Here is a 461,373-nt window from a genome sequence, read left to right on the forward strand (position 1 = left end):
TGCGTCGCGCCGAGCAGCCGGCTGCGCGCGTCGGCGACCTCACGGGCCATCAGGTAGGCGTCCTCCAGCCGGCCCAGCCTGCCGAGGTTGAAGGCCAGGTTGTGGCGGCAGCGCAGGGTGTCCGGGTGGTCCGGTCCCGTGGTGCGCTCCCGGGAGGCGAGCACGGAGGCGTAGACCTGGTGCGCCTCGAAGTGCCGGCCGAGCTGGCCGAGGACGTACGCGGTCTCCTGGCGCGCCGCCAGCGTCTCAGGGTGGTCCGTGCCCAGGACGCGTTCGCGTCCGTCGGCGACCCGGCCGAACTCCCGCAGCGCCTCGTCGGCGTGTCCCGTGCGGCTGAAGGTGAACCCGACCTCGTACCGGCTGGCGAGGGTGTCGGGGTGGTCGGGTCCCAGCGCGTGCTCGCGCGTCGCGGCGACCGACCGGTGCACCTCGCCGGCTTCCTCCCAGTGGCCCAGGCGGGCGAGGTTGAGCCCGGCGCTGTGCCGGCTGGCCAGGGTGGAGAGCAGTTCGGGCGACGGGGTGGGCCGGGTGGCGCCCCCGGCCGGGAACGCGCCGGAGAGGCCGCCGAGATCCGTCCCCGTCGTCCAGATCCCGGTGAGGTCCTCCGCGTGGTCGACGGGCGCCGTTCCCGGCGGTGGCGGGGCTGCCGCCTTGTGACCGGCGGTCATGTTCCGGGTCCAGGGGGGCAGTCGGGCCCCCTCCGCGGCCGGGCGGGCTGCCGGTACGGGGGCGGGCGGAGCGAGCGGTACGCGCCCGGTGGCCGGCACCCGGGTCTGCCCGCCGGTCCGGCCGACGGCGATGCGCCGCCGCAGGGCGTCCGCGTCGGCGGGCCGCGCGTCGGGGGTCTTGGCGAGCAGGTCCAGGACGACCCGGTCGAAGAACCCGGGCAGCTCCGCCCGGTGGTTGCGCGGGGGTTCGGGCACGGTGTCACGGTGTCCGACGAGAACGGCCCAGGCGTCGCCCAGGTCGAACGGGGGCACGCCGGTGGCGATCTCGTACAGCACGCAGCCCAGGGAGTAGAGGTCGCTGCGGTGATCGACGTCACCGCCGCTGATCTGCTCGGGCGACATGTAGTGCGGGGTGCCCATGGCGATCCCGGTGCCGGTGAGGCGCGAGGTGAAGCCGATGTCGTGGCCGAGCCGGGCGATACCGAAGTCACAGATCTTCACGGTGCCGTCGTCGAGCCGCATGATGTTGGCGGGCTTGAGGTCGCGGTGCACGATGCCCTGCTGGTGGGTGTAGCCGAGGGCGTCGGCGACCTGTTCGGCGATGTCCACGACGTCGGGCACGGGCAGCGGGTGCTGCCGGTTGTCCTCCAGGAGCTGGCTGAGGTTGCGTCCTTCCAGCAGCTCCATGACGAGGTAGAGGACGCCCTCCGACTCCCCGAAGTCGTGCACGACGGTCACGCCCCGGTGCTGGAGCGAGGCCGCCACCCGCGCCTCGCGGCGGAAGCGTTCACGCAGGACGCGGGTGAAGGAGCGGTCCTGCTGGGGCCCCATCGGTTTGAGGCATTTCACGGCGACCTGCCGGCCCAGGGATTCGTCACGGGCACGCCACACCTCGCCCATGCCGCCGCGCCCGATCAGATCGAGCAGCCGGTACCGGCTCTGGATCAGCCTGGTCTCCGCCATCTCCCGCAGTCGCCCCCGTCGTGTCGCCTACTACCGCTGCGCCCTCCCCGGCCCGTCCAGTATGGCCGCCTGTCTGCGGAGTTTGTACGGGGAGGGGCGGCTGCCGCGGCCGAGTCGCGCCATCGCCTTCGCGACGTGGCCGGGCGGCAGGCGCCGTCTCAGGGGCGCGGGGACGCGGCGCAGGGCCGTCCCGGCGGCGCGCAGACGGCGGTCGACGGCGGCGCGGGGCGGCGCGGGCCTGCCGTAGAGCTCGTGGGCGTACGGAGGCAGGGAGTCGTAGGCGAGTGCCGCCACCCGCCGCCACAGCAGGGCGCGCGCCGGGACCAGTGCGGCGGGGACGGGCGGGTCGCGCAGGAAGTCGTCGACCTCCCGGGCGTCCGGCCCGGCGGCGAGTTGGGGCCGTATGCCGGTGAAGTAGGCCTCCATCTCCGCCGTGGTGGCCGGTACGGCGGACGGGTCGAGGCCGACCATGCGTGCGGCCTCGCGCTGCTCGTCGATGTAGCGGTCGGCCTGGGCGTCGGTGAGCGGGAGGCCTGAGCGGCGCTCGACCTGGAGGTAGGAGTCGGCCTCGGCGCAGTGCACCCAGAGCAGCAGGTCCGGTTCACCGATGCCGTAGGTCTCGCCGGTGAGCGGATCGGTGGCCGTCAGGAGGCGGTGTATCGTGCGGACGCGCGCGCCGTACTTCTCGGCGTCCCGGGTGGTGGCGTAGGTGAGGGTGCCGACGAAGTCGGCGGTGCGCATCAGCCGCCCCCAGGCGTCCTCGCGGAAGTCGGAGTTCTCCATCACCCCGCGCACGGCGCGGGGATGGAGGGCCTGGAGGTAGAGGGCGCGCACACCGGCGATCCACATCATGGGGTCCGCGTGCATCTGCCAGGTGACGGACCGTGGTCCGAACAGTCCCACGTCTGTTTCGCTCATCGGCTCGTACCTTCCGCTCGGCGGTGGAACGGGCAGGCCGGACGGCCCGGTCGGACCGGGGTGTGGTCGTGCTCGCCGGACGCCGCCTCCTAGGTCGTGTTTCGAAAGTAGCGCCGTCCGCCCGGAGGGCGGGGCCCGCGGCGTCCGGTGCGTGCGATCGCAAGGCGGAGGATCGCCCTCGTACTGGACGTACTCGGGCGACTCCGACAACGCGGCGAGCGCGCGTGCCGGGCGTCGCAGGCCAGGCGGGACTTTCGAAACACGCCCTAGTATGGCGCCCCGGCGCCGGCGGATGCGGACGGCGACGGTGCGCGGGACGGGGAGGGGTGGACAGGCGTGCCCAGATGGGGGCTGATCGTCGAGCAGAACCTGTGGTACGGCAAGGGGCAGATGTGGTCGGTCGAAGTGCTGGACCACGTGGACGGGACCCGGCAGGAGGCGCTCGACGTGCTCCGGGCGCGGGCCGAGCGGTTCCAGCCGTTCCATCCCGCCAACCCGGAGCGGCGGTTCCTCTACCAGGAGGCGGAGGGGTTCCTCCTGGTCGTCAAGGGCGTCTGGCGGACGTTCCACTGCCGTTTCAAGGTCGCCGAGCAGGTGTACGACAGCGACCCGCCCGAGACCCCGGCCGACGACGACCAGGCCGACGCCTCGGCCGAGGTCGCGCCCGAACCCCTGCCCGGGCCCTCCCGGCCGGTCCGGAAGAGGCGGCGACTCGGAGTGGACCGCGCACCGCGCGGACGTGCCCCGGAACCGGATCCCGGCCCGCCTCCCGCCTGGGACACGGAGGTGCCCGAGGTGCCGTCCTGGCTGGGGCGCGACGACCTGCCCTGAGCCCCGCTCAGCGCCGGACGGCCCGCAGCACCACGAACTTCGGGTCACCCGCCACGGTGGCGCAGTTACCGAAGATCCTCCGGAGCCGGATGTGGTGGCCCAGGTGCCGGTTGCCGACGACCCAGAGTTCACCGCCGGGGCGCAGGGCGGCGCAGGCCCCCTGGAACATGGTCCGGGCGGTCGCGTCGGTGACCGCCTGGTGCGAGTGGAAGGGCGGGTTGCACAGGACGAGGTCCACGCTCGCCGGCGGTACGTCCGCGAGGGCGTCGCCGACGACGAAGCGGGCCTCCGCGCCGGGGGGCGCACTGGCCCGGAAGGTCTCCTCGGCGGAGGCGACCGCCTGGTACGACTCGTCGAGGAAGGTGAGGGATGCCTCCGGGTTGCCGAGCGCGGCCGCCGTGCCCACCACGCCGTTGCCGCAGCCGAGGTCGACGACACGGTCGGGACCGGTCCGCTCGGGCAGGTGCTCCAGGAAGAAGCGGGTGCCGATGTCCAGGCGGTCGGCGCAGAAGATCCCGGCGTGGTTGGTGACGGTCCGCCCCGACATCGCACCGATCCCGTCGGGCAGCTCGTAGCGGTACGGCCAGGGGCTGGGGGCCGTGGGCAGCGCCGGATCGGGGGTGCAGTGGATGAGCCGGGCCTTCTTCACCGCGAGGGAGGTGCGGGTGGGTCCGACGATCCGCTCGAAGAGCCGGAGGGTGGAGGTGTGGATCTCCTTCACCATGCCGGTGCCGGTCACGACGCTTCCGGCGTGCAGTGCGGGGGCGAGCCGGTGCAGCTGGTCCTCCAGGAGCGCCAGGCTCTTGGGCACCCGTACGAGCAGGGTGTCGATGCGCTCCGGCGGGGTGTCCCGCGTCGACAGGATCCGCACCGCGTCCGGATCGGCGCCGTTGCGGGCGAGGTTGGCGCGGGTGGCCCGCCGCGCGAGGTAGGAATCGGTGATCTGTACGGGGTGGTGCCCGGCGAGGGCCGTGGCCAGGGCGCCCCAGCGGTCGCCCAGCACCACGACGGTTCCGGTCAGGGGGACCGGCTCCTCGTCCACGGTGCCCGCCGTCCGCCGCAGCAGGTACTCGTCCGCCGCGTCCCAGGCGCGGAGCCGGTCGCGGTGGTCCTCGGGAAAGCGGGCGAGCTCGAACACGCCTTGTGACGTCGTCAAACGGTTCATATCGCGTTCAGGCTAGCCGAGGCGCGGGGAGCCTTCGACGGCTCCCCGCCCCGGTTCGGTCAAGGTGGCCGCCTCCCCGTCAAGGAAGCCGCCTCCCCGTCATGGAAGCCGCTTCTCCACGGCCGCCCGGCCCTCCTCGGCCAGCGTGCGCTCGGCCCATCGGAGGTTCTCCGGGGTCAGGTCCCGCCCCGAGGCGAGGACCAGGTCCTCCGGGGTCGGCTGGTCGTGGCCGCCGGTGTGCAGCAGCCGGTCGGGGGTCACGTCCCGCGCGTCCGGCGCGGATGCGGATGTGGATTCGGGCTCTTCGCTCATACCGCCTCCTCGTCCTTGCGGCAATTCTCGCTCCCCGCGGAGGTCGCCGCATCCGAGGGCGGGAGGCGCGCGGAGAGGTATCACCTGACTTGCACATGATAAATACGCAACGTTCACACGGTGGCACCCCGCGTGTGCGAGGCTCCCGGCTGACCAGCCAACGACCGGCCACCCGGCACCGCTCCCCCACGCACCCCGGTGGCGGCGGAGCGGGCCCCGCTTGGGAGAGGACACCCCACATGTCCGTCCGTCGCCGCATCTACGCGCGTCCACTACTCGCGACCGCCACCTCGATCGCCGTGCTCACCGGCGTCGCGGCCTCCGCCGCGCCGGCCACCGCGGCCCCCGCAGCCGTCCTCGACGACACCTACTACCAGGACGCCCTCGGCAAGACCGGCGCGGCCCTGAAGAGCTCACTGCACACCATCGTCAGCGATCAGAGCACGCTCACGTACGCCCAGGTCTGGGACGCCCTCAAGGCCACCGACGAGGACCCGGCCAACTCCTCCAACGTGATCCTCCTGTACACCGGCCGCTCGCAGTCGAAGAACGAGAACGGCGGCAGCACCGGGGAATGGAACCGGGAGCACGTCTGGGCCAAGTCGCACGGGAACTTCGGCACCGCGACCGGTCCCGGTACCGACATCCACCACCTGCGCCCCACGGACGTCCAGGTCAACTCGATCCGCGGCAACAAGGACTTCGACGAAGGCGGCAGCGCCGTCTCCGGCGCGCCGGGCAACTACACGGACGGCGACTCCTTCGAGCCCCGCGACGCCGTCAAGGGCGACGTGGCCCGGATGATCCTCTACATGGCCGTGCGGTACGAGGGCGACGACGCCTTCGCCGACCTGGAGCCCAACGACAAGGTGAGCAACGGCTCGGCGCCGAACATCGGCCGGCTCTCCGTCCTGAAGCGGTGGAGCCAGGAGGACCCGCCGGACAGCTTCGAGAAGAAGCGCAACGACGTCATATTCGAGCGGTTCCAGCACAACCGGAACCCGTTTATCGACCACCCGGAGTGGGTCGAGGCCATCTGGTAGGCGTCCCGCCGGCACGGGCCGGGTCCGCCGGGGCGCACTCCCCGGCGGACCCGGCCCGCCCGTGCGCCCGGCACCGACGAGCCGGACCGAATAATTCGCCCGGATAAGGATCAAACGGTATGAATTGACTCGTTGAGCTCCCCGCTCCTCACCCCGGGGCGGGCTCAGTACCGCGGACCCCGAGCCCTCCGGGAGGGAACGATGGATACGGACGCCCTGACCTCCGGCACCTTGCAGAAACTTCGGGCGACCAGGCCCTATCCCGCGCTGTCCCTGACGATGCCGACCCACCGCCGGGCGCCGGACAACACCCAGGACGCCGTACGGCTGCGCAATCTGCTGGCGGAGGCGGGCAGCCGGCTGGACGCCGACCCCCGGGTGAGCCGCGAGGCACGGGACGCCGTGAAGGCTCAGCTGGACCGCGCGGCCGCCGACATCGACCCGCGCCGTGCCCTGGAGTCCCTGGTCGTCCTGGCCGACGCGGACGAGTACCAGATCTGGCAGGTGCCACGCACCGCCCCCGAGCGCGTCGTCCTCAGCGACTCCTACCTCACCCGCAACCTGGTCGCGGCGAAGGCGGGGGCCCGGCTGTTCTGGGTGCTGAGCTTCTCCGCCGATCACGCGGCGCTCTGGTCGGGGACGAACGAGGGCCTGCGGCCGGTGAAGGACCACGGCTTCCCGCTGAGTCCTCCGCACCAGAACTTCGACCCGGAGCGCCAGGCCCGGAGCGGCGACGCGCCGAGCATCTACACCGACGAGGACACCCGCAACTTCTTCCGCACGGTGGACGACACCCTGCGCGGGGTGCTGGCCGCGGAGCCCCGGCCGCTGTTCCTGGTCGGTCTGCCGCAGGCGCTCTCCCTGCTCGAAGACGTCGGCGACCACGCGCGGTCGGCCACCTGCACGGTCCCGAAGGGGACGACGGCGGAGACGACGGCGCCCGAACTGGCCAGGGAGCTGGAGCCGGCGCTGGCGGAATGGCGCGAGCAGGGTGTCGCGGCCGTCCGGGGCAGGCTGGACACCGCCCGTGGTGCCAAGACCTTCGCGGGCGGGCTCGACGAGGTGTGGGCGGCCGCCGGAGAGGGCCGCGTCGCCCTCGTCGCGGTGGAGGAGCACTTCCAGCGGACGGTCAGGGTGGCCGAAGGCCATCTGGAGGCGGTCGATCCGGCGGACGTGACGCCGGGCGACGAGGGGGTCCGCGAGGACATCGTGGACGAACTCGTCGAGACGGTGCTGGACAACGGCGGCGAGGTGGCGTTCGTCGCCGACGACTCCCTCGCCGACCACGGGCGCGTCGCCGCGGTGCTGCGCTTCTGACCGAGTGCCGCCCCCGTCCCGGACACGGGACACGCCTCGGCCGGACCGCTGATCGGCGGTCCGGCTGAGGCGTGTCCGGGACCGGTCAGCCCTCCCAGGTCCAGTCGGCCACCTCAGGCAGGTCGGTGCCGTGCGTCCGGATCCAGTCGTGGTGCCGGCCGCGTACGTCCGCCATGGCCTGGCGTACGGCGACGGCGCGCACCCCCAGCCCCGGCACCCGGTCGATCACGTCCATGACCAGCCGGTAGCGGTCCAGGTCGTTGCGGAGCACCATGTCGAACGGTGTTGTGGTCGTGCCCTCCTCCTTGTAGCCCCGTACATGCAGATGCGCGTGCCCGGCCCGGCGGTACGCGAGCCGGTGCACCAGCCACGGATAGCCGTGGTAGGCGAAGATCACCGGCTTGTCCCGGGTGAACAGGGCGTCGTACTCCGCGTCCGGCATCCCGTGCGGATGCTCCTCGCGGGGCAGCAGCCGGGCCATGTCGACCACGTTGACCACCCGCACGGCGAGTTCCGGCAGGTGGCGCCGGAGCAGACCGGCCGCGGCCATCGTCTCCAGGGTGGGTACGTCTCCGGCGCAGGCGAGCACGACGTCCGGCTCGCGGCCGCCGTCCTCGGTGCCGGCCCATTCCCACACGCCGGCACCGCGGGCGCAGTGGGCGCGCGCCTGGTCGAGGGTGAGCCAGTCGAAGCTGGGCTGCTTGCCGGCGACGACGACGTTGACGTAGTCGCGGCTGGCCAGGACGTGTTCGGCGGTGGAGAGCAGGGTGTTGGTGTCCGGCGGCAGGTAGACCCGGACGACCTCGGGCGACTTGTTGAGGATGTGGTCCACGAAGCCGGGGTCCTGGTGCGAGAAGCCGTTGTGGTCCTGGCGCCAGACGTGCGAGGTGAGCAGGTAGTTGAGGGAGGCGATGGGGCGGCGCCAGGCCAGCCGCCGCGAGGTGCGCAGCCACTTGATGTGCTGGTTGACCATCGAGTCGACGATGTGGGCGAAGGCCTCGTACGAGGAGAACAGGCCGTGCCGCCCGGTGAGCAGATAGCCCTCCAGCCAGCCCTGGCACAGGTGCTCGGAGAGCACCTCCATCACCCTGCCGTCCCGGGAGAGGTGTTCGTCGGTGGGCAGGGTGGCGGCCTGCCAGGCCTTGCCGGTGGCGCCGTAGAGCGCGCCGAGGCGGTTGGACGCGGTCTCGTCGGGGCCGACGACGCGGAAGTCCCGTCGCCCGGCGGTCGCGGCCATGACGTCTTCCAGCAGGCCGCCCAGGACCCGGGTGGGCTCGTGCATGACCGTGCCGGGACCGTCGACGCGTACGGCGTGCTCCTCCAGCGGCGGGACGGGCAGCGTGCGCAGGAGCAGCCCGCCGTTGGCGTACGGGGTGGCGCCGAGGCGGAAGGTGCCCTCGGGCACCCAGCGCAGCACGGCCTCGGTGGGCCGGCCGTCGGAATCGAAGAGTTCCCCGGGACGGTAGGAGCGCATCCACTCCTCCAGCTCGCGCAGGTGGCCCGGGTTGTCCCGGACGCCGGGGAGCGGCACCTGGTGGGCGCGCCAGGTGCCTTCGACGGGGACGCCGTCCACCTCCTTGGGACCGGTCCAGCCCTTGGGGGTGCGCAGCACGATCATCGGCCAGCGCGGGCGTACGGTCGCGCCCTCGGTGCGGGCGGCGCGCTGGTGGCCGGCGATCCGGTCGAGGGCGAGGTCCATGGCGGCGGCGAGCGCGCGGTGCACGGCCTCGGGCTCGTCGCCCTCGACGTGGATCGGTTCGTGTCCGTATCCCCGCAGCAGGGCGTCGAGTTCGTCCTCGGGCAGCCGGGCCAGGACGGTGGGGTTGGCGATCTTGTAGCCGTTGAGGTGCAGGATCGGCAGGACCGCGCCGTCGTGGACGGGGTCGAGGAACTTGTTGGAGTGCCAGGACGCCGCGAGCGGCCCGGTCTCGGCCTCGCCGTCGCCGATCACGCAGGCCACGAGCAGTTCGGGGTGGTCGAAGGCGGCGCCGTAGGCGTGTGTGAGCGCATAGCCCAGCTCCCCGCCCTCGTGGATGGAGCCCGGGGTCTCCGGGGCGACGTGGCTGGGCACCCCGCCGGGGAAGGAGAACTGCTTGAACAGCGCGCCCATGCCGGCCGCGTCCCGGCCGATGTCGGGGTACGTCTCGGTGTAGCTGCCCTCCAGCCACGCGTTGGCGAGCACGGCCGGTCCGCCGTGGCCGGGGCCCCAGACGCACAGGGCGCGCAGGCCGCGTTCCTTGATCACCCGGTTGAGGTGGGTGTGGACCAGGTTCAGTCCGGGTGAGGTGCCCCAGTGGCCGAGCAGACGGGGTTTGATGTGCTCGGGCGCGAGGGTCTCGGTCAGGAGCGGGTTGGCCATCAGGTAGATCTGGCCGACGGCCAGGTAGTTGGCGGCCCGCCAGTGCGCGTCGAGGGCGTCGAGGTCCGGTCCGGAGAGCGCGGAGGTGGTGGTCATCTGCGTCTCCTAGCGGGGGTCGGAGCCGGGGCCGTACCAGACGGTGGTGGCGTTGCAGAACTCGCGGATGCCGTGCCCGGCCAGCTCGCGCCCGTAGCCGGAGCGCTTGATCCCGCCGAAGGGCAGTGCGGGGTGGGAGGCGGTCATGCCGTTGAAGAAGACACCGCCGGCCTCCAGGTCGCGCACGCAGCGGTCCATCTCGCCCTGGTCGCGGGTCCATACGTTGGAACTCAGCCCGAAGGAGGTGTCGTTGGCGAGGTCCAGGGCCTCGTCGAGGTCCGCGGCCCGGTAGAGGGTGGCGACCGGGCCGAACGTCTCCTCCCGGTGGACGCGCATGCCGGGGGTGACGCCGGTCAGGACGGTCGGTTCGTAGAACCAGCCGTGTTCGAGCCCGCCGCCCAGGGTCGGGGGCCGGCGGCCCCCGCAGAGGACGGTGGCGCCCTGCCCGACCGCGTCGTCGACCAGTTCCTCCAGGTCGGCCCGGCCCCGCTCGCTGGAGAGCGGTCCCACGTCGGTGGCCTCCTGGAGGGGGTCGCCGACGGTCAGGGCGCCCATCGCGGCGGTGAAGCGCTCGGCGAACGCGTCGTACACGTCGGTGTGGACGATGAAACGCTTCGCCGCGATGCAGGACTGCCCATTGTTCTGTACGCGGGCGGTGACCGCGGTGGCGGCGGCCTTCGCGACGTCGGCGCTCGGCAGGACGAGGAAGGGGTCGCTGCCGCCGAGTTCGAGCACGGTCTTCTTGATCTCGTCGCCCGCCACGGAGGCGACCGAGCGGCCGGCCGGTTCGCTGCCGGTGAGCGTCGCGGCGGCGATCCGGGGGTCGCGCAGGATCGCCTCGACGGCGCCGGAGCCGATCAGGAGTGTCTGGAAGCAGCCGTCGGAAAATCCGGCCCGGCCGAAGAGGTCACCGAGGTACAGGGCGGTCTGCGGGACGTTGGAGGCGTGCTTGAGAAGGGCGGTGTTACCGGCCATGAGAGCGGGTGCGGCGAAGCGCACGACCTGCCAGAGCGGGAAGTTCCACGGCATCACGGCCAGGACGGTGCCCAGCGGGCGGTAGCGCACCAGGGCCCTGGACGCCCCGGAGTCCTCGACGTCGGCCTGGTCGGGGTGTTCGTCGGCGAGGAGGCGCTCGGCGTGGGCGGCGTACCAGCGCATCGCCTTGGCGCACTTGGCGGCCTCCGCGCGGGCGGCCGCGAGCGGCTTGCCCATCTCGGTGGTCATGGTGCGGGCGATCTCCGGCCGGTCCTCGTCGAGAAGGTCGGCCGCCCGGTTCAGCAGACGGGCCCGGTCGGCGAAGCCGGTGGTGCGGTAGGTGCGGAACGCGCGGGCGGCGGCGGAGATCCGCTGCTCGATCTCCTTCTCGCCGTGCGCGTCGAACGTCCTGAGCGTCTCGCCGTTCGCGGGGTTGACCGTCGCGATGGGCATGGCTGTGGCCTCCTTGCATCGGTTCTTCGACCGTGCCGCGCCGCGCCCTGCCGCGCAACGCAACGCGGCCCCGTGGTGCGCGTACCCGGCCGGTGCGGATCATGCGTGCGCGGGGCACGCGGTCCGCACCGGCCGGGCCCGGCTCACACGAGTGCGGCCTCCGGCCGGCTCCGGGAGGTGAGGCCGGCGGGCAGCGGCGCCCACGGCGGCAGCCCGGTGGGACGTGGGGTCGGCGCGTAACGCGTGAACCACACGACTTTGCCGTCCGGGGTCCGGCAGGTGCCCCAGCTGTCGCTGAGGGCCATGACGCGGCTCAGGCCGCCTCCCCCGCCGTGCGGCAGCCGGGGCATCCGGGCGTCGCCGTCGGCCACGGAGACCGTGAGCTGCCGGCCGCTCCAGCGGAGTTCGACGACGCACCGGGCGCCCTCGCCGACGTGCCGCCGGACGTTCGTCAGGAGTTCCTCCGTGGCCCGGCACACGGGCCGGACCTGCAGATCGAGGTTCCAGTGACGAAGGTGCGCGGCGACGATGCGCCGCAGTTGGGAAACGCGCTCTGCCGACACCTGCAGTTCGGCCAGATAGTGCCGGTCGAGTGGAACGGTCATCGTCGAGGCTCCTCATCGCGAGGCCCACGTACTTCACCCCGTCGAACCAACGACCCCCGAGCACGAAGCGTGAGCAGTGATCACTTCTGGGTCACTCCTCAGGGTGACCCGAGGGGGCCGTTCGCGCAACCGCGGGGCGCCGGGTCACAGGTACGGGAGCAGGGTGTCGGGGGTGATCGGGAGGGAGCGCGGCCGGGCGCCGGTGGCGTGCCGTACGGCGTTGCCGAGGGCGGCCGCCGTGCCGACGATGCCGATCTCCCCGATGCCCTTGCTGCCCATGGGGTTGAGGTGGTGGTCGTCCTCGTCGATCCAGTGGGCCTGAAGGTCCGTCACGTCCGCGCAGACCGGGACGTGGTAGGAGGCGAGGTCGTGCTCCGCGTAGTCACCGAAGAGGGGGTCCATGGTGCTGCCCTCGGTGAGTGCCATGCCCAGGCCCATGGTCATGCCGCCGATGAACTGGGAGCGCGCGGTACGGGCGTTGAGGATGCGTCCGGCGGCGAAGACGCCGAGCATCCGGCGGACCCGGACCTCGCCGGTGTGGGTGTCGACGGCCACCTCGGCGAAGTGGGCGCCGAAGGCGTGCCGGGCGAAGGGCGAGGCGGCGGTCTCCTTCTCGTTGCCGGCGGTGGCGGTGACGCCCTCGGGGGGTACGGTGCCGCCCTCGGCCAGCCGGTGCGCCAGGGCGGTGGCGGCGTGGTGCACCGCGCTCCCCCAGGAGGCCGTGCCCGAGGACCCTCCGGCGACCGAGCCGGGCGGCAGGTCGCTGTCACCGATCTCGACGCGCACGTTCTCCTGCGGGGTGCCCAGGGCGGCGGCGGCGATCTGGCCGATCACGGTGCGCGCGCCGGTGCCGATGTCGGTGGCGTTCACCCGGACGGTGTACGAGCCGTCCGGTGCGGCATGCGCGGAGGCGGCCGAGGGCGACACCAGGACGGGGTAGGTCGCCGACGCCATGCCGGTGCCCAGGAGCCACCGCCCCTCCTGCCGGGCGGCGGGCTGCGGGTCCCTGTCGTACCAGCGGAAGAGCCGGGCGCCCTCGTGCAGGCAGCCGGCGAGCCCGCGGCTGCTGAAGGGGCGCCCGCTGTCGGGCTCGACGGCCGGTTCGTTGCGCAGCCGCAGCTCGACGGGGTCGATGCCCAGGGCGCACGCCAGCTCGTCCATGGCCGACTCCAGGGCGTACATCCCGGGGGCCTCCCCCGGCGCGCGCATCCAGGACGGGGTGGGCACGTCGAGGGCGACCACGCGGTGCGCGGTGCCGCTGTGCGGCGAGGCGTACATGACGCGGGCGGGGACGGCGGCCTGTTCGACGAACTCCTTGATCCGGGAGGTCTGGGTGGCGACCTCGTGGGACACCGCTCGGAGCACGCCGTCGCGGTCGGCTCCGAGCCGGACGCGCTGGATGGTGGGGGCGCGGTGCCCGACGAGCGCGGGCATGTGCCGCCGGGACAGGGCGATGTGGACGGGCCGCCCGGTGAGGCGGGCGGCCATGGCGGCCAGGACGGCCTGGGGGCGTGTGGTGCCCTTGGAGCCGAAGCCGCCGCCGACGTGTTCGGAGACGACGGTGACCCGGTCGCGGTCGAGTCCGAAGGCCTGGGCGAGGGAGTCGCGCACCGTGGTGGAGCCCTGGCTGGAGTCGTGGACGGTCAGGTGCCCGTCGGCCCACCAGGCGGTCGAGGCGTGCGGTTCCATGGGGTGGTTGTGCAGCCCGCCGAGGGTGTAGGTGGCGTCGATGGTGACGGGCGCGGCGGCGAGGGCGGCCTCGGCGTCGCCGCGCTCGCGGACGGCCGGGTAGCCGCCGTTGGCCGTCTCCGGGGTGTACATCCCCGGGTGGTCCCAGGTCAGGACGGTGTCGTGGCCGGCGCTCTCGTACTCGACGCGGACGGCGGCGGCCCCGGCGCGGGCGGCTTCCAGACTGTCGGCGACGACCAGGGCCACCGGCCATCCCCGGTGCGGGACGCGGGTGTTCTGGAGGACCGCGAGCACCGGGTCGTCGGGCTCGCGCAGCCGCGGCGCGTTCTCGTGGGTCAGCACGGTGTGGACGCCCGGCACCGCGAGCGCGTCGGCGGTGCGGACGGCGGTGACGCGCCCCCGTGCGACGGTGGCGGGGACGACACGGCCGTACAGGCGGCCGGCCGGGTGGTACTCGACGGCGTAACGGGCGGTGCCGGTGACCTTCTCCCGGCCCTCGCGGCGGGCGACGGGCGCGCCCAGCGGCTGGGTGGCGTGGCTCATGGCGGAAGTCCTCGGTTCGTGGGGGTGCGCGGGGCGCGGGGGTCAGCCGGACCGGTCCGCCCGGTCGGTCAGCTCGGTGAGTACGCCGACGGCGAGGTTGCGGGCGAGGGCGACCTTGAAGCCGTTGTCGCGCAGCGGCTCGGCGGCGGCCAGTTCGGCATCCGCCGCGCGGGCGAAGGTCTCCTCGGTCGCGGGCGCTCCCCGGAGCACGTCCTCGGCTGCACGGGCCCGCCACGGCCGGTGCGCGAGCCCGCCGAAGGCGAGCGAGGCGTGGGCGACGCGGCCGTCACGTACCGTCAGGACCCCGGCGACGGAGGCCAGCGCGAAGGCGTACGAGGCGCGGTCGCGGGCCTTGCGGTAGAGGGAGACGGCTCCTTCGGGCGCCGGTGGCAGGACGACGTCCACGACCATCTCGCCGGGTCTGACGACGGTGTCCTGGTCGGGGTTGTCGCCGGGCAGGCGGTGGAACTCGGTGGCGGGCACGGCGCGTTCGCCCTCCGGTCCGCGCAGGTGCACGGTGGCGTCCAGCGCGGCGAGGGCGACGGCCATGTCGGAGGGGTTGGTGGCGACGCAGTCCGGCGAGTGGCCGAGGACGGCCAGATCACGGTGGACCCCTTCCCTGGCGGGGCACCCGGAGCCGGGCTGCCGCTTGTTGCAGGGCTTAGAGGTGTCCTGGAAGTAGAGGCACCGGGTGCGCTGGAGCAGGTTCCCGCCGGTGGTGGCGGTGTTGCGCAGTTGCCCGGAGGCTCCGGCCAGCAGGGCCTGCGACAGCGCGGGGTAGCACTCGCGTACGGCGGGGTGGGCGGCGAGGTCGCTGTTGCGTACGGTCGCGCCGATCCGCAGCCCCCCGTCGTCGGTGGGCACCACCCGGTCCAGCGGAAGGCGGCTGACGTCGATGAGCAGTCCGGGCGACTCCACCCCGAGCTTCATCAGGTCGACCAGGTTGGTGCCGCCGCCCAGGAAGCGGGCCTCCGGGCGCTCGGCGCTGACCCGGACGGCTTCGGCGACGGAGCCGGGGCGCAGGTAGGCGAAGGGTCTCACGGGGTCACGTCCTCGATCGCTTCGACGATGCGGGGGTAGGCGCCGCACCGGCAGAGGTTGCCGCTCATCCGCTCGCGGATCTCCTCCGCGTCCAGCGGTACGGGGCCGCCGTCCGCCGCCGTGTCCGGCGGGGTGACGTGGGAGGGGAAGCCGTCCTCGGCCTCGCCGAGCATGCCGAGGGCCGAGCAGATCTGCCCCGGTGTGCAGTAGCCGCACTGGAAGGCGTCGCGCTCCAGGAACGCCTCCTGGAGCGGGTGCGGCCGGTCGCCGTCGGCGAGGCCTTCGATCGTGGTGACGCGCCTGCCGTCCTGGGCAACGGCCAGCAGCAGGCAGCTGTTGGCGCGGCGGCCGTCGACGAGGACCGTGCAGGCGCCGCACTGGCCGTGGTCGCACCCCTTCTTGGCACCGATGAGCCCGAGGTGTTCCCGCAGGGCGTCGAGCAGGGTGGTCCGGTGGTCGAGGGTCAGTTTCCGGTCGCTGCCGTTGATGTGCAGGGTCAGGGTGGAGTGGTCGTCGACGGGCGGTGGCTGTCCGGCGTCCGTGTCGTCGGTCCAGGCGATGGTGTCCATGGGTGCGCGGGTACCTTCCGGGTTCTGTCCGTACGGGGGCTCAGGCGGCGTCGTGGCTCTCCAGCCGCAGCCGGACCTCCTGTTCCTGGTCCCCCGAGGCCGTGCCGACGACCCTCACCGTGAAGGTGTCGGCGAGGCGCCGGCGCAGCCGGTCGACGGCCCAGTAGCCGCCCTGCGCCTCGACGGTCACCGGGCCGGAGAGGCGGGCCGGCACCGCGCCCTCGTGGATCTCGGAGACGTCGACGGTCGCCGTCCACACGGTCGGGCGGACCGTGGACTCTTCCTCGGGGGTGTCGTCCGCCGGGCGGTCGGAGAGGAAGGAGCGGCGCAGTACGTCGAACACGGCCCGCGCGTCCTCCTTCGGGCATCCGGTCACCTCCACCACGACGTCGCCGCTCTCCTGGTGTTCCTGCGCGTGCGGGTCCGGCTTGTTCACCGTGGTTCCTTTCACTGGGCGAGCGTGGCGCGTCGTCGTTCGAGGGCCTCGCGCTGCGGGCCGACGGTGTGGGCGGGGTCCTCGGCGGAGGCGATCCCGGCGGCGAAGACCCCGAACCGGGTGCAGGCGGAGCCGGCGAGCAGGGCCAGGCCCGCGGCGGCCGCGGCCGGCCGGCTCCGGTGGCCGAACAGCACGGCCCCGGCGGTCCCGGCCGCGGTGAGGGTACGGGCGGCCCGCATCAGCGTCCCGGCCCGGCCCTCGCGGTAGGTGACCGCGACGGAGCCGAGGCGGCGTTCGGCCGCCCGGAAGGCGGTGTCCTCGGCGACGGCCGCGAACACCGCCGCGTACCGGGCCGGGGCGTTCTCGCGCGGGGGCCCGGTGAGCAGCGCCATGCCCGAGGCCGCGGCGGTGGCCGACGCGGCGAAGAGGTAGGGCAGTTCACGGTGCGCCCCGTGCCAGGCGGGTACGGCGGTGTCGGCGGCCAGCACCGCGGTGTAGGTCGCCAGCGCGGGTCCGAGCAGGGCGGCGGCCGCGGTGGCGGCGGCGCCGGTCCTGGGCAGCCGCCCGGTGACGGAGGTGAGGGCGGCCGCTCCGGCGGCGGGGCCGTAGGCGGAGAGCAGCCAGGAGCCCATGCTCATCGGGGAGGTGGGCTTGAAGACACGCAGCATGTGGGGGAAGCGTGAGGGGCGGCCGAGGTCGTGGACGAGGGCGGCGGCGGAGAGGCCGACGGCGGCCAGCGAGGAGACCTTCAGCGCTCGCGCCGTGGTGGTGCGCCCGGTCAGCTGGGCGCCGGCGGCCAGGACGGATCCGGCGCCCGCGAGCCCGCCGAGGAAGAAGTATCCGGCGATGTCCTGGGCCGACCAGGCGGGTGCCTTGATGACCGGCCGGCCGTAGTAGGAGTCGGTCCGGGCGGCGGGCGGGCCGGGAGTCATCGGCGTCCCTTCGGTCGGGTGAGCGCGGGGAGCGCGAAGGACAGGGCGGCGCCGCCGGCGAGCGACAGCGCGGCCATGCCCGCGTGGCGCCACATGGTGCCCAGGTCGCGGGTGGTGACGACGGGGTCCGGGGGCAGCCCGTAGACCTCGGGTTCGTCCAGGAGCAGGAAGAACGCGCCGTCCCCGCCGACCCCGTTGTCCGGTTCGTGTCCGTAGAGCCGGGCCTCGGCGACCCCGGCCTCGTGGAGCTGGTCCACGCGCAGGGCGGCGCGCTCGCGCAGTTCGTCGAGCGGGCCGAACTGGATGGATTCGGTGGGGCAGGCCTTGGCGCAGGCGGGTTCCTGTCCGGCGCCGAGCCGGTCGTAGCAGAGCGTGCACTTGAAGGCCCGGCCGTCCGTGGGGCGTTGCTCGATGACCCCGTACGGGCAGGCGGGGACGCAGACGCCGCAGCCGTTGCAGATGTCCTCCTGCACGACGACGGTGCCGAACTCGGTGCGGAAGAGCGATCCGGTGGGGCAGACGTCCAGGCAGGCGGCGTGCGTGCAGTGCTTGCACACGTCGGAGGACATCAGCCACCGCATGCCGGAGTCCTCCGCCGCGCCGTCCCCGCCACGGGTGTCCGGTTCGACGAGCGGCAGCCGGGTACGGCCGGCCGGCACCGGCTGTTCGATGAAGGCGACGTGCCGCCAGGTGGAGGCGCCGAGCCCGCCGGTGTTGTCGTACGACATGCCGGTGAGGGCCATCCCGTCCTCGGGGACGGCGTTCCACTCCTTGCAGGCGACCTCGCAGGCCTTGCAGCCGATGCAGACGGAGGTGTCGGTGAAGAAGCCGACGCGCGGCGGGGCGTCCTGGTGTCCCGCGTCCCGTGCCGGGTCGGGCTCGGTGCCGCTCAACAGGTTGTCCCTCACGTCGCCTCCTGCGTTCCGGTCGTCTCCGTGATGCCCGCCCGGCCGCGGTACTCCGCGACGAGTTCGGGGAGCGCGGGTCCCCGGGGCCTGCGGCCGGGGCGGATGTCGGCGGTGAGCGCCTTGTCCTCCTGGATCAGGGCGTTGGGGTCGAGCGCGATGGCGACCAGTTCGTTCGCCGCGTCGCCGGTGGAGACGCCGTTGGGCCCCCAGTGGAAGGGCAGGCCGATCTGGTGCACGGTCCGGCCGTGGACGGTGAGCGGGGTGATCCGGCCGGTGACCATCACCCGGGCCTCGACGGCGTTGCGGGCGGTGACGATCGTGGCCCAGCCGCCGTGCTCCAGGCCGCGTTCGGCGGCGAGCTGCGGGGACACCTCGCAGAAGAACTCCGGCTGGAGTTCGGACAGGTAGGGGGACCACCGGCTCATGCCGCCCGCGGTGAAGTGCTCGGTGAGCCGGTGGGTGGTGACGATGTACGGGTAGACGCCGGCACCGGGCTCGTCGCCGCTCGGGTGGTAGCGGTTGCCCTCGCGCGGGTGCAGCCGCCGTACCGGCGACCGGGGGCGCGAGGGGTGGAGGGCGTTGCCGAACGGGGAGTCCTGCGGCTCGTAGTGGGTGGGCAGCGGCCCGTCCTCCAGGCCCGCGGGGGCGTAGAGCCAGCCCTTGCCGTCCGCCTGCATGATGAACGGGTCGTCGCCGCGCAGCGCGTCGGGCCCGGTGGCGCCGGGCTCCGGTACGTGGTCGGGGGCGCGGTCGGGCACGAAGTCCGGGACGTCGTACCCGGTCCAGCGCCGTTCGGCCTCGTCCCACCAGACGTACGCCTTGCGCTCGCTCCACGGGGTGCCGTCGGGGGCGGCGGAGGCCCGGTTGTAGAGGATGCGCCGGTTGGCGGGCCAGGCCCACGCCCACTCGGAGGCGACCCAGTCCTGTTCGGTGTGGGGCTTACGGCGGGCGGCCTGGTTGACGCCGTCCGCGTACACCCCGCAGTAGATCCAGCAGCCGCACCGGGTGGAGCCGTCGTCCTTCAGCTCGGTGTACGCGGAGAGGGGCGCGCCGTCCGGGCCGTGGCCGTTGATCTCGGCCAGGACGGAGGTGGCGACGGGTTCCTCCAGCGGGCCTTCGACGGGGTAGTCCCAGGTGAGGTCCCGTACGGCGTCGTCCATCGGGTCGGTGGACGAGGCGAGGCGTTCCTTGACGCGGCGCCCCAGGTGGTACATGAACCACAGGTCGCTGCGCGCGTCGCCCTGGGGTTCGACCGCGGCGTGGTGCCACTGGAGCCAGCGGTTGGTGTTGGTGAAGGAGCCGGACTTCTCGGTGTGCGAGGCCGCGGGGAAGAAGAAGACCTCGGTGCCGATGTCCTGGGTGCGCATCTCGCCGGTCTCGGTCTCCGGGCCGTCCCGCCACCAGGTCGCGGACTCGATGAGCGAGAAGTCACGGACCACCAGCCATTCCAGCCGCGCCATGCCGAGCCGCTGGAGCCGTGCGTTCGCGGAGCCGACGGCCGGGTTCTCGCCCATCAGGAAGTAGCCCTTGCACGAGCCGTCGAGCTGGGCCATGACCGTCTCGTAGGTGCCGTGGGAACCGGTGAGGCGGGGCAGGTGGTCGAAGCAGAAGTCGTTCTCGGCCGTGGCCGCGTCCCCGTAGTAGGCCTTGAGCAGGCTGACGAAGTACGCGCGCATGTCGCCCCAGAAGCCCTTGGCCGTGCGGCTCGCGCGGATGAACGCGTCCAGGTCCTCGTGGGCGTGCGCGTGCGGCATCGGGAGGTAGCCGGGCAGCAGGTTGAACAGGGTGGGGATGTCGCTGGAGCCCTGGATGGAGGCGTGGCCGCGCAGGGCCTGGATGCCGCCGCCGGGCCGCCCGATGTTGCCCAGCAGGAGCTGGAGGACGCTCGCTGCGCGGATGCACTGGGAGCCGGTGGAGTGCTGGGTCCAGCCCACCGCGTAGGCGAAGGCGCTGGTACGGTCGGGGCCGGAGTTCGATGTCAGTGCGTCGCAGACCTCCAGGAACGCCTCGCGTCCGATCCCGCAGATCTTTTCGACCATCTCGGGGGTGTAGCGGGCGTAGTGGCGCTTGAGGATCTGGTAGACGCACCGGGGGTCCCGCAGCGTCTCGTCGCGCGGGGGCCGTGCCCCGGTCTGCGCGCCGCCGGACCCGTGGGTCTCCGACTCGGCCGCGTCGTGGACGCGTTCGTGGTCCTCGGCGCTCCCGGTGCGGCGCGCGTACAGCTCGTCGACGTCTCCCGAGGGGGCCTGGACCTCGGTGTCGCGGTACTGCCAGGTCTCGGTGTCGTAGTGGCGGCGCTCCTCGTCGAATCCGGAGAAGATCCCGTCGAGGTCCTCGGTGTCCTGGAAGGCGTCGCCGACCAGCGTGGCGGCGTTGGTGTAGGCGAGGACGTACTCGCGGAAGTCCTTCTCCTCGGTGAGAACGTGGTTGATGATGCCGCCGAGGAAGGCGATGTCGCTGCCGGCCCGGATCGGCACGTACTGGTCGGACAGTGCACTCGTGCGGGTGAAGCGCGGATCCACATGGATGATGCGGGCGCCCCGGGCCTTCGCCTCCATCACCCACTGGAAGCCGACCGGGTGGGCCTCGGCGAAGTTCGAGCCCTGGATGACGATGCAGTCCGCGTGCTGGAGGTCCTGCATGAAGGTGGTCGCGCCGCCCCGGCCGAACGACGTTCCCAGGCCCGCGACGGTGGAGCTGTGGCAGACCCGTGCCTGGTTCTCCACCTGGACGATGCCGAGCCCGGTGAAGAGCTTCTTGATGAGGTAGTTCTCCTCGTTGTCGAGGGTGGCTCCGCCGAGGCTGGCGATGCCCATGGTGCGTGCGGTCCGTACCCCTTCGTGCGCCCACTCCCAGGTCCGGCGCCGTGTCTCCACGACTCGGTCGGCGACCATGTCCATGGCCGTCTCCAGGTCGAGGGGCTCCCAGTCGGTGCCGTACGGGCGCCGGTACAGCACCTGGTGGCGGCGGGCGGAGCCGGTGGTCAGCTGGAGGGTCGCCGATCCCTTGGGGCACAGCCGTCCGCGGCTGACGGGAGAGTCCGGGTCGCCCTCGATCTGGACGACCCGGTCGTCCTTGACGTACACCTGCTGACCGCAGCCGACCGCGCAGTAGGGGCAGACGGACTTGACGACGCGGTCCGCCGTGGCGGTGCGCGGACGCAGTTCCTCGGTGGCGGGTGACATCGCGGCCCGGCCTCTGCCGAGGGGGTCGTCGCCGGTCAGCTGGCGGTAGGCGGGCCAGCGGCCGAGCAGATCGTGCACTCCCATCGCGTTCCTCCAGCGTCCGGGGATTCACTCAAGGCTCACCCCGCGGCCGCGGGACGGCGACACGAGCGCCGTGCCCGGTGGTCTGCCGGGTTCCCGGTGTGCCGCCTGCCCGCCCGACGCGGACAGAACGTGGACGGTGGGGGGCCGGGCCCTGTCGGTCTAGAGCTCGCGCAGCGCGGGCAGGAGCGTCTTCCGCGCCCAGTCGATGAAGGGCCGCTGGTGGGAGCCGCCGATCTGGACGAGCGCGACCTCGGTGAAGCCGGCGTCGCGGTAGGGGCGCACGGCCTCCACGAACGCGTCGACGTCGGAGCCGCAGGGGATCGCGTCGGCGATGTCGTCCGTGCGCACGAACCGGGTCGCCTGGTCGAAGGCGGCCGGGCCGGGCAGTTCGGAGTTGACCTTCCAGCCGCCCAGCGTCCAGCGGAACTGGTCGTGGGCGCGGGCGATCGCCGCGTCCCGGTCGGGGTCGTAGCAGACGGGCACCTGTCCCACGCGGGGTTTGCCGGTGCCGCCGTGCCGGTCGAACGCGCTGAGCAGCTCGCTCTTGGGCTCGGTCGCGATGACCAGGTCGGCCAGCCGGCCCGCGAGTGCGCCGGAGCGTTCCCCGGAGACCGCGATGCCGATGGGCACGCGCTGCTCGGGCAGGTCCCAGAGCGTGGCGTTCTCCACGTCGAAGTAGGTGCCGTGGTGGTTGACACAGTCCCCGTCGAACAGCGCGCGGATGATGCCGACGGCCTCTTCGAGCATGTCCAGCCGGACGTGGGCGGCGGGCCATCCGGCGCCCACGACGTGCTCGTTGAGGCTCTCGCCGGATCCGAGCCCGAGCCGGAAGCGGCCCTCGGCGAGCAGTTGGAGCGTCGCCGCCTTCTGGGCCACCACCGCCGGGTGGTAGCGGGTGGTCGGGCAGGTCACGTACGTCATCAGGGGGATCCTGGATGTGGCCTGCGCCGCGGCTCCCAGGACCGACCAGGCGTAAGGGGCGTGTCCCTGGGAAGCCAGCCAGGGGAAGTAGTGGTCGGAGGTGACGGAGAAGTCGAAGCCGGCGTCCTCCGCGGCGACCACGTCCCCGACGAGCTCACGGGGGCCTGCCTGCTCAGTCATCATCGTGTAGCCGATTTGAACCATATGAAACGTATTTACTGTTAGATCGCCATAAAACATGAATTCATGTCAATGGCTGCCTGCGTCGGCATCCCTGGGGTATGCGGCATGCATGGACGTAACGAATGGAGCAAGGGACACGCTCGCCGCGACGCTCGCCGACGGGCGGGGCGCGGTGGGTGTGGTCGTCGGCGTCATCGGGATCGCCGTGGTGTTCCTGCTGATCGGTGCCTTCTGGTGGGGCATGCGGCGGCGGGACAGGGAATCGCGGCCACCGCGCCCGGACGAGCAGCCGAGGAGGCCGGACCACCGCACGGAGATCCGGGAGAACGACATGCACGGACCGGACCACTTTCCCGAGGACGGCCGGGCGATGACCCCGTACGAGCTGAGCGACCACGGCAACGAGGTGATCCCGCCGGAGGACGAGCCCCGGCGCGACTGATCCGCCGCCGCCGTCCGGAGGGAGGCGGGGCGGTGCCCGGCCCGGTGCCGTGGCCGCGGGCCGGGCACTTCTTCCCGGACGTCACCAGCGCCCCGCCGCCGGGCACCGCGTCCGCGTGTTGCGGGAGCGGCCGGGGCGCACCACGCTGGTTCTGGCCCCGCGGCACCGAAGAAGTCAGGCCGCAGAACCGATAGGCAGTGGGACCATGACCCCAACCGAACCGGCACCGCTGACCGGCGCCTCCGCCCCCTGCTGGGTGCACCTGGTCACCCGGGAGCTGGCTGCCGCGCAGCGCTTCTACGGCGCGGTGCTCGGCTGGACGTTCCGCCGGGGGGCGATGGGCGAGGACTTCGTCATGGCACGCTCCGACGGTGTTCCGGTGGCGGGGATCGGCGCGGTCGCCTCGGACTTCCACGTGGCCGTCGCCTGGACGCCCTACTTCTCGGTGCGGAACGCGGACGTGGCGTCCGACCGTATCCGTGAGCGCAGCGGCACCGTGGCGGTGGGTCCGCTGGCGCTGGGGCAGGGACGTGCCGTGCTGGCCGCCGACCGGGACGGGGCGTCGTTCGGCGTCTGGGAGTGGACGGGCCGGGCGGCCACACTGGCCCCCACGGGCAACCGGGCGCACGCCTGGCTCCGGCTGCGGACCCGGGACGCCTTCGAGGCGGCGATCTTCTACGGCGAGGTGCTGGACTGGGAGAGCGGCGGCTGCGAGGTCTCGTACGTGAAGGAGGAGGTGCTCGTGCGCTGCGACGGCCGTCCACTGGCCCGGATCAGTTCGGGGGCCGTCGAGGCCGCGCCGGACCCGATGGTGCGCCCGCACTGGCAGGTGCAGTTCCCGGTGGAGGACGTGACGGCGACGGTGCGCGAGGCGGAGGGGCACGGGGGCAGGCTGCTGGAGCGGCGCGCCGTGCCGTACGGCACCGAGGCGACGCTGAGCGACCCGGACGGCGGGCACTTCACCGTGACCGATGTGCGGAGTCCGGTCGGCTCGGACGAGGACTGAGCGGGGTCCGGGTGGCCCGGGTGCCGGTCAGGGGGTCTCAGGCGCTCTCGACGGGGAGGGTGAGTTCCGGCCGGTCCCACATGACGGCGGGCGGCCTGGCCGCGACCGTACCGGTGCGCTCGGCGCCCATACGGAGGTAGAAGCCCTCGGACGGGGGGTGCGAGACCACCCGCACCCGGTCCAGGCCCGCCCTGCGCGCCTCGTCCCGCAGGTGGGCGGTGAGCAGGCGCCCGATGCCGAGACCCTGCGCGTCGTCGGCGACGAACATCAGGTCCACCTCGGGCGGGTCGAGGACCAGCGCGTAGAAGCCGAGCACCCGGCCGCCGGTGTCCTCGGCGGCGAAGACGCGGTGCGCCTCGATGTAGTCCGGGCCGACCCGGTAGCCGGCGACCATCGGCGCGTAGGGGCCCTCGTAGGCGCGGGACGCGGTGACCAGGCGGGTGAGCCGCCTGGCGTCACGGGCGGCGGCCCGCCTGATCCGGATCCCGCGCGGGCGGGCGGAGGGCACGGGCCGGTACGTCTTGCTCGATCCCATACGCCGAGTATCGCGCACCCGGGCACACCCCAGGTCAGGGGGCTGCCGGGGGCGTAGCGTCTCAGCCCCGCGCGGCGCGCCACTCCCGCACGACGGCCTCGACGTCCAGCGGCCCGATGGTCAGCGGCGGGCCCTCCGGGGGTCTGCGCAGCGCCTCGCGGATCCGTTCGTTCATCTCGGTCAGGACGCGCCGCGCCTCGGCCTCGGACCTGGCCCCCAGGGCCTCGTCGCGGGCGTCCTCGGCCTCCTTGCGCAGGGCCAGGGAGGGCGGGAGGACGGACACGCCCTCGCGCTCCAGCTTGGCCCTGATCCACCAGTTCTCGTCGTAGGGCCGTTCGAGGCCGGGAAGCGGCTTGCCGAAGCCGGGCAGCCGGGAGAAGTCCCCGCGCTGTTCCGCCTCGCGGATCTGCTTGTCCACCCATGACTCGAAGCTGACACCGGCGGGTTTGCGTTCGGTCACGGTGAGCCCCTCTTGGAACCGGTCCCGCGGGCAGCGGGGATTCCGCCGTCCTCGTCCACCCCACGATACGGACCGGCCGCCGGGCTTGAACACGGTTGAGCGGGTACACGACAGCATGCGCAGCGCCCGGCCGGGACCGTCGGCCGGGTCAGGGACGAAAGGGGTTGAGGAGTGTGGCACAGCACGACGTGCCGGCCGCCGGCCGACAGGAGCGTCCGTCATGACGACCACCGTGGTGATCATCGTCGCCGTCGTCCTGGTGGGGGCGGCACTCTGCTTCCTGCTGGTCCGCGGCCGGCCGGGCGGCGGAGGCAACCTGCGGCGCCGGTTCGGGCCGGAGTACGAGCACACGGTCGCCGAGCACGGCGGGGACACCGAGGCCGCCGAGCGGGAGCTCGCCGAGCGGGTGAAGCTGCACGGCTCGCTGCACGAGCGGCCCCTCTCCCCCGAGGCCCGCGAGGGCTACGCCGCCCGCTGGGCGGTGGTGCGGGAGACCTTCGTCGACTCGCCCAGGGAGGCCGTCCTGGAGGCCGACGCGCTGCTGGCGCGGCTGGCCCGTGACCGGGGATTCCCGGACGGGGACCGCTTCGAGGAGCAGACCGCCGCCCTCTCGGTGCACCACGCCGGGGAGATCGGCGGCTACCGCAAGGTGCACACGGCGGCGCACGACCGGAGCGACACGGAGGAGATGCGCACGGCGCTGACCGAGGCGCGGGCGCTGTTCGACGTGCTGCTCGGGGACACACCGGCCGAGCCCGCACGGCCGGGCCGGCACCGGACGGGGAAGACGCACGGGACCGAGGGAAGGACCACCGCATGACCTACGACACCGAACGCACCGGCCCGCCCGCCACCGAGGCCCCCGGGCCCGCACCGGAGCACGGGGCGGCGCGGGCGACGGACACGGACGGCTTCGACCGGGACGTCCCGCCCGCCCCGCGCACCGCTCCGGTCGCTCCGGCGGACAGGCACGCCACCGGTGCCGTTCCCGGCGACCGGCACCCGGCCCCGGCCGCCCCGGCCGCCCCGGCCCGGGAACAGGCCGCCTCCCGTACCGGCGGTGGCCAGCCCGGCCACGAACCCCTGATACCGGAGCGGGAACGGGACGCGTCGGCACTGCGGATGCGCCAAGCGGTCAGCGACTTCGTCGAGGACCCGCGCCACGCGGTCGAGGAGGCCGACCGTGCCTTCGACAGCATCGTGGCCGACCTGACCGAGGCGCTCGACGCGCGCAGGCAGGCCCTGCGCGCGAGCTGGCAGGGCCCGGAATCCGAGGCCCGTACCGAGGAGTTGCGGGTGGCCCTCCAGCACTACCGGGACGCCGGGGAGCGGCTCCTGCGGATCTGAGCGGCCCCGGGACGTACGCGGCCCGGCGCGTGGTCCCGCGCGGACCCCGCCCCGGGCCGTTCCCGGCTGTCAGGCCGTGACCGCCAGGTCGGCGCGCAGTCGTTCCACGACGGTCTGCGGGACTCTCAGTCCGTTGCGCAGATAGCCGTCGAGGCCGCCCCACCGTTCGTTCATGGCGTCCAGCGCGGCGTCGAGGTAGCGGGGGCGGACCTCGATGATCGCCGTCGCGATGTCCGGATCGCCGCCCGCCTCCAGATAGCGGCGCACCTGCGCGCCGAAGGCCCGCCGCGCCATCCGGTTCACGGCCAGGAACTCCGCCCGTACGACCTCGCGGGAGGCTCCCGCCATCATCAGCAGCAGGGCCGTGGCCCATCCGGTGCGGTCCTTGCCGGTCGCGCAGTGGAAGAGCAGCGGCCGGGCCCGGGGGTCGGCCGCCGTCTCCAGGAACGCCCGGTAGGCGGCCGCCGCCCCGGGGGCGAGGACCATCGTGCGGTAGGTCTGTGCGAACAGCCCCTCCGCCTTGCCGCCGCCGAGCGCGGCGGCGGCCGCCTCCAGATCGCACAGCAGCGTCTTGAGACGGCCCTGGAGCACACCGGGGTGGTCGCCGAACACATCGGCGACGAAGAGCCGGGCGCCCCGGGGCAGCCGGTCGGGCGCCCACGCGCGTTCCTCGGCGGTGCGCAGGTCGACGACGGTCCGGAGGCCGAGCGCGGACACCGCGATGTCGTGCTCCGCGTCGAAGTCGCTCAGCTGGCCCGACCGCAGGAGGATCCCCTGGCGCAGGCGGCGGCCGCGTCCCAGGGCGATACCGCCCAGGTCGCGCAGGTTGACGACGGTGGAGGCCGGGACGGCCCGGGCGGTCTGCACGATGAACTGCCTCTTTCCCGACGGCCTGCACAGGTCAGGGACAACGTCGCATGGGACGAGGAAATCGACAAAAGGAAGCTCGGGCTGCCACGCGTACGTCAGTCGGCGAGGATCCTGGTCTTCTGCGCCGAGAACTCGGCGTCGGTCAGCGCGCCCTGCTCCCTGAGCGACGCGAGCCGTTCGAGCAGCGTGATGACGTCGTCCTCGCCGTCCACCGGGACGCGCTCGTGCGCCACCAGGCGGCCGCCGGCCGAGCGGACCGCCTCGGTCAGGGGCACCGACCAGAGGTCCTCCCAGACGATCAGCGCGGCGGAGCTGCCGGCCGGCAGCTCGTCCAGGGCACGGACCTTCCTGAGGTCGGGTCCCGGGGACTCCTCCGCGCCCGGTGGCTCGAACGCCACGAGCCCGTCGGGGTCGATCTCTCTCAGCTCCACGAGTTCGAGCGTCCCGTCCTGGTCCGTCCGGGCGAACGCGAGGTCGAGGATCCGCACCGCCCGCGCGGAGAGCGCTTCGGTGAGGACGGGCGCGATCGTGTCGGCGAACCGGCTGCCCGGAAAGGTGACGACGAGGTATTCCACGGGTCCCAGGGGCACGGCGCGTCCTTTCAGCTGCGGTGCTGGATCGCCAGCAGCATATCTTCGGGTATGGGATGACGCATGGTGAAACTTCCTGCCGAAGGGTGAGAATCTCCCCCGTGATCCCCGTCCCGTTCACCTGACCGTCCGGCCGGAGGGGCCCGCCACAGGGGAGCCGCGGAGTCACCGCCGCAGCAGCCGTCCGGAGCGACCACTGCCGTAACTCACCGCACATAGAGGCGAGTTGACGCCCTTTCGGCCGGAGGGGCGGCGGTCCGGTCCAGGGCGTGCGGGCGGAGGTCTTCCCCTGTCCGGTCACGCGTGGTACCGTCCGAACAGCGGTGCATGTGTGTACGCCCCTTCATCGGGCGCCGATGCCGCTTCCTCTTTCTCCCGCTGTCGCCGCCGTTCTCGTGACGTGCGGCGGTCCAGCTCTTCCTCCCTCCGGCTCCGGGGCATGTCGCCCGTCGTACGAGGTGTGAACGCACCACCTCGCCTTCGCCGGGCCTCCCGTTCGCCATGTCCGCGAAAGGAACCACTCCATGACCAGCACACTCGAACGCCCCGTCGCCCAGCAGGGGCGCCCCGTCCGTGCCGTCGGTGTCCTCGACACCGGCGCCGGCGGACACGGCGTCCTGCGTACCGCCGGAGGCCATCCGTCCTCCGGCGACGTCCAGGTGTCCTCGGCCCTCGTCCGGCAGCACGGGCTGCGCCGGGGCGACCTCGTCGAGGGCGGCTGCGACCGTCCGCGCGCCCTGGCCCGCGTCGACACGGTCAACGGCCTCACCGCGCACGACCTGCGGGGCAGGCCCCATTTCCGCGACCTCACCCCGGTGCACCCCCGTGAGCGGCTGCGCCTGGAGACACCGGGCGGCCCGGCGGCCACCCGGGTCGTCGACCTGGTGTCCCCCGTCGGCAAGGGGCAGCGCGGGCTGATCGTCGCACCGCCGAGGACCGGCAAGACGGTCCTCCTGCAACAGCTCGCCGCGGCCGTCGCGGCCAACCACCCGGAGTGCCGTCTGATGGTGGTCCTCCTGGACGAACGCCCCGAGGAGGTCACGGACATGCGCCGTTCCGTGCGGGGCGAGGTCTACTCCTCCACGTTCGACCGGCCCGCCAAGGAGCACATCGCGCTCGCCGGCCTGGCGGTCGAACGGGCGAAACGGCTCGTGGAGGGCGGCCAGGACGTGGTGATCCTCCTCGACTCGCTCACCCGGCTGTGCCGGGCCCACAACAACAGCGCCGCGTCCGGCGGACGCACCCTGAGCGGCGGGGTGGACGCGTCGGCCCTCCTCGGCCCCAAGCAGCTCTTCGGCGCCGCCCGCACGGCCGAGGAGGGCGGGTCGCTGACGATCCTGGCGACCGCGCTGGTGGAGACCGGATCCCGTGCCGACGACTACTTCTTCGAAGAGCTCAAGGGCACCGGCAACATGGAGCTCCGCCTCGACCGCGCGCTGGCGGAGCGGCGGGTCTTCCCGGCCGTGGACATCGCCGCTTCCGGCACCCGGCGCGAGGAACTCCTGTTGTCGGCGGGCGAGTTGACGGGCGTACGGGCGCTGCGCCGCGCCCTGCGCCACCGGGAGGGCCGGGCCGCGCCCGAGGCGCTGCTGGAGTCGCTCCGCCGGACGCCGGACAACGCCGCCTTCCTGCGGCAGCTCCGGCACGCCGTGCCCGGTGCTTGACGTCGGCGCCGCCCGGTGTGTCCCGTACGCCCGGCTCAGCCGTCGGTGCCCAGGGCCTGGGAGACCAGGGTTCGGGCCTCGTCCTGGACTTCGGCCAGGTGTCCGGCGCCCTGGAAGCTCTCCGCGTAGACCTTGTACACGTCCTCCGTGCCGGAGGGGCGGGCCGCGAACCAGGCGCTGTCGGTGCAGACCTTGAGGCCGCCGATGGGCGCGCCGTTGCCGGGGGCCTCGGTGAGCACCGCGGTGACCGGCTCTCCGGCCAGCGTGCCGGCGGTGACCTGGTCCGGGGAGAGCCGGGCCAGCACGGCCTTCTCCTCGCGGGTCGCGGGGGCGTCGACGCGGGCGTAGGCGGGGTCGCCGAAGCGGGCGGTGAGTTCGCGGTAGTGCTGGGACGGCGTGGAGCCGGTGACGGCGGTGATCTCGGCGGCCAGCAGCGCGAGGAGGATGCCGTCCTTGTCGGTGGTCCACACCCGGCCGTCGCGGCGCAGGAACGACGCCCCGGCGGACTCCTCTCCCCCGAAGCCGAGGGTGCCGCCGAACAGTCCGTCGACGAACCACTTGAACCCGACGGGAACCTCCACCAGGCGGCGTCCGAGGTCGGCCGCGACCCGGTCGATCATGGAGGAGGAGACGAGGGTCTTCCCGATTCCGGTGCCGGCGGGCCAGTCGGGGCGGTGCGAGTAGAGGTAGCGGATCGCGACGGCCAGGTAGTGGTTGGGGTTCATCAGCCCGCCGTCGGGGGTGACGATGCCGTGCCGGTCGGCGTCGGCGTCGTTGCCGGTGGCCAGGGTGTACGCGTCGCGCCGCTCGATGAGCGAGGCCATGGCGTGCGGTGAGGAGCAGTCCATCCTGATCCTGCCGTCCCAGTCCAGCGTCATGAACCGCCAGGTCGGGTCGGCGAGCGGGTTGACCACCGTGAGGTCGAGGCGGTGGCGTTCGGCGATCCGGCCCCAGTAGGCGACCGAGGCTCCGCCGAGCGGGTCGGCGCCGATGCGGATCCCCGCGTCCCGTACGGCGTCCAGGTCCAGGACGGACGGCAGGTCGTCGACGTACGCGGTCAGGAAGTCGTACCGCCGTGTGGTGCCGGCCGCCAGCGCCCGTGCGTAGGGGATGCGCCGGACCTCCTTGAGCCCGCCCTCGATCAGGGCGTTGGCGCGGTCCTGGATCCAGGAGGTGGCGTCCGAACCGGCCGGGCCGCCGTGCGGCGGGTTGTACTTGAAGCCGCCGTCGGCGGGCGGGTTGTGCGACGGCGTGACGACGATGCCGTCGGCGAGGCCGCTGTCGCGGTCCCGGTTGTGGGTGAGGATCGCGTGCGAGACGGCCGGGGTGGGGGTGTAGCCGTCGTCGGTGTCGATGAGGACGGTGGCGCCGTTGGCGGCGAGCACCTCCAGGGCGGTGACCCGGGCGGGCTCGGACAGCGCGTGGGTGTCGGCGCCGAGGAACAGCGGCCCGTCGGTGCCCTGCCGGATCCGGTAGTCGCAGATGGCCTGGGTGGTGGCGGCGATGTGGTCCTCGTTGAAGGCCGCCGCCAGGGCCGAGCCGCGGTGTCCTGAGGTGCCGAAGGCGACCCGTTGGTCCGCCTCGGCGGGATCGGGGTGGAGGCTGTAGTAGGCCGTCACCAGCCGTGCCACGTCCACCAGGTCTCCGGGCTGCGCCGGCTGACCGGCCCGTTCGTGAACCATCGCTTCTCCTTGGGTCTTCGTCGGCCGGCCCGGCCGCCGGGCCGCCACGGGGCGGACGATCATCACGAGTTGTACCCGATCCCGCCCGTCCGATCGCGCGCGAGGGCCGTCGGCCGGGCCCCCGCAGTACATCCCGGGCGCGGTACGGGCGTGGGCCGTTTCCCGCTGCGCGGCCGGTTCACGACGGCCCCACGCGGCGGGCGGCGCGGGCGGCGGGGCGCGTGTCACCAGTGGTCCGGCGCGAAAAGGCGAAAGGCGTGCCGTGTCAACTCCCGGGCGGATGAACGGCACTTCCGTGGCGCCGGACGGGCCGTTCCGGAATTCGGCGCGGAGTTACCGGACACGGAGCGGGCGAAACACGTAGGGCCTTTCATGATGCGGCACCGGCCCGCACGGACGGTGTCACCCGGAGCTGACACGCCGCACCCTTTCCGAAACGGCCGCCACCTGCGGCGGACGACGTAATTCAGACGGTCTGTTGAGCGAGTCATACGTGTATTCATCCGCACGGTCTGCCACAGTGCACCTCGTTTTCACCCGTTGATCTACGCCTCCGTATTCCTTGCCGCCGTCCTTTATCCGATACCTCTTCGGGGGCATGTGAGAAGAGAGCCGTGCGTGCTGCGAAAGAGTTCCACCGAAGAAAGCCGCCTGACGGTCCTTCACCTGGTCCAGCCGGTGGAGGGCGGGGTCGCACGGGTCGTCACCGATCTCGTCGCCGCCCAGGTCCGGGCGGGGCTGCGGCCGGTGGTGGCGTGCCCGCCCGGCGGGGGGCTGGCCGAGGGCGCGGCCGAGGCGGGTGCCCGGGTGTGGGCCTGGCCCGCCGAGCGTGTCCCCGGACCGCGGCTCGCCCGGGAGGTCGCCGCGGCGGGACGGCTGGTCCGGGTGTGCGCGCCCGATGTGATCCACGCCCACAGCGCCAAGGCGGGACTCGCCGGGCGGCTGGCGGTCCGGGGCCGGATCCCGACGGTGTTCCAGCCGCACGCCTGGTCGTTCGAGGCCCTGGAGGGGCGCGCCGCGGGGCTGGCGGAGGCGTGGGAGCGGTTCGGCGCGCGGTGGAGCGACCGCATCCTCTGCGTCAGCGAGTCGGAGCGGCACGCGGGGCAGCGGGCGGGCATCGCGGCCCGGTGGTCGGTGATCCACAACGGGGTCGATCTCGGCCGCTTCCGTCCGGCCCCCGGGGACGCCATGCGGTCGGCGCGGGCCTCCCTGCCGCTGCTCGCGGACGTCCCGCCCGGGGCCCCGCTCGCCGTGTGCGTCGGACGGCTGAGCCGGCAGAAGGGGCAGGACGTCCTGCTGAGCGCCTGGCGGCGGGTGCGTGTCCCGGGGGCGCGGCTGGTCCTGGTCGGCGAGGGCCCGCGCGGCGGCGAACTGCGGCGCGGGGCGCCCGACGGGGTGCTGTTCGCCGGGGCGGCCCGGGACGTGCGGCCGTGGATCCACGCCGCGGACGTCCTGGTGCTGCCGTCCCGTTGGGAGGGGATGGCGCTGGCTCCCCTCGAAGCCATGGCCTGCGGACGGCCCGTACTCCTGTCCGACGTCAACGGCGCCCGGGAGAGCCTGCCCCCGGGCCACCTCCCCCACTGCCTCGTACCGCCCGAGGACCCGGCCGCGCTCGCGTCGGCGCTCACCGCCCTGCTGGGCGACGCCGGGCTGCGGGCCGAACTGGGCTCGGCGGCGGGGGCGCACGCCCGGTCGGTCTTCGATCTGACCAGGACCTCCGGCGCGGTCCTGCGCCTGTACCAGGAGCTTGTCGGCCAGTCCCGCCCCACGACGAGGAAGCGCACCGAGCGATGACGACGGAGAGTGCACCGATGACCCGGGCCGCCCAGGCGGCCCCCGTGCGCGGTACGGCTTCCGTACGCCCGCCACGGGACGGCGGCGGGGCCGAGGAGCTGCCACGGGCGCGGCAGGGCGGCGCGGGGCGGGTGTTCCCGGTGGGGCTCCTGGCCGCGGACGCCGTGGCGGTGGGCGCCGGTGCGGTCCTGGTGGCGCACGCCTCCCCGCCGTGGCCGGTGTGGGTGGTGGCCCTCCTGCTCCCGCAGGTGGCCGCCCAGGTGGTGCTGCACGCCTGCCGGGGGCTGTACCGGGGCGGGCTGTCCCCGTCGGCTCCCGCGGAGCTTCCCGCGCTGCTCGCCACCGCGCTCGTGCAGTGGTGCGTCACCGTCCAGGTGCTGGCCGCGTGCGCCCCCGCCTGGGGCCTGGGCTGGACGGCGCCGCTCTGCGCGGTCGGCGTCCAGGTGCCGCTCGCGTGCGGCGGGCGTGCGGTGGTGTACCGGGTGCGGCGGCGGGCGGCGGCCCGTGCGCCTCTGTCCGCCCTGGTGATCGGTGACGGGCGGGCCGCCGACCGGGTCACCGCGGTGCTCCAGGAGCGCGCGGAGTACGGGATGCGGCCGGTGGGCCGGGTGGGCCGGACGGCCGCGCCCGAGGACGGCGGCCTCGCGTCCCCGGCCGACGGGGCACCGCTGCCCGTGCTCGCCACGGCGCAGGACGTCGGCCGGGCGGTCATCCAGAACGCCGTGCGGCACGCGGTGTTCACCGCAGCGCCGGAGTCGGTGCCCGACGGCACCGCCCTGTTCGAGCTGTTCGTGCGGCACGGCTGCCGGGTGTGGCTGATCACCGACCGGGGCGGGCCCGCCGTCCGGGACGCCCCGGCGCGGGACCACGCGTGGGGGTTCGCCGCCGAGACGCTGCGCGACGCCCCGCACCATCCGGTCGCCTACCGGGCGAAGCGGGCCATGGACGCCGCTCTGGCGTCCGTCGCCCTGGTGGCCGCCGCTCCGTTGCTGGTGGGCTGCGCCCTGGCCGTACGCGTCTGCGACGGTCCCGGTGTCCTCTTCCGGCAGGAGCGCGTCGGCCGCTACGGGCGGCCGTTCGTGCTGCTGAAGTTCCGCACGCTGCGGCCGGCCGACGCTCACGAGGCCGCCACCCGGTGGAACGTGGCCTCCGACCACCGGATGAGCCGGGCCGGCCGGTTCCTGCGCCGGACCTCGCTGGACGAGCTGCCGCAGTTGTGGAACGTCCTGCGCGGGGACATGAGCCTGGTCGGCCCCCGCCCCGAACGCCCCTACTTCGTCCAGCAGTTCAGCCGGATCCATCCCGGCTACCGGGCGCGCCACCGGATGCCCGTCGGCATCACGGGGCTGGCCCAGGTGCACGGGCTGCGCGGGGACACCTCGATCGAGGACCGGGTCCGCTTCGACAACCGGTACATCGAGACGTGGTCGCTCTGGCAGGACGTGTGCGTGCTGGCGCGGACGGCGGGCTCGGTGTTCCGGCTGGGGGGCAGCTGAACCGTGACCCTCACCGCCTTCGAGACGACCCCGACCGCCCTCCCCCGCACGGCGCCGGCCGCGTCCGCCGCCGGGCAACCCGACCGGGACGCCCCGCGCGGCCGGTGGCCGCTGCTGCCGCTGGTCGCGGCGGTGCTGCTGCCGGCCGTACCGGCCGACGCCGTGGCGGCCTGGACCGGGTACGCCCTGCCCCTGGCCGACCTGGCCTCGGGCGTGGCGGTGCTGGTCTGCGTGGGGGTGCTGCTGTTCGGGCGGCGGCGCCCGCTGACCCCGGCCGCCGCGCTCGTCCTCGCCCTGCCCGTGGTGGGACTGGCGGTGGCCACGGTCACGGCCACGGACCCGGTCGCGGCGCTGCCGGGGTTCGCGCGGTATCTGCAGATCTTCGTCCTGGTGCCGGCCGCGGTGCTGCTGCTGGTCCGCGACGCGGCGGACTTCCGCGTCGTCACCGGCGCGCTCGTGCTGTCGGCGCTCGTCCAGGGGGTGACGGGGGTGCACCAGTACGCCACCGGCACCGGCGCCTCGTACATGGGCGAGGACATCCGGGCGGTCGGCACCTTCGGGCCCGAGGACGTGATGGGCATGGCGACCGTCGTCGGCTACGGGCTGCTCGCGGCCGGGGCGTACGCGTTCCGCCCCGCCGCCGGGCGGCCCGGATGGTGGGTGCCGTGCGCCCTGGGGGTGACGGCCGCGCTGGTGGTGCCCCTCACGCTCTCCTTCAGCCGGGGGGCGTGGATCGCGACGGCGGCGGGCGGCGCCGTGATGATCGCGGCCACCGGGGCGCGGCAGGCCCTGCGCACCTTCGCCGTACTCGCCGCGTGCGCGGTCGTGCTGGTCGGCGGCTTCGGCGTCGGGTCCCAGATGCTCTCGCAGCGGCTCACCAGCATCACCCAGGTGACGAGCGCGCCCGACCGCTCGGTCACCGACCGCTACAGCATGTGGGCGGCGGCGGCCGGGATGTGGCGGGAGCGGCCGGTGACCGGCGTCGGGCTCAAGGCCTTCCCCGCGCACCGGGACGGGCATGCCTCGATCGGGCTCTCGGCCGGCAGCGACACGGCGGGGGCCGGGCAGGAGTTCGTCAGACAACCGCTGCTGTCCCCCCACAACATGTATCTGCTGGTCCTCGGTGAGCAGGGGCTCGTCGGCTTCGTCGCGCTGGTGGGCGGCTGGGCCGCGCTCCTGGTGGGCGGCGTGTACCGGCTGGCGCGGGCACGGTCCCGCCGGGCGGCGGCCGTGGACTGCGGTCTCGCCGCCGTCGGGCTGACGGTCTGGCAGTGCGTGGACTTCCTGTACGCGGACATCGGCGGGCCCTCCACGGTGCTCACCGGTGTCGTGCTGGGCCTGGCCGCGTGGTGGGCGCTGGCCACGCCGGAGAAGGCGGCCGCCGCGTGAGCGAGACCGTCGTGGAGACCGCCGCAGCGGCGCCCGGACCGCCCACACCCGAGGTCCGGGGCAGGCCCTTCCTGGCGAGGGCGGCGGCCGGGGCCGCCGGGCTGACCGTGGTCGCCGCCCTGCTGGGGCTGGTCCGTGACCAGGCCGTGGCGCGGCTCTTCGGCGCGGGCCACGCCAGTGACGCGTTCCTGGTGGCCTGGACCGTCCCGGAGATGGCGGCCACCCTGCTGATCGAGGACGGCATGGCGCTGCTGCTGGTGCCGGCCTTCAGCCTCGCGCTGACGCGGCGTGCCTCGGCCGCGTCCCCGGGGGATCCGGTGCGGGCGCTCGTCGCGGACACCTTCCCCCGGCTGGCCGCCGCCCTGGCCTGTGCGGGGGCGCTGCTGATCGCGGGCGCGCCCTGGGTGGTGGGGGTGCTGGCGCCTGGTCTGGAGGATCCCGGGCTCGCGGTGGACTGCACGCGTCTGACGGCGGTCACCGTCCTCACCTTCGGTGTCACCGGGTACTTCAGCGCGGCGCTGCGGGCACACGGACGGTTCCTGGGACCGGCCGGGGTCTACATCGCGTACAACGCCGGCATCATCGGCATGACGCTCGCGCTGCACGCCGTGTGGGGGGTGCGGGCCGCCGCGGCGGGGGTCGCCGTGGGCAGCGTGCTGATGATCCTCACCCTGCTGCCCGGGTTCGTGACGCTGGTGCTGCGGCGGCGGGTGCGCGGGACGCCGGCCCCGGCGGGACGGGACACGGCGGCCCCCCTGCTCGGGGCCGCCGTCCTCGCGCCGGTCGTGCTCTTCGTGGTGAGCCGTCAGTCCCAGGTCTTCGTCGAGCGGTTCCTCGCCTCGTCCCTGTCGGACGGCGCGATCTCCCATCTGAACTTCGCGCAGAAGGTCGCGCAGCTGCCGATGGTGCTGTCGATGATGATCTGCACGGTGACCTTCCCCGTCGTGGCGCGGGCCATGGCCTCCGGGGACCGCGAGGGCGCCCGGCGCCGGGTCGAGCGGGACCTCGCGCTGGCGGGGACGGTCGTCCTGCTGGGCACCGCCATGGTCCTCGGGTACGCGCCGCAGATCGTCGAAGTCCTCTTCCAGCGGGGTGCCTTCGACGCGGCGGACACCACGGCGACGGCCGGGGTGATGCGCGTGTACGCGCTCGGTCTGCTGGGCCACACCCTGGTGGGCGCGCTGTGCCGGCCGTACTTCTCCTCGGGGCGGCCGACCTGGTACCCGCCGGCCGCGATGGGGGCGGGGCTGCTGGTCACGGCGGGGGCAGGGGCCGCCCTCACCGGCCGCTTCGGGGTGGACGGCATCGCGGCGGCCAACGCCCTGGGCATCAGCACCGCCGCGGTGCTGATGCTCGTGGGGCTGGGTTCGCGCGCGGTCGCCGTAAGGGTCCGCGCCGTCGCTCTCTCGCTGGCCCGCCCGGCCCTCGCGGCGGCCGCCGCCGGGGCCGCCGGCCGGCTGGCCGCCCCGGTGGTTCCGGGTCCGGCGCTGTTCGGGCTGGCGGCCGGCTGCCTGCTCGTCCCCGTGGTCTTCTTCCTCACCGCACGCGCGCTCGGGGCTCCCGACGCCGTCCATCCGCCAGCCCTCATCCGACAGAGGTTCGCCCATGGCCGCTGACACCACGCCACGCCGCGCCCGGACACGCCCCCTCCACGCCCCGCCGTCGATGCCGTGGATCCTCACCTACCACTCGGTGGCCGACCCGGCGGACGATCCGTACGGCATCACCGTCTCCGCCGACCGCCTGGACGAGCAGCTGACCTGGCTGCGCCGCCGTGGCCTCACCGGGGTGAGCGTCTCCTCGCTGCTGCGCGCCGACGCGGCCGAGCGGCGCGCCCTGGTCGGGCTGACCTTCGACGACGGGTACGCCGACTTCCTCCACGAGGCGCTTCCGGTGCTGCTCAGGCACGGCTGCACGGCGACCGTGTTCGTGCTGCCCGGCCGGCCGGGCGGGTCCAACGACTGGGACCCGCTGGGCCCGCGCCGGCCGCTGCTCACCGAGGACGGCGTCCGGGCCGTCGCCGCGGCCGGCATGGAGATCGGCTCGCACGGGCTGCGCCACCTCGACCTGACGGCACTGTCCGACGACGCGCTGCGCCGCGAGACGCACGGCAGCCGGGAGGCCCTGGAGCGTGTCACCGGGACCCTCCCGGCCGGGTTCTGCTACCCGTACGGGAAGGCCGACGCGCGGGTCCTCGCCGCGGTGCGGGACGCCGGGTACGCCTTCGGCTGCGCTCTCACGCCGGGCCCGTCGCGCGGACCGCTGGCCCTGCCCCGTACCCACGTCAGCCACGCCGACCGCGGTGCCCGCCTGCGCGCGAAGGCGGTGCGCCACCGGCTGCGCCATCCGGCCGCGCCCGTGCGAGGAGGGCGTCCATGAAGGTCCTGCACGTCATCACCGGTCTGGGTGTCGGGGGCGCCGAGCGGCAGTTGCGGCTGCTGCTGCGCCACCTGCCGGCCCGCTGCGACGTCGTCACCCTGACCAACCCGGGCGCGGTCGCCGAGGGGCTGCGCGCCGACGGGGTGCGGGTGCGGCACCTCGGGATGCGGGGCAACCGGGACCTGGCCGCCGTCCCCCGGCTCGCCCGGCTCGTCCGGCACGGCGGGTACGACCTCGTGCACACGCACCTGTACCGGGCCTGTGTCCACGGGCGGATCGCGGCCCGGCTCGCCGGAACCCCCTCGGTGGCGACGGAGCATTCGCTGGGCCGCGAGGAGATCGAGGGGCGCCCGCTCACCCGGGGGACCCGCGCGCTGTACCTGCGGACCGAGCGGCTGGGGGCGGCGACGGTCGCCGTCTCCTCCACCGTCGCCGCGAGACTGCGCGCCTGGGGAGTGCCGTCCGCGCGGATCCATACGGTGCCCAACGGCATCGACGCGCGGGCGTTCCGCTTCGACGGCGGACGGCGGCGGGCGGCACGGGCGCTGCTCGGCCTTCCCGAGGACGCCTTCGTGGTGGGCGGTGTGGGGCGGCTGGTGCCCGGCAAACGCTTCGACGCCACGGTGCGGGCCGTCGCCGCGCTGCCCGGGGCCTGGCTCCTGCTGGCGGGTGACGGGCCGGAGGCCGGTGCGCTGCGGGCGCTGGCCGGCCGGCTGGGTGTCGTGGACCGGGTCCGCTTCGCCGGGGAGTGCGGCGAGGGCGCGGCGCCGGACGTCCCGGGGGTGCTCGCGGCCATGGACGTCTTCGTCTCGGCGTCCCGGGAGGAGTCCTTCGGCCTCGCGGTCGTCGAGGCGCTGGCCGCGGGGCTGCCCGTCGTGCACGGTGCCTGCCCGGCCGTCGAGGACCTTCCCTCCGGGCAGGTCCCGCCGGGCGCGGTCCGCCTGCGCTCCCCCACCGACCCCGCCGCGGAACTGACGGCGGTGCTGCGGCGCCACCTGGCGCACGGTCCGCGCCGGCTGCCGGTGCCCCGCGCGCTGGACCGCTACGACATCCGGCTCAGCGGCCGACGGCTGATGGACGTGTACGCCCACGCCCTCGGCGGCCCGGCCCCCGCCCCCTCCGCCGCAGTCCTCCATGACCCGTACGTCCCCTCGGAGCCGTACGCCCCCTCATGTCCACCGGCCCCCTCGATCCGGAGAGCACACCGATGACCGAGTCACCCGACCAGCAGCCCTCACCCCGGCGGCCGCGCCGGTTCCGCCCCGCCTTCGTCCGGCCCGCCTGGTGGCCGCTGCCCGCCTGTGTCCTGCTGGGGACGGCCTGCGGGCTCGGCTACGGGCTGCTCACCCCGCCCCAGTACGCCGCGACCGGGTACGCCGTGGTGACCGCCGGGAAGGACATCGACCCGGCGGCGGCCCTGGGGTACGCCCAGTCGTACGGCCGGCTGGCGACCAGCGACACGACGCTCGCCTACGCCCACGGCGCCGCCGGGGAGCCCGTACGTCAACTCCGGTCCCACGTGCGGTCCGAGACCTCACCCGACTCCCCCATGATCGCGGTGACCGGCACCTCGTCCGACCCGGAACGGGCCGCCGACATCGCCAACGCGGTCACCGAGGCGCTGGTCGCGGGTGCCGGGCACGTCGCCGGGGACACCGGGGTGAAGGTGATCGCCTACGCGCACGCCGTCGCACCGGCCGACCCGGTCTCCCCGTCCGCGCCGCTCGGCACGGCGGTGGGCGCGAGCGCCGGCGGACTGCTCGGCGGGCTGGTGCTGCTGGTGCGCCCGCGCCCCGGGCGCCGGGCCGCCGTCACCGCGCAGGTGCCGGGACCCGCCCAGGCCGGCGGGGCGGCGCACACCGGCGAACGGGAGCTCGTGTCATGACCGGGGATGGCCGCGGCGTCCGGGTCACGCTCTGCCGGGACCCCCTGGAGTTCGCCGCGCTCGCCGGGCGGTGGGACGCGCTGCACCGGAGGTGTCCGACCGCCACGCCGTTCCAGAGCCACGCCTGGCTCCACTCCTGGTGGCTGTCGTACGGCACGCCGGGGCGGCTCAGGGTCGTCCTGGCGCACCGGGGGGACCGGCTCGTCGGCGCCGCTCCGCTGATGCTCACGCACCGGCCGATGCCGCTGCTGGTCCCGCTGGGCGGCGCGATCTCCGACTTCTCCGACATCCTCGTCGACGCCGAACGGGCCACAGAGGCCCTCACCGCCCTGGAGCGCGGACTGCACCGGGCCGCCGCGCACACCGTGGTGGAGCTGCGCGAGGTACGCCCCGGCGCCGCGGCCGAGTCGCTGTTCGAGGCGTGGACGGGCGCGCGCGGCCGGCTGACCGACTCGACGTGCCTGGAGCTGCCCGCCGAGCCGGTGGGGACGCTCATCGGCCGGATGCCCGGCTCGCGCGCCCAGCGCACCCGGGCCAAGCTGCGCCGGATCGACGCCCTGGGCGTCGAGTGCCGGGCCGTACCGGGGCACCGGGTGGCGGAGGCGCTCGGCACCCTGCTGCGGCTGCACGAACTCCAGTGGCGGGGGCGCGGGGTCAACCCCGAGCACCTGCGGCCCCGCTTCCACGCCCATCTGGTGCGCTCCGTCCGCCGGATGGTGCCCGACGGGCAGGCCCGCGTCCGTGAGTTCCTGCTCGACGGGGAGGTGGTGGCCGCCGATCTGGCCCTCGGCTCGGCGGGGCTCACCGGCGGCTATCTGTACGGGGTCCATCCGCGGCTCAGGGAGCGCAAGGTGGACGTGTCGGCGATGCTGCTGCGGGAACTGGCGCGGCAGGCGGCCGAGTCGGGCGGCGGGGTGCTGAGCCTGCTGCGCGGCGAGGAGGGGTACAAGGGCCACTGGGGTCCGGAGCCGGTGGTCAACCAGCGGCTGCTGCTGGCCCGTTCGTCCCTGGAGCCGCTGCTGAGGCTGCGCGCGTCGCAGGTGGCGGTGCGGGACCGGGCGGCGCGGACGGTGAAGGCGCGCTTCCCCGCCGCGCGGGACTGGCGCGACCGGCTGGGCGCGCTTCCGTCGGCCGGACTGTCGGTCATGGGCCGGAGATGACCTGGATGACGACTTTTGCTCCGATCCGTTACCGTCTGTCGACTTCCGCGTTGTCAGAGCATGCCGGCCCCTGTTCCGCGGCCGGTTTTCGATCCTTCCAAGGAGAACTGATGTCGCGCATCACCAAGGCTGCCGCTGTCATGGCCGGTACCGGCGCCCTGATCGCCGGCGGCGCCGGCTTCGCTTCCGCCGACGCCGGGGCCGAGGCCCTGGCCGCCCACTCCCCCGGTGTCCTGTCGGGCAACGCCGTCCAGGTGCCGGTGCACGTCCCGGTCAACGTCTGCGGCAACACCGTCAACGTCATCGCCCTGCTCAACCCGGTCTTCGGCAACACCTGCGCGAACGTGGACAGCCACGAGACCGAGGACGAGTACGGCTACGGCTACTGAGCCGCGTCTTCGGCGTGCCGGGCCCTCCCTCCCCGCTCCGGCGGGGAAGGGGGGCCCGGTCCCGTTCCGGGGCCCAGGCGGCCGGGTGGGGTTCAGACGTACCGGTAGAGGCGGGTGTGGTCCATGAGCTGGGAGGGCTTGACGTCCCAGGGGGGCATGGGGTCGTCGAGGGCGAAGACCCTGCCCCGCTGCGGGTCGTCCGCGGCGAGTGAGCGGTCCGGCAGGTAGCGGGCGCGGGGGTGGGCCTTCTGCCAGCGGGTCCACAGGAGGTCGATGTAGGCGTGGTGGAGCCAGAAGACCGGGTCGTCGGGTGAGGCGGCACCGGCCATCGACCCGCCGATCCAGCGGTGCACCCGGTTGTGGTTGGCCACGTCCCGGGTCCCCCGGATGCCCCAGCCCTCGATCCTGTTGCGGAAGCCGGTGGTGCTGACGCTGTTCCAGGGCGCGGTGTCGTAGACGGGGTCGCTCAGGGCCCGGTCCACGTCGGCCTTGGTGGGCAGGGTGACCGGTGCGGAGGGGCGGCCGAGGTCTCGCCGCAGGAAACGGTCCTCGGTGATCCCGGCCCGGATGGTCCAGTCGCCCCGCGCGTACGCGAACGGCCCGGTCATCACCTGGCGGTCCCGGGCGCGGCCGTTGCCGCCGAGGAAGTCCTCCGCCCAGAGGGAGGCGGCCGGGGTGTTGTCCCGGGTCCAGTCCCAGTACGGCACGGTGACCCCGGCGTCGACCGCCTGGAGGGCCTTCTCGAACTCCAGGAGGTAGCGGCGGTGCCACGGGAAGAAGGACGGGGTCATATGGGCGGCCCTGGGGCGGCGGTCGGCGTCGGTGACGTAGTACTGCCGGTGCAGCGAGACGAACTCGTCGTACCGGCCCGAGCGCTTGAGTTGCAGGATGGCGTCGACCAGGCGCTTCTTCTCCGCGCGTGTGAGGTCGCTCTGGTTCTTGCGGCTGTACACCCGTGCTCGTCCTCCGGTTCAGATGGTGTGCGGGGTGGTGGCGGCCAGGTGGGCGGTGCCGAGTTCGTCGACCGCGGCGCGGGCCGTCTCCAGCAGGGTGGGGAACGACTCGTAGTGGTTGACCTCGCTGAGGTAGCTTCCGTCGGCACGGCGCATCACGTGCAGGGAACGGCCGTCGACCGTCACGTCGGCGACCGTCGCGGTGGACACGGCCGCGGCCGCGCCCGGGGGGCCGCCGGCCGGTACCACGGCCGGGGCGGTGCCCCGGATGTGACGGCCCCGGTAGGTCTCGGAGAACCGCTCGGGGGCCTGGGACCTGCGCTCTCCCCGGGCCGGGGTGCCGGGGTCCCTGAGCAGCACGGGGGCCAGCGCGCCGGCCGTGCCGGCGACGAGGGTCGTGGTGAAGGCGGTCCGCAGGACGGCGCGGCGGGCCGGCCGGTGCGGAGCGGGGGCCGGCGTGGTGCCCATGGGTCCGGCCGGGCCGGGCGGGGCTGTGGTGGGGTCCATGAGGGGTGTTCCTGTCTGTCGTCCGCTCTCGTGTGCGGTTCTCGCTCTCACTGTGGGCAACGAGAGCGCGGGCGAACGGTTCTCGTCCCGCGCGGGTCACGCGACCGTGGGATTCTCCGCGGGCGGCGGCCGTGTCGGCCGTCCGGACGTACGGCCGGGGGCCAGCATGGCGGTCCGACCTACGGGAGGGTGTCCATGAACGCGCCGACGCGGATGTCCACCGGCCAGGCGCGGGAGGCCGGTCGCGCCCCGCTGGCCGACCTGGCCGATCCGGCCTTCTGGCGGCTGCCCCGGCCCGAGCGGCTGGCGGCCTTCGCGGCCCTGCGGGAGCACGGCGAACCGGTGCGGTTCACCCCGCGTTCCGGCCCGCACCCGGCGTTCCACGCCCTGGTCAGGCACGCGGACGTCAAGACGGCGAGCCGTCGGCCGCGCGTCTTCGCCAGCGCGCCGGGGGCCACCACGCCCGAACCGGCGCGCTGGGCCAAGGCGGTGTTCGGCAACTCCATGGTGAACCTGGACGGGCCCGAGCACGCCGGTCTGCGGAGCACGATCTCGCGGGCCTTCACCCCGCGTCTGCTGGCGGCCGCCGAGGAGAACATCGCCGCCACCGCCCGGCGGCTGGTGGACGAGGTGGTGGCGGAGCGGCCGGAGGATTTCATGCGTTCGGCCGCCGCCCGTCTGCCGTTCGAGGTGATCTGCGACCTGATGGGCATTCCGGTCCGGCACCGGGTGGCGATCGGTGCCCGGATCGACGACGCCTCCCGGTACGTCGGTGTGCGGCGCCGGGGCCGGGCCCGGCTGCGGGTGCCGGGGCGCGGGCTGCGGTCGCTGGCCCGGATGCAGCTGGTGATGGCGGGGCTGGCCCGGGAGCGCCGGGCCCGCCCCCAGGAGGACCTGGTCTCCGCGCTGGTGCGCGCGGACGTCGACGGGCGGTCGCTGTCCACCCGTGAGCTGGGCGCGTTCTTCTCGCTGCTGCTCGTGGCCGGTGTGGAGACCACCCGTAACGCGCTCGCGCACGGGCTGTGCCTGCTGACGGCGCATCCGGAGCAGCGGGCCCTGCTGGAGGCGGACTTCGAGCGGTACGCGGACGGGGCGGTGGACGAGATCGTGCGCCATTCGACGCCGATCATCCAGTTCCGCCGGACCGTGGTGGCGGAATGCGAGCTGGGCGGGCGGCTCTTCGTGCCCGGGGAGAAGGTGATGCTCCTCTACGCGTCGGCGAACCGGGACGCGTCGGTCTTCGACGATCCGGACGTGTTCGACATCACCCGGTCCCCGAATCCGCACCTCGGGTACGGCGGTGGCGGTCCGCACCACTGCCTGGGCGCGCATCTGGCGCGTCTGGAGATGAAGGCGCTCTTCCGCGAGCTGCTGGGCCGCCCGGTTCCCGTACGGGCGGCCGGCGCGCCGGAGCTGGTCGACTCGAACTTCGACAACCGGGTCCGCTCGCTTCCCCTCTCCTACGGCCGCTCTCACCCGAACGAGCCGGTCTGATCCGTCGCATGGAGCGAAAGGCCCGTGCGGCGGACGTCGCACCGCACATCGGCGGACGTTTCTCCCTAAGGTCGGCACAGCCGGGGGGACCCCACGACACAAGGAGGAGCCCGTGCCCGTACGAAGCCGTCTCGTCACCGCCGGCCTCGGGACGGCTGTCCTCGGCCTTCTCGCCGGCGGCGCGCTGGTCGCCGTCCGGAGCGGTCCGGACGCCATGGCGGGCAAGGGGGCGAACGCGGCGGACCCGGCGTTCTGGGGCCCGACCGCCGTGGGCGCCTATCTGGACTACGGGCCGGACGGTGTACGGCGGATGGGTGAGCTGTCGCGCTGGCTCGGCGGGACGGAACTGCGGGTCGGGCACAGCTACCTGCCCGGAGACGTGTGGGAGAACATCGAGGGCCGCCCCGGGTTCCTCGCCGCGTGGGCGGCCTGGCGGAAGGCGTCCCCGGACCGGATGTTCGTCCTCAACACGCCGATGCTGGAGCGGAACGAGGACCACGTCCCGGACGAGGAGGTGCGCGGGCTGCTCCGGGCCGGGGCCGACGGGCGGTTCGACGGGCACTTCCGTGAACTGGCGCGGCGGCTGGTCCTGCTGGGTGTCCCGGACACGGTGCTCGTCCTCGGCTGGGAGATGAACGGCACCACCTACACGCACCGTTGCGGACCGGATCCGGAGGCCTGGAAGGCGTACTGGAAGCGCATCGTCACCGCGATGCGCTCGGTTCCCGGCCAGCGGTTCCGTTTCGACTTCGCCCCGAGCCGGGGGCTGGACGCCGTCCCGTGGACGGAGTGCTACCCCGGTGACGACGTGGTGGACATCATCGGCATGGACTCCTACGACCAGCCGCCGGCCCGTTCCTTCGAGGAGCAGGTGAACGAGCCGTACGGCTTGCGGCGGCACGTGGACTTCGCGGCGGAGCACGGCAAGCCGGTCTCGTACCCGGAGTGGGGTCTGTTCCGCAACGGGGACAACCCGGCGTACATGCGCGGCATGCTGGAGTGGATGGAGCGGCACAAGCCGGTGTACCAGACGATCACGGACTACTGCCCGCACGGGGTGTGGCAGTGCGCGGAGAACCCCGAGTCCTCGCGGGTCTACCGGGAGATGCTCTCCGCCGGGCCGGACGGGGTGGAGCCGGCCGCGTCCGACTCTCCGCCGGTGGCGACCGAGGCGCCGGAGCCCACGCCCGAGCCGGAGGGGACCGCCGAGCCGGAGGGCCCCGCGCCGGAGCCGGAGTGGGAGCCCGTGACGGAGCCGGAGGCGGACCCGGTGACCGTGACGGAACCGGAACCGGAACCGGAACCGGAGCCGGGGACCGGTGGGGATCCGTGGTGCGTCACGGTGCCGTTGAGCGCCTGGCTGGGGCCGTGGATGCCGGACCGCGAGGTCTGCGCGGAGGAGTGAGCGGGCGGGCGGCGGGCCGGAGGGTCGTCCCCGTCGGGCCCGCCGCCCGGAGGGCCGTCAGGCGTGCAGTGCGCGGTGGGCGCGGATGATGTCGGCGTACCGGTGGCCGCTGGTCTTGACGGTGCGCTCCTGGGTCGCGTAGTCGACGTGGACGAGGCCGAAGCGCTTGTCGTAGCCGTAGGCCCACTCGAAGTTGTCCAGCAGGGACCAGGCGTAGTACCCGGCGAGCGGGGCGCCCTTGCGGACGGCGCGGGCGCAGGCGGCGAGGTGCTGTTCGAGGTAGCGGGTCCGTTCGGGGTCGTGCACGGCGCCGTCGGGGCCCACGGTGTCCGGGAAGGACGAGCCGTTCTCGGTGACGTACAGCCTGCGTACGCCGTAGTCGTCGGTGAGGCGCATCAGCAGGGCCTCCAGGCCGCCGGCGTCGATCTGCCAGTCCATGCCGGTGCGTTCCACGCCGGGCAGGGCCACCTCACGGGCGTACGGGACGGGTCCCTCGGGGTCATCGGCGACCGTGACCGGGAAGTAGTAGTTCAGGCCGTGCCAGTCCAGCGGGGTCGCGATGGTGTCCAGGTCGCCGTCGCGTTCGGGGAGTTCGACCCCGTACAGCTCACGCATGTCGGCGGGGAAGCCCCGGCCGTACACCGGGTCGAGCCACCAGCGGTTGGTGTGGCCGTCCGCGCGGGTGGCCGCCGCGAGGTCCTGGGGGCGGGAGGAGGCCGCGTCCACGGTCGAGTGGTTGGTGACCAGGCCGATGTCGGCCCCGGGGACGGCGGCGCGGACGGCCTGCGCGGCGAGGCCGTGGCCGAGCAGCAGGTGGTAGGAGGCGCGGACGGCGGCGGTCAGGTCGGTGAGCCCGGGTGCCATCCGGCCTTCGAGGTGGCCGATCCAGCCGGAGCACAGGGGTTCGTTGAGGGTGGCCCAGCGGGTGACCCGGTCGCCGAGGCGCGTGGCGACCACGGAGGCGTAGGCGGCGAGGTGTTCGGCGGTGTCGCGGACGGTCCAGCCGCCCCGGTCCTGGAGTGCCTGGGGCAGGTCCCAGTGGTACAGGGTGATGTTCGGGGTGAGACCGGCTTCCAGGAGGCCGTCCACCAGCCGGTCGTAGAAGTCGAGGCCCGGGGCGTTGACGGGGCCGTCGCCGGCGGGCAGGACGCGGGGCCAGGCGGTGGACATGCGGTAGGCGCCGGTGCCCAGCCGTCTCATCAGGGCGATGTCCTCCGGCCACCGGTGGTAGTGGTCGCAGGCCTCGTCGCCGTGGTCGCCGTTCTCGGTCTTGCCGGGGGTGTGCGAGAAGGTGTCCCAGATCGACGGGGAGCGGCCGTCCTCGGCGGCGGCCCCCTCGATCTGGTACGCGGCCGTCGCGGTGCCCCAGACGAAGTCCCGGGGGAACGCGGCGAGGTCTATCGATGCGGACACAAGGTACCTCACAGGTCTGTTCGGCAGGTGGGGGATGGCGGGGAACGCCCCGGCGCCGGGGGCTACTTGACGGCCCCGGCGGTGAGTCCGGTGACGAGGTAGCGCTGGAGCAGCAGGAACCCCGCGACGACGGGCAGGCTCACCACCAGGGACGCGGCCATGATCTGGTTCCAGTACACGTCGTTCTGGGTGGAGTAGCCCTGGAGGCCGACGGCGAGGGTGCGGGTCGCGTCGTTGGTCATGACGGACGCGAAGAGGACCTCACCCCAGGCGGTCATGAACGCGTAGACGGCGACGGCGACGATGCCGGGGATCGCGGCGGGCACGATGACCCGGAACAGCGCGCCGAGGGGGCCGCAGCCGTCCACCTTGGCCGCCTCGTCCAGGTCCCTGGGCACCGAGTCGAAGTACCCGATGAGCATCCAGATGGAGAACGGGAGGGAGAAGGTGAGGTAGGTGAGGATGAGGCCGAAGCGGGAGCCGAAGAGCGCGATGCCGGTGGCGTTGCCGATGTTGACGTAGATGAGGAACAGCGGCAGCAGGAAGAGAATGCCGGGGAACATCTGCGTGGACAGCACGGTGACGGTGAAGACGCGTTTGCCGCGGAAGGTGTAGCGGCTGACGGCGTAGGCGGCGAAGACGGCGATCACCACGGAGCAGACGGTCGCCGACCCGGCGACGATCAGCGAGTTGGTGAAGTAGTCGGCGAGCGGGACGGTCTCCCAGATGTCGAAGTAGGGCCGGATCGTCAGGCCGGTGGGGATCCACCGGAACTTCCCCGTCACGTCTTCGAGCGGTTTGAGGGAGCTGGTGACCATGACGAAGACCGGCAGCAGGACGAAGACGGTCAGCAGGGTCAGGAAGATCCGCCGGCTCCACAGGAACGACCGCGGGGGCGCCATCGGCGAGCGGGACGGCCGGTGGGCGGTGTCAGCCATCGCTGGCCTTCTTTCCTCGGGAGGTGAACAGGAGGTAGAGGCCCGTCACCACGAGCAGGAACAGCAGCAGCAGGACGGACATCGCGGAGCCCGTGCCGAAGTTCCAGGTCTGGAAGGACGACTGGTAGATGTGGATGGAGATGAGGTCCGCGGCCGCGGGTGCCGACTTGCCGAACAGGACGAACGGCGTGTTGAAGTCGTTGAAGGTCCACAGGAACAGCACGAGGACGAGGACCTGGTTGACGGGGCGCAGGGACGGCAGGGTGATGCGGCGGATCTGCTGCCACACTCCGGCGCCGTCGAGCGCGGCCGCCTCGTAGATGTCCCGGGGGATGTTCTGCAGGCCGGCCATCATGATGAGGAAGGCGAACGGCCAGCCCTTCCACACCGACACGACGAGCAGGGTGAAGAAGCTGTTGTCGCCCAGCAGCCAGAAGGGCGGGCTGTCGGTGAGGCCCAGCTGGTCGTGGATGACGTGGTTGATGAGGCCGTTGTCCCGCTGGAACATGAACGCCCAGGTGATGACGGCGGCGTAGACGGGCAGGGCGTACGGCACCAGGAAGAGGGTGCGCAGGAAGCCCCGGCCGCGGAAGGTCTCCTGCATGAAGACGGCGGCGGCGGTGCCGAGCAGCCAGCACAGGCCCACCGACACCACGGTGAACAGGCAGGTGATGAGGAAGGAGTGCAGCAGCGCCTGGCCCACCGGTGCGTCGAAGTCGACCGAGAGGGTGTAGTTGTCGAGGCCGGCCCACGGGGAGGTGGTCCAGTCACGGACGTAGAACTGGGTGAGCTCGCGGAAGCTGACGACGATGCCGATGACCATCGGCACGAGGTGGACCAGCAGTTCGAGGAGGAGAGCGGGGAGCAGCAGCAGGTACGGCAGGCCGATGCGGCGCAGCCGCCCGGAGCGGCGTCTGCGGGGCGCCGCTCCGGGGTCGTTCCTCTGTGCTGTCCGCTCGCCCGTCGCGGGGGCGGCGGTGGTGGTCATGGTGGTGTCCGCGCTCACTTCTTGGGCATCTGCTGCTGGGCCTTTTCGAGCTTGGCCTTGACGGAGTCGGTGGTCACCGGGCGGCCGGCGGCGGCGTCCGCGAAGAGCTCCTTGACGGCGGTGCCGACGACCGTCTCGAACTGCGACTCCTCGGGGACCTGCGGGAGGGCGGCGGCGCTGGTGGCGAGGGCCTCGCGCAGCGGCGACAGCGCGAAGGTGCCGAATGCCCCGTCCTCCTGGGCGGCCTTGACCGGCGGGATGGAGCCGTAGGCCTTGTTGAGGACGATCTGCTCCTTGTCGCTGGTCATGAACTTGACGAAGTCCTTGGCGCCGTCGAGGTTCTTGGTGTTGCCGAAGACGGCCATGTTGATGCCGGCGACCATGGAGTTGACGCCGGTGCCCTGGCCGGGCTTGCCCGACTGGACGGGCGCGGGCACGACGCCCCACTCGGACTCGTCCATGCCCTGGGACGTGAAGGTGGCGGAGGCGGTCTGCCACAGCACCATCGCGGTCTTGTTCTTCGCGAAGTCGCTGAGCGACTGGTTCTGCGCGTACTCGGCGTTGCCGGGCGCGATGATCTTGTCCTTGGCCATCAGGTCGACGTACTGCTTGACGGCCGCGACCGCTCCGTCGGACGTGAAGTCCGGCTTGCCGTCCGCGGTGAAGAAGTCGGCGCCGTGCTGCTTGCCGAGCACGAAGACCTGGTGGATGTTGTTGGAGAGGTTCGAGCCCTCGGCGCCGAGGGCCCACTTGCCGTCCTTGGACAGCTTCTTGCCGGTCTCGACGAGCTCGTCCCAGGTGGTGGGCGGCTGCTTGACGCCGGCGTCGGCGAACATCTTCTTGTTGTAGTAGAGCGCGTAGGCCATGGAGTACAGCGGGACCGCGGCCGGGTCCTGGCCCTCGGCGCCGGTCGAGCCGAGCGCGGAGTCCACGAAGCGGTCCTTGCCGCCGATCGCGTCGAAGTTCTTCTCGTCCCACGGCAGCAGCGCGCCGCTGGCCTGGAGGGACGCGCTCCAGGTGTTGCCGATGTTCAGGACGTCGGGGCCCTGGCCGGACGTCGTCGCGGTGAGGATGCGGTTCAGCAGATCGCCCCAGGGAACGACCTCCAGCTTGACCTTGATGCCGGTCTGCTTCTCGAACTTGTCGAGCTCCGGCTGGAGGACCTTCTTGTCCGCCTCCAGGCTGGCGCCCTGGTTGGAGGCCCAGTAGGTGAGGGTCTTCGGCTGTTCGTTCGATCCGCCGGCACCGGACGTTCCGCCGCCGCAGGCAGCCGCGGTGAGGACGAGCGAGAGGGTGACGGCGCCGACGGCCGCGGCTCTGATTCTGCGCATGACTCCAGGGGCCTTTCGAGGAGGGCGGATGTGCGCCGAGGGGACGGGCGGGCGGGCCCGGACAGCGCCCCCGTGAGCGGGGTCCGCAGATCCACACGGCTTAATTTAGGATGTGAGTTAAACCTCAAGCGAAGTGTCCGTCAAGAGGTTCCGCCACGGTCGGGGGCGGCCGGGAGCCGCGCGGAGAGGGGGTGGGACGACGGTGCGAGGGGTCCGTACGGCGCGTGACCTGCGAGGGGAGCCACCCGCCACCGCATTGCAACGGTTGGGTATCGGCGGCCCGTTGGGCCGCCCCCCGCCCCTTCGGCGGCGCCGGGTCCGGCGCGGAGGGCGGCACCGGGAGGGGCGCGCGACGCGGTGAGGCGGCGCACGCCCCTGGCGCTCCGGGGGCCCGCTGGGGCGCCCCCGGCGGGTCAGCCGTAGATGCCGAACTCGTGGAGCGAGTAGCCCCATTCCGTACCGCGGGCCGTCAGCTGGAGGCGCACGTACCGGGCCGTCTCCGCGATGCCGAGGGTGTCGATGTCCCCGTCACCCGAGGTGGTGGTGTGCACGGTGCGCCAGTCGGTGCCGTTGTCGGAGACCCGCACCTCGTACGCCTTGGCGTAGGCGGGGTCCCAGACCAGCTGGAGGGTGCGGAACGCGGTGGGCGCGCCCAGGTCCACCTGGATCCACTGCGGGTCGCTCCAGTCGCTGGCCCAGCGGGTGTCGGTCCGGCCGTCGGTCGCCAGGTCCGGGGTGCAGGGGCAGTCACCGTAGGACTCCTGGAAGGAGGAGGCCGTGGTGGTCTTGTGCAGCGCGACGTTGGTGCCGTCGACCGGGGGCGCGACGACCTTGACCGACTTGGTCTCGATGCCCGCGTTGCCGTGGCCGTCCTCGGCCTGGAGGTACACCTTCCACACCCCGAGCTTCTCGGGGGCGGTGACCGCGAAGGTGCCGTCGCCGGTCGAACGCCACCGGGCCTCGACAAGGCGGTTGTCGCCGGTGGCGTAGTTGCCGCTGAGGAAGACCTTGTACGTCACCGGGTCGCCGTCCGGGTCCCGTACGTCGGCGCGGACGGTGAACTCCCCGCCGGCGGGGGCGGAGGAGGCCGGGGTGACGGTCATGCCCGAGATGACGGGCGGTGTGTTGTCCCCGCTGGTCGATCCGGCGTACGCCTTCTTCACCGCGTAGTACGACAGGCGCTTCAGGCCGTCCGGCAGCAGGTTGAACCAGACGCCTCCGAAGTCGTGCTCCACGCCGTAGTGGAAGAGCGTCGCGCCGAGCGCCACGCCCCGGTGACCGGTGACGCACTGCCACGCCTTGGTGTAGCCCTCGGCCTTCCGCACGTCGGTGGGCTCGTCGGGGACGCCGTTGGCGTCGTCCGGCACCTCCCACTCACCGGCCGGTCCGCCCTCGGTGATGATGTAGGGCTTGGTGTAGCCGCCCTCCTCCCAGGCCGTACGCACGTTGCAGATGTCGCCGTAGGAGTTCATCGAGTACAGGTCGAGGTCCGGGGCGTTGCGCTTGTAGTAGGGCCAGGCGCCCGTCCAGGCGTCGGTGGAGGTGACCGGGTGGTCCGGGTCGATGGTGTGGATCTTCTTGGCGACGTCGTTGACGAAGCCGGTGTAGGCGTCGCGCTGCCTCTCCAGCTCGTCGCCGCTGTAGCAGTTCTGGAGGCCGAGGACCGATTCGTTGCCGACGTTCCACATGAGGACGCCGGGGTGGCTCTTGTAGGTGTCGACCCACTTGGCGAACTCGGTGAGCGAGTCGTTCTTGTACGCCGTGTCGGTCAGGTAGTTGACGCATCCGCCGCTGCCGGGGCCGCCACCGGGCTGGAGCCAGAAGCCGCTGACGACCTTGATGCCGTTGGCCGCGGCCTCGTCGAGCAGGGGCTTGCTGGATCCGTCGGTGCCCCAGGTGCGGATGGTGTTCACGCCCATGGACCTCAGGTCGGGCAGGTAGCGGCCCGCGTCGGCGACGGACGGGCCCCAGGTGAGTCCCTTGACCTGGTAGGGCTCGCCGCCCACGGTGAGCTGCCAGTCGCCCTGCGAGCCGGTCACGGCCACCGCGCCGCCGGCGGCCGGCGGTGTGCTCCCGTCGCCGCCGCCGTAGACCTGGAACTCCCAGAGCGAGTATCCGTAGCCGCCGGCTCGCGCGGTGCCGAGCATGCGGACGTAGCGGCCGGAGCCGGACACGGCGAGGTCGTCGGTGCCGCCGTCGCTGCCGGTGACGGTCTTCAGGGTGCGCCAGTCGGTGCCGTTGTCGGAGGCCTGGATCTCGTACGCCTGGGCGTGCGCGGCCTCCCAGGTGAGGACGACCCTGCTGAGGTCGCGCACGCCGCCGAGATCGACCTGGATCCACTGCGGGTCGCTCCATTGGCTGGCCCAGCGGGTCCCGGTGAGGTCGCCGTCGAAGGCCGCGGAGGCGGGGTAGGCGTCGCCCTCCTGGGAGGACGCGGTGGCCGGCCTGCCCTGGGACAGCAGGCTCTCGGCGGCCCCGGCCGGCGGGGAGGCGGCGAGGGTGAGCGACGACGCGAGCAGCGCGCCGAGGACGGTCAGCGGGACGGCCGCGCGCCGGCGTACCCGGGCGCGGGGTGCGGGAGGTCGCGGGGTGGGATGGGCAAGGGGGTCCGGGGTGGGACGTGTGAGGGGTTTCGACACAGTCTGCTCCTGGCAGGTCGTGGTGCGGGCGGTGGGGCGCGGCTGCCCGTGCCGCCGGCGGGCGGGGAGGACGGCCCGTCCGCTCGGCGGGACGGGCCGCGCGCTCTCGGGTACCGCGGACGCGGTCGCTCCGGGCCGGGGCGCGGGGAGGTGCCCCGGCCCGGAGGTGTCCTGTCGCGGCCCCCGCCGGACGTGCCGGCGGGGGCCTGCCGGTCAGGGGAAGGAGACCAGGTTGGACGGCACGGTCGAGGTGCCGGCCGGTACCGTGGACGCTCCGGTGCTGTTGATGACGTGCTCGTAATGGCCCTGGCCGCCCAGGGAGACCACGAGCAGGCTGTGGAACTTCACACCGGGCTTCACCGGTGCCTGGAAGCCGTGTTCCTGACGGATCGACGGGTCGGCGGTGAAGTTGCAGTAGCTGCCCAGCCCCCATGCCTCATGGGTGTTCACCGAGTCGTCGACGCGGTAGGCGGCGTACCCCTTGGTGGAGCCGTTCTGGATGGCGGCCTGGTTCGGGGCGTCGTACGCCTTCTCGTTCTGGTAGAAGATCGTCCTGCCGCGCTCGCCGTACCACTCCACGTCGAACTTGTTGAAGTGCTCGACGAACAGACCGGTGGCCAGCACGTCGTCACCGTTGACGCGGACGCCGTAGTCGGCGCGGTTGGTCTCCCAGCCCACGCCCGCGCCGTGGTCGGCGCGCCACACCCAGGTGTGGTCGATGATGACGTCGTCGCTGTTGACGACGATGCTGGTGGTCGCCTTGCCGGGGCCCGCGCCGCCGACGCGGACGTAGACGTCCTGGACGGTGGTGGGGTTGGCCGCGTGGTCCGCGGACGCGCCCTGGCCGCCGACCTCCAGCAGGGTCGGGGAGTTGACCGGACCGGCGTCGATGAGGAAGCCGGCGAGCTTCACACCGTCGACGTCGGCGACCTTCATGGCGGTCACACCGTTGTCCGGGATGATCGTGGCGAGGCCGAGGCCCAGGACGACGGTGTCCGCGCGGGTCACGTTGATCGTGCGGTCGACGTGGTAGACGCCGGGCGTGAACAGCAGGTGCAGGCCCTGCGCCAGGGCGGCGTTGATGGTCTCGGCGGTGGCGCCCGGCTTGACCACGTAGAACTGGCTCAGCGGGAGGGACTGGCCCTGCGGGGTGCCGTTGGCCCAGGTGGTGCCCCGCGCGTTGGTGCGCTTCGCGGGGACGAAGACCTTGTAGTCGTTGCCGTCCAGGTAGAGGAAGGGCTTCTCACGGGAGACGGGGGTGGTGTCCAGCGTGGTGTACGGGGGGTTGGGGAACGAGGTCGCGGGTGCGCCCTCGACACCGGAGAAGGTCATGTTCCAGACGCCGTTGCCCCAGCCGCCGATGGAGCTGTCGCGGGTGTACCACTGCTGCTGCGAGTACGGCCCCACCTGGCCGTCGATCTTGCTGTCGGCGATGTAGCCGCCGCTGGCCCAGCCGTAGCCGTCCGGGGCGAGGTTGAGACCGCCCTTGACGTGCATCCGGCGGAACGAGGCCGCCTGGGACACGGCCCAGCGGTTGGTCCCGTTGACCGGGTTGAGCGCGAGGTTCTCGGCGGCGCGCCAGAAGTTCTGGGTGGCGTTGCCGTTGAACCAGCCGGCGTCGACGGTCACGTCACCGTTGATGGTGGTGTCGTCGGGCCTGAGGCCGAGACCGGCGATCTGGGTGTAGAAGCCGATCTGGGCGTTGAGGTTGTTGTACGTCCCCGGCTTGAAGAAGAAGGCGTGCCGGCCGGTGCCGAACTGCGCCGACTCCTGCTCCCGGAACACCTGGTCCAGCTTGGCCTGGATGCCGGGCGTGGACGGGTCGAAGACGTGCACGTTGGGGCCGAGGTCCCCGCCACCCGGGATCACCGGGCCGGTGCCGCCGCCGTCGGTGGTGCCGAAGACCTTGAACTCCCAGAGCGAGTAGCCGTACGCGGTGGCGCGGGCGGTGCCGAGCATCCGGACGTAGCGCGCGTTCCCGGAGATGCCGAGCGTCTCGTTGCCGCCCCTTCCGGTGGTCGTGGAGTAGGCGGTCGACCAGTCGTGGCCGTTGGACGACAGCTCGATGCGGTAGGCCGTCGCGTACGCCGTCTCCCAGCTGAGCTCCACCCGGTCGAGGGCGGCCGGGGCGCCGAGGTCCACCTGGAGCCACTGCGGGTCGGAGGCGGCGCTCGACCAGCGGGTGCCGGGGTCGCCGTCGACGGCGCCGGACGCCGGGGTGCCGTAGTTCTCCTCGCTGGACGCCGTCGCCTGCTTGCCCTGGGACAGCAGGGTCGGCGCGGCCTCGGCGCGCGCCGTGGGGGTCAGCGCGAGAAGAGCGGCGGCCAGTGCGGTCACCACCACCCCGACAAGGCCCCTGCGGACGGGTCTGGACGGTGGTGCGGTGGTCAGTGGTATGCCGACTGCGGACATGGGGGGCTCCTTGGAGAAGAGGCCGTAAGGGATGCGAGCTGGAGAGCGCTCTCCGGCACCCTGCCCGCGCACCGTCCATGCGGTCAAGAAGTCTGACACCACTTTTCTTTTGTCTTTCATTAAGGGGGAGTTGACGCCCCGGGTGGGCGGGAACCCCTCCCTGGCAGGTCGGCGGGCTCGTCGGCATCGCGTACGGCGCCCCTGTCACGGCGAGGACCTGGACCGGGTTCGGCTCGGACGGCCCGGCGGGTGCCCCGTGGCCCACGACCGGTGGCCACGCCCCCGCGAGTGCGGCCCGCAGGCTCAATACCCAGACGTATCAGGACGTTTGTGGCGGATCGCTGCGCCCTGACGGCGTGCCCGGCGCGAACTCCCCCGCCACGGAGAAGGATCCGGGTGGTACGGGACCGGCCCCGCGGACACGGGAGCGGTGTTCGGACACACCGGGTGCACACAAACACCCCGGCTCCAGGCACACTCTGTGTGTCGCATCATCGTTTGAAGGAAGATTTGCGCATGATCACGCTCAAGAAGGAAGACGGACCGGCGGACCTCGACGGAGTCACCCACCTGTCCATCGGCGCCTCCTGGGACCCCACCGCCGGCAGCAGTGGTGGAGTGATAGGGGCACTGCGCCGCAAGAAGGGGACCGACCTCGACCTCATCGCCATCGCGATGCAGGGCGACGACCCGGTGCGCCTGGCGGGCCTGGACTCGCTCGACCCGATGGGCAACGGCTCCGTCGTACACAGCGGTGACAACCAGACCGGCCGCGGTGAGGGGGACGACGAGACCGTGACGGTCGATTTCGCGAACGTTCCGTCGAACATCACGTCGATCGTGTTCGTCGCCGCCGCCTACAAGAAGGGCAGCTCCTTCCAGCAGGCGCGGAACATCAGCTTCAAGGTGTACGACGCCACCGGAGGCAGCACGCAGCAGGTCGCCGACATCTGGCCCAGCCTGCTCACGACCGACAACGGATGCGCCGTGGCGAAGGCGTACCGCCTCGGCAACGCCTGGAAGCTGGAGGTCATCAACGTCACGGGGAAGATCAAGCAGGGCAGCGAACAGGCCCTGATGCGTTTCGCCGTGAGCAAGTAGCGGTCGGCCACCAGGGCCGCCCGCGCCGCGGCACCCTCGGGCCCGGCATCCGGAAACGGACCGCCGGGCCCGAGCCATGTGCGGGCTCACCGGGCGGCGGAGCCCTCACGCCGGCTCGGTCCGACGGCGGGCCGCCGGTCAGGTCACGCGGGCTCAGTCCGACGGCAGGCCGCCGGTCAGGTCACCGGGCTCGGTCCACTGGCGGGCCGCCGGTCAGGTCAGGCGGGGGCCTCGAACGTACCGGGGCTGTCGGAGGTGGCGCTCCATTCCGGCGCCCGCTGCCGGTCGGCGTCCGCCAGCCCACGTGTGACGCCCTCGGCGTCCTTGTCCGTGGTGTACACGGGCGAGCCGGGCTGCTGGCGCCAGGATTCGTCGAGGCCGCCGGTGTCGACCGGGTCGAAGCCGAGTGCGTTCACGAGGTCCATGACGACCGTCTTGGCCCTCGGGTCGTCGCCCGCCACCGGCAGGGCGATCCGGCCGGCAGCGCCGGCCGGACGGCCGTTCCCTCCGAGGTGCTGGGCGTAGATGTTGTTGAAGGCCTTGATCACCGGATGGTGAAGCTGCCGTTCGACCCACCGGCTCTCGGCCAGACCGGCTTCGATCTCCTCGATGCGGCCGTCCCGCTGGCGCGGGTAGTAGTTGCCGGTGTCCACGACGATCAGGTCCTCCGGCGCCTCGTGGAACAGATCGGGCGGCAGGTCGGGGATCCGGTTCTCCGGGATCGTCACGACGACGAGGTCCGCGCCGCGCGGCGCCTCGCTCACGGTCACCGCCCGCGCACCCGTCTCCGAGGCGAGGGCGGCGAGCGTCTCGGGCCTGCGCGAGTTGGCCACCGCGACCTCGTGTCCGAGGGCGGTGAGCCTGCGGGTGAGCGTGCCGCCGATGTTCCCGGCGCCGATGATGCCGATCTTCATGAGCGTCTCCTCCTGGTCGCGCGTCCCGGCGGCCTCGCGGCCCACCACAGCCAGCGTGTTCCGCCGGTGCCGGTGGTGCAAGCAGGGGACTTGCACGGCGTACGCGGAAATCGCCGTCACTCGGGGACGGACGCATACGGGGACGGCACGACCCGGCGGTTCCGCGCACCCCCGCCGGGGCCGGCTCCTCGTCCCGTACCCCGCCGTGCGGGGCGAGGAGCCGTGTCACTCAGCCCACCGTGCAGAGGGCGCCGTTGAGCGTGAAGCGGTCGGGCTTGGTGAAGGTGCCGGAGTGGGTGCCCTGGAAGCCGAAGGACTGGCTCGCTCCGGGGGCGATCTCGGCGTTGAAGGCCGCACCGGTCGCGGTCACCGCCCCCGAGGACGGGGTGACGGTCGCGTTCCACGCCTGGGTGACCGTCTGGCCCTGCGGCAGCGTGAAGCCGAGCCGCCAGCCGGAGACGGGCACGGTCCCGGTGTTCGTGACCTTCACGTCGGCGGTGAAGCCGTCGGTCCAGGCGTTGGCGGTGTAGCTCACCGCGCAGGGCCCGTCGGCCGGGGTCCCCGGCTCACCGGGGCCCTCGCTCCCGCCCCCGGTCAGGACGGACGACGAGAAGGAGCGGACGGCCAGGCCTGCGCCGTTCTGCCACGGCTCGAACCCCGCCTGGACGCTGGTGAGGTACCAGGAGTTCTGTGCCATTCTCCGGGCCACGGTCGCGTCGACGAAGTCCATCACGTCGAAGGACCAACTGCTGATGGCGGACGGGGAGACGAACGAGATCACGTCGTTGCCGCCGTTGTTGCCGGTCCAGACCTCCCAGCCACGGCCGGCGACGGTCGCGGTGCCGGTCTGCGAGCCGACCGGCTGGATGGGGCCGACCCGGTTGAACCAGATCATGATCTCGGTGCGGTTGACGCCGTCCTTCTTGGGTTCGGGGTCGAGCCAGATGTCGTACGCCGCGTCGTAGACCGCGCCGTCGACGTAGGTGTAGGTGATGGAGGTCGGCGCGCCGCTGATCGAGTCGAGCCGCTTCGGCAGCTCGGTCCCGGGCGAACAGTTCGTGTAGTGACAGCCGTTGTAGACGGACGGATACGACTTGGGCGCCCCGTTGGTGGGCACCGAGCCGTCGGCCCGGGTGAGGGTGAATCCGTCGTCGGTCACGTCGATGCACTGCGCGTCGGTGGTGCCCCAGCGGTTGTTCTGGACCACGTAGCGGTCCTGGATGACGGTCGTGCCGTACTGGCCGCAGATGGAATCGGCCGCCTGGGCGGGCGCCGCGAGGGCGCCGAGCGCCGCGCACGTGGCCAGCGCCACGAGTGACGCCGTGACGGCCGTGCCCGCCGACCTCAAAGAGGCGATGAGGCTCTTCATGATGTCCCTTCGATAGGACCCAATGATGGGAGCGCTCCCATTTCCCGCTCCGGCGTGGAACCTATGGGGCCGTTGTGACTCTCCGCAAGAGGGCGGTCCGTAATACTTCCGCGGGCGGACCCGTCCTGCCGGGGCGTTCCGGGCGCTGGGGCACGGCTGGTGGCCCCGGGTCGCGCGCCGCACACTGGTGGCATGTCAACGGCCAGGCGCAGTGCGGGGATCCTGCTCTACCGTGTCGTCCGGACCGGGACCGGGCAGCGGGACGTCGACGTGCTGATCGGGCACATGGGCGGCCCCTTCTGGACGGGCCGGGACGCGGCGGCCTGGTCGCTGCCGAAGGGCGAGTACGGGGACGGCGAGGAGCCGGACGCGGCCGCCCGCCGGGAATTCGAGGAGGAGTTGGGGCTTCCGGTGCCGGACGGCGCCTGGCTGCCGCTGGGCGAGGCCCGGCAACGGAGCGGGAAGACCGTGGCCGCCTGGGCCGTGGAGGGCGAGCTGGATCCCGCGCGGGCCACTCCGGGCACGTTCACCATGGAGTGGCCCCGGAGGTCCGGTGTGCTGCGGGAGTTCCCCGAGATGGACCGGTTCGCCTGGTGCACACCGGACGAGGCGGCGCGACGGCTCGTGGTCGGCCAGCGCGTCTTCGTCGAGCGGCTGCGTGCCTACGTACGGGAGGGGCGCGCGCCCGCGGACTCGTAGGTTCCGCCACCGGCGCCGCCCGCCGGTCCCCGGGTGGCGTCGTGGCCGGTGGTCTCGCCGGCCGGAGCGTCCCGGTGCCCCGTCCGGCCCGGCGGGGCCGTGACCGGCCGTCCGTCCCGCAGTTCCAGGAGGTCGCCGCCGAAGCGGCTCCGGAAGCCGCGGTCGTGGGAGACGACGACCACGGCGCCCCGGTAGCGGTCGAGCGCCGCTTCCAGTTCTTCGACCAGGCTCAGCGCGATGTGGTTGGTCGGCTCGTCCAGGATCAGCAGGTCGGCGGGCCGGGTGACCAGCCGGGCCAGGGCGAGCCTGCGCTGCTGGCCGATCGAGAGGGCGGCGACGGGGACACCCAGGTCGGCCGGGCGGAACAGGCCGAGGTCCAGCAGTTCGTCGGCGTACATGTCGGCGGGGCCCGGCCGGCCGGCGGCGTACGTGGCGAGCAGCGAGCGCCGTGTGGGCCGGACCGGCAGCTCCTGCGGGAGGTAGCCGGTCCTGCCGCGGCGCCGGACGGTGCCGGAGTCCGGTGCGAGATCGCCGGCGAGGACCCGCAGCAGGGTGGTCTTGCCCGCCCCGTTGGGCCCGGTGACCAGGAGCCGCTGCCCGGGTCCGACGCACAGGGCGGGCAGTCGCAGCCGGTCACCGACGGCCACGGAGTCCAGCTCCACCGGCGGTCGCGGGGTGTGGTCCGGGCCCGGCCCGTCCTCGTAGGCCGTGGCGAGGTCGGCGGTGAAGCGCAGGGGCCGGGGCGGTGCGGGCACCGGCGTACGGCGCAGCGCCTCCAGGCGGGTCCTGGCCGCCCTGACCTGGCCGGACAGCTTGGCCTCGTGGGACCGGCGGTGCTTGCCGAAGCCTTGGCGGGGGTCCTTGCCGCTGCCGAGGAGCCGCCGTCCCGCCGCGTCGGCGAGCTCCTCGGTACGGGCCAGGTCGGTCAGCCATTCCTGGTGCTCCTGGGCCTGGCGGCGGCGTGCGGCGGCCTTCGCGGCGCGGTAGCCGTGCCAGCCGTCGCCGTACCGTGTCACGGCGCGCAGGTCGCGGTCGACCTCCAGGATCAGGGTGGTGGTCCGCTCCAGGAACGCCCGGTCGTGGGTGACGGCGACGAGGGTGCCGCGGTGGGCCCGGAGATGGTCCTCGAGCCAGCTGACGGCGTCGGCGTCCAGGTGGTTGGTGGGCTCGTCCAGCAGCAGGAGTTCGGGCGCCGCGGCCAGTACGCAGGCGAGGGCCAGCCGTGACAGCTCGCCGCCGGAGAGTGTGCCGAGCACCCGGTCGCGGCTGACGTGGCCGAGTCCGAGGCCGTGCGTCGCCGCGTCGGTCCTGGCGTCCGCCTGGTAGCCGCCGCGTTCCTCATAGGCCGTCAGGAGGTCGCCGTAGGCGGCCAGTTCGGCATCGGTGGGATCGATTCCGGACATCCGCGCCTCCGCCGCGCGGATCTGCCCCTCCATCTCGCGGAGTTCGCTCAGCGCCGCGTCGACGGCGTCCTGGACGGTACCGCGTGGGTCGAGGTCGAGGGTCTGGGCGAGGTAGCCGGTGCCGCCGGGGAAGCGGACGGTGAGATCACCGCCGTCCGGCGTCTCCGCACCGGCCATCAGGCGCAGCAGGGTGGACTTGCCGGAGCCGTTCTCACCGATGACCCCGGCCTTCTCGCCGGGGCGGACGGTGAGGGACACCTGGTCGAGGACGGTCCGGTCGCCGTAGGTCTTGGAGACGCCGGTCATGGACAGCTGGGGGCGGTCGTGCTGGGAGGTCATGGGTGGCTTTCCCTGAGGTGGCGGTCCCCCGGCGGCGGACGGCGGGTGCCGGAACGGCACACGGACGCGCATGGCGGAGGACGCGAAGCGAAGGGGCTTCGGACGGCGGGAAGGACCACCGCGCGCGGGTGCGACCCGTGGGTCACACGGTGACGCGGAGCGTCACGCGGCGGAGTCCTGGCCGGGGATCAGAGAAAGAAGTAGTGCCTGCCCATGCGGCCGAGTGTAGTGACCGGCCGCCGGAGGCGCACGGGGTTTCCGGCGGGGTGGGCGGCGCGCCAGGGGCCAGTCTCCCCGGTGGCGGCATCACCCGTCCGGAGCAACGCCACGCGCCGGGGCCCGCCATGGAACAGGGCGGGCTCCACCGGCCGCGCGCCACCGGCGCGCCAGCGCGAGGGGCGGACCGGTGCGCACGATGGCAGCGGGACGGACACGGTGTCCGGATCAGGACACCGCACACCGTCCCCGTACCGGGCGCGGCCACCCGTCCACGCCTGTCCGCGCGGTCGGCCCGAGGCGGCCGCGGACCGAGAGGAAGCCCCATGCCTGTGTGCACGACGCGGGACGGTACCGAGATCTTCTACAAGGACTGGGGCCGGGGCCGCCCCGTGGTCTTCATCCACGGCTGGCCGCTCAACGGCGACGCCTGGCAGGACCAGCTCAAGGCCGTCGCCGACGCCGGTTTCCGCGGCATCGCCCATGACCGCCGGGGGCACGGGCGGTCCACACCGGTGTACGACGGCTACGACTTCGACACGTTCGCCGACGACCTGGACGACCTCCTGACCCATCTCGACCTGCGTGACGTCACCCTGGTCGCCCACTCGATGGGCGGTGGCGAGCTGGCCCGCTACATCGGCCGCCACGGCACCGGCCGGATCAGGTCAGCCGTCCTGCTCTCCTCGGTCACGCCGATGATGGGCCAGGGACCCGACAACCCGGACGGCGTGCCCCGGCCGGTCTTCGAGGACATCAAGAGCGGCATCCTGGCCGAGCGCTCGCAGTTCTGGCAGGACACCGCCGTCGCGTTCTTCTCCGCGAACCGCGACGGGAACAAGGTCACCCAGGGCAACAAGGACGCCTTCTGGTACATGGCCATGGCCCAGACCGTCGAGGGTGCCGTCCTCTGCGTGGACGCCTTCGCCTGGACCGACTTCCACGAGGACCTCCGGAAGTTCGACGTACCGACGCTGATCGTGCACGGGGACGACGACCAGATCGTCCCGCTCGACACCACCGGCCGGAAGGCGGTCGAGATCATCCCGGACGCCACGCTCACGGTCTACGAGGGCGCCTCCCACGGCATCGCGGCCGTCCCCGGGGACAAGGAGAGGTTCAACCAGGACCTGCTCGACTTCCTCGCGGACTGAGGCCGGGGCCGGGCGGCGGCCGTGGCGGCGGCGACAACAGCCGGGGCGTCGGCGGCAGAGCGACCGGTCCGGCCGCTCGCGGGGCGCCGGTCCGTTAGGCCGGCCCTCCGGCGTCAGACGGGCCCGTCGGGGGGAGGGGTGACACCGTCCGCCGCGTCGTCCGGCGCCGTCGAGAGCACTCCGCCGCCCTCCGGTCGCCTGCGCAGCACGAGTACGGCGATGTCGTCGCGCCGTACCCCGCCGGAGAACTCGTCCAGGTCCGTCCGGAGCTCCCTCAGCAGGTCGCGTGGCTCGTCCCGCGCCCAGCGGCCGAGCCGTTCGTCGAGCGGGTAGAAGGCGCCCGTCGCGTCGCGCGCCTCGGTGACCCCGTCGGTGAACACCACCAGGGTGGCGTCGAGCGGGAAGCCGAACGTCTCCGTGTCACGCGTCTCGGGGGTCAGGTCCGCCATGCCGAGCGGTACGGAGGTCAGCCGCAGGGCCACCTTCGACGTGGCCCCCTCGTGGAGCAGGCGGGGCGGCAGATGGCCGCAGTTCACGGCCACCACCCGGTCACTGCCGTCGAAGCCGAGCAGCAGGGCGGTGACGAAGCGTTCGGTCTCGCCCGTCTCGGCGGAGAACGCGTTGTGCCGGACGACGGCGTCCTCCAGCGCGGCGGCCACCGCCGTGAGGTCCGGTTCCCGGACGGCCGCCTCCCGGAAGGCGCCGAGGGCGGCGAACCCCGCGCCGATCGCGGGCAGTCCCTTGCCCTGCACATCGCCGATGATCACCCGGGTTCCGTGGCGCGACTGCACGACCTCGTAGATGTCACCGCCGACGAACCGGTCCTCCTCGATCGGCTCGTAGAACCCTTGGGCCCGCAGCTGCCGGGTGACGACCGGGAGGGGGCGGAGGATCTGCCGCTGGAGGGCCACGGCGGCGGAGCGCAACCGGGCCACCTGGGTGGCGTGCCGGATCCGCGCGGCGCAGGCGAAGACGCCCAGGGCACAGGCGAGGACGGTGAAGCCGATGAGGAAGAACACGTCCCAGAAGGCACCGGTCTGCGCGATGCGCGAGCCGACGACCACCAGGGTGACCCATACGGCCACACCGATCGTCTGACGCACCGTGCAGAAGACCGAGGCCAGTGCGGGCAGCACGACCAGCAGAGGGATCAGCGGCAGGTCGGTGCCGGTGAGGGCGTCGAGAAGGACCACCACGGCGGTCAGCAGTACGAGCCAGAGGGCGAGCGCCCAGCTGCCGATGCGGGCGGCGCCCGCCGCCTCCTCACCCGGATCACTCCCCGGCAGCACCCGCCTGCGCACCGCCGTGCGCCGGAGTCCCATGAGCACGGCATGCCTCCCGCACTATGTCGCTGTTGTCCCAGTCGTTCCAACCTACCCGCCCTCGGGGCCCGGGTCCTGGCGTCGCCGGACGGCTCCGGCCCGCACACCCCCGGTCGGCGGCGCGTGCGGCGGGAGGCGTGCCGGCGCGGGCCCGCCCGCCGGGCGCCGGCCCTTCCGCCGGAGGCCCCGGGCCGGGCCACGGCCTCCGTACGGCTTCTCCTGACGGGCCTCTGCTCCGATCCGGCCCCAACGACGGCGTCCCTGTGGCACTCTGGACGTGGCCGCCCCACCGGGCTCCCCCGTACCGGTGGGGCGGTCTTCTGTCTGCCCGCGGCGGGATCCTTCCCGGCAGCCGTGACCGTGGGCGCGGCGGGCGTCGGTCACCGGCCGGTTCCGCCCGGCGGTCGCCCCAACCTCACTTCCCCCTGAGCGAGTTGTTCGCACCCGTCCTGTCGGCGGACGCGGTGGAGAGCCCGCGCGCCGGGAGGCTCACCGAGGGCCGGGCTGACGGACGCCCCGGTCCGCGCCCGGTCGCTCACCGTTCGTCAGGAGCCGCGCCGCGCCCCGCGTAGTACGTGGCGATCATGTCCTGGCCACCGTGCCCGTCCGCCTCGGCCCGCGCGAACCGTTCGGCGGAGGCGGCGACCAGGTCCAGCGCAACGCCGGACTCCTCGGCGGCCTTCAGGATCAGCCGTGCGTCCTTCAGCGCCATGGAGAGGGCGAAGCTCGGATCGAGGTTCCCGGCCAGCAGCGCGTCCGACTTCTCCTGGAGGTACGGCGTGTCCAGCGGGCCGCCCTTCACCGCGTCCAGGAACTGGCGCGGGTCGAGACCGAGCCCCTCGGCCAGGTTGAGGCTCTCCGCGACGCTGTTGACCAGGTTGATCAACCAGGTGTTGACGACCAGCTTGAGCCGGGAGGCCGCCCCCGGGTCCTCACCGACCCACACGGTGCGCTGTCCGATCGCCTCCAGGACGGGCCGCATCGTCGCGCGGGCGGACGAGGGCCCGGCGACGAACACCGCGAGCGTGCCCTGCTCGGCGGGCTTGCGGGTGCCGGAGACCGGGGCGTCCAGGTAGACCAGGCCCAGTCCGGCGGCCCGGTGGGCCAGACCGGTGGTGGCCTCGATCCCGACGGTGGAGCTCTGCATCCAGATCTGTCCGGGCCGCACTCCCCCGGCGGCGGCGGTGAGCGTCTCGGTCACCGCCGGTCCGTCGTTCAGCATGGTGATGATCACATCGGCTCCGCGTACGGCCTCCTCGGCGGTGTCCGTCACGGTGGCGCCCTCGGCGGCCAGGGGCTCGGCCCTGGCGCGGGTCCGGTTCCAGGCCCGGACGGGCAGCCCGGCCCCGAGCAGGTTGCGGGCCATGCCGGATCCCATGATCCCGGTACCGAGGACCGCGACGGTGGGCCTGCCGGTGTCGTCGGCAAAGGAGGCGGTGGTCATGGCTCGATCCCTTCGTCGGTGCGCCCGGCGGCGGGACCGAGCGGGCGGTGGCGGCCCGTGCCCGGGGGCCGGGCACGGCTGGTCTCAAGCCTGCGGCACGGATCCCCGGACCGCCGCGCCGGCCGTCGTACCGCCCCGTACCGGCCGGTCGGCCGCACCGGCCGTCGCCCCCTCCCGGTCCGCGGAATCCACCGCCCCGGTGAGGACGGCGCGGTGGACGGCCCTGGCCAGGCGGGCTCCCCAGAGCGAGCGCGGACCGGCGAAGGGTTCACCGGCGTCCGTCCCCGGATCCGGCGCGGCGACGCACACCGCGTCCGTGGGGGTGCCCGAGCAGTCGAGCCCGGCGTCCAGGAGCGCCTGGACCTTGGCCTCCGTGGCGGTCGCCACCGCGTTGACCAGCGCGGCGTCGGAGAGGGCCACCGGCAGGGTGACGACGATGTTGACGGTGCCGGGCGGCAGCGGTCCGCCGGTGCCCTCGGCGGGCGCGGCGGCCCAGCCCCGTACCCCAAGACCACTGGTGACGGTGGCGGTCACCCCGCCGTCGTGCGCGGTGGTGTATGCGGTGACGTCGGCGGCCGTCATCAGCCCGGCCCCCGGTCCGCCGAGCCCTTCGGCCGTGGCGATCTCCGCGAGGTGCCGGTCCGGGTCCAGCCGGGGATATCCGCCGGGGACCTGCGCGTTCAGGATCCAGGCCCGGGGCCCGATGCCGCCGCCCAGTACGGCGCTGCTGCACACCCGCCAGCCGGGTCCCAGCCGCCAGACCAGGTGGTGGAGGCCCTGGCCGTTCTCCCGCCGGGCCAGCAGTTCCCCGCGCTGTCCGGGCAGGTGGGCGCGTACGGAAGCGATGGCGCACCCCCTTCCGCGGCCGGCCGGCGGTCGGCGGCGGCGCGTCGATCATACGGGGGCGTCCGTCCCCGGCCCCGTCCGCCCCGGCTCCGTCCACCGGACCCGGCCGCCCTCGCGTGGGGGCCCGCCGCCCGGCCGCTGTTCCGGGAGGTTCGCTCACCCGATTGGCGTAACACGGCAGGACAGCCGGGACCTGCGTCGCACACGGCCTCCCGCGCACCGGGAGTGGTTCGGGCAGCCCGGTGGCGCGGCCGGGAAGTTGCACCGTCCAACCGGGTGAGGCGCGATGGAATCCGGACGCGTCTTCCCTGTCGGATCCACCCGCAGGACGCGCCCGAGCGAGGAGGGAATCGGCCATGGGAGCCGCTGACGGTTTCACGGATTCCGGAGAACTCGACGGTCTGACCGTCTTCGACAGTGACGGCGAGAAGGTCGGCACGGTCGGGCGGGTGTACGTCGACGACGACACCGGCAAGCCCGACTGGATCACGGTCAAGACCGGCATGTTCGGCATGAAGGAGAGCTTCGTGCCGCTTGCCGGTGCTCGTCGTGTGGGCTCCGACCTGCACGTCGCGCATCCGAAGGACAGGGTCAAGGAAGCGCCCCGCGTGGACGCCGACGCCCATCTGTCCGTGGCGGAGGAGGAGGAGCTCTACCGGCACTACGGCCTGACCAGGAAGTCGGGCGGCAACGCCGGTGCCGGTGGGGACGCGCGCACGACGTCCGGGACCGGGACCGGGACCGGGGCCATGGGCGCCGCCGGTACGGGCGCCGCGGCCGGAGCCGCCGGTGCCGCCGGAACCGCCCGCACCGGGCAGACCGGCACGGGCCGGCAACGCGACACGGAGGCGACCTCCGCGTCCCGGCCGCTCGCCGGGGCCGGGGCCGAGCGGTCCGCGGCCGGTGTCGGTGACGAGATGACCCGCTCCGAGGAGCAACTCACCGTAGGGACGGAGGAGTACGAGAGCGGACGGGCCCGGCTGCACAAGTACGTCGTGACCGAAGAGGTCACCCGGACGGTTCCGGTGTCCCACGAAGAGGTACGCGTGGTGCGCGAGCCCATGAAGCCGGGCGAGAAGACGACGGCCGGTTCGACGAACCTCGGCGAGCAGGACGTGGAGGTCACCCTCCACGCCGAGCGCGCCACCGTCCGGAAGGAGGCCGTCCCGGTGGAACGGGTCCGCCTCGAAACCAACAAGGTCACCGAGCAGAAGGATGTCTCCGCCGAACTCCGCAAGGAGAAGATCGACTACACGGACGGCAAGGAAGCGGGCAGCGACAAGGACATGGGCGGCGAGTTCGGCCAGGGACGGCGTCGCTGACCCCCTCACACAGCGGCGTCAGGCCGCGCGAGCACATGCGAGGGGCGGACCCGTGGGTCACGGGCCCGCCCCTTCTTGCGATCCGGGCGCGGATAGGCGGCTCGGCCACGGGCGGTCACGGGTACGCCGTTCGGCCACGGGCGGTCGCCTGTACGCCGTTCGGCCATGGCGGTCACTCCACGCGGCATCCGGCCACGGGGGCTCCCACGCGCGGCGGCCGTGGCGGCGGACGGCGGACGGTACGGCCAGGTCCTACCGGCCGGTCCCGGGCGGCGCGGCGGCGCCGGCCCGCGCGTCCCCTGCCCCGGACCCGGGCTTGGCCCCGGCCCCAGGGCCTGGCCGGGATCCGGGCAAGGACCCGTCCGGAGACCCGGGCAGGAAGCGGACCGAGGGCCGCCCGTCAGGCCCGTCGTCGGTGACCACCGCCCGCACCCGGTAGACCTCCGCGATGAGTTCCCGGGTGAGCACCTCGGACGGTGTCCCGGCGGCGACCACCTTCCCGTGGGCCATGACAGTGATCCGGTCGCAGAACATCGCGGCCAGGTTGAGGTCGTGCAGCGCGATCACCGCGGTCACGGGCAGGGCCGCGACCAAGGCCAGCAGTTCCAATTGGTGCTGGATGTCGAGGTGGTTCGTCGGTTCGTCCAGGAGGAGTTCACGCGGCCGCTGGGCCAGGGCGCGCGCGATCTGCACCCGCTGGCGCTCCCCGCCGGACAGGGTGTGCCAGGACTGCCCGGCGCGGTCGGCCAGTCCGGTGCGCTCCAGCGCCTCGCGTACGGCCTCCTCGTCCTCGGGGCCGGCCGCCGACCAGGCGCGGCGGTGCGGGATGCGGCCGAGGCGTACGACGTCCAGCACGCTGAGTTCGACCTGGGTGACGGCGTGCTGGTCGACCACGGCCACCCGCCGGGCGACGGTGCGGCGGCCGGTCCCGGCGAGCGTGCGGCCGTCCAGGGTGACGGTACCGGCGTGCGGGGCGAGCACCCCGGCCATGATCCGCAACAGGGTGGACTTGCCGGAGCCGTTGGGGCCGATCAGCCCCACGGTGGCGCCGGGCGGCGGGGCCAGGTCCACGCCGTCCAGGACGATCCGGCCGCCCGCCTCCCGCTTCACCCGTGCGGCGCGCAGGCCTTCGCGGTCGGTGGCTGTCATGGGTTCCTCCGGGTGCGGTACAGGACCAGGACGAAGGCCGGGACACCGATGAGGGCGGTGACCACGCCGACCGGCACCTCCTGCGGGTCGAGCACGGTCCGGGCCAGCGTGTCCACCCAGACCAGGAAGACGGCTCCGGCGAGCGCGGTGACGGGCAGCAGCCGGCGGTGGCCGGAACCGGCCAGGGCGCGGGCGGCGTGCGGCAGGACGAGGCCCACGAAGCCGATGGCACCGGCGGAGCTGACGAGCGCGGCGGTCAGCAGCGCCGTGGTGCACAGCAGCACGAGGCGGGTACGGCCGACGTGCACGCCGAGCGAGGCCGCAGCCTCCTGGCCGAACACGAAGGCGTCGAGCGTACGGGCGTGCCCCAGGCAGACCAGCAGGGCCACCGCGAGCACGGCGGCGCAGACCCACACATCGCTCCAGCCGACACCGCTGAGGGAGCCGAGCAGCCAGAACAGGACGCCCCGGGTCTGTTCGGCGTCGGCCGCGGTCATCACGACGAAGGAGGTGAGGGCGGAGAAGAGCTGCATGGCCGCGACCCCGGAGAGCACCACCCGGTCGGTGGTGCCGCCGAGCGTATGGCTGAGCAGCAGGACGAGGGCGAACGAGCACAGTGCCCCGAGGAAGGCTCCGGCCGGGACCGACACCGCTCCCCCGCCGACGCCGAGGACGACGACCGCGACCGCCCCCGTGGACGCCCCGGACGAGACGCCCAGCACGAAGGGGTCGGCGAGCGGGTTGCGCAGCAGGGACTGCATCACCGTCCCGCAGACCGCGAGCCCCGCCCCGCAGACCGCGGCGAGCAGGGTGCGGGGCATCCGCAGGTTCCAGATGATGCCGTCGCGGATCGGGGTCAGCCGGGACTCGCCGAGGCCCAGGTGGGCGGCGACCGTGGACCAGACGTCGGGGACGGAGATCCGCGCGGGTCCGATCGTGACGGCGACCGCCACGGACAGCACCAGCAGGGCCGCCCCGCCGGTCCACAGCAGCCCGTCCCGCAGCACCCGTACGCCGGTGGCGCGGGGCGGGGGCGTCTTCCGCGGGCGGGACGGGGCGGGTGCGGGGGCGGGGGCGGTCACCCCGCGAGCCCGAACGAGCGGAGCCCGGCGGCGACGCGTTCCACGCCTTCGACGGTCCGGATCGACGGGTTCATGGCCTGGCCGCTGAGCAGGACGTACCGCTTGTGCCGGACGGCGTCCATGTTCTTGGTGGCCGGGTTGGACTCCAGGAACGCGATCTTCTTCTCGGCGCCCTCGGCGGTCTGCGACTTGCGGGTCAGGTCACCGATGACCAGGACGTCCGGGTTGCGGTCGGCGACGGTCTCCCAGTTGATCTGGGGCCACTCCTCGTGGGAGTCGTCGAAGACGTTCTCGGCGCCGAGTTCACCGGTGATGATGCCCGGGGCGCCGCAGCAGCCCGCGAGGTAGGGGGCCTCGGCGTTGGCGAACCAGTACAGCAGCGTGGTGCCGGAGGCGTCGATGTCCGCGGTGGCCTTGTCGATCCGGCCCCGGAGGTCGGCGACCAGCTTCTCGCCTCGTTCCGGGACGCCGAACACCTGGGCCAGGTCGGTCACTTCGTCGTAGACGCTGTCCATGGTCAGCGGCTCGGTCCGGGAGCCGTCGCCGCTGCCGCTGTTGTCCTTGGCGGTGCAGTCGGCGGGTGCCACGTAGGTCGGGACGCCCAGTTCCTCGAACTGCTCGCGGGGGGCGACACCGCCCTTGCCGAGGGTGGATTCGAAGGAGGCGCTGACGAAGTCGGGTTCCTGGTCGAGGACCTTTTCGGAGGAGGGGCGGTTCTCCGCGATGCGGGGCACCCCGGCGTTGGCCTTCTCCAGGCCCTTCATCACGGGGTCGGTCCAGGTGGCGCTGCCGGCGAGCCGGTCGGCGAGGCCCAGGGAGAGCAGGATCTCGGTCGATCCCTGGTCGAGGGAGACCGCCCGGCTCGGGGCCGCGTCGACGGTCACCGTGCGTCCGCAGTTCTTCAGCGTGACGGGATAACCGCGCGCGGCGCCGTCCGCCCGGTCGTTGTCCGGGGTGCCCCCGCTCCCGCCGCCGCACGCGGTCAGCAGGACGGCTCCGGCGGTCAGCAGGGTGGTCAGGCGTACGGTGCCGGCTATGGAATGCACAGGGTCCCTCGACGTCTCGGGGCTCTTCCGCGAAGCCCGCTGCGGTGTGCCGCTTCCGGCGGAAGCGGGTGCCAGCAGGTCTTCGGACTCGGGTTCACCCGGGCGGGACGCCTTCCCGGGGTGCCCGGAGGCGTCCCAGTGGCCGTGGCCCCGCCCGTCCCCCTCACCGCTGCGCGTCAGCTCCGGATTCGCACCGGATTCCCTGACTCCCCATGGAGTGTGACTGGCCTCCGCAAGCTATCACGCAGCAGGTGAGAGGCCTTCCGGCCGGTGCGGGGCCGTGCCGGAGAGGCCCTGCGGGCCGCCCGCCGCGTCCGGGCGGCGGGTGCCGGGGCGCGGGCGGCGGGGGCCCGCGGCGACGGGCCGTCAGGGCCTCGGCTCCGCACACGCGCGAGACGTGTGGTGAACCGATTCGCCTCGGTGCGGGCGGGGCCTGCGCCGGCGCGCGAGCACGGCCGTCGTACCCCAGTAGGCCAGCAGGACGGTCCGCAGCCCGATGACCTCCAGGGTCTCGCGCACCCCTCCCCCGCCGGCTCCGCCCGCCCCGCTCATACGGCGCCCTCCCGGGCGGATCCGGCGTCCGCCGTGTGCCAGGGCGCGTCCGGGTCGTCGTAGGCGTCGGCGTAGTGAGGGCCCGCGATCGGCCAGTCGGCGAGCACTTCGCGCGGCAGGGCGAACGCCTCGGCCAGTTCCGGGGCGTGGGCGGCGACGGCCGCGATCAGGTCCTCGGTGGCCTCGGGCAGCGCCGCGACCTGTCCGGCGTCCAGCAGCCCCTCGGCCAGCAGGTCACCGCTGTTGCGGGCCACCCACTCGATCGCGAACAGCCGCTCCAGCTCCCCCAGACGGTCCCGGGCCGGCCCCGGGGGCAGTGCGGCGCGGGCCTGGGCGTAGGCCTCGGCGGCCTGCCGGTACGCGTGTGCCTCGACCCCCCGCAGGGCGGGACCCGAGGCCGCGTTCCAGCGGGCGAGCCGGTCGCCGTCACAGACCCGCAGGGCCCGTTCCCCGGCCCTGGCGAACCAGATGTGCTCGACATGGGCGAGGAGCCCGTGCAGGAACCGGGGGTCGGTCAGGTCTGTGCCTGCCGGGTCGCGGGGTACGGCGGGCGGGGCGGGCCGGGCGGTGACGAGCAGGTCGCCCGCCGCCTTGGCGTACAGCGCGATGTTGTCGCCCTCGGCGGTGATGGCGCCTTCGATCCCGGTGACCAGTTCGGTCATACCGTTGTTCTCCAACAGCGCCTGCGCGCCGCAGCGTTCGCGGCTCTGGACGATGACGCCACGGGCCTGCCAGGTGATCCACGCCTTGGCGATCGCGACCAGCCGTTCCGCCTCCTCGCGCTCGTCCTCGGTGCAGACCTCCCAGCGGTCCAGCGCGCGGCGGTGCAGCAGGCTCATGGCGAAGACGGTCGCCATGGCCGAGGCGAGGGGACCGTGGTGGGTCCGGTGGGCGTTGACCGGCACCTGCCGTGTGCCGCGGGCGCCGGTGATCGTCCGGTGGCCGCCGTAGCGGACGGCGACGGCGAGCGCGACGCGTGCCGAGCCCGCCGCGCAGGCGCTCATCGAGATCCGGCCGGGGACGACCCGGCCGATGGAGGTCAGGAAGCGCCGCCTGCGTTCGGCGCGCAGGCTGCCGGGGTCCTTCTGGCCGCTGTCCCCGTCATGGGTGCCCAGCAGCGCCTCCCGCCGCACGAACAGTCCGTCGAACGCGGTGAGGCAGTGATCCACGGGGCTGCCCATCCTGGCCGGCAGCGGGCGGACCCGTACGCCCGGCAGGGGCTGTTCGTCGTCGGTCAGCGGCACCAGGAAGAGGCGGATGCCGTGGTCCGTGCCGTCGTCCAGCAGACGGGCGGCGACCAGCCCGGACTTCGGGCCCCCGGCCGGGCCGGTGTTGGGCATGAACTTCTGTGCCCCCGCGTGCGGGGTGCGCAGGACGAAGCCGTCGCGTGCGCGGTCGTAGGTCGCGGTGGTCTCCATGGACACGGCGTCGTTGCCGTGCGCCACCTCCGTACAGAGGAAGGTGCCGACGCGCCGCATCGACAGGTAGTCGGACAGGTCCCTCCGGCCCACGGGGTCGTGGTCCAGGAGGCTGCCGAGGAAGAGGTTGTAGTGGATGCCCGCCACGGTGGCGAGCGCCGGGTCCACCGGCGCCATCCATTCGTGCAGGGCGGCGAGCGCGCGGGGGTCTGCGGCGAGGCGGGCCCCGCTGTCGAGGGAGCGGTTGAGGACGCGGAGCCGCTCGTAGGAGAGGGCCAGGCGTTCCTCGGAGGTCCCGCCGGCCGGGCGGCGGAACGGTTCTGTGCTGATCAGCCGCTGCCAGAATCCGTGTTCGCGGCGGTATCCGCTGCCGAGGAGGACCCCGGTCAGCAGTTCGACGGTGGACGGTGGAGCGGTCGGGGTAAGGGTCACGGTCATGCAGTGATGAACGATCGGGGTGGGGCGAGGACACCGTCAGCGTCCCGGCGCGGGCACACCGTCCAGCGCCGCCGCGAGCTCGCGCGGGTCGGGGGGCAGGGCGCCGGCCCGGCCCACGGTCACCGCGGCCGACGCCACCGCGTGACGCAGTACGTCCCCCAGGGTGTCCGGGGCCAGGGCGCGCAGCCGCGCGCGGCCCGCCCCGCCGAGCAGTCCGCGGGCGGCGAGCGCGTGCAGCGTCCCGGACATGAACGCGTCTCCGGCCCCCACGGTGTCGGCGACCCGCACGGGCGGCGCGGCGACGTGGGCCGTGGCGCCGGGGAGGACGGCCAGCGCCCCGTCGGCGCCCCGGGTGACCAGGACGAGTGCCGGTCCGGACCGGAGCCAGCGCCCGGCAACCCGCTCCGGAGGTTCACCGGGGTAGAGCCAGGCCAGGTCCTCGTCGCTGGCCTTGACCACGTCGCTGAGCGCGACGCACCGTTCGACCCCGCGGACCGCCTCGGTGTGATCGCCCATCAGTTCCGGCCGGACGTTGGGGTCGTAGCTGACGGTCGCGGTCCCCGCGAGCGACTCGACGGCGGCCCGTACGGTACCGGCCCCGGGCTCCATGACGGCGGCGACCGACCCGGTGTGGACGTGCCGGGGCGGCGGCTGGTGGGCGGCGGAGGCCGCGAGGGTCCAGGTGATGTCGAAGGTGTAGGTGGCCCGCCCCGCCGCGTCCAGGCTCACCGAGGCCGCGGGGGTGGGCGCGGTGCCGCCGTCGGTACGCACCCGGACCCCGGCCGAGACCAGGTGGTCCCTGATCAGCCGCCCGTGGGCGTCGGGCCCGAGCTGGGTGAGCAGGGTGGTGTCGTGGCCCAGACGGGCCAGGCCGTACGCGACGTTGGCGGGGCTGCCGCCGGGGTGGACCCGGTCCGCCGTGTCCGGCCGCCGGACGACGTCGGCGACGCATTCGCCGATGATCAGCAGGGCGGGGCTGTGGGCCATGAGGGCGGGTCTCCTGGGGAAAGCACGGACGGCAGGGCGTCCGGTACGACCGTGGCCGCCGGACACTCCGCCGCCGATTGTGCCCTGTGCGCGGGGGCCACCGCGCCCTTCCCGCGCGAGGAGGCCGCCGCACGGGTCAGGGGGCCTCGCCCTCGCGCCCCTCCTCGCCGTACCTGCGCTCGAACTTCGCGACCTGTCCCTCGGAGTCGACCACCCGCGCCTTGCCGGTGTAGAAGGGGTGGCTCTCCGCGGAGATCTCCACGTCGATGACCGGGTAGGTGTTGCCGTCGTCCCAGTCGATGGTCTGCTCGCTGGACGCGGTGGACCGGGTCAGAAAGGCGTAGCCGGCGGAACGGTCGCGGAAGACCACCGGACGGTACGCCGGGTGCTTGTCCTGCTGCATGCCTGCTCCTGCTGCTGGAGGTACGGGGATCGCTCCGGCCAGCCTCGCGAACGGCGGCGGACCGCGCGATCCGGCGCATCCGTACGGAGCAGCGGCGGCGCGGGCCGGTCAGCGGCCGCCCGCACCGGTCGGTGTGCCGGGCCGAGGAGGGGTCGGTGTCCCGGGCCGGGGAGCGGGTGCGGGGGTGGAGCGGCGGGTCCACAGCAGCGCGCCCACCAGCAGCGCCGCGGCGGCCAGCAGCCACGGCAGGGGGCCCGCGGGCAGTGCCCCCACGACCAGTCCGCCGCCCGCTCCGACGAGTTGCAGGGCCAAGGACTGCACGGACAGCGCGGTCGCCCGGCCCGAGGCGTCGACGCGGCGGTGCAGCAGGTCGTTCTCGCTGGGGCCGGCCGCGCCGAGCCCGAGGTAGACCAGGGCGTATCCGGCGACGGTCAGGACCAGGGCGGGCGCGCTGCCGGACGAGACCGTGACGGCGAGGAGCAGCAGGCCGCCCACACTGCTCATGAGGCTCAGCTGGACGGCCCGTTCGCTGCCGCCCGCGAGCCGGGCGACGGCCGGTGCCAGGCGGTTGCCGAGGGCCGAGCAGACGAACCCCGCGGCGGCCAGTCCGGCGAAGAGCACCGCGCCCGACTCGGCGGCTCCGGTGATGCCGGCCGCGCGGCCGGGTGTGAGCAGTTCGAGGGCCGACAGCGCGGTCCCGGCGGCGCCCGCGGTCATCAGGAGGCGGCGGATCAGCGCGTCGCGGCCGCCGAGGCGCAGCCCGCCGCTGATGGCGGACGGCACGCCCCGGAGTACGCCGAGCGGGGTCGTCCGGGGGCGGGGAGGTTCGCGCAGGGCGGTCAGCACGTAGAGGACGAAGGCGATGTACACGGCGGCGCCCAGCAGCGCGGGGACGGAGAGCGGCAGGACCAGGCCGGAGGTGGTCTCGCGCAGCCGGGCGCCGAGGTCGGGGCCGAGGCCGAGCAGCCAGGGCAGCGCGCCTCCGAGCACCATGCCGGCCGCGAGCGCGGCGGCGGAGGCGGAGCCGCCGTACGCCAGACCGGTCCGGATGTCCGCGTCCGGGCCGGAGCGGGCGTGCACGGCGTCCACGTACCAGGCCTCGGCGGGCCCGCTGGACAGGGCGCGGCCCGCGCCCATCAGCGCCATCCCGAGGGTGAGCACCCAGCCGGCCGTGCCGAGGGCGATGAGGGCGAGGGCGGCCAGATCGAGGATTCCGGCGGCGGCGAGGACGGTGCGGCGGCCGAGGACGTCGGAGAGTCCTCCGGTGGGGAGCTCCATGGCGGCGGCGGTGAGCGCGTGGGCCGCGAACACCCCCGCGACGGCGGTGAGGGGGAGGCCGCGTTCGGTGAACAGCAGCACCATCGGGGCGGAGGCCAGCCCGGCGGGCAGCCAGAAGAGGAAGGTCACCACGACGAACCGGCGGCGCGCGGTGCGCTCGTCGGGGGCGGGGTGCTTGCCGAGTGCGGGCGCGGGGCCGGGGGCGGGGTGCTCGTCGGGCGCGGTGCCGGGGTCGGGCGCCGGGCCGGTGGCCGGCTGCTCGTCGGGCGCGGGGTGCCCGGCGAGTGCGGGCGCGGGGTCGGGGGTGGGCTGCTCGTCGGGCGCGGGGCCGGTGGCCGGAGAGGGCTCGGCGCCTCCCGTGGGGGCGGTGTCGGTCACCGGTCGTCTCCGGAACGGGGTTCGCGGACCGTGGCGGAGCCCGCGGTAGGCCCGGCCTCGGGGAGGGGCGCTCCGCCCTCGGCACGCGCTCCGTCCGCCACGCCGTCCGCCGCCGCGCCGTCGCCGGATGCCGTGGCGGGGTCCTGGACCGGCCGGCCGCCGGCCCGTCCCTCGGCCGGTTCCGCCGACGCCAGCGGCAGCGCGGCCACGACCGTCACCACCTGCTCGGCACGCGGGTCGTCGGCGTCCCGTGCGGTCAGCTCCGCCAGCTTGGCGTTCACCGTGTCCAGGAGTTCGCTCAGGGACTCCGGGGTCAGCCGGGGCATCAGGTCGCTGATGCCCGAGGGCTCGTGCCACTCCCGGCCCAGCCGGCCGGTCGCGATGTCCGCCTCGTGCCGCTCCACCGTCTCCCGCAGATGCTCCAACTGGCGCTGCCTGCTGGTCTCCAGGAGTCCCCGGCTGCCCGGTGCGGCCAGCACCGCGGCGTTGCTCCACGAGGTGACGGAGTGCACCGCCTTCCAGCGGCGCTCCCGTCCGTCGCGGTGTTCCGCCTCCGCCACGAAGGCGTGCTTGGCCAGCACCCTGAGGTGGTAGCTCGTCGATGCCGACGACTCCCCCGTACGGTCGGCCAGTTCGCTCGCGGTGGCCGGACCGCGCAGCCGCAGCAGTCCGAGCAGCCGCAGGCGCAGCGGGTGGGTGAGTGCCTTCAGCGCCGCCGGGTCGCGCTCGGGGTCCAGTACGCGGCGGGAGTCGTCGTCCATGGCGGCAGGCTAGAACAGACCACCCACTTTCCAAAAGTATTTTTGCAAAATTCTTTTGGGAGAGTCCTCAGGCCTCGCGCGCCGCTTCCACCGCGTCCGCCACCATCAGCAGGAAGCGCGCGCGGGCCTGCGGGCCGCACAGCGGCTCCGGGTTCCACGGCACGACGCGCGCCCCGGCACGGGCGGCCGACCACTCCGGGTGCGCGATCCCGTCGAGCGGCACCGCGTTCGCCCGGATGTCCGTCAGGACGATCTCGGGCCGGAGCGCGGCCGCCCCGTCCCAGCCGCCGGTGGACCAGTTGACCCCGGGACCCTCTTCCGGGGCGACGAGGCCGACCCCCAACTCGGCCAGCACCCGCAGCTCCGGCCACATCTGGGGGCGCGCGATGTGCACCTGGTCCGGGCCCGCCGGCGAGAGCGCCACCACCCTGGGCTTCCCGGCCCCCGCGCCCGCGACCTCGCGGAGCCGTGCCGTGGCGGCCGCCAGCCCCTTCTCCGCCCCCGGGTCGAGGGCGCCGCCCAGCGAGAGCGCCAGCTCCTCGAACCGCGCGGCGACGCGGTCCAGGGTGCGCGCCTGTCCCACGTCGATGACGACGACCGGGACCTGCTCCTCCAGGTGCTTGGCGGTGTCCGGGTCCAGCCCGTAGACCTGGCCGTGGCCGTAACTGACGGCGACCACCAGGTCCGGGTCGCCCCGCAGCAGCGTGTCCACGTCCAGCGCGCCGCCCGCACCGCGGTAGTCCACGGTGTCCAGCGGCAGCGTCCCGGTCTTGGCCAGGTCGGGCGTGGCGCCGTCGTGCCCGGAGCCGAATATCCCCTCCGGGCGTATCCCGTAGTCCCACAAGGTCGCTCCGGCCTGGATGTACGCCAGCACCCGGGCCGGCCTGCGCTCCACCGTCGTCAGCCGGCCCCGGTCGTCCGTGAACCTCCACACGCCCTGTTCCGTCACTGTCACTCGTCCCTCCACGTGAGCCGTCCCGGCCCTCGCCCGGGATCGGCACTCAGTACTTGCCCACCTCCCGCCTCCCACACCCCTGCGTGGATCGCCCCAGATACGTGAGCGGTCCCGGATCGGCCACCGCGATCTCGTGGAAGCCGAGCCGGTCGTAGAAGGACCGGGCGGGGGTGTTGGCCGTCAGCATCGACAGATGGACGGCTCCGACCCCCTGCTCCCGCAGCGCCCCCAGGAAGGCGTCCATCAACTCCCGGCCGAACCCCCTGCGTTGCCACGGTGGAAGCAGGTCGATGTGCAAGTGGGCGGGATATCGGTCCAGTTCGGGCAGGATCATGCGCTCGGGGCGGTAGAGGAGCGCGGTCATCTCCTCGGTGAGGGTGCCGGGCACACCCGCCGGTTCGGGGAACCGCCCGGAGACCCGGGGAATCCAGACCTCGCGGAATCCGGTCACGAACCGCTGGGTGTCCGCCGTCCCCAGGACGTAGCCGACCGCCCGCCCCGTCCCGTCGTCCAGGACGAACGTCAGCTCGGGTTCGAGGTGGGCGTACGGCGCGGCGAACAGCGTGGGCATCAGGCCGGGGTCGGGGTACAGATGGCTGGAATCACCGCCGTTGTCGGCCGTGCGGACGCAGATGCCGGCCAGCGCCTCGTGGTCGTCGGGGCGGTAGGAGCGCACGTGCGCGGTGGAGGTCATCGCACCATCCTGCCCGCCTGGGAGCGCTCCCCCAACGGAGTTTCCGTCCGGCCGCCCCCGCGTTCCCCGGGGGAACGCCGAAGCCGCCCGTCCCGTCCCGGCCTGAGACCGCGGGACGGACGGCTTCGCGGGACGGGCGGCGGGGCGGGACGGACAGCGGGGCCGGTTCAGTCGTTGACCGCCGTCAGCAGCACCACGGCGTCCTCCAGCGCGAGCAGCCCGTGCCGCTCCTGCGGAATCGGGTGCAGCACACCGGCGCCCAGCTCCACGTCCCCGGACCCGGCGGTGAGCCGGACGGCCCCCCGCAGGACGAGCAGCGAGGCGGCCGGGGGCGCGTTGTGCTCGTCGAGCGAGGAGCCCGAGGTGAGCGCGATCACCGTCTGCCGCAGCGGCTCCTGGCGCAGCAGCAGGTGCGCGCTGCGGCCGTGCGGGTGGGAGCGCGCCAGGGTCAGGTGCTCGTCGGCGAGGGCGTTGAGATCATCCATACGTCCACTGTGCCGCAGCCTTCCGCCCGCCGCACCGAGGCGCGGCGGCCGTGAGCCGCCGCGCCTCACCCGCTCCCCGCGGACGGGTCAGCTCGTGGTGCAGGAGACGGTCGGCCAGGTCCAGTTGCCGTTGGCCTGGATCGTGGCCCCCCAGTTGTTCCCACTGCCGTTGGGCTTCGCCGTCAGCACCTGAGCACTCGGATAACTCGCACTGATGTTCCACGTCGCCATGACCTTCGCCGGAGACGGCACATTCATCGTCACCGTCCAGCTGCCACCCCCACTCACCGCCACGTTCAGGTTGTAACGGTCCCCCCACTTCTCCCCCGCCGACAACGTCGCGGTACAACCACCGCCACCACCACCGTTGCCGCCACCGCCGCCCGTACCTCCGCCGTCGGGTGCGACGGCGCGGCCCGTCTGCGGGGAGATCATGCCCGAGCACAGGCCCTTGCCGGAGAGCGTCTGGGCGATGCGCGGGATCGCGGCCAGGGTGTTGGCCGGCCACTCGTGCATGAGGATGACCTGGCCGTTGGTGAGGCGGGCGACGGCCTGCACGATCGCGTCGGTGCTCGCGCCGTTCCAGTCCTGGGAGTCGACGTCCCAGATGACCTCGGTGAGACCGTGCGCGGCCTCGACGGACCGCAGCGTGGCGTTGGTCTCGCCGTACGGGGGGCGGAAGAGTTTCGGCGTGCCACCGCCACCGGCCGCGACGGCCTGCTGGGTCCGGGAGATCTCGGAGTCCATCTGCGCCTGGCTCAGCTGGGTCATGTGCGGGTGGGTGTAGCTGTGGTTGCCGACCCACATCCCGGCGTCGGCCTGGGCACGGACCTGGGACGGGTTGGAGGCGGCGTACGAGCCCTGGTTGAACATGGTGGCCCGCAGCCCGTTCCGCTTGAGGGCGTCGAGCAGGGCCGGGGTCTGGCCCACGGAGGGGCCGTCGTCGAAGGTGAGGCCGACGTATCCGTTGCACGCCGCGGCCTGGGCCGGGGCGGCGGCGAAGGCGCCGCCCGCGAGGGTCGTGGCGGCGACGGCGAGACTCGTCAGCAGGGCGCGCAGAAGGGGGCGGGGGCGGGAACCGGTGCTCATGTGGGTGGGTCCTCCTCGGTTCGCTCCGTGCCGGCCGGATCCGGGCCGGCCGGCACGGGACGGTGTCGCGGTCGCGGTCTCGGGACGGGTCAGCTCGTGGTGCAGGAGACGGTCGGCCAGGTCCAGTTGCCGTTGGCCTGGATCGTGGCCCCCCAGTTGTTCCCACTGCCGTTGGGCTTCGCCGTCAGCACCTGAGCACTCGGATAACTCGCACTGATGTTCCACGTCGCCATGACCTTCGCCGGAGACGGCACATTCATCGTCACCGTCCAGCCACTGCCACCCCCACTCACCGCCACGTTCAGGTTGTAACGGTCCCCCCACTTCTCCCCCGCCGACAACGTCGCGGTACAACCACCACCGCCACCACCGTTGCCGCCGCCGTTGCCGCCACCGCCCGAACCGCCTCCGCCCACCGTGATGTTGGAGCTTCCGCTGCTCTGGTAGCCCTCGGTGGCCAGGATCATGTAGTTCATCGTGCCCAGGTTCATACCGTTGCGGGCCCAGGCGTCGAAGTGGTTGCCGGTGGTGATGGTGCCGCCCGTCCGCTTCGACTGCCGGACGCTCCAGAACTGCTTGAAGGTCTTGATGCCCTCGATGGACGGGGCGTTGGTGCGCGTCGTCTCGTAGATGTCGTATGTGCCGCCGTCACTGCTGACGGTGCCCTTGAACGTACCCGTGGGCCGGTAGGTGCCCCAGTTGTCCACGATGTAGTACTCGACGAGCGGGTTGGTCGACCAGCCGTAGAGCGTCAGGTAGGCGTTGCCGGACGGGTTGAAGGTGCCCGAGTAGGTGACGCTCTTGCGTCCGCCGGTGCTCCAGCCCTTGCCGGCGACGAAGTTGCCGGTGTCCTTCCACGAGGTGCTGTAACTGCCGCCGGAGGCCAGGTTCATGGAGACCTGCCCTCCGCCGTCGGTCCAGAACGAGTAGTAGTAGCCGTTGTTGTTGCCGGTCTGGTTCGTCGTGACGACCGTGTCGGCGCTGGCGGTTCCCGGCAGCAGCACCGCGGCCGCGGCGGCCAGCACCAGGGCGCACACACCGCCGACGAGCGAGGTGAGGCGGCCGCCGCGTCTGCGGCGCTTCGTGTGGACGAGTGGGTTCATGCGCGTACTTCCTCCTCGGAGGAGTGACGGTGGGCGATGGCACATGAGTGGCGCCCCCGGGAGCGGGGCCGTCGCGCGGTCGTGAGAGACGGCCGGACGGGGACACCCCGGGCTGCCGGCGGGTGAGCACTGCCGACGGCGAACAGTGTTGACCCGACCCCGTCAAGTGTCAATGGTTTCGGTGACCGTCGCGAAATATTCGCGCACCGCAGAGTCGACTGTTCGGAGATCACCGCTGACAGGACCTCATGCGCTGCGCACGGACACCTACTTGACGACGGACGGGTGCGATCGGCCGCCTGGAATCCCCGTGGGAAAACTCCGAAAGTTTCGCTTGATCGTCGAATCATGCGAAGGGGAGCGATCCGGCGGTCTGCCGAGCGCCCGTGACGTGTGGACCGGGCCCGGACACGCGGACGACCCGGCCGAAGGGGCCGGGTCGTCCGCGTGCCGGGGCCGGGGCCGGCCGGTGAGGGCCGGCCCCGGTGGTCGGGTCAGCCGCGCAGCCAGACGGCCGTGTCGGCCGGCAGCAGGCCGGTGGGGTCCAGCGGTGCGCTGGTGAGCAGGATCTCCGTGTGGTCCGGGAGGGCGACGGCGCCCCCGGACAGGTTGACGACGCAGATCAGGCCGCCGGTCCTGGCGAAGGCCAGGACCCCGGGGGCCGAGGGCAGCCAGTTCAGCCGCCCCGAGGACGCCTCGTCAGGAGTGGTGGCGAAGCCCGGTTCGTCGCGGCGCAGCCGCAGCGCCTCGCGGTACAGGCCGAGCATGGAGGCGGGATCGCCGCTCTGGACGTCCGCCGCGTACGAGGGCCAGGACGCGGGCTGCGGCAGCCAGGGCTCGGAGGTGGACCCGAAACCGGCGTACGGCTCCCCGGCGGCCCAGGGCAGCGGCACCCGGCAGCCGTCGCGCCCCGGGTCCACGCCGCCTGAGCGCCGGTGCATCGGGTCCTGGATGCGGTCCCTGGGGATGTCGGCCTCGGGCAGGCCCAGTTCCTCACCCTGGTAGAGGTAGACGGCACCCGGCAGGGCCAGGGAGAGCAGGGCGGCGGCGCGGGCACGGCGGGTGCCGAGTTCCAGGTCGGTCGGGGTGCCGAACACCTTCGCCGCGAAGTCGAAGCCGGTGTCCTCGCGTCCGTACCGGGTGGCGGTGCGCGTCACGTCGTGGTTGCACAGCACCCAGGTGGCCGGGGCACCGACCGGCGCGTGTTCGGCGAGGGTGTCGTCGATCGCGGAGCGCAGCGGTGCGGCGTCCCACGGGCAGGACAGAAAGGTGAAGTTGAAGGCGGTGTGCAGCTCGTCGGGGCGCAGGTAGCGGGCGAAGCGCTCGGAGTCCGGGAGCCACACCTCTCCGACGAAGATGCCGTCGTAGGCGTCGGCGACGGCCCGCCAGGAGCGGTAGATGTCGTGGAGTTCGTCGCGGTCGACGTACGGGTGCGGGTCGGCGCCCTCGGTGAAGTCGGGCAGGCCGGGGTCCTTGGCGAGCAGGGCCGCCGAGTCGATCCGTACGCCCGCCACGCCCCGCTCGAACCAGAACCGCAGGACGTCCTCGTGCTCCTGGCGGACCGCCGGGTGGGCCCAGTTGAGGTCGGGCTGTTCGGGGGCGAACAGGTGGAGGTACCACTGGCCGTCGTCGAGCCGGGTCCAGGGGGTGCCGCCGAATTCGGAGACCCAGTCGTTGGGCGGGATCTCGCCGTGCTCGCCCCGTCCGTCCCGGAAGTGGAAGAGGTCGCGTTCCGGGCTGCCGGGGGCGGCGGCGAGGGCCGCGCGGAACCAGGCGTGCCGGTCGGAGACGTGGTTGGGGACGATGTCGATGATGGTGCGGATGCCGAGTCCGCGGGCCTCGGCGATCAGCTTCTCGGCCTCGGCGAGGGTGCCGAACGCGGGGTCGATGGCACGGTAGTCGGCGACGTCGTAGCCGCCGTCGGCCAGCGGTGAGAGGTACCAGGGGGTGAACCAGAGGGCGTCCACGCCCAGTTCGACGAGGTAGGGCAGCCGGGCGCGGACTCCCGCGAGGTCGCCGGTGCCGTCCCCGTCGCCGTCGGCGAAGCTGCGTACGTAGATCTGGTAGATGACGGCGTCGCGCCACCAGGATGCGGTGGTCTCGGTCGGACGGTTGGCTGCCACGTGTGCGTTCCTTTCGGGCAGGTGGTACTCCGCCGCCGGCCCCGGCGCGGGGCGTGGTGGGGCGGACGGCGGAGTGCTGGGGAGGTGACGGCCGCGCGGGACGGGCGGGGCTCAGCCCTTGAGGCCGCCCGCGGTGAGGCCGCTCATGATGTTGCGCTGGAAGATCAGGAAGATCAGCAGGGTCGGTACGGAGGCGATGGTGAGCGCGGCGATGAGGACGTTCTCGGGCACTCCGCTGGCCAGCGAGTAGATGCCGACGTTGAGCGTCTGCTTGTCGGGGTCGGGCAGGGTGAGCATCGGCCAGAGGAAGTCCTTCCAGACGCCGACCACCGCGAAGATGGAGACCACGCCGAGGATCGGCCGGGAGATCGGCAGCACCACCGAGCGCAGGGTGCGCAGCGGGGAGGCGCCGTCGATGGCCGCGGCGTCGAGCAGTTCACGCGGGATCGAGTCGAAGAACCGCTTCAGCAGGAAGATGTTGAAGGCGTTGGTGACGGACGGGAGCCAGATCGCCCAGGGTGAGTTGAGCAGGTTGCGCTGGAAGACCGGCACGTCGAGCACGGTGAGGTACTGCGGGACGACGAGGACGGTCGCCGGGATCATCAGGGTGGCGAGCATCATGCCGAGGATGACCTTGCCGAAGACGGGCCGCAGCTTGGAGAGGGAGTAGGCGGCGGCCACGTCGAGGACCAGTTGGAAGGCGAGCGCCCCGAACGCGTAGTACAGGGTGTTGAAGAGCAGCCGGGACAGGTCCATCACGGTCCACGCCTGGGAGTAGTTCTCCGTGTGGATCGAGGTGGGGAAGGCCGTGGGCGGGCTCTGCACCACTTCCTGGGTGGTCTTGAGACCGCCGGTGACCATCCAGTACAGGGGCCCCAGGAAGACGACGGTGAAGCCCGCGACCACCAGGGCGAAGACGATCCAGTAGACCGCCTTCCCCCGGGGGCGGCCCAGTTGGGCCGGGGAGATCAGGGTGCGCTGGCGCCCCAGGTCGGGCTCGCGGCCGCTCCGGCGCCGGCCGGGGCGCGGCTTCGCCGTCGCGCGCCGGGAGACAAGCGTGTTCGATGCCATCGTCGTGCTCCCGTCCTAGTCTTCGCTGCTGCGGCTGAGGCGTACGTACACCGCGGAGAAGCCCGCGAGTACGACGAGCAGGACGAGTCCGAGGGCCGCCGCGCTGCCGTAGTTGTTGAAGTTGAAGGCGTACTGGTAGATGAGGTAGACGACCGTCGTCGTGGAGCCCTCGGGGCCCGCGCCGTTGGTCAGCAGGAAGGGTTCGGTGAAGACCTGCATCGTCGCGATGATCTGCATGAGCAACAGGAGCGACAGGATGAGCCGGGTCTGCGGGATGGTGACGTGCCAGATCTTGCGCAGCAGTCCGGCGCCGTCCAGCTCGGCCGCCTCGTACAGCTCGCCGGGAATCCCCTGGAGGGCGGCGAGGTAGATCAGGGTCGCCCCGCCCATGTTCATCCAGGTGGACGCGACGACGACGGAGAGCATCGAGATGTCGGGGTCCTGGAGCCATTGCTGGGCGGGCAGATGGAGCACTTCCAGGAGGCGGTTGAAGAGGCCGTAACCGGGGTCGTAGAAGTACTTGAACAGGAGTACCGAGGCGACCGGCGGCAGCATGACGGGCAGGTAGACCAGCAGGCGCAGATATCCCTGGGCGTGCCGGAACTCGTTGAGCACGACGGCGACGACGAAGGGGACCGCGAAGCCCAGCAGCAGGGCCAGGGCGGTGAAGAGCAGGGTGTTGCGCCAGGCCTGCCAGAAGGCCGGGTCGTTGAAGACGTAACTCAGATTGGACCAGCCGGCCCAGGTGGTACGTCCGTCCTCGGTCTTCTGGAAGGCCAGGACGAACTCCCGGACCATCGGATACCAGGAGAAGAACGAGAAGCAGAGAACCGCGCCGATCAGGAAGCCGTGCGCGGAGATGTTGCGGCGCAGGGCCCGCGTGAACTCCTCGCGGGGGGAGCCGGGCGCGGCCGGGCGGTGGTGTCCACGGGGAGGCGGGCTCGCCTTGCTCGGTGTGGACAGGGTGGGGGCCGACATGGTGTCTCCTCGGTGCCGGTGCGGTCACTCGCGGGTCGTACGGTCGAGAGCGCGGGGCCGGGGCCTGACGACCCGGCCCCGCGCGCCCGTCACCCGTTCGAGAGAACCTGGTTGACCTGCTGCTCCGCGGTGCCGAGCAGCTTGTCGATGTCGGCGTCCTTGTTGGTCAGGACGGCGGACATCGCGACGTCGAGGATCTTGTAGATCTCCTGTGCCTTCGGCGGCTCGGCCTTCCCCTGGACCGGGTTGTCCATGAACGCCTTGAAGTTCTCGACCGGCATCGTCGCGTTGGCGACGCGTGCGGCGTCGTCCTTCGTCTTGCTCTCCCCGGTGAAGAAGTTCGGCTGCGGCAGCCCGACGGGCAGCTTGTCGGCCTTGGTGCGGGCCCAGTCGAACTGGCCCGTGCCGGGGCTGAGGTTCTTGAAGTTCAGCCAGGCGACGGCGGCCTTGATCTTGTCGGGCGAGCTGCCCTTCTTGATCATGTAGTTGTTGCCGCCGAACAGGGTGCCCTGTGCGCCGGGGATCGGTCCCAGACCGAAGTTCTCGTACTTCGCGCCGAGTTGCTGCACCATGTAGGCGATGTCGTCCGGCGCGGCGAGGAACATGCCGAGCTTGTCGGTGGATATCTGCTTCTGCAGGTCGCCCCACTTGAGCAGCTGGGTCTTGCCCATGCTGTCGTCCTGCCAGCGCATGTCGTGCAGTTGCTGGAGGACCTGCTTGCCCTTCTCGTCGTTGAAGGCGGCCTTGGTACCGCTCGCGTCGACCATGTCGCCGCCGAGGCCGTACTGGGTGGCGGCGAAGTGCCAGCCGCCGTTGTTGCCGGCGCTGTACTCGCCGAAGCCGGCGATCCCGTTGCCGAGCTTCGCGATCTTCTGGGCGGCCGTGCGGACCTCCTCCCAGGTGGCGGGCGGGGTGTTCGGGTCCAGCCCGGCCTGGGTGAACAGCTTCCGGTTGATCATCAGGCCCATGGTGTAGTTGCTGGTCGGCAGGGCGTAGAGCTTGCCGTCCTTGCGGGCCACGTCGATCACCTGGGGCTGGATGTCCTTCAGCGCCGGCACCGACTTCTCGGTGACGTAGGCGGAGATGTCCTCCGCCCCGTCGTTGTCCAGCACCTGCTGGAGGTCGGTGAAGTAGGCGTAGAAGACGTCGGGCTGCGACTTGCCCTTGAGCATGGCCGTGAAGCGGGGAGGCTCCAGGCACTGGCCCGGTGTGGACTTCCCGTTGATCGTGACGTTCGGGTACTTCGCGTTGAACGTCTTGATGTCCTCGTTCCACTCGCGCAGCTCCGCGGCCTTCGCGGCCGGCGGCATGCAGTCGATCGACAGCGTCACCTTGGCCTTCGGGTCCAGTGGCGCTGCCGGATCGGACGATCCGCTGCCGGAGTCGCCGCCGTCGTCACCGCCGGCGCTGCTGCTCGTGCCGCAGGAGGCAAGGGCAGTCAGGGCGAGGGCGGTGACGAGCGTGGCGGCACAGGCTCTGCGGGTGCGAGTACGGCGGAACCCAGCACTTCTCATCGGTGGTCCCCTTCGGGCATGAGCATGGAAGGCCCTCGGCGGACTCACTCTCTGCCGGGGCGCGGCTTACTCAACCACCGCCGACATGTGAGTGCAATATCTCGCGCAGTTTTCGTAAATGTTTGACATCGCTCCGTATCCGGCGTGTGATGTCCGTCCGCTCCCCGGTCGGCGTCACCCCGTGGGCGGCCGCGTGCGCCGACCCCTCAGCGGCGCGCCTGCGCGGTGGAGCCGCGCACCACCAGTTCGGGCTCGAAGAGCAGCTCCCCGGGGGGTACGGCACCGCTCTGGATGAGCGCGGAGAGCAGTTCGACGGCCGCGCGCCCCATGGCCTCGATGGGCTGGCGCACCGTGGTCAGGGGCGGTTCGGTGCAGTTCATGAAGGCGGAGTCGTCGAAACCGACGACCGAGACGTCCGCGGGGACCGTGAGTCCGCGCCTCCGCGCGGCCCGTACGGCACCGAGCGCCAGGGGGTCGCTGGCGCAGACGATCCCGGTGACACCCCGCTCCAGCAGGCGTGAGGCCGCCGCCTGTCCGCCCTCCAGGGAGAACAGGGAGCGCTCGACGTGCTCCGGGGGGAGCGCTCCCGCCACGGCGCGCGCGGCGGCGAGCTTGCGCCGCGAGGGCACGTGGTCCGAGGGGCCGAGGACCAGTCCGACGCGCTCGTGCCCCAGGGATTCCAGGTGGCGCCAGGCCTGTTCGACGGCGACGGCGTCGTCGCACGAGACACAGGGGAAGTCCAGGCCCTCGATGGAGGCGTTGATCAGCACCACCGGGATGCGGCGGTCCGCGAGCCTGCGGTAGTGCTCGTGCGGTTCGTCGGCCTGGGCGAAGAGGCCGCCGGCGAAGACGACCCCGGAGACCTGCTGCTGGAGGAGCAGTTCGACGTAGTCGGCCTCGGAGACGCCGCCCTTGGTCTGGGTGCAGAGGACGGGGGTGAGGCCCTGCTGGGCGAGGGAGCCGCCGATCACCTCGGCGAACGCCGGGAAGATCGGGTTCTGGAGCTCGGGGAGGACCAGGCCGACGAGACGGGCGCGCTCGCCCCGCAGCTGGGTGGGCCGCTCGTACCCGAGCACGTCGAGCGCCGTCAGCACCGACTGGCGGGTGGTCCGCGAGACCCCCGGTCTGCCGTTCAGCACCCGGCTGACCGTGGCCTCGCTGACCCCTACCTTCTGCGCCACCTGGGCAAGTCGTCGCGTCATGGCGGCAACGCTAGCCTAATGTCCGCAAGTCACGGACTTCGCACTGCAAGGAATGTACGCGCAGAGGGTGCCCCACCGACCGCGTGGGGCACCCTCCGGTGCGCGCCGTACCGCCCTTCCTACGGATTGATGTTGATCTTGAAGGTGGAGGTGGTGTTCCTGACGTCCTGGGCGTTGTCCTTGAGCTTCAGACCGTTGAAGGTGACCTCACCGACCGCGGGTCCCTGCCCCGCCTCGGGCATCTCGTTGGCCCAGAGCCCGAAGCCGGACTTCGCGTCGAACGCGTCGCCGCTCTTGCGCGCACCGGTGATCGAGATGTCGGTGAGCACGGTGTCCTTGATCGGGAACTGCGGCTGCCCGCCCACGTAGTTGGTCTGGAACATGACCCCGCTGTAGGTCGGGTCCACGATGTCCACGTGTGCGATCCGGATGCCCTGGAAGACCTTGGAGGCCGAGAAGAGCCAGATCCCCGGGAAGGTCTGCGAGCCCCAGAAGTGCCCGCCGGAGCGCACCACCGAGACGTTCTCGATCTCCGTCGGACCGGTCCCGAAGCCGTTCATCGGGTAGCCGAAGTCCAGCGAACTGACCGTGATGCCGGAGTACACCAGGGTGTCGGCGATGTGGATGTTACGGAAGGTGTTGTCGTAGCCGCCGTACACGGCAAGCCCCGCCGCGCGCCAGGTGAGGATCGAGGTCAGGTTCTCGTAGACGTTGTTCTTCATGTCCGCGCCGCCGGAGTCGATCGCCGAGAACAGCGCGAAACTGTCGTCCCCGGTGGCCCGTGCCTCGTTGTTGGTGACGTGGTTGTCGGTGGACCCGTTGGTCATGTTGACGCCGTCCGCGAACATGTTGCGGATCCGGGAGTTCTTGATGGTGACGTTGTCGGTGTTGGCGCCCCAGTAGAGGCACACCATGTGCTCGTTCCAGATGGTGTCGATGACGATGTCCGACACGTTGGAGAAGTCGAACACCTTGCCGGGCCCGTCGATACGGGAGGTGTAGTTGCCGAAGTACGCGAAGTTCGCGAAGGACGACCCCTTGGCGCCGGCCTCCGCGCGGAAGCCGATGTCGGTGTTCTCCTGCGTGGACGGGGCGTGGAACCGGGTGTACCAGGGTCCCGCGCCGACGACCCGCACGGCCTTGCCGTACACCTGGAACTTGCTCGCCGTCTGGTAGTCACCGGCGGGCAGATAGACGCCCTTGAGCGTGCCGGTGGTGTCCATCCGGACCTTGTCCAGGGCGTTCTGGACGTCCTGGTGGGTGAAGCCGGCCGGCACGGTGTAGGTCGCCGGGTCCGGGTTGGGCACCTGGCCGGCCTGCTCCAGGCTGACGAAGTCGATGGCGTAGGTGCTGGTGTTGGCCGCGTCCTTCTGGAGCCGGATCCTGCTGCCCGCCGGGACGGTGCGGCCCAGCATGAGGTTGGCCTCGTCGTAGATGTGGCGGGGTGCCCCGGCGCCCGGGGAGTTGCCGGGTGCCGTCTCGTTGCCGTACAGCCAGGCGTACTTGGAGGTGAGGTCGATGGCCTTCAGGAAGGTCCCGTCCACATAGACGTTCAGCGTCGAGTCGATGCCGCCGCCGCCCGGTGCGTCCGGGAGGGAGAAGCGGGTGACCAGGGTGTTCGTGGACGCCCTGGTGGTGAACTCGACGTACTGGCCGGTGCTTTCGAGGGTGACCGCCTTGCGGCCGGACGCCTCGCCCGCGATGTCGCCGACGGTCCTGTTCGGGCCGACGACCTTGGCACCGCCGCCGGTGGTCCCGTCCTCGGCCTCGTACATGTCGTACGGCATGTTCGCGCCGCGTCCCACGAACAGGGCCTGGGTGCTGGTGTTGTTCTCGCGCTTGACCGGCAGTTCGTTGGCGTCGGCGTCGAGCCGCACCGTGACCGTGTACGAGCCGTTGGCCGCGGCCCAGGTGCCGAGCTGGACGGGCGCGGCGGTGGCGCCGGGGGCGAGGGTGCCGTTGTAGGCGCCGGTGAGGGTCTTCACCGTGGCGCCCTTGGCGTCGGTCAGGGTCAGGGTGATGCCGTGGCTGCCGCCCGCGGAGGCCACCGTGCCCTGGTTCCTGACCGCGACGGCGAAGGTCACGGTGTCGCCGGCCGCCGGGGCGGACGGTGAGGTGGTGACCGCGCTCGCCACCAGGTCGGAGCTGGCGACCGGCTTCACCACCAGCGGGGTGGGGCTGGTGAAGCGGTTGTCGGTCTCGTTCTCCTCGATGACGTCGTTGCCCGGGTCCACGACGGCGCCGAGCGTGTAGCTGCCCGCGTCGCGCGCCCCGATACCGGCGCTGACCTGGGTGGAGGCACCGGGGGCGAGGGCGCCCACCGAGGCGGTGGCCACCTTGGAGCCGCCCAGCTCGAAGTCGAGCCGGCTCGCCGGGGCGGCGACCGCGCCGGTGTTGCGTACGGTCGCCGTCAGGGTGATGGCGTCCGACTCGACCGGTGCGGCGGGCGCGGCGCCGACGGCGGTGACCTGGAGGTTCGGGTTGGGGGCCGGGACGCCCATCACCTGGAACTCGGCGACCTGCCCGGCGCCCGACCCGGTGTTGGCGGTGAACTTGAGCTGGACGTCGGCGACGCGGGCGGTGACCGGGATCGTCACCGTGTTGCCGCTCGCCGGGTCGAACCGGTACTCCTTGGCGGCGACCAGGCTGGTGAAGGACGTGGCGTCCTGCTCGCGCCCGAGCACCTGGACGGTCTGGGTGCGCGCGCCCCAGCTGCTGTCCGGGTTCAGCTTGACGACGACGCTCTCGGTGTCGGCGTTGGCGCCCAGCTTCACGGTGAGGGTGTTGGGATAGCTGCCGCCCGCGCCCTCCCAGTAGGTGGTGAGGGAGTTGTCGTTGGCGTTGGCCGCGACGAAGGTGTGGACCACCGACGAGGCGGTGATCGGCTTGGCGACGGCGAGGTTGGAGGCGGTGGCCGTCGAGCCGTTGCGGGTCACGGTGTTGCTGGGCCCGGACATGTTGCCCGCCGCGTCCCTGGCCCGCACGACGTAGCTGACGGTCCTGCCCGCGGGCTGGGTGTCGGTGTACGTGGTGACGTCACCGGCCACGCTCTTACGGAGCACGTTGTCGGCGTAGACGTCGTATCCGGTGACGCCCTTGTCGTCCGAGGACGCCTGCCACGTCAGCTTGATCTGCCCGGGGGCCGGTTCGGTGAACGCCAGGCCGGACGGCGCGGTGGGGGCCTGGGTGTCGCCGGTGGCCCCCTTGCGCGTGACGCTCTCGCTGTCGGCGGACTCGTTGCCCGCGGCGTCCCGCGCCCGGACGTGGTAGGTGACGGTCTCGTCTGCGGGCCGGGTGTCGGTGTACGTGGTGACGTCGCCCGCCACCCGGGCCAGCAGCGTGGTGCCGGCGTAGACGTCGTACCCGGTGACCCCGGTGTCGTCCGAGGACGCCTTCCAGGTCAGCCTGATCTGCCCGGGGCCCGGTTCGGTGAACGCCAGGCCGGTCGGCGCGGTGGGCGCCTGGGTGTCCCCGGTCTCGGGGCCGTAGATCTCCAGCTCGGAGACCTGCGCGGCCGGCTGGCCCGAGTTGGCGGTGACGAGCACCCGTACGTAGCGGGTCGTGGTGGCGTCGAAGGAGATCGTCGCCGACTGCCCGCCCGCGGCGTCGAAGACGTACGCCTGGGAGGCGGTCAGGTCACCGAAGTCCGAGCCGTTGGCGCTGCCCTGGATCTTCAGGGTCTGGGTCCGCCGTGGCCAGCCGTCCGGCAGCCGCAGCACCACCCGGTCGACCCGGACCGAGGAGCCGAGGTCCGCCTGGATCCACTGCGGGAGCGCGTTGTTGCGGCTCTCCCAGTAGCTGGCCCGGTTCTGGTCGTTGGCCTGAGCGGGCACATAGGTCTCGGTGTGGCTGCTCGCCGTGAGGGTCTTGCCGGCGGCGAGGTTCACCGACGACTCCCCCGCCCGGCGTACCTCCAGTTCGGAGAGCTGCGCGTTCCGCCCCGCCGAGTTGGCCGTGACGTCCACCCGCACGAAGCGGGTCTTCGTGGCGGGGAACGGGATCGTCACGGTGTTCGACGCGCCGGGACTGAAGGAGTACGTCGCCGAGGTCTTCAGCGTCGTGAAGCTGGTGCCGTCCGCGCTGCCCTGGACGGAGAGGGTCTGCTCCCTGCCCTTCCATCCGGCGGGAAGCCTCAGCGTCACCCCGTCCACCCGGGCCGGGGCCCCGAGGTCGGTCTGCACCCACTGGGGGAGGGAGTCTCCGGCTCCCTCCCAGTACGTCGACCGGTCGCCGTCCGTCACGTTCCCCGCGCCGTACGCGCGCCCGGCACTGCTCGCCGTCGCGGTCCGGCCCGTGGCGGCACCCGGCCCGTCGGCCGCCACGGCGGTGAGCGACGGCCATCCGATCATCAGAAGACTGGTGGCGACGGCGGCCGACACGGCCCGCCGTCTGAGGCGTTGGGCTCTCATGGATCCCCGATCGTCGGCCCCGGCGCGGGAGCGCCGGGGGTGCGGCTCTGTCCACGCAGCTCCACGGCAGCGTTTTCTGCGGACGTGAGAGCTGTCTTTTGCGCGGTGCGGTCAGAGAATTGCAGAGAAGAGCGAGGGAGTCCACAGATACGACAGAAGGCCGGAGAACATGGGGCACCGAAGTGGTGCGCCCATGACCGTGGTTGAGGCCAGGATGGACACAGAAGGCGGCATGCAAGTGGAACGAAAATTACGCAAGCGGCTTGCGCAGGAGGGAAAGCTTCCGGAAAGCACCTGCTCCGGGGCACGGCTCCGGGCGGGGCCCATGGCGCGCGGACCCCGCCCGGAGGGGGTGGAGCGGAACGGGGATCAGAGTCCGCCGGTGTACAGCAGGCGGTCGGGCGAGCCCTGTCCCAGGCCCGTCAGCACGTCCGGCGTGGCGCCGTCCACGAGCCAGTCCTCGATCTCCTTCGGCCGCGCGGCCGGGTGGGCCTCCTTGTAGAGGGCCACGGCCCCGGCGACGTGCGGGCTGGCCATGGAGGTGCCGTTGAGCGCGGTGGAGCCGCCGCCGAGCTTGGCGGAGACGATCCCGGCGCCGGGCGCGTACAGGGACACGCACGTGCCCCAGTTGCTGAACGACGTCTGCCGGTCCTGGGCGTCGGTGGCCCCCACGGCGAGCGTGCCCCCGGCCCCTGCCGGGGAGACGTCGCACGCGTCCTGGCTCTCGTTGCCCGCCGCGACGACCGGCAGGACACCCTTCTCCTCCAGGGCGTCGAAGGCGTCGTCCACGGCCGGGGAGGCGGGTCCGCCGAGGGAGGCGTTGACCACGGCCGGCTGCCGCGCGTGGTCCGCGATCCAGTCGAGTCCGGCGATGATGCCGGCCCAGCTGCCCGAGCCCTCGCAGTCGAGCACCCGCACCGGGACGATGGAGGCGGAGGGGGCGACGCCGTACGTCGCGCCGGCCACCGTCCCCGCCACATGGGTGCCGTGCCCGTTGCAGTCCTCGCCGTCGCGGCCGTCGCGGATCGCGTCGTAGCCGGCGCCCACCCGGCCGCCGAACTCGCTGTGGGCCGACTCGACGCCGGTGTCCAGGATGTACGCCGTCACCCCCTGCCCCGTACCGGCCGCCTCGTACGCCCCGTCCAGCGGCAGGGTCCGCTGGTCGATCCGGTCCAGGCCCCAACTCGCCGACGCGACACGGGCGGTGGGCGCCGGCTGGACGGCGGGCGGGGAGACGGACGCCTCGCTGTTCTCCTCGACGGCCTGGACCTCGGTGGCGCCGCGCACCTTCTTCAGCTGGGCCGGGGTGAGTTCGGCCGCGAAGCCGTGCAGCACCGTACGGTACGTGAACAGCGGGGTGACCCCGAGCCGCTGGGCCGCGGCCTCGGGCGTGTGGTCCCGGGAGACGGTGACGATGTACTCACCGGGGACCGCCCGGGACGACCGCTGCACCGGCACCAGGGCCTCACCGGTATCGGCCACGGCCGGGGCGGCACCGAGGAGGGGGGCGATCAGCAGTAGGGCGGCTGGTGTCCAGCGGGCGCGCGGGCGCATTCGTTCTCCCTTGGGTGGAGGAGCCGTCCACGGGCCGGGACCGGCCCGTGGGGTGCGAACACCTGACGTTTCGTCCACATCCGGGGCCCCGCTTGAGCCGTCGTCATCCGGACAGCGCAACGATCGCCGTGCGGCGCGTCCGTTCGGCCGCGTCCGGGAGACGGGGCCCGGGTCCGGGGCGGACCGGGCCGGGGCCCGGTCGGGCTCCCCCGCGGGCCGCCGGGCGCTCAGCCCGGCGGCCCGTCCGGGTCAGGCGCCCGGAGGGAAGGGGCTCGTCCCGGCCGCCACACGGAGCACCGCGACCTCCCTCGGGCCCAGGACCAGTCCGCCGTCGTCGGCCGGGGCGGGCCCGGTCAGGGCCTCGCCGGTGACCGCGTCGAAGGCGACCGGCTCGTCCGTGCGGTTGACGAGGAACCAGTAGGCGTGGGTGCCGTCGGTCCGCACCACGGGCTCCACCCGCCCCCGCGCGGCGGCGGGCAGTTCGCCGCGCACACCGGCGCCGGACAGCAGGCCGTCCAGCACCTCGGCCAGCCCGTGGGCGCCCAGCCGGGTGGAGACGTAGGCGGCCGAGCCGCCGTCGGGCAGGGCGCGCCGGGTGAGGGCCGGGCGTCCTGCCTGGTCGCCGGTCTCGTAGCGCGCGAGCACGGTGACCTCGGGGTCGGTCACGTCGATCCGGTCGGTCCACAGCGTGCCGCGCAGGCCGTTGTCGAGCCGTACGTCCGTGCCGTCCAGCAGGGGGCCGAACTCCTCGACGCGGATGCCCAGCAGCCCGCGCAGCGCTCCCGGGTACCCGCCGAGGTGGACGTGGTCGTTCTCGTCCACGATGCCGGAGTAGTACGTGGTGGCGAGGTGGCCGCCGCCCCGCACATAGGCGTCCAGCCGGTCGGCGAGGGGCCGGGGGACGACGTGCAGGACGGGGGCGGCGACGAAGTCGTACCCGGTGAGGTCGGCCGAGGCCGTGACGACGTCCACCCGGACGCCCAGGGCGAGGAAGGCGGAGTACCAGTCGAGGATCTCCTGCCGGTAGCGCAGCAGGGAGGAGGGCTGGGAGTCGCGCTCGACGGCCCACCAGGACTCCCAGTCGTACACCAGGGCCGCGCGCGCCGGTTCGCGTACGGAGCCGGTGACGGGCGTGAGGTCGCTCAGGGTGCGGCCGAGGGCGGCCACCGCGCGGAACACCTCGCTGTCCGGACCGGCGTGGGGCACCATCGCGGAGTGGTACTTCTCGGCGCCTGCGGCGGACTGGCGCCACTGGAAGAAGCAGACGGCGTCGGCCCCGTGGGCGACGTGGACGAGGGAGTCGCGGGCCATCTCGCCGGGGCGCTTCGCGACGTTGACGGGCTGCCAGTTGACCGCGCTGGTCGAGTGCTCCATCAGGAACCACGGCCTGCCGCCCGCGATGGAGTGCGTGAGGGCGGCGGAGAGGGACAGCTCGTCCAGGCGCTGCGGGCCGGGGTGCGCGTAGTGGTCGTTGGAGACGAAGTCGATCTCGTCGGCCCACTCGGGGTAGTTCATGCCCTTGGTCTCCCCCATCACCATGAAGTTGGTGGTGGCGGGGACGTCGGGGGTGATGCGGCGCAGGACCTCGCGTTCGGCGCGGAGGTAGTCCTTCAGCGCGTCGGACGAGAACCGCTTGAAGTCGAGCTGCTGGGTCGGGTTGGCGTGGCTGGCGGCCAGACGCGGGGGCTGGATCTGCTCCCACGCGCCGTAGTGCTGCGACCAGAAGGAGGTCGCCCAGGCCCGGTTGAGCTCGTCCAGGGTGCCGTAGCGGGCGCGCAGCCAGTCGCGGAAGGCCTGGGCGGCGTCGTCGGAGTAGTCGTAGATGTTGTGGCAGCCGAGCTCGTTGGAGATGTGCCAGGCGACCAGGGCGGGGTGGTCCGCGTAGCGGGTGGCCATGGCCTCCACGAGCCGCAGGGCGTGCTTGCGGAAGACCGGCGAGGTGGGCCGCCAGTGCTGGCGCGCGCCCTGCGAGAGGGTCTCGCCGGTGCGGGTGACCGGCAGGATCTCCGGGTGCAGAGTGGTGAGCCAGGGCGGCGGGGAGGCCGTGGCGGTGGCGAGGTCCACCGCGATCCCGTTGTCGTGCAGCAGGTCGAGCACCTCGTCCAGCCAGTCGAAGTCCCAGCGGTCCTCGGCCGGCTGGAGGCGGGCCCAGGAGAAGATGGCGACCGAGACGATGGTGACCCCGGCCTCACGCATCAGCCGGACGTCTTCCTTCCACACCTCGCGCGGCCACTGCTCCGGGTTGTAGTCGGCCCCGTAGGCGAAGCGCGCGGGGCGGTCGTCGGAGGTCGGGCGCAGCCAGTGGCGCTCGGAGGCGGGGGTCATGATGATCCTTTCGGATACGGGGAGTTGCGGGTACGGCACAGGGCGGCCGCCCGTCGGACGGGCGGCCGCCCTGTGCCGGTTCAGTGGCGCGTCGTCACTTGTTGACGTCGAAGCCCTGTTCCGTGCCGTAGTCGACGGCGGCCTTCTGCCAGGCCTTCAGGCCGTCGGCGAGCTTGGTGTCGGAGACGTAGGCCTTGCCGACGGAGTCGTTGAAGACGGAGTTGGCGTACACCTGGTAAGGCAGGTACGACCAGTCCTCGGGCACCTGGCTGGCCGAGCGGGCGAAGATCTCGTTCGCCTTCTGGCCGCCGAAGTACGGGAAGGTCTGCTCCAGGAACGTCGGGGAGGACAGGTCGGCCGTGGTGGCCGGGAAGGCGCCTCCCTCAAGGCGGGCCTGGACGCCCTCCGAGTGGTTGGCGTACTCGTTGAACGCGTACGCCAGGTCCTTGTTCTTGCTCGCCTTCATCACCGCGAGGGAGCTGCCGCCGTTCTCGGAGCTGACCTCCTGGCCCTTCTTCCACTGCGGGAGGGCGGCCGCGCGCCAGTCACCGGAGGCCCCTTCCACGCCGGAGACGAAGTTGGCGGGCATCCAGGCGCCGGTGGCGAGGGTGGCGATGGTGCCGTCCGCCAGGCCCTTGTACCACTCGTCGCTCCAGGAGCTGATGGGGGCCAGCAGCTTCTCGTCGATGAGCTTCTGCCAGACCTTGGTGAAGGCGACGACACCCTTGTCGTTGGTGAGGTCGACCGTCACGTTGGTGTCGCGGGTCTTGAACGGGGTCCCGCCGGCCTGCCAGATCATGCTGGTCGTGAAGCCCGCGTCACCGGTGTCGTTGGCGATGTAGGCCTTGGGGTCGGCGGCGTGCAGGGCACGGGCCGCCTCCAGGTACTCGTCCCAGGTGGTGGGCGTGGCGATCTGGTGCTTGTCGAGCACCTTCTTGTTGTAGAAGAGCGCCATCGGACCGGAGTCCATGGGCAGCGCGTAGACGGCGTCGTCGACGGTGACCGCGTTCCACGGGCCCGGCGAGTAGGCGTCCTTGAACTTGTCCGCACCGTAACGGCTCAGGTCCTCCAGGGACTTGCCGAGGGCGAACTGGCCCAGCGCGTAGTACTCGACCTGGGCGACGTCCGGCACGCCGGCCCCGGCCTGCACGGCGTTCTGCAGGGCGGTGTACTGGTCGTTGCCGGTACCGGCGTTGACCAGCTTCACCTTGACCTTGGGGTACTCCTTCTGGAAGTCGCTGACGACCTGCTTCAGCGTCGGCTCCCAGGCCCACACCGTGATCGAGCCGCCCTCACGCAGGGCCGCCCGGAGATCACCGCCCGATACGGCCTTGTCCGAACCGGAATCGTCGGAGGACCCGCACGCGGTGAGGCTCAACGCGGCCGCGCACAGCAGGCCGACGCCACGCATCGCGCGTCTGGTCATGGTTCTCATATCGTCTTCACTCCGTTGTGGTGAGGGTGGTTCACGAGCCGTCGAGCGTCCGCACGCGGGGTGCGGAGGGTGGAGAGGGTGGGGCGCCGCGCCGGATCGGGGGCCGGGGTAAGCCGGTCCCGGAGCGCGGAGTTCGGAGGGCCGGAGCGGCCGGGGAGACGGTCAACCCTTGACACTTCCCGCGGCGAGGCCTGACTGCCAGTAGCGCTGGAGGAGCAGGAAGGCGGCGACCAGGGGCACGATGGTCAGCAGGGCGCCCGTGATGACCAGGTTGAAGACCGGTTGGCCGCCCGCGGTGGACGCCTGCTGGTTCCAGGCGTTCAGGCCGAGGGTCAGCGGGTACCAGTCCGGGTCCTTGATCATGATCAGGGGCAGGAAGTAGTTGTTCCAGGTCTGCACCATGGTGAAGAGCAGCACGGTGACGATGCCCGGGGTCAGCAGCGGGAGCGCGACCTGGAAGAAGGTACGCAGCTCTCCGGAGCCGTCGACCCGGGCCGCTTCGAGGAGTTCGGTGGGAACGGCCTCGGCGGCGAACACCCACATGAGGTAGAGGCCGAACGGCGAGATGAGGGACGGGATGATGACGGCCCACGGCGTGTTGGTGAGGCCCATCTTGCTGAACATCAGGAAGGTGGGGACCGCCAGCGCGGTCGCGGGGACGGCCACCGCGCCGATGACGGTGGCGAAGACGGCCCGCTTGCCGGTGAAGTCGAACTTGGCGAGGCCGTAGCCGCCGAGGACCGCGAGGAAGGTGGCTCCGCCGGCGCCGACGACCACGTACAGCAGGGTGTTGAGGAACCAGCGGACGAAGATGCCGTCGTCGTAGGTCAGCGTCTGGGAGATGTTGTCCCAGAGGGCGAAGTCCCCGCTGAACCAGAGGCCGAAGGAGTCGAGGAGGTTCTTCTGCGTCTTGGTGGCGTTGATGACGAGCCAGGCCAGCGGCAGCAGCGCGTACAGGGCGGTCAGGCCCATGAGCACCGTGAGCACGACGCTGCGGCGCGGCCGGTCGGCCGTACGGCGCCGGCGCGGGGCCCGGCGTGACGCCGGGGCGCGGTGGTTGGTACGCCGGGACCTCGGCGGGGCGGTGAACGGGGGTGCGCTCATCGTTCACGCCTCCTTTCGCATGCCGCGCAGCTGGACCGCGTAGGCGATGATCATCGTGACGACGCCCATGACGAGGGAGACCGTGGCCGCGTAGTTCTGCTGCCGACCGGAGAAGGACAGCGTGAAGGTGTAGAGGTTGGGGGTGAAGTAGGTCGTGATGGCGTTGGGCGCCAGGCTCTGCAGGATGCTGGGCTCGTTGAACAGCTGGAAGCTGCCGATCACCGAGAAGATCGTCGCGATGACCAGGGCGCCGCGGATGGCGGGGATCTTCACGGCGGCGATGATCCGCCACTGTCCGGCGCCGTCGATCTCGGCGGCCTCGTAGAGGGACTTGGGGACGACCCGCAGGGCCGAGTAGAAGATCAGCATGTTGTAGCCGATGAACTCCCAGGTGACGATGTTGCCGATGCTGGCCAGCACCAGGGAGGGCGAGAGCGGGTCGGGCAGGCTCACACCGAGGGCGTCGTTGATGTTCCCCACGAGTCCGAACCGGGTGCCGTAGATGAAGCCCCACATCAGCGTGGCGACGACGGCGGGGACCGCGTACGGCAGGAAGACGGAGATCCGGAAGAAGCTCTTGCCGTAGAGCCGGCCGCTGTCGAGGGCGAGGGCCACGAGCAGGGCGAGCCCGAGCATGACGGGCACCTGGACCGCGAGGAACACCGCGACCCGGCCGAGGGCCGACCAGAACTGGTCGTCCTCGAAGGCCCGCTGGAAGTTGTCCAGGCCGACGAACGACGTACCGCCGACCAACTGGTCGCGGAAGAAGCTCAGATACAGCGAGTAGCATATCGGTGCGAGGAAGACCAGCGCGAACACGGCCATGAACGGGCCGACGAAGAGCCACCCCACCCGTCCGCGCCGGGTGCGGGAACGTCCCGCTGGTGGGCGGCGTCCGGTCGAGAGCGGCGTAGCGGCCGTCATGGGTACTCCTACTGGTCCGGCGTTGAGCATGGCCCCGGCCGGAGGGAGACACCGGACATCGTGGAGGCGCTGTGCTTGAGAACCGATGTTTACGTAAACAGCAATCGGTGAGGTGATGTTTACACGCCCGCTCCACGCACCGTCAAGGCGACGATTCCTCCCTCACACCGACGAGTTACGCCTCCCGCTCCCTCACCTGGGGCCCTGCGGAAGGACGCCCTCCGCGAAGGCGCCCGGGGCGGTCCGCACCCCGCGTCCGATAGTGGTAGAAATGCCGGAGGTCCGAGCCCTCGGCCGGCACGCGATCCGATCCGTACCCCCGAGCGGGGACGGACGGGAACCGCTCGGAACACCCGGACAGCACCGTGGCGGACGACGGCCCGGTGACCGCGACAACGCCCTGACCGCACGGCGAAAGGCTCGCTTCACCACGACGGAGGCAGACGAAGTGCACGGACAGGAACACGCCATGGAACGACCGTCCCGCAGGGAGGCATCCATGGCGGACGTCGCGCGTCTGGCCGGAGTCTCCTCGCAGACGGTCTCCCGCGTGTCCAACGGCCATCCCATGGTCTCCGAGGAGACCCGCCGCCGCGTCCTGTCCGCCATGAAGGAGCTGAACTACCGGCCCAACAGTGCCGCGCGCGCCCTCAAGAGCGGGAAGTTCCGCACCTTGGGCGTCGTCCTGTTCACCCTGGCCACCACGGGCAACGTCCGTACGCTGGAAGCCATTTCGGTCTCCGCGGCGGACGCGGGGTACGGCATCACCCTGCTGCCCGTCTCGACACCGACCAGCACCGGGGTCCGGGGAGCCGTCACCGTGCTCGGTGAGCAGGTCGTGGACGGTATGATCGTGATCATGGAAGTCCGGCTCCTGGACGCCGCCATCTCCCTGCCGCCGCACACCCATGTCGTGGTGGCCGATTCCGACGCCGGCGACCGCTACAGCGTCGTGGACACCGACCAGTCCGGGGGCGCCAGGGCGGCCGTGCGGCATCTGCTCGACCTCGGTCACCGCAGCGTGGCGCACGTCGCCGGTCCGGCGGAGTCGTTCGCCGCGCAGCGCCGCGCCGAGGCGTGGCGGCAGACCCTGGTGGAAGCGGGGCGGCCCGTCCCGCCGGTGCTCTCCGGCGACTGGTCGGCGGCCTCGGGGTACGAAGCGGGTCTCGCCCTGGCGGCCGATCCCGACTGCACCGCGGTCTTCGCGGCCAACGACCAGATGGCGCTGGGCGTGCTGCGGGCGCTGCACGAGCGGGGCCGGCGTGTGCCCGAGGACGTCAGTGTCGTCGGGTTCGACGACATAGCCGACTCCGCCTCGTTCTTTCCCCCGCTGACCACCGTTCACCAGGACTTCGGCGAGATCGGGCGGCTGTGCGTGGACGGTGTCCTGCGGCAGATCCGCAACGAGACGGCCGAGCGCGGCACCACCCTGGTCCCGACCCGGCTGGTCGTCCGGGCGAGTACGGGTCCGCCGCCACCCGCCTGAGCCCGCGGTGGCGGCCCTCGTGACAGCCCGCTGTGGCGGCCGCCCTTCAGGACGTGTCAGGGCGTCCTCCCTCCCTGACACGCCACCTGGCGACGCGCTGTGACGGCCTGTCAGGCCCCTCCGGATCATGACGCCTCGTCAGGCCTTCTCGACCTCCAGGAGTTCCGGCTTGTCGGCCAGCGAGGCGAGACGTCCGAGGGGATCGGCGATCAGCTTGCGGGCCAACAGGTCGAGCACGCCACCGACCGCGCCGATCTCCGCGGCCACCGTGCCGTCCTCCTTGGTGACCCGCTGACGGATCTCGAAGACCTTGCCCGTACCCCGGACGAAGGCGCAGCTCACCCGCACCCGCTCGCCGCCGCGCAGCTCCCGCCGGTACTTCACCGTCACCTCCAGCTGCACGGGCCCGATTCCGGCGGCGAGCATCTTCTCCTGGGGCACCCCGGCCGCCCGCAGCAGCTCCCACCGGGCGTGTTCGGCGTACTGGAGGTAGACGGCCTGGTTGAGATGGCCCTGGGTGTCGAGTTCGTATCCGCGCACCGTGACATCGGTGAAGTAGGTCATGCACCCCCGAACACCGGCGAGCGCTCCGTCATTCCGGGCCCGAGCGCCGGGACCCCGGCCCGGCCGCCCCGTCCGCACCTCTTTACGGAACTGTCATGCACCGGTAACTTCCTGGCTGCAAGAGATTGCAGCAAGGTTCTGACAGGCGTTGCCGACGGCTCGCGCCGCCGCGCGACGCCTGCCGGAACGCACCGCTCGCCCGAACCCAGAGGCGCGTCCGGGTTCTCCGGCGGGATCCACGCGGCCGCTCGCCGCGGCCGCGTCACCGGCTCCGCGGTCCACCCGCCCGCGGCCCTCCCCCTGGAGTGACACGCATGAGACGCATCCGCCCACGCCTGCCAAGACGCCTCGCGGTGGCCCTGGCGGCGGCGGTGACCCTGGGGCTGCTCACCTCGGCCCCCGAGGCGCCCCGTACGGAGACGGCCGTGCCCACGGCCGCCTCGGAGTCCACCGCCACCGTCTTCTACTGGACGAAGACCAAGAACTGGCCGGCGTACAACCTGCATTACGCCCCGGACGGCGGTTCCTGGACCACCGTGCCCGGCACCGCGATGGAGGCCGCCTGCACCGACTGGGTGAAACGGACGGTCAGCCTGGGCGGCGCGTCCGGCCTGGCGGCGACGTTCAACGACGGATCCGGTGTCTGGGACAACAACGCCGGGCAGAACTACGCGCTGGGCACCGGCACCATCACCGTCAAGGACGGTGTGGTGGCCCACAGCGACCCCTGCGCGGACACCGGTACGGACCCCTCCCCCGGCGAGGGACACACCGCCGAGGTCTACTACTCCACCGCGACGGTCGGCTGGACGACCACCAATCTGCACTACCGGCCCGCGGACGGCGTGTGGACCACGGTGCCCGGGGTCGGCATGGAACCGGCCTGCACCGGATGGGCGCGCGCCTCGGTGGACCTCGGCGCGGCGGCCTCGATGCAGGCGGCGTTCAACAACGGCAACGGGGTGTGGGACAACAACAACGGCGGCGACTACACACTCCCCGCCGGACGCACCACGGTGAAGGACCGGAAGGTCGCCGCCGGCGCCCCGGACCCCTGCGCGGCCGAGGAACCCGACACCGCGGCGCCGACCGCCCCGACGAAGGTCACCGCCACCGCCGACGGGGTGTCCGCCGTGGTGACCTGGGAACCCTCCACCGACGACCGTGGAGTGACGAAGTATCAGGTGACGCGGACCGGCGGCACCAAGGGCACCGTGGTCACCGACGTCGGCTCCACGGTGTTCTCGGACACCGGGCTGGAGCCGAAGACCACCTACAGCTGGACGGTCCGGGCCGTGGACGCGGCCGGGAACGTCTCGGCGGCCTCGGCGGCGGCCACCGCGACCACCGGTGAGCGGCCGACGGCCCCCGCCACCGGGAAGCCGCTGGGCACCGATCCCCGTAAGGACCCGATCTACTTCGTGCTGACCGCCCGTTTCGCCGACGGCGACAGCTCCAACAACCGGGGCGGCAACCAGCACGAGACGTCGGGCAACGCCGCGAACGACGACCCCATGTTCCGGGGCGACTTCAAGGGCCTGATCCAGAAGCTCGACTACATCAAGGGCCTGGGCATGTCGGCCGTCTGGATCACCCCGGTGGTGCTGAACCGGTCGGACTACGACTACCACGGCTACCACGGCTACGACTTCTACGAGGTGGACCACCGCCTGGAGTCCGCCGGGGCCTCGTACCAGGACCTGATCGACGCGGCCCACGCCAAGGGCATGAAGATCTACCAGGACGTCGTCTACAACCACTCCTCGCGCTGGGGCGCCAAGGGCCTGTTCACGCCCACGGTGTACGGGGTCCGCGACGCGCAGTGGAGCTGGTACTACGACGAGCGGAACGAGGGCTTCGCGTACGACGGCCTGACCGTCGAGCCCAAGTCCGGCAAGTCCTACTACAACGGCGACCTCTGGTCCACCGCCGAGCCCTCCGGCAACACCTGTGTCGGCTGGGGCACCCCGACCGGGTCCACCTCCCCGGAGGGGTACCGGATCTACAACTGCCAGTGGCCCTCCCCCACGTCGGGCATGTTCCCCAAAGCGCTCTACCACAACTGCTGGATCGGCAACTGGGAGGGTGAGGACTCCCGTTCCTGCTGGCTGCACGACGACCTCGCCGACTTCGACACCGAGAACGCCCAGGTCCAGAACTACCTGATCGGCGCCTACGACAAGTACATCGACATGGGCGTCGACGGCTTCCGGGTCGACACCGCCGTACACATCCCGCGCACCACCTGGAACCGCCGCTTCCTGCCCGCGATCCAGGAGCGCGTCACCCAGCGGTTCGGCGCGGAGGCCGCGGAGAACTTCTTCGTCTTCGGTGAGGTCGCCGCCTTCGTCAACGACAAGTGGAACCGGGGCTCGGTCAACCACTCCGCGCAGTTCTACACCTGGAAGGAGCGTGGGGAGTACAGCGCGGACGACGAGAAGGCCGCCCTGGAGATGTACGACGACGAGCAGCAGCGGGGCACCGGCTCCCAGCCGACCTCCACCAACGCCTTCCTGGACGGCAACAGGTACCACACCCCGGACCACAGCCGCTTCTCCGGGATGAACGTCATCGACATGCGGATGCACATGAACTTCGGTGACGCGGACAACGCCTACCACAACGGCAAGGACTCCGACGACAGTTACAACGACGCCACCTACAACGTCGTGTACGTCGACAGCCATGACTACGGGCCCAACAAGAGCAGCGAGCGGTACGCGGGCGGCACCGACGCCTGGGCCGAGAACATGTCGCTGATGTGGACGTTCCGGGGCATCCCCACGCTCTACTACGGCTCCGAGATCGAGTTCCAGGCCGGCAAGCGGATCGACTGCGGGCCCTCCTGCCCGCTGGCCTCGACCGGGCGCGCGTACTTCGGGGACCACCTCGCCGGGGACGTGAAGGCCTCCGACTTCGGGACGGTCGACTCCGCGTCCGGCGCGGTCGCCGCCACCCTGACGAAGCCGCTGGTCAAGCATGTGCAGCGGCTCAACCAGATCCGCCGCGCGGTGCCGGCCCTCCAGATGGGCCAGTACTCCACCGAGGGCATCAGCGGCTCGATGGCGTACAAGCGCCGCTACACCGACGCGGCGAGCGGCACCGACAGCTTCGCGCTGGTGACGGTCAGCGGCGGGGCCACCTACACGGGCATCCCGGACGGCAGGTACACGGACGCCGTCACCGGGGACACCCAGGTGGTGACCGGGGGCAAGCTCACCGTCGCGGCGCCGGGCAAGGGCAATCTGCGGGTGTACGTCCTGGACCTGGGCGGTAAGAACGCCGCGCCGGGGAAGATCGGGACAGCGGGTCCCTACCTGAAGTAGGCCTGGGGCGGGGCGGGGCCGGGACACGCCGTGCGGCGTGTCCCGGCCCCGCCCTTCGCCATGCCGTGTCCTGCCGGGTCCTGCCGTGAAGTGCCGTGCCGTCCCGTGGTCAGGCCAGCACGAGCAGATCCATCCAACTGGTGGCCGGCTCGCGCGGGTCGGCCGCCACGGCGCGGCGCAGCCGCTCCAGGCCCCGCGCGTAGGCCTCGTCCGGCAGGGCCCGCAGTTTGGAGTCGGCGTCGCGCCGCAGCCGGCCGGCGTACGCGGCGAGGGTGGGGGCCGACTCCTGGGGCAGGGAGCGCAGCAGCACGGTGCGGCCGAAGCCGGCGTCGGCGAAGACCTCGGTCACCCGCCCGAGTCCGGGGTAGTCGTCGATGCCCCGGGCGGTCTCGGGGAAGAAGCGGACCCGCAGGTCACGCTCGCAGCGTCCGGGGAAGGTGTTACGGATGAGGACGGGGGCGCCGGGTCTGAGGGCGCGGCGCAGTTCACGGGCGGCCGCCGCCGGATCGGTCAGGTGGTGCAGGACCGAGCCGAGCCAGGCGGCGTCCGCGCTCGCGTCGGGGACCGGCAGGGCCTCGGCGCGCCCGTCGAGGGCCTCGATCCCGTCCCCGGCCGGGATGAGGGCGCGCATCGCGGCGGCCGGTTCCACGGCGAGCACCCGTACGCCGAACCAGTCCCGGAAGGCCGTGGCGAATCCTCCGGTCCCCGCGCCGACGTCCAGGACGGTCATGCCGGGGCGCAGCCCCGCGGTCCCGGCGATCGTCTCCCGCCAGGCCGTGAGCCCCTCCCGGGGGATCTCACGGGCGGCCCGGTAGTCGGCGGCGGCCTGGGCGTCGTACGCGGTCGGTGCCATGGGGTGCCTCCTGGGGCCTTCGGCGCTCGGCGGACGGGCCCCGCACGGTGTCGCACGCGGCGGGGCGGCGGCGCGCGGGTCCCGCCCGGGGCGCCGTCAGCGTACCCGCGCCGAGCCCCCCGCCCCGGGGTGCGGGGCGGGAGCGGCGGTGGCGCCCCTTCAGCCGCGCGCGCTCGGCGGCGGGAAGCGCAACTCGGTGCGGCTGATGGCCTGTTCGCCGGGGCGCAGCACAGTGCCGGGGAAGTCGGGACGGTTGGGGGCGTCGGGCAGGTGCTGGGTCTCCAGACACACCGACCCGTGGCGTTCGTGGCGTCGGCCGGTGGCGTCGGTGAACCGGCCGTCCAACTGGTTGGCCGTGTACACCTGGATGCCCGGCCGGGTCGTCCACACCTCCAGGACGCGGCCCCCGTCCGGCGCGGTGAGCCGGGCGGCGCGCCGCGGTGCGCCGTCCGGCGCCTCCCGCAGCACCCAGCAGTGGTCGAAGCCGCCCGCCGCGCGCAGCTGCGGGTCGTCCAGGCCGAGGCGTTCCCCGAGGACCCGGGGTTCGGTGAGGTCGAAGGGGGTGCCCTTGACGTCGGCGGCGGGTCCGAGCGGGATGCCGCCGCCGTCCACGGGCAGATAGGCGTCGGCGTCGACCTCCAGGCGGTGGCCGAGGACGTCGCCCTGACCCGCCAGGTCGAAGTAGGCGTGGTTGGTGAGGTTGAGGACGGTGGGGCGGTCGGTGACGGAGACGTAGTCGATGGCGAGGGTGCCGGCGGTGTCCAGGGTGTAGGTGACGGTGGTGTCCAGCGCTCCGGGGAAGCCCATGTCGCCGTCGGGGCTGTGCAGGGTGAGCCGGACGGACGCCGTGTCGTCGGTACGGCCCCCGGCCGCCTCCCAGACCTTGGTGTGGAACCCGCCGGGCCCGCCGTGCAGGGCGTGGCCCCGGTCGTTGGCGGGGACGCGGTGGCCGGTGCCGTCCAGGGTGAAGCGGCCGTGCGCGATGCGGTTGGCGTAACGCCCGACGACCGCCCCGAAGTAGGGGTGTTCGGCGGTGTAGTCGTCGATGCCGGCGAGCGACCGTACGACGGGGACGGCGGCTCCGGAGGCGTCGGGGACGGTGAGGCGGTGCAGGGTGGCGCCGTAGGTCAGTACCTCGGCTCGCACGCCCGTTCCGCTGTCGAGGGTCCACCGGTGGGTCTCGGTGCCGTGGGCGGGGCCGAAGGGGGCGCGGTGCACGGTGGGGCGCGGCATCAGTGGTCCTCGGGGTGGCCGGAGTCGGACCCGGGTGTGGTGGATTCGCGGACGACCAGGCGGTATCCGGGGCGTGGCCGGCGTGGTTCGGCGACAGCCTCGCCGGAGAGCCGTGCGACGAGGCTGTCCACGGCGAGGCGGGCGATGGCCGCCTTGTCCGGGGCGATGGTGGTGAGCGTGGTGGTGGTGTAGCGGCTCTCCTCGATGTCGTCGAAGCCGACGACGGCGATGTCCTCGGGGATGCGCAGTCCGCGTTCGGTGAGGGTCCGCATCGCGCCGATGGCGATGAGGTCGTTGTACGCGAACACGGCGTCGGGCCGGACGCCCCGGTCCAGCAGGGCGGCCATGGCGGTGGCGCCGTCCTCGCGGCCGTAGCCGTCGGTGACGACCACCAGGGACTCGTCGGGTGCGATCCCGGCGGCGGCGAGCTCCTCGCGCCAGCCCCGCAACCGCAGGTGCGCGGGCTGGCGTTCGCGGCCGGTGCGCGAGCCGAGGAAGGCGATGTGCCGGTGGCCGAGGCCGAGCAGATGGCGTACGGCCTCGCGGGCGGCGGCCACGTTGTCGATGGCGATGTGGTCGTAGGGGGCTTCGTACTCGCGCTCGCCGAGCAGGACCAGCGGTGCCGTCTCGGTGCGGGCCATGAGGTCCTCGGTCTCCAGGTGGATCGGGCTGAGGATGAGCCCGTCGATCACATGGGACCGGAAGCCCTGGCTGACCAGGAGCTCCTTCTCGCGCAGGCCGGCGGTGTGGTCGACCAGGACGGTGTAGTCGTGGCGGGCGGCCGCGTCCACGACCTCACCGGCGAGTTCGGCGAAGTACGGGTTGCCGAACTCGGGCACCGCGAGGGCGATGATGCCGGTGCGGCCCTTGCGCAGGTGGCGTGCGGTGAGGTTCGGCCGGTAACCGAGGTCGTCGATGGCCTGCTGGACCCTGGCACGCATGGCCGGGGTGACGTGCTGGTAGTTGTTGACCACGTTCGACACGGTCTTGATGGACACGCCCGCCCGTTGCGCAACGTCCTTGAGGCTGACGCCCACGGCACTCCTTGGTTCGGCTTGACTCGGTGGTTCGGCTCGGCACGGCGCTCCCTCGTCAGGTCGTTCTCCGACTGCGCGCCAGGTAGCGCTGGGCCACCACGACAACGATAAGGAAGCCTCCGCTGACGACCGACTGGTACGAGGAGTTGAGCGAGCCGATCTGGTTGATCAGGTTCTGGATGACGGCCAGCAGCAGGACGCCCCAGAGGGTGCCGCTGACCGAGCCCGCGCCGCCGATCAGGAGCGTGCCGCCGATGACGACGGCGGAGATCGCGTCCAGCTCCATGCCGACGCCGACGATGGTGACGCCGGAGGACAGCCGGGCCGCGTTGAGGGCGCCGGCGAGGCCGGCCAGCAGACCGCTGAGGGTGTAGACGAGGATCTTGGTCCGGGCGACGGGCAGGCCCATCAGGGTGGCCGCGTCGCCGCTGCCACCGACGGCGAAGAGCGTCTGCCCGAACGAGGTGCGTTGCAGGACGAGTCCGCCCGCCCCGAACAGCACCAGGGCGACAAGGAGCGGGTAGCCGAAGCCCCAGACGCTTCCCTGGCCCAGCTCGCCGAAGGCGGAGTCCTTGGGGACCAGGTAGGTGGTGGCGCCCTCGTCGGTGAGGGCGAGGAGCAGGCCGCGGGCGCCCAGCAGGGTGGCGAGGGTGATGATGAAGGGCGCCATGGTGCCCCGGGCGATCAGCAGCCCGTTCAGCAGGCCGATCGCGCCGCAGACCGCGAGGGGGACGAGCAGCGCCGGCAGGAAGCCGTACTGCGAGGCCCAGGCGGCGAGTACCCCGCCGAGGGCGAAGACCGAGCCCACCGAGAGGTCGATGCCGCCGGTGATGATGACCAGGGTCATGCCGAGGGCGACGACGGCGAGGAAGGAGGCCTGGATGGTGATGCCGCGGGCGTTGTCCAGGGAGGCGAACGTCGGATAGATGAAGGAGGCGGCGATCACCACGGTCAGCAGGACCGCCAGCACGCCCTGGCGCTGGAGGAGTTCGGCGGCGCGCTGCCCGGCGGTGGGGCGGGGGGCGTCCGCGGGGCGGGGCGGGGGTCCGTCCGGCCGCGCGGCCGGGGTGCGCGGGGCCGGGGTCCGGACGGCGGGGGCGGGTGTGGTTTCGTTCATCGGGACCGACGCTCCCGGGCGACGTAGACGGCGGCGACGATGATGGCCGCCTGGGCGATCTGTGCGGTGGAGTCGGGCAGGTCGTGCTTGACGAGGGTGGCGCGCAGCAACTGCATCAGCAGGGCGCCGGCCACGGTGCCCAGGACGCGGACGGAACCGCCGCTGAGCGGGGTGCCGCCGACAACAACGGCGGTGATGGCGGACAGCTCCATCAGGGTGCCCAGCGAGGACGGGTCGCTCGCGGTGAGCCGCGCGGTGGCGAGGATGCCGGCGAGTGCGGCGAAGACGCCGCAGAGCACGTACACGCCGATGAGGACGCGCTTGACGGGCAGTCCGGCCAGCGCGGCGGCCGAGCGGTTGCCGCCGACGGCGACGATCTGCCGTCCGAACGTGGTGCGCCGCACCAGGAAGGCGACGGCGAGCGCGAGCAGTCCGGCGATCCAGACGACCAGCGGGACGCCGAGGAAGGAGCCGGTGCCGAGCGAGAGCAGGTCGGGGTTGACGATCTGCTTGAGCTGGCCGTCGGCCACGACCAGGGCCAGTCCGCGCCCGCCGACGAAGAGGGCGAGCGTGGCCACGATGGGTTGCAGCCCGATGAGGGAGACCAGGGCGCCGTTGACCGCTCCGACGACCGCGCCCGCCAGGAGCGCGACGACCAGGGCGGGCACCAGGCCGTATCCGAGGTAGAGCGGGAGGAAGGCGGCGGCGAGCGCCATGGTCGAGCCGACGGACAGGTCCACGCCCTCGGTGCCGATGACCAGGGCCATGCCGAGGGCCACGATGACGATGGGGGCGACCTGGACGAGCTGGGTGCGGAAGTTGTCGGCGGTCATGAAGTGGTCGGTGAACAGGGCGTTGAAGAGCAGCAGCGCCGCGACGGCCACGTAGACGCCGTACTCCTGGTACCAGGCGGGGTCGCGCAGCCGGGCGAGCGGGGAGGCGGGGCGGTCGGGCCCGGCCGGGTCCGCGGGCTGTGCGGGGCCCCGGGACGGGGTGACGGCGGCCTGGGTCATCGGGGGTCCTCCTGAGCGGCCGGGGCGTCGTCCCGCCGCGCGGGTACGGGGTCGTCTCCCGGCCCGGACGCGGGGGCGGCCTCGGGGACGGGAGCGTGGTCGGCGCCGGGGGCCGGGGCGGTGTCCGGAGCGGGAGCGGCGTCCGGGGTGTGGCCGGGGGCCGGGGCGGTGTCCGGAGCCGGGGTGTGGCCGGGGGCCGGGGCGTGGTCGGCGAGCACTTCGAGCAGCCGGCTCTCGTCCACCTCGTCGCCCACCAGTTCGCCCGCGACGGCCCCGCCGCGCAGGACCACGATGCGGTCGGCGCCCTCGATCAGCTCCTCGATGTCGGAGGAGATGAGCAGCACCGCCAGTCCCTCCCCGGCCAGGTCGTCGATGAGCCGCTGGACCTCGGCCTTGGCCCCGACGTCGATGCCCCGGGTGGGCTCGTCCAGCAGCAGCACCTTGGGTTCGAGACAGAGCCAGCGGGCGAGGAGCACCTTCTGCTGGTTGCCGCCGGAGAGTTCGCCGACCTTCTGCTCGGGGCTGGAGGCCTTGATCCGCAGGCGCTTCATGAAGATGTCGACGATCCGGTCCTGCCGGGCCCGTGAGACGACCCCGGCCCGGGACAGCCGTGGCATCGCGGCCAGCACGATGTTCTCGCGTACGGAGAGTCCGGGCACGATGCCCTCGGCCTTGCGGTCCTCGGGCAGCAGGCTGATGCCGGCCCGGATCGCGGCGGCCGGGGTGAGGCGCTTCAACGGGTGTCCGTCGACGGTGAGTTCACCCGCGTCCAGCGGCAGCGCGCCGGACAGGGCCTTCGCGGTCTCGCTGCGCCCGGACCCGAGGAGGCCGCCGAGGCCGAGCACCTCGCCCGCGTACAGCGACAGGGACACGTCGTGCAGCCGGTGGCGGCTGGAGAGCGCCCCGGCGGTGAGCACCGGGGTACGGGCCGCCTCGTGGCCCTCGGCGGCGAAGCTGGTGGCGCCGGAGCGGCGGACCTCGGCCAGGTCGCGGCCGAGCATCATCGACACGAGCCGCATCCGGTCGAGGTCCGCGAGGTCGCCGGTGTGGATGTGCCGGCCGTCGCGGAGCACGGTCACGCGTTCGCAGACGCGGTAGAGCTCGTCCATGCGGTGGCTGACGTAGAGCACGGCGATGCCCTGGCCGCGCAGGTTCTCGATGACCCGGAAGAGGGTCTCCACCTCGCGTGGTTCCAGCGAGGAGGTGGGTTCGTCCATGATGACGACCTGGGCGTTGACCGAGACGGCCCGCGCCAGGGCGACCATCTGCTGGGTGCCGATCCCGAGGGTGTGCAGGGGGCGCCGGGGGTCCACGCGTACGCCGAAGCCGTCGAGGAGTTCGCCCGCCTCCCGGTGCATCCGGGTGAAGTCGATGAGGCCGAGGCGGTTCTTGGGTTCGCGGCCCAGGAAGATGTTGCGTGCGGCGCTCATCAGGGGGACGAGGTTGACCTCCTGGTAGATGGTGGAGATCCCGGCCTGCTGGGCCTCGAACGGCCGGGCGAACCGCACCGGCCGGCCCGCCATCCGCAGCTCTCCCCCGTCCGGCCGGTACACGCCGGTCAGTACCTTGATGAGGGTGGACTTGCCCGCGCCGTTCTCGCCGACCAGCGCATGGGTCTCACCCGGGCGCAGGGAGAAGGAGACGCCGTCGAGGGCGACGACCCCGGGGAAGCGCTTGCTCACCGCGCGGGCTTCGAGCACGGCGGAGGGCTCGGGCCCGGCGGCCGCCTCCGGGGCCTGGGGTACTGCTTCGGGTGGTGCCATGAGGGGTCTCGGCCTTCCGCTGTTCCACTGTTCGAAGGGGCGGGCGGCCCGGGGGCCGCCGCGGTCCGGTGCGGGCCGCGGCGGCCGGGGCCGTCGGTGGGTCGGGGAGGGTCAGAACGCCCCGCCGAGCGATTCCTTGGCGTTGGTCTCGTCGTACGCGCGGTCGGTGATGATGACGTTCTCGGGGATCTCCTCACCGGCGTAGAACTTCTGCGCGGTGGCGAAGGCCAGCGGGCCGAAGCGCGGGTTGGACTCGATCACCGCGTTGTACTCGCCGTTGACCAGGGCCTGCACGGCGTTGCGGGTGCCGTCGACCGAGACGACCTTGACGTCCTTGCCCGGCTTCTTGCCGGCGGCCTTGATCGCCGTGACGGCACCGAGGCCCATCTCGTCGTTCTCCGCGTAGACGGCGTCGATGCCGGGCTTGGACTGGATGAGCTGCTCCATGACCTGCTGGCCCTTGTCGCGGGCGAACTCGCCGGTCTGCTGGGCGACGATCTCGATGCCGGGGGCCTCCGCCTTGATCTGGTCGACGAATCCCTTGGTGCGGTCGGTGGTGACGTTGTTGCCGGAGGCGCCGAGGAGGATGGCGACCTTGGCCTTGCCGCCCGTCGCCTTGATCATCGCGTCGGCGGCGCGCTTGCCCTGCTCGACGAAGTCGGAGCCGAGGAAGGCCACATAGTCCTGGCAGGCGGCGGAGTTGACCTTGCGGTCGATGGTGAGGACCGGGACCTTCTTGGCGGCGGCGGCCTTCAGGGCCGGCTCCAGGCCGTCGGAGTTGAGCGGCGCGACGATCAGGAACTGGGCGCCCTGGGACAGCATGTCCTGGATGTCGCTGATCTGCTTGGACAGCTGCGACTGGGCGTTGGTGGTGAGCAGCTTCTTGACACCGACCTTCTTCGCCTCGTCCTTGATGGACTGGGTCTCGGCGATGCGGAAGGGGTTGGCCTCCTTCTCCGACTGGGAGAAGCCGACCACCGCGTCCTTGAGGTCCAGTTTCGGCGCGCCGTAGGTCGTCAGCGAGCAACCGGAACCGGAGCTGGACTCGGGGGACTCGGCCGCCTGGGCCCCCTGGCCGCTGTCACCGCCCGCGGTGTCCGTGGTCTCCGACTTGGAGCAGCCGGAGGCGGCCAGCGTGGCGGTGACGGCGAGCAGGCAGGCCGCGGCGAGGGTACGGGATCGACGCTGGGTCATCATGCGCGGGACGCTCCTTGGCGGGATGACCGCACGCTGTCCGCGTGCGGTCGGGCATGGCTGGACGGTGCATCGGCCGCTCGGCGGCAGATGGCGCTGCATTCCTCACGAACCCGTCGCGAGCTGCGCGAACGGTGGTCGTGCGGGCCTGTGCGGCCTCTCGGCGACTCGGTTTACAACGTTATATAGGCGGGTTGGCGCGGGCGGCAAGAGAGTTGTCGCCGCGTTTCCAAAATGTGTCGCGCCACAACCGCCCCGCGCGGTGGGGGTGTTCCGTGCCGGCCGGCCCACCCCCCTGTCCGGCGGGCCGTCAGGCGTCGCCCATGACCAGGCCCTCGATCGTGTGTTTCTGGACGATGGGGGCCAGTTCCTCCACGACCGGGCAGTGCAGGTGCGCCCGGACCCGGCCGGGCAGCGCGGCCCAGTAGGCCTGGGTCACCGCCATGTCGTGGTGCCCGTCGTTGCCGGCGCCCGGGGCGTCCACGCCCAGCACCAGCACCGGCCGGGGGTCGGGCGACCGGTTGGCGGTCCCCCGGTGGACCGTCAGCGCCGAGCGGGCCGAGATGTCCCCGCGCCTCGGGTACTTGCGCTCCGCGAGCGCGGTGTAGCGCGGGTAGTCCTCGCGGGGCGGGAACATCGCGTGACCGAAGCGGGCGTCGTCGTCCCACTGGGTGCCGGGGGCGATCTCGAAGGGCCCCATGTCCTCGCGGGTGTCGACCGCGGTGAGGTTGAAGGCGAGGGAGGTCAGCCGGCGCTCGCGGCGCGTCGCGTCCGGCATGGGGAAGTCGCGGTGCCAGGGCTGGTTCACGGCCCCGGCCAGCGGTATGTCGAACCCCAGCTCGACGATGCGGTAGTCGGGCCCCAGGACCGCCTCGCACACCGCGTCCACCCAGGGGTGGCCGACGAGGTCCACGAAGCCGCGCAGCTGCTCGGGGTGGATCTCCACGTAGTAGCGGTGCGGCCCCCGGCCGACCGCGCCGCCCTCACGCCCGCGCGCCTCGGCGAAGGCCTTCTCGATGTCCTCCCGCATCCGGTCGGCCCACTCGGGGGCGAACGCGCCGCGGCAGGCGGTGATCCCGGCCGTGTGCAGCTCACGCACGGCCGTGTCGAGGGCCGCGGCGGGGACGGGGGTGGTCACGGGTTCGTACATGGGGGGTCCTTCCATGGGCGGACACGGGGCGAAGAGAGGGCGGCCGAGGGCGTGTTCACCTCGTCGGCAAGCTTGCGCGGCCCATATTGCAACGTTGCAATCACCGTGGCAAGAGGGAGTGCGCCCCTTCTCCCGCCGGGGCTGTTACGGTGCACTGCGGACACAGGCGCGGCCCGTCGCCCCCAGGGGCGCGCGGCCCGGCCCGCCGCACCCCCGCGAGGCCGGAGAGGGACAGGAGCACACCCGTCGTGGCTGCGAGACTCAAGGACGTCGCCGCGCTGGCCGGTGTCTCCGTGCGGACCGTCTCCAACGTCGTGAGCAACACCGCCACGGTCGCCCCGGCGACCCGGGCCCGGGTCGTGGCCGCGGTGGAGGAGCTGGGCTACCGCCCCAATCTCGCCGCCCGCAACCTGCGGCAGGGACGCACCGGGCTCGTCGGCGTGGTCGTGCCCGAGATCCACTCCCCGTACTTCGGCGCACTGGCCGGTCACCTCATCGACGCCGCCCAGGAGCGCGGCTGGACGGTGCTGCTGGAGCGGACCGGGGGGCGGGCGGAGCTGGAGCGGCGTCTGCTGGACGGCTCGGAGGGGCGGCGGGTGGACGGGATGATCGTCAGCCCGTGGTCGACCTCTCCGGCCGAACTGGCCTCGCTCGCGGGCGGCTTGCCACTGGTGGTCCTCGGTGAGCTGGAGCCGCACGGGTCGATCGACCATGTCGCCCTGGACAACGTGGCGGCCGCCCGGTCCGCCGCCCGTCATCTGGCCGCGCCGGGCCGCCGGCGGATCGCCGCGGTCGGCCTCCAGTCCGCGCTGGGGCACGGGACCGCCGAGCTGCGCGCCGAGGGCTTCCGGCAGGGGCTCGCCGAGACCGGGCTTGCCCCGGTGGCGGAGGTGGAGGTGGCCGATCTGCACCGGGCGGAGGGGGCGAGGGCGATGCGTGAGCTGCTGGCGCTCCCCGGGCGCCCCGACGCGGTGTTCTGCTTCAGCGACGAACTCGCCCTGGGAGCCCTGCGGGTGGCCGCGGAGCAGGGGGTGCGGGTGCCGCGGGACATGGCGCTGATGGGATTCGACGACATCGAGGACGGGCGGTTCAGCGCCCCCTCCCTCACGACCGTCGCCCCGGACCGGGAGCAGATCGCCGAGCGGGCGGTGCAGTGCCTGGCCGAGCGGGTCCTCGGCCGGCTCGGCACGCTGCCCGGCCGCCGGATCGTCGTACCGCACCGCCTGCTGGCGCGGGAGAGCACCGGCGCCGAGGTCACCCCGGTGTGACGGGGGCCGCGGTGCCGGTGCGGGTGTGCGGGCCCCCGGCGGCGCGGCTCCCGCTCGCGCCGTCGGGGTGTCCGCACGGGGTGCGCCCTACGGCTTCTCGCCGTCGTGCAGCGCGCCCACCTCCTTGTCGGTCAGCGCCCTGTCGTAGACGCGTACCTGGTCGACCGCGCCGTTCCAGAAGTCGGTGTTCCCGCCCGACCACTTGGCGCGGCCCACCGCGAGGGCGCCGGTGCTGACGTCGGCCGGTCCGGCCGCCTCGGTCGCCGCCAGCGCGCCGTCGACGTACAGCTTGATCTCGTCACCGCTGCGGACGCCGACGAGGTGGTACCAGCGGCCGAGTTCGGGCTTGGTCACCAGCCGGGCCCGGTGGGCGCCGGGGGTGGAGAAGGCGAAGGCGCCCTGCCCGTACTGGAGGTAGAAGGGGTTCTCCTGACGCCGGCCGTCCTGGCTGACGACGGTGGCGTAGTTGCCGGGGAGCGCGTCGAGCGAGGCCCAGGCGGAGACGGTGTAGTCGCCGGTGGTGTCGAGGACCGGTCCGTCGGTCTGGGCGTACTGGCCCTCACCGTCGAACCTGAGCGCCGAGCCCCGGACCCCGGGGGTCCAGGACGTGCCCGGGGAGAGGGTGAGGTGCTTGCGGTTGGGGCCGCTGTCGGCGGCCTTGGTGCCCTTGTTCTCGTCCAGGGACCAGGCGCCGCCGCCCTTGACCGTGTCCCGCTGGCCCGCCGCGGCACCGGCCGCGATGACCTCCCGGTTGATCTTCCGCACCTTGGCCTGGTCGACCTTGATCTCACGGCGGTCGTACGTCCAGAGGCCGTTGAGCTCGTTCTCCAGGTCGGTCACCTGGGTGTAGATGGAACCGGACAGCTCCGCGCCGGCCGCCTCCAGGTAGTGCGTGCGGGTGTTCTCGACATACTTGGCGGTCAGGGCGTCCTTGTCCGCCACTCCGCTGTAGATCGCGGTGGGCGCGCCCGGCCACATGTGTCCGGGCATCCGCAGGGTGAAGCCGCCGTGCTCCCCGTCCATCGCGGCGCGGTTCGCGTCCGGGAAGGCCGGGTCGGTGTTGTTGTAGTCGTGGTGGTCGATGATGTCGCCCTTGCCGGAGTCACCCTTGGAGTTGCAGCAGTTGACTCCGCTGTGGGCGCTGACGACCCGGGAGGGGTCGGCCGCCTGGACCCTCTCGGTGATCTTTCCGGTCTCGGTGCGGTCCCACTCGCCCCAGCCCTCGTTGAAGACGATCCAGGCGCCGATCGAGGGGTGGTCGTGGAGCTGCTCCATCATCTCGGCGCCCTGGTCGAGGAAGGCCTTCTGGCCCTTCTCGCCGGTGATGTTCCCGGAGACGAAGTCCTGCCAGACCAGCAGTCCGAGCTTGTCGGCGTGGTAGTACCAGCGGTCGGGCTCCACCTTGATGTGCTTGCGTACGGAGTTGAAGCCGAGGTCCTTCTGCGCCTTCAGGTCGAAGACGAGGGCCGCGTCGCTGGGTGCCGTGTTCAGGCCGTCGGGGTAGAACCCCTGGTCGAGCATGGCGAGGGAGAAGAACGGCTTCCCGTTGAGCACCAGCTTCTGGTAGCCGCCGACCTTGGCGACACCGAAGGAGCGCATCCCGAAGTAGCTGTCGACGGTGTCCTTGGAGCGGCCGTCCTTGAGGGTGACCTCCAGGTCGTACAGGTACGGGTCGTCCGGCGTCCACAGGTGCTGCTTGGCCACCGGAAGGCTCAGCTCACGGTTGGCCGCGCCGGTCGTCCTGCCGACGACCTTGCCCTTCTTGTCGCGGGCGACGGCGGTGACCTGGGCCGACTTCGAGGCTCCCGCGGAGTTCACGGTCAGGGCGAGCCGGCCCGTGCCGATGTCGGGGGTGGTCGTCAGGGAGTCCACGGCCGCGGGGGCGACGGGCTCCATCCAGACGGTCTGCCAGATGCCGGAGGAGGCGGTGTAGAAGATGCCGCTGGGGTTCGCGGACTGCTTGCCCGTGGGCTGGTCGGCTCCGGTGGTGTCGGTGACGGCGACCACGATCTCCTGGGTGCCGCTGCCCCGGAGCGCGTCGGTGATGTCGGCGCTGAAGGCGGTGTATCCGCCGGTGTGCTCGGCGACCTGCCGGCCGTTGACCCAGACCGTCGCGTGGTGGTCCACGGCACCGAAGTTGAGCTTCAGCCGGTCGCCGTCGCGCTTGCCGGCCTTCCAGCTCTTGGGGACGGTGACGAGCTTGCGGTAGAACATGTGGTCTTCGTGGCGCTCGATCCCGGAGAGCTGGGACTCGACCGGGTAGGGCACGGTGATGCGCTCACCGAGCTTCTTGCCGAAGACCGGCTTCTCGCCCGCCTTCGCCCCGGCGAACTCCCACGGCCCGTTGAGGTTCTGCCACCGGTCGCGCACCTGCTGCGGGCGGGGGTACTCCGGCAGCGGCTTCTTGGCGTTGACCTTCTCACCCCACGGGGTGAGCAGGCGCTGGGTGGAGCGGTTCTCGGCCCGGCGGGTGATCGCCGGGACGCTCTCGCCGCCCGCCTTCAGGCCGCCCTCGCCGTCGTACGCGAAGCGGACCCGCTGGTCCTTCTGGACGGCCGCGCCCAGGGTGACGACCAGGGTCCTGGAGTGGCCGGGGGCCTGGCTCACCGACTTCACGGGCATCGGGGTGGTGTCCGCCTCGACGGTGAGGTGGTCCTTGACGCCCCGGATGTCGCGGACGGGGCCGTCGAAGGTGGCGCGCAGCGTGCGTCCGTCCTCGGCGAGGCGCAGGCCCACGGGGTAGACCTCGAAGTCGGCGGGCGGGGTGAACGCCGACTCGGGGACGATCTGCTTGGCGAGCTTCGCGCTCGACCAGCGCAGGAACATGTTGGCGCCGCCGGTGTCCTGGAACATCTCCAGGCGGAAGTCGTGGCGTTCGCCGGCCTTCAGGGTGAGCGGTGCGCTGGTCTGCTCGTTGTCCCAGTCCGGTTCCCAGTGGTCGATGACCGGCTTGCCGTCGATGAAGAGCCGGAAGCCGTTGTCGCCGATGGCGTGGAAGGTGTAGTCGCCGGTCTCGGGGGCCTCGATCTGCCCGGTCCAGCGGGCGGTGGTGTGTTCGGTCCTGCCGGTGGTCGACTCGAACTCACCCGTGAGACCGGGGAAGTTGATGTCGGGGTCGAGCGATACACCGCCGAGTACGGCGAAGTCCCGGGCACCGGGCGCCGACATGGCGTAGTACTCGCCCTTCAGGCCGTGCACCTCGGTGGCGGGGTTCTTCGCCCCGAAGGCCGCCGCGGTGGTGCTCGCGGAGTCCGGGGCGGGGGCGGCGGCGGCCGGGACCAGGGTGGCCCCGACGGGCAGCAGCAGCGCTGCCGTGCAGACCAGTGTTCTCAGCAGAGTGCGGTGGCGGGCTGGTTGTCGCATCAAGGCGTCGTCCTCGTCGAAGAAGCCGAAGTGCCCCCGAACGGCGGAGCACTGCACATAGTCGAACATTGAGCCACAGCCTCGAACACGCTGACAACGGTCGTGCAGCGAGAATTTTCAACGATAGAAAGATATCGCCCACCCCGCCCCGGCTCCCGGCACCCCGGACCCCGGTGCGCGGACAGCAGGTGCGCACCGGGGTCCGGGACCGGGTTCAGGGGACGGCTACCGCGGCAGATCCGCAGGTCCGGTGGCCCAACTCGGGTTGGGACGGTCGGCCAGCCGGTAGGTCACCGAACCACCGCGGGTGACCAGCCGGGCATCGGTCCAGGACCGGTCGCTCGGGCGCCCGTCCACCCGGACGGAGTCGATGTACGAATGTGTCGCGTCGGCCGCCGGGGCCCGGAGGGTGATGTCCTTCCCGTGCGGACGGTCCAGCACGGCGGACGGGAAGAGCGGCGCCCCGAGCAGCATCGTGGCACTGCCGGGCGTCTGCGGGAAGAGGCCGAGGGCGGCGAAGACGTACCAGGCGGACATCGTGCCGAGGTCGTCGTTGCCGGGCAGACCGCGCGGCCCGGTGCCGTACACCGTGTCCACGATCTCCCGTACGGTCTCCTGGGTCTTCCACGGCTGCCCCAGCGCGTTGTACAGCCACGGGGCGTGGATACCGGGTTCGTTGGTGGGGTCGTAGCGCAGCGCGTCGCCGCCCTTCACCGACCAGGAACCGTCCGGCTTGTGGAAGAAGGCGTCCAGTCGCTCCGCCGCGGCGTCCCGGCCCCCCATCGCCTCGGCCAGCCCCCGCACGTCCTGGGGGACCATCCAGGTGTACGTGGCGCTGGTGCCCTGCGCGAAGCCGTTCTCGCTGCCGGGGCTGAACGGCGTCACCCAGGAGCCGTCGAGGTTCCGGGCCTGGACGTACCCCGTCGTCCCGGAGCCGTCACCGGCCCCGGGGTTGAAGACGTTGCGCCACCAGCGGCCGCGCTCCTCGAAGGAGGCGGCCTCCTCGTCCCGCCCGAGCAGGCGGGCCCAGCGGCCCAGCGCCGCGTCGGCCACCGCGTCCTCCAGCGTCTCGGCGGCCCCGCCCCAGCAGTGACAGACGTCCTGCGCGGCGTAGTGGGAGTCCAGGTACTGCGCCAGGTTGGGCCGTTGACCGGTGCACTGTCCCGGGCACCCGGCGTCCGACAGCCCGTCGGGGTGCGGCACGGTGGCCTGCCGGGCCAGGGACTCGAAGGCGCCCTCGTAGTCGAAGTCGAAGTTGCGGACGCCCATCGCGTAGAAGGTGGCGAGGGTCGCCGCCGAGGGGTCGCCGGTCATCACATGGGTGGCGCCGTTGACGTGCACCCAGCGGTCCCACACGCCGCCGTTCTGCCGGGCGAAGTTGTAAAGGGACTGCGCGAAGTCCCCGGCGATCTCCGGCTTGAGCAGCGCGAGGAGCTGGATCTGCGCCCGGTACTGGTCCCAGCCCGAGAAGTTGCTGTACTGGGCCTTCTGACCGCGCGTCACCCGGTGCGCCGCCCCGTCCATGCCGGGGTAGCGGCCGTCGCGGTCGCTGATCAGGTTGGGCTGCATCAGCGCGTGGTACAGCGCGGTGTAGAAGGTGGTGCGCCGCGCCTCACCGCCGCCGCCGACGCGTACGGAGTTCAGCTCGCGGTCCCAGGCGCGCGATCCGGCGCGGGCGACGTCGTCCACGCTCGCCCCGGGGGCTATCTCCTGACGGAGGTTGGCCTCGGCCCCGGCCTGGCTGACGTAGGAGATACCGATCCGCATCCGCACGTCGTCGTCCGATGAGGTGTCGAAGCCGACCCAGCCGCCCGAGCCCCGCCCGGCCCGGTCGGCCCCGGTGGCGTAGCCCTCTCCCCCGCTCGCCCGGGTGGACCCCGGCGCGAGGGTGTCGTCCTTCCAGGTGCCGGTGGAGGCGAAGGCGCGGTCGAAGGAGGCGCTGAAGTAGAGCCGGTAGTAGCTCTTGCGGTTGTTGGTACCGCCGTTGGCGCGCCGTCCGCAGAACGCGCCGGTGAGCACCGAACCGGTCACCTTGCGGTGAGCGGTGTCGATGTGGATCTCGGCGTCCTCGCTGCCGTTGAGGGAGTTGGAGACCCGGAAGAGCAGGTTGGCGGGCTTGTCCGCCGGGAAGCGGAAGTCGGCCACGCCCGCCCGTTCGCTCACCGCGAGGTCGGCGGAGGCACCGGAGGCGAGTCCGAGCGTGTAGCGGCCGGGGACGGCGCGCTCGTCGTCGTGGGAGAAGTCCGCCGCGTAGACGGCGTCCTTCGTGTCGGCGGACGGGGACGAGGTGATGTCCCCGACGAACGGCATGACCGGCACGTCACCGGCGGCACCGGGGTTGCAGCCGGCCCCGTTGACATGGGTGAGGCTCAGGCCGCGCAGCCGGGTCGCCCCGTACTCGTAGCCGTTGGCGGCCCCGGTGCCGGTCTGGTCGCCGGTGGTACTGGTCGGTGACCAGGCCATCATGCCGTACGGGAGCACGGCGCCGGGGAAGGTGTTGCCCCCGTTCGCGCTGCCGATCAGCGGGTCCACGTACGCGGTCGGCCGGGTGACGAGCGTGTCGGCCTGGGCGGCGGGCGGGGTGACGGCGCCGGCGAGCGTGCCGGCGAGGACGACGGCGGCGGCCCGCGTGACGGCCGTCCGGAGGGCGGGATGTCTGGGTGGCATGGCGCGGATACTCCTCCATGGGGGGATGGACAACGTTGTCGGAACCCGGAGGGATCCGGTGTCCGCCAGCGTCGGCCGGTGCGCGGCCGAGCGTAGATCGCCAGGGCGTGCGGGGGAATGCCGCGTACGGAGGGGACCGGTGAACGCGTGGTGAACGCACTGGTCGGCGGCACCGGCTGACGTGGTGTCAAGGACCGCGGAGGACGGTGGGCGATCCGGTGACCGGCGAGCGGGGCCGCCGGTCCCGGGACGCTACGGCGTGGTGACGGCCGGCCGGGGCGCGGTGGGCGCCCCGTCGCCGATGGCGAAGCTGGGGTGCGGCGGCTGGTTGTACGCGGCGTTCTGCCAGGCCAGCGCCGTGCGGTACACGGTGTCGTGGAGCAGCGTGGTGATCTTCGTCCCGGTCTCGTACGGCGTGGAGTAGATCCGCAGCGCGGTGTTGTTGGTGGTCGGCCAGACCACCTCCTCCCGCCAGTCGCCGAGGATGTCGCCGGAGAGCGCCGGGGTGGCCTTGGTGCCGTTGTTGGAGTGGACCGAGGCCGCGGTCAGCAGGCGGGTGTCGCCGGAGGGGCCGTACTTGTCGATGTGGGTGCCGTCGAGGAGTTCACGGGTGGTGTCGCCGTCCCACCAGGCCAGGAAGTTGGTGCTGGAGGGCTTGCGGCCGCTGACCACGGTGCCCTTCGGGTCGCGTACGCCGGAGACGGCGGACGACCAGGACTCGGCGCCGGGGCTGCCGGCCCAGATGTCACCGGACACCCCGCGTCCGTTGTCCCCCGCGGCCGGGGTGGACCACAGGATCTGGCCGGTCTTCGCGTCGGCCATCCAGGAGGACGGCTTCGCGCCGTCCTCGTCCACCTTGAACTCCTCCAGGCCGGGCCGCGAGGGGTCGAGGTCGCCGACGTGCATGGCGTCGCCGTGCCCGTTCCTGGTGGTCCACAGCGCACTGCCGTTGTCGTCCACGGCCATGGCGCCGTACACGATCTCGTCCTTGCCGTCGCCGTCGACGTCGGCCACCGAGAGCTGGTGGTTGCCCTGGCCGTCGTATCCCTTGCCGGTGTTGGTCGAGCTGTTGGTGTCGAAGGTCCAGCGCCGGGTGAAGGCGCCGTTGCGCCAGTCCCAGGCGGCGACGACGCTGCGGGTGTAGTAGCCGCGCGCCATGATCAGGGAGGGCCGGGAGCCGTCCAGGTAGGCGGTGCCGGCCAGGAAGCGGTCGACCCGGTTGCCGTACGAGTCGCCCCAGGAGGAGACGGTGCCGCGCGCCGGGACGTAGTCGACGGTGCCCATCGCCGCACCGGTGAGGCCGTTGAACATCGTGAGGTATTCGGGTCCGGACAGGATGTAGCCGGAGGAGTTGCGGTGGTCGGCCGAGGCGGTGCCGATGACCTTGCCGGTGCCGTCGACGCTGCCGTCGGCGGTCTTCATGGCCACCTCGGCCTTCCCGTCGCCGTCGTAGTCGTACACCTGGAACTGCGTGTAGTGCGCCCCGGAGCGGATGTTGCGCCCGAGGTCGACGCGCCACAGCCGGGTGCCGTCGAGCTTGACGCCGTCGAGGACCGTGTTGCCGGTGTAGCCGGACTGCGCGTTGTCCTTGGCGTTGGTGGGCTGCCACTTCAGTACGAAGTCGAGGGCCCCGTCGCCGTCGAGGTCGCCGACGGACGCGTCGTTCGCCTCGTAGGTGTAGGCGACGCCGTCGGGCGTGGTGCCGCCCGCGGGCGGGCTGATGGGCACGTCCTTGTAGCCCGCGCGGAACTGGACCGCGTGCGCGGAGTCGGCCTGCTCGACGCCGTTCACCACCGCGCGCACGGTGTAGTCGGCGGTCGCGGGGGCGTCCGCGTGGAAGTAGTTGGCCGAGGCGGTGACCGGCGAGGGGTTGACCTTGGTGCCGGCCCGGTAGACGTTGAACGCGACGGTGTCGGGGTCGGTGCCCAGCCAGCGCCAGCTGACGAGGTTCCCGCTGTTGGTGTGGACGCTCACGACACCGCGGTCCAGCTTCTCGGCCTGCCGGGCGGTGGCGGCCTGGGACGTCGGTCCGAGGGCGACGAGGCCGGTGGCGGCGAGCACTCCGGCGGTCAGCGAGCCGACCAGCGCGTGGCGACGGCCGCGGCGGCGCCCGCGGTGGACGGGGGGTTCGGGGCGGGGAAACGAGGGCTCCACGAGAGACACCTTCTGCCGGGGACGGGTTACGCCCCGTCAGTTGCTCCCGGACGCCGAAAGGTTGCCGCCGGACTCCGGTGTTCCGCCGAGCGCCTTGTCAGGGGCCGCTTTCCCGCCGGCCGCCGTTCCACGGGCCGCTTTCCCGCCGGCCGCCGTACGGCGCCCCGCTCCGGCCGCGCGCGCCGCGGAGTGCAGGGAGCGCAGGGCGAGCAGCAGGAAGCCGATGTCGTCCAGGTAGACGGGGTCCGGCAGGAGGTCCACCGGGGAGACGGTGTAGATCACCGCCGCCCAGACCAGCGCCTTGTCCCGGAGCGGGACACCCGCGGCCAGGAGCAGCTTCCTGGCCTTGAGGACCCGGACGAGGAGGACGGCGGCGGTGCCCGCCATGAGCAGGGCGACGAGCGCGCCGAGAAGGAGCCAGACCGTGGTGTTGTCCATGGTTCATCGTCCTCCCGTCCGGGGTCCGCGGACCCCGGGTCTCATCCGTTGCTCCTGGCCTGCCGGCGGGAGCGGCGCTTGAGGGTCCTGCGCTCCGTCTCGCCGAGGCCGCCCCAGACGCCGGTGTCCTGGTTGTTCTCCAGGGCCCAGTCCAGGCACTGCTGCCGGACGGGGCAGCTCCGGCAGATGGCCTTGGCCTCCTCGGTCTGCACCAGGGCGGGGCCGGTGGTGCCGATGGGGAAGAAGAGGTCGGGGTCCTCGTCGCGGCAGGCCGCGTGTGTGCGCCAGTTGTCCATGGTCTCACTCCCTGTGTGCGGGGTCGTGCCGGACGTCGTACACCGTGCGGGTGACCGCCCTCGGACGGTCGAAACCCACCGCGGCCCCTGGTTCCGGGCCCGCCCGGAAGGCACTGGGCGCTCCGGGACGGCCGGTTGACACCCATCGGCGCAGGTCGTCGGCGCGGGGTGCCGGCCGGGGCCTCGGCGCGGGGCGTGACGCGGCCGCGCGCCTCGTCCACGTGCGGACGGACGCGGGCCCGTACCACCGCATCACGCGCGGGCCCCGTGGCCCGGCGCGCGCCGGATCAGAGCGCGGGCGTGTCGTACGGGAGGGGTGTGCCGGGGGGCGGGGCGGCCGCGCACGCGCCGTCCAGGCGGATGCGGTAGTCCATGACGACCGCGGGGTCGTCCACGATGTCGGCACGGCCGCCGGGAATCTCCAGGACGGCCCGGTCACCGATCTCCGGCGTGGGGACGCGGAGCACGTACAGCGGTGGCAGGCCGGTCATGGCGTGCGGCGGGGCGTCGAGGGGGACGGTCTGCACGGTGAGGTGCGGCCGGTGCGCGGCCTCGGCGAGCCGTTCCCGCTGCTCGGCCATCACCCGGTCCCCGCCGACCCGGGTGTGCAGCGCGGCGGCCGGCAGCAGGGCCCACAGGGCGGCGCCGCGCTCCTCCAGGCGGCGCTGCCGCTCCCCCAGCAGTTCGACGCGCCTCTCCCTCCGGGCGGGGGTGTCGGCGGGGTACAGGGTGCGGTAGAGGGCCGCCGTGTAGGCCGGGGTGCGCAGCAGTTCCGGTACCAGGGCGGGGTGCCAGGTCCTCACGAGGCCGGCGGACGACTCGATGCCGATGACCTCCTGCTGCCAGGGCTCCATGGCGTCCCGCCATTCGTGCCACCAGCCGGGCAGGTTCGCCGAGCCCAGTCCCGCCATGATCGGGTCGGCCTCGGCGGCGGAAACCCCGTAGCGGTCCAGGAGGACGCGCACCTGGCGGGCGTCCAGTCCGGTCTCGGCGCGTTCGATACGCCGTACGGTCGCCGGGTGCGCGTCCAGGGCCAGGGCGGCGGCCCGCATGCTGACGCCCGCGCGCTCACGCAGGATGCGCAGGCGTGCGGCCAGGACGCGGTGCTCGACCGTGGGGCCGGATCGGGGCCTCATGCGCGTACCTTTCCGGTCGGCTCGTCGCCTTCGGGTTCGGAATCGGAAGCGTTCGTTCATTCTGTCGCTTGCAAAGTATGTCCTTTGCGCGGAGAGTACATACATGTCGGAAATATCCACGTGTACTCAGCTTGCCCCGGAGGACGCCGGCAACCGGAGTGCACTGACCTGGTGGGTCTCCCGCACCCCTGAAGGCGTCCCCGAGGCGAGGCACCGAGCGCAGGAGGCGATGAGGCGCTGGGGAGAATCCGGTGACCGCGCCGAGACGGCCGCTCTGGTCGTGACCGAACTGGTCGCGAACGCCGTGCAGCACACGACGGGACGGCGGATCAGGTGCCGTCTCGTGCGGACCGCCGACGGTCTGCGCGTCTGTGTGTGGAATCGCGGACGGGCCCGTGTGCCCGCCCCGGCGCGCCCCGCGCATCCGGGTGCCGTCCCCGCGGGCCCGCGCGCCCCGCTCCCCCGCAGGCCGGACCCGCACGCCCACCGGCCACGGGCCGGGACGGCCGAGGGGCCGGGACCGGTGGCCGTGGACGGCACACACAGTCCGGAGGACCCGGACGGCTTCGATCTGGCGTCCCTGTCCGAGGGCGGCCGCGGTCTGATGCTGGTGGACACGCTGGCGACCCGCTGGGGTACGCGCACCAGCCTGTCCGGACGGCTGGTCTGGGCCGACGTCTGAGCGCCGGCCCGGCCCGTCAGACGGCTGCCGTACGGCACTCCGGGTGGCCCCAGCCATGAGGGTTCTTGGCGATCATGTCCTTGGCCGCGTAGGGCTGTCCGCAGTGGCACCGGCCCGCGAACTTCGCCCGGATCGTCGCCCCGGCGCGTGAGGCCCTGCCTTCGCCGGTGCCCGCCGCCGTCCCCTTCTTCGCCGTACGGGCCTTCACCACGCCGCTCTTGTGCGCCCGCGCGGGTGCCGGCACCGGCTCGGGCGAGCCGTACGCCGTCCCGGCCGCCCGCTGCGAGACGGCCGCCTCGCTCGCGGCCTGGTCCGCGAGCGCGTTGAGCGGGTCGCCGTCCACCTGGTGCGCCGGTACGTAGCGGAAGGTGACGCCTCGGCCTTCGAGCAGGCCGTCGATCTCCACCACCAGCTCCCGGTTGGCCACCGGCTTGCCCGCCGACGTCTTCCAGCCGTTGCGCTTCCAGCCCGGCAGCCACTTGGTGACGGCGTTCATCGCGTACTGCGAGTCCATCCGCACCTCGATCGGCAGCGCCGGATCGGTGGACGTCAACAGCTCCCGCAGAGCGGTGAGTTCGGCGATGTTGTTGGTGGCGCCGCCGAGCGGCCCCGCCTCCCACCGCTGCGGGCGCCCCTGCGCGTCGGCCACGACCCACGCCCAGGCCGCGGGTCCCGGATTTCCCTTGGATGCGCCGTCACAGGCGGCGATGATGCGGTCTTCCATGCCTTGATCATGCCAGCACGGCTGTTCAGGTCACGCCCGAGCCGGTGGCCGCACCGCCTCCCGGACCACGGCGCCGTGACGGGGTGGCCGGGGCCGCTTACGTCCCGGAGGGCCGGTCGGCCGACGTCGCGGGGCCCCGGCCGGGGCCCCGCGACGGGTGTCGGGGAACGCTCAGAGGGTGCCGGACGCGGAGACCGCGATCGGCGCCTTCGTCTGGCCGGACTGCGAGCCGTAGGACTCGATCTTGCGGACGAGCGCCATGCTGTCCTCGTCGGCGACCTCGCCGAACACCACGTGCTTGCCGTCCAGCCACGGGGTGGCGACGGTGGTGACGAAGAACTGCGAACCGTTGGTGTTCGGGCCCGCGTTGGCCATCGACAGCAGGCCCGGCTTGGTGTGCTTCAGCGTGAAGTTCTCGTCGGCGAACTTCTCCCCGTAGATGCTCTTGCCGCCGGTGCCGTTACCGCGCGTGAAGTCGCCGCCCTGGAGCATGAAGTCCGGGATGACGCGGTGGAACGGGGATCCGGCGTAGCCGAAGCCCTTCTCGCCCGTGGCCAGCGCGCGGAAGTTCTCCACGGTCTTGGGGGTCACGTCGTCGAACAGGTTGAACACGATCCGCCCGGCGGGCTTGTCGTCGATGGTGATGTCGAAATACGCCTTGATGGTCATGGGTCCATCCTGACATCACCGATCACCTCTCCGTGCACGGACCCCGCCCGACACGGTCGCGCCCCACCGTGCCGGAACACAGTGCCGGAACACAGTGCGGGACGCGGGGCGCCACGGAGCACTTCCGTGACACCCGGACCGTCCGGGACCCGGTCGGCGGCGGTCGCGCGGCGGTGTCCTCACCCACGGGACGCCGGGGCCCGGACGGCGGCGCCGCTCGCCCCGCTTGGGCCCTCCACCGCCCGTACGGTCCGCACACGGGCGGCGAGCGCGGCGGCGCTCCCTCCGATCCGGGTGCCCTCGCCCCGGGCGAGCAGGTGGCGCGTCCGGGCCCACAGCACCTCGCGCGGGGGCGCGACGCGGACCCGCCCGCCGGCGCCGGTGACCAGGGCGTTCACGGGGGCCAGCGGATCGCTCGCCGCCGCCCTGGCCAGCAGGACTCCGGCGGCGAGCGGAAGCAGGGCCACGGCGAGCGCGGTGCCGGCGGTGGTCAGGTTCTGGACGCGCGGGTGCCGCCGCGCTTCGGAGGTCATGGGCCTCATTCGACCAGCGGCGGGCCACGGAGGCATCGGACGGCGTACTCAGCCGGACCGCCGCCCGGTACTCATCCGGCCCGGGGGCGCGGTGCTCAGTCCTCCGAGCCGTCGGGCGGGCCCCAGTGGGAGAACCGGGGCAGCCACTTCACCCGGTAGTCGGGGTGCCCCGCGTGCTCGGCGGCCATCTGGCGTACGACGAAGCCCAGCCCCACGGCCCGCCCCGAGGGGAAGTCCTGGTGCGGGCGGTCCGTGTCCAGGGACGCGATCTCCTCGTACTCGTCCAGCAGGACCCGGTTGGTCTCGACGCGCCGCAAGGTGCGTGCCGGGTCCTGGAAGGCGATGTGGCGGTCGTAACCGCGCGACCGTACGACGAAGGCGATGCCTCCCGTCCGGTCGTGCACCTCGCCGGGCACCTCGGCGGGACACCGCCAGCCGTCCCCGCCGGCGTCCCGCGCGACGCGCTCCTCCTCGGCGAGGCGTGCGCGCACGAAGGCCAGCAGATCCGCGTTGTCCGCCATCTGGTTCGGTACCTTTCTCCGTCGCGGGCAGGCACGACGATATACCGAGCTCCGGCACCGGGGCAGCCGCCCGACCGGCGGGAACGCCACGGGACCGCGCCGGCCGGAGGCGTCGGTCCGGCCCGGTCCGCGCGCCCCCGGCGACCCGCCCCCGCACGGCGGGCCGGCCCCGTCGGTGCCGCGGGCCCGCCCGGGATGCCGGCGAGCCCCCGTCAGTCCGGCGGGTCCGTGCGGCAGGCCAGCAGGAGCGCGATGTCGTCGGGGCGGTTCTCGTCCTGCCCCGCCCGTGCGATGACCCGGTCCGCCACCTGCGCGAGCGGGACGCCGCCCACCTCGGCCAGGGCCGCCCGCAGGCGTTCGATCCCCTCGTCGATGTCCTCTCCGGCCTTCTCCACCAGCCCGTCGGTGAACAGCGCGAGTACGTCACCGGGGGCCAGCAGGCCGTCGGTGACCGGGTACGAGGCCTCCGGGTCGACGCCGAGCACCACCCCGCCCGTCAGGTCCAGCACCTCGGCCCGGCCGTCGGCGTGGCGCAGTACGGGCTGGGGGTGCCCGGCCCGTACCGCCTGGATGCGCCCGCTGCCGGGGTCCAGGAGCACGTAGCAGCAACTGGCGAACTGCCCCGGGTCCAGGTCGATGAGCAGCCGGTTCGTGGCCTCCATGGTCTCCTGCGGGTCATGTCCGGTGAGCGCGAACGACCGTACGGCGCTGCGCAGTTGACCCATGGTGGCGGCCGCCGCGACCCCGTGCCCCTGGACGTCCCCGATGATCAGGGCCAGCCCGCTCCCGGTCTCGATGACGTCGTACCAGTCGCCGCCGACGTCCATGCCCTGCGTGCCCGGCAGATAGCGCCCCGCGGTCTCGACCCCGTCGCAGACGGGGAGTTGGTGCGGCAGCAGGGCGTCCTGGAGGCCGCGGGCGAGAGCGGCCTCGGAGTCGTAGCGCTGGGCCCGCTGGAGGGCCTGGGCGATGAGGCCGGCCAGCGCGGTGAGCACGGTCCGCTCCTCCGGGCTGAAGCCGCGTGGCTGGTCGAAGCCGAGAATGCACGAGCCGACGGAGCGCCCGGAGGCGATCAGCGGCAGGAAGGCGCGGGCCCCGACGTCGGTGTCCCGGGGGATGCCGGGATAGGCCTCCTCCAGTTGCGCCATGGACTCGAAGAACAGCGGCCGCCCGGTGGTGAGCGTCTCCACGCCGGGGATACGGGCGTCGAGGCCGATCCCGTCGAAGCCCGCCAGGAAGCCCCTGGGGAAGCCGGTCTCCCAGGCCAGGTAGAGGCGCCGCTCGTTCAGGAGGTAGATGGCGAGCTGCCGGCCGCCGAACGCGGGCAGCAGCTCATCGGTGACCACGGCGGAGACCTGGCGGGCGGTCATCGCCTCGGTCAGGGCGATGGCGAGGGCCACCGGCCGGTACAGGACGGCCGCGCGGTCCGCCGGGGACCCCAGCCCGGCGCTCGCGCTCGCGCCGGAGTCGGCGGTGTCCTCGTGCCGCCCCGTGGTGCTCGCGGTCACGGTGATGCCGTCCCGGCCGGGGTACAGCGCCACCGAGAGCAGCGTGGCAGGGGTGTGGCGGGCGAGGAAGTACACGGGGTCGGCGGAGAACAGGGCGGCCCGCAGGTGGTCCTCGTAGGCGGGGTTCGCGAGCCAGGGCAGGGCCTCGGCCAGGGTGCGGCCGACCAGGTCGGCGCGGGTGACGCCGAACAGTTCCTCGGCCGGCCGGTTGACGTGGGTGACGCGGCCCGTGCGGTCCAGCGAGAAGATGGCGCGCGGCAGCCGGTCCGCCGCCTCCGGGACGACCGGCTCGGTCCCGGTGTCGAGCAGCACCCCGGTCAGCCGGGGCGCGGGGCCGTGGCCCGAGAGTTCCAGCAGGAGGGCCCGCCCGTCCGGGCCCCGCAGCCGCGTCCTTCGCACCCGGGGCCCCTCGTGCCGGACGACCATGCCGGCCAGGGTCCACAGTCCGGCCACGTCCTCCGGGGGCAGCCGGGACGTCAGCGCGTCCATGGTGCTCGGCGGCCGGTCCACGGGCTCGGTGCCGAAGATCACGCGGGCCCCGTCGTCGGCGGTGACGGCGCCGGTGGCGAGGTCCCAGGTGAAGTGGCCGACGCGGACGGGCCGGGTGGCCTCGGCGGGCAGCCGGACGGTGAGGGGCTCGCCGTCCCACACGATCTCCGTCCCGTCCCGTTCCAGCTCGGTGAAGGCGTCGCCGAGCCGTTCGGCGACGTCCTCCAGGCGGCGGCGGTCGTTGGCGCCGACGGGTTCGCCCCGGGTGGCGTGGCGCAGGACGACGAGGACCCCCACGACGGTCGGGCCGCTCCGGACGGGCACGTACAGCGAGCCGAAGGGGAACGGCAGGCCGGCCATCAGCTGGGGAAAGCGGCGCATGGCCTCCTCGGCGTCCCCGAGGTAGACCGGCATGCCCGAGCTGTAGGACTCGGCCACCGGGAACGGCCGGTTGACGTGCATGCGCCACCAGGGCCGCATCAGCCGGCCGGGCAGCCCGGCCAGGACGGCCATCAGCAGGAGCCCCGGGGTCCCGGAACGCAGGTAGACGCCGCCGGCGTAGCCTCCGGCGGCGTCGACGGCGTTCACCACGGCGCGTGCCATCGCCAGGGACAGCCCGTCGGGCACGCCGCCGCCCTGGGGTCTCGGGGTCACACGACAAGGATGCGCAGCCGCGCCGCGGCGCGCACGTCCACGGCCCCGTGCGGGGCCGTGGACGTGGTGTGTCAGGCGCGGGCGGGCACGCCGGGCTCGGTGCCCGTACGGGAGCACACGGACGCGGCGACCTCGGAGGCGAAGGCCAGCAGGGCCCGGACGTCGGGCGGGTCGGACGGCCCGGCGAAGGAGCCCCCCGCGCCCAGGCCGCTCAGCAGGCCCGCGACGAAGGCGTCACCCGCTCCGATGGTGTTGACGACCTCGACGGGGGTGGCCGCCACGGACACCGGGGGCGCGGCCGGGGTGTAGGCCGTGCTGCCCCGGGCCCCACGGGTCAGCACCACCAGCCGTCCGCCGTCGGCGAGTGTCCGGCAGGTGTCCTCCGGGTCCGCCTCCGGCCACAGCAGTGCCAGGTCCTCGTCGCTGGCCTTGACGACGTGCGCGAGGCGGCACAGCTCGCGCAGGGCCGCCGGACCGCGCTCGGCGTCCAGGGTGCGGTCCCGGCGGACGTTGGGGTCCACCACGAGGAGGGAGTGCTCGGCGGCGGCCAGCGCGGTCGCCCGTACGGCCTCGGCGGCGGGTTCCACCACGGCGGCGAGCCCGCCCACGTACACGGCGCCGAAGCCGGCCGCCCGCGCCGAGAGGTCCGGGAGCCGGAAGGTCGCCGTGTCCTGGAGGTGGAAGTGGTAGCCCGTGCCGTCGGCGCCGGGGTCGGCGACGGCCAGCGCGGTGGGCAGGTCGCTGCGGACGCAGAGGCCGAGGTCCACCCCGGCGGCCCGCAGCCGGTCCTCGACGGTACGGGCGAAGCCGTCGCCGCCGAGGCCGCCGGCGAAGGCGACCGGGGTGCCGAGCCGGGCCAGCGCGACGGCGACGTTGGCCGGGGCGCCGCCGAACTGCGCGGCCCGCACACCGCCGTCCCCGGCCACCGGGACGAGGTCCATGAGCGCCTCGCCGACCACCAGGACCGTTCCGGGGCCGCCGGTCACGGCTCGACCACGATCTTGCGCCCGATGCCCGCCTTGAAGCGGTCGATGGCCTGCGGGTACTGCTCCAGCGGCAGCCGGTCGCTGATGAACACCGACGGGTCGAGCACCCCGCTCGCGAAGAGCGCGGCGGCGCGTTCGTAGCTGTGCAGGACCGCCATCGAACCGGTGATGGTGATCTCCTGGTTGTAGATGCGGTACGGCTCGATGACGGCGGTCGTCGCGTAGTCGGCGACCCCGAACTGGAGGAAGGTGCCGCCCTTCGCGACGCGCCCCAGGCCGTCCTGGATGGCGCCCGCGTTGCCGGTCGCGTCGATGACGACGTCCCAGCCGCCGGGCTGCTCCAGCTCCTCGGCCCCGGCGGCGGACCGGGAGCAGCCGAGGAGGCCGGCGGTGCCGAGCCGGTCGGGGTTGACGTCCAGTACGTCGACGGAGGCCGCGCCGGTGCGCTTGGCGAGCTCCAGCATCATGAGGCCCATGGTGCCCGAGCCGTAGATCAGCACCTCGGCGCCGAGGGTGCCGCTCAGCACGTCGTAGCCGCGCACCGCGCAGGACAGCGGCTCGACGAGGGCCGCGTCCTTGACGTCGATGTGGTCGGGCAGTTTGACGCAGTTGGCCACGGGCGCCACGGCGAACTCCGCCGCACCGCCGGGGACGGTGACGCCGATGGCGGCCCAGCGTTCGCAGAGGTTGCCGCGTCCGACGCGGCAGTAGCGGCACTCGTGGCAGTGCAGGGAGGGGTCGACGGCGACCCGGTCGCCGACGGCCAGTTCCGTGACGTCCCGGCCGGTGCCGACGATCTCGCCGGCGAACTCGTGCCCCGGGACGATGGGCAGGGTGGGTGCGAACTCCCCCTGGAGGATGTGCAGATCGGTTCCGCACAGGCCGCACGAGGCGACGGAGACCACGACGTCGCGGGGGCCCGGGGTGGGGTCCGGGACGGTGGTGACGGAGACCTTGCCGGGGGCTTCGACGATCGCTGCCCGCATTATTTCACTGCTCCCAGAGAGAGGCCCTGGACGAGTTTGTCCTGGGCGGCGTAGCCGGCGGCGAGCACCGGCAGGGACACGACGACGGAGGCGGCACACAGCTGGGCCAGGAAGAGGCCCTGGCTGGTGACGAATCCGGTGAGGAAGACGGGCGCGGTCTGGGCGACGACGCCGGTGAGCACCCGTGCGAAGAGCAGTTCGTTCCAGCTGAAGATGAAGCAGATCAGCGCGGTGGCGGCGATGCCGGGGGCGGCCATCGGGGCGACCACGCGGGCCAGGACGGTCGGCAGCCGGGCGCCGTCCACCTGGGCGGCCTCGATGACGGAGACGGGCACGTCGGCGAGGAAGGACTGGAGCATCCACACCGCGATCGGCAGGTTCATCGAGGTGTAGAGCAGGACCAGGAGCCAGATGTTGTCGAGCATCCCGGCGTTCTTGGCGAACAGGTAGACGGGCAGCAGTCCGGCGACGACGGGCAGCATCTTCGTGGAGAGGAAGAAGAACATCACGTCGGTCCACTTGCGTACCCGCCGGATGGACAGCGCGTACGCCGCCGGAAGCGCCAGCAGGAGCACCAGGAGCGTGGAGAAGAAGGACGCGCCCAGGGAGTTGAGCAGGGGCGGCCAGGGGGTCACTCCCGTGTCGGCGCCGAAGAAGGCGCGGTAGCCGTCGAGGGTGAGCGGGGCGAAGAGGGAGGGCGGGTTGGTCGCCGCGTCCGACTCGGCGTGCAGCGAGGTCAGGAGCATCCAGAGCGCGGGCAGGCAGAACGCGAGTCCTGCCGCCCAGGCGAGCAGGCCGAGCGCCGTCGAGCGCCGCTTGGCCCTGCGTGCCGTACGGGGCACGGCCGGGGAGGACGCGGGGGCGGTGGTGGTGGTCATGCGCGGTTCGCCTCCTCACTGAAGAGGGACGAGACGACCCGGAGCGCGAAGGTGGCGATGATGATCGTGCCGATCACGACGACGACTCCCGCGGCGGACGCCAGTCCGTATTCGTGGGCTTGGTAGAAGGTCTGGTAGATCGTGTACGGGAGGTTGGCGGTGCCGAGCCCGCCCGCGGTGAGGGTGAACACGGCGTCGAAGTTCTGCACGATGTACACCGCCCCGAGCAGGATGCCCAGTTCGAGGTATCTGCGCAGGTGAGGCAGGGTCAGGTAGCGGAAGGTCTGCCAGCCGCTCGCCCCGTCGAGGCGCGCGGCCTCGATCACCTCGGCGGGCCGGCTCTGGAGTCCGGCGAGCAGGATCAGCATCATGAACGGGGTCCACTGCCAGACCAGCGCGGCGATGACGGCGAGCAGCGGCATCTCGGCGATCCAGTCGGGCTGGCTCGGGGAGGTGTCGCCGAAGAGGTCGCCCACCCAGCTCAGGGCGCCGTTGAAGAGTCCGTACTCCGGGTTGTAGAGGGCGTGCTTCCACAGCAGCGCGGCGGAGACGGGGACGAGCAGGAACGGTGTGATGAGGAGGGTGCGGACCACTCCCCGGCCGAAGAACGTGCGGTCCAGGAGCAGGGCGAGGGCCAGCCCCAGGACGACCGTGGCGAGGACGACGCCCGCGGTGAGCAGGACCGTGGTGACGACCGAGTCCCGCAGCGCCGCGTCGGTGAAGACGGAGGCGTAGTTGCCGAACCCGTTGAAGCTGCGCTTGTCGGGGTTGAGGGAGTTCCAGTCGAAGAGCGAGATGACGAGAGTCGCCACGAACGGCAGCTGGGTGACGACGATCAGGAAGACCAGCGCGGGCAGGAGCGGTGCCCGGGTGGCCCAGGCCCGTCGTCCGCCCTTCTTCCCGGGGGCGGGTGGGGTGGTGCGGGGCGGGGAGGCGGGTGTGGTGCCGACTGCTGTGGTCATCGGTACTCCTTGGCGACCTGCTCGGCCAGCTTCTGGGAGGTGGAGAGGGCCTGGTCGACGGACTGGCGGCCGGCGATCGCGGCGCTGATCTCGTGCGCGACCTTGGTGCCGAGATCGGTGAACTCGGGTATGCCGACGAACTGGATGCCGGCGGTGGGGCGGGGCTGGGTGCCGGGGTTCAGCGGGTCGGCGCCGGAGATGGCCTGTTCGGTGACGTCGGCGAAGGCTCCGGCCTCCTCGCGGTAGGCGGGGTCCGCGTACGTGGAGGCCCGTTTGCCGGCGGGTACGTTCGCCCAGCCGCTGGTCTCGCCGACGAGTTGCTCGTACTCCTTGCCCGACGCCCAGGAGACGAACTTCCAGGCGTCGTCGGCCTTCCGGGACGCCTTCTGGATGCCCCAGGCCCAGGTGTAGAGCCAGCCGGAGCTCTTGGTCTTCTCGACCGGGGCGGGCACGTAGCCGATCTTGCCCTTCACCGGGGAGCCGGACGCCTCCAGCGATCCGGCGCCGGCGGTGGCGTCGTACCACATGGCGGTCTTGCCCTGTGTCATGTTGTTGAGGCACTCGGCGTATCCGGACTGGGAGGCGCCGCGCTCCCCGTGCTTGCGCACGAGGTCCACGTAGAAGTGGGTGGCCTCCTTGAACTCCGGTGACGTCAGGCGCGGTTGCCAGTCCTCGGTGAACCAGGTGCCGCCCATGGTGTTGACGACGGTGGTGAGCGGGGCGATGACCTCCCCCCAGCCGGGCAGGCCGCGCAGGCAGATGCCCTTCATACCGCGCTCGGCGCCGTCGGTCCGGGCCGCGAGGTCGGCCACCTGCTGCCAGGTGGGGTGCTCGGGCATCGTGAGGCCCTGGGCCTCGAAGACGTCCTTGCGGTACATGAGGAAGGACGACTCCCCGTAGAAGGGTTCGGCGTAGAGCGTGCCCTCGGCGGTGAGCGAGTCCCGCAGCGGCTTGAGGATGTCCTGCTGGTCGAAGGCGGTGTCCTGCTCGGCGTAGTCGTCGAGGGCGTGCAGCCAGTCGTTCTTCGCGAAGAAGGGCACCTCGAAGTTGCTGATGGTGCCGACGTCGTACTGGCCCGCCTGGTTGGAGAAGTCCTGGCTGATCTTGTCGCGGACGTCGTTCTCCGGGAGCACGGTGAAGTTGACCTTGATACCGGTCTCCTTGGTGAAGTGATCCGCGGTGAGCTTCTGCAACTGCAGCATCTGCGGGTTGTTCACCATCAGTACGTTCAACGCGTCACCTCCCCCGAAGGAGGTGCCGCCGGCTCCGGCGCACCCGGCGGCGAGAAACGCCATCGTCGCTGTGCCCGCGACCGCACGCACGCGGATCCCACGGCGCCGTTGCTGGTGGGGCATAGATTCTCCTGATCGGTCGTAGCGGCTCGTACTTCGGTGCCATGGCCCGTCGCGGGCACGGCGGGGCTGCCCTCCGGCCTCCTCCTCTCGGAAGGGCGGGGGCGGCGACCGGGGCGGTTGTTCAGACGCGGATGACGTTCGGGCCGAGGAGGGAGTAGCGCTGGGCCTCGGCCGAGGGCAGTTGGCTGTCGGTGACGACGGCCTCGAAGTCGCCGACCGCCGCGAAGCGGCAGAAGCTCACCGCCCCGAACTTCGTGTGGACACCGGCGAAGACGCGTCGGCGGGCGCTGCGCACGGCCTGTGCCTTGACCTCGGCCACCGCGGGGTCCGGGGTCGTCAGCCCGTACCGGCGGGAGATGCCGTTCGCGCCGACGAACGCCAGATCGATGACGAAGTCGGCGAGCATGCGGGTCGCCCAGTGGTCGACGGTCGCCATCGTGCTCCCCCGGACGCGTCCGCCGAGGAGCAGTACGGCGGTCTTCTCGGCGTCCGCGAGGATCGTCGCGACGGCGAGGGACGCGGTGACCACGGTCAGCGGCCGGTCGCGCGGCAGGGCCTCGGCGATGAGCTGCGGGGTGTAGCCCTCGTCGACGAAGACCGTCTCGGCGTCCTGGAGCAGGTCCGCGGCGGCGGCCGCGATCCGTGACTTCTGCGGGACGTGGCGTGTGGTGCGCATCGCGAGGGTGGTCTCGAAGCCCGCGCTCTCCACGGGGTAGGCGCCGCCGTGGGTGCGCCGGACGAGGCCGTGCTCCTCCAGGGTGTGCAGATCGCGTCTGATGGTCTCCTTGGCCACCCGGAACTCCTCGGCCAGCCGGTTGACGTCGACCGAACCGTCCCGTCGGGCCGTCTCGACGATTCCCCGTCGGCGTTCCTCGGTGCCCACGACACCATCCCTGCGCTAGATGTGCTGATTCCGCCGGGCCCGGTGTCCGTTCGGGCCCTCGCATAGTTTGTACAAGCAGCAACGGGTGTTCGGCCAGCGTCTTCGCGCCATGGACTGTGCCCGTTCATGCCCGTTCCGGTGGAACGCCCCGCGCTGGTCACAGGGCATGGGGCCGGTGACGGGGCAGGGGTGTGCCGCCCGTTCGGGTCCGTACCGCGCCCGTTTCACGCCCGGATCGTGGTCCGGGGCGGCCGCCCGGTGCGGGCGGGGCGGACGGGGTGGACGGGGTGGACGGTGCGGGCGGGGCGGACGAGGTGGACGGGCCGGACGACGGCGGAGCCGAGGACGGCTCAGGTGGTGGAGGCGCGGTCGCCGGGTGGCGGGCGGTGCGGGCCCGCCGTGGCCCCGGAGGGCTTCGAGGCGTTCCGGGGCCGGTCCGGTCGCGTCAGATCCGGTCCGGTCGTGTCACATCTCGTCGTCGGTCAGCGGCTGCTCGGTCCAGATGACCTTGCCGCCGTCGTCCGTGTAGCGGGTGCCCCAGCGTTCGGCCAGCTGGGCGACGAGGAAGAGCCCCCGGCCGCCCTCGTCGGTGGAGGCGGCCTGGCGCAGGTGCGGCGAGGTGCTGGTGTGGTCGGACACCTCGCAGATCAGGGCGCGGTCGCGGACGAGGCGCACCCGGATGGGGCCGGCGGCGTGCCGGATGGAGTTGGTGACCAGTTCGCTGAGGATCAGCTCGGTCGTGAACGCCTGCTCGATCAGGTTCCAGTCGGTGAGGGTGGCGGAGACCTCGGCCCGCACCCGGGAGACCGCGGCGGGGTCGGTGGGCACGTCCCATTCGGCGACGTTGTCGGCGGTGAGCCGGCGGGTGCGGCCGACCAGTAGCGCCACGTCGTCCTGGGCCCGTCCGGGCACGAGGGCGCCGATGACCGCCTCGCAGGTCTCCTCCGGCGTGCGCTCGGGGTGCCCGTCGAGGGTGGTGAGCAGGAGGTCCAGCCCTTCGTCGATGTCCCGCCTCCGGTCCTCGACGAGCCCGTCGGTGTAGAGGACCAGCCTGCTGTTCTCGGGCAGGTGCACGTCGAGGGTCTCGAAGGGCATGCCGCCGAGCCCCAGGGGCGGCCCGCCCGGCACGTCGGCGAAGGCGGCCTGCCCGTCCGGACCGATGATCACCGGCTGGAGGTGGCCCGCCCTGGCCATGGTGCAGCGGCCGGTCGCCGGGTCGTAGATCGCGTAGAGGCAGGTGGCGCCGGTGACCGAGTTCCCCGGGTCCTCGGCGGACTCGTCCTGGTCGATGCGGGCCACCAGTTCGTCCAGGTGCCACAGGAGTTCGTCGGGCGGCAGGTCCAGGCTGGAGAAGTTGTGGACGGCCGTACGCAGGCGCCCCATGGTGGCCGCCGCGTGGAGGCCGTGCCCGACGACGTCGCCGACGACGAGCGCGACCCGGGCGCCCGGCAGCGGGATGATGTCGAACCAGTCGCCGCCGACGCCGCCGAGACCGCCCTGCCCCGCCTGGGCGGGCAGATAGCGGTAGGCGGCGTCGATGGCGCTCTGCTCGGGCAGGCCGCGCGGCAGCAGGCTGCGCTGGAGGGTGACCGCGACGGCGTGCTCACGGGAGTAGCGCCGGGCGTTGTCCACGCTGACGGCGGCCCGCGCGACGAGCTCCTCGGCGACGGACAGGTCCTCGTCCTCGAAGCGGTGGGGGTTCTCCGCGCGCCAGAACATGGCGACGCCGAGGACGAGGCCGCGGGCCCGCATGGGTACGGCGATCATCGAGTGGAATCCGTACTCCAGCAGCCGCGCGGACCGGTCCGGGCTCGCCTCCTGCCAGCCGTGGCGTGCCGCCAGGTCGGAGTCGAGGACCGCCTCGCCCCGGATCAGCGCGGCCCCCAGGGGCGTCTCGGGCATGAAGCGCGTCACCGTACCCACGGGGAAGAGGTCCGGGTCCTGCCGCGCGCCGCTGAAGGCGCTGCGCCGCATGTCGATGATGGCGTGGGCCCTGGTCGGCTCCTCGCCCCGCAGGACGTTCTCGGAGACGTCCACGGTGGCGTAGTCGGCGAACCTGGCCGTCGCGAAACCCGCCAGCTCCTCGCACGTCCGTACGACGTCGAGGGCGGTGCCGATCTCCGTCCCGGCGTCGTAGAGCAGCTTGAGCCGCTGCCGGGCCAGCTCGGCCCTGCCCGAGAGCGCCTGGAGCTCGGTGGTGTCGCGCAGGGTGGTGACGCTGCCCGGCGGCCCTCCGTCGCGGTCCGTGGAGCGCTGGCTGAAGGCCAGCAGCCGGTCCCCGACGGAGTGCAGCTCATCGGTCGCCACGCGCCCGGAGGAGAGCAGCCGGGCGGTGCCGTCGTCGAGGCCGAGCTCGGCGACGGGGCGGCCCTCCACGTCCGGCGGGAGGCCCAGGAGGCGCCGCGCCTCGTCGTTGGCCAGGAGCAGCCGGCCGTCTCCGCCGACGATGAGCACGCCCTCCCGCACGGAGTGCAGGACGGCGTCGTGGTGTTCGTACATCCGGGTCATCTCGGCGGGGCCGAGTCCGTGGGTCTGGCGGCGCAGCCTCCTGGTGATCAGCGCCGTCCCGCCGGTGGTGAGGAGGAGGATGCCCGCGGCGGCGCCGAACAGGACGACGTACTGCTCCTCGACGACCCCGCTGACGCGGGCGATGGTGATGCCCGCGGAGACCATCCCGATGACCTTGCCGTCCGCCCCGAAGACGGGCACCACGGCCTGGACGAGCGGGCCGATGGTGCCGTTGATCTGCTCGGTGACGACCTTGCCCTCGCGGACGGGGCCCAGCTCGCCGACGAACTTCTTCCCGATGCGGCCGGGCAGCGGATGGGTGTAGCGGATTCCCTCGGGGTTGAGGACGACGACGAAGTCGACGCCGGACCCCTTCCGGGCCGCCTCCGCCTTCGGCTGGAGCACCGAGGTGGGGTCGGGGCTCTTGAGGGCGGCCTCCATGCCGGGGGCCGCGGCGAAGGTCTCCGCCACGGCGACCGAACGGTTGCGTGCCTCCCGCTCGCTGTCCGCCCGGGACTGGAGTACCAGCGCGCCCACGGCGGCGGCGACGAGCAGCATCACGATCGCCACCTGCAGGAGGAAGACCTGACCGGCGACCGTCCTCATCCGGAGAAGCGGGCGCGGGCGGCCGAAGCGTGCGGCCATGCCCCCTTTTGTACACCGAAGTCATACGCCGGGCGAGCGGTACGCGGCGGCCGGCACCGCCCGGGATGTGATACGGACCGGACACCGGGTGTCACGGAGTGTCATGGGGCCGGGAGGTGTGCGGGGGCGCCGGGCGGGGGCGCCCGGCGCGTACGGGACGACCACCGGGCGGGAGTGCCCGGCGGGCGGCGCCCCGGGCGGGCCGTCCGCCCGGCTCGGCCCCGCACGAGCGGACCGCGCCGCCGGGACCGACCCCCGCCGCGACCGCCCCTCTGACCCGGAATGCCCCCTTCGCACCCCCGGTGAAGGAGAGATGCCGCACGGGAGGGCACCGATTTCCTACTCGGGGGTAGGCCGACCGGGTGCGCTTGTTATACCTTCCGTCTAACAGGCGGTGCGGGAGGCCGGGCCGCGTTGCCGCCCTTGCCCCCTCCCCCGCAGCTCTCCCTCCGGCGGTCGCCATGTGCCGCCGCTCGAACGGCAGTTGACGAGCCGTCAGTTCTGCCGAGCAGCACGAAGGAACCGCACGCGCGAACCGAGGAGCCGCACCATGGCAAGCAGCACCGTCCGACCCGGACCCGGGGCACAGGACCCGCACGAGCACGACATCGCCCGCCGTCTGCTGGATTCGGCCGCGACGCTGTCGTACGACCCGGCGACCGAGGTCGACTGGGAGACCCCGCTGGACAAGGACTTCCACGGCGCGAGCCCGGAGTGGAGCACCCTGTACGGCACGGCCTACTGGCACGAGATGACCGACGCCCAGCGCAAGGAACTGACCCGGCACGAGGCCGCGTCGGTGGCCAGCACCGGGATCTGGTTCGAGATGATCCTCCAGCAGATGATCCTGCGGGACGTCTACGCGAAGGACCCGACGGGCGCGGACGTCCAGTGGGCGCTCACCGAGATCGCCGACGAGTGCCGGCACTCCATCATGTTCGCCCGGGGCGCCCAGAAGCTCGGCGCACCCGCCTACCGCCCGCGCCGGCTCGCGCTGGAGCTGGGCAGGGCGTTCAAGACGGTCGCGTTCGGCGAGGCGGCGTACGCGGCGATCCTGGTCGCCGAGGAGGTCCTGGACGTCATGCAGCGGGACTGGATGCGCGACGAGCGGGTCGTGCCGTTCGTCCGGACCATCAACAACATCCATGTCGTCGAGGAATCACGGCACATGAAGTTCGCCCGCGCCGAGACGCGCAAGCACCTCGCCGGCGCGGGCCGGGTGCGGCGCCACATACACGCCTTCGTCGTCGCGGTGGCGTCCTACGTGATCGTGTCCAGCATGGTCAACAGGGACGTGTACGCCGGAGCGGGGCTCGACGGCAAGCGTGCCCTCGCCGAGGCGAAGGCCAACGAGCACCACAAGTCCATGATGCGGTCGAGCTGTTCGGGGCTGATGGACTTCCTGGCCTCCGCCCGCCTGCTCACCAGGCCGGCGCTGGTGTTCTACAAGCGCGCCCATCTGATCTGAGCGGACGACATGACCTACGCCATCACCCAGACGTGTTGCAGCGACGCCACCTGCGTCGCGGTGTGCCCCGTCAACTGCATCCATCCCACGCCCGGGGAACGGGACTTCGGCAGCACGGAGATGCTGTACATCGACCCGAAGACCTGCATCGACTGCGGTGCCTGCGCGGACGCCTGCCCGGTGGACGCCATCTTCCCGGTGGAGGCGCTGTCCGCCGCGCAGCGCGAGTACGGGCCGGTCAACGCGGCGTACTACGAGGGCCGGGAGGCCGGATCCGTCACGGCCGGGCCGAACTTCCACGCGTGGGGCGAGCCCGTCTTCGAGCGGGTCCTGCCGTCCGACTTCGCACCGGTCCGGGTCGCGGTCGTCGGTACCGGACCGGCCGGGATGTACGCCGTCGAGGACCTGCTGCTGCACACCGGCGCCGAGGTGACCCTGATCGACCGGCTGCCGGTGGCGGGCGGACTCATCCGGTACGGCGTGGCACCGGACCACCCCTCGACGAAGAAGGCCCAGGACGTGTTCGCCCGGTTCCACACGCACCCCCGGGTGCGGATGCACCTCGGCCTGGAGGTGGGCAAGGACGTCACGCACCGGGAGCTGGCGGCCCATCACGACGCCGTCGTCTACGCGGTGGGGGCCGGCGGAGACCGCAGGCTCTCGGTCCCCGGCGAGGATCTGCCCGGCAGCCTCTCGGCCAGGACGTTCGTCGCCTGGTACAACGCCCACCCGGAGGTCGCGCCGGACACCGTGGACCTCTCCTCGGAACGGGTGGTCGTCGTCGGCAACGGCAACGTCGCCCTCGACGCGGCCCGCGTCCTGGTGTCGGACCCGGACGCCCTGACCGGCAGCGACATCGCCGCCCACGCGCTGGACGCCCTGCGGGCCTCCCCGGTGCGCGAGGTGGTGGTGCTGGGGCGGCGCGGGCCGGGTGAGGCGGCGTACACCCGGTCCGAACTGCTCGCCCTGACCCATCTCCCCGGGGTGGACCTCGTCGTCGACGACCACGATCCCCGGACCGGTGCGGCCGTCGACGCGGCGGCGCCCGGGGACAAGGCCGCGGTGCTGCGGGGCGTCCGCCGGGAGGCGGTCGACTGGTCCTCGGCCCCGCCCCCGGGCCGGCGCGTCGTGTTCCGTTTCCACTCGGAGGCCGTGGAGGCGCGGGGCGAGGGACGCGTGCGGAGCGTCCGGGTGACGGGCGGGCCCGGCGATCCGGAGATCCCGACGGGCCTTCTGCTGCGGGCCGTCGGCTACCGGGGTCTGCCGGTGGCCGGGCTGCCCTTCGACGAGACGACCTGCACGGTCCCGCACGAGGGCGGCCGGGTGACGGGTGAGCTGGGCACCTACGTGGTGGGCTGGATCAAACGCGGGCCGTCCGGCGGCATCGGGGCCAACCGGACCTGCGCGGCGGAGACCGTGACCACGCTGCTGGCGGACGCCGTCGCCGGACTGCTGCCCACGCCGGAGCACGGGGCGAAGGCCTTCCACCGGCTGGCACGGCGCCGCAACCGCCACCTGGTCGACGCCCGCGGTCTCGCCCGGATCGACCGGGAGGAACTGTCCCGGGGGCTCCGGGAGGGGCGGCCCCGCGTCAAGCTGGCCACCGTCCCCGAACTGGTGGCCGCCGGGCGGGGCCGGGCGGGAGCGGCCCGCTGAGCCACCGGGGCGGCGGGCGCACACGGCCCCGCCGCCCCGGCGCCGGTGCCCCCGACGCCCCGTGTGCCGTCCGGGTGCCGGGGCCACGGCCCCGGCCGGTCCTCGCCGTGCTCACCCGACCCGGCGCCCCCGTGTCGCGGGCACCGGGTTTCCGACGTGAAGTAGGGGTAACCGGGTACCCAACGGCACGCGAGGGACAGCCGTGCCACCGCGGGCCCGACGAGAGCGAGGAGAGCGTCATGCCGGCAGGATCCAGCCCCAAGCGGGAGCGCCAGTACGAGCACGTCAAGGACAGCGCCGAGAAGCGTGGCACCTCCGAGGGCCGGGCGGAGGAGATCGCCGCCCGCACGGTCAACAAGGAGCGCGCGCGGTCGGGCGAGTCGAGGACGGCGAGCAGGACCTCCACCCGCGACCCCAAGTCCGCCTCCGAGCGGGGCGGTCAGCGGTCCCACAGCGGTGCGCAGGGACCCACCCGGGACCAGCTGTACGCGGAGGCGAGGAAGAAGAACGTCGAGGGCCGGTCGACCATGAACAAGGAGCAGCTGCGCAAGGCCGTCGGCCGCTGACGAGACCGCGGGACACCGCCACCGGCCGGCCGCCGCACCCGTACGCGGGGCGGACCGCCGGGCGGTGCCCGCCTCCCGGGCGCCGGCCTCTCCGGCCTCCCCTCCCCCACGGCGCGTGCCCGCACCGCCGTCCCGAGAGACGAGTGCCATGACACGCGGACCTGAGATTCCGGGAACGGCCGAGTCCTACTGGATGGCGTCGGCCGAGCATCCCTCCTTCCCGCCCCTGGACGCCGACCGGAGCGCCGACGTCGTGGTCGTCGGCGGCGGTATGGCGGGCCTCAGCACCGCCTGGGAACTGACCAGGGCGGGGCGCGGCGTCGTCGTGCTGGAGGCCGACCGGGTCGCCGCCGGGGTGTCCGGCCACACGACGGCCAAGCTCAGCGCCGCGCACGGCCTGGTCTACGACCGGCTCCGGCGTACCCGCGGCCCCGAGGGCGCGGCACTGTACGCGCGGTCCCAGCAGGCGGCGGTGGAACGCGTCGGCGCTGTGGCGGCGGAGCTGGGCATCGCCTGCGACCTGGAGTCCGCTTCGGCGTTCACCTACACCACGGACCCCTGGCGGCGGCCGGAGTTCGAGGCGGAGGCGGAGGCCGCCGAGGCGGCCGGGCTCGACGCCGTGTGCGTGCGCGAGACGGAGCTGCCCTTCTCGGTGGCGGCCGCCGTGCGCGTGGGGCGGCAGGCCCGGTTCCACCCCCGCCGGTACCTGCTGGGGCTGGTGGCCGACCTCCGCGCGCGGGGCGGGGTCGTCCATGAACGGACCCGGGTCACCGGTCTGAGCGAGGGCGTCCCGTGCCGGGTGACGACGGAGTCGGGGCTGACGGTGTCGGCGCGGGACGTCGTCGTCGCCACCCATGTCCCCGTCTTCGACCGCGCGTTGCTCTTCGCCCGGATGTCGCCGCGCCGTGAGCTCGTGGTGGCGGCGCCGATCGCGGCGGAGGCCGCGCCGGAGCACATGTACATCACGGACGAGGGCGGGAAGCGTTCGGTGCGGACCGCGCCGCTCGACGGTGACCGGCGGCTGCTCATCGTCACGGGCGAGGACTTCACCCCGGGTGCGGGCGGGGTCCGCGAGCGGTTCCTGCGGCTGGACGCGTGGACGCACGAGCACTTCGCGGCCGGCCCGACGGCGTACCACTGGGCGGCCCAGGACAACGACGTCAGCGACGGGGTCCCCCTGATCGGCCCGTTCCACCCGGGCGCGCGGCACGTGTACGTGGCGACGGGCTTCGGCGGGTGGGGCATGAGCGGCGGCGCGATGGCGGGGCAGCTCCTCACCTCGCTGCTCACCGGTGACAGGCCCGACTGGGCGGGCCTCTACGACCCCCGCCGGCTGCGGAGCACCGTCCGCGAGGGTACGGCGCTGCTGGCCCAGCAGGCGGAGGTCGCCCGGCACTTCGTCGGTGACCGGCTCACCGGTGCGCGGGTGGACTCCGCCGAGGAGATCGCCCCGGGTACGGGTGCGGTCGTGCGGGAGGGGGCCCGGCGCCTGGCCGTCTACCGCGACGAGGCCGGGCGGACGCACCGCCTCTCGGCACGGTGCACCCACCTGGGGTGCCTGGTCGCGTTCAACCAGGCGGAGACCGCCTGGGAGTGCCCCTGCCACGGTTCGCGGTTCGGTGTGGACGGGCAGGTGCTCCAGGGTCCCGCGGTACGCCCGCTCCCCCCGGCCGAGCGGGACGGCTCCGTCACCTGACGGGACCCGGGCCCCGCCGCGTACGCCCGCCGTACGGTCCCCGGCGTCCCGCGGGGACCGTACGGGCCGCGGGTCAGTACGATGAACCGCCCCGCGGCGACCCGCGGGGCACGGCGGCGCGGAGGGCACAGAAGTGGCGGCAGCGGACACCAGCGGCGGGCAGCCCCGGCGGCGCGCCCAGGGTGAGCTGGAGGCGCAGGTCCTCTCCACCCTCTGCGGGGCCGGGGGGCCCGCGACGGCGGCCTGGGTGCAGGAGCGGCTGGCGGGGGTGGCGTACACCACCGTGATGACGATCCTGACCCGCCTCCAGACCAAGGGGGCGGTGGAGCGGCGGCGGGAGGGGCGCTCGTTCCTGTGGACCCCGCGGTCCGACGGGGCCGGGCTGGCCGCGCTGCGGATGCGCCGGGTCCTGGACGGCGAGAGCGACCGCGAGGCCGTCCTGGCGAGCTTCCTGACGGCCCTGCCACCCGGCGACGAGCGGCTGCTGAGAGACCTGCTGAGCCAGGCGGCCGACGAACCGGAAGCGTAGGGCCATGGGGGTCTTCGTCTTCCTGCCGCTGGTCCTGCCGCTGAGCGCCTGGCCCGTGGCCCGGCTCGCCGCCCACCGTCTGCACCCGCGCACCGCCACCTGGCTGCTGTCCGGGGTCGCGGCGGTGCTCGCGCTGTGCAGCACGCTCTGTCTGGCCCTGCTGGTGGTGGTCGGCACGGCCCAGCTGCCGGGCAATCCGCTGCCGGACGGGTGGTCGGACCCCGCGGTGCGCGAGGCGGTGCCGTACGACGAGGTGGCGGGCACGGCGGCGATCCCCCTGCTGGCCGCCGTGCTCGTCGCCTGCTCGGCGGCGGCCTGGCACCACCACCGGGTACGCCGGGACGCGGCGCGGGCCCTGGCCGGTCTGCGCCGCACCTCGGTGGCGGTGCTGCCGGACGCCGTGCCGTACGCCTACGCGCTGCCCGGCGGGCGGGGGCGGATCGTCGCCTCGACCTCGCTGCTGGACTGCCTGGAGCCGGCGGAACGCCGGGCGCTGTTCGCCCATGAACGCGCCCATCTGGCCGGCTCCCACCACCGGTTCCTGCTCACCGTACGGCTGGCGGCGCGGGCCAGTCCCTTCCTGCGGCCGCTGCGTACGGCGGTGGCGTACACGGCGGAGCGGTGGGCCGACGAGGACGCGGCCGCGGCGACCGGGAACCGGAGGGTGGTGGCCCGCGCCATCGGCAAGGCGGCGCTGCTCTCCCGGGGCGCGCCCGCGGCGACGCTCGCCCACTTCGCGGCGCCGGGGCCGGTGCCGCGCCGGGTCGCGGCCCTGCTGGGGCCCGCCCCGGCGGCGCGGGTGTGGCCGCCCGCCTTCACCGCCGTGGGCCTGGCCGCCTGGGGGGCCGCGGCCGGGACGACGGTCTCGGCGCTCTCCTCGGCGAACTCGGCGGTCACCCTGTTCTTCGTGCTGAAGGCCGCCACGCCCCTGTAACCGCGCCACCGACTGCTCCCACGTGGGCACTTTACGGACCCTTTACCCTTGAGCCGGGACACTTTCCGTCCCGGACCCCTTCGGTCCGCCCTGTCCACGAACCGATGAAGGAGCAGCACCCGCAATGGGTGAACCTGTCAGTACCAGCCGTGTCACGGCCCGTCCGCAGTCGTCCAGCCGCGGAACGGGGGTGGCACGGTGACGGAAGTGCTTCTGCTGGGTGTGGCGCTCGTCCTCACCCTGGCCTGCGCGGTGTTCGTCGCGGCCGAGTTCTCCCTGACCACGGTCGAGCGCGGTGCGCTGGAGCGTGCCGCCGAGGCGGGCGAGCGCGGTGCCGGGAGCGCGTTGCGCGCGGTCAAGCGCCTGACGTTCCAGCTGTCCGGCGCCCAGCTGGGCATCACGGTGACGTCCCTGGTCATCGGCATGCTCGCCGAACCGTCGCTCGCCGTGCTGCTGCGCGGGCCGCTGGAGGCCGCCGGCCTGCCGGAAGGGGCCCTCTCCACGGTGGCGACCCTGCTCGGGGTCACCCTGGCCACGGTGGTGCTGATGGTCGTGGGCGAGCTGGTCCCGAAGAACTGGGCGATCTCCAGCCCGCTGGCCGTGGCCAAGGTGGTGGCCGGGCCGCAGCGCGCCTTCACCGCGCTGTTCGCCCCGCTGATCCGGCACCTGAACAACGCGGCCAACCGGCTCGTACGGCGCCTCGGCCTGGAGCCCCAGGAGGAGCTGGCCTCGGCCCGGAGCCCGGAGGAGCTGGTCGCGCTTGCCCGGCACTCCGCGCTGGAGGGCGCCATGGAGCGGGACTCGGCCGAGCTGTTCGTCCGTACGCTGCACCTGGGCGAGCTGACCTCCGAGAACGTGATGACGCCGCGGGTGGACGTACGGGCCCTGGAGGCCCGTGCCACCGCCCAGGACGCCGCCAATCTCGCCCTCGCCACCGGGCTGTCCCGCTTCCCCGTCTACCGCGACAGCCTCGACGAGGTCATCGGCACGGTCCATGTGCGGGACGTCCTCGCCCTCGGTGAGCACGAGCGGGCCCGGACGCCGGTGACCGCCCTGGCCACCCCGCCGCTGCTGGTGCCCGACTCCCTGCCCGTGGACCGCCTGCTGCGACGGCTGCGGCGCGGCCGCACCATGGCCGTCGTGATCGACGAGTACGGCGGTACGGCGGGCGTCGCCACCATGGAGGACATCGTGGAGGAGGTCGTCGGGGAGGTACGCGACGAGCACGACCCGCACGAGCGGCCCGACCTGGTCCCGCTGGACCCGGCACCGGGTGGCGGCGCCGCGTGGGAGGCGGACGGCGGCGTCCGGCTGGACCAGTTGGAGGAGATCGGGCTGACCGCGCCCGACGGCCCGTACGAGACGCTCGCCGGCATGCTCGCGGCCCGTCTGGAGCGCATCCCGGTCGGCACCGACCGCGTCGAGATCGACGGCTGGCGCTTCGCCGTCCTGCACGTGGCGCACCACCGGGCCGACCGTGTCCGGATCACCGCTCCCGTCCCCGAGACCGCCCAGGAAGCCCGATGACCGCCGTCCAACTGCTGATCGGCGCGCTGACGCTGCTCACCAACGCCTTCTTCGTCGGTGCGGAGTTCGCCCTCATCTCCGTACGCCGCAGCCAGATCGAACCGGCCGCGCTCAAGGGCAACGCCCGTGCCCGCTCCACCCTGTGGGGGCTCGAACACCTCTCCGCGGTGATGGCGACCGCCCAGTTGGGCATCACCGTCTCCTCGCTGGTGCTCGGCGCCGTCGCGGAGCCGGCCATCGCGCATCTGCTGGAGCCTCCGTTCGAGGCCGTGGGGGTGCCGGCGGGGCTGATCCACCCGATCGCGTTCGTGATCGCGCTGACGGCGGCGACGTATCTGCACATGCTCGTCGGCGAGATGGTGCCGAAGAACATCGCGCTCGCCGCGCCGGCGCCGACGGCGCTGCTGCTGGGGCCGCCGCTGGTCGCGCTGACCCGCGCCGTGCGCCCGTTCGTCTTCGGCGTCAACGCCCTGGCCAACTCGGTCCTGCGCCTCATGAAGGTGGAGCCGAAGGGGGAGATCTCCTCCGTCTACACGGACGACGAGCTCGTCCGGCTGGTGAAGGACTCCAGCGAGGCGGGCCTGCTGGACCCCGCCGACGGCGAGCGCCTGCGGGACGCGCTCGAACTGGGGACGCGGCCGGTCGGCGAGGTGATGGTGCCGCTCGCCCGGACGGTCACCGTCGGCCACACCGTCACGCCCGAGCGGCTGGAGCGCGCGGCGGCGGACAGCGGGTTCTCCCGGCTGCCGGTGACCGGGCCCGGCGACGAGATCCTGGGCTATCTGCACATCAAGGACGTGCTGGGGGTGGCGGAGCGCACCGTGCCGTTCCCGCCGGGCGCGTTCCATCCGGTCATCCGGGTGGAGATCGACACCCCGCTGGACGACGCCATGACCGCGATGCGGGCGGCCGGCACCCATCTGGCCGCGGTCGCGGGCGACCGGGGCACGGTGATCGGGTTCGTCACGATGGAGGACGTCCTGAGCGAGCTGGTCGGACCGTCCGCGACGGTCTGACGGCACCGGCCGGAAGGCCCTCGGACACCGGCGCCCCCGGGCGGCACCGTGGTGCCGCCCGGGGGCGCGGAGGGTCCGGAGGTCCGGAGGGCGGGTCAGGACCGCACGGCGGCCCGCCCAAAACGCGTCAGGCCTTCACGGCCGCCGGTTCGGCGGTGGCCGGCTCGGACTTCGCGCCGAGGGTTCCGGCGGCACGGGCGGCCGGGATGGTGGCCGCGATCACGGCGGCCACCAGGGCGACGGCGCCGCCGACGACCAGGCCGGCGCGGAAGCCGTTCTCCGAGGTGAGGCTGAAGCCCCCGAGGGAGATGGTCATCTGGGAGAGGACCACACCGATCACCGCGGCGCCGACCGACGTGCCGAGGGACCGCATCAGGGTGTTGAAGCCGTTGGCGGCCGCGGTCTCGGAGAGCGGCACCGAACTCATGATCAGCGCGGGCATCGCCCCGTAGGCGAGACCGACGCCTCCGTTGATGACCATGCAGACCACCATGAGGCCCCAGGCGGAACCCATCAGGACGAGCGAGAGACCGTACCCGGCGGCGATGACCAGGGTGCCGCAGATGAGGGTGAACTTCGGTCCGCGGGCGTCGGTGAGCTTCCCGCCCAACGGCGACACGATCATCATCATGATGCCGCCGGGGGCCATCCACAGACCCGCGGCCAGCATCGACTGGCCCAGGCCGTATCCGGTCGCGTCGGGGAACTGGAGGAGCTGCGGGATGATCAGCATGCTCGCGTACATGCCGAAGCCGACGAAGAGCGAGGCGGCGTTGGTCAGCAGGACGCGCGGGCGGGCCGTGGTGCGCAGGTCCACCAGCGGGTCGCGGGTGCGCGTCTCCCAGAAGCCCCAGAGCAGCAGCGTCACGACGGCGACGGCGAACAGGCCGAGCGTGGTACCCGAACCCCAGCCCCACTCCGCGCCCTTGGAGACCGCGAGCAGCAGGCTGACCAGACCGATGCCGAGGCCGACCGCGCCCGGGTAGTCGAAGCGCTGCCCCTTGGCGCCCGGCGGGACGTCCGGGATCAGGAACCAGATGAGCGCGGCGATCACGACGGCGAGCGCGGCCGAACCCCAGAAGAGCACACGCCAGTTGGTGTACTGGGCGACCGCCGCGGAGATCGGCAGGCCGAGTCCGCCGCCGATGCCCATGGAGGCGCTGACGAGCGCGATGGAGGAGCTGAGCTTCTCCGCGGGCACGACGTCGCGCAGCAGGGCGATGCCCAGCGGGACCATGCCCATCCCCATGCCCTGCATCCCGCGTCCGACGATCATCGGGACGACGGAGGACGAGAGCGCGCAGACCACCGAGCCCACGATGAGCGGCACCGAACACGCCAGCAGCATCCGGCGCTTGCCGAGCAGGTCCCCGAGGCGTCCGGTGACGGGCACGCAGACGCCCGCCACCAGCAGGGTGACCGTGATCACCCAGGCGCTGTTCGCGGACGAGGTGTGCAGGATCCGCGGCAGTTCCGCGATCAGGGGGGTCACCAGGGTCTGCATGACGGCCGCCGTGGTGCCGGCGAACGCCAGGGTGGCGATCACGCCGCCGGTGCGGACGGTGGGCTGGGCTACTTCCATAAGGGGATTCCTCGCAAGTCTGTCGGGTTGCGATATGCATCGTACACACCAAATGTATCGCGCACGTTATATGGGCAATGCATGTTGTCGTGAGACACTGAGGCACCGGCCACCGCGCGACGCGGGGTGACGGACCGGTGCGGGAGCGGGAGGACCAGGCGCATGAGCAGACCGACGTACGAGGTCGAGTACGAGCAGATGCTCCTGAGCCGCTACGGACTCCAGCAGCACCGCGGCGGGCGCGGCAAGGACGGCGGGCTGGAGCGCAGCGCCTACATCCTGCTCAGCCGCCTGCGCGTGCAGGGCCCCATGTCGATCGGTGAGCTGAGCGACGCCCTCGGTCTCGACGCCTCCACGGTCAACCGGCAGACCGCCGCCGTCGTGCACGCGGGCCAGGCGGAGCGGATCCCGGACCCGGCCGGCGGCATGGCCCGCAAGTTCCGGATCACCGGCAAGGGCGCGCGGGAGCTGGACGAGGAGCGCGAACGCATCGTCGGCTCCCTGGACCGGGTGATGGCCGACTGGCCGGACGCGGAGATCGCCGCCTTCGCCGGCTATCTCAAGCGGTTCAACACGAGCATCGAGCAACTGGGCGGCCGCCCCTGGCCACGGCCCTGACACCCGCGGCCGGGGGCGCGGCGCGGGCCGGAACCCCGCACGGAGGGGCCGGTCGGGTCGTCGTCGCGCGGCGGACGGCGGAAATCCGGCCGGTCCGCGCGACGGGGGCGCCGCCGCGGGGAACGGTCGGGTGGCCAATTCCGCGCAGTGAAGGAGCGCAGCCTGTGACCGAGACCGTGAACAAGGGTGCCCAGGGGCCCGACGACCAGCCGCACCTCACCAACCGGCAGGGCCACCCCGTCTACGACAACCAGAACCAGCGCACGGTCGGCGCCCGGGGGCCGGCGACCCTGGAGAACTACCAGTTCCTGGAGAAGATCAGCCACTTCGACCGGGAGCGGATCCCGGAGCGCGTCGTGCACGCGCGCGGGGTGACCACGTTCGGCCACTTCGAGGCCTACGGGAAGTGGGGCGACGAGCCGATCGGCCGGTACACCCGGGCCGCCCTGTTCCAGGAGGCGGGCAAGCGCACGGACGTCGCCGTGCGCTTCTCCACCGTGATCGGCGGACGCGACTCGTCCGAGGCGGCCCGTGACCCCCGGGGCTTCGCGGTGAAGTTCTACACCGAGGAGGGCAACTGGGACCTGGTCGGGAACAACCTCGCCGTCTTCTTCATCCGGGACGCCATCAAGTTCCCCGACGTGATCCACTCGCTCAAGCCCGACCCCGTGAGCCACGAGCAGAAGCCGGCCCGGATCTTCGACTTCATGTCGCAGACCCCGGAGAGCATGCACATGCTGGTGAACCTCTTCAGTCCCCGGGGCATCCCGGCCGACTACCGCCACATGCAGGGCTTCGGCGTCAACACCTACAAGTGGGTCAACTCCGAGGGCGACACCGTCCTGGTCAAGTACCACTGGCTGCCCAAGCAGGGCGTCCGCAGCATGACGGAGGAGGACGCGGCGAACGTCCAGGCGGGCGAGCTGGGGCACGCCACCAAGGACCTGTACGACGCCATCCGGCGCGGCGACCACCCCGAGTGGGAACTCGTCGTGCAGATGATGTCCGACGACGACCACCCCGAACTGGACTTCGACCCGCTGGACGACACCAAGACGTGGCCCGAGCAGGACTTCCCGCCGAAGCCGGTGGGACGCATGGTGCTCGACCGGGTCCCGGACAACTACTTCGCCGAGAACGAGCAGGCGTCGTTCGGCACCGGTGTCCTCGTGGACGGGCTGGACTTCTCGGACGACAAGATGCTGGTCGGCCGGACCTTCTCGTACAGCGACACCCAGCGCTACCGGGTCGGCCCCAACTACCTGCAACTGCCGGTCAACCAGGCCAAGCACGCCCATGTCGCCACCAACCAGCGCGACGGCCAGATGGCCTACGACAACAGTGCCGGGGGCGAGAACCCCGAGGTCAACTACGAGCCGTCGGTCATGGGCGGGCTGCGGGAGTCCACGTACCCCACGCACGACGACCAGGGCCCGATGATCACGGGCAAGCTCACCCGGGCCAGGCTCCCCCGCACCGACGACTACCGGCAGGCCGGCGAGCGCTACCAGCTGATGGAGAAGTGGGAGCAGGACGACCTGGTCAAGAACTTCACCGACCTGTTCTCCCAGTGCACGCCTCCGGTGCGGGAGCGGATGGTGTGGCACTGCCTGATGGCCGACAACGACCTCGGCCTGCGGGTCGGCGAGGGCGTGGGCGTCAGCGCCTCCGACGTGGCACAGCTGCCGCCGCTGCCCACCCAGAACCTCAGCGACGAGGAGAAGAAGCGGCTCGCGCGCCTCGGCAGCAACCCGCCCCGGGACGTCACCGGGCTCACCATGACGCACTGCGTGCCGAACGAGCGGCACGTCGTGGAGCGCTGACCCGCCGGCCGCCGGTCACGGGCGGGCCGGGCGACTCCCGTACGCCCCGGTCCGCGACCGGGCCTGCGGCCGCCCGCCGCCCGCACTCGGAGCCGGTGCCGGTCGGGCACCGGCTGGGAAGCGGCCCGGGGGCCCCGCCAAGGACACGCGGGAGCTACGCGCGGCAGAGACAGAACGGATGGCCCGCCGGGTCCGCGTACACACGGAAGTCGCGTTCGCCGCCCCGGTCGTCGAGGTCCAGCGGGGCCGCGCCGAGGGCCAGAAGCTCCTCCTGGGCGCGGTCGATGTCGTCCACCTCGAAGTCCAGATGAGCCTGCTGGGAGTCGTGGTCCCCACCCGGCCACTCCGGCGGCCGGTGGTCCGCGGCCCGCTGGAAGGCGATGCGGGCGCCGCCGGGTACGTGGAGCTCGTACCACCGGTCGGAGCCACGCCTGACCTCGCCGCCGAGCACCGCTTGGTAGAAACCGGCCAGGGCGCGGGGGTCGGGGCAGTCGAGGGCGACGAGGCGGTAGGTCGCGACGGGCATGGATGGTCCCTCTTTCCACGGGTCGGTCCTGACAGCGGCCACGAACAGGTGTCGCGGCCTCCCTGCTGGGTACGCACAAGGTACAGAGATTTGCCCGGCAATGCTCCGAAAGGAGTAAAAAATGTCTAATCCGCAGCAGCCCGAGCTACGACGCAGCGGACGGGGTGGCGCCACTCCCCAGGAGAGCGGGGCCCACAAGGCGGCCGAGCCGAAGACCTGGCAGGGCAAGGGCGGCCGGAGGCACGGCAGCGACCGGGGCGGCAAGGGCGGCGGACGCCCGCCGGAGCAGGCTCCCGACCATCCCTGAATTCACGCCCGCGGCGGGTGAACCGATCCGGCGAGCCCCCGCCCGGTCAGTCCGTCGTCGGGGCCAAGCCCCGTGATCCGCCGGACGGCGGCGCGCCGCCGTCCGCGAAGGCGCCCCGGCCGAAGACCTGGTCGGCGAAGCGTGTGCCGACGCGGCGGTGGGTGGCGGCGTCCGGGTGGAGTTCGTCGGGCAGCGGGAGTTCGGCGTAGTCCGCCTCGCCGTAGAGTTCACGGCCGTCGAGGTGGTACAGGTTCGGGTCGTCGGCGGCCCGCAGCCGGACCAGCGCGGCCAGTTCGTCCCGGATGACGCGGAGCGTCAGCTTTCCGGCGGCCCGTTCGGCGGGGTCGCCCATGGCCCGGAAGCGGAGCCGGCCGTCCGGCAGATCACTGAAGTCCGGGCCGCTCGGGCCGGGGGTGTCCTCGTGGATGGGGCACAGCAGGGGCGATATCACCAGCAGGGGGGCCGTGGGGTGTCCCTCGCGAATGGTGTCGAGGAAGCCGTGGACCGCCGGGCCGAAGGCGCGCAGCCGCATCAGGTCGGTGTTGACCAGGTTGATGCCCACCTTCACGCTGATCAGGTCGGCGGGCGTGTCCCGCATGGCGCGGGCGGTGAAGGGGTCGAGCAGGGCGCCGCCGCCCAGACCCAGATTGACCAGTTCCACCCCGCCGAGGGACGCGGCGAGGGCCGGCCAGGTGCTGGTGGGTCCGGCGGCGTCGGAGCCGTGGCTGATCGAACTGCCGTGGTGCAGCCAGACCTTGCGGCCCCGGTCCGGGACCGGCTCGGCCGGGGCGTCGGTACGCAGGGCGACCAGTTCGGTGGTCTCGTTGTGCGGCAGCCAGATCTCGACGTCCTTGGGCCGGCCGGGCAGTCCGGTGAAGCGGAGGGTGCCCGCCTCGCCGGGCGCCCACGCGGTGGTCCCGGCGGTCATGTCGATGGTCAGCGTGTTGCCGCCGCCGACGGTGCCGCGGCCCGCCGGACGGCCGTCGACGAGCAGTTCGTAGACGCCGTCGGGGCGCGGCGGGGCGCCCACGTAGAGCCGCTTGGTGGGCAGGGTGTCGAGCTCGACGGCGGTGGCCCGGGTGCGGAACGCCAGCCGGACGCCCGAGGGCTGCGCCTCGGCCATGGCCAGCTGCGGGTCGGCGCACTGGGCCCGCGCGCGGGCGGGCAGCCGGTGGGGCAGCACGCCCCGCTCGGTGTACTCCACGTCGAGGGCGCCCCGTAGCAGGGATGCCGTGACGGGCGTGGTGATCCAGCTGGGTTCGGTGTGCATGGCCTCAACCTGTTGATCGGAAGGTGTACGCGGTCCGGCCTCCGCGCTCCCGGACGCCGGTGCGGGCGGGTCTCACGTCGCGGGCCAGTTCCGCAGCAGCGCGTCGAGGGCGTCCAGGACGCGGGTCCAGGTCTCCTGCGTGTCGGGGGCGCTGTGGTCGAACCCGCCGCCCAGTTCCAGGGTGACGTAGCCGTGGAAGACGCTGCCCAGCAGGCGGACCGCGTGGGTCTGGTCCGGTTCGGTCAGGTCGTAGCCCCGCAGGATCGCCCGTGTCATCCGGGCGTGGCGGACGCCGGCGCTCGCGGCGGCGGTGGCCGGGTCCAGCCGGAGCTGGGCCGCGGCGTAGCGGCCGGGGTGCGCGCGGGCGTAGTCGCGGTAGACGTTGCCGAGGGCGGCCAGGGCGTCCTTGCCGGCCCGTCCGGCCAGGGCCGCGTCGCCCCGGTCGGCGAGTTCCTCCAGTGCGAGCAGGGCGATGCCCGTCCTGAGGTCCTGGGAGCTCTTGACGTGCGAGTACAGGCTCGCCACCTTGACGTCGAGGCGGCGGGCGAGCGCGGAGACGGTCAGCTGGTCGAAGCCGGCCTCGTCGGCCAGTTCCGCGCCCGCTCGCACCACTCGTTCGGTGGTCAGTCCGGCCCGCACCACGGCGTCTCCCTTGTTCGGTGGAGACCAGTGTGCATTTCCCTAAAGGCTTTAGGCAAATGGAAGAGCCGTCAAGGGAGCCGGTGGCTCAGCTCCACGCGCCCCGGCCGGCCCGCCACGGGCTTGAACACGGCCCCGGCCCTCGTTCGTCAGCACGTTCCGCGCCGCCGGGCCACGAGCACCGCGACGAGTACGGCCGCTCCGGCGGCGAGGAGTACTCCGGGCCTGCCCCGTACGGCCTCCAGCGCGCGCCCGGTGCCCTCGCGCACGGGTTCGGGCGTGCGGTCCTGGACCTTCTCGCCGAGCGTGCGGGCCGCTCCCGTCATCCGGGTCCGGGCCTGTCCGACGGCCTCCTGGGCCCGGTCCTGCGCCCCGGCGGTCTTCTCCCGCGCGCGGTCCTTGAGTTCGGCCGCCTTCTCCCTCGCACGGTGGCTCACCTCCTCCGTCCTCTCCTGCGCCCGGTCCCTGGCCTCGGTCGCCCTCTCCCCGGCCCGGTCCTTCAGCTCGGCCGCCTTCTCCCGCGCGCGGCCTCCGGGGCCGGCCTCGCCCGCGAGCTCCTCCGCCGTACGGCCGAGTGCGTCACGGGCCTCCCCCACACGTGTGCGGAGTTCGTCCGCGCCCGGCACGGGCCTGTCGTTCTTGTCCGTCATCGCCGTCCACTCTCCTTGTTCTCGGTCACACCGCTCTCCGTCCCTTCGAGGGCCGCCCGGGAGCGGGCCGGACGGCCGGGGTCCTGCCGCGCTCGCGCGGCGCGGACCTGGTTCCCGTCCGCCGGCGTGTGGCGGCATCCGCCGTCCCCGCTGTGTCGCACGACCCGCATCCGGCGCATCAGGTCGCGCGTCAGACGCCGGTCGACGGTGGTGCGCCACACCAGGCCCGGGTACCGCACCCGAAGGTGCGAGAGCGCCCGGGTCCCGAGTCCGCTGCGCCGGAAGCGCTCCTCCAGGAACACCCCGGTGATGACGCCCTCCGCGCACGAGGAGCAGAGCCGGTAGTCCACCTGCCCGACGACCTTGCGGACATGCACCAGGAGGAGGCACTGGGCGTCGCCCCCGTCCGGTGACGGCGACCGGACCAGTTCGACCTCGCGGTAGGCGAGCAGGCGCCGGTGCCAATCGCCTCTGCGGTGCCCGCCGAGCCGGTGGCGGCCGTGGCGGCGTCCGCCGGCGGTACGGGCGCGCGCCGCGCCGGATACGGATGGGGCCGACCGTGCGTCACTTCGCTGCATGCCCCCCGCCTGCCCCGCCGGACGTCACCGATGCGTCCTCGCCGGGGGACATAATGCGAAACGGAACCACGACAGCGAGCCCACGAAGGAGTCCGTCCATGGCACTGACCCGTCACGAACGTGAGCAGTTCCTCGCCGAGCCGCACATCGCCGCGCTGGCCGTGGCCTCCGGGCAGGAGGGCCGGGCCCCGCTCACCGTGCCGATCTGGTACCAGTACACACCCGGCGGCGACGCCTGGATCATGACGGGCCGCCACTCACGCAAGGCGCTGGCGATCGCCGCGGCCGGGCGGTTCAGCCTGATGGTCGACCGGGTGACACCCACCATCCGCTACGTCTCCGTGGAGGGCCCCGTCGTCGCGACACGGCCCGCCGTCCGCGACCAGCTCGTGGAGATGGCCTCGCGCTACCTGCCGGCCGAGAAGGTCGAGGCGTACACCGACTTCGCCTGGAGGGAACACGGCGAGCAGGTGGTCGTCCATCTGCGGCCCGAGCACTGGCTCGGCACCGACCTCGGCCAGGTCTGACGGAGCTTCGGGCGCGCCGCCGCGGGACCCGGGGGCGGCCTCAGGGATGCGCGCCGGGGCCTTCCCGGTGGGGCGCGAGGCGGGTCGGCGAGAGGGCGGTGTCCTCCTCGCCCGGCTCCAGGAGTGTGGCGGCGGGACCCACGACGAGCGGGTCCGGTACGCCGACGGCGTCGGGGTCCTTGGCCTCGTAGTCGACGCGGGCCAGCAGGCCGCGCATCGCTTCGAGGCGGGCCCGGCGCTTGTCGTTGCTCTTCACCACGGTCCACGGCGCGTGGCCGGTGTCCGTGGCACGGAACATGTCGATCTTCGCCGTGGTGTAGTCGTCCCAGCGGTCCAGCGAGTCGATGTCCGTGGGCGAGAGCTTCCACTGGCGCACCGGGTCGACCTGGCGGATCGCGAAGCGGGTGCGCTGCTCGGCGCGCGAGACGGAGAACCAGAACTTCACCAGGACGATGCCGTCGTCGACGAGCATCTCCTCGAAGACGGGGCACTGCCTGAGGAAGAGCTCGTACTCCCCGGGTGTGCAGAAGCCCATGACGCGTTCGACACCGGCCCGGTTGTACCAGGAGCGGTCGAAGAAGACGAGTTCGCCGGGGGCCGGCAGGTGGGCGACGTAGCGCTGGAAGTACCACTGGCCGCGCTCGCGGTCCGTGGGCTTGTCGAGGGCGACGATGCGGGCGCCGCGCGGGTTGAGGCGTTCGGTGAAGCGCTGGATCGTGCCGCCCTTGCCGGCCGCGTCGCGCCCCTCGCACACCACGACGATCCGGGCACCGATGTCCTTGGTCCACCGCTGGAGCTTGAGGAGTTCGATCTGCAGGACGCGCTTGACCCGCTCGTACTCCTTGCGCCGGACCTTGCGGTCGTACGGGTAGTTCTCCCGCCAGGTCTTGATCGGGCGGCCCGCCTCGTCGAGCAGGATCGGCTGTTCGGGCCTGCTGGTGTCGACGGTCAGGCCGTCCAGCAGCTGCTCGCTCACCTGGTCGCGGTCCACCGGGCCAGGGTGTCACCCGAACGCAGCACACGCCACCGGGCGCCGGCGAGAACTCACCGCCTTCCCGGCCCGGGGTTCAGTAGTCGCTCTCGATCCCGGTGACGACCGCCGGTCCCAGTACGGCGTCCTCGTCCGTGAGGCCGCTGTCGCGCAGCGCGGACTCGGCGAGCCGTGAGGCGCCGGCCTCGGCCCGCGCCCGGTCGGGTGCCGCGATCTCCAGCCGGACGGAGAAGGTGTTGTCGTCCTGGACCGTCAGCAGGTCCAGCTCCTCGGCCTCGCCCAGGTCGGTGTTCTGCGGGTCCCGGTGGCGCAGCCGGCGCTTCACGCCGGAGCGCTGTTCCTCCGTGACGTCGTGGAGGAAGGTGCCGGGCACGGTGATGACATAGGTGGTCACAGGGCCTCCAGGAGTGACGGCCCGGACGGGGTCCGGGCTTCGAGCCTGTCATGGGAGTGCCCCCGATCCGCGGCGTGAATCACGCGCGGACCACCTCGGGAACGGCCCCCGGGTGGCATCGGGCGGACGCGCCGTAACAGGGGGCCGAGCGGGTAGGCGCTTCGTGGGAGCCTCTCCCGGAGGCCGTGCCTTCCAGGGGTTCCGTGCCCGGGGGCGATGTCCGGGCACGGCTCCCGGAAGCCGCCTTCTGGATGTTGAGCGAGGGAGACGCTGTGACACGACCACGGGATACGTCGATGCGTGCGGTGGGCTGGGCCAGGTCGTTCCCGGTGGCCCGCGGCGTACGGGCGGGCCGCCACTGGACGCGGGAGCACCTGGAGTCCCTGGACTGGACGAAGGACGCGCCGGAGACCGTGGACGCGATCCTGCTCAGCGTGTCGGAGCTGATCACCAACGCGCACGTACACGCCCACAGCGACGCGCAGTTGGTGCTGACCTGGGACAGCCGTTGTCTGCATGTCAGCGTCCACGACGGCGATCCGGCCCCGCCGGCCCCGCAGGAGGCCGACGGCACCCGGACCGGCGGGCGCGGGCTGGCCATCGTGGACGCGCTGGCCGACAGCTGGTCCACCCGTCCGCAGGAGTCCGGCAAGACCGTCATCGCGTGCTTCGTGCCGCCCGGCGCCTCTCCGGTGCACCACGCGGAGCCCGCCGGCTGAACCGGGGCGGCCGCTCGCGGTGCCGACCGCCTGCCGTGGGGCGGACGGAAGAGGCGAGCCGCCGACGAGCACGCGAGGGCACGGGCCCTCGTTCCCTCACGAATCAGGCGAGTTGTACGGACGAGATGACCGCCGGGCCGTCACGGCGGCCCGTCCGCCTCACCGTTGCCCGCTGGGGACGCGCTCTTCCTGCCGGGCCGGAAGCCGGGTCCGGGTGCGCGCCCGTGCGAGCAGGCCCGCGGGGTCCGGCTCCGCCTGGAGCGACCTGAGCACCAGCAGCCACCAGTGGTCCAGCCGCGCCCCCCAGTCCCGGCCGCCCCGCATCTCGTCGGTCAGGGTGCAGAGCCCGAAGAAGGCGCACACGAGCGTGACGGCGGTGTCCGACGGGTCGATGCCGTCGGCGAGTTCGCCCCTCGCCCTGGCCTCCGCGAGCAGCCGTGTGGCGGCCAGCGCCCAGGCGTCGAACGGCGTGGGCACGGCGGCGTCGATGCTGCGGCGCTCCGCCCAGAGCCGCGCCCCGGCGCGCGCCACGATGTCCTCGCTCAGGGCCCGTGCGATGTCGAAACTCAGGACGACCAGTTTCTCCAGCGGGGGGATCTCCTGGCCGTCGTAGGGGGCGGCGAGCTGCGGCCAGCTGGCGAACTGCTCGCGTACGACGGCGAGTGCCAGTTTCTCCTTGCTGGAGTAGTGGAAATAGATCGCTCCACTCGTCCGCCCCGAATGGTCACTTATATCGTTGACACTGGTGCCCGCGTATCCGCGTTCGACAAAAAGATGTGCTGCGGATTCCAGTAGCACTCTGCGGGTCGCACGCGCCCTGTCCTGCACCTTTGTTCCACCCTCGCTCTTTTGTTCTACCGCCACGACATGAATGAGCCGCACCCTCCCCACCGGAGGGTGCGGTCGCGACGCGCGAAGATTTTATTATTCTTCGACTGTGCGTGCGCGCGTGCGACATCGAACAATGTGACGCGCCCGGGAGCGGAACCGTTCCACGCGTCCGCGCCCACCACCCGCACCGCACCCAGGACTTGGCCAAAGTACCTGTTCAGCACGCGTGTTGCGGCCCCGGCGGATGGCCTGGCCGCCACCCCGGACGCCTGAGCCCCGGCCGGCCTCCGTGTACCCGGCCGTTTCTTTGCACCCGAATTGGTGATTGCGGCACGTGAGCCCGTCAAATTAACGTAACGGTCACGATGTTTCGGGCTCTGCCGGAAACGACGGATTCCGTCCGTCGTGGCGCGCCCCCGGCGCAGGAGCCACATCGGTATGTGGCCGCAGAAGGCCACGCGACATCGCCCATTCCAGAAGCCGAGTGGATCACCCACCGCCCGGCACCGGCCCGTACCCGCGAACCGAACAGGTCGGTGCCCCTTCCGAGAACGGCAGACACATGACAGCTCATCGCATCCTCTCGTGGTCCCCTTCCGCCATCGTCTTCGACTGCGACGGCACCTTGATGGACACGGAAAGTCACTGGCAAGAAGCCCGCAACGTCACCTTCCGCTCGTTCGGTCTCAAGCCCCCGGCGGGGTTCGCCGACCGGGCCAAGGGGGTGCACTACGTGGAGTGCGGCGCCCTGATGGCGGAGGAGACCGGAAAACCGGACCTGGCCGAGGACCTGTCGGAGGCGCTCCTGGACAACTTCACCGCCCTGGTCGACGAGAACCCCGTCACCATGCCGGGCGCGGCGTCCCTGGTCCGGCTGGCCGCCCGCCACCGCCCGCTCGCGGTCGCGAGCAACTGCCCGCGGGAGATGGTGGAGTCCTGCCTGGACCGGGCCGGGCTGCTGAGCTGCTTCGGCCATGTGGTGGTCGCCGGCGCCAACGTGCGGCCCAAGCCCCAGCCGGACGTCTACAGCGTCGCCGCGCGCCTCTGCGGTGTACCGCCGGAGGACGCCCTCGCCGTGGAGGACTCGCTCACCGGCATGGAGTCGGCCCGGCGGGCCGGTCTCCGCGTCCTCGGCACCGGCCCGTGCCCTCCGGGGCCCGACGCGGACGCCGCCGACCTCTGGGTCTCCAGCCTCGCCGATCCCGATCTGGTGTCCTGGGCGCGTACCCACATCGGTGCGTGAGGCGGACCGGGCCGGGGCCGGCCCTCACCGGGGCGGCCCCGGGTCACGGCCCGGCGGTCAGACCGCGTCGGGAAGATACGGTGCCAGGGCGTGCACCGGGCCCGCCGCGGAGGCGAAGAACAGGGCGACACCGACCGCGCCGGGGTCGGGAATGCCCGTCACCCGTTCGCCGAGGTAGCTCGCCCGTCCCATGCGCGCCGACAGCCCGGCCGTGTCGTGCACCCCCTGCCAGGCGGCCTCCGCCGCACGGGCCAGGGCGCGGCCGGGAGGCGTCCCCTCGGACGCCCGGAGCGCGGCCGCGGCCGGGGTCAGCGCGTCGACCAGCGTCTTGTCGCCGGGCGCCGCGTCGCCCACCCGGCGAATCGCCGCGAGTCCCTGCTCGGCGCCCTCCGCGAGCCCGGCCGCCGTGAGGCCGTCCCCCGACGCCGCCCTGCTCAGGGCCTGGAAGAGCAGGCCGAACAGCGGCCCGCTGGTACCACCGATCTCGTCCAGGAAGGCCGTGGCCATGAATCCCAGCGTCGCCGAGGGACCGGACCCCTCTCCCTGGGCGTCCAGCAGGCGCTGGGCGGCCCGGACCCCGGCGGTGAGGTTGTTCCCGAAGTCCCCGTCACCCACCCGCTGGTCGAGTGCGGTCAGTTCGGCCTCGGTGGCGTACACCGAATCGGCGAAGCGGTGCATCCAGTCCCGTGTCAGCGTTCCGTCGAAAGCGGCCGTCGTCATGGTCTCGTCCTCCTGCTCCAGTCACCGGCTGCCGGGACCCCGGCGGCTGTACCGCTCACCAGCGCAGCGCCGCGGTGTGCACGGGCGCGTCGTAGAAGGCCAGCACGGCGGGGTCGGCCACCAGCAGGGTCAGGGAGAAGCCCCGCATGTCGAGCGCCGTGACGTAGTTGCCGACGAGATGGCGGGCGAGCCGGACGCGCCGGGCGTCGAGCACCCGGCCCATTTCGCCGAAGATCCCGTACAGCTCCAGCGAGGTGACCGATCCCAGGCCGTTGACGAGGGCGACGACCGGTTCGTCCGCTCCCGGGCGCAGCTCGGCCAGGAGGGCTCCCGTTATGTCCTCGACCAGCGCCCGCACATCCCCCTGGGGCCGTGTGCGGTCGGCGCGTTCGCCGTGTATCCCCACGCCGTATTCCAGTTCCCCGACCGGCAGGGAGAACGCCGGTTCGCCGGTGCCCGGGGCGTGGTGCGCCGCGGAGGCGGCCGCGAGCGTCCGGCACCGGCCCACCATCGCCGTGCCCAGCTCTGTCAGCTCCTCGATCCCCAGCCCCGCGTCGGCGGCGCCGCCCAGGATCTTCTCCACCAGCACCGTGCCGCCCGTGCCCCGCCGTCCGGCGGCGATCTCCTCGGAGTCCGAGGCCAGGTCGTCGTCGACGAGGACCCGTGCGCAGGTGATGCCCCGGTCCGCGAGCCGTTCGGCCGCGATACCGAAGTTGATCCTGTCGCCCGTGTAGTTCTTGACGATGTGCAGCACACCGCCCGGCCGGGCCGCCGCCAGGGAGGCCCGGTAGATCTGCCGGTTGTGCGGGGAGGCGAAGACCCGCCCCGGACAGGCGGCGTCGAGCATCCCGGCTCCGACGTACCCGGCGTGCATCGGCTCGTGTCCCGACCCGCCACCGGAAAGAAGTCCTACCCGGCGCGCCGGTGCGGTGTGCCGGGCGGTGACGTATCCGTCCGAGGCGTCGAACTCGACGAGGTCCGCGTGCGCGCGGGCGAAGCCGGTGAGCGCGTCGGGGACCAGATCGTCGGCGCTGTTCTCGAAGTACCTGGCCATACGCGGCGCCCCTTCCGTCCCCGGCCGGGAACGGCCGGATGAGACGACCTCCGGATGAGATCTCCATGGTCATGTGACCATAGGATTGCGGCAACTCGCGGAGAGTACCGGACCGTCGCCACCCACCGGAAGAGGCCCGTAATCAGGCATTGTCCGGTTGCCCCGAATGCCTCACCCGGTCTGCGCGTCGCCGCCGGTCCAGCGCACGCAGGAGAGCACGACCACCAAGGGCCAGAACGCTTGTGCGAATGTCACGACGCGCTCGGCGGCCCCGGCCGTGTCGTTGACGAACAGCGCGAGCAGGAACCAGCCGCCCCCGAGCCACATGAGCCCGGAGGCCATGAGCGACGGCCTGTGCCGCAGCCCCCACGGCGCGGCGGCCTCCGCCGGAACGCGGCCGGAAGCCGGTGGAAGGCCGGGAGCCGACGGGAGGCCGGGAGCCGGTGGAACGCCGGGAGCCGGTGGGGGGTCCGAGGGCCCCGGGCGACCGGGGCGCCACGCGTGGCCGGGGCGCCGTACCGCCAGCACCGGCCACAGGGCGAGGAGGGCGAAGCCGACCGCGACCACGGTCCCGTGGTCCAGCGATCCGCCGCTGGCGGGCGCCGGAAAGAGGGCCAGCAGCATGGCCGACAGTCCACCGCCGCCCAGCGCCACCCGGCCCGCCCGTGCCGCCGGGCGCAGTCCGCACGCCGTGACCACATCGCAGACGCCCAGACCGACCAGGGCCGAGGTCATCACCCAGTACCCCTGGGCGCCGTCGGAGGCGAGGATGCTGATCGTGGCGGAGCCCGGGTCGTAACCGGGTCCCTGGAGGACCGCCGAGACGGTCCAGCCGCCGACCAGGAGGACCGGTGCGCAGGCCGACGAGAGCAGGGCCCACCAGGGGACGGAACGCATCGGCTCACGGTAGGACGTGCGGGCCCGCGACCGGTGCCGCACACGCGGGATCGCGCGGGCCGGACCTGATCGAGGGCCCGGCCGGCGGACACCCCCGTGAGGTGGCACCGGGTGTCAGGACATCACGGCGCCATCTCGTACGCCCCGGCCAGCGCCTCCACACGCTTCCAGACACGTGCGGCACGTGCCTCGTCCGCCACCGGGCGCCGCACCGCGCCGAGGGCCCAGTCCTGCTGGGCCGGGGTGGCCGATTCCTTGCCGTGCAGTTCGACGGCGTGCGCGGAGAAGTCGCGGACGAGGACGGAGAACAGTTCGTCGAGCACGTCCGTGTCCAGGGCCGTCGCGTGGGCCTGTTCCAGGATCAGCTGACCGTGGACGACCAGGGCGAAGAGCTGGCCGACGGAGAGCAGCAGGTCGAGGTCGCGGCTCTGCTCCTCGTCGGGGGCGGCGGTGCGGACGAGGTCGCACAGGGCGTCCGCCTGCTGCCGGAAGCGGGCCACGTTGGGGACACCGGCGTAGGCGTCGAAGGCCGGGCGCCAGTCGTGGAACCGGATGGAGCCCAGCCCCCGGGCGGGTCCCTGGCGGAAGAGGAAGGCGTCGTCGGCCGCGTCGAGACGGGCCGGCACGGGTGCGTAGCCGGCCGGATCGAGCAGGTGGTTGCGCAGGAACTTCAGGATGAGGGCCAGGTTGACGTGGACCGTGCCCTCCAGCTTGGGCAGGCTCCGGATCTCGACGGCGGCCTGGGCGAAGTAGGTGTCCTTCTCGAAGCCCTTGGCGGCGATGACGTCCCACATCAGGTCGATGACCTTCTCGCCCTCCGTGGTCACCTTCATCTTCGTCATCGGGTTGAACAGCAGGTACCTGCGGTCCTCGGGCCCGGCGGAGCGGAAGTAGTCGGCGGCGCGGTCGCTGAAGAGCTTCATGCCCGCCAGCCGGACGTAGGCGTCGGCCAGTTCGCGGCGTACGTGCGGGAAGGCGGTCACCGGGCGGCCGTAGAGGATCCGGTGGTGGGCGTGGGTGACGGCCTCGTACATCGCGTGCTCGCAGATGCCGATCGAGGCGGTGCACAGGTTGAACTTGCCGACGTTGACGGTGTTCAGGGCGGCGTCGAAGGCGGCGCGCCCGGTGTGCAGGATGTCGTCGGCGCCCACGGGGTAGTCGGCCAGGCGGAACTCGCTGACGTACTTCGAGGAGTCCACGACGTTCTTCACCAGGTGGTAGGCCGGGTGGCGGCTGTCGGCCGCGAAGAAGACGTACCCGTCGGGGCCCTCGACGTCGGCGCGGCGGCCGAAGACGGAGACCAGACCGGCGGCGTTGCCGTTGCCGATGTAGTACTTGGAACCGGAGGCCAGGAAGCCGCCGTCGCCGTCCGGGGTCAGCAGCATGTCGGTGGAGTAGATGTCCGCCCCGTGGGTCCGCTCGGACAGGCCGAACGCGAACACCTCGCCCTGGTCGAGGAGTTCGGCCGCCCGGGTGCGGGCGGCCGCGTTGTCGCTCTGCCAGACCGGGCCGAGTCCGAGGATGGTCACCTGCCAGGCGTACCAGTAGTCGAGTCCGTAGAACCCGAGGATCTCGTTGAGCGCGGCGATGCGGGCGGTGTCCCACCGCTGGTCCTCGCGCCGGGCGGCGGCGGACGGGGTGAGGAAGGTGGCGAACAGCCGCTCCCGGGCGGCGAAGTCGAGGAACTCGCCCAGCCAGGCGCGGGAGCGGTAGTCCTCGGTCAGCCGGCGTTTGCCACGGGCCTCGAACCAGTCGACGGTGGCGCGCAGCAGTCTGCGGGTCTCGGGGTCGAAGTGCGCCGGGTCGTAGGTGCGCGGGTTGAACAGCAGCGGGTCGGTCATGGCGGTCCGCCTTCCGGAGGTCGTGGGTGTTCAGGGGTGCCGAGGGCCGGTCTCAGGCGGGCGGGGCGTTCCGGCCGAGCCGGTGGAGGGTGGCGAGCACGTCGTCGAGCCAGGCGATCGTCATGCGCTCGTACGCGATGCCGCCGCGCAGCACGACGTGCTGGAGCTCCCGCGCGGCGTCGGGCGGGGAGGGCGCGCCGGGGCCGGTGAAGTCCCGCCGCTCCCCGGCGAGGTAGTGCGCCAGCCGGTCGCCGTGGACCCGGTGGTGGCGTTCGACCTCGTGGATCAGCGCGGCCGGGTCGTCGAACGCCGCCCCCCGGATCTTCACCGCGAGGTCGTGGCGCAGGCTCTCGGGTTCGATCGGTTCGTGCAGCCACGCGGCGAGGACGGCGCGGCCGGGTCCGGCGACGGAGTACTCCTTCTTGTCCGGTCGCCCCCGCTGGGGCACGTCGCGGACGTCGAGGAGGCCGTCGCCCTCCATGCGCTTGAGGACGCGGTAGATCTGCTGGTGCGTGGCCGTCCAGAAGTAGCCGATGGACCGCTCGAAACGCCGTGCCAGTTCGTAGCCCGAGCCGGGCCGTTCCAGCAGGGAGACGAGGATCGCGTGGTCGAGGGCCATGACCCGATCGTTCTATGCAACTCGTTGCATAGCAAGGCCGCGCGGACGGGTGAGACACGGCTCACGCGGGAGGCGCGGCCCCTCGGCGGGGTGGCGCGTCGGCAGGGCGGACGGAGCGGACCCGGCGCCGCACACTTCCGGCCGAGGCACGGCGCACGCGGGGCGCACGCCAGGGGCGCGCGGACCAGCGGTCGCGCCCCCGGAACGGACCCCGCACCCATGCGTGGCAAATCGGCCATCTCCTCCGCTCCAGGCGTACAACGGACGGGACCGGGTACAGGGGTGGCACCGCGTGCCATGCCGAGCCGTCGCGCGAAGCGGTACCCCCGAGGCGCGACGCCCCGTACGCGCCAAGCGGTACCCAGGACCTTCTCTCCACCCCGAGGAGTACGTGCTGTGCTGACCCCCAGACCGCAGGATCTTCGCGTGGCCCTCGCCCGCTACGCCGACGCCCGCATCGAGGACGACCGCCTGCCCACCGACGCCACGGCCCGCGCCGTCGAGGACGCCGCCTACACCCTGTGCGTGCTCACCGGCACCCAGGACGTCCCGCAGGCCATCGCCCTCGCCGACTCCCTGCTCGCCCGGCCGGCCACGGTCCGGCCGGCTCCCCGCGCCACGGACCCCCAGCAGGGGGACAACCTCCAGACCGCCTGAGCCGCCGCCGGACGGCCGGGACCCCCGCCGGTCCCGGCCGTCCGGCACGCGCGTCCTCCTGTCGGCCCGCGCGCCGACAGCCTCTACTCTGGGGCGAGTTGATCACCTGTTGGCTCGACACACCTGGAGTTCGCGATGGCCGGACCGGAGAACGACAGCACCTCCCTGCGCATCGACACCAGCCGCCCGCATCCCGCCCGGATGTACGACTGGTTCCTGGGCGGCAAGGACAACTACCCGGTGGACGAGGCGATGGGCCGGCAGATGCTGGCCGTCGAGCCGGGGGTGCCGGTCATGGCGAAGGTGAACCGGGCCTTCATGCACCGCGCCACCAGCTGGCTGGCCGGACAGGGGATCAGGCAGTTCCTCGACATCGGCACCGGGATACCCACCGAGCCCAACCTCCACCAGGTGGCGCAGCGGACGGCGCCCACCACCCGGGTCGTCTACTGCGACCACGACCCGATCGTGCTGGCGCACGCCGCGGCCCTGCTGAAGGGCACCCCGGAAGGCGCCGTCGACTACGTCCAGGCCGACGCCCGGGACGTCGACGCCATCCTCGAACAGGCCGGCCGGACGCTGGACTTCACCCAGCCGGTCGGCCTGTCGCTGATCGCCCTGCTGCACTTCGTGAGCGACGAGGACGGGGCCTACGCACTGGTGGACCGGCTGGTCTCCGTACTGGCCCCGGGCAGTTACCTGACGATCTCCCACCTCACCGCCGACTTCCACCCGGAAGAGGCCCGCAAGGTGGACGAGATGTACAAGGCGAACGCGCTCACGCTCGCCCCGCGCACCCGTGAGCGCTTCGCCGCGTTCTTCGAGGGGCTCGACATCGTCGAACCCGGCATCGTGGCCGGCGAGGCCTGGCATCCGGAGCTCGGCGCCCCGGTCCCCGGCCAGGACGACATCGTCAGCGCGGGCTATGTGGCGGTGGCCCGCAAGGGCTGACCCGCCACCGGCCGGGGCGCGCGGTGGCCGACAAGGCGCTGTTGACCGTGCCCGCGGCCGGTGGTGATGCTCGGTGGGTCCGCCGAGTGACTGGAGGTCACACGATGACGACCACGGCCGAGCAGGCGCCCCTGCCCTACCCGTTCAACGAACCGGCGGGGCTGGGGCTGTCGGAGGCGTACCAGGAGGCCCTGGAGCGACCCGGTCTGTTACGGGTCCGGCTTGCCTACGGTGAGCCGGCCTGGCTGGCCACCCGGTACGCCGACGCGCGGCTGGTCCTCGGTGACCGCCGCTTCAGCCGGGCGGAGGCACTGCGGCACGACGAGCCGCGCCAGTCGGAGGGCAGCCGGGACAGCGGGATCCTGAGCATGGACCCACCGGGGCACACCCGGCTGCGCACCCTGGTGGCCAAGGCGTTCACCGTGCACCAGGTGGAGAAGCTGCGCTCGTGGGTACGGGAGCTGACGCGGGACCTGCTGGACGAGATGGAAGCTCTGGGCGCGCCGGCCGACCTGGTGGAGCACTACGCGCTGCCGATCCCGGTCGCCGTGATCTGCCGCATGCTCGGTGTGCCGGAGGAGGACCGGCCGAAGTTCCGGGTGTGGAGCGACGCGGCGCTGTCCACGAGCTCGCTGACGGCCGAGGAGTTCCTGCGCAGCCGGGAGGAGCTGCGCGCCTACATGGCCGGGCTGGTCGAGGAGCACCGGCGCCGGCCCCGGCCCGATCTGATGACCGGGCTGATCGAGGCCCGCGACACCGGTGACCGGCTCAGCGAGCTCGAACTGATCGACCTCTGTGTCGGGATCCTCGTCGCGGGCCACGAGACGACCGCCACGCAGATCCCCAACTTCGTGTACGCCCTGCTCGGCCACCCGGACCAGATGGCGCTGCTGAGGGAGCGCCCGGACCTGGTCCGTGGGGCCGTCGAGGAGCTTCTGCGGTTCGTGCCCCTGGGCAGCGGCGCCGGCTTCCCCCGGTACGCCACCGAGGACGTGCGGGTCGGCGGGACCCTGGTGCGGGCCGGTGAGCCGGTGCTGGTCGCGGTCGGCGCGGCCAACCGCGACGCGCTGAAGTTCGACGCGCCGGGACGGCTCGACGTCACCCGCACCGGCGTGCAGCACCTGGGCTTCGGCCACGGGGTGCACCACTGTCTCGGCGCGCCGCTGGCCCGGCTGGAGCTCCAGGAGGCGCTGGGGGCCCTGCTCACGCGCTTCCCGGGCCTGCGGCTGGCGGGCGACGTGGAGTGGAAGAGCGAGATGCTCGTACGGGGGCCGCGCGAGATGCCGGTGGGGTGGTGAGGGCGGTGTCCTGGACGACCGAGGTGGACCGGGGTCTGTGCATGGGGTCAGGCATGTGCGCGGGCCTCGCGCCCGAGCTGTACCGACTGGACGACGAGGGCCGGGCGGCACCGCTGCGCGACCGGATCACCCCGGACGAACGCGCCCTGGACGCCGCGGACTCGTGCCCCGCGGCGGCGATCCTGGTGCGCGAGGGCGGGCGGTTGATCGGCCCGCGCCCCTGAGCGGGCGGTCGGCCGGCCGCGCCGCGGCGCGACGGGCGGGGTGCGCGGGTGGTGGGGCCGCGGCACGTCCGGACGCCGGGCGGCCTCCTGGGACCCGGACCGGCCGGTATTGCATGTAGTGACCACATATCGAGACGCGTTTGCGGCGCCCCGGCCCCCGGGCGTCTCATCGCGCCTGTGCGAACCGAACAGAAAGCCCCACACCAGCCAGGATCCGACGACAGGGCGGCGAGGCTGGCCGTCACCGTGTTCCCCGTCCTCGTGCTGCTGGCGGGCGCGGCCGGTCTCCTGACGCCGGGGGCGTTCGCGGGCTGGACGGAGTCGGTGCCCTATCTGCTCGGCGTCGTCATGTTCTGCATGGGACTGACGATGACCCCGCTCGACTTCAAGGGGGTGGCGCGGCGCCCGTGGGCCGTGGCCATCGGACTGGTCGCCCATTACGTGATCATGCCGGGCCTCGGCTGGATCATCGCCCACGCGCTCGGGCTGCCCCCGCAGCTGGCCGCCGGTGTGATCCTGGTCGGCTGCGCCCCGAGCGGCACGGCCTCGAACGTGGTGACGTTCCTGGCCCGCGGCGATGTGGCGCTGTCGGTCTCCGTGGCCACCGTCTCGACCGTGCTCGCGCCGCTGGTGACCCCGCCGCTGACGCTGCTGCTGGCCGGCGCGTACCTGCCGGTGGACGCCGGTTCCATGATGGCGGACATCCTCAAGACCGTGCTGCTCCCGGTGATCGGCGGTCTGCTGGTGCGGCTGTTCGCGGGCCGGTTCGTCGACCGGGTACTGGGCGTGATGCCGTGGCTGTCGTCGCTGGCCGTGGCCGCGATCGTCTGCGCCGTGGTGGCGGGCAGCGCCGACGCCATCAAGGGGGCGGCCTTCAGCGTGCTGCTCGCCGTCGTGCTGCACAACGGTCTCGGGCTCGCCCTCGGGTACGGAGCGGGCAAGGTCACCGGGCTCGGGCGCCCGGCGAGCCGGGCCATGGCGTTCGAGGTCGGCATGCAGAACTCCGGGCTCGCCGCCTCCCTGGCGACGGCCCACTTCAGCCCGCTGGCCGCCCTGCCCGCGGCCGTGTTCTCCGTGTGGCACAACGTCTCGGGCGCCCTGGTCGCGGCCTGGATGTCGCACAGCTCCCGGCGCGACCAGGGCGAAGCGGCCGGTACCCGCCCCGCCACCGCCACTCCCCCGCGCGCCCCCGCCGAGGAGGTCTGAGGCCGGGAATTGACAGGCCGTCACGGCGCGGTTTGGGTAGGGAGACCGATCGCACCGCCACGCCTGAGTGAGGACCCGACCCTGATCTCCCACGACCCCGGCACCGGCCTCTGGCTGCTGTCCACGCCCCACACCTCGTACGTGCTCCGGGTGGACGAGACCGGGGCTCCCCGCCATGTGGCCTGGGGGCCCCGGCTGACCCCGGCCGAGGCGAAAGGGCTGGCCACCCCGCTCCCCGGACCCACCGACAGCTTCGAGGGCACGACGGGGGTGGGCGAGGAACTCCCGGTGGACGGCGGTACCCGCTACGGACCGCCCTCGCTCCAGGTCCGGTACGCCGACGGGTCCCGCGCCTTCGCGTGGCGGCCCGAGCACCACCGGGTCCACCGGCCGGAGCCGGGCACGCACGACCTCGAACTCACCTTCCGGGACCAGGTCCATCCGCTGCGGGTCGTCCTGCACTACCGCGTCAGGGAGGACAGCGACGTCATCGAACGCCGCGTCACCGTGCGCAACGACGGCGACACCCCCGTGCGCCTGCTGCGCGCGGACTCCGCCGCGTGGACGCTGCCCGCGCTGCCCGGCTACCGCCTCAGCCATGTCACCGGCCGGTGGTCCGCGGAGAGCCGGCTGCACAGGGAACCGCTCCCCCACGGCGAGACCGTCCTGACCAGCCGCCGGGGTTCGACCAGCCACCACGCCAACCCCTGGGTGATGCTCGACGACGGCGACACCACGGAGGACCGGGGCCGGGTGTGGAGCGCGGCACTGGCCTGGAGCGGCACCTGGCGCATCACCGCGCAGCACACGCACGACGGCAGGGCCGGCTTCACCGGCGGGGCCGGACACGACGGGACGGCGCTTCCGCTGCGGCCGGGCGAGGAGTTCGTCTCGCCGGTGTTCTCCGGACTGTTCAGCGAGGGCGGCTTCGGCGGCGCCGGACGCGCCTGGCACGAGCACATCCGCAGCCACGTCCTGCCGCACGGCGACGAGACGGCCCCCGTGCTGTACAACTCGTGGGAGGCGACCGGCTTCGACGTCGACGAGGCGGGTCAGAAGGCCCTCGCCGCCCGCGCCGCGCGGCTGGGCGTCGAACTCTACGTCCTGGACGACGGCTGGTTCGGCGGCCGGCGCAGCGACCGCGCCGGACTCGGCGACTGGACCCCGTCCCCGGACCGCTTCCCCGACGGCCTGGGACCGCTGGCCGCCGAGGTACGCCGGCTGGGCATGCGGTTCGGCCTCTGGGTCGAGCCGGAGATGGTCAACCCGGACAGCGACCTGTACCGCGCCCACCCCGACTGGGTCCTGCACATCCCCGGCCGGGACCGCACCGAACTGCGCAACCAGCTGGTGCTCAACCTGGCGCGGCCGGACGTCGCGGAGTTCACGTACGGCTGGCTCGACCGTCTGGTCACCGAGTACCGCGTCGACTTCCTGAAGTGGGACATGAACCGCGCCTTCAGCGAGGCGGGCTGGCCCGGCGAGGAGGACGGCCACGACCTCCTGTGGACGCGGTACACGCACCACCTCTACGACATCCTCGACCGGCTCCGGGCCCGCCACCCCGGGCTGCGCGTCGAGTCGTGCAGCGGGGGCGGCGGCCGTGTGGACCTCGGCATCCTGGCCCGCACGGACCAGGTGTGGACCTCGGACAACACCGACGCCATGGACCGGATCACGATCCAGCACGGCTTCGGTCAGATCTACCCGCCCCGGGTGATGGGCGCCTGGGTCACCGACGTGCCCAACCAGCTCACCGGCCGGTCGGTCCCGTTGCGCTTCCGGTTCCATGTCGCCATGGCCGGGCTGCTGGCCGTGGGCGGCGATCTCCACACCTGGTCCGAGCGGGAGATGGAGGAGGCCGCCGCGCTCGTCGCCGAGTACAAGGCGGTGCGCCACCTGGTGCAGCGGGGGACGCTGCACCGGCTCGCCGGCCCCGGGAGCGAGGAGACCACCGTCGTGCAGTACGCCGCCCCGGACGGCGGCGAGACGGTGCTGCTCCTCTGGCGGTGCGTCCCCCGACACGGCACGCCCCGGCGTCCGGTCCGGTTGCGGGGCCTCACCCCTGGGGCGCGCTACCGCGACACGCGTACCGGCGCCGTGCACCACGGGGCCGTGCTGGAGGGGTACGGGCTGGACGTCGAGCTGCCGCCCGGCGACTGGGCCAGCGCCCTCGTCCACCTGGTCCTGGAGCCCTGACCGCGTGCCCGGACGGTCCTGCCGGTGGTACGGGCAGGACCGCCCGGGCGACGCGGGCGGGGTCAGCCGGTGTACTGGGCGACGACCCGGGTGAAGTCCCACGGCTGCTGCGAGACGCCGGAGCAGCTGTCCGCCCCGCCGCCGGTGCACGGCCGGTCCCGGTTGACCGACCAGAACGTCAGCCGTGCCAGGTGGCGCTGCTGCGCGTAGCCGAGGATGGTCCGGAAGTCCGCGACGGTCACGGTCTCGCCGTTGTCGGTGATGCCGTTCATCGAGGAGATCCCGGTGTGCCGGTAGGCCTGGTCGTCGGAGTACCCGTAGGCGTTCTTGACCGCCGTCTTGAGGCCCTCGGCGGCGCGCACGGTGAGCTGGCCCATGTTCTGGCCCGCTCCGCCGAAGTTGAACGGCATGATCGTCCAGCTGTCCACGGTGAGGCCGGAGGCGGCGGCCCTGCCGATCAGGCTGCTGTCGGGACCGTTCTGGCCGGTGCCGAAGGTGACGTACACCTTGATGCCGGGGTTGTTCGCCCTGACCGTCTTGAGCGCGTCCACCGTGCGCTGCTGGACGGCGGGGCTGTCGTACGCCGCGGCCTCGATGTCGATGTCGATGGCCTTGAGACCGTAGGCGTTGATGACCTTCTGGTACGCGGCGGCCAGTTCGCCCGCGCTGGAGCAGGAGCTCTCCAGTTTGTTGCCGCTCCAGCCGCCGAAGGACGGGATGACGTCTCCGCCGGCCGACCGCACGGTGTTGACCGTCTGCTGGTCGACGCCTCCGGTCAGCGGCCGGCTGCCGTCCCACTGGGGGTTGCAGTAGCCGTTGCTGAGGACGAAGGCGAGGGTGAACCACTTGACGCCGGTCGCGTTCATCACGGTGGTGGGGCTGGGCGGGCTGCCCCAGCCGTTGTAGAGGTACGGGGCCACGGCCATGGCGCCCGGACCGGGGGGTGTGGTTCCGCCGCCGCTCGGCGCGGTCCACTTCTGGTTGGCGGTGCCGCCGCACGTCCAGATCTGCAGCCGGGTGCCGTTGGCCGAGCTGTTGCCCGTCGCGTCCAGGCACTTGTCCGCCTGCGGGTTCACGATGTCACGGGCCGCCGGAGTCGCCCACTGCTGCGCCGCCGAACCGTTGCACTCCCACAACCGCACCGGCGTACCGTCCGCCGTACCACCCGACGCCACGTCAAGACACTTGCCCAGCGCGCGGATCGTCCCGTCACCCCCGGCCGTCCACTGCTGCGCCGCCGTACCGTTGCAGTCGTACAACTGCACCGCCGTCCCGTTCGCCGACGCACCTCCCTCCACGTCCACGCACTTGCCGCCCAGACCGGTGATCTGGCCGGTGGCCGTGGCCGCGCCGCTCGCGGGGGCGGCCGTCAGGCCGGTGAGGAGGGCGGCGGTCACGGCCGCCGTGCTCAGCAGCCCCCGGGCCACGGGCCTCGCCGAGGTCCTCGTGGTCATCGGGTCACCGTCCACTTCTGGTTGGCGGTGCCGGCGCACGTCCAGATCTGGAGCCGGGTGCCGTTGGCCGAGCTGTTGCCCGTCGCGTCCAGGCACTTGTCCGCCTGCGGGTTCACGATGTCACGGGCCGCCGGAGTCGCCCACTGCTGCGCCGCCGAACCGTTGCACTCCCACAACCGCACCGGCGTACCGTCCGCCGTACCACCCGACGCCACGTCAAGACACTTGCCCAGCGCGCGGATCGTCCCGTCACCCCCGACCGTCCACTGCTGCGCCGCCGTACCGTTGCAGTCGTACAACTGCACCGCCGTCCCGTTCGCCGACACACCACCCTCCACGTCCACACACTTGCCGCCCAGACCGGTGATGGGTCCGCCGCCACCCGGCTGGCCGCCCCCGTCGGTGCTGACGCGGACGTAGTCCACGACGAGCTTCTGGGGCAGGGGGGTGCTGCCGTCGGGGTCGCCGGGCCAGTAGCCGCCGACCGCGAGGTTGAGGATGACGAAGAAGGGCTTGTCGAAGACCCACTGCCGTCCGCCGAGGTCGGCCGGGGTGCGCCGCTGGTAGACGGTGCCGTCCACGGACCAGGTGATCGCGTTCGGGCTCCAGTCGACCGCGAAGGTGTGGAACGCGTCCGCGAACGCCTGCCCGCCGGGCAGGGTGTAGCCCGCTCCGATGCCGTCGGAGCCGGAGTAGCCGGGGCCGTGCAGGGTGCCGTGGACCGTGGAGGGTTCGAAGCCCACGTTCTCCATGATGTCGATCTCGCCCGAGGAGGGCCAGCCGACCTGGCCGATGTCGTTGCCCAGCATCCAGAAGGCGGGCCAGATGCCCTGGCCGCGCGGGATCTGCATCCGGGCCTCGACGCGGCCGTAGGTGGTGGTGAACTTGCCGGCCGTGTTCAGCCGTGCGGAGGTGTACTCACACCGGCCGTACCAGCACTGGTAGTTGTCCGGGTTCTCCTTGCGGGCGGTGATGACCAGGTGGCCTTGTCCGTCGAGGACGGCGTTGCGGTTGCCGGCCGTGTAGTACTGCCGCTCGTGGTTGTTGACGTTGTCGCCGGTCTCGATCTGCCACTTCCCGCCGTCCACGGCGGAGCCGGCGGGCCCGTCGAACTCGTCGGAGAAGGTGACGGCCGCCGCGGCGGCGGTGCGCGCGGGAGCCTCGGCGGCCGGCGCGCCCGGCGCGAGCCCGGCGGACAGGGCCGTGAGGGTCAGCGCCGAGACGAGCGAGAGAAGCAGACGTCTGGACAGGCGTGGGGAGTCCATGGTTGCCCTTCATGGGACGACGAGCGGATCCAATATGCCATGGGCATGACAGATCGCGGGACGAAGCAGGAACGACACGGGCCCTCGCCGGAGGGGACGGACGGGTGGCGACGACTCGCCCTGCGGGGGGCTTAGTTCACTACGCGATTTAAGAAGTGAACGATGAAGCTGTCAAGGGGCTGGTATGGACCAGACACCTGAACGCGGGTTCGACGTCGTGTCCGGGCCGTGCCGGTACGAGCGGCCCGGGACGGCGTCCGGCACGGCCGGCTCCTCACGCTCCGGCGGTGGGCGCGAACCAGGTGGGGCCGTCCGTGAGCGACTGCTTGATCCGGAACAGCGAGAACTCGCTCAGCGGCGGGAGCGTGTCCACCGGGAACCAGCCCACCTCCAGCGACTCGTCGTCGTTGACCCGCGCCTCGCCCCCGGTGGCCCGGCAGCGGAAGGTGAGGTCGAGGTACTGGCAGTGGTCGCCGTTGGCGTACCGCACCGGCTTCAGCGCCTGGGTGAGCACCACCCGCTCCGCGACGCAGCGCACGGCGGTCTCCTCGTACACCTCACGTTCCGCGGTCGCCGCGGGCTCCTCGCCGGGCTCGGCGATGCCGCCGATGACCGACCACCTGCCCGTGTCGGACCGCTGGTTGAGCAGCACCCTGCCCTGGTCGTCGAAGACGACGGCGGTGACGCCGGGCAGCAGGAGCAGCTGGTGGCCGGCGGTGGCGCGGATCTCGCGGATGAAGTCAGGAGTAGCCATGCGTGGAGCCTACGGGGCCGCCGGGACGTCCCCGGGTCCCGCCGTCCCGTCCTTCCTCGCCCGCACGGAGCGCACCACCACCCAGCCGAGGCCCGCCACCGCGACGAGCGCGAGAAGGCCCTCGGGCAGGGCTCCCATCCGGGTCGCCGGGGTCAGCGAGGACCGCAGCGGCACCTCGTCGACCAGAGCGGCGGGGGTGAACATCTCCGTCTTCTCCACGACCGTGCCGTCCGGCCGGATCACCGCGCTCACACCGCTGGTGACGGGCACCACGACGGACCGCCCGTGCTCCACCGCCCGGACCTGGGACATCGCGAGCTGCTGATAGGTCATCTCGCTGCGCCCGAAGGTGGCGTTGTTGCTCGGTACGGCGATCAGCTGGCCCCCGTGCTTCACGGTGTCGCGGACGGCGTCGTCGAACGCGGCCTCGTAGCAGGTGACGAGCCCGACCTTGGTGCCCGCCAGGTCGAACACCCCGACCGTGTCGCCGGGGCCGAACTCCCGCTGGACCCGGTCGACGTCCTTGCTGAAGACCCGGACGAAGGACCGCATCGGCATGTACTCGCCGAACGGCTGGATGTGCCGCTTGTCGTACGTGTCGCCGGGGCCGCTCTCCGGGTCCCACTGGATCAGCGTGTTGCGGAGGCTCCCGGTGTCGGGGGTGAGGACCGCCCCGACGACGGTGGGCGCGCCGATTGCCCGCACGGCCCGGTCGATGACGTCGCGGGCGTCGGCGTTGCGGAACGGGTCGAGGTCGGAGGAGTTCTCCGGCCAGAGCACGAAGTCCGGCTGCGGCACCTTGCCCGCCTTCACGTCCTGGGCGAGCTGCTCGGTGCGCGCGGCGTGGTTGTCCAGGACGGCCCGGCGCTGGGAGTTGAAGTCGAGGCCCAGGCGCGGCACGTTGCCCTGGATCGCGGCGACGGTGGCGGTGCCGTCCTCGGCCGAGTCGTCGACGAGCGGCAGGGACGCGAGCGCGGCGAGGGCCGGTACGGCGACGGTGGTGGCGGCCGCGGCGACGGCCGCCCGGCGCACGGTGCCGGAGGCCCGGTACCGGTGGACCTGGCGTGCCGCTTCGAGGAGCCCGAAGCCGCACAGCACCACGGCGAAGGAGAGCAGGGGGGTGCCGCCGAGCGCGGCGAGCGGGAGGAACGGGCCGTCGGCCTGGCCGAAGGCGATCTTGCCCCAGGGGAAGCCGCCGAACGGCACCCGGGCCCGTACCGCCTCGTCCAGGGTCCAGACGGCAGCCCCCCAGAGGGGCCAGTACGGCAGGCGGGAGACGGCGGCGATGCCCACGCAGCCCACCGCGACGAACAGCGCCTCGGCCAGCGCGAGCGCGAGCCACGGGACGGGCCCGACGTCCTCCCCCGTCCAGTGCAGCAGCGGGAGCATGAACCCGAGGCCCGCGAGGAGGCCGAGGCCCAGGGCCGCGCGGAGCCGGCGGGCGGACAGGACCCAGCCCAGCAGGGCGAAGCCGGGAAGCACCAGCCACCACAGGGGGCGGGGCGGGAAGCTCAGGTACAGCAGGACGCCGGAGAGGACGGCGGCGGCCGGCCGGACCAGCCTCGGCCCGTGCCTCCCGCCGCGGGACACGGGGGCGGGCTGCGGTTCGGCGGTGGTGATGGTGGCGCTCACCTGCCGGAGTCTACGGTGCGCCGCTGTGCGGGCGGCGTGGCGCGGGACGGCCGTCGTGCGCCGCCGGAGCGTTCCCGGCGGCGCGGTCAGGGCGTGGTGGGCTTCTCGGCGGCCGGCGCCAGGTGCAGCCGGTCGCGGATGAACCGTACGGCGGCCTCCGCGTCGTCCACGGTGACGGTGAACCTGCGGCCGTCGCCCAGCGCGAGCACCAGGGCCTCCCCCCGGCGCACGACCACGGCCGTGCCCTTCTCGGGGCGCCAGCGGTACCCCCAGCCGCCCCACTGTCTCGGGGTGACCTGGGGGGCGAAGTCGGCGTCGACCACATGGGCGAGCAGGATCCGGCGCCGGGGCAGCCCGATGTGGCCGCAGCGCACCTCCAGGGCGTCACCGTCCACGGTGACGGCCACGTGGACGAAGGCGAGCGTGCCGAAGAGGATCAGCAGTCCGGCGGCCAGGCACCCGATGACCGCCATCAGCAGCGGGGCGAAACCGGAGGTCCAGGCGGAGTCGACGGCGAGCTCGACACCGAGCGCCATGCATCCCACGCCCACGGCCGCGAGCAGCCACTGGAAGCGGTTGGTGGCCCGGCCCGTCCAGACCGTCGCGGGGGTCTGGTTCGAACCGTGCCGCGTGTTGCCGGGGTGGTCCGTCATGCGAAGCAGCGTACCCAGGATCCGCTCCGCCGGTACCGGCACCGGCTCGGCGCGCGCCCCGGCGGGCGTGTCAGAGCGCGGCGCTCACGGCGCCCAGGGAGACGCCCTGCGGGTAGGCCAGTGCGGGTACGGGCAGGCCGGCGGGGCGGCCGCCGAGGAGGACGGTGAGGGTGCCGGAGCGTTCGGCCGAGGGGGCGGGCTCGGCGCCGACGCGGCGCAGCGCCTGGGCGGCGACCGCCTCGGCGGAGCCGTGGAGCGTGACCTCCGGGACGCCGGGCCGCCGCAGGGCGGCACGGATACGGTCCGCCACCAGCTCGTAGTGGGTGCAGCCCAGGACGACGTCCGTCACCCCGGGCGGGGTGAGGGCCGCGGCGGCGGCCAGGGCCCGGCCGGTGGCCGCCTCGTCCGCGTGCTGCACGGCGTCGGCGAGCCCCGGGCAGGGCACCTCGGTCACCTCGACGTGCCGGGCGAAGTCATGGATCAGCCCGCGCTGGTACGGGCTGCCGGTGGTCGCCGGGGTGGCCCAGATGGCGACCGGGCCGCCGCCGGCCGCGGCCGGTTTGATCGCGGGCACGGTGCCGACGACGGGCAGACCGGGCTCCAGCTCGGCCCGCAGGGCCGGCAGGGCGTGGACGGACGCGGTGTTGCAGGCGACGATCAGCGCGTCCGGCCGGCGGGCCGCGGCGGCGCGCGCGACGGCGAGCGCGCGCTCGGTCACGTCGTCGGGGGTGCGGGGTCCCCAGGGCATCGAGCCGGGGTCGGACGACAGCACCAGATCGGCGTCGGGCCGCAGCGCGCGTACCGCGGCGGCGGCCGCGAGCAGGCCGATTCCCGAGTCCATGAGTGCGATCTTCACCCGGTCACCATAGTCGACCGCCCTTGCGCCCCGGCCGAAGTGGGGCAGACTTCGGCGGATGAGCGCCGTTGCCTGGATCGCCGTGGGTTCGTTGTCCGCCTGGGTGTGGCTGCTGCTGGGCCAGGGGTTCTTCTGGCGCACCGACCAGCGGCTCCCCGACCGGGCGGAGCCGGAGCGCTGGCCGTCGGTGGCGGTGGTCGTCCCGGCGAGGGACGAGGCCGGGGTGCTGGAGAGGAGCCTGCCGTCGCTGCTCGCCCAGGACTACCCCGGGGAAGCGGAGGTCGTGCTCGTCGACGACTGCAGCGAGGACGGCACGGGGGAGCTGGCACGCGCCCTGTCCGTACGCTGCGGGGGCCTGCCCCTGACGGTGGTGACACCGGGCGAACCCGAACCGGGCTGGACGGGCAAGCTCTGGGCGCTGCGGCACGGGATCGCCCTGGCCCGGCGCCGGAAGCCGGAGTTCCTGCTGCTGACGGACGCGGACATCGCGCACGAGCCGGACAGCCTGCGCGAGCTGGTCCGGGCGGCGGCCGGGCCGGCCGAGGGCGGCCAGGAGGGCGCGGACGGCTTCGACCTCGTGTCCCAGATGGCGCGGCTGAGGGTGACGAGCACCTGGGAGCGGCTGGTCGTGCCCGCGTTCGTCTACTTCTTCGGGCAGCTCTACCCCTTCCGGTGGGTGAACCGGGAGCGGTCACGGACGGCGGCGGCCGCGGGCGGCTGTGTGCTGCTGCGCGCCGACGCCGCCGAGCGGGCCCGGATCCCCGAGTCCATCCGGCAGGCGGTGATCGACGACGTGTCGCTGGCGGGCGCGGTGCGGCGCGGCGGGGGACGGATCTGGCTGGGGCTCGCGGACCGGGTGGACAGCGTGCGGCCGTATCCGGGGCTGCGGGACCTGTGGCGGATGGTCTCGCGCAGCGCCTACGCGCAACTGCGGCACAGTCCGGCGCTGCTGGCCGCCGCGGTGGCCGGGCTGTTCCTGGTCTACGTCGTGCCGCCGGCCGCGCTGGTGGCGGGACTGGCCACGGGTGACCCGGTGGCCGCGTGGACGGGCGGGGTGGCGTGGACGGTGATGGCGGGGACGTACCTGCCGATGCTCGGCTACTACCGGCAGTCGTTCTGGCTGGCTCCGCTGCTGCCGTTCACCGCGGTGCTCTACCTCCTGATGACAGTGGACTCGGCCGTCCAGCACCACCGGGGCCGGGGCGCGGCCTGGAAGGGGCGTACGTACGCCCGTCCCGAGGCCGCGCCCGAGCCCTGAGGGCCCGCGGAGGAGGTCACTTGCGGCCGGGGGTCCAGTTCATGCCCCAGCCGTAGGCCGCGTCGATCGTCCGCTGGGGGCTCACACCGCGCTGGGGCACGAGATAGCGGGCCTCGCGCTGCACGGTGAGGTCTCCGGTGCCGTCGTTGGTGATCAGCGCGAGCGCGCACACGGTGGAGGGCACCGTGCACTCGTCGAGGGAGAAGTCGATCGCGGCGCCGTTCCTCGGCTGGAGGGTGACGGTGGCGTGCAGGTCGGCGAAGCTCCGGGCACCCTCGTAGATGGTGACGAAGATCAGGATCCGGCGCAGCCGGTCCTTGTGGTCGAGGTTGACCGTGAGGTTCTCGCCGGAGGAGACCGCCCCGGTGCGGTCGTCCCCGTCGAGGTGGATGTACGGCGGCTGCGCGAGGGAGCCGAAGGCGTTCCCGAGTGCCTGGACGACTCCCTTGCGGCCGTCGGTGAGTTCGTAGAGCGCGCAGAGATCGAGGTCGAGGTCCCCGTGCACGGCTGCGGCCCGGCCGAGTTTCGCGCCCCAGCCCTTGAACTGCTTGCGTACCTCCCAGTTGAGGTTGACGCGCAGCGCTCCGGAGGTCCCTCCCTGCTTCGTCAGCGAGACGGACGGCGTCTCCTTCGTCAGGGTGATCTTGGTCAGCCGCACCGGCTGGGTGACGGGCGGTGCGGGCGGCGGGGCGGGCGCCGCCGGGGCGGCCGGCGGCCGGGCGGGCTGCGGGGCCGCGGGCGCGTACGCGGGCGGCTGCGGGGCGGGGGGTACGTACGACGGGGGCTGCGGGGCGGCGGGCGGCGGGGGCGCGGCGGGCCGCTGGGGTTCGTCGACCGAGATGCCGAAGTCCGTCGCCAGGCCCTCCAGCCCGGTGTCGTAGCCCTGTCCCACCGCCCGGAACTTCCAGGCGCCCTGGCGCAGGTAGAGCTCCCCCAGGATGAAGGCGGTCTCCACCGTGGCGTCCGTGCTGTCGAAGCGGGCGAGCTCCGAGCCGTTCGCCTGGTCCACGAGCCGCACGTAGAGACCGGCCACCCGGCCGAACGCGCCGCCGTCCGCCGAGGCGGCTACGACGACCCGTTCGATGGCCGGCTCCATGCGGCCGAAGTCGACCAGGAGGGTGTCCGTGACGTCGCCGCCCACGGTCCTCTTGCCCTCGTGGCGCACCGCGCCCGACCCGTGCGCGGGCTGGTTGTAGAACACGAAGTCGGTGTCACCGCGCACCTTTCCCGACACGAGGAGCAGCGCCGAGGCGTCCACGTCCGGTGCTCCGGGCGCGGCGCGCCAGCCCAGTTCGACCCGGACGGCCTGGGCCGGTACCGCGACGTTCGTTCCTTTTTGCATGGTCATGCTCGCCCCCAACACGAGTCCGGCTGCCCGGAGAGTTTCGGGCCAACCTAATCGCCGGGACGCCGCCACGCCCACCACCCCGGTGGCGGGGCACGGGTGTCCGCCGGTGACGCGCGTGCCCTCGCCGCTCGGACGAGCCGGTGGACGGCGGTTCTCAGGGTTCGCCGGGCGACGGTGCCGCGCGGTCGTGGCCCGGGGCCGGGTGGGGCACCGCGGCGGGCCCGGGTTCGCGGGGCGCGGGCGTCGCCGGGCCGTCGGTCCGGCGTTCGGCGGCGGCCGGTGGCACGGTCCGGCGGGGAACACCGTTCCGGTGGGGCGGCCTGTTGCGGCCGAGGCGTTCGTGGGCGCCGACGAAGTCTCCGGACACGGCCGCGGAGACCGTCGAGAGGTCCAGGGCCAGGGCGAAACCGGCGATGATCTCCGCCAGCCGGGCGGCGCTTCCCGGGCCGGCGCATCCCATCGCCGCCAGGAGTTCACGCTGGGTGGGCAGGTGGGTGCCGCCTCCCACCGTGCCGAGTGCCAGGCCGGGCAGGGTCATGCTGGCGTAGACACCGTCCGGTGTGCGTTCGAGGACGAACTGCCCCGAGCCCGACTCGTGGACGCAGGCGATGTCCTGGCCCGTCGCCGTGAAGATCGCGGCCACCATGTTGGCGGTGTTGGCGTGCGATCCCAGCACCCCGCTGTGGACCGCTCCGGCCGTGATGTGCCGGTATCCCCCGACCAGTTCGTCGGGGGTGGTCCTGAGGACCCGTTCGACGATCCCCGCGGGCAGAAGGCAGTCGGCGGCCACCCTGATCCCGCGGCCCTCCGCCACTGCCTGGGCCGACGCCTTCTTGTCGCCGGACGTGTTCCCCTCGATGAGGAAGGATTCGAGTTCCCCGTCCGCGACCAGGTACGGCTGCCGCAGGATCCACTGGCACGCGTGCCAGGTGCAGGCGGTCGTCATGTTCTGCCCCGAGGCGTCCCCGGTGGTGTACCTGAACCTCAGGTGGACGGTCCTGCCCAGGACCACGGGCTCGACGGAGACGAGTACCGCGTGCCGGGAGACCTGCCCGACGGCGGCGCGGAGGTCTCCGAGGTGCTGGACGACCGCCGAGGCGAAGCGGGCGGCACCGGCCAGCCGGGAGAAGGCGAAGACGGGAGCACGCGTCATCGCCTGCGACAGGGCGTGTGTGCTGACGCCGCCCGCCATGGTGACGGCCAGGGCTCCCCGCGTCGCGGACGAGACCAGGGCGCCTTCCGTCGTCGCCATGGGGGCGTAGACCTCGCCCTGGACGTGCGTCCCGTGGAACAGCAGGGGTCCGGCCACACCGACCGGGATCTCGACGGTGCCGACGAGCCCCTCGATGTTGCCGGTCAGGGCGGCGGCGTCGAGCCGTGTGTGGTGCAGGGAGTCCAGCGCCGATCCGGTCACCGACCGGAGCCAGCTCAGCCGTCGTAGCCGTGCCTCCTCCGTGTAGACCCCCCGGGCCGGCACGTACCGTCCGGGGGCGCGCGGCGGAACGGGCCGGCCGTGACGTTCTCCGGAGCTCATGCGTCATCACCTTTTCTGCTGTGGCGGGCGGCGGCGGCCCGACGGGCCGCTCGGGGTACGGCCGCCCCGGGGTACGAGTGGGACTGCGGCGGCGGTGGCGGGTCGGTCAGGGCGAGCGCGTCGGCGACCGGCCCGTCCTCGCGGGCGCCGTCGCGGTACGCGGGTCTCCGGCCGGCGCGGTCACCGGCCTCGTGACGTCGGGCACCGCCACGGCCCTGTGGCCGGGTCGCCGCGGACGACGTGCGGGACGGGACCTCCGGTGATCCCCCGGCGGCGAACAGCCCACGGGCGGCCATGCGCTCCGTACTCCGTGTCGGACATGTGCGACCACTCCCCCCATCGCGACGCCCGGCGGACAGACCTCACGCCCGCTCAACGACACCGAGGCCCGGGGGTTACGCGGGCGCGCTCCCTCGGACGGCGCGCGCGGGCGCGGCGGAGGAGGCGCCGAGGGCCCGCCCGTCGTACGGACCGGTTGCCGTGCTGTCCGCGCACGGAGTCCCTGGCCGTACGGTGTACACGTCCCGCGCACGCGCCGGAGGGGGAAGGCGCTCGGCGGGACACGGCTTCTTCTTCGACTATCCGTCAACTACCTGTCTCCGCAACGGATACCGGGGACATGGCAGGCGTTCCCGGATGAGCGCGCGTGGCCGAAGAGCCCCGGGCGCGGTCGAATCCGCCGGGCCCGGCCTCTTTCGTGCGCTCCGATCACCGTTCACGAATCACCGTGAAGTGACGGGCGGGACCGGGCCGGTGGCCTACGGCGATCATTGGGACGGGCGTGTGTATCCGGGTCTCGTGTCAAAGGCGGTACTCATCCGAGTCGGACCCGGTTTCGTGCCCTGATGAAGCACGGATTCGCGGTCCCGGGGGTAAGGCGGGCCGCCCGCATAAACACTCCGCCGGGCCGCGCGGGCGGACGGTCCGGGAGTTCCGCGCCACCGCCCGCCGCACGTCCGCCGCGAGGGCGGGGTTCCGGCGGAGGGCACGCGTCTCCCGGCGGATCACCGGGATCACCCGCCGTCCGCGCGGCGACGACGTCCGCCCAGGGTGACCGTGGCCCGGGACCGGACCGGGCCACGTCGGCAGCGTCATTCGCGCGTCATGCCATTCGCGGGTCGGGAATGCCGCGCCGAGTTCCGCGGCGATGATCCCGAAACCCTCCGGCCGCCGATCAGATCATGGGGCGGGACGACCGAAGTTCCGGGCGTCCGGGGGCCGATGCCCTCCGCCCCGGTGAGCGCGCCGTGGATGTCGCCCTTTGTGATCCGTCCGCCACTTCTCGTCAGATTCGGCTTCCTCCCCCGGAAAAGTCCCCGCTGTTAACAGAAGCTTTACGGTGTTCTGACAGGTCAAGCGGACAGAACCAGCATAAAACGGATGACCCGGAGACTGGGGCTCCCCAATCCGCACATCGTGGGCTTAACTTATGGCCATGACCTCCCCCCGCTCCACCTACGGTGGCGGTTACTACGCCGCGCCGTCGTTCCCCGACACCCCGATCTACGACTCCCTGGTCGCCGAGCGGGGTACACCTCAGATCGCCCCGATCCGGGTTCCCGCCGCCTACGACACCGGCAACAGCTACCTGCCGGCCCTGCCTTCGGCGCTTCCGGCCCTGCCCGCGGCCCCGTCCCAGCAGCACACCGGGTCCTACGGCTACCAGCAGCCGATGGGGCAGCCGCAGTACCAGAACATGGGGGCGCAGCAGGCGCCGATGATGCAGCCGGCCCAACTGCATCCCGCGCCGACGCCGTACATCCCGCAGCAGCCGGCGGCGCCCCGTGGCTACCAGCCCCCGCCGCAACAGCAGCAACCGCAGCGGCCGGGCACGGGGTACGAGGCGATGCGTCCCGCTTCGCCCCGGCCCGCTCCGGCTCCGGCGCAGTCGCCGTACGAGGACCCGTACAACCGGCCGTACCAGAGCCGGGGCTACTGAGAGCGGCGGACTTCCGGCCAGGCGGCACAGTGCGGCCGTCCGCGCCCGGGAGCGCGTCATCCGTCCTGTGCGGGTGGCGGCGCCCGCGCCACGGCCGTCGTCGTGCTGTTCCGGAGTGGGCCGGGGACGGCTGGAAGCGCATCGCGACCGGGGAGGTCGCCTTCCGGACGGTGAAGCCCTGCGCCGCCGCGCCGCGCACCACCACCCGGACCGACCACCCGGACCGACCGCCGGGAACTCATCCGGGCACGCCCGTCGTTGGTGACGTGGGGAGGCTCCGGCCTGCCGCCACCGCGCCGGGAGGCGTGCCGGGTGGGCGGGAGCGGACGGACGGGGAGGGGTGCGTGTGACGGTGCGGGCGGTCCTGGGGTTCCGTCGCTGGCGGCGCAGTCCTCTGTACCGTCCGACCGACCGCCATGAGGCGTGGCTCACGCTGGCCGCCCTGCTGCTGATGGTGGTGGCGGCCCCGCTGCTCGGCCGGCTGTGCGGCTCGCTGACCGACGACGCCCTCCAGGCGGCGGTCGAGAGCCAGCGGGCGCAGCGGCACCTCACGACCGCCGTCGTGGTCCGTGCGAACCGTGACGGCACGTCACCGTTCGTCCAGGACTCGGAGAGCGTCGTGCGGGAGGCCACCACCCGCACCTCCGTGACCGCCGTCTGGAAGGCGCCGGACGGCACCGAGCGGTCGGGCACGGTCTCCACGACGTCCGAGACCACCGCCCCCGGCACACGTATCCGGATCTGGACGGACGAGACGGGCGCCCCCGCCATGCGGCCGATGGACGCCTCGACGGCCCGCACCCACGCGGTGCTCGCCGGTGTCGGTACCGCCCTGCTCGCGGCGGGTTCGGTGGAGGTGGCGCGCAGACTCGTGCTGTGGCGCATGGTGCGGCGGCGGTACCTGCGGATCGACCGGGCCTGGGCCGAAACGGGCCCCGACTGGGGCAGAACGGGTAAGGGCAACTGACCGCCGGGCGGGCGGCCACCGGTCCCGGAGGCACCACCGTCCCCCTCCGGTCGGCCGACCCGTCAACCAGGGGTCGCGGCGCGCGCTACGGTGGACCGGCCGGCCCGTCTCCTCGGCAGGCTGACCCCGAGCTGCCGTGACCGGCGGTGACGGCAGCCGCACGGCGTGCGGACGGGCAACGAGGCAGCGCACACGGCACGAGGTGGGGGCAGAGCAGCACCATGGCACAGGGCACGGTCCAGGTGACGCACACCGGCACATCGCGATGGCGCCGCCGCACGGGCGAATACGCCTCCCTCACCGCGGCCCTGGAGGCAGCGGCCGACGGGGACGTCCTGACCGTCGCCCCCGGCACCTACCGGGAGAATCTCGTCGTCCACCGGGCGGTGACCCTGCGCGGCGGGGAGGGCTCCGCCGGCTCCGTGCGAATAGCCCCGGCCGACGGGGTGCCGCTGACCGTGCGGTCCGCCGCCGTGATCCGCGACATCCATGTGGAGGGCCAGGACGCGACGGCCCCCGCCCTGCTCGTGGAGGAGGGCACACCGGAGCTGACGGACCTGCGCGTCGTGACCAGGTCGGCCGTCGGCATCGAGGTGCGCGGCGGTGCCAGGCCGACGGTCCGCCGGTGCGGCGTCGACAATCCGGCCGGGGTCGGAATCGCCGTACTCGACGGCGCCGCGGGTGTGTTCGAGGAGTGCGAGGTGGTCTCGGCGGGCCAGTCCGGCATCTCGGTACGCGACGGCGCCCGCCCCCGCTTCGACCGCTGCCGGGTCCACCACGCCTCGGGCGCCGGGCTGAGCGTGACCGGGGAGGGCAGCGCCCTGGAGGCGGTGGGCTGCGAGGTGTACGAGATCAAGGGCAGCGGGATGCAGGTCACCGGCCGGGGCTCCGCGCACCTCACCGACTGCACCGTGCACCGCACGTCCGCGGACGGCGTCACCCTGGACACCGACGCGGTCCTCACCCTCGCCGACTGCGACATCCACGACATCCCGGAGAACGCGATCGACCTGCGTTCCCGGGCGGTGCTCACCCTGACCCGCTCGACCGTGCGCCGCTTCGGCCGCAACGGCCTCTCCGTCTGGGACCCGGGCACACGGGTGGACGCCAACCAGTGCGAGATCCACGACAGCACGGGCGACTACCCGGCGGTCTGGGTCAGCGACGGCGCCACCGTCGTCCTCGACTCCTGCCGGGTCCACGACGTGCCCGACGCGCTCTTCGTCCTCGACCGGGGCTCACGCGCGGACGTCGTGGACAGCGACCTGTCGCAGATCCGCAACACCGCCGTCTCGGTGAGCGACGGGGCCACCGCCCAGCTCGACGACTGCCGGATCCGCGAGGCGTCCACCGGTGCCTGGTTCCGCGACCACGGCAGCGGCGGCACCCTGAACAACTGCACCATCGACAGCGCGCAGACCGGCGTCATCGTCACCAAGGGGGCCGACCCGACCATCGAGCGCTGTACGGTCTCCTCGCCCGCGGAGGCCGGTTTCTACGTCTCCGCCGAGGGCCGCGGCACCTTCCGCGGCTGCCGGGTGACCGGCAGCGAGGGCTACGGCTTCCATGTGATGGACGGCTGCCGCTCCACCCTCAGCCGGTGCCGCACCGAGCGGTGCGCGCGCGGCGGTTACGAGTTCGCCGACGGGACGTCCCCGCACACCGAGGGGCGGACGGGCGGCCCGGTGGTGGAGGACTGCACCAGCGACGAGAGCGCGCTGCGCCCCGCCGCTCCCCCGGCCCCGCCGGTCCTGGCCCCGGACCGGACGGCCGGACTGCTCGGCTCGCTGTCCGGACAGCGGACGACGGAGGCCGCCCCGCCCGTCGCGGGCCCGGCGCCCTCCGCCTCCGTACCGGCACCGCAGGACCCGGCGGAGCCGCCGCGTGACGCCGGTGCCGTCCTGGGCGAACTGGACACGCTGGTGGGGCTGGACAGCGTCAAGCGCGAGGTGCGGGCGCTGACCGACATGATCGAGGTCGGCCGGCGCCGCCAACTGGCCGGTCTGAAGGCGGCGTCGGTGCGCCGGCACCTCGTCTTCACGGGCTCCCCCGGCACGGGCAAGACCACGGTGGCCCGGCTCTACGGGGAGATCCTGGCCTCCCTCGGCGTGCTGGAGCGCGGCCACCTGGTGGAGGTGTCCCGGGTCGACCTGGTCGGCGAGCACATCGGGTCCACCGCGATCCGCACCCAGGAGGCGTTCGACCGGGCGCGCGGCGGGGTGCTGTTCGTCGACGAGGCGTACGCGCTGTCGCCCGAGGACTCCGGCCGCGACTTCGGGCGTGAGGCCATCGACACCCTGGTCAAGCTGATGGAGGACCACCGGGACGCGGTCGTGGTGATCGTCGCCGGGTACACCCATGAGATGGAGCGCTTCCTCACCGTCAACCCCGGGGTGGCGTCCCGCTTCTCCCGCACGATCACCTTCAGCGACTACGTGCCCGAGGAGTTGCTGCGCATCGTCGAGCAGCAGGCCGAGGAGCAGGAGTACAGCCTCGCGGACGGCAGCGGTGAGGCGCTGCTGAAGTACTTCACCGCGCTCCCCAAGGGCCCCGCGTTCGGGAACGGGCGTACGGCCCGTCAGACGTTCGAGTCGATGGTCGAGCGCCACGCGGGCCGGGTGGCCCAGCTGACCGAGCCCAGCACGGACGACCTCACGCTGCTCTACCCGGAGGACTTGCCCGAGCTGCCCTGAACCTCCCCGGCGGTCTGCCGGGGCAGCACGGGCCCCAGCCGGTCCAGGAGCGCGGCCCGTTCCACGGCGAAGACCGGGTCGGCCTGGTAGTCGGAGTGCCCGAGGACGGGTTCGGGCAGCGGGTGTCCGACGGTGCGTCCGTAGACCAGCGGGTCCTTCAGCGGGCCCCGGTCCACCTCCGGGCGGCCGCCCTCGTCGATCCTGACGGGGCCGCCGATGGGGTCCGTGGCCCGCCACAGGTTGCGCCAGCAGTGCACGGACCGGTGCAGGCCCTGGAGCGGTCCGGGCCCGAAGTAGGCGGGGAACCAGCGTCCGTAGAGCCGCTCGATCGGGGAGCCGTAGGTGAGCAGCGCGACCTGGTGGCGCGCCGCGGCCGGCAGTTGCCACACGGCGGCGGCCGCCAGCACGCTGCCCTGGGAGTGGCCGGAGATGACGAGTCTGCCGCGGGTGCTCCCCGTCCAGGCGCACATCCGGGAGGAGAGGTCGGGGACGGCCCGCTCGGCGTAGCAGGGCGGTGCGAAGGGGTGGGCGGCGCGCGGCCAGAAGGTGCCGACGTCCCAGAGGATGCCGATGGTGCGGCGGGCGGAGACATCGCGGTAGGCGCGCCGCCCCCAGGTGACGAACAGTATGAATCCGACGCCTATCAGCCAGGAGCCCGTGGCCTGCGCGGCCTCCGCGAGCGATTCGGTGAAGGGTCCCGCGTCGTCCAGGGCGAGGCCGGGCACCTGCCCGCTGTACCAGGAACCGACGACCGCCCCGGCGCCCAGGAACAGGGTGGCGCCGGAGACCAGACCGACGATGCGGGGCGCGGAGTCGGTGAGCACGGCCGTGGCCCTGATGCGGGCGATCCGCCGGGTGCGGGCGGGATCGGGGTGGGCCGGGGCGTACTCCGCCTCGACCTCGGGTCCGAGCCGTCGGGCACGCCGCGCGGTGCGCGCGACGAGCCAGGTGACGGGGGCCAGCAGCAGGACCAGGAGGACGGGGATGACGGAGGCCTGCCAGCTCAGGAGCACGGGCGGGCCCTCGACCAGGGAGGGGCCGCCCATGCCGGGCGTGGCGGGGCCGTCCAGCCAGTCGGCGACGCGCTGGGCCACCCCGCCGGTCATCACCCCGCCCAGCGCGCAGGCGAGCATGGCGACGGCGGGACCGCCGAGCCCGCGCAGGGTGGTGCGCGGCTCGGGCGTACGGCGGTACAGGCTCCACGCCACAGCGGCGAGTACGACGACGAGGAGGCCCTGGCCGAGCACCAGTACGCCGAAGACCGCTTCGCCGGGTAGGGCGCCCGAGGAGTTCCAGCCGGGCCGCGACCACGCGGCGTACCCGCAGGCGAGGAGGAGCAGGAGGAGCGCGGCGGGCGGCAGGAAGCTGGTGACGGCGCGGTCGATCCGGTTGTCGAGGCGCCGTTCGCTGCGGCCCCGGCGGCAGACCACCCCGACGACGACGGCCCCGCATGCCACGAGTGCCCCTTCGAGCAGCAGGCCCAGCGAGGCGGAGGCGGGGCTCCCGGCGGACCGGTCGTACCGGGCGGCCGCTCCCCCGACGGCCGTCGCGACGGTGAGGAATCCCGCCGCGGTGTGGGCGGCCCGCAGCCGGGCCACCAGCCTGCGGCCGTACCAGAAGCCCGGCCGGCCGAGGGCGGGCCGGTCGGCGGGGGCGCCGACCGGTTCCGGGGCCCCCGCCGGGGCCGGGGCGTCGTCGGGCTCCTCCAGCTCCAGCGGCCGCTGCGACTCGTACGCGCTCCAGGTGCGGTTGGACAGGTACCAGAGCAGTCCGACGAGCGCGGCGGGCACGAGGGCGGCGAGCGCCAGGCGGCGGCCGGGCTGGGACCACCAGCCGCCCTGGCCGGGTGAGAGGAAGCCGAGCCAGGACCGGCGCCCCGCGCACTCGGCCGCGCCGGCGCACTGCCAGGCGACCAGGTCGAGCGCGACCTCGCAGGCGGCGGCCGTGAGCAGCACGGTGAGGCTGAGGGCGATGAGCCGGACCAGTACCCCGTACAGGCGGACCGCGGTGCCCCTGCTCCGCGCGGTGGGGCGCATCCAGTGGGCGAGGTTGACCACCATGAAGGGGAGCAGCAGCAGCCACAGGGCCCGGGAGCCGTTGCCGGAGGTGAGGTTGGACCAGCAGTAGGCCTCCGGGACGGGCCCGTCCCGGTGGCGCTCCGGGTGGTCCTCGGCGCCGACGTCCTCGGTGCGCCGGTAGACGGCCGCGGTGGTGTCGCCGGTGACCCGGGTGATCCGGGGGTCCCCCAGCATCTCGTGCGGGGTGGTTCCGCCGACGCCGTGGACGAGCAGTTCCAGCGCTGCCCCGCTGCTCGGCGGGGCCTGATGGGCACGGGTCACGGTCGGTGGCTCGCTCTCCGGTCGTCCGGCCTCTCGGCCTGCGGGAAAGGGGGGCGCCTGCGCGGGGCGGAGTCCCGCACTGACGCACAGTCACCACTGTCCCGGACGGGCGGTGCCGGCGGCACCCTTCTCACCGAATCTCCCCAGTGGCACGGCCGGTGGGGGTGCGTGGCAGGATGAGGGCGTCCCGCAGGCCGCTGCCGGACCGTGTGGACTCCAGGGAAGGACCGGGCCCGGGTTGAGCGAGAACCAGAACCTGCTCGCGGAGCAGCGGCGTGCTCTCATCCTCGACGAGGTGCGCAAGCGCGGTGGCGTCCGCGTCAACGAGCTGACCCGCAGGCTGAGCGTCTCCGACATGACCGTCCGCCGGGACCTGGACGCGCTGGCGCGGCAGGGTGTGATCGAGAAGGTGCACGGTGGGGCCGTCCCGGTGGCCGAGGCGAGCACCCATGAGCCCGGTTTCGAGGCCAAGTCGACGCTGGAGCTGAGCGCGAAGGAGGACATCGCGCGGACGGCGGCGGCGATGGCCGCCCCCGGCAGCGCGATCGCGCTGTCCGGCGGTACGACCACGTTCGCGCTGGCCCGGCACCTGCTGGACGTGCCGGGTCTGACGGTGGTGACGAACTCGGTGCGGGTCGCGGACGTGTTCCACGACGCCCAGCGCACGGCGTCGGTCAACGGGCGGTCCGGGGCGGCCACGGTGGTCCTGACCGGCGGGGTCCGTACGCCGTCGGACTCGCTGGTCGGTCCGGTCGCGGACCGGGCGATCGGCTCGCTCCACTTCGACGTGCTGTTCCTCGGGGTGCACGGGATCTCGGCCGAGGCCGGTCTTTCGACCCCGAACCTCGCGGAGGCCGAGACCAACCGCCGCCTGGTGCGTTCCGCGCGCCGGGTCGTGGTGGTGGCCGACCACACCAAGTGGGGGACGGTGGGGCTGAGTTCGTTCGCCTCCCTGGACGAGGTGGACACCTTCGTCACGGACGCGGGCCTGCCGGACGGGGTCCGGCAGGAGGTGGAGGAGCATCTGCCGGGGCTGGTGGTCGCGGGTCCGGACACGGCGTCCTGAGTGCCTCGCGGCCCGGCGCGGCGGCCCGGCCGCCCGTGACATGCGCGTTCCGGTCCGCCTCGCGCGGACCCCGGACATCCTAGGATCGTGCCGTGGCCGTCTTCCGGATCGAGCGCTTCTCTCCCCTCCCCGCCGCCGAGGCGTGGCGGCGGGTGACCGCGTGGGAGCGCCACGGGGACACCGTCCCGTTGACCTCGGTCAGTGTGCGGACGGATCCGCCCACCAGGACCGGCACGCTCTTCGTGGCGCGTACGGGCCTGGGGCCGCTGGGGTTCGACGATCCGATGGAAGTGGTGCGGTGGACCCCGCCCGCGGCCGGGCGGGCCGGGGTGTGCGAGCTGGAGAAGCGCGGTTCGCTGGTGCGGGGCCGCGCCTCCATCGACGTACGTCCGACGGGGGCGGGCTCCCATGTGATCTGGGTCGAGGAGCTGTGGGTGCGGCTGCTGCCGTCCGGGGCCGATCCGCTGCTGGCGAAGGTGGGGCGGCGGGTCTTCGGGCGGGTGCTCGGCACGCTGCTGGACGGCTGAACGCCCGGTTCCCGCGGCCCGGCCGTCCCCGCTGTTGCGTACGGCCCGGCCGGGCGGGTCCGTACGCCGCCGTGGCGGTGCGTACGCGGGCCGGTTGGGCGGTTCATCCGGTCCAGGCGCCGGTGTCCAGGAAGTGGTCGATGGTGCGGGTGTACGGCCGGATGTCCAGGCCCTGGTCGTCCAGCCAGCTGTCGGAGTAGTACTTGTCGAGGTAACGGTCGCCGGGGTCGCAGAACAGGGTGACGACGCTGCCGGTCCTGCCCTGCGCGACCATCTCGGCCACGAGCTTGAACGCGCTCCACAGCCCGGTGCCCGTCGAGCCGCCCGCCCTGCGGCCGAGGGCGCGTTCCAGGACGCGGACGGCGGCGACGGACGCCGCGTCGGGCACCTTCATCATCCGGTCGATGGCGCCGGGCACGAAGCTCGGCTCCATCCGGGGTCTGCCGATGCCCTCGATCCGTGAGCCGCGGTCGCTGGTGGCCAGCGGGTCGTGGTGCGTCCAGCCGTCGAAGAAGCAGGAGTTCTCCGGGTCGGGGACGCAGATCAGGGTGTCGTGCTGCATGTAGCGGACGTAGCGCCCGATGGTCGCGGAGGTGCCTCCGGTGCCGGCCGTGGCGACGATCCAGGTGGGGTGCGGGTAGCGCTCCAGGCGTAGTTGCTGGTAGATCGATTCCGCGATGTTGTTGTTGCCCCGCCAGTCGGTGGCCCGCTCCGCGTAGGTGAACTGGTCCATGTAGTGGCCGCCGGTCTCGGCCGCGAGCGCGGCGGACTCCTCGTAGATCAGCCGGGCGTCGTCGACGAAGTGGCAGCGTCCGCCGTGGAATTCGATCAGCCGGCACTTCTCGGGGCTGGTGGTGCGCGGCATCACGGCGATGAACGGCACGCCGATCAGCTTCGCGAAGTACGCCTCCGACACGGCCGTGGAGCCGCTGGACGCCTCGATGACCGGCTTGCCGGGACGGATCCAGCCGTTGCACAGGCCGTAGAGGAAGAGCGAGCGGGCCAGCCGGTGCTTGAGGCTGCCGGTGGGGTGCGTCGACTCGTCCTTGAGGTAGAGGTCGATGCCCCACGCCTCGGGCAGCGGGAAGCGCAGGAGGTGGGTGTCGGCCGAGCGGTTGGCGTCGGCCTGCACCGTGCGCACCGCGTTCTTCAGCCACGCACGGTAGTCGGGGTCGCTGCGGTCGACGTCCCCGGTCGCCATGGCCGCACCGCCGGGCCCGTGTTCACTGGTGTCCATCGGCGGTCTCCTTCTCGTCCCGGGGGCTGTTCCCCTCCTCCACGATAATCCCCCCACCTGCACAAACGTTCACTTTGATGCTCCATAGCCCCGCCTTGGCCCAGGCGGAACGATTCGGCTGGACGCGCTCTGGTGCGAACGCCCCGTTCGAGGGAGACTTCTCAGCAGAAGCCGGTATATGGGGGGTGAAGTCGTCGTGACGGACAGCGAGTTCAGTGCGGCCGATGTCAGGATCGAGCGGTGGTTCCGCTCCCTCACCCGGGCCGGCCAGGTGATCGTGAAGGACGGACGCCTGGCGCTGCTGACCAGCTACGGCCGGGAGATCGACAGCGCTCCGCTGAGCGCGGTGACCGCGCGCAGGCGGTGGTTCCTGGGGGCCGACTCCGCCGTCGCGTACGTCAACGGAGTGCGGTACCGGCTGACGATGGGCCAGCGCAACCGCAGGCCCGGTGGCGCCGTACCGGTCGGCAGGTTCCTCGCGGCGCTGCGCGGCGGTGAGGCCGAGGCGACGGTTCCCTACAGCCGGCGCGAGTTGCGGACCCCAACCCCCTGAGTCACGCTGGACACACGTCACTGATCGTGCACCGGCGGTGACAGCGCGAGCCGCTACGCCGGGCCGATCGAGGCGGACCACGCATGACCCGACCAGAAACAGCAGGCAGCCATCTGCTGGATCCGTCCCTTCGTCTTCTTCCGGACCTATTTCGGGGAGTCGCAGCCGTGATCAGCGAGCCAAGCAGGCACTGCGCGGTGGAGCTCCAAGCCCTGCCGTCGCGTATCGGTCAGGTCCGCAGAATCATTTCGGCGCAATTGCGCTACTGGCATCTCGATCCTCTGATCGACCATGCCGCGCTCGGCGTCACCGAACTGCTGACCAATGTCCACCGGCATGCCCAGCCGGACAAATCATGCACCGTCAAGATCGAGTTGCTGCTCGACCGGCTGACGGTCTCCGTCCACGACCACGACCCCCGGCTGCCGACCGTGCGCGACGCCGACTCGTCCGCGACCTCGGGCCGCGGCCTGGCGATGATCGCCGCCGTCAGCGAGAGCTGGGGTGTACGACCGAGTGACGACACCGGAAAGGTCGTCTGGTTCACCTTGCCGGCACCTTCCTTCGCCGCCGCTCTGCCTCCCCTCCCGGTGTACGGGTCGACGACCGACGGGCCGTTCGGCTCTATGCCCGCCGTCACCATGGAGCCGGTGACGGCACCCGCGAGGGCCCGGTCGGCCGTCGTCGGCTGACACCGTGCCGTACGGGCGGGCGCGCCGGTCCCCGAAGGGTTCGACGCGCCCGCCCGTACGTGTCCCGTGGTACCCGCCCGGCGACCGGTACCAGGCGCCGCGGCTGCCCGCTCCCGAGCGCGAACCGCCGGGGTGGGGCGGCCCAGGGCAGGGCGGCCGACGGAGGTACGGACGCGGTCAGACCAGGGCGGTCAGCGGGTCGTCCAGCACCGGCTGCCAGGCCAGTTCGGCCGCGCCGACCAGGCTGCTGTGGGCCAGGGTGCAGGACAGGATCGGCACGCTGCCGCTACGGCCCCACAGGCTCCGGTCGGCGACGACCGCGCGCAGTCGGTCGGGGTCGGCCTCCAGCAGGTCGCGGTGCAGCCCGCCGAGGATGACGCGGTCCGGGTTGAGGATGTTGACCAGACCGGCCAGGCCGAGGCCGAGCCGGTCGATCAGTTCCTCGGCGGCGGCCCGCACGTCGGGGTCGGCGTACTCGGTGCGCAGCAGGTCGCCGGCCTGTTTGAGGAGGGATTCCTCGGGGCCGGGCGTCCGGTGCGCCGCGGTGAGGAAGGCGAGCGGGTCGGTCTCGACGTCCAGGCAGCCGCGTCCGCCGCAGTGGCAAGGGCGGCCCTCGGGGTTGACGGTGAGGTGGCCGACTTCGAGGGCGAGGCCCGAACTGCCGGTGTGCAGACGGCCGTCCAGGACGAGCGCGCCGCCGACACCGCGGTGGCCGGTGGCCACACAGAGCAGGTGCTGGGCGCCGCGTCCGGCGCCGTGCCGGTGTTCGGCGAGGGCGACCAGGTTGACGTCGTTGCCGGTGAACGCGGGTCCGGTGATGCCCGCCGCGCGGACCCGGCTGGTGAAGATCTCCCGTACGGGGGCGCCGCCGGGCCACGCCAGATGCATCGGGTTGAGGGCGGTGCCCTCGGGTTCGGCGACCGCCGAGGGGACGGCGAGTCCGGCGCCGACGCAGCGCAGGCCGGTCTCACGCAGCAGTTGGGCGCCCGCCTCGACGACCTCGCCGAGCACCTGGGCGGGGTCGGCCATGACGGTGACGCAGCCCGGCGCGGTGGCCACGATCCTGCCGCCGAGGCCGACGAGCGCGGCGCGGAAGCCGTCGGAGTGCACCTGGGCGGCGAGGGTGACCGGGCCGTCGTCCCGGATGGACAGCCGGTGCGAGGGACGGCCCTGCGAACCGGCGGCGGAACCCGGGCTGGAGTCGACCTTGATGAGTCCGAGCGCCTCCAGCTCCGCGGCCACGGCGCCCGCGGTGGCGCGGGTGACGCCCAGCTCGGAGGTCAGCACGGCGCGTGTGGGCGCGCGGCCGGTGTGCACCAGCTCCAGGGCGGGACCGAGGGCGCTGCGGCCCCGCTCCAACTTCGTTCGCGTGGTGGTCGACTTGCCGTTCATGGGGGCGAGTCTCCCATGATCCTGGGCCGTCGCGGACGCCCCGGCACTCCACCTCGGCCGCCGGCCTCCCGCCGGGACCGAAGGCTTGCGTGCGCGATCGGGGCGCCTCTATGCTGCCTTTGTGCCGCAACTAAACAAATTGCGGACGACGCTGCCCGGGGAGTTCGGCGGGGACATCGCCGCGCCCTCGCCGGCCCGACTCCGTACCGCACTGACCGTGTTCTTCGCCCTCGACGGTTTCGTGTTCGCCGGCTGGGTGGTCCGCATCCCGGCGGTGAAGCACCAGACCGGGGCCAGCGCCTCCACCCTGGGGCTCGCGCTGCTGGGGGTCTCCGCCGGCGCGGTGATCACGATGATGCTGACCGGCCGGCTCTGCCGGCGTTTCGGCGGCCATGCCGTCACCGTGGTCTGCGCGGTGCTGCTCTCCCTGAGCATCTGCCTTCCGGCGCAGACGCGTTCGGTCCCCGCCCTGGGGCTGGTCCTGCTGCTGTTCGGCGCGGCCTACGGCGGGATGAACGTGGCGATGAACAGTGTGGCCGTCGATCTGGTGGCCGCTCTGCGCCGCCCGGTGATGCCGAGCTTCCACGCCGCGTTCAGCTTCGGCGGCATGGCGGGCGCCGGACTGGGCGGGCTGGTCGCGGGCAGCCTCTCCCCCGCGACACACCTCTTCGGCCTCGCCGGGACCGGCCTGCTCGTCACCGCGTGCGCCGGTCCCGTACTCCTGAGGAACCGGCGGGCCTCCGAACCGCCCGCCACCCCGACCGGACCGCGAACCCGGCCGGGGGCCGTCGCCGCCCCGGGGCCTGTCGCCGAGACCGGGTCAGTCGCCGCGCCGGGGTCCGTCGCCGAGACGGCGGGGTCCGTCTCCGGGGCCGGTTCGGCTTCCGGGCCGGCGCACCGGATGAGCGGCGCCACACGCCGGATCGTGATCCTGTTCGGTGTCATCGCCCTGTGCACCGCCTACGGCGAGGGCGCGCTCGCCGAGTGGGGGGCCTTGCACCTCGCCGAGGACCTGCACGCCGGTGCGGGCCCCGCGGCGGCCGGCTACTCGCTGTTCGCGCTGACCATGGCCATCGGCAGGCTCGGCGGCACCGCGCTGCTGGAACGTCATGGGCAGACCCGCACGCTCGTGGCGGGCGGGGCGACGGCCGCGGTCGGCATGCTGTTCGGCGCGCTCGCCCCGACCGTCTGGCTGGCCCTCTCCGGCTTCGCCCTGGCCGGACTGGGGCTGGCCAACATCTTCCCCGTCGCGGTCGGCCGGGCCGGCGCGCTGGCCGGACCGAGCGGAGTGGCCGCCGCGTCGACGCTCGGCTACGGCGGGATGCTGGTGGGCCCGCCGGTCATCGGCTTCCTCGCCGACCGGCTCTCGCTGCCGATGGCGCTCACGACGGTGACGCTGCTCGCCTCGATCGCGGCGGTGCTGGGCTACGCGGCCCGCGGCACCACCCGGGCACCGGCGGTTGAGTAGGCGTACTCAGGCGTACTCCGCTCCCCCGGCGCACCATGGAGGTATCGGCCATCCACGGGGAGCGGGACATGACTCAGCGTTTGATCACCCACCGGCGTCTGCGTACGGCGGCACACCTGACGTTCGGCAACACGGCGTCGCGGATCTACCTCGCCCTCGTGCTGGCGGCCACCGTGTTCGTGACGGTGGACACCTTGTTCGTGGCCCACGCCGACGCCTCGCTGGCCGGGGTCTGGGTGCTGTTCCTGGCGGCGCCCACCGTGTTCGTCTTCCTCATCGGCGGTTCGATGACCGGGGCGGAGGCGGGCGGGCCGGCCTGGTTCTTCTATCTTGGCCTGCTTGTGTCCGTGCTGGCGCAGGCCTGCGCGCTGGGCTGGTTCACACGGCTGCTGCGCGGTACCGGGCGCGGCCGCTCCGCCCGTCCGCAGGGCGCCTGACGGCCACCGGCCCGTACGCGGATCGCGGCGCTGAGCCCGGCGTACGGGCACGCGCGGGGCCCGGCCGGACGGAGCCGTACCGGCCGGGCTCCTTGCCCAAGCACTTCTGCCGCGGCGATACTCCGGGCATGGGGCAACGTACGCGGGCCGAGCGGGACGCCATGACCGTCGAGATCGGTTACGCGCTGGTCAGCGGCTGCGTGGTGGCCGCCGCCACGTTCGGCGGGATCTCGCTGCCGGCCCTGTTCCTCGATCTGCCTCCGACGGCTGAACGCCTGCTGCTCATGGCCGGTGCCGTGCTCGGTGCCGTGGTCTTCGTCGTCCGGGTGGTCCATGTCCTGTGGCGCTTCCCCGGGTCGGCGGCCGTACTGCCGCCCGGGGCGGCTCAGCCGAGCCAGCCGGGCCGGACGAGCCCCGACTCGTAGGCGAGCACCACCAGTTGGGCCCGGTCGCGGGCGCCCAGTTTGACCATGGCGCGGCTGACGTGGGTCTTGGCGGTCAGCGGGCTGACGACGAGCCTGCGAGCGATCTCCTCGTTGGAGAGGCCGATCCCGACCAGGGCCACCACCTCCCGCTCGCGCTCGGTCAGCGCGTCCAGGACCGTGGCGGCGGCGGGTTGCTTGGACCGTGCGGCGAACTCGGCGATCAGCCGGCGGGTCACTCCCGGCGACAGCAGCGCGTCCCCGGCGACGACCGCGCGTACCGCCCGTAGCAGTTCCTCCGGTTCGGTGTCCTTGACCAGGAAGCCGGAGGCGCCGGACCGGATGGCCTCGAAGACGTACTCGTCGAGTTCGAAGGTGGTGAGCATGACCACCCTCACCTCGCTCAGGGCCGGGTCCTCGGTGATCCGGCGGGTGGCGGTGAGGCCGTCCAGCGCCGGCATGCGGATGTCCATGAGCACGGTGTCCGGGCGTAGTTCGCGCACCAGGCGCACGGCCTCCCGGCCGTCGGCGGCCTCGCCCGCCACCTCGATGTCCGGCTGGGCGTCGAGCAGGGCCCGGAACCCGGCGCGGACCAGGAGCTGGTCGTCGGCCAGCAGTACGCGGATCACGACGCCTCCCCGGTGGTTGCCACCGGACCGTGCGGGCCCGGGGACAGGGGCAGTTCGGCGCGGACCAGGAATCCGCCGCCGGGGCGTGGCCCCGCGGCGGTGGTGCCCCCCAGCGCGGCGGCCCGCTCCCGCATGCCGATGAGCCCGCTGCCGCTCCCTCCGGCGTCGTCGCCCGTGGCGGGGCCCTCGTCCTCGACACGAAGAGCGAGGACCCCGTCCCGGTAGGCGAGCCGCACCTGGGCGGTGCGCGAGCCAGAGTGCCGCACCACGTTGGTGAGGGCCTCCTGCACGATCCGGAAGGCCGCCAGGTCGGTGCCGGGCGGGAGCGGGGTGCGGTCGCCGTCCGTCGTGACCGTCACGGTGAGGCCCGCCCCGGCGGCCTGCTCGACCAGTTCGGGCAGCCGGTCGAGGCCGGGGGCGGGGGCCCGGGGGGCGTCTCCCGGTGTGCGCAGGCTCTCCAGGACCTGGCGTACCTCGCCGAGCGCCTCCTTGCTGGCGGACTTGATGGTCGTCAGGGCGGTACGGGCCTGCTCGGGATCGCTGTCGAGCAGGGCGAGCCCCACCCCGGCCTGGACGTTGATGACGGAGATGCTGTGCGCCAGGACATCGTGCAGTTCGCGTGCCATGCGCAGCCGTTCCTCGTCGGCCCGCCGCCGCTCCGCGGCCGCGCGTTCCTCGCGGGCGGCGGCCCACTGCTCCCGGCGCACCCGCAGCAACTCGGCCACGGCGACGACCGCCGCCGCCCAGGCGGTGATGAACGCCTCCTGCGCCCAGGGCGCCGGGCCGTCGCCGTCCGGCGGCAGCCACCGGTACAGCCAGTGGGCCACCAGCACGTGTCCGGCCCACAGCGCGCCCAGGGACCACCAGGCCGCCTTGCGGTGCCCGGACACGATGGCGCTGAAGCAGCCCACCGCGACGGCCAGGAACACCGGGCCGTACGGGTAGCCCAGGGCGAGGTAGACGAGCGTCACCGCACAGGTCGCGGAGACGGCCGCCACGGGGTGACGGTGGCGTACCAGCAGGACGGCCACCGCCGCCAGCAGCAGCAGCCGGCCGGGGACGCCGAGGGGTTCGCGGCCCTGGCTGTGGGCCGCGATGTTCGTTGCCACCATCACGAACACGGCGAGCGCGACGGTCGAGACCCAGGGCGGCCCGGCCCGCTCCCCCGTGCCGGACCGGGCGTCGGAGAGCCAGGCGGGCGGCCCGTGCCCGGCACGGGGACCCCGCCCGCCCGGTCGCCGGGGCGTGGCCGCGCCGCTGCGCGACGGCTGGTCGTCCATACCGGCAACGCTAGACGGGCCGGGGCGTGCCGGGCGTCAGCCAGGCGTGGTGGTCACGCGTACTCCGCGGGGAGTACGCGGGGAGTACGCAGCGGGGCACCGATCGGTGGGCTCGTGGCGGGCGCCGGGTACGGGGCGCCGAGTGCCGGGTTCGCGGAGCACAGCGTCGGGCGCGCGGCGCGGGGGCGGGCTCGGAGCGCCGGGTCAGCGCGTCCGGTCGTGTGTGTCCCCCGTGTCGGTGGCCGGGCCGTCGGACAGCCCGACCGAGCGGGCCAGTTCGCCGGCGGAGTGCCGGAAGAAGGCGTCCCGTTCCTCCACGACGCGGTGGAACTGGCCGAAGACCTCGAAGGAGATCAGCCCGAAGAGCTGTGACCAGGCGGCGACGAGCGCCACCACGGAGGCGGGCGGCAGGTCGGGGGCCAGCTCGGCGGCCATCCGTTCCGCCTCGGGGCGCAGTCCGTCCGGCAGACGGCCCACGGCGAGGCCGTCCGCGCGGTGGGCGGCGCGGACGAGGCCCAGGAAGACGAAGGCCACGCGGGAGGCGGGACCCACGGTGTCCTGCGGGGCGGTGTAGCCGGGGACGGGCGAGCCGTAGATCAGCGCGTACTCATGGGGGTAGGCCAGGGCCCAGCTCCTGACGGCGCAGGCGATCTCCGCGAAACGGGCCGTGTGCGGGCCGGTGGACCCGGCGGGCGTCGCGCGGGCCGCCTCGGCCCTCTCCCCCACCGCGTCGTAGGCGTCGACGATGAGGGCCGTGAGCAGGTCGTCGCGGCTGGGGAAGTACCGGTAGAGGGCGGAGGAGGCCATGCCGAGCTCCCTGGCGACGGCACGCAGGGAGAGCTTCGCGGCGCCGTCCGCCGCGAGTTGCCGCCTCGCCTCCTCCTTGATGGCGGCGGTGACCTCGACACGGGCGCGTTCTCTGGCTCCTCGGATGGCGCTCATGCGGTCAGTCTGCCACGCGAGCAGAGCACTGAACAACAACGAGAGCAGTGCTCTTGCTTTGGATCAGCGATCTCGTGCACACTGATCTCGCTCGCATGCACCGCTCTCAAGTGAGAGCAGTGCTCTCGTATTGTTTCTCCCCTTGCCGAAGGCGGGTTCTCCCATGTCTCAGCCGTACTACCTCCAGGGCAGCGCGTTCAACGTCCGGATGAACAGCGTCGTGGGATGGCTCGCCCGTCACGGCATCAGCCTGCTGGGGACCGCCGAGATGTCGGTACGGGGCCGCACGAGCGGGCGGATGCAGCGCATCCCCGTGAACCCGCACACCTACCGGGGCGAGCAGTACGTCGTCTCCGCGCGCGGCCACTCACAGTGGGTGCGGAACATGCGCGTGGCGGGCGGCGGGGAACTCCGGGTGGGACGGAAGACCCGTACGTTCACGGCGGAGGAGATCGCGGACGACGCGCAGAAGGTGCTGATCCTGCGCGCGTACCTCAAGCGGTGGGGCTGGGAGGTCAATCAGTACTTCCAGGGCGTGACCGCCACGTCAAGCGACGCCGAACTCCTGGCGGCCTGCACGGACCACCCGGTCTTCCGGATCACGACCGAGAAGTGACGGCGCCGGGCGCCTCCTCGGTCCCCAGGCCCCCGGCGACCGGCGGTGCCCCGGTGACCGGCGGTGTCCCGGCGACCAGCGGTGCCGGGGCGTCTCCCTCGGCCACCGCACGGGCCCGCCCCGGAAGGCGGCGGGAGCCTCCGGCCCCCGACACGCCGCCCGTCGGCGTCACCCGGCCCGCCTTCGAACAGCCATGGCCCGACAACCACCGGCACGAGCGGGGCCCGGCGGCCGACCGCCGGCCACCGGCCACCGGCCACCGGCACAGCCAAAGCACCGGCACCGGCACCGGCCCCCGATCCGCGACCGGCCGGAGAACAGTCGTCAGCGGCGGTCCAGCGCCGACATCGCGCGCTGTGCCAGCGGATGGCTCCGGACCAGTTCCGCGAGCGAGGTCGTCCCCCGGGTGATCCCGGCGAACGCGCTCCAGGCCGGGCGGAAGCCCGTCAGGACCGCGTGCAGGAGCCCGGGGCGCCGCTCGAACAGGTTGAGCATGCGGCGGCCGACGCCCATCTCGACACCCAGGCCCGCCTTGATGGCGAACGCGTAGTTGAGCGCCTGGCGCCGGGCGTCGACCGCGTCGTGCGACTCCGCGATGCGTACCGCCCATTCGCCCGCGAGCCGCCCCGACCGCAGGGCGAACGAGATGCCCTCCCTCGTCCACGGCTCCAGCAGTCCGGCCGCGTCCCCGCAGACCACCACCCGGCCGCGGGAGAGCGGCGAGTCGTCGCTGCGGCACCGCGTCAGATGGCCCGACGAGATCTTCGGTTCGAAGCCGGCGAGCCCCAGCCGGCCGACGAAGTCGTCCAGGTACCGCTTGGTCCCCGCGCCGTCGCCGCGTGCCGCGATGACACCGACGGTCAGCGTGTCCCCCTTGGGGAAGACCCAGCCGTAACTGCCGGGGATCGGCCCCCAGTCGATGAGGACCCGCCCCGCCCAGTCCTCCGCGACCGTCTCCGGGACCGGGATCTCCGCCTCCAGGCCGAGGTCCACCTGGTCGAGCTTCACCCCGACGTGTGCCCCTATGCGGCCCGCGCTGCCGTCCGCGCCGACGACGGCCCTGGCCAGGACCGTCTCCCCGTCCGCCAGCACCACGGCGACCGTGCGCCGGTCGGGGACGGCCGGTCCGTGCTGCTCGACGCGCGACACCGAGGCGCCGGTGCGCAGTTCGGCACCCGCCTTCTGCGCCTCCTCGACCAGACCTGCGTCGAACTCGGGCCGGTTGATCAGCCCGAAGAGCATGCGCCTGGACTTGCGGGTGCGGGCCAGCTTCCCGTTGAGCGAGAAGGTCACCGCGTGGATCCGGTCCTTCAGGGGGAGTTCGAACCCCGGGGGGAGCGAATCCCGGGAGAACCCGATGATTCCGCCGCCGCACGTCTTGTAGCGCGGGATCTCCGCCTTCTCCAGCAACAGGACCCGACGGCCCGCGACGGCCGCCGCGTACGCCGCGGAAGCTCCGGCCGGACCCGCGCCGACCACGACGACGTCCCATACCGACGACGACTCTTCCGGCTCACGTCCGGCGTCTGCGTTCTCGCTGCTCACGATGTGCTTCTGCTCCCGATCCCGACCAGTGGCCCCAGTTGCTCACGGCATCCTACGGCGCGTTGTGGCCGAGCCCCGCTGTGGGAGGATCAGCCGTGATTTCGTCGTACACGCGACGCAGCGTCCACGGCGGGGTCACCCGCAGTCGCGTACACCGCGCCACAGTCCTAACGTCGCACCCACCAGGAGCGTGCCCATGACCGCCCGTCCGATTTCCGAGACCGTTGCCTCGCTGATGCCCCGTGCGAAGGCGGAGCTGGCCGAGCTGGTGGCCTTCCGGTCGGTGGCGGACCCCGCGCAGTTTCCCACCAGTGAGTGCGAGGCGGCGGCCGACTGGGTCGCCGACGCGCTGCGCGCCGAGGACTTCCAGGACGTCGCCCTGCTGGACACCCCGGACGGGACCCGGTCGGTGTACGGCTTCCTGCCCGGCCCGGCCGGCGCGCCCACCGTACTGCTCTACGCGCACTACGACGTGCAACCGCCGCTCGACGAGTCGGCGTGGCTCTCCCCGCCGTTCGAGCTGACCGAGCGCGACGGCCGCTGGTTCGGCCGGGGCGCGGCGGACTGCAAGGGCGGCTTCATCATGCATCTCCTCGCGCTGCGCGCCCTCAAGGCGAACGGCGGTGTCCCGGTCTCCGTCAAGGTGATCGCGGAAGGCTCGGAGGAGCAGGGTACGGGCGGCCTGGAGCGGTACGCCGAGGCGCACCCGGAGCTGCTCGCCGCCGACACGATCGTCATCGGTGACACCGGGAACTTCCGGGTCGGCCTGCCCACGGTCACCTCGACGCTCCGGGGCATGACCATGCTCCGGGTGCGGTTGGACACCCTGGAGGGCAACCTGCACTCCGGGCAGTTCGGCGGTGCGGCCCCGGACGCGCTGGCCGCGATGATCCAGCTGCTGGCGTCGCTGCGCGCCGAGGACGGGACGACGACGGTCGACGGGCTGGCGACCGACGCGGTGTGGGACGGATTGCAGTACCCCGAGGACGAGTTCCGCAAGGACGCCAAGGTGCTCGACGGTGTGGAGCTCATCGGCACGGGCACGGTCGCCGACCGGATCTGGGACCGGCCCGCCGTGACGGTCGTCGGCATCGACTGCCCGTCCGTGGTGGGGGCCACGCCCTCGCTCCAGGCGAGCGCCCGCGCGCAGATCAGCCTCCGGGTGCCGCCGGGCCAGGACGCCACCGAGGCGACGAAGCTGCTGACGGCCCATCTCCGGGCGCACGCGCCGTGGGGCGCCCGGGTGACCGTCGAACAGGTCGGCCAGGGCCAGCCGTTCCGCGCCGACATGACCAGTCCGGCGTACACCTCGATGGCCGAGGCCATGCGGGTCGCCTACCCGGGCCAGGAGATGCAGTCGTCGGGCATGGGCGGTTCCATCCCGCTCTGCAACACCCTCGCCGGGCTGTACCCGGAGGCGGAGATCCTGCTGATCGGACTGAGCGAGCCCGAGGCGCAGATCCACGCGGTGAACGAGAGCGTGTCCCCCGAGGAACTGGAGCGGCTCTCGGTGACCGAGGCGCTGTTCCTGCGCAACTACGCGGAGTCCAGGAAGGGCTGACGCACAGTCATCGCGCCACACCTCAGGCGAACGCCGCCAGGGACGGAATCCCGGCGGCGGGCGCCCGCCGGTGCCCACCGGCTGGACGCCCCGGTGATCCCGGGTGAGGAGGAGATCGCTGCCCCCGTGCTCCCCGGCCGGGAACGCCCGTCGTACGCCCACGCGTTGACAGGACTCGGGCGCCGCCGGCCCGGGACGGACACCGGCCACGGCGGCCCCCTCGGCACCGGCACGGCTACCGCCCGGTGAGCACCGCGTTCACGGGCCCACCGGGACCCCGGCCTCCAGGTTCAGCACGGTGGCCCGCTCCCTGGCCCGCAGCGCCCAGCGCAGCCGCTCGAAGCGGGTGGGCGGGAGCAGGGAGGCGGCCTCCGCCTCGGTGGCGAAGCGCCAGCCGCGCAGCTCGGATCCGGGGAGCAGCAGGCGTGCGGCGTCGCTGTCGGCCAGGCGTCCGCCGTCGAAGAGGAAGCGCAGTCCACCGTAGGCGGGCGGCCTGGGTGCCTCCCAGTCGACCACCAGCAGCCTCGGAGCGGTCCGCAGGGTGATGCCCAGCTCTTCCCCCACCTCCCGGATCCCGGCCTCGGCGGGGGCCTCCCCTGGCTCCACCACTCCACCGGGGAACTCCCAGCCGGGTTTGTACGTCGGGTCGACGAGCAGGACCCGGTCCTGTCCGTCGAAGAGCAGCACACCGGAGGCGACGGTCTCGGCCCGTGGTTCGGGACTCTGGACGATGCCGCACTCCCCGGCCTCACCGGTGCGCAGGGCCTCCGCGATCCGCTCGGCCGTCTCGTACGGGGTGAGCGCGCCGGTGTCGATCGTGAGGGCGTCGGCGGTGATCCAGCCGAGCGCCTCCTGGTACGGCTCGATGTGGTCGTACGCCCATCGGCCCGCCTCCTCGGCCTGCGCGGAGCCCTCGGAGCGCTTCTCGCGGCCGGCTATCCGTTTCCGCAGGATCGTTTCCTCAGGTGCGAGCAGCACATGGCGCACCGGGATACGACGGGAGGCCAGCCCGCCGAAGATCTCGTCGCGGTACTCCTGCCGCAGGAGCGTCATGGGCACCACCAGGACGCCGGGCGTCTCGGCGAGCAAGGCGGCCGCCGTGTCCACCACCAGGCGCCGCCACATCCGCAGGTCCTGGAAGTCGGTCACATCGGCGAGCCTCTTCTGCGGCAGCAGGCGACGCAGGTACGCGCCGGTCACCCCGGGATCGTAGACGGTGCTGTGCGGGATCAGGTCGATCAGTTCGTTCGCGGCGCCGGTCTTGCCCGCACCGAACGCACCGTTGATCCAGACGATCATTCGTACTCCAAGACTGGAAGGCCGCTGAACAAGGACGGAGCAGCATTGCGCAGATCATCCGGGAGCGGCATGGGAAAAGGAGGCGTCCACAACCCCGCACCCACTACTTCCTTCTCCCGTACGCGCCGAAGGTACTCCCCGATTCCGGGCCCCGGGGACCAGGGGAACAGGCGGTGAAGCCGAGCGCCTGATCCAGGGCGCTGAGCACAGAGGACCGGTGCGGGGGTCCGGCGACCGGGACTGAAAGCCCTGAATTACTCCGAAATGCGCGCTTTTGCGGGGCGCCTTAGCCTACTGACATTGCTCGGGTGGTCGAGAGCCGGTTCAGCCGGCGGAGGGCGAGCTCTCATGGCTGGGCTACGTGCGAGGGCAGGACTGATCGGCGAGTTGTCGGCCGAGTTCGTGGGCACGATGATCCTCATCCTCTTCGGGTGCGGTGTGGTGGCCCAGGTGATCGCGGGCGGGGCGTTGACGAGTCCGCCGGGCGGGCTCGGGGACCACGACAGCATCGCGTGGGCGTGGGGGCTGGGCGTGACCCTGGGCGTCTACGTGGCGGCACGGTTGAGCGGTGCCCACCTCAACCCCGCGGTGACCGTCGCCCTGGCCGCGTTCAGAGGCTTCCCCTGGAGCAAGGTGGCCCCTTACGCCCTGGCCCAGACGGCCGGCGCGTTCGTGGCCGCCCTCCTGGTGCGCTGGAACTACAGCGAGGCGCTGGCGAAGGCCGACCCGGGGCACACCGACAAGACGCAGATCGCGTTCTCCACACTTCCCGCCAACGGCAATCCGGCCCTGCCGGTCCACGAGTGGGGCGCCTTCCGCGACCAGGTGATCGGCACGGCCATCCTGCTGCTGCTGATCATGGCCATCACCGACACGCTCAACACACCACCGGGCGCGAACCTGGGCGCGCTCATCATCGGGCTGGTCGTGGTCGCCATCGGCATGGCCTGGGGAACCAACGCGGGCTACGCGATCAACCCGGCCCGTGACTTCGGCCCGCGGCTGGCGAGCTTCATCACCGGGTACAGCGGGGCCTGGCGCGATCAGTACGGAAATCTCTACTTCTGGGTGCCGATCGTGGGCCCGCTGGTCGGCGGTCTGCTCGGCGCGGGGATGTACCAGGCGCTGATCAGCCGGTTCATGCCCAGAGCCGAACCCGAGCCGCCGGGACGCGTCCCCGCGTCCCAGGACTGACGGAACCGCCCGGAGAGGTGGCACATCATGGCAGAGTTCATAGGCGCGGTGGACCAAGGAACCACCAGCACCAGGTTCATGGTCTTCGACCACGGCGGCAACGAGGTCGCCAAGCACCAGTTGGAGCACGCCCAGATCCTTCCCCGCTCCGGCTGGGTGGAGCACGACCCGGTGGAGATCTGGGAGCGAACCAACTCGGTGATGCAGAACGCCCTGCGCTTCGGCGGCCTGACGGCGGACGACCTCGCCGCCATCGGCATCACCAACCAGCGTGAGACCACGGTGGTCTGGGACCCGCGCAACGGACGGCCGTACTACAACGCCATCGTGTGGCAGGACACCCGGACCGACGCCATCGCGGCGAACCTCGAACGTACGGGGCAGGGCGACGTCATCCGGCGCAAGGCCGGACTGCCGCCCGCGACCTACTTCTCCGGGGGCAAGATCCAGTGGATCCTGGAGAACGTCGACGGCGTACGGGAAGCGGCGGAGGCCGGGCACGCCGTCTTCGGCAACACGGACGCCTGGGTCCTGTGGAATCTGACCGGCGGTCCCGACGGCGGTGTCCACGCCACCGACGTGACCAACGCCAGCCGCACCATGCTGATGGATCTGGAGACGCTCGACTGGGACGAGGAACTCCTCGGGATCTTCGGCATCCCTCGGGCCATGCTCCCCACCATCAACCCCTCGTCGCACCCTGAGGCGTTCGGCTCGACACGCACCTCCCGGCCACTGCGCGGCGCCGTGCCCGTCACCGGGGTACTCGGCGACCAGCACGCGGCCACCGTCGGCCAGGTCTGCTTCGCGCCCGGCGAGGCGAAGAACACCTACGGCACCGGCAATTTCCTGGTGCTGAACACCGGCACGGAACCGGTCCGCTCGCAGCACGGCCTTCTCACCACCGTGGCCTACCAGTTCGGCGGCAGCCCGGCGGTCTACGCGCTGGAGGGCTCCATCGCCGTGACCGGCTCCGCGGTGCAGTGGCTGCGCGACCAGATGAAGATCATCAAGACCGCGGCCGAGAGCGAAGAGCTCGCCCGGGGTGTCGCGGACAACGGCGGCATGTACTTCGTCCCCGCCTTCTCCGGTCTGTTCGCGCCGTACTGGCGCGCCGACGCCCGAGGAGCGATCGTCGGCCTGGCCCGGTACAACGACAACGCCCACCTGGCCCGTGCCACGCTGGAAGCGATCTGCTACCAGAGCCGCGATGTCGTCGAGGCGATGGAGCAGGACTCGGGCGTCCACCTCGACGTGCTCAAGGTCGACGGCGGCGTCACCGCCAACGACCTCTGCATGCAGATCCAGGCCGACGTCCTCGGCGTACCGGTCAGCCGGCCCGTGGTCGCCGAGACCACCGCTCTCGGTGCCGCCTACGCGGCCGGGCTGGCCGTGGGGTTCTGGCGGGACACCGACGAACTGCGCACCCACTGGCACGAGTCCAGGCGCTGGTCGCCCCAGTGGACCGAGGAACAGCGCTCGGCCGGCTACGACGGCTGGAAGAGGGCCGTGGAACGCACCCTCGACTGGGTGCGGGTTCCCTGACGCTCGTGCCCGGCGCCCTGCGTCGGCACGGGGTTGGGAGGCACGGGCGCCGCTGTGACGGCGGCGACGGGACGGGATGCCGGGCCGGCCGCGGCACGACGCGGCCGGCCCGGCTGCGGCCTACTTACCGCTGTAGACGGGGAAGGCGGCGTGCTCGCCGTAGTCGCGCTCGTCCAGGGTGCGCAGCGCGGCCATGTCCGCCTCGGAGATCTCGAAGTCGACCTCGGCATTGGAGCGCATGTGCTCGGGGTTCGTGGTCTTCGGCAGCGGCTGGGTGCCCAGTTGCAGTGCGTAGCGGATGCACAGCCGCGGGACGCTCACCGCGTACTTCTCGGCGATCGCGGCGATCCGGCGGCTGTCCAGGAGCGTGCCGTGCGCGATCGGCGAGTACGCCTGTACGAGGATGTCGTGGTCCGCGCAGGACGCCAGCAGATCCTGCGGGGTGTTCCCGGCGTGGAGGAGCACCTGGTTCACGTGCGGTGCGACGGTTCCGTGGGCGAGGATGTTCTCCAGGTCGGGCCGCAGGAAGTTCGACACCCCGATCGCGCGGATCTTCCCCGCCGTATGGGCGTCCTCCATCGCGCGCCACGCCTGGCGGTTGCCCTCGGCGTAGTCGCCGCCACGGAAGTCGTCCCAGGGTTGCGGGGCGTGGATCAGCATCAGGTCGATAGGGCCGATGTCCAGCTTCGCCAGCGACCTGTCGATCGCCTCGGCCGCGGCGTCGTAGTCCTTGATCTCCGCGGCCAGCTTGGTGGACACGAAGAGGCTCTCGCGGGCCACCCCGCAGGTGCGGACGCCTTCTCCGACCCCGTGCTCGTTGCCGTACGCCTGGGCGGTGTCGATGTTGCGGTAGCCGATCCCGACCGCCGCGCGCACGGCGTCGGACACCTTGTCGTCGTCGATGAACCAGGTGCCCAGGCCGAGCTTCGGGATCTCGACGCCGTTGGACAGGACGTAGGTCTCGTGAAGGATGCTCATGCGTTCTCTCCGCTCCGGTAGCTCTGCCCGACGAAGTTCCCGGCGTAGGCGTCGTTCGTCTCCCCGAGCGGGAAGATCCGCTCGAATCCGTGGTCGGCCATGTCAAGTGGCTCCTTGATCGTTTGCGGCCCGACGGTGTCGCGCTGACCTTGAGGATCGCCTTGGGCCGGACGGCGGCGCCCACGGCGTTGGGCCGTCCGGCGTAGAAGGCCGCCCCCGTACTCGAAGCGGTGACCCAGACCCCCCGGCCCGGCCGTCGTCAGGGGCCGCCGCGTGGACATCCTCGCCCGGGAGCCCTCTCGCCGCCGGCCGCGTCACCCTTTCCGAGCCGTGCCGAGACAGGACGTACGAGGGGGGTGCGAGGGCGTGCCAGGCGTCGCGGACACGGTCAAGATCCGCCGGACACGCCCTCGCTGTCGCGGCGTCGGCGGAACGCCGCGCGGTACTCCCCCGGCCGCCGCCCCGTGTGCCTCACGAAGATGCGGGTGAACGCCCCCGGGTCGAGGTATCCGACCGCGGCGGCGATGCCCGCGACCGTGTGGTCGGTCGTCTCCAGCAGGAGTCCGGCCCGACGCACCCGGACCCCTTGCAGATACGCGAGTGGTGTCTCGCCGGCTTCGTCACGGAAGCGGCGGAGCAGGGTCCTCGTACTCACGTGGAACTCCTGGGCGAGGGCGGGCAGGTCGTAGCGGGCACCGAGGTTCTGGTCGAGCCGGCGCTTGACGCCGAGCGAGAAGTCCCCGCCCGTGGTGGGCAGGAGCCGCGAATCGACGTAGGAAGCCTGCGTGGAACGTGCGTCGTCGACAAGCGCGACGCGCGCGGTGCTACGGGCGACGCGGGGGCCGTCGTGCTCGCGGATGAGCCGCAACGCGAAGTCGTACATGGCACTGAAGGCGGCTGTGGTCGTCACCCCTCCGTCGGTCACGACCAAGCTCTCCGGGCGGAGGTACACGTCGGCGTACCTGCGGGCGAACCGGTCCGCGAACAACCAGGACGTGGTCGCTTCGCGCCCGGCGAGCAGTCCGGCCTCGGCGACCAGGAAGGCGCCCACGCAGATCGACACGACGGCGGTACCCGAGGCCGCCTGCGACCGGATCGACGCCACTTCCGGTCCCAGGCGGGCGAGTGTCGCGTCGAGATCGAGCGTGGGCGAGAGCTCGAAGCCCGGCACGATCAGAACGTCCACCGGGCGAACCGCCGAGACGTCGAGGGCGGAGCCGCCGGACGCGGTCACCCTCCGCCGTGGCGAGATGACCGACACCTCGTAATCCGTCCGGGCCGGCCCGTGCGCCGCGGCGACGTGCGTGGCCATCGTCAGGAGGTCGGGAACTCCGAAGACCTCCGACGCGAAGCAGCCGGGGTAGGCCAGCACACCCACGCGCAACGGACTCATGCGGCCCCTCCCGTGCCTCGACCGGATGGCGATATTAGCGGGACACATGGCGATGCCGCCGCTTTCCGTGGAGGAGGTCCGCTCGTCATCATCTGGGTCATGACGATCACGCGAGGACAGAACGACCCCTTGGACGACTTCTCCCGGAGGGTCGTCGGCGTCGATGGCGTCGGCAAGACCGTCCATGTCGCCGGAACCGGACCGGCGGTCGTCCTCATGCCCGAGATGCCGGGTATCAGTCCCGACGTCGCCCGGTTCGCGCGGTGGGTTCGCGATGCCGGCTTCTCCGTGTACCTGCCCTCGCTCTTCGGCGTGGACGGCGCCTATCCAATCGCCGAGGCGCAGGAGACCGTCGTCCGGCGTGCGTGTGTCAGCGCCGAGTTCCGGGCGTTCGCCGGCGGAGGCACCAGCCCCGTCGTCGCGTGGTTGCGCGGCCTCGCCCGGCTGGCGCACGCCGAGCGGGGCGGGCCGGGCGTCGGCGCCGTCGGGCTGTGCTTCAGCGGCAACTTCGCCCTGACCATGGCACTCGAACCCGCGGTCATCGCCCCGGTGGTGAACCATCCCTCGCTTCCGCTCGACGACCCCGGTGGTCTGGAGATCAGTGACGAAGACGCCGCCGCCGTGGCCGAGCGGGTGGCGCGAGACGGCCTGAAGGTTCTCGCCTACCGGTTCGACAACGACAGATGGTGCACCGGCCGACGGTTCGCGGCCTATCAGGCACTGCTCGGGAACGCGTTCGACGGCCGCGTGCTCGCGTCCGAGACGGCGAACACGGACCCACCGCCCTTCTTCCGTGACGTCGTTGGTTGCGCTCACAGCGTTGTCACGGCGCACCTCGTCGACGAGAGCGGTCACCCCACCGTGCGGGCCCGCGACGAGATCATCGCCTTCCTGGCGGAACGGCTGGGGACACGGCGAGCGTGATCCCCCCCGTACGACGCGGACGGGCCGGGCGGCCACCCACCTGGTCACGGACGGCCAGACCTGTGGCGCGGTCCGACCGGGCCCGTGGCGCGGACGGTCAGAACCTACGGTGGACGGACACGGCGTAGTCCCCGTCGGTGTAGGGGGCCCGGGACCACGTCGCGTACCTGGCTTCCAGGGTCAGTCCCGCCGCACGGCAGTGGGCGTCGTAGTCGTCCAGCGCGTATCCGCGGTCCAGGGAGAACCCCGCGACGAGGCGGCCGCCGGAACGGACGTGGCCCGCCACCCCGGCCACCAGGGCCGGTTCCGTTCCCGGCGGGGTGAACAGGGGGACGTTGCCCGCCATCACCACGACGTCGAACGACTGCCCGAGGTCGAGGCCGACCAGATCGTGCCGGTACCAGCGGATCTCAGGCGCCAGCCGCCGGGCGGTCTCGATCATCGACGCGTCGACGTCCACGCCGACCACGGCGATTCCGTGACGGGCCAGCTCGATGGCCACCCGGCCGGTGCCGCAGCCCGCGTCGAGGACGGTGGTGGGCTCGAAAGACCGGAGCAGCGCGGCTTCCCCGTGAATGTCTCCGCCCTCCGCGGCGATGCGGTCGAACCGGGCCTGGTACTCGTCACCGTTCCACGTCATGCGATCACCGTGGCACACCTGCCGCTCCGGCCGCACGCCGCCCCGGCGTCTCCTTCAGCCGCCGCTGGTGCCACGAGATGTCTTCGGGTGACTGTGGTCGCTGTCCGCATACAAAGCTGCTGAGACAGGATCCGGACATTCTCACGATCATTTCAGGTTGGGACCGCCCTAGTGTGATCCGAGTCAGCAGGAATCACCGCGACCGACGGCTGTTGGAGATCACCATGCGTTCGCGTCTCACCCCCCGTTCCACCCGTCTCGTCCTGGCCGCCGCGGCCGTGACGGCACTCGCCACCACCACCGCCTGCGACGCCGACGACCCCGCCGACGCGGGCAGCTCCGCGGCTCCTTCCGCTGTCGCCTCCTCCGGCAGCAGTTCCTCCGGCGACGGCTCGTCCGCCGGCAGTTCCCCCACCGGTGGCTCCACCGGCACAACCGATTCCGACGACGGTGGGAAGAGCGGCTACGGGCAGTCCTGCGGCACGAACGACCTGGATTTCACGGTCACTTCGGAGTCCCAGGCCGGCGGCTACTACCTCGTCACCGCCAAGGCCAAGTCCGGGATCACCTGTTACCTGGACAACAACACCCCCAGTGCGTCCTTCGGCTCCGGCGTCGACGGCGTCGCCTCACCGGTCGGGCAGGGGGGCGAGGACCCGATCAAGCTCACCGGCTCCGCCGTCGCGTACACCGGCATCAATCCCAAGACCACGAACAACGACGCCGGCAAGGAATTCGAGCACGTCATCGTCGCCGTCACCGAGGACGACCCCGACCCCGCCGAACTGAAGCTCCCCGAAGCCGCCCTCGTCGACAAGCCCATCGTCACCAACTGGGCCACCGACCGCGCCGAGGCCGTTCCCGTCATCGTCTGACGAGCCGAACGGGGTCGTCGCCATCATGCTCCGGAGCACGGCCGAGGGACGACTGATCAGCGGCGCGGGCGGGGATGCCCGGCTCATGTGCCCCGCCCCGCCCCTGCCCGCCCGTTCGTGGAGGTCTCTAATATCGTGGGCGTTTCGTCGTCGGACGCCGATGCGTGCCTGGCCGCATCCGGCGCCCGTCGCCCACAACGTCCGCCGCACGGCGATGGTGCCGGGTGTCGAGCAGTCGAGGAGAGGAACGTTCATGCGCGCTCGGAGCATAGGCGCTGCCGCCGCAACAGCATTGGCTCTGGTGGCTGCCCGCGACCTCGTCCAGAAGAAGCACGCACTGCTCAGGAACTTCCCCGTGATCGGGCACGCCCGGTATCTGCTGGAGGCGATCGGGCCGGAGCTGCGGCAGTACGTCGTGACCTCCAACGAGGAGGAGCGCCCGTTCAGCCGTGACCAGCGCACCTGGATCTACGCGTCGGCGAAGGAGGAGAACAACTACTTCGGGTTCGGAACCGACGTGGACGTCGAGCATGTGCAGGGGCACGCGTACGTGAAGCAGCGTACGTTCGCCGGCACGCTGCCCGACGTGCACGACCCGCAGGCGCCCCTGCCCTCGGCCAAGGTGCTGGGCGGCCCGCGTGGGCGCGCCAAGGCGTTCCGGCCCGCGAGCGTCGTGAACATCTCGGCGATGAGCTTCGGGTCGCTGTCCGGCGCGGCCGTCACGGCGCTCAACAAGGGCGCGGCGCTGGCCGGCACGATGCAGAACACGGGCGAGGGCGGCCTCTCCGCGTACCACCGCAACGGCGGTGACCTCGTCCTTCAGATCGGGACGTCGTACTTCGGCTGCCGCGACGAGGACGGTACCTTCAGCCTCGACAAGCTCAAGGAAGTGATCGTCGGCGCCCCGGTGAAGGCGCTGGAGATCAAGCTCTCCCAGGGTGCCAAGCCGGGGCTCGGTGGGATGTTGCCGGCGGCGAAGGTGACCCCCGAGATCGCCCGGATCCGGGGCATCCCGGTCGGCAAGGACTGCGCCTCCCCCTCTCGGCACTCCGCGTTCCACGACGTCGACTCGATGCTCGACTTCGTGGAGCTGCTCGCCTCCGAGACCGGTCTCCCCGTCGGGATCAAGAGCGCGGTGGGGGACATGAGCTTCTGGCAGGAGCTGGCCCTGCTGATGGCGCGTGGCGATCGCGGGGTCGACTTCGTGACCATCGACGGGGGCGAGGGCGGGACCGGGGCGGCTCCCCTGATATTCACCGACTCGGTGTCCCTGCCGTTCCGCATGGGCTTCTCGCGCGTGTACGGCACGTTCGCCGAGCAAGGTCTCACCGACGATCTCACCTTCATCGGCTCCGGAAAGCTCGGCCTGCCGGAGAACGCCGCTGTCGCCTTCGCCCTGGGTGTCGACATGATCAATGTCGCCCGTGAGGCGATGCTGTCCATCGGCTGCATCCAGGCGCAGAAGTGCCACACCGACAAGTGCCCCACCGGCATCGCCACCCAGGACCCGTGGCTGGTGCGCGGCATCGACGCGCCTTCGAAGGCCACTCGTGCGGCGGTCTATCTGCGCACCCTGCGCAAGGAGTTGCTGAAGGTGTCGGGAGCCGTCGGCGTCGCCCACCCGGCATTCATCACCGCCGGCGACATCGAGATCATGAACGGCGACTACGACGCCCGTACGCTGGCCGGCGTCTACGGCTACAAGGACGGCTGGGGCGAACTCGGTCCGGAGCTCGCCCGGGAGGTCACCGCACTGCTCACCGCCCGACCGGCCCCTCCGCAGAAGCCGGTCGTCTGACGTACGGCGAACCGCCAGGCAGGAGCCGGGCAGTCGGTGTCAGGCGGTGCGCCGGGACGGCAGCGGCGTGCGTCCGCTACTGCGCCGCGACCGTCCGTACGCCGTTGGCCCCGCCCGCCGGAACCGCCGCCGCGGCGGCCGCGGCCGCGCCCACGAGCCCCGCGTCGGTGCCCATCAGCGCGGGCGCCACCGTGAGCCGCTGGACGAAGGAGAGCGTGGCGTACGTGCGCAGGGACCTGCGCAGCGGCGCCAGCAGGATGTCGCCCGCGCCCGCGACGCCGCCGCCGATCACCGCGATGTCGATCTCGACCAGCGTGGCGGTGGCGGCGATGCCCGCGGCGAGCGCCTGGGCCGCCCGCTCGTACGAGGCGGTGGCCACCGGGTCGCCCGCCCGCGCGGCGGCGGCCACGGCCGCGGCCGTCGCGTCGCCGTCCGGGCCCGGCCGCCAGCCGTTCTCCAGGGCCCGCCGGGCGATGTTGGGACCGCTGGCCAGGCGCTCGACACAGCCGCGCGCCCCGCACGGGCACGGGTCGCCGTCCAGATCGACGCTGATGTGGCCGATATGGCCGGCGTTGCCCGTGGGGCCGCGATGCAGCTTTCCGCCCAGCACGAGCCCGCCGCCGACGCCGGTGGAGACCACCAGGCACAGCGCGTTGTCGTAGCCCCGGGCCGCCCCGAGCCAGTGTTCGGCCGCCGTCATGGCCACCCCGTCGCCGACCAGCACGACCGGGACCCCGCCGGTGACCGCTCCGACCCGCTCCACCAGCGGGAAGCCGCGCCAGCCCGGCACGTTGACCGGGCTGACCGTGCCCGCCGAGGCGTCGACCGGTCCCGCGCTGCCGATGCCCAGGGCGCGCACCCCGGCCCACAGCGGTGAGGCCGTCAGCTCGGCCAGGACGTCCCCGACCGCCCCCATCACCGACTCGGCGTCCTCCTGGGCGGGCGTCGACCGCCGGGCGCGTACGAGCAGGGATCCGTCGCGGTCCACCAACGCTCCGGCGATCTTGGTGCCGCCGATGTCGAGCGCGGCGACGAGGTGGGTATGCATCGGGGGCGACTCTCCGGAGGGGTGCGTGACGGGACCTGCGGCTTCGTTCGGTGTTCGTACCAGTCTCTCCCGCCATGACAACGTTGTCCAGGGCCTATGCTCGACGCCACAGCCTCCGGCACCCCTCCCGCGCCGCCCGTGGGAGGGATGAAAGCACATCCGACCGACGACAGGACAGCGCATCGTGGCCGAGACCACCCGTCATCCCGAGCCCCGCTACGGCACCAGACCGACCATGAAGGACGTGGCGGCCCGCGCCGGAGTGGGCCTCAAAACGGTCTCCCGGGTGGTGAACAGCGAACCCGGTGTCACGCCCGACACCGAGCGCCGCGTCCAGGAGGCGATCGACGCGCTCGGCTTCCGGCGCAACGACAGCGCGCGCGTGCTGCGCAAGGGGCGGACCGCCTCCATCGGGCTCGTCCTGGAGGATCTCGCCGACCCCTTCTACGGCCCGCTGAGCCGCGCGGTGGAGGAGGTGGCACGGGCCCACGGCGCCCTCCTGATCAACGGTTCCAGCGCCGAGGACCCCGAGCGGGAGCGGGAGCTCGTCCTCGCCCTCTGTGCCCGCCGGGTGGACGGCCTGATCGTGATTCCGGCCGGCGACGACCACCGCTATCTGGAGCCCGAGATAAAGGCGGGCGTCGCCACGGTGTTCGTCGACCGCCCGGCGGGACGGATCGACGCCGACATGGTCCTCTCGGACAGCTTCGGGGGCGCCCGGGAGGGCGTCGCCCACCTGGTGGCGCACGGCCACCGCAGGATCGGCTTCATCGGCGACCGGCCGCGTATCCACACGGCTACCGAGCGGCTGCGCGGCTACCACGCGGCCATGACCGAGGCGGGGATCACCGTCCAGGACGGCTGGGTCTCGCTCGGCACGACCGACCCCGGCCGGGTCAAGGCCGCCGCCGAAACCATGCTGTCGGGCCCGGAGCCGGTCACCGCGCTCTTCGCGGGCAACAACCGGGTGACCGTGACCGCCGTCCGTGTCCTCGCGGAGTGCGAGCGGCGCGTCGCCCTCGTCGGCTTCGACGACATCGAGCTGGCCGACCTGCTGGGCATCACCGTGGTCTCCCAGGACGCCGCCGCCGTCGGCCGTACCGCCGCCGAGCACCTCTTCCGCCGCCTCGACGGCGCGGGCCACGCGCCCGCCCGGGTGGAGCTGCCGACCCGGCTCGTCGCCCGCGGCTCGGGCGAGCTGCCGCCCGCCTGAGCCGGGCCGGGCGCCTCCCCTACGGGGCCGTCACCGTGAGGCCGCCCCGGCGGGGGGAGGCGAAGGCGTCCAGGTCCGCGCGGGTGAGGCCGGTGAGCTGGGCGACCTCCTCGGTGTCCAGCGCGCCGCAGTCGATCCCGCGCAGCAGGTAGCCGCTGAGGGCCTTGGCGGTGGCGGGTTCGTCCATGACGTCGCCGCCCGCCTTGGCCACGTAGGCGGCGAGTCGGGAGGCCGCCTGGTCCAGGCCCTCGCGGTAGAAGGTGTAGACGGCGGCGTACCGGGTGGGCAGGTGGCCCGGGTGCATGTCCCAGCCCTGGTAGTAGGCGCGGGCCAGGGCGCGCCGGGTGAGGCGGTAGTGCAGCCGCCACGCGTCGTGGACCTGTTCCGGGGGGCCGACGGGCAGGACGTTGGTGGAGCCGTCGCAGACGCGTACCCCGGTGCCCGCGGCGGCCACCTGCATGACCGCCTTGGCGTGGTCGGCGGCCGGGTGGTCGCTCGCCTGGTAGGCGGGGCTGACGCCGACACAGGCGCTGTAGTCGAACGTCCCGTAGTGCAGGCCCGTCGCACGGCCCCGCGCGGCGTCGATCATGCGGGCCACGGCGGCGGTCCCGTCGGAGGCGAGGATCGACTGGCTGGTCTCGATCTGGATCTCGAAGCCGATCCGTCCGTCCGGCAGCCCGTGGGCCGTCTCGAACGCCTCCAGGAGCCGCACGAAGGCGGTGACCTGCTCCGGGTAGGTCACCTTCGGCAGGGTCAGGACGAGGCCGTCCGGCAGCCCTCCGGCGCGCATCAGGCCGGTGAGGAAGACGTCCGTGGTGCGGATGCCCCGGTCGCGCACGGCGGCCTCCATGCACTTCATACGGATGCCCGTGTACGGGGCGGCGGTTCCGTCGGCGTACGCCTCCGCGACCAGCCGGGCGGCGCGGGCCGCGGCCTCGTCCTCCTCGGCGTCGGGGCGGAGCCCGTAGCCGTCCTCGAAGTCGATGCGCAGGTCCTCCACGGGTTCGCGCTCCAGCTTGGCGCGTACCCGGCCGTGGACGTCCTCCGCCAGCTCCGGCGGTACGGACAGGATCTCGGCGAACGCGGCGGCGTCGGGGGCGTGTTCGTCGAGCGCGGCCAGGGCCCGGTCGCCCCAGGAGCGGACGGTGCCGGCCTCGAAGGCGTCGGCGGGGACGTAGACGGTGTGCACGGGCCGGCGTGTGCCGGGGTCTCCCGGATAGCGGCGGGCGAGTTCGGCGTCCACCGCGGTGAGGGAGGCGCCGATCTCCGCGCCGACCGTACCCGCGAGGCTCGTCGCCACCTGCTCCTGCTGACCCATGACCATGCCCTCCACCTGCTCAAGGTTTCCGCTTGCCGGAATGAATCATCCGCATGGCGAAGTTATAAGTCCTCGGTCCGGGCGTCAATGGTGACCGGAAACGGCCCGGGGCCGCGCGGTGAGGACACCACGCGGCCCCGGGCCGTCGACTTGGGTTGGACTCTCGCGGCGGATCAGCCCTTGCGGGACGTGACCTCGTCGGTGAGCTGCGGGACGACCGCGAAGAGGTCGCCCACGACGCCGTAGTCGACCAGCTCGAAGATCGGCGCCTCGGCGTCCTTGTTGATCGCGACGATGGTCTTCGAGGTCTGCATGCCCGCCCGGTGCTGGATCGCGCCCGAGATGCCGGAGGCGATGTACAGCTGCGGGGAGACCGACTTGCCGGTCTGGCCGACCTGGCTGCTGTGCGGGTACCAGCCGGCGTCCACCGCGGCACGCGAGGCGCCCACGGCGGCACCGAGCGAGTCGGCGAGCGCCTCGATGACCGCGAAGTTCTCCGCGCCGTTGACACCGCGGCCGCCGGAGACGACGATCGCGGCCTCGGTCAGCTCCGGACGCCCCGTGGACTCGCGCGGGGTGCGGGAGAGGACCTTGGTACCGGTCGCCTTCTCGGAGAACGAGACGGTCAGGGCCTCGACGGCGCCCGCGGCCGGAGCGGCCTCCACGGCGGCCGAGTTCGGCTTGACCGTGATGACCGGAGTGCCCTTGGAGACACGGGACTTGGTGGTGTACGAGGCGGCGAACGCGGACTGCGTCGCCACCGGGCCCTCGTCACCGGCCTCCAGGTCGACGGCGTCGGTGATGATGCCGGAGCCGATACGGAGCGCCAGGCGGGCCGCGATCTCCTTGGCCTCCGCGGAGGAGGGCAGCAGCACGGCGGCCGGGGACACGGCGTCGTAGGCGGCCTGGAGGGCGTCCACCTTCGGCACGACCAGGTAGTCGGTGAACTCCGGGGCGTCGGCGGTGAGCACCTTGACCGCACCGTGCTCGGCGAGCGCGGCGGCGGTGTCGGCGGCCCCGTTGCCGAGGGCGACGGCGACGGGCTCACCGATGCGGCGGGCGAGCGTCAGCAGCTCCAGCGTGGGCTTGCGGACGGCACCGTCCACGTGGTCGACATAGACGAGTACTTCAGCCATGGGACTTCAATCTCCTGCGTGCGAGGGAGTACGGGGGCGATGGAGGGAACAGCCGTGGGCCGGGCGGAGCTCCGGGCCCTCGGGACCGTGCCTAGATGAACTTCTGCTCCGCGAGGAAGGCGGCCAGCTGCTTGCCGCCCTCGCCCTCGTCCTTGACGATCGTGCCCGCCGTGCGGGCCGGACGCTCCGCCGCCGAGTCGACGGCGGTCCAGGAACCCTCCAGGCCGACCTCGTCCGCCTCGATCTCCAGGTCCTCCAGGTCCAGGGACTCCACCGGCTTCTTCTTCGCCGCCATGATGCCCTTGAAGGACGGGTAGCGGGCCTCGCCCGACTGGTCCGTCACCGAGACCACGGCCGGCAGCGACGCTTCGAGCTGCTCGCTGGCGCTGTCGCCGTCGCGGCGGCCCTTGACCGTGCCGTCCTCGACGGAGACCTCGGAGAGCAGCGTGACCTGCGGAACACCCAGACGCTCCGACAGCAGCGCCGGCAGCACACCCATGACACCGTCGGTCGACGCCATGCCGCAGACGACCAGGTCGTAGCCGGTCTTCTCGATCGCCTTGGCCAGCACCAGCGAGGTACCGATGACGTCGCTGCCGTGCAGGTCGTCGTCCTCGACGTGGACGGCCTTGTCGGCGCCCATGGACAGCGCCTTGCGCAGCGCGTCCTTGGCGTCCTCGGGACCCACCGTCAGCACGGTGATCTCCGCGTCGTCCGCCTCGTCGGCGATCTGCAGTGCCTGCTCGACGGCGTACTCGTCCAGCTCCGACAGCAGACCGTCGACGTCGTCCCGGTCCAGGGTCAGGTCATCGGCGAAGTGCCGGTCGCCGGTGGCGTCGGGCACGTACTTCACACAGACAACGATCCTCAAGCTCACGCCGGCTCTCCTACTGCATCGTCTTTTCTGGGCTGCCTTGTTGCACGCAGCATAGGCGCCTTTTAGGGCGGTTTCCGGTCGGGTCGACCGATGTGCCAAGCGAAATATTACTCGCCAGTACAGTCAGTGTTTTACCCATGAGCAAGCGCGTGGAACTGTGACCTTGCCAACGCGGCCGGTTCGCGGCGCCTGCTCGGGTTCAGTCTCGCAGAGCGGTGAACCGGCCTCGGTGGTAGATCAGCGGCCGGCCGTCGTCCGGTGGCTCGCCGAGGACCACCTCGGCGATCACGACGCGGTGGTCCCCCGCCGGGACGCGGGCCACGACGCGGCAGATCATCCAGGCGACGACACCGCCCAGCAGCGGTACGCCCTCGGGCCCGGCGCGCCAGTCGGTGGACGGCCCGAACCGGTCGGCGCCGCTGCGGGCGAAGGTGGCGGCCAGTTCCCGCTGGTCCTCACCGAGCAGGTGCACGCCGACGTACTCGGCCTCCGCGATCACCGGCCAGCTGGAGGAGCCGGTACCCACGCCGAAGGAGAGGAGCGGGGGTTCGGCGGCGACGGAGCTGAGCGAGGTGGCGGTGAAGCCCACCGGGCGCCCGCCGGAGGCGGTGATCACCGCGACACCGGCGGCGTGCTGGCGGAAGACGGAGCGCAGCAGTTCGGGCGAGGCCGTCCGGGGGGTGCCGGTACCGGTCGGGACGGTCATGCGGGAGTCCTCCGTCGAGGGGCGTGCGGGCGGGCGGGGTTCGTCAGACACCCGGACAACGCGCACCGGCATGGCGCGTGAGGTCCACACAGGCCCGGCCGTGAAGAAGGAGTACTGGCGGCACCACGTCAGACTGACGACGCGTGGTGTGCACAGTCAAGCCCGTCCCACCAGGTGGGAGATGTGTCACGGCCCGTCACATCGCCTTTCCCAGGGCGGCGACGACGTCGGCGGTACGCGGTGTTCCGGCCGCCCGGCGCACGACGCGGCCGTCCGCGTCGAGGACCAGGACGGTCGGGGTCCGGCTGACGCCCAGCCGGCGCACCAGCGTGAGATGCGCCTCGGCGTCGATCTCGACGTGGGCCACCCCCTCGACCATGCCCGCGACGTCGGCCAGGACGCGCCGGGTCGCCCGGCAGGGTTGGCAGAACGCGGTCGAGAACTGCACCAGCGTCGCCCGTTCCCCCAGCTCCGCGCCGAGTTGGGCGGCGTCCAGTGTGCCGGCGGCACCGTGCCCTCGCATTCCGTTCCCCTTCCGAGTTCTCTTCCTCAGCATCAGCACCGGGCCGACGCATCGCATTCCCGCGGGATTCACGTGACGAGAATCTCCCGCTCAGGCCCCTGTGGGGCTGGCCACGGAGTCGCGCATGGGGCACGATCGCCACAATGCCGAAAACCTACGGCTGCGTAACTTCCGCCGGGAGAACCCTCCCGAGGCATTGAAGAAGGGTCTTCATCCAGATGGCAGAACTCGTCTATCGGCCGGTCATCGGCGCCGCTCGCACGCTGTTCAAGGCGCTCGACCTGAAGATCGACACACAGGGTTCGGAGCACATCCCGAAGACCGGTGGCGCGGTACTGGTGAGCAACCACATCAGCTATCTGGACTTCATCTTCACCGGACTCGGCGCGCTGCCGCAGAAACGGCTCGTGCGCTTCATGGCGAAGGACTCGGTCTTCCGGCACAAGGTCTCCGGACCGCTCATGCGCGGCATGAAGCACATTCCCGTCGACCGCAGCCGGGGTGAGGACGCCTACGCGCACGCGCTCGCGTCGCTGCGTTCCGGCGAGATCGTCGGGGTGTTCCCCGAGGCGACCATCTCCCAGTCCTTCACGCTGAAGAGCTTCAAGTCCGGTGCGGCGCGGCTGGCGCAGGAGGCCGGGGTCCCGCTGATCCCGATGGCGCTGTGGGGCACCCAGCGGCTGTGGACCAAGGGCCGCCCGCGCAACTTCCGGCGCAGCCACATCCCGATCACGATCCGGGTGGGCGAGGCGCTGGACGCTCCCGTCGACCAGTACGCGGGTGCGATCACCCGCCGGCTGCGGGAGCGCGTGCAGGAGCTCCTGGAAGCGGCACAGCGCGCCTACCCGGTGCGCCCCCGGGACGCGGGCGACACGTGGTGGGTGCCGGCCCATCTCGGCGGTACGGCTCCCACCCCCGCCGAGGTGCGCGAGCGCGGCTGAACCGGCGCCCGGCTCTCCGGAAGCCCGCCTCGCGTACGGGAGTTCCGTACGGGAGGCGGGCTTCCGGCCGCTGTCACAGGGCGGTGGTTCCGGCTCCGAGGCGCCGGGATGTGTCGTGGACGAGTGGATGGCCGTGGGCCTAGGCGGCCATCTCCTCCTTGAGCGCCTGGACGAACGCGTCGACGTCCTCCTCGCGGGTGTCGAAGGCGCACATCCAGCGGACGTCACCGGCCGGCTCGTCCCAGAAGTAGAACCGGAAGCGCTTCTGGAGCCGTTCGGACACGGCGTGCGGCAGCCGGGCGAAGACGGCGTTGGCCTGCACGGGATGGAGGATCTCCACCCCGTCCACCGCCCGGACCCCCTCGGCGAGCCGCTGGGCCATGGCGTTGGCGTGCCGGGCGTTGCGCAGCCAGAGGTCGCGGGCGAGCAGCGCCTCCAACTGGACCGAGACGAACCGCATCTTGGAGGCGAGCTGCATCGACAGCTTGCGCAGGTGCTTCATGGCGCGGACGGAGTCCGGGTTCAGGACGACGACGGCCTCCCCGAAGAGCGCGCCGTTCTTCGTGCCGCCGAAGGACAGGACGTCGACCCCGGCGACGGTGGTGAACGCCCGCATCGGCACGTCCAGCGACGCGGCGGCGTTGGCTATCCGCGCCCCGTCGAGGTGCACCTTCATCCCGCGTTCGTGGGCGTGGTCGCAGATCGTCCGGATCTCGTCGGGGGTGTAGACCGTGCCCAGCTCGGTGTTCTGGGTGATCGAGACGACCTGGGGCATCGCCCGGTGCTCGTCGTCCCAGCCGTACGCCTGGCGGTCGATGAGCTCCGGGGTCAGCTTCCCGTCCGGGGTGGGCACGGTGAGCAGCTTCAGGCCGCCCACGCGTTCCGGCGCCCCGCCCTCGTCCACGTGGATGTGGGCGGACTCGGCGCAGATGACGGCGCCCCAGCGGTCGGTCAGTGCCTGGAGGGCGACGACGTTGGCGCCGGTGCCGTTGAAGACGGGGAAGGCCTCGGCGGTGGGGCCGAAGTGGCTGTGCATGACCCTCTGGAGATGCCCGGTGTAGTCGTCCTCGCCGTAGGCGACCTGGTGGCCGCCGTTGGCGAGGGCGAGGGCCGCCAGGATCTCCGGGTGCGCGCCGGCGTAGTTGTCGCTGGCGAAACCGCGTACCTGGGGATCATGGTGGCGCCGGGCATCGGTCCTTACGATTGCGGGGTCAGCCACAGGCGCGTTCCGTTCACTTCTCCGGCGGGCCTGTCCCAGACGTCGGCGATGGCCTCGGCCAGCTCCGTGACGTCCGTGAAGCCCGCGAACTTCGCATTCGGGCGCTCGGCGCGCATGGCGTCGTGCACCAGTGCCTTGACGACCAGGATCGCAGCCGCCGATGTCGGGCCCGCGTCGCCCCCCGCCTTACGGAAGGCGTCGGCGAGGGCGAGCGTCCAGGCCTCGGCCGCCGCCTTCGACGCGGCGTAGGCCGCGTTGCCCGCCGTGGGGCGGCTCGCGCCCGCCGCGCTGATCAGCACGTAACGGCCCCGGTCGCTGCGCTGGAGGGCCTCCTGGAAGGCGAGCGAGGTGGACTGGACGGTGCGGATCAGCAGCTTCTCCAGGAAGTCCCAGTCGGCCAGACTGGTCCCCGCGAAGCTGGAGCCGCCGCGCCAGCCGCCGACGAGGTGGACCAGTCCGTCGATCCGGCCGAACTCGGCCTCGGTCCGGTCCGCCCACGCGCGGGCGGCGTCCAGGTCGAGCAGGTCCACGGTCTCGCCGGTGACGGTCGCGCCGCCGTGGGCGTACCGGGCGGCGTCCACCGCCTCCGCGAGCCGCTCCGCGTTCGAGTCGGACGCGACCACGGTCGCGCCCCGTTCGGCGAGGCTCAGCAGGGTGGCGCGCCCGGCCGGGCCCGCCGCGCCCGCGACCGCGACCACCGCACCTTCGAGCACGCCGCTCCCCTCGATGCCCGCTGTTGTCGCGTTCATGGCCACCGCCTCCTTGGAACCCGCGTTCACGCGGCTGCCCGCCCGGTCTCCGCCGCCGTGATCCCCTTGGTCGAGGCGATCACGTGCTTCAGCTTCTTGGCGAGCGCCTCATAGAACATGCTCAGGGGAAACTCGTCGGGAAGCACGTCGTCGACGAGCTTACGCGGGGGCTTTGTGAGGTCCAGGGCGTCCGGGCCCTTGGCCCAGCGGGATCCCGGGTGCGGAGAGAGGTAGCGGGAGACGAGGTCGTAGGCGGCGAACCAGTGCACCAGCTTGGGGCGGTCGATGCCGTCGCGGTAGAGCTTCTCGATCTCGGCGCAGAGCTGGTTGGTGATCTGTGGGGCACGCTCCCAGTCGATCTTCAGCGTGTTGTCGGTCCAGCGCACCACGTCGTGCTGGTGGAGGTAGGCGAAGAGCAGCTGCCCGCCCAGCCCGTCGTAGTTGCGGACGCGCTCACCGGTGACCGGGAAGCGGAACATCCGGTCGAACAGCACGGCGTACTGGACGTCACGGCCCTGGGCGAAGCCGTCGGCGTCGAGCTTCACGGCCTCCTTGAAGGCCGTGAGGTCGCAGCGCAGCTCCTCCAGCCCGTACATCCAGAACGGCTGGCGCTGCTTGATCATGAACGGGTCGAAGGGCAGGTCGCCGTGGCTGTGGGTGCGGTCGTGGATCATGTCCCAGAGGACGAAGGCCTGCTCGCAGCGCTTCTGGTCGCCGACCATCTCGCGGATGTCCTCGGGCAGCTCCACGCCCAGCAGCTCGACGGCCGCCTCGGTCACCCGGCGGAAGCGGGCCGCCTCGCGGTCGCAGAAGATGCCGCCCCAGCTGAACCGCTCGGGGGCCTCGCGCACGGCGATGGTCTCGGGGAAGAGCACCGCGGAGTTGGTGTCGTACCCGGCGGTGAAGTCCTCGAAGGTGATGCCGCAGAACAGCGGGTTGTCGTACCGCGTCGACTCCAGGTCGGCGAGCCACTCGGGCCAGACCATGCGCAGCACGACCGCTTCGAGGTTGCGGTCCGGGTTGCCGTTCTGGGTGTACATCGCGAAGACGACGAGGTGCTGGAGGCCGTCGGCGCGGTCCTTCGCGGGCTGGAAGGCGAGCAGCGAGTCGAGGAAGTCCGGTATGCCGAAGCCGTCGGCGGCCCAGCGGCGCAGGTCCAGGACGAGGGCACGGTGGTAGGCGGCGTCGTGCGGGAGGAGCGGGGACAGCTCCTCGACCGCGGCGATCACGCGTTCCACGGTGGCGGTGGCCGTCCCGGCGGTGGGGGCGTCCTCCGCGGCGAGGTCGATGGATCCGTCCTTGGACTGCCACGGGCGGATCTCCTCCACGGCACTCTTGAGCGCCGCCCAGGCAGGATGCTCGACCACCCGTGGGGCAGAAGCTTTCGTGCCAGGCGCGGTGGCGTGCTCAAGAATTTCCGTCATGACACTTCCTTCACGGGAGAACCTGGCGTCCTGCTCACCGTATCGGGGGCGGCCTCCATCGGACAAGTGGAGGCCAGAAGATTATCCGGCTACATCTCATCATCACCGCGATTTTTCCCGTCACACATCGCTCCGACAACTTCTTCCGTCGTCGGCGCGGGCCCGCCGACGACGGGTGCGGGAGAACTGGTTCTCTGGGTAGGAACAGTGGGCCGGAAGGCCGACGACGTACGGAAGCGGGATGTCTTGACTTTTCTCACCATCGGCCATCGCGGAGTGATGGGCGTCGAACCGGAGAACACCCTGCGGTCCTTCGCGCACGCCGAGCGGGCCGGCATGGACGCCGTGGAACTCGATCTCCATCTGAGCAAGGACGGCGCGCTCGCGGTGATGCACGACGCGGCCGTGGACCGCACGACGGACGGCAGCGGGCTGATCGCGGAGAAGACCCTGGCGGAGCTGCGCGCGCTCGACGCCGGGCAGGGCGAGCGGGTCCCGGTCTTCGAGGAGGTGCTCGACGCGGTCGGCTCACCCGTGCAGGCGGAGATCAAGGACGTGGCGGCCGCACGCGCGCTGGCCGAGGTGATGCTGCGGCGCGACCTCGCGAGGCGGGTCGAGGTGTCCTCGTTCCACGACGAGGCGGTCGCCGAGATCGCCCAGCTGGTGCCCGGGGTGCGTACGGTGCTCATCGCCAGCCGCTGGGGCGGGGACGTCGTGGACCGGGCGAAGGCGGTGGGCGCTGCCACCCTGGCGCTGAACATCCGCCGCCTCACCCTGGAGGTCGTCGAGCGGGCCCACGCGGAGGGTCTGAAGGTGATCGGCTGGGTGGTGAACACCGAGGAGCACCTGCGGCTGGCGTACGCCCTCGGCCTGGACGGCGCGACGACCGACCACCCGGAGATCCGGCAGGCGGTCCGCGGCACCGGCTGACCCCGCGCCACGGCCGGCGGGACCCCGGGGCGAGGACCGTCCCGCCGGGCGGCCCGCCGCCGGGCGGCCCGGCGCCGCCCGGCCACCGTGTCAGACCGCCGGCACGGTCAGAACGTCTTGACCAGCAGCTCGAAGGCGAGATCGTCGCGCTGCGGGACACCGAAGCGCTCGTCGCCGTACGGGAAGGGGCTCATCTCTCCCGTACGGCGGTAGCCCCGGCGCTCGTACCAGGCGATCAGCTCGTCGCGGAGCGAGATCACGGTCATGTGCATCTCGCCCACGCCCCAGTCCTCGCGGACCGCTCGCTCGGCCTCCGCGATCACGGCCTTGCCGAGGCCACCGCCCTGGAGTCCGGGATCGACCGCGAACATCCCGAAGTAGGCCGCCCCACCCCGGTGTTCGAGCTGACAGCAGGCGACCGTCACACCGTCACGCTCGGCGATCATCATCCGTCCCGAGGGAGCGCTGATCACCTCGCGCACCCCGTCCGCGTCGGTCCGCTGCCCCTCCAGGAGGTGGGCCTCGGTCGTCCATCCGACGCGGCTGGAGTCGCCCCGGTACGCGGACTCGACGAGCCGCACGAGCGCGGGGACGTCCTCCTCGGTGGCGTCGCGGAAGGTGAGGCGCGTCTGCTCGGGGGCCGGTGCGGTGTCCATGGTGGCGTTCTCCGGAGTGTGTGACCGACGGTGCCGTCCGAGACTAACCCGGCGCGGATTGTGCCTCAGTCCTCTCGGCGCGCTCCCCCTGTACGCCAGTGCGCCCCGGTAGAAGGAGGCTTGGCGGGGCATGGTCGGGATGTACCGGCGCCGGACGGGATGTACCGGCGTCGTTCGCCGTAGGGGGTGGGTCGTGCACGGACCGGCGCTGTCCGGCTGGCTGCTGATGGTGCTCTGCCTGGTCACGGGCGGGTACTGCCTGCTGCGCGCGCGCCACTGCGCGGAGCGTGAGCGGACCTCCGCGCGCGCGGAGGCGGTGATGGGCTTCGGCATGGCCGCCATGGCCCTGCCCGCCGTGGTGCTCACGCCGCCGCGCTGGGGGTGGGCGGTGTACGCGGTGGTCTTCGGCGCCGCCTCGGCGCGCGCGCTCGTCGCGGCCCGGAGCGACGCGCACCACGCGCACCACCTGGTCGGTTCGCTGGCGATGGTCTACATGGCGGTGGCCATGGCACCCTGGGCCGCCTCCGGGGGGCACGGCGGGCACGCGGCCCACGGGGCGGGCGGATCCGCCGGCGGTGTCCCGCTGCTGACCGGTCTGCTGCTGGCGTACTACGCGCTCTACGTCCTGCGCGCGGCCGGCCGGCTGATACCGGTGGCGGCGGCCCCCGCGGGCACCGCGGCGGCGGGCGGACCGGCTCTCGCCTGGGGAGCGCGCCCCGAGCTGGCGCTGGCGTGCCGGCTGACGATGGGGCTGGCCATGTTCGCGATGCTGCTCACCCTGTGAGACAGCCGCACCGGCAAACCGTGTCCTACGTCACTTGGCGCGCGCGGCCATATCGGTGGGTGCCACGCCCCTCATAGGCTGACGCCCATGTTGGTCTCCCTCGTGCTGCTGCTGCTCGGTGCGCTGGCCGCCGTCGTGGCCCCGAGCCTGATGGCACGGGCCCGCTGGCCGGAGCGCGAGCCGGTGGTGGCGCTGTGGGTCTGGCAGTGCGTGGTGGCGGCGGTGCTGCTCTCCTTCGGGCTCTCCATGACGTTCAGCGCGGCCGCCGCCTGGCAGGCCGTCCGGGGACAGGTCTTCGCGCCCGCCCCGCACGCCGTGGTGGAGGCGTACGCCCTGGGCGCGTACGGACCCTGGTCGGCGGTCATCGCGGTGCTGCTGGCGCTCGGCGGGCTGTGGACGGCCGCCATGCTCGTACGGGAGGTCCTGCGGGCCCGCGCCCGGCGCGGGCGGCGGCGCGCGGAGCTGCTGGTCCGCTCCCCGCTGATGCCGGGCGAGGAGCCGGGCGCGGGGCGGCTGGTGGTGCTGGAGGGTGAGCGCCCGGACGCCTGGTGGCTGCCGGGTTCGGCCCCTCAACTGGTCATCACCACCGGTGCGCTGGGCCGGCTGAAAGGCCGTCAGCTCGACGCGGTGCTCGCCCATGAGCAGGGCCACGCGCAGGCCCGGCACGACTGGCTGCTGCACTGCTCGGGGGCGCTCGCGACGGGCTTCCCCCAGGTGCCGGTGTTCGCGGCCTTCCGTGACGAGATGCACCGGCTGGTGGAGCTGGCCGCGGACGATGTGGCGTCACGGCGCTTCGGCCGCCTCACGATCGCGCTCGCCCTGGTCGAACTCAACGAGGACCGGGGGGTGTTCGGTCCCGGGCCGGCCTCCGACGCGCAACTCCCCTTGCGGGTGGACCGCTTGCTCAGCCCGAGGGAGCGGCTCACCGCGGGACGGCGGCTGCGGCTGACGGCGGCCGCCGCGATGGTCCCGGTCGTTCCGCTGCTGGTGGCGTTCGTCCCGGCGCTCCGCGCTCTGGGCTAGCCGCCGGGGTCGCCGACACCGCCGGGGCCACCGGGGCCGCTGCCTGTGCGATCCCCCTGCGCGACCGGCGAGCGCCCGGCGCCGCGTACCGGCCTCGTGTGCGGCGCTGTTCGCCTGCCCGGCCTCCCCGGTCGCGGTGGCGGTGATCGTGCTGCCCCGTGGCGGGCGGGAGAGGCGCCGGACGCGGTTCACCCCGTGCGGGTTCCGCGTGGGACGTGAAGGATTCCGGGAGGAGATGTGAGAGATCTCCCGTCTCCGGACGGCGCGGGAAGCCGTGTCCGGCCTTAGCCTGGAGGCATGTCCCCGTACCCGAACACGTCTGTTCCCGTGCGCCCCGCCTCCGTGGTCAATGAAGAGATCCGCGAACTGTGGCAGCGCTCGGGCGGTCTGCTGTCCCCGGAGGACGAGAGGGAGTACCAGCGGCTGCTGGTGGAATGGTCGGCGGCGGCCGGCACGACCGTACGGCCGGACGTCGGGACCGAGAGCGGCTGAGGGCCCCCTCCGGGCCGGGACCCGGCCGAGGGCCCTCCGGACGCGCGGAGACCGGCCGGTGGCGCGCAGGCGCCGGGACCGATGGCGCGCAGGCATGACCGGTGGCGCCCAGGTGCCGGGAAGGGTGTCCCGCCGGGCGGGAGGCCGCTCGGCGGGACACCGTGTTCTCACCTCGGATCGCGGTCGCGGTCGCGGGTGTCAGCGGCCGAAGTACTCCGGCTGCGTCTGCACGTTGAGCTCCGTCAGCCGCACCTTCTTCGCCGGGTCCGTACGCCGGTCGTTCAGCTTCAGGACGTCGAGGCCCTTGGCGATGTCGTTGGAGTAGATGTAGCCGTTGTAGTAGTACGCCGACCAGGGGCCGGCCGTGGTGACCGCGTCCGTGGAGACGGGGCCGCGCTCGAAGTAGGCGATCTCCTTCGGCTTCGAGGAGTTGGTGAAGTCCCATACGGAGACCCCGCCCTGGTACCAGGCCTGGACCATCAGGTCCTTGCCCTTCACCGGGATGAGCGATCCGTTGTGCGCGACACAGACCTCGGTCTCGGCCTGCGGGCGGTCGATCTTGAAGTAGCTGCGGAAGACGAGCTTGCGGTGGTCGCCCCGGCCCTTGATGTCGTAGATGCCGTCCGCGCCCCGGTTCGGACCGACCTCGTCGTTGCAGGTGGCCGCGCCGCCGCCGCCGAGCTCATCGGTGAAGACGACCTTGTCGGCCGTCTGGTTGAAGGTCGCGGAGTGCCAGAACGCGAAGTTCACGTTGTCCTGGACACGGTCGATGATCTTCGGGTGCTCCGGGTCCTTGATGGAGAACAGGATCCCGTCGCCCATGCAGGCTCCCGCCGCCAGGTCCTTCGACGGCAGCACCGTGATGTCGTGGCAGCCGGTGGTCTGCGACACACCGGGGTTGGTCGGCGCGCCGGGGTTCCCGCCGTCCGGGAAGAGGACCGGGAAGTTCACGACCCGGGACTTCTCCGGCGCCTTGCGCGGCACCTTGATGACGGAGATCCCGTCGTGCGGCGGCTGGCAGTCCGGGAAGGCCGCGTTCGGAGCGTACGAGGAGACGTAGATGTACACGTCCGTACGCTTCGGGATGATCGTGTGGGTGTGCGAACCGCACGCGGTCTCGACGGCGGCGACGTACTCGGGGTGCCGCTTGTCGCTGATGTCGAAGACCTTCATGCCCTCCCACGAGGACTTCTCCGTGGCGGGCTGGGTGGTGCTGGAGCAGGAGTCGTCGCTGCGCGAAGAGTCCGTGGACAGGAACAGCAGGTTGCCCGAGACGGAGATGTCGTTCTGCGATCCGGGGCAGAGCACCTGCGCGACGGTCCTCGGCTTCTTCGGGTTGCTGATGTCGAAGATCCGGAAGCCGTCGTAGTTGCCGGCGTAGGCGTAGTTCCCCTGGAACGCGATGTCCGTGTTGAGCCCTTGCAGCGCGTCCTTGGGGACGTTGGTGAGGTGCTCGATGTTGTCGCTGTGGACGATCTCGTCCACACCCGGCACCTCGCCGCTTCTGATGGCGGCCTCCGCCGCCGCTTCGGCCTGCCGGCTCACGGAGACGCCGGTGGTGGCGGTGTCGCCGGGATCGGGGGTCGCGGCCGCGGGTCCGGCCGTGAACAGCGTGGCGATGAGCCCGGCGGCGGCTGCCGCCACTCCGAGGCGTCTGCGCCGCACGCTGGTGGTGTGCAACGAGGTCACTGTTGTCCTCCCTTGTGTCCGTCCGCGGGTGAACGGTTGCTGGACCCCGGCAGTATCGCTCGCATCATGTACACACCAACAGGTGGCAACACAGACGTAACAAAAGTTTCCGGTCGGCGCCCTGTGGAAGGTGTTAGGACGGTCTGCGACACACCAAGTGGCTCAGGAGGTCGATGTGTTGATACCCCGTCACATGGCGCGCGGGCGTGCGGCCGCGCTCGGGGCGGTCGTGGCCGCCGCCCTTGCCCTCGGGGGCTGCGACGCGGACGGCGGTGACGAGGCGGCCTCGAAGGCCTCGGGTCCCGGGGTGGTGGCGCCGGGCAGACCGGGCGAGCCGGCCAGGACCCTCTCCCCCGCCGAGGCGGTGAAGGCCGCCGGGGACGACACCCCCAACTCCGCCGACTTCCGGTACGCGCGGATGATGATCGAGCACCACGAGCAGGCGGTCGTCATGACCTCACTCGTGCAGGAGCGCGCCTCTTCCACGTCCGTGAAACGGCTGGCGGAGCGCATCGCGGCGGGCCAGCGGCCGGAGATCGGCGCCATGAAGGGCTGGCTGACCAACAACGGCGGCGACGGGCGGGCCGAGGAGCCGCACGACCACTCCGCCATGGCCGGGATGGCGACCGAGGCCCAGCTGAAGGAGTTGCGGGCGTCCCACGGCGAGGAGTTCGACACGCTGTTCCTCACCCTGATGATCACCCATCACCAGGGGGCGATCACCATGGCCACCGAGGCCCTGTCGAACGGCAACAACGTGCTGATCGAGGAGATGGCCGACGACGTGATCGCCCAGCAGACCGTGGAGATCGACCGGATGCGCACCCTGCTGGCCTGACCACGGGCCGGCGTGGCACGGACCGGGCACACGGGCGACGGCCGTGGCGGGGTCAGCCCTCGCCGAGGCGTTCCGCCTGGAGGCGCGCCGCGGCCAGCACACTGTCCAGCAGGCCCGGGAAGAGGTCGTCCAGGTCCTCGGCCCGCAGCACGCTCAGCTTCGCCGTGCCCCGGTAGATCTGCCGGATGACCCCGCTCTCCCGGAGCACCCGGAAGTGGTGCGTGGTGGTGGACTTGGACACCGGGAGGTCGAAGTGGGAGCAGGCCAGTGCGTCCCCCGCGCCCGCGAGCCGTCGCACGATCCGCAGCCGGACCGGGTCGGAGAGCGCGTGGAGCACGGTCTCGACGCGGATCTCCTCGCGCGGGGGATGCGCGAGCGCGCGGGCGTTCGGCGTCACGGTGGCTCCCTTTCGTCCTGGCTCTCCATGGTACGAGAGCCGCCGTACGCTCCGGCGGGCGCGGCGGCGCCAAGAATGTGCGGGGGAAACAAGGTGTCGCTCCCCCGCGGGCCTCAGGTCCGGGTGGCGACCACCAGCCGGGCCCGGGGACTGCCGTCCGCCCGCCGCCCGAGCTCTTCCAGCGGCAGCAGCCGCACCCCGAAACCGGCCGCCACGAGGTCGTCCACCACCCCGGCCAGCGGAAACGTGCGGTAGTACATGATGAACCTCGGGCGCCACAGGGCGTTGCGCACCCGCATGGCACCGTCGAATCCGAGCATCGACCAGTACGCCCGCGAACCGGCCTGGGGCGGCGCGCCGACCGGGAAGACGAAGCTGCCACCCGGCCGCAGCGAGGCGCGCACCTGGGCGAACAGGCCGGGCCGCTCGCGGGGCAGGAAGTGCCCGAACGCCCCCAGGCTCAGCGCCAGGTCGAAGACGGGGCCGAAGGGCAGCGCCCGCGCGTCGGCGCGTACCCAGTCCACGGCGGGGCCGCCTCCGGTGTCCGCGTGGTTCGCCCGCGCCACGGCGAGCATGCCGGCGCTGAAGTCGACACCGGTCACCCGCCTCCGGCACAGCCCGCGCAGGACACCCGCACCGGCCCCGGTGCCGCAGCAGACGTCCAGCCCGCTGTCGAACGGGCCGAGCAGCCGCACCGCTCGGGCGACGGCGTCGAGCACCCGGTCCGGGGTCCGGTAGGGGGTCAGGTCGAACTTCGGGGCGAGCAGGTCGTATCCGCGCATCGTGGAGGAGAGCGCCTGGACGGCCAGTTCGCGCAGGGTGGGCCCGTGAGGAGTGGACATCGCCGTCAGCGTACCGGCCGGGCGACGCCGGGCCGGAGCACGCCCCGCGCCGGACGGCGGCGCCCCCGCAGGCGCCGGGTCAGATCGCGTACCCGTACGGCTTCGGTGTCGCGACCTCGCCGCCCAGCGCACGCGCCGCGTTGCGGGCGAAGTAGGGGTCGCGCAGTAGTTCCCGGCCGAGCAGGACGGCGTCGGCCTGGCCCTCGGTGAGTATCTTCTCCGCCTGCACGGGGTCGGTGATCAGCCCGACGGTGGCCACCGGCAGGTCGGTCTCGGCGCGGACCCGCGCGGCGAAGGGCACCTGGTAGTGCGGGCCCACGGGGATCCGGGCCCTCGGGGCGAGGCCGCCGGTGGAGACGTCGAGCAGGTCCACGCCGTGTGTCCGCAGCTCGCGGGCCAGCCGCACGGTGTCGTCGGCGGTCCAGCCCTCACGCTCGTCGTCGGGGTTCTCGGTCAGCCAGTCGGTGGCGGAGATCCGGAAGAACAGGGGCAGTTCGTCGGGCCAGACGGCGCGTACCGCATCCACGACCTCCAGGGCGAGACGTGTCCGGTTCTCGAAGGAGCCGCCGTAGGCGTCGGTGCGGTGGTTGCTGTGCGGGGAGAGGAACTGGCCGATCAGGTAGCCGTGCGCGCCGTGGATCTCCGCGACCTGGAAGCCCGCCGCGAGGGCCCTGCGGGCGGCGTCGGCGAACTGGCCGACGATCTCCTGGATCTCGTCGGTGGTCAGCTCGGTGGGGACCGTGTGGTTCGTGTCGTGCGCGAGGGCGCTGGGGGCGACGGGCTGCCAGCCCTCTCCCGACGGGTCCGCCGGGGCGACGGGTGCCCCGCCGCGCCAGGGGCGCCCGGTCGAGGCCTTGCGCCCGGCGTGGCCGAGCTGGATGCCCGCTACCGTGCCCTGCTCGGTGAGGAACCGGGTGATGCGGCGGAACGCCTCCGTCTGGCGGTCGTTCCAGATGCCGAGGTCGGCGGCGCTGATCCGGCCCTCCGGGCTGACCGCCGTGGCCTCGACCAGGACGAGGCCGGTGCCGCCGGCCGCGCGGGAGGCGTAGTGGGCGAAGTGCCAGTCGCCGGGCACGCCCGTGTCCGGCCCCGAGGTCTCGGCGCTGTACTGGCACATGGGTGCCATCCAGACGCGGTTGGGGACGGTCAGCGACCGCAGGGTGTAGGGCTCGAACAGCGCGCTCACGGGGGCTCCGCTTTCCTCGGGTGCGACGGGCAGGGGCACGGCGCGGACCGGGCGGGCCGGTCCGGGACTCGTACGAGAAAAACCGTACTACGAGATTCGCCGTATTACGACATCCGCCGTACCAGCGGATCCCGGCCCGGACCGACCCGTTCCTCCCGCTCCCCCGGTCCTCGCCGCTCGGTCCCGGTCCTCGCTCCCCCCTCGCCGTCTCACCCCCCTGGCCGCAGCCGCCGTCTGAGCCTGATGGCGGTCTCGGCGGCGTACACCTGACTCCAGGTGCGGCGGCCGCCCTCCGAGGTCCAGGTCACCTGGACGTCGGCGCCGTCCGTCCGGACGGCCTCGACCGTCATCACCCGCTCACCGTCGCGGACGTCCCCGCGCAGCAGTTCGCGCGCCGTGACGGTGACCGGCTCCGAGCGCTCCTCCTCGGCCTCCCGTGCCGCCGCGAGAAGCGCCGCGGCCAGTTCCCTGGCCGCGGCCGGGGAGCAGGACCAGCCGGTACGGCCCGAAGGGGCCTCGATCCGGATGCCGACCACCGGCCCGTCCCCGGACGGGCCCCCGTACGGGGTCTCCGTGGGGCCGGGGGCCACCTCCAGCGTCGCGCCGTGCCCTTCGGCGTCCTCGATCCGGATGCCCATCCCGCTCCTCCTCCCGCTCCGGCCGGACCGGCTCAGCTCAGCTCAGCTCAGCCGGAGACTCTCCGGCGGGCCCAGATAGCTGGGCTTGAGGCCGCCGGTGTCGACCACGAGGTTCTGCAGCACCACCGTCGGGTCGACCATCCAGAATTTCAGCACATGCGCCCCGGCCCGGCCGACGCGGTGCACGGTGGCGGTGCGGTTGACGTTGTCCGAGGTGGTGCGGGCCCACTGCGGGTTCATGGTCCCGTCGTCGGAACCGGTGACCGCCGTGATGTTGACGGACCGCGGCGCGTCGTCGTCGAAGGAGACGGCGTAGGTGAGCCCGTCGGTGGCCAGCGTGTTGTTGCGGGGCGAGAGGTACGCCCAGACCGTGACCGGCCCGGTGGTGAACAGGCTGAGCCGGTACTCCAGCCGGGGCCCCGCGCCGCCCGGGGTCCGCCGGGACGCGGTGACCGGGAAGGGCTCCATCCCCGCGCCGGTGCGGCCGATGCCGGGGACGCGCCGCCAGGTGATCCCGCCCTGCCCGACCGCCCGGTGGAAGTGGTCGGCCTCCATGGAGACGTATCCGTTGGCCTCGACGAACCCGGCGAGCCGGCCGCGGCCGGTGCGGGGGCGGTCCACCACGGCCCGGACGACGACCTCCCGGCCGCCGGGGCCGGTGACGGTGACCGGGACCCGGGTGACGCCCTTGGGCGCACGGGACCAGTCGACCCGGAAGGTGACGCGGGTCTGGGTGTCCACCCGGGCCCGGGTCCGGTCCGCGAGCAGCCAGGGCGCGCCCGTACGGATCCGGACGTCGAAGGGGACCGTGCCCCGGTTGAACACCTCGACGTACTGCGCGGGCTGGCTCTGGTACGGGCTGAAGACCGGCAGCTCCGGCTCGCCGCCGCTCCCGGCAGCGCCCGGCCACCAGAACTCCGAGCCGTCGACGGCCACGCCCATCTCGGCACGCCGGGGCAGGGTGATGCGCCGGACGGCCGGGAAGATCTCGTCCTCGATCGCCACGTCGTTCAACTCGGGCTGCTGCCAGGGGGCGTTGGGGCCGTAGCGGGCCACATCGCCGTACCCGATGTGCGGCTGGCTCTGGAAGCCCTCCCACTTCCCGCCGGCGATCTCGTGGTCGAAGCGCCGTGCCAGGGCGAAGTCGTCGGCGAGGCGGTCCTCGGCGGTGGCCGCCAGGGTGTTGGTCAGGGCGCGGCCCTGGGGCGCGTAGTGCAGGTTGGTGAACTCCGCCTCGCGCAGGGCGTACAGGTTGGCGGTGGCCCGTACGGCGTAGCCCACCAGCTGGTACCAGGCGTCCTGGGCGGACGCGGGGAGTTCACGCCGGACGCGTTCGGCGGCCTTGTCCAGCCGCCGCCAGTCCTCGGTGACGCGTTCCAGCTCGCGGTAGTCCACCAGGCTGAAGGGGGTGGCCTCGTCGTCGTACACGATGGCCGAGGAGTCCGTCGCGGGGTCCTTGGCGGGGTCGAGGGTGATCCTGCGGTTGAGCAGTTCGGGCTTGCGGCGGGACTGGAGCGCGGCGTACGTCCGCAGCACGGCGGCGATCTCCTCGGCCCGCTTCTCGCCGAAGTTCTGCCGGGCGTAGCCCTCCTCCCACTCCGGGAGGCTCTCCAGCGGCCAGCGCTCCGGATTCCAGGCGTAGTCGAGGAAGAACTGGGTGGGCAGTTCGTTGCCCTTGAGGTCACCGACGTTGCTGACCCACAGCCCGTGGTTGCCGTAGGCGGCGCTCTGGTGGAGCTGGTCCCACATGTTGGGGAGCGAGGTGGTGTCGACCCACTTGTAGTTGCGGCCCACCCCGACGTAGTCGAAGTGGTAGTAGAGGCCGTAGCCGCCCGTCCGGTCGTCCGTGCCGAGGTCGGGCAGCATACGGACGTTGGCCCAGTTGTCGTCGGTGAGGACGACGGTGACGTCGTCGGGGACGCGCAGGCCCCGGTCCCAGTAGTGCTGGACCTCCTTGTAGAGGGTCCACACCTGGGGGACGGCGGTCTCCGAGCCCAGCTCCTCGGCCAGGATCGCGCGCTGGGAGGCGATGATCTCCCGCATCAGGTCGATGCCGTCGCCGTCCGGCAGGCTGACGTCGCCGTTGCCGCGCATGCCGAGGGTGACGACGCCCTCGAAGTCCTCGTCGGCCATGCGGCGGACGCCTTCGCGCCAGTAGGCCTTGACGGCCTCGGCGTTGCGGCGGAAGGACCATTCGCCGGTGCCGCCGTAGGGGTCGTGCCCGGGGGTGGTGACGGTGCCCTCGGCGTCGCGTACGGCCGCGACGGCGTGCCGGTTCCACTCCTCGATGCCCCGCATCATGGGCGCCTCGTGCGAGGTGCCCATGACCACGCCGTACGCCTTGGCGGTGGCGTGGTTGAGCGGGTCGTCCTCGGCGAAGGCGCGTCCCCACACGGCCGGCCACAGGTAGTTGGCCTTGAGGCGCAGCATCACCTCGAAGACCTTGGCGTAGAAGCCGGCGTTGAAGCCGCCTTCGTGGCCGGGGGCCTTGCCGGGTCCGAAGTAGGCCGGGGCCCAGGTGCCGAGGGCGGGGTTCTCGTCGTTGACGAAGAAGCCGCGGTACTTCACGGCGGGGGTGCCCTGGCTGTACCGGCCGGGCAGGACGTACAGCGCGTCGCGGTGGACGGGGACGACGTCGTCCCACCAGTACCAGGGGGACACGCCGATGCCCCGGGAGACGTCGTACGCGCCGAAGATCGCCCCGCGCTGGTCGCCGCCCGCGACGACGAAGGCGCGGTCGACGCCGGGCAGCGGCCGCTCGACGACGGTCTGGAGGCTGGTCTCCCAGGCACCCTCGACGCCGGAGACGTCCAGCTTGCCGGTGGCGATCAGCCGGTCGATCAGCGGGCTGCGGCCGATGGTCCCGAGCAGGACGATCTCGCGGGCCCTCGCCGGCGCGGCGTGGGCGAGCGCCGGGCGGACGCCGGTGACCCGCTCGATGTCGTCGCGGAGGTCGCCGGCCACCCGGACGACCCCCGGGTGGTCGCGGTCGCTGACCACGACCGGTACCGCCCGGCCGTTCTCGACCAGGGCGAACGCCCCGGGGCGCGGGGTGAAGGAGAGGTAGGCGCCGGGGTCGGTGGGGTGTACGGTGCCGGGCCGGGCCGGACCGTGCGGAGTCGCCCCGGCCTCGCCGGTGAGCCCCGTCAGCGACCCGAGGGGGGTCGCCGTCAGCGCGGTGATCCCGAGGCCGGCGCCGAGGAGCGACCTGCGGCTGGTGTGGTGCGGGGTGTGCTGGTCCATGCTGGATCTCCCCATGGGTGCGGATGCGTGACGAGTGGGCCCGCGGTGTACGGGGGTACGGGCCGGGGTGTACGGGGGTACGGGGCCGGGAAAGGCGGGTCAGTCGGTGGTGCCGGGTGCGGCGGCGGGCCGCGGGGCCGGGTCCGTCGTGGGCGTCTCGCCCCCGTCGGCGGCGGGCGAGAGCGCGGCCACGATCGCGTCCGCGGTGTCGTCGGGTTCCGGGCTGATCAGGCCGACGAGGAGGTAGACCACCAGCGAGGTGGCGAGCGGGGTGACGATCACGAGCGTCTGGTCGGCGCTGTCGAGCACGAACTTGACGAGGACGTAGCCGAGCAGGCCGAGCGCCCAGGAGGACAGGGCGGCGCGGGGCCCGAACCGCCGGAAGGCGGGGAGCAGTCCGAGCAGCATCGGGATGGAGATGGGACCCATCACGGCCGCGACCAGTCCGACGATGATGCCGAGGACGCCGCCGAAGTGGTCGGCCTCGACGGCGACGACCATGCTGACGGAGATGAAGACGACGGTGCAGACGCGGGCCAGGAGGAGCGCGGTGGCCGGGGACAGGTCCCTGGCGCGGCGCACCACGGCGGGGATGATGTCGCGGGTGACGACCGCGGAGACGGCGTTGGCGTCCGACGAGGCCATCGCCATGGTGTGGGAGAACATCCCGGCCAGCGTCAGGCCGACCAGCCCGGCCGGCAGGTAGGACTCGGCCATCAGCGCGTAGACCTTCTCCGGGTCGGCGATGTCCGGCATCAGGACGGCGGCGGCGACCGGCGGGAACAGCAGCACGGCCGGCCACACCACGTACAGCAGGGCGGAGAGTCCGGCCGAACGGCGGGCGGCCTCCGGGGAGTCCGTGGCCATGTAGCGCTGGGCCAGGTTCCACATGCCGCCGTTGTACTCGAAGAGCTTCACGACGACGTACGCGCCGAGGAAGGCCGCGGTGTAGGGGCCGACGAGCGGCTTCCCGTGCCCGTCGGGCAGCCGGTCCCAGAGGGTCACCAGGCCCGCCGGTCCGTCGCCGAGCCGGTCCAGGACCACCCAGAGCATCGCGAGGGCGGCGAGGCCCTGGATGAGGAACTGCCCGAAGTCGGTGAGGGCGTCGGCCCACAGCCCGCCCACGGTGCAGTACAGCAGGGTGACGATCCCGGTGAGCAGGATGCCGACCGTCATCGGCACGCCGGTGAAGACGTTCAGCAGCACGGCCACGGACGCCCACTTGGCGGCGACGTCGAACACCTTGAGCAGGGCGCCGCTCCAGGCGAGCGCCTGCTGGGTGGGTATGTCGTAGCGCCGGGCGAGGTACTCCAGCGGTGAGGCGACCGCGTACCGCCGGCGGAGCCGCTGCCAGCGCGGGGCGAACAGCCAGGCCCCCACGGCGGTGCCGAAGGCGAGGGGCAGGAACGCCCATACGTAGACGGTGATGCCGTAGCTGTAGGCGATCGCGGCGTACGCGACGAAGACGGCGGCGCTGTAGCCGGACATGTGGTGGGAGATGCCGGAGAGCCACCAGGGCATCTTGCCGCCGCCGGTGAAGTAGTCGCTGACGTTGCCGACGCGGCGGTGCGACCAGAGGCCGATGAGCAGCATCACCAGGAAGTAGCCGCCCAGGGCGGCCCAGTCGAGCATGGCCATCGAGAACTCCTTGCTGTGCGTCGGGCGCGCCGCGGCGGGCGGGGGTGCCGCCGGCCGCGGCGGCCTACCAACGGGGCGATTTCTTCTCGTAGTCGGGGTCGATCCGGCGCATGTATCCGGTGTCGTCCCGGTTGCGCAGTCCGCACGTGAGGTACTGCTCGTGGAGCCGGGCGAGCGCGTCAGGGTCCAGTTCGACGCCGAGTCCCGGACCGGTCGGGACGCGTACGGCGCCGTCGGTGAAGCCGAGGACACCGGGGACCACCACGTCCTCGCTCTTCCACGGCCAGTGGGTGTCGCAGGCGTGGGTGAGGTTCGGGGTGGCGGCCGCGAGGTGCGTCATGGCGGCCAGGCTGATGCCCAGGTGGGAGTTGGAGTGCATGGACAGGCCCATGCCGAAGGTGTCGCAGATCCCGGAGAGCAGCCTGGAGCGGTGCAGACCGCCCCAGTAGTGGTGGTCGGAGAGCACCACCCGGACCGCGCCCCGTGCCACGGCGGGCGCCAGGTGTCCGAAGGCGACGACGCACATGTTCGTGGCGAGCGGGACCGGGGTCTCGCGGGCGACCCCGGCCATCCCGTCGAGCCCCGGGGTGGGGTCCTCCAGGTACTCCAGGACGCCTTCCAGCCGACGGGCCACCTCGATCGAGGTGGGCACGGTCCAGGCGGCGTTGGGGTCCAGCCGCAGCGGCACCCCGGGGAACGCCTCGCGCAGGGCGAGGACCGCCTGGATCTCCTCCTCGGGCGGTCTGACACCGCCCTTCAGCTTGATCGCGGTGAAGCCGTACTCGGTGATCATGCGCCGGGCCTGGGCGACGAGGGCCTCCGAATCCAGCGCGGCTCCCCAGTCGTCAGGGGCCTCTCCCGGGTGCCCGGCCCACTTGTAGAAGAGGTAGGCGCTGAACGGGACGCGGTCGCGGACCGCGCCGCCGAGCAGATCGCTGACGGGCCGTCCCGCCGCTTTGCCCTGGATGTCCAGGCAGGCCACCTCGAAGGGCGAGAAGACCCGGTCGACGGCGCTGCTGGTGGTGATCATCCCGGTGAGCCCGGATCCGTCCGTGCCGCTGTCGCCGGCCAGCAATCCGGCCAGTGCGCGGTGCATCGCGCCGAGCGCGTACACGTCCATGCCGGTGAGGGCGTCCGCGGCGGCCCGCAGGCGGCGCAGGTGCCCGTCGTCGGCGTAGGTCTCGCCGAGACCGGTCAGGCCCTGGTCGGTGGCCACCTCGACGATCGCCCGCAACGCGAAGGGTTCGTGGACGCCGACCGCGTTCAGCAGCGCCGGGTCCCGGAAGGCCACGGGTGTGATCGTGACGCCGGTGATCCTGATGTCCGTCATGTCCGTCGCCTCTTCCTCCGCCGTGGGGGGGGTGGCCGGCCGGGCCGACCACGGCTTTTGACCTGTTCATGACATTCTTCTCTCCGGAAGGCCGCCCGGAGCGGGCCGTCCGCACGCCCGCGCCGGACCGCCTTCGAAAGTTTCGGCGCCGGCTTCCGGCGGGGCGGCCGCGTCGCTCGCGGCCGCCCCGGCCGTCAGTCCGCCGCGGACACCGGGGCGGACGAGGTGGCGCAGACCAGGGTGCGCCGGTGGTCCACGGTGCGTTCGGGGCCGGTGAGGCGCAGCCGGACCGTCCGGCGGACGTCCGCCGGATCGCTGGAGGCGGCGAAGCGCAGCTCCAGGTCGCCCGGTTCCACGATCCGGGTCCCGCGGGTCCCGGTGAAGGAGACCAGGTCCGCGTGGAAGCGGAAGCGGACCCGCCGCGACTCCCCGGCGGCGAGCGGCACCCGCGCGTAGCCGATCAGCCGCGACTCGGGGCGTGTGGTCTGGGCGACCGGGTCGTGGACGTAGAGCTGCACCACCTCGGCGCCGTCGCGGTCGCCGGTGTTGGTGACCGTGAGACCGAGGTCCGTCCCGCCGTCGGTGGGCAGTTCGTCCGGCGCCCCGGAGACCGGTCCCCAGGCGAACGAGGTGTACGACAGTCCGTGGCCGAAGGGGTGGAGCGGGGTCGGGTCCAGGTTGCTGACCCCGCCGGCCCGGCCGAGCGGCGGCTGGAGGTACGTCCACGGCTGGCCGCCGGGGCTCCTCGGGATGCCGACGGGCAGGCGGCCGGAGGGGTTGACCCGCCCCGACAGGATCCCGGCCAGCGCCGGTGCGCCCTCCTCACCGGGGAAGAAGGCCTGCACACAGCCGGCCAGCCGGTCCGCGTGCGCGCCGAGCGCGTACGTACGTCCCGTGAGGAGCACCAGGACCACGGGGGTTCCCGTCGCGAGGAGCGCGTCCAGCAGTTCCGTCTGGCGTCCGGGCAGCGAAAGGTCGGCCGCGTCGCAGCCCTCCCCCGAGGTGCCGCGGCCGAACAGTCCGGCCCGGTCGCCGAGTACGGCCACGCACACGTCGGCGTCGGCGGCCAGCTCCGCGGCCGGGGTGATGCCGGACGTGTCGTCCCCGTCCACGTCGCAGCCCTGCCGGAAGTCCAGCCTGGCCCCTGGGAACTCCTCGCGCAGCGCGTCCAGCAGCGTGGGGATCTCGATGCCCCTGGGGATGTCCGGGTAGGAGACGCCGACATGGCTGGGGAAGGAGTAGCAGCCGAGCATGGCCAGCGCGTCGTCGGCGCGCGGGCCGACGACCGCGATCCGCCCGGTTCCGGCCAGGGGCAGGGCGCCGTCGCGGTTGGCCACCAGGACGCAGGAGCGCTCGGCCAGTCGTCTGGCCAGCGCGCGGTTGCGCGGCGGGTCGAGGTCGACGGCGCCGCGTGCCCGTTCCGGCTCCACCCCGTCCAGGGCGGAGGGCAGGGCGGTGCCGGCCGGGTCGAGGAGGCCGAGTTCGCATTTCTGGAGCAGTACGCGGCGCAGGGCCCGGTCGACCAGTTCCTCGGGGACGGATCCCTCGCGTACGGCGGCCACCAGGGCGTCGCCGTAGCCGCGCACGGTGGGCAGTTCGACGTCCACCCCGGCGGTCAGCGCGAGGCGGGCGGCGTCGCCGCGGTCGGCGGCGACCTTGTGCAGCGTCTCCAGGAAGCCGATGCCGAAGTAGTCGGCGACGACCGTCCCGGTGAACCCCCAGGTCTCACGCAGCAGTCCGGTGAGCAGGGCCGGGTCGGCGGCGACCGGCAGACCGTCGATCTCGGCGTAGCTGTGCATCACCGAGCGGACGCCGCTCTCGCGTACCGCCATCTCGAACGGCGGCAGGATGACGTCGGCCATCTCCCGGGCCCCCGCCCTGACCGGCGCGAGGTTGCGGGCGCCGGCCGAGGCGGAGTACCCGGCGAAGTGCTTGAGGGTGGCGACGATCCCGGCGGACTCCAGGCCCTTCACATAGGCCGTGGCGACGGTGCCGACCAGGTAGGGGTCCTCGCCGATGGTCTCCTCGACCCGGCCCCAGCGCAGGTCGCGGACCACGTCCAGGACGGGGGCGAGCCCTTGGTGGACGCCGACCGACCGCATGTCCTCGCCGATCCGCCGTGCCATCTCGGCGACCAGCTCCGGGTCCCAGGAGGCGCCCCAGGCGAGCGGGACGGGGTAGGCGGTGGCGCCCCAGGCGGTGAATCCGGCCAGGCACTCCTCGTGGGCGAGCGCGGGGATCCCGAACCGGCCGGCCTCGGCGATACGGGCCTGGGCGCGGGCCAGCGCGACGGCTCCGACGCCGGGGTCCACCGGGGCGGTGCCGAACGGCCGGGTGAGCTGGCCGAGTCCGCGGGTGGTGATCTCCTCGAAGTCGACGGGGTCGACCATGTCGTTCTGGTGGGGCGCGACTCCGTCGCCCTCGGCGTCGGCGCCCACCCAGATGCCGTACAACTGGGCGGCCTTCTCCTCAAGGGTCATCCGAGCCGCCAGATCGGCGACCCTCTCCTCGGGGCGCAGCGCGGGGTCGCGCCACGGGCCGTCGGCGTCGGGGACCTGCTCGGCCCGTCGGGCGGGCGGGACGGGGTGGATTGCCATGGCGGCGGGGGTTCCTCTCATGAGTGCGGTGGTACGGGCGGCGGGTGTCCTACTTGCCGCCCACCCCCATCAGTCCGTTGATCAGCGCGCGCCGGGCCACGAGGTACACGAGGAAGATCGGCACGACGGAGAGGACGATCGCGGCCAGGACCGCGGGGATGTTCACGCCGAACTGGGTCATGAAGTTGAAGAGCCCGAGCGTCAGGACCCGGTTCTCCTCGGACTGCGTGAGGATCAGCGGGAACAGGAAGCCGTTCCACGCCTGGAGGGCCGAGAAGATCGCCACGGTGGAGATGCCCGCCTTGGAGAGCGGCACCACCAGCTGCCAGAGCATGCGCAGGGGGGTGGCGCCGTCGAGGGACATCGCCTCGTACATCTCCTCGGAGACGTCGCGCATGGTGCCGCTGAGCACCAGGACGGCGACCGGCATGGAGAAGGCGGCCGTCGGCAGGATGATCGCCCACAGGGTGTCGTACAGGCCCATCTTGCCGATCAGCAGGTACAGGGGCACGATCACCGCCTGCGCCGGGATCGCGACGCCCAGCAGGAACGTCCGGAAGGCGAGCGACGAGAGACGGCTGCGGGTGCGCACCGCCACGTACGCCACGGGCACGGACAGCACCAGCACGAGGGCGACCGTGACCACGGCGACGAGCGCGGTGTTGCCGAGCAGGCTGAGGAACCCGCTGTCCAGCACGGTGCGGTAGTTGTCCAGGGTCGGGTCCGTGGGAATCGCCAGCGGCTCGCCGTTCAGCGCCTGGTCCTGGCGCATCAGGGAGGCGGAGACCAGGGTGTAGAGCGGGACGACGACGATGACGAGCCAGACCAGCGAGCCCAGGCCGGCCAGCGGGTTGCCGAGCCGCGCGCGGCGGCGGGCCGGGGCGCCGCCGGGACGGGACGCGACCGGGGAGCCCTGCCGCGGTGCGACGGGGCGGGTGTCGAGCGACATGGCGTCACATACCTTCCCGGGTGGACCGCATCGAGCCGAAGCCGGTGAGGCGGACCATGAGCAGCGAGATGCCGGTGGCCACGATGACGAGCGCGGTGGCGATGGCCGCCGCGTAGCCGAGGTCGTAGGTCTGGAAGCCCGTCCGGTACATCAGGTAGGGCAGGATCGTGGTGTCCGTTCCGGGGCCGCCCCTGGTCATGATGAGCACGGTGTCGAAGTAGGTCAGCGAGCCGACGATCATCAGGACCGAGGAGGTCGTCATGGTGTGCCGCAGTTGCGGCAGGGTGATGTGGAAGAACTGCCGCACCATGCCGGCCCCGTCGATGGAGGCGGCCTGGTAGAGGACGTCCGGGATCTGCCGGGCGCCGCCCTGGTAGATCAGGGTGTGGAAGGGCATGAACTGCCAGCCGCCGACGAAGGCCACGACGAGCAGCGCGCCGGTGGAGGACCCCATGACGTTGGGATCGACACCGATCCAGGGGCCGATCGACTTGATGACGCCGAAGTTCGGGTCCAGGAGGGCGCGGAAGAGCATGGCGATGGCGGTGGTGGAGAGCAGCAGCGGGATGAAGAAGACCGCCGACAGGACGGCCCGGCTGCGCTGGCGGCCCGCCGCCCAGACGCCCAGCAGCAGGGCCACCGGTGTCTGGAAGACCCAGCTGATCGTGGTGAGCAGGAGGCTCAGCCAGGCGGCCTGGCCGAACTCGGAGTCCTTGAACAGCCTGGTCCAGTTGTCGAGGCCGGTCATGGTCGGGGAGTTGAGCCCGTCCCAGTCGCAGAACGAGAGGTAGACGGCGATCCCCAGCGGGACGATCGCGAAGACGACGAAGAAGACGATGCCGGGCACGGCCCAGCCGACCGGCGGGCGGCCGACGTTGCCGACGGCCGCCTTCCGGTCTCCGCGCCTCTTCGCCGCCGGAGTGTGGTCGGACATGTCTACTTGGCGGCCTTCATCGCTTCGACGAACTGTTCCGGACTCGTCTTGCCGGCGAACAGCTTGCTGATCTCGGTGAGCAGCGGGGTGGCGTACTTCGACTCAAGGGCCTGGTCCCACGAGAGGGTGAAGCTCGGGGCCTTCTCGACCATCTGGTACTGGTCGGTGGCGAACTGCGGGTTGGGCGAACCGCTCAGCATCGAGGCCGCGTTGGACGTGGTGGGGACGTCTCCGTTGTCGACGAGGTCCTGCGCGTAGGTCTCCGAGGCCATCGCCTTCAGGAACTCGATCGCGACGTCCTTGTGCTTGGTACGGGAGTTGACGGACCAGTAGTTGGTCGGGTTGCCGACGATGTTCGCCGCGTCGCCCACCCCGCCGGCCACCGTCGGGAAGGTGGTCCAGCCGAGGTCCTTCTCGGCGAACTCCGGGGCCTTGCCCAACTGGGTGGAGTACTCCCACGAGCCCATCAGGTGCATGGCCGCCTTGCCCTTGCTGAGCAGGGTCGGTGCCGCGCCGCTGGCGTAGTCGACCGAGTTGAAGTTCTTGCCGAAGGCGCCGTCGTCGATCAGCTCCTTGACCGTCTGCGCCGTCCTGAGGACCGCCGGGTCGCCCCAGCCGTCGGTGTCGCCGTCCTGGATCTTCCGGAAGACCTCGGGGCCGCCGATCCGGTCCAGGAGGTACTCCATCCACATCAGCTCGGGCCACTTCTCGGCGCCGCCGAGGGCGAAGGGCGTGATGCCGGCGTCCTTGAAGGTGGTGATGGCCTTCTGGAGGTCCTCCCAGGTCGTGGGGGGCTCCAGCTTGTGCTGGGCGAAGAGGGACTTGTTGTAGAAGAGCATCACCGGCTGCATCCCGCGCATCGGGACCCCGTAGATCTTCCCGTCGAGGCCGCCGGCCGTCATGATCGAGGGGATGAAGCCGTCCTTCAGCGTGGCGTCGTCGTTGACCGCGGAGGTCAGGTCGGCGACCTGCCCGGCGTCCACGTACGGCTTGATGGAGCCCGCGCCCCAGTTGTAGAAGATGTCCGGGGCGTTGGGCGAACCCATGGCGCTGCGGAGCTTGTTGACGTAGTCGGTGCCGGGAACCGGGATCAGCTTTATCTTGACGTCGGACGTCTTGTTGAAGGAATCGACCGCGGCCTGCTGAACCTTGACCGCGTCGTCACCGTAGACATAGGCGGTGAGGGTTCCGCCGTCCGATCCACCGTCCCCGGAGCCGCAGCCGGCCAGCAGGCCCGTCATCGCCATCGCCGCGGCGGTGGCGGCCCATCTCGTCGTACGTGTGCCCTGACTGAAAATCCCCGACCGCATGACCGCACCTCTGTCGAATGTTTCGGTGTGCCTCTCGAATGTTGCCGGAACCGTACGGTCGTGTTTCGAGCCCGTCAAGAGGGTAGGACCAAGGATTTACGTTCCTTGCCCCGGCACCTGCGGGACGGGATCTGCGGCTACGATTCGTGCATGAGCCCTGCAAAGGTCCAGCCCCCACAGGAGAAGGCGTCCGTCGGCGGGTCGTCGGAGAGCACCGCCACGCTGGCGGAGATCGCCCGAGCGGCCGGAGTTTCGGCTCCGACAGTTTCGAAGGTGCTGAATGGCCGTGCCGACGTCGCCCCCGGCACGCGTACGAAGGTGGAGGAACTGCTGCTCCGGCACGGTTACCGCCGCCGCCGCGGCGCCTCCCAGCAGTCCCAGCTCATCGACCTGGTCTTCCACGAGCTGGACAGCGCCTGGGCGATGGAGGTCGTCCGGGGCGTCGAGAACGTCGCCCGGGAGGAGGGGCTGAGCCTGGTGCTCTCGGAGAGCGCCGGCCGCCTCACCCCCGGCCAGACGTGGGTGGACGGCGTCCTGGCCCGCCGCCCGGCCGGTGTGATCCTGGTGCTGTCGGACCTCGACGCCGCGCAGCGCGCCCAGCTGAACAGCCGCGCCATCCCGTTCGTCGTGGTCGATCCGGCCGGGGACCCGGGGGACGACATCCCCTCCGTCGGCGCCGCCAACTGGCAGGGCGGGCTGGCCGCCACCCGCCATCTGACGGGACTGGGGCACCGGCGCATCGGGGTGATCGGCGGCCCGACCCGGATGATGTGCAGCCGCGCCCGGCTGGACGGCTACCGCGCCGCGCTGGAGACCTCCGGCCTGCCGATGGACTCCGAGCTGGTCCGCGAGGGCGAGTTCCACCACGAGGACGGCTACCGGGCGGCGCTGGAGCTGCTGCGCCTGCCGGAGCCGCCCACCGCCGTCTTCGCGGGCAACGACCTCCAGGCGCTCGGTGTGTACGAGGCGGCCCGTGAGCTGGGCCTGCGCATCCCGGAGGACCTCAGCGTGGTCGGCTTCGACGACCTGCCGGTCACCCGCTGGGTCGGTCCGCCGCTCACCACGGTGCGTCAGCCGCTCATCGAGATGGCGGAGACCGCCGCCCGTCTGGTGCTCGACCTCGGCCGGGGCCGGCAGCCCGCGACCACCCGGGTCGATCTGGCGACCAGCCTGGTGGTCCGCAGCAGCACCGCCCCGCCGGCCGCCACGGACTGACGAGCCTCGCCGGCGGTGTCCCGGGCCGTGCCCGGGGCGCCGTCGCCGGTGCCCGGGGCACCTCGCGCACTCAGTCCGGGTCGCCCGGCCGGTTCCGTCTCATGCCTCCCGGGGTCCGGCGGGCCGGCTGACGGTCCATGGCCTGAGCCCCGATCACGGCCATCAGGAGCAGCGCCCCGCAGACGTACGCCACCAGGACCGGGAAGCTGATCAACGGGTCGGACGTCGACGCGCCCACCAGGTCGCCGGGGTCGCGCAGGATCTCGTGACGGTCGCCGGGACGGGTCCCCGGGCCGCACCGCTCGCTGCCCCGGAGCCACGAGGAACGCCCCCGCTCGTCCAGGACCTCGCAGGTGTACGTGGCGCCCCCGGTCCGCCCGTCCCTCCCCTGCCTCACCTCGGTGACCGTGACCCGCACATGCTCCCCGCGCCGGTCGAGGACCGCGCTGCGGAAGCCGTACGGGACCATGACGAGCAGGAAGACCACAAGCAGGAGCAGTCCCGCCAGGTGCCTCTTACGGGACACGCCGAGAAGCAGCGGCAGACCCAGCAGGACAACCGCGAGGGGCACTCCGAGGCTGAGCAGGTAGAGGGAGGGCGCGTTGTGCAGGAGATCGGTCAGGACGCCGCCGCCGGTGACCAGGAGCCCTCCGCCCAGTCCGAGGAGCGCCCCCACCGGCCGGGGCCGACGCGGGGTCCATGAGCCCGGCTCGCTCAGCGCCGTCCACAGACGTCGGCCCGTTGCCATGAGCAGCCCCCTCGCGTCGACGCGGCCGTCGCCGCCCCCGTCACTCAGGATTCCCGACTCGCTCGCCCGTCACGCGCGTTCCTCGTGTCGGCCGGAACATGGCGGCCCTCGGTCCGCGCGTGCCGAAGACGGCCGCGACGGCGTGGAATCCGGCACGCCGGACCCGGCGGCCACACCCTCGCGGCCCTCCCGACCCGTCCCGGAACACGCCCTAAGGCAGCGACCAGTCCACCGGCTGCGCCCCGGCGCGGGTCAGGTACTCGTTGGTCCGGCTGAAGGGGCGGGACCCGAAGAAGCCGAGGTCCGCGGATCTCGGGGACGGATGGGCGGACTCGACCGCCGGCAGGTCGCCGAGCAGGGGCCGGAGGTTACGGGCGTCGCGCCCCCACAGGATGGACACCAGGGGGGTGCCTCGCGCGACCAGGGCACGGATGGCCTGCTCCGTCACTTCCTCCCAGCCCTTGCCCCGGTGCGCCGCGGGCTTGCGGGAGGCCGTGGTCAGCGCCCGGTTGAGCAGCAGCACCCCCTGCCGGGTCCACGGCGTCAGGTCGCCGTTGGAGGGGTGCGGGAGACCGAGGTCGGAGTGCAGCTCCCGGAAGATGTTCTCCAGGCTGTCCGGCAGCCGCCGCACGTCGGGCGCCACCGCGAAACTGAGGCCGATGGCCATCCCCGGTGTGGGATAGGGGTCCTGTCCCACGATCAGGACCCGCACCTGGTCGAAGGGCTGCTGGAAGGCGCGGAGTACGTGCTGCCCGGCCGGCAGGTAGGTACGGCCCGCCGCGATCTCCGCGCGCAGGAAGTCGCCCATCACCGCGACCTGTCCGGCCACGGGACGCAACGCCTCGGCCCAGCCGGGCTCGACAAGTTCACTCAACGGTCGTGCTGCCACAGGGAGTCACCCTACCGGCCCACACGGACACATGTGATCACGAGGGTCCCCGGACCCCGAAGACGCCCGGACCCGGGGCCCGCACCGGCCGGCGGGCCGGCGCCCGGGACAACGGCCGGGCGCGCGGATAGGGTGCCTGTCGTCGTCCCACTCCCTTCCCTTCCGGAGCCGGTTCATGAGGTCGCGCAGACATACGCCCGGGGCCGCTCCGCGCCCGGCTCCCCCGGCCTCCCACCCCGCGCGGCGGACATGACGGGCGGCCCGGACGCGTTCGTCCTCGGGGTGGACTCCGGCGGCTCCGGACTGCGGGTGGCGCTCGCGAGGGTGGACGACGGCGAGCGGGGCACGCCCGCCGCCTCCACCGTCCTCCGCGCCGGACCCGTACGGACCGGGCCCTCGGGCATCGACGCGGACCATCTGCTCGCCCAGGTGCTCCCCGCGGCCCACGAGTCGCTGGCCGCGGCGGGACCGGGAGCGACCCTGGCCGCGGCGGCGGTCGGCGCCGCCGGGATGGCAACGCTCGGCGCCCAGTTGCGGGACCGGTTGCCCGGCGCGCTCGCCGACGCGCTCGGCGTACGCCGCGTGGCGCTGGCCGCCGACGCGGTGACCGCGTACGCCGGTGCGCTCGGGCAGCGCCCGGGGGCGGTGGTCGCGGCCGGCACGGGTCTCATCGCGCTCGGCACCGACCTGACGGTGTGGCGCCGGGCGGACGGCTGGGGCCATCTGCTGGGCGACAGCGGCGGCGGCGCCTGGATCGGACGGGCCGGGCTCGACGCGGCGCTGCGCGCCCACGACGGGCGGCGGGGCGGCTCCACGGCCCTGCTGGCGCGGCTGGAGGCGGTGTTCGGTCCGGCGGCCGGACTTCCCGGCCTGCTCTACCCGCGCGCGGACCGTCCCGCGCTCCTGGCCTCCTTCGCGCCGGAGGTGGCCGCATGCGCCGCCGGGGACGAGGTCGCGGCGGGCATCCTGCGGGCGGCCGCGGCACACATCGCCGAGGCCGCCGCCGCGGCCTGCCCGCCGGACCTGAACGGCGAGAGTTACGAAGTGGCGCTGACCGGCGGCCTGTTCAAGACGGGCGACCCGCTGCTGGTGCCGCTGCGCGCCGAACTCGCCCGTCAGGTACCGCGGGCACGGCTCGTGCGGGCGGCGGGCGATCCGCTGGCGGGCTCGTTGGAGATCGGCCGGGCCCTGGCCCGTTCGGAATTGCGGCTTCCGCCCCATCCGACCCTGTTGTTCCTGCCTGAAGGGGCGTAAGAGGTCCGCGGGGGCACCCACGGAGCCACGCAACAGACATAAACGGACAGATGACGCCTGACCACCCCCTCCCCGAACAGAGAGGTACCCAAAACCAGTAGCATGCGGCGCCATGAGCACCCCCACTGGGCCCGCTTCCGGCCTGCCCGTACGAATGCCGCGACCTCGCCAGTCCGGACGGCACCGCCGCCCGGAGCCCGTGGTCGCACCCGAGGGCGCGGCGGCGCTCGTCCTCGCCGTTCCCGGTACCCCCTCCTCGGCCACGCGCAGCCTGGCCGAGGAGGTGATCAGCATCGCCCGTTCCGAGCTGCCCGGTCTGCACGCGCGGATCGGCTACCTCGACGGTGACGACGACGAACATCCCGCGCTCGTCTCCGTACTCACCGATACCGCTGCCGAGCGCACCGCGCGCTACGAGCAGGCCGTCGCCGCCGGCCGCGACGTGTCCGCGCCCGAGGGCCCGTCGGCCGTCGTGGTGCCGCTCCTCGCGGGGCCGGACAGCGCCATCGTCCGCCGCATACGGCAGGCGGTCATGGACAGCGGCACGCAGGTCGAGCTGACCGATGTGCTGGGCCCGCACCCGCTCCTCGCCGAGGCCCTGCACGTGCGCCTCTCGGAGGCCGGGCTGGCCCGCGCCGACCGCGCGAGGCTGTTCACCGTGGCCACCGCGGCCGACGGCATCGTGCTGGCCACGGTGGGCGGCGAGGAGGCCGTCCAGGCCGCCGGGATCACCGGCATGCTGCTGGCGGCGCGCCTCGCGGTGCCGGTGATGGCCGCCGCCCTGGACGTGGACGGCTCGGTCACCGCGATCGCCGAGCAGTTGCGCGGCGCGGGCGCCGCGCAGCTCGCGCTCGCCCCGTACCTGGTGGGGCCGGAGATCGACGCGAGCCTGCTGGAGGCCGCCGCCAAGGAGGTGGGCTGCGCCACCGCCGAGCCCCTCGGCGCGTACCCCGCCATCGGCAAGCTCGTCCTCTCGCTCTACGCGACCGCGCTCGGGATCACCCCGGCGACGCCGCAGGGGGCACCGGCGCACTGACCGGCGCCGTACGGGCGGCACGGACCGGCTCGGCCGGACGTGCCGCCCGCGCCTGTCGCGGGTCAGGCGAACACCACGCAGGAGGCGGCCGGGACCTCGATCGAGCCGGCATGGGCCGGGACGCCCGTCTCCGCGTCCACGGCGAACCAGCTGACGTCGCCGGAGCGCTCGTTGGCCGCGTACAGCCACTGCCCGGTCGGATCCAGGGCGAGGTCGCGGGGCCAGCGGCCGCCGCAGCCCACGGACGCGGCCAGGACCGGCTTCTCGGCCGTCTCGTCGAGGGTGAGCACGGAGATGCTGTCGTGTCCGCGGTTGGCGGTCCACAGGAAGCGGCCGTCCCGCGCGACGACCACCTCGGAGGGGTAGACGCGGCCCCCGTCCCCGGCCACGGCGCCTTCGGGGACCACCGGCGTCTCGCCGACCGGGTCGAGCTCCCCGGTGACCGCGTCCCAGCGGCACACGGTCACCGTGGGCACCAGCTCGTTCAGGACGTAGAGGTGTCGCCCGGACGGGTGAAAGGCCAGGTGCCGGGGGCCGCTGCCGGGCCGCAGCGCGGTCCGCGCGTGCGGCCGGAGCGACCCGGTGCCGGGGTCGAGCACGCAGACGTGTACCGAGTCGGTGCCGAGGTCGACGCCGAGCACCCAGGCCCCCGAGGGGTCGGGGAGCACCTGGTGGGCGTGCGGCCCCTCCTGGCGGTCGGGGTCCGGCCCCCGGCCCTCGTGCACGAGCACCCGGGCGGTGGGTCCGGGCGAGCCGTCGGCCTCGACGGGCAGCGCCGTGACGCTGCCCGAGCCGTAGTTGGCGGTGACCAGGTGGTCCCCGGCGACGGCCAGGTGTGTGGGGGCGCTCCCGTCCACCGGCCGGATCCGCCCGATCGGCCGGGGCGCGCCGTCACCGTCGAGGGTGAACGCGCCGACGGCGCCCCGCGCGGTCTCACTGACGGCGTACAGCACCGGGTCGCCCGTGGCGGGGGCGCGGCCGAGGGCCAGGAAGGACGGGTCGGGGACGGCGTCGGTGGTCCCGAGCACGGTCAGCGCCCCGGTGTCCCGGTCGACGGCCGCGGCGGTGACGCCGTGCCCGCCGGCCGAGGTGAACGACCCTATGTATGCCCGCCCCGCACTGTTGCCGCCCATCGGCCACCCCTCCGCACATCCGTCGCGATCTTCCCTCTCGACGGTAGCAGGCCCCCTTTCTTGGTCTAGACCAAGAAAGGGGGCCTGCTGACGGGCGCCGGACGGCCCGCGTCAGACGCCGGCCAGGGGAGCGCGCGGGGGGCTGTGCAGCGGTGCGGCGAGGTCGGCGAGGGCCCGTTCCAGACCGTGCAGATGAGCGAGCGCGGGTCCGGGACCGGTGAGCGGCGAGGCCCCCTCGGCGACGGCCGCCCGGTGGGCCTGGGAACGGTGGGCCTGGGCACGGTGACCCTGGGAACGCCGGGCGACGGGACGGTGGGCGGTGAGCGCTTCCACGGAGGCCTCCACACGTCGGCAGGCGGCGCCGAGGCGCTCGTCGTGGGACGCCTCCGGGTCCGCCGCGACGGCCGCCAGCCCCCGTACCTCACGTGCGCACGCGTCCAGCAGCGCGAGGACCCGCCGGGCCCGCGCCTTACGGGCACGCAGCGGGCTCAGCGGGTGGACCAGCGGGGCGAGCGACAGCCGTACCCGTCCCAGCAGCGCCTCCAGTTCGGCGACGCGCGGGGCGGGGTCGGCGGCCGGAGAGCCCGCGAGCCGCGCGGCGGCCTCCTCGGTGCAGGCGTGCACACAGCGCAGGGCCCGCTGGATCCACCCGTCGGTCGTGGCGTGGGTCGTGACGGGCAGGACGACCAGCACCGCCAGCACCGCACCGAGCGCGCCGATCGCCGTCTCGGCCAGGCGCAGGACGAGCAGACTGGTGTCCAGCACGCCGAGCACCCCGTACAGGGACCCGGCCAGCACCGTGACCGAGAGCATCATCCAGGTGTACGAGACGGGCGCCGAGTAGAAGATCCCGAAGACGCAGACCGCCACGAGGACGGCGGTGGGGACGGCCGCCCCGTGCAGCGGTACGACCAGGGCCACCCCCACACCGAGGCCGATGAGGGTGCCCAGGACCCGGCGGAAGCTCCTCACCAGCGTCTCTCCCCGGGACGTGGTGTTCACGAAGACCCACCAGGTGGCGCCGACGGCCCAGTACCAGCGCTGGTCGGAGAGCAGCTGTCCCGCCAGGAGCGCGAGGGCGGCACCGGCGGTCGCCTGGACCGCCTGCCGGGTCGTCGTCCGGCCGAGGCCCCGTCCGCCGGACAGCGGCGGGACGGCGGGCGCGGGCGGAGCGTCCCGTTCGAGACACCACAGCCCGAAGCGGACCGCCGAGGCCGCGGCCAGGGAGAGCGCGATCGCCGCGTACAGCTCGGGCAGTTGCTCCGGCGTCGTGTGGAGGAACTGCGCGCTGAAGAAGGTCATGAACGCGAACACGCCGAGGGCGTGGCCGCGCGGCCCCCAGCGGCGCGCGTACACCCCGAGACCGACGACCGCCAGCAGCGCCGCGTCACGCGCCGCCGGATGGCCGTGCAGACCCGCCGCCACGGCCAGCACCGGGAATCCGGCGGCGGGCAGGGCGGCCGTCGTGACCGCCTGGTCCCGCACCGTGGCGTCGGTGACGGTGAACAGGGCGAGCAGCGCGGCGAGCCCGCCCGTGACGGCGGCGGCGAGCGAGTGGCCGGCCAGACCGCAGAGGGCGACGGCGGCCCCGATGCCGAGGACGGCCCTGGTCGCGGTGCGCAGCCGCAGCCGCCCCGGGTCCGGAGCCATGAACGCCTTCTTCTCCACGGTCACCTGTACTTTCGGCACGAGAAAGGCGCCGCGGAGGTCCGCAGCGCCATTGGATCCATATCTCACCATCCACGGAACTACTGGTTCAACTCGGCCTGTCAGCTCTGTACCAGTGGCACAGTACGATGCCGGGAATTACCGCCGCGGTCCTGCCAACGGCCGCCTCCCCGCCGCGAAGGGCCCCCGACCCGTCCGTCGCACGCCTGGCCGGTGTCCGCCGGGCGGGCCCGCGTCCCGTGCCCGGTAGGCTGCGTCCGGGCGGGCCGAGGGCCCTCCGGTCGGCAGGAGGCAGTCGGAACATGGCGGTGGACGTCCTCGACACCCGCATCCTTCGGCTGCTCATCGAGCAGCCGCGCACCAGTGTCCGCGAGTACGCGCGGATCCTCGGGGTCGCGCGCGGCACGCTCCAGGCCCGGCTGGACCGGCTGGAACGGGACGGTGTGATCACCGGCACCGGACCGTCCCTCTCCCCCGCGGCGCTCGGCCACCCCGTGCTGGCCTTCGTCCATCTGGAGGTCACCCAGGGGCACCTGGACGAGATCGGGGACGCGCTCGCGGCCCTTCCGCAGATCATCGAGGTGTTCTCCACCACCGGGGGCGGCGACCTGCTGACCCGGGTCGTGGCACGGGACAACGGCCATCTGGAGGACGTCATCCAGCAGTTGATCCAGCTCCCGGGCGTGGTGCGGACGCGCACCGACGTCGCCCTGCGCGAGCGGGTGCCCCACCGGGTCCTGCCGCTGGTCGAGGCCGTCGGCCGGGCGGCCGGCGGTTCCGGGCGCCCGTCCGCCGCCACGGGGGCCTCATGAGCCCCGCCCCGTCCCCCCGGGTCCTCTTCGACCTCGACGGCACCCTCGTCGACAGCGAGCCGAACTACTACGAGGCGGGGCGCCGCCTGCTCGCCCGGTACGGGGTCCACGGCTTCGGCTGGGAGGAGCACACCCGCTTCATCGGGGTGAGCACCCGCGAGACCCTCAACGCCCTGCGCGCGGAGTACGGGATCGACGCCCCGGTGGACGAACTGCTGGCCGGCAAGAACGCGCTCTACCTGGAGCTGGCCGGGACCTCCACCGAGGTCTACCCCGAGATGCGGCTGCTGGTGGAGGAGCTGCACGCGCGCGGGGTGCCGATGGCGGTGGCCTCGGGCTCCTCCCGGACCGCGATCGCGGCGGTGCTCGCGGTGACCGGGCTGGACGCGTTCCTCCCGCTGTACGTGTCGGCGGAGGAGGTGGCGCGCGGGAAGCCGGCGCCCGACGTGTTCCTGGAGGCGGCCCGGCGGCTGGGCGCCGGACCGGCTTCCTGCGTGGTGCTGGAGGACGCGGTGCCGGGCGTCGAGGCGGCCCGCGCGGCGGGCATGCGCTGTGTGGCCGTCCCCTACGTCGAGGCGACCGCGGACGACCCCGCCTTCCGCGGCGCCGACCTCCTCTTCCCGCGCGGGCAGCGGGAGTTCACGGCCGCCGCCGTGCTGGAGCGGCTGACCGGCGGGTGGGGCGGGGCGCTCCGGCCGGTGCCGCGGGCCCCGGACCGGCCGTCCTGAGGGCGATCGTGGACGGCCGGGCGAACACAGGTCCACGGGACCGATAAGCTGATCATGTCGCGCACCCCCACGCACCGTACCGAGCCGTCGAGGCCGATGAGGTCGCCGCCGCGGCAGTCGGAGAGCAGGCCACAGTTCGAGATTGGTGTGCACAGGTGCTGGTAGCTGGTCGGTACCGTTTGATATCCCCCATCGGCCGTGGCGGTATGGGTGAGGTGTGGCGGGCGACGGACGAGGTGCTGGGACGGGCCGTCGCGGTGAAGCTGCTGCTGGGCGACCACGCCGACGCCTCCTCGACCGCCCGGTTCCGCCTGGAGGCGCAGACCGCCGCGCGGCTGAGCCACCCCCACCTGGTGGCGGTGTTCGACTTCGGGTCGTGGGAGGACCGTTTCTATCTGGTGATGGAGCTGGTCGAGGGGCAGAGCCTGGGAGACCTGCTGGAGTCCCAGGAGATGGTCGACCCCGAACAGGTCGCGCACATCGCCGGCCAGGCCGCCGCCGGGCTGGCCGCCGCGCACCGCCAGGGCATCGTGCACCGCGACATCAAGCCCGGCAACCTGATGCTGGACGCCGAAGGGTCCGTGAAGATCGGGGACTTCGGCATCGCCCAGTTCGTCGACGACCCCTCGACCGCGCTGACCACGGCCGGCCACATCGTCGGCACGAGCCTGTACCTCGCCCCGGAGCGCGCCCTCGGCCGGACGGCCGACTCCGCCTCGGACATGTACTCGCTCGGCTGTGTCATCTACCAACTCCTGGTCGGCCAGCCGCCGTTCCGCTCGGACACGGCGACGGCGACGCTCTACCAGCACGTGGACACGCCACCCGTCCCGGTACGGCAGCGCGGGGTGGACATCTCCCCCGCCTTCGACTCGTACCTGCTGGGTCTGCTCGCGAAGAAGCCCGAGGACCGGCCGAGCGCCCAGCAGGTCTCCGACTGGTTCCGCACCGACGCCTGGCGGGGGCGCCCCGAGCCGCTGCCCCGGCACCGGACCCCGTCCGCGCAGCCCGCTCCCCGGACGGCCTCCCCCGCTCCCGCCGCCCCCGCGGGCCCGGCGACGTACCGGCTGCCGCAGCCCTCGGGCCGCAGACGGGCGGCGCCCCCGGCGCGGGCCGCGAGAGCCGCCACCACCCGCAGGATGAGCGCGGGCGAGGCCATCCGCCGCCGCCCCCGGGTGGCCAGCGCCGTCGCCGGGACGATCGCGTTCATCGCGGCGGTGTACCTCGGTACGGTCCTCTTCTCGCCCGATTCCGGCACCGGGGGCACCCCCGCCCCGTCCACCGGGGTCGAGTCACCCGCCGCCGGTCCCGCCGAGGACGGACCCCAGCAGGGCGGCGGTCAGCAGGGCGACGACGAGAACGAGGACGAGGCGGACGAGGACGAGTAGGTCACCAGCGGCCGTGCGTCTCCGCGCGGATCCGCTGGTCGTACAGCTCGCGTACCGCGTCCAGGGTGCTCTGCGGGAGCGCCGGCAGTGCGGCCGCCGCCGCGTTGGCACGCGCCTGCTCCACCGAGCGCGCACCCGGGATGACGCTGGTGACGCCCGGCTGCTGGATGATCCAGCGCAGCGCCGTCTGCGCCGGGGTGGCGCCCTCGGGGGCGAGCTCCGCGAAGCGGGCGGCCGCGGCCACGCCGGTCGCGTAGTCGATGCCGGAGAAGGTCTCCCCCTGGTCGAACGCCTCGCCGTGGCGGTTGTACGTGCGGTGGTCCTCCGGTGCGAAGACGGTGTCCGCGGTGTACTTGCCCGACAGCAGCCCGGAGGCCAGCGGGACGCGCGCGATGATCCCGACCCCCGCCTCGACGGCCGCGGGCAGCACCTCGTCCAGCGGCTTCAGCCGGAACGGGTTGAGGATGATCTGGACGCTCGCGACGCCGGGCCGCGCGATCGCGGTGAGCGCCTCGGCGCAGGTCTCCACGCTCACCGCGTAGGCGGCGATCCGCTGTTCGGCGACGAGGGTGTCGAGCGCGTCGTAGACCGCGTCGGACGCGTACACGGCGGTCGGCGGGCAGTGCAGCTGGACGAGGTCGAGGGTGTCGACCCCGAGGTTGGCGCGCGAGCGGTCGTTCCAGGCGCGGAAGTTGTCAAGTACGTAGTTCTCCGGGACCTGGTCGGCGCGCCGGCCCATCTTCGTGGCGACGAAGACGTCCGCGTCCGGCCGGTCCTTGAGATAGCGGCCGATGAGCTGTTCACTGCGGCCGTCGCCGTACACGTCCGCGGTGTCGAAGAAGGTGACGCCCGCCTCGACCGCGGCGTCCAGGACACCGAAGGCGTCGGCCTCCCGCACCTCGCCCCAGTCGCCGCCCAGTTGCCACGTGCCCTGTCCCACGACCGATACGTCACGGCCGGTCCTGCCGAGTATGCGCTGCTCCATGCGGGTCATGCTACGTCGGTGCGCGCCGCGCGAGGCCTTCCCCGGCGCCCGTACCGGAAGGGCTCTCCGGTACGGGCGCCGGGGGTGGCGCGGCGGCGTCAGCCGTCGGTGGTCACCCGGACGTAGTCGACGACGAGCTGCTGGGGCAGGGGGGTGCTGCCGTCGGGGTCGCCGGGCCAGTAGCCCCCGACGGCGAGGTTGAGGATCAGGAAGAACGGCTTGTCGAAGACCCAGCGGTTGCCGTTGAGGTCGGCCGGGGTCCGCTGCTGGTAGACGGTGCCGTCGACGGACCAGGTGACCGAGTCGGGGGCCCAGTCGACCGCGAAGGTGTGGAAGTCGTCGGCGAAGGCGGCCCCGCCCGGCAGGGTGTAGCCGGCGCCGATGCCGCCGGAGCCGGAGTAGCCGGGGCCGTGCAGGGTGCCGTGGACGGTACCGGGCTCGAACCCGACGTTCTCCATGACGTCGATCTCCCCGCTCTCGGGCCAGCCGACGTCACCGATGTCGGCCCCGAGCATCCAGAAGGCGGGCCAGATTCCCTGGCCGCGCGGGATCTTCATCCGGGCCTCGACGTGCCCGTAGGTCTGGGTGAAGCGGCCGGCGGTGTTCAGGCGCGAGGAGGTGTACTCGCAGGTCCCGTACCAGCACTGGTAGTTGCCCGGGTTCTCCTTGCGGGCGGTGATGACGAGGTGGCCCTCGCCGTCGAGGACGGCGTTGTCGGTGCCCGGTGTGTAGTACTGCCGCTCGTGGTTGTCGACGTTGTCGCCGGTCTCGGTCTGCCACTTGCCGCCGTCCACGGCGGAGCCCGCCGGTCCGTCGAACTCGTCGGCGAACACGACGGCGGCGGACGACGCGGTGCCGCGGGCCGTGGCGGCGCGGTCGGAGGCGGGCGAGGCGGATGCCCCGGCGGGTACGGCGGCCAGCAGGGCCGAACAGCAGAGCAAGGACAACGCGTACAGCGTGGCCCGGCGCGGCCTGGCCGCCGGCCTGTGGTCGTGGGGGGAGGTGGTCACGGGCGTCTCATCTCTTCCGGAGGCGGATCACGGAACATGAGTGGGGTCATGCTCCTGACATCTCGCGCCGAGAAGTGAACACGGGACGAGCCCGCCCCGGCGCGGATGCTTCAACACTTGATTTAAGGGAGCCCGACGGAAGCCGTCAAGGGTGCGTGAACCACACGCGCCCCTGGGGCCGCCGGAGTGCCCCGGAGTGCCGGGCCCTTCGAGGCCCACCGCCCCCGCCCCGGCCGGGCCGTCATGCGGCGCCCGGCCCACGGCGGCAGAGTGGGACACGGAGGGGAGACGGAGCCGGCCGGCACCGGGCACACGCCGTGGAGGCGGCGCCCCGGGCGGAAGGAGCGGGACATGAGCGGCGACGACGCACAGCGTTTCGTGGTGCAGATCCATGACGCCCGGCGGATGCACTTCGACTTCCGGCTGGAGGTGGACGGCGTCCTGCGGTCCTGGGCCGTCCCGCGCGGCCCGTCGGACAATCCGCGCGACAAGCGGCTGGCCGTGCCCACGGACGACCACCCGCTGGAGTACCGCACCTTCGAAGGGGTCATCCCGGACCACGAGTACGGCAGCGGCACGGTCATCGTCTGGGACCAGGGGACCTACCGGCCGCTCGGCCACGCCCCGGACGGCTCTCCCCTGCCGTTCGCCGAGTCCCTGGAGCGCGGCCACGCGACGTTCTGGCTGTACGGGGCGAAGCTGCACGGCGAATTCGCCCTCACCCGCTTCCGGGTGGGCGACGAGCAGGACAACCCGGGCCCGGAGGCGTGGCTGCTGATCAAGGCCAACGACCGCCTGGCCGTCCACGACCGGCCGGGCACGCCCGATCCCCACCACGCCCGTTCGGCCCGCAGCGGCCGCACCCTGCACCAGGTGGCCCTGGCGGAGGAACAGGGCGACGGCCGGGACTGACCTCCGGGCGCGCGAACGGGCGCGCGGGCACGGGCACCGGGCATTACGGTGGAAAAACCGTGAACGCCGGATAAGGGAGAGGTGAGGGGGTGCCCCGGCCCTGATGCGCCCGGCTCCCGATCACCCACGAAGAGGTCCTCATGAGCACAACCGCCACGGTCCCACGTGACGCCCCACGAGCCGACGCCGGACACCGGTCCCTGGACGTCGATCCGCGCGCCCTGATCGCCGAGTTCTTCGGAACGCTCCTGCTGGTCTTCTTCGCGGTCGGGGTGGCCATCTTCGCCGAGCCGTTCGTGGGTGTCCTCGGCATCGCGCTGGCCTTCGGTTTCGTGCTGCTCGCCCTGGTCTACGCGATCGGCCCGATCTCCGGCTGCCACGTCAACCCCGCGGTCACCCTCGGCATGGTGCTGGGCCGGCGCGTCACTCCCCTGACGGGGCTGTGCTACTGGGTGGCGCAGTTCGCCGGCGGCCTCGCCGGAGCGGCGCTGCTGGCCTGGCTGGCCGACTCCGTCCCGGTGTTCCAGGTGGCGGGGCGTGGCTCCTTCGGCAGCGACGGCTACGGTGCCAACTCCCTGGTGCACATCTCGGCGGGCGGCGCCTTCCTCGCGGAGACGATCCTCACCTCCCTCCTCGTCTTCGTGGTGCTCTGCACGACGCACGGCAAGGGCGCCAAGGGTCCGGCCGGTATCGCGATCGGTCTGAGCCTCGGGGTGATCCACCTGCTGGGCATCCCCCTCACCGGCACTTCGGTTAACCCGGCACGGGCCCTGGGCCCGGCCGTGTTCGCCGCGAACAACGCGATGAGCCAGGTGTGGCTCTTCCTGGTCGCCCCGCTGGCGGGTGCGGTGATCGCGGTCGTCGTGCACTTCCTGACCCATGGCCTGCCCGTCACCGACAACGCGCCGCCCGACCAGCCGCCGGTGCCCTCCTCGGAGACCCCGGGCGGCGCGTCGGGCGCGGCCCGGCGTCCGGCCCCGCCGCACCGCGACGACGACCTGGAGTGAGCGGGACAGTCGTCCGGTCGTACGCGAGAGGGCCGCCCGGGTGTGGGCGGCCCTCCTCGCGTACGACCGGACGGTTCAGCCGTTCGTGCCGGAGACCAGGTGGGCGAAGACGACCACGTTGTCCTTGTAGTCCTTCGCCTTCTTGTCGTACACACCGCCGCAGGTGATCAGCCGCAGCTGGGCGGTGCCGTTGTCCGAGTAGACCCGGTCGCTGGGGAAGTCCGCCTTGCTGAAGGTCTCGACGGTGTCGACCTTGAACGAGGCGACCTTGCCGTCCTTGCGGGTGATGTCCACCGTGTTCCCGGCCTTGAGGGTGCTCAGGAGCAGGAAGACCGCGGGCCCGGTCTTGGTGTCCACGTGCCCGGCGACCACCGAGGTGCCCCGCTCCCCCGGGGTGGCGCCGTCCTTGAACCAGCCGACCAGGTTCGGGTCGTTCGCGGGCGGTGCGTCGAGCTGTCCCGAGGACCCGATGGACAGGGGGGTGAAGGGCGCGTCGACGGCGATCGACCGGATCGCGAGGCGCGAGGGCTCCGACGGGGGCAGCCCCGGGTTGTCCACGGCCGCGGAGGGCGCGGGCCTCGGTGACGCCGGCGCGGTGGCGGCGGGCGCGGACACCGTGGTCGCCGGGGACGGGACGCCCGCGGAGGCGTCGAGGGAGTTGTAGACGAGGAGGAAACCCAGCCCTACCGCCGCGGCGGGCCACAGCAGGGATCGGGCGGGGGCGGCCGGGGACGCGGAGTCGGTTCCGGACGGCTCGGGGGCGGCCATGCGCGTGCTGCCTTTCGTCTGGTGCGAGGGTGCGGGCCGGGGAAACGGGAAATCGGCGCGGCCGCCGCCCCGGAGGAGGGCGGCGGCCACGACAGGATTCACTCGGTGATGCGGCCGCCCGTCAGAGCGCGGCGGTACCCGTCGCGTTGCGGCGACGCATGCGGTACGCGGCGGCGCCGATGCCACCGAGCATCAGCACCGAGCCCGCGGCCAGACCGCCACCGGACAGGGCCATGGCGCCCCCGCCGGCGTGCACGCCGCCCTCAGGCTTCTCGTGCTTCCACGAGTCCGGCTTCTCACGGTTGTCGTCGCCGCGGGACTCCTCGCCCTTGTCCTTCTGCCAGTCGTCCCCGGAGACAGCGGCGAGCGCACCGCCACCGGCGTGCACACCACCCTCAGGCTTCTCGTGCTTCCACGAGTCCGGCTTCTCACGGTTGTCGTCGCCGCGGGACTCCTTGTCCTTGTCCTTCTGCCAGTCGTCCCCGGAGACAGCGGCGAGCGCACCGCCACCGGCGTGCACACCACCCTCAGGCTTCTCGTGCTTCCACGAGTCCGGCTTCTCACGGTTGTCGTCGCCGCGGGACTCCTCGCCCTTGTCCTTCTGCCAGTCGTCCCCGGAGACAGCGGCGAGCGCACCGCCACCGGCGTGCACACCACCCTCAGGCTTCTCGTGCTTCCACGAGTCCGGCTTCTCGCGGTTGTCGTCGCCGCGGGACTCCTTGTCCTTGTCCTTCTGCCAGTCGTCCCCGGAGACAGCGGCGAGCGCACCGCCACCGGTGTGGACACCGCCCTCGGGCTTGTCGTGCTTCCGAGAGTCCTGCTTGTCGTGGTGGTCGTCGCTGCTGGATGAGGAGCCGCTGTCCTTGTCCCAGCCATCCGCGGCGGTCACGGCGTATGCGGCGGGAACGGAGACCGCGAGGACCGCCGTGACGGCGGCCGATGCGAACAGGGTGCGGGCAGAGCGCATGGATACACATTCCTTTCGCCACTCCTGCGAAGGCGGGCAGGCTGCCCGCTCGTCGGACCGCAGGGGCGACGTGATCCACCGTCAGCTCAAATTCCGCCGCCCACCACCGGAGAGCGCCGCATTCGGGGGACGCCATGGGCTCATCGTGTGACGTGGGGCCAGATGTCACCCGTTGGACGGCACGCCACGCCGACGGCAGGTTTGGGCCGGGACGATCTTCGATGTATGCGCACGGTCCGGGGCAGGGCCGAAAGGGCGGGGCCAAAAGGGGAGGGTGGTCGGGACGGGACAGATGGCGCTCGCCGGGACCACGCTCTGACAGGCCATCAGGGTCGGCGCGACGCGGGGCCCGGTGGTCGCCACCGGGCCCCGCGTCCGTGTCCGGTGCTCCGTCAGCCGACGGTGCAGGCCTTCCCGTCCAGCGTGAACGCGCCCGGCTCGGCGTTGTCGCCGCTCCAGCTGCCGGTGAAGCCGAAGCCCGCCGAGGAACCGGGCGCCACCGTGCCGTTCCAGCCGGCGTCGGTGGCGGTCACCTTCGCGCCGTCCTGCTGGTACGAGGCGTTCCACATCTGGCTGATCCGCTGCCCGCCGGGGAACGACCAGCCGAGCTTCCAGCCGTCGTAGGCCGCCTCACCGGTGTTGGTGACCGTCACATCCGCCTGGAAGCCGCCGGGCCACTCGTTGGTGACCGTGTACGTCACCGCGCAGGCCGCGCTCCCGGGCTGCTCCGTGCCGGGATCCGTACCCGGGTCCGGGTCGCCCGGGTCGGTGCCGCCTCCGCCGGTGTCCGAGGACTCGCCCACCTGGATGCCCCGCCCGTTGGTGGAGACGTAGACCCGTCCGTAGACCCTGGGGTCGCCGGTGATCGCGGCGCCGGTCCAGGCCCACTGGTGGGCGTCGTCGTTGATCCTGGTCCAGCTCGCCCCGGCGTCCGTGGACCGGAAGATGCCCCGCACCCCGCCGATCTTCGCGCTGACGAAGACGGTCTGGTACGACGCGCCCGGAGCGGCCTTGCCGAAGCCCACGCTGTCCGCCTGTTGGACGTTCGCCGCCTTGGTGAACGTCGCCCCCGAGTCGGTGGAGCGCCACAGCCCGTACGCGCCCGTGGCCGATCCGCCGGCGAACCAGATGTCGCCCTCGGTGCCGGGCAGGGCCTTGAAGCGGACGTTGCCCTCGCTGGGCAGTCCGGTGGCCTTGGCCGTGAAGGTGGCGCCGCCGTCCGTCGAGACGTAGAAGGTGCCGCCCGCGAAGCCGTAGAACTTCTTCGGGTTCGTCCGGTCGGACTCGACCGTGGCACCGGCCGGGATGCCCGTGGACGCGGTCCAGGAGCTGCCGTATCCGGTGGTGCGGTGGACGCCCGCGCCTTCCGGACTCCAGACGAAGCCGCTGCCGTCCGCCGCGGCCGCGACGGTGCCGCCTCCGGTGACCCCCGAAGGCTCCGACCCCTGGAACCAGTTGGCCCCGTTGTCGGTGGAGAAGCCGATGTGCGGGGCCGTGTCGGAGTTGCCGACGCGCACCACCGTGCCGGGTGAGGTCTCCGCGAAGTCGAGGCTGGTGGTCGAGTCGAGGTTCGGGGAGGTGAACATCATGCCCGGCACCGCGTCGAGGTCCGTGTGCCGGAACCCGCCGATGTCACCGAGCGCGCTCAGCAGCGGCGCGCCGGAGGGCGGGCTCGCCAGGTCGTTGACGGCGGTCTCCTCGATCCCCCGGACCATCGGGGTGATCTTGAAGGTGCCGCCGGAGTCCCAGGCGGTGAGGTTCTCCGTGCCGTAGACCGTCGCGCCCGTCCCGTACATCATCCGGTTCGAGTCGAACGGGTCGATCTCCAGCGACTCCGTCATCCAGCCCAGCTTGGGGGCGGTCTCGGGCGGCGCGGGGTTGGCGCCCCAGGAGAGCCACGGGACGGAGGAGACGTCCAGGGTGTAGCGGTTGGAGCGGTCGGGATAGCTGGTGTAGTCCCAGGCCTGGGTCCAGGTGGCGCCGCTGTCCGTCGAGCGGAAGATCTGGGTGTCCGGCCACCAGGCGCTGTAGGCGGTGGCCATCAGGGTGCCCGGCTTCCGCCGGTCCACGGACAGTCCGCCGAAGCCGTAGAAGGTGTCGGCCTCCGCCACCGGGCTGACGTCCTTCCAGGCGCCGGACCCGGTGTCGTACCGCCAGATCTGCCCCTTGCCGCCGTCGTACGGGCCGCCCGTGTCGCTCAGGGTCAGGTAGAGGTAACCGGTCGCGGAGTCGAGTACGCCCTTGTGGGCCAGGTATCCGGTGGGCTGGCCGGCGATCCGGGACCAGGTGGTGCCGCCGTCCGTGGAGCGGTAGACGGTGTTCTGCTTGTCGGCGACCCCGACGTAGATGTCCTTCGTGACGCTGCCCGCGCTGCCCGAACGCTCGTCGAAGGTCACCCAGACGATGCCCTGGTTGTCGTTGCCGTATCCGCTGGTGTCCGTCGGGTCCTGCGCGTAGTTCCCCGGGTTAGGGAAGGCCGTCACCTCGGACCAGGTGACCCCCGCGTCGGTGGACCGCCACAGGCCGTTGCCGCTGGGCGCGCCCAGGTAGAGCACGGAGTTCTTGTTCGGGTCGACCGCGAGCCGCTCCCCCATGCCGCGGCCAGGCATGTTGCCGCCGAGCTTGAACGGCAGGGTGGCCGCCTTCCAGGAGGCGCCGCGGTCCGAGGAGCGCAGGACCGCCCCTTCGGTCGGGTCCCAGCTGTTGGTGTACGTGCCCACGGCGGCGTAGACGTTGTCGGGGTCGGCCGAGTCGGAGGCGAGGCTCACGACGCCCGTCCAGCCCCACCGGTCCCAGTCCACCCAGTCCAGCAGCGGCTTCCACCGCTTGCCGGCCTGGTCCCAGCGGTAGGCGCCGCCGATGTCGGTCCGGGCGTAGGCGAGGTTCTTCTCGGACCGGTTGAAGACGATCCCGGGGACGAATCCGCCGCCGTCGATCCGGGCGTTCTTCCAGGTGTAGGTGTCCGCCGCTAGGGACACATCGGATGCTTCCATCGCGGCGGGGGCTTCGTCGGAGCGCGCCACGGCCGGGGTTCCGGTGATCGCCAACCCGGCGGTCAGGGCGAGTGCCGCCACAAGGGCGGCGAGGGGTCTGGGGCTCAAACGCACGGAAGCGTCCTCTCCGAGCTGAACCGCCGCAGAGGGCGGTGGGGGGACATGACACACATGGGAGCGCTCCCAAAGCATCGCGATCGTAGCGCTCCCGCTCCCCAGGAGAGAAGGGTCGTGCACACCTTTCATCGGATGAATGACGTGGTTCCGTCGTGGGGACGCACGGCCCCCGCCGGACGTCTCGCGTCCGGCGGGGGCCGTGCGGCAGCGCCCGCGCTCAGCCCTCGTCGGCGCGGCGGCCGCCGGGCCGGGGCGGCTCGGTGGCGTCGCGGACGCTGTCGCGGGCGGCCGCGGCGACGGCTTCGGGGGTGATGCCGAACTCCTTGTAGAGCGTCTGGTAGTCGGCGGACGCGCCGTAGTGTTCGAGGCTCACGATGCGGCCCGCGTCGCCGACCACCTCGCGCCAGCCCTGGCCGACGGCGGCCTCCACGCTGACCCGGGCGCGGACGGCGGGCGGCAGCACCTCGTCCTGGTACGCGAGGGGCTGTGCGGCGAACCACTCGCGGCAGGGCATGGACACCACCCAGGCGCTCAGGCCCTCGTCGGCCAGGACCGTGCGCGCCTCCAGGGCGATGTGCACCTCGGAGCCGGTGGCCACCAGGATGACGTCGGGTGCCGGGTCCGCCCCTCCGGCCAGCACGTATCCGCCGCGGGCCGCCGCGTCGGCGGGGGCGAGGGTGCCGTCCGCGCGGTCGAGCACCGGCAGGTTCTGGCGTGTCAGGACGAGCCCGGTGGGCCGGTCGGTCTGCTCCAGGACCGTCCGCCAGCACACCGTGGTCTCGTTGGCGTCGGCGGGGCGTACGACGTCGAGGCCGGGGATGGCGCGCAGGGCCGCGAGATGCTCGACCGGCTGGTGCGTGGGGCCGTCCTCGCCGAGGCCGATCGAGTCGTGCGTCCAGACGTAGACGGCGGGCAGCTTCATCAGCGCGCCGAGGCGGACGGCGGGGCGCATGTAGTCGCTGAAGGTCAGGAACGTACCGCCGTAGGGCCGGGTCAGGCTCTGCAGGGCGATGCCGTTGAGCACGGCGCCCATGGCGTGTTCGCGGATGCCGAAGTGCAGGGTCCGGCCGTAGGGGCCGCCCTTGAACTCCTCGGTCTGCCGGTTCTCCGGGATGAAGGAGGGTTCGCCCTCCATGGTGGTGTTGTTGCTCCCGGCCAGGTCGGCGGAGCCTCCCCACAGTTCGGGCAGCACCGGTGCGAGGGCGGTGAGCACCTCGCCGGACGCCTTGCGGGTGGCCATGCCCTTCGCGTCGGCGGCGAAGACGGGCAGGACGTCGGTCCACCCCTCGGGCAGCTCCTGCCGGGTCAGCCGGACCAGAAGGCGTGCCTGTTCGGGATGGGTGGTCCGCCACTGCTCGTACGCCGACGTCCAGCGCTCGTGCGCGGCCCGGCCGCGCTCCTTGACGGCGCGGGCGTGGGCGAGGACCTCGTCCTCGATGGCGAACGAGACCTCCGGGTCGAACCCGAGCAGCCGCTTGGTGGCCGCGACCTCCTCGTCGCCGAGGGCCGATCCATGGGCCTTGCCGGTGTTCCGCTTGGTGGGCGCGGGCCAGCCGATGATCGTACGCAGCATGATCAGCGACGGCCGGGACCGCTCCCGCTTCGCCGCCTCGACGGCGGCCAGCAGCGCGTCGACGTCCTCGACGTACTCCCCGGTGCGCGTCCAGTCCACCGTCTGCACGTGCCAGCCGTAGGCGGCGAAGCGGGCCGGCACGTCCTCGCTGAAGGAGATGTCGGTGTCGTCCTCGATGGAGATGTGGTTCGAGTCGTAGAACGCCACGAGGTTGCCGAGCTGCTGGTGGCCGGCCAGGGAGGAGGCCTCGGACGCGACGCCCTCCATCATGTCGCCGTCGGAGGCGACCACGTACACATGGTGGTCGAAGGGGCTGGCGCCCGGGGCCGCGTCCGGGTCGAGGAGACCGCGCTCGCGGCGTCCCGCCATCGCCATGCCCACCGCGGCGCCCATGCCCTGTCCCAGCGGGCCCGTGGTGATCTCCACGCCCCGGGTGTGGCGGTACTCCGGGTGCCCGGGGGTCGCCGAACCCCAGGTCCGCAGCGCCTTGAGGTCCTCCATCTCCAGGCCGTAGCCGGAGAGGTAGAGCTGGATGTAGAGGGTGAGGCTGGAGTGACCGCACGACAGGACGAAGCGGTCCCTGCCCAGCCACTGGTCGTCGGCGGGGTCGTGCCGCATGATCCGCTGGAACAGCAGGTAGGCGAGGGGGGCCAGACTCATCGCCGTGCCGGGGTGCCCGTTGCCCGTCTTCTGTACGGCGTCGGCGGCCAGCACCCGTACGGTGTCCACCGCCCGCACGTCCACCTCGCTCCACCCCGCCTCGTCGGCCACCGGGAGGGCGAGTCCGGGGTCGCGGTGTGCGGTGCTGCCGGAAGAGGGTCGCTGAGGTGCCATGGTGTTCGTCTCCCAGGAGTGTCGCTTCTCGGTCCGTGGAACCGGCCCTACGGCTCGTGCCCCCTTTCGCATCCTCGATTCGTTCCGGTCGCCCCGCATCCCGTGACGGGTCCCGGGGCGCGGCGCCGGTGGGCGGTCCGCACCGGACCCGGGGGTTCCGGGGCGGAGGGCGGGGCGGTTGTGGCAGAGTCTGGCCGGTGGACGAGCTCCGGCCCCAGGACCCCGCGCGCATCGGCGCCTACCGGCTTGTCGCCCGTCTGGGCGCGGGGGGAATGGGCCAGGTGTTCCTCGGCCGGTCCCCGGGCGGGCGGCTCGTCGCGGTGAAGGTGATCCGCGACGAGATCAGTGATCACCCGGAGGCGCTGGCCCGGTTCCGCCGGGAGGTCGCCACCGTCCGGACGGTACGGAGCGCCTGGACCGCGCAGCTCGTCGACGCCTCGCTCGACGCCCCTCCCTACTGGCTGGCCACCGAGTACGTGGCGGGGCCCACGCTGCGCCAGGCGGTGGAGGGGTCCGGCCCCTTCCCGCCCGGCGGCACCGTACGGCTGGCCGCCGCGCTCGCCGAGGGGCTGGCGGCGGTGCACGCCCACGGGGTCACCCACCGGGACCTGAAGCCGCAGAACGTGATCCTCGCGCCGCAGGGACCGCAGCTGATCGACTTCGGGATCGCCCGCGGTCTCGACCAGACGGTCCTCACCCGTGAGGGGATGGCCTCGGGCACCCCGGGGTTCGCGGCGCCGGAGGTCGTACGGCACAACGAGGCCGGGCCGGCCGCGGACGTCTTCGCGCTGGGGGCGACGCTCGCGTACACGGCGACGGGCCGCCCGCCGTACGGCACCGGCGACCCGGCGGTCGTGAGCTACCGCGCCGTGCACGAGGACATCGACCTGGACGGGGTGGAGGACCCGCTCGCCGGGCTGATCCGGAGCTGTGTCGCCAAGGAACCGGCGGACCGGCCGTCCCCGGCGGAGGTGATCGCGCGGTGCGCGGTGGACTCGGCGCTCGCGCTGGACCCTCATTACCGTGCGCTCGCACGGGACCCCGGTCACCGTTCGCTCACGTGGGAACGGCCCGAGGAGCCCGTGGCCGCGGACGGGCCGTCGGCCGGGCAGACGAACGGCCCGGAGGAGGGGCCGGCCGACGGACCGGTGCTCACCGTGCCGCTGCCGGGCGACGGGGACGCGGCGTCCATGCCCGGCGGGGCCGCCCGGGCGGCCACCCCGTACGACGGGTCCGGGGACAAAGGGCGGCGCGGGCCGCGCCGGGGTGCGCGGGCGGGCCTGGTGGCCTGTGCGGTGGTGGGCGCCCTCGCGGTGACGGCGTGGCAGCTGATGGCGCCGGACGGCAAGGACACCGGTGGCGGCGGCTCCGGGGCGCCCGGGCCGTCCGGTCCCTCCACCGGCCCCGCCGCGTCCCGGGAGGCCTCCACCGGCACTCCGGCCGGGCCGCCGGACCACATCGTCAACGACCGGGTCTCGCAGGACCGGTGGACCCTCTCGAAGGACCCGGCCGAGGCCGCCCAGGGGATGGGGTCCTGCGACCTGAGCCGTCTCTCCCTGGCGACCGCGCTGCCGGGGAACCTCCAGTCGTCCGTGGGGCACACCACCGGATCGGACACCGCTTCGGTGACCTTGCGCCCCGAAGGCGCGGGAAAGGACAAGGGGTCCGCGCCGTACTACGTGTCGGTGGGGATACGGCCCCCGCACGAGACGGACCGGACCACCGGCCGGCCCACCGAAGCCGTCGGCGAGGGCATCGGCTTCACCAGCGAGCCGGTGGACATCTACTCCGGCGCCTCCCCTGACGGCACCCTCACCTTCACCTACCCCGACGACTTCCGGGCGCACTTCGGCGACCGTACGGTGAAGGCGATTCCGGTGGGCGAGGACCGGGGGGACTGGACAGTGGTGCTCTACCACGTGGAGGGCGGGCCGTCCGACTACACCCCCGTGGTGTGCAACGGCTTCCACGCCTGATGTCCGTGCCCGTCTCCATACCCGAAGCCCGCGCCTGACGTCTCCGGGGCTCCTGGGCTCCGGGGCTCCCGGGCTCCTGGGCTCCTGGGCGACGCGGCCGTACCCGCGGCGGGGGCGCGGTGTCCCGAGCGGCGGGGTCGGCGGGGCGGAGGAATGATGGGGCGCACGCCGCGGCGCGCCGAGGGGTGCCGGACGGCTCCCGCGCCGGACCGCACGCGGCGACCCCGAACCGGAAGGGCATGAGCGCATGACCTCCCAGACCGCTCCCCCCGTGGCGGGCCCCGCACGGCACGCCCGGGTGCCGTTCCCGGGCGGTTCGCGGGGCCCGGCGGCCGGAGGTGCCGGGCCGGTGGCGGCGGGGGCCGCCCGGTGAGCGGCGGGGAGGTCCCACCGGAGATCGGGTTGATGCGCGCGGTGTTCGACAGCCTGGGGGCGGGTGTCTTCGTCATCGACCTCACGGGTCGGCTCACCACGGCCAATCCGCGCGCGCGGCACCTGCTCGGCCGGTCGGGCGACGAGCTGCTCGGTTCGGACATGCACGATCTGCTGCACCGGGAGCCGGACGGCGGCACGGTGCCACGGGGCCGGTGCCGGGTGCTGAGCGTCCTCGACGACGGTCAGCCGAACGAGGGAAGCGACGAGTTCCTCCTGCGGGGGGACGGCAGCCTTCTGCCGATCATCTGGGCGGCCACACCGTTGCGGCACGACGGCGCCACGGAAGGCGCGGTGGTCGTCTTCCATGACTTCAGCCTGCACCGAGACACCGCCGAGCAGACCGCCGCCCATCTGGCGGCGCTGGAGGAGCTCACCGCGCGGCTGTCCATGGTGGCCGAGGTCTCGACGGTCCTCATCTCCACCATGGACACGTCCGACATGTTGAACCGGCTGGCCGGACTGCTGGTGCCCGACATGGGTGACTGGGCGGCGATCGACGTGCGTACGCCCGGACAGACGGGCGAGTTGCGGCGTGTGGCGGTGCACGCGCCCGGCGACCACGCGGCGGCCCGGTCGCTCAGAGGGCCGTTGCCGCCGCTGCCGGAGGCGTCCCGTTCGTCGGTGGCGCGGGCGCTGCGCGGGGCGCAGCCCGTCGTCCTGGACGCGGCCGCCCTGGCCGAGCCGCCGCGGACGCCGCTCGACGCCGCCCACCGGGAGCTCTTCGAGCGCCTGGGCGGGACCAGTGCCGTGGTGGTGCCCCTGCACACCCGGCGGCAGGTGTTCGGGGCGCTGACGGTGGCCCGTACCGCGCCCGGCTCCTCCTACTCCGAGGCGGAACTGCTCGTACTGGCCGATCTCGCCCGGCGCGCCGGGCTCGTGATGGAGGGCGCCGAACTCTTCGAGCAGCAGCGCCACGTCGCGGAGACCATGCAGCGCCAGCTCCTCACCCCCCTGCCCCAGGTCGGCGATCTGCGGATGGCGGCCCGCTACTGGCCCGCCCAGAGCGCGGCGGAGATCGGGGGCGACTGGTACGACTCCTTCCTGCTCGGTGACGGGGTCCTGACGATGGTGATCGGGGACGTCGTGGGGCACGACCTGAAGGCCGCCGCGCACATGGCCGAGGTCCGCAACATGCTGCGCGCCCTGGCCTGGGACCGTACGGAACCGCCCAGCCTGATCATGCGCCGGCTGGACGAGGCCATGACCCACACCAGTGACGCGCCCATGGCGACCTGTGTCTTCGGCCGCGTCGAGGGCCAGGAGGGAGGCCCCTGGCAGCTGCACTGGGTCAACGCCGGGCACCCTCCGCCCCTGCTGATCACGGCCGACGGCCACACCCGTTTCCTCGAAGACGGCCATGGCCCGCTGCTCGGTCTCAGCTCCGCCCTGCACATGGGTCTGGGCTGGCCGAACGCCCACGCGGAGCTGCCGCCCCGGTCCACCCTCCTGCTGTACACCGACGGTCTCGTCGAAAGCCGTACCCGGGACATCGAGGCCGGTCTCGCCACGCTGCGCCGGCACGCGGCCGCGCTGGCCCGCCGCGACATCGAGGAGTTCCTCGACGAACTCCTCGCCCGCATCGGGCCCAGCGGGGACGACGTGGCCCTGCTGGCGCTGCGCATCCCGCCCGAGCGGGCCGCCGGCGAACCCTCCCGGCAGCACGCGTACAGCCCGGCCGCCGCCGATCGCGGTGCTCCGGGCGCGAGCGTGGAGGACACCCCTGTCAGGGACACCTCCGAACCGGAACAGCCCGGGGAGACCACCCGGTGATCCCACGGTCTGACGGGCGATCACGCGGTCCGACCTGAGGCGGTGCCGCCTCAGGAACCCGCACGCGCCGCGTCCCCGGGTGTGTGGCGGAGTGCGGTGGTGAGGGCGTCGAGGTGGTGTGCGACCGGCCCGACGGTGAGCAGCCCACTGGCGGCGCCGCCCCATTCGGCCTTCGCCGGGGAGAGCGCGCCGACGGCCCGTTCCATCGTGGGCCGGTCCGACACGGCGACCGCCGCGCGTGCCGCCAGACACCAGAGTGCTTCGTACAGCAGTCCTGGAGGCGGGTCGGGCAGTCGGCGCAGGTACTCGGCCGCCCGGTCGGGGGCGTCCTGTGCGAGGAGGACGAGCGGGGTGGCCCACGGTTCGTAGGGCCCCCAGTCGCCGGGGGCGTCGGTCGGGGCGGGCCGGCCGTCCTGGACGCGCAGACAGAGCAGCGCCAGCGGGAGGAGGCCGTGTTCGAGACCGGGCATGCCGACGCCCTCCAGTCGGGCCGCGGCGCTCCGGTAGGCCTCTTCGGCCGCCGGCGCCGGGCCGGTCACGGCGAGACGCAGGGCGCGGAACCACTGGGTGAACACCCGGGCGAGCGGGAGTTCGTGGTGTTCGGCCAGGCGGTCGACCGCCGTCGCGTGCGCCTCGGCGCCCGTGAAGTCGGCGAGCGCGCCACGCGCCTGGAGGCGGATGAGGTGGCCGAGCACGGTGTAGGTCGGCAGGTCGTGCCGGCCGGAGAGGGCGACGAGTTCGGCTCCGGTCTCGTCGCGGCGCGCGGCGAGGCCGGCCCGGTGGAACGTCTGCATGAAGACGCCGTTGAGGGCGAACGCCAGCAGGGCCGGGTCGTCCAGGCGGCGGGCGATCGCCTCCGCCTGCCGGGCGGCCTGCGGTCCCCGGGCCGAGCGTGTTCCCCGTGATTCGAGGGCGACCGTGGTCAGCAGGCGGGCACGCGCGGCGTCGTGCCGTCCGGGGGCGAGGCCCTTCAGCGTGCGCTCCGCCGCGGCGACCACGCGCGCCGAGTGCTCCGGGTCGTCGACGCGGGTCCAGATCGCGGGGACGTCGTAGGCGCCGATCACGCGGGCGGTCAGTTCCACGTCGCCCAGTTCCTCGGCGGCCGCGACGGTGGCCGAGCGGTGGCGGCGGGCGACCTCCAGGCCGCCGCCACCCGTCACGGCGAGGGTGCGCAGCAGCCCCACGGCCGACTCCAGCCGGGCGCGGGCACCGTGGCGCAGGGTGCGGTCGTAGTCGGCGGCGGCCTCGGCCCAGACCCGTCCTGCCGGGTCGCCCGGGTCACCCGGTTCCAGGTGCTCGCTGTGGGCGAGGATGTCCGCCTCCAGCCGGCGCAGCGCCGTACCGGGTTCGAGGCCGAGCCGGTCGGTCAGGAGCCCGCGTGCCCGGCGCAGTACGGCGAGCGCGTCGCCCTGCCGGCCGCTGCGGTACAGGGCGAGGGCGAGCAGCCGCCGGCCCTCCTCCCGCCATGGGTGCTCCGTCACGTGTGCGTCCAGGTCCGCCACCGCCTGGGCGGCCCGCCCCAGGGCCAGCAGGGCGTCGCCCCGGCGTTCCACCGCGTGCAGCCTCAGCTCGCCGAGGCGGGCGCGCTCGGTCCTGGCCCATGTCTCGTCGGGGAAGTCGGCGAGGGCGGGCCCCCGCCAGGAGGCCAGGGCCTCGGTGAGCTTCGGCAGCGCCTCCTGGGGCGGCAGCCCGGCGGAGAGTTCGAGTACGCGTGCGAAGCGCCGGCTGTCCACGGAGTCCGGTTCGGCGCGCAGGGCGTACCCGGGGCCCTCGGTGACCAGAAGGCGGGCGGGAGCACGGGGCGGGCGTTCCGGTTCGAGGGCTCGCCGCAGGGCGGACACGAAGGTGCGTACGGCGCCCACCCCGCCCGCCGGAGGGTCCGTCCACAGGTCCTCGACCAGCCGGGTGACCGGCACCACGCGCCCCCGGGCGACGATCAGCCTGGCCAGCACGGCGCGGTGCCGCGGGCCCTTCAGGCCGATGGGAGCCGCGTCGTCGCCGCTCCAGGCGGCCACCGGCCCCAGAATCCCGAACGAGACGTCCACTCCCACGGCCTGCTCCCTTTCCTGTACCCGGTCACGGTAGGCCGTCTCCGCGAGGGGCCCGCCCCGGCCCCCCGGTGCCGTGTCATGGCGTGCGCTCATCGGACGCTCATCCGCCGCGACCAGGGTGGAGGCACCTGCTCATCGCGAGAAAGAGTCTGATCATGACGCCCACCGACACCGGCACCGACCCACGCCTCGGCCCCGGCTGCGACTACCGGCGGATCACCGTCGCGGACGGGGTGGCCCTGAACACCGCCGTCATGGGGGCGGGCCCGGCGGTCGTCCTGCTGCACGGATTTCCGCAGACCCATCTGATGTGGCGGCACGTCGCCGCCGATCTCGCGGCCGACCACACCGTGATCTGCCCGGACCTGCGGGGGTACGGGGACAGCGACAAGCCCGTCGACACGGACGGCACCGTCTACTCCAAGCGCACCATGGCCGCGGACGTCGTGGCGCTGGCCACGGCCCTGGGACACGAGCGCTTCGCGCTGGCCGGTCACGACCGCGGCGCCCTCGTCGCCTTCCGCGCCGGGCTCGACCACCCCGACCGTGTGACCCGTCTGGCCGTTCTCGACGTCCTGCCCACCCTGGACATGTGGGAGGTGATGCACGGGGTGACCGCGGCGGTCGGCTTCCACCTCTATCTGATGGCCCAGCCGCCGGGCCTGCCCGAAGAGATGATCGCCGCCGCCCCCGACGCGTTCTTCGGGCATTTCCTCGACCTCTGGAGCGACGATCCGGGGGCCGTCCCCGCCGATGTCCGCGCCGCCTATCTGAAGGCCTGCCGGGAGGCTGTTCCCTCGATCGTCGCCGACTACCGCGCGTCCGCGGGGATCGACATCGAGCACGACCGGGCGGACCGGGCCGCCGGCAACCGGCTGCGGATGCCGGTCACCGTCCTCCAGCGGGACTGGGGCGCGGCTCTCGGTTTCGAGGCCGCGGCCCTGTGGGCGCCCTGGGCCGCCGACCTGCACCACGCCACGGTGACCTGCGGTCACTTCATGGCGGAGGAGGCTCCCGCCGAGATCAGCGGGAGCCTCCGGGAACTCCTCCGCCGCTGAACGACGCGGCCCGCCCACTCGGCGCGGTGACCGACAGTGTCCGGGCGGATCGGCGTGGTAACCGCCGCGCCGTCCGGGCGGTGGATCATAGTGGGGCGCTATGAGCGCCACCGACCTCGCCGATCCACCCCCGGACAGTCCAGGCCCCGACGCCCCCGGTTCCCCCGGCGGCGCGTCACGGCCCGACGGCGCGGTCGTCGCCATCGGCATCGCCGGAATCGTCGGCGTCGTCCTGTGGGCGAGCCTGGGAGGCACGTCCTTCCAGAATTTCTCCGACAGCGCCCTCCCCTGGGTCCTGCGGAACTTCGCCTGGCTCTTCGTCGTGGCGGCGAACGTCTTTCTCGTCCTGTGCGTCCTCATCGCCTTCAGCCGTTTCGGCCGGATCCGGCTCGGCCGCGACGACCGTGTGGAACCGGAGTTCACCGACTTCGCCTGGGTGTCGATGATGTTCGCCGCGGGCATGGGCATCGGCCTGATCTTCTACGGCGTGGGCGAACCGGTCACGCACTTCCTGCTCCCGCCGCCCTCCACGGGGGTGCGGCCCGGCACCCCGGAGGCCGCGGGAACGGCCCTGGAGTACTCCTTCTTCCACTGGACCCTGACCCCGTGGGCCATCTACGGGGTCGTGGGGCTCTCGCTCGCCTACACGACGTTCCGTCAGGGCCGGGGCAACCGTCTCAGCGCCGTCTTCGTACCGCTGATCGGTGAGCGGCTGGCGGACGGGGTCGTGGGGCGTCTGCTCGACCTCCTGGCCGTCTTCGCCACCGTCTTCGGGACCGCCACCAGCCTCGGTGTGGGGGCGCTCCAGATCGCCACGGGGCTGCATCTGACCGCGGGCGTCGCCGACACCACCGGCCTTCAGCTGGTCATCATCGTCTCCCTCGGCGCGGCGTTCGTGGTGTCGGCCTTCACCGGTCTGCACGGCGGGGTGAAATGGCTCAGTTCCGCGAACCTGGTGATGGCCGCCGTCCTCATGGTCTTCATCTTCGTGGTGGGCCCCACCGTCTACATCCTCGACGTGATTCCCGCCAGTGTCGGCGGGTACCTGAACCAGCTCATCCCGATGGCGAGCCGCACCGGCGCGTTCACGGACGGCGCCTGGCTCGGGGAATGGACGATCTTCTACTGGGCGTGGTGGCTGTCCTGGGCGCCGTTCGTCGGCACCTTCATCGCCCGTATCTCCAAGGGCCGCACCATCCGTGAATTCCTCCTCACGGTGCTGCTGGTCCCCTCCGGTGCCTCCGCCGTCTGGTTCTGCGTGCTCGGGGGCACCGGGATCCGGCTCGACGAGACGGGGGCGGTCGACATGGCTCAGAAGCAGTCCCAGGGCACCGAGGCGACCCTGTTCGCCATGCTCGACGCCCTTCCGCTCACCACGGTCACGTCCTGGTTCGCCATGATCCTGATCATGATGTACTTCATCACCAGCGCCGACTCCGCCTCCCTGGTGATGGGTTCGCTCACCAGTCGCGGCGCCCTCAACCCGCGCGCGTGGCTCAACGTCACCTGGGGCATCCTGATGGCCGCCGTCGCCGCGGCTCTCCTCGTCGCGGGGGGTCTGGACTCCCTCCAGTCCGCCACGATCCTCGTCGCCCTCCCCTTCGTCGTCGTCATGCTGGGGCTGTGCTGGGCCACGGTGCGTGAGCTCAAGGAGGACCCGAGCGCGGGCCCACCGCGCAGCCAGGCCCTCCACGGGCTGCGCGACGCCGTCCGGAGGATGGTCGGCGAGACCATGTCCGAGGGCGCCTCCTCCGCGCTCCCCACGCATCCCCGCCTGCGCCGGGCGGTGGACCGGGCGCAGCGGAAGGAAGAGGAGGAGGGCGGCGGCAAGGAGGAGTGAGGAGCGACGGCACCGGTGGGCCGACGCCCCGCGGCGGCCCGTACAGCCACGACGGTCGGCCCGCGGCGGCCCGTTCAGCCCGGACGGACGACCGACAGCAGTCCGCCGCGCAGATGCGCCCGGAAGGCCGGATCCGCGTACGCCTCGGGCGCGTGCCCCAGCGAGGTGTAGAAGACGGGCGTCGCCCCGTGGCGGTGCTCCCAGGCCACCGGATGTCCGGCTCCCATGCCACCGCCCTGGTACGAGTCCTCGTCGACCGATGCCAGGACGTTGACCGAGCCACGCGGCGTGGCCGTGAAGTCGTACCACTCGTCGGTGTGCCGCCATCGCTCCGGCAGATGGGCCGTGGCCGGGTGGTCGCGGTCTTCCACGACGACACAGCCCGGCTGCGGCGGAGGGTGCCCCGCGAACCTGGCGCCGAGCAGTTCCCCGAAGTAGGGCCAGTCGTACTCGGTGCACGCCGCCGAGTGCACCCCCATGAAGCCCGCTCCCCCGCCCAGATGCGCCTGGAGGTTGCGGCGGCCGCGGGCGGTCAGCACGTCACCGCTCGTGGACAGGAACACCACACCGCCGTAGACGCCCAGCCCGCTCGACTCGAACACGTCGGGTGATTCCGTCGCCTCGGCCTCCAGGCCACTCTCCAGGCAGAGTTCACGCAACGCGGCCACTCCGTGGGTGATCGATTCGTGGCGGTAGGCCGTCGTACGGCTGTAGATCAGGACACGCGAGGGATGTCCGGGCATGTTCTCTCCGCCTCTCCTTCCGCCGGCGCTCCGGCGGACCGGCGGGGCACCCGCGGCCGTGGCCGGGTGCCCCGCCGTCTCGACGGCCCGGTCAGGAACACCCGTCCTGTCCGGGCCGCTCCGGGCCGTTCACGGTTTGCGGGCCACGAGTCCCCACTGGTCGACGGCCGTCGGCCGCTCCTCGGTCGGCCGCCAGAACGGGATGGACACGAAGCCCGGATCGAGCAGTTCCAGCCCCTCGGCGCACCCGGTGATCTCCTCCGGTTCACGCACCAGGTAGGGCGGGTTGTCCCCCGAGTCGTACGCCTCCTGCGCCGCCAGCGTCTCGGGCGTCTTCACCGTGTCGCAGAGCACCAGGTAACTGCCCGAGGGCATCCGTGCCATGTACCGCTGGACGACCTGGATCCCGTCGGACGGGGTGAGGTGACCCAGCGTCGAGAGCAGCAGGACGGCGACCGGCTGGGACAGGTCCAGTGTCTCGCTCGCCTCGTCCACGACGGCGTCCGTCCGGGACAGATCGGCGTCCACGTAGGCCGTCCTGCCCTCCGGGGTGCTGGTCAGCAGCGCCGCCGCGTGGACCAGCACGATCGGGTCGTTGTCCACGTAGACGATGCGGGCGTCCGGTGCGACGGCCTGGGCGACCTCGTGGGTGCTGTTCTCCACCGGCAGGCCGGTCCCGACGTCGAGGAACTGGCGCACCCCCAGCGTGGCGAGGTGACGGACGGCCCGCGCCTGGAACGCGCGCGAGGCCAGCGCCACCGCGGCCGTCTGCGGGTAGGCGGCGGTCACCGCATCCGCCAGCTCCCGGTCCACCGGATAGTTGTCCTTGCCGCCCAGCCAGGCGTTCCAGACCCGGGCGGAGTGGGGAACGTCCGATCGGATCTTCTTGCGGAACTCGACGTCTTCCTCAGTCATCACATACTCCTACTCACCGCTTCTACGCGGTAGTTGATCCCCAGGTCGGGGACGCGCGCACAGCACGACCGTACCTTCGGGGGCCCGGCGTCCCCCAGCGGGCCGGGTCTGTTCTTTCCGGCGGACCGGTGATCTCCCGTGGCGGAGCGGGTCGTTCAGCCTCCGCCTGCCGGATCGGCCACCGGGCGTGGCCTGTCAGCTCTTGCGGGCCACGCCCGCGTAGAAGGCCACGGACGGGTCCAGACGTGTGCCGGGCGCCTCGTCGAGTTCGGGCCGCCACAGGTCGGGCCGGACGAGACCGGGCTCCAGGAGGTCGAAGCCGCCGAAGAAGCGCGCGATGTCCTCGCGGCTGCGCAGGGCCAGGGTGATCCGCCCGGACCTGTACTGGTCGTCGACCTCGCCCAGCCTCTCGTCCCCGGGGATGTAGCCGGCATGGGTGATCACCAGCCGGCTGCCCGGGGCCAGCCCGTCCGCCAGGCGGGCCACCAGCTCGTACGCGCCCTGCTCGTCGCTGACGAAGTGCAGCAGCGCGACCAGCGAGAGCTGTACGGGCCGCGAGAAGTCCAGGATCTCCGCCGCCTGTTCGAGGATCTGCTCCGGCTCGCGCACATCCGCCTGCGCATAGGCGGTGGCCCCCTCGGGCGTGCCCTGCATCAGGGCCTCCGCGTGGGCCAGCACGATCGGGTCGTTGTCGCAGTAGACCACCCGGGCCCCGGGGGCGACGGCCTGGGCCACCTGGTGCAGGTTGGGCTCCGTGGGGATGCCCGTACCGATGTCCAGGAACTGCCGGACCCCGTCGCCGGCCGCCCAGCGGGTCACCCTGCGCATGAAGGCCCGGTTGGCCCGCGCCACGTCCCGGACGGCGGGTTCGATGGCCATCATCCGGCGGCCGAGCTCCTCGTCCACCGGGTAGTTGTCCTTGCCGCCGAGCCAGAAGTCGTACATCCGGGCGGGATGCGGCGTGCTCGTGTCGATCACGGGGGACGTGGCGGACTCGTCCGTTCCGGGCATCACAACTCCTCGAATGAACCGGCGATGACCGAGGCTGGTCTTCAACGCTCCGAAACTATACGGGGATTGATCGCCCGACCGGCGGAATGGTGATCCCCGCGCGCGGCGGCACAGGCGGCGCGCCCGCCCCTCTCCCCCGGTCCGGCACGCGCCCCACGGTGCCGGGCCGCTCCCCGTCCGTCCCGCACATCCGGCCCCCGCCCGTGAGCGGCCGCACGCGTCACGACGCACCCATTTGATAGTGACTATCGTTTTCATATACGGTTCGAGTCGACCCCACACCCCAGGAGGGCCCCATGGCAGTCCCGAAGCGGAAGATGTCCCGCAGCAACACCCGGCACCGTCGCGCGCAGTGGAAGGCGACCACGCCCCAGCTCGTGGCGGTCACCGTCGACGGCACCGTCCACCAGGTTCCCCAGCGCCTGGTGAAGGCCGTTGAGCGCGGCCTGCTGCGCCCCGGGGGCTGATGCCGCGTGACGCGGGACCCCTTGCCCGTCACCGTCCTCTCCGGGTTCCTGGGAGCCGGCAAGACCACGCTGCTCAACCATGTCCTCGGAAATCGCCAGGGCCTGCGGGTCGCGGTGATCGTCAACGACATGAGCGAGGTCAACATCGACGCGGCACTGGTGCGCGGAGGTGAGGCCGCGCTGTCACGCACCGAGGAACGCCTGATCGAGATGACCAACGGGTGCATCTGCTGCACCCTCCGCGACGACCTGCTCCACGAGGTGGACCGGCTCGCCCGCGAGGGGCGGTTCGACTACCTCCTCATCGAGTCCAGCGGGATCTCGGAACCGATGCCGGTGGCCGCGACCTTCTCCTTCCCCCGCGACGACGGCGCGACGCTGGGCGACCTCGCCCGGCTCGACACCATGGTCACCGTGGTGGACGCGGCCAACTTCCTTCTGGAACTGGCACAGGGCGACGGGCTCACCGAGCGCGGACTCGACCAGTACGAGGACGACGAGCGCACGGTCAGCGACCTGCTCATCGACCAGATCGAGTTCGCCGACGTCATCGTGCTGAACAAGGTGGACCTGGTGGACGACCGCGGGCGCGGGCGGCTCGACGCCGTACTGACCCGTCTCAACCCGGTCGCCAGGATCGTCCCCGTCAGCCGTGGGCGCGTGGAGCCCTCCGACGTCCTCGGCACCGGCCTCTTCGACGTGGAACGGGCCCAGCAGGCCCCCGGATGGGTTCGGGAACTGAACGGGGACCACGTGCCGGAGACCGAGGAGTACGGGATCTCCAGCACCGTCTTCCGCTCGGACCGGCCCTTCCACCCCGGCCGCCTGTGGACCTTCGTCACCGAGGAGCTCGACAGCGGCCGGTACGGCCAGGTCCTCCGGTCCAAGGGATTCTTCTGGCTGTCCAGCCGGCCGCATGTCACCGGGCTCTGGTCGCAGGCGGGTTCCGTGGCCCGGTTCGAGCCGTACGGCGCTCGCGACCACGACACCACACAGGGCCAGGAACTGGTGTTCATCGGCACGGAGTTGCGCGCGACAGCCCTCCATGAGGCCCTGAGCTCGTGCCTGTGGCGCGAAGGGGAGGCGCGAGCCGCCGCCGACCCGTTCCCGGCGTGGGACACCTACGTCGTCGACGACGCGTGTGAGCACGAGCGGCAGGAGCCGGTGCTCACGGCGGCCCACCCCTGAGACTCCGGGCCGGACGGTGGTCGCAGCCACGGCATCGTCCGGTCCGGCCCTTCCCCCGGCCGGCTGCCCTTCCCACCGGCCCCCTCCGACCGGCCCTTTCAGGCTGCTGGCCCCGGTCCGCCCAGAACTCCCGGCGGACCGGGGCCCCACGCGATCCGCGACCGACGTGAGACCGGTCACCGGTCCCCGGCCGCCGGCGGCCCCGCCACCCCGGCCCCGCCGGTCGCGTACCGCTCCCCCGACGTGCGCGGACCCGCCAGGTCCGGCGCCGGTACGGCCCCCTGGTACCGGCGCTTCCGCCGTCGACATTCATGCATGGGGCGTGCATAGAGGCCGTCCGGCCTGGACATCATCGATACGACAATCATTGCCATGAGCCGATCCGTTCCCTGCGGCAGCACCAACTTGTGTCACCAGCAGTGGGGTTGCCGCTGACTCCGCGCTGAAAGGCGAGTGCCACCCTTGGTCGCCCCTCTGTACCTGGAACCGAAGCTCGACCCACCGCTCACCTCGTTGCTGGCCTCGGCCTCTTTACTGCACCGCCTCGTCGACGGGCTGGGATCGCCCCTCAACGTGGTGGTTCCGGAGCGGTTCGCCGAGAACGTCACACGGTTCCGGTCCGTGTACCGCCGCCACCGCCTGGAGGGCACGGTCTACTTCGCGCACAAGGCCAACAGATCGAGCGCGCTGGTCCGCCGGCTCGCGAGCACCCCGGCGGCTGTGGACGTCGCCTCGCTCGAAGAGCTTCAGCACGCCTTGGCCTGCGGGTTCACACCGGACCGCATCGGCGCGACGGGGCCGAAGGAGCCGGAGTTCCTCTGGCTGGCCGCGCGGACCGGCGCGACCGTGAACCTCGACGGACACGCCGAACTCGAAGCGCTCGCGGCCCTGGTGCGCCGGCACGGGTTGCCCCGGACCCAGGTGCTGCTGCGGCTCTCGGACTTCTCCGGTCCGGCGGTGAAGATCCTCAGCCACCGCAGCAGATTCGGGGTCCCGGCCCCGGAGCTGTCCGCCCTGCTCGACGCCGCCGAGCGGCACCGTGACGCCGTCGAGGTCATTGGCGTCTCCTACCACCTCGACACCACCAGCCTCGAAGAGAAGGCGGTCGCGCTGGAGGGCTGCGTCCACGCCATGGACGAGTGCCGGGCGCGCGGAATGCGCCCACGGGTCATCGACATCGGAGGCGGGTTCGGGGTCAACTACCTGGCCCACGGCGCGCAGTGGGAGCACTACACCAGCCAGCTCGCCCTCGCGGCCATGGGGCGGCGCCAGGCCCTGGCCTGGCGCAACCACTCCTACGGGCTGAGCAGCGAAGGGGGCACGCTGCGCGGAACCCTCCAGCTCTACCCCTCCCACCGCCCGGTCGCCGGGGCCGACTACCTCGACGAACTCCTGCGCTGCCCCGCGCCGGCACTCGGGCGCCCCCTGGCGACCCTGCTCCTGGAGAACCTCTACGACCTGCACGTCGAGCCCGGCCGGGCCCTGCTGGACCAGTGCGGGCTGACTCTCTCACGGGTGCTGGAGACGCGGCGCGAGGCGGACGGCACCCATGTCGTACGTCTGGCGATGAATGCCGACGACTGCGCCCTGGAGGAACACGGCATACTCCTCGACCCGGTCCTCCTCCGGCGCGACCGGCCGCCGGAGGAGGCGGACGGTTCCGCCGGACCCTTCGGCGTCTACCTCCACGGGAATCTGTGCCTCGAATCCGATCTCATCACGCGCAGACTGGTCTTCCTCCCCCGTCTGCCCGTCCCGGGTGACCTGCTGGCGTTCCCCAACACGGCCGGGTACTGCATGGACTTCAACGCCCACCACGCCCAGCGGCGGCCGTCGGCCCGCAAGGTCGCGGCCTACCGGGACGCCGACGGCTGGCAGTGGCGGCTCGACGACCAGTACTGGCCCATACATTCCACGGGAGACGCAGATGAAATATGACAGCATCCTCGAAACCGTCGGCGACACGCCTCTGGTGCGCATCGCTCCCGAGGTCCACGGCCTGCCGGACATCGACCTCTACGCGAAGCTGGAGTTCTGCAATCCCTTCGGTTCGCTGAAGGACCGGGCGGCGTGGAACATGGTGCGGCCCGGCCTCGGCTCCGCGATCGAGAAGGGCAGCCAGATCGTCGAACTGTCCAGCGGGAACACGGCCAAGGCGCTCGCCGCCATCGCCGGAATGCACGGTCTCGGGTTCAAGAGCGTCACCAACCGGATGAAGATTCCGGAGATCAAGGAGTTGCTCCTCCTGCTGGGAGCCGAGATCGAGGAGCTGCCGGGGCAGTCGGAATGCCTCGATCCGACGGACTCGGAGGACCCTCTCACGCTGTTCCACCGCGGTCTGGCGGAGCCGGGAAGCGCCTACCTCCACACCGACCAGTACTACAACGACCGCAACCCGGAGGCCCACGAGTCCGGCACCGGACCCGAGATCGTGGCGGACCTCGGCGGCCGGGCACCGGACTGGTTCGTGGCCGGCGTCGGCACCGCCGGTTCCTCCACCGGCGTGGCACGGGCGCTGCGGAAGCACGGTCCGGAGGTGGAAGTGGTCGGCCTCGTCGCGGAGAAGTCGGACTTCATTCCGGGGATCAGGAACATCGACGAGGTGCAGGAGGTCGGGATCTTCGACCCCCTCACCTACGACACCATCGAGAAGATCACGTCCGCCGAGGCCATCGACGGCATGCTGACCCTCGTACGGCGGTGCGGAATCCTGGCCGGGCCGACCGGTGGAGCGGCCTATTTCGGGGCGGTCCGGCATCTGCGGGAGGTGGCGCCGCGGCTCACCGGGCCGGCGACGGCGGTGTTCATCGTGTGCGACCGCGTGGAGAGCTATCTGAGTTACGTCAAGAAGCGCCGCCCCGATCTGTTCGGCCGGCGGCAGCCGGACACCTCGGTGGGGTCGCTGTCCCCCGAGGACGCGAGCCGGGCGGCCGGCATCGGGGTCGCCGAGGCCCAGGAGTGGATCGCCAAGGAGAACCCCCTGGTCGTGGACATGCGCAGCCCGTACGCGTACGCCGCCCTGCACATCGAGGGTTCGATGAACGTCGTGGACGAGCTCTTCGAGGACCTCGTGCGCGGCGGCCTCCCGTTCAGCAAGGCCCGGCCGGTGCTGCTCGCGTGTCCCGTCGGTGAGCAGTCCCTGAAGTACGCGGCCCTGCTGACCCGCCTGGGCCATCCGGACGTCCGCAGCCTCGCCGGGGGCATCATCGCCTGGCGTGACGCGGGCGCACCCCTGGTACGGGAGTGACCGCGATGCGCGACGATTCCGTCCCCCCGGGGGCAGGGGACCTGAACGACTGGCACAGCGCCCTGCGGGCGCAGTTCCCGATCATCACCGGCCATCCCGAACTGGCCTATCTGGACAGCGCCGCGACCGCGCAGAAGCCGCAGGCGGTCCTGGACGCGGTGCGGGACTACCTCACGACCTCCAACGCCAACGCCGGTCGCGGGACCTATCCGTGGGCCAACAGGACGACGGGTCTGATCGAGGAGACCAGGGAGCGCGTCAGGACGTTCCTCGACGACCCGGATCCGGCCGGGTCCACCGTGCACTTCGTCAGCGGCACCACCGACGGGCTGCGCACGGTGGCCCTCGACTGGCTCACCCGTGAACTCTCCGACGGGGACGAGATCGTCGTACCCTTCGCGGACCACGAGGCGAACGTCTCGCCCTGGCTGGAGGCCGTCGAATCACTGGCCCGCGAGGGCACGCGGGTCACGGTCCGGGAGATGCCCTACCAGTCCTCCTCCGGCGACTACGACACGGAGAAGCTCCGGGAACTCGTCTCCCCCCGCACCCGCTTCGTCGCGGTCACCCACGTCCATCACGTCTACGGCGGAGACATGAACGTGCACCGTGTACGCCGGGCCGTGGGCCCGGACGTGGTGATCTGCCTGGACGCGGCCCAGAGCGTCGGCCATCTCCCGGTCTCCATGAGAGCCCTGGACGTCGACTTCACCGTCTTCTCCGGGCACAAGGCGCTCGCCCTGCCCGGTTCCGGGGCGGTCTGGGCCCGCGGCGTACGAGGAGCGCCCTTCGCCCCGCGCGGCTGGAGCGGCACGCCCAACACCGTGGGCATCGCGAGCCTCGGTGCCGCCCTGGACTGGCTGGAGCGGGCCGGGCCGGAGCGGATCGAGCGCTGGACCGTGGACCTGGCGGCCCGGCTGACCGACGGGCTGAGCCGGCTGGCGGCCTTCGAGGTGCTGGGATGCCAGCTGAGCCTGGCGGAGGACTCCTTGGTGCAGCGTCGGCACGGCATCGTGACGTTCAGGCACCGGGACATCGACTCGGTCGATCTCGGGTTCATCCTCTTCAGCCACGGCTTCATGGTGCGCACGGACGGCCTCTGCCAGGGCCGGGCGGGTGAAAAACGCAGCTCCGTACGGGTCAGCCTGCATGCGTACAACAGCCGTCAGGAGGTGAATCGACTGCTGGACGTACTCACCGGGCTGGCATGACGCCGATGACAATCGTTTTCACCTGTAGATTTGGAGATCACCGAGCGAGACCCGGACGGTAGAGGTGGTAGAGGAAGATGAGCGTGAGCATGCCGACGGCCCAGCGGTGGGTGGACCGCTGGGAGCAACAGCAGCAGAGGTACGCGATCGACCGTGAGGAACGCTTCACGGTGATCGCGGACGTCGTGGAACACGTGACGGCCGGCCATGACGTCCCCCGGGTGCTGGATCTGGGCTGCGGGCCCGGCTCGCTGCCCGCGCGGCTGATCAAGCGCCTGCCGAAGGCCGAGATCGTCGCCGTCGACATGGACCCGCTGCTGCTGGCGCTGGCCCACGCACGCCACCCGGACGCCGCCCGCTACGTGGAGGCGGTGATCGGCGAGGACGGCTGGACGGACGCCCTCGGCCTCCGGGAACCGGTCGACGCGGTCGTGTCCACGACCGCGCTCCACTACCTCCCCGAGCCCGTCCTGCGGCGCACCTACACACAACTGACCGCGCTGCTGCGGCCCGGCGGTGTGCTGATCAACGCGGACCACCTGTCGCAGGACGCGGCCGGATGCGCCGAGATCGCGGAATTCGTCGGAATCCGCCGGGCCGAACGCCAGCGCGCGTTCGACCACGAGGACTGGGAGGCGTGGTGGTCCGCCGTCGAGAACGAACCGGAACTGACGGAGCTGTGTGCGGAGCGCCGGAGCCGGGGAACCACCGGCTCGGGCTGTTCCGTCACGCTCGGCCGGCACGTCGAGCTGCTGACCGAAGCGGGCTTCGGCCACGCCGGTCCGGTCTGGCAGGTGGGCAACAGCTACGTCCTGGTCGCGCTCCGGCCGTAGGGGGCGGCCGGCCGCACCCGCGACGCGCTCCGACCTGACCCCGAAGTGCTCGTCGGACGCCGACGCGCCGCAATCTGCCGACGGTTGTTCCGCAAGTGATTGGCAACAGCCAATCACTTGCGCCAAGCTCGCAGTCATGCGTCGCGACTCCCTTGGGGCCCACCGAGACTTCCGCCGGTTGTGGGCGGGACAGACAGTCGGTCAGTTCGGTACGTACGTGGGGCAGACCGTGCTGCCCCTGCTCGCGGCGACGACGCTGAAGGCGTCACCGTTCCAGATGGGGATCCTGACCGCGGCCGGGACAGCCGCCTTCCTCCTGATCGGCCTGCCCACCGGGGTGCTGGTGGATCGCATACGGCGAAGGCCGGTGATGCTGTCGGCCGACTTCGTCCGGGCCGGCCTGCTGTTCACCGTCCCCTTCGCGGCCTGGGCAGGGGTGCTGACGCTCGGTCAACTCATCGCGGTCGCATTCCTCGTCGGTGTGGCCACGGTGCTCTTCGACGTCGCCTACCAGTCGTACCTGCCGTCCCTGGTCGGGCGGGCCCAGGTCATGGAGGGCAACACCCGGCTCCAGTCGAGCCTCTCGGCCGCCGAGGTCATCGGCCCCGGCGTCGGCGGCGGGCTCGCGCAACTGCTCGGCGCGGCCACCGCCGCCCTGACGACAGCCGTCGGCCATCTGCTCTCCGGCCTCCTGCTGCTCCGCATCCAGGCCCCCGAGTCCCGGCCCGTGGGCCACGACGGCACTCGGGCCGGGGCACAGATGAAGGAGGGGCTGGGGTTTGTATTCGGAGAGAAGTCGTTACGGGCCATCACCCTTTCCACCGCCCTCTCCAATCTGGCGACCACGGTCCTGCTGTCCATGCAGATGCTCTTCCTCAGCCGGGACCTCGGTCTGACGCCGGGCGCTGTAGGTGCCGTCCTGGCCCTGAGCGGTGTGGGCGGGCTGGTGGGGGCATGCACCGCCGGCCGCTGCGCCCAGTGGATCGGTCCCGCCCGCGCCATCTGGCTGATACCTCTGGTCATCTCACCCGTGACGCTGGTCGTACCCCTTGCCGAGCCCGGCCGGCTGACCGTCCTCTGCGTTCTCGGCCTTGCGCTGCGGGCGTACGGGACCACGGTCTTCAACGTCGTCAACGTCAGCTACCGGCAGGCGATCTGCCCCGGCCGGCTGCTGGGACGCGTCAACGCCACCGTACGGTTCCTCACCTGGGGCGCGATGCCCGTGGGCGGCCTGCTGGGCGGTGTCCTCGGGGGCTGGATCGGTGTCCGGGCCACCCTGTGGGTCTCCTGCGCCGCGCTCGCCCTGACCCCTCTGCCGCTCCTCCTGTCCCCCCTGCGCACCCTGCGGGAGTTCCCGGAGGTCCAGGGGGAGGAGGCCGCTTCCCCTACCTGAGCCGTGTCCTTCGCAGGCACGGACAGACGGCGATCACACGCTCGGATAGACGGCGATGTACACCGCCGTCCGCTCGGTCTCCGGCGCGACGGCATCGTGGTCGAACTCCTCGAAGAGCTGCTCCAGCCGGCGCTCGTACTCCTCCCGCCGCTCGGGGGTGAGGTCCAGTACGAAGCGGACCTGACCGACGTCCTTCATGTCGAGCTCGCCCGCTTCGGAGAGGAAGGCCGCCAGCATCGCCTCGGCGATGGGGCCTTCGTTCTGGGGTCCCCGGGCCCATGGGAGTCCGTTGGACCGATAGGGGATCTCCTTGGCACCCCGGTTCCCCCGACGGGCGGCTTGTGGCTCCAGGAGCCCCGCATCCACCAGTTTGCGTACGTGGTGCAGTGTCGTCGCCGGATCCCTGCCCAACCGCTCGGCCAGTTCCTTGTTCGTCATAGCCTGCGTGCGCGTGAGCCGGATGATGCGCAGCCGCACTCCCGATGCGAGGGCACTCGCCCGCACCTCGGCGGCGTCCCGGCGCTGATTAGCCATGGCCCGACCCTAAGGGCTGTCCCGTGACCTCGCGGATTCGGTCGGGGCCGCCTGTCGGGGCGTCATATGACGTTCATGTGAACGAATCCCGGTGCTGTGCGGGTAATCCGTCCGTACGGCAGAAAGCGGTGATGCCTTGGCCTACGATCGGCGCTCGTGCGGCCTGTACGTCCCGGCCGGCCCATGTCCCAGGAGGTAACCGTGCCGCGTGTCCGCGTCCCCGCCGTCGTCACCGCCTGCGCCGCGGTGGTCGGGCTGGCCCTCACCGCCGGGTGCTCGTCCGGCGACGGGCCCGGCCAGGCCAAGGGGGGCGTGGACGTGGTGGAGAAGGGCAAGGTGACCACCTGCACGCACCTGCCCTACCCGCCCTTCCAGTCCGAGCGGGACGGCGAGGTCGTCGGCTTCGACGTGGCCCTGATCGACCTGGTCGCGAAGAACCTGGACGTCGAACAGAAGATCCTGGACACCCCGTTCGAGAACTTCAAGACCGGCGCCTTCCTCAACTCGGGCGAGTGCGACCTCGCGGCCGCCGGTATGACGATCACCGATGAGCGGAAGAAGAACGTCGACTTCTCCGTCCCGTACTTCGACGCCACCCAGGCCCTGCTGACCACGAAGAAGAGCGGCGTCACGACGCTGGCCGACGTGAAGTCGAAGAAGCTCAAGCTCGGCGCCCAGGCCGAGACCACCGGCGAGAGCTACGCCACGGACCAGGGCTTCGACCCGGTGTCCTTCGAGAGCTCCGACGCCGTGCTCAACGGACTGCGCACCGGCCAGGTCGACGCCGTCGTCATCGACTACCCGGTGGTCCAGGGCTGGTTGAAGGACAAGGCGAACGCGGACGCCTTCGCCCTCGGCCAGAACATCGAGACCGGCGAGCAGTACGGCTTCTCGGTCAAGAAGGGCAACACCGAGCTGAAGGCGGCGATCGACAAGGCGATCACCGACGCCCGCGCCGACGGCACGTACGACAAGCTCTACCAGCAGTGGATCGGACCACTGCCCAAGGGCCGGTCATGACCTCCAGGCTCTCCCGGCGGCAGTGGCGCCGCGTGTCCCGTGGCGTGCAGTACGCGCTGTTCTTCGTCGTCGTCGGCCTCCTGGTCACCCAGGCCGACTGGACGCGGCTGGGCAACCAGTTCGCCCAGAAGGACCTGGTCGGCCGGCTGTTCCCCGACATCATCACCACCGCCCTGGTCAACACCGTCGTCTACACCGCCTCCGGCTTCCTCTTCGGCCTGGTGCTCGGGCTGGTCATCGCGCTGATGCGGCTCTCCTCGGTGGCGCCGTACCGCTGGGCGGCCGGGGTGTACATCGAGATCTTCCGGGGCCTGCCCGCGCTGCTGATCTTCATCTTCGTCGGCGTGGCCGTCCCGCTCGCCTTCCCCGGCACCGAGATACCCGGCGGCACGTACGGGAAGGTCGCCCTCGGCCTGGGACTGGTCGCCGCCGCCTACATGGCCGAGACCTTCCGCGCGGGCATCCAGGCGGTGCCCAAGGGCCAGATGGAGGCGGCCCGTTCACTGGGCTTCTCCCACACCCGGGCGACGGTCTCCGTGATCATCCCGCAGGCACTCCGTATCGTCGTCCCCCCGCTCACCAACGAACTGGTCCTGCTCTTCAAGGACTCCTCGCTGGTCCTCTTCCTCGGCGTCACCCTCCAGGAGCGCGAACTGACCAAGTTCGGACGCGACCTGGCGAGCCAGACCGCCAACTCCACGCCCATCCTCGTCGCCGGGCTCTGCTACCTCCTGGTGACCGTCCCGCTGGGCTTCGTGGTACGCCGCCTCGAAGCCCGCGCCGCCCGAGCCAGGTGAAGGGGAAGGTGAAGCACGCCATGGCGTCCGACGACAACGACGCGATCCGGCGGCAGCCGACGGAGATCGAGATCCGGGACCTGCACAAGTCCTTCGGTGCCACCGAGGTACTGCGCGGCATCGACCTCCAGGTGGCGCCCGGCGAGGTGGTCTGCGTCATCGGGCCGTCCGGCTCCGGCAAGTCCACCCTGCTGCGCTGTATCAACCTCCTGGAGGAGCCGTCCCGTGGGCGGATCGTGGTGGCCGGCACCGACATCACCGACCCGGACGTGGACATCGACGCCGCCCGCCGCCGTATCGGCATGGTCTTCCAGCAGTTCAACCTCTTCCCCCACCTGACCGTCTCCGGCAACCTCGTCCTGCCGCAGCGCCGGGTCCTGGGCCGGGACAAGCGCACCGCCGACCGCGTCGCCCGGGAGAACCTGCGCCGGGTCGCCCTGACCGACAAGGCCGACGCCTACCCCGCGCAGCTCTCCGGCGGCCAGCAGCAGCGGGTGGCCATCGCCAGGGCACTGGCCATGGACCCACGGGTGATGCTCTTCGACGAGCCGACCTCCGCCCTCGACCCGGAGCTGGTGGGCGACGTCCTGGCGGTCATGCGCTCGCTGGCCGCGGACGGCATGACCATGGTGGTCGTCACCCACGAGATGAGCTTCGCCCGCGAGGTCGCGGACCGGGTCGTCTTCATGGACGAGGGACGGGTGGTCGAGCAGGGCCCGGCCGCGCAGGTGGTCGGCTCCCCACGGCACGAGCGCACCCGTGACTTCCTCACCCGCGTCCTCGACCCGGCCGCGTCGAAGCTCTGACCCCTCCGCCTACACCTCGCGCCCCGGAAGGCCGAGACGCTCGTGGACCAGCCGGGCGAAGTGGCTCAGCGTGCGTCCGGCGGCCAGGTCCGCCGGTGCGAGGCGGACGGCGAAGAGATCACGCGCGCTGACGAGGAACTGCATGCCGAGCAGGGAGTCGAGGCCGAAGTCGGTGACCGGGCGGGTGGGGTCCATGTCGGCCTGATCGGTCTGCAGGACTCCGGCGAGGAGCTGCGCGAGCGCCTCGGTGATCTTCGCCACCGCCTCGTCCGGCGGAAGGCCCGCCAGCGTCCCCAGCAGCTCGTCGCGGCCGTCGGGGGACGCGAGGGAGGAGGACGGTACCAGGTGGGCGAACCGCGGGGCGGCCAGGGCGGGCAGCAGATGGCGCGCGGTTCCCCAGCGGTAGCGCCCCGCTCCGGCGACGTCGGTACCGGCCGCGAGGAGGCGGCCCGCGGTCGTCAGGGCCTCGGTGGGGGTGAGGAGTTCGAGGCCGCGTTCGGTCATGGCCGTCTCCATGCCGGTACGGGCGACGTAGCCGGTTTCGCTGATGGGCCCCCAGGCCGCCGCCGTACCCGGCTCGCCGGCGCCGCGCCGGGCCCGGGTCAGTGCCTCCAGGTAGGCGTTGCCCGCCGCGTAGGCGGACTGGCCGGGGTTGCCGAGGGTGGCGGAGACGGAGGAGTAGGTGAGGAAGAGGTCCAGGCGGCGGTCCGTGGTGAGCCGGTCCAGCAGCGCCGCGCCCGCCGCCTTGGGTGCCAGCACGGCGGCGAACCGGTCGTCGGTGAGCTCCGACTGCGGTGCGTCGTCCATGTGCGCCGCCGCGTGCACGATGCCGCGCAGCCGGTGTCCTGTGGCGTCCACGGTCTCGATGACCCCGCGCAGTGCGCTCTCGTCGGTGACGTCGGCGGCGTAGGCCGTGGCCCGTACGCCGCGCGCGGCGAGTCGCCCGAGCAGGGCGGGTGCCCCGGGGGCCCCGGGGCCACGGCGTGAGAGCAGGGCCAGGTGCCGGGCCCCGTGGTCGGCCAGCCAGTGGGCGGTGGCGGCCCCGAGTCCGCTCAGCCCCCCGGTGACCAGGTACGTGCCGTCCCCGTCGAGGGTGAGGGTGCCGGGGGCGGGTTCGGCCAGGACGGGTTCGTCCAGCGGGTCGAAGGTGATGACGACCTTGCCGGTGTGCCGGGAGTGCTGCAGGAGGTGGAAGGCCTCCTCGACCCGGGCGGCGGGGTAGGTCGTGTGGGGCAGCGGACGGTAGGAGCCCCGGCTGATCTGCTCGTCGAAGACCGAGACCAGACGGGAGCGGAGGGCCGGGGACTCCATGACGGCGTCGAGGTTGAAGGCGGTGAAGGTGAGGCTGCGGTGGAAGGGGCGCAGCGTCACGGGGTTGTTGAGGTAGATGTCCTTCTTGCCCAGCTCGACGAACCGCCCGTTGGGGCGCAGGAGGTCGAGGTTGTGGGCGATGGCCTCGCCGCTGAGGGAGTTCACCACGACGTCCACGCCCTGACCGCCGGTCAGTTCCCATACGCGGGGGACGAAGTCCAGGCTGCGGGAGTCGAGGACGTGTGCGGCGCCGAGCGTGCGGAGCAGGTCCCGCTTGGTCTCGGTACCGGCGGTGGCGATGACACGGGCGCCCTGGTTGCGGGCGCACTGCAGGACGGCCAGGCCCACGGCTCCGGCCCCGCCGTGCACGAGCACGGTCTCCCCCGGTCCGAGGCAGGCCTGGTTGACCAGGGTGTGGTGCACGGTCAGGAAGGCGACGGGGAAGGTCGCCGCTTCCGCGTAGCTCATCCCCTCGGGGATGCGGACGACGGCCGCGGCGGCGGTCGTCGCGTGGCTGGCGAGGGCCGCGGGCACGAGGCCGCAGACCCGGTCGCCCGGCTTCAGGCCCCGCACGCCGGGTCCCACGGCGCGTACGAGGCCGGCGCCGTCCGTTCCCAGGCCCCGGCCGAGGGGGCTGTTCTCCACCGCCTCGGGTGGCAGCAGGCCGTTGGCCCTCATGGGGTCGCGGTAGTTCAGGGCCACGGCCCGCATCTCCAGGGCCACCTCGCCCGGTCCGGGCTCGGGGGCCGTGGTCTGACGCCAGAGCAGCCGTCGGCGCAGGCTCGGGTCGCGGGCTTCCAGGATGTACGGCGTGCGGGCGGGGACGGCGGGTGGCTCGTCCCGCGCGTGCTGGACGTGCCGGGGCACGAAGCGGCCGTGCGCGGTGAGGACGATCTCGTCCTCCTGGCCACTCTCGTCGCCGGCGGCGAGGAGTTCGGCCGCGAGACGGTGCGCGTCGGTGGCCACCGCCCCGGTGCGTTGCCAGGACAGGCGTCGTACGCGCAGGTCCGGGCGCTCGTTGGCGAGGGTGCGGCAGGCCGCCCAGACGGCCGCGTCGTCCGGGTGCGTGGGCTGCTCCGGGGCCGGGAACAGGCCGGTCGGGCGGGTGACGAGCCACAGCCGGGGGCTGGTGCGGCCGCGGAGGCCGTCGCAGGCCGTGGCCAGGGCGCGCAGCAGGGCCGCGCGACGGGTGGTCAGGGCGACGACGTCCTGCCCGGGGCGGGGTTCGGCGAGCAGCAGGACCACGTGCGGTTCACGGTCGGTGGCGAGCGCCCCGGCCCAGGCGTCGGCCTCCTCGGACGCGGCGACGACGGCGGCCTCGCCGAGCAGCGCCGCCAGGGCCTCGGCGGTCCGTGTCTCGGCGTCGTCCTCGACGGCGACGATCCAGGAGGCGCCGGGAACCGGTGCCGGTACGCCGGTCCCGGCCTCCGGTTCGCGGGTGGCCGCGGCGAGGAGGACGGACCGGTCCCGGGGCCCGGTCCGCACCGGATCGGGGAAGCCGCACCGGCGCAGCAGCGGTACCCACCGCTCGCGGGCGAGGACGCGGGAGACGGGGCGCAGGGCGTGGTCGCCGCGCTCCCAGAAGTCCTCCGCCGTGCCGGACAGCAGGGCGTGGAGCCGGGTGTGGTGCGGTTCGGTGGCCAGCAGGTGTCCGCCGGGAGCCAGCACGGTGCGCAGCCGCCGCAGAGTCGCGGCCAGGTCGTGGGTGGCGTGCAGGGCGTCGCCGGCCAGGACGAGGTCGAAACCGGCTCGGGGCAGGCCCTGGCCGGTCAGGTCGGTGTTCAGGTCCAGGGTTCGGTAGTCGACGAAGTCGTGCCCGCCGAAGCGGTGTTCGGCGCGGGTGAGACCGGCACCGGTGGCGGCCGTGCAGGTGTAGCGGGTCAGGCCGGCCGGCAGCACGGGCAGGACGGCGGCCGTCAGGGCGCCGGTGGTCGCACCGACTTCCAGGACGCGCAGCGGGCGGTCGGCGGGCCACCGGGCGACCATCTCGCCGAGGACGGCCTGTACGGCACGGTGGGTGAAGCGGTGGGCCGGTCCGGTCTCGCGGAGCTGGTCGTACGCGCTGTCCCCCGGCGGGAGGAGTTCGTCCGCGTCCACGCGGCCCCGCACCACGTCGGCCAGGTGGCGCAGGTTCCGGTTGAGGAGCAGTGTCTCGGAGCCGTACGCGGGGTGGTCCTCCACCAGGCCGCGCAGGAGTGTCTCGGGGCGGGGCTCGGCGTCGGTGAGCTGCCAGGTCTCTCCGAGCGGCCGGGCGAGGCCGTGCTCGACGAGCAGGGGCATCATCAGCCGCACCAGCCTGCGGTGCTGGGGCCGGAGGCCTCCGGCCACCAGGTCCCGCATCGTGAAGGGGGCCGCCGGGTCGGTGAGCAGGCCGTGCAGGGCCGCGGCCCAGCAGTGGGCCCCGGTGCGTTCGGCGGCGGCGAGGAACCGGTGGTGGCCGCAGTCGTCCAGGGCGGCGCGTGCGGCGGCGATGCGGGACTCGGCGGCGCCCACCACCTCGGCGGGAGCGGGGAGCGGGGAGGGCGGGGCGGGTTCGCCCGGGTGCGGGGCGGCCCGCAGCACGGTGCGCTGGACGGCCAGGGGGATGTGCTCCGTCATGCCGCCGCGGCGGGTACGGCAGCCGTCGATCTCCACGGTGACCGTGCCGTCCGGGTCGGCGTAGGTGATGTCCCAGCAGATCTCGTTGGCGCTGCGGTGACGGCGGCGCAGATGCGCGATCCCGGTGGACGCGGGGGTACGCCACACCCGCACGGATCCGAAGACCGTCGGCAGGAAGCCGGCGGATTCCGCCGTGCGTTCGGACAGGGCCACGGTGGCCTGGAGCGGTGCGTCGAGAAGGACCGGGTGGACGGTGTAGGCGTCGGCCGGGTGGTCCAGCCGGTAGGAGAGCAGCACCTCGCCCTCGCCGGTGTCCAGGTGCTCGATGAGCTGGAAGGCGGGGCCGCAGTTCAGTCCGACGCGGTGGCACGTGCGGTAGAAGTCCGCACCGCCGAGGCCGTCGTGACAGCGCGCCCGGAGCGCGTCGACGTCGAGGGGAGGCGGTGCGGTGCCGAGCAGGGTGCGGACCTGGGCCCGTACGGCGGGCCGGCACTCGCCGCCGTGTTCCTCGCGGACGCTGATGGTCAGGGCGCCGTCGTCGGGGGTGACGGAGGTCTGCAGGGCGATCGGGGTCGGGTCCGGCCAGGGCAGAGCCAGTGGCCGGCCGATCTCCAGGTGCCGTACCTCGACCGGGCGTTCCATGGCGCGGAGGCCGGCGCTCAGGGCCATCTCCACATAGGCGGCGGCCGGCAGGAGTACGTCGTCCCCGATCTTGTGGTCGCCCAGCCAGGGCACCAGCTGAGGCTCGACGGTGCCGTGCCAGACGGGGTGCGGGGCGGGCATCCGCTCCCCCACCAGCGGGTGGTCGAGTTCGCCGGAGCCGCTGCTGCGGGCGATCCGGTCCCGGGCGGTGCCGTACCAGTACCGTTCGTGCTGCCACGGGTAGGCGGGCAGTGCGGCCACCCGGCCGGGGCGGGGGAAGTGGCGCCGCCAGTCGGTGGTCGTGTCGGCGGCGAGCAGGGCGGCGACCGTGCTCGCGGTCTCGCGGACCCCGTCGCCGTCCCGGTGCAGGGTCGGGACGTAGAAGAGGTCCGTGTGGCGCAGGTAGGGGCGCAGTACCGGGTGCGGGCCGATCTCGACCACACGGCCGGCGCCCTCGGACGCCAGGTGGGTGACGGCCTCGGCGAAGCGGACCGGTTCGCGGACGTTACGCCACCAGTGGCGCGCGTCCAGTTCGGGACCGCTCAGTGGTGTGCCGGTGACGGTGGAGACGAACGGGATGCGGGAGGTGCCGGGGGTCAGCCCTTCCAGGGCGGCGCGCAGCGGCCCCTCGATGGGGTCCATGGCGCGGCTGTGGAAGGCGTAGTCGAGGTCCAGTTCGCGGAAGAAGACACCCCGCCCGGCCAGCTCCCTCCCCCATGAGGCCAGTTCACCGGCGGAGCCGGCCACGGTCACGGCGCGTTCGCTGTTGATTCCGGCGATCTCCAACGCGCCTTCGTAGCGGCGGAGTTCCTCGCGGGTCTGGTGCTCGGACAGGCCGACCGCGGCCATCCGGCCGCGGCCCGCCGTGGTGGCCTGGGTGCGGCTGCGTTCCGCGATGACCAGCGCCGCCTGAGGCAGTGTCAGGGCCCCGGCGGCGTAGGCGGCGGCGACCTCACCGACGCTGTGCCCGGCCACCGCGCGCGGCCGCAGCCCGTGCGAGGCCAGCAGCGCGGTCAGGCCCACCTGCACGACGAACAGGGCGGGCTGGGCGGTCTCGGTGCGCTGCCAGGCGGGCGGGGAGGGATACGCGAGTTCCTTGGCCACCGACCAGCCCAGGTGCGGGGCGAGGGCGGCGTCGGCCTCCTCGACGGCCGTGCGGAACACCTCCTCGTGCTCCAGCAGGTCCGCGGCCATGCCCGGCCACTGCGAGGCGTTGCCGGAGAACACGAAGACGGTGCCGCTCCGCGCGTCCCCGCGCACGATCGCCCCGGAGGCGGGCTCGCCGGCCACCAGCAGGTCCAGCTGCCGGGCGGCGTCCTCCGGGCCGTCGGCCATGACCGCGGCGCGGTGCGGGTGGGCGCTGCGCCGCACCGTGCTGGTGTGGGCCAGGTCGTAGAACTCCTCGGGCCGCGTGGCCCGCAGGCGCTCCGCCGTCCCGGTGGCCAGTTGTTTCAGTGCCTGGGGAGAGCGGGCGGAGACGACCAGCGGAAGGGGGCGTCGGCCGGGGGCCCACCCGGTGTCGGGCCTCGGGGCCGCGGGGGGCGGGGTCAGGACCACGTGGGCGTTCGCTCCGCCGAAGCCGAAGGCGTTCACGCCCACGGCCGCCGACGGTCCCTTCGGCAGCGGGACGGGCTCGACCGTCGGGGACAGCCCGAGGCCGTCGAAGTCGATCGCGGGGTTGAGCGGGAGGGCGTGCAGTGAGGCGGGCGCGATCCGGTGGCGCAGGACCAGGATCGCCTTGAGCAGGCCCGCCATCCCGGAGGCGGGCTCCAGGTGGCCCAGATTGGTCTTCACCGAACCGACCGGCAAGGGGCCGCCGGCGCGGTGCCTGGCCAGCGCCCGGCCGATGGCCTCGGCCTCCGCGGGGTCCCCGACCTGGGTGCCGGTGCCGTGGGCCTCGAAGTACACCAGGTCGTCCGGGCCGATCCCGGCTTCCGCGTAGACGGCGCGCAGCAGCGCCTCCTGGGCCTCGGCGCTGGGCACGATCATGCCGGTGCTGCGGCCGTCGGTGTTGTTGCCGGTGGCGGCGAGCACGGCGTGGACGCGGTCCCCGTCGGCCAGTGCGTCCTCCAGCCGCTTGAGGACGAGGACCCCGCCGCCTTCCGCGCGGACGAAGCCGTCGGCGTCCGCGGAGAAGGCCGCACAGCGTCCGCGCCGCGACAGCATGCCCGCGTAGGAGAATCCGGCGAAGGAGTGGGGGCTGCTCAGCACGTTGACGCCGCCGACCAGGGCGACCCGGCTGGAACCCTCGCGCAGGGTGCGGCAGGCGCGGTCCAGCGCGACCAGCGCGGAGGAGCAGGCGGTGTCGATGGCCATGCTGGGCCCGCGCAGGTCGAAGGCGTACGACATCCGGTTGGCGGTGATGGACAGCGTGGCGCCGGGCATGGTGTGGGGACTCGTGTGGTCCTCCATCAGGGTCAGCGTCGTGCCGTAGGCGGGGTCGGAGACCCCGACGAAGACGCAGGTGTCCGATCCCGCCAGCGACTCGGCGGGGATGGCCGCGTCGTCGAGCGCCTCCGCGGCCATCTCCAGCAGGAGCCGCTGCTGCGGGTCGATGTGCCGCGCCTCCGCGGGCGAGATCCCGAAGTAGGCGGCGTCGAAGGCGGCGACGTCCGTGAGGAACCCTCCGGCGGCGGTGTAACTGCGGCCGGGGCGTACGGTCCCCGGGTCGACCATCCGGTCCCTGGGCAGCCGTTCGGCGGGCATCTCGCCGACCATGTCCCGCCCGTCACGCAGCACGGACCACAGTCCGTCCAGGCCGGTGATCCCTCCGGGAAGCCGGCACCCGACACCCACCACCGCTACGGACCGACCACACTGCCGCTCTGCCACGTTCCCCGCCTTTTCCCACCGATTGCAGACTTCGTGCGGATTGAAAGGCATCGCCGGAGCGAAAGCCAGCACCGGCCACTCGTTCGGGTGAAGGTCCCTCTGGGAGCGGATCTTCGGTCCGGGAGGCCACGTGGCGCCGTTACGGTTACGCGGTGCCCGAACCCGCCCGTGCCCGCATCGCGGCCGTCGCCGCCCACTTGCCGACTCGTTACCGGACCATGGACGAGATCCGCGAGAAGATCGCCAAGAGCGGGGAGTACGCACCGCCGCCCGGTCTGCTCGAAGATCTCACCGGAGTGCGCGGAGTCCATGTGCGAGGTGACGGGGAGGACGCCTCCGACCTCGCCGCGGCGGCCGCCCGCCAGGCACTCGACGAGGCGGGCCTGCGGATCGGTGACATCGATCTGCTGCTGTTCGCCGCCACCGCCGCGGACCTGATCGAACCCGCCACCTCCCATCTGGTGGCCGCCAAGATGGGCGCCACCTGCCCGGTGTTCGACGTCAAGAACGCCTGCAACAGCGTCCTCAACGCCATGGAGACGGCCGCCTCGTTCATCGAGACCGGCCGCTACCGCACCGTCCTCATCGTCTGCGGAGAGACGGGCTCCCTGGTGACCCGCTGGAACGTGCCCGACCGGCAGGCACTGCTCAGGGCCCTGCCCGGCTACACCGCGTCCGACGCCGGCGCCGCGATGGTGCTCACCGCCGGGCCCGCGGGCGAGGACGGCCCCGGCATCACCGCGATGCGTTTCGTCAGCAACTCCGCCGCCTGGGAAGCCTGCACCGTGTCCGGCGGAGGAACCATGCACCAGCGCTCCGTCCACGACGACCACACCACGCTGCGTCTGAACGGGGACCTGCGCCAGGGGTTGCTCGACATCCTTCCCGACGCCCTCGCCGTCGCCGGGGACGAGCTGGCCGCGGCACGCGCCGGCGCCTTCGTCGCCTTCCACCAGATCGCCATGCCGCAGTACCGGCAGATGCTCGACCTGTTCTCCCTGCCCGAGAGCGTGTGCCTGCCCGCGGTGGCCGAGCACGGCAACTGCGCGGCGGCCTCGCTCCCTCTGCAACTGGTCAAGGCGCGGGAGGCCGACCGCGTCGAGGCGGGGGACACCGTGGCGATGCTCGGCGTGGCCAGCGGCCTGAGCTTCGGGCTGGCCCTCGTCCGATGGTGACCACACGGGCCGGGCGTGCCCCGGCGCTCACCGCGACGGAACGCGCGACCGCGCTGGAACGGCTGATGCCGGGCTACCCGGCGCCCCGGCACTGGCGGCGTGTGCCGGCCACCGGACAGCACTACGTCGATCTCGGCTCCGGGGAGCCGGTGCTGTTCCTGCACGGCAATCCGTCCTGGAGCTACGCGTGGCGCAAGCTGCTCGACCGGCTCTCCCCGCACGCCCGTTGCCTGGCACCGGACCTGCCCGGCTTCGGGCTGTCCAGGCATCTGAGGCCGGCCGCCGGGGTCGCGGACCCGTACCAGGTCCAGCTGGAACACCTGGACCTTCTCCACCGGCACCTGGTGCGGGACGAGGGGCTGCCCGAGCGTGGCTGGACGCTCGTCCTGCACGACTGGGGCGGGCCGCTGGGCGTCGCCTGGGCCCTGCGGAACCCCGGGGTCGTGGCCCGTCTGGTCGTCTGCAACACCGTGGCCTTCCCGTGGCCCGGCGGCTTCCGGCTGCCGTTCTACCTGCGCTGGATCCGCGACCACCCACGGGTGGCCGGTGTCGTGCACCTCACGAACGGCTTCGCGCGCACCGCCGTGCGCGCCGGAGTGCACCGGCCGCTGCCTGTGGCCGAGCGCCGCGCCTATCTCCGGCCCGTCGCCCGGCGCGCCGAGCGGCGGGCCGTCACCGACGCCGTCCGCGCCATCCCGCGTGACGTCACCGATCCCGTGTGGCGGCTGCTCGAACCTCCGGGCGCCGACGCCGGTCCGACCGCGCTGCCCCTGCTGATCGGCTGGGGCATGCGCGATCCGGTGTTCACCCCGGACGTGCTGGAGGAGTGGGTCCGCCGCTGTCCCCACGCGGACGTCCACCGGTTCCCGGAGGCCGGGCACTTCGTGATGGAGGACGCCGCGGCCGAACTCGGTGACCACGTCCGCGACTTCCTGCGAGGAACCCGATGACCACGACCGCACCGGGCGTCATCGCCCGCCTGGCCGGCCGGCCTGACGCCCCCGCGCTCATCCACTGCCGTAGGGGGACTTCCCGCACGGTCGGCCGCGGCCACCTGGTGCGGAGCTGCCAGAGCGCCGCGCGGGCCCTGCACCGGGCCGGTGTCCGGCCCGGCCACAAGGCCGTCGTGATGACCCGGGACGCGTACGACCTCACCGTCGTCGCCTATGCCCTGTGCTCCCTCGGCGCCGTGCCCGTCCTGATCGAGCCGCGCGCCGAGGTGCGCCGCTGCCTGCGGGACGTCGCGCCGGACGTCTTCATCGGTGAACCGCTGGCCCAGCTCGGACGCCAGGTCCTGGGGTGGGGCCGCCCCCATGTCCAGGTTTCGCTGGTCACCGGCCGGCCGCCGCTCGCCCTGGGCCGGCGTCTGGTGACCCGGGCGCCCGGCGGCGGTGCCCCGGCCCCGCTGCCGCGGGAGCCCGACGGTGACGAACTGGCCGTCATCGCGTTCACGTCAGGTTCCACCGGCCGCCCCAAGGGCGCGGAGTACCGCTACGCCACCCTGGCGGGACAACTCGACGCGCTCACCGCCCTGCTGGACCCCCGGCCCGACGACGTACTCCTGGCGGGGTTCCTTCCGGTGGCGATGCTCGGCCCGCTCCTGGGCCTGACCACCCTCGCCCCGGCCGTGAACCACCTGGCCCCGGCACGCACCCCGCCGAAGGCGCTCGTCGAGCCGGTCCTGGAGCACCGCGTCACCCAGATCCTCGCCTCGCCCGCCGTGCTCACCCTGATCGCCGGTCACTGCGCCCGGTACGGCATCGCCCTGCCCTCGGTCCGGCGGATCCTCTCCTTCGGCGCCCCGCTCCGTCTCCACCTCGCCGAAGCACTGCGCAAGGCCGTGCCGGACTCCACCGAGATCCTCAGCGTCTACGGCGCCACCGAATGCCTGCCCGTTTCCGCCATCGACGACCACGGCCTGCGGGCCACACGCGTCCGGCCGCCCGCCGGGCAGACCGGTACGTGCCTGGGCCGGCCGCTGCCCGGTGTCCACCCCCGGATCCTGGACGCGGGCCCCACCGGAATCGGTGAGATCGCCGTCACCGGACCCACCGTCAGCCCCGCCTACCACGGACGGCCGGACGCGGACGCCGCCACGAAGAGCGCCACCGCCCGTGGCGTACTGCACCGCACCGGAGACCTCGGCCGGCTCGACGACCAGGGACGGCTGTGGTTCCTCGGCCGCAAGGCCCATCTGGTCACCGCTACCGGCTCCGCCCTGACCACCGAGGACGTCGAGACCACCGCCGACACCGCTCCCGGCGTCCGCCGCACCGCTCTGGTCGGCGTCGGCCCGGCCGGGTGCCAGCGGCCCGTCCTGTGCGTGGAGCCCCTGCCCGCCACCTCCCCCACCGCGGCCCTGGCGGCCGTACGCGCCGCTCTGGAAGGCCATCCGGACGGGCACCGCGTCGACGCCCTGCTCCCGCATCCCGGCTTTCCCACCGACCCCCGGCACAACTCCAAGATCGACCGTCCCCGGCTGGCGGCCTGGGCCGCCGAGCGCCTGCGCGGGAGGACGCGATGAAGGTACTGGTCACCGGGGGGAGCGGGTTCCTCGGTCGGGAGATCTGCCGTCGGCTGACGGCGCGCGGCGTCGCCACCTCCTCCCTCGGCCGCCGCCCCAGCACCGCTCTGGAGCGGCTGGGCGTCCGGCAGCACCTGGGCGATCTCGCGGACGCGCACGCGGTCTCGCGCGCGGTCGCCGGATGCGACGCCGTCATCCACAACGCCGCCCTGGCCGGGGTCAGTGGCCCGTCGCGGCTCTACTGGGCCACCAACGTCCTCGGCACCCGCAACGTCGTCGAACAGTGCCGTGTCCACCAGGTGCGCGCGCTCGTCCACACCTCGACCGCCAGCGTCGTCTTCCGGCCCGGCGGCCTGGAGGGCGTCACCGAGGATCTGCCGTACCCCTCCCGCCACCTGGCCGCCTACCCCCGGACCAAGGCCGCCGCCGAGGCACTGGTCCTCAGGGCCCACAGCCCGGAACTGGCCACCGTCTCGCTGCGCCCGCACGTCATCTGGGGCCCCGGCGACCCCCACTTCGCCCCCGCCCTGGCGCGCGCCGTACGGGGCGGGCGTCTGCTGATGCCCGGCGACGGCGGCAACCTCGTCGACACCACCCATCTCCGCACCGCCGCCCACGCCCACCTCCTCGCCCTGGACCGCCTGCGGCAGTCACCCGGGATCGGCGGCCGCGCCTACTTCATCAGCCAGGGCGACCCGCGCCCCCTACGGGAGATCGCCCACCACTTCCTGCGGGCCGCGGGTACCGACGCCCGGTGGTGCGCCGTCCCGCCACGCCTGGCGACGGCCGCGGCCGCCGTCAGCGAGGCCGGTCTGCGCGTGGTCCGCAGTCCGCGCCCCCTGGCCCTGAGCCGCTTCCTGGTGGCGGAACTGCTGCACCCGCACTACTTCGACCTGACCGCGGCGCGCCGCGAGCTGTCCTTCGAACCGCCGATCGGATTCGAGGCCGGCCTCGCGGAACTCGCCCGGACCGCCCCGCCCGCCTTCGACGACAGCGAGAACATGCCGTGCCCGACACCTACGCCACCCTCCGTTCCGTCCTGACCAGTTCCTTCCGCGTCCCGGATGACGTCATCCACCCGGATGCCACGCTGGAGCAACTGGGCCTGGAATCCCTGGCCCTGACCGAGCTGGTGCTCATCCTGCACGAACGCTTCGCGGTCAAGATCAGCGGCGAGTACGCCGCTCCCGTCCGGACCGTCGCCGAAGTCGCCGAGCACCTCGACGCGCTGCGCGCGGCCGGCCCGAGGACGGTGGCACCCTCATGACGACGCCCGTGGCCGTCACCGGTCTGGGGATGGTCACCCCGGCCGGGGAGGACGCCGACACCACCTGGAGCGCCGTCTGCCAGGGCATGGGCACCGCGGCGCCCGACCCGGCGCTCACCGGCCTGCCCGTGGACTTCTCCTGCCGGGTGTCCCTCTCGTCCGACGCCCTGGACCGGCGCGTCGGGCGTGCCGCCTGGCGTATGTCGCGGGACGCGAAGCTCGCGGTGCTCGCCGCCCGTGAGGCCGTGCACGACGCCGGCCTCGATCCCCGTACGTGGAACGGCGCCCGGGTCGCGGTCGTCATCGGCTGCGGACTCGGAGCGGGCGCGGTACGCGAGGAACAGACCAGGCGCCTGGAGGAGTTGGGCGCCGACATGGTCTCGGCGCTGACCATCCCCCAGATCATCCCGAACATGGCGGTCGGGGAGGTCTCCATCGACCTCAGGGCCCACGGCCCGAGCCTCGCCCCGTCCACCGCCTGTGCCTCCGGCGCCACCGCCGTCGCGGTGGCCCGCGACCTCCTGGTCTCCGGCCAGTGCGATGTCGCGGTGGCCGGAGGGACGGAGGCGACGGTCAGCCGTCTGGTGACCACCGGCTTCTGGCGTCTGGGCGCCCTGTCCCGGCGGGCCGGCGCGGCCCACGAGGCGTCCCGGCCGTTCGCCGTCGACCGTGACGGTTTCGTCATGGGGGAGGGCGCGGGCGTCCTCGTCCTGGAACGCGTGGAGGACGCCGCCGCTCGCGGCGCCCGCTCCCGCGCCCGGCTGGTGGGCTGCGGCAGCACCTCGGACGCCCACCACCCCACCGCTCCGGACCCCGGGGCCGACGGCGCGGAGTCGGCCCTGCGTACGGCGCTGGCACAGGCGGGGCTGGCCCCGCACGAGGTCGACCACGTCAACGCCCACGGCACCTCCACCCCGCTCAACGACGCCAGGGAGGCGGCGCTGATCGCCCGCGTGCTGCCGCACCGCCCCAGCGTCACCGCGCCCAAGGGCGTGCTCGGCCACGGCCTGGGCGCGGCGGGAGCCGTCGAGGCGGCGCTGACCGTGCTCGCCGTCGAGCACCGCACCGTACCCCCGATCGCCAACCTGCCCGCTCCGGCGCCCGAGTTCGACATCGACTGCGTCACCAAGCGCCCGCGCCGGCAGGACATCCGGGTGGCCGTCAGCAACTCCTTCGGCTTCGGCGGCCACAACGTCGTCCTCGCCCTGGTCGGAGCTTCCTGAGTACGTGGGCGAGGGGCGCGCCGGGTACCGGCGCGCCGCGGGTCTGCCCGGGGATCCGGCCGCCCTCCGACGAGGAGGGTGTCACCTCCTGCCGCTCGGGCGCCGAGGACGTGGTCGCCTTCCGGACGACGGGCCCCGGACCACCGTCCCCGCCACCGGGGCTTCCTCAACCACGCCGCCAAGCGGATAGGTTGGGAGGGGACGGGGGCGGAGTCGCGCCGTCTCGTTCGCGTGACGGCCGACAGGGACTCCGGGGAAGGTGATCACGTCGTGCGCGGTCCAGGAGGAACGGCCGGACGGGTGTGCCGCACGCTGGCGCTCGCCGCGTCGGCCGTGCTGGTGGCCGGATGCGGAGACGGCCGGGGCGACGCGCCCACACGCCCGGCTGCCGGGCCTTCGATCAGGAGTTGTGTGACCTCTTCCGGGGTCCTGGTGGCCGACCTGGACGCGGACGGCACGGCCGACCGTGTCTCCCCCGCCACCCTCACCGGCGCCGGCCTGACCATCGCCTTCGGAAGCGGGGACGGGCGGAAGGAGGTGGGACCCCGTGACCTCGTCGGGGATCGCGGTGAGGACCTGGAGAACGTGCTGGCCGTGGTGGCCGACTTCGACCAGGACGGCTGGATGGACCTCTTCGTCGTCGCCACGGACACGGCCGGCGGCGACGACCCGGTGGATCCGGGCGTCTCCGAACTTCGGCTCGGGCCGTTCTCCGCGCGCGGGCGCGGACAGAGTGATCACCCGGTGGACCTGCCCGAGCCGCGTGCGGTCACCGTCGCCGACCACGACCACGACCGCTATCCGGACCTCGCGTCCTACGGATACGAGGGCGACGGTGTCTACGCGACCGTGGCCCGCCTCGGCGGCGAGAAGGGACTCGACGGGGACGCCGACGAGGGGAACAGGCCGTACACGAAGACGGCCGAGCAGACCGGCCGGAAGACGCCCGGCTCCATGCCCCAGGCCCGCCCGACGGCCTTCCACCCGGCCTGCGACGACGGCACCGGATGACACGGCGGCTCCGGGGTCTCGCGGGCCCGGCGGCTGAGCCGCCCAGGTGTCCGCGGGGCGGGCAGGCGGCCGGCCGCCGGGTCAGTCCGCCTTCGGCGGCTTCAGCGCGTCGAAGGCGAAGAGGGTGTTCTCGGCCGCGGCCGCGACCACCACACGCCCCGCGACGATCACCCGTGGGCTCGCGCCCTGGTCACCGGTCAGACCGTCGGCCTGCGGATTGGTCGCCCACAGGGGTGTGCCGTCCCGCGGCGACAGCGCGACCACCCGGCCGCTGGCCGAGCTGAAGTACAGCGCGCCGGCCCCCGTGGCAGGACCCGACGCACCCTCCACGCCGGTCTGCCGCGACCACTTCTTCCGGCCGGTCGCGGGGTCGAGGGCGGTGACGAGACCGGTCTGCCCGCTCAGGTAGACGGTGCCGTCCGCCATGCCGGGCGTCCCCGCGTAGGTCTTGGCCAGTGGGGAGTACGTGACCTTCCGCGAGGCCGGATCGACCCGCGCCACCCCGTCGTAGCCGGTCGTCGCCGGTCCCTCCCGGTGTTCCTGGAGGAGTACGAGACGGCCGTCGGCGACGCCCATGGGCACGGCGGGCCCGTCGACCGCGAGGGGTTCGCCCAGCTCTCCCGAGGCGCGGTCGAGCGTATACAGGGTGGGGTGGCGCACCTCCGAGGCGTCCAGCTCCGCGTCCGGCGCGCACATCGCGAAGAGGTGCGGGCCCGCGAGGACGGGTGCGCACCGCGTGTCCGCGGGGAACGGCCGGGTCCAGGTGACGTCACCGCTGTGGGCGTCCCGGGTCTCGAAGCGGGTGTTGGAGGCGTCGACCGTGACGACGGCGGAGCCGGCCACCACGGCGTCCTGGGTCCGGCCCGTGACCGCCGTCGACCAGGCGCCGGACGGCACGGACCACAGCTCCCGACCGGTGTCCGCGTCGACGGCCACCACCTCGCTGGAGGGGTCCTGCGGGGCGTCCTCGGCGGCGAAGCGGTATCCGAGCACCGTGTCGTCGGTGGCGCCCACCAGATACGTGCCCTGGACGGGGACCCCCGGGCTCTTCGCCGTCCACACCCGTGAGCCGTCCAGGGCGCTGACACGGGTCGCGACGACCCCGCCGCCCCCGCAGAACAGCGCCTCGCCGCGCGCCACGCACCGCAGTTCGTCGGAGAGGTCCTCGCGACCGCCCGGCACGGTCTCACGCCACGGTGCGAAGCCCTCCGGCAGCGCGGCGGCCGGGGCCGTGACGGTGTCGGCCTTGTCCCCGCCGCCGTCTCCCCCCTGGCCGCCGGTCTTCAGTACGGCGGCTCCCCCGCCGATCGCCGCCACCGCGACCGCGGCGGCGAGCACGGGGCGCCATCGGCGGCGCAGACCGCGGCCGACGGAGGTGCCCGTGCTTCCTGTGCCGGGAACGGCCGGGCCGGTGTCCGGGCCGGCCGGCACCGGGGCGGGCGTGGGCGGTGCCGCCGCGTCGTGCTGGGTGACCATGTCACGGGTGCGGCCCGCACCGGCCCCCGCAGAGCCGGTACCGCCGAGGTCGGCCGGCAGGTCCCGCAGCAGCGTGAGGAGTTCGTCCGCCGAGGGACGGCCCTCGGGCTCCTTGTCCAGGCACGGCTCGACGACCGCGCGCAGAGCCACCGGCACGGCGTCCAGCGAGGGTTCCTCGTGCACCACCTGGTACGCGGTCATGTACGGGCTGTCCGCGTCGAAGGGGCCGCGGCCGGTCGCCGAGTACACCAGCAGCGTCCCCAGCGAGAAGACGTCGGACCGGGGCCCCACCCCACGCGGCGCCTGCAACTGCTCCGGCGACATGAACGGCGGCGTACCGATGACCCGCCCCGTCATCGTCAGCGTCTGCTGGTCCGCGGCGCGTGAGATGCCGAAGTCGATGACGCGCGGGCCCTCGGGCGAGAGCACGACGTTCGAGGGTTTCAGGTCACGGTGGACGACGCCCACCCGGTGGATGTCGCGCAGCGCCTCCGCCAGCCCGATGGCGAGCCTCCTCAGCTCCGCCCCGTCCAGCGGTCCCTTCTCGGCGATGTGCTGGGCGAGCGTCGGCCCCTCGATGTAGGTCGTCGCCATCCACGGCTGTTCGGCCTCGGGGGCGGCGTCGACCACGGCGGCGGTGAACGCTCCGCTCACCCGCCTCGCCGCCGCCACCTCCTGCCGGAAGCGGATGCGGAACTCGTCGTCCCCCGCGAAATGCTGGTGGATCAGCTTGATCGCGACGGGCCGCCCGGAACTGGTACGGGCGAGGAAGACCGTGCCCATGCCGCCAGAGCCGAGTCGCGCCTCAAGCGGATAGCCGCCGATCTCGGCTGGATCACCTCCGCGCAGCGACACTCTTCCCACCCTCCCGTCCCCCGTGCGCCTCTGCCACCACGGGCCTGCCTGTCTGTCCTGCACACAAACTAGCCGCAGGACAGTACGGCAGGGCAAAGCGGGTGACCGATGAAACGTCCGGCCGGGGTGACGGGAGGCGCCGGCGGTGGGGGCGGAGCACGCGGGTCGGACGCGTGACGGCCTCCGGCTACCGCCTGCCCACCGGCCCGGCCCGCCGGACGGAAGATCCACCGGCTCTCGACGGATCTCAGGGAAGCAGGGTCATCCCTGGCGGCGAACCACGAGAACGTGGTCGACGACGGTAGCGGTCCGCCCCTGGGGGCCCGTCGCCAGGCGCTGGGGCGCGTCGGCTCGTTCGACGCCGAACGCGTAGGCCGGCAGGCCGAGTTCGGCGTGGATCTCGCCGGGTGCGGGGAACCGGGTCCCGGGGTCCTGGTTCCACGACCAGGGGGCGAGGGAGCCGTGGTCGACGACGAGAAGCCGGCCCCCGGGGCGCAGGGACCGTGCGGCCGTACGCAGGATCTCCGCGCGCGGCAACGTGAACGGTGTGTGGAAGTACTGTGCCGAGACGAGGTCGAACGTACCGTCCGGGAAGGTGCGGGCCAGATCGTGCCGCTCGGCGGTCACCCGGTCACCGAGACCTGCCTCGTGAGCCAGTCCACGGATCTGGTCGACCGCCGTGGTCGAGATGTCGACAGCGGTGACGTGCCATCCGTGCCGGGCGAGCCAGATGGTGTCGCCACCGGCTCCGCAGGCGAGGTCGAGTGCCGTGCCGACGGTGAGGCCGGTGGCCGTCTCGGCCAGGAGAGGGTTGACCCGGGTGCCCCACACGGCGGCGTTTCCCGCATGCTCCCGGTAGAGGTTCTCCCAGAACTCGTCGGGTTCCCGCCCGTCGGGCCGGCCGGTCGGGTCCGTGTTCGGGGGTCGCGCCACGGTCTGTTCCTTTCGTTCGTCGGGGTTCGGGGCCGCCGTGGGATCCGGTGTGTTCATCCGCTCCGGCGTGTTCGTCACGGCACAGTGGGGAGGTGGACGGCCGGAAGGGGTGCCGTACTCACGGCACGGACCCGGTCCGGCCGTCCACCACGCCTGTCAGACCCGTTCGTCGCTCTCCGAGGCGACGTCCTCGGGACGCGTGCGCCGGCGGATCAGAAGCGTTCCGACGGCGAGGACCGCGACGACCGCGGCACCCGAGAGGGACCACCACAGTGCTGCCGCCGACGAACTGCCCTTCTCCTCCTGGCTCTTCGCAGGTCCGGCCGCCTGGGCGGACACCTTCAGGGCGGGGACGCCGCCCTCCGCGACGACCTCCGGTCCCCCCTGCGTCACAGTCGCACGAAGCTGGGCGCCGTCCCAGTCGGCGGGCAGGGTGTGTTCCAAGGTCAGCCCCTTGGCCCCGGCGACCTCGGTGAAGGGGTTCTCCCCGCTCTTGCGTACCGACCACACGACGGTGGCGTCCGGGTCCGCGTTCGCGACGCGTGCCGTGAACACCGCCTTGTCGCCGGCCGTGTACGTCGTGGCGTCCTGCTCCACGCTCACGGTCGTCTCCGACGGGCGGGCGCCCACGGCCAGGGTGACCGGAGACGATTCGGCCAGGACCGCGTGGTCGGCGTCGAAGAGACGGGCGACGACCTGGGCACCGTCCAACTCGGGTGTGAGGGACACGTCCTGGTCCGCGAGCCGGGACTCCTCGATCCACTCGTACGCGTCCTGGCCCTGCCGCTTCAGGTACCAGTGGTAGTGCTCGTCCGCGGTCTTCGGGTCCTGCGTGGACGTGAGGTGCGCGGTGTCGCCGTCCTCGTACGCGGAACGGTCCGCGGTCACGGTGAGGCGCGTGGTCGGCTTGTGGGCCCGCACGTGCAGTGTGATCGGCTCGGAGGTCTGGACGACCTTGCCGGCGTCCAGGAGTTCGGCGTACACCTGCGTGCCGTCCAGGACGCGGTCCGGCTTCGCGCTGAACACCGCGGCCTTCTGTTCCGGGTCCGGGGTGAAGGAGCTCTCGCCCTTCTTCTTCACGTGCCAGCGGAACTGGGACTGTTCGTCCGTCCGGGTGGACGCGGCGGTGAGGTTGATGGTCTGGCCGACGAAGTACTCGGCGTCCACCTTGCTGGGGGTCAGGAGCAACGCGTCGGCGGAGTCGGCGTAGTGCGTGACCTTCTGCTCGACAGGGGGCTTCTGCGTGTCGGGCACCGGGCCCACGATGAAGCGGACGGTCGTGCTGTCCTCGACGGCCTTGCCACTGCTGAGCGTGGCGTGCACGCTCAGGTCGATGTCGTACGTCCCCTGTTCGGTGAACAGCCAGTTGGCGTGGGTGTGCGAGCCGACTTCACCGGAGACGTTGGTGAACGCCGAACCGGGGACCAGCAGTTGGCTGACCTTCTTGTTCCCGAAACCGCCGGGCTGGGTGACGGCGAAGGTCGGTGCGTCGCCTTCCCCCGCGTAGGAGAAGCCGTCCAGTTCGATGCTGACGGTCCCCTTGAGGACGCCACTGCCGATCCCCTCGAAGGACCAGCCCGGCCAGACCACGGACATGTCCTGGGTCTGCGAGGTCAGCCAGGCGTCGGAGCCCGGCTTGCCGAGGAAGCCGTACTCCTCCGGCAGGGTGATGTGTGAGGTCTTGGTGTCAGGTATGTGGAGGGCGAGTTCCTTCGGTTCGGCCTCCCCCTTGTCCGTGAGCGTCCGGATGTGCAGGCCGCCGTCCTCCACGACGGGGTACACGGCGTCGACGTGCTGGCCGGCGCCCAGAACACGGCGCCCGTCAGCGGGCCCCGTGGCCGCCTGCGCGGGAGCCGCGACGGTCAGTGCCAGGACGCCTCCCAACGACAAGAAGGCAAGAGTGTGACGTGCGCGCCTGAGGGCGCTCACCGTGGGCTGTCCCATGGGTTCCTTCCGAGACGGGAAGCGCGAGAGACGGCTTCCCTGAGTTATTTACGGAAATGATAATCATATTCACTTACTCAGAACTGACGGCCCCCTGCGGCAGGCCCGCCCATGCCGGTCGCGTCGGCGTCACCCACCGGACCCGATTCGCTCAACTCGATGGCGGAGAGGCGGCGTTGAAGGTGAGGGCGCCCGGCGGGAGCGCGCCGGCATGTGGCGCGACTCACGGAGCTCCGTCAGCCGCTCAGCCCTGCTCGCTCCCGGCGCACCGGGAGCAGACGTCCGTCAGAACGACGGCGTGCCGCACCGTCTCGAACCCGTGACGGGGCCCCAGCCGCTCAAGCCAGTCCTCCAGGGCGCGGGAGACGAACGGGACACCCGCACCGCACGTCCGGCAGCGCAGATGATGCTCGTGCGCGGGCGGGAGGTACCGGTAGACCTTCGCGCCGCCACGTCCGTGCACCGCTTCCACCTCCCCCACCGCATACGCGGCGGCCAGGGCCCGGTACACCGTGGTGAGCCCGATGCGGGTGCCCCCGTCGGTCATCGACGTATAGAGGTCCTTGGCACTGAGAAATCCGCCGCTCTCCCGGAGGGCGGCGACCACTTCGGCCTTCCGCTCCACGGTGCGGGGCCGCCGAGGTCGCTCTCGGGTGGCATCCGAAGCAGCAGTCATCGCGTTCCTCTCCCATCGTCGCGTTCCGTCAAGAGGTCGTCCCGCTCCCCCGCTCGGCCGGGGGCCGCCACCGCCCCGGCCGACGCACCGCCACCGGACGCTCACGCCGCCGGAGTCCGCGCGGGGGCGTCGGCGGCGGCCGGGCGCACCGGCGCGGGCTCCGGCGGCGCCCCGGTTCTGCCCCGGGACCTGCGTCGGCGTCCGGCCGCCAACAGACCGTGGCGGGGCGCGAACACCCAACACAGGACGAACACCGCCGTGACGACCAGGACGATCAGTCCTCCGGCGGCCAGGTTGTAGGCGTACGACAGGTACAGGCCGACGACGGCCGATCCGGCGCCGACGGCCGGTGCCAGGAGCATCATCACGCCGATCCGGTCCGTGAGCAGACGGGCGCAGGCGGCCGGCGTGATCAGCAGTGCGAGGACGAGGATGTTGCCGACCGCCTGGAGCGAGATGACGACGGTCACCGTGACGAGCGCGTACAGCACGATGTCCAGCGCGAACACCGGGAGCCCGGCGGCCCGCGCGGTTTCCCGGTCGAGGCTGACGGTGACCAGTTCCTTGTGCACGGCGGCGGCCACGGCGAGCAGGACGAGGCCCGTCACGGCGACGGTGAGGACGTCGCCGTCGCTGATGCCGAGGATCTGGCCGAACAGGAAGGACTCCAGGGACCCGCTGTAGCCGGGCGCGGTACTGAGGATGACGATGCCGAGACCGAAGGCGGCGGCGAAGAACACCCCGATGACGGAGTCCTCCTTGAGCCGCCGGTTCTGGGAGAACACGGCCACGGCGAGCGCGGTCAGGAGACCGGCCACGGCACCGCCGAGGACCAGGTTGAAGTGCAGGACAAAGGCGATCGCCACCCCGGGGAAGACCGAGTGCGACACCGCGTCACCGATGAAGGCCATGCCGCGCAGCACCACATGGCTGCCGACGACACCGGAGACGATGCCGCACATCACGGCGACGGCGAAGGCACGTTGCATGAACAGGTGCTCCCAGGGGCCGGTCAGGAAATCCGTGATCCCGCTCATCGGGACACCCCCAGCGAGGTCAGCAGCTGATCGGACTCGGTGACGCCGAAGGCCCGCAGCCAGACGGCCGGGTCCCGCAGGGTCTCGGGCGGGCCGTCCGCGATCACCGTCCGGTTGAGCAGGCACAGCCGGCTCGCCATGCCGGCCGCCGCGGGCAGGTCATGCGTGGTCATCAGCAACGCCTTGTCCTCCTGCCGCAGCTCCTCGAAGAGCCCGGTGAGCAGTTCCTGTGTCGGCACGTCCAGGCCGGTGAAGGGTTCGTCGAGCAGCATCAGCGCGGGGCGCAGGGCGAGCGCCCGTGCGACGAGCACGCGCTGGCGCTGCCCGCCGGAGAGCTCGCCGATGGGCCGGTGGCGCAGATCACTCATGGCGACGCGCCGCAGGGCCTCGTCCACCGCCTCGCGGTCCTCGGCTCCCGCGCGTCGCAGCCAGCCGATGCGGTGCGCCCGCCCGGTCAGTACCGCCTTCTCCACGGACAGGGGGAAGTCCCAGGCGAACTCGTGGCGTTGGGGCACGTATCCGATGGTTCCCCGGCTCAGGGAGGCGGGCCGGCCGGCGAGGCGGACGCTGCCGGAATGCGGCGTGAGCAGCCCGAGGACGGCGCGCAGCAACGTGGTCTTCCCGGCGCCGTTCGGGCCGATCAGCCCGACGAGTTCGCCGGTGTGGACGGCCAGGTCGACGCGGTCGAGCGCGAGCCGGCCGCCGAGCTCGACGCAGACGGCCTCCACCTCCAGGGCGGGGGCCCGGTCCTCGGCTCTGTCCGTGTCCTTCTCCTCGGCTCTTCCCTGGTCCTGGTCCATTCCCTGGTCTTTCGGTGTCGCGTGCGACTGATGGCCCGTCACGGCTGTTCTCCTTCCTGGTCGGTGGGTCGTCGGGTACGCCGTACGAGACCGATGGCCAGGCCGGCGGTCACGGCGGCCGCGCCGATCCCCCACCACAGCGGTGCCGAGGACCCGGCCGCCTTCGGCTCGGCGCCGGTCTTCCGGTCCTCCGGCGGCCGGGCCGCGAACGCCTTCTGCGGGGACTGGGGCCCTACGGAGAACTGGAGGGTGCGCCGACTGCCGTGGCTCCTGCCGTCCTTGGTGACGGCACTCATCCGGACGTCGAGGAGGTAGGTGCCGGGTGCGGTGAAGGCCCAGTTCCCGTGCACATGGCTGTTGACCTCGATGCCCGTCTCCTGCGGGAACTCCTTCGTGCTGTCGAAGAGGACCTTCGGCGTGCCGAAGCTGCCGTTGAGGAAGAGCACGAAGTCCCCGGGGCCCTCGACTCCGGTCAGCTGCCAGGTCACCTCCCTCTCGACGTTCGCGGCGACCTGCGGCTCCTGGCTGTTCCAGCCCGGCCACAGCACCCCGTCCTGCTGGACCTGGGGCAGCAGCCACACCACGTCGCCGGGGTCGCCGAGGAAGCCGAACTCCTCGCTGTCCGGGACCTCGATCCTGGCCGTGTCCTTCACCTGGAGCACCACGTCGGAGGTGTCGCGCCAGGTCGCGGGGCGGGTCGTGTCGTCGCGGATCTGCACGGTCCAGGTGCCGTGGTCGAAGCGCGGCCCCATGTCGATGTGCCCGTCCCCGATGACCGTCCGGCCGGTGCCGGTGGCGGGCGCCGCGTCGGACCCGGCGCCGGGGGCGGGGGTGCCGTCCGCGTGGGCGGGCACGGCGGGTCCGAGGGTCAGGGCGAGGGCGGCGGCGGACGCGGCCGCGCGCCGGATGCGTGGGCCGGTCACTTCTCCGTGCCTCCGAGGCAGCCGCGGAGCTCGTCCGCGTTGTGCCGCATCATGTCGGTATAGTGCCGGGTGTGCTGGTCGAAGGCGTCGCCGTACAGCATGCACACCTCGACGCCCTGGTCCTTGGCGACCTGGCTGAGCACGGTGGCCCGCTGCACGAGGTTCGGTTCCATGAACACGGCGGGGACCTTGAGGTTCCTGATGGTCCTGGACAGCTTCTTGACGTCGTCGGCGCTGGGCTCCTGGGCCGGGTTCGGCACGACGAAGCCGGCGACGGTCATGCCGTAGGCGTCGGCCAGATAGCCGAACGCGTCGTGCGTGGTGATCAACTGCCGTCTGTCCGCGGGGATCGCGGCGATCTGCTGGTGCACATAGGCGTCGACCTCGTCGAGTTCCGCCTCGTAGCGCCTGCTGTCGGCGGTGTACCGCTCGGCGCCGTCCGGGTCCTCCTTCTTCAGGGTGTCGCGGATCAACTGGACGTAGGACTTGGTGTTCTGGACGTCCTGCCACAGGTGCGGGTCGATCTCTCCGTGCACATGCTTGCCGAGGACGGCCTGCGGAAGCTGGTAGATCTCCGCGCCGGGCTGCCCGAGGAAGGAGAACTGCTTGCCGCCCGGCACCTTCTCCAGGGCCCTGTTGGGTACGTCAATGACGACATCGCCCGGGGGTATCTCCTCCTGGGTCCTGCCCTCGCTCCGCAGGTCGGTGAAGGCGGACATCTTCCCCGTGTCGATGTTCACGGTCAGATCGGTGTGCCCGTCGTCCAGGATGGTGTCGCCGGGCTTCGCCACGGTGTGGGGGTCCACGCCGACGGCGAACGTGAAGGTGCCGGTGCCGACGGGTGCCGTGGTCCCGCCCGGGTTCCGCAGCTTCGCCTCCAGGCTCAGCCGGTACACACCGGGCTTGGTGAACGCCCAGTTCAGATGGGTGTGCGCGGCGGGCGGGAGGCTGGTGGTGTCCTTCGCGGAGAGGCCGTCCGCGGAGTTGAAGTAGATATGGGGCTGCCCGAGCGATTCGGTCAGGTACGCCACGAGTTCGCCTGGTCCCTGGACGTCGGTGGCCGAGAGCAGCACGTCCGAGGAACGGGTGGCCCCGCGCGCCTCGCCCTCGCCCCGCACCCGGAGTCCCAGCCAGAGCACATCGAGTCCGACGTCCTCGACCAGCGGGATGACGTTGGCCCCGTACGTCTCGGACGCCTCGGCCAGGGAGACGTTCGGGGTGCCCTCGCGCGCGTTGGAGTCGACGGTCTTGATCAGCGCGTGCTCTTCGAGCAGCAGGTGGTTGGTGAAGGTGATGTCGGCCTTGGACACCCGGTCGGCGTCGGCGGGCGTGGGCTCGTACGAATGCGGATCGCCGCCCGGCGGCACGATCGAGTCCACCTGGACACGGTCTCCGCCGACCTGGCGGACGAGGTCGGCGAGGATCTCGGTGGTGGTGACGACGCGGAGCGCGGCGTCCGGGTTGTCGGTGCCGGTGCGGGCATGGCCCGTGCAGCCGGACAGTGCGGCGCCGAGGACGGCGGCGGTGACGAGCGACCGTACGAACGGCCTGGGGACAGGCATACGAGAGAACTCCTGCGGATGGGGGCCGGTGCCGGGGAGAAGGGGGGCCCGGCACCGGCCCTGGGGAAGCGCCCGTCTCCTGGGACGGGAGCGGGCGCCCGGTCAGTGCTGTGCGGCCGGGCCTTCGGTGGTCCCGCGGCGGTTGGCCCGGCCGATCACGAGGGCCGCTCCGCCGCCGAGGACGAGGGCACCGGCGCCCAGGCCGAGCGGCAGGGCCGAGCCGGCACCGGTGTGCGCGAGGCTCCCCTCGCCACCGGTGCCGTCCGCGGATCCGCCGCCTCCGGTGGCCGGGCCGGCCGATCCGGTGCCGCCCGCGCCCGAACCGGCCGACCCGCCGCCGGTCGGACCGGACCCGCCGCTTCCGCCGGTGGATCCGCCGTCGCTGCCACCGCCACCGGGGGTAACGGCGTTCGGATCGACATCGCCGACGGCGAAGGTGTAGGTCCGCGTGTCGGTGGACGGCTTCCCGTTCGCCAGGGTGCCGCTCAACTGGAAGGTCACCCCGTAGGTGCCTTCCTCGCTGAAACCCCAGTTGGCGTGGGCGTGCACTCCGAGGCTGACCTTCTGGGTGTCCGGCAGGCCGTCCGCGCTGTTGTAGAGCACCTGGGCGCCCCCGAGCCCGGCGGTCTCCCAGATGGCGAGCGTGCCGGGCCCTTCGACCTTCGTCAGCTTCATGTCGATCGGGCCCTTGAGGTCGGAGCCGCCGAGCGCCTCGGTGTTCCACCCCGCCCAGACCACGCCCTGTTTCTGCACCTGGGGGATGAGCCAGAAGTCGCTGCCCGCCGTGCCCAGGAAGGCGTAGGTGTCCCCGGCCGGAACCTTCTCCTTGGCCTGGGGGTTGACGTGCAGCACGACCGACGAGGGTTCACGCCAGACGATGTCGCTGGGGTCGCGGCTGTCCTTGAACAGGGCACGGAGTTCTCCGTCGACCATCTTGGCGGCGACGGCGTCGACATGGCCGTCGTCGATGACGGTCTTCTCGTCGGCGACGGGATCGTCGGCGGCCTTCTCGGTCCGGCTCGCCACGGTCCGCGCCTCGGCGGCGGGACCGGTCCGGGACACGGGTTCGGCGGTGGGGTCACCGCCCCCTGTTCCGGTGCGGGGCGCGGCGGACTCCTCGTCGGTGACCTGGACCGTCCAGACCGTGTCGGCCGAGGCGTTGTGGCCACCGGCCAGTTCGGCGGTGGCCCGGGAGCTGATCCGGTACTCCCCCGGCTCGGTGAACGCCCAGAGCAGATCGCCGTGTTCGGCTGCGGGGAGGGGCCGTACGTCGGGGAGGCCGTCGGCGCTGTCGAACAGCACCTCGGGCGCCGCTTCCGCGTCACCGGCGGACGCGGCTCCGTCGGGCCCGGACGTCGCTTCGTCGAGGCCGGACGTTGCTTCGTCGGGGCCGCCCGCTGTTCCGACCCGCCCGGCCGACGCTCCGTCGGGCCCGGCCGCGATCACCTTCACGTCACCGGGCCCTTCGAGGCCGGTGAGCGCCCAGTGGAGTCCGTCTCCGGCCAGCCGGTCCGCCGGAATCGCGGTGGTGTCCCACTGCGGGGCCGCCGCACCGGTTTCCCCGCCGTCCAGCAGCCATATGTCCTCCCCCGGCCGCCCCAGCAGGGCATACGCCCCGTCGTCCGGGACCGAGGTCTTGTCCGCCGCTCCCAGCACCAGGTCGGCCGCACCCGATGCCGCCTGGCCCGGGGTGAGTTCGAGGCTCAGGTCCTCCCTCTCCAGGGAGAACAGCACCCGGAAGGCCGGAACGGCCTGATCCGGTACGGGATTGCCGGACGCTTCGGCCCACGCGGCCGGGGCGAGGCCAGCCAGCGCGACCGAGCCCACCACGCCGACCGCGGCCCACCGCGACTTCTTGGTTGCTGCCATGGCTACGTACTCCTCTTCGAGCCGGCCCGGGGAGGGCCGCTGGGTGGTCTGTTCGCCGCGCGGGGAGGGAACGGCCGCCTCAGGGCAGAGCGGCGCCGAGGTCCGGTGCCGTGCGGGGGCGTTGCCGTGCGGGGACGGTTGTCGTGCGATCAGCGGCGCGCGTATTCCGGTCTCGCCTCGGCCGCGAAGTCGGTGCGTACAGGTGGTGTTCCCACCGACCGCAAGCAGGGCGAGGCCCACGCCCAGAGACAGCACCGCGCCGCCCCCGCCTGGGCCCTTACGCCGTCATCGCCATCGGTCGCCCGGTTCGGCCCGTCACTCCCCTCCGCCCCTCACCCGCTCACGCGGCCGTCACCGCTTCCCCGACGGCACGGCAAGCCCTCGTCACGACGGCGCTCCGTACGCCGACTCAACGTGACCACGCCACCTTAAGCATGATGGTAATCATTTTCAACTGCCTGGAACAGGTCCGCCCCAGGGGCCAGATCTCGCGAGCCACAGCGCTCCACGAGCGGCAGCGGCGGTGCCGGGCCCGGGAGAGGCACAGCCACGGGGTACCCGTCCCGCAATCAGGAACGGGGTGGGTGACATACCCACCGCGCAGCCCTTCACGGCGTACACCGAAGCCCATGAAACGTTCCAGGGAAGCCGAGCGCGACAGGCTCGGCGGCAACTGAGCGACAAGGAATGAACACGGCCCCGGACTTTCGCCCACGAGCTTTACCGGCCGGCGCTTCCGGCCCATAGGAAATCACCCTTCCCACCGAAAGGAAACAGAAGCGAAGAGGCACCCAACTACGCCCAACTACACCCGACGACAAGCGCGATACGACCTCGTCATCCATGGGCGCGTACGGGATTTCACCACGTCACCCTGGGTTCCGGACGCCCGCTCCAGCATTCCCGCCCGCCGGATTCCCGTTCTCCCCACAGGACACGCCCCACCTGGCGGCGCCCACAGGCGTCCGCATTGGCCTCACGCTACCCTGAGAGGGATGTCCCGGAATACGCCTGACAATCCCAGGCGGAAATTCCAGATTCCGCGGACAACACGACCGAAAGGGAATCAGCAGATGTCCACCCCGCCGGCACACCACCCCCTCTCCAGCCACACCCACCAGCACGGCCCGGAATGCGGCCACGTGGCGATCCCGCACCACGACCACACCGACTACGTCCACGACAGCGGCCTGCACCGCATGCACGGAGACCACGCGGACGCCTGCGCGAACCCCACCCACACGGTGCACGAGCAGCACGACCACCAGCACGGTGTGGACTGCGGCCACGTCGCCGTGCCGCACGACGACCACATGGACTACGTCCACGACGGCCACCGGCACGCCGCACACGACGGGCACTGGGACGACCACTGAAGTCCTGGGACCACCACTGACGTTCTTCGTCGCCGACGTGAGGCCCCGTTCGAGCGGGGCCAGTACATCGAGCGCGCCGGGAATCGGCGGGTCGGTGCCTGGTGGAGCCTGGCTCGTTCAAGGACGTGGCCCGGCTCCACCATGACGCCGCCGCACGAGAAGACCTGACCGCCTCGAAGCCGCACCCCCGTGGCGTCGGGCCCACGGCGGGCCCACCCCCCCCCACCCGGAGGCCGAGCGGCACACGCTCCCGACCTCAGGCCACGCACGGCACTCGGCCCCCCACCGCAACCCTGGCGCGAACACCCTTGCCACGCTAATGAAAATGATTATTATTTCACTTGTTCGCGCGCCTTCAAGCCGGTGCGCCCAACGGCCCCTGGGGGGACCACTCATGCGCATTTCCGCCCGTACGTTCAGCCTGGCCGGCACCGCCGCGGCCGCCCTGGCCGTGACGGCTCTCGCCGCCACGCCCGCCGTCGCCGCCACCACTCTGACCAGCGGCCATGTCGATGTCGTCGACTCCGAGTGGGACGGATCCGCCCTGCACCTCCACGTCCACGACGAGGAGACCGACACCGAGTACGAGCCGTCCGACGTGGTCCTGTCGGTCCCGGCCGCGGCCAAGGTCGCCAACCCCGGTTACGGCTTCCTGGGCTCCGGCAGTGAGGTGTGGCTGCTGCCCGAGGACCAGGCCACCGCCCATGCCCGTGGGGTGCTCTTCGCGGGCTTCTCCACCGAGGCCCTCACCACCGGGGTGTTCGCCGGCGACTCCGTGTCGTACAGCCTCGTCGGCGCCACGCGTGACGGCGCCGCCACCGAGGACTTCAGCGTCTATGTGGGCAGCGGGACGCGCTGGTACGACAGCAACACCGCCACCACCTCGTACAAGTCCAAGGCGTTCCCCGTGGGCGCCCACAATCATGCCAACTGGGCGTTCGAGGAGTCCGGTACGTACGAGCTGACCTTCCGTGTCTCCGGCACGGTCGCGGGCGCCGTCAAGACCGCCACCGAGACGTACACGGTGGTCGTCAGTTCATGACCACGGCCCTGACGCGCGGTTCGCGCCCCCTGGCGATCATGGCGACAGCGGCGGGGGCCGCGGTGTTCATCGGCGCGGCGGGGCTGGTCGCCGGCGGCAGCGGGACAGCCCGCGCCGCCGGCGGCCCGGTCGTGATCGAGGACGGTGTGATCGACCTGGTCCCCCGACTCGCCGACGGTGCCCTGCGGTTGCGACTGGACGACCACTCGGGCGGCGGCACCGTGGTGCGCGAGCCGTCCGAAGTCGTCGTGCACGCCGGGCCGGCGACGAAGGAAGAGGTGATCAGCCCGGCCTACCCGGTCGTCGGGGAACGGGTCGACGCCTACTTCCTCAACGGATTCCTCAACGCGGGCCGGATCTATGCCCCGGAGCCCGGGTGGAAGGGCGGCGAGGCCGGCGGCGACACGGAGGTGCGCCTCGCGGACTTCGAGGGCCCGGACACGGGTCTCTTCGCGCTGTACACGTACACGCCCGAGATGGACGCCGACGACGCGCCGACCGTCCAGCACCTCGGGAGCGACGACGGCGCCCCGCACTCCTTCACCCTGCCGGACAGCGGTGAACGCACCGAGCCCACCTGGGCGTTCACACAGGAGGGGGTGTACCGGCTGACCTTCACGGTCACCGCCGGAGGCCGATCCGACACCGAGACCCTCGCGGTCGTGGTCGGTGACGACGTCGATCCCTCCTCCGTGGTCCCGGGCGACGGGACGACACCCACCGAGCCGCCCAACAGCCCCAGCCCCACGGCCTCTCCCACCGCGACGCCCACCCGCCCGGCCGCGCATGTGATCGACAACGGTCACCTCGACCTGGCCGCGCGGCCGACCGACGACGGGCTGGCGTTCCAGATCAAGGAGGGCACATCGCAGAACTACGCCTGGTACGAACCCGGGACCGTGGTCCTGCACGTCAAGCCCGCGGCCAAGCGGAAGATCGAGGAAGGGTACGCGTTCCTCGGCGAACCGGGCGATCCCGTATGGCTCCTGCCGATGCGTCAGGTCGACGGGCTGGTCTGGCCGGGGTGGAGCACGGAGGAGTTCACGACGGCCGGTGTCCGGGGTGACGTGTCCTTCCGCCTGGACTCCGTCCAGGGCCCGGGGTCGGTCGCGGTGTTCTCGACGGGCGCGACGGGCGGGGTGAGTGTCGGCCTCGACAGCCGTGACGGGCTGCCGGACGAGCTCCACCACTCGGCGCACGCGCACAGCCACTGGAACTGGACGTTCACGGCGGAAGGCGTCTACCGCACGACGTTCACCGTCGGCGCCACACTCGCCGACGGCCGTACGGTGAGCGACACCGAGACCCTCGCCTGGGTCGTCGGCAACGGAACCGACCCCTCGACGGTGGTCCCGGGCGACGACGGCGAGCCCACCTCGCCGCCGACCTCACCGGAGCCCTCCACGACGGTGCCGCCGCCCTCGGTGTCCGACACTCCCCCACCGTCCGCCACTCCCCCTCCATCGGCCGTACCTCCCGGCCCCACCGAGGACCCTGGACCCGGACCGGAGGCCTCGTACCCGGCCACCACCGACGCAGGCGCGGGACCGGCGAACGGTTCCGGCGGCGGCTCCGCACCGGCCGGAGGGCTCGCCGCGACCGGCTCAGGGGCGGCGGCCGCGGCAGGCGGCGCACTGGCCGCGCTGGCCGTCGGCAGCGGGGCGTTCGTCGCGGCCCGCCGACGCCGAACCGCCCGGTAACGGCCTGCGGCGGGGCCATGCCTCAACGGCCGGGCCCCGCCTGGGGCGGCGCGCCGGGCCCGGGGACACCGAGCGCGAGGCTCACCCGGGCCTCTTCCGCCGGCCGCGTCGCTCCGACACGGTCCGGCACCAAGCGGCGTTCCCTCACCGCTTGGTGGGGACCGGCTTGGCAGTACTCAAAGAATCGATAGGCTCCCCTGGTCGATCGACCTCGGGGGTGGCGGATGGAACCGACGGTACTCGGAAGCAAGCTGGCGTCCGGACTGATCATCCCCCTGGTGAAGAAGCTGTTCGTGACGGGCGGCCCCGGTGCCGGACTGGTCGACCGACCGGTCCGGCTCGCCGACCTCGTGTCATTCCGGGGCGAGAAGCGCACCCTCGGCGACAGGGAAGTCCAAAGGCTCGCGGCGCGGCTGGTCCGGGCGGCACTTGCTTCCCCCGGCGAGCTTCCCTTTCCGTCCGACGAGGAGGCCGCCGTCGTCGGCGTCCTCGCCGCCCGCCTGCTCGCCCTCGGCGGCCTGGACATGACCGATGTCCAGGCCGTCCGCCTGGGCCACCTCGCCCTCGCCGAGCGGTTGCGCCGCCAGGCCCACCGGACCGCGGAATCCGCCGCGTCAGCTGCCGGATCCACCGGCCGTGCCCTGTCCGGCGAAGGACTGTCCACCGATGCCCGCTATTTCCTCGACTCCGCAACAGAGTGGGCATGCCTGCACATTCTGGAGTTCTTCACCCAGCGCTCCACCTTTGTGGCCCGGACCCTGGTGGAACAGACACGCGGCCAAGCCGAGCTGATCGCCAAGGTCGACGAGCTCATCACACGTGTCCCGCGGCCCGATGCCCGCGACACCGCCTTCGAGCGCCGGTATCTCCCTCATGTCGCCGAACGGCACAACCACCTCACCATGTACGGAATCGACCTGCGTGACACCCCGGACAGGTGGCCGCTGGAGGTCGCCTACCTGACCTTGGAGGCCACCACCGGTCAGGGTCTTGCCCAGCACACGGATTGGGACGTCGACGCCGGTGAGGGTTCCCAGGGCCAGGCCGGACGCGTGCCCGCGGACGAAACGCTGGAGCGAGAACCGAAAGTGCTGCTGCGTGGGGACGCGGGGTCCGGCAAGACGACCCTGGTGCAGTGGCTGGCGGTCAACGCGGCACGTGAGGGCACGCTCATCCCGTACGTTCTCCCGCTGCGCACCCTGATCCGCACCGGCCCTCTGCCCTCCCCTGCCGCCTTCCTGAGGGCGTCCGGCTGCCCGCTGTCGCCACCCGACGGCTGGACGGAACGCGTCCTGACCGCGCGGCGGGCGCTGATCCTCGTCGACGGCCTGGACGAGGTTCCGGCCGCCGACCGCCACGCCACCCGGGACTGGCTGAGCACCCTCGTCCACACCTACCCCGGCAACCGCTGGCTGCTGACCACCCGCCCCACCGCGGTACGCGCCGACTGGCTGGCGCGGGAAGGCTTCTCGGAACTGTCCCTGGTTCCCATGGGCCGGACAGAAGTCGCCACCTTCGTCCACCGCTGGCACAAGGCCGCTGATGCCCCGGAGTACGAGCAGCGCCTGCTGGATTCCCTGCGCACCAAGCGCGACCTGTCCCGTCTCGCCACCAATCCGCTGATGTGCGGCCTGGTGTGCGCACTGCACCGGGAGCGCCGCGGCTACTTGCCGACCGGGCGCAAGGAGCTCTACGACGCGGCTTTCACCATGCTGCTGACCCGCCGTGACCGGGAGCGGGGTCTGGGCACGGTCGACGGCCCGGAACTCGACGAGGAGACCCGCCTCGAACTGCTGCAGCGTCTCGCCTACGCCCTGGTGCTGAGCGGCCGGACGGAGATGACCCTGAGTGTGGCCGAGGGCCTCCTGGAACGGGCACTGCCCTCGCTGGCACCGGCCATCGGGAAGGCGGGCGCCACCACGGTGCTGCGGACGCTTCTGCTGCGCAGCGGTGTACTGCGCCGCCCGGCGGAGGACGTGGTGGACTTCGTTCATCGCACCTTTCAGGACTACCTGGCTGCCCGGTACGCCGTGGAGGAGGGCCACATCGAGGTCCTCACCAGCCGCGCCGAGGACTCACAGTGGGAGGACGTCATCCGCATGGCCGTGGCCCACGCCAGGCCCCGCGAACGCGCGACCGTACTGAGCGACCTCCTGGCCAAGGACACTCCCCGGCTCACGCTGCTGGCACTGGCCTGCATCGAGAACGCGGGGACGCTGGACCCGTCGGTGCGAGCGGAAGTCGAGAGCCGGGCCGCCCAGCTGATCCCGCCGCGTACGACAGAGGCGGCGCGAGAACTGGCTGGGGCAGGCGGTCCTCTGGTACTGGAGCTCCTGCCGGGACCCGAGAGCCTTACCGCGGAAGAGGCCCGGGGTGTCACGGTCACCGCCTCGATCCTGGGCCAGGAGGAGCCGGACGGGGCACTCGCCGTGCTGCGCCGCTTCCGTGACTACACGGACCTCGATGTCCGACGGCAACTCGTCGGGACCTGGGACCGTTTCGACGCCGACGAGTACACAGCCGAAGTCCTGGCCCATCTGGACCGTGAGGACCTTTTTCTCCGTTGTGAAACGCCGTCGCAGCTCAAGGCCCTCACCAGGATGCGTTCCTGGACCAGACTGGATATCCGGGGCCCGCATCACACGGAGGACATCGCGGCAGCCGTACAGGAGCCGGAATCAGTTACCGCGCTCCTCATCAACGACAACCGGTTGCTGAAGGAACTGAACATCCTACGGCGTTTCACGTCACTGGACGGGCTGTGGCTCGACGGATGCCCACGGACCACGGGCCTGGACCGGCTGTCCCAGCTGCCCCTCAGCCAGCTGTCCCTTGGCACGGTGGCGGATCTTTCGGGGCTGCGGTCACTGTCGTCCCTGGCTCGGCTCTCCTTGGCACTGGAACTGCCGGATCGCGCGCTCACCGAAACGCTGCCCACCGACGCACCGCTGCATTTCCTCTTCCTGGGCCGGCACAGCACGGACTCGACCGGGCTGAGGGAACTGAGCTGCTGGAAGACGCTGCGCACCCTCAGCCTGGGGCCGTTGACGACGGAACTGACGGCGGCCGACTGGCGGGAGGTCGCCGCGCTGCCCCAACTCATCCACCTGTATCTGAACGCGGAGATCCTTCGAGAACTTCCGGCCTCCGTCGGACGCATGCCGGAGCTACCCGGTGTGGAAGTCCTGCGAGTCCCCAACATGGACGGCACCGAGCACCTCGCGCCACTGGCGTCCCGACTGCCCGGACTGCATACCGTGGTCCTACGGCAAAGGCCCGGACACCACTTCCCGCTCTCCGGCTTCCGGGCGCTCTTCCCCAACGCCGAAGTAATCCTGGAGGAACGCTGACCTGAGGGCGCTACCCCAAAAGACGACTGCCCTGGGACCGACCGCGTCCGTCATGGTGGTCGTACCGGGGGCCGCACCGTGCGAGATCTTCTCCGTGCGCGCACGCATCGTGCGGAGAGCCGGCGGCACGACCCCTGGGAGCGATCCTGGTCAGCCGAGGAAGCTCAGCCGCACCTGACGGTCCGTGTTGTCGACGTTCGTGTCCACCAGGCACACCGACTGCCACGTCCCCAGCTCCAGCCGTCCCGCGATCACCGGGAGAGTCGCGTGCGGTGGTACGAGGGCGGGGAGGACGTGGTCGCGGCCGTGGCCCGGGTGGCCGTGGCGGTGGCGCCAGCGGTCGTCGGCGGGGAGCAGGTCCTTCAGAGCGGCGAGGAGGTCCTCGTCGCTGCCGGCGCCGGTCTCCAGGACCGCGATCCCGGCGGTCGCGTGCGGGACGAAGACGTGGAGCAGGCCGTCCCTGCCGTGGGCGGCGCGGGCGAGGAAGTGCTCGCAGTCGACCGTCAGGTCGGTGACCGTCTCGGTCTGTCCGGTGGTGATGCTCAGCAGGTGCGTGGTGAAGGAATCGGGCATGGCCCCATTCTGGTGCCGTCCGGCTCCGGGGTGTGCTCCGGCAGGGCCGGGCCACCGGGAAGATCCGGGTACGACACACGGTTGGTAGAAGTGTGAACTACTTTGGGGCGCATGAGCTGGACGTGGTCGTGATCGGCGCGGGGCAGGCGGGGCTGTCCGCCGCCTACCACCTGAGCCGTACCGGTGCCGAGCCGGAGCGGGACTTCGTCGTCCTGGACCACGCGCCCCGGCCCGGTGGCGCCTGGCAGTTCCGCTGGCCCTCACTGACGTACGGCAAGGTGCACGGCATGCACTCCCTGCCCGGCATGGAGCTGACCGGCGCCGACGACAGCCGGCCGTCCTCCGAGGTGATCGGCGCGTACTTCGCCGCCTACGAGCGTCGCTTCGGGCTGAGGGTGCACCGGCCGGTCGAGGTGAGCGCCGTGCGTGAGGGCGAGGGCGGCCGGCTGCTCGTCGAGACCTCCGAGGGCGCCTACACCCCCCGCGCGCTGATCAACGCGACCGGCACCTGGGACCGTCCGTTCTGGCCGCGCTATCCGGGCCAGGAGACCTTCCGGGGACGTCAGTTGCACACCGCGGACTATGCGGGGCCGGAGGAGTTCACCGGCCGGCGGGTGGTCGTGGTCGGCGGGGGCGCGTCGGGCACCCAGCACCTGATGGAGATCGCCGACGTGGCGGCCGCGACGTACTGGGTGACCCGGCGGGCCCCGGTGTTCCGCGAGGGTCCGTTCGACCAGGAGCGGGGCCGGGCGGCCGTCGCGATGGTCGAGGACCGCGTACGGCGCGGCCTCCCCCCGCAGAGTGTGGTGAGCGTGACGGGGCTGCCGCTGAACGACGCCGTCCGCCGCGCCCGCGAGCAGGGCGTGCTCGACCGGCTGCCCATGTTCGAGCGGATCACGGAGAGCGGGGTGGTGTGGGAGGACGGGCGTGCGGTCGAGGCCGACGTGATCCTGTGGGCGACCGGTTTCCGGCCCGCCGTCGATCACCTGGCCCCGCTGAGGCTCCGCGAGCCCGGGGGCGGCATCCGTGTCGAGGACACCCGGGCGGTACGCGACAAGCGGGTGCACCTCGTCGGGTACGGGCCGTCCGCCAGCACGATCGGCGCCAACCGGGCGGGGCGCGCCGCGGTCCGCTCGGTCCGGCGGCTGCTGGACCGGGTGCCCGCCTGACACCCGGCGCCGGGCGGCTCACCCCGGGCTCTCGCGCCTCATCGCTCCGTCCTCGCTCGGGACAGCCCCTTCGGCCCAGAACACACGAACACGGGATCGGATGTTCGCTCGAACGCGTGATCGTTCCGGATTTGGTGGCATCACCACCCTTCGAGAGCTGATGATTACTGAGCGCGAACGAGGGCTGCAGACCGCGATTGCGCAGTCCCACACAATGCACCATGCACAAGGAGAATCACCAGCATGAACATCCTCACCAACCTGCTTGCCGGCGTCGTCCACTTCGTGGGTTGGCTCATCTGACCGTCGCACCACACGGCGCCGCCGCTCCCCGTCCCAGGGAGCGGCGGCGCCGCCGCGTGTGCGGCCGCCGTTCATCGCGGTGGGGGCTCGGGAGGGGGTGTCGTGCTGCCGACGCAACGGGGGCCCGGGCGTCTCGACGTGGTGACGTGATGCCCTGAAAGACGTGCTGGTCCGGGGCGCGGAGGCCGTCCCGGTGTCTCCGCCGCGACCTCGACCGTCCGCCGTCGTACGCCTCGCACCCCGACGGGTCAGCGGGTTCCTCGTCGTGGGGCGCCGCCTGGTCCGGTAGTCGAGTTCTGACAGGGTCACGCCGCATACGCCCCGCCGCCGCGTGCTCGGCCTCCGCCGCCCTTAGCCCTCAAGTGGCGGCGGCCGCCGGGGTCAGGGTGCCGTCGCGGCGGACCAGCGCGGCGTACCGGCCGTCCCGCTCGATGAGTTCCTCATGGGTGCCCCGCTCGGCGGCGCGGCCGCCGTCCAGGACGACGATCTGGTCCGCGTCCCGCACGGTGGAGAGGCGGTGGGCGATGGTGAGGGTGGTCCGTCCTCTGGACAGTGCGTCGATCGCCTGCTGCACGGCGTGTTCCGTGCGGGTGTCGAGGGCGCTGGTCGCCTCGTCGAGGATCAGGACGGGCGGGTCCCGCAGGATGGTGCGGGCGATGGCCAGACGCTGCTTCTCACCGCCCGAGAACCGGTAGCCGCGCTCGCCGACCAGGGTGTCGTAGCCGTCGGGCAGTGAGGTGATGTGCTCGTGGATCTGGGCAGCGCGCGCCGCGGCCTCGATCTCCTCGTCGGTGGCGTCCGGCTTGGCGAACCGGAGGTTCTCCGCGACCGAGGCGTGGAAGAGGTAGGTCTCCTGGGAGACCACGCCGACGGCACGGGCGAGCGTGTCGAAGTCCAGGTCCCGGACATCGACCCCGTCGAGGGTGACCCGGCCCTCGGTGACGTCGTACAGCCTCGGCACCAGGTAGCTGAGGGTGGATTTGCCGGAGCCGGTGGGTCCGACGACCGCCAGGCTGTGCCCGGCCGGCACGGTCACGTCGATGCCGCTCAGGGTCGGGCCGGTCTGTTCGTCGTAGCTGAAGGTGACGTCTTCGAAGGCGACCTCGCCCCGGATCTTCTCCAGCCGGACGGGCTCGTCGGGCTCGGTGATGTCCACGTCGAGGTCGAGGTATTCGAAGATCCGCTGGAACAGGGCGAGGGAGGTCTGCATCTGCACGCCCGTGGAGAGCAGGCTCACGGCCGGGCGGAAGAGCCCCTGCTGGAGTGAGACGAAGGCGACCAGGGTGCCGAGGGACACCGAGGTGACATCGGCCCGGAGGGTGAGGCCGGCCGCCCAGTAGATGACGGCGGGCATGGCGGCCATGACGATGCCGATCGTCGACATACGCCAGCGCCCCGCCATGCTGGAGCGCACTTCGAGATCGACCAGGCGTTCCGACTCCTCGGCGAACGTCTTGGTCAGCGAGTCCGAGCGGCCCATGGTGCGGCCGAGCAGGATGCCGCTGACCGAGAGCGACTCGGTGACCGTGGCCGCCATCGCGGCCATCTGCTTCTGGCGCTGGGTGGTGATCTTCTTGCGCTCCTGGCCGACCCGGCGGCTGATCCACACGAAGACGGGCAGCAGGAGCAACGAGACTACGGTGAGACGCCAGTCCAGCGCGAGCATGGCGACGACGGTGGCGATCACCGCGGTGAGGTTGGAGACCAGTGAGGTGGCGGTCGAGGTGACCGTCGCCTGCATCCCGCCGATGTCGTTGGCGATACGGGACTGGACCTCGCCGGTGCGTGTCCGGGTGAAGAAGGCGAGCGGCATCCGCTGGAGCTGGGTGTAGACGGCGGTGCGCAGGTCGTGCATGACCCGCTGGCCGACCGTCGTGGAGATCAGGGTCTGGAGGACCCCGAAGACGCTGTTCATCACGGCGGTAAGAACCATACCGAGAGCGAGCAGCGTGAGCAGGCCCGTGCGCCCCTGGGGGATCGCGGTGTCCAGGATCTCGCGCAGCAGGAACGGGGAGGCGACCGACACCAGCGAGGAGGCACCGACCAGCAGCCCGACCAGGGCGAGCCTGCCTCGGTAGGGGTGGAAGAGACGGAAAATGCGGCGCAGTTCGGCGGGGGGCTGCCGGCCGGCGCGCTCGGGCGGGGTCCACACGGGTTCGTCGGGTTTCATGGGCTCCTTCGACCGGGGCAAGGGGAGGACGGGGGATCAGGACGGAGAGCCGGATCCAGGGATCAGGGCGGGAGAGCCGGATCCTTCGAGAGCATAGCTCATTGTTACCTTTACTCACAATGAGCGGGGTCCTGATATTGTTCCCCCCATGGATTCCCCCGACTCCGACGGCCTCCTGGCCGAGCAGCTGCTGCGGCTCACGCGCCGGCTCCAGCGCATCCAGAACAGGCAGCTGGAGCCGATAGGCATCACACCGGCCCAGTTCCGGCTGCTGCGTACGGTCGCGCACTACGACGAGCCGCCCCGGATGGCCGATCTGGCCCTCCGGCTCGATGTCGTCCCGCGCGCGGTGACCACCCTGGTCGACGGGCTGGAGGCGTGCGGCCGGGTCCGCCGCGCCCCGGATCCGACCAACCGGCGGGTGGTCCGCATCGAGATCACCGAGGAAGGCCGCGCGGTGCTGCGCTCGCTGCGCCACGCGCGCAGGGCCGCCGTGCAGGAGGTCCTGGCTCCGTTGACCGCCGAGCAGCGCGAGGTGCTGGGCGGGCTGCTGACCGCTCTGGTCGACGGCATGCCGGAGCGCCACCGTCACTGAGGCGCCGGCACGGAGCCTCAGCGGATGCCCGGCGTTTCGGCGGCCCGCCCCGCGTCAGCGGCCGCTCTGAGGCCGCCCCGCGTCAGCGCCCGCCCTGAGCAGCCGCCCGGAGACCAACACGCCGTCACACGGCGCGAGCCGGCCCCTCCTCGCCGCTACCTTCCCGCACGCCGGGGAGGCCCCCTGCTCGTGTGAAGGCGCACGCACGCGCCCCTCCGTGTCCGGGGGCAGCCGCGTGCGCCGCCGGAAAGTCCATGGGTTGAGCGCGGGAGTCCAATCGCGTCCCTTGCGCGAGAACTGCCCCACCGGCCAGGGTCCTTACCGAGGTCCCCGGAGCCCGTCGTGACCACACGGGCTCCGGGGACCGTACGCGCACCGTCAGATCCCCCTCTCTGGAGGCTCGATGAATGACGACGCACCACAGACCCAGGACCCGCACGGCCAGGAATCGCGGACCGCGGACGACGGCTCCCCGAGCCGTCGTTCCGTGCTTCGCACCACAGCCGGAGTGGTCGGAGCCGCGAGCGCCGGGCTCGGACTCGGGGCGCTCGGCAGCGGCACGGCGACGGCCGCGGAGGCGGCGGCGGACACCGGCCATCTGTCCGTACCGGCCCGCAAGGGCGCCACGATGGCCGGGGTCCGCTTCGACCGGCGTTCGACCGTCCGGGTCGGCATCGTGGGCCTGGGCAACCGCGGCGGCAGCATGATCGATCTCTTCCTCGCCGTCGAGGGGGTGCGGGTCGTCGCCGTCTGCGACCCCGTGAGGGACAAGGCCGAGCGGGCCGCCGCCAAGGTGACGGCAGCGGGTCAGCCGGCGCCCGCCGTGTACACGAAGGGCGAGCACGACTACGCGAACCTCTGCGCACGCGGTGACATCGACTTCGTCTATGTGGCGACCCCCTGGGACTTCCACTTCGAGATGGCGAAGACGGCCATGCTCCACGGCAAGCACGTCGGCGTCGAATGCCCGGTCGCGCTGCGGCTGGAGCAGCTCTGGGAGCTGGTCGACCTCTCCGAGCGGACCCGGCGCCACTGCATGCAGCTGGAGAACTGCTGTTACGGCCGCAACGAGATGCGGGTCCTGCGGATGGCGCACGCCGGCCTCTTCGGCGACCTGTTGCACGGCGCGGGCGCGTACAACCACGATCTGCGCGGGCTGATGTTCGACCCCGGCTACTACGAGGGGCCCTGGCGGAGGTTGTGGCACACCCGGCTGCGGGGCGACCTGTACCCCAACCACGGCTTCGGCCCCGTCGCCAACTACATGGACGTCAACCGCGGCGACCGCGCCGTCAGCATAACGAGTGTCGGCTCCCCCGCACTCGGTCTCGCCGCCTACCGCAAGGAGCACATGCCGGCCGGCGACCGTAGCTGGAAGGAGACCTACATCGAGAGCGACCGGACGATCAGTCTCGTCCAGACGGCGAAGGGCCGGGTCATCCGCCTGGAACACGACGTGTCGACGCCCCACCCGTACTCACGGATCAACAGTCTCGGCGGTACGAAGGGGGTGTTCGAGGACTATCCCGAGCGGATCTACCTCGAACCCGACCACACGGACGACACCTGGGCCGACTTCTCCGCGTACGCCGACTGGGACCACTGGCTGTGGAAGAAGTACGCCGATCCGCCGGGCGGTCACGGCGGCATGGACTACATGCTGGTGTTCCGGCTGATGCAGTGCATGCGCCTCGGACTCGCCCCGGACTTCGACGTGTACGACGCCGCCACCTGGACCGCGCCCGTGCCGCTGAGCCACCTCTCCATCAAGGCCAAGGGCGCGCCGCAGCAGATACCCGACTTCACCCGGGGGGAGTGGAAGAAGGCCCGTCCCGGCATGGACTCCACCGAGCCGGAGGAGTAGCCGGTCCCGGCCCCGCCGCCCGGTCGGCGGCGGCGGGGCCACCCCGCGCGCGGACAGGAGCGGAAGAAGGCGACGAGGGCGGACCGGAGAGAACCGGCCCGCGGAACAGGCTTGCGGGTCAGGCCCGCGGAAAATAATCGCTTGCCTCGGAGCGGGGCGGGAAGCGAACCTTGCACGGTTTGCACCCCCGTGTTCCACGAGATCCCTGTGGATCTCCGCCCCTTCCGATCCTTTGGGACGTCATGCAGATTCGCGATCTTCCGTACTCGGATCCCGGCGATCCCGATGTCAGGTCAGGACCACGTTTCCTCCTCTGGCTCGGTCTCTCCCAACTGACCGGCCAGCTCAAGGCCCTCTCCTGGGGCCTGCTCCACCAGTGCGCCGTCGCCGGACTCCCCCTCTGTGTGGGGCTCGCGGTCCAGGCCGTCGTCGAACGCTCCGGCAGCGGCCTCGCGTGGGCCGGGGCGCTCATCGTCGCGCTCGGCGTCCTCATCGCGGTCGGCGACACGATGCTGCACCGGACGGCCGTCACCAACTGGATCACCGCCGCGGCCCGGGTTCAGCAGTTGCTCGCCCGTAAGACCGCCGAGCTGGGGTCGGCGCTGACCCGGCGGGTCGCTGCGGGCGAGGTCGTCGCCGTGTCCACCGGGGACGTGGAGAAGATCGGCTGGTTCGTCGAGGCGCTGTCGCGCTTCGCCGCCGCCGCGTTCGCCCTCGTCCTGATCTGTGTCGGGCTGGTCCTCTACCTGCCGTCGCTGGGCGTGCTGGTCGCGCTCGCCGTACCCGTCCTGGCCCTGGCCGTCCTGCCACTGCTCCCCCGGGCCACCCGGCGGGCCGACGTGCAGCGCGAGAAGGCGGGCCACGCCACCGAACTGGCCTCCGACACGGTGGCGGGCCTGCGGGTGCTGCGCGGGATCGGCGGCGAGGAACTGTTCCTCGGCCGCTACCGGCGTGCCTCGCAGGAGGTCCGTGAGGCGGCGGTGCGCAGCGCGCGGATGTGGGCCCTGATCTCGGCGATCCAGGTGCTGCTGCCGGGAGTTCTGCTCATCGCGCTCGTCTGGTACGGCGCGACGCTGGCCCGGGACGGCCGGATCGAGGTCGGGCAGCTGGTCACCGTCTACAGCGCGGCGACCCTGATGCTCTTCCCGCTGCGCCACTTCGAGGAGATCGCGATGGCGTACTCCTTCTCCCGGCCGTCCGCGCAGCGTGCCGTCCGGGTGCTGTCCCTCTCGCGCGGTGCCCGGACCGCGACGGCCGAGGCCGTGGTTCCCGAGGGCGACCTCTACGACCCGGTGACCGGACTGCTGGCGCCCCGGGGCCTGTTCACCGCCGTGGTGTGCGGCGACCCCGACGAGGCGGGGCGGCTGGCCGACCGTCTCGGTGGACACGCCGAGCCGGACGGCCGCGCCCCCGACGAGGCGGGAGCGGACACCCCGACGGCGGAAGCGGGCGGCCTGGACACGAAGAACACTCAGGGCCGTGACACGAACGGCCCGGAGAAGACCGGCCCGGACCCGTCGGACGGGGACGCGTCCGAGAGGGACGGGACCGGCACCGATGGCGTACCGGGCCCCGGCGAGGACCGGCGGCTGCCCTCCGTGCTGCTCGGCGGTGTGGCCCTGGACGAACTGCCGCTCGGCTCGGCGCGGACCGCCGTACTCGTGCAGGACAAGGACCCGGTGCTGCTCTCCGGGACACTGCGGGAACTGCTGGACGTGCCGTCGTCGGGCACGGTGAGCGCCGAGGAGGCGTTGACCGCCGCGCAGTGCGGCGATGTGCTGGACGCGCTGGCCCAGGCGTCCGTGGACGCGGACGGCGATCCCATGGACACCCGGATCACCGAGCGCGGCCGTTCACTCTCCGGCGGCCAGCGCCAGCGACTCGCCCTGGCGCGCTCCCTGGTCACCGACCCCGAGGCGCTGGTCCTGGACGAACCCACGTCCGCCGTCGACTCGCACACGGAGGCGCGTGTCGCCGCCGGTGTGAAGCGGCTGCGCACGGGCCGTACGACGGTGGCGTTCTCCTCGTCCCCGCTACTCCTGGACCTCGCCGACCGGGTGGCGCTGGTGCACGGCGGACGGGTCGTGGCGGCCGGAACCCACCGCGCGCTCCTGCGTGACGAGGCGCGCTACCGGGCGGTCGTCACCCGTGAGACCGACGACACCGCGGCCCCGGCCGCGACGGACCGACAGAACCGGCTCGCCTCGATCGACGTGTCGCGGGCGGCCGGAGCGACCGAGGAAATCGAGGAGAGGGCATGATCGGCGTCGCACCACCGGCGTACGACCCCGCCGCCCCGGAGTCGGCGACGACGCTGCCGGTCGGCACACCGGCGACCGTGGGCGCCTACGTCCGCTCCCTGCTGCGGCGCCACCGCCGTCCGTTCGTCGTCCTGGTGACGGTGAACGCGATCGCGGTGATCGCGTCGATCACCGGGCCCTACCTGCTGGGCGGACTGGTCGAGGACCTGTCGAACGGCGTCGAGGACCTGCGTCTGGAGCGCACCGCCGCGATCTTCGCCGTGGCACTGGCCGTGCAGACCGTGTTCACCCACACCGTGCGGCTGCGCGGCGCGATGCTCGGTGAGGAGATGCTCGCCGACCTGCGCGAGGACTTCCTCGTCCGCTCGGTCGGGCTGCCGCCGGGCGTCCTGGAGCGGGCGGGCACCGGTGACCTGCTCTCCCGGATCACGACCGACATCGACCGGCTGGCCAACGCGATGCGGGAGGCCGTGCCGCAGCTGGCGATCGGGGTGGTGTGGGTCGGGCTGCTGATCGGCGCGCTCACGGTCACCGCCCCGCCACTGGCCCTCGCGGTGCTGATCGCCCTTCCGGTGCTGCTCGTCGGCTGCCGCTGGTACTTCCGCCGGGCGCCGTCGGCGTACCGCTCGGAGGCCGCCGGATACGCGGCCGTCGCCGCGGTGCTCGCGGAGACGGTGGACGCCGGGCGGACCGTGGAGTCCCACCGCCTGGGGGCCCGCCGGATCGCCCTGTCGGACCGCCGCGTCGCCGAGTGGACGGCGTGGGAGCGGTACACGCTGTTCCTGCGCTCGGTGCTCTTCCCCGTTGTCAACGCCACGTATGTGACGGTCCTGGGCGCGGTGCTGCTGCTGGGCGGCTGGTTCGTGATGGAGGGCTGGCTCACCGTCGGACAGTTGACGACGGGGGCGCTGCTGGCGCAGATGATGGTGGACCCGATCGGCCTGATCCTGCGCTGGTACGACGAGTTGCAGGTGGCCCAGGTGTCGCTGGCCCGGCTCGTCGGCGTACGGGAGATCGAGCCCGACGCGGGCGACGAGCTGACCGGTCCGGACGGCCGTGACGTCCGGGCGGACGAGGTGCGCTTCGGCTACCGCGCCGGGGTGGACGTCCTGCACGACGTGTCGCTGGGCGTCGCCCCGGGCACGCGGGTGGCGCTCGTGGGCCCTTCGGGCGCGGGCAAGTCCACCCTGGGACGGCTGCTGGCCGGGATCTACGCACCGGGGAGCGGCCACGTCACGCTGGGCGGGGCGGAACTGTCCCGGATGACCGCCGAGCGGGTGCGCAGCCATGTGGCCCTGGTCAACCAGGAGCACCACGTGTTCGTCGGCACCCTCCGGGACAACCTCCTCCTGGCCCGTACGGACGCCGAGGACGCGCTGCTGTGGGCCTCGCTCGCGGCGGTCGACGCGGACGGCTGGGCCAGGGCCCTGGAGAGCGGACTGGACACGGAGGTCGGCTCGGGCAGCGTCTCGCTCACCCCGGCGCAGGCGCAGCAGATCGCCCTGGCCCGGCTGGTGCTGGCGGACCCGCACACCCTGGTGCTGGACGAGGCGACGTCGCTGCTCGACCCGCGGGCGGCCCGGCACCTGGAGCGTTCGCTGGCCCGGGTGCTGGACGGCCGTACGGTGATCGCCATCGCCCACCGGCTGCACACGGCGCACGACGCGGACGTGATCGCGGTCGTGGAGAAGGGCCGGATCAGCGAGCTGGGCAGCCACGACGAGCTGGTGGCTGCGGACGGCGCGTACGCGGCGCTGTGGCGGTCCTGGCACGGCTGAGCCAGGCGGTCGGGTTCCCGTGCACGCCCGCCACCCTGCGCGGGGCGGCGGTGGCGGGCGCCGGGTGGCGGGCGGCGGGGCCACGCCCGCCGCCCGGTGCCCGGGGCGGTCCCGTACGAGAGGCGAAGTCCGCGCGCGGCGGTGAGGATGAGGGTGACTGTCCCCTGATCCGGGGCAGGCGAGCGATGACCGCGTAAGCCCGAGAAGGGACGCACACCGTGGCACGACCCAGGATTCTCGTTGTCGGCGCCGGCTTCGCCGGAGTCGAGTGCGTACGCCGGCTGGAACGCGGCCTCGCCCCCGGTGAGGCGGACATCGTGCTGGTCACCCCGTTCTCCTACCAGCTCTACCTCCCCCTGCTCCCGCAGGTCGCCTCCGGGGTGCTGACCCCCCAGTCGGTCGCCGTCTCCCTGCGCCGCAGCCAACGCCACCGCACCCGCATCGTCCCGGGCGGGGCCGTCGGGGTGGACACCCAGGCCAAGGTCTGCGTCGTCCGCAAGATCACCGACGAGATCGTGAACGAGCCGTACGACCACCTCGTGGTGGCCGCAGGCAGTGTCACCCGGACGTTCGACATCCCGGGGCTCGTGGAGAACGCCCGGGGCATGAAGACACTGGCCGAGGCGGCCTACGTCCGGGACCACGTCATCTCCCAGCTCGACCTGGCCGACGCCAGCCACGACGAGGCGGAGCGGGCGGCGCGGCTGCAGTTCGTCGTGGTGGGCGGCGGGTACGCCGGTACGGAGACGGCGGCCTGCCTTCAACGGCTCACCACCAACGCCCTGCGGCGCTATCCCCGGCTGGACCCGAAGCTGCTCAAGTGGCATCTGATCGACATCGCTCCCAAGCTCATGCCGGAGCTGGGCGACAAGCTGGGGAAGACCGCGCTGGAGATCCTCCGCCGGCGGGGCATCGATGTGTCGCTGGGCGTGTCCGTGGCGAAGGCCGCCCCGGACGAGGTGACCTTCACCGACGGCCGGGTGCTGCCCTGCCGCACCCTGATCTGGACCGCCGGGGTGACGGCCAGCCCCCTCGTCGGCACGCTCGACGCGGAGACGGTACGCGGTCGGCTCGCGGTGACCCCGGAGATGGCGGTACCGGGCAAGAACGGCGTGTTCGCGCTCGGCGACGCGGCGGCCGTGCCGGACCTGGCCAAGGGCGACGGGGCGGTCTGCCCGCCCACCGCGCAGCACGCGATGCGCCAGGGCCGGGCGCTGGCCGACAACCTGATCGCCTCGCTGCGCAACAAGCCGTTGCGGCCGTACGTGCACCGGGACCTCGGCCTGGTGGTGGACCTGGGCGGCCGGGACGCCGTGTCCAGGCCGCTGGGTATCGAGCTGAAGGGCATGCCCGCCCAGGCCGTGGCGCGCGGTTACCACTGGTCGTCGTTGCGGACCAATGTCGCCAAGACCCGTGTCATGACCAACTGGCTGCTGAACGCGGTGGCCGGTGACGACTTCGTGCGCACCGGGTTCCAGGCGCGCAAGCCGGCCACCCTGCGCGACTTCGAGTACACGGACGCCTATCTGACGCCCGACGAGGTCCGCGCGCACACCGCCTCGGCGGTCACGCACGGGTAGACGGACCAGGTGTGCGGCAGGCCCCGCCCCTCACGGGCGGGGCCTGCCGTCCTGTCCGGCACGCTCTCCGTCAAGTCCCCGAGACTGCCGTCATGTCCGGCGGGAGAGCACCGTCTCGACGGTGTCCGCCTCGGTGGGTGCCTTGTCCTCGCGGTAGCGCAGGACCCGGGCGAAGCGGAGGGTGACGCCCGCCGGGTAGCGGGTGGACCGCTGGAGCCCGTCGTAGGCGATCTCGACGACGAGTGCGGGACGTACGCTCACGACGTGGCCGTCGTCCCCGGTGGCCAGCTCCAGGAGCCGTTCGGTCTGCCACGCGAGCATCGCGTCGGTGAGGCCCTTGAAGGTCTTGCCCAGCATCGCGAACGTGCCGTCCGGGCGGCGCGCGCCCAGGTGCAGGTTGGACAGCCTGCCGGTGCGCCGTCCGTGGCCCCATTCGGCGGCCAGCACCACCAGGTCCAGGGTGTGGACGGGCTTCACCTTCAGCCAGGACGCGCCGCGGCGGCCGGCGCTGTAGGGGGCCGCGCCGCCCTTGACCACCACGCCCTCGTGGCCGAGGGCGAGGGTGGCCTCGTAGAAGTCCTCCGCGGCCCGCCGCTGCGCCGCGTCCCCGGGATCGGTCACGGTGACACGGCGCACCCGCGCCGGCTCCGGTACCAGGGCGGCCAGGGCGGTGTGGCGTTCGGTGTAGGGGAGGTCGATGAGGTCGCGCCCGTCGAGGGACAGCACGTCGAAGAAGACCGGGACGACCGGGACCGACGCGGCGGCGGTGGGGACGTCCCGCCGGGAGCCGACCCGCGCGGCGGTCACCTGGAAGGGCCGGGGCCGTCCGTCCGGCCCGAGCGCGATCACCTCGCCGTCGAGGACGTACCGCTCGCCGGGGAACGCGGCGACGGCCGAGGCCAGTTCGGGCAGCCGGTCGGTGATGTCGTCGAGCGTCCGGGTGTAGAGGCGCACCTCGGTGCCGTCCCGGTGGGCCTGGACGCGGATCCCGTCGAGTTTCTCCTCCACGGCGCACGGTCCGAGCTTGTCGACGGCTTCGGCGACCGACCGGGCGGTGTGGGCCAGCATCGGCAGGACCGGCCGGCCGACGGTGAGCCGGAAGGCGCCGAGCGCCGGGGGGCCGTCGGCGAGCAGGGCGCGGGCGACCTCCGGGAGCGACCCGGCGAGCATGACGGCGCGTCGCACCTCGGCGGGCGGTGCCCCGGTGGCCTCGGCGAGGGCGTCGGCCGCGACGGCCTCCAGGGCGCCCTGGCGCAGTTCGCCGGTGAGCAGCCCGCGCAGGAAGTGCTGTTCGTCGGCGGTGGCCGCGGCGAACAGCCGCCGCAGCCGCTCCTTGCGGGCCGCCTGCGAGCCGGGACCGGCCAGCGCGCCGATCGCGGTGAGTTCGGCGTCGGTCTCCGCGACCGTCAGGGCGGGGGCGGGCGCGGGCTCCGGCGGACCGGCGAGGGCGCTCCATCCGATGCCGAGCCGCCCTTGCGGGAGGCGGCCGGCCAGGTAGGGGATGACGGTCGGTACGTCGTCGGGCCCGGTCTCCCGGAAGAGGCCGGCCAGCAGGGCGACCTTCCGGGTCCGGGCGGAGGCCGCGGCGACCTCCAGGGACACATGGGCGAGCCGGACGAGCAGCATGGGGTCATGGTGCTACGGACACGCGTGCGGCGCCCCCGGACGGTGACGCGCGGGAGCGCCGGCACCCGGAGGCGCCGACGCCCGGAGGCGGTCAGACGATGTTGAGCGCCGCGATGCCGCCGATCGCCCCGAGGAACATGAAGACCGGCATCAGCACCTTGATCTCGACCCAGCTGCCGGCCCGGAAGCGCATGGCCTTGGGCGGCCCCAGGGGGTACCAGCGCTTACGGCCTATCGGCAGGGGCCACAGGATCGGGCAGCCGGACACGGTGAGCGCGTCACCGATGTCGTGGATGAGCGCGCCGAGCACGATCGGCAGTCCGAGCCACAGGTACTCCTGGCCGGGCTCGGAGAACAGCCAGGTGGAGCCCTGGCCCGGCTGGTCCAGCACTCCGGCCAGGATCCACGCGCTGGTCGCGCCGAGGAGCCACACCAGGACGTCGCTGGAGACGCGGGCCGCCCGCCACAGCAATCCCTCGACGGCGAGCACGAGGTGGACGAAGAGGATGCCGAGGACCGCCCACCGGCCGAAGAGGATCGCGGCGAGGGAGCAGCCGCCGCCGATGAGCACCGCCCACAGCCAGGTGTGGGTCAGGGTGCGGTGGCCGCCGGTCCTGCGCGGGTCGCCGGGCCCCCGGGTCGCCTTGTAGACGGCGAAGGAGAGTTTGTCGACGACTTCGCAGACGCCCTTGGACACGGGTCCGAAGGCCCGTGAGATGGTGGCGGACTTGTGGTCCAGGTCGGGGGCGAGCGCGGCGCCCGCGCAGATCAGCGCTCCGACGACCAGGACGGGCCAGGGCATCGCGTGGCCGGTGCCCGCGACCGCGGCACCCACCCCCAGCCAGGCTGCCGCCCCTGACAGCGAGTGTGCCGGTCCCATCATCGCTTCTGCCCGCCCCCATCGTGATCCGGCCGCGTCGGCGGCCGGGCCGCCATCGCCCGTACGCGGCGGCCTGGTTGAAGGGGGAAGCGTATCGTCCATGATCTTCGCCCGGTCCGCCGGTTCCCGGATCGGGACGTGCGGGAGGCAAGATGGGGGTGTGACCCTTATCGATCAGCTGCCCCCGACCGCCGACCCGGACGCCCTCTTCGAGGCCTTCTCGTCATGGACCGAATCGCAGGGCATCACCCTCTATCCGGCTCAGGAGGAGGCGCTGATCGAGGTGGTCTCCGGAGCGAACGTGATCCTTTCCACCCCCACCGGCTCCGGAAAGAGCCTGGTGGCGGCGGGTGCGCACTTCACCGCGCTGGCCCAGGACAAGGTCACGTTCTACACCGCGCCGATCAAGGCGCTGGTCTCGGAGAAGTTCTTCGACCTGTGCAAGCTCTTCGGCACCGAGAACGTCGGGATGCTGACCGGCGACGCGTCGGTCAACGCGGACGCTCCCGTCATCTGCTGCACCGCCGAGGTGCTGGCGTCGATCGCGCTGCGTGACGGCAAATACGCCGACATCGGGCAGGTCGTGATGGACGAGTTCCACTTCTACGCCGAGCCGGACCGCGGCTGGGCCTGGCAGATCCCGTTGCTGGAGCTGCCGCAGGCGCAGTTCGTGCTGATGTCGGCGACGCTCGGTGACGTCTCGATGTTCGAGGAGGACCTGACCCGCCGCACCGGGCGGCCGACGTCCGTGGTGCGCTCCGCGACGCGTCCGGTGCCGCTGAGCTACGAGTACCGGCTGACGCCGATCACCGAGACGCTCACCGAGCTGCTGGACACCCGGCAGTCGCCCGTCTACATCGTGCACTTCACCCAGGCGGCGGCCGTGGAGCGGGCGCAGTCGCTCATGAGCATCAACATGTGCACGAAAGAGGAGAAGGAGAAGATCGCCGATCTGATCGGCAACTTCCGCTTCACCACCAAGTTCGGCCAGAACCTCTCCCGGTACGTCCGTCACGGCATCGGGGTGCACCACGCGGGCATGCTGCCCAAGTACCGCCGCCTCGTGGAGAAGCTGGCGCAGGCGGGTCTGCTGAAGGTGATCTGCGGGACGGACACACTCGGCGTCGGCGTCAACGTCCCGATCCGTACGGTGCTGTTCACCGCCCTGACGAAGTACGACGGCACCCGGGTGCGCACGCTGCGGGCCCGTGAGTTCCACCAGATCGCCGGCCGGGCCGGCCGGGCGGGGTTCGACACGGCGGGCTTCGTCGTCGCGCAGGCGCCCGAACACGTCATCGAGAACGAGAAGGCCGTCAAGAAGGCGGGCGACGACCCGAAGAAGAAGCGCAAGGTGGTCCGCAAGAAGGCCCCTGAGGGGTTCGTCGCCTGGTCGGAGACCACCTTCGACAAGCTGATCCAGTCCGAGCCGGAGCCGCTGACCTCGCGTTTCCGGGTCACCCACACGATGCTGCTCTCGGTGATCGCGCGTCCGGGCAACGCCTTCGAGGCGATGCGGCACCTGCTGGAGGACAACCACGAGCCGCGCAGGGCGCAGCTGCGGCACATCCGGCGGGCCATCGCCATCTACCGCTCGCTGCTCGACGGCGGTGTGGTGGAGCAGTTGGACACCCCGGACGCGGAGGGCCGGATCGTGCGGCTCACCGTCGACCTCCAGCAGGACTTCGCGCTCAACCAGCCGCTGTCGACGTTCGCGCTGGCCGCGTTCGACCTGCTGGACGCCGAATCGCCCTCGTACGCCCTGGACATGGTCTCGGTCGTCGAGTCGACGCTCGACGACCCCCGGCAGATCCTCGCCGCCCAGCAGAACAAGGCGCGGGGCGAGGCCGTCGGTCAGATGAAGGCGGACGGTGTCGAGTACGAGGAGCGGATGGAGCGGCTCCAGGAGGTCACCTACCCCAAGCCGCTGAGCGAGCTGCTCTGGCACGCGTACGACGTGTACCGCACCAGCCACCCGTGGGTCGGTGACCACCCGGTGTCGCCGAAGTCGGTGATCCGGGACATGTACGAACGGGCCATGACCTTCACGGAGTTCACCTCGAACTACGAGCTGGCCCGGACCGAGGGGATCGTGCTGCGCTATCTGGCGAGCGCGTACAAGGCGCTGGAGCACACCGTCCCGGACGACCTGAAGTCCGAGGACCTGGAGGATCTGATCGCCTGGCTCGGTGAGCTGGTGCGCCAGGTGGACTCCAGTCTGCTGGACGAGTGGGAGCAGCTGGCCAACCCGGAGGTGGAGACCGCCGAGCAGGCGCGGGAGCGGGCCGACGAGGTCAAGCCGGTCACGGCGAACTCCCGCGCGTTCCGGGTGCTGGTGCGCAACGCGATGTTCCGCCGGGTGGAGCTGGCCGCCCTGGACCGGGTCCGTGACCTCGGTGAGCTGGACGGGGACGCGGGCTGGGACGAGGACGCCTGGGGCGACGCGATGGACGCCTACTGGGACGCGCACGAGGACCTGGGTACGGGACCGGACGCGCGCGGCCCGAAGCTGCTGAAGATCGACGAGGACCCGGAGCACGGTCTGTGGCGGGTGTGGCAGGCGTTCGCGGACCCGGCCGGGGACCACGACTGGGGTATCAGCGCGGAGGTCGATCTGGCGGCCTCCGACGAGGAGGGCCGGGCGGTCGTCCGGGTCACGCGGGTGGGGCAGCTGTGAGGGCGCGTCCCGGAGGGGCGGGTACGAGCGCATGACGAATCCCGCCGAGAGCCTGGTCGATCTGCTCGACCTGGAACGCATCGAGGTCAACATCTTCCGCGGCCGCAGCCCCGAGGAATCCCTGCAACGGGTCTTCGGCGGGCAGGTGGCGGGCCAGGCCCTGGTCGCGGCCGGCCGTACGACCGAGGGGGACCGCCCGGTCCACTCGCTGCACGCCTACTTCCTGCGGCCCGGACGGCCGGGTGTGCCGATCGTGTACGAGGTGGAGCGGGTGCGCGACGGCCGCTCCTTCACCACGCGCCGGGTCACCGCCGTGCAGCAGGGCCGGACGATCTTCGATCTGACGGCTTCCTTCCACCGGCCGGAGGAGGCGGGCTTCGAGCACCAGCTGCCCCCGGCCCGTGAGGTCCCCGGGCCGGAGGAGCTGCCGACGGTCGCGGACGAGGTGCGCGAGCACCTGGGCGGGCTGCCCGAGGCGCTGGAGCGGATGGCCCGGCGCCAGCCCTTCGACATCCGTTACGTGGACCGGCTGCGCTGGACGCGGGAGGAGGCCCGAGGCGCGGACGCCCGCAGCGCGGTCTGGATGCGCGCGGTGGGGCCGCTGGGCGACAATCCGCTGGTGCACACCTGCGCGCTGACGTACGCGAGCGACATGACGCTGCTGGACGCGGTCCGCCTCCCGGTGGAGCCGCTGTGGGGGCCGCGCGGCTTCGACATGGCCTCGCTGGACCACGCGATGTGGTTTCACCGGCCGTTCCGGGCCGACGAGTGGTTCCTGTACGACCAGGAGTCGCCGATCGCTACGGGCGGGCGCGGGCTGGCCCGGGGGCGGATCTACGACCGCCGGGGGCGGCTGCTGGTCTCCGTGGTGCAGGAAGGCCTGTTCCGGCGGCTGGACGGCGTGTAGTGCCGCACCGCTCAGGTGCCGGGCAGCGGGTCCTGGTCCACGTCGTGGCGCCAGGTCCGGATGCCGGGGCCCGGCGGGTGCAGTTTGGCGTCGCAGGCGGGGCCGAGTCCGGTACGGCGTGACTCCTCGCCGGTGAGCGGGCGCCCGCACAGGGCGCAGCGCACCGGGCGGCGAGGGGCGGGCCGCAGGGGGCCGGCCGTGGGTTCGGGCGTCAGTCCGGGGAGCGGCTCGGGGGATTCCACCCGTGGATCCTCTCAGGTGCCCGGCCGGTCGCCGGTGCTCCCCCAGCCGGCCCACCCGTGTCGTCGGTGTCGCCCGTGCCGCGTCGTCGGGAACGGTCGCGCTCCGACAGCGGGTACATCACGGACATGTCGCCCCATCGTGGTATCACCGTGAGGAATCCGGCGGGGCGTCTCGCTCCGGACGGGCCCCGACACCGAGGAGACCATGACCATGTCGGCCGAACCGGCCGCCGGAGACGGCACGGCGCCCCCGGACCCGCTCGCGGTGATGCGCTCCCGGAAGTACCTCGGGCTTCTGGTGATGACGGCCGCGCTCGGAGTGCCCGTCTCCGCCGCGGCGTTCGGGTTCCTGGCCCTCGTCCAGGAGCTCCAGTCGCTGACCTACAAGGACCTGCCCCGTGCGCTCGGCCTCGACGGCACTCCCCTGTGGTGGCCGCTGCCGCTGCTCGCCGTGTCCGGCCTCCTCACCGCGCTGACGATCCGTCACCTCCCGGGCACCGGCGGGCACAAGCCGGCCGAGGGCCGGGTGAGCGGGGGGCCCGCCGCGGCCCGTGACCTGCCGGGCATCGCGCTCGCCGCGCTGGCCTCGCTGGGGCTCGGCGCGGCGCTCGGGCCCGAGGCGCCGCTCATCGCGCTCGGCGGCGGGCTGGCGGTGTACGCGGCACGGCTCGTCCGGCCGGGCCTCGCGCCGAGCGCGGCTCCCGTGGTGGCCGCGGCCGGGAGCTTCGCCGCCGTCAGCGCCCTGCTGGGATCGCCGCTGCTCGGCGCGTTCCTGCTGATGGAGGCGTCCGGTGTCGCCGGGACGATGCTGAGCCTGGTGCTCGTACCGGGGCTGCTGGCCTCGGGTGTCGGCGCGCTCATCTTCACCGGGCTCGGTTCGTGGACGGGGCTCGGCACGTACTCCCTGGCGCTGCCGCACGTGCCGCACGCCACGCAGCCGACCGTCGCCGAGTTCGGCTGGGCGGTGGTGCTGGGGGTGGCGGCGGCCGCCGTGGGCACCGGCATCCGGTGGCTGTCCCTGCGCGTGCAGGGGTGGGTGGAACGGGCGGGGCGACGGCGGACGGCGGCCACCGTGGCGGCGGCCCTGGCCGTCGGGGTACTCGCGCTCGCCTACGCCTGGGGCACGGGCCGGGACGCCTCCCAGGTGCTCTACTCCGGGCAGAACGCCCTGGGGCCGCTGATCGCCCAGAGCGCCGGGTACTCGGTGCCGGTGCTGCTGGCGCTCGTCCTCTGCAAGGCCCTGGCGTACTGCGCCTCGCTGGGCGCGCTGCGGGGCGGCCCGATCTTCCCGGCGATGTTCGTGGGCGCGACGGGCGGGCTGGCGCTGTCGCATCTGCCGGGGCTGACGGTGACGGCGGGTTTCGCCATGGGCATCGGCGCCATGAGCGCGGCGATGCTCAGGCTGCCGATGACCTCGGTGCTGCTGGCCACCCTGCTGCTCGGCCGTGAGGGCGTCACCGTGATGCCGCTGGTGATCGTGGCGGTGGTGGTCTCCTACGTCCTCGTGCTCAGACCGTGGGGCCGCTCGGTCCGTGCCCCGGAGGCGGCGGGCGGCGTGAAAGGATCCGGGGCATGACCGAGATCGTTCCCGTGACCGGACCCGAACTGGTCACGTACGCCGACGAACTGGCGGCCCTGCTGGTGGAGACCGTGGAGGGCGGTTCCTCGGTGGGGTTCCTCGCGCCCCTCGGCCGCGGCGCCGCCGCGGACTGGTGGCGCGGGCGCGCCGCCCTGGTCGACGCGGGCGCCCACCAGGTGTGGATCGCCCGGGACGACGAGCGGGTGGCCGGCACGATCGGGCTGGTGCGGACGGCCCTGCCCAACGCCCGCCACCGCGCCGAGGTCGCCGAGCTGATGGTCCGTCCCTCGGCGCGCGGCCAGGGCGTCGGCCGGGCGCTCCTCGCGGCCGTCGAGCGGTCGGCGGCGGCGGAGGGGCTGAGCCTGCTGGTCCTGGACACCGAGACGGGGTCCCTCGCCGAGGAGCTGTACCGGTCGGCGGGGTGGACGGAGTGCGGTTCGATCCCGGCGTACGCCGGTGACACGTCGGGTGCGCTGAAAGCAACCACGTTCTACTACCGGGTGATCGGCCCGCTCACCGGCTTCGCGTCACAATGGACGGGAACGTCCCACGACCGAGGAGAGCACGCATGACCCTGCACGACATCCCGCTGCGCACCCTCGCCGGCGAACCCACGACGCTGGGCGCCTTCGAGGGCTCCGCGGTCCTGCTGGTGAACGTCGCGTCCCAGTGCGGTCTCACACCGCAGTACGCGGGCCTGGAGCGCCTGCAGAAGGAGTACGCCGGCCGGGGGTTCACCGTGGTCGGAGTGCCCTGCAACCAGTTCGCGGGCCAGGAGCCCGGCACCGCGGAGGAGATCGAGACGTTCTGCTCGACGACGTACGGGGTGAGCTTCCCGCTGCTGGAGAAGACCGACGTCAACGGCGAGACCCGGCACCCGTTGTACGCGGAGCTGACGAAGCTCGCGGACGCCGAGGGGGGCGCGGGTGACGTCCAGTGGAACTTCGAGAAGTTCCTGATCTCCCCGTCCGGTGAGGCCGTGGCCCGGATCCGTCCGGGTACCGAGCCGGAGGCCCCCGAGGTCGTCGGTGCGATCGAGGCACATCTGCCCCCGGCCTAAGGGGTGTCCCGTCATCTCTGGCGGGACAGCCCTTGGGGCGGCGCCGGGGGCCGGCCGCGGCCGGCCCCCGGGTCACGGTCCGTCAGCGGATCGGCACACCCGACAGGGTGCGGGCGATCACCAGGCGCTGGATCTCGCTCGTGCCCTCGAAGATGGTGTAGATCGCGGCGTCCCGGTGCATCCGCTCGACCGGGTACTCGCGGGTGAAGCCGTTGCCTCCGAGGATCTGGACGGCCTGCGCGGTGACCGACTTCGCGGTCTCGCTGGCGAAGAGCTTGGACATCGATCCCTCCGCCGAGGTGAACGGCTTGCCGGTGGTGGCCATCCAGGAGGCGCGCCACACCAGGAGCCGGGCGGCGTCGATCCGGGTCCGCATGTCGGCCAGCTGGAAGGCGATCCCCTGGTTGTCGATGATGGGCCGGCCGAACTGGCTGCGGGTCCCGGCGTAGTCGAGGGCCACCTCGTAGGCGGCGCGCGCGGTGCCGACCGCCATGGCGCCGACGGCGGGGCGGGACGCCTCGAAGGTGGCCATCGCGGCGTTCTTCACGCCCCCCGGGCCCTGCTTCCCGCTTCGCTCGCCGGCGGACCTGGCGCGCTCACGTGCCCGCGCCAGGCGCTCGTCCAGCTTCTCCTTGCCGCCGAGCAGGCAGGCGCCGGGGACGCGGACGCCCTCCAGGACGACCTCGGCGGTGTGCGAGGCGCGGATGCCGTGCTTCCTGAACTTCTGCCCCTGCGTCAGACCGGGGGTGCCCGGCGGGACGATGAAGGAGGCGTGGCCCTTGGAACCGAGCTCCGGATCGACCACGGCGACCACGACGTGGACGTTGGCGATGCCGCCGTTGGTCGCCCAGGTCTTGGTGCCGTCGAGGACCCACTCGTCCTTGGCCTCGTCGTACACCGCGCGGGTGCGCATCGAGGCGACGTCCGAGCCGGCGTCGGGCTCGGAGGAGCAGAAGGCGGCGAGCTTCACGTCGTCCGGGTCGCCGTACATCTGCGGGATCCAGGTGCCGATCTGCTCCTCGGTGCCGTTGGCGAGGACGCCGACGGCCGCCAGGCCCGTACCGACGATGGACAGGGCGATGCCCGCGTCGCCCCAGAACAGCTCCTCCATGGCCATGGGTATGCCGAGGCCCGTAGGGTCGAAGTACTGCTGGGCGTAGAAGTCGAGGGAGTAGATGCCCACCTTGGCCGCCTCCTGGATGACGGGCCAGGGCGTCTCCTCGCGCTCGTCCCACTCGGATGCGGCCGGGCGGATCACGTCCGCGGCGAAGCCGTGCAGCCAGTCACGCACCTGCTGCTGATCGTCGTTGAGTTCGAACGTGAACTCGGCCATGTACCCTCCATGCGCTTCCGGACCAACCACGTGTTACCCCCGGTAACAACAGTCTGTTACCAGCAAGTAGACCCTGTCAACCGGTCAGCTCGGCATCCGCGCCCCCCGGCACGGGGTGTTACGTTTCCCGGGCGTCAGGAGACAGCGGCACAGGCGGGCGGGGAGAGTCGACATGGAGACCACACGAGGGGCCGAGCGCCAGCGGACCGCCGCCGAGCGCCGCCGCCGGGAACTGCTCGAAGCCGCGGACCGGGTGGTGCTCAGGGACGGCCCCCAGGCCTCGATGAACGCCATCGCGGCCGAGGCGGGGATCACCAAGCCGATCCTCTACCGCCATTTCGGCGACAAGGGAGGCCTGTACCGGGCGCTCGCCCAGCGCCACACCGACGCCCTGCTGAACGCGCTGCGGGCCGCGCTCGACGCCCCCGCCCGGCGGCGCGAACGCGTCGAGGCGACCCTCGACACCTATCTCGCGGCGATCGAGGCCCGTCCGCAGGTCTACCGCTTCCTGATGCATCCGTCCGACGACGCGGCGCCCTCGCCCGAGCAGGGTTTCGATGTCGGCCGGCACTCCGCGCCCCTGCTGCGCAGGCTCGGCGAGGAACTCGGCACGGTGATCGCCGAGCGCGTCGACCTCGGCCCGGACAGCGAGCAGACGGCCCGCATCTGGGGCCATGGAATCGTCGGCATGATGCACGCGGCGGGTGACTGGTGGCTGGGCGAACGCCCCTTCTCCCGCGAGCAGTTGGTGCGCAGCCTGGCGGACCTGCTCTGGGGCAGGCTGGCCGCGGCGGGCGACCTGCCGGGCGGGCCGGGCTTCTGAGGCCCACCGTGGTCCGCCGGGCCCGCGGCGTACCTGTCCGCCCGCCCCGGGGCCGCCGCCGGGGCTCAGTCCGTGCGCGCCCAGGGCGCGCGCCGGGCGGCCCGCAGCACCTTGCGCCGGCGCAGACCGGTCAGCCGGTCCGGATAGACCGTGCCGTCGAGGTGGTCGCACTCGTGCTGGAGGCAGCGGGCGAACCAGCCGGTGCCGGTGACCCGCACCGGATCCCCCGTCACCGTGCGCCCCTCGACCACCGTACGGTCGAACCTCGGGGTACCCGCCTCGATGCCGGGGAGCGACAGGCACCCCTCCGGACCGCGTACGGTGATCCCGTCCGCCTCCACCCGTACCGGATTGACGAGATGGCCCAGATGCCTGACCTCGTCGTCGTCCGGGCAGTCGTACACGAACACCCTGAGCGGGACGCCGATCTGGTTCGCGGCGAGCCCGACCCCGTGCGCCGCGTACATGGTGGCGAACATGTCCTCGACCAGCCGGGCGAGCGACGGCCCGAAGTCGGTGACCTCCTCGCAGGGGCTGTGCAGCACCGGGTCGCCGAGCAGACTCATGGGGCGAACGAGTCCGGAACTGCCGGGGATCGGGCGTTTTCGCATGGGGAGAAGCGTACGTTCCACGTGACCTCCACGTATCCCGTGGTGCCGTGGTGCGGTCGGCGGGCCGGACATCGATAGGCTGGGGCGCGGACTGACGCAAGGAGGATCTAGGACGATGGCAGGCAACACGGAGCCGTTGTCGCCGCGGGCCAAGCTCGCCGTGACGGCGGGCAAGGCCGCGGCGGCGGTGTCGCGCGCCGCGGGGCGCGGCAGCGGATCGGTGATCGGCGGCCGGGTGGCGCTCAAGCTCGACCCCGACCTGCTCGGGCGGCTGGCGCAGCACCTGGACGTGATCCTCGTGTCCGCGACGAACGGCAAGACGACCACCACCCGGCTGATCGCGGAGGCCCTGCGGGCCGCCGGACCCGTCGTGTCGAACGCGCTGGGCGCCAACATGCCCGCGGGGATCACCTCCGCCCTGGCCGGCGGTTCGGACGCGCAGTACGGCGTGATCGAGGTCGACGAGAAGTACCTCGCCGGGGTCGCGCGCGACACCACCCCGAAGGTGATCGCGCTGCTCAACCTCTCCCGCGACCAGCTGGACCGGGCCGCGGAGACCCGGATGCTGGCCGAGAAGTGGCGTGAGGGGCTGTCCGGTTCGAAGGCCGTGATCGTGGCCAACGCGGACGACCCGCTGATCGTCTGGGCCGCGTCCTCCTCGCCCAACGTGGTGTGGGTGGCGGCGGGGCAGGCGTGGAAGGACGACGCCTGGTCCTGCCCGTCCTGCGGCGGTGTGATGCAGCGCCCCGGCGACGACTGGTTCTGCGGCGAGTGCGGCTTCCGCCGTCCCGCCCCGAGCTGGGCGCTGAACGGCGACTACGTGCTGGACCCGCACGGTTCCGCGTGGCCGATCCACCTCCAGCTGCCGGGCCGGGCCAACAAGGCCAACGCCACCAGCTCGGCCGCCGTGGCCGCGGTGTTCGGCGTGCCTCCGCAGGTCGCCCTGGAGCGTATGTACCAGGTGCAGGCGGTGGCGGGCCGCTACGACGTGATCACGTTCATGGGCCGCGAGCTGCGGCTGCTGCTGGCGAAGAACCCGGCCGGCTGGCTGGAGACGTTCTCCCTGATCGATCCGCCGCCCACTCCGGTGATCCTCTCGGTGAACGCCCGTGGCGCCGACGGCACGGACACCTCGTGGCTGTGGGACGTCGACTACACCCAGCTGTACGGCCACCCGATCTTCGTACTGGGCGACCGCAAGCTGGACCTGGCGGTGCGCCTGGAGGTCGCGGGTCTGGACTTCCGTGTCTGCGAGTCGCTGGACGAGGCCGTCCAGATGTCTCCGCCCGGCCGCATCGAGGTCATCGCCAACTACACCGCCTTCCAGGATCTGCGCCGTCGTGTCGGCAACTGACCCCCGCGCGGGCGACCCCCGGAGAGGACGAAGCATGAGCAACAACGGTCTGCGGCTGGTGTGGGTCTACCCCGACCTCCTCAGCACCTACGGCGACCAGGGCAACGCCCTCGTGGTGGAGCGCCGGGCCCGGCAGCGCGGCCTCGACGTGTCACGCGTCGACGTGCGCAGCGACCAGCCCATCCCGACCTCGGGCGACATCTACCTGATCGGGGGCGGTGAGGACCGGCCGCAGCGGCTCGCCGCGGAGCGGCTGCGCCGTGACGGCGGGCTGAGCCGGGCCGCGTCCAACGGGGCGATCATCTTCTCGGTCTGCGCCGGCTACCAGATCCTCGGGCACGAGTTCATCAACGACCTCGGCGAGCGCGAGCCCGGCCTGGGTCTGCTCGACGTGGTCTCCACCCGGGGCGAGGGCGAACGGTGCGTCGGTGACGTGCTCGGTGACATGGACCCGTCGCTGGGGCTGCCGCCGCTGACCGGGTTCGAGAACCACCAGGGCGTCACCCATCTCGGCCCGACGGCGCGGCCGTTCGCGCGGACCCGGATCGGCCGGGGCAACGGCACCGGGGACGGCACCGAGGGCGCGTACAACGACACGGTGTTCGGCACCTACATGCACGGTCCCGTGCTGGCGCGCAATCCGCTGATCGCCGACCACCTGCTGAAGCTGGCCCTCGACGTGAACGCGCTGCCGCCGTGCGACGACCGCTGGTACGAGGCGCTGCGCGCCGAGCGTATCGCCGCGGCGACGCAGCCCGCCTGACGTCCGCGCCCGTCCGTCCTCAGGCCGCGGCACGCGTTCCTTCCGGGGTGCCCCGGGAGGGGCGCGTGCGCGGCGTGAGGGGCGTCCAGCAGGCGGACAGCGGGTTCGGCCGGGACACCCGGCGCCGGTAGGGTGGCGGGGATCCAACCGGACGACGTGGTCCGGTCGTCGGCCCACGTTGCAAAGGTTTCCCGGGCAATGCGAATTGGTGTGCTCACCTCCGGCGGCGACTGCCCCGGCCTCAACGCCGTCATCCGTTCCGTCGTGCACCGCGCGGTGGTCGACCACGGCGACGAGGTCATCGGCTTCCATGACGGCTGGAAGGGCCTGCTGGAGTGCGACTACCGCAAGCTGGACCTCGACGCGGTCGGCGGGATCCTCGCCCGGGGCGGTACGATCCTCGGCTCCTCCCGGGTCCAGCCGGCGCATCTGCGTGACGGGGTCGAGCAGGCCAAGGGCCATGTCGCCGACCTGGGGCTGGACGCGATCATCCCGATCGGCGGCGAGGGCACGCTGAAGGCCGCCCATCTGCTGTCCGAGGCGGGGCTGCCCATCGTCGGCGTGCCCAAGACCATCGACAACGACATCGCCTCGACCGATGTGACCTTCGGGTTCGACACGGCCGTGGGTGTGGCGACGGAGGCCCTCGACCGGCTGAAGACGACGGCCGAGTCGCACCAGCGGGTGCTGATCGTCGAGGTCATGGGGCGGCACACCGGCTGGATCGCCCTGCACTCCGGCATGGCCGCGGGCGCGCACGCGATCGTGGTGCCCGAGCGGCCCTTCGACATCGACGAGCTGACCACGCTCGTCGGCAAGCGCTTCTCGGACGGCAAGAAGTTCGCGATCGTCGTCGTCGCCGAGGGTGCCAAGCCGCGCGCCGGATCGATGGAGTTCGCCCAGGGCACCAAGGACATCTACGGTCACGAGCGCTTCGCCGGGGTGGCGACCCAGCTCTCCGGTGAGCTGGAGCAGCGCCTGGGCAAGGAGGCCCGGCCGGTGATCCTCGGCCACGTCCAGCGCGGCGGGACCCCCACCGCGTACGACAGGGTGCTGGCCACCCGGTTCGGCTGGCACGCGGTGGAGGCGGCGCACCGCGGCGAGTTCGGCATGATGACGGCACTGCGCGGCACAGACATCACGATGGTGCCGCTGGCGGCGGCGGTGGAGACGCTGAAGACCGTCCCGGCCGAGCGCTACGCAGAGGCCCAGTGCGTGCTCTGACCGGCGGGCCGCCTGCCCTGACCGACACGGCGCCCCACGAACCGCCCCCGGCCGCATCCGCGGCCGGGGGCGGTTCTAGTCTGGTCCGGACAACCGGCACGAATCGGGGATGTCCCCGGCGGGAGTGAACAGATGGATCACAGCGGGCACGGCATGGACATGGACCTGCCGCCGTTCACGCTGGGACGCGGCCTCGCCTTCTCCGCGGACCCGTTCTTCCTCATCGGCTGCGTGGCCGCGCTCGTCCTGTACGGGTACGCGGTGGCGCGGCTGCGCAGACGGGGCGACGCGTGGCCGGTACACCGGACGGTGCTCTTCGTCCTCGGCGTGCTGACCATCGCCCTGGTGATGTGCACCGCGCTCAACGACTACGGCATGGTCATGTTCAGCGTGCACATGGTGCAGCACATGGTGATCAGCATGCTGTCGCCGATCCTGCTGCTGCTGGGCGCGCCGGTGACGCTGGCGCTGCGCGCGCTGCCGGTCGGCGGCCGGGGCCGTACGGGGCCGCGTGAGCTGCTGCTGAAGCTGCTGCACAGCCACTACATGCGGATCATCACGCACCCGGTGTTCACGATCCCGCTCTTCATCGCGAGCCTGTACGGGCTCTACTTCACCCCGCTGTTCGACTGGCTGATGGGGTCGACGGCCGGGCACCTGGCGATGATGGTGCACTTCCTCGCGGTCGGCCTGGTCTTCTTCTGGCCGATCATGGGCGTGGACCCCGGTCCGCACCGGCCCGGCTACGTGATGCGGATGCTGGAGCTCTTCGCGGGCATGCCCTTCCACGCGTTCTTCGGCATCGCCCTGATGATGGGGAGCGCGCCGATGGTGGGGACGTACATGAATCCTCCGTCCTCGCTGGGCATCGACGCGCTGAGCGACCAGTCGGCCGCGGGCGGTATCGCCTGGGCCTTCAGTGAGATCCCGTCCGTGCTGGTGCTGATCGCGCTGGTCTTCCAGTGGTACCGCTCCGAGCAGCGCACGGCACGGCGCTCCGACCGTGCGGCGGACCGGGACGGCGACAAGGAGCTGAACGCCTACAACGCGTATCTCGCCTCATTGCAAGCCCGCGGACAGTAGCGGTCCGGGCTCCCGTGGGGTGACCATGGCTGCAACGGCCGTGCGGCCGGTGAGGAGCGTGTGCTCATGCCTGGATCCACGAAGACCATGGGAGTGCTCACCGTGGGCGCGCTGGTCGCGGTGACCGCGTACACGGTGGCGTTGGGGAGCAACGGCTGGCTCTGGTTCGGCTGGGTGGTGCTGGGGATGGCCACCCTGGGGATGCTGGCGACCCGCAACACCTGAGGCGCGGCGGCCGGGTGCGCGCGGCCGCGGAGCGGCGCCCGGCCCTGTCGCCCGGCAGGGCCGGCCCGGCGGTCGCTCCCGACCGCCGGTCGTCATTCACCGTCACGCGTGGTCATTCACGAATGAGCGTGGCCATTCATGAACGCGGGTCGGCCGGGACTTCCCTCAAGGTGTGCATTGATGAGGCGGGACGGACTGTGTCCTGACGGCCTTGCTGCACGAGCACTGCAGGCCTTTCAGAACAACAACCGCTTTCCCGGTGACACCCGACGCAATTTTTGGATGTACGTCCGTCATCCGCTGCAAGATCTCCGGCACGTCCCGGATGTGGTCGTCCGCGAGGGAGTGGGAGACCCAGCCGAGCTGAGCGGCGGCGACCCCGGCGGCGAAGCGGTTCTGAACGGCCAGGACGTCCATGATGCGCGCGACACGGCGGCGCACCGTCCGTACACTGACGCCGAGGCGGCGCGCTATGGGGTCGTCGCTCGGACAGGCCACGAGTAAGGCGAGTAGTTCAAGATCATCCTTTGATATGGACTCCGCCTGTGATTCAGTCATTTGAATCCCCCCCATTACACGGCAGGTCATGTCGCCTCACGGATGTCAAAAGTCCGTGGATTCAGGCGGCTCGCGCATAAGGCTAGCGGCTGGATTTGCAGACCTCAAGGAATCCATTCCTGTAAGTTATTTCATCCCACCAGTGCGTTACCGGTGATTTCCCTGGTCTCGGGGACAGCGCACGCGTTCGCCCGGTCCGCTCGGCGGCGACGGTGTGGCCGGAGCCGCTCACCGTGGTCCGGATCCTCGTGGCCGGGCCGGGGTGCGGCGGGGCCGGGCCGCCGCACCCCGGGTGCTCATCGCTGGTAGACGCCCCGCTCCCGGAAACGGTCGACGACGTGCGCGGTGATCGCGCCCATGGCCGCGTTGACCTGCTCGGCCGTCACCGTGTTGTCGTTCTCGAAGGCCAGCTCGAAGGTGTGGGCCCGCACGTCCCCGCTCTCGTAGAGATCGGTGACGTGCACCCAGGCCAGCGGCAGCGGGGACACCGCCTCCATCCGCTCCCGCACCTCCCCCGCGGTCAGGCCGGCCGGCAGGTGCAGGGCGAGGTCGCGCCGCAGCAGCGGGTGCTCCGGCATGTCGTCGACCGGTGCCGTCTCGGCCGGCCGGTCCTCCGCCACCAGGGCCGTCCAGTCCAGCTCGAAGTACAGGACGCGTTCGGTCCGCAGCTTCCAGTTGGCGGTCACGGCCGGATGGACCTCGCCGCACAGGCCGATCTCCCGGCCGTCCACGACGAGGTGGGCGGAGCGGTTGGGGTGCAGCAGCTCCGCCACCGGCGAGGGCCGCTCGGCCGCACGTCTCAGCTCCACCCGCGCGCCGCAGGCGTGGGCCATCTCCTCCAGGACCCCCTTGAGGTACCAGAAGTCGAAGGACGTGCCGCCGTGCTGCCAGGCCCCGTAGGTCTCCTCGCCCCACAGCATGCCCCACAGGACGGGCAGTTCACGGTGGCCGTCGTCACTGACCGCCTCGAACAGGTGGGTGAACTCGAAGTACTTGCCGCAGGTCAGCGAGTGCCGCTGGTTGTAGTCGGCGACATCGAGCGCCTGGAGGAGGGCGTTGTTCTTCAGGAGGGAGAAGTTGCGGTCGATGGCGTTGCGCAGCTCGACGTGGCGGTGGAGCGGTGAGCCGGCGGACAGGCCCAGCCGCTCGTGGGCGGAACGGCTGTAGAAGCCGTCCGTCATCACCTCGAAGAAGCCGTACCCGACCAGCACCTGCTCCAGCGCGGACTGCGCCCGCCGGCGCGCGGTGGGGGCGGCGCCCCCACCGGTCTCCGGGAGGACGGCGGGGAAGCTGTCGAAGCCCCAGACCCGGCCGACCTCCTCGTAGAGGCACTCCAGGTCGAAGACGTCCCACAGCCGGTGCCCGGGGACACCGACCCGCAGCCGCCCGCCGTCGCGCGCCGCGTCCCCGCCGACCCGGAAACCGAGGCAGCTCAGGCGCCGTTCGACCGCGGCCGGGTCGAACGAGGTGGCGTAGTACGTGTCGAGGCGGTCGAGGTCGAGGGTGATCTCCCGGGGCTCCAGCCGGCTGTCCGTCGGGCACTTGGACTCGGACCAGGTCCACCCGTCGCCGGGGGCGAGCGCGCCCCACGCGCCGAGGAGGGCGACGGCGCGCGCGGCGCCCGCCCGCACCAGGCCGGGGTCGGCGCCGCGCTCGAACCGGGTGGCGGCGGCCGTCTGGCGGCGCAGGGCCCGCGCGGCCCGGCGTACGGCGACCGGGTCGAACAGCCCGGACTCCACCAGGAGGCGGCGGGTGGTGGCGGTGACCGCGGTGCGGCGGGTGCCCATCACCCCGGCGACGGCCACGACGCCCTCGTCGTCGGCGACGACGGTCAGTCCGGCCGGGAGCGGGACCGGCTCGTCGCTGTCGAGGAGGTCCGCCGGCTCGCCCTCGTCGGACAGCCGTACGCGCAGCGGGCCGCTGACCCGGTCGGCGTCGTAGACGTGGAGCGGCTGGCCGATCTCGCGGCCGACGACGTTCGCCGCGTCCACGGCGAGCAGACCGGTGTGCTCGTCGTTGAGCGCCAGCGCGTCCCGCCACTCCTCGGGCAGCCGCCCGGGGTCGGCGTCGGCCAGGGTGCAGCGGCCGATCCCGAACGCCAGGCAGGTGGCGGTCTCCACGGCGGGGGCGGCGGAGGGTTCGGGGGCCGGTTCGGACGAGGGCGGCGCGGGGGTGGGCCGCTCCAGGCGGCCGCCCAGTTCGCGGGCGATGCCCACGTAGCAGTGGTGGTCGCCCCGGTTGGCGAGGAGTTCGAGGGTCGCGACGTCGCCGTCCGGCGAGGGCTGGAGGCGCTTGACCTCGATGCCGAGGTCCTCCAGCAGGGCGCACGCGTCCTCGGAGGAGTCAGGCATCTCCGGGCGGTAGCGGCGCAGGAGGGACAGGTTCACACGCACAGGGCCGGCCTCCCGTCCAGAGCGCGCAGCAGACGGAGGTCGCCGCGGTAGACGGGGCGCAGCTTCGCGAGCCCGTACATCTGGGTCGTCATACGGGAGAGACCCCATCCGAAGGCGAATCCGGAAACCGTGTCCGGGTCGTATCCGAATTCCTTGAGAACATTCCGGTGGATCATTCCCGCACCCATGATGGTGACCCATCCCGATTCATGGCAGGCGGCACATCCGGAGCCGTGGCACAGCCCGCACTCGACGTCGATCCCGACGGACGGTTCGGTATAGGGATACGACTTGGGCTTGAATCGAACGCGGCGGTCGCCGTAAAGCTCGCGGGCCAGGTGGACGGCGACGCCTTTCAGATGGGCGAAGGTCAGCCCCTGGTCCACCCAGAATCCGTCGAGTTGGTGGAACATCGCCAGGTGGGTGGCGTCGACGGCCTCGTTGCGGTACACCCGCCCGGCCACGACGACCTTGACCGGCCTGCCCTCGGCCTGGGCCAGCAGACGGGCCTGGACGCTGGTCGTGTGGGTGCGCAGCAGGCGCTGCTCGTCCACCCAGAAGGTGTCCTGCATGTCGCGCGCGGGATGGTCGCGCGGGATGTTGAGGGCGTCGAAGTTGTAGTAGCTGGTCTCCACTTCGGGCCCCTCGGCCTGCTCGAAGCCGAGCCGTCCCATGATCTCGACGCAGCGCAGCTCCACGACGCGGACCGGGTGCGGCGCTCCGCGCCGGGGCGCGGTGGCGGGCAGCGAGGGGTCGATCCAGTCCTCGGCGATCCGCCGGGCGGTCGCCTCGTCCTCGATGCGGTCGGCGGCCCGTGCTAAGACCTCGGTGATCTCCTCGGCGACACGGTTGACGCCCTTGGCGAACTCGACGCGCTCCGGGCCCTGGTGTTCCTTGATCGCCGCCCTGGCCCGGCGGATCAGTCCCTTTCCCCCGAGCCACCTCACCCGGTATTCCTCAAGCTTCCCGGCGTCGGAAAGTGCGGAGATCTCCGATACCGCGCTTCTCGACATTCTCTCCAGCTCGGAGACTTTCATGGACTTTCACTCACTCCTCGCGATGACCGACGCGACGCCGAAATGGATCATGGGCGGGACAACAGTACACCGGAGGTGGGTAGTTGCGTCTGTTGTGTCCCAATAGCGGAATCCCGGCACCGGGGTCCGCGCGGACCCCGGTGCCGGGCCGGTCAGTCCTCCGGGCCCAGAGAGATCTCCTCCAGCGCGAGCAGCAGCTCCGCCCGGTCGACGTCGGCCGTCCCGGGGTGGCCGTCGCCGCCGTCGGCGAGCAGGGCGCGCAGGACCGCCTCGCAGTCGTCCAGCCACCGTGTGACGTCCTCGCGGCGGTGCGCGGACGGTGAGTACTTCACCGCCAGTTCCAGCACACCGCCGGTCACCACCGCGGCGACGTCGATCAGGTAGCGGCGTTCCCCCTCCGGGCTCTGCTCCGCGCCCAGCGACCCCGGCACGGCGGCGAGCAGCGGGTCGGGACGTTCGGGTGAACCGTCGAAGACGCCCAGGTAGTTGAAGCTGACCTGACGCTCCGGCAGCTCGGTCAGCGGGTGCCCGGCCGGGCACGCGCCGCCGTACCGCAGCAGTCCCCACTCCTGGTCGCGGCCCCGCAGGTGGGCCAGTTCGCGGCGTACCAGGGACACGGCCCGCCCCGGCTCCGCGCACCCGGCCAGGTCGACGCGGACGGGTGCGATCGCGGTGAACCAGCCCACCGTCCGGGACAGGTCGAGCGGTGCGTGGGCGTCCAGGCGGCCGTGGCCCTCCACGTCGACGGCGAGGGCCTCGGTGCCCGCCCAGCGGGCGAGGCTCCAGACGACGGCGGTGAGCAGTACCTCGTACACGCTCGTCCCGCCCAGGCCGTCGAGGACGTCGGCGGGGAGCCGCCGTTCGAGCACCTCGGCGCCGCCCTCGCGCGGGCGCTCGGCCGAGGCGCGGGGCAACTCGCCCCAGCCGCCCGTGAGCCGCTCCGCCCAGGCGTCGGCCACCGCACCGTCCAGCCGTGCCGCGCGCCGCTCCATACGGCGGGCCCAGGGGAGGAACCCCAGGGTGGGCGGGGGGAGTTCGGCGGGCACGCCGCGTACCTCGGCGTCCAGCAGCCGCCGCAGGTCCTCCTCGATGATCCGCCAGGACACGCCGTCCACGGCAGCGTGGTGGATCACCAGGACCAGCACGGCGGGGGCACCGTCGCCGGGGCGCAGCAGTGCGGCCCGTGCGATCGGGCCGGACTCGGCGCTGACCTCCCGGTGCAGGGCGCGCTCGGTCTCCTCCGCCGCCTCGGTGGCGTCCCGGCCGGCGGGTACCTCGTGCGCGGTGAACCGCACGCTGTCCTCGGCCGTGGCGCCCGGGACCAGCCGGGGGCCGTCCTCCGCCACGGTGAGCCGCGTCCGCAGGGCGTCGTGCCGCCCGGCCAGGGCGAGGAGGGCGGCGTGCGCCGCGTCGGGCTCCACGTCGGCCGCGACGGTGTAGCGCATGCTCATCGTGAGGTGGTCGCGGACCTCCGGCCGGTCCGCCGTCTCCAGCCACCAGCCGAAGACGGGGGGCACCGCGGCGCTTGCCGCCGGCTCGTCCTCGTCCTCGTCCGGCCCGACGTCGGCGAGGAGGTGCCCGGCCGCCAGGTGCGCGAGCAGGGCGGCGGCCGTCTTGTGCTCGAAGAGGTCCAGCGGGCTGAAGCGGAAGCCGCGTTCGGCGGCGCGCGCCACCACCTGGATGGCGCGGATGGAGTCTCCCCCGGCGGCGAAGAAGTTGTCCTCCTCGCCCACCTGTCCGTCGCCCAGTACGTCGCGGAACACGTCGAGCAGCGCCTCGGTGTGCGCGGCGCCGACCGCCGCCCGGTCGCCCGCCCCGGCGGACGTACGGCGGATCCGGGAGACGTCCACCCCGGTCAGGGCGGCGATCCTCGCCGGGTCGTGGCTTCCGTCGGCCTCCAGCTCGAAGGCGGCCGCCGTGAACGGCAGCAGCCCGGCCACCGCCTCGCCGGCCGGGGACAGGCCGATCAGCACCCGGTCCTCGGCGGCGTCCAGGGCCGTGTGCAGCGAGGCCAGGCCCTGGGCGGGGCCGATGGTCGCGAAGCCGCGCCGCCCCGCCAGCTCGGTGACGGCGCTCGGGGTGCCCGCCGCCATGCCGACCTGTTTCCACATGCTCCAGTCGAGGCAGAGGCGTACGGCGCCGGTGCGCCGGGCACTCCACGCGGCGTGTGCCGCCTGGTAGGCGCAGGCCCCGGCGTACTCGGTGAACCCGGCGCCGCCGAAGAAGCCGTTGACGGAGCTGAAGACCACGAGCGGCGTGGTGCGCCCCGCGAGGGCCTCGTCGAGGGCGTGGCTGATCCGCAGGCGGGTCACGGCGCGCTCCGACACCCGGGGCGCGGCTTCTCCGCCCGGTCCCGCCAGCAGTTCCAGCTGTTCGGCGACGGATCCCTCACCGGCCAGGCTGAACAAGCCGTCCAGGGGGCCCCAGTCGGCCTCGGCCCGGTCGAGGGCGGCGCGCAGGGCCGGTGCGTCGGTCGCGTCCAGTGGCGTGTACCGGAACTCGGCCCCCTCCAGGCCCGCCTGGTCGGCGAGGTGGGCGCGCGTCCCGCCGCGGGCCGTCCCGGGCTCGGCCGCGTCGCGGCCCAGGACGAGCACCCGGGCGCCGAACTGGCGGAGCAGATGCTGCGTCAGGTGCGCCCCGACGCCGCCGAGTCCGCCGACGACGGCGTAGGAGCCGCCCGGGCGGAGCACCCGGCGTGGGACCGGCGGGATGGAGACGCCGTCCAGCGGGCGCAGTCCGCGCACCAGGCGGGCGCCGCCGCGGTAGGCGACCTGGCCCGTCCCGCGAAGGGCGCACTCCGTGAGGAGGTCGTCGTCGGTGGCGCCGTCGACGAGCAGGACGGGCAGCCGGGGCCGGGACTGGGCGAGGCTCTCGGCCACGCCCGTCAGCGCGGCGTGCGCCACGCTCTCCTCGTCGCCCGTGACGGCCGCGGCGGCCCGGGTGGCGAGGACCACGGCGGGCGGGGCGGGCAGTACGGCGGCGGCCCTCAGGAGGGGCCCCCAGGCGGCGGGGGCCTCGGTCAGGGCGGCCGCCGCGGTACGGGCGCCGTCGTCCTCGGGCCGGGCGTGCCAGCGGGCCTCGACCACGGCGTCGAGGCCGCCCAGCCGCCCGGACGCCGCCTCCAGGAGGGCTTCCAGGTCCTTGGCGTGGCCGGTGCGGAAGCGGGCCCCGCCCTCCTCGTCGAACCCCTCGAACGGGGCGCCGGAGCGGGCCGCGAGGGCCGCGCCGGCGGGCGGTTCGCCGTCCAGCCACAGCACCCGGCGGGCGGGAGAGGCGGCGGGGGCGGCGACCTGGTTCCACTCGGGGACGAAGCACCAGGCGGGCACCGTGGTGCGGTCGCCGAGGCCACTGCGCCTGCGCAGGGTGATCCGGTCGGCGAAGTCACCGGCCTGGAATCCGGCGGCGAGCAGCGGGCGGCGGATCTTGCCGATCGCGGTGCGCGGCCACTCCTCGGGGCCGATCTCGACGGCCGCCACCGGGCGCAGGCTGTGCTCGGAGATCAGGGCGGACTCGATCGCGGTGGCGTCGGCCCCGCCCGGCTCCGTGGAGCTGTAGAAGACGACCAGGTCGTCGGTGACGGCGTCGGGCCGCCGGACCGGTACGGCCGCGCAGCAGCCCTGGCGGACGCCGGGGACGGCCTCGACGCTGTTCTCCAGGGCCCGTGCGGCGTAGTTGAGGCCGTTGATGATCAGGACGTCCTTCTCGCGGCCGGTGACCACGAGGCTGCCGTCCACCATGAATCCGCAGTCGCCCATGCGCAGCCAGCCGTCGGCGGTGAAGGCGTCGGCGTCGGCCTCCGGGTTGCGGTAGTAGCCCTTCATGACCTGGAGGCCGCTGACCTCGATGCGGCCGCTGACGCCCTCGGGGCACACCTGTCCCCCGGCGTCGACGACGCGCAGCGCGAGGCCGGCCATCGGGGTGCCGACCTCGGCGAACGGGCTGCCCTCGCCGGGCAGGGAGCGCCGGACCGGGCTGTCGAGCCGGGTGTCGCTCAGCCAGTGCACGTAGTCCTGCCGGCCGGCGACGAGGTTGTGGGCCGCGATGACGGCGGAGCTGGTCTCGGTCATCCCGAACACGGGCTTGATGACGTCGGGGCGCAGTCCGTGCGGGGCGAGCAGGGCCAGGAAGCGCTGGTTTCCCTCGTGGGTGACCGCCTCGCCGCCGTTCTCCCAGACCTTCAGCGGGCTCAGGTCCCAGCTGCCCTCGGCGATCTTCCCGGCCTGCTCGTTGATCAGGTTGAACCCGAAGTTGGCCATCCAGCTGACGGTGACCCGGTAGTGGTCCAGGAGGTCCAGGATCCGGGTCGGGTCGCCCAGCGCCCATCCGGTGTCCACGTGGACCTGCTCGTGGGCCAGGCACAGGTCGCGGATGTGGTGCTGGACCAGTCCGCCGACGTGGTCGACGCCCAGCCAGTTGAGGGAGACCTCTCCGTCCAGGGCGAACTCCGCGCGGACCGACTCCGCCAGGGACACGAGGTTGCGGTGGGACAGCGCGACGCCCTTGGGGGCGCCGGTGCTGCCGGAGGTGAGGAGCATCAGCGCCGGCGAGCGGGGCGCGGCTTCCCCGGCGGGCAGCGGCTCGCCCGCGCGGGCGGTCTCCAGGAGCAGCAGGTCCGCGTGCAGGCCGCGCCGCCCGAGGGCCTCGGCGGTGGTGTCCCGCTGCGCCTTGGTGGTGAGGACGGTGCGGCCGGTGAGCATGGTGTCCGGGCCGAGCAGGTGCCACAGCGGGTTGCCCGCGCCCTCGTAGGGCGTGGCCGGGGTCAGCGGTACGGGCAGGACGCCGATCAGGACACACGCCCATACGCCGACGAAGACGTCCCCGGCCGCCGCCGCGTGGACGACCACCTCGTCCCCGTGGCCGAGCCCCTGGCCGCGCAGGTAGGCGGCGACCCGGGAGGCCTCGGTGAGCAGTTCGGCGTAGGTCATCCGGTACGCGCGGCCCTCGCCGTCGACGAGCGGGATGCCCCGGTCGGTGGCGGCGGCCTTCCGCAGCCGGTCGGCCAGGTCGTCGGACGGCGGCGTCAGGAGCGGCCCCCGGGCCTCGGCGGGCCGGGTGGCCGGGTAGTGCCCGCCGCCGGTCACGAAGCCCTCGGGCAGCGGCAGTTCCGCTGCCTCCGCCGCCACGGGCACGGCCCGCAGCCGCGTCCGGCCGGCGCCGTCGTCCAGGGCGCGGGCGGCCCTGTCCAGCAGCAGGGTGTCCGGCGGGGCGTCCGCGGCCAGCCGGGCCAGGTCCACCCGGCCCTCCGCGTCGCGGGGCAGCGCGGGGACCCGGCAGGTGCTCAGCGGCCCCGCCCAGGAGGGCAGGACGCCGGTCAGGCGCTCCGCCGCCTCCTCCAGGCCCTCGCCCGTGCCGCACAGCATCAGGCGGGCCCGGTCGGTGTCCGGGTCGCGGGCGACGAGCACGGCTCCGGGTGGCGTGGCCGGGGCGATCGTGCGGGCGGTCGCCTCCGGGGAGAGCCGGCGCCCGGCCACCCGCAGCGGGTCGAGTGCGCGCGGGTCGAACTCGACCGTGCCGTCGCTGCGCCCTCGGGCGCGGTACTCGGTGACCCAGGTGCGCTCCGTGGAGTGCTCGCGCAGCGCGTCGAGGACGGAGCGGGCGCTGTCGCCGGCCGTGGGCAGCCGTCCGGCGAGCGCGAGCCGACCCCAGGCGTTGGCGGGCAGCGCGCGTCCGGCGGCGTTGGTGACCCGGTGCCGCCCGTACACCTCGCCCCGGTGGGCGCGCGGGTCCCCGGCCGGGTCCCCCGCCCGGGTGGAGGCGAGTACGAAGGTGTCGCCGAAGCCGTGCAGCCGGGTGCCGTCCCCGGAACCGGGGGCCGTTCCGGCTCCCCAGGTGACCCGTCCGGCGAAGGCGCCGTCCGCGGCGAGCCGGGGGTCCGCGCCGAGCCGCCAGGCCGGGCAGGCCAGCACCGCGTCGGCGGCGGGCTCCGGGGAGGCGTCACCGGGGAGCAGGGAGATCCGTTCCGCGCCGGCCGTCCACGCCTCCAGGACCAGCGGCAGCCAGGCATCCACCCGCCAGTCGGCGGCCACCAGGAGGCGCGCGGTCTTCTCGGGCAGCCGCAGCCGGCCGAGCGTGGACAGCGGGTGGGCCACGCATCCCACCAGGTCCTCGGAGACCAGCAGGGCCGCGTCCGCCTCGGCCGGTTCCCCTGCGCGGTCCGTGACACCGGCCGCCCGGACGTCCAGCACCAGGCGGGCCGGGCCGTCCTCCGGCTCCGCTCCCACGTGCGGCACCCCGTGGGCCAGCCATACGGCGAGGCAGCCGGTCACCAGGTCGCCGGGGCCCTCGCCGGGGACGCGGACGACCTCTCCGCGCCGGACGGTGTGCCCGGCCAGGGCCTCGACGAGCCGGTCGACGCGGCCGGCCAGTTCCCGGCCGGTGAGCGCGTCGGCGGCCGGGGTGTCGCCGCGCGAACGCAGGGCGGACAGCACCTCGGCGGCCGCCTGGGCGGCGTCGGAGGTGTGTTCGAAGGGGTGGGACGACACGGCAGGCACACTCCTGGGATAGACGAGGTCGGACTCGACGGGGACTCCACACGGCCACGGGCGCCACCGGGCACGCGGCGGTCGGGGCGGCCGCGTGCCGGTGGGCCCGTGCGTGCGGGGTCCTACGGGACAGCCCTCAGGGCTGCTGCGGGGCGCCGGAGCCGGCCGGTGGCTTCGGCGCCAGGCCGCGCTTACGGGTGGCCGCCAGCTCCAGCCACGCGGCGAGGAACGCCCGGTTGTTGGCCCGCCAGCGGTTCACCGGACGGTCCGGGTCGTAGTTGAGCGGGAGCGAAGTGGCCCGCCCCTTCTCCACCGCGCTGTGGTACTCCTGGGCCAGCCGTTCGGTCGGGTAGTCCTGGTGCCCCTGGAGCATCAGATGGGCGCCGTCGGCGGAGACCACGGTGGTGTGGCCGGCCTCCTCGCACCGGTCGAGCGGTACCAGCAGGCCGTCGGCGACCGCCTTGCCGAAACCGTCCGGCTCCATCCGCGCGTAGCGGCTGTGCGGCAGCCAGTACCGGTCGTCCAGACCGCGCATCAGCGGGTGCCCGGGGGCCTCGTTGGTCATCTCCAGCACCCCGAAGACCTTGGCCGGGAAGTGCTCCTTGTCGATGTCGTAGAACACCTTGCCGAGCACCTGCGCGCCCCAGCAGACGCCCGCGATCGACCCGACCCGTCCGTCCGCGTCCCGCAGCGTCCGGACGATCTCGTCCCAGTACGTCGCCGCGGTGAGGTCGGGGTCGATGTCCACCGCCGCGCCGGTCAAAAGCAGGGCGTCGCACTCGTCGACGGCGCTCTCGTCGTAGTACCGGTGGGTGGCGGACAGGATGTCCGGGTCGCTGCTGCGGTAGGCGTGGTCGCGGACCCGGATCCACCGCACCTCGGTCCCGGGCGGCAGTACCCGCTCCATGTAGTCGAGGTAGATCTCGGCCTGCGGCATCAGGTTGACGACGGCGAGGCGGTACCGCGGGGCGGCCCCGCTGTCGTCGGTGGTCCCGGCCGGGGGGTGTACCGCGTTCATCGGGTGGCCTCCTTCGGGTCGGTGGTGGGGGCGAGGGCGGCCAGGAGCCGGTCGGCGACCTCTTCCGGGTGGGCGCGCACGAAGTAGTGGTCGCCCGGGAGCACGGCCAGTTCGTGGTCGGGGGCCAGGAGCCCCCAGGTGCGCCAGCCCTCGGCGTAGTCCTCGGTGAGCGGGTCGCTGTCGCCGATCAGGCAGGTCAGCGGGGTCGCCAGCAGTCCTTCGGGGCGTCCGGCCGCCTGGTCGAGTGCCTGACGGAAGTAGCGCCTGGCCTCCGTGCCGTCGTGCCGCAGCAGCCGGCCGATCGTGCCGGCCTCCTCGTCGGTGAGGTCGGTGAACCCGCCGAGTTGGGCGAAGGCGCGGGCCAGTTCGACGTCGGTCTGTTCCGCGAACGGGTCGTCGGTGAGGCCGGAGGCCTCGGCCGGCGGGTAGGAGGCGGCGACCACGAGGCGTCTCACGTCCAGGCCGTCCGCCTCCAGCTGCCGGGTGATCTCGGTGGCCAGGGCCACGCCGCCGCAGTGCCCGTACACCAGCAGCGGGCGGTCCTTCAGCTCGCGGGCGGCCGCCGCCACGGACCGGGCGACCGGCTCGACGGCCTGGAGGGGTTCGTCGGTGCCGTCGTGCTCGTGGCCGGGCAGGCGCACCGCGTACAGGGTGGCGCGGTGCGACAGGGCCTCGGCCAGCGGCTGGTAGACCCCTGCGTGGCCACCGCCGTAGGGGACGCAGATCACGGCGGGCGTCGTACCGGCCGGTGCCTCGGTGCCGAGCCGCACCAGGGCGTCGGTCTCGGTCGTGCCCTGGCCGAGGTGCTCGGCCAGCGCGCGCACCCCGCGGTAGCGGTAGAGCGCGGTGATCGGGACGGAACGGCCGGGCAGACGGCAGGCGCGCAGAGCCTTCAGCGAGTTGCCGCCCATGTCGAAGAAGCTGGTCTCCACGTCCACCTCGTCGGGTGCGAGGCCCAGGACCCCGGCCCAGTGCGCGGCGAGTTCCGCCTCCAGCCCGGTGGCGGGCGCCACCCGGCCCCGGGCGGCGGCCGCGAAGCGCGCGGCGGGCAGGTCGCGCCGGTTCACCTTGCCGTTGGCGGTCAGCGGCAGCCGGTCCAGCCGGACGAACGCCTCGGGGACCAGGTGTTCGGGGACCCTGCGGCGCAGCCACGCCCGCAGTTCGGTGTGGAAGGCGTCCGGTTCGCCGGTCCGCCGCGCGTCCCCGCCGTCCTGGGTGTGCACCAGGTAGGCGACCAGCCGGCGTTCACCGGTGGCGTCCGGGGACGCGGCCACCAGGCAGGTGTCCACCCCCGGGTGCTCGCGGAGGACCGACTCGATCTCTCCGAGCTCGATGCGCACGCCGCGGATCTTCACCTGGAAGTCGATCCGGCCGAGCAGTTCGATGGTGCCGTCCTGTCCGAACCGCGCGAGGTCCCCCGTGCGGTAGAGGCGTTCACCGGGCCGCTCGGACCAGGGGTGGGGCACGAACTTCTCGGCGGTCAGGGCCGGGCGGTCCAGGTAGCCCGCCGCGGTCCCGGCGCCGCCGAGGAGCAGTTCGCCCGGTACGCCGACGGGGACGGCCTCCATCCTCTCGTCCACGATGTACGCCGTCTGGTTGGCCATGGGACGTCCGTAGGGGATGCTCCGCCAGGCCGGATCGACGTCACCGACCGGGTACATGACGGAGTCCACCGACAGTTCGGTGGCACCGCCCGCGCTGACCACCCGGGCCGAGGGGAAGGTGCCCCGCACGCGGTCCGGCTGGGTCAGCGGGATCCAGTCGCCGTCCAGGACGGTGAGCCGCGGGGACGCGGGGCGGCTGCCCCGTGCCTCGGCGGCGTCGAGCAGGGCGTCCATGAGGGCGGGCGCCGAGTGCCACAGGGTGATGCCCTCGCGTTCGACCAGGTCCAGCCAGTGGTCCGGGTCCTTGGTGCGGGTGGCGTCCGGGAAGACCAGTACGCCACCGGCGGCGAAGGAGCAGAAGACGTCGCAGACGGAGATGTCGAAGCTGAGCGAGGAGACGCACAGCGTGCGGTCCCCGGGTCCCATCGCGAAGCGTTGGCGGTAGTCCTCGACGTTGTTGATCCGCCCCCGGTGGTCGAGCATGACGCCCTTGGGCTGCCCGGAGGAGCCGGAGGTGTAGATGACGTACGCGAAGGACTCCGGCGGCACGTCCAGGCCGAGGGGGGCCGCCGGCTGCCGGTCGATGTCCGGCGCGTCGGTGTCCAGGGCGAGGGACGGGAGGTCGAGCCGGGCGGCCACCTCTGCACCGCTCCCCCAGGTCAGCAGGGCCCGCAGTCCGGAGTCCGCCACCATGTAGCCGATGCGCTCGGCCGGGTAGCCGGGGTCGAGGGGTACGTACGCCGCGCCCGCCTTCATCACGGCGACCATGCCGACCACGGTGGCGGTGGACTTCTCGGTGCACAGGCCGACGCGGTCCCCCGGGCGGACGCCGAGGGCGACCAGGCGGCGCGCCACCTGGTTGGCGCGGGCGTCGAGTTCGCCGTAGGTGAGGCGTCCGTCGCCGGCCACGACCGCGGGGGCGTCGGGGCGCAGTCGCGCCTGGCGCTCGGCCAGCCCGTGCAGGGTGCGGTCCAGGTCGATGTCCGCCGAGGTCTCGTTCCACCGGCGCAGCACCCGCTCGGCGTGTTCCCCGGCCAGCGGCTCGACCTCCCACAGGGCCCGTTCCGGGTCGCTGCCCAGGCGCTCGACGAGGAGGCGCAGTTGGTCGAGCATGGCGCCGGCGACGTCGTCGTCCAGCCGGTGCCGGTAGTACGACAGCACCAGCATGATCTCGTCGCCGGGGAACGCCCGTACGGCCACGGGGTAGTTGGTCGGGCCGCTCCAGCCGTAGTCGGTCAGCCGGACGCCGCCCCAGTCCTCGGTGTGGCCGTCGTCCAGGGGGTAGTTCTGGAAGCTGAGCAGTGTCTCGAAGAGCGGTTTCCCGCGCTCGACGCCGGACAGTTCCTGGATGCGGGCGAGGCCGGTGAACTGGTGGGCCTGGAGCCGGAAGAGGTCGCGCTGGATCTCCTCCAGCCAGTCCCCGATCCGCCGGGCGGGGTCGATGCGCACCCGCAGCGGCACGGCGTTGATGAACAGGCCCACCATCTGCTCCACACCGGCCAGTTCCGGCGGGCGGCCCGCGGTGGTGGAGCCGAACAGCACCTCGTCCTCACCGCTGTACGCGCCGACCAGCCGGGCCCAGGCGGCGTGCGCGAGCGCGCTGAGCGAGACGCCGAGGCTGCCGCACCGCTGCTGCACGGCGGCGCTCGTCTCCTTGTCGAGCGTCACCGACAGGGTGACCTCGGTGCCGCCGCCGCCCTCGTGCACGCCCTGGCCCCGGTCGACGGCGAGCCGGGTGGGCTGCTCGAAGCCCTCCAGGTACTCCTGCCAGAACGCCTCGTCGGCCCTGCTGTCGCGCTCGCCGAGGTAGCGGATGAAGTCCTGGTAGGGCGGGGCGGGTTCGAGCTGCGGCGGCCGGCCGTCCTCGACCAGGCGGGCGTAGGCGGCCAGCGCCTCGTGCAGGACCAGGCCGAAACTCCAGCCGTCCAGCAGGATGTGGTGGTGGCTCCAGACGAACAGGTGGGCGTCATCAGCCGTCTGACGCACCGTCAGGCGCATCAGGGGGGCCTTGGCGAGGTCGAAGCCGCGCCGCCGGTCCTCGTCGAGCAGGTCCTCCCAGTCGGCGTCCGGGTCGCTCCGGTCGCGCCAGTCCGCCTGGTCCAGCGGGACGCGCACGGTGCGCCCGACCACCTGGAGGGGCTCCTTCAGCCGCTGCCAGGCGAACGCGGTGCGCAGGACGGGGTGGCGGGCGACGACCAGGTTCCAGGCCTCCTCGAAGGCCGCGGTGTCCAGCGCGCCCCTGATCACACAGCGGACCTGCTCGAAGTAGGTGGGTTCGCCGGGCCGGCTCAGGGTGTGGAAGAGCAGGCCCTGCTGGAGTGCGGAGAGCGGATAGGCCGCCTCGACGTTCTTGGCCATGTGTCGTGGTGTCCCTAGAGGGTCTCGGTGGCCGACGGATACGGCAGGGGGAAGTCGCGGCACAGTCCGCGCACGGCGGCGACCGTCCGCTCGCGCACGTCCTCGGGCAGTTCCACGCCACCGCCGGGCAGGGCCCGGGTGTGGCTCAGCACGGTGTCGATCAGTCCGGCGCAGCGGTCCATCTGCTCGGGTCCCATGCGCCGCAGGGCCACGGTGTTGCTGCCGAGCCGCACACCGCTGGCGACGGCGGCACCCCGGGTGTCGCCCGGGATCTTGTTCTTGTTGACGAGGATGTCGCAGGACTCCAGGACCCGTTCGGCCGCGAGACCGTTGAGGTGGGGCGGTACCCGGAAGAGCACGATGTGGTTGTCGGTGCCGCCGCCGATCACCTCGTATCCGCGCCGGGACATCGCGGTGGCCAGGGCCTCGGCGTCGGCGCGGACGCGCCCGGCCAGCTCGCGGAACTCCGGCTGGAGCAGCCGGCCCATGGCGCGGGCCTTGGCGGCGATGGTGTGCACCTCCGGGGAGCCCTGCATGAGCGGGAAGACGGCGCTCTGGATGAGCTGGGACAGGGTGCGCTTCCCGTCCCCGGAGACTTCGTCGGCGTCCCGGCCCATCATGATCAGCCCGCCGCGCGGCCCGTAGAGCTGCTTGAACGTGCAGGTGGTGGTGAAGTGGGCGGCGTCGATGGAGCTGGGGTGCAGGCCCGCGGCGACGAGCCCGGCGATGTGGGTGATGTCGGCGAGGACGTACGCGCCGGTCTCGTCGGCGATGGCGCGGACGCGGTCGAAGTCGATGACCCGGGTGTACGAGGTGGTCCCGCAGACCACCAGCCGGGGGCGGTGTTCCCGGGCCAGTTCGCGCAGGTGCCCGTAGTCGATCAGGCCCTTGGAGTCCAGCCCGTAGCCGTGGACGTCGAAGAGCTTGCCGCTGAGGTTGACCGGGGAGCCGTGGGTGAGGTGGCCGCCCTGGTCGAGGGCCATGCCGAGGACGGTGTCGCCCGGCTTCAGCAGGGCCTGCATCACGGTGTGGTTGGCGAAACTCGCGCAGTGCGGCTGGACGTTGACGTACCGGGCGCCGAAAACCTGTTTGGTCCTGGCGACCGCGAGCTCCTCGGCCCGGTCCACGTACCGGCACCCGGCGTGGTAGCGCTTGCCGGGATAGCCCTCCGCCGTGACGTTGACGATGCTGGAACCGGTCACCGCCATCACGGAGGCGTCGGTGCCGCCGCTCGACGCGACCAGGGACAGTGTCTCCGTCTGCCGCCGGTGCTCGTCCTCCAGCAGTGCGAACAGCTCCGGGTCGTCCCGCCGCAGCGTGGCGACGCCCTGTTCCAGCGTGCGCCCGATGTGACTGGCCTGCATAGTCGTCTCCTTGTGTGCCGTCACCATGCGTCGTCGTCGAGCAGGGCGTGAACGGATGCGTGGGGATTGCTCAGACCGGCCTCGGCCAGGGCCAGCCAGTCCTGCCGGAAGCCCTTGACGGTGGCCTCCTCGAAGAGCGCGACGCGGTAGGCGAAGATGCCGGACAGCCCGCCGGCGGCCTCCCAGAGCACCGCCGAGACGTCGAACCAGGCCACGCTCCCGTCCGTCTCGGACGGGCGCAGCACGGTGTCGCCGAGCCGGTGCCGGGCCTCCTCGCCCGGGTCCCCGCCCGACTGGAGTGACAGCACCGTCTGCACCAACGGGGGGCGTGACGCGTCGCGGGCGGCGCCCAACTCCTCGACCATCAGGTCGAAGGGGTGGCGCTGGTGGCTGAAGGCACCGGACAGCGCGTCGCGCACCCGGGCGAAGAGTTCGGCGAAGGTCGGATCGCCGGAGACGTCCATCCGTACCGGCAGGGTGTTGATGAAACAGCCCAGCAGCTCTTCGGCCTCGGCCCGGTACCGGCCGGCGACGGGGACGCCGATCAGGAAGTCCTCGGACTGGGTGAGCCGGGCGAGCCACGCGGTGTACGCGGTCGTCAGCCAGGTGAACAGGGTGCCGCCCGAGGCGCGGGCCGCCTCCCGCATCCGGGCCACCGTGTCCGCGTCCACGCGTACGGGCAGCCAGGCGCCGTCGTGGTCCTGGCGCGCGCCGTGCGGGAAGTCGGTCGGCAGCTCCAGCTCGGTGGGGGCTCCGGCCAGGACCTCGCGCCAGTAGCGGGCGTCCGCCTCGTGCGCGGGCGCCTCGTCGCGTCCGTGCTCCCAGGCGGCCCAGTCGGCGAACTGGAGCGCTTCCCCCGCGGCGGGTGGCGTCCCCTGCGCCAGCAGCGTCCCGTAGTCCCGGGTCATCTCGTCGAGCAGCAGGTTCATCGACCACTCGTCGCAGATCGCGTGGTGCAGGACGATCTGGAAGCGGCCCCGGGCGGGGTCGTCGGCGTCCCGGAGCAGCAGCGCACGCGCCGCGCCGGGCTCGGCCAGGTCGAACGGGCGGGACGCGTGGGCCCGCAGCGTCTCCTCGGGGTCCTCCCGCCGTCCGTCCCAGGTGGCCGTCTCGAACGTGAACGTGCCGTCCGGTCCGACGCGCTGGACGAGTTCACCGCCCTCAAGGACCAGCCGGGTGCGCAGGACACCGTGGCGGGCGGCGAGCCCGTCGAGGGTGCGGCGCAGTACGTCGGCGTCGACCGGGCCGTCCAGTGCGAAGGCGGTGGACACGTTGTAGGCGCCCGAGGCCGGGGAGAGCTGCTGGAGCAGCCACATGCGGCGCTGGGAATGGGTGGCCGGGGCGGTGGCGCGGTCCGGGAGGTGCGCGGGGCCGGGGGCCGGGGCGGCGGGCGTGTCCCCGCCGGTCAGGTCGGCGAGGTGGGCGGCCAGGTCCCGGAGCACCGGGTGGTCGTGGACGACGTCGAAGTCCAGGTCGACCCCGAAGTCGCGTTCGACCGCGTTGGCGAGCTGCACCTGCATCAGGGAGTCGCCGCCCAGGTCGAAGAAGTCGTCGTCGCGGCTGACGGTCTCGGCGCCCAGCAGGACGCACCAGGCCGCCGCGAGTGTGCGTTCGGCGTCGGTGCCGTCCGGTTCGGCGAGCCGCTCGGGCTCCGGTGCCTCCTCGGCCGCCGGGGCGTCCGCCACCGGCGCCGTGTCCCGGACACCCCTGGCGCGAGGCTCGATCCAGCAGCGGGTCGGGGTGAACAGCGCGGTCGGTACCGACGCCCGGCGCCCGTATCCGCCCAGGAACCGTACGCAGCGCTCCCAGTCGAGCGGGACTCCGGCCCGGTACAGCGCGGCCAGCGTGGTGACGAGCCGGGCGCGCCCGTCCTGCCCGGGTGTCCCGGCGGCGTCGACCAGCGTCCCGTGGTGGACCGGCAGCAGTTCGCGGGCCAGTTCGGAGAGCCGGCCGCTCCAGCCGGTGACGAACACCGGGTCGCCCTCGGCGCTGATGGCGGCGAACGCGGCCCGGGTGCGGTGCGGGTCCGGCGGGGCGACCTCGCGCAGCGCGGCGAGGGCGCGGGCGGCGGCGGGCAGCGTGGTCTCGCCGCGCAGGAGGTCCACGAGGAGGTTGCCGCTGCCGTGGCCGATGAGGACGCGGTCGGACAGGCCCGCGTCGAGCAGCGCCCGTACGACGGTCAGCCGGTCGAGGAGCGTCGTCGCCCCGTCCCGCTCCGCCTCGGGGACGTCCACGAGCGAAGCCCTCGACTCCTCGTACCGGGCGGCCAGTTCGGGGAAGGCCTCGGTCAGTGACCGGGTCCACGCGGACGCGACCTCGCCCTCGTGCGGCAGCAGGGTGACCGGCACCGTGGCGTCGGGGGCGTGGGCCACCTCTCCCCCGTCGGCGGCGAGCCGTTCCAGGGCCTCGGCTGCCTCCTCGGGTGCCGAGGCGACGACGCAGGCGCGCCACCGCTCGTGGTCGCGGCCGGTCGCCTGGACGAAGGCGGTGTCGGCGAGCACCACCGGGTCCGGGTGGGCGCGCAGGTGGGCGGCGAGCCGCCCGGCGTGCCGCCGCAGGGCGTCCTCGCCGCGCGCCGACAGCGGGACGAGCAGCGGGAGGGGCCCGCCGGGCGCGGGTACGCGCGGTTCCGACGGCGCCTGTTCCAGTACCAGGTGCGCGTTGGTGCCGGTGAGGCCGAAGGCGCTGACTCCGGCGCGGCGCTGGGCGGACGCGTCCCACGGCTCGGTGGCGTCGGACAGGCGCAGGGCCGAACCAGCGGTGTCCAGCAGGGGGTTGGGCTCGGTGAAGTGGGCACTGGCGTAGCGGCGGCCCTCGCGCAGCGCGACCACGGCCTTCACCAGGCCCGCGGCGCCGGCCGCCGAGTCCAGGTGCCCGATGTTCGACTTGACGGAGCTGAGCACGCAGTAGCCGGTGCGCTCGGTACGACGGCCGAAGGCGGCCGTCAGCGCCTCGAACTCGATGGGGTCGCCCAGCCGGGTGCCCGTGCCGTGAGCCTCGATCAGCCCCAGCGAGTGGGGGTGCACCCCGGCCGCGCGCCAGGCCTGGAGCAGCAGTTCCTCCTGGGCCCGCGCGCTCGGCGCGGCGAAGCCGTTACTGCGCGCCCCGTCGTGGTTGACGGCTCCGCCGAGGACGACGGCGTGGATGTGGTCGCCGTCCCGCTCGGCCCGGTCCAGCGGCTTGAGCAGGAGGACGGCGCCGCCCTCCCCCAGGCCGGTACCGTCGGCGGCCGCGTCGAAGCTGCGGGAGCGGCCGCCGGGCGACACGATGCTCTCGCTGCCCGGCGGGGCCGTCACGGGCGGGTCGCTCAGCAGCCGTACGCCGCCGGTCACCGCCCAGTCGGCGTCCCCCGAAGTGAGCTTGAGGCAGGCCTCGTGCACCGCGACCAGAGTGGAGGAGCAGGCGGTGTCGACGGTGAGCGCGGCCCCCCTCAGGTCGAGCAGGTGCGCCACACGGCCAGCCTGGGAGGCGGGCAGCAGCCCGGTCACCAGGGGCGGGTCGGCCGGGTCGGCCAGCTCCGCGTAGGTCTCGCGGCCGGTCCCGAACACCACGGCGGTCCGGCTGCCGCGGAGCGCGGACAGCGGGTAACCGGCGTCCCAGACCGCCTGGCAGGTCAGCTCCAGCAGCATGCGCTGCTGCGGGTCCATCTGGCGGGCCTCACGCGCCGACAGCCCGAAGAAGGCGTGGTCGAACGCGTCGATCCGGTCGAGCAGCGCGGCCTCGGCGAGGTCGGCGCCCGGGCCGAGCCCGGCGTCGCGTCGGCGGGCCTCCGGCACCGGGCCGACGAGGTCCGTACGGGAGTCGAGGAGCGCGGCGAGCCGGTCCAGGTCGCCGCCGCTGCCGGGGAGCGCCGCGGCGATGCCCACGACGGCGACGGGCTGGGCGGGGGTGCGGTCCATGGGGGCCCTCACAGTCGGAAGCTGACGTCGGTGGTGACCGGCGCCGCGGCGCCGGTGTCTTCCAGGGCGGCGGCGATGGCGGAGACCGTGTTCAGGCGGAACAGGTCGACGAGCTTGAGCGAGCCGGGGTAGCGGCTGTCCAGCCGTTCGTGGAGCCGGGTGAGGGTCAGCGAGGTCCCGCCGGCCGCGAAGAAGCTCTCGTCACGTCCGATGTCCTGACGCGTCAGCAGCTCCCGCCACACGGCGGCGATCTCCGTCTCCAGCGGGCCGCGCGGAGGTGTGCCCGGGACGGCACCGCGCCGTCGGCCGGCCGCGCGGGCGGCGAGCGCCCTGCGGTCGAGCTTGCCGTTGCCGGTGAGCGGGAAGGAGTCGAGCCGCTCCAGCCAGGCGGGCACCATGTAGCCGGGCAGCCGGGCGGCGAGGCCGTCGCGCAGGGTGTCCGGGTCCAGGCCGGCGGGTCCGGCGACGAAGCCGATCAGGTGCCGGTCCCCGCCGCCGCCCGCCACGAGTACGGCGGCGTCGGCGATCCGCGGGTCGAGCCCGGCCAGGGTGCGCTCGATCTCCCCGGGCTCCACCCGGATGCCCCGCAGCTTGATCTGGTCGTCCGCGCGTCCCAGGAACTCGATCTCGCCGTCGGCGGTGTACCGGGCCAGGTCGCCGGTGCGGTAGAGCCGCTCGCCCGGTTCCGCCCCGTACGGGTGAGGCACGAACCGCTCCGCGGTCAGCGCGGGCCGGCCGAGGTAGCCGCGGGCCAGCCCCTGGCCGCCCAGGTACAGCTCGCCCGGCACGTGCGGCGGCAGCACGTTGAGGCCCGCGTCCAGGACGTACGCCCGCGCGCCGGCGAACGCCGTACCGATGGTGGGCGCCTGGCCGTCCGGCAGCCCGGCGCAGTCCTTGAGGGTGCCGCAGACCGTGGCCTCGCTGGGACCGTAGGCGTTCCACAGCCGGACGGACCCGCCCCAGCGCCGCACCAGTTCGGCGGGGCACGCCTCACCGGCGAGCACCAGGTGCCGCAGGGTGCCGGGCAGGGTGCGCAGCATCGCGAGGTTGGACGGCGGCATGGTGAGGTGGGTGATCCCGCGCTCGGTGAGCGTCGCCTCCAGCGGTGCCCCCGGAAGCAGCCGGTCGGGGTGGGTGAGGTGGAGGCACGCCCCGGTCAGCAGGCCCATGACGCACTCCCACACCGACGCGTCGAACGAGTACGGCGCGTACTGGAGCACCTGGGCGCCGGGGCCCGCCGCGAACCGGTCGCGGTGCAGGGTGCGCAGTTGGGCGAGCCCGCGGTGGGTGAGCAGCACGCCCTTGGGGGTGCCGGTGGACCCGGAGGTGTAGATGGCGTACGCCAGGTGGTCGGGGCCCGGCGCCACGGTCGGCGGCGCCACGGAACCGGTCGCGGTCTCGTCGTCCACGCGGATCGCGGGTACGGCGTCGAGCGGCAGCCGTCCGGCGAGCGCGGCGTCGGTCAGCTGGAGCCGTACTCCGGCGTCCCGGGCGATCCACGCCATGCGCTCGGCGGGCAGGGCCGGGTCCAGGCACAGGAACGCCGCCCCCGCCTCGGCGACCGCCAGCAGTGCTGTGACGGACGCCCGTGAGCGGGGCAGGACGACGGCCACCAGGTCGTCGGGGCCGATCCCGTGGGCGCGGACGCGTTCCGCCAGGCGCCGTGCCTCCTCGTGGAGTTGACGGTAGGTCAGGATTCCGTCGTCGTCGTGCAGGGCCGGTGCGTCCGGCCGGGCCGCGACCTGCTCGGCGAAGAGCGCGGGCAGGGTCGAGGGGACGGGGGCGGCCTCGGGGCGGTCCCGTTCCAGGGCGGCCCGCGCGCGGTGGGCGGTGCTCATCGGCAGTGTCTTCAGCGGCCGGTCCGGGTGGCGGGCCGCCTGCTCCAGCAGGGTCTCGAAGCAGTCGGCGTATCCGGCGAGGGTGGTCTCGTCGAACAGGTCGGTGCGGTAGTCCCAGGTGGCGTGCCAGCCGTCCGTGTCGCGGCCGACCATCAGCGTGACGTCGTACTGGGTCGCCACGGGGCGGACGGCGAACCGGGTGCAGTCCAGCCCGTCCGCGCGGGGGGCCGCGTCGCCGTCCGTGTCGAGCACGAACATGGTCTGGAAGACCGGGGTGTGCTCCACCGTCCGCTCGACGCCCAGGGCCGCCACCACCAGTTCGAAGGGGGTCCGCTGGTGGGCGAAGGCGTCCAGGCAGCTCTGCCGGCCGGCGGCCAGCAGGGCGCGGAACGTCGGGGCGCCGCTGTGGTCGCCGCGCAGCGCGAGGGTGTTGAGCAGGCAGCCGGCCAGCTCGGCGGTGCCCGGGTGGTCCCGGTTGGCGATGGGGGTGCCCACCACGATGTCGTCCTGGCCCGAGAGCCGTGCCATCAGCCCCTGGTAGAGGGCGAGGACGGTCATGAAGGCCGTGGCGCCGGTGTCCTCGCCGACCGCCAGCAGGGTGCGCACCGCCTCGTCGGGCAGCCGCCGGGTCAGCCGGGCGCCGCGGTAGGTCACGGCCCGCGCCGGCGGGTGGTCGAAGGCGAGGCGCAGCCGCTCCGGCGGGTCGGCCAGCCGTTCCCGCCAGTAGGCCAGATCGGACCGGGTGAGGGCCGGCTGGTCCAGTGCCCCGCGCTGCCAGGTGCCGTAGTCCAGGACGGAGAGCCGGGGCGCGGTCGGTGGCGCGCCTCCGGCGGCGGCGGTGGTGTAGTCGGTGAACAGCTCGTCCAGCAGCAGGCGCAGGGTCCAGGCGTCGGCGACCACATGGTGGATGACCAGGGCGAGCACGTGCCGGGGCCGGCCGTCCGCGTCCGGGGGTTCCTCGACCAGCAGCCAGCGGGCCGGTGCCTCCGTGGCCAGGTCGAAGGGGTCGGCGAGCGCCTCGCCGAGCAGCGCGGAGGTGGCCGCCTCGCCGTTCGCGGACAGCTCGCGCAGCGGTCCTCGCCGGTGCGGTTCGGCCCACTGGCGCAGTGTCCCGTCCGGGCCCCGGTCGATGCGCAGGCGCAGGGCCTCGTGACGGGCGGTCAGCGCCGACAGGGCGTGGTCCAGGGCGGCGCGGTCCAGGGTGCCGCCGATCCGTACGGCGACGCCGATGTTCAGCATCGGGCTGCCCGGCCGCAGTTGCTCGACCAGCCACATGCGCTCCTGGGCGAAGGCGAGCGGCGCGTGGCCGTCGCCGTCCCTGCGGCGCAGGGGTGGCAGGGCGACCGTGCGGGTGAGGGCCCGCTCCACGTGGGCCGCCAGGGCGCGCACGGTGCGGTGGGCGAAGACGTCGGCGAGCGCGATGTCCGCTCCCAGCCGGTCGCGGACGGCCGAGACCAGTCGCATCGCGAGGAGGGAGTGGCCGCCCAGCGCGAAGAAGTCGGCGTCCGCGCCGAGCGGGCCGCTGTGGGTCAGCTCGGCCATCAGCGCGGCCACGTCCCGCTCGGCGGTGGTGGCCGCCCGGCCGTCCGCGCCGGTCTCGCGGACGGGTGCGGGCAGGGCGGCCCGGTCGGTCTTGCCGTTGGCGTTCAGCGGGAAGGCGTCGAGCGGCACCCAGGCGTGCGGGACCATGTGGGCGGGGAGCGCGGCGGCCAGTGCGGCGCGCACGTCCTCGGCGGGGGCGCCGCCCGTCCAATAGCAGACGAGGTGCTCGGTGCCGGCCATCTCACGCAGCACGACGAGGACCTGTTCGACGCCGTCGAGCGTACGGGCGCGGCTCTCGATCTCGTCCGTCTCGATGCGGAAGCCGCGCAGCTTGATCTGGTTGTCGCGGCGGCCGAGGTAGCGCAGCGCTCCGTCGCGGGTGGCGCGTACCCGGTCCCCGGTGCGGTACATCCGGGCGCCCGGTTCACCGGAGAACGGGTCGGGCAGGAACCGCTCCGCGGTCAGCGCCGGCCGGCCGAGGTAGCCCTGCGCGACGCCACGGCCGCCGAGGAACAGCTCGCCGTCGGCGCCCGCCGGAACGGGTCTGAGCCGGTCGTCCAGGACGTAGGCGTTGGTGCCGTCCACGGGCAGTCCGATGAGCGGCTCCCCGGTGCCCTCGCGCGGGACCTCGTGCCAGGTGGAGTACGTGGTGTCCTCCGACGGGCCGTACAGGTTGAGCACCCGCGCCGAGCCGGCCCGCGCGTACACGGCGTCGGCCAGGGTCCGGGGCAGCGGCTCCCCCGCCAGGTTCACCACCCGGACGTCCCGCGGAAGCGCCCCGGCGCGCAGCAGCTCGGTCATCGCCGAGGGGACGGTGTTGACCAGGGTGGGCGGGACGCCCGGCTGGCCGGCCAGGTGCAGGGCGTTGTCGACGAGCCGCAGCGAACCGCCCACCGCCAGCGGCAGGAACACCTCGAACACCGACAGGTCGAAGCTGACGGAGGTGGCGGCCAGGACGACCGCCAGGTCCTCGGAGGTGAAGCGGGTGCGGGCCCAGCCGAGGAAGGCGCGCAGCGCGCGGTGCGGGATCGCCACGCCCTTGGGCTGCCCGGTGGAGCCGGAGGTGTAGATCAGATAGGCGAGGTGCTCGTCACCGGCCGGGTACGGGGCGGGCGCCTCGGACACGGGGCGGACCTCGGTCACGTCCAGGAAGGGGCCGGCTCCGGCGGGCAGCGACTGGCGGGTGGCGGGCTCGGTGAGCACCAGGCGGCAGCCCGCGTCCTCGGCGATGAACCTCAGCCGCTCACGCGGGTATCCGGCGTCCAGGGGGACGTAGGCGGCACCGCAGCTCAGGACCGCCATCAGCGCGGCCACCAGGTCCGGGGTGCGGCGCAGGCAGACGCCGACGAAGTCGCCGGGCCCCACGCCCGCGGCGAGCAGGGCGCTGTGGAGGGCTCCGGTACGGGCGGCGAGCCCGGCCCGGTCGAGGGACTCGTGACCGGTCCACACGGCCGGCGCGGCCGGGTCCTCGGCCACCCGCCGGGCGAAGGCGGTGACCGGGTCCAGGGGTGCGGGTGCGGCGTCCAGACGCCGGGCGGCGGCCCGCTGCCGGAGTTCGTCCGGGGTGTGCGGGTCGAGGCCGGCCAGGGGGGCGCCGGGGTCGCTGACCAGTGCGTCGAGGATCTGCCGCCAGTGGGCCAGCATGCGGTCGGCCGTCGCCCCGTCCAGCCCTTCGGAGGGGAACTCCAGGGCGGCGAAGCAGCCGTCCTCCGGCTCGGCGGCGTCCGGTCCGGCGAACCGGCCGCGGTCGATCTGGAGGAGCAGGTCGAACTTGGTGTGGTGGTGGGCGACGAACCACCGCGCCGTCTCCACCCCGGGCAGCCGCGGCCGGGGCAGGTCGTCGGGCTGCACCACGAGGAGGGCGCGCAGGGGCAGGTGGCCGATCCGTGCGGCGAGCCGGTCCAGCGGTACGTCCGCCCGGCCGTACGCCTCCAGCGCGGCGTCCCTGACCCGGTCGAGGAGCGCCCGGCCGTCGTCCCGCGGGGACAGCCGGACGCGCAGCGGCAGGGTGTTCACGAACAGCCCGTAGGTGACGGCCGTGGAGTCGCGGTCCCGGCCGGACGCGGGTGTCCCGTAGACCAGTTCGTCCTGGCCGGTCCAGCGGGAGAGCAGGACCGCGTAGGCGGCCGCGTACACCATGAAGGGGGTGGCGCCCTGGTCGGCCGCGTAGGCCTCGGCGCGTTCGACCAGGTCGTCGGGGAGGCGGACGCGCCGGACGCCAGCCGGGGCGGGGTCGGCGGACGCCGTGTCGAGCGGCAGGTCCAGCGCGAGCGGGGCGCCGGACAGCGCGGCGCCGGCCGCGTCGAGCCGGTCGTCGAAGGCGGGTGACGCCAGCCACCGCCGTTCGTCCTCGACGGCCTGCCGGTAGTCGCCGGCCGGGCCGTCCCAGCGGGGGGTGCCGCCGTCCGCCAGGTACCGGTAGGCGGTGGCCAGTTCGGCGAAGAAGAGGTCGGCGGACCAGCCGTCGGTGACGAGGTGGGTCAGGCACAGGGCCAGCACCCGTTCGTCGCCGCCCGTCTCCAGCAGGGTCGCCCGGTACACCGGCCCCCGGGCCAGGTCGAACGGCACGGCCGTCTCGTCGGCGAACCAGCGGTCCAGGTCCTCGCGGGCGACGGCGCGGCGGCCGAGCCGGAAGGGCTGCTCGGCCGGGGGGACGATCCGCTGGAGGAGGGTGCCGTCGCGGTACTCGAAGACGGCCCGGAGCTGGTCGTGGCGCTCGGTCAGGGCGGCGAGCGCGCCTTCCAGCGCGTCGGTGTCGAGGGGGCCGCGCAGCCACACCGCCTCGGTCACGGTGTAGGCGCGGCTCTCGGGGTGCCGCTGCTGGAGGAACCACAGCCGCTGCTGGGCGCTGGAGGCGGGGAAGGATTCGGTGGCGTCAGGATTCATCGCGCAACAACGTCCTCGGTGGCCGGGCTCGGTCGGGGTCAGGACGCGGTGTTCAGCGCGTCGAGCAGCAGATGCGCGCGCACCGCACGGCAGATGAGCGGGCGCTCGGAGCGGATCACGAAGTGGTCGCCGTCGTAGACGCGCACCTCGGTGTCCTCGCCGCCCAGCCGGGACCAGGCGGACAGGTCGGCGGTCGGTACGAAGGCGTCCCGGCTCGCCCCGAACACGGTCAGCGGACAGGGCGCCGGGGCGGCGGTCGGCGGGTAGGTCTCCGCGATCCGGAAGTCGGCGCGCAGGATCGGCAGGTACATCGCCATCAACTCGGTGCTGGCCAGCACCTCGGGGGCGGTGCCGTTCATCGCCCGCAGCTCCGCCATCAGTTCGGCGTCCCGCATCAGGTGGCGGGCCGGTCCCAGCGGGGGCAGGTGGGGCGCCCGGGAGCCGCCCACGAACAGCCGGCGGGCGACCCGGCCCCGCTCGGCGAGGTGCAGCGCCAGGGCATGGGCCGCGTACGAGCCGAAGCTGTAGCCGAGCAGGGCGAACGGGCCCCGGGAGAGGTCCTCGCACTGTGCGGCCAGGTCCTCGACCAGGGCCGGCATGGCGTCGACGAGGGGTTCGCCGTAGCGGGTGCCCCGGCCGGGGAGCCGGGCCACCCGCACCTCGGCGACCGGCGCGAGGGCCTCGCGCCAGCCGTCGAACGCCTCGGTGCCGCCTCCCGCGAAGGGGACGCAGAACAGGATCACGGGCGGTGCTCCCGTTCGCGCAGGCTCTTCGGACGCATGTCCGTCCAGTGTTCCGCGATGTGGTCCAGGCAGGTCTGCCGGTCGGCCGCGGAGGTCCTGGCCCGCCAGCCGTCGGGCAGGTCCCGGTGGGCGGGCCAGATGGAGTGCTGGTCCTCGTGGTTGGTGACGACGACGTACAGCGTGCCGTCGCCCTGCGTGTTCTCGGTGGCTGTCTGGCTCATGGGACCGCGCCTTACGCCTGTGGGCCGTCGGTGAGCGGGGCGACGGTGTGCTGCCAGCCGTCGGGGGCCCCGGTGGTGCCGTGCTGGATGTCGAGGAGCCGCTCGCGCAGCTCCAGCGCGGTGGCCTGGGACGGCAGCGGGAGCCGCATCCCCGTCTCGTCGCCGATGAGTTCGACCGGTGCGACGACGGCTCCGGTGCCGCAGCCGAACACCTCGACGTCCTCGCCGGCCCGGATGGCGTCGGTGAGCTCGTGGATGTCCACGGGCCGTTCCTCCATCTTCAGACCGAGGGAGGGGCCGAGCGCGAGGAGGCTGTCGCGGGTGATCCCGGCGAGGATCGTGTCGGACAGCGGCGGGGTGTACAGGAGGTCGCCGCGCCGCACGAAGACGTTCATCGCGGTGAACTCCTCCAGGTACCGGTGTTCCACCGCGTCCAGCCACAGCAGTTGGTGGAAGCCGTTCTCGCGGAGCGGAGCCGCGGCGGCGAAGCTGGCGGCGTAGTTGCCGGCCGCCTTCACGCACCCGGTGCCACCGGCCCCGGCGCGGCTGTAGTGACGCTCGATCCAGGCGGAGACGGGCGTGGTGAAGAACGCGTCCGAGGGGGTCGCGAGCACCACGAAGCAGAACTCGGTGGACGGAACCACCGACAGGTCCGCGGTGGCGCCGAACATCGTCGGCCGCAGATAGAGCGACTGGCCGCGCCGGGCCGGGACGAACGGCTCCAGGACGGCGACCAGTTCCTCCAGGGCGCGCACGAACACCTGCTCGTCGATCTCGGGCATGCCCAGGCGCAGCGCCGACCGGTTGAAGCGGCGGGCGTGCTCGTAGGGGCGGAACAGCAGCGGCGGGCCGCCGTCCGCGCCGAGGTTCCGGTAGGCCTTCATGCCTTCGAAGATCGCCTGGCCGTAGTGGAGGGCCTGGGTGTGCGGCGCGAGGTCCAGCGGGCCGAGCTCGGCCAGGCGGGGCGTCTCCCAGGAGCCGTCGCGGTAGTGGGCGATCGCCATGACCGGGGCCATCAGCTTGCCGAAGCCCAGCGGGTCCGGCAGGACGACGTCCTTGAGCCCCTCGGCGAACCCGCTGGGCAGCGGGGGGAGCTCGGTCGGCGTGTACGTGGACGGGAGGGGAAGGGACATCGCAGTCAGCTCCAGCAGCGCAGGGGAAGGTCGGTTCCGAAGTTGCCGACGAATCCGGAGACGGTGAGCCGGCGGCCCTTGGTGATCTTGCGGATGGCGTGCACGCACGACGTGTTGACCAGCACCAGGTCGCCGGGCTCCGGCTTGATCAGCACGGCCGACTCCGGAAGCGTCTCCCGGGGGTATCCGTAACTGCCCGGGTACTGCTCGGCGATGTCCGCGTACTGCTCGTCCGTCACCCGGTGGTCCCAGACCTCCAGTTCGCCGCCCTCGTCCGCGGTGTCGAAATAGATGTTCACCCCGAGCTGGCCGGCCATCGCCTTGAATTCCGGGTCGGACGATTCTCGGTGCAGTACGTCCTGGTGCGGAAGGCCTTCGCTTCCGGTACGCCATGCCCGGGTTATTCCGAAGGGCATTTTGCGGCCCTCCATGGACATGAGGGTGGAACCGCCCGGCCAGCGTTCGTCGAGCGTCGCGCGCAGCAGGTCGATCGGTGAGGGATGGGGCGCGCTGAGCCTTCGGAGCCTCTGCTGAAGAGGGAGGGCCCCGCCGAAGTAGCGTTCACGCCGGGAAGGGTCGGAGGTGACGTTCCAGAACGAGTCGATGTCGCTCTCGTAGATACCGCCGCTCACGGATGCGTCGATCTCCTGGTACAGCAGATCGGACAACGCCTTGGAATAGGTCGGGTCATAGAATTCCGGTACCCGGACGGCGACGCACCTGAGGGCGAAAAGGTCGTGGAGACTCTGCTCGGTGAGCGAATCCACGGTGATGAGCTTGCTGTTCGACAGCATGTCGGAATCTCCTGTCGGGTGTTCGTGGAGAGGACGTGACCGACGGGCGTCCGCGCGGGGGCGGCGGCCGCGGCCGCGCGCCGCCGGCTCAGCGCTCGATGAGGGCCCACTTGTCGGCGGTGGAGGCGTGGTTGCCCGGCAGCGCGATCAGTTCGGGCTTGTAGAGCGGGGCCGAGTCCATGGACGGCTCCCAGGTGGCCAGCTTCTCGTCCTGCGGGACCTCGATGCGCACGTCGTTCGCCAGGTCGTTGACCACACGCAGCAGCAACCGCACGCCCAGCGGGGCCAGATGCTCGCGCCACAGGCTCTCGGCCGTCGAGTCCGGGGGCACGATGACGTGCTCCTGCGCGGCGACCGGTCCGCCGTCGGTGCGCTCCGTGAGGTGGTAGACGCTTCCGCCGGTGACCTTGTCGCCGTCGCGGATGGCCCACCGGATGGCGTCCCGCCCCCGGTGCAGGGGCAGCAGACTCGGGTGGTAGCCGATGGCCGCGACCCCGGCCCGCGCCCTGGTCCTGCGGCCGATGAAGGCGTGCGAATGCGCGGCGACGATGATGTCGGCCTTCTCCGGGATGTGGTGCTCCCGCAGTTCGCTCGCCTCCGTCCACGGAATGTCACGTGGAAACGCCCAGGCGCGGACGCGATCCCACGCCATCGGGTCGCTGTCGTCCGTGCGCCCCTTGCGCAACGCGGGGGAGGCGGCTCCCAGAAGTGTGTGACCGGCGTCGTCGAGAGCCTCCGCGACCTGAACCGCGAAAGCACCACGACCGGAAATGAAGATGTTCACGCTTCCCCAACTCGTCGTGTTTTTGACAAGCGTCGTTGATTGAACATTCACCCAGCGGAGGGGCGACTCGAAGGAATACCCCCCAGCACTTCCGTCGGCCCGCTCGACACCATCCGAGCCATGTGCGCGCGGGAACAGGAAACCCCCGTCGCATATGGTTCGCTTTTCACGAACTGCCGTGCTTCAGCAGCACCGTTACGTTATGCAACCCCGGACGATCCCATCAAGGTCTTGTCATCATGCTGACATCGCCCACGTCGGAAAGGCGGTGCGCCCTTGTCCCGGCCCGCCATCCGATGCCTGGCGTGACCGACTCGGACGGAGTCACCGGGCGCGTATTACGGAACGTGTACCTATATTCGACGGCCGGAAGGGACGCGGTCGTGGGACGCGGGTGAGGCCGGGCCGCCCGGAACAGGGCGTCGGGCCCCGCGCGTACGGCGGACCGGCGCGCGGCGCCGGCCGGGCGACGCCCCGGGAAGTTCCCGCGAGCGGGACGCCGAGAGGGGAATCTGCTGTCGGCAGATCACTCTGGTCCGGGGCGTGCGCCCGCCGTAGCGTCGTCGCCATGAGCAGAGGACATGTGTGCGTGCTGGGTGCCACCGGGCAGATCGGACGGGTGGCGGTGCGGGCCCTGACAAAGGACGGGTGGGACGTGACCGCGGCCTCACGCGGGGGCGGGCGCGACCCCGCGTGGGACGCGGAGGTGCGTTCCGTGGCCCTGGACCGTGACGAGGAGGGTGCCCTCGCCTCCGTGCTCGGCGAGGGCTGTGACGTCCTGGTCGACATGGTCGCGTACGACGGGGCCCACGCCGCGCAGTTGACGGGTCTGGCGGACCGGATCGGTTCGGCGGTCGTGATATCGAGCGGCGCGGTGTACGTGGACGACCGGGGGCGCGGCTTCGACACCCAGGGGGAAGCGGAGGGGGCCGCGTGCTATCCGGTGCCGATCCCGGAGGCGCAGCCCACCGTCGCTCCGGGCGGGGACACCTATGTGACGCGGAAGATCCGCCTGGAGCGCGATCTGCTCGCGGCCGGCGGCGCGCTGCCGGTGACGCTGCTGCGGGCGGGCGCGGTCCACGGGACGTACTGCCGGATGCCGCGTGAGCTGTACTTCGTCAAGCGGGCGCTGGACGGGCGCCGTCGGCGGGTGCTGGCCTACGAGGGGGCGAGCCGGTTCCATCCGGTACACGCGTCCAACGTCGCCGAGCTGATCCGGCTCGCCGCGCTGCGGCCCGCGTCACGGGTGCTCAACGCCGGGGACCCGCAGGCGCCGACCGTCGCCGAGATCGGCGCGGCCGTGGACGCCGTGCTGGGCCGGGAGACCGAGACGGTCCTGGTGGCCGGTCCGCCGCCCGAGGAGCATGTCGGCGCCACCCCGTGGACGAGTGCGCACCCGATCGTCTACGACATGGCGGCGGCCGGGCGGGAGTTGGGCTACCGCCCGGTGACGGGGTACGCCGAGTCGCTGCCCGCGACCGTCGAGTGGATCGTCTCCGAGCTGCGGGGGCGGGAGTGGGCGCGGGCCTTCCCCGCGATGGCACGGGCCTACGGGGACGCCCTCTTCGACTACGCGGCGGAGGACGCCTGGTTCGCGCGGCACGACCGGCGGGGCTGAGGCCGCGCGGGACCGGGCTGCGCGGGACTGGGCTGCGCGGGACCGGGTGGGAGCGGCGGCCGGGTGGGAGCGGCGGCCGGGTGGGAGCGGCGGCCGGGTGGGAGCGGCGGCCGGGTGGGAGCGGCGGCCGGGTGGGAGCGGTGGCCGGCCGGGGCCGGGCCGCCCGCTCCCACGGCGTCACGTGGTGCTCAGGGCTTCGGCGTGGCGTGCGGGTCGCAGGTCACGTCGTGCCGGTCGGTCCGGCCGGTGAGGAGGTAGGTGTCCACCCTCTCGTTGACGCAGGGGTTGACCAGGCCGGTCACACCGTGCGATCCGGCGTTCTTCTCGGTGACGAGGCGGGAGCCCTTGAACCGCTTGTGCAGTTCGACGGCGCCCGCGTAGGGCGTGGCGGCGTCACGCGTGGACTGCACGATCAGCACCGGGGGCAGGCCCTTTCCGGTGCGGACGTCCAGGGGCGTCCGCTGCTTGACGGGCCAGGTGGCGCAGGGAAGGTTCATCCAGGCGTTCGCCCATGTCATGAACGGGTAGTCGCGGTGCAGCCGGGTGTTGTCGCGGTCCCACGTCTTCCAGTTGGTGGGCCACGCGGCGTCCGTGCACTCCACGGCGGTGTAGACGGCGTTGCCGTTCTCCGCGGAGGCGTTGCCCGCGATGTCCGACGGGTCGGGGGCCGCGGCGTCGATCAGCGCCTGGGTGTCGCCGCCCCGGTAGTCGCTCCAGGTCTGGGCGATGGGGGCCCACATGGAGTCGTAGTAGGGCGCGCTCTGGAAGAAGTCGATGAGTTCGGACGGGCCGACGACCCCTCCGAGCGGCTTCTTCTTGGCGGCCGCGCGCAGGGTCAGCCACGCCTTCTCGACCTTCGCGGGCGTGTCACCGATGTGGTAGACGGCGTCGTTCTTGGCGACCCAGGCCTTCCAGTCGTCCCAGCGGGCCTGGAAGGCGATGTCCTGGTTGAGGTTCGCCTGGTACCAGATGTTGTCCTTCGCCGGGTTGACCACGCTGTCGACGACCATGCGCCGCACATGGGACGGGAAAAGCGTGCCATAGACCGCGCCGAGGTAGGTGCCGTAGGAGACGCCCAGGAAGTTGAGCTTCTTCTCGCCGAGCGCGGCGCGGATGACGTCCAGGTCGCGTGCGGTGTTCGGGGTGGTCATGTGCGGCAGCATGTCGCCGCTGCGTTCGGCGCAGCCCTTGGCGTACGCGGCGGCGAGCGTGCGCTGCGCGCGCTTGTCGGCCTCGCTGTCGGGGACCGGGTCGGCCTTGGGTGCCTTGACGAACTTCTGCGGGTCCACGCAGGAGATCGGCGCGGAGTGGCCCACCCCGCGCGGGTCGAAGCCGACGAAGTCGTACGCCTTGGCGGTCTTCGTCCAGAGCGGGCTCTTGTTGACGATCCGCTTGGGGAAAGCCATGCCGGAGCCGCCGGGTCCCCCGGGGTTGTAGACGAGCGCACCCTGGCGCTCCGCCTTGGTGCCGGTGCTGACGTGCCGGTCGACGGCGAGCTTGATCTTCTTGCCGTCCGGCTTGGTGTAGTCGAGCGGTACGGTCACCCACCCGCACTGGATGGGTGCCGCGATCGCCCAGTCGGCCGGGCAGTCGGTCCAGTCGATCCCGGCCCGGGCGGCCCTGTCCGCGGCGATCTGGACCCCGCGCGCCTCCGTCGTGCCGTGGTGGCGGCCGTGGGCGCTGGCGGCGGGTGCGGCTATCGCCCCCGCTATGAGCGTGCCCGCGATCAGGGTGCCGGCCGAACCGAGCACTGCTGTGCGTCGCAAGATGGAACCTCCCCCTGTGACGCGCCGCCCGTGGCGGCGCCGTTGTTCGTGCGTCAGCGGATCCTTTCGTCTGTGGGGTTCCTGAGAACAGCCCGTACGTGTGTTTCTTTACCGAACCAATAACCGGTGCGCCCTGTCCCGCTGAGCGAACTCCCGTCCCGTACAGGGCGGTCGGCCGGGCGACGGATTCCGGAGGGCGTCGCCCAGCAGCCCGCGCGGCCGTCGTACGCCAGGGCGGACACGGCCGCCGGGACGGTGGGACCGCGTCAGCGCGGCGGCGCCCCCGAGCACCACGGGTGGAGCGGCCGGTCCTCGAACGCGGGCCCCACGGCGGGCTGTTGCCCAGGGGCCGACGGCGCCCGGCGGACGGTCAGCCGGATGACACCGGCCGGGCGAAAAGAAGGGGGGTGCCGGTGGGGCCCCGTACCAACCCGGGACCTGGCCCCCGGGGAGCGCCAGGCGTACGGCGGCGGCCCGTTCGGGCCGGGCTCTCAGTCCGTCCGGCCCGCCCTCAACCGGCCGCCAGCGGCTCGATGGACATCAGGCCGCGCAGCCCGTTCTCCAGCGCCTCCGGCTCGACCCCGCCGAACAGGGCCTCCTGCGCGATGAACCCCTGGGCGGTGGCGATCATCGTGCGGGCCACGTCGTCGGCGGCGACATCGGCGCGCAGCACTCCCGCCGCCCGGTAGGCCTTCACCAGCTCCGCCCAGCCGGCCCGCATGCCGGTGTATCCGTCACCGAGCGTCCTGGCCAGCGGTTCGTTGCGCATCGACTCGGCCCACACCTGGACGATCAGCGCGGCACAGGCGCGCCGCTCCAGCCCGTACACCTGCCCGGTGAACACCCCGCGCACCACACGGCCGAGCAGCACGTCGGGGGTGGGCGGTGGGCTGATCCCCGCCGCCTCGGAGAAGGCCCGCCGGATGTATTCGAAGGCCTCGTCGGCGATCGCCGCGATCAGCTCGTCCTTGCCCGCGAAGTAGCGGTAGACGGCTCCGGCGGAGAGCCCGACCTCCTTGAGCACGTCCTGCATCGAGGTGCCGTGGAAGCCGTTGCGGGCGAAGCACCGCGCGGCCCCGCCGAGGATCTGCCGACGGCGGGCATCGAGGTGCTCCTGGGATACGCGTGCCATGGGTCAGATCGTAAAACGAACGTTCCTTCTTGACAAGCTCCGACCTCACGGTCGACAGTGAACCAGTTAAAACGAACGATCCTTCTCTTTGAATCGAGGCACGCCTCATGCCTGCTGCGCCGAACCGCCGTGCGGTGGCGGTCGTCCTGCTCGTCCCCCTGATGGTCACCCTCACCCTCTGGGCCTTCGCCTGGCCCGCCGCCCGGATCGCGCCCCGGGACCTGCCGGTGGGCGTCGCGGGCGCCGGACCGGCGGCCGACCAGGTGCAGAAGGGGTTCGAGGAGCGCGGGGGCGCCTTCGAGGTCCATCGCTACGAGGACGCGGCCGCCGCCCGCACCGCGATCCAGGAACGAGCCGTCTACGGCGCCGTCGTGGTCACCGACGGAGGCCCGGAGCTGCTCACCGCCTCGGCGGCGAGCCCGGTCGTGTCCCAACTGCTGACGGCGGCCGTCGGCGAGACGGCGCCCGCCGGTACCCAGGTACCGGTCACGGACGTCGTGGCGACCCCGGCGGGGGATCCACGGGGCAGCGTCCTCGGCGCGAGCATCCTGCCGCTGGCCCTGGCGGGCGTCGCCGCGGGGGCGGTCGTCACACTGCTCGGACTCCGCGGCGTCCGGGCGGCCCTGACCCTGACCGGTGCGTCGGCACTGGTCGGCATCGTCGCCACGGCCATCGCGCACAGCTGGCTGGGCGCCCTCGCGGGCGGCTGGTGGACCGAGGCGGGCGCCGTGGGCCTCACGGTGCTGGCGATCGGCTCGGCGGTCGCCGGATTCGCCGCCCTGCTGGGGACGCGCGGCATCGGACTCGGGGCCGTGCTGATCGTGCTGCTGGGCAATTCGTTCTCGGGCGTCACCAGCGCGCCGGAACTGCTCCCCGACCCCGTCGGGACGATCGGCCAGTGGCTTCCGCCCGGCGCGGGGGGCTCCCTGCTCCGGTCGGTCTCCTTCTTCGACGGGAACGCGGCGGGCGGCCCCGCGCTGACCCTCGGCGTCTGGGTCGTGCTGGGCCTGACCGCGGTGGTGCTCGCCGGCCGGAAGCGGCCCGGCGGTGACGCCGGGGCCACGTCGCCCGATGCCGTCGCGTCCGCGCCGGTGAACACGGGCACCGGGGCCGCCGCACCCGTGGGCTGAGCGCTCCGGCGCGCACGAGGAGCCGTGCCGCCTCCCGTCCGGGAGGTGGCACGGCTCTCGCGCTCCACGGCGGACCCGTACGTCGGCGCGGACGCGTACCCCGCCACCGGCCGAAAGGCCGGGGCCGGGCAGGGCGCCGCTAGGCAGGGGGCGCCGGGCAGGGCTAGGCGCCGCCGGGCCGGGCGGTGCGGGGGTCAGTCGTCGCGCTCATGGGCACCGCGGTGTTCGGCCGCGATCCCGAAGCGGTGGCGCTGTTCGCCCGGAGCGGACGGCAGGGAGCCCAGCGAGGAGACCGAGCGGATCACCTGCTCCCGCTGCTCCCGCGCCGCCTCTTCCTCCTCGCCCTCCAGTCGCCGCAGGTCGGCGGCGGAGACGAGCGCCACAAGCGGCTTCCCGTGCCGCGTCACGACCACGCGTTCACCGCCGTAGACGACGCGGTTGATCAGTTCGGCGAGCTCTGCCCTGGCTTGCGTCACCGGAATCTCGTAGGCCATGACCCCATTCTAACCTTCTGTACGTCCTGTACATTTTTTACGTACGTCGATCCGCCGAGGCCCGAGGAAAGGCATCGCCATGCTCCGTCCCGCCGCCCGTCACGTCCTGCCCGAGTTCACCGAGCGCACCGCGACCGGCACCCACACACTGGACCCCTACGCGAAGCTGCTCTCGGAGCGGATCGTCTTCCTCGGCTCCCCCGTGGACGACACCTCGGCCGGTGACCTGATCGCCCAGTTCATGTACCTGGAGCACGCAGAGCCGGACCGGCCGATCTCGCTGTACATCAACTCCCCCGGCGGCTCGTTCGACGCGATGACGGCGATCTACGACACCATGGGCTTCCTCAGCTGCGAGGTGGAGACCTTCTGCCTCGGCCAGGCGGGTTCCGAAGCGGCCGTACTCCTCGCGGCCGGTGCGCCGGGGCGGCGACATGCCCTGCCCGGCGCCCGGGTAGTCATCCAGCAGCCCGCCCTGGACGAGCCGGTGCGGGGCCGGCCCTCCGATCTCGAGATCCAGGCACGCGAGTTGACGCGCATGCGGGAGACACTGACGGCCATGCTGGCCCGGCACACGGGACGTTCCACGCGGGAGATCAGCTCCGCCGTCGAGCGGGACACCATCCTCGACGCCCCGGCCGCGCGGGCGTACGGGCTGGTGGACCACGTCCTGGAGAACCGTACGCCGTCCCGGCCGCCGCACACCGCGAGGTGAATCGCCGATGCTCTCCCCCCGACTTCCACCGCTCCCCGCGCTGACCCGCGCGGAAGCCGAGTTCGTCGACTGCTATCTGGAAGTCCTCGACCAGGTCGGCCGGATCAACCCGGCCCGCGGCGGCGACACCTACAGCGCGCTGCGGGCCGCCCAGGCGCTGGCCTCCCGGGCCACCGCGCTGCGCGACGCGCTGGCCCTGATGCATGACCGGGGCGAGAGCCGGCTCCACGCGGGCACGCTGGACCGCACCTTGCGGCTGCTGGACGGGGAGCGGCGCGCCGGCCGGATCGCGCTTCCTCCGGCGGACGGGAGTTGACCGGCGCCCCGGCCGACTCCCGTATCCCGTGGGCCTTTCGGCACGGCTTCACGACACGCCCGACCACCGGTGCGGATTTCCTCGCTCGTTCGGCGTAGGTGGCCCCCCGCACGAGCGACGGCTCAACTTGCGCGGTGCGCGCGGACGCTCAGCGCGATCCGTTGTTCCGTCGCTGGTGCGGGGCTGGTCGGCGCGCGACGCGAAGGGGCCATGAGCGCCCCGGCCACCTGAACGGATCAGTCGTGACCACTCTCACATCACACCCTTTCAGCTCGGAATTCCGATGATCGGTGCGTAAAGATCCGAGGGACGACAAGCCCCCGCCGCCGCGGCGGGGCGGTCCGGGCGGACGCCGAGTCCTGCCGCCGCCCGGACGACTGGTCGACACGAGTGGATCGGCAGGAGTGGAGGACCCGAGCACAGCGGGCCGACCGGATTCCGGTCAGCCCTTGGGGTGAAGCCGCCGTGTGCGGCCGGGCAACTTCGCCAGCCCGAACCCGACAGGTCATCCTTCACAGGCGGCTGACGAAGGGTTGCGCATGCCTGCGCAGGTTCATGTCCCGTCTCTGTTCGCCCGGGTCGGTACGGCCTCGGTCCTCACCGTCGCCGTCGGCACCACCATGCTGGCCCCCGGCATGGTGAACGACGCCGAGGCCGCGACCCACTCGACGAAGGCGCTCAAGATCGCCGCGTCGAAGAAGGGGGCGCCCTACCGATGGGGCGCCACGGGCCCCCGCCAGTTCGACTGCTCCGGCCTCACGCTCTACGCGTTCAAGAAGGCGGGGAGAAAACTCCCCCGCACGGCCCAGCAGCAGTACAACACGACACGTCACCTCACCAGGTCACAGCGGCAACGCGGTGACCTGGTCTTCTTTCATTCCGGTCGCAACGTCTACCACGTCGGCATCTACGCGGGCAGCGGCAAGATCTGGCACGCTCCCAAGACCGGGGCCCTGGTCCGCCTGGAGAAGATCTGGGCGAACGACGTCTGGTACGGGCGGGTCCGCTAGCGCGCCGGCGGATCGGACGGGGCACCCGTCCCGGGGCATCCGTCCGGCTCAGTGCGGCTGGGCCCCGCCCACCAGGGCGAGCCCCGGCGCGGTGAGCGCCACGCCGCTGCCGCCCTCGATGGCGCGGGCGGTACGCGGCGGGCGCGGCCACCGGCCGAGGCGGGGGCCACCCCGGCAGTGGTGGCCGCGTACCTCAGGCGGGGGCGGAGGCGGCGCCGGGCCAGGGCACGGTGATCGCCACGGTCTTGCCACCCTCCGGGACCGGGCGGACCGTGAACCGGCCGCCGCACTCGTCGGCGAGCGCACGGACGATGACCAGGCCCCGGCCGTTGTCTTGCCGGGTCGCCCCTGACAGCCTCCGGGGGTGCCGGGGGTGGCTGTCCGTCACCCCCAGGTAGAGCTCGGCGTCCCGGTCCAGGCGCAGGTCCACCGTGAAGGTGGGTGACTGCCCGGAGGTGTGCTGGACGGCGTTGGTGGTCAGTTCGGAGACGATCAGGCGGATGGCGTCGGCGATGTCGGTGGAGCCGTGCAACCCCCATCCGGCCAGCACGCGTGCCACGTATCCGCGGGCCTCGGCGACCGAGAGCGGGTCGCTGGGCAGGGTGACGGTTGCTTTCTGATGGTCTGCCATGGCGACACCGTCCTCTTCCGCCCCGGCCGACCCACGATCGGCCGGGCCCGTGCTTGTACGTCAGCGTGCCACCGATCCCGGGTGCGGGCAGGACGATCCGCCAAGATGTGCGGTCCTTGTCGCCCGATACGGTGAACCGCGGCCCTAAGCCGGAGAGTGGTGCCCTCCGGCCGGGCGTGCGCCGGCCGGTCCGGGCGGTGCCTCGGCTCCGCGCCCGGTAGTGACACGGCGGGGCCGGGTGGCGCAGGTCAGGAGGCCGTCCTCGGCGCGGTGTCCACCACCGTGGCCACGGCCGCCACGATCTGGCGCTCGGTCAGGTCCGCGCGGGCCGTCAGCCGCAGCCGGGAGATCCCGTCCGGCACCGACGGCGGCCGGAAGCAGCCCACGGCCAGGCCCGCGGCGCGGCAGTCGGCGGCCCAGCGCACCGCCTCGGGCGCGGACGGCGCGCGGACGGAGACGACGGCCGCGTCGGGCCGCACGGCCGTGAGTCCCGCCCCCGTCAGCCGTTCGTACAGTTCGGAGGCGACCTTCCGCGCCCGGCCCGCGCGTTCGGGTTCGTTCCGCAGCAGCCGCAGCGCTCCGAGGGCCGCTCCCGCGGCGGCGGGAGCGAGCCCGGTGTCGAAGATGAAGGTACGGGCGGTGTTGACCAGGTGGTCGATGACGCGGGCGGGGCCGAGGACCGCGCCGCCCTGGCTGCCGAGGGACTTGGAGAGGGTGAGCGTGGCGACGACGTCGTCCGCGCCGGCGAGCCCGGCGGCGGCGAGCGCGCCGCGTCCGCCCTCCCCCAGGACGCCCAGTCCGTGCGCGTCGTCGGCCAGGAGGGCCGCCCCGGACTCCCGGCAGGCCTCGGCGAGCGCGGTGAGGGGCGCGGCGTCACCGTCCACCGAGAAGACCGAGTCGGTGACCACCACGGCGCGTCCCCGGTGGCCGTCGAGCGCCTTCCGTACCGCGTCCGGGTCCGCGTGCGGCACGACGGCGGTGGTGGCGCGGGAGAGACGGCAACCGTCCACGACGGAGGCGTGGTTGACCGCGTCGGAGACGATCAGGGAGTCCGCCCCGGTGAGGGCGGTCAGCGCGGCGAGGTTGGCGGCGTAACCGGAGGAGAAGACCAGCGCGGCCTCGAATCCGCAGAACCGCGCGAGTGCGTCCTCCAGGTCGGCGTGCAGGGTGGTGGAGCCGGTCACCAGCCGCGAACCGGTGGATCCCGCTCCCCAGTGCCGTGCCGCCTCGGCGGCCGCCTCGGTGACCTGTGCGTGACGGCTCAGGCCGAGGTAGTCGTTGCTCGCGAGGTCGAGGAGTTCCGGCGCGGCGGTCCTGGGGCGCAGGCTTCTGACGAGTCCGGCACCGGCGCGGCGGCGGGCCTCGTCGTCGGTCCAGTCGAACGGGGAGACGGGCATGGCTGGGTCCCTTTTGTAGGCAGCGCACAGACCCTAGCCGGGGGCGGAGCAGGTCAGGGTGTGGCAATACACACAGCATCGGCCGCCTCTCCTGTCCGGTTCCTCCTTGGCCGGAGACGGTGCCGTAGGCCAGGATCGGGCCCATGGACCTGCTGAACACGCTGGTGGACAAGGGGCTGCGGCGCGAACTGCCGACCCGTGACGAGGCGCTCGCCGTGCTGGCGACCTCCGACGACGAACTGCTCGACGTGGTGGCCGCGGCCGGAAGGGTGCGCCGCCAGTGGTTCGGGCGGCGCGTGAAACTCAACTACCTGGTGAACCTGAAATCGGGGCTCTGTCCCGAGGACTGCTCGTACTGCTCGCAACGGCTGGGTTCCAAGGCCGAGATCCTCAAGTACACCTGGCTGAAGCCGGACGAGGCGTCGAAGGCCGCCGCCGCCGGGGTGGCCGGTGGCGCGAAGCGGGTGTGCCTGGTGGCCAGCGGCCGGGGGCCCACGGATCGTGACGTGGACCGGGTGTCGAAGACCATCGAGGCGATCAAGGGACAGCACGAGGACGTCGAGGTGTGCGCCTGCCTCGGCCTGCTCTCCGAGGGCCAGGCCGACCGGCTGAGGTCGGCGGGCGCCGACGCGTACAACCACAACCTGAACACCTCCGAGGCGACGTACGGGGACATCACGACCACTCACACGTACGCCGACCGGGTGGACACCGTGCGGCAGGCCCAGGCCGCCGGTCTGTCGGCGTGCTCGGGTCTGATCGCCGGCATGGGCGAGAGCGACGCCGATCTCGTGGACGTGGTGTTCTCGCTGCGTGACCTGGACCCCGACTCGGTTCCGGTGAACTTCCTGATCCCGATGGAGGGAACGCCGCTCGCGAAGGACTGGCACCTGACCCCGCAGCGGTGCCTGCGGATCCTCGCCATGGTCCGCTTCGTCTGCCCGGACGCCGAGGTGCGGCTCGCCGGCGGGCGCGAGGTCCATCTGCGTTCCCTTCAGCCGCTGGCCCTGCACCTGGTCAACTCCATCTTCCTGGGCGACTACCTGACCAGTGAGGGCCAGGCCGGTCAGACGGACCTGGACATGATCGCGGACGCCGGTTTCGAGGTGGAGGGGTCGGACACGACGACGCTGCCCGAGCACCGGGTCCCGTCGCCGGACGGCGGCTGCGGTGGACACGGCGGAGGCTGCGCGCCGTGCGGTGACTCGCCGGGGACGGCCGACGCCACCCCGTCCGAGGCCGCCGCCGTCACCCCGCCGCGCTCCGGTGCGGGGGCCGCCCAGGCCTCGGCGGCGCGTACGGACCTGGTGGCGGTCCGCCGTCGCGGTGCCGGCACGGACGTCGCGCCCAATGCCTGATCCGCTCTCCCCCGCCGAACTCCGCTCCCTGGACCGGGCACACGTCTGGCACCCCTACGGCCCGATGCCGGGCAGGCAGGAGCCGCTGGTCGTGGAGTCCGCCTCCGGCGTACGGCTGCGTCTGGCCGAACCCGCCCACGGCCGAAGGGAGTTGGTGGACGGGATGTCGTCCTGGTGGTCGGCGGTGCACGGGTACAACCACCCGGTTCTCAACGAGGCGGCCCGCGGCCAGCTGGACCGGATGAGCCATGTGATGTTCGGCGGGCTCACCCATGAGCCCGCGGTACGGCTGGCCACCCGCCTGGTGGAGATCACCCCGGAGCCGCTGCGGCACGTCTTCCTCGCCGACTCCGGCTCGGTCGCCGTCGAGGTCGCGGTGAAGATGTGCCTCCAGTACTGGCGTTCGGCCGGAAGACCCGGCAAGCACCGGCTGCTGACCTGGCGCGGCGGCTACCACGGGGACACCTGGCAGCCCATGTCGGTGTGCGACCCCGAGGGCGGCATGCACGAGCTGTGGTCGGAAGCGCTGCCCCGGCAGGTCTTCGCGGACGCCCCGCCGGACGGTTTCGACGCGGAACCGGACGAGGCCTACGCCGCGCACCTGCACACCCTGATCGCGGACCACGCGCACGAGTTGGCGGCGGTGATCGTGGAGCCGGTGGTGCAGGGGGCGGGCGGGATGCGCTTCCACTCGCCGGCGTACCTGCGGGTGCTCCGCGAGGCGTGCGACGCGCACGACGTCCTGCTCGTGTTCGACGAGATCGCCACCGGATTCGGCCGTACGGGAAAGCTGTTCGCGGCCGGGCACGCGGGGGTGTCCCCCGACGTCATGTGTGTCGGCAAGGCGCTGACCGGCGGATATCTGACGATGGCGGCGACACTGTGCACCTCCGCGGTGGCGGAGGGCATCTCCAGCGGGGAGGTGCCGGTGCTCGCGCACGGGCCCACCTTCATGGGCAATCCGCTCGCCTCGGCGGTGGCCTGCGCGTCGGTGGACCTGCTGCTGGGCGGGGGCTGGGAGGCGGAGGTGGCGCGGATCGGCGCCGGACTGGCGCGCGGTCTCGCCGAGGCCTCCGGTCTGCCCGGCGTACGGGACGTCCGGGTGCTGGGCGCGATCGGCGTCGTGCAGCTCGATCACGAGGTGGACATGGCCACCGCCACCCGGGCCGCGGTCCGCGAGGGCGTGTGGCTGCGGCCGTTCCGCGATCTGGTGTACACGATGCCGCCCTATGTGACCGACGACGACGACGTGGCACGGATCTGCCGGGCCGTGTGCGCGGCCGCGGAGAGGGGCTGAGATGACGGTGCTGGTGGTGTCCGGTACGGGCACCGAGATCGGCAAGACCGTCGTGACGGCGGCCGTGGCGGCGGCTTCCCAGGACCGCCGTGTGGCGGTCCTGAAGCCCGCCCAGACGGGGCTCGCCCCAGGGGAGCCGGGTGACGCCGCCGAGGTCGCGCGGCTGGCGGGTGCCCATGTCACGGCGGTGGAGCTGGCCCGCTTCCCGGAGCCGCTGGCCCCGGAGACGGCGGCACGGCGGGCGGGTCTGCCGCCCGTCCGCCCCTACGAGATCGCCGAGGCGGCGCAGAAGCTGGCGACGGAACACGATCTGGTGCTGGTCGAGGGCGCGGGTGGGCTGCTCGTCCGGTACGACGGCGAGGGCTCCACCCTGGCGGACGCCGCCCGGCTGCTGGCCGCGCCGGTCCTGGTCGTGGCGCCCGCGGGCCTGGGTACCCTCAACGCGACCGCGCTGACGGCGGAGGCGCTGCGGACCCGTGGCCTGGAGTGCCCGGGTGTGGTGGTGGGCAGCATGCCCGCCGACGCGGACCTGGCCTCGCGGTGCAACCTCGACGACCTGCCGGTCGCTGCCGGGGCCCCGCTCCTGGGGGTCCTGCCCGCCGGGGCCGGCTCGCTCGGGCCGGCCGACTTCCGGGCCCGTGCGGCGAGTTGGCTGGCACCCGAGCTCGGCGGGTACCGGCGCCCCGGCTGACCGACGGCGGGGGGCGTCGGGGCGGGGGGCGTCGGCGTCGGGCATCGTGGGGCGTACCTCGCGGGCACGGATCGCGTCGGGCGTACGTCGGGGCGCGCGTCGTGGGCTGTGCGTCGTGGGCTGTGCGTCCGCGATGCGGAATCCCCTCGCCCGGAGCACCGGCACCGTGTTCGACTCGGCCGATGAGTGAACTCCACATCAGGCGGGCCGTCCCGGCCGACATCGACGCCGTCCTCCGTTTCTGGACGGTGGCGGCGGAGGGGACCAGCGTCACCGACGACCACGCCGGGGTGGCCCGGCTCCTCGCCAGGGATCCGGAAGCCCTACTGCTGGCGGAGCACGACGGTTCCCTGGCCGGTACCGTGATCGCCGGATACGACGGGTGGCGCTGCTCCCTCTACCGGCTGGCCGTGCACCCCGAGCGGCGCCGGCAGGGCATCGCCACCGCCCTGCTGGAAGCGGCGGGACAGCGGTTCCGCGCGCTGGGCGGCCGGCGCGCCGACGCCATGGTGCTGGAGGCCAACGAGCGGGCGCGGCACGCGTGGAAGGCGGGCGGCTACCACCGTCAGGACCAGTGGCGCCGCTGGGTCAAGCCGCTGTGAACCGCGTCGTGCCGCTCCACCGGCTCGCCGGCGCGTCCACTGTCCCCCTGCCGGGGGCCCCTCGGCGGAGCGGCCGTCAGACATACCAGTGAGCGAGCGGTCGCGGGGACGGGCCCCGTGCCGGGTGAGCCCGTCGGCGAGTGGCGGGCCGTCACCCTCGGCCTCCAGGACGCGTACGGTGGCCGGACCCGCCTGCCGACGTGGCCAGACCCGCCTGCCGGCGCGGCCGGACCCGTCCTGACCGGCCGGGGGCATGCGCGATCTGGGGGGTACCCGCCCTTCCGGTGCCGGGAGCGGCACTAGGATGACTCCCCGCTGTTCGACTCCCGAAAGGTGTGAAGCTCCGCCCATGGGCGACCCTCCCAGTAGCCGGTCCCGCCGACACCGCGCGAACCTCCTGCCCCTGTCCGATCATGGGACGGAGGTGAACCGATGACCGAAGTGCTTCTGCTGCTGGTGGCAGTGCTGCTCTCCGTGGCCTGCGGCGCGTTCGTGGCCGCCGAGTTCTCCCTGACGACCGTCGAGCGGGGCGGACTCGAACGGGCCGCCGAACGGGGCGAGCGGGGCGCGGCGGGCGCCCTCAAGGCCGTACGCAGCCTCACCTTCCAGCTCTCCGGCGCCCAGCTCGGAATCACCGTCACCAATCTGGTGGTCGGCATGCTCTCCGAGCCGTCCGTCGCCAAGCTGATCCGCGGGCCGGTGGAGGCCACGGGGCTCTCGCCCGGTGTGTCCTCCTCGCTCGCCCTGGTCATCGGCACCGCGCTGTCCACCGTCGTCCTGATGGTGGTCGGCGAGCTGGTACCGAAGAACTGGGCGATCTCCTCCCCGCTGGCGGTCGCCAAGGCCGTGGCCACCCCGCAGCGGGTGTTCACGGCCGTCTTCCGGCCGTTCATCGCCCATCTCAACAACACGGCCAACCACATCGTGCGCCGCTTCGGCCTGGAACCGGCCGAGGAGCTGGCCTCGGCGCGCGGCCCCCAGGAACTGGTGGCCCTGGCCCGGCACTCCGCGAAGGAGGGGGCACTGGAGGCCGACACCGCGGAGCTGTTCGTGCGGACCCTGAACCTCTCCGAGCTGACCGCCGAGAACGTGATGACCCCCCGTGTCCAGGTGACGGCCCTGGACGCGCAGGCCACCGCGGAGGACGTCGCCAACGCCACCCGGGCGACCGGTCTCTCCCGGTTCCCCGTGTACCGGGGCAGCCTGGACACGGTCGTCGGTGTGGCCCACATCAAGGACGTCCTGGCCGTCCCGGCCGACCAGCGGTCGCGGAAGCGGGTGTCCGAGATGCTGCGCGAACCGCTGCTCGTACCGGAGACGCTCGCCGTGGACCAGCTGCTGGACCGGCTGTCGGGCAAGCTGGCCATGGCCGTGGTCATCGACGAGTACGGCGGGACGGCGGGTGTGGTGACGCTGGAGGACATCGTCGAGGAGGTCGTCGGCGAGGTGCGGGACGAGCACGATCCGCACGAGACGCCGGACCTGGCGCGGGCCGGTGAGGACGCCGACGGCCGCACCCTGTGGTCGGCGGACGGCGCCGCCCGCACCGACCAGCTCAGGTCTGTGGGGCTGCGCGTGCCGGACGGCCCCTACGAGACGCTGGCCGGACTCGTCGCCACCGAGGTCGGCCGTATCCCGGTGGTCGGCGACACGGTCGAGCTGGGCGGCTGGCGGATCGACGTGGTGGACGCCTCCGGGCACCGCGCGGCACGGGCCCTGCTGCACGCGCCGCTGCCCGGGTCCGAGCCCCAGGAGGAGACCCGATGATCGCGCTCCAGCTCTTCGTCGGTCTGCTGACCCTGGTCGTGAACGCCTTCTTCGTCGGCGCGGAGTTCGCGCTCATCTCCGTACGCCGCAGTCAGATCGAACCGGAGGCGGAGGCGGGGAACAAGCGGGCGCGCAGTGTGATCTGGGGGCTCGAACACGTGTCGGCCCTCCTGGCGGCCGCGCAACTGGGCATCACCCTCTGCACCCTGGTCCTGGGCATCGTGGCCGAGCCCGCCATCGCACATCTGCTGGAGCCGGTGTTCGACGCGGTGGGCATGCCGCACGGACTGGTCCACCCGATCTCGTTCGTGATCGCCCTGACGCTGGCGACGTATCTGCACATGCTGCTCGGCGAGATGGTCCCGAAGAACATCGCCCTGGCCGAACCCGCGCGTACCGCATTGCTGCTCGGCCCCCCTCTGGTGGCCCTGGCCAGGGCGCTGCGCCCGGTGATCTTCGCCGTCAACGCCTTCGCCAACGCCCTGCTCGCGCTGTTGCGGGTGGAGACCAGGAGCGAGGTGTCCGCGACCTTCTCCGACGACGAGCTGGCCATGCTCGTGAAGGACGCCGGGGACGCCGGACTCGTCGACGACCGCTCCGCCGAGCGGCTGCGGCACGCCCTGGAACTGGGCCGGAGGCCGGTACGGGACGTACTGCTGCCCATCGGCAAGGTGCTGTACACCCGGGTGGGCACGACCCCCGAAGAGCTCGAACGACTTTCCTGGGAGTCCGGGTTCTCGCGCTTCCCGGTCATGGACGGGAACCAGCGGATCCTCGGGTACCTCCATGTGAAGGACGCTCTGGACGCCACTCCCCGGGACGTCCCGTTCCCGGTCTCGGCGCTTCGCCCGATCGCCCGGGTACGGGCCTCCACCCCGCTCGACGACGCGCTGACGGCGATGCGCCGCAGCCGTACGCACCTGGCGGTCGTCGTGGACGACGACGACCTGCCGGCGGGTCTGGTCACGATGGAGGACGTGCTGCGCGAGCTGGTGGGCCGCCACCAGGCCCGGTGACGGGGGACGGGAGCCGGGGGCCACGGCAGCGGGTCCCCGGCGGGCGTCGCGGTACCATCGCAACCGCCATGGAATTGAATGCCTCTTACACCAGTCTTGTCGCGGTCGGTGACTCCTTCACCGAGGGCATGTCGGACCTGCTGCCCGACGGTTCGTACCGCGGCTGGGCAGATGTCCTCGCCACCCGGCTCGCGGCCCGCACGCCCGGCTTCCGGTACGCCAATCTCGCCGTACGCGGCAAGCTGATCGGCCAGATCGTCGACGAGCAGGTCGCCGTCGCCGCCGCGATGGAACCGGATGTCATCACCCTCGTCGGCGGCCTCAACGACACGCTGCGCCCCACCTGCGACATGGGCATGGTGCGCGGCCGTCTGGAAGAGGCGGTCGAACGCCTGGCCCCGGCGTGCCGGACGCTCGTCCTGATGCGCAGCCCCGGCCGCCAAGGGCCGGTGCTGGAGCGCTTCCGGCCTCGCATGGAGGAGCTGTTCGCCCTGGTGGACGAGCTGGCCGCGCGGCACGGGGCGGTGGTGGCCGATCTGTACACCGCGCCGTCGCTCGGTGACCCGCGGATGTGGGACGTGGACCGGCTCCATCTGACGGCCGAGGGACATCGCAGGGTCGCCGAGGCGGTCTGGCAGACGCTCGGTCTTCCGGCGGAGAGCGACTGGCGGACGCCGATGCCCGTGACACCGCCGGTGCGCTGGGCGGCACGGCGGGTGGCGGACGCGCGGTTCGCCCGGCGGCACCTGATGCCGTGGATCGGGCGGCGTCTGACCGGCAGGTCGTCCGGGGACGGACGGGCGGGTTCCCAGTTCGACCCGTCACTGGGGAAGGCCTTCTGGATCAGCCCGGAGGACGCCGACACCCCCGGCCCCGTGACCGGCTGGCGCCGCCTCGACGGCTGACCGCGCCGCCTCTCGGAGAGGACGACGGACCGGTCGGACGCACAGGGCTCGGACCAGGGTCGGGGCCGGTCACCGGTTCGTCCCTCCCTTGTCTGTTCCGTTCCTCCCTTGGGACTCTTGACGCCCTTGCCGCCCTTGGCGCCCTGGTGCTGTGATCCGCGACGGTCTCAGGCCGGCGTCCACAGGAAGTCGACTTCCGCTCGCCCGTCACTGCCGCTCGAAGAACTCCACCCGTGACACCGTTCGGTCCGGGATCACTGCGCCAGGCGGGTGCCGCGACGCCAGACGGCGCGGGTGTTGAGGGTGTCGCTGATGTCGGTGGTCGGGTCGCCGTCGACCAGCAGAAGGTCGGCACGGAGTCCCTCGGCGACTCGGCCCCGGTCGCCGAGGCGGAAGCGGCGAGCCGTGGTCGCCGTGGCCGCGCGCAAGGCGCGTGAGGGCGTGAGGCCGGCGGCCACGAGGTACCGCAGTTCGTGGTGCAGGCTCGCCCCGTGCGCCAGGCCCCCGAAGAACGTCTCGGGCATGGAGACGTCGGTGCCGGCCAGCAGGTCGACCCCGGCGGCGTCCAGTGCGCGCACGGTGTCGTACACGTCGTCGAGCCTGCCCTGCGGGTAGCGGTTGTAGCTGGAGCGCAGGGTCCGGTCCCAGGCGCTGTCCAGGCGGGCGGCGACCCGGGGGTCGTCGGCGAGTTCGCTGCCGGTGATCCCCATCATCGAGGCGTTGAGGCTGATACAGGGCACCACGAACATGCCCGCCTCCTTGACGAGGCCGATGATCTCGGCGGTGTGCGGCTGGTCCATGAACACGTGCGCGAGGCCGTCGACACCGGCTTCGGCGGCCATCCTGGTGGCCTCCACGGTCAGCGTGTGGGCCACGGTGAGGGCCCCGTACTTCTTGGCTTCCGCCACACCCGCGTTCACGGTGGCCTGGTCGAGCGACGGCAGCCCGGGGTGCCCCTCGACGCTGCCGTCGTCGATCATGAACTTGATGAAGTCGGATCCCCGGGCCAGAAGTTGAGGGACGAAGGCGGCCGCCTCCTCCGGGGTGGTGGAGAACGGCATCAGGGGCATCACCGGGGGCAGATCCCACTTCGGCCTGAATCCCTCGGGCATCAGCTCGCTCGGGTGACCACCGGGCGGTGTGATGCCGAAACCGGCGGAACGCACGTCGGCCACGGTGTCGTCGTCGGTGATGTGTCCCCGGTTCTCCCGGGTGTTCATCCCCTGCATCTCCAGTTCGGTGGTCACCCCGAACCGCAGGGCGAGCGCCAGGGAACCGGGAGCGGAGTGCACGTGCGCGTCCATGAGCCCCGGCAGCAGCGTCGCGCCCCTGCCGTCGACGATCTCGCTGCCCTGGGGAGCGTCGCCACCGACACGAACGATCCGCCCGCCGTCGATGACCACGGTCCTCACGCCGACCGACTTCTCCCCGTCGAAGACCTGGGCGTCGGTGATAGCGGTGAGTGACATAGCGGTCCCTCGTGTTCCTTGCTCGCTGACATTTACATACCCGATGCTATGCACTTAGTCGAGGGTATGCAAATGTCGGTGCGACGCCTAGAATCGGTCACATGAGCAGCGCTCCTTCCTCCGACCAGCCGTCCGACGATCCGGCACTGGACCAGATCGGCCCGGCGCTGTCACGCCTGCGACGACGCACACCCGCTTCGGGCAAGGACCTCTCCCGCAACCTCGTACTCAACGTGATCGCCGACGCGCCGGGTGAGACGACCGTCGGTGGTCTCGCCGCCGAGATGGGCGTCACCCAGCCGGTGGCCAGCCGGACCGTCGCCGCCTGCATGGACGACGGGCTGCTACGCCGGGCCGCGTCCCAGTCCGACGGGCGCCGCACCGTGCTCGAACTCACCGAGCACGGCCGGGCCGAACGCGACCGCTTCGCCGCCGAGCAGCGAAAAGCGTTCCAGGAGATCACCGCGGCCTGGTCGCCGGAGGAACGGGTCCAGTTCGCACGCCTCCTGGTCCGGTACGGCACCGACGCCACCACATGGTCCAGGAATCAGGCCACGAGCCGCGAGTGAGCGGCGGCTCGCGACGGACCTCCCTACCGCTGTGGTCACGCCGGCCGGCATCACCCCCTCGCGCCTGCCCCGCAGAACTGGTTCGGGAAGAGTCGCAGATGCTCTCTGACCTGGAGGTTCCTACAGCATGGAGACGGTTCGGAGCCTGTGTGGTCGCCCGGTAAACTCCGGACACGTGACTGCTGTGTCTGCGAAGCCTCGCATCCCCAATGTCCTGGCCGGCCGCTATGCCTCCACGGAGCTGGCCGTCCTCTGGTCCCCCGAGCAGAAGGTGAAGCTGGAACGCCGGCTGTGGCTGGCGGTGCTGCGAGCGCAGAAGGACCTCGGCATCGAGGTGCCCGACGCCGCGCTGGCCGACTACGAACGGGTGGTCGACCAGGTCGACCTGGCCTCGATCGCCGAGCGCGAGAAGGTCACGCGGCACGACGTGAAGGCCCGGATCGAGGAGTTCAACGCCCTCGCCGGCCACGAGCAGGTGCACAAGGGCATGACCTCCCGGGACCTGACCGAGAACGTCGAGCAGCTGCAGATCCGGCTCTCACTGGAGCTGATGCGCGACCGTACGGTGTCGGTCCTGGCACGCCTCGGCAGGCTGGCCGCCGAGTACCGTGAGCTGGTCGTCGCGGGCCGCTCGCACAATGTGGCCGCGCAGGCCACGACGCTGGGCAAGCGCTTCGCGACCGCCGCGGACGAGCTGCTGGTGGCCTACGGGCGACTGGAAGACCTGCTGGACCGGTATCCGCTGCGCGGCATCAAGGGCCCCGTGGGTACGGCACAGGACATGCTGGACCTGCTCGGCGGCGACGCCGACAAGCTCGCGGACCTGGAGCAGCGCATCGCCGGGCACCTCGGCTTCGCGCACTCCTTCACCTCCGTCGGCCAGGTCTACCCCCGCTCCCTCGACTACGACGTGGTGACGGCGCTGGTGCAGCTGGCCGCCGCGCCCTCGTCGGTCGCCAAGACGATCCGGCTGATGGCCGGGCACGAGCTGGTGACCGAGGGCTTCAAGCCGGGCCAGGTCGGGTCGTCGGCGATGCCGCACAAGATGAACACCCGCTCCTGCGAGCGTGTGAACGGCCTGATGGTGATCCTGCGCGGCTACGCGTCGATGACTGGCGAGCTGGCGGGCGATCAGTGGAACGAGGGCGACGTGTCCTGTTCCGTGGTCCGCCGGGTGGCTCTTCCGGACGCCTTCTTCGCGTTCGACGGGCTGTTGGAGACCTTCCTCACCGTGCTCGACGAGTTCGGTGCGTTCCCCGCGGTCGTGGCGCGCGAGCTGGACCGCTACCTGCCGTTCCTCGCGACGACCAAGGTCCTGATGGCGGCGGTGCGGGCCGGGGTCGGCCGCGAGGTCGCCCACGAGGCCATCAAGGAGCACGCGGTGGCCTCGGCGCTGGCGATGCGGGAGCAGGGCGCCGAACGCAACGAACTGCTGGACAAGCTGGCGGCGGATGCCCGTATCCCGCTCGACCGACCGCAGTTGGACGCCCTGATGGCGGACAAGCTCTCCTTCACCGGTGCCGCGGGTGACCAGGTCACCGCGCTGGTGTCGCGGATCGAGAAGATCACGGAGCAGTACCCGGAAGCGGCCGGCTACACGCCGGGGTCGATCCTCTGACGGCCCCTTCCGCTGTCCGATGACTCCCGAGGAGCTCCAGGCCGCCCGTGACCGCGTCGTGCCCGACGTCGCCACGGGCGGCCTGCGCGTGCTGTTCTGCGGCATCAACCCGAGCCTGACGACCGGCGCCACAGGCCACCATTTCGCCCATCCCGGCAACCGGTTCTGGCCGGTGCTGCATCTGTCGGGTTTCACGCCGAGGCGGCTTCGGACGGCGGAGCAGGACGAATTGCTGGGATACGGACTGGGCATCACCAATGTGGTGGCCAGGGCCACAGCCAGGGCGGACGAGCTGAGCGCGGAGGAATACCGCGAGGGCGGGCGGACGCTCGCGGCGAAGGTGGCGGAGCTGGGGCCCCTCTGGCTCGCCGTCGTCGGTGTCACCGCCTACCGCACCGCCTTCGGAGAACGCCGCGCCCGCATCGGCCCCCAGGAGCGCTCCATCGGTGGAGCCCGCGTCTGGGCACTGCCCAACCCGAGTGGTCTCAACGCCCACTGGACGGTGGCGACGATGGCGGACGAGTACGCCCGGCTGCGAGCGGCAGTCGACCAGGAGCTGTCCGGCTGAGGCCCCCGGCCCCGTCACCGAATCGGGTGCCGCGCCGGCCGGAGGTGGAACCCCGGTGGCGTGCGTTCGCGACCGTAGCTGTGGTCAGGGTGGGGCGACCACCGTCACCAGCACGCTCGTGTCGGGCCCGAGGTCTTCACCCTCGGGGTGGAGCGCCACGGCGATCCACCGGTCCTCGATCCGCCACATCGCGAGGTAGGCGCCGCGAGCGACCGCGTCGGCCCATGGTTCCGGTATCTCCTCCCCCGCGAGCATCCGCTCCCGCGCACTCCACAGACTGACGGCCTGGGGTTCGCCCCAGCGCAGTGTGAGCAGGGCGATCAGCGCATCGTGTTCCGCCCGGCACTGCGCCAGCCGTTCCACTCGCTCTGCCTCGTCGCCGTCGCACAGCGCCTCCTCCCCGTGCAGGTACGCGCTGTGGTACCCGGGGCCGCTGGCCCCCGAGCCCGACACGGTGCGCTCCGAGGGAAACTCCCTGGCGCGCATCCCGTCGATGAGGCGGAGGTGATGTGCCGTGGTCATACCGTCAGTAAACCCTCTCCCACTGACACATGGGCCTCGCCGGGGTCAGGAGAAACCTCCAGGGATCGCCGGCACGGTACGGTCCTGGGCCGCTTGCTCTGTGCCGTCCGGAGCCTAGTCCCTTGAGCGCCTCCCCCGGAGGCCAAGCTCTTTCTTCAACGACTCCCTGGAGTCAGGGCAGATGCCGACACCGGCCTGACCAGGTGGCCCGATGTGAGTGTCGGAAGAGGAGTGAGATCGGAGGAGGAGTGAAAGCCGACCGGCCGGCCAGGACATCAGCCACAACGGTGGATCCAGCGACGGTCATCCGTACGGTCGGCCTTCAGGCATCCCTGGTGCGGACCGCCCACCAGCCGGCCAGCAGGGCGAGCCCCGCCCACGCCCCGGTCACCGCGAGGCCCGTCCACGGCCCGAGACTCCCTTCCGTCGTCTGGTGAAGGATCAGCTGTCCGGCGCGGTCCGGCAGGTACTGAGCCGCCCCTCCCGCGACGTCTCCGACCACGAAGGACACGATCAGCACGAACGGTACGAGAAGCGACAGCACGGCAACCGCGCTCCGCAGCAGCGCTGTCAGTCCTGCCGCCGACAACGTCATCAGGGCGAGGTAGATACCGCCCCCGATCACCGCGCGGAGCGCCCCGCTCTCCCCCAGGCCGACGGCGTACTCACCCATGAACGCCTGCCCGACCACGAAGGTGACGAGGCTGGTGATCAACCCCGCCCCCACGGCGAGACAGCCGATCACCGACATCTTCGCGGCGTAGAAGAGGTCACGGTTCGGGACGGCGGAGAGCGATGTCCGCAACGCGCCGTTCAGGAACTCGGACGACATGGCCGTGGCACCGAAGCTGATCGCTGCGATCTGCCCGAAGTTCAGGGCATAGAAGGCGAAGAAGAGAAGGTCACCGTCCGGTTTGTCCGCCTCGGCCTGCCCCACGGTCGGGAACACCAGCAAAGTGACGAGCAGGGTGGCGGCGAACACCGCTATGAGCGAACCGGAGACCGACCGCACCGATCTGACCTTGATCCACTCCGAGCGCAGGACGGCAGTTGCCGGCATGTTCATCTGGTCAGCCCTTCTCGGGTGTCGTGAAAGCATGAGCGGCGAACTGGGTCTCGTCCGCGGTGAGGGCGAGATAGGCCTGTTCCAGAGTCGCCTTCAGGTCCACGAGTTCGAGCAGGGGGATCCCTTCGGAGGCCGCCAGGGGGCCGACTTCTGCGGCTCCCACTCCCGCGACCGTCCACGACCCGTCAGCACCCTGCACCGGTGCGTGTCCCCGGCGGGACAACGCTTCCCGCAGTCGGGCGGGTTCGGTGGTACGGAGGCGGACACCGGGGCCGCTTCGTGCGTCGAGGAAATCCTCCATCGGCAGATCGACGAGAAGCCTTCCCTTTCCGAGGACGACGAGATGGTCGGCGAAGGAAGCGGTCTCGCTCATCAGATGGCTGGAGACCAGAACGGCGCGGCCCTCCCTGGCCAGGCTCCGCATCAGCTCGCGGATCCAGACGATGCCTTCGGGATCCAGCCCGTTGGACGGTTCGTCCAGCATCACAACCCCCGGATCACCGAGCAGGGCGGCGGCGATGCCGAGCCGCTGGCGCATGCCGAGGGAGAAGGTCTTGATCCGCCGGCCGCCGACCGTTCCCAAGCCCGATTCTTCGAGCATTTCCTCCACTCTGCGCCGGCCTATGCCGTTACTCGCGGCCAGCGCCGCCAGGTGGTTGCGCGCGGTCCTCGAACCGTGCGCCGCCTGTGCGTCGAGCAGTGCACCGACGCTGTGCAAGGGCTTACTGAGGCGGGTGTAGGCCCGTCCTCCGATCGTGGCCGTGCCGGAGGTGGGCCTGTCCAGCCCGAGAACGAGACGCATGGTGGTCGACTTTCCGGCTCCGTTGGGGCCGAGAAAGCCCGTCACGCGGCCGGGGCGCACACGGAAGTCGATGTGGTCCACGGCGCGGGTCGCCCCGTAGTCCTTGGTGAGTTCGTGGACTTCGATGCTGTTCATGAGCTCAGCCTGGCTGCCCGGCCCTGCTCGTGGCCTCCCCCACGAGAGGGGATCGTCTCCCCCGCTCGGGGGAGCCGCTCGGTGCCGCCTGGCTGGCACGATGGCCGGCATGCGCCGCTTCCTCCGACCGCTGGCCCTCGCGGCCACGTACAGTCGCTGGCTCCACCTGCTCGTTCCGGGCGCGGGCGTCAGTGTGTGGCTCTTCATCTCCATGGACACACCGTGGATGCCTCTTCTCTTCGCCGTGCCTGTGGGCCTGGTTCCCGCCATGAGACTCGCCGAGGGGGTCCAGGCTCAGTACCTCCTCACGCCCGGGGAGCGCGGGCACCCGGAGGCCGCGATCGCCACAGCGCCTTCCGCGACATGGTGGGACCGCTGGCGCACGGTGGCCTGGTTGGAGGTGCGGTTGCTGCTCGCCGCGGTGGTGGGCTTCGCCACGGTCAGCCTCTCCGCGACCGCCGTCGTTCTCGTCCGGGCTTCGCTCGGTCCGAAGAGCGGCGACCAGTGGCTGGCCCGAGGCATCAAGGCGGGCTGGTGGTGCGCTCTGCTCGCGCCCGTACCACTCGTCCTGCTGCTCGGGGTCGTCGTGGTGTGCGGAAACCTCGTCACCGCTGTCGCCCGTCAGTTGCTCGGCCCGTCACCGATGGAGCGGATGACCGCACTGGAGGAACGCACGGAGCAGCTTCTTGAGCGCAACCGCATTGCGCGCGAGCTCCATGACTCGATCGGGCACGCGCTCACGATCGCGGTGGTGCAGGCCGGAGCCGCCCGTACGGCGGACGACCCGGTCTTCACGGCGCGGGCGTTGGCTGCCATCGAGGAGACGGGCCGCCGCGCGCTGGACGATCTTGAGCGGGTCTTACGGGTACTACGGGAATCGGAACCTTCCGTGTCGAGCCGCCCGACTCTGGCCGAGGCCGACCGATTGCTGGACTCGGCCCGCGACTCAGGCGCCGTGATCGACGCCGAGGTGTCCGGCCCGCTGGCGCTGGTTCCCCGCCCGGTCTCCCGCGAGGGGTACCGCATCCTCCAGGAGTCCCTGACCAACGTGCTGCGTCACGCCGGCTCCGTCCCCGTACGGGTGAGAATCGGTGTCGCGGACGGTCGGCTGGAGCTGGAGGTCGTCAACCCCATTTCTCCGTCGGGGGTGCGCAGGTCGGGGTCCGGAAGTGGCCTGCGCGGCATACGTGAGCGGGCCGCCCTGCTGGGGGGAAAGGCCAAGGCGGGTTGCTACGGGAGGAACTGGATGGTGCATGTGAGCCTTCCGCTCGACCGCATACCCTGACCGGATGGCGGTATCCGTTCTCCTGGTCGACGACGAGCCTCTGGTGCGCGCGGGGCTACGCGCGGTTCTGGAGGCCCAGCACGATATCCGTGTGGTGGGCGAAGCCTCCGACGGCGCGGCGGTGATCCCCCTTGTCCGCCAACTGGCTCCGGATGTCATCGCGATGGATGTGCGGATGCCGTTGATGGACGGGATAGAAGCGACGCGGGCGGTGCTGCGTGCCGTGCCCCGGCCTCCGAAGATCCTGGTCGTGACCACGTTCGAGAACGACGAGTACGTGTACGAGGCACTGCGGGCCGGGGCCGACGGATTCCTGCTCAAGCGGGCCCGTCCCGCCGAAATCGTCCACGCGGTGCGGTTGGTGGCGGAGGGGGAGTCACTGTTGTTCCCTGCCGCGGTACGGCAACTCGCCGCGGAGTACGGCACCAGCAAGGCCAGGGCCGCGATGGAGCGTGCGGCGCTCACCGACCGGGAGTCCGCGGTGCTCCGGCTGATGGCACGCGGGCTGTCCAACGCGGAGATCGCCGCCGAGCTCGTCGTCGGCGCGGAGACGGTGAAGACGCATGTGAGCGCGGTGCTGGCGAAGCTGGGGGCCAGGGACCGCACCCAAGCGGTGATCGCGGCCTACGAGTCAGGCTTCGTGTCACCGGGCTGACGCGGAGGCACCCCACGTCGGTCAGTGTCCTGCCGCACCACCGATACGCTCCGGCCCGGCCACGGCACCCGGCACCCACACCGCGCCGGCCCGCCCGCCCGGACAGCGGCACAAGGCACCCGGCGATCCGTAGCGGGGGCCGGCCGGCGGCACTCGCGGACGCTGCCGTCGGCGGCACTCGCGGATGCTGGCGCCGACAACACCCGCGGCTGGTTCCGGATACTTCGCGACGGCGGCGAAGGTCACCTCTCGGTACCGGCTTCGGGGGTCTGTCGCCCTATGCCTAGGCAACGAGTACGATCCGCAGACACGCGCGCGACCTGGGAGGACACACCGTGGGCCGGCTGACCGGTGGGGACCCGTCTCTGCTGCGGCGGATCAATTCCGCGGTGGTACTGCATGCCCTGCGAGGGGCCCATTCACCGACCCTCACGGACTTGACGCGCATCACCGGGCTCTCCCGTCCCACCGTCGAAGGCGTGGTCGAAGGACTCTTCGAGGCGGGTCTCGTCGTCGAGGCCATGCCCGAGGACGGAGCGGCCCGACGGCAGGGCCGTCCTGCCCGGCGGTTCAGATTCAGGGCGGAGGCCGGGTATCTGCTGGGCGTCGAGATCGGCTCGCACCGGGTCTCCGCCCTGTTGTCCGGTCTGGACGGCCGGATCATCGGTGCGGGCTCCCGGGAGGTCTGCGAGAGCGCCTGCGCGGACGACAGGCTCGACCAGGTCAGAGCGGTGATCGCCGACGTGCTGCGGCGCACCGGGGTCGCGCGCAGCAGCCTGCGCGCGGTCGGCGTGGGCAGCCCGGGAATCGTCGAGGCGGACGGGACCGTGCGGCTCGGGACGGCGCTTCCGGACTGGACGGGCCTTCCGCTCGGTGAACGGCTGCGCCGTTCGTTCCGATGTCCGGTGCTGGTCGAGAACGACGCCAACGCGGCCGCGGTCGCCGAACACTGGAAGGGGGCCGCCACCGAGTCCGACGACATCGTGTTCGTCCTGGCGGGCTTGAGCCCGGGGGCCGGTTCGCTGATCGGGGGCCGACTGCACCGGGGGTTCGGCGGTGCGGCGGGTGAGATCGGGGCACTGCACCTGCTGGGTCGTGATGTCACACCCGAACACCTGCTGTCCACCACGGACACTCCGCTGGACCCGCTGGACGAGCGCGCCGTCGCCGCCGTGTTCGCCAAGGCGCGGCACGGTGACACGGGCGCGCAGGCCGCCGTGGAGCGGTTCATCCAGCGGCTGGTGCACGACGTCGCGGCTCTCGCGCTGGCGCTCGATCCCGAACTGGTGGTGGTGGGCGGCTGGGCCGCCGGGCTCGACGGAGTGCTGGACCCCCTCCGCGACGAGCTGGCGCGGTACTGCCTCCGGCCGCCCAGGGTGGCCCTCTCGCTCCTGGGAGAGGCGGCCGTGGCCACAGGCGCCCTGCGGCTGGCTCTGGACCATGTCGAGGAGCAGTTGTTCGCGGTGGAGGCAACAGTGACGGCCCGCCGCTGAGTGCGGCGGGCCGGAGGGACGGCGCGGCGCGGGAGCGCGGGACGTCGTCAACGGACCTCGATGTCACGCGAACGGAGCCCCAGACCAGGAACGCCGTCCGTGACCCGCGGCTGAACACGGCCGCGGTGCCGTGCTGTCAGGAGGCCTGGCGCGTCTGCGCCTCCTCCTCGTGGCTGATCTCCAGTGCCCCGGAATCACCGAAGGTGAGGCGGCAGGTGTCCGCACGGTAGGTCGCCACGGACACGGCTACCGTGCCGGAGGCGGCGAGGTAGCGCGTCGTGACCACGAGGACGGGCGCGCCCGGGAGCCGGTCGAGCTCCTTGGCGTCGTCCGCGCGGGCCGATCCGAGCTCGACGGAGCGGTCCTGGCCGTCCAGCCCCAGGCGGTGCAGCTCTCGCAGGACACCCCGGGCCCGAGCGGGTCCGGAGGGCACCTCGATCGCGGAGAGCTCCGGCACGGACGAAGTCGGGACGTACAGAAGCTCCGCGGCGACGGCCTGTCCATGGGTGAGGCGGATGCGCCGCACCACGTGCACGGGAACGTCGGCAACGATGTCAAGAAGGGCGGCAACCGGCGCGGTCGCGGTCGCGGTTGTGCAGTCGACGGGCTGCCACGTCTCCCCCGCACCGCCGCCGTCGGCCCAGTCCTGCTGTACACCGGCGACGGCGACCCCGACGCGCGGAGGCGCGACCGTCGTGCCCACGCCGCGGCGCCGCTGCAGCCGGCCTTCCAGCTCCAACTGCTCCAGGGCCTGCCGCAGCGTGGCCCTGGCGACGCCGAAACGCGCCGCCAGCTCACGCTCGTTGGGCAGGATCTCGCCCACCGCGAAGTCCGAGTCGAGCGCCTCACCGAGCACGGTCTTGAGATGCCAGTACTTCGGCTCCTGCACGGCTTCCAGCTGCGTGGTCCCCACCCTGTCCTCCGCAATCACCCGACGCCTAGTTCCGCGACGCTATTTATTAAAGGTCCTTGTCTTAACGTGACGACCTTAGGGCTGCCCACCACCTTGGTCAAGACCAATCCTCTCCCGGTGACGGAGCGAAATCGTCATGTGCCGCAAAGCGTTCACAGGACGTTCGCGGTCCGGTGGCCCGGCGCGTCACCAGGCCCACGTCCGCACAGGTCCGGGAGGTGCGGGCGGCGGTGCGCCGCGTGCGAGGGGCGTCCGGCGTGCGTCAGCGGGCGAACTTCCGCATGGCATCCGGCGTGACCGGGGTGAAGAAGTTGACGAGGTTGCCATCGGGGTCACGGAATAGCAGTGACCGGTTGCCCCAGGGCATCGTGGTGGGTTCGTTGACGAAGTCGGACACGAAACCGGTCAGGTTCCCGTACACCCGGTCCACGTCGTCGACGAGGAACTCGATGATCACACTGTGGTTGTCCGCGGGGCGGGCGGAGCCCGGGGCGAACAGGGGAACGGTGCGGGTACCGGCGATCGCGAGGGTGCCGCCGCCGGTGCTGAGCTCGGCGAAGTCCTCGGTGGCCCAGGTCGCCGGCACCCCTGTGGCCTGCTCGTAGAAGGCGACGAGGCGTGCGACGTCGCCGGTGATGATGCGGATCGAGACGAGGTCCATGGTGTTCTCCCAGGTAGGCGGAACCGCTGCACTCCGAAGACTAGGACTTATAGTGGACAGAATCGGTCCACTATTCTCGTTAGGCTGTGCGCATGTCTCGACCCACCGGACGCGTACTGATCCTCCTGGAGCTGCTGCAGGCGGGCGGTATCCGGACCGTGGCCGAGCTGGCCGACCGGCTCGGCGTCGACGGCCGCACCGTGCGGCGCTATGTGGATCAGCTGGTCGACCTCGACGTGCCGGTGGAGGCCGTGCGGGGCCGCTACGGCGGCTACCGGCTGGGCTCCGGATACCGCTTGCCGCCGCTCATGTTCAGCGACGACGAGGCGCTCGCGGTCTTGCTCGGTCTGGTCGCCGGCCGCCGCTCGGGACTGATGACGACGGACGCGGCCGGCGAGACGGCAGCGGCCAAGATACGCAGGGTGCTGCCCGAGCGAGTGACCCGCAGACTCGACACGGTCCTCGCATCCCTGGCGTTCACCGCTCCGCCCACCGCCTTCGCGCATCCGGATGCCGAGGTCCTGCTCACCGTCGCCGACGCGGTCCGTCACCGGCGGCCGCTCTCGATCAAGTACACCGACCGGAACGGCCGACGCGGCGAACGCCCGCTGCATGCCTACGGGATCGTCGCCCATGCGGGCCGGTGGTACGTCACGGGCACGGACCCGGAGATCGGTGAGGACCGGACGTTCCGGCTCGATCGCATCGCAGGCGCGAGGTGCCTGCCCGGCACGTTCGACGTACCCGCCGGACTCGACACCGCACAGCGCGTGGTGTCAGGGTTCGCCACGGCCGAGTACCGCCACGAGGTGACCTTGCGGATTCACGGGACCGTCGACCAGATCCGGGCACGCCTTCCGGCCGGTGTCGCGAGCCTGGAGGAGGTGGCGCCCGGGGTGGCAGCGGATCCGACGGCCGAGCGGTGGCGGCGCGTCGAGCTCCGGGCGGAGAGGCTCGACTGGTTGCCACCGGTACTCGCCTCGCTCGACCGGCCGTTCGTCATCGAGCGCCCTGATGAACTGCGCGACCTCGTCGTCGCGCTCGCCGACCGCCTCGCGTCCAACGCCCGACAGACCTGACACCTGAGCGATCCGTCAGACCCGCCAGGCAGAAGGCACGGTTGTCGAGACGTCCCCCTGGACGAACGAGAGACCGGCCAGCTTGTCAGGGTTGCGTATGAGGTAGGCGTCCTGGACGACCCCCTTCGCGACCTCCACCTGGAAGACCGTGTCCGGCCTGCCGCCGACGGTCAGCACGAGGGCGGGGCCGCCGTTGAGCTCCACGATCCTGGCCTCCATGCCCTCGGGCCGGTCCTGGCCCACGGCGAAGAGGAAGCGGCCCACCTTGTCCGCACTCTCGATGATCCGGCGCGGCGCCTTGGACTTGCCGCCGCTGTCGCTGACCAGCCGTACATCGGGGGCCAGCAGCGCGAGCAACCGCTTGAGGTCGCCTCCCGAGGCGGCGGCGAGGAAGCGCTCGGTGAGGTCGCGGCGGAGGGCTGGATCCACGTCGTACCGCGGTTTGCGCTCCTCCACGTGCCGCCTGGCCCGGCCGGCCAACTGCCGCACCGCCGCCTCCGACCGGTCGAGCGTCGTGGCGATCTCCGCGTACGGGAATCCGAACGCCTCACGCAGGACGAAGACGGCCCGTTCCAGCGGGGACAGTGACTCCAGGACCACCAGTACGGCCAGGGACACCGATTCGGCCAGCACGGCATGCTCCACGGTGTCCGGGACGGACAGGCCGTACGCGGTGACCACCGGTTCGGGCAGCCAGGGCCCGACGTACGCCTCATGCCTGGACCGCACGTGCCGCAGCCGGTCGATGGCCAGCCGGGTGGTGACCCGTACGAGAAAGGCGCGCGGCTCCCGCACGTCCTCGCGGTCCGCCGAGGACCAGCGCAGCCAGGCGTCCTGCACCACGTCCTCGGCGTCGGCGACGCGCCCCAGCATGCGGTAGGCGACCCCGGTGAGGACGGCCCTGTTCTCTTCGAAGACATCGGTCACGGTGTCGGCAGTCACCGTTCCATCCCAGCCCACGTGCCGGACGGTGTCCAGCGGGAATCGCCGGAACCGGCCCGGTACTTGACCTGGTGGCTGCCCCCGCTGGTCATACGCCGCATCGCCCCCCGGCACCGGGTCCCGGCGCGTTCGGACCGCGCCGCCCCCAGGTGACACGAGACACCCAGATGACAGGGCCACCACGCGCTCGTTCTCGGCCACTGTCGCCGCCGGGCCGGACCCCGCCCCCTCGCGGCACGAACGGGTCATGTCCGGCTCCCGGTTGACGCTGCCGTACAGGATCGGGCGTCACGCGGTGCCGCGTGGGGCGGCGCCCTCACGCGTCGCGGACCCCGGTACCGGTACCGGGCGGCGCCTCAGCATGCCCGAACCGAGCGCCACGCCGACCCCCACAAGGAGGCTGCCGGCGCCCTGACCCACTCCGTAGGTCCCGGTTCCGACCAGCGGCGCGGTAATGGCCGCGGAGACCGGGATCAGCCCCGAGAACAAGGTGGCGCGCTCGGCACCGATCTGCCGCATCCCGCTGTACCAGCAGACGAAGCCGATCACCGTGACCACCGCCGCCTGCCACACCAGGGCCAGAGTCTCCTGTCCTGTGGGCATACGCAGGAAGCCGTGCCCGTCGAGCAGTACGCCCAGAAGGACCGATTCCACGGCGGCGACGGCACAGACCGTCGCCGACAGCAGCTTCGGGCCGAGCGGGCGCAGCACGGGGACCGCCAGGACCGCGAAGCCGACCTCGCCGGCGAGCGCCCCGGCCGAGAACACGATGCCCGCGAGGTCGGCCCTCCCCCATCCCTGCACGGTGAACGCCCCGGCGGCGACGAGACCGGCGGCGTACAGCACGGCCGGTGAGGGGCGGCGTCCGTCCAGCAGGGGGACCAGGACGCCCACCACGATGGGGGCGCATCCGACGAACACTCCGGGGACGGCCGGCTCCGCCGAGCGTTCCGCCGCCAGGACGGCCAGGTTGAAGCCGACCATCCCGATGGCGGCAAGGGTGGCCAGGCGGGCCCACTGCCGCCCGGTGAGCGTGCGCAGCAGCGCCGGATGCGATCCGTCGCGGGAGTGCAGCAGGGGCAGGAGCAGCAGTGCCGCGAGGCCGTAGCGCAGCGCCTGGCCTCCCGCGTACGGGTAGTCGCCGAGGACGCTGTTCGCGGTGAAGGAGGCACCGACCAGGGTGCAGGCGAGGGCCGCGAGCAGGGCCCCACGGAGTGGAGTGGCGTTCATGGAGGCGACGCTAGGGCGGTCGGCGGACCGGTTTAAGGTCCACTTCCATGACGTCTTCGGGGACCAATCCGCATGGGGGTGCCGGTACGCAGGGGGAGCGCGCGCCCGTGCGCCCCGCCTGGGAACTGCTGCTGCCGGCCGCTTCGGCACCCGCGCGTCAGCGCGGGCGTGCGCTCCGGTCGGCGCTGCGCGAGGCGGTACGGTCGGGCCGGCTGCGGGCCGGGACACGGCTCCCGGCCAGTCGTGAACTGGCAGCCGATCTGGGGGTGTCACGTGGGCTGGTGACCGAGGCCTACGAGCAGTTGACGGCCGAGGGCTATCTGCGCAGCGGCCGGGGCGCGGGTACCTGGGTGAGCGAGGCGGTACGCCCGTCGGCCCAGGCACCGGCGCGTGACAGGGCTCCACGTGCGCCGGGCGCACGGGTGGACTTCCGGCCCGGCACTCCGGACCTCTCCCTCTTCCCCCGCGGCGTGTGGGCGGCCACGCAGCGTGCGGTGCTGGCCCGGCTGCCGCACGCTTCCCTCGGGTACCCCGACCCCCGCGGTCTGCCGGAACTGCGTGAGGCACTGGCGAGTCTGCTGACCCGGCGCCGCGGTGTGGTGGCGGACCCGGAGCGGCTGGTGGTGTGTTCGGGGGTGGCACAGGCGACGACGTTGTTCGGGTTCGTGCTGCGCGGCCATGGCGTGGACACGGTCGGGGTGGAGGACCCCGGTAGCCCTCAGCACGCCTCTCTGTTCGCTTCGGCCGGCCTGCGGACCACGCCGCTCCCGCTGGACGGTGAAGGGCTGGCGCTGGCACCGCTGTTCCACTCCGGCGTGCGCGCCCTGGTCACCACGCCCGCCCACCAGTTTCCCACCGGAATCGCGTACTCCGCCGAGCGGCGTGGCCGACTGCTCGACTGGGCCCGCGACACCTCCGGTGTGATCCTGGAGGACGACTACGACGGCGACTTCCGGTACGACAGGGAGCCGGTGGGGGCGTTGCAGGGCCTGGATCCGGAACACGTCGTGTACACCGGCTCGGTGAGCAAGTCGCTGGCGCCCGGACTGCGACTGGGCTGGCTGATCGCCCCCGCGTCGATGACCGAGGAGATCGTCGACCGCAAGCGGACGATGGACCTGGGCAACGCCGCGGTGGACCAGGCGGTGCTCGCCGACTTCATCCGCCGGGGCGGCTACGACCGTCAGTTGCGCCGCTGCCAACGGCTCTACCGGGAGCGCCGGGACGCTCTGACCGCGGCCCTGTCCGAGTGCTTTCCCGGCACCGAGGTCAGCGGTATCGCGGCCGGGCTGCACATCATCGCCCGCCTGCCCGGACGGTTCGGCCCGGAGGCGGATCTCCTGCGTCGCGCGGGCGCCGCCGGCATCGCGCTTCGCCCGCTCCGTGACTGCGTGATGACGGCGCCGGGCCCGACGGCCCACGGCGCCGCGTCCGGGGGGCCCGGGTCCGACGACGGAACGGTTTCCCTGGTCCTCGGGTACGCGCACCTGACACCGGCCGAGATCACTCGTGGGATCCGACTGCTCTCCGAGGCGCCACGCACGGGGCCGGGCGTCCGCATGGGCTCCTGACCCGGGCGAACGCGTCGCCGATGGAGACGCAGCTGCTGTCCGGACAGGTCAACGCCGTCGGTGCGAGCAGAGGCTGACGGCCCGACTCCGTGCGTGGAGCCGCACAGTCCTGTTCCGCCCGGTCCCGCGGCAGGGGCGCGTCGAGCAGTGGGTGGGGGTACGCGGGAGCACATCGGTTACGGGCGGGGCGTGTTCGGGGGCGCATCCGGGTCAGGCGGAGGTCCGCAGGCGGTTTCAGGGCGGTGGAGGGAGGGGTGCGGCTCGGCTCCGGTCCCGTTGTTTGGAGCCGTTGTCAGTGGTGGGTCCTACGGTCTTTTCCATGACCCGATCCGTACAGGCTTTGGCCTACTCACGCGCGTCCGCCCTGGAAACCTCCGGGGCCGGAGGCCAGTTGCTCGGTCTGGAGACCGCAGGTGGACTGACGCCTCGCGGTGCCGAGGCGCACCCCCGGTTCTTCACGGGATTCCTCACGTCTCCGAGCATCGCCGCACGTGGACTCCTCGCCGTCGCCGATGTGGCGTCCGCGCGCTATTACCGGCAGACACCGGCCTCCTCCCTGGACCCGGTGGTGACGGGCAACGGGGACCGGCTGCGCTTCGAGTCGTTCTCCGGCTGCTGCGGGGTGTACGCGCGCCTCGACGTGCTGAGGGAAGGCCTCGACGGTGGCGGGACGGACCACGGGACGACGAACGTGGACATCAACCATCCGCTGCGTGAGGCGCTGTCGCGGATAACGGCGGATGACCCGTTGCATCTGCGGGTGGGGCCCGAGGAGATGGCCGTCACCACCATGGACGGCCCGTTGGTGGAGAAGAAGGTGCCGCTCCCGGACCGCTGGCTGCGGGGTTTCGCCGAGGCTCAGGTGGTCTCGGCCGGTTTCGACCTGCGGGCGGAGCTCCCGGCCGACGAGGCCGTGCGGTTCCTGCGCTCGCTGCCTCGCACGTCGGGCAACGCGTCCAGGGGTGCCCGGTGGGTCGTCCCGGCGGGGAGGACCCTGCGTCCGACGACCCGGCCCGTGGCGGGCGCGGTCTGTCTGCCCGGACCGGAGCGCCTGGCCGCCCTCCAGCGGGTGCTTCGCCACGCGACGGCACTGCGGGTGTACGGGCCGGTGGCGGACGGCACGGCCTCGGCGAGCGCCTGGGAAGTGGTGCTGCCGGGCATGCGGCTGACGCTCACCTTCTCTCCGGAGGCGTCGCGCGGATTCTCGGGCGAGGGCGGGGTGCTGGAGGCACTGGCCACGGACGACGCGGCGTCGGACGCCGAGTTGGTGTCGGTCCTGCTGGCCTGGGAGCCGCGGATCGAGCCGGCCGATCTGGCCGAGCAGGCCGGTCTGACGGTGGAGCGGGTGCGTGCGGCACTCACCCGGCTGGGGACGGCCGGGCGGGTGGGCTACGACCTCGCGGACGCGGCGTACTTCCATCGGGAGCTGCCCTACGACGCTCGGCGTGCCGAGCGGCACAACCCGCGCCTGGTCGCGGCCCGTGAGCTCGCCGGTGCGGGGGCGGTCGTGATCGACGGGGCGACGGCCCTCGTCTCCTCCGGCGAACGCCGCTACCGGGTCCGGGACGGGCAGGGGAACCTCAGCTGTACCTGCCAGTGGTGGGCCGACTACCGCGGCCGCCGGGGTCCCTGCAAGCACGCCCTGGCCGTGCGCATGGTCCGTCGCGGCGCGGCGGTCACCGGGGGTGCGCGATGAGCGAGCTCCTCACCGCTGTTCGGGCGGGCCGTAAGGAAGAGGTCGTGCGTGCACTGGCCGGCATGGACCGGGCCGCGCGCAAGGAGGCCCTCGCGGAGCTGAAGTCACTGCGCAAGGAGGCACGGGGCTGGGGCTGGTCGGAGCGCGCCACCGTCCGGCACGCCCTGCTGGTGGCCGGCGCCGGATGCCATACGGGAGCGGCGGCGTGCGCCGCCTGGATCGGCGGCCAGGACCTGCGGGACTGGTCGGGTACACCGTATGCGTTGCTCCTCGACGTACTGGCGGACCGGGACCCCGCCTGGCTCGGTGATCTCGCGCACCGGCTGGCGGCGCGCCCGTCGACATCGACCGAGTCCGACTACCGCCTGATCCAGGAGTTGGTGCGCGTCGCGCGGTGCCCCCTCCCGGTGACGGACGGGCTGGTGGGCGGGTGGGTCACCTCGGTCAACTCCGCCCGCTGGCAGGGCAAGGGACGGAGCCGCCTGGTGGACATCCTGCGGGCCGAACCCCATGTCGCGACCCTGGCCACCGCGCTGTTCGAGGGAACCGAGCCGCCCCCCGGTCTCTTCTGGTACGACAGGGCGGACATGACCGACGACTGGCCGAACGCGCTGGCGGCCCTGGCGGGCGAAGGCGTCTTGGAGCGCCGTACATTGGCCGACCGGTCGGTGAGTCGGCTGCTGCGCGGTGGAAAGCCAGGTGATCTGCGGTTCTCTCTCACCATGGTGCGCGCGCTGGAGCTGACCGAGGACGAGGAGGCCGCTCGCGTCGCCGACTGGATCGCCATGGCCTCGGACGGTGGATCCGCCGTCGCCGGGCACGCCCAGCAGGTGCTCGTCCGACTCGACGCGCGGGGTGCCCTGAGCACCCACGCCCTCGCGGACGTCTCGGCCTCGGTCCTGTTCCGTACGGAGAAGAAGCTGGTACGGGCTCAGCTGACCCTGCTCGGTGCGGCGCTGCGACGAGACAGAGCCACCGCCGGACAACTGCTGCCGGTCATCGCCGAGGCATTCGGCCATGAGGACATGGACATCCGCGGACGCGCGCTGAGACTGATCGCCCGCCACCTGTCGGGCGCGACACCTGCGTTGCGTGAGGACCTCGCGTTCGCGGCGGGGCGACTGGGCCCGATGCACCGCGCGGCCGCCCGTGACCTGTTCGGGGATCTGCCGGCCGACGATGAACCCACGGTCCCGTACGAGGAGACGCTGCCGCCCGTACCCGAGCCGCGTCCTCTGGGCGCCGCCGCCTCGACGGTGGCGGAGCTCGTGGAGGAGGTGAGCGCGCTGATCAAGTCGCGGAGCCGTGAGGCGCCGTCTTTCGAGCGGGCACTCGACGGTCTCGTCCGCCACGCCCGCACGGACCGTACGGCTCTGACGGAAGCGCTGCGCGAGGCGCTCGCCGGGGTGTGGTGGCTCGATGACCAGCCACAGGACCGGGTGGACCGGTGGTTCGCCGCCGACCCGGGAGGGCTCGACGTCGTCGCGGCGGCACTGCTGGGACAGGTCTCCGGCGGGCCCGTGAAGAACGGGCGTAAAAGGCGGACGGCGACGGGGACCTGCGCCCACGCCGCGCTGAACGGCGTGCTGTACGCGCGGGTGTGGGAAGTCGCCGCCCTCCTGCCGACGGGACAGCTTCCCTTTCTGCTGGCGACGCCCACCTGGCACACGGGGGCACTGGAGCCGGCCGAGCTCGTCGAGCGGCTGCGGACGTACCGGCACCTCGGCGCCCGGCCGGGGCCCGTCGACTTCGCGCAGGCGCTGTTGCGCGTCCGACGCTCCGGCACGGAGGCGGAGGCGGTGGAGGCCGCCCTGCTCGGCACCGAGGAGGGCGACCGGCTGGCGGCCTGGTTGCGCGCGGACGAACCCGTGGCCCGCGTGTTGCCGCACGGACTCGACAGCCACCTTCCCACCCCCGGCGACTGGCACGACCGCGGGGCGCCGGGTAAGCGCTGGGTCCTGTTGTCCACGGGCGAACACCCCGTCCTGGCACGGGAGTTCCCCCGCGCCTTCCAGTGGCTGGGCCGCTCCCACCACCCGCTGCTGAATCCCTGCTACCACTGGACTCCCGAACGCTCAGGGCCCTGGTCGGCGACGCTCCCTCAGGACGCCGAGGCCGTGGCCGCCTGGCTGATGCCCACCCTCCTGCACGGTACGGACGAGGGGATGCGGGGCGGAGCGTGGGCGCTTCCCGGTCTCGTCGAGGCCGGTGGTCCTCCGGGTGGTGAAGCCCTTCACCTGGCCTTGGCCTACGGGCTCGGGTCGCGTCATCCCGACGACCGGCTGTCCTCCGTGGACGCTCTGCTGATACTCGCCGCGCAGGACCGTCTGGACCCGGCTCTGCTCGGCCGGGAGCTCGCGGTGCTCATCGATCACGACCTGACGAAGGTGAACCGACTGGCCGACGCGGCCCGGACCGCCGCGACCACCGGTGCGTACCGGACGGTGCTCGAAGTGCTGTCGGCCGCGCTGCCGAGCCTCCTCGGCTACCAGCGGGCGCCACGCGCGCTGGGCAGCATGGTGGCGGTGGCCGCCGAGTGCGCGGAGCAGTGCGGCCCGACAGCCGGTGGACCGATAGCCGGTCTCGCGGAGACGGCCGCCCGGGGAGGCTCCACACAGCTGGTCCGGCAGGCAGCCCGGCTGCTGGCCGCCTGGGAGGCAGGGGCCGAGGCCGGCGTCGGGGCCGTGACCGTGGCCGGGGCTGATACCGATACCGCGAGTTGAGAGGAGGGAGTCAGGGGTCAGGAGCGCGACGGGGAGGGGCATGCAAGAGGCGGGCTGTGCGGGAAGCGGGGTGGCGGAGACGCAGAGCGCGGTGCGGGCACGGGGCCGCCCCGGGTCGGTGGGCAAAAGGGTGCTGAGGGGCCAGATCCACACGTAACCCATCAGTCACAGTGCGTTCGCGGTCAGGCAACACCGCTGGGTCACAGTGAGGGCATGACTGATGTGACATCCGCGAAGAGCGCCCGCCGTCCGCACCACTGGCGGAGGGACCTGATCGAGCTGGCCGCACTCTTCACCGCGGTGGCGGTGGCGGACGCGATCGCCAACCTGATCGGGCACCAGCCCGAAGGCCCCTATCTGCTGATCGCCTCGGCGGTGGCCCTGATCGCCACAGCGGCGTTCCACACCTGGTGGGCACGACGGCACAGCCACGCCCCGCCTCCGGGCCCGGATTCACAAGCCGCGGGTGCAGGGACCACAGGTGCCGGGCCCGCAAGGGCAAGTGTCTCTGCCATGGGCGCCACGAGCCCCGCCGCCCGTACCGAGGAGACCACGGAGACGACCGCGGAGGAGACGGCAGAAGAGACAGCGGAGAAGGCCGCAGAGCAGACCGGCAGGAGGACCGAGGAGGAGATCGGGAGGAGGGCCGGCAAGACGGTGCTGTGGCGGATGCGGACCACGGTGCGGGACGCCCCCGGCGCCCTGGCCGCTCTCTGCACGGCGCTGGCCAGGCACCGGATCGACATCCTCACCCTGCAGACACACCCACTGGCTCAGGGCACGGTCGACGAGTTCCTGCTGCGCGTGCCGGAGTCCCTGACGGCCCGGCAGCTCACCCGGGAGATCTCCGCGGCCGGCGGCACCTCCACGTGGATCGAGCGCGCGGACGCCCACGATCTGGTGGACGCCCCCACCCGCGTACTCGGTCTGGCCACGCGCACGGCCCTCGACGCCGCCGAACTCCCGCTCGCCCTGCGCCAGCTCCTCGGACGGTGCACCATCCACTCGCTGCCCGCCCTCTCATCCCCCGCCGCGCCGGGCTCCGGCTCCGGACGCGCCACTGGGGAGGGCGCGCCCGTGGAAGGCGTCCTGCACGAGACGGTGATGCGGCTGCGCGATCCGTCGGGCGGGGCCATCACCGTGGAGCGGCCGTATCTCCCGTTCACCCCGACCGAGTTCGCCCGTGCCCGTGCCCTCGTCGAGCTGGACGCCCGTCTCGGTCCGCGTGTTCCGCGCGGCGCGTCCGTGCTCACCCTCCCCGAGGGCAACGAGATCACGGTCCGGCGGGCCGACCAGGACGACCTCGCCGCCGCCCGTGCCATGCACGACCGCTGCTCCGAGCGGACCCTCGGCCTGCGCTACCACGGCCCGGTGCGGGACGCGGACCGGTATCTGGACCATCTGCTGAGCCCGCGTTTCGGTCGTACGCTCGCCGTGCAGACGGCCTCCGGCAGGCTGGTGGCCCTCGGCCACCTGCTCTGGGACGGCGACGAGACCGAGGTCGCCCTGCTCGTCGAGGACGACTGGCAGCGCCGCGGTATCGGTTCCGAACTCCTCGGCAGGCTGGTGGCCCTGGCCGTCGAGGCCGACTGCGAGAGCGTGTACGCCGTCACCCAGGCGCACAACACGGGGATGGTCGCGGCCATGCGCGCGCTCTCGCTGCCCCTCGACTACCAGATCGAGGAGGGCACCCTGGTGATCACCGCTCGGCTCGCTGCCTCTCCGGTCCGGTCGCGCCCCGCTCCGGAGACTCCTTCCGGGTACGGGCGGACGGAAGAGCCTCCGCGGCTCGTCCACTGACCCCCGCCACCCCCGCGGCCCCCTCCCTGGACCCCGCGGCCCCCTCGCTGAGCCCCTCGGCTCCCTCGCTGAGCGCCTGGCGCAGGTCGGCCCACAGGTCCTCGACGTCCTCAAGACCGACCGACATCCGAAGCAGCCTGTCTCCCACGCCCGCCGCGTGCCGGTCTCCCTCCTCCACGATGCGGTGGCTGATGGAGGCCGGGTGCTGGATGAGGGTGTCCACACTGCCGAGACTCACGGCGGGCGTGATCAGGCGGACCCCGGCGATCACCCGGTGCGGGTCCCCGTACACCTCGAAGGAGACCATCGCCCCGCCCAGCCGCGGGTAGTGCACCCGGGCGACCCGGGGGTCGGCCGAGAGCCTGCGGGCGAGTTCGGCGGCGCCCGCCGAGGCCGCGCGGACCCGTACCGCGAGCGTGGACAGACCGCGCAGCAGCAGGTATCCGGCGAGCGGATGCAGCACTCCGCCGGTGGCGAACCGCATCTGCCGCAGGCTCGCCGCGAACTCCTCGTCGCAGGCGACGACTCCCCCCATGACGTCCCCGTGGCCGCCGAGGTACTTCGTCGCACTGTGCAGCACGATCCTGGCGCCGTGTTCGACGGGCCGCTGGAGCACGGGCGTCGCGAACGTGTTGTCGACGAGCAGCGGCACGGAACCGCAGGAGTGCGCCACCGCCCGGATGTCGATTTCGGCGAGGGTCGGGTTGGCCGGTGTCTCGACCATCACCAGTCCGGTGTCGGGGCGGATGGCGTCCGCGATGCCCGCCGGGTCCGTCCAGGTCACCTCGGTGCCGAGCAGCCCCGAGCCGAGGAGGTGGTCGCTACAGCCGTACAGCGGGCGCACGGCGACCACGTGCCGCAGCCCGGCGCTCGCGCGGGCCAGCAGCACCGCCGAGAGCGCGGCCATGCCACTGGCGAAGGCCACCGCGCTCTCGGTGCCCTCCAGCGTTGCCAGCGCCTTCTCGAAACGGGCCGTCGTGGGGTTGTCCAGCCGGGCGTAGACCGGCGGGCCCTCCGGCTGGGCGCCGGTGGCGGCGAAGGCGTCGATGCGTTCCGCCTCGCCCCGGGAGTCGTACGAGGGGTAGGTGGTGGACAGGTCGATCGGCGCGGCGTGCAGGCCGAGGGAGGCGAGATCGTCGCGTCCGGCGTGCACGGCTTCGGTGGCGAGCGCCCTGGACCGGCTCGGTGCGGGGGGTGTCAGCGAGGTGGCGTCGGTGTCCATGACCTCACTCTGAACATCGACCGGCCAGATACGGCGATCACCCGTGTAACGTTCGCGATATGCCTGAATCTGTCGCTCTGGATCCGGTGGATCTGCGTATTCTGCGGCTCCTGCAGAACGATGCCCGGACGACGTACCGGGAGCTGGCCGCCGAGGTCGGGGTGGCGCCGTCCACCTGTCTGGACCGGGTGGCCCGGCTGCGCCGTTCCGGAGTGATCCTCGGGCACCGGCTGCGGCTTGACCCGGCCTTGCTGGGCCGGGGTCTGGAGGCCCTTCTGCTGGTGCAGGTCCGGCCGCACCGTAGGGAACTCATCGGCCCGTTCGTCGAGCGGATCCGGGCCCTGCCGGAGTCGCGCGCGCTGTTCCATCTCACCGGTCCGGACGACTACCTGGTACACGTGGCGGTCGCCGGGACGTCGGATCTGCAACGACTGGTCCTGGACGAGTTCACCTCGCGCCGGGAGGTCGCCCGGGTGGAGACCCGGCTGATCTTCCAGCAGTGGGAGTGCGGCCCCCTGCTTCCTCCCGCGCCGGACACGCACCAGCCGTCGAGCACGAGCACACACTCCCCGTCAGGGACGGGCACGGGCGTACACCCCCCGTCGAGCACGGACACGGGCGCGCACCACCCGGTACGGACCGGTCCGCGAGCCGTACCCGCGGCACCGCCGGAAACGACGTCGTAGACACTTCTCCGGATATCCGTGTCCCCATACCGGTGACGCGGGAAGCCCTGTCGTACGAGGATGTCCCCATGTCAGACACATCGAGCAGCGCACTGCCGCGCCAGGTCGCCGACGCCTACGTCGACGCGTTCATCGAACTCGACCCGATCACCGGTACCTATCTCGGTGTCGCGGAAAGCTCCAGCCGGCTGCCCGATTTCTCACCCGAGGGACAGGCCGCCCTGGCCGAACTGAGCCGCCGCACCCTGGTGGAGCTCGACGCGGCCGAGCGGGCGCCCGGTGCGGACACCGACGCCGAGCGGCGCTGTGCGCGCCTCCTCCGCGAGCGGCTGACCGCCGAACTCGCGATCCACGACGCCGACGAGGGCCTGCGGGCCGTCTCCAACATCCACTCCCCCGCGCACGGCATCCGGGAGGTGTTCACCGCCACGCCCACCGCGACCGACGAGGACTGGGCCGCCGTCGTGGCCCGTCTCCAGGCGGTCCCCGTAGCGCTGGAGGGATACCGCGCCTCCCTGGCACTGGGCCTGGAGCGCAAGCTCTACGGGGGCCCGCGCCCGACCGCCACCTTCATCCAGCAGTTGGGCGTCTGGGCCGGGGAGGGGGACCGCGGGTTCTTCGAGGAGTTCGTGGCCCCGGGCCCGGACTCCCTGCGGGCCGAGCTGGACGCGGCGGCCGCGCAGGCCACCGCCGGTCTGGTGGCGCTGCGGGACTGGATGAGCGAGGTGTACGCACCGGCGGTCCAGGGCGCTCCCGACACCGTGGGCCGTGAGCGGTACGCGCGTTGGTCGCGCCAGTTCAACGGTACGGACCTCGACCTGGACGAGGCGTACGCGTACGGCTGGTCCGAATACCACCGGCTGCTGGCCGAGATGAAGACCGAGGCCGAGAAGATCCTTCCCGGTGCGGGTCCGTGGGAGGCGCTCGCCCACCTCGATGAGCACGGCAAGCACATCGAGGGCGTGGACGAGGTACGGGAGTGGCTGCAGGGCCTGATGGACGAGGCCATCGAGGCGCTGGACGGCACCCACTTCGAACTCGCCGAGCGCGTCCGGAAGGTGGAGTCCCGGATCGCCCCGGCGGGCGGTGCGGCGGCCCCGTACTACACCGGCCCCTCCGAGGACTTCTCGCGCCCCGGCCGCACCTGGCTGCCCACCATGGGCGAGACCCGCTTCCCGGTGTACGACCTGGTCTCCACCTGGTACCACGAGGGTGTGCCCGGCCACCATCTGCAGATCGCGCAGTGGACGCACGTCGCCGACAGCCTTTCGCGCTACCAGGCGTCGATCGGTCACGTCAGCGCCAACGCCGAGGGCTGGGCGCTGTACGCGGAGCGGCTGATGGACGAGCTGGGCTTCCTGCCGGACGCCGAGCGCAGGATCGGTTATCTGGACGCGCAGATGATGCGGGCCTGCCGGGTGATCGTGGACATCGGCATGCACCTGGAGCTGGAGATCCCCGCCGACTCGCCGTTCCACCCGGGTGAGCGCTGGACGCCCGACCTCGCCCAGGAGTTCTTCGGCAACCACAGCGGCCGGCCGGCCGACTTCGTGGAGAGCGAGCTGACCCGCTATCTGTCGATGCCGGGTCAGGCCATCGGCTACAAGCTGGGTGAGCGGGCCTGGCTGCTCGGCCGGGAGAACGCCCGCGCGGCGCACGGTGACGCGTTCGACCTCAAGGCCTGGCACATGGCGGCCCTGTCCCAGGGGTCGCTGGGGCTGGACGACCTGGTGGACGAGCTGTCCAAGCTCTGACCCGAGGTGGCCCGGAGGGCCGGTGCCCGCTCGCACCGGCCCTCCGGCCCGCCTGCCCGGCCCGGCTTCCAGGGCCCGGCTGTCCGGCTGTCCGGCTGTCCGGCTGTCCGGCTGTCCGGCTGTCAAGACCAGCCTCCGCCCAAGGCCCGCCTTGCCCCGGCCCATAAAGGGGCACCTCGTCCGACCCCGCCGACCGGCGACGGCCCGATGCCTCAGTCGCCGGACACTTCCGCCACGCGGTGGCGCACCGCCGACCCGTCGCGTTCCTTGACCACTTCGAGCTGGGCGGGGATGCGGCGGCGCAGATCGGCGACATGGCTGACGATGCCGACGCTCCGGTCCCGTTCCCGCAGGGAGTCCAGGACGTCGAGCACCTCGTCCAGGGTCTGCTCGTCCAGGCTTCCGAAGCCCTCGTCGATGAAGAGGGTGTCCAGCCGGACGCCGCCCGCCTCGTCGGTGACGACGTCGGCGAGGCCGAGCGCCAGCGCGAGCGAGGCGAAGAAGGTCTCGCCGCCCGACAGGGTCGCGGTGTCACGCTCGCGGCCCGTCCAGGAGTCCACGACGTGCAGGCCGAGGCCCGACCTGCGGCCGCCGCTGCGGGCGTCGGAGTGGACCAGGGTGTAGCGGCCCGACGACATCCGGCGGAGGCGTGCCGTCGCCGCGGCGGCCACCTGTTCCAGGCGGGCCGCCAGTACGTACGCTTCGAGCCGCATCTTGCGTTCGTTGTCGGCCGAGGTGCCGGCGGTGAGTCCGGCGAGCCGGGCCACCCTGGTGTACTCCTGGCGCAGTGGTCCCAGGGCCCGTACCTCGTCGGCCACGCGGCGGGAGAGCCTGGCCAGTTCCGTGCGGCGCTCCCCGGCCGCGGCGAGCGCCGTCGCGCGGTCGCGGAGGGCCCGCGCCGACCGGTCGCGGGCCGCCTGTGCGGCGTCCGGGGCGGCGGGCGGGTGTGCGGCGGCCTCCTTGGCGTCCGTTTCGGCGAGCCGGTCGGCGACGGCGGCGGCCTCCGCCTGCCAGGTGTCGATCCGGTGCTGGAGCTCGCGCTGCGCGGTGTCGTCCAGGAGTTCCGCGGCGGCGGCGCGCGGGGTGTCGAAGCCGGCCCGGAACGCGGCGTCCGCGAGCCTGCCGTCGGCCTCCTTGCGGTGCCGGGCCGCGCGTTGCTCGGCGCGTACGGCCTCGGCCGCGTCGGCGAGCAGCCCGGCCTGGCGTCGCAGGAGCGCGGCGTGTGCGGCCACGGAGTCCGACGCTCCCCGGGCCTGGGCCAGTTCCTCCTCCAGTGCGGCCTGTTCGCGGTCGAGCGCCTCGCGCTGCGAGGTGCGGGCGGCGGCTCGGCGTTCGGCGCGCTGCCGGTGGTCGAGGCGTTCCAGGTGCTCCCGTTCGGCCGCGGCGAGGGCCTCCTGGGCGGCGTGCGTCCCGGCGGCCAGCGTGTGTGCCTCGGTGTGCTGCCGGGTCAGCCGTGCGACGGCGGCTTCGAGTTCGGCCACGGGCACCTCGGCCGCCCGAGCGGCGCCACTCGATCGATCGTTCTCCGTACGTCCGTGTCCGTCCCGGGTCCCGCTCGCGGCCGCCGTGCCGCTCAGGGTGCCACCCGCGTCCAGGACGCCGTCCGCCGCTGCCTCGGCCACCTCCGTCCGTGCGGCGTCGAGGCGTTCACCGATGAGGCCGAGCTGCCGTTGGGCCTCGGCGCGGGCCTCGTCGGCGTTCCGGTGGGCGGCGAGCGCCGCCTCCTCGGTGGCCCGGTCCACATGGCCGTCGCCCGCGCGGGCGGGCTCGGGGTGGTCGGCCGATCCGCACACCGCGCAGGCCTCACCGTCCACGAGCCGGCCGGCCAGCTCGGCGGCGATGCCCCGGAGGCGTCGTTCACGCAGCTCCAGCCAGGTCTCATGAGCGGTCACCGCGCGCTCGCGGACCGCCGTCAGGACGGCCTCGGCCTCCGTCTTCCGCGTGGTGAGCGTGTCACGCCTGCGGGCGGCATCCAGCCTCCGGCGAGCGGGGGCGAGCCGCCCGGCGAGCTGCTCGGCGCGGGTCGCCGCCTCCTGGGCCCGCCGCACCCGGGCATGCAGCTCCTCGCGGACCGCCTCCCAGCCGGCCAGCCAGTGGGCCGACTCCTGGAGCAGTTCGTCGTCGGCCCGCGACTGCCGCTCGATCCGGGCCCGTTCGGTGTCGATCTCCCCGACGCGCCGCTCGGCACGGCGGGCCGCGTCGAGCGCGCCGAGTTCGGCCCGCAGCGCCCGCTCCCGGTCGGCCAGCTGCTCGGCGCCGGCGTCGGCCAGTTCCGGGGGCAGACAGGCGCGGGACCGCTCGCGGGCCTCGCTCGCCGCGCGGTGGGCCCGGTCGGCCTCGTCGCACAGTTCGAGCGCCGGGGCGACCAGGTCCGCCTTGCGCGCGCGGGACAGCCGGTCGAGGCTGCGGTCGTGTTCCGCCCGGCGCTCCTGGAGTCCGGCCGCGCGGCGCCTGGTCTCCGCGTACCTCTGCTGGAGCCGGGCGAGTTCACGCTCGGCGTCGAGGGCATGGCGGGCCTCTTCGTCGCGGGTCTCCGCCGCGGACAGCGCCACCTGGGCGATGTCGAACCGTTCGCGCGCGCCGGCGCGTACAACGGCGGCCCATTCCAGCACCCCTTCGGCCAGTCCCGGTTCGCCGGGTCGGTCCTGGGGCGGCTCGGTCTCGTCGGTCACGGGTCCGGCCGCCTGGGCGACGCGCTGCGCGAGGGCGAGGATCTGTTCGTCGGCCGCCTTCACCCGCGCCTCGGCTGCACGGCGCCGCTCGGCCAGACGCTCCTCCACGGCGGCGAACCTGCGGGTGTCGAAGAGCCGGCCGAGCAGCTTGCCGCGGGCTTCGGCGTCGGCGCGCAGGAAGCGGGCGAAGTCGCCCTGCGGCAGCAGCACCACCTGGCAGAACTGGTCCCGGCTCATCCCTATGAGCTGGGTGAGTTCCTCGCCGATCTCCTGGTGCGAGCGGCTGAGTCCCTGCCAGCCGCCCTCGGGCTCGTACGCGCGGAGCCAGCTCTGCGCCTTCTCGGTGGTGAAGCCGCCGCCCTTCTTCTTGGGGCGGGGCTGGGCCGGCCGCCGGGTGACTTCGAGCCTGCGTCCGGCGACGGTCAGCTCCAGGCGGACCTCGGTCGGCAGGCCGGCGGGGGCGTGGTCGCTGCGCAGCGAGCCGCCGGGGCTCTGCCGGGCACCGGGCACCGCCGCGTACAGCGCGTAGCAGACGGCGTCCAGGACGCTGGTCTTGCCCGCGCCGGTCGGCCCGTGGAGGAGGAAGAGGCCGGCCGACGACAGCGCGTCGAAGTCGACTTCCTGGGTGATGCCGAAGGGCCCGAAGGCGGTGAGGGTGAGCTTGTGCAGCCTCAACGGGACACCTCGTTCACCGTGTCGTCCACCCGTACGTCGTCGAAGGCGGCACGCAGGACGCCGCGTTCCGCTTCGCTGGGGCCGCTGCCGCCGCGTACGTGGGCCACGAAGTCCTCCGCGATCTGCTGGTCGCCGCGTCCGCCGAGGCGCTGCGCGTACGAGGCCCGGGGATCCTCCGGGTCCCGCTCGGGTTCGAGGACCAGGGTGAGGATGTGCGGGAAGCGCCCGGCGAGCCGGGCCATCGGCTCGTCGGGCCGGACGGGGTCGGTGAGGGTGGCCTCGACCCAGGATTCCCGGTGCCGTTCCAGGGCCGGGTCCTCCAGCAGTGTGTCCAGGCGGCCCCGGAGCCGGGCGAGGGGGCGGGGGACCGGGCAGCCGAGGCGTTCGGCGGTGATCTCCCCGCCGGGTCCGAGGTCGATGAGCCACATCGTCTTGCGGTGGGTGTGCTCGGAGAACGAGTAGGCGAGGGGCGAGCCGGAGTAGCGCACGCGCTCGGTGACCGTCTGGCAGCCGTGCAGGTGTCCGAGTGCCACGTAGTCGACGCCGTCGAAGACCCCGGCGGGGACGGCGGCGACGCCACCGACCGTGATGTCGCGTTCGCTGTCGCTGGGCTCGCCGCCCGCCACGAACGCGTGGGCCAGCACGACGGAACGGGTGCCGTCCGGGCGGCCCGCGAGGTCCGCGCGGACGCGTTCCATGGCCGCGCCGAGGACCGCCTCGTGTCCGGCCTTGGCGGCGCCCAGGGTGTCCCGGACGAGGGCGGGTTCCAGGTAGGGCAGCCCGTAGAAGGCGACGTCTCCGTGGGCGTCCGGCAGGAGGACGGGGGTGGCGCAGTCGGCGGGGTCGGTACGCAGATGGATCCCGGCCCGCGCGATGAGTCCGGCCCCGACCCCGAGCCTGCGGGCCGAGTCGTGGTTGCCGGAGATCATGACGGTGGGGACACGGGCTCCGGCGAGCCGGTGCAGCGCGTCGTCGAAGAGCCGCACGGCGGTCAGTGGCGGCACCGCGCGGTCGTACACGTCACCGGCGACCACCACCACGTCCACCTGGTGCCGCGCCACGGTCTCCACGAGGTGGTCGAGGAAGGCGGCCTGGGCGTCGAGCAGGGAGACGCGGTGGAAGGACCGTCCCAGATGCCAGTCCGAGGTGTGCAGAATCCTCAACGGTCCGCTCCGACCCGCGTTTTCGCCCTCACAACACCCTCCGAACCGGCATCGGCCCCGCCGGTACCCACCACGCCGGTGCCGGTCGGCACCTGGTCCGTCACGGCTCTCAGTCTGCCACCCTCAAGGAGGCCGCCGGCCCGGCCGTGTCACTGTCCCCCGTGCGCTCCCCGTGGGGTCCGGCAGCCGGTTCTCCGCCGGGCTCAGCCTCCGTGACCCGTGTGTCCTGCACCGGGCACGTCGCACGCCGGCCGGCTTCCGCCAGGAACCCGTCATACGTCCCCGTCACACGTCCCCGTACGCCTCGCCGCCCGGCTCGAAGGTGGCGGAGCCGGCCGTGGCGTCGGCCAGCCAGGCCCGGAAGCCCTCGACGTCGGCGTCCGGCAGGCCGATCTCGATGGTCACGGCCTCCGCGTACCGTACGTCGCGCACGATCCGGCCTGTGGACCGCAGATCGTTCTCCAGCTTGCCCGCGCGCTGGTGGTCGACGGTGACGGTGGCCAGCCGGTAGCGCCGCCGGGTGAGGGTCCCCAGGGAGTCGAGTGCCTCGCCGACCGCTCCCCCGTAGGCGCGGATGAGCCCGCCGGCGCCGAGCTTGACCCCGCCGTAGTAGCGGGTGACGACGGCGACCACGTACCGCACCTCGCGGCGCAGGAGCATCTGGAGCATGGGCACCCCGGCGGTGCCGCCCGGCTCGCCGTCGTCGGAGGCCTTCTGTACGGAGGCGTCCGCGCCGATCACGTACGCGTAGCAGTGGTGGGTGGCGCCGGGGTGCTCGGCGCGGACACGCGCCACGAACGCCTGTGCCTCCTCCTCGGTGGCGGCGGGGGCCAGCGCGCTGAGGAACCGCGATCGGTTGATCTCGGTCTCGTGCACGCCCGCGCGGGCGACGGTCCGGTACTGCTCCTGCATCAGGCCACCCTATGTGCCCGGCCCGCCTCCTCATTCACCCGTACGCGGGGAATGGTCCGGGGCGGCCGTCCGTTGTCCGGGCATGTACGCAGACGATGAGACGGTCCGCAGGATTCTTCTGGACACGGGTGACACCTGGGCCGTGGTGGGCCTGTCCGACAACCCCTCCCGGGCGGCGTACGGGGTGGCCGGGGTCCTTCAGCGGTTCGGCAAGAAGATCGTTCCGGTGCACCCCAAGGCCGTGACGGTCCACGGCGAGCGGGGGTACGCCTCCCTGGCCGACATACCCTTCCCGGTCGATGTCGTGGATGTCTTCGTCAACAGCGATCTCGCGGGTGGCGTCGCCGACGAGGCGGTCGCGGTCGGGGCGAAGGCGGTCTGGTTCCAGCTCGGTGTGATCGACGAGGCGGCGTACGAGCGGACGCGGGCGGCGGGCCTGGCCATGGTCATGGACCGCTGCCCCGCGATCGAGATACCCCGCCTGGACGACCGGGCGTGACGCCTCGCCCCTGAGTGCGCTCCGACTCCGGCGGGGGCCTGGGGCTGACCGACGGGGTCGTCGGCGCCGACGGGTCGTCCGTCCGGAAGGCGTGGTGTCGCGAGCGGCCGGCCGCGGGGACAATGCGGGGCGTGGCACACGACCTGATCACCGGTGGGCGGGTTGCCGCCCAGTTGTCCGAGCTGGGTGTGGAGCGAGGGGGCGTGCTGCTGGTGCACGCCTCGATGCGGGCGGTCGGCATGGCCGCCGGGGCGATGGCGGGCACCCTGCGGGAGGTGCTCGGGCCGGACGGGACGTTGGTCGTGCCCGCGTTCACCATGGAGAACTCCGACACCTCGCGCCACTATCTGGACCGGGTGCGGGGGCTGGACGAGCAGGCCCGCGCCGCGGTCCGGGCGGCCATACCGCCGTTCGACCGGGCGACCTCGTCCGCGGCCGCCGTGGGACGGTTCGCCGAGGCCGTGCGCCTGACGCCGGGTGCCGTGCGCAGCGGTCATCCGCAGACGTCGTTCGCGGCGCTCGGTCCGGCCGCCGGGAGCCTGCTCGCCGGGCACCGGCCCGACTGCCATCTGGGCGAGGACTCCCCCCTGGCCCGGCTGTACGAGGCCGATGCCCTGATCCTGCTGCTGGGCACGGGTTACGACACCTGTACGGCCTTCCACCTCGCGGAGTACCGCCTGCCGTCGCCTCCCCGCCGCCGCTACCGCTGTGTGGTGGCGGACTCGGGACGGCGCCGGTGGTGGGAGTACGAGGACGTCGCACTCGACGACAGCGACTTCGCCGCCTTGGGGCACGACTTCGAACGCCTGGACACGGCCGGGGCCGTCCGCAGGGGCCAGGTGACCTCGGCGCCCAGCCGTCTGGTCCGCCTGCGCTCCGCCGTGGACTTCGCCACGGTCTGGCTCAGGGACCACCGGCCCGCGCGGAACTGACGACCCGCGCGGGCGGGGCGGGCACGCAACCGTGTGCCGGCGCGTGGGTGACCCGGGAGGTGCCTGGGCGATCCGGGAGATGCGCCTGGGAGACCCGGGGCCCCGGGGTGGCGCCGGGCCGGTCCGGGTCCGACAGGCACGGCCCGCCGGTCAGATCCCGAGGCCCTCCACCAGGACGGCTCCGGGGAGGGCGGCCAGCGCCTTGCCCGGGACGATGAGCTTGCCGCGGCGCCGGCCGCTGCCGATCAGGACCCATTCCTCGTCCACCACGGCGGGGTCCAGCAACAGGGGCCACTCCGAGGGCAGTCCGACCGGTGTGATGCCGCCGTACTCCATGCGCGTCCCGTCGACCACGGTGTCCACCGGGGCGAAGGTCACCCGGCGGGCATCGAGGTGCCGGCGCACCGCCCCGTTCACGTCGACGCGTGCGCGGGAAAGCACCACACACGCGGCCAGGGTGCTGACACCGCCCCGTTTGGCCTTGACGACCAGGCAGTTGGCCGACCGGTCGAGCAGCTCCGGACCGTGGTGCTCGACCAGGACGGCCGTGTCGGCGATCGCCGGGTCCGTGTCCACATAGACGATCCGGTCGGCGGGGAAGCCGCCCCAGCCCGCCTTCACCACGTCCGCCACGGGCGGGGTGAGCAGATCGAGCCGGTCGGCGGCGGACGAGACGTCTTCGAAGGAGCCCAGCGGTGCGCGCATGCGGAATACGCTAACAGCCCTCGCGGACGGCTCATTTGCTGTTCGGGGACTTGGCCGGCAGGTCCGTCACCGCGAGCAGTTGCTCGGGCGTGACCCCGTCGGGGAGCGGCACCGGAGCCGGGGTGCGCAGCGGTGGCTGCCAGCCCTTCTCCGGGTCCCACCTGCGCACCACCCGGGCCGGTGCTCCGGCCACCACCGCGTGGTCGGGCACCACCCCCCGTACGACGGCGCCGGCCGCGACCACCACGTTGCGTCCGAGCCGGGCGCCCGGGAGGACCACCGCTCCGGTGCCGATCCAGCAGCCCGGACCGATCGTCACGGGCTCCATACGGGGCCACTGCGTGCCGACGGGCTCGTGCGGGTCGTCGTAGCTGTGGTTGGTCGACGTGACGTAGACGTACGGACCGCAGTACGTGTCGGAGCCGATCGTCACCGTGGTGTCGGCCACGACATGGCTGCCGCGCCCCAGGACCACCCCGTCTCCCAGGGTCAGGATGGGCTCGGGTCCCAGGTCCAGGTCGGGCATCAGTCCGGCGGTGAGCGTCACCTGCTCGCCGATGACGCAGTGGTCGCCCAGTTCGATCCAGGGCTCCCCGAACACGGTGCCCTGCGGAAAGGCGAGCCGGGTCCCCACACCGATACGGCCGAACCTCAGCCGCCCCGGGTGCTGCGCGGTCACCGCACCGGTCTCCCGCACCCAGGACCAGCCCCGGTGGACGGCACGGGACAGCACCCGCCGCCTCCAGCGGGCCACGGAGGGGAAGAGTGTTCGATTCTTCGGCACCCGCTCACGGTAGTCGGCCAGGTCGGGCGGGTCCGCGCCCCGACCTGTGATGTTCACCCCACCCTCCCCTCCGCCGGGGCCCGTCACCTACGGTTCCTCTGACACGACGGCCCCTGACCGGAGCCCCCGCGGGAGCCCCGGCGGCGGCCGCACCGGCGGATCACCGCACCCCGCAGCGGCAGCGAAGGAGTACGCGATGGCAGAGCAGGCGTTGATCACCGGCATCGGCGGCAAGGAGCCGGACATCGACGCGGACGCCTTCGTGGCGCCGACGGCCGTGGTCGTCGGCGAGGTGTCGATGGCCGCGGGTTCGAGCGTCTGGTACCAGGCCGTGCTGCGGGCCGACTGCGGGCCGATCACGCTGGGCCCCGACAGCAACATCCAGGACAACTGCAGCCTGCACACCGACCCCGGGTTCCCGCTGACGGTGGGCGCGCGGGTGTCCGTCGGGCACAACGCGGTCCTGCACGGCTGTGTGGTGGAGGACGACGTGCTGGTCGGCATGGGCGCCACCGTGCTCAACGGGGCACACGTCGGAGCCGGTTCACTGATCGCCGCGCAGGCCCTCGTGCCGCAGGGGATGCGGGTGCCCCCGGGCTCACTCGTCGCGGGGGTGCCCGCCAAGGTCAAGCGGGAACTGACGGCGGAGGAGCGCGAGGGCATCGCGTTCAACGCGGCCGGTTACGTGGAGCTGGCCAAGGCGCACCGTTCGGCGCACGGGGCCTGACCGCTCAGTCGGCGGCGGGCACCGCGTCCGGCTCGGCGGCGGCCGCCGTGGTACCGGGGGCGGGAGCGGCGGCCGCACCCGAGGCCGGCACCGCTCCGGACGAGGGCGACGAAGCGGCCGAAGAAGCCGCGTCGCCCGAGGAGGCCGCACCGTTCGGGGAGGCCGGGCCGTCCGAGGAGGCCGGGCCGGACGCGGTCTCCGGGGCGTCCGCGGCCTGCTGCCCCGCCTTCTTGGCGCGGTTCCTCAGGACCAGCATCGAGGTGAGGCCGATGAGCACGGCCAGCAGCAGGCCCAGCCAGGAGAAGCGCTTGAGCCACGCTTCCGCGACCACGCCCACGGAGTAGATGACGGCCGTGGTGCCCCCGGCCCAGAGGATGCCGCCGAGCACGTTGGCGATCAGGAACTTCCAGTACGGCATGCGCAGCACGCCCGCCAGCGGACCGGCGAAGATGCGCAGCAGGGCGACGAAGCGGCCGAAGAAGACCGCCCACATGCCCCACTTCTCGAAGGACCGCTCGGCCACACCGATCTGAGCCGGTCCGAAGTGTTTCGGGAATCTCCCGCCGAGCCAGGCCAGCAGGGGCCTGCCTCCCTTGCGGCCGATGGCGTAGCCGATGGAGTCGCCGATGATCGCCCCGGCCGTCGCGCAGGCGCCGAGCACCACCGGGTCGATCTCACCGTGCTGCGAGGCCAGGAGTGCGGCGCTCACCAGCACGATTTCGCCTGGCAGGGGGATGCCCAGGCTTTCGAGTCCGATGACGACCCCCACCAGGAGGTAAATGCTGACCGCGGGCACGGTCTCGAGCCACTCCTGGACGTGCAAGGCCGGTTCCTCCCGTAAGAAATGTGCCGCCGGGCACCACGTGGGGTGCACGGCGGCAGCCTACCTGTCTCACGGCGGCGGGCGGCGAGGCCCCGACCGGCTCCCCGGCCGAGCCCCCGTCCGGAGCCTCTGTCCGCCCTCGGACGTATGCGAGGACGCGCAGGCCCGGAAGACGGTTCCGGGCAGGGATCAGCGGTGGGGGCGCAGGGTCCAGACCACGCTCATCTCGCTGGTCACCGCGCCGTCCGCCCGGTGGATCTCGACGGCCACCGGGAACTCGGGCCGCTCACCGGCGTCCAGCTCGGCGACGACGTCGGCCACCGGCCGTCCCAGGGTGGCGGTCGCGGTGAGCGGGCCCATGGCGACCTTCTTGAACGCCATCTCCGTGGTGACGGGGAGCGGGACGGCCCGGCTCAGCTGGTCGCCGAACGCCGCGATGACGACCGCGCCACTCGCGGACTCGGCCAGCGTGAACATCGCTCCGGCGTGCGGTCCGCCCAGGTGGTTGTGGTAGTCGGCCTGGTCGGGAAGCGAGAGGACGGCACGCTCCGCGGTCGTCTCCAGGTACTCGATGCCGAGGGTGCGGACCATGGGAACGCTCGCGGTCAGCATCTCGCCGACCGTCATCTCTTCAGTACTCATGGCCCGGATGTTACTTACGGGTAGCAGGTTTTGGCCATCCCCCGGCGGGGGCGGCCGTAGCAGCGCCGCCTGCCGCCCCTCTATGGTTACTGGCCATGTGGCCAGGACAGCAGCCGCCCGGGGGCGAGCAGAACCCGCAGGACCAGAACCAGAACCCGTACCAGCAGCCGGGGTACCAACAGCCGAATCCCTACCAGCAGCCGGGATATCAGCAGCAGGGGTACCCACAGGGCCAGCCCGGCCAGCCTGGGCAGCCCGGCCAGCCGGGGCAACCGGGGTATCCGCAGCCCAACCCGTACCAGCAGCCCACCGTGCCGCAGTACGCCGTGCAGGCGCCGCCCGGCGGTCCGAAGCCGCCGGACGACAAGAGGAAGACGACGATCGTGGCGGTCGTCGCCGCGCTGGCCGTCGTCGTGGCGGCCGGGGTGACCGGGTTCCTCGTCCTGGGCAAGGACGGCAAGGACGACGCGCCCCTCGCGGACGACAAGAAGGCCTCGCCGTCCGCGAAGCCGTCCGAGACGGAGTCCTCCCCCGTCGCGAACCCGCGCGGCGGTGAGGACGCGGCGCCGACCGTCCCCGGCTGGAAGGTCGTGACCAACCCCAAGTGGGGTACGCAGTTCGACGTCCCCGGGGACTGGGAGGTCTCCGCGAGCGGCGTGTTCTCGGGCTTCTCGGACACCAAGGACCCGACCGGGGCGCCCGCCGCCGGATTCTCCGCACCCGCGTTCCACAAGACCAACTGGTGCGAGGACGACGTCGACAAGGACGGCAAGAAGGAGTCGACCGAGCTGGCCGGGGTCGGCACCAAGGGCGCCAAGGGGGCCAAGAACACCGACGAGGCCGCCACCAACGAGGCCGCCAACTTCGTCTGGGCCGCCTACGCCCAGGAGGACCCCAAGGACAAGATCAAGGTCGGCAAGGCCGAGCCGTACACCACGGAGTCGGGCCTGTCCGGCAGCATCGCGACGGCCACCGCCACCGGGCTGGCCAACAAGAACAAGTGCGACACCGACGGCAAGTCGATCGCCTTCAGCTTCAAGAACGCCAAGGGCGACTACTCGACCTGGATCCTGTACGCCGCCGCCGGAATGGACGACGAGCTCCCGGACACCACGATCCGGAAGATCCTCAGCACCGTGCGTCTGGCGGAGGGCACCACCTCCTGACGCTCGGGCACTGCCGCCATGGCCGGAAAACATTTGGACAGAAATGGCCGAAACCGGTTGGCAGAAGGAGGCCCGGACCGCGATAGTCCCCAGGTGACTTCCGCCGCGGCCGTCCCCGCCGCCTCTCGTAACTACGGTCTGCTGACCGCCGCCGCGATCATCACGGGCCTGGGCACCCATGGCGCGTTGATCGCGGCGGCCTTCGCCGTGCTGGCGTCGGGCGGCGACGCCGGTGACGTGGGCCTGGTCGCCGCCGCGCGCACCGCGCCGCTCGTGCTGTTCCTGCTGATCGGCGGGGCGATCGCGGACCGGCTGCCGCGCCACCGGGTGATGGTGGCGTCGAACGCCCTCAACTGCGTGTCCCAGGCGGCGTTCGCCTGGCTGGTCCTGGCCGGCGACGCCCAGCTCTGGCAGATGATGGTGCTGACGGCCCTGTGCGGTACCGGGCACGCCTTCTTCAACCCGGCGGCCGAGGGCATGCTGCTCTCCAGTGTCACCGGCGAGCAGGCGGCCAAGGCCTTCGCCTTCTTCCGGATGTCGATGCAGGGCGCGGCCATCGGCGGGGCCGCGATCGGCGGGGCCATGATCGCGGCGATGGACCCGGGCTGGGTGCTGGCGGTGGACGCCGTGGCCTTCGCGGTGGCCGGCGCGCTCCGGGCCTTCCTCGACGTGAGCCACATCCCCGAGCGGACCGGCGGCAGCAGTCTGCTCACCGATCTCCGGGAGGGCTGGCGGGAGGTCGCCGGGCGGCCCTGGCTCTGGGCCGTCGTGCTCCAGTTCTCCGTGGTCGTGGCCGTCGTGGGCGCCGCAGAGGCGGTGTACGGCCCCCTGGTGGCACAGGAGAAGCTCGGTGGCGCGCGGCCCTGGGGATTCGCGTTGGCCGCGTTCGGCGCGGGCACGCTGCTGGGGGCGGTGCTGATGATGCGGTGGAAGCCCCGCCGGCTGCTGCTCGCCGGCACGCTGTGCGTGTTCCCGCTGGCCCTGCCCTCGGCGAGCCTCGCCGTACCGGTGCCGGTGACCGTGCTGTGCGCGGCGATGTTCGTGACCGGGGTGGGCATCGAGGTGTTCGGTGTCTCCTGGATGACGGCGCTGCACCAGGAGATCCCGGAAGACAAGCTCTCCCGGGTCTCGTCGTACGACTGGTTCGGATCGGTGGCGATGCTGCCCCTGGCCACCGCCGCGGCCGGGCCGGTCGAGTCCCTGATCGGCCGGAGCCAGGCCCTGTGGGGCTGCGCCACGCTGATCGTGGTGGTGACGGCGGGAGTGCTGTTCGTCCCGGACGTACGCAACCTGACCCGGCGCGTCACCGTCAAGGAGGTCGCGGTCGAGGCTTCCGGGCCCGCCCCGGCGGTGGTGTCAGCCGAGTGAGAAGGCACCCTGCGGCGGCTCGGGTGACGCCACGGCGTCGGCGTCACCCACGGGCCGCGCGCCCCTGGTGAGCCGGATGAGCGCCTCCCCGTGGGCGACCCGGGCGGGGAACGCGTCGGCGGCGCAGAGCCGGGTGAGGCGCGCCAGGTCGAACGGCGTGTGCCCGGCGAGGAGTACGACGTTGCCGAAGCGCCTGCCGCGCAGGACCGCCGGTTCGGCGACGAGCGCGAGCTCACCGAACACCTCGGCGGCGTTGGCCACCTGGGAGCGGAGGAAGCCGAAGGGGGCGCTGTCGGCGAGGTTGGCCGCGTAGACGCCTTCCGCGCGCAGCACCCGGCCGGCCGCCCGCGCGTACTCGACCGAGGTGAGCTCGGCCGGCACCCGCGCCCCGCCGAAGACGTCCGCGATCAGCAGGTCCGCCGACTCCCGGGGCGCCCGCTCCAGCCAGCCGCGGGCATCGGCGGCGTGCACGGCGATCCGGGCGCCCTCGGGCAGCGGCAAGTGCTCGTCGACGAGTCCGATGAGCCCGGCGTCCGCCTCGGCCACCTCCTGGCGGGACCCTGGCCGGGTGGCGGCGACGTACCGGGGCAGGGTGAGCGCGCCGCCTCCGAGATGCACGACGTCCAGGGGCGCGCCCGGTTCCGCCGCCAGGTCCACGACGTGGGCGAGCCGTCGTACGTACTCGAATTCGAGGTGGTCCGGCGCGTCGAGGTCCACGTAGGACTGCGGGGCGCCGTCGACCGTGAGCAGCCAGGCCCGCTCCCGGTCCACGTCGGGCAGCAGCCGGGCGGTGCCGCGGTCGGTGGTGCGGATGACGGGTATCGACTCGTTCACGGCCCCATTGTTCCCCGCGCGCGGCACTGCTCCGGCACGCGGAACCCGCTCCCCCCGGTCGTGGCGGGGAGCGGGTCCGGCGTGCTCGGTGACGGACCCGCGCGCTCGGCGACGGCACGGCGCGCTCGGTGACGGCCCGTCAGAGCAGTTCGGTGACCGTGCCCGCGCCGACCGTCCGGCCGCCCTCGCGGATCGCGAAGCCGAGTCCGGTCTCCAACGGGACGTCACGCCCCAGCTCGACGGTCATGGTGACGGTGTCACCGGGACGCGCCACCGCCACCTCGCCGAGGTCCACGTCCCCGACGACGTCCGCCGTCCGGATGTAGAACTGCGGCCGGTACCCGGTGGCGACCGGGGTGGTGCGGCCTCCCTCCTTCGCCGACAGGACGTAGACCCGCGCGGTGAAGCGGCGGCTGGGCGTGACACTGCCGGGGGCGGCGACCACATGGCCGCGGCGGACCCGGTCGCGCTCGACCCCGCGCAGCAGCAGCGCGACGTTGTCGCCGGCCTCGGCGGACTCCATCGGCTTGCCGAACGTCTCCAGGCCGGTGACGACCGTCTCGACGTCCGCGCCGAGCACCGCCACCCGGTCCCCCACCCGCACGGTGCCGCGCTCCACGGCCCCGGTGACGACGGTGCCGCGGCCGGTGATGGTCAGCACGTTCTCCACGGAGAGCAGGAACGGCGCGTCGGTGTAGCGCACCGGCATCGGTACGTACGTGTCCACGGCGTCCAGCAGCCCTTCCACGGCCGCCGTCCAGCGCGGGTCGCCCTGGAGCGCGCCCAGTCCCGACACCCGTACCACGGGCACCGTGTCGCCGCCGTAGCCGTGCGCGGAGAGCAGTTCGCGGACCTCCAGTTCGACCAGGTCGGTCAGCTCGGGGTCGCCCGCGTCCGCCTTGTTCAGCGCCACGACGATGTGGTCGACGCCGACCTGACGGGCCAGCAGGACGTGCTCGGCGGTCTGCGGCATGATCCCGTCGAGCGCGGAGACGACGAGGATCGCGCCGTCGAGCTGGGCCGCCCCGGTGACCATGTTCTTGATGTAGTCGGCGTGTCCGGGCATGTCCACGTGCGCGTAGTGCCGGGTGTCGGTCTCGTACTCGACGTGCGCGATGTTGATGGTGATGCCCCGCTGCGCCTCCTCCGGCGCCCGGTCGATCCGGTCGAAGGGGACGAAGGTGCCGGTACCCCGGTCGCTGAGCACCTTGGTGATGGCGGCGGTCAGGGTGGTCTTGCCGTGGTCGACGTGGCCCATGGTGCCGATGTTCAGGTGCGGCTTGGTGCGCACGTACGCCGTCTTGGGCATGGTTCGTTCCTTGGTGTTCGAAGCTGAGTGAGAAGACCCCAGGGCCCCGCCGACCCTCCCCTTGCGGGGTCCGCCGGACAGTCGGGGGAGGGTCAGCTTCGGGCGCCGCCGATGGGTGCCGCGGCAGCGGCGGACGCCGCGTCAGCCGCTGCCGCGATCACGGTCGCGAGGCTCACGGCAGCCTTCGGCGCGGCCGCGACCGCGGGCCGTGCTGCGAGGAAGGCGTACCGGAACATGTGCCCGAGCATGGCGGAACGGCACGACGGCGTCGAACGGTTTTCGGGCGGTGCGGGCGGGCTCGTACGGGTGGCTCGTGCGGGCGGCGGGTGCCCCGCGCAGACGGTCTCATGAGGACCCGTTACGGCGATCACATGCCGGTTTCGGTTACTCTCCCCCAATGTTCGAGCCCGTCCCCGCCGCCCGGCCCGCCGGCGGTCTCGTGGTCCGCTGCACGAGGCTGTTGCTCTCCCCCTGGTCCCGGTTCTCCCTGCTGGTGGCCGTGCTGCTGGCCGCCGCCTCCACGATGCTGCTGCTCGAACCGCAGCGGCTGCTGGCGTCCGGTTGGCCGCCCCAGCTCACGGGCTCGGCCGCGGCGATGCTGTTCGCCCTCGTGTACGGCGCGTGCACCGTGGCGTTCGTACCGCGGCCGCTGCTGAACCTGGCGGCGGGCGCGCTCTTCGGGGCGCAGACGGGGCTGGCGGCGGCGCTCGCCGGGACGGTGCTGGGCGCGGGCGTGTCGTTCATGCTGGGCCGGGTGCTGGGCCAGGACGCGCTCCGCACGCTGCTGCGCGGCAAGTGGCTCACGGCGGCGGACGGACTGCTGAGCCGGCACGGTTTCCGTTCCATGCTGGCGCTGCGGCTCTTCCCGGGTGTGCCGTTCGCCGCGGCCAACTACTGCGCGGCGACGTCCCGGATGGGCTGTCCGCCGTTCCTGCTGGCCACCGGGATCGGTTCGATCCCCAACACGGCGGCGTACGTCGTCGCGGGCGGTTCGGCGTCCTCGCCGGCGTCCCCGGTGTTCCTGGCGTCGATGGGCTTCATCGTGGTGTCCGGTGCGGGCGGGGCGCTGGTCGCGTGGCGCAGGCGTCACCGGCTGGGCGCGGCGGGCGGCGACACCGTGTAGCCGGGGGTAGCCGGGTCTTGTTCACCCGCAGGCGATACGCTGCCCGCGACCGACAGAGGATGTCCGGGGCCGTGGCGTCCCGTCCCCTTTTCTGACCACATCCGCACGCTGCTGACGGCCTCCGTGCCCGTCCGCCCGTTGCACGAGCACTTCCGGGATGGCCAAAGCCCCATGAGCTGGTTCGAATCATTCGTCCTGGGCCTCGTTCAGGGACTGACCGAGTTCCTGCCGATCTCCTCCAGCGCGCATCTGCGGCTGACCGCCGCGTTCGCGGGCTGGCACGACCCGGGTGCGGCGTTCACCGCCATCACGCAGATCGGTACGGAGGCCGCGGTCCTCATCTACTTCCGCAAGGACATCGGCAGGATCCTTTCGGCGTGGTTCCGTTCGCTGACGGACCGCTCGATGCGCGCCGACCACGACGCCAAGATGGGCTGGCTGGTCATCATCGGGTCGGTGCCCATCGGGGTGCTGGGCATCACGCTCAAGGACCAGATCGAGGGCCCCTTCCGTGACCTGCGGCTGATCGCGACCACGCTGATCGTCCTGGGCGTCGTCCTCGGTGTCGCGGACCGTCTCGCGGCCCGCGACGAGACGGGTGGCAAGCACCGGGCGATCAAGGAGCGCAAGACCCTCAAGGAGCTGGGCGTCAAGGACGGTCTGATCTTCGGCTTCTGCCAGGCGATGGCGCTCATCCCGGGTGTCTCCCGCTCGGGCGCCACGATCAGCGGTGGTCTGCTCATGGGGTACACCCGTGAGGCGGCGGCCCGTTACTCCTTCCTGCTGGCGGTTCCCGCGGTGCTCGCCTCGGGCGTGTACGAGCTGAAGGACGCCGGCGAGGGGCACGTCTCCTGGCCGCCGACCATCTTCGCGACCGTCATCGCGTTCGCGGTCGGGTACGCGGTCATCGCGTGGTTCATGAAGTTCATCACCACGAAGAGCTTCATGCCGTTCGTCATCTACCGGGTGCTCCTGGGCATCCTCCTCTTCGCCCTGGTCTCGGCCGGTGTGCTGAGCCCGCACGCGGGCGAGTCGGCGGGCTGACGCCCCGTCTCCCGGGACGGGCGAGACCCTTCGGCCGGGGCCCCCGTCACCGGGCTGAAAGCGGGTGAACCGAGGGTTTCGCGTGGGTGAACCTTCGCGCCGGCGCGCCGGGGGCGGAACCCCGGGGGGCGGCGGACAGATCTTCCCGGGCGAAGCGTGTCAGCCGCCCGAGGAGGCACCCCCTGATGCCTGGCATCACATCCGCCGAGATACGGACCGTCCCGGCGAGCGGCGGATCCGCGCCGTCCGAAGGACACGTCCTCCGGCTCGACGTCCAGGGGCTGCGCGCGGTCGCCGTCGGGCTGGTGGTGCTCTCGCACGCCGGTGTGTCCCAGATCGGCGGCGGTTACGTCGGTGTCGACGTCTTCTTCGTGATCTCCGGCTTCCTCATCACGTCACTGCTGCTGCGCGAACTCACCGCCACCGGCCGGGTGTCGGTCCGTTCCTTCTACGCCCGCCGGGCACTGCGGCTGCTTCCCGCGTCCTCGCTGGTCATCGCCGTCACGCTGGGCGGGGCTTGGCTGTTCCTCTCGAAGGCGCGGGTCGCCGAGTACGCCGGGGACGCCCTCGCCGGCACGCTGTACGTGGTCAACTTCCGGCTGGCGGCGGCCGGTACCGACTATCTCGCCCAGGACGGCCCGCCGTCGCCTTTCCAGCACTTCTGGTCGCTCGCCGTGGAGGAGCAGTTCTACCTGGTGTGGCCGCTGCTCCTGCTGCTCACCTGGCGGGTCGCCCGAGGACGGCGCCGACCGGTCGCGGTCCCGCTCGGGGTGCTGTGCCTGGCCTCGTTCGCGGCGAGCGTCCTGCTGACGGACTCCTCGGCGCCCTGGGCGTACTTCGGCTCCCTCACCCGGGTCTGGGAACTGGGCGCCGGTGCGCTCCTGGCGCTGTCCACCGGTCGGCTGGAACGCCTGCCCGCCGCCCTCGCGGCCCCGCTGGGCTGGCTCGGCCTGGCCTGCGTCATGCTGGCGGCGGTCCGGTACGACGACGGGACGCCCTACCCCGGCCACCACGCCCTCCTGCCGGTCGTCGGCACCGCGCTCGTCCTGGCCGGCGGGTGCGCGCCCGCCCCGCACGGCGCGGGGTGGCTACTGGGGCGGCGCCCGCTGGTGTGGCTCGGCGGACTCTCGTACGGCTGGTACCTGTGGCACTGGCCGCTGCTGGTCGTGGTCCCGGCGGCGCTGGGCAGCGCCGACGGCACCCCCGGAGTGCCGTACGCGCTCGGCTTGTCCGCGGCGGCGCTGGGCCTGGCCTGGCTGACCCTGCGTCTCGTCGAGGACCCTGTCCGCTTCCACCGGGCCTTCCGCGGGCGCCCTCGTCGCGCTCTGGCCCTGGGGGCGGTGCTCACCGCGGGTGCCTCGGCGCTGTCCCTGGCGGCGACGACGATCCCGCCGACGATCGAGGTGGGCGGCCCCGGGCCCGCGTTGGCGCGGGCCCTCCTGGACGCACCGGCCCCACGGGAGCGTCTCGCCGGGCTCCTGGCGTCCTCCCCCACCGCCCTGCCGGACAACCTCGCTCCGCCCCTGTCCGAGGTGAAGGCCGCCCGCTCCGCGGTCTACCGCGACGGCTGCCACGTCGACTACGCCGCCACCCGCACCCGGCCCTGCGTCTACGGTGACCGGACGTCCTCGCGCACGGTCGTCCTCTTCGGCGACTCCCACGCGGCCCAGTGGTTCCCGGCCCTGCGACGGCTCGCGACCGCGCGCGGCTGGAAGCTGGTGTCGCTGACGAAGGCATCCTGCAAGGCCGCCCGTGTGACCCTCGTACGCGGCCACAAGCCGTACGCCGCCTGCGACGCGTGGCGCTCCGACGCCATGGCGAGGATCAGGGCACTGCGTCCCGCCCTGGTCGTCGTCTCCTCCTCGGACGCGGGCGAGCCGGCCTCTCCCGCCGCCGACCCCGTCCGTCAGTGGACCACCGGCTTCGAGAGCACCTTCCGCGAACTGGGCGCGTCCGGCGCCCGGGTCGCCGCCCTGCTCGACACCCCGTGGCCCAGAGGCGACCCGGTCGACTGCGCCGCCAGGAACTCCCTGCGCCTGCGCGCCTGCGCACACCGCTTGCCGGACGCGGTCCGCGACCCGGCCCGCGGCCACGCCGTCCGCGCCGCCGCCTCCACCACGGGCACCACGGTCATCGACCCCACCTCCTGGCTCTGCGTCCCGCGCACCGGCGTCTGCCCCGTGGTCGTCGGGGACACCGCCGTCTACCGCGACGAGAGCCACCTCTCGGAGGCGTACGCCGAGGCGCTCGCCCCGGTTCTGGCGCCGTCGCTGGACCCCCTCGTGGGTGCGCCCTGAAGCCACCGGGTCCGGGCCGCCAGGCCGGGGCGCGGGCCCTCGGGTGATAATCGCCGGTGACCCCCCGCGTCCGGGCGTCGCCCACGAAGCGGTCCGGGTCCGGGAGATCTCCCACCGGCGCCTGGAGGCACGCATGACCGCCCACGACCTTCCCGTGATCGCCGCCGTCGACGGTTCCTCGCACAGCTGGGAGGCGCTCGACTGGGCCGCCCTGGAGGCCGTACGGCGCTCCCTGCCGTTGCTGATCGTGCACGTCAGGCCGCTGACCCGGCGTACCGACGAGGAGGTGCAGCTCGCTCAGGCGCAGGAGTTGCTCGGCCGGGCCGAGCGGCGGATCTCGGACCTCGCGCCCGCGCTCCCCACGTCCACGCTGGCCCCGCAGGACTTCCCCTCGGCCGCACTGGTCTCGCTCAGCCGGGACGCCTCGATGGTGGTCGTGGGTTCCCGGGGGCTCGGCGGGTTCCGGTCGCTGCTGATCGGCTCCAACAGTCTGGCGACCGCCTCGATGGCGCAGTGCCCGGTGGTGGTCGTCCACAGTGGGCGGACCGACGAGGACGAGGTGGAGGCGGCCGAGACGTTCCCGGACGTCGCGGCGGGGGTGGCCGCCGACGAGAGCAGCGAGGCGGTCCTGGAGTTCGCCTTCGACGCGGCGGCCTCCCGGCCGGGCGCCCGGCTGCGGCTCGTGCACGGCTGGACGATGTTCTCCTCGATGCTGTCCGGCGGTCCCGTCCTCGACCGGGCGGCCGCCGCGGAGTCGGCCCGGCGCACCCTCATGGAGCTCACCGCGGGCTGGACCGAGAAGTACCCGCAGGTGGAAGTCGTACGCGAACCGGTCAGCGGTTCGGCGTCGCGCACCCTGGTGACCGCGTCGGCCACGGCCGCGCTGACCGTGGTCGGGCGGCGCAAGGGCGGCGAGTCGCTGGGGCTCGGGCTCTCCCCGGTGGCGCAGACGACGGTGACGCACGCCCTGGGCCCGGTGGCCGTCGTCCCCTGCTGAGGCGGCGGCGCGCCCGCGCGGCCCGCACCCCGGACGCCGGTGTCCCGCACACTGGGATCCCGCGGGTGGAATGCCGACCGCTCGCGGGTACGGGGCTCACGGGGCGTCCGTGAACCGCCGACCACGGACCCGGCGGGGGCCGGGGCGTGCCCCATGGACACCGGCCGGCGGCAGGGGCGAGGAGGGCACGGCATGCTGATGCGCGGACGGCTTCCGGCGGATCCGGACGGTCCGGTGGCGAACCCGGACCGGTCCGTGGGCGGTCCGGAGGCGGGCCGGGACGGATCGCGTGGCCGCGTGCCGGGCGCACGCCGGGTGCTGGGGACGCGGACCGGGCGCGGCGCCGCCGCTCTCCTGGCGGGCGCCCTGCCCGCCCTGGCCTTTCCCGCCCCGTCGCTCTGGTGGCTGGCGTACGTCGCGCTGGTGCCCTGGCTGCTGCTGATCCGGTCGGCGGACACCGGGCGACGCGCGGCTCTCGACGGCTGGCTGGGCGGCACCGGTTTCGTGCTCGCCGTGCACCACTGGCTGATGCCGAGCCTGCATGTGTTCATCCTGGTGCTGGCGGCGCTGCTCGGTCTGCTGTGGGCCCCCTGGGGGCTGCTCGTCTCCCGGCTGCTCGGCGGGGCCCCGTCCGCCGGGCGCTCGGTGGCGGCCGTGGCCGTGGTGCCGTCCGGGTGGCTGATGATCGAGCTGGTCCGCTCGTGGGAGGGGCTGGGCGGTCCGTGGGGGCTGCTGGGCGCGAGCCAGTGGGAGTTCGCCCCCGCGCTGCGTACGGCGTCGGTGGGCGGTGTGTGGCTGGTCAGCCTGCTCGTGGTGGCCGTGAACACCGCGGTCGCCCAGCTCGTGGGCACGGCGGCGGAGCGTACGGCGGCGCTCGCGTCCCTGGTGGTGTGCGCCCTGGGGGTGGGGGCGATCTGGACCTGGGCGCCCCGGCCCGAGAGCGCCGGGACGACGAGGGTGGCCGTCGTACAGCCCGGGGTGATCGAAGGCCCCGGCAGCATCGAACGCCGGTTCGCGCGGAGCGAGGAGCTGACCCGTAAGCTCGCGGACCGGGGCGTCGACCTCGTGGTGTGGGGCGAGAGCAGCGTCGGCGTGGACCTGACGCGCAGCCCCGGGACCTCGGCCCGGCTCACGGAGCTCTCCCGCCAGGTCGGTGCGGATGTGCTGGTGAACATGGACGCCCGGCGCACCGACGGACCGGACCGCACCGGCATCTTCAAGTCGGCGGTCCTGGTGGGACCGGACGGACCCACCGGTGACCGGTACGACAAGATGCGCCTGGTGCCGTTCGGTGAGTACGTCCCGGCCCGCGCGTTGCTCGGCTGGGCGACGTCGGTGGGCAAGGCGGCGGGTGAGGACCGGTTGCGCGGTGAGGCACCGGTGGTGATGGACCTGGCGGACGGGGGCGGGCCGCGGATCGGTCCGCTGGTGTGCTTCGAGACGGCGTTCCCCGACATGAGCCGGCATCTGGTGCGCGACGGCGCCCAGGTGCTGGTCGCGCAGTCGTCCACCTCGACGTTCCAGCACAGCTGGGCACCGGCCCAGCACGCCTCGCTCGGGGCGCTGCGGGCGGCCGAGAGCGGGCGCCCGATGGTGCACGCGACCCTCACGGGTGTCAGCGCGGTGTACGGCCCGGAGGGCGAACGGGTGGGCACGCCCCTCGGCACGGGCGCGAGCGGGGCCGCCGTGTACGACGTACCGCTGGCCCGGGGGACCACGCTCTACGTCCGGCTGGGCGCCTGGCCGGTGTACGGCGCTCTGGCGGTGCTGGCCGGCTTCCTCGCCGCCGCGGGGGCGGGCGCGCTCAGGACATCTGCTCCAGGACGTCGCGGACCACGCGCTCACACAGCCGGTGGGTCTCCAGCGCGTCCTGGGCGCTGAGGATTTCACCGGCCCGCACCGCGTCGAGGAAGGACAGCACGCACTGCTCGATGCCGCGCTGGCGGGCGACCGGCACCCAGTCGCCGCGCCGCCGCAGGGTGGGCTGGCCCTTGTGGTCGACGACGTCCGCGAGGTTGAGGACCTGGCGTTTGGTGTCCTGTCCCGACACCTCCAGGATCTCCTCGGTGGAACCGCTCAGCCGGTTCATCGTGCCGATCGCCGTGAAGCCGTCGCCGGAGAGCTGGAGCACCACGTGGTGCATCAGGCCCTCCACCATCCGGCCGCGCACGATGGTGCCGGTGACCGGGCCCGGGACCAGGAAGCGCAGGGTGTCCACGACGTGGATGAAGTCGTCGAGGACCAGGGTGCGCGGCTCCTCGGGGAGGCCGACCCGGTTCTTCTGCATGAGGATCAGATCGCGCGGGTGGTCGGCGCACTGGGCGTAGGACGGGGCGAGCCGCCGGTTGAAGCCGACCGCGAGGCTGGTGCCGCGTTCCTCGGCGAGAGCCACCAGCCGCTCGGAGTCGGCCAGTTCGTAGGCGAGCGGCTTGTCCACGTAGGTGGGCACCCCGGCCTCCAGCAGCCGGGCGACGATCTCCGGGTGGGCGCGGGTCGCCGCGTGCACGAAGGCCGCGTCCAGGCCCACGGCCAGCAGCGCGTCGAGGTCACCGTGGCACTGGCCGGCCGGGATCCGGTGGGCGGCGGCGACCTCCGACAGGGTGGTCGCGTTGCGGGTCTGGAGGTGCGGCTCGATCCCCGGCAGCGCCGTCAGTACCGGCAGGTACGCCTTCTGTGCGATGTCGCCGAGCCCGATGCAGCCGACCTTCACGCGTGTCTCCCTGTAGCCCTCGTCGCGGCCGTCTCACGGCCGCGTCCCCTGCCCGCCTGTGGTCCCGGCAGCATACGTGCGCCCCGGCGGGCGCCGGTCGGCGAGGCCGCCGATCGTCCGCGGGACGAGCGCGGGGCCGAGGCGGGAGAGGGCGGACGGCACATAACCGCTGGCCCGGCGGTCCTTCGTGGGCGACGATGACCGGCATGACGACAGACGAACGCTCCACCCCCGCCCTCGACGCCGGCGAACGCCCCATGCTGGAGGGCTGGCTGGACTACCACCGGGCGACCCTGCTGAGCAAGTGCGAGGGCCTGACCGACGACCAGCTCCGCGAGGCGTCGGTGCCTCCGTCCGCCTTCACCCTGCTCGGCCTCGTACGCCACCTCGCGGAGAACGAGCGCGGCTGGTTCCGCGAGATCCTGGCCGGGGAGGAGCTGGCGCCGCTCTACGGCACCGAGGAGGATCCGGACAGGGAGTGGCACCTCACCGGGGCGGACAGCTGGGAAGAGGCCAGGACCACATGGCTGGCGGAGATCGAGGCCGCCAGGGCCAACGTCGCGAGGTACGGCCTCGACGACGTGTCGGTGGGCGTCGGCAGGAAGGGGGAGCCGTTCACCCTCCGCTGGATCTACGTGCACATGATCGAGGAGTACGCCCGGCACAACGGTCACGCCGACCTCGTGCGGGAACGGATCGACGGCGCGACGGGCGTCTGAGGCCCGGCCCGGTCCCGGCGGACCGCCCCGTCACCCGCCCCTCGCCTTCTCCGGTCGCCCCTCACCTTCCCCCCGGTCACCGCCTCGCCCACCCCCGTCACCGTCCGGCGCCGCTCCCCCGCATCCGCCGCTCCAGCCGCCCCAGGGCCGTGCGCACCCCGTCCCCGTAACCGTCGTCGTCGAGCGTGCCCAGGGCTTCCCACCCCCGGTCCAGGTGCGTGCGGGCCGCCTCGAACCTCCGTAGCCTGAAGTAGTCCGCCGCGAGGGCGAGGTGCAGGGACGGAAGGAAGGCCCGCACCGCGTGCGCGTCCCGGTGCTCAGCACCCCCCTCGCCGCCCGGCACACCCGTACCGCCCCGGACCGCGGCACCGCCCGAGCACCCCGCACCATCCGACACACCGGTACCGCACGAGGCTCCGGTACCGCCCGAGGCCCCCTCGTCGCCCCGAGCACCGGCGCCGGGGGCGGTCCCGGCGCCGGTCGCACCGCTCCCGGTGAGCCCCTGGGCGGAGGCCAGCGCGCGCAGGTCCCAGGCCAGCTCGTCCTCCGGGTCGTCCTGGGTGTCGGCCATGTAGTGGGCGAGGGTGCAGCGGTGCAGGGCGCCGCCGCACTCCCCGATCTCCGCCCACAGGACACCGAAGCGGTTGCGGGCCTCCTCCCGGTCCCCTCCGTGCAGCAGCATGACCGCCTGGCCGATCCTGGTCATGACGACGTCCTTCGACGCTTCCTGCTGCTCCACGACAGAGGTCTCCCTGAGGGCGGTCCGGCCTGTTCCGGTCGGTCAGACGCTAGCCGCAGCCGCCCGCAATCCCGCAGAGGCGCGGGCCGGAGCCGTCGTCCGCTCCGGAGCCGTCAGCCCAGGTCGGGGATCCGCCAGTCGATGGGCTCGTGACCCTGGGCCGCCACGCCCTCGTTTATCCGGGTGAAGGGGCGGGAGCCGAACCACTTCTTCGCGGAGAGCGGCGAGGGGTGCGCGCCCTTCACGATCACATGCCGCTCCGGGTCGATCAGCGGGATCTTCTTCTGCGCGTAGTTGCCCCAGAGGACGAAGACCGCCGGGTCGGGCCGGTCGGCCACGGCACGGATCACCGCGTCGGTGACCTTCTCCCAGCCCTTGGACTTGTGCGAATTGGCCTCACCGCCCCGGACCGTCAGCACCGCGTTGAGCAGGAGGACACCCTGCTCGGCCCACGGCATGAGGTATCCGTTGTCCGGGACCGGCAGTCCCAGCTCGTCGTTCATCTCCTTGTAGATGTTGCGCAGCGAGGGGGGCGTCTTGACTCCGGGCCGGACCGAGAAGCAGAGCCCGTGCCCCTGCCCCTCGCCGTGGTACGGGTCCTGGCCGAGGACGAGCACCTTCACCCGGTCGAACGGTGTCGCCTCCAGCGCGGCGAACACCTGCTCGCGCGGGGGATACACCGGCCCCTTGGCCCGCTCCTCCTCGACGAAGTCCATGAGCTCCTTGACGTACGGCTTCTGCAGCTCTTCGCCTAGGACGCCGCGCCAGGACTCGGGCAGCAGGTCGGTGTCGGTCACGTCCACAACCTCCGGTGAGCAATCGGTTCTTGTTCACAGAACCTACCGGGCACCACTGACAACCCGGCCGCCCGAGCCGTTCCCGCCCCCTACCAGCTGGCCTTGCGGTACAGCTCCCACAACTGCATGACGGTCTGCGGGTCCAGGGCGCGCTCGCCGCCGCCGATGTCGTCGCCCGACGCGACGTAGAGCTTGCCCTGCCACAGCGGCAGCAGCCGCACGTCCTCGACGAGGATCTCCTGGGCCCGCTTGAACTGCGTGGAGACGGCTCCGCGGTCGCTCTCCTTGCGGGACTCCGGCAGCAGCTGCCGGGTGATCTCGTCGGCCGCGTAGGGGGTGCCGGTGACGCTGTCCTTGCCGACGAACGGGGCGATGAAGTTGTCCGGGTCCGGGAAGTCGGGGAACCAGCCCCGGCCGAAGACCGGGTACTCGCCCTTGCTGAAGCCCTCCTGGAAGGCCGACCACGGCGCGCTCTTCAGCTTGATCTCGAACAGCCCGGAGTCCTCCAGCTGGCGCTTCAGCTCGGCGAACTCGGGGGCGGTGGAGGAGCCGTAGCGGTCGGTGGTGTACCAGAAGGTCATCGCGACGGGGGTGTCGATGCCCGCTTCGTCGAGGATCGCCTTGGCCTTCTTGCGGTCCGGGTCGCCGAAGGAGTCGAAGAAGCTGGTGGTGTGGCCGGCGATGCCCTTGGGAACCATGGAGTACAGCGGTTCGGCGGTGCCCTGGTAGACCTTGGCGACGAGTGCGTCGCGGTCCACCAGCTGCGCGATGGCCCGGCGGACGGGGAGCTTCCCGGCGGCCGGGTCCTTCGGGTTGAAGACGAGGAAGCGGATGTCGGCGCCGACGGTCTCGACGATCCGCAGGCCCTTCTCGTCGGCCTTGCCGTCCTCCAGGGCGACGACCTCCCCGGCGGTCAGACCGCGGTACGTCGCGTCGATCTCGTCCTTCTTCAGGGCGTCCACCATGGGGGCGGAGTCCTTGAAGTAGTGGATGGTGACCGCGTCGTTCTTGCGGTTGGCGAACCCCTTGTAGTCGGGGTTCTTGGTCAGCTCGGCCTTCTTCCCGGTCTCGTAGGAGTCCAGGAGATAGGGGCCCGAGCCCGTGACCTTGCCGTCGTCGCGGATCGTGTCGGCGGGGTAGTCGCCGGGCGCGACGAGGGACATCGCCGGGGTGGCCAGGATGAACGGGAAGGTCGCGTCCGACTTGTTGAGGTGGAAGACGACCGTGTCCTCGCCCTTGGTCTCCACATGGTCGAGGGAGCCGAGGAGACCGGCCGGACCGCTCTTGACCTTGATCTTCAGGATGCGCTCGATGGAGTACTTCACGGCCTTGGCGTCGATCTTCTCGCCGTTGGAGAACTTCAGGCCCTGGCGGAGGGTGCACCGGTAGGCCGTGCTCGTGAGGTCGGTGAAGTCGCAGGACTCCGCCGCGTCGGGCGCCGGGCTGGTCGCACCGGTCGGGAAGCTCACCAGGGTCTGGAAGACGTTCCTCATCAGCTCCCACGAGCCGTCCCAGGCGGCGGCCGGATCGAGCGTCGAGGGGGAGCTCGTCGTTCCGACGG

371 protein-coding genes, 1 pseudogene and 2 riboswitches (2 of these 374 cut by a window edge) are annotated in these 461,373 nt (G+C 72.7%); of the genes and pseudogenes, 158 read left to right on the forward strand and 214 right to left on the reverse strand.

The window, feature by feature from the left end; translation table 11 throughout:
* Positions 1-1,631, reverse strand: the 5' portion of a protein-coding gene (locus B9S64_RS00500; protein ID WP_103505256.1) for a serine/threonine-protein kinase. It extends 631 nt beyond the left edge of the window; only the first 1,631 of its 2,262 coding nucleotides appear in the window; the start codon lies at positions 1,629-1,631; its stop codon lies beyond the left edge, outside the window.
* Positions 1,632-1,661: 30 nt separating this feature from the next.
* Positions 1,662-2,549 carry an oxygenase MpaB family protein gene (locus tag B9S64_RS00505; protein WP_109491927.1) on the reverse strand — a complete coding sequence of 296 codons (888 nt, stop codon included), beginning with the start codon at positions 2,547-2,549 and terminating at the stop codon, positions 1,662-1,664.
* 336 nt (positions 2,550-2,885) lie between these two features.
* Between B9S64_RS00505 and B9S64_RS00515 the strand changes: the two genes are divergently transcribed.
* Positions 2,886-3,380 (forward strand): hypothetical protein, encoded by a 495-nt coding sequence (locus tag B9S64_RS00515; protein WP_103491185.1) that lies wholly within the window; start codon positions 2,886-2,888, stop codon positions 3,378-3,380.
* 7 nt (positions 3,381-3,387) lie between these two features.
* Here the strand turns inward: B9S64_RS00515 and B9S64_RS00520 are convergent, their stop codons facing one another.
* Together B9S64_RS00520 and B9S64_RS00525 are read right to left on the reverse strand one after the other, a co-directional pair.
* Positions 3,388-4,545, reverse strand: a complete 1,158-nt coding sequence (locus B9S64_RS00520) for a methyltransferase (protein WP_103491184.1) — start codon at positions 4,543-4,545, stop codon at positions 3,388-3,390.
* A 99-nt stretch (positions 4,546-4,644) separates the two neighbouring features.
* Positions 4,645-4,857 carry a hypothetical protein gene (locus B9S64_RS00525; RefSeq protein ID WP_103491183.1) on the reverse strand — a complete coding sequence of 71 codons (213 nt, stop codon included), beginning with the start codon at positions 4,855-4,857 and terminating at the stop codon, positions 4,645-4,647.
* A 239-nt stretch (positions 4,858-5,096) separates the two neighbouring features.
* Between B9S64_RS00525 and B9S64_RS00530 the strand changes: the two genes are divergently transcribed.
* Positions 5,097-5,900: an endonuclease I family protein gene (locus tag B9S64_RS00530; RefSeq protein WP_103491182.1), complete on the forward strand. Its 804-nt coding sequence runs from the start codon at positions 5,097-5,099 to the stop codon at positions 5,898-5,900.
* Positions 5,901-6,101: 201 nt separating this feature from the next.
* Positions 6,102-7,217, forward strand: coding sequence for a chemotaxis protein (locus B9S64_RS00535; protein ID WP_103491181.1), 1,116 nt, complete (start codon positions 6,102-6,104; stop codon positions 7,215-7,217).
* Between the two features lie 85 nt (positions 7,218-7,302).
* Here the strand turns inward: B9S64_RS00535 and B9S64_RS00540 are convergent, their stop codons facing one another.
* From B9S64_RS00540 to B9S64_RS00590, 11 genes are all read right to left on the reverse strand, one after another.
* Positions 7,303-9,672, reverse strand: a complete 2,370-nt coding sequence (locus tag B9S64_RS00540; RefSeq protein ID WP_103491180.1) for a phosphoketolase — start codon at positions 9,670-9,672, stop codon at positions 7,303-7,305.
* A 9-nt stretch (positions 9,673-9,681) separates the two neighbouring features.
* Entirely contained in the window at positions 9,682-11,100 is a 1,419-nt protein-coding gene (locus B9S64_RS00545) for an NADP-dependent succinic semialdehyde dehydrogenase (RefSeq protein ID WP_103491179.1), read from the reverse strand.
* A 143-nt stretch (positions 11,101-11,243) separates the two neighbouring features.
* Positions 11,244-11,705, reverse strand: a complete 462-nt coding sequence (locus B9S64_RS00550) for an ATP-binding protein (RefSeq protein ID WP_103491178.1) — start codon at positions 11,703-11,705, stop codon at positions 11,244-11,246.
* A gap of 144 nt (positions 11,706-11,849) precedes the next feature.
* Entirely contained in the window at positions 11,850-13,937 is a 2,088-nt protein-coding gene (locus tag B9S64_RS00555; protein ID WP_103491177.1) for a xanthine dehydrogenase family protein molybdopterin-binding subunit, read from the reverse strand.
* A 42-nt stretch (positions 13,938-13,979) separates the two neighbouring features.
* Complete coding sequence (locus B9S64_RS00560; RefSeq protein ID WP_103491176.1) at positions 13,980-14,978, reverse strand: xanthine dehydrogenase family protein subunit M; 999 nt, start codon at positions 14,976-14,978, stop codon at positions 13,980-13,982.
* Entirely contained in the window at positions 14,975-15,547 is a 573-nt protein-coding gene (locus B9S64_RS00565) for a 2Fe-2S iron-sulfur cluster-binding protein (protein ID WP_103491175.1), read from the reverse strand. The genes B9S64_RS00560 and B9S64_RS00565 overlap by 4 nt, the downstream gene beginning before the upstream one ends.
* 40 nt (positions 15,548-15,587) lie before the next feature.
* Complete coding sequence (locus B9S64_RS00570) at positions 15,588-15,983, reverse strand: hypothetical protein (RefSeq protein ID WP_103491174.1); 396 nt, start codon at positions 15,981-15,983, stop codon at positions 15,588-15,590.
* A gap of 11 nt (positions 15,984-15,994) precedes the next feature.
* Positions 15,995-16,915, reverse strand: a complete 921-nt coding sequence (gene nrfD, locus B9S64_RS00575; RefSeq protein ID WP_109491928.1) for an NrfD/PsrC family molybdoenzyme membrane anchor subunit — start codon at positions 16,913-16,915, stop codon at positions 15,995-15,997.
* The gene (locus B9S64_RS00580; protein WP_103489418.1) at positions 16,912-17,823 is read right to left on the reverse strand and encodes a 4Fe-4S dicluster domain-containing protein; all 912 of its coding nucleotides are present in this window, start codon (positions 17,821-17,823) and stop codon (positions 16,912-16,914) included. The genes nrfD and B9S64_RS00580 overlap by 4 nt, the downstream gene beginning before the upstream one ends.
* Positions 17,820-21,092: a formate dehydrogenase gene (fdh, locus tag B9S64_RS00585; protein WP_103489417.1), complete on the reverse strand. Its 3,273-nt coding sequence runs from the start codon at positions 21,090-21,092 to the stop codon at positions 17,820-17,822. The genes B9S64_RS00580 and fdh overlap by 4 nt, the downstream gene beginning before the upstream one ends.
* 159 nt (positions 21,093-21,251) lie before the next feature.
* Positions 21,252-22,217, reverse strand: a complete 966-nt coding sequence (locus B9S64_RS00590; RefSeq protein ID WP_103489416.1) for an LLM class F420-dependent oxidoreductase — start codon at positions 22,215-22,217, stop codon at positions 21,252-21,254.
* Positions 22,218-22,305: 88 nt separating this feature from the next.
* Here B9S64_RS00590 and B9S64_RS00595 point away from each other — a divergent pair, with 88 nt between their 5' ends.
* Both B9S64_RS00595 and B9S64_RS00600 read left to right on the forward strand, forming a co-directional pair.
* The gene (locus B9S64_RS00595; RefSeq protein ID WP_093528168.1) at positions 22,306-22,638 is read left to right on the forward strand and encodes a DUF6479 family protein; all 333 of its coding nucleotides are present in this window, start codon (positions 22,306-22,308) and stop codon (positions 22,636-22,638) included.
* A 205-nt stretch (positions 22,639-22,843) separates the two neighbouring features.
* A complete protein-coding gene (locus B9S64_RS00600) occupies positions 22,844-23,644 on the forward strand; it encodes a VOC family protein (protein ID WP_103489415.1) in 801 nt (266 codons plus the stop codon).
* 37 nt (positions 23,645-23,681) lie between these two features.
* Here B9S64_RS00600 and B9S64_RS00605 read toward each other — a convergent pair whose 3' ends face one another.
* Both B9S64_RS00605 and B9S64_RS00610 read right to left on the reverse strand, forming a co-directional pair.
* A complete protein-coding gene (locus tag B9S64_RS00605) occupies positions 23,682-24,179 on the reverse strand; it encodes a GNAT family N-acetyltransferase (protein WP_103489414.1) in 498 nt (165 codons plus the stop codon).
* Positions 24,180-24,240: 61 nt separating this feature from the next.
* A complete protein-coding gene (locus B9S64_RS00610) occupies positions 24,241-24,639 on the reverse strand; it encodes a DUF1992 domain-containing protein (protein WP_103489413.1) in 399 nt (132 codons plus the stop codon).
* A 220-nt stretch (positions 24,640-24,859) separates the two neighbouring features.
* Here B9S64_RS00610 and B9S64_RS00615 point away from each other — a divergent pair, with 220 nt between their 5' ends.
* Positions 24,860-25,459, forward strand: a complete 600-nt coding sequence (locus B9S64_RS00615; protein ID WP_103489412.1) for a hypothetical protein — start codon at positions 24,860-24,862, stop codon at positions 25,457-25,459.
* Positions 25,456-25,986 (forward strand): hypothetical protein, encoded by a 531-nt coding sequence (locus B9S64_RS00620; RefSeq protein WP_103489411.1) that lies wholly within the window; start codon positions 25,456-25,458, stop codon positions 25,984-25,986. Before B9S64_RS00615 ends, B9S64_RS00620 begins: the two co-directional genes overlap by 4 nt.
* A gap of 69 nt (positions 25,987-26,055) precedes the next feature.
* On the opposite strand, the gene B9S64_RS00625 is transcribed toward B9S64_RS00620, so the two are convergent.
* Both B9S64_RS00625 and B9S64_RS00630 read right to left on the reverse strand, forming a co-directional pair.
* Positions 26,056-26,853 (reverse strand): tyrosine-protein phosphatase, encoded by a 798-nt coding sequence (locus B9S64_RS00625; protein WP_103489410.1) that lies wholly within the window; start codon positions 26,851-26,853, stop codon positions 26,056-26,058.
* Positions 26,854-26,951: 98 nt separating this feature from the next.
* Positions 26,952-27,446, reverse strand: a complete 495-nt coding sequence (locus tag B9S64_RS00630; protein ID WP_030627499.1) for an SHOCT domain-containing protein — start codon at positions 27,444-27,446, stop codon at positions 26,952-26,954.
* A 524-nt stretch (positions 27,447-27,970) separates the two neighbouring features.
* Between B9S64_RS00630 and rho the strand changes: the two genes are divergently transcribed.
* Positions 27,971-29,110 (forward strand): transcription termination factor Rho, encoded by a 1,140-nt coding sequence (rho, locus tag B9S64_RS00635; RefSeq protein WP_103489409.1) that lies wholly within the window; start codon positions 27,971-27,973, stop codon positions 29,108-29,110.
* Between the two features lie 35 nt (positions 29,111-29,145).
* Here the strand turns inward: rho and pgm are convergent, their stop codons facing one another.
* Positions 29,146-30,792, reverse strand: coding sequence for a phosphoglucomutase (alpha-D-glucose-1,6-bisphosphate-dependent) (gene pgm / locus B9S64_RS00640; RefSeq protein WP_103489408.1), 1,647 nt, complete (start codon positions 30,790-30,792; stop codon positions 29,146-29,148).
* A 618-nt stretch (positions 30,793-31,410) separates the two neighbouring features.
* Between pgm and B9S64_RS00645 the strand changes: the two genes are divergently transcribed.
* From B9S64_RS00645 to B9S64_RS00685, 9 genes are all read left to right on the forward strand, one after another.
* Positions 31,411-32,586, forward strand: a complete 1,176-nt coding sequence (locus tag B9S64_RS00645) for a glycosyltransferase (protein WP_103505241.1) — start codon at positions 31,411-31,413, stop codon at positions 32,584-32,586.
* Positions 32,583-34,082, forward strand: a complete 1,500-nt coding sequence (locus B9S64_RS00650) for an exopolysaccharide biosynthesis polyprenyl glycosylphosphotransferase (protein ID WP_109491929.1) — start codon at positions 32,583-32,585, stop codon at positions 34,080-34,082. The genes B9S64_RS00645 and B9S64_RS00650 overlap by 4 nt, the downstream gene beginning before the upstream one ends.
* Positions 34,083-34,085: 3 nt before the next feature.
* Positions 34,086-35,471, forward strand: coding sequence for an O-antigen ligase (locus B9S64_RS00655; RefSeq protein ID WP_103489717.1), 1,386 nt, complete (start codon positions 34,086-34,088; stop codon positions 35,469-35,471).
* Positions 35,468-37,087: a lipid II flippase MurJ gene (locus B9S64_RS00660; protein ID WP_375153023.1), complete on the forward strand. Its 1,620-nt coding sequence runs from the start codon at positions 35,468-35,470 to the stop codon at positions 37,085-37,087. The genes B9S64_RS00655 and B9S64_RS00660 overlap by 4 nt, the downstream gene beginning before the upstream one ends.
* Positions 37,077-37,850, forward strand: a complete 774-nt coding sequence (locus tag B9S64_RS00665) for a polysaccharide deacetylase family protein (protein WP_103488660.1) — start codon at positions 37,077-37,079, stop codon at positions 37,848-37,850. Before B9S64_RS00660 ends, B9S64_RS00665 begins: the two co-directional genes overlap by 11 nt.
* The gene (locus tag B9S64_RS00670) at positions 37,847-39,061 is read left to right on the forward strand and encodes a glycosyltransferase (protein WP_103505065.1); all 1,215 of its coding nucleotides are present in this window, start codon (positions 37,847-37,849) and stop codon (positions 39,059-39,061) included. Before B9S64_RS00665 ends, B9S64_RS00670 begins: the two co-directional genes overlap by 4 nt.
* Positions 39,058-39,735 (forward strand): YveK family protein, encoded by a 678-nt coding sequence (locus tag B9S64_RS00675; protein WP_103492757.1) that lies wholly within the window; start codon positions 39,058-39,060, stop codon positions 39,733-39,735. Before B9S64_RS00670 ends, B9S64_RS00675 begins: the two co-directional genes overlap by 4 nt.
* The gene (locus tag B9S64_RS00680; protein WP_103492758.1) at positions 39,732-40,895 is read left to right on the forward strand and encodes a GNAT family N-acetyltransferase; all 1,164 of its coding nucleotides are present in this window, start codon (positions 39,732-39,734) and stop codon (positions 40,893-40,895) included. The genes B9S64_RS00675 and B9S64_RS00680 overlap by 4 nt, the downstream gene beginning before the upstream one ends.
* 110 nt (positions 40,896-41,005) lie before the next feature.
* On the forward strand, positions 41,006-41,284 hold the full coding sequence (locus B9S64_RS00685; RefSeq protein ID WP_103492759.1) for a chaplin: 279 nt from the start codon (positions 41,006-41,008) through the stop codon (positions 41,282-41,284).
* Positions 41,285-41,376: 92 nt separating this feature from the next.
* Here the strand turns inward: B9S64_RS00685 and B9S64_RS00690 are convergent, their stop codons facing one another.
* Entirely contained in the window at positions 41,377-42,237 is an 861-nt protein-coding gene (locus B9S64_RS00690; protein WP_103492760.1) for a tyrosinase family protein, read from the reverse strand.
* A gap of 18 nt (positions 42,238-42,255) precedes the next feature.
* Positions 42,256-42,744 carry a tyrosinase family oxidase copper chaperone gene (locus B9S64_RS00695; RefSeq protein WP_103492761.1) on the reverse strand — a complete coding sequence of 163 codons (489 nt, stop codon included), beginning with the start codon at positions 42,742-42,744 and terminating at the stop codon, positions 42,256-42,258.
* Positions 42,745-42,939: 195 nt separating this feature from the next.
* Between B9S64_RS00695 and B9S64_RS00700 the strand changes: the two genes are divergently transcribed.
* Both B9S64_RS00700 and B9S64_RS00705 read left to right on the forward strand, forming a co-directional pair.
* A complete protein-coding gene (locus B9S64_RS00700; RefSeq protein WP_103492762.1) occupies positions 42,940-44,238 on the forward strand; it encodes a cytochrome P450 in 1,299 nt (432 codons plus the stop codon).
* A gap of 112 nt (positions 44,239-44,350) precedes the next feature.
* Positions 44,351-45,643 (forward strand): glycoside hydrolase family 26 protein, encoded by a 1,293-nt coding sequence (locus B9S64_RS00705; RefSeq protein WP_103492763.1) that lies wholly within the window; start codon positions 44,351-44,353, stop codon positions 45,641-45,643.
* Between the two features lie 57 nt (positions 45,644-45,700).
* Here B9S64_RS00705 and B9S64_RS00710 read toward each other — a convergent pair whose 3' ends face one another.
* The 6 genes from B9S64_RS00710 to B9S64_RS00735 form a co-directional block, all read right to left on the reverse strand.
* A complete protein-coding gene (locus tag B9S64_RS00710; protein WP_103492764.1) occupies positions 45,701-47,056 on the reverse strand; it encodes a GH1 family beta-glucosidase in 1,356 nt (451 codons plus the stop codon).
* A 62-nt stretch (positions 47,057-47,118) separates the two neighbouring features.
* Positions 47,119-47,958 carry a carbohydrate ABC transporter permease gene (locus B9S64_RS00715; protein WP_093530428.1) on the reverse strand — a complete coding sequence of 280 codons (840 nt, stop codon included), beginning with the start codon at positions 47,956-47,958 and terminating at the stop codon, positions 47,119-47,121.
* Positions 47,959-47,986: 28 nt separating this feature from the next.
* The gene (locus B9S64_RS00720) at positions 47,987-48,982 is read right to left on the reverse strand and encodes a carbohydrate ABC transporter permease (RefSeq protein ID WP_103492774.1); all 996 of its coding nucleotides are present in this window, start codon (positions 48,980-48,982) and stop codon (positions 47,987-47,989) included.
* Between the two features lie 14 nt (positions 48,983-48,996).
* Complete coding sequence (locus tag B9S64_RS00725) at positions 48,997-50,313, reverse strand: ABC transporter substrate-binding protein (RefSeq protein WP_103492765.1); 1,317 nt, start codon at positions 50,311-50,313, stop codon at positions 48,997-48,999.
* Between the two features lie 413 nt (positions 50,314-50,726).
* Complete coding sequence (locus B9S64_RS00730; protein WP_103492775.1) at positions 50,727-52,850, reverse strand: discoidin domain-containing protein; 2,124 nt, start codon at positions 52,848-52,850, stop codon at positions 50,727-50,729.
* 315 nt (positions 52,851-53,165) lie between these two features.
* A complete protein-coding gene (locus B9S64_RS00735; RefSeq protein WP_109491930.1) occupies positions 53,166-55,364 on the reverse strand; it encodes a discoidin domain-containing protein in 2,199 nt (732 codons plus the stop codon).
* A 516-nt stretch (positions 55,365-55,880) separates the two neighbouring features.
* Here B9S64_RS00735 and B9S64_RS00740 point away from each other — a divergent pair.
* Positions 55,881-56,465: a TerD family protein gene (locus B9S64_RS00740; protein WP_103492767.1), complete on the forward strand. Its 585-nt coding sequence runs from the start codon at positions 55,881-55,883 to the stop codon at positions 56,463-56,465.
* Between the two features lie 218 nt (positions 56,466-56,683).
* Here the strand turns inward: B9S64_RS00740 and B9S64_RS00745 are convergent, their stop codons facing one another.
* Together B9S64_RS00745 and B9S64_RS00750 are read right to left on the reverse strand one after the other, a co-directional pair.
* Entirely contained in the window at positions 56,684-57,499 is an 816-nt protein-coding gene (locus B9S64_RS00745; protein ID WP_308460771.1) for an NAD(P)-binding domain-containing protein, read from the reverse strand.
* Between the two features lie 109 nt (positions 57,500-57,608).
* On the reverse strand, positions 57,609-58,748 hold the full coding sequence (locus B9S64_RS00750) for a cellulose binding domain-containing protein (RefSeq protein ID WP_103492769.1): 1,140 nt from the start codon (positions 58,746-58,748) through the stop codon (positions 57,609-57,611).
* 192 nt (positions 58,749-58,940) lie between these two features.
* On the opposite strand from B9S64_RS00750, the gene B9S64_RS00755 reads away from it, so the two are divergent.
* On the forward strand, positions 58,941-59,447 hold the full coding sequence (locus tag B9S64_RS00755) for an NUDIX domain-containing protein (RefSeq protein ID WP_103492770.1): 507 nt from the start codon (positions 58,941-58,943) through the stop codon (positions 59,445-59,447).
* On the opposite strand, the gene abc-f is transcribed toward B9S64_RS00755, so the two are convergent.
* Complete coding sequence (gene abc-f / locus B9S64_RS00760) at positions 59,411-61,189, reverse strand: ribosomal protection-like ABC-F family protein (RefSeq protein WP_103492771.1); 1,779 nt, start codon at positions 61,187-61,189, stop codon at positions 59,411-59,413. The two genes, B9S64_RS00755 and abc-f, sit on opposite strands and share 37 nt — an antisense overlap.
* Before the next feature lie 542 nt (positions 61,190-61,731).
* On the opposite strand from abc-f, the gene B9S64_RS00765 reads away from it, so the two are divergent.
* Positions 61,732-62,559, forward strand: coding sequence for an alpha/beta fold hydrolase (locus B9S64_RS00765; protein ID WP_103492772.1), 828 nt, complete (start codon positions 61,732-61,734; stop codon positions 62,557-62,559).
* 113 nt (positions 62,560-62,672) lie between these two features.
* Here B9S64_RS00765 and B9S64_RS00770 read toward each other — a convergent pair whose 3' ends face one another.
* The 3 genes from B9S64_RS00770 to B9S64_RS00780 form a co-directional block, all read right to left on the reverse strand.
* Positions 62,673-63,881: a PP2C family protein-serine/threonine phosphatase gene (locus tag B9S64_RS00770; protein ID WP_181012398.1), complete on the reverse strand. Its 1,209-nt coding sequence runs from the start codon at positions 63,879-63,881 to the stop codon at positions 62,673-62,675.
* Between the two features lie 535 nt (positions 63,882-64,416).
* Positions 64,417-65,325, reverse strand: a complete 909-nt coding sequence (locus B9S64_RS00775) for an NAD(P)-dependent oxidoreductase (RefSeq protein ID WP_103488875.1) — start codon at positions 65,323-65,325, stop codon at positions 64,417-64,419.
* Positions 65,326-65,409: 84 nt separating this feature from the next.
* The gene (locus B9S64_RS00780) at positions 65,410-66,126 is read right to left on the reverse strand and encodes an adenosylcobinamide amidohydrolase (protein WP_374936023.1); all 717 of its coding nucleotides are present in this window, start codon (positions 66,124-66,126) and stop codon (positions 65,410-65,412) included.
* A 401-nt stretch (positions 66,127-66,527) separates the two neighbouring features.
* Here B9S64_RS00780 and B9S64_RS00785 point away from each other — a divergent pair, with 401 nt between their 5' ends.
* Positions 66,528-67,493 carry a PRC and DUF2382 domain-containing protein gene (locus tag B9S64_RS00785; protein WP_103504939.1) on the forward strand — a complete coding sequence of 322 codons (966 nt, stop codon included), beginning with the start codon at positions 66,528-66,530 and terminating at the stop codon, positions 67,491-67,493.
* A gap of 252 nt (positions 67,494-67,745) precedes the next feature.
* Here the strand turns inward: B9S64_RS00785 and B9S64_RS00790 are convergent, their stop codons facing one another.
* The 24 genes from B9S64_RS00790 to B9S64_RS00910 form a co-directional block, all read right to left on the reverse strand.
* Positions 67,746-68,642 carry an ABC transporter ATP-binding protein gene (locus B9S64_RS00790; RefSeq protein WP_258317447.1) on the reverse strand — a complete coding sequence of 299 codons (897 nt, stop codon included), beginning with the start codon at positions 68,640-68,642 and terminating at the stop codon, positions 67,746-67,748.
* The gene (locus B9S64_RS00795) at positions 68,639-69,724 is read right to left on the reverse strand and encodes an iron ABC transporter permease (protein ID WP_103488502.1); all 1,086 of its coding nucleotides are present in this window, start codon (positions 69,722-69,724) and stop codon (positions 68,639-68,641) included. Before B9S64_RS00795 ends, B9S64_RS00790 begins: the two co-directional genes overlap by 4 nt.
* Complete coding sequence (locus B9S64_RS00800) at positions 69,721-70,770, reverse strand: ABC transporter substrate-binding protein (protein ID WP_103488501.1); 1,050 nt, start codon at positions 70,768-70,770, stop codon at positions 69,721-69,723. Before B9S64_RS00800 ends, B9S64_RS00795 begins: the two co-directional genes overlap by 4 nt.
* A 55-nt stretch (positions 70,771-70,825) precedes the next feature.
* A riboswitch (cobalamin riboswitch) is annotated at positions 70,826-71,013 on the reverse strand.
* A gap of 305 nt (positions 71,014-71,318) precedes the next feature.
* Entirely contained in the window at positions 71,319-73,178 is a 1,860-nt protein-coding gene (locus B9S64_RS00810) for an acyl-CoA dehydrogenase (RefSeq protein WP_103488392.1), read from the reverse strand.
* Positions 73,179-73,214: 36 nt separating this feature from the next.
* Complete coding sequence (locus tag B9S64_RS00815; protein ID WP_109491931.1) at positions 73,215-74,165, reverse strand: carbohydrate kinase; 951 nt, start codon at positions 74,163-74,165, stop codon at positions 73,215-73,217.
* A 136-nt stretch (positions 74,166-74,301) separates the two neighbouring features.
* Positions 74,302-74,568, reverse strand: a complete 267-nt coding sequence (locus tag B9S64_RS00820; protein ID WP_103488624.1) for a type B 50S ribosomal protein L31 — start codon at positions 74,566-74,568, stop codon at positions 74,302-74,304.
* A gap of 108 nt (positions 74,569-74,676) precedes the next feature.
* Complete coding sequence (locus B9S64_RS00825; RefSeq protein WP_109492202.1) at positions 74,677-75,930, reverse strand: MFS transporter; 1,254 nt, start codon at positions 75,928-75,930, stop codon at positions 74,677-74,679.
* A 290-nt stretch (positions 75,931-76,220) separates the two neighbouring features.
* Positions 76,221-76,985 carry a helix-turn-helix domain-containing protein gene (locus B9S64_RS00830; RefSeq protein WP_109491932.1) on the reverse strand — a complete coding sequence of 255 codons (765 nt, stop codon included), beginning with the start codon at positions 76,983-76,985 and terminating at the stop codon, positions 76,221-76,223.
* Positions 76,986-77,052: 67 nt separating this feature from the next.
* Entirely contained in the window at positions 77,053-77,934 is an 882-nt protein-coding gene (locus B9S64_RS00835) for an ABC transporter substrate-binding protein (protein ID WP_103493153.1), read from the reverse strand.
* A gap of 52 nt (positions 77,935-77,986) precedes the next feature.
* Positions 77,987-78,634, reverse strand: a complete 648-nt coding sequence (locus B9S64_RS00840) for a GNAT family N-acetyltransferase (RefSeq protein WP_103493152.1) — start codon at positions 78,632-78,634, stop codon at positions 77,987-77,989.
* Positions 78,635-78,801: 167 nt separating this feature from the next.
* Entirely contained in the window at positions 78,802-79,119 is a 318-nt protein-coding gene (locus tag B9S64_RS00845; RefSeq protein WP_103493151.1) for a cupin, read from the reverse strand.
* Between the two features lie 87 nt (positions 79,120-79,206).
* Complete coding sequence (locus B9S64_RS00850; RefSeq protein WP_103493150.1) at positions 79,207-80,208, reverse strand: polysaccharide deacetylase family protein; 1,002 nt, start codon at positions 80,206-80,208, stop codon at positions 79,207-79,209.
* A gap of 89 nt (positions 80,209-80,297) precedes the next feature.
* The gene (locus B9S64_RS00855; protein ID WP_109491933.1) at positions 80,298-81,311 is read right to left on the reverse strand and encodes a glycoside hydrolase family 11 protein; all 1,014 of its coding nucleotides are present in this window, start codon (positions 81,309-81,311) and stop codon (positions 80,298-80,300) included.
* Between the two features lie 494 nt (positions 81,312-81,805).
* On the reverse strand, positions 81,806-83,434 hold the full coding sequence (locus B9S64_RS00860) for a glycoside hydrolase family 13 protein (protein WP_103493148.1): 1,629 nt from the start codon (positions 83,432-83,434) through the stop codon (positions 81,806-81,808).
* 111 nt (positions 83,435-83,545) lie between these two features.
* The gene (locus B9S64_RS00865) at positions 83,546-84,505 is read right to left on the reverse strand and encodes a carbohydrate ABC transporter permease (RefSeq protein ID WP_103493147.1); all 960 of its coding nucleotides are present in this window, start codon (positions 84,503-84,505) and stop codon (positions 83,546-83,548) included.
* Between the two features lie 15 nt (positions 84,506-84,520).
* Positions 84,521-85,483, reverse strand: coding sequence for a carbohydrate ABC transporter permease (locus tag B9S64_RS00870; protein ID WP_103493146.1), 963 nt, complete (start codon positions 85,481-85,483; stop codon positions 84,521-84,523).
* 89 nt (positions 85,484-85,572) lie between these two features.
* Positions 85,573-86,997, reverse strand: coding sequence for an extracellular solute-binding protein (locus tag B9S64_RS00875; RefSeq protein WP_103493145.1), 1,425 nt, complete (start codon positions 86,995-86,997; stop codon positions 85,573-85,575).
* Positions 86,998-87,203: 206 nt separating this feature from the next.
* Positions 87,204-88,199 (reverse strand): LacI family DNA-binding transcriptional regulator, encoded by a 996-nt coding sequence (locus tag B9S64_RS00880; RefSeq protein WP_103493144.1) that lies wholly within the window; start codon positions 88,197-88,199, stop codon positions 87,204-87,206.
* 119 nt (positions 88,200-88,318) lie between these two features.
* A complete protein-coding gene (locus tag B9S64_RS00885; RefSeq protein WP_103493143.1) occupies positions 88,319-92,608 on the reverse strand; it encodes a discoidin domain-containing protein in 4,290 nt (1,429 codons plus the stop codon).
* A 369-nt stretch (positions 92,609-92,977) separates the two neighbouring features.
* Entirely contained in the window at positions 92,978-94,162 is a 1,185-nt protein-coding gene (locus tag B9S64_RS00890) for a S8 family peptidase (protein ID WP_103493142.1), read from the reverse strand.
* Between the two features lie 249 nt (positions 94,163-94,411).
* Positions 94,412-96,487 (reverse strand): beta-galactosidase, encoded by a 2,076-nt coding sequence (locus tag B9S64_RS00895; RefSeq protein WP_109491934.1) that lies wholly within the window; start codon positions 96,485-96,487, stop codon positions 94,412-94,414.
* Positions 96,488-96,581: 94 nt separating this feature from the next.
* On the reverse strand, positions 96,582-97,922 hold the full coding sequence (locus B9S64_RS00900; protein WP_103488382.1) for a sugar ABC transporter substrate-binding protein: 1,341 nt from the start codon (positions 97,920-97,922) through the stop codon (positions 96,582-96,584).
* A 162-nt stretch (positions 97,923-98,084) separates the two neighbouring features.
* Positions 98,085-99,026 (reverse strand): carbohydrate ABC transporter permease, encoded by a 942-nt coding sequence (locus B9S64_RS00905; protein WP_028441876.1) that lies wholly within the window; start codon positions 99,024-99,026, stop codon positions 98,085-98,087.
* A 3-nt stretch (positions 99,027-99,029) separates the two neighbouring features.
* Positions 99,030-99,950, reverse strand: a complete 921-nt coding sequence (locus B9S64_RS00910; RefSeq protein WP_103488383.1) for a carbohydrate ABC transporter permease — start codon at positions 99,948-99,950, stop codon at positions 99,030-99,032.
* Between the two features lie 469 nt (positions 99,951-100,419).
* Here B9S64_RS00910 and B9S64_RS00915 point away from each other — a divergent pair, with 469 nt between their 5' ends.
* Entirely contained in the window at positions 100,420-101,436 is a 1,017-nt protein-coding gene (locus B9S64_RS00915; protein ID WP_103488387.1) for a LacI family DNA-binding transcriptional regulator, read from the forward strand.
* A 138-nt stretch (positions 101,437-101,574) separates the two neighbouring features.
* On the opposite strand, the gene B9S64_RS00920 is transcribed toward B9S64_RS00915, so the two are convergent.
* The gene (locus tag B9S64_RS00920; RefSeq protein WP_103488384.1) at positions 101,575-102,000 is read right to left on the reverse strand and encodes a thioesterase family protein; all 426 of its coding nucleotides are present in this window, start codon (positions 101,998-102,000) and stop codon (positions 101,575-101,577) included.
* Positions 102,001-102,314: 314 nt separating this feature from the next.
* On the opposite strand from B9S64_RS00920, the gene B9S64_RS00925 reads away from it, so the two are divergent.
* On the forward strand, positions 102,315-105,326 hold the full coding sequence (locus B9S64_RS00925) for a carbohydrate binding domain-containing protein (RefSeq protein WP_103488385.1): 3,012 nt from the start codon (positions 102,315-102,317) through the stop codon (positions 105,324-105,326).
* A gap of 109 nt (positions 105,327-105,435) precedes the next feature.
* On the opposite strand, the gene B9S64_RS00930 is transcribed toward B9S64_RS00925, so the two are convergent.
* The 8 genes from B9S64_RS00930 to B9S64_RS00965 all read right to left on the reverse strand — a co-directional run bounded on the left by B9S64_RS00930 (position 105,436) and on the right by B9S64_RS00965 (position 114,686).
* A complete protein-coding gene (locus B9S64_RS00930; RefSeq protein WP_103488386.1) occupies positions 105,436-106,179 on the reverse strand; it encodes a class I SAM-dependent methyltransferase in 744 nt (247 codons plus the stop codon).
* Between the two features lie 159 nt (positions 106,180-106,338).
* Positions 106,339-107,412, reverse strand: a complete 1,074-nt coding sequence (locus B9S64_RS00935; protein ID WP_109491935.1) for an aldose epimerase family protein — start codon at positions 107,410-107,412, stop codon at positions 106,339-106,341.
* On the reverse strand, positions 107,412-108,449 hold the full coding sequence (locus tag B9S64_RS00940) for a LacI family DNA-binding transcriptional regulator (protein WP_103489819.1): 1,038 nt from the start codon (positions 108,447-108,449) through the stop codon (positions 107,412-107,414). The genes B9S64_RS00935 and B9S64_RS00940 overlap by 1 nt, the downstream gene beginning before the upstream one ends.
* A 55-nt stretch (positions 108,450-108,504) precedes the next feature.
* Complete coding sequence (locus B9S64_RS00945; RefSeq protein WP_109491936.1) at positions 108,505-109,566, reverse strand: ABC transporter permease; 1,062 nt, start codon at positions 109,564-109,566, stop codon at positions 108,505-108,507.
* Positions 109,563-110,579: an ABC transporter permease gene (locus B9S64_RS00950; protein ID WP_258317458.1), complete on the reverse strand. Its 1,017-nt coding sequence runs from the start codon at positions 110,577-110,579 to the stop codon at positions 109,563-109,565. Before B9S64_RS00950 ends, B9S64_RS00945 begins: the two co-directional genes overlap by 4 nt.
* Positions 110,576-112,342 (reverse strand): sugar ABC transporter ATP-binding protein, encoded by a 1,767-nt coding sequence (locus tag B9S64_RS00955; RefSeq protein ID WP_103490863.1) that lies wholly within the window; start codon positions 112,340-112,342, stop codon positions 110,576-110,578. Before B9S64_RS00955 ends, B9S64_RS00950 begins: the two co-directional genes overlap by 4 nt.
* A 111-nt stretch (positions 112,343-112,453) precedes the next feature.
* The gene (locus B9S64_RS00960; protein WP_103490862.1) at positions 112,454-113,539 is read right to left on the reverse strand and encodes an ABC transporter substrate-binding protein; all 1,086 of its coding nucleotides are present in this window, start codon (positions 113,537-113,539) and stop codon (positions 112,454-112,456) included.
* 307 nt (positions 113,540-113,846) lie between these two features.
* Positions 113,847-114,686 (reverse strand): phytanoyl-CoA dioxygenase family protein, encoded by an 840-nt coding sequence (locus B9S64_RS00965; RefSeq protein WP_103490861.1) that lies wholly within the window; start codon positions 114,684-114,686, stop codon positions 113,847-113,849.
* Positions 114,687-114,934: 248 nt separating this feature from the next.
* Between B9S64_RS00965 and B9S64_RS00970 the strand changes: the two genes are divergently transcribed.
* Complete coding sequence (locus tag B9S64_RS00970) at positions 114,935-115,954, forward strand: LacI family DNA-binding transcriptional regulator (RefSeq protein ID WP_103490860.1); 1,020 nt, start codon at positions 114,935-114,937, stop codon at positions 115,952-115,954.
* An 87-nt stretch (positions 115,955-116,041) separates the two neighbouring features.
* On the opposite strand, the gene B9S64_RS00975 is transcribed toward B9S64_RS00970, so the two are convergent.
* The 6 genes from B9S64_RS00975 to B9S64_RS01000 form a co-directional block, all read right to left on the reverse strand.
* On the reverse strand, positions 116,042-119,386 hold the full coding sequence (locus B9S64_RS00975) for a LamG-like jellyroll fold domain-containing protein (protein ID WP_374936063.1): 3,345 nt from the start codon (positions 119,384-119,386) through the stop codon (positions 116,042-116,044).
* A gap of 156 nt (positions 119,387-119,542) precedes the next feature.
* Positions 119,543-121,984, reverse strand: coding sequence for a GH92 family glycosyl hydrolase (locus B9S64_RS00980; RefSeq protein WP_103490859.1), 2,442 nt, complete (start codon positions 121,982-121,984; stop codon positions 119,543-119,545).
* A gap of 252 nt (positions 121,985-122,236) precedes the next feature.
* Entirely contained in the window at positions 122,237-124,138 is a 1,902-nt protein-coding gene (locus tag B9S64_RS00985) for a rhamnogalacturonan lyase (protein ID WP_103490858.1), read from the reverse strand.
* A 36-nt stretch (positions 124,139-124,174) separates the two neighbouring features.
* Positions 124,175-124,576 (reverse strand): YkvA family protein, encoded by a 402-nt coding sequence (locus B9S64_RS00990; RefSeq protein ID WP_107498638.1) that lies wholly within the window; start codon positions 124,574-124,576, stop codon positions 124,175-124,177.
* 41 nt (positions 124,577-124,617) lie between these two features.
* Positions 124,618-124,872 carry a WhiB family transcriptional regulator gene (locus B9S64_RS00995; protein ID WP_103490857.1) on the reverse strand — a complete coding sequence of 85 codons (255 nt, stop codon included), beginning with the start codon at positions 124,870-124,872 and terminating at the stop codon, positions 124,618-124,620.
* Positions 124,873-125,159: 287 nt separating this feature from the next.
* Positions 125,160-126,008 carry a Scr1 family TA system antitoxin-like transcriptional regulator gene (locus B9S64_RS01000; protein WP_103490856.1) on the reverse strand — a complete coding sequence of 283 codons (849 nt, stop codon included), beginning with the start codon at positions 126,006-126,008 and terminating at the stop codon, positions 125,160-125,162.
* A gap of 229 nt (positions 126,009-126,237) precedes the next feature.
* On the opposite strand from B9S64_RS01000, the gene B9S64_RS01005 reads away from it, so the two are divergent.
* The gene (locus tag B9S64_RS01005) at positions 126,238-126,690 is read left to right on the forward strand and encodes an ATP-binding protein (protein WP_374936064.1); all 453 of its coding nucleotides are present in this window, start codon (positions 126,238-126,240) and stop codon (positions 126,688-126,690) included.
* 16 nt (positions 126,691-126,706) lie between these two features.
* On the opposite strand, the gene B9S64_RS01010 is transcribed toward B9S64_RS01005, so the two are convergent.
* The 12 genes from B9S64_RS01010 to B9S64_RS01065 form a co-directional block, all read right to left on the reverse strand.
* On the reverse strand, positions 126,707-127,414 hold the full coding sequence (locus B9S64_RS01010; protein ID WP_103490854.1) for a ribonuclease H: 708 nt from the start codon (positions 127,412-127,414) through the stop codon (positions 126,707-126,709).
* Between the two features lie 171 nt (positions 127,415-127,585).
* The gene (locus tag B9S64_RS01015; RefSeq protein WP_028441853.1) at positions 127,586-128,083 is read right to left on the reverse strand and encodes a peptidylprolyl isomerase; all 498 of its coding nucleotides are present in this window, start codon (positions 128,081-128,083) and stop codon (positions 127,586-127,588) included.
* Positions 128,084-128,262: 179 nt separating this feature from the next.
* Positions 128,263-128,616, reverse strand: a complete 354-nt coding sequence (locus B9S64_RS01020; protein WP_258037818.1) for a hypothetical protein — start codon at positions 128,614-128,616, stop codon at positions 128,263-128,265.
* 95 nt (positions 128,617-128,711) lie between these two features.
* On the reverse strand, positions 128,712-129,137 hold the full coding sequence (locus B9S64_RS01025; protein ID WP_103490853.1) for a DUF6221 family protein: 426 nt from the start codon (positions 129,135-129,137) through the stop codon (positions 128,712-128,714).
* Between the two features lie 212 nt (positions 129,138-129,349).
* On the reverse strand, positions 129,350-131,737 hold the full coding sequence (locus B9S64_RS01030) for a SpoIIE family protein phosphatase (protein WP_103489654.1): 2,388 nt from the start codon (positions 131,735-131,737) through the stop codon (positions 129,350-129,352).
* A 122-nt stretch (positions 131,738-131,859) separates the two neighbouring features.
* A complete protein-coding gene (locus B9S64_RS01035; protein WP_103489648.1) occupies positions 131,860-132,774 on the reverse strand; it encodes a PfkB family carbohydrate kinase in 915 nt (304 codons plus the stop codon).
* Positions 132,771-133,760 (reverse strand): zinc-dependent alcohol dehydrogenase family protein, encoded by a 990-nt coding sequence (locus B9S64_RS01040; protein WP_103489649.1) that lies wholly within the window; start codon positions 133,758-133,760, stop codon positions 132,771-132,773. Before B9S64_RS01040 ends, B9S64_RS01035 begins: the two co-directional genes overlap by 4 nt.
* Positions 133,760-134,638: a carbohydrate ABC transporter permease gene (locus B9S64_RS01045; protein ID WP_103489650.1), complete on the reverse strand. Its 879-nt coding sequence runs from the start codon at positions 134,636-134,638 to the stop codon at positions 133,760-133,762. Before B9S64_RS01045 ends, B9S64_RS01040 begins: the two co-directional genes overlap by 1 nt.
* Positions 134,635-135,600: a carbohydrate ABC transporter permease gene (locus B9S64_RS01050; RefSeq protein WP_103489651.1), complete on the reverse strand. Its 966-nt coding sequence runs from the start codon at positions 135,598-135,600 to the stop codon at positions 134,635-134,637. Before B9S64_RS01050 ends, B9S64_RS01045 begins: the two co-directional genes overlap by 4 nt.
* On the reverse strand, positions 135,597-136,955 hold the full coding sequence (locus B9S64_RS01055) for a sugar ABC transporter substrate-binding protein (RefSeq protein WP_103489652.1): 1,359 nt from the start codon (positions 136,953-136,955) through the stop codon (positions 135,597-135,599). Before B9S64_RS01055 ends, B9S64_RS01050 begins: the two co-directional genes overlap by 4 nt.
* A 121-nt stretch (positions 136,956-137,076) precedes the next feature.
* Positions 137,077-137,838: a DeoR/GlpR family DNA-binding transcription regulator gene (locus B9S64_RS01060; RefSeq protein ID WP_093526844.1), complete on the reverse strand. Its 762-nt coding sequence runs from the start codon at positions 137,836-137,838 to the stop codon at positions 137,077-137,079.
* Positions 137,839-138,303: 465 nt separating this feature from the next.
* On the reverse strand, positions 138,304-140,991 hold the full coding sequence (locus B9S64_RS01065; protein ID WP_103489653.1) for a SpoIIE family protein phosphatase: 2,688 nt from the start codon (positions 140,989-140,991) through the stop codon (positions 138,304-138,306).
* Positions 140,992-141,541: 550 nt separating this feature from the next.
* Here B9S64_RS01065 and B9S64_RS01070 point away from each other — a divergent pair.
* From B9S64_RS01070 to B9S64_RS01105, 8 genes are all read left to right on the forward strand, one after another.
* Positions 141,542-142,459, forward strand: a complete 918-nt coding sequence (locus tag B9S64_RS01070; RefSeq protein ID WP_103489202.1) for a diiron oxygenase — start codon at positions 141,542-141,544, stop codon at positions 142,457-142,459.
* Between the two features lie 9 nt (positions 142,460-142,468).
* Positions 142,469-144,115, forward strand: coding sequence for an FAD-dependent oxidoreductase (locus tag B9S64_RS01075; RefSeq protein WP_109491937.1), 1,647 nt, complete (start codon positions 142,469-142,471; stop codon positions 144,113-144,115).
* Positions 144,116-144,354: 239 nt separating this feature from the next.
* On the forward strand, positions 144,355-144,681 hold the full coding sequence (locus tag B9S64_RS01080; protein WP_103489291.1) for a plasmid stabilization protein: 327 nt from the start codon (positions 144,355-144,357) through the stop codon (positions 144,679-144,681).
* A gap of 148 nt (positions 144,682-144,829) precedes the next feature.
* Positions 144,830-146,377, forward strand: coding sequence for an FAD-dependent oxidoreductase (locus B9S64_RS01085; RefSeq protein ID WP_103489292.1), 1,548 nt, complete (start codon positions 144,830-144,832; stop codon positions 146,375-146,377).
* 133 nt (positions 146,378-146,510) lie between these two features.
* Complete coding sequence (locus B9S64_RS01090) at positions 146,511-146,906, forward strand: BlaI/MecI/CopY family transcriptional regulator (RefSeq protein ID WP_103489293.1); 396 nt, start codon at positions 146,511-146,513, stop codon at positions 146,904-146,906.
* 4 nt (positions 146,907-146,910) lie between these two features.
* Positions 146,911-147,840 carry a M56 family metallopeptidase gene (locus tag B9S64_RS01095; protein ID WP_109491938.1) on the forward strand — a complete coding sequence of 310 codons (930 nt, stop codon included), beginning with the start codon at positions 146,911-146,913 and terminating at the stop codon, positions 147,838-147,840.
* Positions 147,841-148,038: 198 nt separating this feature from the next.
* Positions 148,039-149,367, forward strand: a complete 1,329-nt coding sequence (locus B9S64_RS01100) for a hemolysin family protein (RefSeq protein ID WP_103491515.1) — start codon at positions 148,039-148,041, stop codon at positions 149,365-149,367.
* Positions 149,364-150,383 carry a hemolysin family protein gene (locus B9S64_RS01105; RefSeq protein ID WP_103491514.1) on the forward strand — a complete coding sequence of 340 codons (1,020 nt, stop codon included), beginning with the start codon at positions 149,364-149,366 and terminating at the stop codon, positions 150,381-150,383. Before B9S64_RS01100 ends, B9S64_RS01105 begins: the two co-directional genes overlap by 4 nt.
* A 127-nt stretch (positions 150,384-150,510) precedes the next feature.
* Here the strand turns inward: B9S64_RS01105 and B9S64_RS01110 are convergent, their stop codons facing one another.
* A complete protein-coding gene (locus B9S64_RS01110; protein WP_103491513.1) occupies positions 150,511-151,965 on the reverse strand; it encodes an MFS transporter in 1,455 nt (484 codons plus the stop codon).
* Positions 151,966-152,127: 162 nt separating this feature from the next.
* On the opposite strand from B9S64_RS01110, the gene B9S64_RS01115 reads away from it, so the two are divergent.
* Positions 152,128-152,583, forward strand: a complete 456-nt coding sequence (locus tag B9S64_RS01115) for a MarR family winged helix-turn-helix transcriptional regulator (protein ID WP_103491512.1) — start codon at positions 152,128-152,130, stop codon at positions 152,581-152,583.
* Positions 152,584-152,747: 164 nt separating this feature from the next.
* Positions 152,748-154,406 carry a catalase gene (locus tag B9S64_RS01120; protein WP_103491511.1) on the forward strand — a complete coding sequence of 553 codons (1,659 nt, stop codon included), beginning with the start codon at positions 152,748-152,750 and terminating at the stop codon, positions 154,404-154,406.
* A 154-nt stretch (positions 154,407-154,560) separates the two neighbouring features.
* Here the strand turns inward: B9S64_RS01120 and B9S64_RS01125 are convergent, their stop codons facing one another.
* The gene (locus B9S64_RS01125) at positions 154,561-154,932 is read right to left on the reverse strand and encodes a VOC family protein (RefSeq protein ID WP_103491510.1); all 372 of its coding nucleotides are present in this window, start codon (positions 154,930-154,932) and stop codon (positions 154,561-154,563) included.
* A 121-nt stretch (positions 154,933-155,053) separates the two neighbouring features.
* Between B9S64_RS01125 and B9S64_RS01130 the strand changes: the two genes are divergently transcribed.
* Positions 155,054-155,239 (forward strand): hypothetical protein, encoded by a 186-nt coding sequence (locus B9S64_RS01130; protein WP_103491509.1) that lies wholly within the window; start codon positions 155,054-155,056, stop codon positions 155,237-155,239.
* A 46-nt stretch (positions 155,240-155,285) separates the two neighbouring features.
* Here B9S64_RS01130 and B9S64_RS01135 read toward each other — a convergent pair whose 3' ends face one another.
* The 4 genes from B9S64_RS01135 to B9S64_RS01150 form a co-directional block, all read right to left on the reverse strand.
* Positions 155,286-156,509, reverse strand: a complete 1,224-nt coding sequence (locus B9S64_RS01135; protein WP_103491508.1) for a GDSL-type esterase/lipase family protein — start codon at positions 156,507-156,509, stop codon at positions 155,286-155,288.
* Positions 156,510-156,581: 72 nt separating this feature from the next.
* The gene (locus tag B9S64_RS01140) at positions 156,582-157,151 is read right to left on the reverse strand and encodes a TetR/AcrR family transcriptional regulator (protein ID WP_103491507.1); all 570 of its coding nucleotides are present in this window, start codon (positions 157,149-157,151) and stop codon (positions 156,582-156,584) included.
* A gap of 146 nt (positions 157,152-157,297) precedes the next feature.
* Positions 157,298-157,798: a DUF3618 domain-containing protein gene (locus B9S64_RS01145; protein ID WP_103491506.1), complete on the reverse strand. Its 501-nt coding sequence runs from the start codon at positions 157,796-157,798 to the stop codon at positions 157,298-157,300.
* The gene (locus tag B9S64_RS01150) at positions 157,795-158,376 is read right to left on the reverse strand and encodes a hypothetical protein (protein ID WP_103491505.1); all 582 of its coding nucleotides are present in this window, start codon (positions 158,374-158,376) and stop codon (positions 157,795-157,797) included. The genes B9S64_RS01145 and B9S64_RS01150 overlap by 4 nt, the downstream gene beginning before the upstream one ends.
* A 98-nt stretch (positions 158,377-158,474) precedes the next feature.
* On the opposite strand from B9S64_RS01150, the gene B9S64_RS01155 reads away from it, so the two are divergent.
* The gene (locus B9S64_RS01155) at positions 158,475-158,903 is read left to right on the forward strand and encodes a pyridoxamine 5'-phosphate oxidase family protein (RefSeq protein ID WP_103491504.1); all 429 of its coding nucleotides are present in this window, start codon (positions 158,475-158,477) and stop codon (positions 158,901-158,903) included.
* A gap of 40 nt (positions 158,904-158,943) precedes the next feature.
* On the opposite strand, the gene ppk2 is transcribed toward B9S64_RS01155, so the two are convergent.
* The gene (gene ppk2 / locus B9S64_RS01160) at positions 158,944-159,894 is read right to left on the reverse strand and encodes a polyphosphate kinase 2 (protein ID WP_103491503.1); all 951 of its coding nucleotides are present in this window, start codon (positions 159,892-159,894) and stop codon (positions 158,944-158,946) included.
* A gap of 76 nt (positions 159,895-159,970) precedes the next feature.
* Positions 159,971-160,288, reverse strand: coding sequence for a hypothetical protein (locus tag B9S64_RS01165; protein WP_103491502.1), 318 nt, complete (start codon positions 160,286-160,288; stop codon positions 159,971-159,973).
* Positions 160,289-160,584: 296 nt separating this feature from the next.
* Between B9S64_RS01165 and B9S64_RS01170 the strand changes: the two genes are divergently transcribed.
* Entirely contained in the window at positions 160,585-161,007 is a 423-nt protein-coding gene (locus B9S64_RS01170; protein ID WP_103491501.1) for an ATP-binding protein, read from the forward strand.
* A gap of 159 nt (positions 161,008-161,166) precedes the next feature.
* On the opposite strand, the gene B9S64_RS01175 is transcribed toward B9S64_RS01170, so the two are convergent.
* Positions 161,167-161,835 carry a ScbR family autoregulator-binding transcription factor gene (locus tag B9S64_RS01175; protein ID WP_181012309.1) on the reverse strand — a complete coding sequence of 223 codons (669 nt, stop codon included), beginning with the start codon at positions 161,833-161,835 and terminating at the stop codon, positions 161,167-161,169.
* Between the two features lie 565 nt (positions 161,836-162,400).
* Here B9S64_RS01175 and B9S64_RS01180 point away from each other — a divergent pair.
* The gene (locus B9S64_RS01180) at positions 162,401-163,081 is read left to right on the forward strand and encodes an HAD family phosphatase (protein ID WP_103491499.1); all 681 of its coding nucleotides are present in this window, start codon (positions 162,401-162,403) and stop codon (positions 163,079-163,081) included.
* 57 nt (positions 163,082-163,138) lie between these two features.
* On the opposite strand, the gene dhaL is transcribed toward B9S64_RS01180, so the two are convergent.
* The 5 genes from dhaL to B9S64_RS01205 form a co-directional block, all read right to left on the reverse strand.
* Entirely contained in the window at positions 163,139-163,801 is a 663-nt protein-coding gene (gene dhaL / locus B9S64_RS01185) for a dihydroxyacetone kinase subunit DhaL (protein WP_103491498.1), read from the reverse strand.
* A 55-nt stretch (positions 163,802-163,856) separates the two neighbouring features.
* A complete protein-coding gene (locus B9S64_RS01190; protein ID WP_103491497.1) occupies positions 163,857-164,855 on the reverse strand; it encodes a dihydroxyacetone kinase subunit DhaK in 999 nt (332 codons plus the stop codon).
* A gap of 171 nt (positions 164,856-165,026) precedes the next feature.
* Positions 165,027-165,752, reverse strand: a complete 726-nt coding sequence (locus B9S64_RS01195; protein ID WP_103491496.1) for a DUF998 domain-containing protein — start codon at positions 165,750-165,752, stop codon at positions 165,027-165,029.
* Positions 165,753-165,874: 122 nt separating this feature from the next.
* Complete coding sequence (locus B9S64_RS01200; protein WP_103491495.1) at positions 165,875-167,593, reverse strand: acyl-CoA dehydrogenase; 1,719 nt, start codon at positions 167,591-167,593, stop codon at positions 165,875-165,877.
* A 52-nt stretch (positions 167,594-167,645) separates the two neighbouring features.
* Positions 167,646-168,212 (reverse strand): PadR family transcriptional regulator, encoded by a 567-nt coding sequence (locus B9S64_RS01205; RefSeq protein WP_093530691.1) that lies wholly within the window; start codon positions 168,210-168,212, stop codon positions 167,646-167,648.
* A 396-nt stretch (positions 168,213-168,608) separates the two neighbouring features.
* Here B9S64_RS01205 and B9S64_RS01210 point away from each other — a divergent pair, with 396 nt between their 5' ends.
* From B9S64_RS01210 to B9S64_RS01235, 6 genes are all read left to right on the forward strand, one after another.
* Positions 168,609-168,869, forward strand: coding sequence for a DUF5133 domain-containing protein (locus B9S64_RS01210; RefSeq protein ID WP_028441813.1), 261 nt, complete (start codon positions 168,609-168,611; stop codon positions 168,867-168,869).
* 135 nt (positions 168,870-169,004) lie between these two features.
* Positions 169,005-169,820: an SAM-dependent methyltransferase gene (locus B9S64_RS01215; protein ID WP_103491494.1), complete on the forward strand. Its 816-nt coding sequence runs from the start codon at positions 169,005-169,007 to the stop codon at positions 169,818-169,820.
* A 104-nt stretch (positions 169,821-169,924) separates the two neighbouring features.
* The gene (locus B9S64_RS01220; protein WP_103491493.1) at positions 169,925-171,118 is read left to right on the forward strand and encodes a cytochrome P450; all 1,194 of its coding nucleotides are present in this window, start codon (positions 169,925-169,927) and stop codon (positions 171,116-171,118) included.
* The gene (locus tag B9S64_RS01225) at positions 171,115-171,342 is read left to right on the forward strand and encodes a ferredoxin (protein ID WP_109491939.1); all 228 of its coding nucleotides are present in this window, start codon (positions 171,115-171,117) and stop codon (positions 171,340-171,342) included. The genes B9S64_RS01220 and B9S64_RS01225 overlap by 4 nt, the downstream gene beginning before the upstream one ends.
* A 177-nt stretch (positions 171,343-171,519) precedes the next feature.
* Complete coding sequence (locus B9S64_RS01230) at positions 171,520-172,548, forward strand: bile acid:sodium symporter family protein (protein ID WP_103490352.1); 1,029 nt, start codon at positions 171,520-171,522, stop codon at positions 172,546-172,548.
* Positions 172,549-172,689: 141 nt separating this feature from the next.
* Entirely contained in the window at positions 172,690-174,747 is a 2,058-nt protein-coding gene (locus tag B9S64_RS01235; RefSeq protein WP_258037786.1) for an alpha-galactosidase, read from the forward strand.
* Positions 174,748-174,809: 62 nt separating this feature from the next.
* Here the strand turns inward: B9S64_RS01235 and B9S64_RS01240 are convergent, their stop codons facing one another.
* From B9S64_RS01240 to B9S64_RS01265, 6 genes are all read right to left on the reverse strand, one after another.
* Positions 174,810-176,201 carry a chitinase gene (locus B9S64_RS01240; RefSeq protein WP_109492204.1) on the reverse strand — a complete coding sequence of 464 codons (1,392 nt, stop codon included), beginning with the start codon at positions 176,199-176,201 and terminating at the stop codon, positions 174,810-174,812.
* Positions 176,198-177,466, reverse strand: coding sequence for a glycoside hydrolase family 16 protein (locus B9S64_RS01245; protein WP_103490353.1), 1,269 nt, complete (start codon positions 177,464-177,466; stop codon positions 176,198-176,200). Before B9S64_RS01245 ends, B9S64_RS01240 begins: the two co-directional genes overlap by 4 nt.
* 274 nt (positions 177,467-177,740) lie before the next feature.
* Positions 177,741-178,220 (reverse strand): NUDIX domain-containing protein, encoded by a 480-nt coding sequence (locus B9S64_RS01250; RefSeq protein WP_103490354.1) that lies wholly within the window; start codon positions 178,218-178,220, stop codon positions 177,741-177,743.
* A gap of 9 nt (positions 178,221-178,229) precedes the next feature.
* The gene (gene lnt, locus B9S64_RS01255; RefSeq protein ID WP_103490355.1) at positions 178,230-179,852 is read right to left on the reverse strand and encodes an apolipoprotein N-acyltransferase; all 1,623 of its coding nucleotides are present in this window, start codon (positions 179,850-179,852) and stop codon (positions 178,230-178,232) included.
* Between the two features lie 86 nt (positions 179,853-179,938).
* Positions 179,939-180,505 (reverse strand): hypothetical protein, encoded by a 567-nt coding sequence (locus tag B9S64_RS01260; protein ID WP_103490358.1) that lies wholly within the window; start codon positions 180,503-180,505, stop codon positions 179,939-179,941.
* Positions 180,506-180,575: 70 nt separating this feature from the next.
* A complete protein-coding gene (locus B9S64_RS01265; protein WP_109491940.1) occupies positions 180,576-181,361 on the reverse strand; it encodes a glutamate racemase in 786 nt (261 codons plus the stop codon).
* Between the two features lie 58 nt (positions 181,362-181,419).
* On the opposite strand from B9S64_RS01265, the gene B9S64_RS01270 reads away from it, so the two are divergent.
* Positions 181,420-182,619, forward strand: a complete 1,200-nt coding sequence (locus tag B9S64_RS01270) for a glycosyltransferase (RefSeq protein ID WP_103489457.1) — start codon at positions 181,420-181,422, stop codon at positions 182,617-182,619.
* 16 nt (positions 182,620-182,635) lie between these two features.
* Here B9S64_RS01270 and B9S64_RS01275 read toward each other — a convergent pair whose 3' ends face one another.
* Together B9S64_RS01275 and B9S64_RS01280 are read right to left on the reverse strand one after the other, a co-directional pair.
* Positions 182,636-183,961 (reverse strand): TerD family protein, encoded by a 1,326-nt coding sequence (locus B9S64_RS01275; protein ID WP_109492205.1) that lies wholly within the window; start codon positions 183,959-183,961, stop codon positions 182,636-182,638.
* Positions 183,962-184,121: 160 nt separating this feature from the next.
* Positions 184,122-185,501: a hydroxymethylglutaryl-CoA reductase gene (locus tag B9S64_RS01280; RefSeq protein ID WP_103505023.1), complete on the reverse strand. Its 1,380-nt coding sequence runs from the start codon at positions 185,499-185,501 to the stop codon at positions 184,122-184,124.
* 1,435 nt (positions 185,502-186,936) lie between these two features.
* Between B9S64_RS01280 and B9S64_RS01290 the strand changes: the two genes are divergently transcribed.
* From B9S64_RS01290 to B9S64_RS01300, 3 genes are all read left to right on the forward strand, one after another.
* The gene (locus B9S64_RS01290) at positions 186,937-187,440 is read left to right on the forward strand and encodes a DUF6643 family protein (protein ID WP_103489365.1); all 504 of its coding nucleotides are present in this window, start codon (positions 186,937-186,939) and stop codon (positions 187,438-187,440) included.
* A gap of 346 nt (positions 187,441-187,786) precedes the next feature.
* On the forward strand, positions 187,787-188,407 hold the full coding sequence (locus B9S64_RS01295; RefSeq protein ID WP_103489362.1) for a hypothetical protein: 621 nt from the start codon (positions 187,787-187,789) through the stop codon (positions 188,405-188,407).
* A 221-nt stretch (positions 188,408-188,628) separates the two neighbouring features.
* Positions 188,629-191,100, forward strand: coding sequence for a right-handed parallel beta-helix repeat-containing protein (locus B9S64_RS01300; protein ID WP_103489361.1), 2,472 nt, complete (start codon positions 188,629-188,631; stop codon positions 191,098-191,100).
* On the opposite strand, the gene B9S64_RS01305 is transcribed toward B9S64_RS01300, so the two are convergent.
* On the reverse strand, positions 191,070-193,352 hold the full coding sequence (locus B9S64_RS01305; RefSeq protein ID WP_258317598.1) for a hypothetical protein: 2,283 nt from the start codon (positions 193,350-193,352) through the stop codon (positions 191,070-191,072). The two genes, B9S64_RS01300 and B9S64_RS01305, sit on opposite strands and share 31 nt — an antisense overlap.
* 325 nt (positions 193,353-193,677) lie before the next feature.
* Between B9S64_RS01305 and B9S64_RS01310 the strand changes: the two genes are divergently transcribed.
* Positions 193,678-194,505 carry a DeoR/GlpR family DNA-binding transcription regulator gene (locus B9S64_RS01310; protein ID WP_103488733.1) on the forward strand — a complete coding sequence of 276 codons (828 nt, stop codon included), beginning with the start codon at positions 193,678-193,680 and terminating at the stop codon, positions 194,503-194,505.
* 92 nt (positions 194,506-194,597) lie between these two features.
* Entirely contained in the window at positions 194,598-195,032 is a 435-nt protein-coding gene (locus B9S64_RS01315) for an Immediate-early protein 2 (RefSeq protein ID WP_103488734.1), read from the forward strand.
* Positions 195,033-195,135: 103 nt separating this feature from the next.
* Here B9S64_RS01315 and B9S64_RS01320 read toward each other — a convergent pair whose 3' ends face one another.
* Complete coding sequence (locus B9S64_RS01320) at positions 195,136-196,269, reverse strand: PLP-dependent cysteine synthase family protein (RefSeq protein ID WP_103488735.1); 1,134 nt, start codon at positions 196,267-196,269, stop codon at positions 195,136-195,138.
* A gap of 196 nt (positions 196,270-196,465) precedes the next feature.
* On the opposite strand from B9S64_RS01320, the gene B9S64_RS01325 reads away from it, so the two are divergent.
* Positions 196,466-196,822: a hypothetical protein gene (locus tag B9S64_RS01325; protein WP_103488742.1), complete on the forward strand. Its 357-nt coding sequence runs from the start codon at positions 196,466-196,468 to the stop codon at positions 196,820-196,822.
* A gap of 167 nt (positions 196,823-196,989) precedes the next feature.
* Complete coding sequence (locus B9S64_RS01330; protein ID WP_181012116.1) at positions 196,990-197,514, forward strand: ATP-binding protein; 525 nt, start codon at positions 196,990-196,992, stop codon at positions 197,512-197,514.
* A 177-nt stretch (positions 197,515-197,691) separates the two neighbouring features.
* On the opposite strand, the gene B9S64_RS01335 is transcribed toward B9S64_RS01330, so the two are convergent.
* The gene (locus B9S64_RS01335; protein WP_103488737.1) at positions 197,692-198,906 is read right to left on the reverse strand and encodes an ROK family protein; all 1,215 of its coding nucleotides are present in this window, start codon (positions 198,904-198,906) and stop codon (positions 197,692-197,694) included.
* A 121-nt stretch (positions 198,907-199,027) separates the two neighbouring features.
* On the opposite strand from B9S64_RS01335, the gene B9S64_RS01340 reads away from it, so the two are divergent.
* From B9S64_RS01340 to B9S64_RS01350, 3 genes are all read left to right on the forward strand, one after another.
* Complete coding sequence (locus tag B9S64_RS01340) at positions 199,028-200,374, forward strand: MFS transporter (RefSeq protein ID WP_103488738.1); 1,347 nt, start codon at positions 199,028-199,030, stop codon at positions 200,372-200,374.
* Between the two features lie 68 nt (positions 200,375-200,442).
* Positions 200,443-200,811, forward strand: a complete 369-nt coding sequence (locus B9S64_RS01345; RefSeq protein ID WP_103488739.1) for an SCO4225 family membrane protein — start codon at positions 200,443-200,445, stop codon at positions 200,809-200,811.
* A 128-nt stretch (positions 200,812-200,939) separates the two neighbouring features.
* Entirely contained in the window at positions 200,940-201,236 is a 297-nt protein-coding gene (locus B9S64_RS01350) for a DUF6332 family protein (protein ID WP_103488740.1), read from the forward strand.
* Here the strand turns inward: B9S64_RS01350 and B9S64_RS01355 are convergent.
* From B9S64_RS01355 to B9S64_RS01365, 3 genes are all read right to left on the reverse strand, one after another.
* Positions 201,197-201,862, reverse strand: a complete 666-nt coding sequence (locus B9S64_RS01355; protein WP_103488741.1) for a response regulator transcription factor — start codon at positions 201,860-201,862, stop codon at positions 201,197-201,199. The two genes, B9S64_RS01350 and B9S64_RS01355, sit on opposite strands and share 40 nt — an antisense overlap.
* On the reverse strand, positions 201,859-203,142 hold the full coding sequence (locus B9S64_RS01360; protein ID WP_109491941.1) for a sensor histidine kinase: 1,284 nt from the start codon (positions 203,140-203,142) through the stop codon (positions 201,859-201,861). The genes B9S64_RS01355 and B9S64_RS01360 overlap by 4 nt, the downstream gene beginning before the upstream one ends.
* A gap of 204 nt (positions 203,143-203,346) precedes the next feature.
* On the reverse strand, positions 203,347-204,084 hold the full coding sequence (locus tag B9S64_RS01365) for a TetR/AcrR family transcriptional regulator (protein WP_103489600.1): 738 nt from the start codon (positions 204,082-204,084) through the stop codon (positions 203,347-203,349).
* 163 nt (positions 204,085-204,247) lie between these two features.
* Between B9S64_RS01365 and B9S64_RS01370 the strand changes: the two genes are divergently transcribed.
* Complete coding sequence (locus tag B9S64_RS01370; RefSeq protein WP_103489590.1) at positions 204,248-204,700, forward strand: nitroreductase/quinone reductase family protein; 453 nt, start codon at positions 204,248-204,250, stop codon at positions 204,698-204,700.
* A gap of 324 nt (positions 204,701-205,024) precedes the next feature.
* Here the strand turns inward: B9S64_RS01370 and B9S64_RS01375 are convergent, their stop codons facing one another.
* Positions 205,025-206,245 carry a geranylgeranyl reductase family protein gene (locus tag B9S64_RS01375; protein WP_103489591.1) on the reverse strand — a complete coding sequence of 407 codons (1,221 nt, stop codon included), beginning with the start codon at positions 206,243-206,245 and terminating at the stop codon, positions 205,025-205,027.
* Between the two features lie 196 nt (positions 206,246-206,441).
* Between B9S64_RS01375 and B9S64_RS01380 the strand changes: the two genes are divergently transcribed.
* Positions 206,442-207,806: a dipeptidase gene (locus tag B9S64_RS01380; protein ID WP_103489592.1), complete on the forward strand. Its 1,365-nt coding sequence runs from the start codon at positions 206,442-206,444 to the stop codon at positions 207,804-207,806.
* Between the two features lie 258 nt (positions 207,807-208,064).
* On the opposite strand, the gene B9S64_RS01390 is transcribed toward B9S64_RS01380, so the two are convergent.
* Positions 208,065-209,105 carry an NUDIX hydrolase gene (locus tag B9S64_RS01390; RefSeq protein ID WP_103489593.1) on the reverse strand — a complete coding sequence of 347 codons (1,041 nt, stop codon included), beginning with the start codon at positions 209,103-209,105 and terminating at the stop codon, positions 208,065-208,067.
* Positions 209,106-209,453: 348 nt separating this feature from the next.
* On the opposite strand from B9S64_RS01390, the gene B9S64_RS01395 reads away from it, so the two are divergent.
* A complete protein-coding gene (locus B9S64_RS01395) occupies positions 209,454-210,299 on the forward strand; it encodes an MIP/aquaporin family protein (protein WP_103489594.1) in 846 nt (281 codons plus the stop codon).
* A 27-nt stretch (positions 210,300-210,326) separates the two neighbouring features.
* Positions 210,327-211,844 carry a glycerol kinase GlpK gene (gene glpK, locus B9S64_RS01400; RefSeq protein ID WP_103489595.1) on the forward strand — a complete coding sequence of 506 codons (1,518 nt, stop codon included), beginning with the start codon at positions 210,327-210,329 and terminating at the stop codon, positions 211,842-211,844.
* Positions 211,845-211,964: 120 nt separating this feature from the next.
* Here glpK and B9S64_RS01405 read toward each other — a convergent pair whose 3' ends face one another.
* Together B9S64_RS01405 and B9S64_RS01415 are read right to left on the reverse strand one after the other, a co-directional pair.
* Entirely contained in the window at positions 211,965-212,822 is an 858-nt protein-coding gene (locus tag B9S64_RS01405; RefSeq protein ID WP_103489596.1) for an aldo/keto reductase, read from the reverse strand.
* A gap of 388 nt (positions 212,823-213,210) precedes the next feature.
* The gene (locus tag B9S64_RS01415; protein ID WP_103489597.1) at positions 213,211-214,215 is read right to left on the reverse strand and encodes a GlxA family transcriptional regulator; all 1,005 of its coding nucleotides are present in this window, start codon (positions 214,213-214,215) and stop codon (positions 213,211-213,213) included.
* Positions 214,216-214,314: 99 nt separating this feature from the next.
* On the opposite strand from B9S64_RS01415, the gene B9S64_RS01420 reads away from it, so the two are divergent.
* Positions 214,315-215,139, forward strand: coding sequence for a dienelactone hydrolase family protein (locus tag B9S64_RS01420; protein WP_103489598.1), 825 nt, complete (start codon positions 214,315-214,317; stop codon positions 215,137-215,139).
* 97 nt (positions 215,140-215,236) lie between these two features.
* Here the strand turns inward: B9S64_RS01420 and B9S64_RS01425 are convergent, their stop codons facing one another.
* A complete protein-coding gene (locus tag B9S64_RS01425; protein WP_103489601.1) occupies positions 215,237-215,779 on the reverse strand; it encodes a class I SAM-dependent methyltransferase in 543 nt (180 codons plus the stop codon).
* Positions 215,780-216,003: 224 nt separating this feature from the next.
* Here B9S64_RS01425 and B9S64_RS01430 point away from each other — a divergent pair, with 224 nt between their 5' ends.
* Positions 216,004-216,654, forward strand: a complete 651-nt coding sequence (locus B9S64_RS01430; protein WP_103489602.1) for a DUF4232 domain-containing protein — start codon at positions 216,004-216,006, stop codon at positions 216,652-216,654.
* A 253-nt stretch (positions 216,655-216,907) separates the two neighbouring features.
* On the forward strand, positions 216,908-218,452 hold the full coding sequence (locus tag B9S64_RS01435) for an FMN-binding glutamate synthase family protein (protein WP_103489599.1): 1,545 nt from the start codon (positions 216,908-216,910) through the stop codon (positions 218,450-218,452).
* 76 nt (positions 218,453-218,528) lie between these two features.
* Here the strand turns inward: B9S64_RS01435 and B9S64_RS01440 are convergent, their stop codons facing one another.
* A complete protein-coding gene (locus B9S64_RS01440) occupies positions 218,529-219,500 on the reverse strand; it encodes an ROK family protein (RefSeq protein ID WP_109491942.1) in 972 nt (323 codons plus the stop codon).
* Positions 219,501-219,684: 184 nt separating this feature from the next.
* On the opposite strand from B9S64_RS01440, the gene B9S64_RS01445 reads away from it, so the two are divergent.
* Positions 219,685-220,713, forward strand: coding sequence for a LacI family DNA-binding transcriptional regulator (locus B9S64_RS01445; RefSeq protein WP_103489613.1), 1,029 nt, complete (start codon positions 219,685-219,687; stop codon positions 220,711-220,713).
* 19 nt (positions 220,714-220,732) lie between these two features.
* Here the strand turns inward: B9S64_RS01445 and B9S64_RS01450 are convergent, their stop codons facing one another.
* The 5 genes from B9S64_RS01450 to B9S64_RS01470 form a co-directional block, all read right to left on the reverse strand.
* A complete protein-coding gene (locus tag B9S64_RS01450; RefSeq protein ID WP_103489616.1) occupies positions 220,733-222,031 on the reverse strand; it encodes a DUF6986 family protein in 1,299 nt (432 codons plus the stop codon).
* A gap of 173 nt (positions 222,032-222,204) precedes the next feature.
* Positions 222,205-223,167 carry an electron transfer flavoprotein subunit alpha/FixB family protein gene (locus B9S64_RS01455; protein WP_103489612.1) on the reverse strand — a complete coding sequence of 321 codons (963 nt, stop codon included), beginning with the start codon at positions 223,165-223,167 and terminating at the stop codon, positions 222,205-222,207.
* A gap of 91 nt (positions 223,168-223,258) precedes the next feature.
* The gene (locus B9S64_RS01460) at positions 223,259-224,044 is read right to left on the reverse strand and encodes an electron transfer flavoprotein subunit beta/FixA family protein (protein WP_028443487.1); all 786 of its coding nucleotides are present in this window, start codon (positions 224,042-224,044) and stop codon (positions 223,259-223,261) included.
* Positions 224,045-224,243: 199 nt separating this feature from the next.
* Complete coding sequence (locus B9S64_RS01465; RefSeq protein ID WP_103489611.1) at positions 224,244-224,750, reverse strand: flavin reductase family protein; 507 nt, start codon at positions 224,748-224,750, stop codon at positions 224,244-224,246.
* 196 nt (positions 224,751-224,946) lie between these two features.
* Positions 224,947-225,273, reverse strand: coding sequence for a thioredoxin family protein (locus B9S64_RS01470; RefSeq protein WP_103489610.1), 327 nt, complete (start codon positions 225,271-225,273; stop codon positions 224,947-224,949).
* A 218-nt stretch (positions 225,274-225,491) separates the two neighbouring features.
* Between B9S64_RS01470 and B9S64_RS01475 the strand changes: the two genes are divergently transcribed.
* Entirely contained in the window at positions 225,492-226,214 is a 723-nt protein-coding gene (locus B9S64_RS01475) for a 1-acyl-sn-glycerol-3-phosphate acyltransferase (protein ID WP_103489609.1), read from the forward strand.
* A gap of 139 nt (positions 226,215-226,353) precedes the next feature.
* On the opposite strand, the gene B9S64_RS01480 is transcribed toward B9S64_RS01475, so the two are convergent.
* The 3 genes from B9S64_RS01480 to B9S64_RS01490 are packed head-to-tail and all read right to left on the reverse strand — an operon-like array spanning position 226,354 to position 229,606.
* Entirely contained in the window at positions 226,354-227,433 is a 1,080-nt protein-coding gene (locus tag B9S64_RS01480; protein WP_103489608.1) for a low specificity L-threonine aldolase, read from the reverse strand.
* Positions 227,412-228,182: an SDR family NAD(P)-dependent oxidoreductase gene (locus tag B9S64_RS01485; protein ID WP_103489615.1), complete on the reverse strand. Its 771-nt coding sequence runs from the start codon at positions 228,180-228,182 to the stop codon at positions 227,412-227,414. Before B9S64_RS01485 ends, B9S64_RS01480 begins: the two co-directional genes overlap by 22 nt.
* Before the next feature lie 26 nt (positions 228,183-228,208).
* Positions 228,209-229,606, reverse strand: coding sequence for a DUF6421 family protein (locus tag B9S64_RS01490; RefSeq protein WP_103489607.1), 1,398 nt, complete (start codon positions 229,604-229,606; stop codon positions 228,209-228,211).
* A 246-nt stretch (positions 229,607-229,852) separates the two neighbouring features.
* Here B9S64_RS01490 and B9S64_RS01495 point away from each other — a divergent pair, with 246 nt between their 5' ends.
* Positions 229,853-230,536 carry a glycerophosphodiester phosphodiesterase family protein gene (locus B9S64_RS01495; RefSeq protein WP_103504981.1) on the forward strand — a complete coding sequence of 228 codons (684 nt, stop codon included), beginning with the start codon at positions 229,853-229,855 and terminating at the stop codon, positions 230,534-230,536.
* A gap of 107 nt (positions 230,537-230,643) precedes the next feature.
* Here B9S64_RS01495 and B9S64_RS01500 read toward each other — a convergent pair whose 3' ends face one another.
* On the reverse strand, positions 230,644-231,192 hold the full coding sequence (locus B9S64_RS01500) for a GNAT family N-acetyltransferase (protein ID WP_103489709.1): 549 nt from the start codon (positions 231,190-231,192) through the stop codon (positions 230,644-230,646).
* A gap of 193 nt (positions 231,193-231,385) precedes the next feature.
* On the opposite strand from B9S64_RS01500, the gene B9S64_RS01505 reads away from it, so the two are divergent.
* From B9S64_RS01505 to B9S64_RS01515, 3 genes are all read left to right on the forward strand, one after another.
* The gene (locus tag B9S64_RS01505; RefSeq protein WP_103504982.1) at positions 231,386-231,976 is read left to right on the forward strand and encodes a DUF5134 domain-containing protein; all 591 of its coding nucleotides are present in this window, start codon (positions 231,386-231,388) and stop codon (positions 231,974-231,976) included.
* Positions 231,977-232,063: 87 nt separating this feature from the next.
* Complete coding sequence (locus B9S64_RS01510; RefSeq protein ID WP_103488905.1) at positions 232,064-232,999, forward strand: M56 family metallopeptidase; 936 nt, start codon at positions 232,064-232,066, stop codon at positions 232,997-232,999.
* Positions 233,000-233,296: 297 nt separating this feature from the next.
* Positions 233,297-233,491, forward strand: a complete 195-nt coding sequence (locus tag B9S64_RS01515) for a hypothetical protein (protein WP_103488904.1) — start codon at positions 233,297-233,299, stop codon at positions 233,489-233,491.
* A 198-nt stretch (positions 233,492-233,689) separates the two neighbouring features.
* Here the strand turns inward: B9S64_RS01515 and B9S64_RS01520 are convergent, their stop codons facing one another.
* Positions 233,690-235,180 carry an LVIVD repeat-containing protein gene (locus B9S64_RS01520; RefSeq protein ID WP_103488903.1) on the reverse strand — a complete coding sequence of 497 codons (1,491 nt, stop codon included), beginning with the start codon at positions 235,178-235,180 and terminating at the stop codon, positions 233,690-233,692.
* A gap of 193 nt (positions 235,181-235,373) precedes the next feature.
* Between B9S64_RS01520 and B9S64_RS01525 the strand changes: the two genes are divergently transcribed.
* The gene (locus B9S64_RS01525; protein ID WP_181012127.1) at positions 235,374-236,018 is read left to right on the forward strand and encodes a DUF305 domain-containing protein; all 645 of its coding nucleotides are present in this window, start codon (positions 235,374-235,376) and stop codon (positions 236,016-236,018) included.
* A 52-nt stretch (positions 236,019-236,070) separates the two neighbouring features.
* Here the strand turns inward: B9S64_RS01525 and B9S64_RS01530 are convergent, their stop codons facing one another.
* The 11 genes from B9S64_RS01530 to B9S64_RS01580 form a co-directional block, all read right to left on the reverse strand.
* The gene (locus B9S64_RS01530; RefSeq protein ID WP_103488901.1) at positions 236,071-236,415 is read right to left on the reverse strand and encodes a helix-turn-helix transcriptional regulator; all 345 of its coding nucleotides are present in this window, start codon (positions 236,413-236,415) and stop codon (positions 236,071-236,073) included.
* A 113-nt stretch (positions 236,416-236,528) separates the two neighbouring features.
* Entirely contained in the window at positions 236,529-237,257 is a 729-nt protein-coding gene (locus B9S64_RS01535) for a class I SAM-dependent methyltransferase (RefSeq protein ID WP_103488900.1), read from the reverse strand.
* Between the two features lie 79 nt (positions 237,258-237,336).
* A complete protein-coding gene (locus B9S64_RS01540) occupies positions 237,337-238,443 on the reverse strand; it encodes an NADH:flavin oxidoreductase/NADH oxidase (protein ID WP_103488899.1) in 1,107 nt (368 codons plus the stop codon).
* Between the two features lie 209 nt (positions 238,444-238,652).
* Positions 238,653-239,081 (reverse strand): hypothetical protein, encoded by a 429-nt coding sequence (locus B9S64_RS01545; RefSeq protein WP_103488898.1) that lies wholly within the window; start codon positions 239,079-239,081, stop codon positions 238,653-238,655.
* A gap of 42 nt (positions 239,082-239,123) precedes the next feature.
* A complete protein-coding gene (locus tag B9S64_RS01550; protein ID WP_103488897.1) occupies positions 239,124-242,324 on the reverse strand; it encodes a glycosyl hydrolase 115 family protein in 3,201 nt (1,066 codons plus the stop codon).
* 99 nt (positions 242,325-242,423) lie between these two features.
* Positions 242,424-243,962 (reverse strand): sodium:solute symporter family protein, encoded by a 1,539-nt coding sequence (locus B9S64_RS01555; RefSeq protein WP_103488896.1) that lies wholly within the window; start codon positions 243,960-243,962, stop codon positions 242,424-242,426.
* Between the two features lie 64 nt (positions 243,963-244,026).
* Complete coding sequence (locus B9S64_RS01560) at positions 244,027-245,292, reverse strand: glucarate dehydratase family protein (RefSeq protein WP_103488895.1); 1,266 nt, start codon at positions 245,290-245,292, stop codon at positions 244,027-244,029.
* Positions 245,293-245,486: 194 nt separating this feature from the next.
* Positions 245,487-247,889 carry a glycoside hydrolase family 3 N-terminal domain-containing protein gene (locus tag B9S64_RS01565; RefSeq protein ID WP_103488894.1) on the reverse strand — a complete coding sequence of 801 codons (2,403 nt, stop codon included), beginning with the start codon at positions 247,887-247,889 and terminating at the stop codon, positions 245,487-245,489.
* 49 nt (positions 247,890-247,938) lie between these two features.
* Positions 247,939-248,838, reverse strand: coding sequence for a carbohydrate ABC transporter permease (locus B9S64_RS01570; protein ID WP_103488893.1), 900 nt, complete (start codon positions 248,836-248,838; stop codon positions 247,939-247,941).
* A gap of 4 nt (positions 248,839-248,842) precedes the next feature.
* On the reverse strand, positions 248,843-249,772 hold the full coding sequence (locus B9S64_RS01575; RefSeq protein ID WP_103488892.1) for a carbohydrate ABC transporter permease: 930 nt from the start codon (positions 249,770-249,772) through the stop codon (positions 248,843-248,845).
* A 2-nt stretch (positions 249,773-249,774) separates the two neighbouring features.
* Positions 249,775-251,019, reverse strand: coding sequence for an ABC transporter substrate-binding protein (locus tag B9S64_RS01580; protein ID WP_258037689.1), 1,245 nt, complete (start codon positions 251,017-251,019; stop codon positions 249,775-249,777).
* Between the two features lie 213 nt (positions 251,020-251,232).
* Between B9S64_RS01580 and B9S64_RS01585 the strand changes: the two genes are divergently transcribed.
* On the forward strand, positions 251,233-252,297 hold the full coding sequence (locus B9S64_RS01585) for a LacI family DNA-binding transcriptional regulator (RefSeq protein ID WP_103488906.1): 1,065 nt from the start codon (positions 251,233-251,235) through the stop codon (positions 252,295-252,297).
* A gap of 70 nt (positions 252,298-252,367) precedes the next feature.
* On the opposite strand, the gene B9S64_RS01590 is transcribed toward B9S64_RS01585, so the two are convergent.
* Positions 252,368-253,045, reverse strand: coding sequence for a hypothetical protein (locus tag B9S64_RS01590; protein ID WP_146060043.1), 678 nt, complete (start codon positions 253,043-253,045; stop codon positions 252,368-252,370).
* A gap of 211 nt (positions 253,046-253,256) precedes the next feature.
* Positions 253,257-253,934 carry a uracil-DNA glycosylase gene (locus B9S64_RS01595; RefSeq protein WP_103488889.1) on the reverse strand — a complete coding sequence of 226 codons (678 nt, stop codon included), beginning with the start codon at positions 253,932-253,934 and terminating at the stop codon, positions 253,257-253,259.
* Between the two features lie 249 nt (positions 253,935-254,183).
* Between B9S64_RS01595 and B9S64_RS01600 the strand changes: the two genes are divergently transcribed.
* Together B9S64_RS01600 and B9S64_RS01605 are read left to right on the forward strand one after the other, a co-directional pair.
* Positions 254,184-255,188, forward strand: a complete 1,005-nt coding sequence (locus tag B9S64_RS01600) for an N-acetylglucosamine kinase (RefSeq protein WP_109491943.1) — start codon at positions 254,184-254,186, stop codon at positions 255,186-255,188.
* Positions 255,189-255,300: 112 nt separating this feature from the next.
* The gene (locus B9S64_RS01605) at positions 255,301-256,224 is read left to right on the forward strand and encodes a sirohydrochlorin chelatase (protein WP_103488510.1); all 924 of its coding nucleotides are present in this window, start codon (positions 255,301-255,303) and stop codon (positions 256,222-256,224) included.
* A gap of 62 nt (positions 256,225-256,286) precedes the next feature.
* On the opposite strand, the gene B9S64_RS01610 is transcribed toward B9S64_RS01605, so the two are convergent.
* Positions 256,287-257,357, reverse strand: coding sequence for a lactonase family protein (locus B9S64_RS01610; RefSeq protein ID WP_103488509.1), 1,071 nt, complete (start codon positions 257,355-257,357; stop codon positions 256,287-256,289).
* Between the two features lie 111 nt (positions 257,358-257,468).
* A complete protein-coding gene (locus B9S64_RS01615) occupies positions 257,469-259,007 on the reverse strand; it encodes an FUSC family protein (protein ID WP_374936018.1) in 1,539 nt (512 codons plus the stop codon).
* 320 nt (positions 259,008-259,327) lie between these two features.
* Between B9S64_RS01615 and B9S64_RS01620 the strand changes: the two genes are divergently transcribed.
* The 3 genes from B9S64_RS01620 to B9S64_RS01630 all read left to right on the forward strand — a co-directional run bounded on the left by B9S64_RS01620 (position 259,328) and on the right by B9S64_RS01630 (position 261,953).
* Positions 259,328-259,837, forward strand: coding sequence for an Lrp/AsnC family transcriptional regulator (locus B9S64_RS01620; protein ID WP_103488508.1), 510 nt, complete (start codon positions 259,328-259,330; stop codon positions 259,835-259,837).
* A complete protein-coding gene (locus tag B9S64_RS01625; RefSeq protein WP_103488507.1) occupies positions 259,834-260,565 on the forward strand; it encodes an HAD family phosphatase in 732 nt (243 codons plus the stop codon). Before B9S64_RS01620 ends, B9S64_RS01625 begins: the two co-directional genes overlap by 4 nt.
* Positions 260,566-260,771: 206 nt before the next feature.
* A complete protein-coding gene (locus B9S64_RS01630; RefSeq protein WP_258317465.1) occupies positions 260,772-261,953 on the forward strand; it encodes a serine/threonine-protein kinase in 1,182 nt (393 codons plus the stop codon).
* 1 nt (position 261,954) lies between these two features.
* On the opposite strand, the gene B9S64_RS01635 is transcribed toward B9S64_RS01630, so the two are convergent.
* The gene (locus B9S64_RS01635) at positions 261,955-262,947 is read right to left on the reverse strand and encodes an aldo/keto reductase (protein ID WP_181012438.1); all 993 of its coding nucleotides are present in this window, start codon (positions 262,945-262,947) and stop codon (positions 261,955-261,957) included.
* An 89-nt stretch (positions 262,948-263,036) separates the two neighbouring features.
* Positions 263,037-263,948 (reverse strand): family 16 glycosylhydrolase, encoded by a 912-nt coding sequence (locus B9S64_RS01640; RefSeq protein WP_103493546.1) that lies wholly within the window; start codon positions 263,946-263,948, stop codon positions 263,037-263,039.
* Between the two features lie 351 nt (positions 263,949-264,299).
* Between B9S64_RS01640 and B9S64_RS01645 the strand changes: the two genes are divergently transcribed.
* Together B9S64_RS01645 and B9S64_RS01650 are read left to right on the forward strand one after the other, a co-directional pair.
* The gene (locus B9S64_RS01645) at positions 264,300-264,860 is read left to right on the forward strand and encodes a DNA polymerase ligase N-terminal domain-containing protein (protein WP_103493545.1); all 561 of its coding nucleotides are present in this window, start codon (positions 264,300-264,302) and stop codon (positions 264,858-264,860) included.
* Between the two features lie 140 nt (positions 264,861-265,000).
* On the forward strand, positions 265,001-265,867 hold the full coding sequence (locus B9S64_RS01650) for an aquaporin (protein WP_103493544.1): 867 nt from the start codon (positions 265,001-265,003) through the stop codon (positions 265,865-265,867).
* A 75-nt stretch (positions 265,868-265,942) separates the two neighbouring features.
* Here B9S64_RS01650 and B9S64_RS01655 read toward each other — a convergent pair whose 3' ends face one another.
* The 4 genes from B9S64_RS01655 to tkt all read right to left on the reverse strand — a co-directional run bounded on the left by B9S64_RS01655 (position 265,943) and on the right by tkt (position 273,119).
* Positions 265,943-266,635 carry a class F sortase gene (locus B9S64_RS01655; RefSeq protein WP_103493543.1) on the reverse strand — a complete coding sequence of 231 codons (693 nt, stop codon included), beginning with the start codon at positions 266,633-266,635 and terminating at the stop codon, positions 265,943-265,945.
* Positions 266,636-266,756: 121 nt separating this feature from the next.
* Complete coding sequence (locus B9S64_RS01660; RefSeq protein ID WP_103493542.1) at positions 266,757-267,602, reverse strand: hypothetical protein; 846 nt, start codon at positions 267,600-267,602, stop codon at positions 266,757-266,759.
* A 392-nt stretch (positions 267,603-267,994) separates the two neighbouring features.
* Positions 267,995-270,709, reverse strand: coding sequence for a cellulose binding domain-containing protein (locus tag B9S64_RS01665; RefSeq protein ID WP_374936101.1), 2,715 nt, complete (start codon positions 270,707-270,709; stop codon positions 267,995-267,997).
* A gap of 220 nt (positions 270,710-270,929) precedes the next feature.
* A complete protein-coding gene (tkt, locus tag B9S64_RS01670) occupies positions 270,930-273,119 on the reverse strand; it encodes a transketolase (protein ID WP_109491945.1) in 2,190 nt (729 codons plus the stop codon).
* A gap of 197 nt (positions 273,120-273,316) precedes the next feature.
* On the opposite strand from tkt, the gene B9S64_RS01675 reads away from it, so the two are divergent.
* Positions 273,317-275,095 carry a serine/threonine-protein kinase gene (locus B9S64_RS01675; protein WP_109491946.1) on the forward strand — a complete coding sequence of 593 codons (1,779 nt, stop codon included), beginning with the start codon at positions 273,317-273,319 and terminating at the stop codon, positions 275,093-275,095.
* Positions 275,096-275,500: 405 nt separating this feature from the next.
* On the forward strand, positions 275,501-277,300 hold the full coding sequence (locus B9S64_RS01680; protein ID WP_181012274.1) for a SpoIIE family protein phosphatase: 1,800 nt from the start codon (positions 275,501-275,503) through the stop codon (positions 277,298-277,300).
* A gap of 50 nt (positions 277,301-277,350) precedes the next feature.
* Here the strand turns inward: B9S64_RS01680 and B9S64_RS01685 are convergent, their stop codons facing one another.
* Positions 277,351-279,345, reverse strand: coding sequence for a BTAD domain-containing putative transcriptional regulator (locus B9S64_RS01685; protein WP_103491092.1), 1,995 nt, complete (start codon positions 279,343-279,345; stop codon positions 277,351-277,353).
* 161 nt (positions 279,346-279,506) lie between these two features.
* Here B9S64_RS01685 and B9S64_RS01690 point away from each other — a divergent pair, with 161 nt between their 5' ends.
* Positions 279,507-280,409, forward strand: coding sequence for an alpha/beta hydrolase (locus B9S64_RS01690; protein ID WP_103491093.1), 903 nt, complete (start codon positions 279,507-279,509; stop codon positions 280,407-280,409).
* Between the two features lie 100 nt (positions 280,410-280,509).
* Positions 280,510-282,249 carry a BCCT family transporter gene (locus B9S64_RS01695; RefSeq protein WP_103491094.1) on the forward strand — a complete coding sequence of 580 codons (1,740 nt, stop codon included), beginning with the start codon at positions 280,510-280,512 and terminating at the stop codon, positions 282,247-282,249.
* 74 nt (positions 282,250-282,323) lie between these two features.
* On the opposite strand, the gene B9S64_RS01700 is transcribed toward B9S64_RS01695, so the two are convergent.
* The 3 genes from B9S64_RS01700 to B9S64_RS01710 all read right to left on the reverse strand — a co-directional run bounded on the left by B9S64_RS01700 (position 282,324) and on the right by B9S64_RS01710 (position 284,918).
* A complete protein-coding gene (locus B9S64_RS01700; protein ID WP_103491095.1) occupies positions 282,324-282,992 on the reverse strand; it encodes a ThuA domain-containing protein in 669 nt (222 codons plus the stop codon).
* Positions 282,993-283,121: 129 nt separating this feature from the next.
* Entirely contained in the window at positions 283,122-283,907 is a 786-nt protein-coding gene (locus B9S64_RS01705; protein WP_103491096.1) for an SAM-dependent methyltransferase, read from the reverse strand.
* A gap of 195 nt (positions 283,908-284,102) precedes the next feature.
* A complete protein-coding gene (locus B9S64_RS01710; protein ID WP_103491097.1) occupies positions 284,103-284,918 on the reverse strand; it encodes an SAM-dependent methyltransferase in 816 nt (271 codons plus the stop codon).
* A gap of 296 nt (positions 284,919-285,214) precedes the next feature.
* Between B9S64_RS01710 and rpmF the strand changes: the two genes are divergently transcribed.
* The 7 genes from rpmF (at position 285,215) to B9S64_RS01745 (ending at position 293,257) form a co-directional block, all read left to right on the forward strand.
* Complete coding sequence (gene rpmF, locus B9S64_RS01715; RefSeq protein ID WP_103491098.1) at positions 285,215-285,385, forward strand: 50S ribosomal protein L32; 171 nt, start codon at positions 285,215-285,217, stop codon at positions 285,383-285,385.
* Between the two features lie 6 nt (positions 285,386-285,391).
* Positions 285,392-286,573 carry a GTP-binding protein gene (locus B9S64_RS01720; protein ID WP_103491099.1) on the forward strand — a complete coding sequence of 394 codons (1,182 nt, stop codon included), beginning with the start codon at positions 285,392-285,394 and terminating at the stop codon, positions 286,571-286,573.
* Positions 286,574-287,035: 462 nt separating this feature from the next.
* Positions 287,036-288,511 carry a Y4yA family PLP-dependent enzyme gene (locus B9S64_RS01725; RefSeq protein WP_103491100.1) on the forward strand — a complete coding sequence of 492 codons (1,476 nt, stop codon included), beginning with the start codon at positions 287,036-287,038 and terminating at the stop codon, positions 288,509-288,511.
* Positions 288,501-289,820, forward strand: a complete 1,320-nt coding sequence (locus B9S64_RS01730; protein WP_103491101.1) for a pyridoxal-phosphate dependent enzyme — start codon at positions 288,501-288,503, stop codon at positions 289,818-289,820. The genes B9S64_RS01725 and B9S64_RS01730 overlap by 11 nt, the downstream gene beginning before the upstream one ends.
* A gap of 5 nt (positions 289,821-289,825) precedes the next feature.
* The gene (locus B9S64_RS01735; protein WP_103491102.1) at positions 289,826-291,031 is read left to right on the forward strand and encodes an aminotransferase class V-fold PLP-dependent enzyme; all 1,206 of its coding nucleotides are present in this window, start codon (positions 289,826-289,828) and stop codon (positions 291,029-291,031) included.
* Positions 291,032-291,108: 77 nt separating this feature from the next.
* Positions 291,109-291,864, forward strand: coding sequence for a trans-aconitate 2-methyltransferase (locus B9S64_RS01740; RefSeq protein WP_181012270.1), 756 nt, complete (start codon positions 291,109-291,111; stop codon positions 291,862-291,864).
* Positions 291,865-292,000: 136 nt separating this feature from the next.
* Positions 292,001-293,257, forward strand: coding sequence for an MFS transporter (locus B9S64_RS01745; RefSeq protein WP_103491103.1), 1,257 nt, complete (start codon positions 292,001-292,003; stop codon positions 293,255-293,257).
* 33 nt (positions 293,258-293,290) lie between these two features.
* Here B9S64_RS01745 and B9S64_RS01750 read toward each other — a convergent pair whose 3' ends face one another.
* Complete coding sequence (locus B9S64_RS01750; protein ID WP_181012271.1) at positions 293,291-293,791, reverse strand: transcriptional regulator; 501 nt, start codon at positions 293,789-293,791, stop codon at positions 293,291-293,293.
* A 183-nt stretch (positions 293,792-293,974) separates the two neighbouring features.
* On the opposite strand from B9S64_RS01750, the gene B9S64_RS01755 reads away from it, so the two are divergent.
* The 3 genes from B9S64_RS01755 to B9S64_RS01765 are packed head-to-tail and all read left to right on the forward strand — an operon-like array spanning position 293,975 to position 296,414.
* The gene (locus B9S64_RS01755; protein ID WP_181012272.1) at positions 293,975-294,811 is read left to right on the forward strand and encodes an ABC transporter substrate-binding protein; all 837 of its coding nucleotides are present in this window, start codon (positions 293,975-293,977) and stop codon (positions 294,809-294,811) included.
* The gene (locus tag B9S64_RS01760; protein ID WP_103491106.1) at positions 294,808-295,608 is read left to right on the forward strand and encodes an amino acid ABC transporter permease; all 801 of its coding nucleotides are present in this window, start codon (positions 294,808-294,810) and stop codon (positions 295,606-295,608) included. The genes B9S64_RS01755 and B9S64_RS01760 overlap by 4 nt, the downstream gene beginning before the upstream one ends.
* Positions 295,609-295,628: 20 nt before the next feature.
* On the forward strand, positions 295,629-296,414 hold the full coding sequence (locus B9S64_RS01765) for an amino acid ABC transporter ATP-binding protein (protein ID WP_103491119.1): 786 nt from the start codon (positions 295,629-295,631) through the stop codon (positions 296,412-296,414).
* Between the two features lie 9 nt (positions 296,415-296,423).
* On the opposite strand, the gene B9S64_RS01770 is transcribed toward B9S64_RS01765, so the two are convergent.
* Positions 296,424-303,797 (reverse strand): type I polyketide synthase, encoded by a 7,374-nt coding sequence (locus tag B9S64_RS01770; protein ID WP_258037836.1) that lies wholly within the window; start codon positions 303,795-303,797, stop codon positions 296,424-296,426.
* A 152-nt stretch (positions 303,798-303,949) separates the two neighbouring features.
* Between B9S64_RS01770 and B9S64_RS01775 the strand changes: the two genes are divergently transcribed.
* From B9S64_RS01775 to B9S64_RS01805, 7 genes are all read left to right on the forward strand, one after another.
* Positions 303,950-304,972, forward strand: coding sequence for a 3-oxoacyl-ACP synthase III family protein (locus B9S64_RS01775; protein ID WP_103491107.1), 1,023 nt, complete (start codon positions 303,950-303,952; stop codon positions 304,970-304,972).
* The gene (locus B9S64_RS01780) at positions 304,966-305,922 is read left to right on the forward strand and encodes an alpha/beta fold hydrolase (protein ID WP_103491108.1); all 957 of its coding nucleotides are present in this window, start codon (positions 304,966-304,968) and stop codon (positions 305,920-305,922) included. Before B9S64_RS01775 ends, B9S64_RS01780 begins: the two co-directional genes overlap by 7 nt.
* Entirely contained in the window at positions 305,919-307,496 is a 1,578-nt protein-coding gene (locus B9S64_RS01785) for an AMP-binding protein (RefSeq protein WP_103491109.1), read from the forward strand. The genes B9S64_RS01780 and B9S64_RS01785 overlap by 4 nt, the downstream gene beginning before the upstream one ends.
* A complete protein-coding gene (locus B9S64_RS01790) occupies positions 307,493-308,539 on the forward strand; it encodes an NAD-dependent epimerase/dehydratase family protein (RefSeq protein ID WP_103491110.1) in 1,047 nt (348 codons plus the stop codon). The genes B9S64_RS01785 and B9S64_RS01790 overlap by 4 nt, the downstream gene beginning before the upstream one ends.
* The gene (locus tag B9S64_RS01795; protein ID WP_103491111.1) at positions 308,503-308,763 is read left to right on the forward strand and encodes an acyl carrier protein; all 261 of its coding nucleotides are present in this window, start codon (positions 308,503-308,505) and stop codon (positions 308,761-308,763) included. Before B9S64_RS01790 ends, B9S64_RS01795 begins: the two co-directional genes overlap by 37 nt.
* Complete coding sequence (locus B9S64_RS01800) at positions 308,760-309,986, forward strand: beta-ketoacyl synthase (RefSeq protein ID WP_103491112.1); 1,227 nt, start codon at positions 308,760-308,762, stop codon at positions 309,984-309,986. The genes B9S64_RS01795 and B9S64_RS01800 overlap by 4 nt, the downstream gene beginning before the upstream one ends.
* A 411-nt stretch (positions 309,987-310,397) precedes the next feature.
* On the forward strand, positions 310,398-310,997 hold the full coding sequence (locus B9S64_RS01805) for a VCBS repeat-containing protein (protein WP_103491113.1): 600 nt from the start codon (positions 310,398-310,400) through the stop codon (positions 310,995-310,997).
* Positions 310,998-311,078: 81 nt separating this feature from the next.
* On the opposite strand, the gene B9S64_RS01810 is transcribed toward B9S64_RS01805, so the two are convergent.
* The 9 genes from B9S64_RS01810 to B9S64_RS01850 form a co-directional block, all read right to left on the reverse strand.
* A complete protein-coding gene (locus B9S64_RS01810; RefSeq protein WP_109491947.1) occupies positions 311,079-313,328 on the reverse strand; it encodes a serine/threonine-protein kinase in 2,250 nt (749 codons plus the stop codon).
* A gap of 261 nt (positions 313,329-313,589) precedes the next feature.
* Positions 313,590-314,261, reverse strand: coding sequence for a cyclopropane-fatty-acyl-phospholipid synthase family protein (locus tag B9S64_RS01815; RefSeq protein ID WP_258037837.1), 672 nt, complete (start codon positions 314,259-314,261; stop codon positions 313,590-313,592).
* Between the two features lie 156 nt (positions 314,262-314,417).
* The gene (locus tag B9S64_RS01820) at positions 314,418-316,151 is read right to left on the reverse strand and encodes a choice-of-anchor M domain-containing protein (RefSeq protein WP_181012273.1); all 1,734 of its coding nucleotides are present in this window, start codon (positions 316,149-316,151) and stop codon (positions 314,418-314,420) included.
* A 298-nt stretch (positions 316,152-316,449) separates the two neighbouring features.
* Positions 316,450-316,881, reverse strand: coding sequence for a Fur family transcriptional regulator (locus B9S64_RS01825; protein ID WP_103491117.1), 432 nt, complete (start codon positions 316,879-316,881; stop codon positions 316,450-316,452).
* A gap of 101 nt (positions 316,882-316,982) precedes the next feature.
* Positions 316,983-317,918: an anchored repeat-type ABC transporter permease subunit gene (locus B9S64_RS01830; protein WP_219963719.1), complete on the reverse strand. Its 936-nt coding sequence runs from the start codon at positions 317,916-317,918 to the stop codon at positions 316,983-316,985.
* Positions 317,915-318,760 (reverse strand): anchored repeat-type ABC transporter ATP-binding subunit, encoded by an 846-nt coding sequence (locus B9S64_RS01835; RefSeq protein WP_258037728.1) that lies wholly within the window; start codon positions 318,758-318,760, stop codon positions 317,915-317,917. Before B9S64_RS01835 ends, B9S64_RS01830 begins: the two co-directional genes overlap by 4 nt.
* Positions 318,757-319,641, reverse strand: a complete 885-nt coding sequence (locus tag B9S64_RS01840) for a TIGR03773 family transporter-associated surface protein (protein WP_103489604.1) — start codon at positions 319,639-319,641, stop codon at positions 318,757-318,759. Before B9S64_RS01840 ends, B9S64_RS01835 begins: the two co-directional genes overlap by 4 nt.
* Positions 319,638-321,203, reverse strand: a complete 1,566-nt coding sequence (locus tag B9S64_RS01845; protein ID WP_103489603.1) for an anchored repeat ABC transporter, substrate-binding protein — start codon at positions 321,201-321,203, stop codon at positions 319,638-319,640. Before B9S64_RS01845 ends, B9S64_RS01840 begins: the two co-directional genes overlap by 4 nt.
* A 102-nt stretch (positions 321,204-321,305) precedes the next feature.
* Positions 321,306-323,072: a choice-of-anchor M domain-containing protein gene (locus B9S64_RS01850; RefSeq protein WP_103505085.1), complete on the reverse strand. Its 1,767-nt coding sequence runs from the start codon at positions 323,070-323,072 to the stop codon at positions 321,306-321,308.
* Positions 323,073-324,145: 1,073 nt separating this feature from the next.
* On the opposite strand from B9S64_RS01850, the gene B9S64_RS01855 reads away from it, so the two are divergent.
* From B9S64_RS01855 to B9S64_RS01870, 4 genes are all read left to right on the forward strand, one after another.
* The gene (locus B9S64_RS01855) at positions 324,146-324,448 is read left to right on the forward strand and encodes a hypothetical protein (RefSeq protein WP_103488932.1); all 303 of its coding nucleotides are present in this window, start codon (positions 324,146-324,148) and stop codon (positions 324,446-324,448) included.
* Between the two features lie 394 nt (positions 324,449-324,842).
* Positions 324,843-325,490 carry a choice-of-anchor M domain-containing protein gene (locus B9S64_RS01860; protein WP_164346378.1) on the forward strand — a complete coding sequence of 216 codons (648 nt, stop codon included), beginning with the start codon at positions 324,843-324,845 and terminating at the stop codon, positions 325,488-325,490.
* On the forward strand, positions 325,487-327,190 hold the full coding sequence (locus tag B9S64_RS01865; RefSeq protein WP_109491948.1) for a choice-of-anchor M domain-containing protein: 1,704 nt from the start codon (positions 325,487-325,489) through the stop codon (positions 327,188-327,190). The genes B9S64_RS01860 and B9S64_RS01865 overlap by 4 nt, the downstream gene beginning before the upstream one ends.
* Positions 327,191-327,414: 224 nt before the next feature.
* Entirely contained in the window at positions 327,415-330,540 is a 3,126-nt protein-coding gene (locus B9S64_RS01870) for an NACHT domain-containing NTPase (protein WP_103489623.1), read from the forward strand.
* A gap of 150 nt (positions 330,541-330,690) precedes the next feature.
* On the opposite strand, the gene B9S64_RS01875 is transcribed toward B9S64_RS01870, so the two are convergent.
* A complete protein-coding gene (locus tag B9S64_RS01875) occupies positions 330,691-331,113 on the reverse strand; it encodes a secondary thiamine-phosphate synthase enzyme YjbQ (RefSeq protein ID WP_103489622.1) in 423 nt (140 codons plus the stop codon).
* Positions 331,114-331,205: 92 nt separating this feature from the next.
* On the opposite strand from B9S64_RS01875, the gene B9S64_RS01880 reads away from it, so the two are divergent.
* The gene (locus tag B9S64_RS01880; RefSeq protein WP_103489621.1) at positions 331,206-332,282 is read left to right on the forward strand and encodes an NAD(P)-binding domain-containing protein; all 1,077 of its coding nucleotides are present in this window, start codon (positions 331,206-331,208) and stop codon (positions 332,280-332,282) included.
* Between the two features lie 661 nt (positions 332,283-332,943).
* Here the strand turns inward: B9S64_RS01880 and B9S64_RS01885 are convergent.
* Positions 332,944-334,755 (reverse strand): ABC transporter ATP-binding protein, encoded by a 1,812-nt coding sequence (locus tag B9S64_RS01885; protein WP_103489620.1) that lies wholly within the window; start codon positions 334,753-334,755, stop codon positions 332,944-332,946.
* A 148-nt stretch (positions 334,756-334,903) separates the two neighbouring features.
* Between B9S64_RS01885 and B9S64_RS01890 the strand changes: the two genes are divergently transcribed.
* From B9S64_RS01890 to B9S64_RS01910, 5 genes are all read left to right on the forward strand, one after another.
* Positions 334,904-335,350, forward strand: a complete 447-nt coding sequence (locus B9S64_RS01890) for a MarR family winged helix-turn-helix transcriptional regulator (RefSeq protein WP_037875343.1) — start codon at positions 334,904-334,906, stop codon at positions 335,348-335,350.
* A 403-nt stretch (positions 335,351-335,753) separates the two neighbouring features.
* The gene (locus B9S64_RS01895; protein ID WP_103489619.1) at positions 335,754-337,214 is read left to right on the forward strand and encodes a Gfo/Idh/MocA family protein; all 1,461 of its coding nucleotides are present in this window, start codon (positions 335,754-335,756) and stop codon (positions 337,212-337,214) included.
* Positions 337,215-337,456: 242 nt separating this feature from the next.
* Complete coding sequence (locus tag B9S64_RS01900; protein WP_103489618.1) at positions 337,457-339,475, forward strand: ABC transporter ATP-binding protein; 2,019 nt, start codon at positions 337,457-337,459, stop codon at positions 339,473-339,475.
* Positions 339,472-341,253: an ABC transporter ATP-binding protein gene (locus B9S64_RS01905; protein WP_103489617.1), complete on the forward strand. Its 1,782-nt coding sequence runs from the start codon at positions 339,472-339,474 to the stop codon at positions 341,251-341,253. The genes B9S64_RS01900 and B9S64_RS01905 overlap by 4 nt, the downstream gene beginning before the upstream one ends.
* A 218-nt stretch (positions 341,254-341,471) precedes the next feature.
* Entirely contained in the window at positions 341,472-342,833 is a 1,362-nt protein-coding gene (locus B9S64_RS01910; protein WP_103488732.1) for an NAD(P)/FAD-dependent oxidoreductase, read from the forward strand.
* 90 nt (positions 342,834-342,923) lie between these two features.
* Here B9S64_RS01910 and B9S64_RS01915 read toward each other — a convergent pair whose 3' ends face one another.
* Positions 342,924-344,459, reverse strand: coding sequence for an ATP-dependent DNA ligase (locus tag B9S64_RS01915; protein ID WP_103488731.1), 1,536 nt, complete (start codon positions 344,457-344,459; stop codon positions 342,924-342,926).
* A 91-nt stretch (positions 344,460-344,550) separates the two neighbouring features.
* Positions 344,551-345,342, reverse strand: coding sequence for a metal-dependent hydrolase (locus B9S64_RS01920; protein ID WP_103488730.1), 792 nt, complete (start codon positions 345,340-345,342; stop codon positions 344,551-344,553).
* Positions 345,343-345,439: 97 nt separating this feature from the next.
* On the opposite strand from B9S64_RS01920, the gene B9S64_RS01925 reads away from it, so the two are divergent.
* Together B9S64_RS01925 and B9S64_RS01930 are read left to right on the forward strand one after the other, a co-directional pair.
* Positions 345,440-348,013, forward strand: a complete 2,574-nt coding sequence (locus tag B9S64_RS01925) for a DEAD/DEAH box helicase (RefSeq protein WP_374936020.1) — start codon at positions 345,440-345,442, stop codon at positions 348,011-348,013.
* A gap of 31 nt (positions 348,014-348,044) precedes the next feature.
* Positions 348,045-348,920: an acyl-CoA thioesterase II gene (locus tag B9S64_RS01930; protein WP_103488728.1), complete on the forward strand. Its 876-nt coding sequence runs from the start codon at positions 348,045-348,047 to the stop codon at positions 348,918-348,920.
* Between the two features lie 11 nt (positions 348,921-348,931).
* On the opposite strand, the gene B9S64_RS01935 is transcribed toward B9S64_RS01930, so the two are convergent.
* Complete coding sequence (locus tag B9S64_RS01935) at positions 348,932-349,162, reverse strand: DUF6011 domain-containing protein (protein ID WP_103488727.1); 231 nt, start codon at positions 349,160-349,162, stop codon at positions 348,932-348,934.
* A 211-nt stretch (positions 349,163-349,373) separates the two neighbouring features.
* Here B9S64_RS01935 and B9S64_RS01940 point away from each other — a divergent pair, with 211 nt between their 5' ends.
* From B9S64_RS01940 to B9S64_RS01950, 3 genes are read left to right on the forward strand one after another with little or no spacing between them, the layout of a single operon-like run.
* The gene (locus tag B9S64_RS01940) at positions 349,374-350,738 is read left to right on the forward strand and encodes a chloride channel protein (RefSeq protein WP_109492206.1); all 1,365 of its coding nucleotides are present in this window, start codon (positions 349,374-349,376) and stop codon (positions 350,736-350,738) included.
* On the forward strand, positions 350,735-351,313 hold the full coding sequence (locus B9S64_RS01945) for a GNAT family N-acetyltransferase (protein ID WP_103488879.1): 579 nt from the start codon (positions 350,735-350,737) through the stop codon (positions 351,311-351,313). The genes B9S64_RS01940 and B9S64_RS01945 overlap by 4 nt, the downstream gene beginning before the upstream one ends.
* Positions 351,310-351,801: a glutathione peroxidase gene (locus tag B9S64_RS01950; RefSeq protein WP_103488880.1), complete on the forward strand. Its 492-nt coding sequence runs from the start codon at positions 351,310-351,312 to the stop codon at positions 351,799-351,801. Before B9S64_RS01945 ends, B9S64_RS01950 begins: the two co-directional genes overlap by 4 nt.
* Before the next feature lie 82 nt (positions 351,802-351,883).
* Here B9S64_RS01950 and B9S64_RS01955 read toward each other — a convergent pair whose 3' ends face one another.
* The gene (locus B9S64_RS01955) at positions 351,884-353,134 is read right to left on the reverse strand and encodes an acyl-CoA dehydrogenase family protein (protein ID WP_103488881.1); all 1,251 of its coding nucleotides are present in this window, start codon (positions 353,132-353,134) and stop codon (positions 351,884-351,886) included.
* Between the two features lie 172 nt (positions 353,135-353,306).
* Here B9S64_RS01955 and B9S64_RS01960 point away from each other — a divergent pair, with 172 nt between their 5' ends.
* A complete protein-coding gene (locus B9S64_RS01960; RefSeq protein WP_028442563.1) occupies positions 353,307-353,957 on the forward strand; it encodes a TetR family transcriptional regulator in 651 nt (216 codons plus the stop codon).
* Positions 353,958-354,022: 65 nt separating this feature from the next.
* Here B9S64_RS01960 and def read toward each other — a convergent pair whose 3' ends face one another.
* On the reverse strand, positions 354,023-354,568 hold the full coding sequence (gene def / locus B9S64_RS01965) for a peptide deformylase (RefSeq protein ID WP_181387615.1): 546 nt from the start codon (positions 354,566-354,568) through the stop codon (positions 354,023-354,025).
* Between the two features lie 115 nt (positions 354,569-354,683).
* Here def and B9S64_RS01970 point away from each other — a divergent pair, with 115 nt between their 5' ends.
* The 5 genes from B9S64_RS01970 to B9S64_RS01990 all read left to right on the forward strand — a co-directional run bounded on the left by B9S64_RS01970 (position 354,684) and on the right by B9S64_RS01990 (position 359,217).
* A complete protein-coding gene (locus B9S64_RS01970) occupies positions 354,684-355,922 on the forward strand; it encodes a MurT ligase domain-containing protein (RefSeq protein WP_028442565.1) in 1,239 nt (412 codons plus the stop codon).
* A 34-nt stretch (positions 355,923-355,956) separates the two neighbouring features.
* Positions 355,957-356,685 carry a type 1 glutamine amidotransferase gene (locus B9S64_RS01975; RefSeq protein ID WP_028442566.1) on the forward strand — a complete coding sequence of 243 codons (729 nt, stop codon included), beginning with the start codon at positions 355,957-355,959 and terminating at the stop codon, positions 356,683-356,685.
* Positions 356,686-356,883: 198 nt separating this feature from the next.
* Complete coding sequence (locus tag B9S64_RS01980) at positions 356,884-357,909, forward strand: 6-phosphofructokinase (RefSeq protein WP_103489458.1); 1,026 nt, start codon at positions 356,884-356,886, stop codon at positions 357,907-357,909.
* A gap of 132 nt (positions 357,910-358,041) precedes the next feature.
* On the forward strand, positions 358,042-358,992 hold the full coding sequence (locus tag B9S64_RS01985; protein ID WP_103489459.1) for a cytochrome c oxidase assembly protein: 951 nt from the start codon (positions 358,042-358,044) through the stop codon (positions 358,990-358,992).
* A gap of 66 nt (positions 358,993-359,058) precedes the next feature.
* The gene (locus tag B9S64_RS01990) at positions 359,059-359,217 is read left to right on the forward strand and encodes a hypothetical protein (RefSeq protein ID WP_037632027.1); all 159 of its coding nucleotides are present in this window, start codon (positions 359,059-359,061) and stop codon (positions 359,215-359,217) included.
* A gap of 165 nt (positions 359,218-359,382) precedes the next feature.
* On the opposite strand, the gene B9S64_RS01995 is transcribed toward B9S64_RS01990, so the two are convergent.
* From B9S64_RS01995 to B9S64_RS02060, 14 genes are all read right to left on the reverse strand, one after another.
* Positions 359,383-359,775 carry a hypothetical protein gene (locus B9S64_RS01995; RefSeq protein WP_146060065.1) on the reverse strand — a complete coding sequence of 131 codons (393 nt, stop codon included), beginning with the start codon at positions 359,773-359,775 and terminating at the stop codon, positions 359,383-359,385.
* 296 nt (positions 359,776-360,071) lie between these two features.
* Positions 360,072-362,162, reverse strand: a complete 2,091-nt coding sequence (locus B9S64_RS02000; RefSeq protein ID WP_146225110.1) for a phenylalanine--tRNA ligase beta subunit-related protein — start codon at positions 362,160-362,162, stop codon at positions 360,072-360,074.
* Positions 362,159-363,205: a phenylalanine--tRNA ligase subunit alpha gene (gene pheS / locus B9S64_RS02005; protein ID WP_103489450.1), complete on the reverse strand. Its 1,047-nt coding sequence runs from the start codon at positions 363,203-363,205 to the stop codon at positions 362,159-362,161. Before pheS ends, B9S64_RS02000 begins: the two co-directional genes overlap by 4 nt.
* Positions 363,206-363,357: 152 nt before the next feature.
* On the reverse strand, positions 363,358-369,687 hold the full coding sequence (locus tag B9S64_RS02010; RefSeq protein WP_109491950.1) for an SDR family NAD(P)-dependent oxidoreductase: 6,330 nt from the start codon (positions 369,685-369,687) through the stop codon (positions 363,358-363,360).
* 136 nt (positions 369,688-369,823) lie between these two features.
* Positions 369,824-370,705 carry a homoserine O-succinyltransferase gene (locus tag B9S64_RS02015; protein WP_103489484.1) on the reverse strand — a complete coding sequence of 294 codons (882 nt, stop codon included), beginning with the start codon at positions 370,703-370,705 and terminating at the stop codon, positions 369,824-369,826.
* Positions 370,702-374,667, reverse strand: a complete 3,966-nt coding sequence (locus B9S64_RS02020) for a non-ribosomal peptide synthetase (protein WP_103489483.1) — start codon at positions 374,665-374,667, stop codon at positions 370,702-370,704. Before B9S64_RS02020 ends, B9S64_RS02015 begins: the two co-directional genes overlap by 4 nt.
* 14 nt (positions 374,668-374,681) lie before the next feature.
* Complete coding sequence (glyA, locus tag B9S64_RS02025; protein ID WP_103489482.1) at positions 374,682-376,031, reverse strand: serine hydroxymethyltransferase; 1,350 nt, start codon at positions 376,029-376,031, stop codon at positions 374,682-374,684.
* 20 nt (positions 376,032-376,051) lie between these two features.
* Complete coding sequence (locus B9S64_RS02030) at positions 376,052-379,930, reverse strand: condensation domain-containing protein (RefSeq protein WP_103489481.1); 3,879 nt, start codon at positions 379,928-379,930, stop codon at positions 376,052-376,054.
* Between the two features lie 8 nt (positions 379,931-379,938).
* Complete coding sequence (locus B9S64_RS02035; protein ID WP_103489480.1) at positions 379,939-386,196, reverse strand: non-ribosomal peptide synthetase; 6,258 nt, start codon at positions 386,194-386,196, stop codon at positions 379,939-379,941.
* Positions 386,197-386,234: 38 nt separating this feature from the next.
* Positions 386,235-386,939: a thioesterase II family protein gene (locus B9S64_RS02040; RefSeq protein WP_103489479.1), complete on the reverse strand. Its 705-nt coding sequence runs from the start codon at positions 386,937-386,939 to the stop codon at positions 386,235-386,237.
* Positions 386,936-387,160 carry an MbtH family NRPS accessory protein gene (locus B9S64_RS02045; RefSeq protein ID WP_103489478.1) on the reverse strand — a complete coding sequence of 75 codons (225 nt, stop codon included), beginning with the start codon at positions 387,158-387,160 and terminating at the stop codon, positions 386,936-386,938. The genes B9S64_RS02040 and B9S64_RS02045 overlap by 4 nt, the downstream gene beginning before the upstream one ends.
* 11 nt (positions 387,161-387,171) lie before the next feature.
* Positions 387,172-388,293: a branched-chain amino acid aminotransferase gene (locus tag B9S64_RS02050; protein WP_103489477.1), complete on the reverse strand. Its 1,122-nt coding sequence runs from the start codon at positions 388,291-388,293 to the stop codon at positions 387,172-387,174.
* 5 nt (positions 388,294-388,298) lie between these two features.
* Positions 388,299-389,087 carry a 2OG-Fe(II) oxygenase gene (locus tag B9S64_RS02055; RefSeq protein ID WP_103489476.1) on the reverse strand — a complete coding sequence of 263 codons (789 nt, stop codon included), beginning with the start codon at positions 389,085-389,087 and terminating at the stop codon, positions 388,299-388,301.
* 88 nt (positions 389,088-389,175) lie between these two features.
* Positions 389,176-389,871 carry a formyltransferase family protein gene (locus B9S64_RS02060; RefSeq protein WP_103489475.1) on the reverse strand — a complete coding sequence of 232 codons (696 nt, stop codon included), beginning with the start codon at positions 389,869-389,871 and terminating at the stop codon, positions 389,176-389,178.
* Positions 389,872-390,439: 568 nt separating this feature from the next.
* Between B9S64_RS02060 and B9S64_RS02065 the strand changes: the two genes are divergently transcribed.
* Positions 390,440-391,489, forward strand: a complete 1,050-nt coding sequence (locus tag B9S64_RS02065) for an NAD(P)-dependent oxidoreductase (RefSeq protein WP_181012165.1) — start codon at positions 390,440-390,442, stop codon at positions 391,487-391,489.
* A gap of 188 nt (positions 391,490-391,677) precedes the next feature.
* Here the strand turns inward: B9S64_RS02065 and B9S64_RS02070 are convergent, their stop codons facing one another.
* Positions 391,678-393,255 carry an alpha/beta hydrolase gene (locus B9S64_RS02070; protein ID WP_181012164.1) on the reverse strand — a complete coding sequence of 526 codons (1,578 nt, stop codon included), beginning with the start codon at positions 393,253-393,255 and terminating at the stop codon, positions 391,678-391,680.
* A 511-nt stretch (positions 393,256-393,766) separates the two neighbouring features.
* Complete coding sequence (locus B9S64_RS02075; protein WP_103489472.1) at positions 393,767-394,387, reverse strand: TetR/AcrR family transcriptional regulator; 621 nt, start codon at positions 394,385-394,387, stop codon at positions 393,767-393,769.
* Positions 394,388-394,494: 107 nt separating this feature from the next.
* Between B9S64_RS02075 and B9S64_RS02080 the strand changes: the two genes are divergently transcribed.
* The gene (locus B9S64_RS02080) at positions 394,495-395,517 is read left to right on the forward strand and encodes an ABC transporter permease (RefSeq protein WP_103489471.1); all 1,023 of its coding nucleotides are present in this window, start codon (positions 394,495-394,497) and stop codon (positions 395,515-395,517) included.
* Between the two features lie 194 nt (positions 395,518-395,711).
* Here the strand turns inward: B9S64_RS02080 and B9S64_RS02085 are convergent, their stop codons facing one another.
* Positions 395,712-396,011 carry a type II toxin-antitoxin system Phd/YefM family antitoxin gene (locus tag B9S64_RS02085; RefSeq protein WP_093678329.1) on the reverse strand — a complete coding sequence of 100 codons (300 nt, stop codon included), beginning with the start codon at positions 396,009-396,011 and terminating at the stop codon, positions 395,712-395,714.
* A gap of 79 nt (positions 396,012-396,090) precedes the next feature.
* Here B9S64_RS02085 and B9S64_RS02090 point away from each other — a divergent pair, with 79 nt between their 5' ends.
* The 3 genes from B9S64_RS02090 to B9S64_RS02100 all read left to right on the forward strand — a co-directional run bounded on the left by B9S64_RS02090 (position 396,091) and on the right by B9S64_RS02100 (position 398,052).
* Positions 396,091-396,726, forward strand: coding sequence for an ATP-dependent Clp protease proteolytic subunit (locus B9S64_RS02090; RefSeq protein WP_103489470.1), 636 nt, complete (start codon positions 396,091-396,093; stop codon positions 396,724-396,726).
* Positions 396,727-396,733: 7 nt separating this feature from the next.
* Complete coding sequence (locus B9S64_RS02095; RefSeq protein WP_103489469.1) at positions 396,734-397,042, forward strand: hypothetical protein; 309 nt, start codon at positions 396,734-396,736, stop codon at positions 397,040-397,042.
* A gap of 369 nt (positions 397,043-397,411) precedes the next feature.
* Positions 397,412-397,578: riboswitch (cyclic di-AMP (ydaO/yuaA leader) on the forward strand.
* Positions 397,579-397,581: 3 nt separating this feature from the next.
* The gene (locus tag B9S64_RS02100; protein ID WP_028442585.1) at positions 397,582-398,052 is read left to right on the forward strand and encodes a C40 family peptidase; all 471 of its coding nucleotides are present in this window, start codon (positions 397,582-397,584) and stop codon (positions 398,050-398,052) included.
* Positions 398,053-398,100: 48 nt separating this feature from the next.
* Here the strand turns inward: B9S64_RS02100 and B9S64_RS34810 are convergent.
* From B9S64_RS34810 to B9S64_RS02115, 3 genes and pseudogenes are all read right to left on the reverse strand, one after another.
* Positions 398,101-398,214, reverse strand: a pseudogene (locus tag B9S64_RS34810) (LysE family translocator); the annotation flags it as partial.
* A gap of 31 nt (positions 398,215-398,245) precedes the next feature.
* A complete protein-coding gene (locus B9S64_RS02110; protein WP_103505147.1) occupies positions 398,246-398,683 on the reverse strand; it encodes an ATP-binding protein in 438 nt (145 codons plus the stop codon).
* A 248-nt stretch (positions 398,684-398,931) separates the two neighbouring features.
* The gene (locus tag B9S64_RS02115) at positions 398,932-400,080 is read right to left on the reverse strand and encodes an 8-amino-7-oxononanoate synthase (protein WP_103505148.1); all 1,149 of its coding nucleotides are present in this window, start codon (positions 400,078-400,080) and stop codon (positions 398,932-398,934) included.
* A gap of 143 nt (positions 400,081-400,223) precedes the next feature.
* On the opposite strand from B9S64_RS02115, the gene bioB reads away from it, so the two are divergent.
* From bioB to B9S64_RS02150, 7 genes are all read left to right on the forward strand, one after another.
* Entirely contained in the window at positions 400,224-401,438 is a 1,215-nt protein-coding gene (bioB, locus tag B9S64_RS02120; RefSeq protein ID WP_103488809.1) for a biotin synthase BioB, read from the forward strand.
* A complete protein-coding gene (locus B9S64_RS02125) occupies positions 401,431-402,735 on the forward strand; it encodes an adenosylmethionine--8-amino-7-oxononanoate transaminase (RefSeq protein ID WP_103488810.1) in 1,305 nt (434 codons plus the stop codon). Before bioB ends, B9S64_RS02125 begins: the two co-directional genes overlap by 8 nt.
* 1 nt (position 402,736) lies before the next feature.
* Entirely contained in the window at positions 402,737-403,426 is a 690-nt protein-coding gene (gene bioD / locus B9S64_RS02130; RefSeq protein ID WP_103488811.1) for a dethiobiotin synthase, read from the forward strand.
* Positions 403,427-403,608: 182 nt separating this feature from the next.
* Entirely contained in the window at positions 403,609-404,028 is a 420-nt protein-coding gene (locus B9S64_RS02135; RefSeq protein WP_103488812.1) for a GNAT family N-acetyltransferase, read from the forward strand.
* 432 nt (positions 404,029-404,460) lie between these two features.
* Entirely contained in the window at positions 404,461-405,795 is a 1,335-nt protein-coding gene (locus B9S64_RS02140; protein ID WP_103488813.1) for a hemolysin family protein, read from the forward strand.
* Entirely contained in the window at positions 405,792-406,811 is a 1,020-nt protein-coding gene (locus B9S64_RS02145) for a hemolysin family protein (protein WP_103488814.1), read from the forward strand. The genes B9S64_RS02140 and B9S64_RS02145 overlap by 4 nt, the downstream gene beginning before the upstream one ends.
* Before the next feature lie 68 nt (positions 406,812-406,879).
* Positions 406,880-407,716 carry an SGNH/GDSL hydrolase family protein gene (locus B9S64_RS02150; protein ID WP_103488815.1) on the forward strand — a complete coding sequence of 279 codons (837 nt, stop codon included), beginning with the start codon at positions 406,880-406,882 and terminating at the stop codon, positions 407,714-407,716.
* Between the two features lie 254 nt (positions 407,717-407,970).
* Here B9S64_RS02150 and B9S64_RS02155 read toward each other — a convergent pair whose 3' ends face one another.
* Positions 407,971-409,185, reverse strand: coding sequence for an amidohydrolase family protein (locus B9S64_RS02155; protein WP_103488816.1), 1,215 nt, complete (start codon positions 409,183-409,185; stop codon positions 407,971-407,973).
* Positions 409,186-409,286: 101 nt separating this feature from the next.
* On the opposite strand from B9S64_RS02155, the gene B9S64_RS02160 reads away from it, so the two are divergent.
* From B9S64_RS02160 to mug, 3 genes are all read left to right on the forward strand, one after another.
* Positions 409,287-409,754 (forward strand): MarR family winged helix-turn-helix transcriptional regulator, encoded by a 468-nt coding sequence (locus B9S64_RS02160; protein WP_103488817.1) that lies wholly within the window; start codon positions 409,287-409,289, stop codon positions 409,752-409,754.
* Between the two features lie 184 nt (positions 409,755-409,938).
* Positions 409,939-411,372, forward strand: coding sequence for an adenylosuccinate lyase (purB, locus tag B9S64_RS02165; protein ID WP_103488818.1), 1,434 nt, complete (start codon positions 409,939-409,941; stop codon positions 411,370-411,372).
* Positions 411,373-411,391: 19 nt separating this feature from the next.
* On the forward strand, positions 411,392-411,940 hold the full coding sequence (gene mug / locus B9S64_RS02170) for a G/U mismatch-specific DNA glycosylase (protein WP_103488819.1): 549 nt from the start codon (positions 411,392-411,394) through the stop codon (positions 411,938-411,940).
* 84 nt (positions 411,941-412,024) lie between these two features.
* Here the strand turns inward: mug and B9S64_RS02175 are convergent, their stop codons facing one another.
* From B9S64_RS02175 to B9S64_RS02185, 3 genes are all read right to left on the reverse strand, one after another.
* Entirely contained in the window at positions 412,025-412,462 is a 438-nt protein-coding gene (locus B9S64_RS02175; RefSeq protein WP_103488820.1) for a hypothetical protein, read from the reverse strand.
* Positions 412,463-412,784: 322 nt separating this feature from the next.
* Positions 412,785-413,528 carry an ABC transporter permease gene (locus B9S64_RS02180; protein WP_103488821.1) on the reverse strand — a complete coding sequence of 248 codons (744 nt, stop codon included), beginning with the start codon at positions 413,526-413,528 and terminating at the stop codon, positions 412,785-412,787.
* A gap of 4 nt (positions 413,529-413,532) precedes the next feature.
* On the reverse strand, positions 413,533-414,465 hold the full coding sequence (locus B9S64_RS02185; RefSeq protein ID WP_103488822.1) for an ATP-binding cassette domain-containing protein: 933 nt from the start codon (positions 414,463-414,465) through the stop codon (positions 413,533-413,535).
* Between the two features lie 109 nt (positions 414,466-414,574).
* Between B9S64_RS02185 and B9S64_RS02190 the strand changes: the two genes are divergently transcribed.
* From B9S64_RS02190 to B9S64_RS02200, 3 genes are all read left to right on the forward strand, one after another.
* Positions 414,575-415,750 (forward strand): sensor histidine kinase, encoded by a 1,176-nt coding sequence (locus B9S64_RS02190; RefSeq protein WP_181012120.1) that lies wholly within the window; start codon positions 414,575-414,577, stop codon positions 415,748-415,750.
* A gap of 4 nt (positions 415,751-415,754) precedes the next feature.
* Positions 415,755-416,405: a response regulator transcription factor gene (locus tag B9S64_RS02195; RefSeq protein ID WP_103488824.1), complete on the forward strand. Its 651-nt coding sequence runs from the start codon at positions 415,755-415,757 to the stop codon at positions 416,403-416,405.
* Between the two features lie 335 nt (positions 416,406-416,740).
* Positions 416,741-417,898 (forward strand): ROK family protein, encoded by a 1,158-nt coding sequence (locus B9S64_RS02200; RefSeq protein ID WP_103488825.1) that lies wholly within the window; start codon positions 416,741-416,743, stop codon positions 417,896-417,898.
* A gap of 136 nt (positions 417,899-418,034) precedes the next feature.
* Here the strand turns inward: B9S64_RS02200 and B9S64_RS02205 are convergent, their stop codons facing one another.
* Positions 418,035-418,811 (reverse strand): GntR family transcriptional regulator, encoded by a 777-nt coding sequence (locus B9S64_RS02205; protein WP_103488826.1) that lies wholly within the window; start codon positions 418,809-418,811, stop codon positions 418,035-418,037.
* A gap of 262 nt (positions 418,812-419,073) precedes the next feature.
* On the reverse strand, positions 419,074-419,472 hold the full coding sequence (locus tag B9S64_RS02210) for a VOC family protein (RefSeq protein WP_103488827.1): 399 nt from the start codon (positions 419,470-419,472) through the stop codon (positions 419,074-419,076).
* A gap of 92 nt (positions 419,473-419,564) precedes the next feature.
* On the opposite strand from B9S64_RS02210, the gene B9S64_RS02215 reads away from it, so the two are divergent.
* A complete protein-coding gene (locus B9S64_RS02215) occupies positions 419,565-420,551 on the forward strand; it encodes a YafY family protein (protein WP_103488828.1) in 987 nt (328 codons plus the stop codon).
* 15 nt (positions 420,552-420,566) lie between these two features.
* Here B9S64_RS02215 and sigJ read toward each other — a convergent pair whose 3' ends face one another.
* Both sigJ and B9S64_RS02225 read right to left on the reverse strand, forming a co-directional pair.
* Complete coding sequence (gene sigJ, locus B9S64_RS02220; protein WP_103488829.1) at positions 420,567-421,493, reverse strand: RNA polymerase sigma factor SigJ; 927 nt, start codon at positions 421,491-421,493, stop codon at positions 420,567-420,569.
* Positions 421,494-421,781: 288 nt separating this feature from the next.
* On the reverse strand, positions 421,782-422,723 hold the full coding sequence (locus B9S64_RS02225) for a DMT family transporter (RefSeq protein WP_103488830.1): 942 nt from the start codon (positions 422,721-422,723) through the stop codon (positions 421,782-421,784).
* 47 nt (positions 422,724-422,770) lie between these two features.
* Here B9S64_RS02225 and B9S64_RS02230 point away from each other — a divergent pair, with 47 nt between their 5' ends.
* From B9S64_RS02230 to B9S64_RS02245, 4 genes are all read left to right on the forward strand, one after another.
* Entirely contained in the window at positions 422,771-424,294 is a 1,524-nt protein-coding gene (locus B9S64_RS02230; RefSeq protein ID WP_103488831.1) for a PLP-dependent aminotransferase family protein, read from the forward strand.
* 319 nt (positions 424,295-424,613) lie between these two features.
* Positions 424,614-425,990, forward strand: a complete 1,377-nt coding sequence (locus B9S64_RS02235; protein WP_103488832.1) for an SWIM zinc finger family protein — start codon at positions 424,614-424,616, stop codon at positions 425,988-425,990.
* Complete coding sequence (locus B9S64_RS02240) at positions 425,987-428,713, forward strand: DUF6493 family protein (protein WP_219818748.1); 2,727 nt, start codon at positions 425,987-425,989, stop codon at positions 428,711-428,713. Before B9S64_RS02235 ends, B9S64_RS02240 begins: the two co-directional genes overlap by 4 nt.
* Positions 428,714-428,935: 222 nt before the next feature.
* The gene (locus tag B9S64_RS02245; RefSeq protein ID WP_103488833.1) at positions 428,936-430,513 is read left to right on the forward strand and encodes a GNAT family N-acetyltransferase; all 1,578 of its coding nucleotides are present in this window, start codon (positions 428,936-428,938) and stop codon (positions 430,511-430,513) included.
* Here B9S64_RS02245 and B9S64_RS02250 read toward each other — a convergent pair.
* Positions 430,413-431,735, reverse strand: a complete 1,323-nt coding sequence (locus tag B9S64_RS02250) for a PLP-dependent aspartate aminotransferase family protein (RefSeq protein ID WP_103488834.1) — start codon at positions 431,733-431,735, stop codon at positions 430,413-430,415. The genes B9S64_RS02245 and B9S64_RS02250 overlap by 101 nt on opposite strands.
* 59 nt (positions 431,736-431,794) lie before the next feature.
* On the opposite strand from B9S64_RS02250, the gene B9S64_RS02255 reads away from it, so the two are divergent.
* Both B9S64_RS02255 and B9S64_RS02260 read left to right on the forward strand, forming a co-directional pair.
* Positions 431,795-432,421: an Lrp/AsnC family transcriptional regulator gene (locus B9S64_RS02255; protein WP_374936021.1), complete on the forward strand. Its 627-nt coding sequence runs from the start codon at positions 431,795-431,797 to the stop codon at positions 432,419-432,421.
* Positions 432,422-432,489: 68 nt separating this feature from the next.
* The gene (locus tag B9S64_RS02260; protein WP_103488835.1) at positions 432,490-434,175 is read left to right on the forward strand and encodes a DUF885 domain-containing protein; all 1,686 of its coding nucleotides are present in this window, start codon (positions 432,490-432,492) and stop codon (positions 434,173-434,175) included.
* A gap of 212 nt (positions 434,176-434,387) precedes the next feature.
* On the opposite strand, the gene B9S64_RS02265 is transcribed toward B9S64_RS02260, so the two are convergent.
* From B9S64_RS02265 to B9S64_RS02275, 3 genes are all read right to left on the reverse strand, one after another.
* Positions 434,388-437,522 (reverse strand): AAA family ATPase, encoded by a 3,135-nt coding sequence (locus tag B9S64_RS02265; protein ID WP_109491951.1) that lies wholly within the window; start codon positions 437,520-437,522, stop codon positions 434,388-434,390.
* A complete protein-coding gene (locus tag B9S64_RS02270; protein ID WP_103493563.1) occupies positions 437,519-438,685 on the reverse strand; it encodes an exonuclease SbcCD subunit D in 1,167 nt (388 codons plus the stop codon). Before B9S64_RS02270 ends, B9S64_RS02265 begins: the two co-directional genes overlap by 4 nt.
* Before the next feature lie 285 nt (positions 438,686-438,970).
* A complete protein-coding gene (locus B9S64_RS02275; RefSeq protein ID WP_103493564.1) occupies positions 438,971-439,597 on the reverse strand; it encodes a YigZ family protein in 627 nt (208 codons plus the stop codon).
* A gap of 82 nt (positions 439,598-439,679) precedes the next feature.
* Between B9S64_RS02275 and B9S64_RS02280 the strand changes: the two genes are divergently transcribed.
* Together B9S64_RS02280 and B9S64_RS02285 are read left to right on the forward strand one after the other, a co-directional pair.
* Positions 439,680-440,096 (forward strand): CoA-binding protein, encoded by a 417-nt coding sequence (locus B9S64_RS02280; protein WP_103493565.1) that lies wholly within the window; start codon positions 439,680-439,682, stop codon positions 440,094-440,096.
* Between the two features lie 131 nt (positions 440,097-440,227).
* Complete coding sequence (locus B9S64_RS02285; protein WP_374936102.1) at positions 440,228-441,028, forward strand: aminoglycoside N(3)-acetyltransferase; 801 nt, start codon at positions 440,228-440,230, stop codon at positions 441,026-441,028.
* 150 nt (positions 441,029-441,178) lie between these two features.
* Here the strand turns inward: B9S64_RS02285 and B9S64_RS02290 are convergent, their stop codons facing one another.
* Together B9S64_RS02290 and B9S64_RS02295 are read right to left on the reverse strand one after the other, a co-directional pair.
* Positions 441,179-441,733 (reverse strand): YbaK/EbsC family protein, encoded by a 555-nt coding sequence (locus tag B9S64_RS02290; protein ID WP_103493566.1) that lies wholly within the window; start codon positions 441,731-441,733, stop codon positions 441,179-441,181.
* Between the two features lie 31 nt (positions 441,734-441,764).
* Positions 441,765-442,517 carry a DapH/DapD/GlmU-related protein gene (locus B9S64_RS02295; RefSeq protein WP_103493635.1) on the reverse strand — a complete coding sequence of 251 codons (753 nt, stop codon included), beginning with the start codon at positions 442,515-442,517 and terminating at the stop codon, positions 441,765-441,767.
* A gap of 196 nt (positions 442,518-442,713) precedes the next feature.
* Between B9S64_RS02295 and B9S64_RS02300 the strand changes: the two genes are divergently transcribed.
* Positions 442,714-443,244 (forward strand): gamma carbonic anhydrase family protein, encoded by a 531-nt coding sequence (locus B9S64_RS02300; RefSeq protein WP_103493567.1) that lies wholly within the window; start codon positions 442,714-442,716, stop codon positions 443,242-443,244.
* Between the two features lie 4 nt (positions 443,245-443,248).
* On the opposite strand, the gene B9S64_RS02305 is transcribed toward B9S64_RS02300, so the two are convergent.
* Positions 443,249-444,067: a DedA family protein gene (locus B9S64_RS02305; RefSeq protein ID WP_103493568.1), complete on the reverse strand. Its 819-nt coding sequence runs from the start codon at positions 444,065-444,067 to the stop codon at positions 443,249-443,251.
* A 189-nt stretch (positions 444,068-444,256) separates the two neighbouring features.
* Positions 444,257-444,694 carry a DUF4442 domain-containing protein gene (locus B9S64_RS02310; protein ID WP_103493569.1) on the reverse strand — a complete coding sequence of 146 codons (438 nt, stop codon included), beginning with the start codon at positions 444,692-444,694 and terminating at the stop codon, positions 444,257-444,259.
* A gap of 110 nt (positions 444,695-444,804) precedes the next feature.
* On the opposite strand from B9S64_RS02310, the gene B9S64_RS02315 reads away from it, so the two are divergent.
* Together B9S64_RS02315 and B9S64_RS02320 are read left to right on the forward strand one after the other, a co-directional pair.
* Positions 444,805-445,875 carry a hypothetical protein gene (locus B9S64_RS02315; protein ID WP_103493570.1) on the forward strand — a complete coding sequence of 357 codons (1,071 nt, stop codon included), beginning with the start codon at positions 444,805-444,807 and terminating at the stop codon, positions 445,873-445,875.
* Between the two features lie 93 nt (positions 445,876-445,968).
* Positions 445,969-447,243, forward strand: coding sequence for an MFS transporter (locus B9S64_RS02320; protein WP_103493571.1), 1,275 nt, complete (start codon positions 445,969-445,971; stop codon positions 447,241-447,243).
* Here B9S64_RS02320 and B9S64_RS02325 read toward each other — a convergent pair.
* Positions 447,232-448,077 (reverse strand): spermidine synthase, encoded by an 846-nt coding sequence (locus B9S64_RS02325; protein WP_103493572.1) that lies wholly within the window; start codon positions 448,075-448,077, stop codon positions 447,232-447,234. The two genes, B9S64_RS02320 and B9S64_RS02325, sit on opposite strands and share 12 nt — an antisense overlap.
* Positions 448,078-448,216: 139 nt before the next feature.
* The gene (tuf, locus tag B9S64_RS02330) at positions 448,217-449,386 is read right to left on the reverse strand and encodes an elongation factor Tu (RefSeq protein WP_037875452.1); all 1,170 of its coding nucleotides are present in this window, start codon (positions 449,384-449,386) and stop codon (positions 448,217-448,219) included.
* A 397-nt stretch (positions 449,387-449,783) separates the two neighbouring features.
* Between tuf and B9S64_RS02335 the strand changes: the two genes are divergently transcribed.
* From B9S64_RS02335 to lnt (B9S64_RS02355), 5 genes are all read left to right on the forward strand, one after another.
* Positions 449,784-450,509, forward strand: coding sequence for a TVP38/TMEM64 family protein (locus B9S64_RS02335; protein ID WP_103493573.1), 726 nt, complete (start codon positions 449,784-449,786; stop codon positions 450,507-450,509).
* Between the two features lie 171 nt (positions 450,510-450,680).
* Positions 450,681-451,553: an undecaprenyl-diphosphate phosphatase gene (locus B9S64_RS02340; protein WP_103493574.1), complete on the forward strand. Its 873-nt coding sequence runs from the start codon at positions 450,681-450,683 to the stop codon at positions 451,551-451,553.
* Between the two features lie 185 nt (positions 451,554-451,738).
* Positions 451,739-453,850, forward strand: coding sequence for an acyltransferase family protein (locus tag B9S64_RS02345; RefSeq protein WP_103493575.1), 2,112 nt, complete (start codon positions 451,739-451,741; stop codon positions 453,848-453,850).
* Positions 453,851-453,983: 133 nt separating this feature from the next.
* On the forward strand, positions 453,984-454,847 hold the full coding sequence (locus B9S64_RS02350) for a universal stress protein (protein WP_103493576.1): 864 nt from the start codon (positions 453,984-453,986) through the stop codon (positions 454,845-454,847).
* Between the two features lie 192 nt (positions 454,848-455,039).
* The gene (gene lnt, locus B9S64_RS02355) at positions 455,040-456,728 is read left to right on the forward strand and encodes an apolipoprotein N-acyltransferase (RefSeq protein ID WP_258038040.1); all 1,689 of its coding nucleotides are present in this window, start codon (positions 455,040-455,042) and stop codon (positions 456,726-456,728) included.
* Here the strand turns inward: lnt (B9S64_RS02355) and B9S64_RS02360 are convergent.
* On the reverse strand, positions 456,652-457,557 hold the full coding sequence (locus B9S64_RS02360; protein ID WP_103493577.1) for a Gfo/Idh/MocA family protein: 906 nt from the start codon (positions 457,555-457,557) through the stop codon (positions 456,652-456,654). The genes lnt (B9S64_RS02355) and B9S64_RS02360 overlap by 77 nt on opposite strands.
* A gap of 206 nt (positions 457,558-457,763) precedes the next feature.
* On the opposite strand from B9S64_RS02360, the gene B9S64_RS02365 reads away from it, so the two are divergent.
* Positions 457,764-458,276 (forward strand): DinB family protein, encoded by a 513-nt coding sequence (locus B9S64_RS02365; protein ID WP_103493578.1) that lies wholly within the window; start codon positions 457,764-457,766, stop codon positions 458,274-458,276.
* 97 nt (positions 458,277-458,373) lie between these two features.
* Here B9S64_RS02365 and B9S64_RS02370 read toward each other — a convergent pair whose 3' ends face one another.
* The 3 genes from B9S64_RS02370 to B9S64_RS02380 all read right to left on the reverse strand — a co-directional run.
* A complete protein-coding gene (locus B9S64_RS02370; RefSeq protein ID WP_103493579.1) occupies positions 458,374-459,015 on the reverse strand; it encodes a hypothetical protein in 642 nt (213 codons plus the stop codon).
* A gap of 113 nt (positions 459,016-459,128) precedes the next feature.
* Positions 459,129-459,812 (reverse strand): uracil-DNA glycosylase, encoded by a 684-nt coding sequence (locus B9S64_RS02375; RefSeq protein ID WP_103493637.1) that lies wholly within the window; start codon positions 459,810-459,812, stop codon positions 459,129-459,131.
* Positions 459,813-459,901: 89 nt separating this feature from the next.
* Positions 459,902-461,373: the 3' portion of an ABC transporter substrate-binding protein gene (locus B9S64_RS02380; protein WP_103493580.1), read on the reverse strand. 109 nt of this gene lie beyond the right edge of the window; only the last 1,472 of its 1,581 coding nucleotides appear in the window; its start codon lies off the right edge, out of view; the stop codon is at positions 459,902-459,904.

Source organism: Streptomyces sp. SM18 (genome assembly GCF_002910775.2).
GTDB classification, from domain to species: Bacteria; Actinomycetota; Actinomycetes; order Streptomycetales; family Streptomycetaceae; genus Streptomyces; species Streptomyces halstedii.

Excerpts from the sequence above, each read along its gene's own strand:
- B9S64_RS00505 (WP_109491927.1), bottom strand. The coding sequence starts at position 2,549 with ATGAGCGAAACAGACGTGGGACTGTTCGGACCACGGTCCGTCACCTGG.
- B9S64_RS00520 (WP_103491184.1), bottom strand. The coding sequence starts at position 4,545 with ATGAACCGTTTGACGACGTCACAAGGCGTGTTCGAGCTCGCCCGCTTT.
- B9S64_RS00525 (WP_103491183.1), bottom strand. The coding sequence starts at position 4,857 with ATGAGCGAAGAGCCCGAATCCACATCCGCATCCGCGCCGGACGCGCGG.
- B9S64_RS00530 (WP_103491182.1), top strand. The coding sequence starts at position 5,097 with ATGTCCGTCCGTCGCCGCATCTACGCGCGTCCACTACTCGCGACCGCC.
- B9S64_RS00535 (WP_103491181.1), top strand. The coding sequence starts at position 6,102 with ATGGATACGGACGCCCTGACCTCCGGCACCTTGCAGAAACTTCGGGCG.
- B9S64_RS00540 (WP_103491180.1), bottom strand. The coding sequence starts at position 9,672 with ATGACCACCACCTCCGCGCTCTCCGGACCGGACCTCGACGCCCTCGAC.
- B9S64_RS00545 (WP_103491179.1), bottom strand. The coding sequence starts at position 11,100 with ATGCCCATCGCGACGGTCAACCCCGCGAACGGCGAGACGCTCAGGACG.
- B9S64_RS00550 (WP_103491178.1), bottom strand. The coding sequence starts at position 11,705 with ATGACCGTTCCACTCGACCGGCACTATCTGGCCGAACTGCAGGTGTCG.
- B9S64_RS00555 (WP_103491177.1), bottom strand. The coding sequence starts at position 13,937 with ATGAGCCACGCCACCCAGCCGCTGGGCGCGCCCGTCGCCCGCCGCGAG.
- B9S64_RS00565 (WP_103491175.1), bottom strand. The coding sequence starts at position 15,547 with ATGGACACCATCGCCTGGACCGACGACACGGACGCCGGACAGCCACCG.
- nrfD (WP_109491928.1), bottom strand. The coding sequence starts at position 16,915 with ATGACTCCCGGCCCGCCCGCCGCCCGGACCGACTCCTACTACGGCCGG.
- fdh (WP_103489417.1), bottom strand. The coding sequence starts at position 21,092 with ATGGGAGTGCACGATCTGCTCGGCCGCTGGCCCGCCTACCGCCAGCTG.
- B9S64_RS00590 (WP_103489416.1), bottom strand. The coding sequence starts at position 22,217 with ATGGTTCAAATCGGCTACACGATGATGACTGAGCAGGCAGGCCCCCGT.
- B9S64_RS00595 (WP_093528168.1), top strand. The coding sequence starts at position 22,306 with ATGGACGTAACGAATGGAGCAAGGGACACGCTCGCCGCGACGCTCGCC.
- B9S64_RS00600 (WP_103489415.1), top strand. The coding sequence starts at position 22,844 with ATGACCCCAACCGAACCGGCACCGCTGACCGGCGCCTCCGCCCCCTGC.
- B9S64_RS00605 (WP_103489414.1), bottom strand. The coding sequence starts at position 24,179 with ATGGGATCGAGCAAGACGTACCGGCCCGTGCCCTCCGCCCGCCCGCGC.
- B9S64_RS00615 (WP_103489412.1), top strand. The coding sequence starts at position 24,860 with ATGACGACCACCGTGGTGATCATCGTCGCCGTCGTCCTGGTGGGGGCG.
- B9S64_RS00620 (WP_103489411.1), top strand. The coding sequence starts at position 25,456 with ATGACCTACGACACCGAACGCACCGGCCCGCCCGCCACCGAGGCCCCC.
- rho (WP_103489409.1), top strand. The coding sequence starts at position 27,971 with ATGACCAGCACACTCGAACGCCCCGTCGCCCAGCAGGGGCGCCCCGTC.
- pgm (WP_103489408.1), bottom strand. The coding sequence starts at position 30,792 with ATGGTTCACGAACGGGCCGGTCAGCCGGCGCAGCCCGGAGACCTGGTG.
- B9S64_RS00650 (WP_109491929.1), top strand. The coding sequence starts at position 32,583 with ATGACGACGGAGAGTGCACCGATGACCCGGGCCGCCCAGGCGGCCCCC.
- B9S64_RS00665 (WP_103488660.1), top strand. The coding sequence starts at position 37,077 with ATGGCCGCTGACACCACGCCACGCCGCGCCCGGACACGCCCCCTCCAC.
- B9S64_RS00670 (WP_103505065.1), top strand. The coding sequence starts at position 37,847 with ATGAAGGTCCTGCACGTCATCACCGGTCTGGGTGTCGGGGGCGCCGAG.
- B9S64_RS00675 (WP_103492757.1), top strand. The coding sequence starts at position 39,058 with ATGACCGAGTCACCCGACCAGCAGCCCTCACCCCGGCGGCCGCGCCGG.
- B9S64_RS00680 (WP_103492758.1), top strand. The coding sequence starts at position 39,732 with ATGACCGGGGATGGCCGCGGCGTCCGGGTCACGCTCTGCCGGGACCCC.
- B9S64_RS00685 (WP_103492759.1), top strand. The coding sequence starts at position 41,006 with ATGTCGCGCATCACCAAGGCTGCCGCTGTCATGGCCGGTACCGGCGCC.
- B9S64_RS00695 (WP_103492761.1), bottom strand. The coding sequence starts at position 42,744 with ATGGACCCCACCACAGCCCCGCCCGGCCCGGCCGGACCCATGGGCACC.
- B9S64_RS00700 (WP_103492762.1), top strand. The coding sequence starts at position 42,940 with ATGAACGCGCCGACGCGGATGTCCACCGGCCAGGCGCGGGAGGCCGGT.
- B9S64_RS00715 (WP_093530428.1), bottom strand. The coding sequence starts at position 47,958 with ATGGCGCCCCCGCGGTCGTTCCTGTGGAGCCGGCGGATCTTCCTGACC.
- B9S64_RS00720 (WP_103492774.1), bottom strand. The coding sequence starts at position 48,982 with ATGACCACCACCGCCGCCCCCGCGACGGGCGAGCGGACAGCACAGAGG.
- B9S64_RS00725 (WP_103492765.1), bottom strand. The coding sequence starts at position 50,313 with ATGCGCAGAATCAGAGCCGCGGCCGTCGGCGCCGTCACCCTCTCGCTC.
- B9S64_RS00735 (WP_109491930.1), bottom strand. The coding sequence starts at position 55,364 with ATGTCCGCAGTCGGCATACCACTGACCACCGCACCACCGTCCAGACCC.
- B9S64_RS00740 (WP_103492767.1), top strand. The coding sequence starts at position 55,881 with ATGATCACGCTCAAGAAGGAAGACGGACCGGCGGACCTCGACGGAGTC.
- B9S64_RS00750 (WP_103492769.1), bottom strand. The coding sequence starts at position 58,748 with ATGAAGAGCCTCATCGCCTCTTTGAGGTCGGCGGGCACGGCCGTCACG.
- B9S64_RS00755 (WP_103492770.1), top strand. The coding sequence starts at position 58,941 with ATGTCAACGGCCAGGCGCAGTGCGGGGATCCTGCTCTACCGTGTCGTC.
- abc-f (WP_103492771.1), bottom strand. The coding sequence starts at position 61,189 with ATGACCTCCCAGCACGACCGCCCCCAGCTGTCCATGACCGGCGTCTCC.
- B9S64_RS00765 (WP_103492772.1), top strand. The coding sequence starts at position 61,732 with ATGCCTGTGTGCACGACGCGGGACGGTACCGAGATCTTCTACAAGGAC.
- B9S64_RS00770 (WP_181012398.1), bottom strand. The coding sequence starts at position 63,881 with ATGGGACTCCGGCGCACGGCGGTGCGCAGGCGGGTGCTGCCGGGGAGT.
- B9S64_RS00775 (WP_103488875.1), bottom strand. The coding sequence starts at position 65,325 with ATGACCACCGCCTCCTTTGCCGACGACACCGGCAGGCCCACCGTCGCG.
- B9S64_RS00785 (WP_103504939.1), top strand. The coding sequence starts at position 66,528 with ATGGGAGCCGCTGACGGTTTCACGGATTCCGGAGAACTCGACGGTCTG.
- B9S64_RS00790 (WP_258317447.1), bottom strand. The coding sequence starts at position 68,642 with ATGACAGCCACCGACCGCGAAGGCCTGCGCGCCGCACGGGTGAAGCGG.
- B9S64_RS00810 (WP_103488392.1), bottom strand. The coding sequence starts at position 73,178 with ATGACCGTGACCCTTACCCCGACCGCTCCACCGTCCACCGTCGAACTG.
- B9S64_RS00815 (WP_109491931.1), bottom strand. The coding sequence starts at position 74,165 with ATGGCCCACAGCCCCGCCCTGCTGATCATCGGCGAATGCGTCGCCGAC.
- B9S64_RS00820 (WP_103488624.1), bottom strand. The coding sequence starts at position 74,568 with ATGCAGCAGGACAAGCACCCGGCGTACCGTCCGGTGGTCTTCCGCGAC.
- B9S64_RS00825 (WP_109492202.1), bottom strand. The coding sequence starts at position 75,930 with ATGGTGCTGCTGTTCACCGAACGCGGCCTCCCCCTCACCGCCGTCGCG.
- B9S64_RS00830 (WP_109491932.1), bottom strand. The coding sequence starts at position 76,985 with ATGGACGACGACTCCCGCCGCGTACTGGACCCCGAGCGCGACCCGGCG.
- B9S64_RS00840 (WP_103493152.1), bottom strand. The coding sequence starts at position 78,634 with ATGACCTCCACCGCGCACGTGCGCTCCTACCGCCCCGACGACCACGAG.
- B9S64_RS00845 (WP_103493151.1), bottom strand. The coding sequence starts at position 79,119 with ATGGATGATCTCAACGCCCTCGCCGACGAGCACCTGACCCTGGCGCGC.
- B9S64_RS00850 (WP_103493150.1), bottom strand. The coding sequence starts at position 80,208 with ATGAGCACCGGTTCCCGCCCCCGCCCCCTTCTGCGCGCCCTGCTGACG.
- B9S64_RS00855 (WP_109491933.1), bottom strand. The coding sequence starts at position 81,311 with ATGAACCCACTCGTCCACACGAAGCGCCGCAGACGCGGCGGCCGCCTC.
- B9S64_RS00865 (WP_103493147.1), bottom strand. The coding sequence starts at position 84,505 with ATGGCATCGAACACGCTTGTCTCCCGGCGCGCGACGGCGAAGCCGCGC.
- B9S64_RS00870 (WP_103493146.1), bottom strand. The coding sequence starts at position 85,483 with ATGTCGGCCCCCACCCTGTCCACACCGAGCAAGGCGAGCCCGCCTCCC.
- B9S64_RS00875 (WP_103493145.1), bottom strand. The coding sequence starts at position 86,997 with ATGAGAAGTGCTGGGTTCCGCCGTACTCGCACCCGCAGAGCCTGTGCC.
- B9S64_RS00880 (WP_103493144.1), bottom strand. The coding sequence starts at position 88,199 with ATGACGCGACGACTTGCCCAGGTGGCGCAGAAGGTAGGGGTCAGCGAG.
- B9S64_RS00885 (WP_103493143.1), bottom strand. The coding sequence starts at position 92,608 with ATGAGAGCCCAACGCCTCAGACGGCGGGCCGTGTCGGCCGCCGTCGCC.
- B9S64_RS00890 (WP_103493142.1), bottom strand. The coding sequence starts at position 94,162 with ATGCGCCCGCGCGCCCGCTGGACACCAGCCGCCCTACTGCTGATCGCC.
- B9S64_RS00895 (WP_109491934.1), bottom strand. The coding sequence starts at position 96,487 with ATGACCCCCGCCTCCGAGCGCCACTGGCTGCGCCCGACCTCCGACGAC.
- B9S64_RS00900 (WP_103488382.1), bottom strand. The coding sequence starts at position 97,922 with ATGAGAACCATGACCAGACGCGCGATGCGTGGCGTCGGCCTGCTGTGC.
- B9S64_RS00905 (WP_028441876.1), bottom strand. The coding sequence starts at position 99,026 with ATGAGCGCACCCCCGTTCACCGCCCCGCCGAGGTCCCGGCGTACCAAC.
- B9S64_RS00910 (WP_103488383.1), bottom strand. The coding sequence starts at position 99,950 with ATGACGGCCGCTACGCCGCTCTCGACCGGACGCCGCCCACCAGCGGGA.
- B9S64_RS00915 (WP_103488387.1), top strand. The coding sequence starts at position 100,420 with ATGGAACGACCGTCCCGCAGGGAGGCATCCATGGCGGACGTCGCGCGT.
- B9S64_RS00920 (WP_103488384.1), bottom strand. The coding sequence starts at position 102,000 with ATGACCTACTTCACCGATGTCACGGTGCGCGGATACGAACTCGACACC.
- B9S64_RS00925 (WP_103488385.1), top strand. The coding sequence starts at position 102,315 with ATGAGACGCATCCGCCCACGCCTGCCAAGACGCCTCGCGGTGGCCCTG.
- B9S64_RS00930 (WP_103488386.1), bottom strand. The coding sequence starts at position 106,179 with ATGGCACCGACCGCGTACGACGCCCAGGCCGCCGCCGACTACCGGGCC.
- B9S64_RS00935 (WP_109491935.1), bottom strand. The coding sequence starts at position 107,412 with ATGCCGCGCCCCACCGTGCACCGCGCCCCCTTCGGCCCCGCCCACGGC.
- B9S64_RS00945 (WP_109491936.1), bottom strand. The coding sequence starts at position 109,566 with ATGAACGAAACCACACCCGCCCCCGCCGTCCGGACCCCGGCCCCGCGC.
- B9S64_RS00950 (WP_258317458.1), bottom strand. The coding sequence starts at position 110,579 with ATGACCCAGGCCGCCGTCACCCCGTCCCGGGGCCCCGCACAGCCCGCG.
- B9S64_RS00955 (WP_103490863.1), bottom strand. The coding sequence starts at position 112,342 with ATGGCACCACCCGAAGCAGTACCCCAGGCCCCGGAGGCGGCCGCCGGG.
- B9S64_RS00960 (WP_103490862.1), bottom strand. The coding sequence starts at position 113,539 with ATGATGACCCAGCGTCGATCCCGTACCCTCGCCGCGGCCTGCCTGCTC.
- B9S64_RS00965 (WP_103490861.1), bottom strand. The coding sequence starts at position 114,686 with ATGTACGAACCCGTGACCACCCCCGTCCCCGCCGCGGCCCTCGACACG.
- B9S64_RS00975 (WP_374936063.1), bottom strand. The coding sequence starts at position 119,386 with ATGTTCGACTATGTGCAGTGCTCCGCCGTTCGGGGGCACTTCGGCTTC.
- B9S64_RS00980 (WP_103490859.1), bottom strand. The coding sequence starts at position 121,984 with ATGCCACCCAGACATCCCGCCCTCCGGACGGCCGTCACGCGGGCCGCC.
- B9S64_RS00990 (WP_107498638.1), bottom strand. The coding sequence starts at position 124,576 with ATGGACAACACCACGGTCTGGCTCCTTCTCGGCGCGCTCGTCGCCCTG.
- B9S64_RS00995 (WP_103490857.1), bottom strand. The coding sequence starts at position 124,872 with ATGGACAACTGGCGCACACACGCGGCCTGCCGCGACGAGGACCCCGAC.
- B9S64_RS01000 (WP_103490856.1), bottom strand. The coding sequence starts at position 126,008 with ATGAGGCCCCGATCCGGCCCCACGGTCGAGCACCGCGTCCTGGCCGCA.
- B9S64_RS01005 (WP_374936064.1), top strand. The coding sequence starts at position 126,238 with ATGAGGCGCTGGGGAGAATCCGGTGACCGCGCCGAGACGGCCGCTCTG.
- B9S64_RS01010 (WP_103490854.1), bottom strand. The coding sequence starts at position 127,414 with ATGGAAGACCGCATCATCGCCGCCTGTGACGGCGCATCCAAGGGAAAT.
- B9S64_RS01015 (WP_028441853.1), bottom strand. The coding sequence starts at position 128,083 with ATGACCATCAAGGCGTATTTCGACATCACCATCGACGACAAGCCCGCC.
- B9S64_RS01020 (WP_258037818.1), bottom strand. The coding sequence starts at position 128,616 with ATGACCTCCGAAGCGCGGCGGCACCCGCGCGTCCAGAACCTGACCACC.
- B9S64_RS01025 (WP_103490853.1), bottom strand. The coding sequence starts at position 129,137 with ATGGCGGACAACGCGGATCTGCTGGCCTTCGTGCGCGCACGCCTCGCC.
- B9S64_RS01030 (WP_103489654.1), bottom strand. The coding sequence starts at position 131,737 with ATGGCACGCGCCGTGGTGAACGCCGTCGACGCCGCCGGAGGCTACGCC.
- B9S64_RS01040 (WP_103489649.1), bottom strand. The coding sequence starts at position 133,760 with ATGCGGGCAGCGATCGTCGAAGCCCCCGGCAAGGTCTCCGTCACCACC.
- B9S64_RS01045 (WP_103489650.1), bottom strand. The coding sequence starts at position 134,638 with ATGACCACCACCACCGCCCCCGCGTCCTCCCCGGCCGTGCCCCGTACG.
- B9S64_RS01050 (WP_103489651.1), bottom strand. The coding sequence starts at position 135,600 with ATGACCACAGCAGTCGGCACCACACCCGCCTCCCCGCCCCGCACCACC.
- B9S64_RS01055 (WP_103489652.1), bottom strand. The coding sequence starts at position 136,955 with ATGCCCCACCAGCAACGGCGCCGTGGGATCCGCGTGCGTGCGGTCGCG.
- B9S64_RS01065 (WP_103489653.1), bottom strand. The coding sequence starts at position 140,991 with ATGGCCGCACGCTTCGGCCGCCCGCGCCCGCTTCTCCGGATGAGGACG.
- B9S64_RS01070 (WP_103489202.1), top strand. The coding sequence starts at position 141,542 with ATGGCAAGCAGCACCGTCCGACCCGGACCCGGGGCACAGGACCCGCAC.
- B9S64_RS01075 (WP_109491937.1), top strand. The coding sequence starts at position 142,469 with ATGACCTACGCCATCACCCAGACGTGTTGCAGCGACGCCACCTGCGTC.
- B9S64_RS01080 (WP_103489291.1), top strand. The coding sequence starts at position 144,355 with ATGCCGGCAGGATCCAGCCCCAAGCGGGAGCGCCAGTACGAGCACGTC.
- B9S64_RS01085 (WP_103489292.1), top strand. The coding sequence starts at position 144,830 with ATGACACGCGGACCTGAGATTCCGGGAACGGCCGAGTCCTACTGGATG.
- B9S64_RS01095 (WP_109491938.1), top strand. The coding sequence starts at position 146,911 with ATGGGGGTCTTCGTCTTCCTGCCGCTGGTCCTGCCGCTGAGCGCCTGG.
- B9S64_RS01105 (WP_103491514.1), top strand. The coding sequence starts at position 149,364 with ATGACCGCCGTCCAACTGCTGATCGGCGCGCTGACGCTGCTCACCAAC.
- B9S64_RS01110 (WP_103491513.1), bottom strand. The coding sequence starts at position 151,965 with ATGGAAGTAGCCCAGCCCACCGTCCGCACCGGCGGCGTGATCGCCACC.
- B9S64_RS01115 (WP_103491512.1), top strand. The coding sequence starts at position 152,128 with ATGAGCAGACCGACGTACGAGGTCGAGTACGAGCAGATGCTCCTGAGC.
- B9S64_RS01125 (WP_103491510.1), bottom strand. The coding sequence starts at position 154,932 with ATGCCCGTCGCGACCTACCGCCTCGTCGCCCTCGACTGCCCCGACCCC.
- B9S64_RS01130 (WP_103491509.1), top strand. The coding sequence starts at position 155,054 with ATGTCTAATCCGCAGCAGCCCGAGCTACGACGCAGCGGACGGGGTGGC.
- B9S64_RS01135 (WP_103491508.1), bottom strand. The coding sequence starts at position 156,509 with ATGCACACCGAACCCAGCTGGATCACCACGCCCGTCACGGCATCCCTG.
- B9S64_RS01145 (WP_103491506.1), bottom strand. The coding sequence starts at position 157,798 with ATGACGGACAAGAACGACAGGCCCGTGCCGGGCGCGGACGAACTCCGC.
- B9S64_RS01150 (WP_103491505.1), bottom strand. The coding sequence starts at position 158,376 with ATGCAGCGAAGTGACGCACGGTCGGCCCCATCCGTATCCGGCGCGGCG.
- B9S64_RS01155 (WP_103491504.1), top strand. The coding sequence starts at position 158,475 with ATGGCACTGACCCGTCACGAACGTGAGCAGTTCCTCGCCGAGCCGCAC.
- B9S64_RS01170 (WP_103491501.1), top strand. The coding sequence starts at position 160,585 with ATGCGTGCGGTGGGCTGGGCCAGGTCGTTCCCGGTGGCCCGCGGCGTA.
- B9S64_RS01180 (WP_103491499.1), top strand. The coding sequence starts at position 162,401 with ATGACAGCTCATCGCATCCTCTCGTGGTCCCCTTCCGCCATCGTCTTC.
- dhaL (WP_103491498.1), bottom strand. The coding sequence starts at position 163,801 with ATGACGACGGCCGCTTTCGACGGAACGCTGACACGGGACTGGATGCAC.
- B9S64_RS01190 (WP_103491497.1), bottom strand. The coding sequence starts at position 164,855 with ATGGCCAGGTACTTCGAGAACAGCGCCGACGATCTGGTCCCCGACGCG.
- B9S64_RS01195 (WP_103491496.1), bottom strand. The coding sequence starts at position 165,752 with ATGCGTTCCGTCCCCTGGTGGGCCCTGCTCTCGTCGGCCTGCGCACCG.
- B9S64_RS01200 (WP_103491495.1), bottom strand. The coding sequence starts at position 167,593 with ATGACCGACCCGCTGCTGTTCAACCCGCGCACCTACGACCCGGCGCAC.
- B9S64_RS01205 (WP_093530691.1), bottom strand. The coding sequence starts at position 168,212 with ATGGCCCTCGACCACGCGATCCTCGTCTCCCTGCTGGAACGGCCCGGC.
- B9S64_RS01215 (WP_103491494.1), top strand. The coding sequence starts at position 169,005 with ATGGCCGGACCGGAGAACGACAGCACCTCCCTGCGCATCGACACCAGC.
- B9S64_RS01220 (WP_103491493.1), top strand. The coding sequence starts at position 169,925 with ATGACGACCACGGCCGAGCAGGCGCCCCTGCCCTACCCGTTCAACGAA.
- B9S64_RS01240 (WP_109492204.1), bottom strand. The coding sequence starts at position 176,201 with ATGACCACGAGGACCTCGGCGAGGCCCGTGGCCCGGGGGCTGCTGAGC.
- B9S64_RS01245 (WP_103490353.1), bottom strand. The coding sequence starts at position 177,466 with ATGGACTCCCCACGCCTGTCCAGACGTCTGCTTCTCTCGCTCGTCTCG.
- B9S64_RS01250 (WP_103490354.1), bottom strand. The coding sequence starts at position 178,220 with ATGGCTACTCCTGACTTCATCCGCGAGATCCGCGCCACCGCCGGCCAC.
- B9S64_RS01260 (WP_103490358.1), bottom strand. The coding sequence starts at position 180,505 with ATGACGGACCACCCCGGCAACACGCGGCACGGTTCGAACCAGACCCCC.
- B9S64_RS01270 (WP_103489457.1), top strand. The coding sequence starts at position 181,420 with ATGAGCGCCGTTGCCTGGATCGCCGTGGGTTCGTTGTCCGCCTGGGTG.
- B9S64_RS01275 (WP_109492205.1), bottom strand. The coding sequence starts at position 183,961 with ATGCAAAAAGGAACGAACGTCGCGGTACCGGCCCAGGCCGTCCGGGTC.
- B9S64_RS01280 (WP_103505023.1), bottom strand. The coding sequence starts at position 185,501 with ATGAGCTCCGGAGAACGTCACGGCCGGCCCGTTCCGCCGCGCGCCCCC.
- B9S64_RS01290 (WP_103489365.1), top strand. The coding sequence starts at position 186,937 with ATGACCTCCCCCCGCTCCACCTACGGTGGCGGTTACTACGCCGCGCCG.
- B9S64_RS01300 (WP_103489361.1), top strand. The coding sequence starts at position 188,629 with ATGGCACAGGGCACGGTCCAGGTGACGCACACCGGCACATCGCGATGG.
- B9S64_RS01305 (WP_258317598.1), bottom strand. The coding sequence starts at position 193,352 with ATGCTGGGGGACCCCCGGATCACCCGGGTCACCGGCGACACCACCGCG.
- B9S64_RS01320 (WP_103488735.1), bottom strand. The coding sequence starts at position 196,269 with ATGGACACCAGTGAACACGGGCCCGGCGGTGCGGCCATGGCGACCGGG.
- B9S64_RS01335 (WP_103488737.1), bottom strand. The coding sequence starts at position 198,906 with ATGAACGGCAAGTCGACCACCACGCGAACGAAGTTGGAGCGGGGCCGC.
- B9S64_RS01345 (WP_103488739.1), top strand. The coding sequence starts at position 200,443 with ATGACTCAGCGTTTGATCACCCACCGGCGTCTGCGTACGGCGGCACAC.
- B9S64_RS01350 (WP_103488740.1), top strand. The coding sequence starts at position 200,940 with ATGGGGCAACGTACGCGGGCCGAGCGGGACGCCATGACCGTCGAGATC.
- B9S64_RS01360 (WP_109491941.1), bottom strand. The coding sequence starts at position 203,142 with ATGGACGACCAGCCGTCGCGCAGCGGCGCGGCCACGCCCCGGCGACCG.
- B9S64_RS01365 (WP_103489600.1), bottom strand. The coding sequence starts at position 204,084 with ATGAGCGCCATCCGAGGAGCCAGAGAACGCGCCCGTGTCGAGGTCACC.
- B9S64_RS01370 (WP_103489590.1), top strand. The coding sequence starts at position 204,248 with ATGTCTCAGCCGTACTACCTCCAGGGCAGCGCGTTCAACGTCCGGATG.
- B9S64_RS01380 (WP_103489592.1), top strand. The coding sequence starts at position 206,442 with ATGACCGCCCGTCCGATTTCCGAGACCGTTGCCTCGCTGATGCCCCGT.
- B9S64_RS01390 (WP_103489593.1), bottom strand. The coding sequence starts at position 209,105 with ATGATCGTCTGGATCAACGGTGCGTTCGGTGCGGGCAAGACCGGCGCC.
- B9S64_RS01395 (WP_103489594.1), top strand. The coding sequence starts at position 209,454 with ATGGCTGGGCTACGTGCGAGGGCAGGACTGATCGGCGAGTTGTCGGCC.
- glpK (WP_103489595.1), top strand. The coding sequence starts at position 210,327 with ATGGCAGAGTTCATAGGCGCGGTGGACCAAGGAACCACCAGCACCAGG.
- B9S64_RS01405 (WP_103489596.1), bottom strand. The coding sequence starts at position 212,822 with ATGAGCATCCTTCACGAGACCTACGTCCTGTCCAACGGCGTCGAGATC.
- B9S64_RS01415 (WP_103489597.1), bottom strand. The coding sequence starts at position 214,215 with ATGAGTCCGTTGCGCGTGGGTGTGCTGGCCTACCCCGGCTGCTTCGCG.
- B9S64_RS01420 (WP_103489598.1), top strand. The coding sequence starts at position 214,315 with ATGACGATCACGCGAGGACAGAACGACCCCTTGGACGACTTCTCCCGG.
- B9S64_RS01425 (WP_103489601.1), bottom strand. The coding sequence starts at position 215,779 with ATGACGTGGAACGGTGACGAGTACCAGGCCCGGTTCGACCGCATCGCC.
- B9S64_RS01430 (WP_103489602.1), top strand. The coding sequence starts at position 216,004 with ATGCGTTCGCGTCTCACCCCCCGTTCCACCCGTCTCGTCCTGGCCGCC.
- B9S64_RS01435 (WP_103489599.1), top strand. The coding sequence starts at position 216,908 with ATGCGCGCTCGGAGCATAGGCGCTGCCGCCGCAACAGCATTGGCTCTG.
- B9S64_RS01440 (WP_109491942.1), bottom strand. The coding sequence starts at position 219,500 with ATGCATACCCACCTCGTCGCCGCGCTCGACATCGGCGGCACCAAGATC.
- B9S64_RS01450 (WP_103489616.1), bottom strand. The coding sequence starts at position 222,031 with ATGGGTCAGCAGGAGCAGGTGGCGACGAGCCTCGCGGGTACGGTCGGC.
- B9S64_RS01455 (WP_103489612.1), bottom strand. The coding sequence starts at position 223,167 with ATGGCTGAAGTACTCGTCTATGTCGACCACGTGGACGGTGCCGTCCGC.
- B9S64_RS01465 (WP_103489611.1), bottom strand. The coding sequence starts at position 224,750 with ATGACCGTCCCGACCGGTACCGGCACCCCCCGGACGGCCTCGCCCGAA.
- B9S64_RS01470 (WP_103489610.1), bottom strand. The coding sequence starts at position 225,273 with ATGCGAGGGCACGGTGCCGCCGGCACACTGGACGCCGCCCAACTCGGC.
- B9S64_RS01475 (WP_103489609.1), top strand. The coding sequence starts at position 225,492 with ATGGCAGAACTCGTCTATCGGCCGGTCATCGGCGCCGCTCGCACGCTG.
- B9S64_RS01485 (WP_103489615.1), bottom strand. The coding sequence starts at position 228,182 with ATGAACGCGACAACAGCGGGCATCGAGGGGAGCGGCGTGCTCGAAGGT.
- B9S64_RS01490 (WP_103489607.1), bottom strand. The coding sequence starts at position 229,606 with ATGACGGAAATTCTTGAGCACGCCACCGCGCCTGGCACGAAAGCTTCT.
- B9S64_RS01500 (WP_103489709.1), bottom strand. The coding sequence starts at position 231,192 with ATGGACACCGCACCGGCCCCCGAGCAGACGCGCCTCACCTTCCGCGAC.
- B9S64_RS01510 (WP_103488905.1), top strand. The coding sequence starts at position 232,064 with ATGTTGGTCTCCCTCGTGCTGCTGCTGCTCGGTGCGCTGGCCGCCGTC.
- B9S64_RS01515 (WP_103488904.1), top strand. The coding sequence starts at position 233,297 with ATGTCCCCGTACCCGAACACGTCTGTTCCCGTGCGCCCCGCCTCCGTG.
- B9S64_RS01525 (WP_181012127.1), top strand. The coding sequence starts at position 235,374 with ATGGCGCGCGGGCGTGCGGCCGCGCTCGGGGCGGTCGTGGCCGCCGCC.
- B9S64_RS01535 (WP_103488900.1), bottom strand. The coding sequence starts at position 237,257 with ATGTCCACTCCTCACGGGCCCACCCTGCGCGAACTGGCCGTCCAGGCG.
- B9S64_RS01545 (WP_103488898.1), bottom strand. The coding sequence starts at position 239,081 with ATGGGCATCCGGATCGAGGACGCCGAAGGGCACGGCGCGACGCTGGAG.
- B9S64_RS01550 (WP_103488897.1), bottom strand. The coding sequence starts at position 242,324 with ATGGACCAGCACACCCCGCACCACACCAGCCGCAGGTCGCTCCTCGGC.
- B9S64_RS01555 (WP_103488896.1), bottom strand. The coding sequence starts at position 243,962 with ATGGCCATGCTCGACTGGGCCGCCCTGGGCGGCTACTTCCTGGTGATG.
- B9S64_RS01560 (WP_103488895.1), bottom strand. The coding sequence starts at position 245,292 with ATGACGGACATCAGGATCACCGGCGTCACGATCACACCCGTGGCCTTC.
- B9S64_RS01565 (WP_103488894.1), bottom strand. The coding sequence starts at position 247,889 with ATGGCAATCCACCCCGTCCCGCCCGCCCGACGGGCCGAGCAGGTCCCC.
- B9S64_RS01570 (WP_103488893.1), bottom strand. The coding sequence starts at position 248,838 with ATGTCGCTCGACACCCGCCCCGTCGCACCGCGGCAGGGCTCCCCGGTC.
- B9S64_RS01575 (WP_103488892.1), bottom strand. The coding sequence starts at position 249,772 with ATGTCCGACCACACTCCGGCGGCGAAGAGGCGCGGAGACCGGAAGGCG.
- B9S64_RS01580 (WP_258037689.1), bottom strand. The coding sequence starts at position 251,019 with ATGGCGATGACGGGCCTGCTGGCCGGCTGCGGCTCCGGGGACGGTGGA.
- B9S64_RS01585 (WP_103488906.1), top strand. The coding sequence starts at position 251,233 with ATGAGCCCTGCAAAGGTCCAGCCCCCACAGGAGAAGGCGTCCGTCGGC.
- B9S64_RS01590 (WP_146060043.1), bottom strand. The coding sequence starts at position 253,045 with ATGGCAACGGGCCGACGTCTGTGGACGGCGCTGAGCGAGCCGGGCTCA.
- B9S64_RS01600 (WP_109491943.1), top strand. The coding sequence starts at position 254,184 with ATGACGGGCGGCCCGGACGCGTTCGTCCTCGGGGTGGACTCCGGCGGC.
- B9S64_RS01605 (WP_103488510.1), top strand. The coding sequence starts at position 255,301 with ATGAGCACCCCCACTGGGCCCGCTTCCGGCCTGCCCGTACGAATGCCG.
- B9S64_RS01610 (WP_103488509.1), bottom strand. The coding sequence starts at position 257,357 with ATGGGCGGCAACAGTGCGGGGCGGGCATACATAGGGTCGTTCACCTCG.
- B9S64_RS01615 (WP_374936018.1), bottom strand. The coding sequence starts at position 259,007 with ATGGCTCCGGACCCGGGGCGGCTGCGGCTGCGCACCGCGACCAGGGCC.
- B9S64_RS01620 (WP_103488508.1), top strand. The coding sequence starts at position 259,328 with ATGGCGGTGGACGTCCTCGACACCCGCATCCTTCGGCTGCTCATCGAG.
- B9S64_RS01625 (WP_103488507.1), top strand. The coding sequence starts at position 259,834 with ATGAGCCCCGCCCCGTCCCCCCGGGTCCTCTTCGACCTCGACGGCACC.
- B9S64_RS01630 (WP_258317465.1), top strand. The coding sequence starts at position 260,772 with ATGGGTGAGGTGTGGCGGGCGACGGACGAGGTGCTGGGACGGGCCGTC.
- B9S64_RS01635 (WP_181012438.1), bottom strand. The coding sequence starts at position 262,947 with ATGACCCGCATGGAGCAGCGCATACTCGGCAGGACCGGCCGTGACGTA.
- B9S64_RS01645 (WP_103493545.1), top strand. The coding sequence starts at position 264,300 with ATGAGCGGCGACGACGCACAGCGTTTCGTGGTGCAGATCCATGACGCC.
- B9S64_RS01650 (WP_103493544.1), top strand. The coding sequence starts at position 265,001 with ATGAGCACAACCGCCACGGTCCCACGTGACGCCCCACGAGCCGACGCC.
- B9S64_RS01655 (WP_103493543.1), bottom strand. The coding sequence starts at position 266,635 with ATGGCCGCCCCCGAGCCGTCCGGAACCGACTCCGCGTCCCCGGCCGCC.
- B9S64_RS01660 (WP_103493542.1), bottom strand. The coding sequence starts at position 267,602 with ATGCGCTCTGCCCGCACCCTGTTCGCATCGGCCGCCGTCACGGCGGTC.
- tkt (WP_109491945.1), bottom strand. The coding sequence starts at position 273,119 with ATGGCACCTCAGCGACCCTCTTCCGGCAGCACCGCACACCGCGACCCC.
- B9S64_RS01680 (WP_181012274.1), top strand. The coding sequence starts at position 275,501 with ATGCGCGCGGTGTTCGACAGCCTGGGGGCGGGTGTCTTCGTCATCGAC.
- B9S64_RS01690 (WP_103491093.1), top strand. The coding sequence starts at position 279,507 with ATGACGCCCACCGACACCGGCACCGACCCACGCCTCGGCCCCGGCTGC.
- B9S64_RS01695 (WP_103491094.1), top strand. The coding sequence starts at position 280,510 with ATGAGCGCCACCGACCTCGCCGATCCACCCCCGGACAGTCCAGGCCCC.
- B9S64_RS01700 (WP_103491095.1), bottom strand. The coding sequence starts at position 282,992 with ATGCCCGGACATCCCTCGCGTGTCCTGATCTACAGCCGTACGACGGCC.
- B9S64_RS01705 (WP_103491096.1), bottom strand. The coding sequence starts at position 283,907 with ATGACTGAGGAAGACGTCGAGTTCCGCAAGAAGATCCGATCGGACGTT.
- B9S64_RS01710 (WP_103491097.1), bottom strand. The coding sequence starts at position 284,918 with ATGCCCGGAACGGACGAGTCCGCCACGTCCCCCGTGATCGACACGAGC.
- rpmF (WP_103491098.1), top strand. The coding sequence starts at position 285,215 with ATGGCAGTCCCGAAGCGGAAGATGTCCCGCAGCAACACCCGGCACCGT.
- B9S64_RS01730 (WP_103491101.1), top strand. The coding sequence starts at position 288,501 with ATGAAATATGACAGCATCCTCGAAACCGTCGGCGACACGCCTCTGGTG.
- B9S64_RS01735 (WP_103491102.1), top strand. The coding sequence starts at position 289,826 with ATGCGCGACGATTCCGTCCCCCCGGGGGCAGGGGACCTGAACGACTGG.
- B9S64_RS01740 (WP_181012270.1), top strand. The coding sequence starts at position 291,109 with ATGAGCGTGAGCATGCCGACGGCCCAGCGGTGGGTGGACCGCTGGGAG.
- B9S64_RS01745 (WP_103491103.1), top strand. The coding sequence starts at position 292,001 with ATGCGTCGCGACTCCCTTGGGGCCCACCGAGACTTCCGCCGGTTGTGG.
- B9S64_RS01750 (WP_181012271.1), bottom strand. The coding sequence starts at position 293,791 with ATGGCTAATCAGCGCCGGGACGCCGCCGAGGTGCGGGCGAGTGCCCTC.
- B9S64_RS01755 (WP_181012272.1), top strand. The coding sequence starts at position 293,975 with ATGTCCCAGGAGGTAACCGTGCCGCGTGTCCGCGTCCCCGCCGTCGTC.
- B9S64_RS01760 (WP_103491106.1), top strand. The coding sequence starts at position 294,808 with ATGACCTCCAGGCTCTCCCGGCGGCAGTGGCGCCGCGTGTCCCGTGGC.
- B9S64_RS01765 (WP_103491119.1), top strand. The coding sequence starts at position 295,629 with ATGGCGTCCGACGACAACGACGCGATCCGGCGGCAGCCGACGGAGATC.
- B9S64_RS01780 (WP_103491108.1), top strand. The coding sequence starts at position 304,966 with ATGGTGACCACACGGGCCGGGCGTGCCCCGGCGCTCACCGCGACGGAA.
- B9S64_RS01785 (WP_103491109.1), top strand. The coding sequence starts at position 305,919 with ATGACCACGACCGCACCGGGCGTCATCGCCCGCCTGGCCGGCCGGCCT.
- B9S64_RS01790 (WP_103491110.1), top strand. The coding sequence starts at position 307,493 with ATGAAGGTACTGGTCACCGGGGGGAGCGGGTTCCTCGGTCGGGAGATC.
- B9S64_RS01800 (WP_103491112.1), top strand. The coding sequence starts at position 308,760 with ATGACGACGCCCGTGGCCGTCACCGGTCTGGGGATGGTCACCCCGGCC.
- B9S64_RS01825 (WP_103491117.1), bottom strand. The coding sequence starts at position 316,881 with ATGACTGCTGCTTCGGATGCCACCCGAGAGCGACCTCGGCGGCCCCGC.
- B9S64_RS01830 (WP_219963719.1), bottom strand. The coding sequence starts at position 317,918 with ATGAGCGGGATCACGGATTTCCTGACCGGCCCCTGGGAGCACCTGTTC.
- B9S64_RS01845 (WP_103489603.1), bottom strand. The coding sequence starts at position 321,203 with ATGCCTGTCCCCAGGCCGTTCGTACGGTCGCTCGTCACCGCCGCCGTC.
- B9S64_RS01850 (WP_103505085.1), bottom strand. The coding sequence starts at position 323,072 with ATGGCAGCAACCAAGAAGTCGCGGTGGGCCGCGGTCGGCGTGGTGGGC.
- B9S64_RS01855 (WP_103488932.1), top strand. The coding sequence starts at position 324,146 with ATGTCCACCCCGCCGGCACACCACCCCCTCTCCAGCCACACCCACCAG.
- B9S64_RS01860 (WP_164346378.1), top strand. The coding sequence starts at position 324,843 with ATGCGCATTTCCGCCCGTACGTTCAGCCTGGCCGGCACCGCCGCGGCC.
- B9S64_RS01865 (WP_109491948.1), top strand. The coding sequence starts at position 325,487 with ATGACCACGGCCCTGACGCGCGGTTCGCGCCCCCTGGCGATCATGGCG.
- B9S64_RS01870 (WP_103489623.1), top strand. The coding sequence starts at position 327,415 with ATGGAACCGACGGTACTCGGAAGCAAGCTGGCGTCCGGACTGATCATC.
- B9S64_RS01875 (WP_103489622.1), bottom strand. The coding sequence starts at position 331,113 with ATGCCCGATTCCTTCACCACGCACCTGCTGAGCATCACCACCGGACAG.
- B9S64_RS01885 (WP_103489620.1), bottom strand. The coding sequence starts at position 334,755 with ATGAAACCCGACGAACCCGTGTGGACCCCGCCCGAGCGCGCCGGCCGG.
- B9S64_RS01890 (WP_037875343.1), top strand. The coding sequence starts at position 334,904 with ATGGATTCCCCCGACTCCGACGGCCTCCTGGCCGAGCAGCTGCTGCGG.
- B9S64_RS01895 (WP_103489619.1), top strand. The coding sequence starts at position 335,754 with ATGAATGACGACGCACCACAGACCCAGGACCCGCACGGCCAGGAATCG.
- B9S64_RS01900 (WP_103489618.1), top strand. The coding sequence starts at position 337,457 with ATGCAGATTCGCGATCTTCCGTACTCGGATCCCGGCGATCCCGATGTC.
- B9S64_RS01905 (WP_103489617.1), top strand. The coding sequence starts at position 339,472 with ATGATCGGCGTCGCACCACCGGCGTACGACCCCGCCGCCCCGGAGTCG.
- B9S64_RS01915 (WP_103488731.1), bottom strand. The coding sequence starts at position 344,459 with ATGCTGCTCGTCCGGCTCGCCCATGTGTCCCTGGAGGTCGCCGCGGCC.
- B9S64_RS01920 (WP_103488730.1), bottom strand. The coding sequence starts at position 345,342 with ATGATGGGACCGGCACACTCGCTGTCAGGGGCGGCAGCCTGGCTGGGG.
- B9S64_RS01925 (WP_374936020.1), top strand. The coding sequence starts at position 345,440 with ATGATCTTCGCCCGGTCCGCCGGTTCCCGGATCGGGACGTGCGGGAGG.
- B9S64_RS01930 (WP_103488728.1), top strand. The coding sequence starts at position 348,045 with ATGACGAATCCCGCCGAGAGCCTGGTCGATCTGCTCGACCTGGAACGC.
- B9S64_RS01940 (WP_109492206.1), top strand. The coding sequence starts at position 349,374 with ATGTCGGCCGAACCGGCCGCCGGAGACGGCACGGCGCCCCCGGACCCG.
- B9S64_RS01945 (WP_103488879.1), top strand. The coding sequence starts at position 350,735 with ATGACCGAGATCGTTCCCGTGACCGGACCCGAACTGGTCACGTACGCC.
- B9S64_RS01950 (WP_103488880.1), top strand. The coding sequence starts at position 351,310 with ATGACCCTGCACGACATCCCGCTGCGCACCCTCGCCGGCGAACCCACG.
- B9S64_RS01955 (WP_103488881.1), bottom strand. The coding sequence starts at position 353,134 with ATGGCCGAGTTCACGTTCGAACTCAACGACGATCAGCAGCAGGTGCGT.
- B9S64_RS01960 (WP_028442563.1), top strand. The coding sequence starts at position 353,307 with ATGGAGACCACACGAGGGGCCGAGCGCCAGCGGACCGCCGCCGAGCGC.
- def (WP_181387615.1), bottom strand. The coding sequence starts at position 354,568 with ATGCGAAAACGCCCGATCCCCGGCAGTTCCGGACTCGTTCGCCCCATG.
- B9S64_RS01970 (WP_028442565.1), top strand. The coding sequence starts at position 354,684 with ATGGCAGGCAACACGGAGCCGTTGTCGCCGCGGGCCAAGCTCGCCGTG.
- B9S64_RS01975 (WP_028442566.1), top strand. The coding sequence starts at position 355,957 with ATGAGCAACAACGGTCTGCGGCTGGTGTGGGTCTACCCCGACCTCCTC.
- B9S64_RS01980 (WP_103489458.1), top strand. The coding sequence starts at position 356,884 with ATGCGAATTGGTGTGCTCACCTCCGGCGGCGACTGCCCCGGCCTCAAC.
- B9S64_RS01985 (WP_103489459.1), top strand. The coding sequence starts at position 358,042 with ATGGATCACAGCGGGCACGGCATGGACATGGACCTGCCGCCGTTCACG.
- B9S64_RS01990 (WP_037632027.1), top strand. The coding sequence starts at position 359,059 with ATGCCTGGATCCACGAAGACCATGGGAGTGCTCACCGTGGGCGCGCTG.
- B9S64_RS01995 (WP_146060065.1), bottom strand. The coding sequence starts at position 359,775 with ATGACTGAATCACAGGCGGAGTCCATATCAAAGGATGATCTTGAACTA.
- pheS (WP_103489450.1), bottom strand. The coding sequence starts at position 363,205 with ATGAAAGTCTCCGAGCTGGAGAGAATGTCGAGAAGCGCGGTATCGGAG.
- B9S64_RS02015 (WP_103489484.1), bottom strand. The coding sequence starts at position 370,705 with ATGAACGCGGTACACCCCCCGGCCGGGACCACCGACGACAGCGGGGCC.
- B9S64_RS02020 (WP_103489483.1), bottom strand. The coding sequence starts at position 374,667 with ATGGCCAAGAACGTCGAGGCGGCCTATCCGCTCTCCGCACTCCAGCAG.
- glyA (WP_103489482.1), bottom strand. The coding sequence starts at position 376,031 with ATGCAGGCCAGTCACATCGGGCGCACGCTGGAACAGGGCGTCGCCACG.
- B9S64_RS02030 (WP_103489481.1), bottom strand. The coding sequence starts at position 379,930 with ATGGACCGCACCCCCGCCCAGCCCGTCGCCGTCGTGGGCATCGCCGCG.
- B9S64_RS02035 (WP_103489480.1), bottom strand. The coding sequence starts at position 386,196 with ATGAATCCTGACGCCACCGAATCCTTCCCCGCCTCCAGCGCCCAGCAG.
- B9S64_RS02045 (WP_103489478.1), bottom strand. The coding sequence starts at position 387,160 with ATGAGCCAGACAGCCACCGAGAACACGCAGGGCGACGGCACGCTGTAC.
- B9S64_RS02050 (WP_103489477.1), bottom strand. The coding sequence starts at position 388,293 with ATGTCCCTTCCCCTCCCGTCCACGTACACGCCGACCGAGCTCCCCCCG.
- B9S64_RS02055 (WP_103489476.1), bottom strand. The coding sequence starts at position 389,087 with ATGCTGTCGAACAGCAAGCTCATCACCGTGGATTCGCTCACCGAGCAG.
- B9S64_RS02065 (WP_181012165.1), top strand. The coding sequence starts at position 390,440 with ATGAGCAGAGGACATGTGTGCGTGCTGGGTGCCACCGGGCAGATCGGA.
- B9S64_RS02075 (WP_103489472.1), bottom strand. The coding sequence starts at position 394,387 with ATGGCACGCGTATCCCAGGAGCACCTCGATGCCCGCCGTCGGCAGATC.
- B9S64_RS02080 (WP_103489471.1), top strand. The coding sequence starts at position 394,495 with ATGCCTGCTGCGCCGAACCGCCGTGCGGTGGCGGTCGTCCTGCTCGTC.
- B9S64_RS02085 (WP_093678329.1), bottom strand. The coding sequence starts at position 396,011 with ATGGCCTACGAGATTCCGGTGACGCAAGCCAGGGCAGAGCTCGCCGAA.
- B9S64_RS02090 (WP_103489470.1), top strand. The coding sequence starts at position 396,091 with ATGCTCCGTCCCGCCGCCCGTCACGTCCTGCCCGAGTTCACCGAGCGC.
- B9S64_RS02095 (WP_103489469.1), top strand. The coding sequence starts at position 396,734 with ATGCTCTCCCCCCGACTTCCACCGCTCCCCGCGCTGACCCGCGCGGAA.
- B9S64_RS02100 (WP_028442585.1), top strand. The coding sequence starts at position 397,582 with ATGCCTGCGCAGGTTCATGTCCCGTCTCTGTTCGCCCGGGTCGGTACG.
- B9S64_RS02110 (WP_103505147.1), bottom strand. The coding sequence starts at position 398,683 with ATGGCAGACCATCAGAAAGCAACCGTCACCCTGCCCAGCGACCCGCTC.
- B9S64_RS02115 (WP_103505148.1), bottom strand. The coding sequence starts at position 400,080 with ATGCCCGTCTCCCCGTTCGACTGGACCGACGACGAGGCCCGCCGCCGC.
- bioB (WP_103488809.1), top strand. The coding sequence starts at position 400,224 with ATGGACCTGCTGAACACGCTGGTGGACAAGGGGCTGCGGCGCGAACTG.
- B9S64_RS02125 (WP_103488810.1), top strand. The coding sequence starts at position 401,431 with ATGCCTGATCCGCTCTCCCCCGCCGAACTCCGCTCCCTGGACCGGGCA.
- bioD (WP_103488811.1), top strand. The coding sequence starts at position 402,737 with ATGACGGTGCTGGTGGTGTCCGGTACGGGCACCGAGATCGGCAAGACC.
- B9S64_RS02135 (WP_103488812.1), top strand. The coding sequence starts at position 403,609 with ATGAGTGAACTCCACATCAGGCGGGCCGTCCCGGCCGACATCGACGCC.
- B9S64_RS02140 (WP_103488813.1), top strand. The coding sequence starts at position 404,461 with ATGACCGAAGTGCTTCTGCTGCTGGTGGCAGTGCTGCTCTCCGTGGCC.
- B9S64_RS02145 (WP_103488814.1), top strand. The coding sequence starts at position 405,792 with ATGATCGCGCTCCAGCTCTTCGTCGGTCTGCTGACCCTGGTCGTGAAC.
- B9S64_RS02150 (WP_103488815.1), top strand. The coding sequence starts at position 406,880 with ATGGAATTGAATGCCTCTTACACCAGTCTTGTCGCGGTCGGTGACTCC.
- B9S64_RS02155 (WP_103488816.1), bottom strand. The coding sequence starts at position 409,185 with ATGTCACTCACCGCTATCACCGACGCCCAGGTCTTCGACGGGGAGAAG.
- B9S64_RS02160 (WP_103488817.1), top strand. The coding sequence starts at position 409,287 with ATGAGCAGCGCTCCTTCCTCCGACCAGCCGTCCGACGATCCGGCACTG.
- mug (WP_103488819.1), top strand. The coding sequence starts at position 411,392 with ATGACTCCCGAGGAGCTCCAGGCCGCCCGTGACCGCGTCGTGCCCGAC.
- B9S64_RS02175 (WP_103488820.1), bottom strand. The coding sequence starts at position 412,462 with ATGACCACGGCACATCACCTCCGCCTCATCGACGGGATGCGCGCCAGG.
- B9S64_RS02180 (WP_103488821.1), bottom strand. The coding sequence starts at position 413,528 with ATGAACATGCCGGCAACTGCCGTCCTGCGCTCGGAGTGGATCAAGGTC.
- B9S64_RS02185 (WP_103488822.1), bottom strand. The coding sequence starts at position 414,465 with ATGAACAGCATCGAAGTCCACGAACTCACCAAGGACTACGGGGCGACC.
- B9S64_RS02190 (WP_181012120.1), top strand. The coding sequence starts at position 414,575 with ATGCGCCGCTTCCTCCGACCGCTGGCCCTCGCGGCCACGTACAGTCGC.
- B9S64_RS02195 (WP_103488824.1), top strand. The coding sequence starts at position 415,755 with ATGGCGGTATCCGTTCTCCTGGTCGACGACGAGCCTCTGGTGCGCGCG.
- B9S64_RS02210 (WP_103488827.1), bottom strand. The coding sequence starts at position 419,472 with ATGGACCTCGTCTCGATCCGCATCATCACCGGCGACGTCGCACGCCTC.
- B9S64_RS02215 (WP_103488828.1), top strand. The coding sequence starts at position 419,565 with ATGTCTCGACCCACCGGACGCGTACTGATCCTCCTGGAGCTGCTGCAG.
- B9S64_RS02225 (WP_103488830.1), bottom strand. The coding sequence starts at position 422,723 with ATGAACGCCACTCCACTCCGTGGGGCCCTGCTCGCGGCCCTCGCCTGC.
- B9S64_RS02230 (WP_103488831.1), top strand. The coding sequence starts at position 422,771 with ATGACGTCTTCGGGGACCAATCCGCATGGGGGTGCCGGTACGCAGGGG.
- B9S64_RS02235 (WP_103488832.1), top strand. The coding sequence starts at position 424,614 with ATGACCCGATCCGTACAGGCTTTGGCCTACTCACGCGCGTCCGCCCTG.
- B9S64_RS02240 (WP_219818748.1), top strand. The coding sequence starts at position 425,987 with ATGAGCGAGCTCCTCACCGCTGTTCGGGCGGGCCGTAAGGAAGAGGTC.
- B9S64_RS02250 (WP_103488834.1), bottom strand. The coding sequence starts at position 431,735 with ATGGACACCGACGCCACCTCGCTGACACCCCCCGCACCGAGCCGGTCC.
- B9S64_RS02255 (WP_374936021.1), top strand. The coding sequence starts at position 431,795 with ATGCCTGAATCTGTCGCTCTGGATCCGGTGGATCTGCGTATTCTGCGG.
- B9S64_RS02260 (WP_103488835.1), top strand. The coding sequence starts at position 432,490 with ATGTCAGACACATCGAGCAGCGCACTGCCGCGCCAGGTCGCCGACGCC.
- B9S64_RS02275 (WP_103493564.1), bottom strand. The coding sequence starts at position 439,597 with ATGCAGGAGCAGTACCGGACCGTCGCCCGCGCGGGCGTGCACGAGACC.
- B9S64_RS02280 (WP_103493565.1), top strand. The coding sequence starts at position 439,680 with ATGTACGCAGACGATGAGACGGTCCGCAGGATTCTTCTGGACACGGGT.
- B9S64_RS02290 (WP_103493566.1), bottom strand. The coding sequence starts at position 441,733 with ATGCGCGCACCGCTGGGCTCCTTCGAAGACGTCTCGTCCGCCGCCGAC.
- B9S64_RS02300 (WP_103493567.1), top strand. The coding sequence starts at position 442,714 with ATGGCAGAGCAGGCGTTGATCACCGGCATCGGCGGCAAGGAGCCGGAC.
- B9S64_RS02310 (WP_103493569.1), bottom strand. The coding sequence starts at position 444,694 with ATGACGGTCGGCGAGATGCTGACCGCGAGCGTTCCCATGGTCCGCACC.
- B9S64_RS02315 (WP_103493570.1), top strand. The coding sequence starts at position 444,805 with ATGTGGCCAGGACAGCAGCCGCCCGGGGGCGAGCAGAACCCGCAGGAC.
- tuf (WP_037875452.1), bottom strand. The coding sequence starts at position 449,386 with ATGCCCAAGACGGCGTACGTGCGCACCAAGCCGCACCTGAACATCGGC.
- B9S64_RS02335 (WP_103493573.1), top strand. The coding sequence starts at position 449,784 with ATGTTCGAGCCCGTCCCCGCCGCCCGGCCCGCCGGCGGTCTCGTGGTC.
- B9S64_RS02340 (WP_103493574.1), top strand. The coding sequence starts at position 450,681 with ATGAGCTGGTTCGAATCATTCGTCCTGGGCCTCGTTCAGGGACTGACC.
- B9S64_RS02345 (WP_103493575.1), top strand. The coding sequence starts at position 451,739 with ATGCCTGGCATCACATCCGCCGAGATACGGACCGTCCCGGCGAGCGGC.
- B9S64_RS02350 (WP_103493576.1), top strand. The coding sequence starts at position 453,984 with ATGACCGCCCACGACCTTCCCGTGATCGCCGCCGTCGACGGTTCCTCG.
- lnt (WP_258038040.1), top strand. The coding sequence starts at position 455,040 with ATGCTGATGCGCGGACGGCTTCCGGCGGATCCGGACGGTCCGGTGGCG.
- B9S64_RS02365 (WP_103493578.1), top strand. The coding sequence starts at position 457,764 with ATGACGACAGACGAACGCTCCACCCCCGCCCTCGACGCCGGCGAACGC.